The sequence below is a fragment of the Kitasatospora sp. NBC_00374 genome, assembly GCF_041434935.1.
In the GTDB taxonomy this organism is placed as follows: Bacteria; Actinomycetota; Actinomycetes; order Streptomycetales; family Streptomycetaceae; genus Kitasatospora.
This window is the reverse complement of the sequence record NZ_CP107964.1, coordinates 7,054,386-7,515,758: the sequence shown is the minus strand read 5'-3', so window position 1 is coordinate 7,515,758 and position 461,373 is coordinate 7,054,386. Positions and strand designations below refer to the sequence as shown.

Genomic DNA, 461,373 nt, shown 5'->3' with positions numbered 1-461,373 from the left:
CCAGGACACCGGCGGCGTGGACCACGGTGCCGAGTGGCTGCTCGGCGGGGATCGTGGCGAGCAGCTCGGCGAGCGCGGCGCGGTCGGAGACGTCGCAGGCGGCGACGGTCACCCGGGCGCCCAGGGCGGTGAGTTCGGTCTCCAGCTCGGCGACGCCGGCGGCGTCCCGGCCGCGGCGGCTGGTCAGCAGCAGGTGTTCGGCGCCGTTGCCGGCCAGCCAGCGGGCGACATGGGCGCCGAGGGCGCCGGTACCACCGGTCACCAGGGCGGTGCCGCGCGGCGACCAGCCCTCGGTGGGGGGCTCGGCGCGCGGGCCGCGGACCAGCCGCCGGGCCAGGATGCCGGACGGGCGGATCGCCAGCTGGTCCTCCTCGCCGAGGCCGCCGAGCACGGCGGCGAGGCGGGCCTGCGCCCGCTCGTCCGCGGTGGGCGGCAGGTCGACCAGGCCGCCCCAGCGGTCCGGGTGCTCCTGGACGACGACTCGGCCGAGACCCCAGACCTGCGCCTGGACGGCGTTCTCCAGCCGGTCCGGGCCGCCGGTGGTGACGGCGCCGCGGGTGGCGCACCACAGCGGGGCGTCGATTCCCGCGTCGCCCAGCGCCTGCACCAGGGCGAGGGTGCCGGTGAGCGCGAGTGGCGCGGACGGGTGCTCGGGGTGGGTGCCCGCGGCCAGCGGGAGCAGCGACAGCACGCCGGTGAACCGGCCGCCGTCCAGCGGGTGTTCGGTGCACAGCAGGTCGGCGAGCGCGGCCCGGTCGGTGGTCGCCGGGTCGACGGCGAGGCGGTGCGGCCGCGCGCCGCGCCGGGTGAGCGCGGTGGCGGCGCCCGTCACCCAGGCGTCCTCGTCGAGGCCGGCCGGGGTGACCAGCAGCCAGTCCCCGGACGGCTGCGCGGTGGGCGTCTCGGGGACGGGCCGCCAGGTGGTCCGGTAGCGCCAGTCGTCGATGGTGGAGCGCAGTCGGCTGTGGCGGCGCCAGGCGGTCAGGGCGGGCAGGACGGCACTGAGCGGCTGGTCGCCCGCGACGGCCAGGGTGGTGGTGAGCGCCTCCAGGTCGCCACGCTCGACGGCGGCCCAGAACTGTGCGTCGGCCGGGGAACCGGCCGCCGTTTCGGTGGCCGGGCCGGTGCTGTCGTCCCAGCCGCCGGCGGTCGGCCAGAAGCGGCGCTGCTGGAAGGCGTAGGTGGGCAGGTCGACGTGGTGGGCGCCGGTGCCGGCGAAGACCGCCGGCCAGTCGGGGCGCAGGCCGCGCACCTGGAGCCGGGCGAGCGCGTGGGTGAGTGCCGGGACCTCGGGGCGGTCGCCGCGCAGGGCGGCGGCGAAGGCACTGTCGCCGTCCTCGGCGCACTCCGCCCCGAGAGCGGTGAGCACGCCGGCCGGGCCGAGCTCCAGGAACGTCCGGACGCCTTCGGCCTCCAGAGCTCGGACGGCGTCGGCGAAGCGGACGGCCTCGCGGACGTGCCGCACCCAGTACTCGGGGTCGGTGAGCTCCTCGGCGGTGGCGAGCGCGCCGGTGAGGGTGGAGACGACCGGGATGCGCGGCGCCTCGAACGTCAACTGCGCGGCCACGGCGCGGAACTCGTCCAGCATTCCGTCCACCAGCGGCGAGTGGAAGGCGTGGCTGACCGTCAGCCGCCTGGTCTTGCGGCCCTGCGCCGCCAGCCCCTCGGCCACCCGCAGCACGGCCTCCTCCACGCCCGAAATCACCACGGAGGACGGTCCGTTGACGGCGGCGATGCCGACGCCCTCGGTCAGCAGCGGCTCCACCTCGCCTTCGGTCGCCTGCACGGCGACCATGGCGCCGCCGCGCGGCAGCGCCTGCATCAGCCGGCCACGCGCCGCCACCAGCTTCGCCGCGTCCGCCAGCGACAGCACACCCGCCACGTGCGCGGCGGCCAGCTCACCGATCGAGTGCCCGGCCAGGAAGTCCGCCCGCACACCCCACGACTCGACGAGACGGAACAGCGCCACCTCCAACGCGAACAGCGCCGGCTGCGTGAACGCCGTCTCGCTCACCAGCTCCGCGTCGGCGACCGCCTCGCGCAGCGAACACCCGAGCAGCGGATCCAACTCCGCGCACACCGCGTCGAACGCGGCCGCGAACACCGGGTGCGCGGCGTACAGTTCCGCCCCCATCCCGGCCCGCTGACTGCCCTGACCGGTGAACAGGAACGCCGTCCGGCCGTCGACCGGCGAGCCGTGCACCAGGTCGGCGCAGCGCTCGCCCGCCGCCAGGGCGTCCAGCGCCCGCAGGAACTCCGCACGGTCACCCGCCACCACCACCGCCCGGTGCTCCAGCGCCGCCCGGCCGGTCGCCAGTGTGTACGCGACGTCCAGCGGCCGCAGCTCCGGCTCCGCCGTCAGCCGCTCGCGCAGCCGGGCGGCCTGAGCCCTCAGGGCACTCTCGCCCTTGCCGGAGAGCAGCCACGGCAGGACGGCGGGCACCGCGGTACCGTCCGGGCCCGGGGTCGCCGCGGGGTCGTGCGCCTCCTGCGGGGCCTGCTCGATGATGGTGTGGGCGTTGGTGCCGCTGAAGCCGAAGGAGGAGATGCCCACGCGGCGCGGTCGGCCGGTCTCCGGGAAGGGCCGGGCCTCGGTCAGCAGTTCCACCGAGCCCGCCGACCAGTCGACGTTGGCGGTGGGCCGGTCCACGTGCAGGGTCTTCGGGAGCACTCCGTGGCGGATCGCCATCACCGACTTGATGACGCCGCCGATGCCCGAGGCGGCCTGGCTGTGGCCGATGTTGGACTTGAGCGAGCCGAGCCACAGCGGATGGCCCTCGGGCCGGTCCTGACCGTAGGCGGCGATGATCGCCTGTGCCTCGATCGGGTCGCCCAGCATCGTGCCGGTACCGTGCGCCTCGACGGCGTCCACCTGGTCCGGCGTCAGCCGCGCGCCGGCCAGCGCCTGGAGGATGACCCGCTGCTGGGACGGGCCGTTGGGGGCCGTGAGGCCGTTGGACGCGCCGTCCTGGTTGACCGCCGAGCCACGGACGATCGCCAGCACCGGGTGCCCGTTGCGCCGCGCGTCCGACAGCCGCTCCACCAGCACCATGCCGGCGCCCTCGGCCCACCCGGTGCCGTCGGCCGCGTCGGCGAACGACTTGCAGCGACCGTCGGCGGCCAGCCCCCGCTGCCGGCTGAAGTCGACGAAGGTGCCCGGGCTGTTCATCACCGTCACACCGCCCGCCAGGGCGAGCGAGCACTCGCCGCCGCGCAGTGCCTGCACCGCCAGGTGCAGCGCGACGAGCGAGGAGGAGCAGGCGGTGTCCACCGTGACGGCCGGGCCCTCCAGGCCCAGGCTGTACGCGATCCGGCCGGAGACGACGCTGGCCGCGATACCCGTCCCGAGGTAGCCCTCGACGTCGTCCGCGGAGTCCAGCAGTGCCATCAGGTAGTCCTGGCCGCTGGTGCCGGCGAAGACTCCGGTCCGGGTGCCGTGCAGCGACAGCGGATCGATGCCGGCCCGCTCGAACGCCTCCCAGGAGGTCTCCAGCAGGAGCCGCTGCTGCGGGTCCATCGCCAGCGCCTCGCGCGGCGAGATGCCGAAGACCGCCGGGTCGAACTGCGCGAGGTCGTGGATGAACCCGCCTTCGCGCGCGTAGCTGGTGCCCGGGTGGTCGGGGTCCGGGTGGTAGAGGTTCTCCAGGTCCCAGCCACGGTCGGCCGGGAACCCGGACATCGCGTCGCCGCCGGACGCGACCAGGTGCCACAGGTCCTCGGGCGAGCGGACCCCGCCGGGGTACCGGCAGCTCATTCCGACAATGGCGATCGGTTCCTGGTCCTTGGCCTCGGCCTCCCGCAGGCGCAGCCGGGTCTGGTGCAGATCCGCCGTCACCCGCTTGAGGTAGCCGCGGAGTGTCTCTTCATTCGCCATTTTTACTGTGACCTCTTTACGGCCTTGCGGCTGCGAGCGGATGTTCGCCCAATGCAGGAGTTATTCCGACCGGGCGGCGGCATTGCGTGGTCGGCGCCGCACCGAACGCGGCCCCGGGCAGCCGGAAAGCCCCGGGCGGACGCCGCTGCGCACAGGAGCGGCAGCCCCGCCGGAGGCTTCACGGTCTCCGAACTCCACGATCGCCGGCAGACCCCACCCGCCTGCCGCCCGCGACACTCCCCAGCTCATCGGAATTCATTTCCGGCGCCACGCTAAAAGCGGCCCCCCGGGCGAACAACCCCTACCTCTCCCCTAGGAGTTCTCGCGACGCTCCACGGTCGTGCCGCCGCGACCGGTCTCCAGGGGTGATCCGGCGGGCACGGGCCCGGTCGGGTGGGCGGGCGCGGGGTGGCGGTCCGTGCGGGGTCGGGGTCCCGTCCCCTGCGGGGCCGGGAGGCGCCTCGTGGAAGGCACCGCCGACGGTGCCGATCCGGAGCTGGTGGAGATCCGGGTGATCGTCGGCCCGCCCGGCGGCCCCCGGTCGGTCGCGATCGGGTCGGTCGGGATCGCCGAGCTGCTGCCGACGCCGTACGACCGGGCGGCCCACCGGGGGCGGCCGGGCCTGCGGGCGGTCAGGTCTTGCGGACCTCGTCCAGGTAGGTGCGCATGAGGGCGGTGGTGCGGGTGAACCAGTCGGCCAGGACCGCGATCTCCTCGGGCGAGTAGTCGGCGAACTGCGCGCCCAGCTGCCGGTAGAACGGCTCGTAGATCTCGAAGACCCGCCTGTTGGCCAGCTCGTCGGGGACGATCCGCACCCGCCGCCGGTCCGCGGGGTCGGCCCGGCGGTGCGCGAACCCGGCCCGTTCGAGGCGGTTGACGACGCCCGTGACGGCTCCGGTGGTCAGTCCGGCACGGGTCGCCAGTTCGCCGGCGGTGATCGGCTCTACGGCGGCGGCGCCGATGACGTGGCCCAGGCAGGTCAGGTCGGTGGTGCTCAGCCCGAGGCGCCGGGCCATGTCCTCCTGCCCGATGTGGCTCAGCGCGATCATCTGGTCCATGGCCGCGTGCGCCTGTTCGGCCGTCGCCGGCGGGCGCGGCTTGCCCTCCATCAGAATTCCCCTTAGCCTCTAAGATACTTAGCTCGTGAGATAAACGGTCTCTCCAGCCTACGTGCCATATCCCCTGCGCCCCCGGAGGAAGCGATGAGCGCCATGCACGGACACCACGACATGGGTCACACCGTCGCCGGGTGGACCGGTTCGGCGATCGCGCTGGCCGGGTTCACGGTCGCCGGAGTGGCGATGTGTGCCGGCTCGGCGCCCGGGATCTGGCTCGGCGCCGCCCTGGTCGCCCTGGGCGCCGTCGCCACCTGGCTGCTGCACCTGGCCGGCTGGGGCAAGCCGAGCGGGCCGCGCCCCGAGGCGCAGTGGGGCTGGCGGGTCCGGGACACCATGGCCGGGCACGCCGACTGCCTCGGCTGCCGGACGGCCGGCCGGGGACGGCGCGCCGAGGCCCCGGCCCGGACCGCGGCAGCCACCGAGGCCGCCTGACCGCCCGACCGCTGCCCGCCGGAGACCGACGGTCGGAACCCTCAGGGAGCCGTCGCCGCGATCACCGACACCGCGTGCTCGATCTGGGCGTCCGTCAGGTCGCCGCGGGCCGTCAGGCGCAGCCGGGACACGCCGTCCGGCACGGACGGGGGCCGGAAGCAGCCGACGGCGAGCCCCGCCGTCCGGCAGTCGGCGGCCCACCGCACCGCCGCCTCCGGGCCGGGTGCCAGGACCGAGACCACGGCCGCGTCCGGCGTGCTGGCCCGCAGGCCGGCCGCGGTGAGGCGGGCGGCGAGGGTACGGGCCACCTCGCGGGCCCGGTCGGCCCGGTGCGGTTCGGCCCGCAGCAGGCGCAGCGCGCCGAGGGCCGCGCCGACCGCGGCGGGGGCGAGGCCGGTGTCGAAGATGAAGGTGCGGGCGGTCTCGGTGAGGTGCCGGATGACCCGTCGGGGGCCGAGGACCGCGCCGCCCTGGGAGCCGAGCGACTTGGACAGGGTGACGGTGGCGACCGTGTCGGGCGCCCCCGCCAGCCCGGCGGCGGCGAGTGCGCCGCGTCCGCCGTCGCCGAGCACCCCGAGGCCGTGCGCGTCGTCGACCAGCAGCGCGGCGCCGTGGGCGCGGGCGGCGGCGGCCAGGGCGGGCAGCGGGGCGGCGTTGCCGTCCACCGAGAAGACCGAGTCGCTGACCACCAGCGCCCGGCGGTGGGTCCGTGCACCGAGCACCTCGCGGACGGCTTCGGGGTCGGCGTGCGGGGCGCGGTGGACGTCGCTGCGCGAGAGCCGGCAACCGTCGATCAGCGAGGCGTGGTTGTAGGCGTCGGACACGATCAGGGTGTCCGGGTCGGTGAGCGCGGTGAGCGCGGCGAGGTTGGCCGCGTACCCGGAGGAGAACACCAGCGCGGCCTCGAAGCCGCAGTACTCGGCGAGTTCGGCCTCCAGCTCGGTGTGCAGCGCGGTAGTGCCGGTGACCAGGCGGGAGCCGGTCGCGCCGGCGCCCCAGCGCAGCGCGGCCTCGGCGGCGGCGCCGGTGACCGCCGGGTGGTGGACGAGGCCGAGGTAGTCGTTGCTCGCCAGGTCCAGGACCGGGTCCTCGGCCGGCCGGCTGCGCAGCGTCCGGGTGAGCCCGGCGCGGGCGCGCAGCTCGGCGGCCTCGTCGAGCCAGTCGAAGACGGCGGCGGGGCCGGGGGCCTGGATGTCGGCGGGCTGCGGCACGGTGGGGTGGACCATGGTCGCACTCTGTCATCCGCGGCCCGGGGCGGGCAATGTGCGCCGGGGCACACCGCGGGCGCGACCCGCGGCATAGACTCCGACGATCACCCCTGGGGGAGGCGCAGTTGGAGAGCGGCCACCTGACCGTGCGGGACGTGCTGGGTCTGGAGCCGATGGCCGCCTGGAAGCCCGAGGTCGCGGCCTGCCCGGGCCGGCTGGACCGGCCGGTGCGCTGGCTGCACGTGGCGGAGGCGACCGATGTCGCGGTGATGCTGTCAGGCGGCGAGATGGTGCTGACCACCGGTGTGCTGCTGGCCGGCGACGAGCGCCGGCAGGTGGAGTACGTGGAGTCGATGCAGCGGGCCGAGGCGGCGGCCGTGGTGCTGGGGCTGGGCCGGGCGTTCCGGACCACGCCGGAGGCGATGCGGCGGGCGGCGGAGCGCTGCCGGGTGCCGCTGATCGTGCTGCACCGCCCGGCGCCGTTCACCCGGCTGACCGAGGAAGTGCACGCCCGGCTGCTGCACGGGCGGTTCGACGCACTGGACCTCTCGGACCGGATGACCACCGCCCTGACCGCGCTCAACCTCTCCGGTGTCCCGCTGCAGCGGCTGCTGGACGAGATCTCGGCGTACAGCGGCGGGCCGGCGGTGGTGGTGAACCTGGCGCACCGGGTGCTGGCCTCGGCGGGCGAGCGGACGGCGCTGGGCGACCTGCTGCGCGACTGGGACCTGGTGTCCCGGCAGGTCGCCGCGCTGCTGGGGAACGGTCCGGTGACGCTCGGCCCGGACGGCTGGGTGGTGGCCCGGCTGGAGGCCCGGGGCCGGCAGTGGGGCCACCTGGTGCTGTTCGGCCGGCCCGGGACGGCCGGGACGGCGCGGGTGATCGGTGCCCGGGCCGCGGAGGCGCTGGCCCTGCACCGCCTGCTCGGCGAGCGGGGCCGGGGCTGGGAGGAGCAGGCCGCGGAGGCGCTGCTGACCGACCTGGCGTCCGGCACCGCCCGGCCCGAGGAGCTGCTGCCGCGGGTCCGCGCGGCCGGGCTGCCGACCGGGCGGCGGACCTTCGTCCCGGTGGTGTTCCGGCCCCGCGGGAAGGTCGCGGACCTGCGGGAACTGGTCGAGCGGGTCCTCGCCGAGGAGGGCACGGCCGCGCTGGCGGCCCGGATCGGGCCGGACGCCGTCGCCGTGCTGCTGAGCCTGCCGCCGGACGGGGACCCGGAGGCGGAGCTGCACCGGCTGGCGGTGCGGGTACACGAACGGCTGGCCGCGCGGGGGGTGGCGGCGGTGGCCGGCGCGGGTTTCGGCTGCGCCGTGCTGGACGAGCTGCACCGCTCGTTCCTGGAGGCGGTGCACGTGGCGGACGCCGCGCTGGCGTCCCCGCCGGCCGGGCCGCTCGCCCGACTGCGGGACGTCCGGCTGCGGGGCCTGGTCAGGCTGCTGCGCGACGACCCGGAGCTGCAGTCCTTCATCGAGCGCGAGCTGGGCCCGCTGCTCGACCGCCCCGAGCTGCTGGAGCTGCTGCGCGGCTATCTGAGCAGCGGCCGCAACAAGTCGCTGACCGCGCAGGAGCAGCACATCAGCCGTCCCGCGCTCTACCGGCGGCTGCAGTGCATCGAGGCGCTGCTCGGCATCGACCTGGACGATCTGGAGCAGCTGACCTCGCTGTACGTGGCGCTGCTGGCGCACGACGCGCAGCGCGGTCCCTGAGGCGGAACCCCGCACGGCGCGGGGGCGCTCAGGTGCGGTCCAGCAGTTCCTGGGCCCGCCGGCGGCCCGCCGTGTCGCCGAGGTCCTCGAGTTCGGCCCTGGCCCGTTCGGCGAGCGGCCGGGCCTCGGCGGTGCGGCCGGCGTCCCACTGGGCGGTGGCGGCGGCCAGCAGGGTGTGCGCGCGCTGGGTCTGCAGGCCGTGTTCGGCGCAGACGGCGAGGGCCCGGGTGAACTCCTCGGTGGCCTCGTCGTGGCGGCCGAGGGCGTTGAGGGCGAGCCCGGCGCTGCGCAGCGCGAAGGCGACGCCGAGCGCGCAGTCGGCGTCCTGCCACAGGTGCAGGGAGTCCCGGCTGTGGGTGAGCGCCCGGGCGTAATCCTTGCGGGCCCACTCGGCGTGGGCCAGGCCGAGCGCGGCCTGCGCCGCCATCCCGGTCTCGCCGACCGCGAGGGCCGCCGACCGGGCCTGCTCGAAGTGGCGCACCCCGTCGTCCAGGGTGGCCGGGTCCATCGCCTCGACCATGCCCATGGTGTACAGCGCCCGCTGGCGGAAGACGCCGTCCGGGGTGCGGGTGAGCTCGACCTCGTACGCGCGCCGGGCCAGCTCGCGGGCCTGGGCCGGTTCGCCCTCGAAGGCGTGGGCGACGGCGAGGACGGTGCGGGCGTGGTAGGTCACCAGCGGGTCGTCGCCCTGCTCGGCGGCGCGGGTCAGGGCGCGGACCGCGGGCAGCAGGGCCTTCCACGGCAGTCTGAGGTCGGTGGAGGGCAGCAGGGCCGCCAGCATCGCCGCGATGGTCCGGACGTCCTGGGGGCTCACCGGCCGGGTGGGGTGCAGCACGATCTGGGTGACCAGCCGGACGAGGCCGGGGAGTTCGCCGATCACCCAGCGCTGGGCCTGGGACTGGCCGTCGAGCCGCGGCCCGCGGGTGAGCCCCGGGGCCAGCACTGCGGGCAGTCGGCTGTAGGGCCGTTCGAGTCGCAGCGCGGTGACCACCCCGCCGAGGTAGTGGAGCGCCAGTCTGCTGAGCGCGGCGGCCCGTTCGTCCGCCGGGTCGGTCTCCAGGGTGCGGTGGCGGGCGAACAGCCGCAGCAGGTCGTGGTAGCGGTACCGGCCGGGGTCGGTGGACTCCAGGAGGCCGATGTCGGCCAGCGATTCCAGGACGTCCTCGGCCTCCCGCTCGGGGCAGTCCAGGACGGCCGCGGCGGCGCCGGGCGACAGGGCGGGGAGCTCGGGGATGGCCAGCATCCGGAAGGCGTGGGCCTGGTCCGGGTCGAGCGCGGTGTAGGAGAGTTCGAAGGCCGCGTCGACGGCGAGGCTGCCGCTCTCCAGTTCGGTGAGCCGGCGGGCCCGGTCGGTGAGCCGGTCGGCCAGCGCGCCGATGCTCCAGCGAGGGCGGGCGGCCAGCCGGGAGGCGGCGATCCGGACGGCGAGCGGCAGCAGGCCGCAGGCGCGCACCAGGCCGGCCGCGGCGTCGGGTTCGCTCAGCAGCCGCTCCGGTCCGGCGATCCGGGACAGCAGGGCGAGCGCCTCCGGCTCGCTGAAGGGCTCCAGTGCGGTGCGCCCGGTGACGGGCAGGCAGGGCAGCGGGTTGCGGCTGGTGATGAGCACGGCGCACTCCGACGCCCCGGGCAGCAGCGGCTCCACCTGCTCGGTGTCGGCGGCGTTGTCCAGCAGGATCAGCAGGCGCCGCCCGGCCAGCCGGGACCGGTAGAGCGCGCTCCGCTCGGCCGGTCCGGCCGGGATGTTCTCGGCCGGTACGCCGAGGGCGCGCAGGATCTGCTCCTGGACGGTGTGCGGGTCGGCCGGGTCGGTGCTGGCGCCGCACAGGTCGGTGTAGAGCTGGCCGTCGGTGTAGTGGTCGCGGGCGTGGTGGGCGGCGTGGACGGCGAGCGTGGTCTTGCCGACCCCGCCCATGCCGTGGACCACGCAGACCGTGGCGGCGGGACGTTCCAGCAGCGCCACCAGCTCGGCGGCGTGGCCCTCGCGTCCGGTGAAGTCGGCGACGTCGAAGGGGAGTTGGGCCGGGACCAGCAGGGCCTGCGCGGACACCAGGTGGGTGACGGGGGCGATGGCGACCGGCTCCGGCGCGGCCAGCGCGCGGTCCGAGCACAGGATCCGGCGATGGAGGTCGACCAGCTCCGGGCCCGGGTCGACACCGAGCTCCTCGGCGAGCAGCCGGCGGGTCCGCTCGTAGCCGGCCAGCGCGGCGGCCTGCCGGCCGCTGCGGTACAGCGCCGTCATCTGCAGGGCCCGCAGCTGCTCGCGCATCGGGTGCTCGTCGGCGAGGGCGGTGAGCTCGGGGACGGCCTGGGCGTGCCGTCCGAGTTCGAGCTCCAGTTCCAGTCGGGTCTCCAGCAGCGCGAGACGCCGTTCGGTGAGCCGGTCGCGCTGCCGCTCGGCGTAGTCGCCGGGTACCCCGGTGAGGGGGATGCCGTCCCACAGGGCGATCGCCTCGGTGAGCTGCCGGGCCGCCCGGTCGAGGTCGCCGGCGGCCCGGGCGCGCTCGGCCTCGGCGGCCAGCAGCTCGCCGCGGGCGACGTCCAGCGCGCCGTCAGCCAGCCGCAGCGCGTAGCCGCCGGCCACCGACACGAGCGCCTGCGGGCTGCGCGGGTCGCTCTCCAGTACCGAACGCAGACGCGAGACGTGGTTACGCAGAGCGACCGCTGCACTGGCCGGCGGGTCCCAGCCCCACAGGCCCTCGACCAGCTCCGGGACGGAGGCCACCTGGCCGCCGCGCAGCGCGAGGGCGGCCAGCACCGCGCGCTGCTGGGCCGTCCCGGTGTCGAGCTCGCGGTCGGCGCGCCAGGCCCGCAGGGGGCCCAGCACCGCGATTCGCAGTCCTTCCACGTCCACTCCGTTCGTGTCGTCCGGCTGTTTCCGGACAGCCGCGGAGCCTGCCGTGCTCCGAATTATCAGGAAATTACCGGCCTGTGACAGGGTCCCGGGACCATCAGGTGTCCGGATTCCTCTGCCCATCGAATGATCTTGTCTGCTGACATCGAACCGAAGTCCCGTTCCCACGCCGTCCCGGCCGACCACCGCCGTCCGCGCCCCACCTGCGGAGACGGTATCGACAAAGCATTCACCGGATGGTACAGGCGTTCGGCCGCCGCACCGTCCCGCCAGGACGCCGCTGTACACCGCCGAGCCCGGGGGGGCATATGCTGATCGGCCGCGAATGCGAGCTGGAGAGACTGGTCGGACTGCTGGGAGGACCGGTGACCGGCACCGCCGTCCTGGTCCACGGCGACTCCGGCAGTGGTAAGAGCGGGTTCCTGCGGGCCGCCGTCGACCGGGCCCGCCAGGACGGGGACACCGTGGTGGTGGCCTCGGGCGACCCGCTGGAGAGCGGCTTCGCCTTCGGCGTCGTCCGGCAGCTGTTCGAACGGCTGGCCGTCGACGCCCTGCAGGACGTCCCGCGCGGCCTGCTCTCCGGACACGCGGGCGCCTGCGCCACCGTCCTCGCCCCGTGGACCGTCCCGGATACGGCCGCCCGGCCGCCGTCCGGGAACGGCCACGAGCCCGACCCGGTGATCCTCAACGGCCTCTACTGGCTGGCCGTCAACCTCACCGCGCTCGGCCGGCTGGTCGTCGTCGTCGACGACCTGCAGTGGGCCGACGCCGCCTCGCTGCACTGGCTGCGCTACCTGCTGCGGCGCGCCGGGAGCCTGCCGGTGGTGGTGATCGCCACCCTCGGCCCCGGCCGCGCCGCCGCGGACAACGAGCCGCTCGGCGCCGTCCTGCCGCTCTTCCGCCACCAGCTGACGCTGAGCGGGCTGAGCCCGGCGGACACCGCCGCCGTCATCCTCGAACTGTTCGGCGAGAGCGCCGACCCGGCCTTCACCGCGGAGTGCCACCGGGTCACCGGCGGCAACCCGTTCCTGCTCTACGCCCTGCTGCGCTCGCTGCGCGCGGCCGGCCTGTCCCCCGGCCCCGGCACCGCCGCCGAGCTGCTGCGGCACGTGCCGCCGGACGTCGGCCGGGCGGTGTACGCGCTGCTCGCCAACACCGGTCGGTACGCGGCGGCCGTCGCCCAGGCCGTGGCCGTGCTCGGCGGCTCGCCGGCCGTCGAGCTGGTGTCCGAGGCCGCCGAGCTGACCGAGGGCCAGGCCGCCGACGCGGCCGACGCCCTGGTCCGCGCCGGGCTGATGGTCCGCTGCGGCGACGGTGTCCGGTTCGTCTGCCCCACCCTGGCCACCGCCGTCGCGGACGGGGTGCTGCCCAGCACCCGGCAGGAACTGCACCTGCGCTCCGCCCGGCTGCTGCTGGCCCGGCAGGCCCCGGTGGGCCAGGTCGCCGGGCACCTGCTGCTGTGCCCCGTCGGCGAGCCCGGGACGCCGGACGTGCTGCGCCGGGCCGCCGCCGAGGCCGTCCAGGAGGGCCGCCCGGAGCGCGCCGCCGAGTACACCCGCCGGGCGCTGCGCGAGCCGCTCGGCGAGGAGGACCGGGCCACCCTGCTGATCACCCGTGGGGAGGCGGAACTCGCGTCGAGCGTGCCCGCCGCCGTCCAGCACCTGCAGCGCGGCCTCGAACTCTCCCGCTGCCCCGAGGAGCGGACCACCGCCGCCCGCGCCCTCGCGGGTGCCCTGTTCGCCCTCGACCGCTACCCCGACGGGCTCGCGGTCCTGAGCAGCACCAGCGACGCCGTCCGCCAGGAGGACGCCGACAGCGCGCTCCAGCTGGAGACCGAGTTCGCGTTCGCCAGCCTGAGCCAGGCCGGCTCGGCCGCCGCCGTGCTGCCGCGTCTGCTGGAGCTGGACCTCGCGGACGCCGAGGGCGGCGCCGCGGAACGGCCGGTGGCCGCGCTGCTGAGCCTGCGCGCCGCGATGACCGGCGAGGACCCGGCCCGGGTGATCGCCTTCGCGCAGAAGGCGCTCAGCCACGGCCTGCACCCGGCCGACGACCAGTCCGGCGTCTACCTCGGCGCCATCCTGGCCCTCGGCGCCGTCGGACAGGCCGGCCTCGCGCTCCCCTACGCCGAGGCCGCCGTGGCGGAGTCCCGCGAGCGCGGCTCGGCCCTGGTCTGCGCCCGGGCCAGCGCCGCCCGGGCCGGGGTCAACAGCCGCCTCGGCCGGATCCTGGACGCCCAGCAGGACGCCCTGGACGCGCTGGCCGCCCTGGAGGAGATCGGCGTCGGCCCGCACAACAGCTACAGCGTCGCCCCGAACGCCATCCTGATCGACTCCCTGGTCAAGCAGGGCGAGATCGAGGAGGCCGCGGCCCAGCTGGAGCGCGCCGGGCTGACCGGCGACCTGGACGGCCACTGGGTCAACGACTACGTGCTGCTGGTCCGCGGCCGGCTGCGGGCCGCCGAGGGTCTGCCGCAGGAGGCGCTGGCGGACTTCCTCGCCTGCGGCGGCCGGATGTGCGGCCGGTCGATGCCGGGCCCCGGTTTCCTGTCCTGGCGCCCCGAGGCGGCCCTCATGCACGCGGCGCTCGGCGAGGGCATGGCGGCCCGGGCGCTGGCCGCGGAGGAACTGGACCTCGCCCGGGACTGGGGCGTGCCCGAGCCCGTCGGGGTGGCGCTGCGCGCGGCCGGCGCCGTCACGGGCGGCCCGGAGGGGCTCGCCATGCTCCGCCAGGCCGTCGACGTCCTCGGCGGGACGACCGCGCGGTTCTCGTTCGCCCAGGCGCTCGCCGACCTCGGGACCCAGGCCCGCCGGGCCGGCCGGTTCGACGAGGCGCGCGAGCACCTCCAGCAGGCCGTGGACGCGGCGCACGGCCTCGGGGCCCGCGCACTGGCCGACCGCGCGCTGGCGGAACTGCGGGCCATCGGGGACCGCCCGCGCACCCGCACCTTCCGCGGTGTGGACGCGCTGACGCCCACCGAGCGGCGGGTCTCCGCCCTGGCGGCGCAGGGCCTGACCAACCGGGAGATCGCCCAGCACCTGTTCGTCGGGCTGCGCACGGTCGAGGTTCATCTCACCAACACCTACGGCAAACTCGGTATCGCCGGCCGCCCCGAACTCGCCGAGGCGCTCGGCGGGACGGCCGGGGACTGCTGATCCGGGAACGGGGTACGGAGGGGGCGGGCCGCACGGGCCCGCCCCCTCCTCGCTCTCCCGGGAGGGGGTCGGGGCCTTAACGGCCGTCAGCACGGCCGGTGCGAACAGCCGGTGCGAACGGCCGGACCGGCCGGCACCACAAGCACGGAGCCGGTCCCCGCAGCTGGGCTGCGGGGACCGGCTCCGGTGCCGAGCTCAGTCCTGCGCCGGCGAGTTGGCCAGCCCGGCCTGGATCAGGCCCATCACGGAGGAGTCGGTGAGCGTGGTGGTGTCGCCCACCTCGCGGTTCTCCGCCACGTCCCGCAGGAGTCGTCGCATGATCTTGCCGGAGCGGGTCTTCGGCAGCTCGTTCACCACCAGGATCTGCTTGGGTTTGGCGATGGGGCCGAGGGTGCGGCCGACGTGGTTGCGCAGGTCGGCGGTGAGGTCGTCGCTGTCGGTGGCGGTGCCGCGGAGGATGACGAAGGCGACGATGGCCTGGCCGGTGGTGGGGTCGGCGGCGCCGACGACGGCGGCTTCGGCGACGGCGGGGTGGCCGACGAGGGCGGATTCGACCTCGGTGGTGGAGATGTTGTGGCCGGAGACGAGCATGACGTCGTCGACGCGGCCGAGCAGCCAGATGTCGCCGTCGTCGTCCTTCTTGGCGCCGTCGCCGGCGAAGTAGCGGCCGGGGAAGCGGGACCAGTAGGTGTCGAGGTAGCGCTGGTCGTCGCCCCAGATGGTGCGGAGCATGGAGGGCCAGGGCTCGGTGAGGACGAGGTAGCCGCCGGAGCCGTCGGGGACCTCGTTGGCCTCGTCGTCGACGACGGTGGCGGCGATGCCGGGCAGGGCGCGTTGGGCGGAGCCGGGCTTGGTGTGGGTGACGCCGGGCAGCGGGCTGATCATCATGGCGCCGGTCTCGGTCTGCCACCAGGTGTCGACGATGGGGGCGGTGCCCGCGCCGATGTGCTCGCGGTACCAGATCCACGCCTCGGGGTTGATCGGTTCGCCCACGGATCCGAGCACGCGCAGGGAGCTGAGGTCGAACTTGGCGGGGATGTCGTCGCCCCACTTCATGAAGGTGCGGATCGCGGTGGGGGCGGTGTAGAGGATGGTGACGCCGTACTTCTGGACGATCTCCCAGAAGCGGCCCTGGTGGGGGGTGTCGGGGGTGCCTTCGTAGATGACCTGGGTGGCGCCGTTGGCGAGCGGGCCGTAGACGATGTAGGAGTGGCCGGTGACCCAGCCGATGTCGGCGGTGCACCAGTAGACGTCCGACTCGGGCTTGAGGTCGAAGACGGCGTGGTGGGTGTAGGCGGCCTGGGTGAGGTAGCCGCCGGAGGTGTGCAGGATGCCCTTGGGCTTTCCGGTGGTGCCGGAGGTGTAGAGGATGAACAGCGGGTGTTCGGCGTCGTGGGCTTCGGGGGTGTGGGTGCTGGACTGGCGGTCGCAGATGTCGTGCCACCACACGTCGCGGCCCTCGGTGAGGGTGGTGTCCTGGCCGGTGCGGCGGACGACCAGGACGTGTTCGACCTGGGGGCACTTGGTGAGGGCCTCGTCGATGGCGGGCTTGAGGGCGGTGGCCTTGCCGCGGCGGAAGCCGCCGTCGGCGGTGATGACCAGCTTCGCGTCGGCGTCCTGGATGCGGGAGGCGACCGCGTCGGCGGAGAAGCCGCCGAAGACGACGGAGTGCGCGGCGCCGACGCGGGCGCAGGCGAGCATCGCGACGACGGCCTCGGGGATCATCGGGAGGTAGACGGCGACGCGGTCGCCCTTGGTGACGCCGAGTTCGAGCAGGGCGTTGGCGGCCCGGGAGACCTCGTCCTTGAGCTGGGCGTAGGTGAGGGTGCGGGAGTCGCCGGGTTCGCCCTCGAAGTGGATGGCGACCCGGTCGCCGTGGCCGGCCTCGACGTGCCGGTCGACGCAGTTGTAGGCGACGTTGAGTTTGCCGTCGGCGAACCACTTGGCGAACGGCGGGTTCGACCAGTCCAGGGTCTCGGTCGGTTCGACCGCCCAGTGCAGGCGGCGGGCCTGCTCGGCCCAGAACCCGAGCCGGTCCTCGGAGGCCTGCGCGTACGCGGCGGCGGTCACGTTCGCGGCCGCGGCGAGCTCCGCCGGCGGCGCGAAACGGCGGTCCTCCTTGAGCAGGTTGGCCAGACTCTCGTTGCGCATGTGAAACTCCAAATACTTGATCATTCGGAGAGGCGTGCCTCCCCCGTGCCTGTCATCGATCTTGGGGCCTGCCGGGCCCGCTCCCGGACGGACCGGACCGAAATGTCGGTCCCCCGGGCCAAATCCTTCGGTGGGCCGGCGCGCGGGACTCAGGGCCCGGGCCCGCTACCCGGCGACCGCGGCGGCGGCCGCGGCGCACGGCTGCGGCCGGGCCGGCGCCGGGTGGCTGCACGACTCCCAGGCCCGCGCCCGGCCCGACCAGTCGTGGGTGCGGTGCATGACCCACACCTGCCGCGGGTTCGGTTCGGTCACCCGGCACAGGGCACGCAGACCGGAGAGGTCGTACCGGCCCGTCAGCTCCTCGTACCGGCCGAGCAGCGCGTGGATCGCCGCCGCATCGGTGTGCAGGAAGGTGACGCCGTACCAGTCGATGATCTCCCAGAACCGGCTGCGCCCGGCCGGCGCGGGGCTGGTCTCGCAGATCACCTGGGTGACCCCGGCCGCGAGCGCGCCGAACACACCGTGCGGTCTGCCGCCCAGCCAGCCGACCTCGGCGGTGCACCAGTAGACGTCCGTACCGGGCCGCAGACCGAGGATGTCCCGGTCGGCGCGGCGGTCGGGTCGGCACGGCTCCGGTTCGGGCGCCGCCTCCCGCCGCTCGACGACCTCGTGCCACCACAGGTCGCGGCCCTCGGTCCACGGCACCTGCTGGCCGGTGCGGCGCACCACCAGGACGTGTTCGACCCGACCGGAGCCGGCGAGGGCCGCGTCGACGGCGGGCTTGAGCGCGACCGGCGTGCCGTGCCGCACCATGCCCTCGGGCCCGCCCGGCGCACCGGGCCGCAGGCTCCCGTCCGCGGTGACGACCACCTTGGCGTCCAGGTCCCGCAGGCCCGGGACCACCGCGCGGTCACCCGCGAAGAGGCCGAAGACGGCCGACGGGACGGCGCCGAGCCGGGCGCAGGCGAGGATGGTGACCACCGCCTCGGGGATCACCGGCAGGTAGACCGCGACCCGGTCGCCCGGGCCGACGCCCAGCTCGCGCAGGGCGCCGGCCGTCCGGGAGACCTCGTCGCCGAGCTCGGCGAAGGTGAGCGAGCGGGTGTCGCCGAGGCCGCCCTCGAAGTGGATGGCCACCCGGTCGCCGTAGCCGGCCTCGGCGAGCCGGTCGGCCGCGGCCAGCGCCTCCGGATCCAGCGAGCGCACTAGTGGGCCCCCGCACCGGTGAGCGAACGGACCTCCAGCTCGGTGTACTTGGCCTCCTGACCGTCCTCCCGGCGGGAGAGCAGGGAGCCCGCCCAGCCCAGCAGGAAGCCGACCGGGATGGACACCAGCCCCGGGTTCTCCAGCGGGAACCAGGCGAAGTCCGCGTCCGGTACCAGGGAAGTGGCCTTGCCCGACACCACCGGCGAGAACGCCACCAGCAGCACCGAGGAGAGCAGACCGCCGTAGATGCTGCACAGCGCGCCCCGGGTGGTGAAGCGCTTCCAGAACAGGCTGTACAGGATGGTCGGCAGGTTGGCCGAGGCCGCGACGGCGAACGCCAGTGCCACCAGGGCGGCGGTGTTCAGCTTGTCGGCGAACATGCTCAGCACCACGGCCACCGCACCGATGCCCACCGCGGCGAGCCGGGCGGCCCGCATCTCCTGCTTCTCGGTGGCCCGGCCCTTGCGGATCACGTGGGCGTACAGGTCATGGGCGAAGGAGGAGGACGAGGCGAGGGTCAGCCCGGCCACCACCGCGAGGATGGTGGCGAAGGCGACCGCCGAGATCACCGAGAGCAGCACGGCGCCACCGGTGCTGCCCACCCCGCCGCCGAGCCGCTCGGCGAGCATCGGCACGGCCGTGGTACCGGCCGCGTTGGACGCCTTGACGGCCTTGGGGCCGACCAGGGCCGTCGCGCCGAAGCCCAGCACCACGGTCATCAGGTAGAAGGCCCCGATGATCACGATCGCCCAGTTCACCGAGTGCCGGGCGACCTTGGCGCTGGGCACGGTGTAGAAGCGGACCAGGATGTGCGGCAGGCCGGCGGTGCCGAGCACCAGCGCGACACCCAGGCTGAGGAAGTCGAGCTTGGTCATGGAGGTGGCGCCGTACTTGAGGCCCGGCTCCAGGAACGCGGAGCCCTTGCCGCTCGCCTCGCCGGCCGCGCCCAGCAGGTCGGAGAGGTTCCAGCCGAACCGGGCCAGCAGCAGGACGGTCAGCAGGAGTGTGCCGCCCATCAGCAGCACGGCCTTGACGATCTGCACCCAGGTGGTGCCCTTCATACCGCCCACGGTGACGTAGAGGATCATCAGCAGGCCGACACCGAGGATGATCAGCTTCTTGGCGGTGCCGCCGTCCACGCCGAGCAGCAGCGCCACCAGCGACCCCGCGCCGACCATCTGGGCGAGCAGGTAGACCACCGACACCACGATGGTCGAGATGCCCGCGGCGGTGCGCACCGGGCGCTGGCGCATCCGGAAGGCGAGCACGTCGGCCATGGTGAACCGGCCGCTGTTGCGCAGCGGTTCGGCCACCAGGATCAGGGCGACCAGCCAGGCCACCATGAAGCCGATGGAGTACAGGAAGCCGTCGTAGCCGAACAGCGCGATCGACCCGGTGACGCCGAGGAAGGACGCGGCCGACATGTAGTCGCCGGAGATGGCGAGGCCGTTCTGGAAGCCGGTGAACGACCGGCCGCCGGCGAAGAAGTCCGAGGTGCCGCCGGTGCGGCGCCCGGCCCAGAAGGTGATGGCCAGGGTGACCAGGACGAAGGCGAGGAAGACCGCGAGGATCAGCCCCCGGTGTCCGCCGGCCTGGGAGGCGAGGCTCACGGCCCGGTTGTCGGTCATCGTGCGCATGTGCAGGTCTCCAGGTCACGGTCCTGGTGCCGGGCGCCAGTCCTCGTCGTCTCGTCGAACTCGGCCCTCAGCCGGTCGGCCAGCGGGTCCAGGCGGGAGTGCGCGTGCCGGGTGTACAGCCACGCGATCAGGAAGGTGGTGACGAACTGCAGCACGCCGAGGGCGAAGGCCGCGTTGATGTTGCCGACCACCCTGACCGCCATCAGAGCGGGCGCGTGGCTCGACAGCAGCACGTACGACAGGTAGACGGTCAGGAAGATCGCCGTCAGGACGCCAGCCGAGCGGCGGTACGAACGGCGCAGCCGGCCGAACGCCTCGCTCTGCGCGAGGTCGTGGTAGACCGCCGGGCAGGGCGCGGCGGCCTCCGGCGGGCGCTCGTGGGGCGGGCTGGTGGTGGTCATGGGTGTCTCCGTCGATGTGCTGTGGGGTCCGCCGCCCGTGTGGGTCGGGTCCGGCGGGTGGGACAGATGGTGCGTGGGACAGCTGTGGGGCAGGGGGGTGGGACACGCCGGGGAGGGCGGGAACGGCGGCGCCGGCTCGTGGGGGCGCCGCCGCTCCCGCGGGCCCGCTGTTCGCGGGCCTGCCCGGGCGGGGCCGCTAAGGGGGTGCGACGGCCTCCGGCCAGGAGTTCGGGAGGGTGGGCGGAGCAGGCCGGGGCCCCGGTGCCGGGGCTCGGACCGGTTCTGCGGCCGGGATCCCATCCCAGCAGTGGCCCCGGGCCGCGGGCAACCGCACGCGGCCGCGGGGCGGAGAGTTTTCGGTCGGCCGGGGCCGGCCTTTCGGTACCTCGGGCGGGCTGGCCGGGCGGCCGGTCAGGAGCCGCTCGGCAGGGCCGGTCTGACGGCGTGTCCGACCGGCTGCCCGGCGGTCCACCACGCCCGGGGGTCCTCGCACTGGCCCACGGTGAGCCGCTCGCCGTACCCGTTGTCGAGCAGGCAGCCGCCGCGGTGGGCGATGACCCTGAACCCCGGCCCGCCCCGACCGGGGTCGGACGGCCCCGAGCCGTCCTCGAAGGTCCACAGCTGACCCGGATCCCCGTCGGGCCCGGCCGGGCGTTCGTGCTGGAGGTAGACCGAGTCGTCCGGGTCGGTGGTGAGGACCAGCGCCCCGGCGTCGTCGCTGCTCGACAGCAGCGACTGCAGGACGAGTTCGCCGCCCGCCGACGGCCGGACCAGCCACTCCTGGCTCTCCTCCCCGGTGGCCGGCATGACCCCGACCGCCGTGCCGTCGGCGGCCCGGGAGGCACCGGCCCCGAACGCGTGCACGCGCAGGCCGGACTGCCGCGCCGTCAGCACGGTGAGGCCCTTGGCCGGGCCGGACCTGGTGACGGTGTCGGCGACGTCCGGCAGCGGGCCGGGGGCCAGGGTGACGTCTCCGCGGCGCCGGCCGGGGTCGTCGGACGGGGCTGCCGCGGGCTCGGACACGGCGTGCCCGGCCTCCCCGGCGAGCAGCAGCGCCGGCAGGACGGCGAGGACGACGGTGGCCTTGGCGGCGGTGAGCGCGGGTCGGTAACGCACGTGAGGGTTCCCCAGCGAGGTGATCGGTACGGCACGGGCTTTCCTAGCCGCAAACGCTGCACCGGCCGCCGCGGACACGGTCCCCCCGTTCCGCCGGGCCCTGACGTCCCTCGTCCGAGGGCCGCCGGCAGCGAACACCCACGCTAGGCAGCCGGCCGCCGAAGTGGACGACGGTCGGTACCGAAGGGTTAGGACCCCGGTACCCCTTTCGGCCGCCGGCCTGCGGTCTCCCGCCCCGTCAGGCCGACTCGCGGACCACCAGTTCGGTCGCCAGCACCACCTGGCGGTGGGCCCGGCCGGGCGCGGAGATCTCCTCCAGCAGCAGCCGGGCCATGGTGCGGCCCATCTCCTCGATCGGCTGCCGGACGCTGGTCATCGGCGGGTCGGTGTGCCGGGCCACGATCGAGTCGTCGAAGCCGATCACCGCGACGTCCTGCGGCACCCGCCGGCCCGCCGCCCGCAGCACCTGCATCGCCCCGGCCGCCATCACGTCGGAGGCGCAGAACACCGCGTCCAGCTCCGGGCTGCGGGCCAGCAGCTCCCGCATGGCCACCCGGCCGCCCTCCTCGGTGAAGTCCCCGAGGCCGACCAGCTCGTCCCGGTACGGCCGCCCGGCCCCCTCCAGCGCCTTCCGGTAGCCGCTCAGCCGGGCTCTGGCGCCCTCCATGTCCAGCGGGCCGGTGATCGTCGCGATGGCGGCGCAGCCGCGTCGCAGCAGGTGCCGCACGGCCATCCGGGCGCCGCCCGCGTTGTCCGCGAGCACGTAGCTGAGCGGCTCGCCGTCCTCGCGCCGTCCGGCCAGCACCGACGGGATCTCCAGGCTCTCCAGCAGGGCCGGCAGCGGGTCGTCCTGATGGACCGACACCAGCAGCACGCCGTCCACCCGCTGGGCGGTCAGATAGGCCGCGAGGCGGTCGCGCTCGCGCTGGTTGCGGACCAGGATCAGCAGCAACTGCATGTCGGTCTCGGCGAGTTCGGCCGAGACACCGCTGATGATGTCGGAGAAGTACGGCTCCGAGAAGAGCCGGGTCTCCGCCTCGGGCACGACCAGCGCGATCGAGTCGGTCCGCGAGGTGACCAGGGTCCGGGCCGCCCGGTTGGGTACGTAGCCGAGCTCCGCGATGGCCGCCAGCACGGCCTCCCGGGCCTTCTCGCTGACCCTGGGAGAGCCGTTGACCACCCGGGACACCGTGCCGCGCCCGACCCCGGCCAGCGCCGCCACCTCCTCCAGGGTCGGGCGCGCCGTCCCCCGGGGGGTGCCACCGGCCGCAGCGCCGTCCGAACCGCCCACCGCCTGTGCCATCGCCTCGCCTCTCCCGCCTCACCCGGTCGGGAGCGGCGGCCGCCCGGCCGCTCCCTGTCCGTCCCGCGCCGGGGCTCCGGCCGGCAGGCCGCGGCCCCGGACCAGGCAACTTTCCCACACCCCCGCTGGGAGCGTTCCCAGAGCCGCGGCCGCCACCGCCGGTCACCGAGGTGACCCACCGTGACCCGCCGTCCCGGGGCCCCCAGCCGCCACCCCCGGTCACCGATGTGACCCACCGTGAGCGGGGCGGCCGCCGGGGCCGGCGCCGATTGCCACCGTCACCCGATCGGCGCAAGCTGGGAGCACAGCCGTCGCCAGTCACCCGAGGTGGTAGAGATGGCGCATGCACCCGACGTGGTGCCGTGGAAGGCGCTTGCGGGCGAGAACGGCGCCGGTACGGCCGCGTACATCGTCCCGTTCGACCGGAACGGGGTCTGCACGGGCCCGCAGACCGCCGACGCGGTGGTCGCCGAGGCCGCCCGGGCCACCGACGTGTTCCTGTTCTCGCACGGCTGGAACAACGACTGGACCGCCGCCACCCGCCGCTACGACGCCTTCATCACCCACTACCTCGACGTCAGGCGGCAGTGGTGGAGCCACCCGGACCGGGACTACCGCCCACTGCTCGCCGGGATGTTCTGGCCGAGCGCCGTGCTGGTGGCCCCCGGGGAGGAGGCCCCCGCGATCGCCGGGGACGCCCCCGCACCGGATCCGGAGAGCGGGTCCGACGGGCCGGCGCCGCTCACCGAGCACCTCGCTCCGGCGCAGGCCGAGCGGCTGCGCCGGCTCGCCGGCCGCGACCGGCTCGACGAGCGGCAGGCGGCGGAGCTCGCCGCCCTGGTGGCACCCGCCCTCGCCGGCGGGGACGAGCTCCGCCCGGACGCCGGCCCGCCCACCGCCGAGCAGCTCATCGAGATCTGGGCCCGGCTGCCCGCCGACCGGGGCCGCTCCCGCGGCCGGACGGGCGGCTTCGTCGACGAGGACGCGACCGCGCCGCCCGAGGCGGCCGGCGGCCTCGGCTTCCTCGATCCGCGCAAGCTGATCCGCACGGCCACCGTGCTGCTGATGAAGGACCGGGCCGGCCGGGTCGGCGGCCACGGCGTGGCCCTGCTGCTGCGCGCCGTGCTGGACGCCGCGCCCGACGTCCGGGTGCACCTGGTCGGCCACTCCTACGGCTGCAAGGTGGTGCTCTCGGCGCTGTGCAACGGCCCGGCGCCCGCGCGGCCGGTCGAGTCGGTGCTGCTGCTTCAGCCCGCCGTGTCGGGCCTGTGCTTCGCCGCGGACGTCGACGGCGCCGGAACCCCCGGCGGCTACCGGCCCGCACTGGCCCGTACCGCCCAGCCGGTCGTGACCACGTTCAGCCGGCACGACCTCCCGCTGACCACCTTCTTCCACTGGGCCGTCCGCCGGCCCGACGACCTCGGCGACATCGCGATCGCCGGCGCCCCGCCGTCGCGGTACGCGGCGCTCGGCGGATTCGGCCCGCAGGGCGTCGACGGCCAGGCGGTCACGGTGGACGTCAAGGACCCGCCGGACCGCTACGGCCTCGGCCCGCAGGGTCCGCGCATCGTCGCCGTCCGGGCCGACCGCTCGATCGGCGGCCACGGCGACGTCACCAATCCGGCGACCGCCTGGGCGCTGCTCTGCCAGGTCATGGGGTGAGTGGGCCGTGGCCGTGCACCTCCGCGCCGAGCACGACCTGCCCGCGCTGCGTATCCGGCTCGCGAGCGCCGGACGGGCCGGGCTGACCCGGGTCGAGTTCCAGGCCGTCCGCGGCCTCGGCTCGCCGGCCCCCGCCGCCACCTGCCAGAGCGGCGATCTCGGTCTGCCCGCGCGGCTCTCCCCGACCGACCAGCTCCCGGACGAGGGGTTCCGGCTCCCGGACGAGGTGCTGCACGCCCTGGGTCCGGCCCTCGACGCGCTCGGGCCGGCCGCCGGTCAGCCGCAGGACGCGGTCTGGCTGGAGCTGGCGAACCCGCGCGGCTACCTCCACCTGGTGCCCTGGGAGCAGCTGCTGGCCCCGCTCGGGCGGCCCGTGCTCCGGCTGCCCCAGCACGTGCTGCGGGCGCAGCCGCCGTCGGACACCCTGGAGATCGCGATCTGCGCCGGCTCGCCGCCCGCCCGCGCCGGCGCCGCCACCACCTCGGCCCTGCTGGAGCGGCTGACCGGGCTGTGGATCAAACACTCGGGCCACCACGTCCACATCCACCTGTTCACGGACCTGGCCGGCTACCTGGAGGTGGCCGAGTGGGCGACCTGTATGGCCCCCTACCTGGTGGTGCACGATCCGCACGACGCGGCCCGGTTCATGGGACCGCGGGGCACCTCCCTGACGGCGGACCCGGGCGAGCTGGTCAACCCCTGGCTGCGGTGGATCCGGGACGCGCTGCAGCGCCGGGCCCTGGACGTCGTCCACTTCGTCACCGACGGCTATCTGGCCGACGGCCGCGGGGCGATCGCGATCGCCGGGACCCCGCTGCTCGGCCCGGGCCAGGCGCCGTCGGCGTTCGTCGGCAGCGCCGAACTGTGCACGCTGCTGGCCCAGGTGGGCGCGTGGTGCCTGGTGGTGAACGGCGCGCCGGGCAATCCGTCCGGCGCCGGGCTGCGGGAGCTGGCCGACGCGGTCGCGGCGGCGCGCCCGGGTCTGGTGATGGTCGACGAGCACGACCTGGACGAGGACGGCCGCCACCTGGCCGCGACGGTGACCATGGTGGTCGGCGGCGGTTCCGCGGTCACCGGCGCGATGCCCGGCGTGGTCTGCTGGGCGCATCCCCGGTTCGTCGACTCCCCCGGAACGGCGGCGCTGCTGCTGACCAAGGACCGGCGTTCGTCGCTGATCGGCGGCGCCACCCAGGACTCGCTGGTCGGTGACGGCACGCCCGCCTGGGTCGCCGCCGGCACCCGGTACCTGGAGGCGCAGCAGTCCGCGTGGATGCCCGACTCCCCGGACGCCGCCGAGGTCGACCCGGACGCGGCCGCCGCGCTCCGGTCGGTCTCCTCGCTGCTGGAGAGACACGTCCGTCGGCATCTGGACTCCGATCACGGAGGTGCGACATGAGCCGACTGGTCTTCCAGCTCTCCGGTTCGGTCGGGCTCGACAACCTGACGCACGTGCAGATCTCGCTGTCCGAACCGCCGGTCTTCGGCGTGCCCGCCCACCCGTTCCACTGCACCGGGGACGAGAAGGCGCTCCAGGTGCTCCGGGACACCCGGACGCCGGTCGACGACGCGACCCGGCAGGCGGGGCTGTTCCTCTACGAGGAGGTGATGCGCCATCCGGGCGTCGCCACCCACCTGCCGGCCGCGCTGAGCACCCAGCATCCGCAGCGCTACCCGGTGTTCGTGGAGCTGGCCACCGGCGCCGAGATCGAGGCACTGCCGTGGGAGTCGCTCTGCTCGCCCGACGGCGACTTCCTCGGCCTGGACGAGCGCTGGGCGGTCGGACGGATCGTCACCAGCCCGATCATCAGCGAACCGTACTGGTACTTCGCCCCGCCGCTGCGGATCGCCGCCGTGCTGTCCTGCCTCGGCATCCCGGCCGCCGACGAGTGGCAGGCCCTCCAGGACGCCGTCGCGGCCGTCCCGGACACCGAGGTCGACCTGCTGGTCGTGGTGAGCGAGCCCGGACTGTACGAGCAGTTGAGCGGCGAGGGCGGCCCGGCGCACCTGGCGATGATGCCCGAGGACCTCGCCGACCTCCAGCGGCTGGTCGCCGACTTCCGGCCGCACCTGCTGCACTTCTTCTGCCACGGCTCGGTCCAGGGCGGCCCGCACCTCCAACTGGCCTTCGGCACCGACTGGGTCACCGAGCGGCCCGACCGCAGCCTGAACGTCGAGGCCAGGGAGTTCCGGGACTTCGTCGAGGGCGCCAGCAACCCGCCCTGGATGACCGTGCTGAACTGCTGCCAGAGCGCCGCCTCGGGCGACGGCCCCGACAACCTCCAGTCGATGGCGCTCCAGCTGGTCTACGAGGGCGGCCTGCCCGCCGTGATCGGGATGCGCGAGTCCGTCCCCGCGGACGACGCCGTCCTGTTCACCCACGCCTTCTACGAGCGACTGCTGCGCGAGCTGGAAACCCGCGCGAGTGCCCCGCCCGGCAGCGGTGAACCGATCGACTGGGCGATGCTGCTGGTCGCCGTGCGCACCCGTCTGGCCAAGAAGCACAAGGAGATGACCCTCACCCAGGCCGCCTCCTCCACCAAGGAGTGGACCATTCCCGCGGTCTACATGCGCCCCACCCAGACCTCCGTCCGGCCCGCGCCGCAGACCGCTCCGGCGCCCGAGCCGCAGCCCGGCCCGCCGCCCGTCGAGGAGCCCGCGGAGCGGAAGCCGCCGGACGCACCGTCCTCCCGGCGCGCCGCCCGCAAGGAGATCGAGGTCCTGCGGGGCCTGCTGGCCCAGTTGCCCGCGAGCATGCCGGCCGCCCTGCGGAACGACGCCGAGACGCGCCTGCGCGAACTGACGGACCTCCTGGAGCGCAGATGACCACCTTGGCCGCCACCGGCGAACCGGACCCGGCCACCCTGCTGGTCGGCACCGACGCGTTCACCGGCGGGGAACCGGTCGCGGGGCCGTTCGCGGCGGCCTACGCGCGCTGGACGCTGGCCTCCGCCGAGATCGGCGAGCACCGCCGGCTGGTGCCGGCCGAGGCCGACCCCGGGGACTGGCGGGACGACCGGATCGGCTGGGGCGTGGTGCTGCCCGACGTCCCCGGCCTCGACCCGGCGGCACTGGCCCGGGCCGAGGACGCGCCGGAGCCGATCCGCCGGCTGGTCGAGGCCCGCCACGGACGGGTGCTGCGCTACCGCGCCGACAGCGCGTACGCGGACTGGACCCTGCGCGACTACGCGGGCAGCGGCGACCTGCTGACGGCCGCCTCCCCGCCGGGCTCCGGGCCGCTCCAGCTCCCGATGTACCTGCTCCTCTACGGCACTCCCGCCGAGATCCCCTGGCAGATCCAGTACGCGCTCAACCCGGTCCGCCTGGTCGGCCGGCTCGACCTGACCGGCGAGGCACTGGCCCGCTACGTCGACGCGCTGCTGAGCGACTGGGCCGGCTCCGGCGCCCGGTACGAGGCGCCGGTCATCTGGTCCGTCGACCTCGGCGGCGGGGAGCAGGACATCACCACCCTGATGCGCGAGTCGATCGCCGCGCCGCTGTACGCGCTCTTCGACGACGAGGCCGAGAAGGACATCACCGCACCGGACTTCGTCGACGGCTCGAAGGTGGAGGCCACCGGCGCGGCCCTCGCGGACGCGCTGGCCCGCAGCTCGCCCGCGCTGGTCGTCACCACCAGCCACGGCATGACCGGGCCGCTGGACGACCCGGACCGGCTGCGCGCCGGCCTGGGCCTGCTCGTCGGCCAGGACCGGGCGCCGGTGACCCCGGACGATCTGCTGGCCCGTTGGCAGCCGGACGGCGCGATCTGGTTCGCCCGGGCCTGCTGCTCGGCCGGCTCGGACAGCCCCAGCGCGTACCACGGGCTGTTCGAGGCCGACTCGCCGGTGGGCCGGGTGCTCGACGGCGTCGCCGGCATCGGCGCGGGCGTCGCGCCGCTCCCCCGCGCGCTACTCGGCGCGGCCAGACCGCTGCGCGCCTTCGTCGGCCAGGTCGAACCGACCTTCAACTGGACGATGTCGTTCCCCCCCAACCGCCAGGAACTCACCGGCGCCATCGGCACGGCGCTGCGCGACCGGCTCTGCAACGGGCGGCCGGTCGGGCTGGCGATGGCCCCGTACTTCGACCCGATCGGCAGCCTGCTGCTCCGGTACACCCGCGAGGTCGGCCGCTACGGCACCAGCGTCCGGGAGGCCGCCCGCGCCGCGCTCGACCTGGCGCTGTACAGCAAGGTCACCGCATACGACCGGGCCGCGACGGTGATCCTCGGCGACCCGACCGCCGCGATCCCGCGCCCGACGCGCTGAACCGTGCCGGCACCCGCGCGGACCGCCTGCCCCGGGGCAGGCGGTCCGCGCGGGTGCGGTAGCCCCACTCGGGCACGCGGAAGAAGCACACCTCGCTGCCGAGCGGAACGGCCCGCAGGTCGGCGGCGAGCGCGTCGGCGGGCAGTTCGGCGGCAGCCCCGGCGAGCACCGGGTCGGGCGAGCCGCTCCACCGCCCGGCCGGCACCGGCAGCGGCCACGGCCCGCCGGAGTTGGGCCGTCCGGCGTGGCCGACCCGCGCCCGCCGACCTAGCCTGAAGCCATGAGCAGCTACCACGGGACGGCGACCGTCATCGCCAGTGGTGTGGCGATCTCCGTCGAGGCCGACCTGCACGCCGAACACCCCGCCGACGGCCTCGCCAGCTGGCGGGGCACCATCCGGGCGGACCCCAAGACCAGCGGTCACGCCGACCCGGACACCGACTTCTGGCAGGTCCCCGGGAACCGCTGGGGAAAGCTGCGCCTCCCGGAGGGCAGGGAAGCCGACTTCGTCACGACCGGCCACGCCGCCGGAGCCCTGCAGATGGAGATCAAGGGCAACGGGTCCGAGCCGTTCTGAGCCCGCGGGCTCCGGGCTCGGCCGGCGCGCGTCGCGGCGCCGTCGGGCGGACGATTGAATCATGGATGCGACACAGAGATGGTGGCCCTGCCCGGGATGCCGCAGCAAGGACCCCGAGAAGGTCGTGTGGAGCGACTGGCGGACGATCGAAACCACCACCGCACCCACCGCCGAGCGCCCGGACCCGACGTTCCACCTGCACTTCCAGGAGACGATGGCCTGGCACTGCTCGGCCTGCGGGCAGTCCGGCCGCGAGGTGGTGGTCGTCGGCGCCAAACGGTGAGCGCTCCGCGGCCCGCCGGGGCGGCCTGAGCCGATCCGCCGTGGGCGCTGAGTACGCGTACTCAGGCGTCCGCCGACCAAGATCGGCAAGACTGTCGGCCATGACACCGGTTTCCACTCCCGAGCGGCGGCGTTCGACCTCGGGTTCCGTGCTCGTCGACCTCCTGCTGGCCTGTGCCGTCCTGCTGCCGGAGGCGCTGGTCGTGGCTGCCGTCGGCGTCTCGGCCGTCCTGACGCAGTGGGCGGCGCAGCCCGAGGCGTCGGAGCCCGCGCCCCCGCCGGTCGGCCACGCCCTCGTCCTCGGCCTGGTCGCGGCGGCCGCCGCGCTGGTGGCCTTCAACCTGCTGCGGCGGGCGAGCCGCCCGGTCACCGCGGTCAGCCAGGCGCTGGTCGCGATCCTGGTGGGCTTCCTGGCGCTGGCCGTCGCCTTCCCCAACATCCAGGCCCGGCAGCCGGCCCCCACTCCCGGGGTCTCCTCCGAGCCGGCCGTTCCCGGCGCCGGTGTGTGCCGCAGCGGCGGCGGCAACGAGGAGTGCATGCGCTCGGGCGGCTGACCCGGCTCGCCCTGGGGCCGTGGGGCTCCGGCCTCACCCGCCGGCCCCGTCCCGGGGCGCGTCCTGCTGCTCGACCCGGTAGCCGTCCGCGTAGCCGATCAGCACGCCCGACGGGTGGATGTCGCCGGGCGGCGCCGGCGTGTGGTGCAGGGTGACGGGCCGCTCGGTCAGCACGACGGCGTCGTCCAGGGGCCACCACCAGCCGACCCGGTACAGCGCCGCCTGGACCGCCTCCAGTGCGGGTACCGTCGGCAGCCCGGCGGCACCCAGCAGGCAGCGCCAGTGGATCAGCCGCGCCGGGTCCGCCCAGGGCTCCAGGAAGCCGCCGAAGCGGTCCTGGAACCAGATCGCCTCCCGGCTCGGCGGCGGTGGCGGGGTCACCACGTCCATCACCCGGGCCGGTCGCGCGACGTGGTCGGGGACGAGGCCCGCGACCCTGCCCTGCAGGTGCCGGTACACCAGCAGGCAGAAGGCCACCAGTTCATGGTTGGTCAAGGGGTGGAGGAGCTCCCCCATCGCCTGCTCCAGCTCGAAGGCGCCGGGCTCCGCCTCGGCCCAGTCGAAGTCGAGCGGTTCGTACAGCGGCTCGCCGAGGGCCTGCACCAGCAGCCGCTTCGCCCCTGCGGTGTCCAGGAACGTACCGGCCAGCCGCCGTCGTACCGCACCGTCGGCCGCTCGCCGCCCGGCTCCGCCGGCCGGGAGCTGCTCGCGGATCCGCTCCTCCGCCCGCCGGGCGAACTCCTCCGATACGCGCAGGGGCGGCCCCGCCTCGGTGTCGGTGAGCAGGGTGCCGTCGAGCCGGTGTTCCTGACGGTGCCGCAGCACCCAGGACGCCAGTGCGCCGCCCAGTGGTGAGTCCATCCACACGACGGTCCGCGGCACGGCCAGGCCGTGGGCCCGGTACACGGCGGCGACGGCCGCCTCGGCCGCCGGCCGGTCGCAGCGCCCGGTGGACCGCCCGGCCCGCAGCCAGGCGGCGGATTCGGCGGCGGCGCGGGCCCGGACCGCGTCGGTGACCAGTTCCTCGTGACCCACGTCGGCCTCCCCCGGATGGTGCCCGAGCGTTCATGATGACGGGGGCGGGCCGGTCTCCACCAGTACCGGCCGGGGCCGGGGAGGGTGCCGCGCCCGCCCGGGTGGGCGGGCGCGGCTGTCGTCGCCCGGGGGTCAGGACACCTTGGCGTCGGCGAGCCTGCCGGCCTTGGTCAGGCAGTCGCGGAACTCGTACCAGGGGGCGGTGCCCGGCCAGCGGAGGAAGCCGGCGGCACCGGTCCCCGCGGTCACGCTGCTGAAGCGGCAACCGTCGTAGAGCAGCTTGCCCGCCGTGGTGGCGGTGCTCGCCGACACCTGGTGGGAGCCCATGAGCGCGCAGTCCTGGTAGCGCACCATCGGACCGCGCGAGGGGTTGACGGCGTCGAAGCGGTACGCGTGGGTGACGGCGTTCGCCCCCCAGGCCTGGAAGGAGAGCGCGGTGTCGTCACAGGACACGAAGGTGATCGAGCCCTTGTACCAGCCCGAGTCGATGACCTTGTGGCCCGCGCCGCGCAGCTCGAAGCGGATGCCCTGTGCGTACAGGCGCATGGTCGAGTCGGCGCGGCCGCTCGCGGCGGAGCCGAGCTGGAAGAAGGTCCCGGTGGAGGCCGCGTCGGTGAGGATGTACGAGCCGCCGACGAAGTTCATCGAGCCGCCGCGCTCGTTGCGCACGAACGAGCCGGACTTGAACTCCACCTTGCAGTCACGGAACCAGTAGTTCAGGAACTGGTCCTGCTGCGGCTCCGCCGGCGTCATGCCGATCACCAGGAAGGCGTCCGTGTAGGAGCCGCCGATCTGGCAGTGGTCCCAGCCCATCTCGCTGTTGAGGTCGGAGGTGGAGGCGGGGCCGTCGAGGCCGATGCCGACCTTCCACGCACCGCGCCACTCGACGTCCGTGTACCAGGTGTCCTGCACGCCGCCGGCGTCCGAGGAGTACGCGTAGTTGAAGGTCGAGGTGGCGTCCTGGCTCTCGAAGGTGAGGCCGCTGATGCGGATGTTCTTGTACCGCTGACGGTTGGTCCACAGCGTGGTGTTCCGGGCCGTCGGCGCGTACGTGATGCGGGACAGCCGCTTGCCGTAGCCGGTGATCGAGATACCGTCGACGATACCGCCGTGCCCGACGCCGTCCTCGCCCGGAAGCAGCGAATCCGGCTGCGTCAGCAGGTAGTTGCCCGGCGGGACGAGCAGCACCTTCTTCGGGATGGCGCCCGAGACGGGACCCTGCTGGAAGGAGCCGAGGAGCTCCGCTGCGGCGGCCCGGAACGCGGTGTCGCTCGGCGTCTGGCCCGTCGGGTCGGCGCCCTTGGCGACGACGTCGACGACGTACGCGTCCACGCCCGTGGTCGCCGCCGAGGCGCTGCCGCCACCGAGGACGACGCTGCCCGCGAGGGCGCCCGCCCCGGTGAGCCCCGCGAGCAGTGCGCGGCGGCCGGGCCCGCGCCCGGTGCCGCCGTCCGCTCGGCCGTCGCCCGGCCGCTGTGCGTGTGTGGACATCTGTACCCCCGTGGTGTGCATTCCGGTGAAGCCCGGAGCAGGATGGATCATGGCGGTGAGCCGACACGATCTTCATACATACCCTCACTCCGCCACAAGGCTCGGTCGCCCACCACCCCCGCCGAGGGCAACGCCACCGCACCGAGACGGCGTTAATTCAGGTGCCGGGACCGCCGGTTGCGGGTAACGTCCCGTCGCACGCCTCCCGATGCGCCGGGCCCCGGTTACTTCCTGACAACACACCGGTTCCCACTTCCCGATCTCGGGAGGCGTCACTTCCGCGCGCCCCGACCGGCCTCGACGCCGGCTCCGCGCCCGCTTTCCGGCCATCCACCAGGGGGACCTCTGCATGACCCGGTTCAACCGTCAACGGACCAAAGGCGAGACCAGAGCAGAGATCCAGACGGAAGTACCGGGCCTGACCGCCGGCGGAGCGACTTCGCCGCTCTCCCTCTACGGACGGTGGACACCGCAGCCCCCGCACCGGTTCCGGCGCGTGGTCTCCGCCTCACAGCTGATCACCAACCAGGCGGGCGGGGCCGGATACGTCCGGGAGCCGAAGGCCGAGCTCTTCCTGCTCGCCGTCTCCCACCTGGTCGGACAGCGCAGCTTCTACGAGAGCACCGGATCCCGCGACGAACGCTACGTCCGACTGGTGCGCGAACTGGCGGTCGGCGCACCGCAGTGGACCCTGGGTCTGCTCCGCTGGCTGCGCACCGAGGGCGGGATGCGGACCGCGTCCCTGGTCGGCGCGGCCGAGTTCGCCCGGGCCCGGCTGGACGCCGGAGCGTGCGGGCTGTCCCGGCAGGCCGTCGCGTCGGTGCTGCAACGCCCTGACGAGCCGGGCGAGTTCCTGGCCTACTGGACCGCCCGGTACGGCCGTCGGCTGCCCCAGCCGGTCAAGCGCGGGATCGCCGACGCCGTCCGGCGGCTGTACACCGGCCGCGCACTGCTCAAGTACGACACCCCCTCCAAGGGCTACCGCTTCGGCGACGTCCTGGAGTTGACCCATCCCGCACCGGCGCCCGACCGGCCGTGGCAGGGGGCACTGTTCCGGTACGCCCTCGACCGCCGGCACCGGCCGGACCACGCCGTACCTCCCGCCGGCGAGCCACTGCTCACCGCGCACCAGGCGCTGACGGCCGTCCCGGTCGAGGACCGCTACGCCCTGGTGACCGGACCGGGCGGGGCCGAGCGGCTGGCGGAGGCCGGAATGACCTGGGAGGCCCTGGCGGGGTGGCTGCAGGGACCGCTGGACGCCGCGGTCTGGGAGGCCGTGATCCCTTCCATGGGGCCGATGGCGCTGGTCCGCAACCTGCGCAACTTCGACCTGGCCGGCGTCGGCGACCGGGCGGCCGCCGAGGTCGCCGCCCGGATCAGCGACCCGGCCGAGGTCGCCCGCTCCCGCCAGTTCCCGTTCCGCTACCTCGCCGCCCACCGCAGCGTCGCCTCCCCGCGCTGGGCGCAGGCGCTGGAGACGGCCCTCGGGCACTCCCTCGCCAACGTGCCCGCCCTGCCCGGCCGGACCCTGGTCCTGGTGGACCGCTCCGGTTCGATGTTCGACCTTCCCAGCGAGCACACCCGGCTCAGCCGAGCGGACGCCGCCGCCGTCTTCGGCGCCGCACTCGCGGTCCGGGCCGAGCAGGCCGACCTGGTCGAGTTCGGCAGCGGCAGCCTGCACATCGACGCCGCCCCCGGCGAGTCGGTGCTCCGCACCGTGGACCGGTTCCACAACATGGGCGGTACCGAGACCGCCGCGGCGGTCACCCGGCACTACCGCGAGCACGACCGGTTGGTCGTCATCACCGACGAGCAGGCGTACCCGACCCCCGGCAACGATCCGTTCGGCGCCGTTCCCGACCACATTCCCGTCTACACCTGGAACCTCGCCGGCTACGGCACCGGCCACACCCCCGCCGGCCCCCTCCGCCACACCTTCGGCGGCCTGAGCGACGCCGCCTTCCGACTGATCCCCTTCGTGGAGTCCGGCAGGGCCACCGGCTGGCCCTGGGAATGACCGCCGCACCGGTCGCCACGGAGCCTCCCTCCACGGCTTGTTGACGGTACGTCAACACCACGGGCCGCCTCCCCCGGCATGCTCGGGCCGCCCCCTTCCGGACTGCCCCGCACCGCATTGACCCCCCTCAGGCCGCTGAGTAGCATCAGCGCGCACCAGCAGCCAACGTCCGGGGCACAGGGCATACCTGTGCGCCCGCCGTGACGTCCGCACGACCCCGGCCCGCTCCACCCCCGACGCCCCGCTGACGCCGCTGGCGCCGAGGTGAGCGACCGGCGACACTCCGTCGCAGCACCGAGGCCGTCCGCACCCGCCCCTTCCGGCCCGCCCCGGCGGCGGCCCGCACGCCCCGCACCGACGAGTCCACGCGCCGCCGATCGAGGAGGTCAACGTATGCCGGGACGGTACTGCCCGACGTGCGGCTCGCTCCGGGCCTCCACCGCCTGTCACGAGAACCTGGGCCGCACCGACGTCGCACCGCCAGCCACCCCGCGCCCGACCCCGCCGTCGGCGACGGCCCACTCCCGGTTCACCGCCGCACCGGCACCGGCACCGACCCCGATCCCGGCCCCGACCGCGACCCGGGCACCGGACCTCGGCACGTTCACCCTCCGGCCCCACCGCACCCGCGGCAGCCACCGCCGGGTCCGCCACCCGCGGCTGCAGCGGGCCCGCCGCAGCGCCCTGCTGGCGAGCACGGGTCTCGCCGTCCTGGGCGGCGGCCTGATGTTCGCGCTCTCCGCCACCCCCGAGGGCCAGGTGGACCGCGCACTTCCCGCGCCGCCCGTCGAACGCCTGGATGCGGCGCCGACCGCCTCCCCGGCCCCGCCGACCGCACCGACCCCGCAGAGATCCCCCTCCGGGAAGCCGGCCAGGCCGGCGCCGACCGGTTCGCCGGCCATCGGACCGACCGACAGCTCCCCCACCGAACCGACCCTCGACCCGAGCCCGCCCCCGGCCACCGATCCGGCGCCCGCGAGCCCCACCCAGACCGAACCGCCCCCGCCCTCGACCTCGCCCACCCCGGTCACCAGCCCTCCGCCGACCCTCCTGCAACCGGGCACCCGCGGCCCCGCCGTGCAGCGGATGAAGAAGCTGCTGCAGCGCATCGGCTGCGTCGACGTGACCAGTACCGACAGCTTCGACCCCGCGACCAGGGATCTGATCATCAGGTACCAGACCGCGCGCAAGGTCAACGACGGCGCGCTGGGCGTCTACGGCCCGCACACCAAGGCGACGCTGGAGGCCGAGAGCAGGTTCGACTGCCGCTGAGCCGCCGGACGGCTGCCCGACGGCCCACAGACGCGACGGCGCGGCTTCATCCGGGGACCTGGCAGGCCGGGCAGAGTTCGAGGCGGCCCTCGATCGTGACGACGGTGCCCCAGGCGCGGCACTCCTGGCAGCCGCGAGCGGCAACGACGTTCGCACGGGGGGCCCGGGCAGGAGCGTAGGGGTGGGCTCCGCGGGTCTCGTTCTGATGCATCTCGGTAGAGTTCTGCATGCGTTTAAGTATGCCACACTCTGCATACGTATACAGAACCACCGGCAACCGGGGTGGTCCGGGCTCAGAAGACCGCAAGCGGGTTGACCGGGGAACCGGTGCCCCGAGGGATGTTCAGGGGCGCCGTGACGAAGAGGAACTCCCACCGAGAGGTGCGCGCGCACGTCTCGGCCAGGGCCTCCAGGTCCATGTTGTCGATCAGAGGCAGCCCCATGGCGGTGATGGCCAGCACGTGGATCGGCGAGTGGACGCCATGGACGGGGCTCGGACGCACGTCGCTGTCTCCGTCGCCGCCCAGCGCAGAGGCCTGCGACGTGTTCAGAACGCACATCGCGCTGGGATGAAGTCCCGCGCTGAGGTCGTCCGCGTCCCACGCGCCCAGCCGCCGCCGTCTGGCAAGGTGGCCCGTGCGGACGAGGAGCACGTCCCCGCACCTGAGCCAGCTGCCCTGTTCCTCGGCGCAGCGGAGCAGCTCCGGGCCGCCGACCGCGTCCCCCGGCTCCAGCCAGTCACGGCCGCGCAGGCGTGCCACATCCAGCAGGACACCACGCCCCACCAGCCCGGGCAGCAGGTCGGTCACCGCACCGTAGGAGGCACCTTGCGACGAGAGGACCTTCCGCGCCCGCACTCCCGCGAAGAGCAGTCCGCGGTACGCGACGTGACAGAGCGCGTCCAGGTGCGTCTGCGCCTTGCCGTGGTAGTCGGAGGCGATGAAGTCCTTGTGTACGGTCGGTTCCGGCGCCGTGACGTCCGCCAGTTCGGTCATCTGGTGCAGCGCCGGCTTGGGGTTGTCGGGCCCTGGAACGCTGTCCCACGGCCGCCCCATGGCGACGACCTCACCGGTACGCACCAAGCCCGCAGCTGCCACACGCCGTGTCGTTTCGACCGGAGCGGGGAGACGGTCGCGGCGCAGCCGATCGAAGAGTGCGTCGAACTCGTCGTGGGTCATCGCCGGTCCGCCTGCGGGCGACGTGCGGCCCGCGGCACGCCGCTCGGGTGGGAAGGCAGAACCACTCATCGCGCTCCTCGCCCCCGCTTCCCCCGCACAGTCGATGATGCGGTGGCGATCGGGGTGCTGCCACCGCAGTGGGTGGACGGGAGCCGAGAGGCGTCGGCACCCGAGGCGGTAGGCCTGGACGTCCGCTCCGCGAGGAGCGGTGCCGGCGCCGCTCGGACGCGAGGCCGGACGGCCGCGGCGATCTGTGGGACCGGATGACAGGCGCCCGACTATGGACAAAGTCCTAATATTGCCCCAAAGGGTGCAAATCATCGAGGTGTGTGCCGTGGCCATCCTGGCAGGTTCCGATGGGGAGGGCGTGGGCCCCGCACGGGCTCGTGAGCGGTTCCTCGGGGGCGGATCGGCCGAGGGAGGGGCGAGAGGTCCGATCTTGAGCTCGTGGCAGCGCTGTCGGTCGCTGGGGCTCTCACCGGACCAGGCCGACCTCCCGTATCGGCACGATCTGGATCTGGACGGCCGTCTCGTCCGGGCTGCCGGACCCGTGCTGGACCGGCTGGAATCCAGGTTCGCGGGCAGTCGGATGAACGTGGCCCTCGCCGACGGGTGCGGGACAGTTCTTCAACGTCGTTTCGGCGAGATGTCCATGGTGAAGCGACTCCCCGCGATCCAGAGCGTCCCGGGCTTCGTGTTCGCCGAGCAGTTCGGTGGGACGAACGGTATCGGTCTCGCACTTGCGGACAGGCAGCTCTGTCACGTCTACGGAGCCGAACACTTCGCCGAGCGCTCCCAGTCGAGCGCCTGCGCGGCGATTCCCGTTCGCGACCCGCTCAGCGGGCGCATCGAGGGCGTCCTCTGCTTCGGCTTTCCGCGCACCGACGCGGACCCTGCGCTGGACGCCGTGATATGCAGGGCGGCCGCTGCCATCGAACGCCGGCTGCTGGAGCAGAGCTCGGCGCGCGAGCGCTCCTTGCTGCACGCCTATCTCGATGCCGGACACCACGTGCGGACCGGGGACGCGACCGGGAACGGGCGGCTGATCGCGGTGGGCGAGATGGCCCAGAGCGACCTGGACCGGAGTGATCAGATGATCCTCGCGGAGCAGGCCGTCGAGCTGATCTCCTCGGCTCAGCGGGCCGCCGTCGAGGTGACCCTGTCCCGCGGCCGACGGGTCACCCTCCTGAGCCGTCCGGTGACGAGTACGTCCGGGGTCGAAGGCGTCGCCATCGAGGCGGTCCTCCACGGCGACTCGCCGCAGCAACTCGCCGCCCCCGCTCACGTCGGCGCGCCGCTCGGGCTCGCGGTGCATTCGACCACCTCCGCCGGCACGCCGCCCCGGCACCTTCCTGGCGCCGTTCCCGGTCCATTCGCCACGACGACCGGCCCGTCCGGCGCATCCGGCACCACCGGTGACACCGCGGGCGGCGTGGCCACCGGGCTCCTGCTCGTGGGCGAACCGGGAGTGGGGAAGTACGCCGTCGCGGCACGCCGCCGTCTGGACCTGCTGTCCGAGGCCAGCACCCGCATCGGCACCACCCTGGACGTGACCCGTACCGCCGAGGAACTCGCCGAGATGGCCGTCCCGCGCCTGGCCGACTTCGTCACCATCGACCTGCCCGAGGCCGTACTGCGCGGCGAGGAGTCCGCCGACCCCCGCAACGACCTGTACCGCACGGTGGTCCACGGTATCCGCGACGAATACCCCTTCTACCCGGTCGGCGAGCGGGTCGACCTTCGCCCCACCACGCCCCATCTCCGGTGCCTGGCCAGCGGGCGGGCGGTGCTGGAACCCGACCTGAGGACGGCCGCCGGCTGGCTTTCCCAGGACCCCGAGCACACCGAGCGCCTCCTCGCGCACGACCTCCACTCCCTCATCACGGTCCCCCTGCTCGCGCGCGGCGTCGTGCTGGGCATCGCCAGCTTCTACCGCTCGCAGGACCCCGCCCCCTTCGGGGACGACGACCGCTCGCTGGCCCAGGAGCTCGCCACCCGCGCCGCCATCTGCATCGACAACGCCCGCCGGTACACCCGCGAACACGCCATGGTCCTGGCTCTGCAGCGCAGCCTGCTCCCGCGCGGCCTGCCCGAGCAGAACGCCGTCGAGGTCGCCCACCGCTATCTGCCCGCCGAGTCCGGCGTGGGCGGAGACTGGTTCGACGTCATCCCCCTGTCCGGCGCCCGCGTCGCCCTGGTCGTCGGCGATGTCGTCGGCCACGGACTGCACGCCGCCGCCACCATGGGCCGCCTGCGCACCGCCGTACACAACTTCTCCGAACTGGACCTCTCCCCCGACGAACTCCTCACCCACCTGGACAATCTCGTGGGGCGCCTCGACGCGGAGGAGAGCAGCGAGGGGCCCGTCGCCGGCAGCACCGGCATCATCGGCGCCACCTGCCTGTACGCCGTCTACGACCCGACCTCGCAGCGCTGCACAGTGGCCCGCGCCGGCCACCCCCCGCCCGCTGTGGTCCGCCCCGACGGCACGGCTGCCCTCGCCGACCTGCCCGCCGGGCCCCCGCTCGGCCTGGGCGGCCTCCCCTTCGAAACCGCCGAGCTCCACCTTCCCGAGGGCAGCCAGCTGGTCCTCTACTCCGACGGTCTCATCGAGGACCGCGAGCGCGACATCGACACGGCCCTCGATCAGCTGTGCCGCAGCCTGGCCCACCCGGACCGCTCGCCCGAGGACACCTGCCGCGCGGTCATGGACGCCGTGGTGCCCGACCACCCCGTCGACGACGTCACGCTGCTCGTCGCCCGCACCCACGCCCTGCACCCCCACCGGATCGCCACCTGGGACCTGCCCGCCGACCCGGCCCGCGTCTCCGACGTGCGCGCCGCCGCCTCCCGAAAGCTGAGCGACTGGGGGCTGGACGAGGTCGCGTTCGCCACCGAACTGGTGCTCAGCGAACTGGTCACCAACGCCATCCGCTACGGCACCGAGCCCATCCAGGTACGCCTGATCCACGATCGCACCCTGATCTGCGAGGTCTCCGACGCCAGCAGCACCGCCCCGCACCTGCGCCACGCGGCCACCACCGACGAGGGTGGCCGCGGCCTGTTCCTCGTCGCGCAGCTCGCCCAGGCCTGGGGCACGCGCTACAACGCCCGCGGCAAGGCCATCTGGGCCGAGTGCGCCCTGGAGGCGCCTGACCGTGTCACCGGCATATCCGGGAGTTATCTGGAGGATATTCCTGCCATCTAATACCTCACCTTTCGAGAATCAAAGGGCCGTAGCGTGTCAGAAATGCGGCGGCCCGGCTCGGATGGTACGAACGGTGCACCGCGAGAAGGCGCAATGCGGAGAAATCGCACCGCCGGGCGCCCAGTAGTGCTCCCCCCGCAGGTCGGGAAGGACTCGGTGGCCAATCCCTGGAGAGGTCCATGCATGACGCTCCCGACACGTCAGTGGGCTCACCAGCGCGCCCGCTCGTCCGCATCCGCGGTCTGAGCAAGCGGTTCGGCGGCACTCTCGCGCTGGCCGGTGTCGACCTCGACATCCACAGCGGCAGCATCCTGGCCCTTCTCGGTCCGAACGGCGCCGGAAAGTCCACCCTCATCAAGACACTCGCCGGGATCTACCACGCAGACGAGGGTGAGGTGACGGTGGCCGGGCACCCGCTCGGCACCGACGCCGCCTCCCGGGGCATGTCCTTCATCCATCAGGATCTCGGTCTCGTCGAGTGGATGACGGTCGCTGAGAACATCGCACTGGTCACCGGTTACCCGCGCCGTCGCGGGCTGATCTCCTGGCGGCAGGCCCGGGAGCGCTGCGCCGAGGCTCTCAGGACGGTCGCCGGACATCTTGACGCCGATACGCGAATCGCCGACCTCGCCCCCGCCGAGCGCTCGCTGGTCGCCATCGCCCGCGCCACCGCGACGCGGGCGGAGCTCATCGTCCTGGACGAGCCGACCGCCAGCCTCCCCGCAGCGGACTGCGCCCGGCTCTTCGACGTGCTGCACACCCTGCGCGGCCGAGGGCACGGCATCGTCTACGTCACCCACCGACTCGACGAGGTGTACGAGGTCGCCGACACCTTCGCCGTCCTGCGCGACGGCCGCCTCTCCAGCTCCGGCCCGCTCGCCGGCCACAGCCCCGGGGACCTGGTGCGCGACATCGCGGGCCGCGAACCGACCGGTCGCCCGAACGGACGGCGGCCCGCCAGCCCCGCCGACGGGCCGGCCGTGCTGAGCCTCGACGGCGTTCGGGCCGAGAACGCCGGACCGGTGAGCCTGGAGCTGCAGGCCGGCGAGATCCTCGCCATGGTGGGCCTCACCGGCGCAGGCCACCTCGACCTGGGCCGCGCGCTCGCCGGCTCCCGGCCGATCCTCGCCGGGCGGGCCCTGCTCCACGGCCGGCCGTACACCCCGCACACGGTCGCCTCGGCGGTCGCCTCGGGCGTCGGTCTCGTGACCGGAAATCGTCAGGATGAGGGCTGCGCCCAGGAACTGACGGTACGTGAGAACTTCCTGGCCAACCCCAGGGCAGGCGGTCTGCCGGCGCTGCACTGGATCAGCCCTCGACGCGAGCGCACCGAGGCCACCGCCCTGATCGAGCGGTTCTCGGTGCACCCCCGCGACAGCGAGGCGCCGATCGCCACCCTGTCCGGCGGGAATCAGCAGAAGGTCATGATCGGCCGGTGGCTCGGGGTGGAGCGGCGGCTGTTGATCCTCGAGGAGCCGACCGCCAGCGTGGACGTCGGCGCCAAAGCCGAGATCTACCGGCTGCTCGACGAGGCGCTGGCCGCCGGCCTCGCGGCGCTGCTCGTCTCCACCGACTTCGAGGAGGTCGCCACCGTGTGCCACCGCGCCCTGGTGTTCGTCCGTGGGAGCGTGACAGCCGAGCTGACCGGCGAGGCCCTCACCGTCACCGAACTCACCCGCGCCGCGTCGGCCATGCCTGGCGTCACCGGCGGTGACACCGACCGAAGTGCGACGGACCGATGACCACACCCCCCTCCCGCCGGTCCCGGCCGGGCCGCCTGGGCGGGCACCTCGTCGGCACCTACGGCCTGCTGGCCCTCACTGGCCTGCTGTTCCTGATCTTCTCGCTCGCCCTGCCGAACACCTTTCCCACCCTCGACAACATCTCTTCGATCCTGTCCAACCAGTCGATCCCCGCAATCCTCGCGCTCGGCGCGACGATCCCCATCGTCACCGGCAAGTTCGACCTGTCCATCGGCTTCGGTCTCGGCCTGGCCCACGTCGTGGTGCTGCAGCTCATCGTCGACGGTGGCTGGCCCTGGCCCCTCGCCTGCCTCGTGGTGGTCCTCGGCGGAGCGGCCTTCGGGACCCTCAACGGTGTCATCGTCGAGTTCGGGCGGATCGACTCCTTCATCGCCACGCTCGGCACCGGCAGCATCCTGTACGCCTTCACCGGCTGGATCACCGGCGGCGCTCGGATCGTCCCCGGTGCGGGCGGCCTGCCGGCTGCCTTCACCGACCTCTACGACTCCAAGTTCCTCGGCCTTCCGGTCTCCGCGTACTACGTGCTCGCTCTCACCGTCGTCCTGTGGCTGCTGCTGGAGCGGCTGCCACTCGGCCGGTACATGTACGTCATCGGCTCCAACACCCGCGCCGCCGAACTCGTCGGCATCCCCACCCGCCGATATAGTGTCCACGCCTTCGCCGGATCGGGCCTGGTCGTCGGGTTCGCCGGTGTCCTGCTCGCCGCGCAACAGCAGATCGGCAACCCGAGCGTCGGCATCGACTACCTCCTGCCCGCCTTCGTCGGCGCGCTGCTCGGCTCCACGACGATCAAGCCCGGACGGGCCAACGCCCTGGGTACCGTCGTCGCCGTCGCCGTCCTCGCCGTCGGCCTGGCCGGTATCGGCCAGCTCGGCGCCGCATTCTGGGTCATCCCGCTGTTCAACGGCGCGACCCTGCTCCTCGCCGTCGGCCTGGCCGGCTACTCCGCACGCCGCCGACTACGCGTCGGCGCCACCGAACCCCGCCGTTCACTCGCGAAGCCGTCGGCCGCGCCGCCGACGGACGGCCCTCCTCCCCAGGACACGCCATGAGCCGCACCGCCCTCGGAGTCGCAGCTCTGCTGGCAGCATCCGTCACCGTCGTGGTCGGCTGCGAGCGCGGCTCGTCGACCAGCACCGGGTCCGCCTTCGCGGGGCCGTCGACGGCCGGTTGCCCGGACACCCTCGCCAAGGCCGAGGGGAACGTCCGGCAGGCGGAGAAGGCCGACGCCCCCTGGAACGGCCCCACCAGCGGCCCCACGGCGACTTCCGGCAAGACCATCGTCTATGTCGCCCAGACCATGACCAACCCCGGCGTGGCAGGGGCCGCGCAGGGCGTCATCGAAGCCGCGAAGGTCATCGGCTGGAGCGTCCGGGTGATCGACGGACAAGGCACGCCCACAGGCATCCAGGCGGCACTCGGTCAGGCGATCGACCTCAAGCCCTCGGGCGTCGTCATCGGCGGCTTCGACCCGGCTCTGACAGCGCAGCAGGTCGCGCAGGCCAACGCGGCGCACATCCCGCTCATCGGCTGGCACGCGGTCGCCTCCTCCGGCCCCAGCGAGAACCCCCTGCTCTTCAGCAACATCACCACCAACGTCGGGGACGTCGCGAAGATCAGCGCGGACTGGATCATCGCGGAATCCGACGGCAGTGCCGGAGTCGTCGTTTTCACCGACGATTCGATCCCGTTCGCCAAGAACAAGTCCGACCTGATCAAAAGCGAACTCGCCACCTGCCCCAGCGTGAACCTGCTGGCCTCCGAGAACATCCCGATCCCGGACGCCAGCAGTCGCACTCCTCAGGCGGTCTCCTCCCTTCTCGCCCGCTTCCAGGGCCAGTGGACGCACTCCGTCGCCATCAACGACCTGTACTTCGCCGATGCCGCACCGGCCCTGCGCGCGGCCGGCAAGCAAGGCGACGGCCCCCCGTTCAACATCGGTGCGGGCGACGGCGACCCCTCGGCCTTCCAGCGCATCAACAGCAGGCAGTTCCAGGCCGCCACCGTTCCCGAGCCACTCTCCGAGCAGGGCTGGCAGATCGTCGACGAGTTCAACCGTGCCTTCTCCGGCGACTCCGCCAGCGGATACGTCGCACCGGTCCACATCGCCACAGCCGCCAATAGCCGTGGGGCCACGGCCTGGGACCCGCCGGGCTACCGCGAGGCGTACCGGAGCATCTGGGGCAGATAGGCGTGGGTTCCGGAATTCAGAACTGCCTGGTGCGGGTGTCGAGGCTGAGGAGCGTGTAGAGGAGGAGGGCGGAGGCGAGGCCGACGGCCCAGCCGTAGTCGGCGAGGGGTTTGAGGAAGGGGATGATGCCGTCGGCAGGGAAGGGGCCCTGTGCGGTGCCATTGGCGTCGACGGTGGAGTAGGAGCCGCCGACGGCGAGGACGCCGCCCACCGTCAGGGCCGTGACGGCGCGCCAGTTCCAGCCGCCGGCGTACCAGTAGCGGCCGCCGGGGCGGTAGAGGTCGGCCAGGTCGAGGTGGGTGCGGCGCAGCAGCCAGTAGTCGGCGATGAGGACGCCGGCGACGGTGCCGAGCAGGCCGCCGACCACGCCCAGCCAGGTGAAGATGTAGACGTGCGGGTCGGCGATCAGCTTCCACGGCATGATGGCGACGCCGACGATGCCGGTGATGAACGCTCCGGTACGGAAGTTGACGAAGCGCGGCAGCAGGTGGGCGAGGTCGTACGCCGGGCTGACGACGTTGGCGGCGATGTTCACGGACAGGGTGGCGACCAGCACCACCAGCAGCGCGAACAGCGTGCCGGCGACGCTGTCCATCTTGGCGGCGAGCGCGATCGGGTCCCAGATCGGTTCGCCGTACACGGCCTGCGAGCCGGAGGTGACCAGGACCGAGAGAAGTGCGAACAGCGTCATGGTGGTGGGCAGGCCGAGGGCCTGGCCGCGGATCTGGGCCTTCTGGCTGCCGCCGAAGCGGGTGAAGTCGGGGATGTTGAGGGCGAGTGTCGACCAGAAGCCGATCATGCCCATCAGCGCCGGGAAGAAGACCTTCCAGAACTCGCTGCCCCAGCCGAGCTTGGAGGGCTGGTCCAGCAGCGGCCCGAACCCGCCCGCCTTGACCGTGATCCAGGCCAGCAGGCCGAGCGCACCGACGATCACGAACGGCGCGGCCCAGTTCTCGAACCGTCGCAGGGTCTCCATGCCCCGCGCGATGATGGCCATCTCGATCACCCAGAAGACGCCGAACGCCAGCCACTGCGTCCAGGGTGCGCCACCGACCTCGGCGGCGTCCTGCCACCACGGGCCGAACAGCTTCCCGGCGAGCAGGAAGATCCCCTCGCCGCCGATCCAGGTCTGGATGCCGAACCAGGCGCAGGCCACCGCCGCCCGCAGCATCGCCGGCAGGTTGGCCCCGCGCAGCCCGAACGAGGCCCGGGCGAACACCGGGAACGGGATGCCGTACTTGGTGCCGGCGTGCCCCGTGAGCAGCATCGGTATCAGCACCACGAGGTTGCCCAGCGCGATGGTGAGGACGGCCTGTTTCCAGTCCATGCCGAGCGCGACCAGCCCCGAGGCCAGCGTCCAGGACGGGATGTTGTGGGCCATGCCCACCCAGAGCGCGAGGAAGTTGTAGGTGGTCCAGCGCCGTTGGGCGACCGGGACGGGGTTGAGGTCCGCGCTGGCGAAGCGGGGGTCGGTGAGGTCCGCCCCGGCGGCGAGTTCGACTCTGCCGTCGGGGTGGGTGGTCTGGGCGATGGACATGGGTGGCCGCCTCCGGGTGTGGGGGTGGCGGCCACCCCACCGTGGGGGTGGCCGCCGGGGAGGAAGTCGGGGATCAGGGCAGGGTCGGGATGATCTGCTCGCCGTAGGCGTCGATGGTGCTCTCCACCGCGTCGTGCATGGCGTAGACGGCGAAGTGGTCGACGCCCAGCTCGCGCAGGTGGGCGAGCTTGGCGCGCTGGGCCTCGGCCGGGCCGATCAGGCAGAAGCGGTCCACGATGTCGTCGGGGACGAAGGTGGTGTCGGGGTTTCCGGCGCGGCCGTGGTGGCTGTAGTCGTAGCCGTGGCGCTCCTTGATGTAGGCGGTGAGCTCCTCGGGGACCATGCCGGAGTGCTCGCCGTAGCGGGAGACCAGGTCGGCGACGTGGTTGCCGACCATGCCGCCGAACCAGCGGCACTGTTCGCGGGCGTGGGCGAGGGCCTGCGGCGAGTCGTCGGCGGTGACGTACGCGGGGGCGGCGACGCAGATGGTGACCTTCGCCGGGTCGCGGCCGGCCTCGGCGGCGGCGGCGCGGACGGCCTTGACCATCCACTCCGTCAGGAACGGGTCGGCGAGCTGCAGGATGAAGCCGTCGGCCTGGCGGCCGGTCAGGGCGAGCGCCTTGGGCCCGTACGCGCCCATCCAGATCGGCAGCGAGGCGCCGGGGCGGATCCAGGGGATGTGCATGTCGGTGCCGTCGACCTCGACCGTGCGCCCCTCGGCGAGTTCCTTGATGGCGTGCATCGCCTGGCTGAGCCGGGCCAGGGTGGCGGGGCTGCGGCCGGCCACCCGCATCGCGGAGTCGCCGCGGCCGATGCCGCAGACGGTGCGGTTGCCGTACATGTCGTTGAGGGTGGCGAACAGGGAGGCGGTCACCTCCCAGGTACGGGTGGAAGGGTTGGTCACCATCGGGCCGACGGTGAGCCGTTCGGTCTCGGCGAGGATGCGGCTGTAGATGACGAAGGGCTCCTGCCAGAGCACCGCCGAGTCGAAGGTCCAGCCGTGGGTGAAGCCGGCCGCCTCGGCGCGCTTCATCCGGTCGATCAGCAGCCGTGCGGGCGGGTCCGTCTGAAGGACAAGGCCGATGTCCACTCTTCTCCTCCTGGGGTTGTCAGCTGAGGTATTGGCAGGTGGCGCGGGGCTGGAAGCGGCCGTGGCCGACCCGGCCGAGCCAGGCGTCGCCGTCCAGCACGACGGTGCCCCGGGAGAGCACGGTCCGGACCTTCCCGGTGATCTCGCGGCCCTCGTACGCCGAGTAGTCGACGTTCATGTGGTGGGTGGCCGCGGAGATGGTCTGGCGGGCGGTGGGGTCGTAGACGACCACGTCGGCGTCGGCGCCGGGGGCGATGGTCCCCTTGCGGGGGTAGAGGCCGAACATCCGGGCGGGGGCGGCGCAGGCGATCTCGATCCAGCGGCGGCGGGTGAGGTGTCCGTCGACCACGGCCTGGTGGAGCAGGTCCATCCGGTTCTCGACGCCGGGCAGGCCGTTGGGGATCTTGGAGAAGTCGCCGCGGCCGAGCTCCTTCTGGCCGACGAAGCAGAACGGGCAGTGGTCGGTGGAGACCACCTGGAGGTCGTCGGTGCGCAGGCCGCGCCAGAGTGCCGCCTGGTGCTCGCGCGGGCGCAGCGGGGTCGAGCAGACGTACTTGGCGCCCTCGAAGTCCGGTTCGGCCAGGTTGTCGGTGGACAGGAACAGGTACTGCGGGCAGGTCTCGCCGAAGACCGGGAGGCCCTGGCCGCGGGCGGCGGCGAGTTCGGCGACGGCCGAGGCGGCGGAGACGTGGACGACGTACAGCGGGGAGCCGGCCACCTGGGCGAGCTTGATGGCACGGTGGGTGGCCTCGGCCTCCAGCAGTTCGCGGCGGACCTCGCCGTGGTAGCGGGGGTCGGTCTTACCGGCGGCCAGCGCCTGTTCGACCAGGACGTCGATGGCGATGCCGTTCTCGGCGTGCATCATGATCAGGCCGCCGTTGTCGGCGCCGCGCTGCATGGCGCGCAGGATGCGGCCGTCGTCGCTGTAGAAGACGCCGGGGTAGGCCATGAAGAGCTTGAAGGAGGTGATGCCCTCCTCGACGAGCAGGTCCATCTCCTTCAGGGTGGACTCGTTGACGTCGGACATGATCATGTGGAACGCGTAGTCGATCGAGCAGCGGCCCTCGGCCTTGTCGTGCCAGGTGTCCAGGCCGGCCCGCAGGGGGGCACCGACGGACTGGACGGCGAAGTCGACGATGGTGGTGGTGCCGCCCCAGGCCGCGGCCCGGGTGCCGGTCTCGAAGGTGTCGGAGGCGGCGGTGCCGCCGAACGGCAGCTCCATGTGGGTGTGCGCGTCGACGCCGCCCGGGATGACGTACATCCCGGTGGCGTCGATGGTGCGGTCGGCCGTCCAGCCGTCGGCGACGGAGCTGCCGGTGGCGGCGAGCGCGACCACCTGCTCGCCCTCGATCAGCACGTCGGCGCGCAGTTCCTCGGCGGCGGTGACCACCAGGCCGCCGTGGATCACGGTACGGGTCATGGCGGTTCCTCTCAGGCTCCGGTGAGCGGGCCGTAGGCGTCGGGGCGGCGGTCGCGGTAGAAGGCCCACTGCTGGCGGACCTCCTCGATCCGGTCGAGGTCGAGGTCGCGGACGACCAGTTCCTCGTCCTTGTCGGAGGCCGGCTCGCCGACGAACTGCCCGCGCGGGTCGACGAAGTAGGAGGTGCCGTAGAAGTCGTTGTCCCCGTACTCCTCGACGCCGACCCGGTTGATCGCGGCGATGTAGTACTCGTTGGCGACGGCGGCGGCCGGCTGCTCCAACTGCCACAGGTAGGCGGACAGGCCGCGGCTGGTGGCCGAGGGGTTGTAGACGATCTCGGCGCCGGCCAGGCCGAGGGCGCGCCAGCCCTCGGGGAAGTGCCGGTCGTAGCAGATGTAGACGCCGACCTTGCCGACGGCGGTGTCGAAGACCGGCCAGCCGAGGTTTCCGGGCTTGAAGTAGTACTTTTCCCAGAATCCCTTCACCTGCGGGATGTGGTGCTTGCGGTATTTGCCGAGGTACGACCCGTCGGCGTCGATCACGGCGGCGGTGTTGTAGTAGAAACCGGACTGCTCGATCTCGTACACCGGTACGACGATCACCATGCCCAGTTCCCGGGCCAGGCTCTGCATCCGCCGGACGGTCGGCCCGTCCGGTACCGGCTCCGCCCAGGCGTAGTGCTCCGGCTCCTGCACCTGGCAGAAGTACGGGGCGTTGAAGACCTCCTGGAAGCCGATGATCTGCGCTCCGTCGGCGGCCGCCGCCCGGGCGGCCCGCTCGTGGGCCGCGATCATCGTCTCCTTGTCACCCGTCCACGCGGTCTGGAACAGGGCGGCGCGCACCACTCGACTCATCGGTCTTCTCCTTCGACGAAGGCGCTGTAGACCGTCGAGCGTAGAAGTTCCCGGGCGTCCTGTGCAGTGCCACGCTGTAACGCCACGCGGGCCAATTCGTTGCGCGGCGAAAGGGTGTCCACCGGATCATCGGACTTTCCCTAGCGGATATCCATGGCGACGGGGTTTCCGTGACATTCCGGCAGGGAAAAGGAGCCGTCACCGTCCCGGCCAGATCGGCGACACCGCCGAGCACCAGGCCCACGGGTGTGCGGCGGGCGGACGGCGGCGTCCACCCCAGGGCCCGGCGGCGGAGCGTGGCACAAACCCGGTGAACCGCGCCGGTGACCGCGCTAGGTTGGCGTCGCCCGCCCCGGGACCGGGGCCGCAGCCGACCGACCCGGGGGATCCGCATGCCCGACCAGCCCGACCAGCTCGACCAGCCCGACCGGGAGCTGCTGCCCGGCACCCGCCGCGCCCTGCTGCACCGCCTCGCCACCGCGCAGGCCGAGGGCCGTACGCCGTCGATGCTGGGCGCCGTGGTGCGGGACGGCCGGCCGGTCTGGGCAGGCGCCCGGAGCATGCTGGACGGCCACGCCCCCACCGACGACGTGCAGTACCGGATCGGCTCCCTCACCAAGACCTTCGCCGCCGTGCTGGTGCTCAGGCTGCGCGACGAGGGGCTGCTCGACCTGGCCGACCCGATCGAGCGCCATCTGCCGGGGACCGTGGCCGGCGCGGCGACCGTGGCCCAACTGCTCTCGCACACCTCGGGCCTGGCCGCCGAGACTCCCGGGCCCTGGTGGGAACGGACCGACGGCGCGCTGCGCCCGGAGCTGGCCGACGTGCTGCACGGACAGCCGCTGCGGCACCCCGCCGGGCGGCGCTTCCACTACTCGAATCCCGGCTACGCGCTGCTGGGCGCGCTGGTGGAACGGCTGCGCGGCGAGGAGTGGGGGCAGGTGCTGCGCCGGGAGGTGCTGGAGCCCCTCGGTATGACCCGCACCACGCTGCTGCCCGAGGCCCCGCACGCGGGTGGCTTCGCCGTCCACCCGTGGGCGGACGCCATGCTGCCCGAGCCGCTGACCGACACCGGCCGGATGGCAGCGGCCGGTCAGCTCTGGTCCACGGCGGCCGACCTGGCCCGCTGGGCCGCGTTCCTGGCCGCCGGCGACGGGAAGGTGCTGGCGCCGCAGACGCTCGCCGAGATGCGCCGGCCCGCGGCCGTCCCGGAGGGCGAGGACTGGTCGGCCGGCTACGGCCTCGGCCTCCAGTTGCTGCGCCACGACGGCCGGCTGCTGTACGGGCACACCGGCTCGATGCCGGGCTTCCGGGCCGGCCTGTGGGTCTGCGAGAGCGAGGGGGTCGCGGGGGTCGCGCTCGCCAACTCGACCTCGGGCACGCCGAGCCCCGCGACGGTCGCCGCGGACCTGGTCCGGATCGTGGCCGAGCACGAACCCCGGCTGCCCCGGCCCTGGCGCCCGCTGGCCGACCTGGACCAGGCGCTGCTGGCCCTGACCGGGCCCTGGTACTGGGGAGCCCAGGCCTTCGCGCTGCGGCTGCGGGACGGACGGGCGCTGGAGCTCGCGCCGCTGGGCCCGCCGGGCGGCCGGGTCTCGCGGTTCCGGGCCGAGGCGGACGGCAGCTGGACCGGCCTGGACGGGTACTACGCCGGCGAGAGCCTGCGGGTGGTCCGGGCGCCCGACGGCTCGGTCGGGCACCTGGACCTGGGCTCGTTCGTGCTGACGCGGGAGCCGTACGGGCCCGCCGACGCGGTGCCGGGCGGCGTCGACCCGAAGGGCTGGCAGGCGTTCTGAGCCGGTCCGGGCCCGCCGGGCGCCGCCCCCGGCGGGGGCGGCGCCCGGTGCCCGCCGTACACGCCTTTGCCCGGGGTGATCCCGAGCAGGCAAGATAGGCCGGTGACCCTCCTGGACCTGATGCCGAAGCCCGCCACGCCCGACGCCCTCTACGAGACCTTCGCCGAATGGACGGCCGAGCGCGGTATCACGCTGTACCCGGCCCAGGAGGAGGCCCTGATCGAGCTGGTCTCCGGGAACAACGTCATCCTGGCGACCCCGACCGGCTCGGGCAAGAGCCTGGTGGCGGCCGGCGCGCACTTCGCCGCGCTCGCCGAGGGCAAGCGGACCTTCTACACCGCGCCGATCAAGGCCCTGGTCTCGGAGAAGTTCTTCGACCTGTGCAAGATCTTCGGCACCGAGCAGGTCGGCATGATGACGGGTGACGCCAGCGTCAACCCGACCGCGCCGATCATCTGCTGCACCGCCGAGGTGCTGGCCAACATCGCCCTGCGCGACGGCGACCGGGCCGACGTCGGCCAGGTGGTGATGGACGAGTTCCACTTCTACGCGGAGCCGGACCGCGGCTGGGCGTGGCAGATCCCGATCCTGGAGCTGCCGCACGTGCAGTTCCTGCTGATGTCGGCCACCCTCGGCGACGTCCGCCGCTTCGAGGATGACCTCACCCGCCGCACCGGCCGCCCGACCACGGTGGTCCGCTCGGCCACCCGCCCGGTGCCGCTGTTCTACGAGTACCGCCGCACCACCATGCACGACACCCTGGAGGAGCTGCTGAAGACCGGTCAGGCGCCGGTCTACGTCGTGCACTTCACGCAGAAGGAGGCGGTGGAGCGGGCGCAGTCGCTGATGAGCATCAACATGTGCTCGAAGGCGGAGAAGGACGCCATCGCCGACCTGATCGGCGGGTTCCGCTTCACCACCAAGTTCGGCCGCAACCTCTCCCGGTACGTGCGGCACGGCATCGGCGTGCACCACGCCGGCATGCTGCCGAAGTACCGCCGCCTGGTCGAGCGGCTCGCGCAGGCCGGACTGCTCAAGGTGATCTGCGGGACGGACACCCTGGGCGTCGGCGTCAACGTGCCGATCCGCACGGTGCTGTTCACCGCGCTCTCCAAGTACGACGGCATCCGGGTGCGCACCCTGCGGGCGCGGGAGTTCCACCAGATCGCCGGGCGCGCGGGCCGGGCCGGCTTCGACACCGTGGGCCAGGTGGTCGCGCAGGCGCCGGAGCACGTGATCGAGAACGAGAGGGCCGTCGCCAAGGCCGGGGACGACCCCAAGAAGAAGCGCAAGGTGGTCCGGAAGAAGGCGCCGGAAGGTTTCGTCGGATGGACGGAGGAGGGCTTCGAGAAGCTCATCGCCGCCGACCCGGAGCCGCTGGTCTCCCGCTTCAAGGTCAGCCACGCGATGCTGCTCTCGGTGATCGGCCGCCCGGGCAACGCCTTCGAGGCGATGCGCAAGCTGCTCACCGACAACCACGAGGAGCGCCCGGCCCAGCGCCGCCACATCCGCAACGCGATCGCGATCTACCGCTCGCTGCTGGACGGCGGCGTGGTCGAGCGGCTGCCCGAGCCGGACGCCGAGGGCCGGATCGTCCGCCTCACCATGGACCTGCAGGAGAACTTCGCGCTCAACCAGGCCCTGTCCACCTTCGCCCTGGCCGCCTTCGAACTGCTCGACCCGACCTCGCCCTCGTACGCGATGGACGTGATCTCGGTGGTCGAGGCGACCCTCGACGACCCGCGGCAGATCCTCGCCTCGCAGCAGAACAAGGCCCGCGGCGAGGCGATCGGCGAGATGAAGCGCGACGGCATCGAGTACGAGGAGCGGATGGAACGGCTCCAGGAGATCACCTACCCGAAGCCGCAGGAGGAGCTGCTCACCCACGCGTACGACGTCTACCGGCGCGCGCACCCGTGGATCGGCGACCACCCGCTGCAGCCGAAGTCCGTGGTCCGCGACCTGTACGAGCGGGCGATGACCTTCAGCGACTACGTCGGCCACTACGACCTGGCGCGCACCGAGGGCATCGTGCTGCGCTACCTGGCCGGCGCGTTCAAGGCGCTGGAGCAGACCGTCCCCGAGGACATCAAGACGGACGACCTGAAGGACGTCATCGCCTGGCTCGGCGAGCTGGTCCGCCAGGTCGACTCCAGCCTGCTGGACGAGTGGGAGCAGCTGGCCAACCCGACCGACCCGCAGGCCCCCGAGGTGCGTCTCGACGACAAGCCGGCGCCGGTCACCGCGAACGCGCGGGCCTTCCGGGTGCTGGTGCGCAACGAGATGTTCCGCCGGGTCGAGCTCGCCGCACTGGAGAACTACCGGGAGCTCGGCGAGCTGGACGGCGAGTACGGCTGGGACGCGGACCGCTGGGCGGACGCCATGGACGCGTACTGGGAGGAGTTCGACGACCTGGGCACCGGGCCGGACGCGCGCGGGCCGAAGATGCTGCTCATCGAGGAGGACGAGGAGGAGGGCTCCTGGCGGGTCCGGCAGATCTTCCACGACCCCGAGGGGCACCAGGACTGGGGCATCAGCGCGGAGGTCGACCTCTACGGCTCGGACGAGGAGGGCCGCGCGGTCCTGCGGGTCACCGCGGTCAACCGGCTCGACGGCTGAGGCCGGCCTGCCCGTCCCACCGGTCCGGTGGGCCGGGCAGGTCGGGCAGGCCGGGTCACATCCAGATGAACGGCAGGCCGGCCACGTTGGCGAGGACCCGGGTGGCGTCGTCGAGGCCGTGCTCGGTGTCGGGCGCCGTGCTGCGCAGGTCGGCGAAGCGCGAGACGGTGACGGTCAGGTAGTGGCCGACCGCGGCGACCCGGTGGGTGGTCAGCGGCGGCTTGCCGGCCGGCGGCGCGGTCGGGGCGGCGACGCCCTCGGGCTGGACGAAGAGCAGCGCGGGCGTGGCCTCGCGCAGCGCCTCCTCGGCCTTGAGGGCGCTCGCGTCGTCGGCGAAGCGGAGCACCGTCACGCTGCTCTGGACCTGCTGGTCGAGCCGGGTGAAGGAGACTCCGAGGTAGCCCTGGCAGCCGGCGTCGTGCAGCGGGTCGTGGGCGCGGTCCTGGAGGATCTCGGCGCAGTCCGAGCCCTGGCGGGCGCCGGTGCGCCGTCCCTTGTAGCCGTCCTGGTCGATGCCGCGCTGGGCGGGGAAGTACCGCTCGGCGAGGAAGGCCTGGGCCTCCGTCATGGGCTGCGCCGGGGCGACGCCGGGCGCGGGGGTACCCACGGCGGGCTTGTCGCTGGTCGGGCCGAGGCCGGGGAGCAGGTCGCCGGGGTTGGGGCGGGTGACCACCCAGCCGACGGCGACGGCGGTGCCGGCCAGCACCGCCCACAGGGCGACCCGGCCACCGGTCACCCGGCGTCCCCGGCTTCGGGCGGGTGCCGCGTGGTGCTGGTGGTCGGCCGGTGACGAGGTGCGCTCCCCCTGCGTGGTCATGGCGGAGATTCTAAGCAGCCCGTCGTATCGGTCCGATCATGGGCCCGGATTGGCCGCGCAGACGCCCTCCGCGCGCCCTCCGCCTGCGCCGTGCGCCGGGGGGGGGCGTGACCCGCGCCACTACCCGCGGCGTCCGCACTGTGACAACTCGCACACCTCGGAGCGGATCTTCTGGCGGGTTCCCTCTGGCGAAACGCGAGCTCCCCCAGGCAGGATCAGGCGCATGGATCTGCTCGACACCCTCACCGCCAAGGGCCTGCGCCGGGAACTCCCCACCCGCGAGGAAGCCCTGGCCGTTCTCGCCACCACCGACGACGAGCTGATGGACGTGGTCGCGGCCGCCGGGCGGGTCCGCCGGCAGTGGTTCGGCCGCCGGGTCAAGCTCAACTACCTGGTGAACCTCAAGAGCGGTCTCTGCCCCGAGGACTGTTCCTACTGCTCGCAGCGGCTCGGCTCCAAGGCCGAGATCCTCAAGTACACCTGGCTGAAGCCCGACCAGGCCGCCGAGGCCGCGGCCGCGGGCCTGGCCGGCGGCGCCAAGCGGGTCTGCCTGGTCGCCAGCGGCCGCGGCCCGACCGACCGGGACGTCGAGCGGGTCGCCGACACCATCTCGGCCATCAAGGACGCCCACGAGAACGTCGAGATCTGCGCCTGCCTCGGCCTGCTCTCCGACAACCAGGCCGAGCGGCTGCGCGCGGCCGGCGCCGACGCGTACAACCACAACCTCAACACCTCCGAGGGCACCTACGGCGACATCACCACCACCCACACCTACGCGGACCGGGTGGACACCGTGAACAAGGCGCACGGCGCGGGCCTGTCCGCCTGCTCCGGCCTGATCGCGGGCATGGGCGAGAGCGACGAGGACCTGGTCGACGTGGTCTTCGCGCTGCGCGAGCTGGACCCGGACTCGGTGCCGGTCAACTTCCTGATCCCGTTCGAGGGCACCCCGCTGGCCAAGGAGTGGCACCTCACCCCGCAGCGCTGCCTGCGGATCCTGGCGATGGTCCGGTTCGTCTGCCCCGACATCGAGGTGCGGATCGCCGGCGGCCGCGAGGTGCACCTGCGCACGATGCAGCCGCTCGGCCTGCACATCGCCAACTCGATCTTCCTCGGCGACTACCTGACCAGCGAGGGCCAGGCCGGTCAGGCCGACCTGGAGATGATCAAGGATGCCGGTTTCACCGTCGAGGGCGCCGAGGAGGTGACCCTGCCGCAGCACCGCGCGCACGTCACCGCCGGCTGCGGCTCGGCCCCGGCGGCCGCCGACGCCTGCGGCTCGGGCGGCGGCTGCGGCCCCTGCGGCGGACACGGCGAGCAGGCTCCGGAGCCGGTCGCGGACACGGCCCGGGAGCCGGCCGACAACGACGAGCTGCGCAGCGACCTGGTGAAGGTCCGCCGCCGCGGCGCGGGCACCGAGCTGGCCCCGAACGCCTGAGGTCCGCACCCGTGACACACGCACAGCACCTGCTCGGCCTCGACCGCGCGCACGTCTGGCACCCGTACGGGCCGATGCCGGGCACCAGCACCCCGTACCTGGTGGAGTCCGCCTCGGGCGTCCGGCTGCGGCTGGCCGAGGAGGTCTGCGGGCAGCGGGAGCTGATCGACGGGATGTCCTCCTGGTGGGCGGCCATCCACGGCTACCGGCACCCGGTGCTGGACGAGGCCGTGCGTGACCAGCTCGGCCGGATGAGCCACGTGATGTTCGGCGGGCTCACCCACGAGCCCGCCGTCCGGCTCGCCGCCCGGCTGGTGGAGATCACCCCGGAGCCGCTGCAGCACGTCTTCCTCGCCGACTCCGGTTCGGTGGCCGTCGAGGTGGCCATGAAGATGTGCCTGCAGTACTGGCAGTCGCTCGGCCGGCCGGCCAAGCGCCGGCTGCTCACCTGGCGCGGCGGCTACCACGGCGACACCTTCCACCCGATGTCGGTCTGCGACCCCGAGGGCGGGATGCACCACCTGTGGGGCGGCGTGCTGCCCGGCCAGCTCTTCGCGGGCGAGCCGCCGGCCGGCTTCGACGCACCGCTGGACCAGGCGTACGCCGACGGGCTCGCCGAGCTCGTCGAGCGTCACGCCGGGGAGCTGGCCGCCGTCATCGTCGAGCCGGTGGTGCAGGGCGCCGGCGGGATGCGCTTCCACTCCCCCGCCTACCTGCGGCTGCTGCGCGAGCTGTGCGACCGCCACGACGTCCTGCTGGTCTTCGACGAGATCGCCACCGGCTTCGGCCGCACCGGCGAACTGTTCGCCGCCGACCACGCCCAGGTCTCGCCGGACGTGCTGTGCCTGGGCAAGGCGCTCACCGGCGGCTACCTGACGATGGCCGCCGCCCTGTGCACCGGCCGGGTCGCCGACGGCATCAGCCGCGGCGAGATGCCGGTGCTGGCGCACGGCCCGACCTTCATGGGCAACCCGCTGGCCGCCGCCGTGGCCAACGCCTCCGTCGACCTGCTGCTCGGCCAGGACTGGCGGGTCGAGGTCAAGCGGATCGAGGCGGGGCTGACCGCCGGACTGGCCGGCGCCGCCGGCGCCCCGGGCGTCCGGGACGTCCGGGTGCTCGGCGCGATCGGCGTCGTCCAGCTCGACCACCCGGTCGACATGCGGGCCGCCACCGAGGCGGCCGCCCGCGAGGGCGTGTGGCTGCGGCCGTTCCGCGACCTGATCTACACCATGCCGCCGTTCGTCACGGACGACGCCGACCTGGCCCGGATCACGGCCGCCGTCACGGCCGCGGCGGTGGCCGGATGAGCGTCCTGTTCGTCACCGGCACCGGCACCGAGGTCGGCAAGACCGTCGCCACCGCCGCCGTCGCGGCCCTCGCCGGCCGCCGGGTCGCCGTCCTGAAGCCCGGTCAGACCGGGGTCGCGCCCGGCGAGCCCGGCGACGCCGCCGAGGTGCTCCGGCTGGCCGGCCCCGCGGTCACCACCCGTGAACTGGCCCGCTACCCCGAGCCGCTGGCACCCGACACCGCCGCCCGCCGCTCGGGCCGGCCGACCCTGACCCCCGGCCAGGTCGCCGAGGCCGTCGCCGCGCTGGCCGCGGACCACCACCCCGTCCTGGTCGAGGGCGCGGGCGGCCTGCTGGTCCGCTACGACGAGGACGGGCACACCCTCGCCGACATGGCGCTGGCCACCGCCGCACTCGGGCTGGACGTGGAGATCCTGGTGGTCGTCACCGCCGGCCTCGGGACCCTCAACACCACCGCGCTCACCGCGGAGGCCCTGCGCGCCCGCGGCCTCGCCCTGCGCGGGGTGGTGGTCGGCGCCTGGCCCGCCGAACCGGACCTCGCGGCCCGCTGCAACCTGGCCGACCTGCCGGCCGTGGCCGGCGCCCCGCTGCTCGGCGTCCTGCCGCAGGGCGCGGCGGCCGAGGGCGGCGACGCCTTCCACGCCCTGGCCCGGGCCTCGCTGGCCCCGGCGCTCGGCGGCGACTGGGACGCGGCCGCCTTCACCGCCCGGTTCAGCCCGCCGCTGCCGTAGCTCCAGCCCGGCGCCACGGTGCGGCCGGGCGGGTCACCGCTCGGCCGTCCCGGTGACCCGTCGGGCCCGCCGGGTGTGTACGGCGGACTCCGGGGCCCGTCCTGGCCGACGCTGGCCGTCTGCCGCCCGTTCCGGTCGGGCGGCCGGACGAGACGAGGCCTGATGAACGAGGAACTGCTCCCCACCCGGCGGCGCGTGCTGTTCGGCGCCGGCAGCGCGGCCGCCACCCTGCTGCTGGCCGCCTGCTCCAGCAGCACGAGCGGGTCGGTGACCACCACCACGGCGACGCCCTCGGCGAGCCCCTCCCCGTCCGGGAGCGCGAGCTCCGGCGGAGCTGAGTCCCCGTCGGCCTCGGCCTCGGAGTCCGCCTCGGCGTCCGGTGCGGCGGTGTCCATCACCATCAAGGACTTCGCCTTCAACCCCACCCCGCTCACCGTCGCCCCCGGCACCAAGATCACGGTGACCAATCAGGACAGCACCTCGCACACCCTGACCTCCTCCACCCCGGGCGCCTTCAACACCGGGACCCTCAGCCCCGGCCAGTCCGCCACCATCACCGCCCCGAACCAGCCGGCCAGCTACGAGTACATCTGCACCATCCACCCGAACATGCAGGGCATCCTCATCGTGCAGTGACACCTCCACCGCCCGTCACCGCCTCAGCGCAGCGGCTTGACCCAGCGGCTCCACCGCTCCTCGGGGCCGTAGCCCGCGCTGCGCCAGGCGTGCCGGCCGAGCTCGTTGTCGTCCAGCACCATCGCGTCGGCCCGCCGCCCGCCCAGGGACTCGAAGCGGGCCTCGGCCGCCGCGAGCAGCGCCGCCGCGATGCCCCGGCGGCGCCGCCGCGGCTCCACGGCCAGGCGGTAGAGGTGGCAGCGCCAGCCGTCGAACCCGGCGATCACCGTGCCCACCACCGCGCCCTCGCTCTCCGCGATCAGCAGCGCCCCGGGATCCCGGGCGATCAGCCCGGCGACCCCGGCCGGGTCGTCGGTGATACTGGTGCCCTCGGCCGCCCGGCCCCAGAAGGCCAGCAGCGCGGGAACATCACCGGAAACGGCGGTACGGATCTTCATATCGGTCATACCGGCCTGTCTACCAGCAGCGACGATCCGCGTCCGCGGGATTTCGGCAGCCGGGACGGACGGTGGCTGACGGATCGTCAGGTCGCATAGAGTCTGCCGGACCGGCTCGCCCGTGCCGTACGTCCCGAGGAGGAGCACCGTGTCGGCCACCACCGCATCGGTCGCGGAGTTCATCGCATCGCAGACCCGCCTCGCCACCGTCCCCTTCGTCCCCGAGGTGCGGCTGCACCTCGCGGACGAGGCCATCGCCCTGTGGGAGCGCACCGAGTCCGAGAAGGGCGAGATCGGGCTGCCACCGCCGTTCTGGGCCTTCGCCTGGGCCGGCGGCCAGGCCGTCGCCCGCTACGTGCTCGACCAGCCGGGCACGGTGGCCGGCCGCCGGGTCCTCGACCTGGCCGCCGGCTCCGGCCTGGTCTCGATCGCCGCCGCCCTGAGCGGCGCCGCCTCGGTCACCGCCGCCGAGATCGACGAGTACGCGGTCACCGCGATCGCCCTCAACGCGGCGGCCAACGATGTCACCGTCGACGCGCGCTGCGCCGACCTGCTGGACGGCGACGGAGCCCCCGCCGAGGTGGTGCTCGCCGGGGACGTCTTCTACGAACGGGGCATGGCGCAGCGCGTCCTGCCGTTCCTTCAGCGGGCCCGGGAGCGCGGAGCCCTGGTACTGGTGGGTGACCCCGGCCGGGCCTACCTGCCGCGCGAGCGGTTCACCGAGATCGCCTCGTACCGGGTGCCGGTGATCGCGGACCTGGAGGACAGCGCGGTGAAGACCTCGGTGGTCTGGCAGCTGAGCTGACCTCGGGCCACCGGCCCCGCCCTCGCCGCACGCCGCTCGCCGCTCGCCGTTCACGCTGAGTCCCGCGGACCTCACGGTGCGATCACGGGATACCTACCGTTTCGATACCGAAGCCGTTATGAGCTGCGGAAATGCTCGCGGGGTGCGGGGACGGCCGAGTAGGCTCCGGCTGAGCCTCCGGGTGTGTCGCGCCGCCGTGCCGTGGCATTCGGGGGCGGACTCCGGCGGCAGCCCCGGCAGCGACACCACCGCTGTGGGGCGGGCCGCGCACTCGGCACCGCGCGCCAGGGCTGTCGCGCGAAGCGGAAGGGCAGCGACTTGGCGGATCGGCTCACCGGAGGGGACTCCTCGCTGCTGCGTCGGATCAACGCGGCGGTCACCCTGCGGGCGTTGCGTGACGGGCAGTCGGTCACCCTCACCCAGCTCGTCGGCGACACCGGCCTGTCCCGGCCGACGGTCGAGGGCGTGATCGAGGGGCTGCTGGAGTCCGGTCTGGTGGCCGAGGTGGACCACAGTCAGGAGAGCGGCCGTCAGCGCGGACGCCCGGCCCGCTGGTTCCGGTTCCGCGCCGAGGCCGGACACGTGCTCGGCGTCGAGATCGGCGTCCACGACATCCGGATCGTCCTCGCCGACCTCGCCGGCGAACTGGTCGGCACCCACTCCCGGCCGGTCGGCGAGACGCTGGAGGCCGAGGAGCGCCTCGGCCTGGTCCGGTCGATGGTGGCCGAGGTGCTGCGCAAGGCCGGCATCTCGCGCGACAGCCTGTGGGCGGTGGCCGTCGGCACCCCCGGCATCGTGGACCGCGAGGGCACCGTGCAGCTCGGCACGGCGATGCCCGGCTGGACGGGTCTGGACATCGGCGCGCGGCTGCGCCGCTCGTTCCGCTGCCCCGTGGTGATCGAGAACGACGCCAACCTGGCCGCCATCGCCGAGCACTGGAAGGGCGCGGCCGTCGGCAAGGGCGACGTGGTCTTCGTGATGGCCGGGCTGAGCCCCGGCGCCGGTTCGCTGATCGGCGGCCGGCTGCACCGCGGCTTCGGCGGCGCGGCCGGAGAGATCGGCGCGCTGCACCTGCTCGGCCAACAGGCGACGCCGGAACGGCTGCTGTCGACCACCGGCAAGCCGCTGGACCCGCTGGACGAGGCAGCGGTCGCCCGGGTGCTGCGGCTGGCCCGGGAGGGCGACGAGGTGGCGCGGGTGGCCACCGACCGCTTCCTGCAGCGGCTGGTGCACGACGTCGCCGCGCTGGTGCTGGCACTCGACCCGCAGCTGGTGGTGGTCGGCGGCTGGGCCGCCGGGCTGGACGGCGTGCTGGAGCCGCTGCGCGAGCAGCTGGCCCTGTTCACGCTGCGGGCCCCGGAGGTGGCGCCGGCCGCGCTGGGCTCGGAGGTGGTCGCGATGGGCGCGCTGCGGGTGGCGCTCGACCACGTCGAGGAGCAGTTGTTCGCGCTCGACCCGCCGGCGGCGCCGGGCCGCTGACGGCGCCCGGGTGGGGTCGGGTGGTCGGGCGGGGTCGGCGGTCGCGAGAGACGACTCGGGCGGCGGCCTCCCGAGGGGGGCCGCCGCCCGGTCGGCAGCGTGTTTCTCGGTGGTGCGGTACGGCTCGGCTCAGGAGGCCTGGCTAGAAGCCGGGAGGCCTCAGGAGGCGGAGCGGGCCGGTGCCCCGGCCTGGACGGGAGTGACCTCGACCAGGCCCGTCTCGCCGAAGGTGAGCTTGCAGGTGTCGGCGCGGTAGGTGGAGATGGCCAGCGCGACCAGGCGGCCGGCGGCGGCGTACTGGGCGGTGACGACCAGCACGGGGGTGCCCGGCGGGCGCTGCAGCAGGGAGGCCTGCTCGGCCTCGGCGACACCCAGCTCGACCGAGCGGGACTCGCCGTCGACCCCGAGCCGCTCCAGCTGCCGGAGCACCGAGCGGGCGCGGTCGGCCTGGCCGTCGGCGCCGACCAGGTGCGGCATGGCGGGCAGCCGCGGTACGGCGGAGTCCGGGACGTGCAGCGACTCGGTGGCGACGGCGACGCCCTGGACCATCCGCACCCGGCGCACGGTGTGCACGGTGGCGCCCTCGGCGATGCCGAGCGCCCCCGCCAGCTGCGCACCGGCCGGGGAGCTGACGCAGTCGATCACCCGCCAGGCCTGGCTGCGGGCGGTGCCCGGCCAGCCCTCCTCGCGGCTGTTGACCGGGACGCCGACGCGCGGAGCGGCGATCAGCGTGCCGATCCCCCGGCGGCGGACCAGCCGGCCCTCCAGCTCCAGCTGGTCGAGCGCCTGACGCAGGGTCGCCCGGGCCACGCCGAAGCGGGCGGCGAGCTCGCGCTCGTTGGGCAGGATCTGGCCGGTGGAGAACTCCGCGTCGATGGTGCGGACCAGCACCGTCCGCAGGTGCCAGTACTTCGGCTCCGGCACCGCCGCGAGCTGTCCTTGAGCCACCGCTTGAGCCACCGTGTCCTCCACCCTGAAGGAGCGCCGCCACGGCCTCCCCGGTGTTTCGGCAGGTGGGGAGGGCGGGCTTTATCCGTCCTTCTTTATTAAAGGTCTTTGCAGTAAGCGACCCTAGGGCTTGCTCCGCGAGATGGTCAAGACCAATGACGGCGCCAGGCGGGCGGCGGTCCACACCCCGGAAGCGGCCCGGGTCGTTCGCCCCGGTCCGGTACCCTCGCGGGGTGATCGTGGTATCGACAGTGAACGTGAACGGCATCCGGGCCGCCGCCAAGAAGGGCCTGGTCGAGTGGCTGGCCGCCACCAAGGCAGACGTGGTCTGCCTGCAGGAGGTACGGGCCGAGGCCGGGCAGATCCCCGCGGAGCTGCTGGAGCTGGAGGGCTGGCACGCGGTCTGGGCGCCGGCCGCGGCCAAGGGCCGGGCCGGGGTGGCGGTGCTCTCCCGGCGGCCGCCCGAGCGCAGCGTGATCGGGTTCGGCTCGGAGGAATTCGACAATTCGGGCAGATACGTCGAGATCGACCTGCCGGGCCTGACCGTCGCCAGCCTCTACCTCCCGTCCGGCGAGGTCGGCACCGACCGCCAGGACGAGAAGGAACGCTTCATGGCGGAGTTCATCGCCCACCTCGACCGGCTCCGCACCAGCGCCGCCGCCGAGGGCCGCGAGGTCCTGGTCTGCGGCGACTGGAACATCGCCCACCGCGAGGACGACCTCAAGAACTGGAAGACCAACCAGAAGAACGCCGGCTTCCTCCCCGAGGAGCGCGCCTGGCTCACCCGCGTCCTCGACGAGACAGGCTACGTCGACGTGGTCCGCGCCCTGCACCCCGACCAGCCCGGCCCGTACTCGTGGTGGTCCTACCGCGGCCGCGCCTTCGACAACGACGCCGGCTGGCGGATCGACTACCAGATGTCGAGTCCGGGCCTCGCGGCCAGGTGCGTCGAGGCGTACGTCGAGCGCGCCGCCTCCCACGCCGAGCGCTGGTCCGACCACGCGCCCGTCACGGCGGTCTTCGATCGCGGATAACTCGACTGCCAAAGCGGACAGTTGATCAGCATCAAGAGGACGGCGGTGACGACTGCGACCTCAGTGCCCTGTCTCATCTGAGCCATTTCGTGCGCCGGAGACGACTCGGCCAGCAGGTTCCCGATCGCGGCAAGACGGGCGGTGGGCTCAGCCCTCAGAAGTGAACCGCATGGTGGGGACAGCGCCATTCCTGCCAGCGCCCGGAGTTCCGTGATCCGTGATCCGCAGGAGCATCCGAGCCGCCCAGGTCCGGATAGCAAATGGCGCGACCTGGTCACCGTGTACTCCTGCGACGCGGCCGCCCGTCCGGACAACGTCTTCCAGGAGGCCTGCAGCCTCGCCGAGTACGCAGAGTCACTGGTCGACGTACACAGCTGGTTCCTCTGGTGGGGCTGATCGCGCCGGCGGTCCGGGCCGCGACGCGGGCGGTCCGGAGGTCGGCCTGTCGGTAGGCCTCGCTACTGTTCCTCACCTGATCAACCGTTCGAGGAGAGGGGCGGAGCTGTGCGGCGCTGGGAGTTCACCGAGGGCGGCTCGGACAAGTTCTGGGAGGCCGCGGTCGACGGTGCCGTGGTGACCGTGCGCTACGGCCGGTCCGGCACCGACGGGCGGGAGCAGAGCAAGGAGTTCCCGACCTCGGAGGCGGCGCAGGCACACTTCGCCAGGACGGTCGCCGAGAAGGAGCGCAAGGGCTACCGCGAGACCGGCACCGGCTCTGCACCCACCCCGCGGCCCGTCGCGGCGACCTCGCCGGCCGCCGCCCCCGAGCCCGTGGACGCCCCGGTCGACGAGGACACCTTCGTCCTGCCGGAGGCCTGGCGGCGGGTCCTGATCCCCCGCCGGGGCGGCGTCCCCCGCCCGCCGGCCGCGCCGGTGAGGAACGCGGTGGACGGGTACCACGCCACGCTGAGGCAGGTGGACGCCTGGCTGGAGCAGGCGCTCACCTCGGACCGCAGCGAGACGGACCTGGTCGCGGCTGCCCGTGCTCACCACTCCGGCAGTCAGAACCCGCTCGGTGCGGCGGTGCTGACCGCGGCGTTCGCGGTCTCCACCGACAGCAGGATCCGGATGGCCGTGGACGCCTGGGTCGCGGAGTTCGGCCTGCCGTTCGCGGCCAGGGCCACCGTCGAGCTGTTCACCGTGGCCGTCGAGACCGACTGGAACGGCTCACGCGCTGTCCACCCGCGCGTCCGGTACGCCGCGACCGGCCGGACGCCCGCGGCGTACCGCCCCGCCGCGGATCGCGTCCGGTCGCTGCTGGCGGCGTGCGACGAGGAGACCCACCGCGCGGTGGTCGAGGCCCTGGCCGGATGCCGGACCGACCTGTCCCGCCTGGTGGTGACGGCGTACTTGGTGCCGTCCGAGTCCGACTGGGCCGAGGAGTGCGCGAAGTCGGCCGCGCGGCTGGGCTCGGCCGAGTGGTCGATGCTGCTGTGCTCGCTCTCCTCGGCCGAGCCGCTGGAGAAGCTCCCCCAACCGCCGGACCTGGGCTGGGACGGCTGGTCCGCCGAGATCATCGCGACCGTGGCGGAGGGACTCCAAGGCGGCGCCGCGCCGCTGTGGCTGCATGCCTTGGCCAACAACTACCTCTACAGCGACAAGCAGAAGCAGCTGCTCAACGCGATAGCCGAGCTTCCCTCCGACGAGGGCTTTCGGGGGCTGCTGACCCATCAGGAGAACGGCAAGGCGGCCCGCGGCGCCCTGGTGGCAGCCATGCGCCGCTTCCCCCGGCGTGCTCTGCGCCTCCTCGCGGAGGCTGCGGCGGCGTCCGCCGATGCGGCCGCGCAGCGGCTCGCCCGCCAGCTCCTCACCGCCCATGTCGCCGCCCACCGCGCGACCGCGCTCGAGCTGCTGCCGGAGCTGACGCCGGAACAGGCGGCCGTGGTCGAGCCGCTCACCGATCCGGGCGACCGGGTGTCGGATGTCCGTCCCGACTCGCTGCCGGAGCTGTTCACCAGCCCGCCGTGGACCCGGCCGCGCTCCACCGCCAAGCCCCGCGTGCTGACCGGCCTCACCGCGCCGGAAGGGCCGCAGCTGCGTTGGCTGCCGGGTGAGCGGGAGGCGTGGGCGGTCTCCGAGTCCTGGTACGCGCGCTGGTCGGACGCCGACTGGCAGCGGATCGCCGGCACGATCCGGGCCACGAACGGGCGGTCCGGCGACGCGCGGCGCCACTCCAACCGGCACGAGGAGCTGGCGCTGTTCGCGTACGGCGACGAGGAGCTGGGCCGGCCGCTGATCTCGCAGTGGCGGGGCGGCGAGTACATCTGGGACGCCATGGGCGCGCTGCGCCGGGTCGCCGCCCGCTTCGGGCCGGACGCGCTCGAGCCGATGCGGGCCGCCGCGCTGCAGAACCCGGCCGCGCACGCGGCGCTGCTGCTGCCGTACCTGGACGTCCGGGTGGCCGAGATGATGGCGGACTGGCTGATCCGGCTCAAGTCGGCCGGGGACACCGCGCGCTCATGGTTCGCCCGGCACGGGCTGGACGCGGCCCGGCTGCTGGTTCCTGCCGCGGTCGGGAAGGCGGGCGTGGCCCGGCGAAGCGCCGAGCACGCCCTCCGGTTGATCTGTGCGGCGCAGGGCGTCGCGGCGGTGCGTGCGGTGGCCGGCGAGTACGGACCGGAGGCGGATGAGGTGGTGGGCGCGCTGCTCTCGGCCGACCCGCTGGTGAATGTGCTGCCGGCGAAGTTGCCCCAGCTCGGTGACTGGGCGGAGCCGATGATGCTGCCGCAGCTGCTGGTTCGCGGCGGCGAGGGCGCGCTGCCCGCCGAGATGGTGCGGCACGTGCTCACGATGCTCGCGCTGTCCAAGCCCGGGGCGTTCTACCCGGGCCTCGACCAGGTGGCCGAGGTGTGCGAGCCGCAGTCGCTGACTGACCTCGGCTGGGCGGTGTTCGAGCAGTGGCGGATGGCCGGCATGCCGTCCCAGGACGGGTGGGCGCTGCACGCGCTCGGCCGGCTCGGGGACGACGAGACGGTCCGCCGACTGACGCCGGTGCTCCGGGCGTGGCCGGGCGAGGGGGCGCACCACCGCGCGGTGGACGGCCTGGAGGTGCTGGCCGCGATCGGCAGCGACGTCGCGCTGCTGCACCTGCACGGTATCGCGCAGCGGGTGAAGTTCAAGGCGCTCAAGGCGCGGGCGCAGGAGAAGATCGCCGAGGTGGCGGCCGGGCTCGGCCTGTCCGGGGAGCAGCTCTCGGACCGTCTGGTGCCGGACTTCGGGCTGGACGCCGACGGGACCACCGTCGTCGACTACGGCACCCGGACCTTCACGGTGGGCTTCGACGAGCAGCTCAAGCCGTACGTGCTGGACTCGGACGGCGCCCGCCGCAAGGACCTGCCGGCCCCGGGGGCGCGGGACGACGCCGAGCTGGCGCCGGCCGAGCGCAAGCGCTTCGCCGCGCTGAAGAAGGACGTCCGCACGGTGGCGGGGGACCAGATCCGCCGTCTGGAGGACGCGATGGTCGCCCGGCGGTCGTGGACGGCGGAGGAGTTCGACCAGCTCTTCGTGGGGCATCCGCTGCTGTGGCACCTGGTGCGCCGGCTGGTGTGGCTGGCCGAGGCGGACGGCACGGCGACCGCGTTCCGGGTCGCCGAGGATCGGACCCTGGCGGACGTCCATGACGAGGTGTTCGCGCTGCCCGCCGGGGCGACTGTCCGACTGGCCCACCCGCTGCTCCTCTGCGACGACCTCGCCGCCTGGTCGGAGCTGTTCGCCGACTACGAGATCCTGCAGCCGTTCCGTCAGCTCGGCCGCCCGGTGTACGCGCTGACCGACGAGGAGCGGGCCGGCCACCGCCTGACCCGCTTCGAGAACGGTCCGGCGCTGCCCACCGCCCGGCTGGTCGGCATGGAGCGGCGCGGCTGGCAGCGCGGCGCGCCGCAGGACGCGGGCGTGGAGCGCTGGCTGTCCCGCCGGGTCGGACCCGACCGCTATGTGGTGCTCGCCCCGGAGCACGGCATCGCGGTCGGTATGCACGACGTGTATCCCGAGCAGCGGGTGGAGACGGTGTGGCTCGACATCCGCCCGGGCGACTACTGGACTCACAACCGGACCTTCCCGACCTTCGCCGAGCTCGACCCGGTGACCGCCTCCGAGGTGATCGCCGACCTCACCGAGCTGACCACGCCGTGACGACGAGCCACCCCACCGACAGCCGCACGGACCACCCCGGGAGGGCCGCCATGACCACCACCGCCGAGGAGCACCTCCAACGGCCGCCCGCCGAGGTCCGGTACGCCGAGGAGCTGGCGGCGCTGCACGCCGAGGACCGCGACCACCGCCCGCCGGGCTGGGAGCTGAGCCTGCGCGCGGCCCGCCGGTTCATCGTCGGCGACGAGGCGGCCGGCATCGCCCGCAAGTTCGTGGGCGATCCGGCGCTGGTCGAGCGTGCCCTGGTGACCCTGGCCACCAACCGCGGCCTGCTGCTGGTCGGCGAGCCGGGCACCGCGAAGTCGCTGCTGTCGGAGCTGATCGCGGCGGCGGTCAGCGGCACCTCCCGGCTGACCGTGCAGGGCGGCGCGGCGACCACCGAGGACCAGATCAAGTACTCGTGGAACTACGCCCTGCTGGTGTCGGAGGGCCCCTCCACCCGCTCGCTGGTGCCCGCGCCGATGCTGCGCGGCATGGCCGAGGGCCGGGTGGTCCGGTTCGAGGAGATCACCCGCTGCCCGCTGGAGGTGCAGGACTCACTGCTGTCCCTGCTCTCGGAGCGGGTGGTGGCGATCCCCGAGCTTGACGGGCCGGAGGGCATGGTCTTCGCCAAGCAGGGCTTCAACGTGATCGCCACCGCCAACACCCGCGACCGCGGGGTGAACGAGATGAGCTCGGCGCTCAAGCGCCGGTTCAACTTCGAGACCGTCTTCCCGATCCCCGACCTGGACACCGAACTCGCCCTGGTCGAGGCCGAGTCCGGGAACCTGCTACGCCGGTCGGGGGTGACCGCGGCGCCCGACCGGGACCTGCTGGAGGTGCTGGTCACCGCCTTCCGCGAGCTGCGGGCCGGCGAGGGCGGCGACCGCCCGTCCGCGGTGATGAGCACCGCCGAGGCGGTCTCGGTCGCCCACGCGGTCGGGCTGCGCGGCTGGTACCTACGCAGCGAGGCCGGCAACGCGGCCGACCTGGTCGCCAGCCTGGCCGGCACCGCGGCCAAGGACAGCCCGGAGGACCTGGCCCGGCTGCGCCGCTACCTGGAGCAGCGGGTCCCGCGGCGGCGCGGCCCGCACTGGCAGGCCGTGCACGACGCCCGCCACCTGCTGGCCGGCTGATGCCCGCGGTCTTCCTCGGGGTCCGTCACCACTCCCCCGCCTGCGCCCGCCTGGTGGCGGACACCGTCCGGCGGCTGCGGCCCGCGTATGTGCTCGTCGAGGGCCCGGCCGACCTCAACGGCCGGCTGGACGAGTTGGCCCTCGGCCACGAGCTGCCGATCGCCGTGTTCAGCCACTACCGCGACGCCGAGCGCACCGCGACCACCTGGGCGCCGCTGTGCGACTACTCGCCCGAGTGGGTGGCGCTGCAGGAGGGGCGGGCGGCCGGCGCGGAGGTGCTCTTCGTCGACCTGCCGTCCTGGCACCCGGCGTTCGAGCTGCGCGCCAACCGGTACGCCGACGCGGAGGCCCGGTACGCCGAGGCCACCGCCCGTCTCTGCGAGCGGTTCGGCGCCGGCTCGGTGGACGCCCTGTGGGACGGCCTCTTCGAGGTGGCGCCGGCGGACGGGCTCGCCGAACGCCTGGACGCCTACTTCGACCTGGTCCGCGGCGACGCCGAGGCGGACGAGGACGACCAGGCCCGCGAGGCGTACATGGCGGACTGGGTCCGCGCCGTCCTCGCCGAGGCGGGGACCGCGACCGTGCTGGTGGTGGGCGGCGGCTTCCACACCCCCACCCTGCGCGCCCTCGCCGCGCAGCCGGCCCAGGCGCCCGGCCGGCCCGGGCTGCCCGCGCCGCCGCCCGGCGCCGTCTCCGGGAGCTACCTGGTGCCGTACTCGTTCCGGCAGCTCGACGCCTTCGCCGGCTACCAGTCCGGCATGCCCTCGCCCGCCTACTACCAGCGGCTGTGGGAGGACGGCCCCGAGGCCGCCGCCGACCACCTGCGGCAGTCCGTGGTCTCACGCCTGCGCGTCCGCCGCCACCCGGTCTCCACCGCCGACCTGGTCGCCGCCGCCACACTCACCGGCGGCCTCGCCGCCCTGCGCGGCCATGCGGTGCCGGCCCGTACCGACGTGCTGGACGGTTTGGCCGGCGCCCTGATCAAGGACGACCTGAGCCAGCCGCTGCCCTGGTCCGAGCGCGCCCCGCTGGCGCCGGGCAGCCATCCGGTGGTGGTCGAGATGGTCGCTGCGTGCAGCGGCACCCGCACCGGGCGGCTGCACCCGGACACGCCGGCCCCGCCGCTGGTCCACGACAGCGCCGCCCGGCTCGCCGCGATCGGCGCCACCGGCACCCGCCCGCTGACCTGCGATCTCACCACCGAGGAGGGCCTGACGGCGAGCCGGACCCTGCACCGGCTGCGCGTCCTCGGCGTGCCAGGCCGCCACCGCACCGCCGGACCTGCCCACGGCGCCGACCCGGTCACCACCGAACGCTGGGACGCCGGACCGGACACCGGCCGCGACGCCGCCCTGATCGAGGCGGGCGCGTACGGCGCCACCCTCGACGAGGCCGCCGCCACCGTCCTCGCCGAACGCGCCCGCACGACCGGGCCCACCGACGCTCAACTCGCCACCCTGCTCTTCGACACCGTCCTGTGCGGCGCGACCGCCCTCACCGACCGCCTCCTCACCACGCTCACCGCCACCCTCACCCGCCACCCCGACCCCGGCGCCCTCGGCGCCGTCCTCTCCACCGCTCTCGGCCTCTGGCGGCACGACCGCGTGTACGGCACCGCCCGCAGCCCACTGCTGGCCGCCGTCATCGACGGCGCGGTCAGCCGCGTCCTGTGGCTGGTCGAGGGCGTCCACGGCCGCTCCGGCACCGACCCCGCCCGCCTCACCGCCCTCGCCGCCGTCCGCGACGCCCTCCGCCACGCCCCCGACCACCTCACCGTCACCCCCGGGGACACCGCCGCCCTCGCCCTCCGCATCACCCGCGACCCCCACGCCCCCGCCGACCTCCGCGGCGCCGCCCACGGCCTCCACCTCACCCTCGCCCCGACCGAGGCCACCACCCCCGACCTCGCCGACGCCCTCCACGCCACGGACGACCCCCGGACGCTCGGCGACTGGCTGGGCGGCCTGTTCGCCCTCGCCCGGGAGGAGGTCACCGCCGACTCGGGCGACGGCTCCCTGCTGGCCGCCGTGGACTCCGTCCTCGCCGACCTCACCGACGCCGAGTTCCTCATCGCCCTCCCGGCCCTGCGCCAGGCCTTCGCCTGGTTCCCGCCGCGCGAGCGCGAGCGGATCGCCCGCCGTCTGATCGAGCGCCGCGGTCTGCGCGGCTCCGCCCGCGCCCTGCTCCGCACCACCGCCGACCCCTTGCACCTGGCCGCCGCCCGCGCCCTGGAGGAGAACGTGACCGCCCTGCTCGACCGCCACGGCCTGCGGAGCGCCCGGTGACCTCGCCCGAGCCGGCCCCCAGAACGGCACCCGACCCCGCCCTGGAGCGCTGGCGCCTGGTCCTCGGTTCCCCCGCCGAGCCGTGGACCGGCCGCCCGAGCGCCGACGGCGCCGCCCGGGACGCCGCCCTGGAGTGGCTGTACGGCCGCGACGAGGACCTCGGCCGCCGCGGCGTCCGCAGCGCCGGCCTGGAGCCGTCCCGGGTCACCGCAGTCGACTGGCTGGACGACATCCACCGTCTCTTCCCCCGCGAGACGATCGAGCGTCTGGAGCGTGACGCCGTCGAGCACTACGGGATCGAGGAGATCGTCACCGACCCGACCGTGCTGGAGCGGGTCGAGCCGAGCGCCGCCCTGCTGCGCGCGGTGCTCCGCACCAAGCACCTGATGAACGAGCAGTTGCTCGGCCAGGCCCGCCGGATCGTGGCCGCGGTGGTCCGGCAGCTGATGGAACGCCTCACCCCGGAGCTGCGCCAGGCGTTCACGGGTGCCCGGTCGGCGCGCCCGAGCCGGCGCCCGCTGGCCCGCGACTTCGACTTCCGCCGCACCGTCCGGGCCAATCTCGGCCGCTACAGTCCCGCCGAGCGGCGGATCCTGATCGAGCGTCCGCACTTCCGCTCCCGCACCCGCCGGCATCTGGAGCAGTGGCAGTTGATCCTGCTCGTCGACCAGTCCGGTTCGATGGTGGGCTCGGTGATCCACTCCGCGGTGACCGCGGCCTGCCTGTGGAGCCTTCCCGGGCTGAAGACCCATCTGGTCGCCTTCGACACCCAGGTGGTGGACCTCACGTCCGACGTCACCGACCCGGTGGAGCTGCTGATGCGGGTCCAGCTCGGCGGCGGCACCGACATCGCCCGCGCGGTCGACTACGCAGCCGGGCTGGTGGAGAATCCGCGGCGCACGATCCTCGCAGTGATCAGCGACTTCTATGAGGGCGGCGACCGGTACCGGCTGCTACGGACCGTCCGCTCGCTGACCGGGCAGGGCGCCACCGTGCTCGGTCTCGCCGCGCTGGACGAGGAAGCCGCCCCGGCGTACGACCGCGAGCTGGCCGGGCAGCTCGCGGACGCCGGCGCGCACGTGGGTGCGATGACGCCGGGGATGCTCGCCGACTTCGTCGCCGAGAGGCTCGGCCGATGACCGCCGCGACGCGGGCCGATCTGCTCGCCCTGGACACCGACACGCTCGCCGCACTCGCCAACCGCGGCCTGGTGAAGCGCGCCGCCCGCGAGGTCGCCGCGGGCGACGGGCCGGTGCCCGGCCTCGACCCGGACGGCACGCTGCGCGGCACCTGTCCCGACGGCAACACCGTCGTGCTGCCGCCGGGCACCGGGCTGGACGGCGGCAGCTGCACCTGCGGCGCCCCGGGCGTGTGCCGCCACCGGATCGCGCTGGTCCTCGCCCACCAGCGTGCCGCCGCCGATGCCCCCGCCCCACCGGGTCCTCACCCCGGCCCCGCCACTTCCGATACCCCCCGCACGCCCGACACCCCCGCGCCCGCCCCCGCCTGGTCCCCCGGCACGCTGGACGACGAGGCGCTGACCGCCGCCGTCGGTGCCCGCGCCGTGGCCGCCGCCCGCCGGACGCTGGAGCGCGGCTATACCGCGCGGCTGCACCACGCGCGCCCGGACGATCCACAGCCGGTCGCCGAACTCGCCGCCTGCACGGTCCGGTTCCCCGTCCCCGGCGAGCTGGGCTTCGCGGTCACCGACGCCGCGCAGGACCGCCGCGGCGAGATGATCGCCCTCGCGGTCTGGGCCTTCCGGGCTGCCGACGGCCGCCCGACCGTCACGCTCGGCGACCGTTCCGAGCCCGAGTCGGGCATCCCGCCGGTCCTGGACGCCGCCCTCGATCTCGCCCGCGAGCTCGTGCTCGACGGCGCCGTGCACGCCGGACCGGTCCTCACCGCCGATTTCCACCGGGTGCGCGGCGAGCTCGCCGACCGTTCCCTGCACTGGCCGGCCGACCTGGTCGCCGACCTGATCGGCCAGCTCGACGCGTACGCGACCCGGGCCGCCGACCACCGGCCCGAGGAGCTGGCACTGCTCCTGGCCGAACTGCACGCCCGTCACCGCGCCGCCGCCCACCCGGGCGCGTCGCGGTCCGAGGTGCTAGGTGTCCGGGAGGCCGCCGAGACCCTGCTGCGCCGGGTCCGCCTGACCGCGCTGGGCTGCCGGATCCGCGGCACCGCAACGACCCGGTCCGCCGAGGTCTACCTCGCCCACCCCGCCGCCGGGACCGTCCTGGTGCTCCGCCGCAGCTGGGACGTCCCAGCCGACGGCCGTCCGCCTACCGGGCACGCGCTGGGCGCCCGCCGGATCGCCGGGCACCGCCTCGACGCCCTCGCCGGCGGCAACGTGGTCAGCGAAAGCGCGGTCCGCAGCGCCGCCCGTGAGCTCCGCCTCGGCCGCGGCCGGACCACCGCCACCACCGTCACCCCGGTCGGCAGCTCCTGGACCGACCTGCCCGCCCCGCTGCTGCTCACCGACCTCGACGCCCACCTGCGCACCCTGGAGGGCCGGCCACCGCGGCTGATCCGGCCCCGCATCGCCGCCGAGTCCCTGCACGTGGTGCGCCTCTCCGCCGTCGAGGGGATCCGGTACGACGCGGCCGAGCAGCGCCTGGAGGCTGCCGTCCGCGACGCGGTCGGCAACCGTGCCACCCTCGCCGCCACCCACGACCCGGCCTGCCCCGGCGCCCTCGACGCCCTCGCCGCGGCGCTCGGGACGGGCACCGTCACCCACGTCAGCGCCACCGTCCGGAGCGCCGCGGGCCGCACCGTCCTGGAACCCGCCGCGCTCCTCGCGGGCGACACCGTCGTGGTCCCCGACCTCGCCCCGGGCCCCGGGTCCACCGCCCTCACCCCCGCCGCGCCGCCGTCGGCCGGCCTCGTTGCCGCCGACCTCGCCGAGGCGCTCGCGGCTCTCGCCGACACCGCCCACCGGGGCCTGCGCCACCCGGACGGCCCCACTCTCACCCGCCTGGACCGCGCCGCCGCCCGGCTGAACCGAGGCGGCCTGGCCACCACCGCCGAGCTCCTGCGAGCCCTCGCCCACGCCATGCGCGCAGGCCACCCGGACGCCGCCGCCCGTGCGTGGTCGGACTCAGTCGTCCGGGTCGCCGTCACCATCGAGGCGCACCGGGGGACCTCCGACTACCCCTGAGCGACAACCCCGTGCACCGTGCGGCACGCAGAGCGGGGAAGGCCGCGAGTCGGACCTGCCGGCGCTCGACATCGCCCGGAGCCGGCAGCGGGGCGCGGACCGCCGCGGCGTCGCTGCTACCGACCGCTGGGTCGCTCGTGGCGGGGCTCGTACATGCCCACCTCGCTGCCACCCGGCAGGCGGAACCTGGTCAGCCGTCCCCAGCGGGCGTCGGTGACCGGCTGGGTGAACTCCACGCCCTTGGCCGCCAGGTCGCTCACGGTGGCGTCGATGTCATCGCACATCAGGTAGAGCTCCTGCGTCTCCGGGCCGTCCGCGGGATGCACGGCGAGCTCGGCCGGCGGCAGCTCGAAGATCAGCCAGCCGCCGCCCGCATCGACGTTCGGACACTCCAGCGTGTCCCGGAAGAACGCCCGGTCCACTTCGGCGTCGCGGCTGTAGATGATGACGTGCGCACCGTTGATCATGCCGCCAGGGTAGGGCCGGACCCGGACCGGTCCGCGAGGTGCCGCGCTGCGGTTGGGCCGACCGGGTGGCCCAACGACTGCCGGACGGTCACCGGCACGAGGCCGAGGCCGGAGAGCGCGTCAACAGTCTCGGCGGTTGGTCCGCTCCTGTCAGTCCGTATGGTTCCGGGTTCTGCGCCGCGCGGTGGGTGACTACCGTCCCAACCGCTCGACACCCGGCGGTCCGGACGGGCCGCCGCCACGCGCCCTCAGGAGGTCACGTTGACCGCGCACCACCCCACCCGTAGGAGCATCCTCGAGTCCGACGGCGGGCTCGGCGTCGCGCTGGCGCTGGGCGCCGCGGGCTCGAAGGCGTGAGGGGCGCTCCGGTGTTCCCCTCCTTCTCCCGCCGCGCCTCGCGCCTGGCCCTGGCCGCGGTCGCCCTGCTGCTGCCGGTCACCGTCCCGGCCGCCCCCGCCGCGGCCACCGGGTTCACGGCGTCCTGCCCGGCCGCCGGTTACATCTCCCAGGGCTACACCCCGGAGCACAACGGCATCGACATCGCCAACGACTACGGCACCCCGATCTACGCGGTCGGCGACGGCCAGGTGCTGGTCTCCGGCCCGGCGCAGGGCTACGGCCAGTGGATCCGCATCCTGCACCCGGACGGGACCATCACCGAGTACGGGCACATGCGCGAACGGGACGTGGCCACCGGCGACCAGGTGACGGCCGGTCAACTGATCGCGCAGATGGGAAGCGAGGGCACCTCCAGCGGCCCGCACCTGCACCTGCGGGTATGGGCCGACTCGGACGCGACCGTGCGCACCGACCCGATCCCCTACCTCGCGGAGCGCGGCATCGCCATGCCCTGTACTCCGGGAACCGGCCCCCGTCCCGCCCCGCTGGTGTATCCGGCGCAGTCCGGCCGGGTGGTGTCCGCGCGTTCGGCGGACGGCCGGCTGGAGGTGTTCGCGGCCGGTGCGAACGGCGTCTCGCACGCCTGGCAGACGGCCGTGAGCGGCGCCTGGTCGGACTGGGAGTCCCTGGGCGGACCGGGCGGCGCGGAGTTGGCGATCGGTCCGAACGCGGACGGCCGCCTGGAGATGTTCGCCATCAACGGCAGCACCTTCCAGCACCGCTACCAGCTCCAGCCCTCCGGCGGCTGGTCGAACTGGGAGAACTTCGGCGGCGGCGGCCACGACATCGCCGTCGGCTCCAACCAGGACGGCCGCCTCGAAGTCCTCGCCTCCGGTCCGGCCGGCGTCTTCCACAAGTACCAGACCAGCCCAGCCAGTTGGTCCGACTGGGAGCCGACCGGCGGCGGCCCCGCCAACAGCGAGATCGGACTCGGCAAGGCCCCCGACGGCCGACTCGAAGTCTTCGCCCTCAACGGCAGCACCTTCCAGCACCAGTGGCAGACCGCCGTCAACGGCAGCTGGTCGGCATGGGAGACCTTCGGCGGCGGCGGCCACGACCTCACCGTCGACCACAACCAGGACGGCCGCCTCGAAGTCTTCGCCTCCGGCCCGGCCGGCGTCTTCCACAAGTACCAGACCAACCCCACCACCTGGTCCGACTGGGAAGCCGCCGGCGGCCCCGCCGACTCCCGGCTCACCAGCCAGCCGACCGCGGACGGCCGCGTCGAGGTGTTCGCCATCAACGGCAGCACCGCACAGCACACCTGGCAGACAAATCTGAACGCCCCCTACAACCAGTGGGACACCTTCGGCGGCGCCGGCACCGAGATCGTCGCGACGGCCAACGCCGACGGCCGGATCGAGGTGTTCGGCACCAGCAGCGCCGGCGTCTACCACAGGTGGCAGACCGGATTCTCCACCTGGTCCGACTGGGCCTGGCTCAACACCACCGCCGGACCCGCCGTCAGTTGAGGAGCCATCACGTGACCAGCACGCAACGCGCCCGCCGGGCGCCGTACCGCGTCCTGCTGTCCGCACTCGTCTCGCTGGGCGTGGCGGCAGGCCTGACGGTCGGCGCCACGCCCGCGCCGGCCGCCACCGGCAGCGATCTGTGCGCCGAGGTCGGCTACAACGCCGGTTTCCGGGGCGACGCCCTGGTGACCGCGATCGCCGTCGGCCTCGCCGAGTCCAGCTGCAACCCGCTGGCGTCCAACGTCCAGAACAACACGCCGCCGTCCACCGACCGCGGCCTGTGGGAGATCAACAACTACTGGCACCCCGAGGTCGACGACGCCTGCGCCTACGACGCCCAGTGCAACGCCAACGCGGCCTACCGCATCTCCAACGAAGGCACCGACTGGCAGCCCTGGTCGACCTACAACCAGGGCGCGCACCTGCGGTACCTGGGCGAGGCGCGGGCCGCCGCGGACCGGCTCGGCCACCACGACCCCGGACCGGCCCCGCTGGTGTATCCGGCGCAGTCCGGCCGGGTGGTGTCCGCGCGTTCGGCGGACGGCCGACTGGAGGTGTTCGCGGCCGGTGCGAACGGCGTCTCGCACGCCTGGCAGACGGCCGTGAGCGGCGCCTGGTCGGACTGGGAGTCCCTGGGTGGCCCGGGCGGCGCGGAGCTGGCGATCGGCCCCAACGCGGACGGCCGCCTGGAGATGTTCGCCATCAACGGCAGCACCTTCCAGCACCGTTACCAACTCCAGCCCTCCGGCGGCTGGTCGAACTGGGAGAACTTCGGCGGCGGCGGCCACGACATCGCCGTCGGCTCCAACCAGGACGGCCGCCTCGAAGTCCTCGCCTCCGGTCCGGCCGGCGTCTTCCACAAGTACCAGACCAGACCAGCCAGTTGGTCCGACTGGGAGCCGACCGGCGGCGGCCCCGCCAACAGCGAGATCGGACTCGGCAAGGCCCCCGACGGCCGACTCGAAGTCTTCGCCCTCAACGGCAGCACCTTCCAGCACCAGTGGCAGACCGCCGTCAACGGCGGCTGGTCGCCATGGGAGAACTTCGGCGGCGGCGGCCACGACCTCACCGTCGACCACAACCAGGACGGCCGCCTCGAAGTCTTCGCCTCCGGCCCGGCCGGCGTCTTCCACAAGTACCAGACCAACCCCACCACCTGGTCCGACTGGGAAGCCGCCGGCGGCCCCGCCGACTCCCGGCTGACCAGTGAGCGTTCGCCGGACGGCCGCGTCGAGGTGTTCGCCATCAACGGCGGTACCGCACAGCACACCTGGCAGACCGGCGTCAACGCGCCCTACAACCAGTGGGACACCTTCGGCGGCGCCGGTACCGAGATCGTCGCGACGGCCAACGCCGACGGCCGGATCGAGGTGTTCGGCACCAGCAGCGCCGGCGTCTACCACAGGTGGCAGACCGGATTCTCCACCTGGTCCGACTGGGCCTGGCTCAACACCACCGCCGGACCCGCCCTCCCCTGACCACACCGGTAGCCCTCCTGGAGCACAGCCATGTCCCCTGTCAGCAGGCGCGGCCTGCTACGGGCGGCCGGAGCGGGAGCACTCGTGCTCCCGCTCGCGGGCCGTACCGCCACCGCGTCGCCCGCCACCACGGCCGGCGCAGCCACGCCCCACCTGTGGGTCGGCGCCGGCCCGTTCGGCCAGGTCCACGACCCGTCGACCACACGCCGCCGCTACCTCAACGACCACACGCTGATCCAGGCCGGCGGGCGCTGGCACCTGTTCAGCATCGTCGGCAACAGTGCGCCGCCCGGGCAGGCCCCCGACAGTTCGGCGGAGGTCTCGCTCGCGCACGCCTCGGCGCCGGACCCGTCCGGGCCGTGGACCGGCCACCCGGACGCGCTGACCGTCGACACCTCCTACTTCGGGGAGGAGCACCTGTGGGCCCCGCACGTCATCGAGTCGGGCGGCGTCCACTGGATGTTCTACGCGGCGGGCGGGCGCGCCGGGGCGGCGATCAACGCCGCCACCTCCACCGACCTGTCCACCTGGACCAGGCTGCCGTCCGGGCCGCTGTTCCGCGGGAACGCCGCCCGCGACCCGATGGTGCTGCGGATCGGCGTCGAGTGGGTGATGTACTACACCGAGCTGTCCGCCGTCGACGGCCGGCACCAGGTCTGCTACCGGCGCTCCACCGACCTGCTGACCTGGGGCGCTCCCGGCGCCGCCTTCACCGACTCGGCCACTTCCGCGGACGGCGTCTCGGTCACCGAGTCGCCCTTCGTGGTGGCCCGGGACGGCTGGTACTACCTGTTCATCGGGCCGCGGAACGGTTACGAGGGCACCGACGTCCTCGCCTCCCAGGACCCGTTCCACTTCACCCTCGACGGCTACGCCGGCCATGTGCCGGGCCACGCGGTGGAGGTGGTCACCGACGGGCAGCAGTGGTGGGCGAGCGCCGCCGGCTGGTTCCGGCACGGCCTGTACCTGGCCCCGCTGAGCTGGCAGTCCGCCCCGCCGCCCTGGCAGAGCCCGGACAACCCGGTCGCCTCCCTGGACGTACAGGGCCGGCTGAACGTGTTCGCCCTCGACGCGGCCGACCGGTCGATGCTGCGCCGGGTCCAGCTCGACCCGGACGCCGACAGCTGGTCGGACTGGGAGGCGTTCGGCGGCCCGGCCGGCGCGGTGCCCGCGCTGGGCCGCAACACCGACGGCCGGCTGGAGGTGTTCTCGCTCGCCCCCGGCGGCGCCTACCTGCACCACCGGGTCCAGCGGACGGACGGCACCTGGTCGGACTGGGAGGTGTTCGGCGGCCCGGCCGGCGCCGCCCCCGCCGTCGCCCGCGACGCCGACGGCCGCCTGGAGGTCTTCGCGCTCGGCCCGGGCGGCGCCCTGATCGCCCGCCGCCGCCAGTGGTCGCCCGGCTCGCTCACCTGGGACGCCTGGGACGCGGGCTTCGGCGGCCCGGTGGGCGCACCGCCGGGCGTCGCCGCCAACGCCGACGGCCGGCTGGAGGTGTTCGTGCTCGCGCCCGGCGGCACGGCGCTGCTGCACCGCTGGCAGACCTCGCCCGGCGGCGGCTGGTCCGCCTGGGAGCGCTTCGGCACGCCTGCCGGCGCCGCGCCGCGGGTCGCCCGCGACGGCACCGGGCGGCTGAACGTCACCGCGATCGCCCCGTCCGGCACGGCGGCCTTCCAGCGCCGCCAGTCGGTGCCCAGCGGGGGCTGGGACGACTGGCACCCGCTGCTGGGCTGGTCCACCGCCTCGCCGCTGCCGATCCCCGGCGCGGACGGCCGGCTGGAGGCGCTCACCCTCGCCCCCGGCGGCGACCGGCTCGCCCACCGCTGGCAGTCGGCGCCCGCCGGAGCCTGGGCACCGGACGGCGTGCTCGGCGAGGACTTCGGCGAACCGGGCCTGGTACTCGCCGCGCCGCCCTCGGCCGCGGCCGACCCCACCGGACGGCTGCACGTCTTCGCGGTGGCCGAGGACGGCCGGCTGCGCACCCGTGTCCAGGACCGACCCGGCGGCGGCTGGCGGCCGTGGGCCGCCTTCGGCGACCGCCCGGTGGCGCCGCTGCGCTCGGGGGCGCCGATGCTCTGACCCCCCGGTCCTGCCCGCTTCCCGATCTCCCCGTCAAGTGGCCTGCGCCACCATACGGTTTATCGTCATGCGCAAAGAGGTAACGTTCGTCTGGCAACGGTCGGTACGCCGGACGGGGGAGCGGTGCGCGGGACGGAGGAACGGTGAGCGGGATTCTCGTCCACCTGCCGGAGGGGAACGGCGACGACGCGGTGACCTTGCGGCTCGGTCCGGGAGAGCGGGCGCGCTTCGGCCGCGGCTCCGCCGGCACGCCGGTGGAGCTCCGACTCGGCGACGAGACGGTCTCCCGGCTCGCCGGCGAGATCCACGCGACCGACGACCACTGGCAGTTGAGCAACCTCAGTAACACCCACGCCTACCTGGTGGAGAACCCGGAGGGCGCCGGCGAGTACCTGCGGGTGCCGCCGCGGCGGATCGGCGCGCCGATCCCGTTCGAGTTCGCCCGGGTGGTGCTGCCCTCGCGGCGTGAAACCCCGCTGTCCTTCCAGGTGTTCGCGCCCGACCACGTCTACCTGGACTCGCACGCCCACGGCGGCTCCTGGGAGAGCCGCACCATGACGGCGTACTCGCTGGACGAGACCGCCACCTACTTCCTGGTCCTGGTCGCGCTCTGCGAACCGTGGCTGCGCGACCGCTCCCCCGCCGCCGTGCCCACCACCCCCCAGGTGGTCGCGCGGCTGCGCGGCCACCCCGCCTGCGCCCGGCTCACCGCCCGGGCGGTCAGCTCGCACCTCGACTACCTCGCCGACGAGAAACTCCGCATCGACATGCCCGACGGCGCGGGCCGCGCGGACCGCCGCAACGGCAAACGCGAGGCCGTCGTGGGACTCGCCCTGAAGTTCGGCATCGTTCGCGAGGAGCACCTCGCGCTCCTGCCGCGCCCCGAAGCCGCCGAGCCCGGACGGTAGGGAGGGGCGCCGATGGCGCGCGACGTGGCCTTCTGCGGGGACCGCGAGGAGCTGCTGCCACCCGGCCACCGGGTGGGCGAGTGGACCGTCACCGGGCCCATCGGCGAAGGCGGCTGGGCGACCGTCTATGCCGCCCGCCGGGCCGAGGACCCTGCTGGTCCGGACGGCTCGGACAGCGCGGGCGGGGTGGACGCCACGGTCGCCCTCAAGGTGCTGCCGACCGCCGGACTCGCCCCCCGCCAGGCCCGCCACCTCGCCGAATCCGCCCGCCGCGAAGCGGAGTTGGCCCGCACCGCGCCGCACCCGCGGCTGGTCCGCCTGCTCGACACCCTCGCCCTGGCCGCCCCCGACCACCCCGCGCTCGACGGCGCGATCGTCCTGGTCATGGAACGCGCCCAGGGCACCCTGCGCGACCTGATCGCCACCGGCGTCGACGAGGCCCGGGCCGGCCGGATCGTCGCTGGCATCTGCGAGGGCCTGGCCCACCTGCACCGCTCCGGCTGGGTCCACACCGACCTCAAACCCGAGAACGTCCTCATCGGCCGGGACGGCGAGGTCCGCCTCTCCGACTTCGGCCTCGCCATCGAACTCACCGGCACCCACGGCCACTCCGCCCCCATGGGCACCCCCGACTACCTGCCGCCGGAACGCTGGAAGGAACCACTCGGCGAACACGGCGTCAAAACCCGTACCACCGCCGACATCTGGGCGCTCGGCATCGTGATCCACGAGGTGTTCGCCGCCGGCCTCCCGCCCTTCCCCGGCGCCACCCCCACCGCCCGCAGCGCCGCCGCCCAGCAGTACGCCGAAGGCCGCGCCGCCCTGCGTCTGGCCCCCGCGGTCCCCCCGTTCTGGCGCGCCCTCGTCGCCGACTGCCTCGCCCCCACCCACGCCGCCCGCGCCCCGCACACCGCCGAAAGCCTGCTCACCCGCATCCGCGCCCACCGGTCCGGCCGCCGCCCTCGCCGCCCACGGCCGCGCACCGCCCTGCTCGCCCTAGCCACCTGCGCCACGGCAGCCGTCGCCGCCACCGCTCTCTGGCCGCACCCCGGCCCGGCCGCACACCCCGCCCGCGTCCGGGTCTTCAACGCCGAACGCGGCTGCCAGGACCGCACCGACCGCGACCCCCAGTGCAGCCTCGGTCTCGCCGTCAACCCCCTGCGCCCCTACACCGCCGAGAACGTCATCCCCACGCGCGTCTGGCACAACGACACCCTCGACGCCGACTGCCAACTCCCCACCGGCCTCCCCGTCATCGACGAGGAAGACCTCACCTCCACGCTCTGGTACCGCATCCGCCTCCCCGGCCCCACCACCGCCTGGCTCCCCGCCGTCCGCACCAGGGACCGCCCCACCCTCCTCGACTGCCCCTGACCACCACCGGGGACCGTCACGCGTGTTACTCCGGATCGTTCCGGATTCTCTGCCCGGCACTCGCCCCACTAGCTTGGCGACGGCGTCCGCCAGACCGGCCGGCCAGAGTCCAGGGAGCAGCGATGCCGACGACCGCCACCACCAGCCGGCCGATCGCCGCCGTGCTCGGGCATCAGGAGCGCAAGGTGCTCCACGCGGTCGGCTGCGGCCTGAGGGACGACGAGATCGCCGCCGCCCTTGCCGTCTCCGAGGACGCCGTGACCGGACACCTCGCGCGGATCCTCGTGAAACTCGGGCTGCGCGACCGGGCCGCCGCCATCGTCCACGCCTTCGACTGCGGACTGGTCGCCCCTGGCCGCGGCCCCCGCACGCAGGTGGCCAGCCCGGTGCCGCGGAGCGCCGCCGGCCGGGCGGCCGGACGGAAGGTGCAGATCTCCGTGCTCGGACCGCTGCGGGCCTGGCAGGACGGGCGGTCCCTGGATCTGGGGCATCTGCGCCAGCAAGCCGTACTGGCGGCGCTGGCGCTGCACGGGGGGCGGACGGTCAGTCAGCAGGAACTGCTCGACGGGGTATGGGGGTCGGAGCCGCCGGTCACGAACGTGGTGCCGGTCCACATCTACCGGCTCCGCAAGACCCTGCGCATCGGGGACAGCCCGGACTCGGTGATCGAGCACGACCGGTGTGGCTACCGTCTGGTCTCCGGCGCGGTCGAAGTGGACCTGGCACGCATGGAGAACCTGGTCACCGACGCCGGGACGGCCCACCGGGCGGGCGACCCGACCGAGGCGGTCCGCCTCTGTTCCCGGGCGCTGGACCTGTTTCGCGGGGAGCTGCTGGCCGGTCTGCCCGGCCCGCTCGCCGAGCTGGAGCGGCTGCGGCTCGCCGAGCGCAGGATCGCCGTCGCACAGCGGAAGCTGGAGTGGCAGCTGCGGCTGGGCCAGTACTCCGAGGCGATCGCCGAGCTGTTCGCCTTGTCCGCGGAGCACCCCCTGAACGAGTGGGTGGCCGCGATGCTGATGCGTGCGCTGTACCGCAGCGGCCGACAGGCCGACGCGTTGGCCGTGTTCGACCGCACCCGTCGCCGCCTGGCCGACGACCTGGGGGTTCCTCCGAGCCGGATGCTGCGGCGGACGTGCCAGATGATTCTGCGCGGGGACGAGGCCGGCCTCGGCCTCACCGGAGCCACGCGGTGACCGGCCCGACACCGGGTAGGCGCGGCGCGGCCGCGAGCTGCTCGAAGGTGAACCGCCCGGTCAACGGCTGACCGGCCAGGGCTCGGTGCCCTGGCCGGCGTCGTCGCCCGGGCCTTCGACCGGGCCGGATCCGCGACCCTGATCAGGAGGCGAAGGCCCTCTCCAGCCGGGGGATCAGGTCCCGGAGATCCTGTTCCCAGCAGCCGCCGTTGTGGCCGCCGTTGCACTGGGTGCCCCAGGCGGAACCATCGCCGTAGTCGACGTAGTAGTAGGACATGCCCAGGGCGTCCATGCGGTCCTTGACGTGTTTGGACGCGCCTTCGAGCCAGAACTCGGCGTCGGTGGCGGAGCCGCGTCCGTTGCCCACGTAGATGGAGACCCCGACTCCGGCGAGCCTGTCCATGTGCTGTGACGGGTCGGCCGCGTTCCACCGCCAGTCCAAGTCGAACACCGGGTAGGGCGTACCGAACAGGGCGTCACTGTCCACGCCGGGCTTGTAGGGGTCGTTCGTGGGGTCGCAGGCACCGGATGACGAGCCGCAGATCACGCCCTGTGCGTCGATGAGGGAGGCGACGACGGCCAGCCGCAGGTCCATGGAGTCGGCCGACAGATCGATGTCTCCCGACAGGGACGCGGTCTGGCTGAACAGTTCGGGATGGTCCTGGGCGTAGTGGAAGGCCCCGAACCCGCCCATGGAGACACCGGCGATGGCCCTGGCCTTCTTGGTGGCGATGGTCCGCAGGTTCGCGTCGATGAACGGGATCACCTGCTTGAGGTGGAAGTTCTCCCAGTTCTGGGCTCCGAGCTGGGTTTTCTGGTTGAGCCAGTTGGCATACCAGCCCCGAACGCCGCCGTCCGGGATGACGGTGATCATCGAGTTCGAGGTGGTCAGCGCCGGATAGGTCTGCTGGACGGGGTCGTCGGGTGAACCGTGCAGGAAGTACAGCACCGGGTAGCGCCTGGCCGGGTCGTCGTCGTAGCCGCTCGGCAGGATGATCTTGATGTGGTGCTTGCCCGTGACCTCGGGTGTGGTCACGGTGATGGAGAAGTTGGTGGGACCGCCCACGGCCGTGTCGACCTGGGTCAGGCCGAACCCGTCCGCCATCCGCGGCGGCGACCCGGTGCCGCCGGCAGCCTGTGCCGTACCCGTTGTCGTGGCCAGTCCCACGATGGCGGCCACCAGGGCCACCACCACTCGCCACCGACTCGATGTCCTCGTCACGGTGTTCCCCCTCGTGAGTCCTGTCGTTGCGCGGCGCGGAACCTGTCGGGAGGCCGCGGGATCCCGGTGGAGGGGCACGCCGGAGACCCGTTGTCGGAGTTCCGGCGTGCCCGTACGTCGGCCTCAGTCCAGGACCTTGACCTCCAAGGCCGGTGAGGCCGCGATCTGGTCCTCGGTGAAGCGTTCGGTCACCCACCGGCCCGCCGAGAACAGCTTGGTCTGGTCGGCGTAGTGCGGCGAGTTCGGGTTGGCCGACTGGGAGTAGGCCAGCACCGAGGAGGCCTGTGGCGGGCCGTCGGCGGTGAACCGCACCTGCTGGATGAAACTGGACCCGAAGACGATGTCCAGCCTGCCGTCGACCATGCCGGGAGTGACCACGTTCAGCACGCCCAGTTCGTGGATCGACCCGTGGATCGGCATCTGCTCACCGTTGCGGGTGATCTTCTGGATGTCCGACAGCGGCGCGTTCAACGCGATGCCCGCGTTGCGCAGCGCGAGGACCGCCCGGCCGAACGCGTCGCGGACGGCGGAGCTTCCGGAGTCCAGCGAGTTGGGCGTGTGCACCGGGTCCTTGGGGTCGAAGGGCACCCGCCACGGCAGCTTCTCGATCGGCTGTCCATTGGTCAGGAAGGCCCAGTAGTTCTCGAACAGCCATGACCCCCGGCTGTCCGCGGTGTACTTGTGGTCCTTCCAGGCGGCCAGGATCGGGCAGGCCTCGCTCACGTTGACCAGGTTGCCGTCCACCAGAATCAGCCCGAAGGGGAGGCTCTGGCACATGCTCACCGTGGCGTTGAGGGCCAGGTCGGCCGCCCTGCTGTTGTCGGCGAACAGCAACTTCTGCATGGTCTCCGGTGTGAAACCCCTGCCCGGCAGGCCATCGGTGCCGTTGATCCGGTTCTGCGCGGTCAGGATCAACTCCTGGGTGCGCAGCGACCGGGGCGCCGCCGTGTCGCCCATCACCCTGGGGTAGGACAGCGGCTGCTCGGGGTTGGCCAGCCAGGCGCTGTCGTTGGCGTTGCCGACGAAGTCGGACCGGATCAGGCGTGGCTGCTTGTGCGGGTCCAGCAGTCCCGGCGCGACCGCGTTCGGGTCGTCGGGCCAGTCGCACTCGCTGCGTTTGCCGTCGAAGACGGAGATCGGCGGCACGTTGGACAGCCGCAGCCCCTGGTTGAACAGCAGCTGGCCGGTCAGGGTGAGGCACGACTGCGCGTGCGCGTCGGTGATGTTCGGGGTGGCCTGGATGTCCGCGTACAGCGCGTTGCCCTTGCGGTCGGAGGCGACGGTGTTGAAGAAGGGCACGCCCTGGGTGGTCTCCAGGGCGTTCACCACGTCGTTGACGTCCTTGGCCCGGTCGAGGTGGAACCAGGTGTTCAACGCCCGAAGGTTGTCCATGTTCACGTCGCGCACCGCGTGCGCGCTCACCACCCAGGGCAGCGGGACGCCCTGCATCGATGTGGTGATCGGGCCGTAGCGGGTGGACCACAACGTCCTGGTGACCCTGCCGGTGGAGCCGTCCTGGTTCAGCACGTCGACACCGACCTGCTGCGAGGTCATCTGCTGCCAGGCGCCGTCCACCAGGTAGTTGGTCGGGTGCAGCGGGTCCACCTGCACGTCGAACAGCCCGAACGGGGACACCGTGGCGACCGTGTGGCTCCAGGCGACGTCGTTGGTGTGCCCGATGTTCACCGCGGGGAGTCCGAGCAGGCTGGCCCCGGAGACATCGATCTTTCCCGGGATCGTCAGCTGGCTCTGCCACATCCGGTTCTTGCCCTGCCACGGGAAGTGCGGGTTGGCCAGCAACATGCCGGTGCCCCCGGACACGCCCTGCGAACCGACCGCCAGGGCGTTGCTGCCCATGCCGCCCAGTTGACGGGTGACGGCCATCGCGTCGCGGATCTTCGTCGCGGTCTCCTCGGCCGAGAGCGCCGGCGGCGGGGCGGCCGACGGGGCGGCGACCGACGCCCCCGGCGGTGCGGCGTTCACCTCGCCGTCCAGCAGCGGATCGGCGCTGCCCATGATGATCTCGGCGTGCGCGTGCCGGTAGACGTCCAGCTCCGTGATCGGCCGCACCCAGGCCGCGCCGCGGCAGGACGGGTCGGAGATGTTGTTCACGCCGGTCTCGGCCAGGTACCTGTTGTACCCCTGGACGTAGCCGCGGATGGCCTCTTTGACCTCCGGCTCCGGCCCGTTGGGGACGGGCTGGTCGATCAGCCGCTCCACCACCCGGTTGTCGTTGATCCGCTGGAAGTACAGGTCGCTGTTGAGATTGGTGGTGGTGTTCTGGTGCTCGCCAGGGCTCGCCTTGCCGTCGGCCCCCAGATAACGGGATCTCCGCGCATTGACCATCAGGTAGGTGTCGGCCAGGGTGCAGATGTTGTCCTTGGCCGCGGCGTATCCGTAACCCGCTCCCAGCCCCTCCCAGTTCGAGGCGATGATGTGCGGGATCCCGTACTCGGTGTAGCGGATCGTCGGTCTGTCCGGCCCCTGTCCGGCGGCCGGTGACCCGGTGGCCGCCACCGTGCTCATCAACGCCACCGCGGCCATGACCGCCATCGGCAGCCTCGCCTTGAGTCTCCTCCGTGCCATCGAACCGTCCTCCCCTGTTGGTCCGGGCGTCCGTCTGAACGCGGCCACGTTAGGGAGGACCGATGACATCCCGATGAAGAGGCCGCGCCCCGGGGCGCCGGAGCCGCCCGGTGATCTGCCGGACGGGTACGGTCCGTCCGGGACGCACTCCCACGTCGTCCCCGAGCCGGCACAGACAGATCACCACCTGCCGGTGGCCGGAGATGTTCCCGGCCACTGACAGGTGGTGATGGATTTCGGCTGCGGACTCAGCCGACGAGCGTTCCGTGACTACGCGGGATACCAGGCGCCGTTGTACCACTGCTCGTTGGCGCTGTCGTTGTGGTGATCCATGTTGAAGTCTTCGGGGTAGTTCCTGACGTGGTTGTTCGGGTAGGTCCAGATACCGGCGGACTCGTCGCAGACGTAGTCCCAGTGGCAGATCGTCTTGACCGGCACGTTGCCGAAGAACCTGTCGGCACCGGCGAGCGGAGCGCCGATGATGCCGCCGAACGGCACGGCTCCGCCATTGGCGCCGGGAGGACCCTGGCGCTTGGGGTCCGCGACGAGGATGGCGTTGACGTTGTCGAACGTCTGCCAGTTCTCGGTGACCCAGACGTGCACCACCCCGGCTCCCAAGGAGTACCCGGCCATCTTGACGTGCTGGCCCGGGCACGCGGCGCGTTGGTCGCGGACCAGCCGGTTGAGCTCGTTGACGCCGGCCCGCGTGCTCGCACCGTTGGGAATCTGGGTGGGATACCCGACGTGCTGCTGGATGTTGCCGTAGAAACCGTCGTTGTTCCACGAGCTGCCGGTGCCCCCGACAACGATCGTGTAGGTGCCCTCGCACGGAGCGGCCACACGTGCGGTGGCCCCCTGTGCCGTGGCCCCCTGTGCCGCTGTAAGCCCGACAGTCAGCAGGAGTCCGGCTGACGCGGCCGCGATCCTTCGTGCTCGCATTCGATCCTCCCCACGCAGTTGGCCCACGCGTCCGCTCTGCGATGCGAAACGCGGTCGGCCAAGGTCACCGGACGACAGTGGCAGCGGTCGATGACATCCCGATGAAGTCCGCCGTCCAGGTCGGCCACCCGGGAGCCAAGCCCGCGGCCCGAAACCTCCTACGGCACCCTGTCGGCCGAACGAGTGAATCCAGCGACGGCCGCGCGCGGCGCGACTCCCTCACACCCGGGTGCCCGCCGCCACCTCGAACCTGGCCGGCCCGCACCGCTCGACCTGGCTCTCGATGCTTGCGGCCGGGGTTCCGCCGCCCTGCCGACCGCCGTTCACGGCCTGCCGGAGGACGCGCCGGCCCGCACCTCGGCGGTCTTCGGAGGTGGCACCGACGGCCGTGGCCGTAACCCCGCCGGACCCGATCGGATGCGTGAACCGGGCACCGCGCGCAGCATGAGGGCATGAGTGAGCGCACACCCGTGCCGCCCTCGGCGACGACGCCCGATGCGGCGGCCGCCACGATCGGCTCGTTGAGCTTCACCGACGGGATCCCGGACCCCGGAACGGCGGACGGACTGCTCGACGCCCTCGTCCAGGAGCAGCCGGCAGATTCCGCGGGGAACACGTTCGAGCCCGACGTCTGCGACACCCCCACCGTCCGCTCCACCGCCGACCACACCCTCAAGCCCACCCACGACTCGGGCCGGCCCAGGCCGTTCCGGGACGGGAGATCAGAGCCATGAACCTCGCGGCCGACTACCCGCTGCTGAACGTCTTCTGGACCATGTGCTGGTTCTTCCTGTGGATCCTCTGGTTCATGCTGCTGTTCCGGATCCTCATCGACGTCTTCCACGACGACTCACTGAGCGGCTGGGCCAAGGCCGGCTGGGCCGTGTTCCTCATCCTGCTGCCCTTCCTGGGCGTCTTCATCTACCTCATCGCCCGCGGACGCGGCATGGGCGAGCGCGAGATGAGCAAGGCGCAGAAGAACGAGGAGCAGTTCCGCGCGTACGTGCGCGAGACCGCCACCTCGGGCCAGACCTCCACCGCCGATCAACTGGCCAAACTCACCGAGCTGCGCACCACCGGCCAGATCACGGACGAGGAGTTCGCCAAGGCCAAGGCCAAGATCCTCACCTGACCCCTCGACCTCACGGCCCCCTGCCGCCGACCCGCCCCCGGCCCGACCAGCGGGGGCGGCCGTGCACCCGCCGAGGTGCCGTGGCGGTGACCGAGGGCGCACGACTCCCAGGAGAACCACCAGGATGGCAACCGCGGCTCCGCAGAAGATCACCACGTTCCTGATGTTCGAGGGCCGGGCAGAGGAAGCGATCACGTACTACCTCTCGCTGTTCGACGACGCCGAGGTCATCGACATCACCCGCTACGGCCCCGACGGACCGGGGAAGGAGGGAACCGTTCGGCTCGCCACGTTCTCGCTCGCCGGGCAGCGGCTCATGTGCATCGACAGCTACGTGACGCACGACTTCGGCTTCACCCCGGCGATGTCGCTGTACGTGCAGTGCGAGAACGAGGCCGAGCTGGACCGCCTGTACGGGGCCCTCGCCGAACAGGGCTCGGAGCTCATGCCGTTGGGGTCCTACGGCTTCAGCGCCAGGTTCGGCTGGGTGAACGATCGTTTCGGCGTCTCCTGGCAGCTCAACCTGCCCGCGTAGGCGTGGCGTACGAGGTGGCATGACAGGCCCGGCCGGCCGGGCCGTCCGGTTCACTCGTCCGGGTGGCAATCCGTGTCCGACCGGTCACAACGGGCCGACCCCTCCTAGTGTTCGTCAGCGAACCTTCCTGTTGAGTTCGGATCGACGTCACCGGAGGAATCGAGTCAGATGCTCGACGAAATCGTCCGCGCCGCAATCCATCCCGCCATCGGGATCGCCCGGGTCGGGAACGCGCCGGCGGAGTACTTCATCGCGCCCGAAGTACCCGACCCCGAGCCGCAGGAGCCCGGTTTCTACAAGGACCCCGCCGGCGCGGTCAAACGCGAGGTGGCGCGTTTCCGGGTCTACGGGTACAACGCGACCGGTGAGGTCGTGGCCGAACTGACGGCCGACAACGCCGATATCCGGTGGACCGCCCACCTGGTGAACAAGAAGTCGGCGTGGTACCAGTTCCAGCTGGCGCTGGACATCCCGGACGCGTCCCTCGCCAGGGCGTCCGAGCTGCGCAACAAGGAGATCACCGGAGACCTCCGCAAGGACCTGGTGATCGACCCGGGCCCGCTCGGGATCAGCGGGAAGAACACCTCCGGCGCCGACTTCCACTTCCGTGACGGCAAGTTCATGGGGAAGGAGGTGTACCTCGGCGAGCTGCGGACCGACGAGGACGGCCGACTGCTGGTGTTCGGCGGTTTCGGCGCCTCCGCCCCCCACAACGGCAAGCCGGTGACCACCTACGCCAACAACGACGGCTGGCACGACGACATCGGCGACGGCCCGGTCACGGCCACGGTCTCCGTCGGAGGCCGTGAGCTGCCGGTGGACCCGGCCTGGGTGGTGGTCGGCCCGCCGAACTACGCCCCTGCCCAGAAGGGCATCCGCACCCTCTACGACCTGCTGTACGACGTCTTCGTCTGCAACGGTTCGCTTCCGTTCCCGGCGCGGGTCTCCTTCACCCGCGACATCGCACCGGTCCTGCAGCGCTTCTGCGACCACCAGTGGGTCAACCAGGGCTTCGCCGGCTCCTACGGGCACAACGGCACCGGCCCCTCCTTCACCCCCGAGCTGCTGGGCCGGCTCAGCGACCGGGCCACGACCCGCCGGGCACTGCGCCGCCAGGTGTTCAACGCGCTGCGCAACTTCGGCCGCGACGGCGCCTCACCCGTCCCCTGGCCGTGGCTGTACGGCGACGGAATGGCCATCCCGCCCCGCACCCAGCTGCAGCACATGGCGCTCTCCCCGACCCAGTACCGGATGTTCCAGTCCTGGGCCGACGGCGACTTCGACGACGACTGGACGACCCTCGGCGCCACACCGCCACCCCGCCGCCTCGCCGACTTCCCCCTCGCCGACCGGCCCGCCGCCCTCGACCGCGCCGCGTTGGACTTCTGCCTCGCCGACGCCTTCCACCCCGGCTGCGAGGTCACCTGGCCCATCCGCCACCCGTCGATGTACATGGCGCCGTTCCGCATCCGGCACCGCGCCCCCGACCAGCCCGAACCCTCGTACGGGACGGTCCTCACCCCCGAGGTCGCACTGTCCCCGAACGGGCCGCTGTACGCGCAGGGGCCGGGCGACCTGTCCCGCTGGATGGCCGTGCCGTGGCAGGCCGACACGGCCAGCTGCCGGTCCGGGTACGAGCTGTCGCTCGGCCCCGTCCACGACCCGTACCTGCCGACGTTCTGGCCCGCCCGGGTCCCCAACCACGTGCTCACCGAGGACGACTACCGGATCGTCGCCGACGAGAGCCTCCCGCTGACCGAGCGCACCGAGGCCTTCGAACGGCGGGCCGTGTGGCTGCGAGGGCTCCGCGGGCAGAACACCGAGCAGCTCAACCAGATGATCGACGACTGGTACCGGCTCGGCGTCATCGAAGTCCGCGCCGGTGCCAAGGACTTCCCCGACCGGATCCAGGTGGAGTCCCGGCCGTCGATCGACCTGGAGGGCGTGCCGCGCACCCAGAACCTCGTCACGCTGCACGTGCCCCAGGCCGCGGACCCGGCCATCGCGTCGGTCGCGATCAGCCAGGCGATCGCGGTCAGCGGCTACACCGCGGAGGAGGTCACGGCCGGCTTCATCGACAAGGTCGCGCCGTTCCGCGACGGCGTTTGACGGCCGAGCGGCACTCCGGCCGCGTCGGTCACTACGACGTGGTGGTCGCGGGCGGCGGCCCGGCCGGAGCGGCCGCCGCCCTGACCCTCGCCCGGGCGGGCCGCACCGTCCTGCTGGCCGACTCCGGAGGCGGAGCCCCCAAGATCGGGGAGGCCCTGCCGTCGTCGGCCCGCACCCTGCTGGACGAGCTGGGAGCGGGCCGACTGCCGCTCTCGGCCGGCCATCTGCCCTGCTACGCCAATCTCTCCTCCTGGGGAGCCTCCGTCCTCGGCCGCACCGACTTCATCAACGACCCCAACGGCCCCGGCTGGCACCTCGATCGCGCACGCTTCGACCGGGGTCTGCGGGAGGCCGCCCGTACGGCCGGTGCCGAGGTGGCGGAGCGCACCACGGTCCGCCCCGGAGCCAGGCAGCCCGACGGCGGTTGGTCGGTCGTGCTCCGAGGGCAGGGCGCCCCGCGGGAGGTACGGTGCGCCTGGCTGGTGGACGCCAGCGGCCGCAGCCACGCGATCGCCTCCTCGGCACGCGCCTCCCGTCGGCGGACGGACCGCCTGGTCGCCACCTGCCTGGAACTGGCACCGGACCCGACCGAGCGGACGGGCGAGACCTCCTCGCTGGTCGAATCCGATCAGGACGGCTGGTGGTACACCGCGCTGCTGCCCACGGGCCGCCGCCTGGTGGCCTACTTCACCGACGCCGACCTTGCCGCGCCGGCCCTGCGCAGCCGCGAAGGCTTCGGCCGGCTGCTGAGCCGGACCCGGCACGTCGCGGCCCGGGCCGAGGCGCACCCGGTGCTCGGAGACGCGCTGCCCAGGCGGGCCCCCGCCCACTCGGCCCACCTCGACCTGCCTTCCGGGAGCGGCTGGATCGCGGTCGGAGACGCGGCCGCCGCCTTCGACCCGGTCTCCTCCCAGGGGATCCTCACCGCCCTGTTCACCGGTATGACGGGAGCCCGCGCGCTCGTCGCCCGCCTCGACGGTGACACCGCCGCCCTCGCGTCGTACCACACGACCGTGGCCGGGATCCTCACCGCTTACCGACGTAACCACCGCGCGGTGTACGCGCTGGAGGACCGCTGGCAGAGCCGGCCCTTCTGGCAGCGCCGCCGCACTCCGCACCCGCACGACACCCTTCGGAAGGAATCCGTATGACCACCCGGCACGACCACGATCACGAGGACCCCTCCGTCCACTCCTTCATCCTGTCCGGTCGGGACGCGATCTTCGGCTACCACCTGGCCATGTTCGGTATGGCCGAGCACCGCTACCAGGTCGTGCTCAAGTACGACCTGCCCACGGACATCGCCGACATCTACCTCAAGGACCGGGCGGACCACCCCGCGAGCTGGCATGCCGTCCGCAACACGCAGGACATGCTGCTGCCGCCGATCGGCGACGGTTCCGTCACCGAGTACCCGGCCCGGCTCGACCGGGTCACCCAGACCGGCAACGGCGAGGACCGCGTCTGGGAACCCATCTCGGGCGGGTTCACCGCACGGATCGAGCGGGTGCTGACCTTCCGCCGGTTCAGCGACGAGCCGTTCCCCGCGCACCTCACCTACCTGCTCTACGGCCACGGCGAGGAGGCCCACATCGCCCACCGCCTCGTCCAGCGACCGCACTTCGAGCAGATCTTCACCCTCCGCCGGGTGCCCGACGGCGTCACCCAGGACGATCTGGCCAACGCCTTCGAGGTGACGATCCCCGCGGTCCCGGACAACGGCCACGACGGCGCGCCGTGGACCACCAGGCCGCTTCCCGAGTCCGGCTACGAAGCCCTGCTCCACCGCGGCAGGGCGGCCGCCGTCCCGATCACCCTGTCCCTCGGCGACGAGCGCTGGTGGAACATCACCACCCTCAACGCCTGAGCAACCACCCGACGGCACGGTCAACCCCCGGTGCTGGTCGAGGGGGTTGACCGTTTCGGGGGTCAGTTGGTCCGGGTGAAGGACCAGGTCCGGCCGGCGGTGGGGGGCTGCTGGGTGAGGGGGGAGTTGTCGGTGGTGCCGGAGGGAGTGACGGCGAGGCCGCTGTTCTTGGCGACGAGCGTGTATCCGGCGGCGCCGGCAGGGGTGAGGGTGAACTTCTGGTTGGACTTGGCGGAGTCGCAGGTCCACTGGATCACGGCCGTACCGGCGGTCGTGTCGCCGTTGTAGATGTCGAGGCACAGGCCGGAGGCCTTGTTCTTCAGGGCGTAGGTCCCGTCGGCGTCGGCGGTGAGGATCCAGCGCTGGTTGGTGCCGCGCTTGCGGCCATAGGTGATCATCTGGGTCCCGCGGATGAGGGACGCGCCGGGGTCGTCCATCACCTGCCCGGGGCCGGTCGCGGCGATCTCGTAGGCGCCGTTGGCCGGCGCGGGCTGGACGGGGCTGATCGCGCCGTTCGGGGTGATCCGGAACATGGCGGTGGCGTGCGGGGCCAGCGTTGCGGCGAGGGCGCCGGTGGTGGTCGTGGACGCCCCGGTCCACAGGTTCCTGACGGTGTAGGAGGGCGCCCCGGCGATGCCGAGCTCGGACGCTCCCGTGGTCACGGTGGCCGTGCTGCCGCCCGTGTTGGTGAGCGTCACCGACCGGTCGCCACCGGCCAGTTCGCGGACGGTCACCAGCTCGGTGTCGGAGTCGGCGACGATCCGGGCCGCCCGCCCGAGGCTGTCCTGGTCGACGCCGATCACCGCCCGGTTGGTGAGGATGTCCCGGACGGCGGGCGTCATCCCGGCGAGCTTGTTGCCCGCGACGAGCGGGGAAGCCATCTGGGCCCACAGGCTGAAGTGCGAGCGGTACTCGTCCTCGCTCATGCCGGGGACGCCGACCTCCATCATGTCGGGGTCGTTCCAGTGGCCCGGGCCGGCCTGGCGTCCGAGGTAGCCGTTGAAGTGGACGATGTCCATCACGCCCATGCTGTACGTGTTGGTCACCTTGTGCTTGTCCCAGGTGGAGGAGATGTCCTCGGTGGTCCGCCACATGTTGGCGATGGCGGACCAGTCGTAGCTGGCCCCGGTCTTGTCCGCGTGGAAGCTGTTGGGGTTGATGCTGTACACGATCGGACGGCCGGTGTTGTGCAGCGCGTCGCGCATCGCCTTGAAGGCGGCGATCTGCTCGTCGAGGGTGCCCGCCGGGGAGCACCAGTCGTACTTGAGGTAGTCCACGCCCCAGGCGGCGAAGGTGTTCGCGTCCTGCTGCTCGTGTCCCTGGCTGCCGGTGGAACCGGGGTAGGCGTTGTTGCGCTGCGCGCAGGTCCGGTCGGTGGGCACCTGGTAGATGCCGAACTTCAGCCCCCTGGCGTGCAGGTAGTCACCGAGGGCCTTCATCCCGCCGGGGAAGCGGGTGCTGTCGCCGTGGATGTCGCCCTGGGCGTCGCGCCGCGGGTCGAACCAGCAGTCGTCGACCACGACGGTGTCGTAACCGGCCTCCTTCATCCCCGAGGCGACGAGGGCGTCGGCGGAGTCGTGGATGAGCTGCTCGCTGATGTTGCAACCGAACGAGTTCCAGGTGTTCCAGCCCATGGGCGGGGTGAGGGCCACCCCGTTGTCCAGGGCCGACGCGGGCTGGGCACCGACCGTCGCGAGGGGGCCGACGGCCAGGACGAGCGCGGTGGCCAGCGACGCTGCGGTCCGGCTGCGGTGGGAACGGCGGGGAGCGGGCAAGGGGTTCTCCTGGGGCGTGCGGTGGGTGGGCGTGGCCGGCCGAGGCGTCGGCGGTTCGGGCCGGCTCGGGCTCGTGCGTGGTGAGGATGGGGGGCACGCTCGGACGGCGATGCGGGTGTACGGAGGCTCGTGGGGCGGCCAGTGACAGGGAGTCGGACCCAGAAGTCAACAAATTTCAACGCGGTGACGCAAATAGAAACACTGCGCTTCGCGCGAGTCAACAGCCCGGACCGGAGTTTCCGAGCCCGCTGTCGCACCGCCACCCAAGCCTGAGCACCCCTCACCACCGAGCCTGCACAGGCAACTTCTCACGGCTGGCTCCGCACACAGCACGCCGACACCCCCAGGGGCGACAGCTGACCGACCGTCATGTCCATGAGAGCGACGGCGGCGCGGGCGCACCCACCCGGGGACCGGCGTGCCGCTTCGTCCGCGTCGATCCCGGGGTCCACCGCCCCGATCGATACACATCAGCTCAGAGATGATGGCTTGAAGTCATTCTGGTTTGCATGTCGTGTATCTGACAGAGTTTCGACCGCACTGCGGTCTTCTGCCGTCGGGGGCCGTCGAAGGATCACGCCGAAGGGACAGGTGCGACATGAAGAGCCAGATCAGCCGGCTGTGGAGCGGTACGAGGACGAGGGTCGTCCGCAGCCGGATCGCCGCGATGGTCGGGGCGGTGGCGCTGATGGCGTCCGTCATCCTCGCCGGCACCTCCGTCGGCACAGCCGGCGCCGCCACCACCGGAGAACTTCGCTGGCCCGCCGGCCAGTGGTCCTGTTCGGGGGCGCCCGTTCCGGCCGGGTGGGTCATCACCGGCCACAACACCGGCGGCTGCAACGGCGCCGGCTCCTGGTACCAGCAGCCCGTCAAGGACGGGATCTGGACCTGCTCCGGCTCGCCGATCGTGGCCGGGTACGTCATCACCAACTACGACAGCAGGGGCTGCGACGGCCTCGGCGGCTGGTACCACCAGATCGTCCACAACAGCATGTGGACGTGCTCGGGCTCACCGATCGTGCCCGGGTACGTGATGACCCGGCACACCGTCGCCGGATGCAACGGCATCGGGAGCTGGCTGCACGAACAGATCTACCCCGGGATCTGGGCCTGTTCGGGATCGCCCATTCCGCCCGGCTACCGGATCACCGTGTTCAGCTCCTACGCATGCGACTTCGTCGGCGCGTGGCAGATGGCCCGCACCTGACGCCGGCCGCCCGACCCGGCCACCTGACCTCGACCGCGGAGCACCCGACCGCGGACACCGGAGGCACCGCAACCCACCGCGGTGCCTCCGCCGCACGTTCAGGAGGCCGGTCACCGAACCGACCCCGCCCCGCAACGCGGCGAGGGCGCCCGTGCATCCGTGCGCGCGGCAGGCGGCGGGCAGCGCATACGCCGCGCCCAGCAGGGGAGTTCACGGCCGGCATGCTCGGGAGTGCGAGGACGCTGCGGATGGTGGTCGGCGGCGGCAGGAGCGGCACACGGCGCAGCGGCCCGCCGGCGCGCCGGCGCGCCCCACGCTCGTCGCGGATCTCCCGCCTGTGGCGGGGTGAGGGTGGATCACTTCTCCGGCAGCAGTGCGATATCGGGCACCGGGCCGACATGGCCGGGCTTTTCGGGGTTGCACGCGGAGCGGATCGTCCGGATCGCGCCGTCGACCCGGGCCGGCCGGAGGTGGACGCCGGGCTTCCCGGGCCGGCGGAACCCGCCGATGAGCAGCCGGCCGACGTGCCGCAGGCCGGTCCCGACCGGGACGGAGTCCGGCCGCACCGGCCGTGCGACGAGTACCCACCGGGCCTGGACGACGAGGCTTCACGGCCGCGCCCGCGGCGGCGCGCTCGCCCCCGCGAGCAGCAGCGTGCGCGCCGACTGGTAATGACAGCCGGCCGCGTCGAACGCCTCGCCGACGGCCAGCAGCCGCGGCAGGTCACCGTCGAGCAGCGCCTCCGCCCGGTCCACCTGGGCGGTGGCGACCGGGTTGCCGGCGACCACGGCCCTGGCGGCGACAACGCGCTCCCGGGCGTCCGGATGCCCGGCGAGCACCGCCGCCTCCGCCCTGAGCGCCACGTACCAGTGCAGCCAGATCCAGCTGACCCACTTCCACACCTCATCCGGCTCCGGCGCGACCCGCTCCAGCGCGGCGCCCGCGTCCCCGTGGTGGAGCAGGACCATGGCGTCGAAGACCGCGCCGTAGCCGTACCGGTGCTCGGGTGCGGTGCCCGCCCGGTCGACGACCGCGAGCCAGCTCGCCCGGGCCTCGTGGTCACCACGCATGCCGTGGACCATCGCGACCGAGGCAGCGGCCGGGCCGAGCGAGAACGACCGCTGCCGGCCGGCCTGCTCCCACGCGCCGAGGAACCTCACGCTGCGGGTGAGCACCTCCTCGGCGTTGCCCGCGAACGCGTCCGCGACCAGGAGCCAGGACGTGGCGTTGTGGCCCGCCTCCGCCAGCAGTGGCTGGTCGGCGAGCTGCCTGCCCCATCGGAGGGCTTCCGGCAGCTCGCCCACGCCGAGGGCGGTTCCGGCGGCCATGGCGAGGGCGTCGATCAGCTCGTGCGTGGCGGCCGGGGTACGTGGGGCCGAGGCCAGGACATCGATCCGGTGCCGGGCGGCGGCCGCGGCGGCGAACGGCTCGCCGGCCCAACTCCGGGCGCCGGAGAGCGCGTCGAGGGCGGCGGACTCGGCGACCGGGTCGCCCGCGCGCCGGGCGAGCCCGACCGCCTGTTCGGCGTACGCGACCGTCTCCTGCACGGTGTTGTCCGTGGCTCCCTGGACCGCGCCGAACGCGTCCGCGACCACCGCCGCCTCGGCCAGCGCGACGGCCGCCGCGGCAGCCGGGTCGTCACCGCCGGACAGCTCCCGCGCGGCCGCGAGCAGCGCGGTCACCTCGTCCACGGGCGGAAGCAGGGTGAACGCGCTGGAGAAGCGGTACGCGACGGTGGCGGCGGCCGCCAGGTCGCGGGCGGAACCCACGCGGTCACCGGCCCGGCGTGCGGCCTCCCCGGCGGCGCGGTGCAGGCGGAACATGTCGTCGCCGAGCCGGCGGCACCCGGCCACCCCGGCGGCCTGCCGCAGTGCCGCGGCACCGGCCGCATCGTCGGCACCGGCGGCGAGCTCCGCCGCCTGCTCGAACCGCTGCTGGGCCTCGCCGAGCAGGTTCCGGGTGAAGGCCAACTCGGCCGTGCACAGGGCGAGACGGTGGGCGTCCACGCGCTGCTCCGGCCGGCCGGCGGCCCAGGCGAGGGCGGTCCGGAGCTCCTCCGCCAGCGCGTCGAACCGGGCGCGCCAGTCCGCGCCTCCGGTCTCCCGAAGGGCTGTCGCGCCGGCCGAGCACCACCCCAGATGCCGGGCTCGGACCTCGGTCAGCTCGTCGGCTTCGGCGAGCCGCTCCGTCCCGTACTGGCGGATGGTCTCCAGCGCCTGGTAGCGGGTGCCGGCCGCGGACGACGTCACGGTGAGCAGGCTCTGCTCGGCGAGCCTGCCGAGCCCGTCCGCGACCGCGGCCGGATCCAGCGGGCCGAACCCGGCCACCCGGGCGGCCGCCTCGGCGGTGAACGGCACGACGAAGACCGACACCCGCCGCAGCAGCGCCCGGTCCTGCGGCTCCAGCAGGTCATGGCTCCAGTCCAGTACCGCCCGCACCGACCGGTGCCTGCCGTCGGCGCGGGGTCCGCCGGCCAGCATGCGCAGTTGGTCGCAGAGGCCGGAGGTGAGGCCGTCCAGCCCGAGCGTGGCGCACCGGGCCGCCGCCAGCTCGATCGCCAGGGCCATGCCGTCCAGCCGTTCGCAGATGGCCGCAACCCGGTCGCGTACCGCCGGATCCGGCGGTCGGCCGACCGCCGCCGCCCGTTCCACGAACAGCGCCACGGCCTCCGACTCGGCCCCGCCGACCCGCGACAGCGGCGGGACCGGGTGGACCCACTCGAACGGCACCATCAGCCGGGCCCGGCTGGTCGTGAGCACCCGCACCCGGGGGCAGCCCGCCAGCAGCCGTTCCAGGAACGGCGCCACCCCGTCGCCCACGTGCTCGCAGTTGTCGAACACCAGTAGCGCCTGACGGTCCGTCAGCGCGGCGAGCACCGACTCGTCGATGCCACGCCCGGGTTGCTCGCCCACGCCCACGGCCGCCGCGACCACCGCGCCCACCCGCCCCGGATCGGTGACCGGGACCAGGTCCACGAACCACACCCCGTCGGCGAACTCGCCGGCCAGCTCCGCTGCCACCGCCAGCGCGAGCCGCGTCTTCCCCACCCCGCCCGGACCGACTGCGGTCACCTGCCGGTGTGCCTTCACCGCCTCGGCCAACTCCCTGCGCTCCCGCACCCGGCCGACGAACGCCGTCAGCGGCGCCGGAAGAGCGGGCTCCGGCTGCGGCCGCCCGGCGCGAGCCGGTTCGGCCGCGCGCCTGGACAGCGCCCGCCGGTCCGGCAGCTCCAGCTTCCGCAGCAGCGAGGAGACGTGCGACTCGACCGTGCGGACGGAGATGAACAGCCGCGCGGCGATCTCCGCGTTACTGAGGTGCTCCCCGAGCAGCGCGAGCACTTCGGCTTCCCGAGCCGAGATCACTGGAGTGGACACCCACTCATTATCCGTAGTGCGTTCCGTGGTCAGCACGGAGGCGGGGCACACCCGGCCCGCGGGAGGCTGTGACCACGGCGATCGAGCCGGCAAGACACACCGGGTCGAGCGACCCACGATCAAAGGAGTGGCCATGACCGGTTCTTCCACCCGGGGAATCAGGACCGTGCTGCATCCCGTCTCCGATCTGGCGAAGGCCAAGGCGGTGTACGCGGCCCTGCTCGGCGTCCCGCCGCAGACCGACGAGCCCTACTACGTCGGCTTCGAGGCCGCGGGCCAGCACATCGGGCTGGTGCCGGGCGGCGGCCCGCAGGGCCTGACCTCGTCGCTGGCCTACTGGCACGTGCCGGACATCGAGGCGAAGCTCGCCGAGGTGACCGCCGCCGGCGCGACCGTGAAGGAGCCCGCGCACGACGTCGGCGGCGGCCGCCTGGTGGCCGCCGTGCTCGACCCCGACGGCAACCTCCTCGGGCTGCTTCAGGACCGATGAACACCGGACCGATGAGCACCGGACCGACGAACCGCGAACCCCGCACCCACGATCGGCGCCGTCGCGACACCGAGCACCGGCTCACCCACGACATCGACGTCTGGGTGGCCAGTGCCTCGGACGACGGCGCGCCGTACCTGGTGCCGCTGTCGTTCGACTGGGACGGCGAGGCGCTGCTGGTGGCCACCCCGACGGACAGCCCGACCGGCAGGAACCTGGCCGCCACCCGGACCACCCGGCTGGGACTGGGCCACACCCGCGACGTGACCGTGATCGAGGGCGAGGTCGAGGTGCTGGAGATCGACGCACTGCCGCAGGAGCGGGGCGACCGGTTCGCCGCTCGCACCGGCTTCGACCCGCGCGCGCTGGCCACGCCGTACCGCTGGTTCCGGATCACCCCGCGCCGCACCCAGGCCTGGCGCGAGGTGAACGAGCTGCCCGGGCGCACGCTCATGCGCGACGGCCGCTGGCTGGCCTGACACCGAGGCCGGGCACACCGCCCGGTCCACGCCGCCCGGTTGAGGGCGGCCGCATCCATACCGACCCATGGACAGGAAGGACACCCGCCATGACGGGCACGCAGAAGGACACCGAGCGCACCACCGGGACCGACCGGACCTTCGACGGGTTCACCGACGAGGAACGAGCCGCGATGAAGGAGCGCGCCCGAGAGCTGAAGGCCTCCGCACGCCGCAACTCCCGCGCGGACAAGACTGCGGAGGAGGAGGCCGCCGTACTGGCGAAGATCACCGAGATGCGGGAACCGGACCGGCTCATGGCCGAGCGGCTCCACGCCGTCATCCGGGCGAGCGCACCGGAGCTCGCGCCGAAGCTCTGGTACGGGATGCCCGCCTACGCCAAGGACGGCAAGGTGCTCTGCTTCTTCCAGAGCGCGCAGAAGTTCAACACCAGGTACGCGACGCTCGGCTTCAGCGACCGGGCGAACCTCGACGACGGCACCATGTGGCCCGCCGCGTACGCCCTGACCGGGCTGACCGCCGCCGACGAGGCACGGATCGGCGCACTCGTGAAGCAGGCGGTGAGCTGACGAGCCGGGGCGGCGGTCGGGCCTGGGCAGCGGTCAGGCCGGGCCGTCGAGCGGCCGCAGGAAGCGGCGCTCGTACCGCTTGATGCAGCGGGTGCGACGGGCCAGCTCGAACGCCTCCTGGCACTCCGGGTCGGACATGCTGTCCGTGCGGTACTGCTCGTACCTGGCGAGGCTGGGAAAGGAGAAGAGGGCGTAGGCGATGTCACTGTCGCCCTCACTCGGCAGGAAGTAGCCGTGGTGCGTCCCGCCGAAACGGTTGACGAGCCGGACCCAGCGGCGACCGTACTCCTCGAAGTCCGCGAGCTTGTCGGCGTCGATCTCGTACTTCAGATGAATGGTGATCACGCCGACATCATGCCGCACGGGTCCGTGGCCCTCCCGGGCCGCTCGGTGGGCGACCGTCCGTCCGCGACCCGGTCCTGCGGGCGCAGAAATACCCCCTGGGGTATCTTGGCAGCGCGACCGTCTCGCGACGGACGCCCGCACCGCCGGAACCAGCAGGAGGACCACCCTCGTGGACTACGCCATCACCGCCACCCTCGACCTCCCCTTCGCCGCGGCCGTGGAGCAGGTCCGCACGGCACTCGCCGCGCAGGGCTTCGGGATCCTGACCGAGATCGACGTCCGGGCCACCCTGCGGGCCAAGCTCGGCGAGGAGATGGAGGACTACCTGATCCTCGGCGCCTGCAACCCGTCGCTGGCCCACCGCGCACTCGGGGTGGACCGCAGCATCGGCCTCCTGCTGCCGTGCAACGTCGTGGTGCGGACAGCCGACGGGCACACCGTGGTCGAGGCGATCGATCCGCAGGTCATCGTGCAGATCGGCGGACAACCCGAGCTGGCCGCCGTGGCCGACGAAGCGGCCGCGCTCCTGCGGACGGCCCTGGACGGCCTCCGGCGCTGAGCGGGGCGACCACCCGCGTACCCGTACGGCCCGGCACACCCCGGCCGGCGGGGACCTCGCCGACCGGGCCCGCTCGCCCGACCACAGCGCCCGCTCCCCCGACCACCGCAAGGAGCCACCCCGTGTTCCCGTTCCGCCGCGGCCCCGGCCGCATCACCCCCGCCGAGGCCCACCGCCGCGCCACCGCCGGGGAAGCCGTCCTGCTCGACGTCCGCGAGCGCGACGAGTGGAACGCCGGCCACGCGGAGGGCGCGCTGCACCTGGCGCTCTCCCGTCTCACCGCCGGCGCCGCCCTGCCGCGCCAGGCCCAGGGCCGGCCCGTGGTGGCCGTCTGCCGTTCCGGCATGCGCTCGCGGCGCGCGGCGAAGATCCTCGCCGGCCAGGGCGTGGCGGTCGTGGACGTCCGGGGCGGCATGACCGCCTGGGCCTCCCACGGCCTCCCGCTCCGCGGACGGATCAGGTGAACCCGGACCCGCCGCCGGGTCCGCGGGACCGCCTCACACCTCCGGCACGAATACCCCCTCGGGTACGATCGGTGTCCGGACGGGCAGCTCGGGAGGCATCCACATGCAGGTCGACGACGACTCGGTCGGCGCGGTGCTCAACCGGCTCCGCCGCGCCCAGGGCCAGCTCGCCGGAGTCATAGCGATGATCGAGGCCGGGCGCGACTGCAAGGACGTCGTCACCCAGCTCGCCGCCGTCTCCCGCGCCCTCGACCGCGCCGGATTCAAGATCGTCGCCAGTGGCATGCGCCAGTGCATGGCCACCGCCGACGGCGACACCCCGCCGATGTCCGAGGCCGAACTCGAGAAGCTCTTCCTCGCACTCGCCTGAGACCGCCCGGACCGGGACGGTCGCCACGGGTTCGGGTGGGCCGCCGGTCACGAGCTCCTGATCAGGCGGCCGGTCACCCGGACCGGGTTGATCCGCACCCAGAGGTCACGGACTCCGCCCGCCCAGGGCTCTGCTCCGGGCCGGCCTGCCAGCCGCCCCCCGGTGTCGTCGTCGAGCCGTTCGGCCGTGCCGACCACGAGCACGCTCCAGCCCGCGCTGCCTGGTTCGTCCACGTGGTCGACCTCGAAGGCGACCTCACTGCCCTCGGCGGCCGCGGCCGCACCCGTTCGGGCTGTCCGGTACACGATCGAGCGCGTATCGACCAGGTAGTTGACGGGGAGGATGGCGGGACCGGACGCCGAGGACAGGGCCACCCGCCCGATGCCGTGGTCGGACAGGCGGTCCCAGCACTCCTCGGGGGACAGCCTCATCAAGGTGGGCTGCGGTCCCGGGGCGGACTGCCCGGGGGGAAGGTCGGTGCGCCCGTCCAGCAGCTCGTCCTCGGACATCCGCAGGACGGCGGCGAGCCGCCGAACGGCGCCGGGGTCGAAGTCGCTGCCCAGCTCCTCCAGGTGCTGGAGATAGCGGAGTGACATGCCGGCTCCGGTCGCGAGCTCGTCCCGGGTGAGTCCGAGCTGCCCGGCCCGCAGTGCGATGCGCCGGGCGATGTCCCGCGGATCGGGCGAGGCCCCACCGGGTCGGGGGCTTCTCTCGTTCATGGCCATCCACCTCCTGCGATCGAGCATGGCACCGGGCGCCCCGGAACGCCGTCGCGGACGCTCCGGGCTGCGGCCTCCCGCGGTCGACGCCGCCTGGCGTTCCGGCGGGCGGACGGGCGGACGGGCGGACGGGCGGACGGCACCGGATCACCGGCCGGGGCCGGCCTGCCGGGAACCCCGGATCCGTCGCGGGTGCACTGCCTCCGGGCCCGTGGCCTCCACCACGGACCGAACACCGGCGTCCTGCTGTCGGTGGTCGCGCGGCGGCTGCGGCGGGATCCGGCGGACCCCTGGGGTACCCCGGGACGGTGAGGTTTGTCGGAACGCTGCGGCGTGGGACCCCAGGGGCCGTAGATTCACTGTCAGGAACAGTGATTGACGGTTCGACGGGAGCGGTTGTGGCAAGCGCAAACACGTTCGGTACGGACAGCGGTGTGGGATCGACGATAGCCCTGCTGGAGGTGAGGCTGCCCGCCCTGCGGGAACGGCGTCGCCGCCTGGAGGACGAACTCGCGGCCGTCATCGCGCAGGAGAGTGCCATGGTCAGCGTGCTGGAGGGCCTGGCGGCCCTGGCCGGCGCGTTGATCGACGGATCCGACGAGCAGCATGACGAACCGGTGGGTGCGGCCCACGCCGCCGATCCCACGGAACCGCCGGCGGCGGACACGGCGACGGGCCGGGAGCTCGCCCCGGTGGGCGTCCCCGCGGACGGGCCCGAGGCCTCCCGTCCCGAGCCCGCACCGGCGAAGCCCACCCGCAGGCGCTCGACTTCGGCCACCCGGACGACCGCCCGGACCGCCAGGAAGGCGCCCGCCGGGAAGGCCGCCCCGGTGGAGAAGACCGTCCCGGCGGAGAAATCCGTCCCGGCCACGGTTCCCGCCCCTGAGCAGGACGCGGTGGCCGAGGCGCCGGCCGCGCCGGCGAGGAGGACGGTCGCGCGCCGCGCCGCAGGCAGCGGGGCCGGGAAGGCCGCGGCCGGGAAGGCGGCGACGAAGACCGTGCCCTCGCCCCGGAAGGCGCCGGCGGCCACGCCGTCGGGCCGTCGGAGGCTGACGGACACCGAGAGCGTCCTGGCCGTACTGGCGCAGGCCGACGCTCCGCTGCGGGCTCGCGAGGTCACCACCCTGCTGGGGCTGGACGAGGCCGACGGCACCGTGAACGCCGTCCGCACCAGGCTGGAGCGCCTCGCCAAGGCAGGCCGGGCGCAGCGGCCGGGGCGTGGCCTGTACACGGCGGCGGCCGGCTGACACGGCCGGGGGCTGCCGCGGCCGGAGGCGCTGCGGCAGCCGGGGGCCGGTGCCGGGACACGGCCCTCGGCCGGCTCCGGAAGTACCGGGCTTCGCGGTCCCGGCTCGGCGCCTGGAGCCGACGCGAGGAGCACACTGCACCCGCGTTGGCAAGGCCTGCACCAGAACGTCCGATTATCGATCGCCAGGGGAAGCGAACTGATCGTTCGTCAGTTGAACGGGGAGCCGGGTCCCGCCCGGTCCGATGTCGACCAGCCGAAGAACGATCAGGAGACAACCGTGCGCATACTCTTCACCGGCCCGGCCGCGCCCAGCCACCTGTTCCCGATGGTGCCGACCGCGCAGGCGCTGCGGGCCGCCGGGCACGAGGTTCTGTTCGCCAGCCCGAAGCCCATGGACCAGCTTCGGGCGGCCGGATTCCCGATCGTCGAGATCGGCGACGGCCGCCCCCTGCGGGAGTCGTTCGAGGCCATCAGCGGCGAGGAGACCCGCTACGCCAGGCCGGACCTGGACCAGGACCAGATCCTCGACCTGGCCGCCGCCGCCTTCGCCCACGCCTCCCGCTCGACCGTGGACGGCCTGCTGGCCACCGCCGGCGAGTGGGACGCGGACCTGCTGATCCACGACTCCTGCATGGCCTCCGCCCAGCTGGTCGCGGCGAAACTCAAGATCCCGGCGGCGCTGCAGAACTTCGGCCTCACCTCCGGCCTCGACATGGCCGCGCGGCTGGCCGGCCACTTCACCGACGTCTACGAGACGTACGGCGTGGCCGCCCCGGCCGAGACCACCCCGCTGAACATCGTCCCGGCCTCGCTCGGCGGCGACCCGGGCGGCCTGCGGATGCGCTACCTCCCGTACAACGGCGGCGGGGTCGTCCCCGCCGACCTGCTGCGCCGCGGCACCCGGCCGCGGGTCGCCGTCACCCTGGGCACCGTGGTCACCGAGGTGGACGGGGTGCACGCCATCACCCGCCTGATCGAGGCCGCCGCCGCGGTCGACGCCGAGTTCCTGCTGGCCGTCGGCGACGCCGACCTCACCCACCTCGGCACCCTCCCGGCCAATGTCCGCCCGCTCCCCTGGGTCCCGCTGGCGGAGCTGCTGCGGGTCTGCGACGCGGTGATCCACCACGGCGGCTCGGGCAGCACGCTCACCGGTCTGCAGGCCGGCCTGCCCCAGCTCCTCCTCCCCCAGGGCGCCGACAACTTCGCCGTCGCCGACGTCCTCACCGCCACCGGCGCCGCCCTTCGCTCCGCCTCCGGCGACGTCGACACTCCGCTCCTGACCCGCCTCGTCACCGACCCGGCGCTCCGCGACCGCGCCGTCCGGCTCCGGGCCGAGAACGACGCCCTGCCCAGCCCCGCCGCCCTCGTCCCCGCCATCGAGGCCCTCGCGGCCGCCCGTCGCTGACCCGTACGGCCCGGGCGGGCACCACAGGCCGGCCGCCGGCCGCGCGCTCCCGGCGGGGAGAAGTCCTCGGTCAGCGACGGGAGGTGCGGCGCGCGGGCGGCGCGATCCGGACCCGCTCGGTGTCGGGCACCTTCTCGATGTCGTCGAGCTGCGCAGTGATCGTGCTGCGCAGCTCGTCGTAGTCCTCGAAGGAGTGGTCGTTGAACAGCGTGTAGCCCGTCCACATCAGGTTGGCGCAGACCCGGGCCGGCACCCGGCCGGTCCGGGCCCCCATGCCGACCAGCGCCACCGACCCGATGCTGCCCGGCGCTTGGCCGTTCTGCCGGTGGATCGCCTGGAACGCGGCGGCGCAGGCCAGCGCCACGTTGAGGGTCTCGCTCACGTTCTGCGAGGACTCCTCCATCGTCGGCGCCGAGATCAGGAACTTCGGGTTGACCGCCCCGGACGGCACGCACACCGCGCTTCCCACCGGGAGCCTGCCCCCGAAGCCGCTCCGGATCGCCCGCTGCACGCGCAGTTGGATGCCCGCCCCGAGGTGGCGCTTGACGACCGCGTCGACGCCGCCGTCCATCCGGCCCCGGGAGTTGGTGGGGCTGACCCAGGCGTCCACCACCTCGTCGAGGATCGAGCCCTTGCGGATCTCGATCCCGGGGGTGTCGGCGAACGCCGCCCGCCACGCCTCCACCACCGTCGAGTTGGTGTCGGTCAGCACCACCCTGAGCGGCGACTGCACGCGGTTTTCGGTCATGGTCGACTCCGATCGGGAAGCTGTCTCCTTGGTGATCACGAAGCTATCGCGCCCCGCTGACAGCGCGGCTCCGGTCGCGTACCGCAGGATGCGGCCCGCCGGTCCGGGCCTGCGGTTGTCACACGCGGCCGGTAGGACTGTCGGTGCGGCCGGTCGATCGACCACCCGTCAGTCACGCCCTCCCTCAGTACGGTTCGACCCTTCGGAGACCCTCCACCATGAGCGACGCCCAGGCCCCCGCCACGCCCGACCCGAACGACCCGCTGGCCCTCGCGGAACTCTTCGCGGGCGGCGGTGAACCGTGGCTTCCGCTGCTGAAGCCGGTCATCGAGGCGCAGCCCGGCGCGGCCGCGTTCATCGGCCCGGGCCGCGGCCAGGACGTCGTCCCCGTCCGCGAACTGACCTTCCAGGCGCTCAAGCCCAACGCGCCGCACAAGTGGAAGGTCGTCGTCTTCGGCCAGAACCCGTACCCCCGGCCGGAGAGCGCCACCGGCATCGCGATGTTCGACAACACCTTCCACGACTGGAAGGACAGCCAGTTCGGCAGGGTCGTCAGCATCCGCTGCATCATCAAGGCGGCGGCGATGTGGAAGTACGGCATTCCCAAGAAGACCCCGATCGCCGACGTCCGGGCGCTGCTGAAGAAGCAGGACACCGTCCAGCCGCCCGAGTGGTTCCAGGCGATGCTCACCCAGGGCGTGCTGCTCCTGAACGCGGCCCTGACCGCCAGTAGCGACGGGACGACGGGAACCGACCGGCACACCGCGTTCTGGCGGCCGGCCGCCGAGCGGATCGTCGAGGAGATCCTCAGGGCCAAGCAGAACGCCGACGAGGAGGACCGCGGTGTGGTCTTCGCGTGGTGGGGGGCGCACGCGCGCAACCTGAAGAAGGTCGTCGTCGAGCTGCAGAAGAAGTACCCCGGGGTCGAGGTCCGGCACATCGACCACCCCAACCCCGCGGCGCAGGGCGACATCTTCTGCGACGGCGACCACTTCGGGATGGTGAACGAGGCGCTCGCGTCGCTGGGCGCCGACCAGGTCGACTGGCTGCCCAGCAAGGGGTGGAACACGCTCGCCGCGGCGGCGGGTGGGACGGACGGCGACGTCTCCGAGCGCATGGGCGCGTTCATCGCGTCCACCATGGAGCTGCACCAGCTCTACCTCGACCGGCTCGCGAGCGTCAAGGACGAGGGGCTCGTCCTCCCCGCGATCACCGGTGTGTTCGACACACCGCTGATGGGGTTCCGGGACGCCGTGGGCCCGGTCGCCGCACTGCTCCCCGGTCTGGACCGGCACGTCACGCTGTCGCACGAGTTCGGCAAGCGGCGGGCGGACGAGGCCACCGCCGGCCTGTCGGGTCCGTCCGGTCTGTCCGGTCTGTCCGGTCTGTCCGCCGACGCGATCGCCGCCCTCTACCTGTACACCTGCGAGTCCGCGTTCTACCGGGAGATCAACGCCGTCCTGCGCTCCCCGGACCGGAGCCGGCTCGTCCCCTACCTCCCGTACCTGCGGCTGCTGTTCGCGGCGGTCTCGAAGCTTCCCGCCCGCACGGAGCCGCTGTGGCGCGGAGTCTCGCTGGACCTGCGTGCGCAGTATCCGCTCGGACGGACCGTCACCTGGTGGGGCGTGTCCTCGTGCACGTCGAAGCTCGGCGTGGCGCGGGCCTTCCTCGGCAGTCGCGGCAAGCGGACGCTCTTCGAGGTGCGTCCCGTCCGGGCGACGGGCATCCAGAACTTCTCCGCCTTCACCGGCGAGGAGGAGTTCATCCTCCTGCCGGGCACCCAGCTGGAGGTGACGGACGTCCGGACCGAACGCGGCGGCCTGTGCACCGTGACGCTGACGGAACTGGACGAGCAGACCCTCGTGTCCTGAGCCGGCGTCACGCCGTGTCCGGCTCGGCGGGTGACACCCCGCCCTCCCGCCCGGATGGTCGACCCGCTCCCGGACCGACCCTCTGATCGGTAATCGATCGCGCGATACGCTCGATCACGGCTGTCCCGTGGCCCGGCAGACCGTCAGCCACCGAGCCCGAGCCCCGACAGCAGCGCCGCTCCGGCCGCGGGCAGCGGCGGGAGCGGCGCCGCGGCGGGGTGCCACGGTGCCTCGTACTCCCAGGACACCCAGCTGCCGGGCGGGAGCAGCCGGGCGCATCGGACCCCGAGACCTGACCATCTCCAGCCATTCGATCGAACGACCCCAAGTCCGATCGAATGGCTGCCCACGCCCATGCCCCCCGCACGAGCCATTGACATGGACCTGCAACCGGGACTTAACCTGACGTGCGCTACCGATCGGTAGCTTCGGTTTTGAACCGGACCGAGGAACTGGCACGGCCCCTTCGCGCCCCGGCGGAGGGATGAGCCGCCGTGCTCCGGTCCGGGAGTCGCACATGCCCCCAACTGCGTCGTGACTCACCCACGGAGAGCCCATGAGGCCTACCCTTTCACCGGCCGACATCGTCGTCGGGATCACCCCCTTCCACGAACCCGACGCCGGACTGGCGCAGGCCCTCTGCCGCGCCGGCGCGCTCGGCGTGCTGGACCTCGGCACCGGTGACCGCCGATCGCGCGAGGAGCTCGCCCGGCTCCGCGAGAGCGCACCGGGCCGGTTCGGCGTCCGGATGGGACCCGCCTGCCGGCTCTCGCCCGACGACCTCCGCGCGCCCGACGGAACCGGCCCGCACACCCTCGTCCTGCCCCCGGACGTGCCCGGCTGGGACATCGAGGCACTCGGCGCCCGGTACCGCGTGCTGGTCGAGGTGACCGACCTAGCCCAGGCGCTGGCGGCGGCTCGGGCCGGCGCCCACGGGCTGATCGCGCGCGGAGCCGAAAACGGCGGCCGGGTCGGCGAGTTGAGCACCTTCGTGCTGCTCCAGCAGTTGCTCGGGGCCGCGGAGATCGGACTCCCCGTGTGGGCCTGCGGCGGGATCGGACCGCGCACCGCGGCGGCGGCGGTGGCGGGCGGGGCCGCCGGGGTGGTGCTGGAGGGCCAGCTCGCCCTGCTGGCCGAGTCCGCCGCGCCCGAGGAGGCCGCGGCGGCCGTGCGCGGTATGGACGGGTCCGAGACCGTGGTCCTCGGCGGGAGACGGGTCCTGCGGCGCGGCGGGCCTGCGGGCGAGCGCGATCAGGTCGAGCTGACGATCGGTCAGGACGGCGCCCTGGCCGCAGGATTCGCCGACCGGTGGAGAACGGCCGGGCAGGCCGTCCGGGCGATCCGCGAGGCCGTGCTGAACGTGCCGCGGACCTCGGCCGCCGCCCGGGCGCAGCTCGGCCCCCGGGCGCCGCTCAGCAAGGCACTCGGAACCGAACTGCCGGTGGCCCAGGGTCCGATGACCCGGGTCAGCGACCAGCCGGGCTTCGCGTCGGCCGTGGCCGCGGCAGGCGCACTGCCGTTCGTGGCGCTGGCCCTGGCCGGGCCCGGGCAGACCCGTGAGCTGCTCGCCCGGACCGGGGCCGCTCTCGGTGAACGCCCCTGGGGCGTCGGCGTGCTGGGTTTCGCGCCGGAGGAGGTGCGCAGCGCCCAGCTGGCCGAGGTGCTCGCCGCCCGGCCCAGCCATGCCGTGATCGCCGGCGGACGCCCGTCACAGGCGCGGGTGCTGGAGGAGGCGGGGATCAGGACCTTCCTGCATGTGCCCTCCCCCGGGCTGCTGAGGCAGTTCCTGGAGGACGGGGCGCGCAGGTTCGTCTTCGAGGGCTCGGAGTGCGGCGGCCATGTCGGTCCCCGGCACAGCTTCCCGCTCTGGGAGGCGCAGTTGGCGGTGCTGGAGGACTTCCTCGACACGGCGGCCCAGGACGTCGGGCCGGTGGAGGTGCTGTTCGCGGGCGGCGTGCACGACGAGCGTTCGGCGGCGATGGTGGCGGCGATGGCGGCGCCGTTGGCCGACCGGGGCCTGGCGGCCGGTGTGCTGATGGGCACGGCGTACCTGTTCACCGAGGAGGCGGTGACGCACGGCGCGGTGCAGCCGGTGTTCCAGCGCCAGGTGGTGGCGGCCCGCGGCACGGCGCTGCTGCAGACGGCGCCAGGGCACGCCACGCGGTGCGTGCCGAGCCCGTTCACGGCGGAGTTCCTGGAGGTGCAGGAGCGGCTGCGGGCCGAAGGGGTACCGGACCGGGAGGCCTGGGAGCGGCTGGAGCGGCTGAACGTCGGCCGGCTGCGGATCGCCGGAAAGGGTGTCGACCGGGTCGCGGGCGAGCTCACCCCGGTGGACGAGCAGGGCCAGCTGGCGCAGGGGATGTTCATGGCCGGGCAGGTCGCCGTGCTGCGGTCGGCCACCACCACGCTGGCCGAGCTGCACGCCGCGGTCAGTTCGGGAGCGGCCGGCTTCCTGGCGGCCCGGACCGAGGAGCTGACGGAGCGTGCGGGCCTGTCCGCGACCGCCGACGAGCCGGTGCCGGCGCCACTGCGGATCGCGGTGATCGGCATGGCGGGCATGTTCCCGCAGGCGCCGGACGTGCCCGCGTTCTGGGCGAACGTGCTGGCAGGGGTGGACGCGGTGACCGAGGTGCCCGCCGAGCGCTGGGATCCGGCGCTCTACCACTCGACGGACGGCGGGCCCGGCACCACGCCGTCCAAGTGGGGCGGATTCCTGCCGCCGATCCCCTTCGACGCGCTGAGCTACGGCATCCCGCCGTCCGCGCTGGGCAGCATCGAGCCGGTCCAGCTGCTGGCGCTGGAGGCGGCGCGCCGGGCCCTGGTGGACGCCGGGTACGACGGCGGCGGCCAGGAGGGCGGCCGGGCCTTCGACCGTTCCCGCACCAGCGTGGTGTTCGGCGCGGAGGCGGGCAGCGACCTGTCCAACGCGGGCGTGCTGGGGGCGGTGCTGCCGGCCTACCTGGGGAAGGTGCCGGAGGCGATCGCCGAGCAGCTGCCGGGCCTCACCGAGGACTCCTTCCCGGGCATGCTGGCCAACGTCATCGCCGGGCGGATCGCGAACCGCCTCGACCTGGGCGGCGCCAACTACACCGTGGACGCCGCCTGCGCGTCCTCGTTGGCCGCACTGGACGTGGCCTGCAAGGAACTGGTGACGGGCGCCGCCGACCTGGCCCTGTGCGGCGGTGCGGACCTGCACAACGGCATCAACGACTACCTGCTCTTCGCCTCGGTGCACGCGCTGTCGCCGAGCGGCCGGTCGCGCCCGTTCGACGCCTCGGCCGACGGGATCGCGCTGGGCGAGGGGGTGGGCTGCCTGGTCCTGAAGCGGCTGGCGGACGCGGAGCGGGACGGCGACCGGGTGTACGCCGTGGTCCAGGCCGTCGGCAGTGCGAGCGACGGCCGCTCGCTGGGCCTGACCGCCCCGCGGCCCGAGGGGCAGCGGGCGGCACTGGAGCGGGCGTACCGCGGTGCCGGGATCGGACCGGCCGAGGTGGGCCTGGTGGAGGCGCACGGCACCGGAACGGTGGTCGGCGACCGCACCGAACTGGCGACACTGAACGAGGTGTTCACGGCGGCCGGCGCGGCCCCGGGGAGCTGCGCGCTGGGATCGGTGAAGTCGCAGATCGGGCACACCAAGTGCGCGGCGGGGCTGGCCGGCCTGATCAAGGCGTCGCTGGCGCTGCACACCGGGGTGAAGCCGCCGACCCTGCACCTGACGCAACCGAATCCGGCGTGGCAGCCCGGGACGAGCCCGTTCGCGTTCCACACCGAGGCCCGGCCGTGGGCCGCACCCGCGGGCGAACGGGTGGCCGGGGTCAGCGCGTTCGGCTTCGGTGGCACCAACTTCCATGCCGTGCTGACCGGTTACGATGGCGCACCGCCGGTGCACGGGTCACAGGAGTGGCCAGCCGAGCTGTTCACCTTCCGCGGCGGCGACCGGGAGCGGGCGCTGCGCGGGGTGACGGAGCTGCTGCGTCTGGCGGAGGCGGACGGCTCGCCGTGGCGGCTGCGCGACCTCGCGCTGGCGGCCTCCCGGCGGGCGGAGTCGGGGCACGGGCCGGTGCAGGTCGCGGTGGTGGCCGCGGACGTCCCCGCGCTGGCCGGGCTGCTGCGCCGGGCACTGGGCGGGGAGCACGATCCGGCGGCCGGTCTGCGGCTGGCCGACGAGGGCGGGCCGACGGGCGGCGAGGTGGCGTTCCTCTTCCCCGGTCAGGGCAGCCAACGCCCGGGCATGTTCGCGGAGTTGTTCACGGCGTTCCCCTCGGTGCAGCGGCATCTGCGGCTGGGCCGGGCGTACGCGGACGTGCTGTTCCCGCCGACGGCGTTCACCGCCGAGGCGCGGGAGGACCAGCGCGCGGCGGTGACCGACACCAGGGTGGCCCAGCCCGTGCTGGGCATGGCCGGGCTGGCCGCCCACGAGCTGCTGGGGCTGGCCGGGGTGCGTCCACGGCTGGCCGCGGGCCACAGCTACGGCGAACTGGTCGCCCTCTGCGCGGCCGGGGCCCTGGCCGCCGAGGACCTGCCGGCGATCAGTGCCCGGCGGGCGCTCGCGATCCTGGACGCGGTCGGCGAGGGCGCGGACCCCGGGTCGATGGCGGCGGTGGCGGCCGGCGCCGAGCAGGTCGAGCAGGTGCTGGCCGCCGCCGGGCTGGCCGGCCGGGTGGTGGCGGCGAACCGGAACGCGCCGCGGCAGACCGTGATCTCCGGGGCGACGCCCGAGGTGACGGCCGCGGCGGAGCGGCTGCGCGAGGCCGGGTACGGGGTCAAGCGGCTGCGGGTCGCCTGTGCCTTCCACAGCCCGTTGGTCGCGGGCGCCGGCGAGCGGTTCGCCGATGCGCTGGCCGACCGGGTGGTGCGGGCACCGGAGTTCCCGGTCTTCTCGAACCGGACGGCTGCCGCCTACCCGGCCGACCCGGCCGCGGTGCGGGCCGAGCTGGCGGCGCAGATCGGCGCGCCGGTGCGGTTCACGGCGCAGATCGAGGCCATGTACGAGGCCGGCGCCCGGGTGTTCGTCGAGGCCGGGCCGGGATCGGTGCTGACCGGACTGGTGTCGGCGGTGCTCGGTGACCGGCCGCACCGCGCGGTGGCGGTCGAGGGCCGGCGCGGCGGACTGCCCGGTTTCCTGGACGCGCTGGCCGAACTGGCCGTCGCCGGCGTGCCGGTGCGCACCGGACGGCTGCTGCACGGCCGTGACGCGGTGGAGGCGGGCCGGGCGCGGGCAGCGCGCCGGCCCGGCTGGACGGTGGACGGGCAGCTGGTACGCACCGCCGCCGGAGAACTGCTCCCCGGCGCGCTCGCACCGGCCAGACCCGTACCGGAGGCACTGGTGGCACCCCAGGACGCGCACCCGAACACCCACCGGGCCGACGGGGAGGCCCTGGTCGCGGACTTCCTGCGCAGCAGCCGGGAGATGGTCGCGGCGCAGCGCGAGGTACTGCTGAGCTACTTCGGTGCGGCGGGCGCCGCCGTACCGGCCGTGCCGCCGCCCGGTCCGCCGGTGCCGGCCGTCGCGGCGACGGCGGTGCCCGAGGCGCCGGCCGTGGCGCCGCGGCGGCGGGACGCCCCCGGGGCCGACCTGATGGCCACGGTGGTGGAAGTGATCAGCGAACGCACCGGATACCCCGCCGACATGATCGAACCCGACCTCGACCTCGAAGCCGACCTCAGCATCGACTCCATCAAACGCACCGAGATCATCGGCCAACTCGCCCGCCGCCTCACCACCACCGACCTCACCACCCTCGACGACCACCAACTCGATGAACTCTCCCGCGCCCGCACCACCGCGGCCATCACCCACTGGCTCACCAACCACCTGGGCCGACCGGCACCCGCACCCGCCCTCCCCCCTGCCGGACGGACCACGGACGCGGTCACGGGGTACGAGCCCGCGCGGCTGCGGCTCGTTCCCGTGCCACTGGCGGAGCCCGTCGGGGCGCCGCGGGTCCTGGCCGGCCGCCGCTTCGCCCTGCTCGGCACGGACGGCCGCGGCGTCGCACAGGCCCTGTCGGCGCGGCTCACCGCCCACGGTGCGCAGGTGCTGGCCCTGGACGCCGAGCACCTGCTGTCCGGCGGGGACGGCCCGGTGGACGGCGTGCTGCTGCTGGATCCGCTCGCCGAGCACGGCGCGCCGGTGCTGCCGGGCTGCGTGCCGGCGCTGCAGGCCGCGCTCGCCGGCGGGCCCCGGTGGCTGCTGGCCGCCCGCACGGCGTCCGCCGCCGGTCCCGGCCGGGCGGACGGCCTGCGCGGGCTGCTGCGCTCCCTCGCCCGCGAGTACCCGCGGGCTTCGGTCCGCCTCGTGGAGTTCGAGGCCTCGGCGGAGCCGGCCGGCGTGGCCGACGCCCTGGTCGGCGAGCTGCTGGCCGAGGACGGCGAGCCGGTGGTGCTGCACGGGCCGGACGGCCGGCGGGGCCTGACGCTGGTGGAGTCCGGTCTCGGGGTGCTGGGCAGCACCGGGGCGGGGCCCGCCGGTGACGGGGTGGCGGAGGCCGCCGCGCTGGGGCTGGACGGGGACGCGGTGGTGCTGCTGGTCGGCGGGGCGCGCGGGATCACCGCGCGGTTCGCCGCGGCGCTCGCGGCGGCCTCGCGGTGCAGGCTGGAGCTCCTGGGCCGCACCGCGCCGCCGGACGGCCCCGAGGACCCGGTGACGGCCGGCGCCCACGACCGGGCCGCGTTGCGGGCGGCGCTCGCCCGCCAGGGCGTACCGCTGCCGGAGGTCGACCGCGTGGCGTCGCGGCTGCTGGCCGGACGCGAGGTCGCGGCGACCCTCGACGAGCTGTCCGCACTGGGCTCGACGGCGTGCTACCAGGCCGTGGACGCGGCCGACCCGGCGGCCGTCCGGCAGGCGGTCAAGGAGGTGTACGCGGCGTACGGCCGGCTGGACGGTGTGGTCTACGCGGCGGGCGTGATCGAGGACGGGGTGTTCGCGGAGAAGGATCCGGAGTCCTTCCGGCGGGTGTTCGCCACCAAGGCGGACGGCGCCCGGGCGCTGCTCGACGCGCTGGCCGAGCTGCCGGCCGGGCCGCGTTTCACGGTGCTCTTCGGCAGCATCGCCGCGGCGCTGGGCAACCGCGGCCAGGCCGACTACGCGGCGGCCAACGACGCACTGGAGGAGCTGGGCGCCCGCTGGGCCGCCGCGACCGGCCGGCGGGCGCTGACCGTGCACTGGGGGCCGTGGGCACCGTCCGGCGCGCACGCCGGCATGGTCACGCCGGAGTTGGCGCGGGACTACGACCGGCGCGGCGTCCGGCTGATCGACCCGGGCGCGGGAACGCTGGCGCTGCTGCGCGAGCTGGCCTGGGGCGAGGAGTCGGTCCGGTCCGTGGTCTACACGGCGTCGGGCTGGTGACGGCCGTGGAGAGGCGCCCCCGGGCGGTGCCGGTGGCCGTGGTGGGCATGGCGGTCCTGCTGCCCGGCGCCCCGGACCTGACGACGTACTGGCGGAACCTGCTGGCCGGGGTCGACGCGATCACCGACGTCCCCGAGGGGCGCTGGGACGCGGGCTTCTACGACCCGGCGGCGGCCACCGGGCCCGGCGCCCCCGACCGGCTGTACTGCCGGCGCGGCGGCTTCGTGGACGCGCTGGCCGAGGTGCGGCCCACCCGGTTCGGCATCATGCCGAGCTCGGTGCCCGGGACCGAGCCGGACCAGCTGATCGCGCTGCAGGTCGCGGACGCCGCGATCGCGGACGCCGGCGGCCCGGAACGGCTGCCCGACCGCGACCGGGTCGGGGTGGTGCTGGGCCGGGGCGGCTATCTGACGCCGGGCCTGGTCCGGCTCGACCAGCGGGTCCGCACCGCGCACCAGCTGGTGCGCACCCTCGGCGAGCTGCTGCCCGACCTGACGGACGGTCAGCTCGCCAGGGTCCGGGAGGCGTTCACCGACCGGCTCGGCCCGGACCACCCCGAGTCGGCGATCGGGCTGGTGCCCAACCTGGCCGCCTCCCGGGTGGCCAACCGGCTCGACCTGCGCGGCCCGGCGTACACGGTGGACGCCGCCTGCGCGTCCTCGCTGGTCGCCGTCGACCAGGCGGTCGGCGAGCTGACCACCGGGCGCTGCGACGTGGTGCTGGCCGGCGGGGTGCACCACTGCCACGACGTCACCCTGTGGAGCGTGTTCGCGCAGCTGCGGGCGCTCTCCGCGAGCGGGCGGATCCGCCCGTTCCACCGGGGTGCCGACGGCATCCTGATCGGCGAGGGCACCGGCGTGGTGGTGCTCAAGCGGCTCACCGACGCCCAGCGCGACGGCGACCGGGTGTACGCGGTGATCCGCGGTACCGGCGTCGCCGGCGACGGGCGTACGGCCGCACTGGCCAACCCCGACCCGGGGGGCCAGAGCCGCGCGGTACGAGGGGCCTGGCAGGCGGCCGGGCTCGACCCGGCGGCGCCCGGTGCGCTGGGCCTGCTGGAGGCCCACGGCACCGCCACCCCGGCCGGGGACGCGGCCGAACTGACCACGCTGGCGGAGGTGTTCGGCCTAGCGAGGGCCGGCGAGGAGCGGGCCGTACTCGGCTCGGTGAAGTCGCAGATCGGCCATCTGATGCCGGCCGCGGGCGTCGCCGGGCTGGTCAAGGCGGCGCTCGCGGTGCACCACGGGGTCCTGCTCCCCACCCTGCACTGCGACGATCCGCACCCGGCGCTGGCCCGCACCCGTTTCCGGACCATCGGCACCGCCCGGCCCTGGGAGAGCGCCGGTGACGGACCCCGCCGCGCGGCGGTGAACGCCTTCGGCTTCGGCGGTATCAACGCGCACGTGGTGCTGGAGCAGGCCCCGGCCCCGGCCCGCGCTCCCTCCGCCGTCGTGGCACCCGCGGTGGTGTCCGAACCCGAGCGGGTCCTGCGGCTCGCCGCCGACGGCCCCGAGCAGCTGGCGCAGCTGCTGGCCGCCGACGACCGCGCCGTGCTGGCCGCCGGCCTGCCGGAGCGCGGCGGGCCCGCGCCGCGCTGCCGGCTGGCCGTCGTCGACCCGACCGGGAAGCGGCTGGCGGTGGCCCGCCGCGCGGTCTCCCGGGGCCGGGCCTGGCGCGGCCGGGGCGACGTCTGGTTCGCCCCTCGGCCGCTGCTGGAGACGGGCCGGGTGGCGTTCCTCTTCCCCGGCCTGGAGGGCGAGTTCGCGCCCCGGGTGGACGACGTCGCCGACCACTTCGGCCTGCCGCGCCCCGCAGCCTCGGGGTCGGCCGCCCGGGTGGGCGACATCGGGCGGCACGGGGTGGGCGTGGTCGCCGTGGGCCGGCTGCTGGACGCGGCCCTGCGCCGGACGGGCGTGCGGCCCGATGCCGTGGCCGGGCACAGTGTCGGCGAGTGGACCGCGATGATCAGCGGCGGCCTGTACTCCGGCGCCTCCGTGGACTCCTTCCTGGAGTCCTTCGACCCGGACGCGCTGAGCGTGCCCGGTCTGTCCTTCGCCGCGCTCGGCACCTCGGCCGAGCGGGTGGCCGAGGCGCTGGGCGGCGTCGACGGGATGGAGCAGGTCGTGCTCTCGCACGACAACGCGCCGCAGCAGTCGATCGTCTGCGGCCCCGAGGGACCGGTCACGGAACTGGTCCGCCGGTTTCGCGCGCGCGGGGTGCTGGGCCAGGTCCTGCCGTTCCGGTCCGGCTTCCACACGCCGATGCTGGGCCCCTATCTGGACCCGATCCGGCAGGCCGCCGACCGCTTCGAGCTGCACCGGCCGACCGTGCCCGTGTGGTCCGGGACGACGGCCTCGCCCTTCCCGCCCACCGAGGCCGAGGTCCGCGCGCTGTTCATCCGTCACCTGCTGGAGCCGGTGCGGTTCCGGCCGCTGGTCGAGGCCATGTACGCGGCCGGCTTCCGGGCGTTCGTCCAGGTGGGCCCCGGACAGATCGGCTCGCTGGCGGGTGACACGCTGGGCGGCCGGGAGCATCTGGTGGTCGCGGCGAACTCACCGCACCGCGACGGACTCGCCCAGCTGCGGCGGGTCGCCGCCGCGCTCTGGGCGGACGGCGCGGAGCCGGACCTCGCGGCCCTGCGGCCCGCCCGCGCACCGGAGCGGGAGCGGCCGCACCCGGCCGTCCGGCTCGACCTCGGCGGCGCCCTCGTCTCGCTGGATCCCGCCGTCCTCGGCACGCTGCGCGCCGAGCTGGCACCGCACCGGGGTTCCGGCACCGGCGACAGCGCGGACCTGGCCGCGCTGGCCGCCCGCCATCCGGTGGCGGCCGAACTCGACGCGCTGCTGCGCGACACCGGGCGGACCGCGGCCGAACTGATCCGCGCGGGCCGGCCGGCCGTGGGGCGTACCGCGCCGCCACGCCCGCCCGCCCGGCCGGACCGCGCGGCTCCCCCGCGCGGCCGCGTGCTCCAGGTCTCGACCACCGCCATGCCGTACCTGCTCGACCACTGCTTCTTCCGGCAGCGCGCCGGCTGGCCCGACCTGACCGACCGCTGGCCCGTCGTCCCGGCCACCACGATCGTGCAGCACCTGGTGGACGCGGCGGAGCGGGCGATGCCCGGCCGGGTCGCCGTCGGCGTGCACGACCTGCGGTTCGGCCAGTGGGTGCCGGCCGCCACCCCGCTGGAGGTGGCGCTCACGCTCGACGACGCCGGCCCCGGCCGGCTGGCCGCCGACTTCGGCGGCTACGCCCGGGGCACGGTCGAGCTGGCCGGCCGCCACCCCGCGCCACCGGCCGCGTGGACGCCGGATCCGGCCACCGAGTCGGCGCCGGGGCTGACGGCCGCCGGACTCTACGACGAACGGTGGATGTTCCACGGCCCGGCCTTCCGCGGCCTGAGCGAACTGACCGCGCTCGGCCCGTCCCACGTGCGCGGCGTGATCACCGCACCGTCCGCCCCCGGGGCGCTGCTGGACAACGTCGGCCAGCTGCTCGGGTACTGGATCATGGCCACCCGCACCGAGCGGACGGTCGTCTTCCCGGTCGGCATGCGCCGGCTCACCTTCCACGGACCGACGCCCCGGCCCGGCACCCCGCTGCACGCCCACATCCGGATCACCGGCCTCACCGACACCGCCCTCGAGGCCGACGTGCAACTGCTCTCCGGCGGCGCCGTCTGGGCGGAGGTCCACGGCTGGCAGGACCGCCGCTTCGACAGCCACCCCGACACCCGGCCCGTCGAACGCTTCGCCGACCGCCACACCCTCTCCACGCCGCAGCCCGGTGGCTGGGTGGTGCTGCACGAGCGCTGGCCGGACCTCGCCTCCCGCGATCTGATCATGCGCAACCATCTGGGATCCGCCGAGCGGTCACGCTACGAGCAGCAGCCGCCCCGCGGGCGGCGGGCCTGGCTCCTGGGCCGGATCGCGGTGAAGGACGCGGTGCGGCGGTGGCTCTGGGAGCAGGGCGAGGGCCCGGTCTTCCCCGCCGAGATCGCCGTCCGCAACGACCTTCCCGCCACCTCCGGCCCTGGACACCCCCATGGGCGTCCCCAGGTGTCCGGGGTGCACGGCCGCAGACTCCCGGAGCTGGACGTCTCGCTCGCGCACCGGGCCGAGGCGGCGGTGGCGCTGGTCCGGCCACGGCGCCCCGGCGGCGGGCCCGGCGTGGGCATCGACCTGGCGGAGGTGACGGACCGTCCGGCGGACCTCCGCATCGCGCTCGGGCCGGCCGAGCTGGAGCTGGTGGCGGCCGGCCGCGCCGCCCACGGCGGATCCGAGGCACTGTGGCTGACCCGGTTCTGGGCCGCGAAGGAGGCGGCGGCCAAGGCGGAGGGCACCGGACTGCGCGGCCGGCCACGGGACTTCGCCGTGGTCGCCGCCGACCCGTCCGCACTGCGGGTCACCGTAGCCCGACCCGACGGACCCCGCACCCACCGCGTGGGGTGCACCGAACTCGGCAGCCCACCCGGTCTGCCGGACCGCAGCTACGTCGTGGCCTGGACCCTGAGCAGCGACGACACCGAGAACCACGAAGGGACGGCCACCCCGTGACCGGCAGCGCACAGACCGCCGACCTGCACCCGCCCACCGATCAGGAGGTCCTCGCGGAGATCACCGGCATGCTGGCCGCCGTGCTCGACGAGTACGGCCTCGACGAGGCCGAGGTCACCATGGAGGCCCGGTTCACCGAGGACCTCGGGCTGGAGAGCATCGACCTGGTGACCCTGGCCGGGCGGCTCCAGGACCGCTGGGGCGAGCGGATCAACTTCGCCGAGTTCCTGGCGGGCATGGAACTCGACGAGATCATCGGCCTGACGGTCGGCCGCCTGGTCGGCCACGTCGTGGACCGGCTGCAGACCGTCGAGCGGAGCTGACCGTGGCCTTCCTCGATCTCGACGGGCTCCGCCTCCACGTGCAGCGGCTCGGCCCCCAGGACGGCCGGCCGCCCGCCGCGACCGCCGTCCTGCTGCACGGCCTGCTGACCGACAGCCTCGCCAGCCACTACTTCACCCTGGCCCCCGCGCTCGCCGCCGCGGGGGTGGAGGTGCTGATGTACGACCAGCGCGGACACGGCCGCACCGGACGGCCACCGAGCGGCTACCGGCTCGAGGACTTCGTCGACGACCTCGCGGGGCTGCTGGACCGGCTGGCGGGGGACGGCCCCGTCCACCTGCTCGGCAACTCCTTCGGCGGCACGGTGGCGTTCTCCCTCGCCGCCCGCCGTCCGGCCCGGGTCGCCGGGATCCTGGCCGTCGAGTCCGAGCCCGCCTCCCCGGCCTGGGCCGCCAAACTGGACGGCATCCTGCGGCGGGCCGAGACCGAGCTGGCCGACGAGTCCACGCTGGCCTGGGTCGCCGCGCAGCGCGGCGCCCACACCGCCCGGCTGGCCCGCTCGGCCGGGCGGCTGCTGGCCGGCACCTCCCTGGCCCGCGACATCCCGGCCAGCAGGCTGCCCACCGAGGCGCAGCTGCGCGCGATCCGCTGCCCCGTCCTGGCCGTCTACGGCACCGAGTCCGACCTCGCCGACCAGGCGGCGTGGCTGGAGGAGCTGCTGCCCCGCTGCCGGAGCACCTTCGTGCCCGGTCAGGAGCACTCCGTGCTGGTCGAGGCCCCGGGAACCGTTCTCGACCTCACCCTGGCCTGGCTGCGCGAGCACGGCGCCCCGCTGCGCGGCCCGGCCGCACGAGTCGGACAGGACCTCGAAGGGAGCCTGCGGTGACCCGGTTCCTCTTCGTCGTCCCGCCGCTGGTCGGGCATGTGAACCCGGCCGTGGGCGTCGCCGCCGAGCTTCGGGCCCGCGGACACGCGACGGCCTGGGCAGGGCTGCCGGAGGTGGTCGGGCCCCTGACCGGGCCCGGTGCCGAGATCCACCCCTGCGCCGTCGCCGCCGACGGCGCGGCCGTCCCGAGACCGCCCGAGCTGCGGGGCCCGGCCGCGCTGAAGTTCCTCTGGGCGGACTTCCTCGTCCCGCTCGCCGAGGCGATGGCCCCCGGCGTGACGGCGGCGGTCGCCCGGTTCGCCCCCGACGTCCTCGTGGTGGACCAGCAGGCCGTCGCCGGTGCGCTGGTCGCCGAGCGGCTCGGTCTGCCCTGGGCCACCGCCGCGACCACCTCCGCCGAGTTCACCGGCGCCCTGGCCGGCATGCCGCTGGTGGAGGCCTGGATCGCCGGCCTCCTCACCGGCCTGCGGCGGCGCGTCGGAGACCCGGACGGGACGGCCGACCCGCGTTTCTCCCCGCACCTGACCCTCGCCTTCACCACCCCCGAACTGGCCGGCCCCGTCACCGCACCGGCGGGCCCGGTGCGCTTCGTCGGCCCGTCGATCACCGCGCGTCCCGCCGCCGGCCCGTTCCCCTGGGAGTGGCTGGACCCGGGCCGTGAGACGGTGCTGGTCACCCTGGGAACGGCCAACGCCGACGCGGGGAAGGCCTTTCTGGCGAGCTGCCAGGAGGCGCTGCGGGCCCGCGCCGGACGGCTGCAGGCGGTGATCGTCGACCCGGGCGGCGTCCAGGGCGACCCCGAGCCCGACGCCGACGTCCTGGTGCTGCGCTCGGTGCCGCAGTTGCCGCTGCTGGCGCGCACCGCCGCGGTGGTCTGCCACGCCGGCCACAACACCGTCTGCGAGGCCCTCTGGCACGGCGTGCCGCTGGTGGTCGCCCCGATCCGCGACGACCAGCCGGTGGTGGCCGGGCAGGTGACGGCGGCGGGCGCCGGTGTCCGGGTGCGCTTCGGCCGGACCGGTGCGCAGCGGCTCGGCCAGGCCCTGGACGCGGTCCTGGACGACCCGGCCCACCGGTGCGCGGCCCGGCGGATCGGCGCCTCCTTCCGGTCGGCCGGAGGCGCGGCCGCCGCCGCCACCCGGCTCGAACACCTCGCCGCCCCGGCCGACAGGACGCCCCGATGACCACGGAAGCAGACCCCGGAACGGGCAGGGCCGCGGCCCGGGCCCGGCAGATCGCCGCCCTGCGTCCCGCCTACCGGGCCGACCTGGCCGACGGGACCGGCCGCTTCTTCGCACCGCGCCGCGCCGACTGCCCGTGGTGCGGCTCCACCCGGCTGCGGCGACGGCTGCGCACCACCGACCTGCTGCAGCACAAGCCGGGACGGTTCGTCCTGGACGAGTGCCGGGACTGCGCGCACATCTTCCAGAACCCCCGGCTGACCGGCCCCGGCCTGGAGTTCTACTACCGCGACTTCTACGACGGCCTGGGCGAACAGCGGCTCGCCGGGATGTTCGCCACCCGCGCCGGCGTCTACCGCCGCCGCGCCCGCTCGGTGGCCCCGTTCGCCTCCGCACCCGGCACCTGGCTGGACGTCGGGACCGGGCACGGCCACTTCTGCGAGAGCGCCCGCGAGCTCCTCCCGGACACCGTCTTCGACGGTCTGGACCTCAGCGAGGGCGTCGAACTGGCCGAGAAGAACGGCAGGTTGGCCCACGGCTTCCGCGGCACCCTGCCCGAACTGGCACCCGAGCTGGCCGGGCGGTACGACGTGGTGAGCATGTTCCACTACCTCGAACACAGCACCGACCCGGCCCATGAACTGGCCGCGGCCCGGGAGGCGTTGCGTCCCGGCGGCCTGCTGCTGATCGAGGTGCCCGACCCGGAGTGCCGCTACGCCCGGCTGCTGGGACGGTGGTGGCTGCCCTGGCTGCAGCCGCAGCACCTCAACCTCGTGCCCGTCGCCAACCTGCGCGGCCGGCTCGGCGAGCTCGGCTTCACCGTCCTGCTGGAACAGCACGGCGAGCCGCACGACCCGGTGGACCTGCTCGCCGCCTGCTGGCTGCTGCTCGACGCGGTCGCACCGCGCGAGGACGCGCCGTGGCTGCCGGGTACGCCCCCGGGGCGGCTGCGCCGGACGCTGCGCGGCACGCTCTTCCTGGCCGGCGCCCCGGCCCTGCTCCTCGCCGCGCTGCTGGACCGCGTGGTCGCCCGCTTCGCCGGGCGCACCGGGCTCTCCAACGCCTACCGCGTGATCGCGCGCCGCGAGGGCGGCGCCGCGCAGTAGCCCCGGAAGTCTGACCGGGGCAGGCCGTCCATGGACGGCCTGCCCCGGTCAGGACCAGACGGGATCCGTCCGGGTCAGTGCGCGGCCTGCGGTGTGCCGCTCGATCGGCGCGGCAGCTTCCAGCCGGGCCGGACGAAGTGGCAGGTGTAGCCGTCGGGGTAGCGCTCCAGGTAGTCCTGGTGCTCGGGCTCGGCCTCCCAGAAGGGTCCCACCGGGGCCACCTCGGTGACGACCTTGCCGGGCCACAGCCCGGAGGCGTCGACGTCGGCGATGGTGTCCTCCGCGATCCGCTTCTGCTCGTCGTCCTGGTAGAAGATCGCCGACCGGTAGCTGCTCCCGACGTCGTTGCCCTGGCGGTTCACGGTGCTCGGGTCGTGGATCTGGAAGAAGAACTCGAGGATGGTCCGGAAGTCGGTCACGGCCGGGTCGAACGTGATCTCGATCGCCTCGGCGTGGGTGCCGTGATTGCGGTACGTGGCGTCGGGCACGTCGCCGCCGCTGTAGCCGACCCGCGTTCCGACCACCCCGGGCTGCCTGCGGACAAGCGCCTGCACGCCCCAAAAACACCCACCCGCCAGGACAGCCTTCTGAGTCTGCATGGCCACCAGGTCCTCCTTACGATTGCGTCTGGTAGCCCCAACGCCGACTCCCCCGGCGATCATTCCTGCGGGGGCCCCGGCTTCGCGCCGCCGCCGGGCTCAGTGCGGGGTAACCACCATCCTGAAGCGGGCGGCGCCGGACATCATCCGGTCGTACGCCGCCGCGGTCTGCTCCAGCGGCACGGTCTCCACCGTCGGGCGGATTCCCGTCAGCACGCTGAACGCCAGTGTGTCCTGCACGTCCTGCGCCGTGCCCGAGGGGTGACCGCGGATGATCCTGCCGCTCATCAGCAGCTGGTTAGGGCTGACCCCGAGCGGGGTGGCGTCCGCGCCGATGACCACCAGCTCGCCCCGGGGGCGGAGCCCTTCGACGGTCGCCGTGATGGCCTGAGAGTTGGCCGCGGTGGCCAGCACGACCCTGGCGCCGCCGAGGGACTGCAGCGCGTCCGCGACGGCGGTGGCCCCCGTGCTGTCGATGTAGTGGTGCGCGCCCAGCTCGCTGGCGAAGTCGGCCTTGGCGGCCCCGCGGGCGACGGCCACGGTCTCGAAGCCCATCGCGACCGCGTACTGCACCCCCAGATGGCCGAGGCCGCCGAGGCCGAGTACGGCGACCAGGTCGCCCGGCCGGGCGGAGCTCCGCCGGAGCCCGTTGTACGTGGTCACTCCCGCACAGCCCAGGGGCGCCGCCTCGGTCGCGGTCAGCGCGTCGGGGATCCGCGCCAGGGCGTCGGCCGGTGCGATGACCATCTCGGCGTAGCCCCCGTCGTACGCCCAGCCGGGGACCTTCAGGTTCTGGCACACCACGAAGTCGCCCTGCCGGCAGGGCCGGCAGTGGCCGCAGCTGCCGCCGAACCAGCCCACCGCCACCCGGTCGCCGACCTGCCAGCCGCGCTGTGCGGTGCCCTCGCCGAGCTCCTCGACGTGCCCGGCGATCTCATGGCCGGCGACCAGGGGGAACCGGACGCCCGGCACCGCGGCGTTCACGAAGGCCGCGTCGCTGTGGCAGACCCCGCAGGCGTCCACCGCCACCCGGACGTGGCCCGGGCCCGGCCGCCGGACCTCCCGCTCCACGACCTCGAACGGGCTGCCGAGCGCCGCGATCTGCGCGGCTCGATACGTGCTCATCTGCCACTCTCCCGGATGCGGTGCGGCCGTCCCGTGGACCAAGCGCCCCCGACCCAGCACACCAGTTCCCGCGCGATCACGCGCGTCGAACGGGCCCCCGCACGAGGATCGGGGATTTCTGTTATCCGGGGCGCCGCCAGGGGTCTCCCATGATGCAGGGCGGACATCGCCGGCTCCCGCCCTGCGGACCGGCCCTGCCCTGCGGACCGGCCCTGCCCGGTGGTGCACCACCGGCGGCCCGTCGGCCGTCCACGTCAACTCGCCACACTCCGAAGCCTCATGACGCGTCCGGAGTCCTCGCCCCGGCCCGGGCCGAGGACGTCCGGAGCTCCCTGCTGCCCGCATCCGACCGACCAGCCAAGGACTCCCTCACATGGCACTGCGCCCACTCCCGGCACGCCCCACGGCCGCCGCCGCGGCAACCCGCGCCGCGCGACCCACCGGTGCGAAGGTCCCCGTGCTGCTCGCCGCGGCCACCGCCGGCGCGCTGACCGTCGGATCGGCCCTGCTCGCGGCACCCGCCGCGGCCGAGCCCGCGCCGCAGACCGTCGACCACCGGGCCGTGGTGCTCGTCAACTTCCGCAACCTCGCGCTCGCCGACCCCCGGAAGGCCCACGACCAGGCCGTTCAGAACTTCTTCGGCACCGGCGACTCCCTCGCCACGTACTACGCCAGGAACTCCGGGAACCGGATGAGCATCGTCCCCGCCCAGGGTGACGGCGTGTTCGGACCGTTCACGATCGACATGGACGACTCCTCCGCCTGCGACACCGGGAAGATGGTCGACCTCGCGCGCAAGACGATCCCCGACGTGACGTTCGACCACATCTCGGTCGTCTTCCACACCGACCACTGCAGCGACTGGTGGGGTCTCGGCTCCATGCCCGGCCCCAACACCTGGTTCCACGAAGGCGCCGTGGCCGACAAGGCCGCCGTCGTCCACGAGGCCGGCCACAACCTCGGCCTCGCCCACCAGGAACGCCGAGTGTGCACGGCCGGCAGCTTCACCGCGTGCACCGCGGACGGCTACAGCGACCGCACGCCGATGGGCGGCGGCGGCGAGAGGAAGGGCCTGACCGCGCCCGAGCTGCTGTCCCAGAAGTGGCTCACCGCCCAGCAGGTCACCACACCCTCGGCGACGACCACCATGCACCTCACCCCGCTGCACGCGGCCGGCACCTCGGGCGTTCGAGCGGTGGACCTCCCGCTCGGCACCGGCGGGGACCGCGTCGTCGTCGAGTTCCGCGCGCCCGACTCCGCCACCGCGGACCGCGACGTCGCCCAGGGCGTGGACGTCTACCGGGTCCCGGCCGGGCGCTACGACCGCGCGGTCATGATCAGCAACGTCAAGCACGACGACAAGGCCGCCGCCGGCTCGTTCACCACCGCCGGTACGGCGCTCTCCGACTCCTCCGCGCACCTGTCGATCAGCGTCACCCGGGCCACCGCCGCCGGCGCCGACGTCCACATCCAGTTCGGCGACGGCTCCGGCACCCCTCCGACCGGCGGGCCCACCACCCCGGCCCCGACCCCCACCCTCACGGCGAGCACCTCGGCGCAGCCCTCGCACTCCGCGACTGCGCCGGCCTCGCCCTCCCCCGACCAACCCGACGACCACGCCGCCATCGGCTCCACACCCAGCCCCCTCCCCTCCGGCACCACCCCGTCCACCCCCCGCACCGACGGCGGATCGCTCGCCTCCACCGGGGGCGGCGGCCTCGGGACCGGCGTCATCGGCGCCGCCCTCATCGCCGCCGGCGGCGGCGCCGTGTTCCTCCTGCGCCGGCGCCACGCGCACCGCAGGCACTGACACCGCACCACCGGGTCCCGGGCAGCCCACTCCCCCGACGGCTGCCCGGACCGGGCGGTTCCGGACGGACCGGTGCGCGGGCCGACGTGCGAGGCGGCCTGGGCGCGCGCATCCTGGCACTGCCGGAGCGGCCCCACGGCCGGCCGCCGGCGCCGTCCGGTCGACCGCGACCGAGGTCGGCCGACCAGCGAACGTGGACCAGTGACCGTGACCCGAAACCGTTGCGCCCCGCCGATCGGTAGGTAACAGATGTCCTCGCCGTCGAAACCGACGACCGCCCGTGACGACGACTCGAACACCCCGGCCGGCGGCCTGGTGGTGTTCGCCGCCGTCATGCTCCTGATCTCCGGCGTGCTGAACATCCTCCGCGGGATCATGGGCATCGCCAAGGACGGAGTCTTCGTCAGCACGCCGAACTACATCTTCAAGTTCGACCTGACCAGCTGGGGATGGATCCACCTGGTCCTCGGCGTGGTCGCGATCGCCGCGGGCCTGGGGCTGTTCAGGCTGGCCCTGTGGGCCAGGATCCTCGGCATCGTGGCGGCCGCGCTGCTCATCGTCGCCAACTTCCTGTCCATCCCGTACTACCCGCTCTGGTCCATCACCGTCATGGCCGCCGCGGCCTTCGTGATCTGGGGCCTCTGTGTGATCCGCCGCGACCGCGGCACGCACGCCGGCTGACCGGGCGCCAGGGCCACTGCGGCAGGGTCCGTCCGGCCTCCGGCCGGGGCCTGCGTCACGGGCCCCCGGACGCCGGTGAGCGCGGCTGGGTGGTCGGGATCCGCGGGGTGAAGAACAGCGCGAGGACGGCCATCAGCGCGAGGACGGCGAGTGCCGCGCGCAGGCCGTCGATCCTGGCCGCCGCGTTCGCGTCGAGCGCCGCCGTGGCCACCTCCGGGCTGGTCCCGGCCTCCGCCAGGGCGTCGGTGAGCTGGGCGTCCGACAGGAAGGGGACACCACTGGCCAGTTCGACCGTGGCCTGACCGGTGACCTCGGCCGGGATCGCCGGATCCTGTTCGATGGTGGTCAGGAACGAGGTGCTGAGCACCGCGATCATGATCGATCCGGCGAGTGCCGTCCCGATCGAGGCACCGAGGTTGGTGACGGCGTTCTGGACGCCGCCGACCTCCGCACTCTGCTCGTCCGGCACCGCCGAGACGGTGACCGCCCCGAGCTGTGACGCCAGTGCCCCCATGCCCAGCCCGATCAGCAGCAGGGGGACGGTGACGGCCTCCGCGCCCGCGTCCACGTCCAGCGCCGCCATCAGGACCACCGCGCCGGCGAGCAGCGCCAGGATGCCGAGCCGCACGACCCGCCTCGGCGAGACGTCCGGCAGCAGCTTCGGGATCAGGACCGCCGCGGCCAGCAGGGTGAGCGACAGGGGCAGCAGGCGGGCCCCGGTGGCGAGCGCCGACAGGCCGAGCGCGACCGACAGGTAGAGCGGGACGACGAAGAAGACCCCCATCTGGACGAGGTACTGGAAGAAGAACATGATCAGGCCGCCGGTGAGCTGCCGGTTGTGCAGCAGCTCCGGGTCCACCAGGGGCTCGGTCCCGGCCCGGACCAGGCGGGCCTCCCAGTGCAGGAAGAGCCAGACCAGCACCAGGCCGGTCAGCGTCGTCCAGACGACCATCGAGACGCCGAGCCAGGACGGCGCGCCGGGTTTCGGCAGGAACCAGCCCCACTCGTCGGACCGCAGCACGCCGTAGACGAAGATGCCGAGACCGAGGGCGGAGAGCACCGCGCCGACGAGGTCCACCCGCGCACCGGCGGCGACGGGCGCGTCGGCGATGCGTCGCGCCAGCACCAGGATGACGAGGACGAGGACGACCTCCCCGGCGAACACCCAGCGCCAGGAGAAGTACGTCGTGGCGACCCCGCCGACCAGTGGCCCGACCGCGATCGCGACGGCCCCGGCGGCGGCGACCAGCCCGTAGGCCGCCGGCCGGCGCTCGGCGGCGAAGTTTCCCGCGACCAGCGCGACGATCGCGGGCAGGATGAGGGCCGCACCGATCCCTTCGAGGAAGGACCACCCGAACAGCAGCACGCCGAGGTTCGGGGCGATGGCCGTGGTCAGGGACCCGCAGCCGTAGACGCAGCAACCGATCATGAACGCGCGCTTGCGGCCGATGAGCTCGCCGACCTTGCCGCCGGGGATCATGAACATCGCCATCACCAGGGTGTAGGCCGTGATCGCACCCTGGATGCCGGTCACGGTCGTCCCCACGTCGTCGGCGACGGTCGCGATCGAGACGTTCATGACCGAGCTGTCGAGTGCCATCAGGAACTGCCCGGCCGCGAGGGTCAGCAGGACCACCCCCGCGGCCGTCGAGGTCTTCGCACCGGATGCCATAGGCGCATGGTCCCAGCGCGACCCCGCTCCGGGTGCGCCGACTCGCCCCGGCGGTCAGCCGTTCGGTGCCGGGCCGGTGGCCTCGCACCGGCCGCTCCCGGGCCCGGCCGTGGGTCCGCCGGCGCCCGGCGGGTGGCGGTCGCGGAGGGAGGTGGGGCGTTCGGGCCCCATCGGGGCCGTTCGGCCCTGCTCGGCACAGCCCGGCCGGGTGGACGATGGGATGAGTGTCCGGTCCTCGTGAGGCCGCGGAGCCGGACGCAGGGGAGACGGAGCAGACGCGGGGAACCCACGGGGAGGTCGCGGGGAAAGAGGAGCCGGAGATGTCAGCGTCCGAGGACGGTCCGATCCGCACGGTGGCGTGGGTGGTCGAGCACCCGGGCCCGATGGCCTCGGCGCCACTGCGACGTGTGGAGCGGACGATCGCGGCACCCGGTCCGCAGGAACTGCTGATCGAGGTGACGGCCTGCGGCGTGTGCCGCACGGACCTCCACCTCGCCGAGGGCGACCTCCCGCCGCGTACGCCGCTCTGCACGCCGGGCCACCAGATCGTGGGCCGCGTCCTGAACGTCGGCTCCGAAGTGGGCGGGCACTCCCGCGGCGACCGGGTGGGTGCGGCCTGGCTGGCGGGCACCTGCGGCGTGTGCCGCTACTGCCGGGCCGGCCGGGAGAACCTCTGCCCGCACTCGCGGTACACCGGCTGGGACCTCCACGGCGGCTACGCCCGGTACGCCGTGGTCGACGCCCGCTACGCCTACCGGCTGCCGGAGGGGCCGTCCGACGTGGAGGTGGCGCCCCTGCTGTGTGCCGGGATCATCGGCTACCGGGCCCTGGAGCGGGCCGAGCTGCCGCCGGCCGGCAGGCTGGGGATCTACGGCTTCGGGGCGTCCGCCCACCTGACCGCGCAGCTCGCCCTCGCCCGGGGCGCCACCGTGCACGTGCTGACCCGGGCCGAGGAGGCCCGGCGGCTGGCGTTGGAGCTGGGCGCGGCCTCCGCCGGCGACGCGTACGAGGCCCCGCCGGAGCCGCTCGACGCGGCGATCCTCTTCGCGCCGGTCGGCGACCTGGTGCCGGTGGCGCTGTCCGCGCTGGACCGCGGCGGGACGCTGGCGGTGGCGGGCATCCACCTCAGCGACATCCCCGGGCTCAACTACCAGCGGCATCTCTTCCAGGAGCGGACGCTGCGCAGCGTCACCGCCAACACCCGGGAGGACGGCCGCGCCTACCTCGCCGAGGCCGCCCGCCACCGCCCGACCGTCCGTCTGCAGCGGTACACCATGGACCGGGCCGACCGGGCGCTCACGGACCTGGCGGCGGACCGGGTCACCGGTGTCGCCGTCCTGATCGCGGACTGACATCACCCGGGAAGGTTCCACCGGCGTGGTCGCGGCTCCGCTCCCCCACGAGCGGAGCCGCTTCCTCGTCTGCGACGCTATCCGCCCGAGACCGACCTCCGGCGCTCCCTGACGCTTCCCTTGCGTCCCGGGACGGGGTCTTGACGCGGCGTTGGCGCAGCGTCGGTCGAGGTGTCCCGGGGAAGTCCGGCCGAAGTCCTGGAGGGTCCGGCGAGGCGTCAGATCCTGCGGATCGCACCCTCGGCCCGCAGGTCCGCGAGGGTCGGGTAGCCGTCCACGGCCATGATCAGATCTGCCTCGGCGAGCAGCGAGCGCAGCACGTGCACGATGCCGTCCACGCCGCCGACCGCCAGACCGTAGGCGTAGGGCCGGCCGACGCCGACGGCGGTGGCGCCGAGGGCGAGCGCCTTGACCACGTCCGCGCCGGTGCGGACACCGGAGTCGAACAGCACCGGCAGCCCGTCCGCCGCCTCGACCACGCCCGGCAGCGCCTCCAGTGCGGGAAGGCCGCCGTTGGCCTGGCGGCCACCGTGGTTCGAGCAGTACACGGCGTCCACGCCGCCGTCCTTCGCCCGACGGACGTCCTCCGGGGCGCAGAGGCCCTTGAGGATGATCGGCAGGTCGGTGAGGGACCGCAGCCACGGGAGGTCGTCCCAGGTCAGCGGGTTGCCGAAGAGGCCGATCCACTCGAGGACGGTGGCGCTCACGTCCTCCTCGGGGGCCTTGGCGAGGCGGGCCCGGAACACCGGGTCGGACGTGTAGTTCGCCAGCGCGTGCCCGCGCAGCTGCGGGAAGTTGCTCGCGCCGAGGTCACGCGGACGCCAGCCGGTGATCCAGGTGTCCAGGGTGATGACGATCCCCTTGAACCCGGCCGCCTCCGCCCGGTGCACCAGGCTCTGCGCGAGCGCCCGGTCGGTGGGCGTGTACAGCTGGAAGAAGCCCGGGGTGTCGCCGAACTCTGCGGCCACCTGCTCCATCGGGTCCACCGTGAGCGTCGAGGCGACCATCGGCACTCCGCTCCTCGCGGCGGCGCGGGCGGTGGCCAGGTCGCCGTGTCCGTCCTGCGCGCACAGGCCGATGACCCCGACCGGCGCCATGAACAACGGGGACGGGAGCTTCAGTCCGAACAGGTCCACCGACAGGTCGCGCCGGGCGGCGCCGACCATCATCCGCGGCACCAGCCCGTACCGCTCGAAGGCGGTGACGTTCGCCCGCTGGGTGAACTCGTCCCCGGCGCCGCCCGCGACGTACGAGAGGACCGACGGCGGCAGGGCGGCCTGCGCCCGCGCCTCCAGTTCGGCGAAGTTCATCGGCATCGCCGGCAGCACGCCGGAGAGGCCGGCGAGGTAGATCTCGTTCTGGTAGTCCCCGAACCGTGCCCTGGAGTCGGTGTCCATCGCGCTCTCCGTCCTTTCGCCCGCCGCCCGCCCCGGGACCCTCCCGGTCGGCGACACCTCCCACCGTGCCCACCGGGCGGGACCGGAACCGTGTCGCCGGGGCCGTGTCGCCGGGGCCGGAGGTGGGCGACCGGACGGTGGCGCTGTCAGGAGTCAGGAATCCCGCAGGTCGCGGACCAGGCGGCTGACCGCCTGCTCCAGTTCCAGGCCGTCGGGGGCCGAGGAGAAGTCCGGGATGTGGTACTCGCGGATCTTGCGTGCCACGTCGTACCCGGCGTCCGCGTCGAACAGCTCCCAGTCGAGCAGCCTCCCGTGCGGGACGATCCGGATCGGGAACAGTTTCCGCGTGCCCGTCTCCCGCTCCGCGCTCACCGCCCGGCCGATCTCCGTGGCGACCCAGCCGCTGGCCATGCTGGCCTCGGAGAGGATGAGGATCAGCTTCCCGCGCCGCCGGATCTCCTCGGTGATCTGCTCCAGGATCGTGCGGCCGCCGCGGATGTCGTGCGGGGCGAACCAGGTGTCCACGCCGTTGGCCTCCAGCAGCTCGTGCAGCCGGGTGGCGAACTGCTCGTCCCGGGAGCTGTAGCTGATGAAGACGGTCGGCGGGGCGGGCTCACCGCCGCCGCGCGCGCTGTCCCGGTAGGCGCGGACGGTGCCCGGGGCCGCGCCCACCGCGAGGAGGAACCGCTCGAGTTCGGCGAGACCGCGGGTGAAGTCCCGGGCCGCCCCCTCGTCCTGGAACCGGTCGCGCGCCGCATCCAGCGCCCGGCTGTTGAGGATGAAGGAGTTCGCGACGGTCCGCTCGTCGATTCGGCACAGCCCCGCGACCACCACCGGGTCGAGGGTGCAGGCGACGAACGTGGCGGCCGCGAAGACGGTGAACCCGAAGTGGGCGCCCGCGAAGACGGACCCGAGGAACGTCACCCGGTGGAAGCGGGCCTGGACGAAGAACGCGTCGTGCCAGTTGCCGCCGAAGGTGCCCCCGTCGAACTCCGCCCGGAAGAAGTCCGCGGTGCCGAAGGCCGCCTTCTCGAGGTCGCAGTCCAGGAACCGCGCCTCGACGAACCTCGCGCGGAGCGCGTTGATCTTACTGAACCGGCAGTCGCGGAAGACGCAGTTCGAGAAGTCCCCCGTGGCGAAGATGCAGTCGACGAAGTCACAGTCGACGAAGGTGGCGCCACGGACGTCCTCCCCGCCGAGGTACAGGCCGGTGAACCGCCGGGCGCCGAACTCGCGCTTCCCGGCCGCGTACTCGGCGAGGAAGGCGCGGGTCTGCGCGTTCTGCTCGGGGCCGGTCACGGGTCACCGCCTGGATGCGTAGGTCAGCACAGTGGACGAACATAGCAGCGACCGCACACAGGAGTTGACGATCCGTCATTTCCCACCCGGACGGCGCCGGGGGCGGCGGCCGGTGTGCCGCAGCCGCCGTCGGCCCGCCCCGCGGGAGCCGTGCGCCCCTGCGCCGGAACGGCCGACCCGGACCGGGCCCGCGGGACGGGACCGGCGGCCGTGTCGGCGGCGCAGGCTAGGGTGTGGCACGTGACATGCCAGGGAAAGACGGGACCCGGCCGGCCCCACAGACAGGTGTGATACGCGGATGTCGAGCAGCCCCCACGAGAACTCCGGTACGGCGCAGCTCCCCTCACTGCCATGGCCGAGCGGCCGCGAGCGCGAGGGCGACACCCTGACCACGCTGCTCGCCGGCCACACGGCGGTCCTGGTCACCGGCGAACCGGGCAGCGGCAAGTCCGAGGTGCTGCGCACCGTGGTCGACCGCGCCCGGCAGTCGGGCACGACGGTGCTCTTCGCCGCCGCGGACCGGCTGGACGGCGCCTTCGAGTTCGGTGTCGTCCGCCAGCTCTTCGAACAACTGCTGGCGGACGCCCCGCCGGGCGCGCCGCACCCACTGCTGGACGGTCCCGCGGCGGCGGCCGCCGAGGTGTTCCACCCCCGGCCGCCGCAGTCCGCGACACCGGCGCAGGCCGACGGCGCGGTACTGGGCGGCCTGCACTGGCTGACCGTCCACCTCGCGGCCCGGGGGCCGCTGCTGATCGCCGTGGACGACCTGCAGTGGGCCGACCCGGCCTCGCTGCGCTGGCTGAGCTACCTGCTGCGGCGCGCGGGAGGGCTGCCCGTCGGCGTCCTCGCCACCGTCGGCGCCGGGGCGGTCGAGCCGGCGCAGCGGGAGCTGCCCGCCACCGTCCTGCAGCTGTTCCGGCAGCGGGTGGCACTCGGGCCGCTCGGCGGGACGGCCGTGGCCGCGATGGTGGAGCAGGCGCACGGGCAGGCTCCGGACGAGGCGTTCGTGCGCGGCTGCCGGCATGCGACGAACGGCAACGCCTTCCTGCTCCGGGCCCTGCTGCGGGCCACGGCGGCGGCGGAGCTGACCCCCACGGCGGACGCCGTCGAGCGGCTCGACGCGCTCGCTCCGGCCGAGATCGGACAGGCCGTACGGGCCGTGCTGGCGAACGCCGGTCCGGCGGCGGTCGAGGTCGCCGAGACGGCGGCCGTCCTCGGCGGCACGCCGGGGACCGACTTGGTCGCCGGCGTGGTCGGGCAGTCCGAGGCGGTCGTCGAGGACGCCCTGCACGCTCTGGTCGAGTCCGGCGTACTGCGGCGGGTCGGGCCTGCGGTCGGTTTCGCCCACCCGGTCGCGGCCCGCGCGCTGGCCGACCTGGTGCTGCCCAGCCGGCGGCAGCGGATCCACCTCGGGGCGGCGCGGCTGCTGTGGACGCAGAACGCTCCCGAGGACCAGGTGGCGGGCCGGCTGCTGCAGACCACCGGCCCGTTGGACGAGGACTGGGTGAACGAGGCGCTGCGCCGGTCGGCCGCCGAGGCGCTGGCCGCCGGTGACCCGGACGGCGCGGTCGCCGCGCTGCGCCGCGCGCTGCGGGAACCGCTGCCCGAGGGCGAGCGGGCCACCCTGCTGAGCATGCTCGGGCAGGCGGAACTGGCCTCCTGCGTGCCGACGGCGGTGCGCAACCTGCGGCAGAGCCTGGAGCTGTCCCAGGGGGCCGCCGCCCGGACCTCCGCCGCGCGGCGGCTGGCGATGGCACTGTTCGCGACGGACAGCTACGCCGAGGCGCTGGACGTGCTCGGGCGCACCAGCGCCGAGCTGCGCGAGGCCGGCGACGAGCATGCGCTCCGGCTGGAGATCGACTACATCTACGCGGGCCTGAGCGAGCTGGCCACCGCCGCCGCCGTCCGGCCGCGACTGTGGGAGCTGGATCTGGCGGACGCGGGCGGCGGCGCCGTGGAGCGCCCACTGGCCGCCCTGCTCAGCCTGCGCGCGGCGATGCGCGGCGAGGACCCGGCCGAGGCCGTCGAGTTCGCCCGGCGGGCCCTGGCGCTGGGCATGATCCCGGCCGACGACGAGTCGATCGTCTACAACAACGCGGTGTTCGCGCTCGGCGCCGCCGGAGCGGCCCGGACCGCTCTGAACTACGCCGATGCGGCGGTGGCCGAGGCCCGGGCCCGGGGCTCCGTGCTCGGCTACGCGCACGCGATCAGTACCCGGGCCAACGCGAACTGCCGGCTCGGCCGGCTCGCCGAGTGCCGGGCCGACGCCGAGGCGGCGCTGGAGTCGCTGCGCGAGATCGGGGTCGGGCCCCACACCAGCCACTGCGTCTTCCCGGTCACCACGCTGCTGGAGGCCCGGGTGCGGCAGGGGCTGCTGGAGGAGGCAGAGGCGCTGCTCGCCCAGGCCGGGCTGACCGGAGAGCTGAACCTGCACTGGGCCAACGACTACGTCCTGCTCGCCAGGGGCTGGCTGCGCCTGGCCCAGGGCCTGCCGGAACGGGCGCTGGCCGACTTCCTGCTCTGCGGCAAGCGCTCCGGCACCCGGGGCATGGCCGGGCCGGGTTTCTACCCGTGGCGCTCCGAGGCCGCGCTGGTGCTCGTCACGATGGGGCGGCACGAGGAGGCCCGCACGCTGGCCCGGGAGGAGCTGGAGCTGGCCCGCCGCTGGGGTGTGCCCGAGATGATCGGGGTGGCGCTGCGGGCGCTCGGCACGGCCACGGCGGGGCGGCCTGGGCTGGAGTTGCTGCGGGAGGCGGTCGAGGTGCTCGGCGAGTCCGACGCGCGGCTGCGCCGGGCGCAGGCCCTGGTCTCCCACGGTGCCGGGCTGCGCGCCGCCGGGCTGGTCGAGAAGGCCCGCGAGCAGTTGCGGCAGGCCGTCAGCCTGGCCCACCAGTGCGGGGCGAGCGTGATCGCCGAGCAGGCGATGGAGGAGCTCCGCGCGACCGGCGACCGCCCGCGCACCAGGACCTTCCACGGTGTGGACGCCTTGACGCCGAGCGAACGCCGGGTGACGGCGCTGGCCGTGGCCGGAATGACCAACAAGCAGATCGCCCAGCACCTCTTCGTCGGCCTGCGAACGGTCGAGGTCCACCTCACCAACGCGTACGGCAAGCTCGGTATCGCCGGTAGACCCGAGCTCTCCGACGCTCTCGCCGGTCCGACCGCTCCGTGACCGGTGTGGGCGCGCTGACCGGTGTCGGCGCGCGGCTCACGAGGCCGGACCGCCGGGAAGCTGGCAGGCCGGACAGAGCTCGTGGCGGCCCTGTTCGGTGATCACGGTGCCCCAGGATCGGCACTCACGGCAGTTGCGGGCAAGGGTGACGTTCGCGCGGGGGGCCGGGACGGGAGCGAAGGGGTGGGCTCCGTGGGCGGCGCGCTGATGCTGCTCGGTAGAGTCGTGCATACAGGCATTTTGTCATAGTTTGCATAGATATGCACATGCCAGCCAACTCCGGGCGGACGGCCGCGATCCGGTCGGATGGCCGAGTCCACGCGGCGGGCTTACCGTCGACGAGCAGGAGCGGACGGACGCCGGGCGGCGGACGTCTGCGTCTCCTCATCCTTGAAGGGAAACCGACATGTCGACCATGTCCGACACCCCGGTCCTCGACACGCTCGCGGCGATGACGATGGACTCCATCGAGCGGTGCGGAATGAGCGAGGACATGCTCATCCTGACCCGGATCGCCGCACTCGTCGCCTCCGACGCCCCGTCGATCTCCTACCTCGCCCACCTCGGCCCGGCCGTCGAGGCCAACGTGACCGCGAGCCAGTTGCAGGACGTCCTGGTCGCGATCGCCCCGATCGTGGGCACCGCCCGCGTCATGTCCGCGGCCGGACACATCGCCGAGGCCATGGGCGTGGCCATCGCGGTGGCCGACGCCGCGCTCCAGGAGCAGCTGGACAGCGGCACTCGGTAGCCTTCGGGCCTGCGCGTCGTCGGCGGCGCCCTCCCCGGTCCGGGAGGGCGCCGCCGACCCGTGCGGGCACGGGCAGAGCCGGTCACGGGCCGCGGCGGCCCGCGGCAGACGTCAGGCGAAGGTGAACCAGTTGAGGTTGACGAAGTCGGCCGGCTGTCCGCTGTCGAAGGTCAGGTAGACGTCGTGGACGCCGGTCGTCCGGCTGACGTCCGCGGGGACGGTGCGCCAGCTCTGCCAGCCGCCGGTGGAGGCGACGGCGAGGCCTCCGATCGGTGCGGCGGTGGGACTGCCGAGCCGCACCTGCACCAGACCGCTCACCCCGCTGGCCGCACCCGAGGCGACCCGGGCGTTGAGACGGGTGGCCCCGGCTCCGCCGAAGTCGACCGCCGCGTACTTCAGCCAGGTGCCGTTCCGCAGCCACCCCATGTCGCTGCCGCCGCCCGCGTCGGAGCAGGACTCCGCCCGGCCCCCCGACTGGGCGCTGAAGGACTCGGCCTGGATGGTGGTGAAGGCGCCGACCCCGCCGCCGGCCGTGGCGGTGGCCGTCGGGGTGGGGGTGGGGGTGGGGGTGCCGCCGTCGCCCGCCGTGCCGCCGACGGTGATGGTGAACCGGCCGGGGCTGCCCGACTGCACCTTGCCCTCGAAGTCGACGCCGGCCGGGTGCACATCGTCGTACGGGAAGGCGTAGCCCAGCCCGTCGGGGGTGGTGGTGTGCAGGATGCGGGCGTAGTGGTTGGTGCGGGGCCGGGTGTAGAAGGCGGCCGGCCGCTCGGCGGTGGGCTGGTCGGGATTGTCCAGCAGGGTGGTCCGGTTGAGCGCCGCGGCCAGCCGCGCGCTGAGGTTGCCCATGATGTCGTTGCCGGTCGTGAAGGGCGCGTCGCTGCAGGAGAAGATCGCCAGGGTGGAGGGCTTGGCGAAGCTGCCGACTCCGGGGAACGTCAGCGTGTCACCGGTCACCCGGCCGGTGAGGGTACCCCAGGTGAACTGGGTGTCGAGGTGGAGGTCCTTGGCACGGTACGTGCTCCAGACCTGGTCGACGTAGCTGTCGAAGTAGCCGGCGAACAGCGACGAGTTCCCGCGGATCGCCAGGTTGGGGCTGAGGACCCGCAGGTCGGCGCCGTTCCGGTTGACGATCAGCCGGCTCCAGTCGCTGCCGTCGGCGGCCGACTGGGCCCGCAGCGCGGCGGCGACCCGGGACACGCCGTCGGCCGGGAGTCCGCGCACCGTCTGGGTGCCCTGGGCGGTCTCCAGCCGGAAGGCGATCGGCAGGCCGACCATGTCGACGAAGGTGATGTTGGCGTACAGCTGGTCGTTGTTGAAGGTGAACTCGCAGAAGTCGTGCTGGACAGCCGCGTTGGGGTCGGAGGGGTTGCTCACGGAGGGCAGCGCCAGCCCCCCTCCGCGGTTCATGAGGAAGGTGAGTCTCGCGCCGACGGAGAAGTAGATCCGACCGCTGTCGAGGTGCGGCAGGGTGACCCGCCGGGGGCCGGCTCCCGGGCCGTTGAGCGCGATGGCGCAGTCGACGCCCAGCGGCGTCTGGTCGTTCGACGGGGACGGGGGATGGTGCAGGGTGGAGCCGTCGGCCTGGACGAAGGCCCAGTTGCCGCCCGCCGCGGGATCCCGGCCCAGCACGTAGGCGTACACGGTGCCGGAGCCGGTGGTGTTGACCAGGTCCAGCGGGAGGGTGGCCGAGGTGGAGGCGGAGGCGCTCGACTCGATCCACTTCGTCACGGCGGCGACGGAGAGTGCCGCGCCCGCGGTCGCGGCGAGCAGCTTGCGGCGGGATATCGGTCGGTGGTGGCGCGCTGTCATGGCGAGGGGTTCCCTTCTGCGGTGGCGTCCCGCGGCGGCGGGACGCGCTCGGTGGTCTGCGGTCGTGCGGGGAGCGCCCGGGTCAGCCCACGGTCCACTTCTGGTTGGCGCCGCCGCCGCAGGTCCAGAGCTGGAGCCTGGTGCCGTCCGCCGAGGAGTTGCCCTTGGCGTCGAGGCACTTGTTCGCGCCGACGTTGGTGAGGTCGTGGGCGGCGGTGTACGTCCACTTCTGCGCGTTGGTGCCGTTGCACGCGTAGAGCTGGACGACCGCTCCGTCGGCCGCGGAGCCGCCCGCGACGTCGAGGCACTTGCCGAGGGCGCGGACGGTGCCGTCCGCGCCGACCGTCCACCGCTGGGCGGGACCGCCGGTGCAGTCGTGCAGTTGGACCGGCGTCCGGTCGGCGTTCGAGCCGCCGGCCACGTCGACGCACATGCCGCCGATGCCCCGGATCGCACCGGTGGTGCCGCCCGAGGAGTCGTTCCAGGCCGATGCGCGGACGTAGTCCACGGTCATGGCCTGCGGGAACGCGGTGGCGCCGTCCGGGCTGCCGGGCCAGTCGCCGCCGACGGCCAGGTTGAGGATGACGAAGAAGGGATGGTCGAACACCCACTTGTTGGCGCCGACGTCGGCGGGGGTGCGGGTCTGGTAGGCGGTACCGTCCACCGACCAGGTGATCGCGGTGGGGCTCCAGTCGACGGCGAAGACGTGGAAGTCGTCGGCGAAGGCGCGGCCGCCGGGCAGGGTGTAGCCGGCCCCGAGGCCGCCCGCCCCGGAGTAGCCGGGACCGTGGACGGTGCCGTGCACGGTCCCGGGCTCGCGACCGATGTTCTCCATGACGTCGATCTCGCCGCTGTTGGGCCAGCCGACCTGGCCGAGGTCACCGCCGAGCATCCAGAAGGCCGGCCAGACGCCCTGTCCGCGCGGGATCTTGATGCGGGACTCGAAGTGGCCGTACGCCTGGGTGAAGGACTTCGCGGTGTTCAGCCGGGCGGAGGTGTACTGACAGGTCCCGTACCAGCAACCGAGGCCGGAGTCCGTGTTCTTGCGGGCGGTGATCACCAGGTGGCCCTGCCCGTCGAGCGAGGCGTTGGCGGTGCCGGGTGTGTAGTACTGCAGCTCGTGGTTCCCGTTGCCCGAACCGCCGCTCTCCACCGTCCACTTCGCGGCGTCGGGGGCGCTGCCGGAGGCGCCGTCGAACTCGTCCGACCAGACCTGCGCGACGACGGCGGCGCCCGCCCGGGAGGGGGCGGAGCCGGTGGTCGACACGACGGCCGCCGTCACGAGCGCGGCGGCAAGCGTGAGTGCGAGTCCGCCGAGTGACCATCGGGATGCGCGATGTGCAGCCATGGGCAGTACGCCTTTCCTGGGGCAGGGAGTTGCCGTGTTCCCGGGCCGGGAGGTCGGCCGCCGTGGACGGCGGGCCACCCGGGCGGCCGAGAGAGCGCTCTCAACGAGGCGCCGCCTTGCCCGAGGGCCCACATGGTATGCAGGGGCCACCGGCCCGGCAATGTTCACGCCCCGCACACAAGTGCCCTGACCTGCCCCGATGCCCCATCGGGGCCCGACACTTAACGTTCCCTTAGGGCTCACTTGACCACTGGCACAGGATTCACCCACGTCGCACCTGGCCTCGAAGCCCCGCGAAGCAGGAGCTCTGACGCCTCGTCAGGACATGAGACGCGATCCGCCCGGCACGATCACAGCGGGTGGCACCCACGCAAGGATCGCCGAGCCCGTTCGGGCGGCCGGCGGCCACGAGCGGGGCGCCCGCCGGCTCCGGCGCGGCTGCGCCGAGAACACCGGTGAGGGCCGCGGGGATTCAGCGTGCGGCGGCGCCGAACCACCGCGGCAGCCGGTCGGCCGGATCCCGCTGGTCCTCACCGACCCACGCCACGTGGCCGTCCGGCCGCAGCAGCGCGGCGGGCACGTCCAGTTCCTCGCCGACGTCGACGACGTGGTCGACGCGATCCGCCCAGCCCTCCACCGACAGCCGCCCGGTCCGGTCGAGCAGCAGCCCGCGGCCGCCGTGCATCAGCCCGTAGAGGCGGCCCCGCTCCAGCCCGATGTCCCGCATCCGTCGGCCCAGCAGTTCGTGCCCCTCGCCGAAGTCGTCGAAGCGGCGACGGGCCGCCGCAGCCGGGCTCCGGTCGCGGAACCTCGGCCGTCAACCCCGGGCGAATCGAACACAATGGCACATGCCCCGGGCCACCGCAGGGCGGAGGCCCCGCCGGCATCGGCGCTCCACCTCGCGCCACCCAAGCCGGCCAGGCCTTGATGTCACAGGAACATCTCGAAGTCGCGAGGCCGTGACAGCGCCCTTGACGATCCCGACACAGTGGGCGTTTCCTGTGCCCCACACGTTCGATCAAGTCGGTTTCTGAGCGATTATGTCTCCTCCGGTCGGCTCAGACCCGACGCCATTCCAGGAGCCGCCCATGTCCCGCACCAGAGGCAACCGCGCCGCCGCCGGCCTCCTCGCGATCCTCGGCCTGACCACCGCCGCGTGTTCGACCGGCCTTCCGTCCGGGTCCTCAGCCGCCGACCCGGTCGCGAAGGTCGACGGGAAGATCTCCATGACGTACCTCCAGAAGCAGGGCGACCAGGAGTACTTCATCGGCGAGGCCGAGGGCGCCAAGGCGAAGGCGGCGGAGCTGGGGGTCGACCTCAAGGTGGTCGACCTCGGCACCGACGCCAACAAGACGGTGAGCGAAGTCCGCTCGGCGGTCGCCCGGAAGACCAACGGCCTGATCGTCGTGGTGCCGGACCCGGCCGTCGGTCCGCAGGTGGTGCAGACCGCCAGGGACGCCAAGGTCGCCCTGCTCACCTCGGACGACCAGATCTGCGCCACCGGCCCCGACCCGTCCGCCTGCGGCAAGGCCGACCTCGTCCCCCGGATCGGCTTCAGCGGCACCCAGATGGGCGGCGAGGTCGGCAAGCGGGCCGGCGAGGAGTACCACAAGGCGGGCTGGAACCAGGCCGACACCCGGATCATCTCCGCCTGGAAGCAGGACGTCACGGTCTGCACGGACCGGGTGAACGCGGCCAAGGACTCCTTCATCGCCGCCGCGGGCGCCAGCATCCAGAAGATCGACGTGGCGACCGACAACACGCCCACCGGAGCTCAGGACAGGGTCGCGGCCACCGTCACCGCCAACCCCACGGTCAAGCACTGGATCGTTCTGGGCTGCAACGACGAGAACGTCCAGGGCGGCGTGACCGCGCTGGAGAACGCCGGTTTCAAGGCCGAGGACGTGATCGGCGTCGGCCTCGGCGCCTACCTCGCCTGCAAGGCCTGGGGCGGCGGCAGGCCCACCGGCATGAGGGCCGCCCTGTTCATCAACGGCAAGGACGTCGGGGCGCTGGCCGTCCAGACCATGTACGACCGGCTCAGGAACGGCAAGGCCATGCCCGCGGAGGCCGTCGCGCCGACCCGCATGGTCGACGCCGCCACCTGGAGGAGCTCCGGAGTCAGCTGCGGCTGACTCCCCCGGGACCGGCCGGGCGAGCACCCTCGACGAATCATCAGGTCATCCGTCCCGGACTATTGACTCGGATTCCAACAGTGGCGATTCTCGTCACAGAGTGCGCGGGACATGCCAGTCGGCCCGGACGGGGTGGGTCACGGCCCCCGGACGGTCCGGCGCTTCGACCGCGCCGTCCGCTCACCCCCCTCGACCCGAGTGGTGACCATGACTCAACACGCTTACAGCAGAGGCAGGATCCTCACAGTCCTGTCGTTACTCCTCGCCCTGGTGGCCATGGCCCTCGCCGCCCCCGCACCCGGGGCCCCGGCCCCGGCCTCCGGCGAGGCCGGCTGGTGGAACCCGACCGCGCGGCCCGCACCCGACTCGCAGATCAACGTCACGGGCGAGCCGTTCAAGGGAACGGACGCCCAGGGGCAGGTCCGGGGCTTCATCGACGCGCACACCCACCTGATGGCCAACGAGGCCTTCGGCGGCCGGCTCATCTGCGGCAAGGGGTTCTCCGAACAGGGCATCGCGGACGCGCTCAAGGACTGTCCCGAGCACTACCCGGACGGCTCACTCGCCATCTTCGACTACATCACCAACGGCGGCGACGGCAGGCACGACCCCGTCGGCTGGCCGACGTTCAAGGACTGGCCCGCCCATGACTCGCTGACCCACCAGCAGAGTTACTACGCGTGGGTCGAGCGGGCCTGGCGCGGCGGTCAGCGGGTGCTGGTCAACGACCTGGTCACCAACGGCGTGATCTGCTCGGTCTACCTCTTCAAGGACCGCGGCTGCGACGAGATGACCTCCATCCGGCTCCAGGCGCAGAAGACCTACGACCTGCAGGCCTACGTCGACCGGATGTACGGCGGGCCGGGCAAGGGCTGGTTCCGGATCGTCACCGACAGCGCGCAGGCCCGCGACGTGATCCAGCAGGGCAAGCTGGCCGTCGTCCTGGGGGTGGAGACCTCCGAACCGTTCGGCTGCAAACAGATCCTGGACATCGCCCAGTGCAGCAGGGACGACATCGACCGCGGCCTGGACGAGCTGTACCGGCTCGGCGTCCGCAGTATGTTCCTGTGCCACAAGTTCGACAACGCGCTGTGCGGTGTGCGGTTCGACGAGGGCGCGCTCGGGACGGCCATCAACGTCGGCCAGTTCCTGTCGACCGGCACCTTCTGGAAGACCGAGCAGTGCGCCGGCCCGCAGCACGACAACCCCATCGGCCTGGCACCGGCGCTCGCCGCGCAGAAGGACCTCCCCGAGGGCGTCGCGGTCCCGTCGTACGCCGCGGGCGCCCAGTGCAACACCCGGGGCCTCACCGAACTCGGCGAGTACGCCGTGCACGGCATGGTGAAACGCAAGATGATGCTGGAGATCGACCACATGAGCGTCAAGGCGGCGGGCCGCGCCTTCGACATCCTGGAGTCCGAGTCCTACCCGGGCGTGATCTCCTCGCACAGCTGGATGGACCTGGACTGGACCGAACGGGTCTACAAGCTCGGCGGCTTCGTCGCCCAGTACATGCACGGCGCCGAGGGCTTCAGCGCGGAGGCGAAGCGCACGGACGCGCTGCGCGACAAGTACCACGTGGGCTACGGCTACGGCACCGACATGAACGGCGTCGGCGGCTGGCCCGGCCCCCGAGGCACCGACACCCCGAACCCGGTGCGCTACCCCTTCCGCAGCGCGGACGGCGGCTCCGTGATCGACCGTCAGACCACCGGCGAGCGGACCTGGGACATCAACACCGACGGCGCCGCGCACTACGGCCTGGTCCCGGACTGGCTGGAGGACATCCGGCTGGTCGGCGGCCAGGACGTGGTGGACGACCTCTTCCGGGGCGCCGAGACCTACCTCGACACCTGGGGTGCGTCCGAGAAGCACCGGGCCGGGGTGAACCTCGCCGCCGGCTCGTCCGCCTCGGCCAGCTCCGCGGAGTGGAACCCGTTCACCAGCTACGCGCCCGGCCGGGCCGTGGACGGCAGCACGGGCACCCGCTGGGCCAGCGACTGGAGCGACGACCAGTGGCTGCAGATCGACCTGCGGTCCACCTCCCTGGTCGGGCGGGTCACCCTGGACTGGGAACGCGCCTACGGGAAGGCCTACCGGATCGAGGTCTCCACGGACGGGGCCGGCTGGCAGACCGTCTGGTCCACCACCACCGGTGACGGCGGCCTGGACACCGCGCAGTTCGCCGGCGTTCCGGCCCGCCTGGTCCGCGTCCACGGGCTGCAACGCGGCACCAAGTGGGGCTACTCGCTGCACGAGGTCGGTGTCTACAGCACCTGACGGGCGTCGCCTCCGGGCGGCGGCGGGGCGGTCCGACCGGTACTCCCGGTCCGACCGCCCCCTGCCGTCGCGCCCGCAGCCCGCAGCCCCCGAACGAGAGGAAGCCCCATGGCACGGATGCCGTCCGCCGAGCGGCGCAGACAGCTGACCGAGGCCGCGATCCGCGCGATGACCCGCGACGGCGTCGCCAGGACCACCACCCGGTCGATCGCCGCCGAGGCGGGCGTGTCGCTGAGCGTCTTCCACTACTGCTTCGACTCCAAGCAGGCCCTGCTGGAGTCCGTCATCGCGACGATCACCGAGCACTCCGTCACGATGGTGCGGGAGGCGATCCGGCCCCGAGCCACCCTCCGGGAGACCATCCGGTCCGGCTTCCAGGCCTACTGGGACCATGTGGCCGCCAACCCCGGCGAGCACATGCTCACCTACGAGCTCACCCAGTACGCGCTGCGCCAGCCCGGTTTCGAGCAGCTGGCCCGGCGGCAGTACGAGCTGTACTCCGCGGCCTACATCGAGCTGCTCGACCGGCTCGGGCACCTGGGCGGCTTCGAACTCACCGTCCCAGCCGACGTGCTGGCGCGCTACCTGGCGGCGATGACGGACGGGCTGACGCTGAACTTCCTCGTCCTCGGCGACGCGGAGGCGGCGACACAGATCCTCGACATGATCGCCGACCACGTCGCCGGTCTGGTCCGGGAGCCCGGGCAGGCCTCGGCCCGACGGATCGCCGGCGTCGGCGGCGACCGCGGACGGTGACCGCCACCGGGTCACCGCGGCGCTGTGGCCAGGCCCATCTCGTAAGCGGCGATGACGAGTTGGACCCGGTCACGGGCGCCGAGCTTGGTGAACAGCCGCGCCACGTGGGACTTGGCGGTGGCCACCGAGATGAAGAGTTCATCGGCGATCTCGGTGTTCGAGCGGCCTCGGCCGACCAGCGTGAGGACCTCCCGTTCGCGCTCGGTGATGCCCGTGACCGGACGCGGGGAGCGCTCCGTGGCGGGTGCGGGCCGGTTGACGAACTCGGCGATCAGACGACGGGCGACGCCCGGGGCGATGAGGGCGTCGCCGGCGGCGACCACGCGGATCGCCGCGAGGATGTCGTCCACCGCCATGTCCTTGACGACGAATCCGCTCGCACCGGCGCGCAGAGCGCCGTAGACGTGGTCGTCCTCGTCGAAGGTGGTCAGGACCAGGACACGGGTGGTGTCGCAGGTGGCGGTGATCAGGCGGGTGGCCTCGATGCCGTCCATGCCGGGCATCCGGATGTCCATCACCAGCACGTCGGGGCTCAGCTCCCGGGCCAGCCGGACGGCCTCGGCGCCCGACGCGGCCTCACCGACGACGTTCAGGTCGGGGTGGTCGGCCATGATCACGCGCAGGCCGGACCGGACCAGCGGCTGGTCGTCAGCGAGGACGACGCGGATGCTCATCGGAGGTCCGCCGGGGCCCCGACGGGCTCGGGCAGCGGCAGCCTGGCCGCCACCCGGAAACCGCCCTCGGGGCGCGGCCCGGCGCTGAACCGGCCGTGCAGCAGACTGACGCGCTCCCGCATGCCGGTGATGCCGAAGCCGGACCCGGCCGCGCCCGGCATCCCGCGCCCGTCGTCGACGATCTCCACGGTCAGCTCCTCCACTCCGTAGTCGATGGCCACCCGGCAGTGCCCGGTGCCCGCGTGGCGGACCACGTTGGTCACCGCCTCCTGCACGATACGGTAGGCGGACAGGTCGATGTCGGCCGGGAGTTGACGCCGCTCACCGGCCCAGCGCAGCTCGATCCCGACCCCCGCGTCCGCGGTCGCCGCCACCAGTCGCTCGACGTCGGCGAGGCCGGGGGCGGGGGCGAGCGGTGCCGGTGCGACCCCGTCGTCCGGATCCGCCTGACGCAGTGCCACCAGTGTCCGCCGAAGGCCTGCCAGGGTCTCCCGGCTGGTGGCCTCGATGGCCCGCAGCGCCTCACGGGCCTCCAGCGGCTGGGTCTCGATGACCCGGCTGCCGACCCCGGCCTGGATGGCGATGATGCCGATGCTGTGCGCGACCATGTCGTGCAACTCGCGGGCGATCCGCAGTCGTTCTGCGGTCACCGCCTCGGCCACCTCCTGCGAGCGCAACGCCACCGCGTGCTCGCGGCGCTCGCGGACCAGCAGGCCGATCATGCATGAGGTGGCCGTCAGCAGGAAGGTGATCACACTGAGGCCGGTCAGGCCCTCGGGCCCGTGCGTGAAACCGGCGACGGTGACCAGCTGCACCGTGGACGACACCGCGGCGGCCACGACCGCGGTGCGCCGGGACCGGGTCGCCACGATCAGGCCCAGGACCACGTCCACCGCCAGGAACGAGGCGAACCGGCCCGGACTCTGGTCCTGGGAGAGCGGCACCACGAGCACGGAGCCGAGCAGGGCCATCGTCAGGGCCGGCAGCGGCCTGTGGCGCAGCACCCCGATGAGCAGGCCGGAGGCGAGCAGCGCCCCGATGCCGTGCTGGGTGCCGGAGGCGGCGGGCGAACCGGTCACCGGCAGCAGCAGCACGACCGGGTACAGCACACCGACGCCCCAGGTCATCGGCCTCGTCTTCGTCATGCCGCGAGACTATCCGCCCGCCACCCGCGGGGCATGGGCCCGTGGGCGTACGTCCACGGGCTGACGTGCCGCGCGATGTGCCGCCCCCGGCCCGATGTCCCGACCGGGGCCCGACCGGCAGCGTTGGGGCCGTGATCGAAGTCAACGCACTCACCAAGACCTACGGCGGCAGGACCGCCGTCGACCAGCTGTCGTTCACCGTCCGGCCCGGGCAGGTCACCGGGTTCCTCGGGCCGAACGGTGCCGGCAAGACCACCACGCTGCGGATGATCCTCGGCCTGGACACGCCGACCGGCGGCACCGCCACCGTCGGCGGCGTCCCGTTCCGCAGCCACCGGCGCGGCCTGCGGCACGTCGGCGCCCTGCTCGACGCGGGGCAGGTCCACGGCGGACGCAGCGCCGCGGCCCACCTGGCGGCGCTGGCCCGCAGCAACGGCATCCCCCGACGCCGGGTGGAGGAGGTGCTCCAGGAGGTGGGCCTGTCGGAGGCGGCGCGGCGCCGGATCGGCGGGTTCTCGCTCGGCATGAAACAGCGGCTCGGTATCGCCACCGCCCTGCTCGGCGATCCGCCCGTGCTGATGTTCGACGAACCGATCAACGGCATGGACCCGGAGGGCGTGCTCTGGGTGCGCCACCTCTTCCGCCGGCTGGCCGCCGAGGGCCGCACGGTCTTCCTCTCCAGTCACCTGATGACGGAGATGGAGCAGACCGCCGACCAGCTCGTCGTCATCGGGCAGGGCCGGCTGATCGCGGCCGAGTCGGTACGGAGCTTCGCGGCCCGCAGCACCCGGCTCAGCGTCGTGGTCGGCACACCGCAGGCCGCCGAGCTGACCGCTCTGCTGACCGCGGCGGGCGCGTCGGTCGGGCCGGAGGGCTCCGCCGGTGCCGAACGGCTCACCGTGACCGGCCTGCCGGCCGACCGGATCGGTGCGCTCGCCTTCGAGCACCGGATCCTGCTGCACGAACTGACCACCCGCAGTGCCTCCCTGGAGGAGGCCTTCATGGAACTGACCGCCGACAGCGTCGAATACCTGGCAGGACGGCCCCGATGACCACACCCCTCTCCGTTCCCCCCGGCACCACGGCCGCGCCCGCCGCCGACCCGCCCGCCCGCTTCGGCGACCTGCTCGCCGCCGAGTGGATCAAGATGCGGTCGCTGCGCTCGACCCCGTGGACGCTCGCGTTCGTCACGCTGTTCGTCATCGGGTCCTCCGCGGTGGCGACGCTGGCGGAGTACGACAACCTCGGGAGGGTCGGCCCGGACGCACGGACCAACCAGGGGTTCCTGGTGTTCGACGCGTACCCGCCGGCCGGCTATCTGACGCTGATGCTGGTCGCCGGCAGCATCGGCGCGCTCACGGTCGTCAGCGAGTACGGCACCGGGCTGATCCGCACCACCACGGTGGCGGTGCCCGCCCGCGGTTCGGTGGTGCTCGCCAAGGCGGCGGCGCTGGCCGGGCTCTGGACCGTGGTCGGCACGGTCGTCTCGACCGGCTCCTTCCTGGTCTCCCAGGCGATCCTGAGCGGGCGTCACGCCGGTGTTCCGTTCGGGCATCCCGGAGTGCTGCGCGCCGTGGTGGCGTCCGCGCTGCTGGCGCCGGTCTGCGCGCTCACCGGCCTGGGCCTGGGTGTCCTGATCCGGCACGGCGCCGCCACCATGATCACCACCGCCTTCACCCTGCTGATGCTGCAGCCGATGTTCTCGGAGTCCGAGCGCTGGTCCGCCGACGTCAACCACCTGATGGTGGGCGCGGCCTGGAGGCGCCTGCTGGAGCACTGGGACCCGGGGGCCGACAGCCTGGCGTACACGGCCACGGTCCCCGGGTCCTGGACCGTGCTCGCGCTCTGGCCGTCGGTCGCGATCGTCCTCGCGCTGGTCGTCGTGCGCCGACGCGACGTGTGAACGGGATCTCGGCGGCACGCGCACCACCGCCGGCCGCCACGGGAGTTGGCAGGAGGTCCGCGGGGGTCGGAGCGGCCGGCCGCGTTCCCGCCGCACCGGGCGGGGACGGTCCCAGAGTTCCCCGGGGGGTGGGAAGAGTTCCCCTATCGACCGGGAACGGCCGCTCCCTAGCCTCCTTACGTCGCTCGGCCGGCGTTCCGGAACGGTGGCTTCACCATCGGGAACCGCACGGCGGGGGACTGTCCGTGAGCGGCTTCACTGTCATCGAGGGGGAAGCGTGACCGACCACGAGGTTGGCGTTCTGGCGATCGGTGCCGGCCCGGCGAATCTGGCCCTCGCCGCCGCGATCGAGGAGTGCGGAAACACCGAACTGGCCGACAGCACCCTGCTGCTGGAACAGGCACCCGACATCAAATGGCAACGCGACCTGCTCATGCCCTGGGCCCGCAGCCAGGTCTCCTTCCTCAAAGACCTCGTCACCCTGCGCAACCCCCGCAGCAAATTCTCCTTCCTCAACTTCCTCCACGACCAGGGCCGCCTCGACCAGTTCGTCAACCTCGGCACCTTCCACCCCTTCCGCTGGGAATTCTCCGACTACCTCCAATGGGTCGCCACCTCACTCGAACGCGTCCACATCCGCTACAACGCACGCGTCGTCACCATCGACCCCGTCCACGACCACAACCACACCCCCACCGGCTGGCACGTCACCCTCGCCGACGGCGACACCATCCACGCCCGCGACCTCGTCATCGGCGGCGGCCGCGACCCCCACATCCCCCAACCCTTCACCGACCTCCCCCCCGACCGCGTCATCCACAGCGCCCGCTACCGCACCCGCATCGCCGACATCCCCCGCGACCAACCCCTCCACACCGTCGTCATCGGCGGCGCCCAGAGCGCCGCCGAAATGTTCTACGCCCTCCACGAAAACCTCCCCAACAGCCACATCACCATGATCGTCCGCTCCATCGGCCTCCAGAACTACCAGACCAGCAAATTCATCAACGAACTCTTCTTCCCCTCCTTCGTCGACGAATTCCACGACAGCCCACCCGAAATCCGCGCCCAAGTCCTCGACGAAATGCGACTCACCAACTACGCCGGACTCGCACCCCCCTTCCTCGACGAGCTCTACATGATGCTCTACCGACAACGCATGCTCGGCACCCCCCGCTCCACCATCCACACCATGACCGAAGTCACCCACGCCCACCTCGACAACGACAACGACAACGTCATCCTCGACCTCAAAGACCGGAAAACCGGCAAAACCACCCCCCTCCCCTGCGACCTCGTCCTCCTCGGCACCGGCTACGACACCCGCATGCCCGCCCTCGTCCGCGACCTCGCCACCAAAACCGGACTCCCCCACATCAACGTCACCCGCAACTACCGCATCGACCTCGGCCGCACCGCCACCGCCGCCGTCTACCTCCAAGGCGTCAACGAAGCCACCCACGGCATCGCCGACTCCCTCATCAGCGTCCTCGCCCAACGCTCCCACGACATCACCACCGACCTCCTCACCCGCCGCACCACCACCCCGCAGAGGACCAGCTGATGGACCGCACGATGGTGATCGCCCCCGGCCCCACCGCCAACGGCGATCTGCACCTCGGTCACCTGGCCGGCCCGTTCCTGAGCGCCGACGTCTGCGCGAGGTACGCGCGCGCCGCCGGCCGCGACGTGCTGTTCGGGACGGGCGTGCACTTCACGCAGAACTACATCGTGACCACCGCGCGGCGGCTGGGCGTGGACCCCGAGGAGCTGCGCGTCCGGTCCGGCGGCCAGGTGGAGGAGACGCTGGCCGCCGTGGGCATCGAGCCGGACGGGTTCGTCCGCTTCGACGACCGTTACGTGGGGTCCGTGCGGGCGTTCTTCGAGCGGCTGCACGGGCTCGGCCGGCTGCGGCTGCGGGCGGTGCCCTTCCCGTACGCGCCCCGCACCGCCGAGTACCTCACCGACGCGTACGTACGCGGCGGCTGCCCGGTCTGTCTGGCCGACGGGTGTGCGGGGCTGTGCGAGAACTGCGGGCACTGGATCGCGTCCGGCGAGCTGACCGACCCGCAGTCGACGCTGCACCCGGACGATCCGGTGGAGCTGCGCGAGCGGGAGGTGCTGGTGCTGCCGCTGGAGGAGTACCGCGAGGCGCTGGTGGAGTACTTCGCCCGGCAGGCCGCGACGATGCGGCCGCGCCTGGCGCAGCTGGTCGAGGAGTTGCTGTCCCGGCCGCTCCCGGACTACCCCGTGACGCTGCCGATCTCCTGGGGCATCCCGGCGCCGTTCCCCGAGGTCGCCGGGCAGGTGATCTACTCCGACGCCGAGACCATCGCCTGGAGCATGCACTGCACCGCGCTGGCCGCCGAGCACCGCGGCGAGGTGCTCGGCGCCGGGGACGAGCTGTGGTCGGCCGAGGCGGGCGCGGAGGTGGTGTACTTCTTCGGCTCCGACGCCAGTTTCGCCTTCGCGGTGGTCGGGGTGGCGATGCTGATGGCGCTGGGCGGCTACACGCTGCCCGAGCACTTCGTCACCAACGAGTTCTACGAGCTGGACCACGACAAGTTCTCCAGCAGCCGCGGGCATGTCGTGACGGGGCGGGAACTGGCCGGCGAGGTGCCGCGGGACCTCGTCCGCTTCTACCTCGCCGCCACCGGCCCGGACTACCAGCGCACCAACTTCACCCGCGAGGCGATGGCCGCGGTGACCGAGTCGCGGCTGGTGCGGCCGTGGAACCGGGTGGCGGCCAAGGTCGACGTCTGGACCGGCGCCGGGGCGCTGCCGGTGTCGGCCCGCTCCAGGGCCGCGGCGGCGCGGCTGCTCGAACGGTTCGCCGCCGCGTACGACACGCGCCGCTTCAGCCTGACGGCGGCGGCCTTCACCCTGACCGAGCAGCTGGCCCGGCTGGACCGGTGGGAGGTGTCGGCGGGTGACGCGGGCGACTTCTGCCACGAGGTGGAGGTCTTCCTGCGCTGCGCGGCGCCGCTGCTGATCGACCTGGCCGGACAGGGCCTGCCGGACGGCGGGATCCCGGCCGCGTCGCACGCCACGGAGGTCACGCCGGGACGGCTGCCGCGGCTGGCCGGGGCCGGCCGGTGACCGCGGCACGGGCCGCGCGGGTGGTCGTGGTGGGGGCGGGCGTGGTCGGACTGCTGACCGCGCTGGAGTGCGCGCTCGCGGGCCACCGGGTGACGGTCCTGGACCGGGGGGCGATCCCCAACCCGGAGTCGAGCTCGTACGACCAGCACCGGGCGATCCGCACGCTGGTGCCGGGAGATCCGGACGGCACCCGGCGGATGGTCGGCGCCCACCATCGCTGGCGGGAGCTGGAGACCGTGCTCGGCACCGCCTTCTACCGTCGCGTGGGTGTGGTCACGGCCTGGCCGCGGGACCGGGTGGCCGCGGTGGTCTCCTCGGCGGCCGACGCGGGCGTACCGGTGGCGGAGCTCGACCCGGACGACCTGCCGCACCTGGGTTTCCCGGCCGGTTCGGCCGGGGTCCGGGAGGCCCAGGCGGGTGTGCTGCTGGCGCGGCGGGTGCTGCGGGCCGCGGCCCGGTGGCTGGCCGGGCATCCGGCGGTGGCCCTGCGGCCGTACTGCGCCGTGACGGCGGTCGAGCCGGAGTCCGGGCGGGTCGTGCTGGCCGGCGGCGAGGTGCTCGGCGGCGACCTGGTCCTGGTCGCCGCCGGCCCGTGGGGCCGTGGGCTGGTCGACCATCCGGTGGTGCTGCGCCGTCAGACCATGCTCTACCTGCGGCCGCCGGAGCGGCTGGCGCGGTGGTGGCGGACGGCGCCCGCGGTGGGCGGCCTCGGCACCGACGGGCGGGCCTGGGCGGTGCCGCCGGGGGGCGGCACCCTGCTGAAGATCAGCTCGGACGCCGTGTGCCGGGAGGTCGCCGCGGCCGACTGTGCCGACGAGGACCAGTCGCCCTGGGCCCGGCGGTTGGCCGAGGCCGGCGTCCTCCCCGACGTCGAGCGCTACACCGTGGTGGCGGCCAGGGCCTGCCACTACACGACGGACCCGGACACCGGCGGTGCGCGACTCGCCCGCGTCGGCCCGGCCGTCTGGTCACGGGCGGCCTGCGGCGGTACCGGGTTCGCCTCGGCCCCGCTGGTCGCCGGACGGATCGTCAACGCGGTGACGGAGGTGGCGGCATGAAGGACGAAGAGGCCCCGATCGGTGTCCTCGACACCCTGCGGGCGACGCCGGTCACGGTGCGGTATCTGCTCGGGGGCGTGCTGATCAACCAGCTCGGCGCGTTCGTGCAGACGTTCCTCGTGCTGTACCTGACGCACCGGGGCCTGTCGGTCACCACGGCGGGTCTGGGGATCGTCGCGTACAGCGTGGGCACCATCTTCGGCACCATGCTGGGCGGGGAGTTCACGCACCGGTTCGGCCCGCGGGCCACCATCGTGGCGGCCATGGCGGGCTCGGCCCCGCTGGTGGCGGTCATCCCGTGGCTGAGCCGGCCGGGGTCGCTCTGGCTGCTGCTGCTCGTCGTGGGGCTCGCGGGCCTGCTCGCCCAGGCGTACCGGCCGGCGGCGTCGGTCCTGCTCAGCGACGAGATGCCGGAGCGCCACCAGGTGATGGCGTTCTCGATGATGCGGATCGCGCTGAACACCGGGGCCGCGCTGGCGCCGCTGATCGCCGCGGGCCTGATCCTGGCGGACTGGGACGCGCTGTTCTGGCTGGACGGCGTGACCGCGCTGCTGTACGCGGCGCTGGCCTTCGTCCTGCTGCCGAGGCGGCCCGGGCCGGGCGCGCAGGGATCGGCGCCGGACGAGGCCGGGACCGCCGGCGACGCCGACCCCGGCCGCCCGGCCGTCACCGGCCGCGCGGCGTACGCCGCCATGCTGCGGGACCGCAAGTACCTCTGCTACCTGGCGGCCGTGCTGCTCGGCACGATCACCTATGTGCAGTCCTCGATCGCGCTGCCGCTGGAGGTGGTCGGGGACGGCTACCCGACCGGCCTGTACAGCGGGGTGCTCACGGTCTCCTCGGTGGTGCTGATCACCTGCGAGCTCAAGATCACCACGTACATCCTGCGGATTCCCACGCACACCGCGGTGGTCCTCGGCCACCTGGTGAACTCGCTCGGCCTCGCGGTCTACGCCCTGGCCACCCACTCGGGTGCGTTCGTGCTGCTCGGCGCGGTCCTCGCGGTGAGCGGGCTGATGATCGCGGGCCCGAGCATGTTCGCCCACCCGGCGACGTTCCCCTCGGCGCTGAAGGCCCGGTACATCGGCACCATGCAGGCGGTGGCCGGCCTCGGACTGGCGATCGGGCCACTGTTCGGGGTGTTCGTCTGGAGCCGGCTCGGCAGCGGGTTCTGGCTGCTGTGCGCCCTCGTGAACGGCGCCGCCGGTCTGCTCGCCATGGCCGGGCTCCGTCGCGACGCCGAGCCGGCCGCGGAGCCGGCCGCCGGCCCGGAGGGCAACCACGAGGTCGTCGGAGACACGGTATGAACGAGCAGCCCGCAACCGCCCGACCGGTCCTGATCGTCGGATTCGTGGGCGTCACCCTGGCCGCCATCGGGGCGTTCCAGCCCGAGGGTTCGGTGATCTACATCGAGGAACCGGACGTCGCCCGCAAGCGGCGGGTCGGCGACACCCTCAAGGACGTGGCGTTCGTCCGCGACCTGATCGAGTGGGAGTACCACCTGCCGGGCCGGGCCGACGAGTTCTACCTCGCCCATCCCGACCTCGACCCCGCCGCGGTCGTCCCGGCGATCGAGTACGCCACGCCGTTCGCCGCGCGGCTCGCGGAACGCTACGGTCTGCCCGGCGCGGGCCTCGGCGCGGCCCTCATCCTGCGGGACAAGGCCCTGCTGCGCCAGGTCAGCGCCGCGGCCGGGATCGCCAACCCGGCCAGTGCCAGGGTGCGGAGCGCGGCCGAGGTGCTGGCCTTCGTACGGGCGACGGCGGGGCCGGTGGTGCTCAAGCCGGCCAACCGGCAGGCGTCGGTGGGCACCCGGGTGCTGCACGGCCCGGCCGAGGTCGACTCGGCGTGGGCGGACTGTCTGGTGCAGGACGAGGGGGTGTTCGTCCCCGACCGGCCGATGGAACTGTCCATGCTGGCCGAGCGGTTCGTCGACGGGGACGAGTACAGCGTCGAGATGCTCGTCCGGGGCGGCGAGCCGCTGTTCGTCAACGTCACCGGCAAGCGCCTGTTCCCGGGCCCGCACCCGGTGGAGCTGGCCCACGTCGTGCCGGCCGACATCCCGGCCGCGCTCGGCGAGTCGCTGGGCACGCAGACGGCGCGCGTGGTGGACGCGGTGGGCTTCCGGGACGGCGTCGTGCACTGCGAGTGGATCGTCTCCGGCGGTGTGCCGTACCTCGTGGAGTGCGCGGGCCGGCTGCCCGGCGACGCGATCGTCGACATCATCGAAGTGGCGTACCCGGTGGAGCTGTTCCGCTGCTACTTCGCGCTGATGAAGGGCGAGGACCCGCCGAGCGCGCTGCCCGCGCGGGCCGAGGGCGGCGCGGCCGTCCGGTTCCTGGCGGCCGGCCCCGGCACCGTCGCGGAGGTGCGCGGCATCGAGGACGCCCGGCGGGCCGAGGGCGTGCTGATGGCCCAGTGCAGTGTGCCGCCGGGCCACCGGTTCACCGGGCTGCGCAACTCGTGGGACCGGGCGGGCATCGTGATGACGCACGCGAAGAGCCCCGCCGAGGCGCTCCGGCTGGCCGAGTCCGCCGCCGGTCTGGTCCGGATCGACCTGCGACCGGCCGCGGACGAGGCCGCGCGGGACGATCCGGCCCCGGCCGGGCCGGGGGCGGCGTAGGCCGGTCCCGATTCCCCGGGTGCCGGGCCCCGGCTGTGGAACCTCGCCGGCCCGGCCCTGTATGACCCAACTCCTTTTCCCCGGCGCGGCGTTGTGCCGTCGAACGGGTCCACTGTCATCGAGGAGGAAGCGTGACCGACCACGAGGTTGGCGTTCTGGCGATCGGTGCCGGCCCGGCGAATCTGGCCCTCGCCGCCGCGATCGAGGAGTGCGGAAACACCGAACTGGCCGACAGCACCCTGCTGCTGGAACAGGCACCCGACATCAAATGGCAACGCGACCTGCTCATGCCCTGGGCCCGCAGCCAGGTCTCCTTCCTCAAAGACCTCGTCACCCTGCGCAACCCCCGCAGCAAATTCTCCTTCCTCAACTTCCTCCACGACCAGGGCCGCCTCGACCAGTTCGTCAACCTCGGCACCTTCCACCCCTTCCGCTGGGAATTCTCCGACTACCTCCAATGGGTCGCCACCTCACTCGAACGCGTCCACATCCGCTACAACGCACGCGTCGTCACCATCGACCCCGTCCACGACCACAACCACACCCCCACCGGCTGGCACGTCACCCTCGCCGACGGCGACACCATCCACGCCCGCGACCTCGTCATCGGCGGCGGCCGCGACCCCCACATCCCCCAGCCCTTCACCGACCTCCCCCCCGACCGCGTCATCCACAGCGCCCGCTACCGCACCCGCATCGCCGACATCCCCCGCGACCAACCCCTCCACACCGTCGTCATCGGCGGCGCCCAGAGCGCCGCCGAAATGTTCTACGCCCTCCACGAAAACCTCCCCAACAGCCACATCACCATGATCGTCCGCTCCATCGGCCTCCAGAACTACCAGACCAGCAAATTCATCAACGAACTCTTCTTCCCCTCCTTCGTCGACGAATTCCACGACAGCCCACCCGAAATCCGCGCCCAAGTCCTCGACGAAATGCGACTCACCAACTACGCCGGACTCGCACCCCCCTTCCTCGACGAGCTCTACATGATGCTCTACCGACAACGCATGCTCGGCACCCCCCGCTCCACCATCCACACCATGACCGAAGTCACCCACGCCCACCTCGACAACGACAAGGTCATCCTCGACCTCAAAGACCGGAAAACCGGCAAAACCACCCCCCTCCCCTGCGACCTCGTCCTCCTCGGCACCGGCTACGACACCCGCATGCCCGCCCTCGTCCGCGACCTCGCCACCAAAACCGGACTCCCCCACATCAACGTCACCCGCAACTACCGCATCGACCTCGGCCGCACCGCCACCGCCGCCGTCTACCTCCAAGGCGTCAACGAAGCCACCCACGGCATCGCCGACTCCCTCATCAGCGTCCTCGCCCAACGCTCCCACGACATCACCACCGACCTCCTCACCCGCCGCACCACCACCCCGGACAGGGTCGCCCGGTGACCCGCCGGCCCGACCCCGAGGGAGGGGACGCATGACCGCCACCAACGGGACGCTGCTGGTCGTCGGCAGCGGGCTCAAGGTGTACCGCGAGTACCTCGTGGCACCGATCAGCCGCCGTGCCCGCGCGGCCGGACTGGAGCTGGTGCTGCTCAACAACCTCAAACCCACCTGGCAGTGCGAGTACTTCGACGAGGTCGTCGTCGCCAACGTCTTCGACTCCGCGGTGATGGGCGCCGCCGCGCGGGAGGTGGCCGCCCGGCGCCGGATCGTCGGGGTGATGTGCTGGGACGAGCCGCTGGTGCTGGACGCCGGCCTGCTGGCCGCCGAGTTCGGCGTGCCGGGGCTGTCCGAGCGCGGCGTGCGCGGCTGCCGGGACAAGGAGCTCACCCGGGCCGAGCTCACCGCGGCGGGCCTGCACCAGCCCGGCTTCGAGCTGACCACCACCGTGGAGCACGCCAGGGCGGCGGCCGAGCGGATCGGCTACCCGGTGGTGCTCAAGCCGCGGGCGATGGGCGCGAGCATCGGTGTGGTGTTCGCGGCCGACCGGTCCGAGCTGGACGAGGCGTTCCGCATCGCCCTGTCCGCGAGCCGGGTCGACCCGGGTCCGTACCGCGCCAGCGCCATCGTCGAGGCGTTCGCCCCCGGGCCGGAGATCAGCGTCGACGGCGCCGTCCACAAGGGCGAGTACCTGCCGTTGTTCGTGGCCCGCAAGGACAGCAGCGACCACCCGTACTTCGAGGAGGTCGGCCACGTCGTCGACGCGGCCGACCCGCTGCTGGCGGACCAGGAGCTGATGCGGACGCTGGCCCGCGCCCACCAGGCGCTCGGCATCGAGGACGGCATCACCCACACCGAGGTCCGGCTGACCGACCGCGGGCCGCTGATCATCGAGATCAACGGCCGGCTCGGCGGGGACCTCATCCCGTTCCTGGGCCGGATCGCCACCGGCATCGAGCCCGGGGAGGTGCTGTTCGACGTGGCCACCGGCCGGCGGCCGGACACCGCACCGGCCCGGCGGGCGGTGGCCGGCATCCGGTTCGGCTACCCGGAGCGGGACTGCCTGCTGCGGTCGGTCACGGTGCCGACGCAGGCGCCCGGCCTGGTCGCCGCGGCCCCGATGGCCGAGCCGGGCAGCACGCTCCGCCTGCCGCCCGGCGGGTACCTGGCGCGCCACTCCTTCGTGGTGTGCGAGGCCGACTCCGTCCCGACCTGCCGGGACCGGCTCGCCGGGGCGGCCGCCCTGGTCGAGCTGGACGCCGAGCCGGTCGGCCCGCCGGTCGCGGACGCACCGTTCGCCATGCCGGCCGGCCTGCTGGACGTGGACGAATGACCGGCACCAACGACCAGCCGAGGGACGGACACATGACCACGACGCAGACCCCCGGGGCCGAGGCGCCCACCACCGCCGCGGAGATCCTGGCCCGGGCGAAGGCCCTGGCGCCCGTCCTGCGGGCGCGGGCGGACGAGATCGAGCAGGCCCGGCGGCTGCCCGCCGACGTGGTGGAGCTGCTGCGCGGCACCGGCATCTTCCGGATGGGTTTCGGCCGCGAGTGGGGCGGCCCCGAGCTGACCTCGATGGAGCAGACCCAGGTCGTCGAGGCGCTCGCCTACGGGGACGCCTCCGCCGCCTGGTGCGGCGTGATCGGGGCCAACACCGGTCTGCTCGGCAACTTCCTGGACCAGCGGGTGGTCAAGGAGATCTACCCCAGCCTGGACATGATCACCGCCGGGGTGCTCGCCCCGGCCGGGCGGGCCGAGCGCGTCCCCGGAGGCTTCCGGCTGAGCGGCCGCTGGTCCTTCGGCAGCGGGATCGGCCACAGCGACTGGGTGACCTCGGGCGCCTTCGTCTACCAGGACGGCGAGCCCTACGCCAGCCCGGACGGCAGCAACCCGCACGAGTCCCGGCAGTTCATCGTGCCCTGCGACCAGGTCGAGACGGTCGACAACTGGCACACCACCGGCCTGTGCGGGACGGGCAGTTGCGACTACACCATCACCGACGTGTTCGTCCCCGAGGAGCACACCTTCACCTTCTACGAAGTGCGTGGCCGGCGCAGTCCGCTGGCCCAGCCGGAGTCCTTCATGCGCGCGCTGTGCGGGGTGCCGCTCGGGGTGGCGCGCGCGGCACTCGACCACGCCCGGGAGACCGCCCTCACCCGGGTCGACCGGATGACCGGCACCGCCTGGTCCGACAGCTTCCGCGTCCAGGTCACCCTGGCCGAGTGCGAGGCCGACTACAACGCCACCCGCAACGGCGTCTACGGCAGCATGCGCCGCCAATGGGAGGTCCTCGCCGCCGGCGGCACCCTCGACGACCTCACCCCCGACGAACGCGCCGCCTCACCACTCGCCTGGCTGCACGCCTTCCGCACCTCCCGCTCCATCGTCAACCGGCTCTACGACCTGCTCCAGACCTGGTCCATCAGCCGCACCTCACCCATGGACCGCTGGCTGCGCGACACCACGACCATGTGCCAGAACCTCACCGCCCAGGACGCCGTCCTGGAGTCGGTCGGCGCCTACCTGCTGGGCGGGACTCCCAGGTTCCGGATCAGCCTCGGCCTCGTCAAGTAGGCCGTCCCGTACCGGAGACCGAGTGACCGACCGGCGTGACCAATCAGCTGAGGGGCGATGACATGACCTTGACCGGGACTCCGGGCACCGAGGCACCCACCACCGCGGCCGAACTCCTGGCCCGGGCGAAGGCGCTGGCGCCCGTCCTGCGGGCGCGGGCGGACGAGATCGAGCAGGCCCGGCGGCTGCCCGCCGACGTGGTGGAACTGCTGCGCGGCACCGGCATCTTCCGGATGTGCTTCAACCGGGAGTGGGGCGGGCTGGAGCTGACCTCACTCGAACAGACGGAGGTGGTCGAGGCGCTCGCCTACGGGGACGCCTCCGCCGCCTGGTGCGGGGTGATCGGGGCCAACACCGGGATCTACAGCAACTTCCTGGACCAGGCCGTCGCCAAGGAGATGTTCCCCCGGCCGGACATGATCACCGCCGGGCTGCTCCAGCCGTCCGGGCGGGCCGAGCGCGTCCCCGGCGGCTTCCGGCTGAGCGGCCGCTGGTCCTTCGGCAGCGGGATCGGCCACTGCGACTGGGTGACCTCGGGCGCCTTCGTCTACCAGGACGGCGAGCCCTACGCCAGCCCGGACGGCAGCAACCCGCACGAGTCCCGCCAGTTCATGGTGCCCCGGGCGGAGGTCGTCCCGATCGACAACTGGCACACCACCGGCCTGTGCGGCAGCGGCAGTTGCGACTACACCGTCACCGACGTGTTCGTCCCCGAGGAGCACACCTACACCTTCTCCACCGTCCACGGGCGGCCCGGCCCGCTCGCCCAGCCGGACGCCTTCACCCGCAGCATGTGCGGGGTGCCGCTCGGGGTGGCGCGCGCGGCACTCGACCACGCCCGGGAGACCGCCCTCACCCGGGTCGACCGGATGACCGGCACCGCCTGGTCCGACAGCTTCCGCGTCCAGGTCACCCTGGCCGAGTGCGAGGCCGACTACAACGCCACCCGCAACGGCGTCTACGGCAGCATGCGCCGCCAATGGGAGGTCCTCGCCGCCGGCGGCACCCTCGACGACCTCACCCCCGACGAACGCGCCGCCTCACCACTCGCCTGGCTGCACGCCTTCCGCACCTCCCGCTCCATCGTCAACCGGCTCTACGACCTGCTCCAGACCTGGTCCATCAGCCGCACCTCACCCATGGACCGCTGGCTGCGCGACACCACGACCATGTGCCAGCACCTCATCGCCCAGGACCGCATCCTCCAGTCGGCCGGCGCCTACCTGGTGGGCGGCAGGCCCGAGTTCGGGATCAGCCTCGGCATCGTCTAGCACGACAACCACATCAGTGCCGCGAGCGCTGCGTGTTCCCCCTCCGCGCCGGTGGGGGAACACGCAGCGGTCATTCGCCTGCGCGTGCAGGCCACGTGGAGGAAACCGATGAGCAGACGTCCTGTCCTTCTGGTCAACCCCAACAAGGTGCATCCGCCGATCGCGCCCTACGCGCTCGACGTGCTCACCACCTCGTTGGAGGCGGCCGGCTTCGAGGTCGAGGTCCTCGACCTCACGTTCCACCGCGAGGACTGGAAGTCCTGCCTCGCCGAGTACTTCGCGGTGCGCAGCCCGATGCTCATCGGCGTCACCGTTCGCAACACCGACACCGTCTACGCCTTCGAGCAGCGTCCGTTCGTCGGCGAGCACAAGGAGATCATCACCGAGATCAAGCGGCTCACCGACGCGCCGATCGTCGGCGGCGGCATCGGGTTCTCCACCATGCCGTTCGCCCTGGTCGACTACTTCGGCATCAACTACGGCGTCAAGGGCCCCGGTGAGCGGATCATCTGCGACCTGGCCGACGCCCTGGCCACCGGGCGCGACCCGGCGACGGTGGCCGGTCTGATCCGCAACACCCCCCAGGGCGTCTTCCGGGTGCCGCCGGCGGTGCTCTCCGTACGGCACGGCATGCCGGCGGCGCCGCTGCCCGCCGGGCAGTTCGAGCCCCGGGTGTGGCAGGTCGACACCGCGGCGACGTACGTGCGGCGCTCCGGTGCGCCGTACAAGGTCGACAACCTGCTGTACTACCAGCGCGGCGGGCTGGGCGGCATCCTCACCAAGAACGGCTGCACGTACCGCTGCTCGCACTGTGTGGAGCCGGACGCCAAGGGGGTGCGGACCGGCCGGCGGGAGGTCGAGTCCGTGGTGGACGAGATGCAGTCGCTCGCCGCCCAGGGCATCCTCGACCAGCACACCACGGACAGCGAGTTCAACCTCGCCATCTCCCACGCGAAGAGCCTGCTGCGCGAGATCGTCCGCCGCAGGCACGCCGATCCGGCGAACCCGCTGAACGACCTGCGGCTCTGGGTGTACTGCCAACCCAGCCCGTTCGACGAGGAGTTCGCCGACCTGCTCGCCGCCGCGGGCTGCCGCGGCGTCAACGTGGGATCCGACCACGTCCGCAAGGACATGCTGCAGGGCTGGAAGGTGACCGAGAAGGGCACCACCTACTACGACTTCGCCGACACCGAGCGGCTGGTCCGGCTCTGCCACGAGCGCGGCATGCTCACCATGGTCGAGGCGCTGTTCGGGATGCCCGGTGAGACACCCGAGTCCATGCGGGACTGCGTCGAGGCGTTCATGGCGCTGGACGCCACCGTGACCGGGTTCTCGCTGGGGCTGCGGCTGTTCCCGTACACGCCGATGGGCATCGCGATCGCCGAGCAGTGCGACGGGGTGCGGACGGTGCCGGGGCTGCAGTCCAACACGGCCACCGGGCCGATCGTGCTGAAGCCGCAGGCCGAGTGCTCCGGCCCGGTGGAGTACGAGCGGCAGTTCATGTTCGACGAGCAGGGCAACTTCCGGCTGGTCTGCTACTTCTCACCCGATCTGCTGGAGGATCCGGCGTCCGCCGCCGATCCGTCCGAGCGGTGGAGCCGCTCCGTGGATCTGCTCTGGGACCTGATCGACCCCGCCGACTACCACCGGGTGATGCTGCCGACGCTGTCCGGCTCCAGCGAGCACGACAACAACTACGCGGACAACCCTTTCCTCACCAGTCTCAGCGGGCTCGGGTACACCGGCGCCTTCTGGTCGCACTGGCGCAGCCGGGAGGAGATTCTGCGCCGGGCGCGCGACATCGGCATGGTCGAGTCCGCGGGTACCTGAGCCGGCGCCGGGGCGCGGGTGAATACCGTGTCCGCGCCGACCCCTCCACATTCCGGCGGCTTTTTGATTTCGGTTCGGATCCCCCACCGGACGGGCGTGGATTCCCGGTGATTCGTATATTCATGAGGCCGGGCGCCGCGGTCGGTCCACGGCGCCGACCGGGGCGGGTCGATCGCTCCCGACCCAGAACGGCACAAGCTACCCCTATCGGCAGGAACCACTCGTCCGGAATTGGCAACTCCGAAACCCAGACGAACACTTGCTCCAATGTCGCATCAGCCAGCATCATTGCCCAACGACAACATCGATCACGAGTCGCGTGATCCGAGGCGGTAGTACCGGGCGTCGCGGTCGGCCGGCCCTGCCCTGAACGACCCCAGCCGGAGGAACTTTCTTTTCAGAGGGGCAGATGAACCGAAATGGGAGCATCAATGGTTTACATTGGCCAGTGCCATCGCACCTGGATACGCGACCGGACAATTCGAGTCACCGGCCCGACCGCGCACCCGCATCCTTACGCACCGGTCCTGCCCCCCTCACCGTCCTGCTGGCCGACGTCCAACCCGCGATCCGGCACGGCGTCCGGTCGATGCTCGAACACTCCGGCGGGGTGTCGGTGGTCGGCGAGGCCGCCACGACCGGCGAGGTACTCGCCGAGACCTCGCGCTACCGGCCCGACGTCCTGGTGATCGACCCGCTGATGGACGAGCCGACCGGCATGGAGGTGATCGCGCAGGTCCTGCGGCTGACCCCCGGCACGGGTGTCCTCGTCTTCAGTTCGGTGGACGAGGACAAGGCCGTCACGTCCGCGTTCCACGCCGGCGCGCGCGGCTACCTCGTCAAGCGGGCCGACGCCGACCAGATCCTCCGCGGCATCCAGGCCGTCGCGGCCGGACAGGCGATCGTGGACAAGTCGATCGCCGGACGGCTCGCCGCCCTGATCCGCCCGACCACCGGTCGGCGCTACTACCCGTTCCCCCAACTCACCGACAGGGAACGCGACGTGCTCGAACGCATCGCCGCGGGCAAGTCGAACACCGCCATCGCCCGCGAACTCGCGCTCGCGTCCAAGACCATCAGCAACCGCATCTCCGCGATCTTCGGCAAGCTCGGCGTGGCCGACCGCGCCCAGGCCATCGTGCTGGCCCGGGACGCCGGCCTCGGGCAGGGCCGGCCGTAACGGGGGCCGCGCGCACCACCTGCGGCGTGATCGCAGATTCCCGTGCGGGAGGGAAGAGTTCCCCTGTCCCCGGGGCACCACCGGATCCTAGCCTGAGGCCTGTCGCACGGCCGCCCATCAGAGGACATCGATCGGAGTGGAACGTTGACCGACCGGAAGCATGCCGACGTGACCATCCGCACGCGTGAGCCGGAGCACCTGATCCGCGACCACGGGTTGGATCTCAGACTGCTCCAGCCCTGGCCGGGGCTGAACACGCCGTTCCTCGGAGCCTGGTGCGTGCTGCGCCCGGGCGACGTCTCCGAGGTGCACTCCCACCACGAGCGGGAGATCTTCATCTGCATGGCCGGCCGCGCCGAGGTGGTCACCGGCGACCAGCGGTACGAACTCGCCGCCGGGGACCTCGCGTTCATCCGTCCCGGGGTCGATCACAGCATCGTCAACGAGCGCGACGAGGACTTCGCGTACTACGCCGTCTGGTGGGACCGCGCGATGGCGGCCGAGTTCCTCGACCAGGAGGCCGACGGCCCGGCGCAGGCGGGGCCGGCCTCGTGATCGACTACGACGGGCGCAGGTTCCGCGCGGCGGACGGCGACGCCGAGACGGTCGCCGTCTACCACCAGCAGGACGACCTGGTCTGGGGCGAGGTCGCCGGCGGTGCGATCCGGCGCGGCTGGACCGCCGGCACCCGGCAGCCGGACGGCTCCCTCGCCATGGGGTACACCATCGTGTTCGTGACCGGCGAGGTGGTCTGCGGGCACACGGTGAACACCCCCGAACTGACCGAGGACGGCAGGGTGCGGCTGCACGAGGTCTGGGAACGCTACGGCCCGCACGCCGCGACCGGGACGTCCTGCATCGAAGAGGTGTGCTGAGTATGGGCGTGACAGCGTGAACGAGGTGTCCGAGGCCGCCTGGCGGCAGTTGGAGAAGAGCGTGGCCGGCCGCGTGCTGCGCCCGGGCGAGCCCGGGTTCGACACGTCCAGCGCGCCGTTCAACCGGCGGTTCACCCGGACCGCGCCGAGCGGCGTCCTCGCCGTGGCGGACGTCGCCGACGTGCGGCGCGCCGTCGAGTGGGCCCGCGAGGAGGGCGTCCCCGTCGTCCCGCGCGGCGGCGGGCACAGTTACGCGGGCTACTCCGTCAACACCGGCCTGGTCGTGGACACCAGGGCACTGAACACGGTGACCGCCGACGGCTCCACCGGCCTCGTCACGGCGGCGGGCGGCGCGCTGATGGCGGACGTCTACGCCGCGATCGAGCCGCACGGGATCGCGTTCGCGCTCGGCAACGGCGCGTCGGTGGGCATCGCGGGCCTCGCGCTCGGCGGCGGGTCCGCCGCGACCTCGCGCCGGCTCGGGCTGACGGCGGACGCGCTCGTGCGCACCACGCTGGTGACCGCCGACGGCGAGCTGGTGACCTGCGACGCCCACCGGAACCCGGACCTGTTCTGGGCCTGCCGGGGCGGCGGCGGAGGCAACTTCGGCATCAACGTCTCCTTCACCTTCCAGGCCTCCCCGGTGCCGGACGTCTCCACCTGCCTGCTGCTGTGGGACGGCGGCGACGCTCCCGCCGTCTTCGCGGTGCTGCAGGAGGTCATGCGGCAGGCACCGGACGAGCTCTCGGTGCGGCTCGGCGTCAGCGCCGCCGACGGCCCGGACATCGTGGTGTCGGCCGTCGGGTTGCACCTGGGCCCGGCGAGCGAGCTGCGCGAACTCCTCGCCCCGGTCCTGGCCGCGGCCCGTCCGCTCCGCGCGGACATCGCCGACCGCACCTTCTGGCAGGCCAAGGACTACCTGCTGCACGAGACCTCGGGCGGGGCGTTCGCGGTACGCACGGGCTTCGCCACCGAGCCGCTGCCCCCCGAGGCCGTCACCGAGGTCCTCGGCCTGCTCGCCCGCCGTCCGGGCAGCGGCAACCCGGATGGCTGCGGCCTCGCCCTGTTCGGCTGGGGCGGCGCGATCAACCGGGTGGACCAGGCGGACACCGCCTTCGTCCACCGCCACGCGCAGTACCTGGTCAGCATGGACACGTCCTGGGACGAGCGGGACGGCCCGGCCGCCGTGGCGGCGAACCTCCGCTGGCTGGCGGACCTGCGGGAGGCGGTGGCGCCGTACCTGGCCGAAGGGTCCTATCTCAACTTTACCGACCCCGATCTGACGGACTGGCGCACCGCGTACTACGGCGCCAACTACCCGCGCCTCGTGGAGATCAAGAAGCGCGTCGACCCGGACGGCCTGTTCACCTTCGACCAGGCCGTCGGATCGTGACGCCGTGCTCCGGCCCCCTGCCCGTACCACCCCTTCGGAAGGAATACCGCACGTGTCCTCGGACATCACCCGTACCGCCCGCCCACGCCACTACCTGATGTGCCGGCCGACCCACTTCACCGTCGACTACTCCATCAACCCGTGGATGGACCCGGCCAAGCCGACCGACACCGACTTCGCGATAGCCCAGTGGGAGCAGCTGTACGCCCTCTTCGTGGAGCTCGGCCACACCGTCGAGCTGATCGAGCCGCTGCCCGGTCTGCCGGACATGGTGTTCGCCGCCAACGGCGCGACCGTGGTGGACGGCAGGGCCCTGGTGGCGCGTTTCCACCACCCGGAGCGCACCGGCGAGGCGCCGGCCTACGCCGAGTGGTTCCGCGCCCGGGGCTACGGGACGGTGCACCGGGCCGAGTTCAGCAACGAGGGCGAGGGCGACTACCTGGTGGTCGGCGAGCGCATCCTGGCCGGCACCGGGTTTCGCACCGACCGCCGCGCGCACGCCGAGGCGCAGCGGGTGCTCGGCCGTCCGGTGGTCACGCTGGAGCTGGTCGACCCGCGCTACTACCACCTGGACACCGCGCTCGCCGTGCTGAGCGACACCGAGATCATGTACTACCCGGGCGCCTTCTCGGCCGAGAGCCTGCGCACCCTTGCCGAGCTCTACCCGGACGCCGTGCTGGCGACCGCCGAGGACGCCGTGGTGTTCGGCCTGAACGCGGTGTCCGACGGCCGGCGGGTGGTGCTGCCGGAGGCGGCCGTCGGGCTGGCCGAGGCGCTGCGCCGGCGGGGCTTCGAGCCGATCGGCGTCGACATCACCGAACTGCTCAAGGCCGGCGGCAGCGTCAAGTGCTGCACCCTTGAGCTGCGGGGCGCGCGGGCCTGAGCCGGGTGTTAGTTTGGCTCGGCACGGTCAGGCCGGATCAGGGGGATTCTCATGGCGGAACAGTCGGCACGCAAGGCACCTCGGGTCCGTACGGCGGAGGTGGTGCGGACCGAGCGGATCACTCCGCACATGGTGCGGCTGGTCCTCGGGGGCGCGGGCCTGGAGGGCTTCGACGGCTCGGAGTTCACCGACCGGTACGTCAAGCTGCTGTTCCCGGCCGCGGGCGTGAGCTACCCGGAGCCGTTCGATCTGGCGCGGATCCGCGAGGAGTTCCCGCGGGAGCAGTGGCCGGTGTCCCGGACGTACACGGTGCGGGCCTGGGATCCGGAGCCGCGGGAGCTGACCGTCGACTTCGTGGTCCACGGCGACGAGGGCCTGGCGGGGCCCTGGGCTGCGACGGCGCTGCCCGGGGAGGCGGTGCGGATCGCCGGTGCCGGGGGCGGCTACGCGCCGGATCCGGCCGCCGACTGGCACCTGCTGGCGGGCGACGAGAGCGCCCTGCCCGCGATCGCGGCGGCCATGGAGCGGATGCCCGCGGGCGCCGTGGTCCACGCGCTGGTCGAGGTGGACGGCCCGGCGGAGGAGCAGAAGATCATCACGCCGGACGGCGTGGGCGTCACCTGGCTGCACCGCGGCGACCGCCCGGTGGGCGAGGCCCTCGTCGAGGCGGTGGCGGCGCTGGAGTTCCCCGCCGGCGAGGTGTCGGCCTTCGTGCACGGCGAGGCGGGCTTCGTGAAGGAGCTCCGGCGCCTGCTGCGGCTGGACCGGGGCGTCCCGCGCGAGCGGCTGTCGATCTCGGGCTACTGGCGGCTCGGCCAGAGCGACGAGGCCTGGCGGGCGGGCAAGCGCGAGTGGAACGCCCAGGTGGAGGCCGAGCAGGAGCAGGGCGTCTGACGGCAGTCCCGCGGGGCGGTTCCCGGGCGCATCCGGCCAGGACGCCCGGGCACCGGCCCCGCGGGCGCCGTCAGCGCGTCAGGCGGTCGTACCAGCGGCGGAAGAGTTCCTCCGGGTCGTCCGAGTAGGCCCACGGCACCCGGGTCGGGCGGTTGCCGAGCAGGGTGAAGACGTACCGGGCCTGGTCGGTCATGCCGGCCATCACCAGGCCGTGCGCGAGGTAGTTGAGGTCGGCGACGTCCTGGGCGAACTCGAAGGCGCGGTGCCGCAGCCAGTGCTCGCAGGTCTGGTCGAGATCCCGGACGGCGACCTCGCTCTTCCAGTGCTGGGAGAGCATCAGGTCGGTGGCCTCGCCGATCGCGGCGAGGCTGCGGTAGTGCTCGGCGCGGGCGGCCTGGGTGAGCGCGAGGAGGGGGGAGCCGGACGGCGCGAAGGAGGCGGTGTCCCAGGCGAAGTTGTACATCTTGGCGTGCGATCCGTGCCAGCGGGCGGAGACGTGGCGCAGCACCTGGTGGTGGCCCTCGCGGCTGTCGCGGTCCCGGGCCTGCAGTTCGCGCCACCACTGCCCGGTGTGCGGGTGGCCGCCCGCGTAGAGGCGGGCCAGGGTCATCAGCGAGACCCAGGGCACCGGGTCCTCGGGGCTGCCGTCCGCGGCCAGGAGGCAGGTCCGTACGGCGCGGTCGAGGCGGTCGCGGTCGGTGGCGTCCGCGCCGGGCAGCGGTGGGGCACCCGCCGCGACGGCGTTGAACAGGCGCATCACGTCGGTCTCGGCGCGCAGCACCATGGCGTCGCGGCTGCCCGGTTCGGCGGCCTGCCAGGTCTCGACGGTACGGTTGCCGGCGGCCGCGTCCGCCAGCAGGCGCATCCGGTGGGTGCGGCGGTCCCAGTCCCGTCCGGTGGCGCGCAGCAGGTCGCGCGCGCCCTGCCAGCGGCCGACCAGGACGTCCTGGCGTGCCTCGGCGAGCGGTCGGTCACCGAGGGTCGGATCGAAGGCGGACGACGAGGGACGGCTGCGCGCTCTGGCCACGGGCTCGCTCTCCTGTGGTGGACGACGGGGGGGACGCGGCGGTGGGCCGCCCGGCCGGGCGGCCCACCGCGCGGGGGTCACAGATCGGTGGCGAGGCCGCCCCGGTCGGCGGCTGCCACGCTCAACTCGCTCTCTCCGTAGCGGGCTTCGATGTCGTCGGCGTCGGCCGCGTCGAGTCGGGCCGGCTGGTAGTAGGAGCTGCCCCGGGCCCAGTACCACCCCATCGGGACGAGGCCGAGGGCCAGGGTGCCGAGCCCCAGGCCGAGTTGGAGGGCGGTGAAGTCGAAGAGGGCCTGGACGAAGACGAAGGCCATGAACAGCGCGCCGGTCAGCGGCCAGAGTCCGATGAACACGGCGTTGGAGACCGACTTGAACAGCAGCCTGCGGTAGGCGACCACGACCGCGAGTCCGGCCAGCGCGTAGTAGAAGGCGATCTGCAGTCCGATGGCGTTGACCGCGGCGGTCAGGATGGTGTTGACGGAGCCGAGCGCGTTGGAGGCCACGAACAGCAGCAGGGAGACGACGGAGACGGCGGCGAGGGCCACCCACGGGGTCTGCCAGCGCAGGTGGGAGCGGCCGAAGGCGGCGGGGACGGTGCGGTCGCGGCCCATCGCGAAGAGCGAGCGGGAGACCTGGATCAGGGTGGTCTCCAGGGTGGCGACGGTCGACAGCACCACCGCGACGACCAGCACCTTGCCGCCCCAGCCGGGCCAGACGGCCTCGCCCAGGTCGGCGAGCAGGGTGCCGCTGTTGGCCTGGATGTCCTCCTGACTGATGATCAGGTTGACCGAGATGGTCACCATCTCGAAGATCGCGAAGGCGGTCGCCACGCCGAGCAGGCCGCCGAGGCCCGCGTTGCGGCGGCTGTCGGCCGTCTCCTCGCTCAGGTTGGCGGTGACGTCCCAGCCCCAGAAGTAGAAGGCGGCGATCAGGGCCGCGGCGGCGAAGCCGCTCACCCCGCCGAAGTTCCCGAAGCCCCAGATCCAGGACCAGGAGAAGACCGCCGCGGAGCCGCCGTGGACGAGCGCGGCCACGCCGAAGACGACCAGGATCGCGATCTCGATGCCCGTCATGATCCATTGGGCGTGGGCGGTGATCCGGGCGCCCATCAGCACCAGACCGGCCATCAGCAGGAACCAGCCGGCCCCGACCGTGGTCGCCAGTGCGGTGTTCTCGGCCAGCTCGGGCGAGAACAGCGAGAGGGTGTACGACCCGGCGGGCAGTGAGCCGGCCACCATGAAGAGGGTGGCGGAGACCACCAGTGCCCAGCCGCTCATGAAGCCCAGCGCCGGGTGCAGCGCCCGGCCGACCCAGGAGTAGCTGGCGCCGGCGTTGACGTCGATCCGGCCGAGGTAGTTGAAGGCCCAGGCGATGCCGAGCATCGGTATCGCGCACCAGAGCAGCGCCGCGGGCGAGAACAGCCCCGCGGCACCGGCGAGGGTGGCGGTGGTGGCGGCGAGCGAGTAGGCCGGGGCGCTGCCGGCCACCGCCATCACGATCGTGTCGAAGGTTCCGAGGACGTTCGAGCGCAGGCCCGACCCGCCTCCGGAGGAGTGGGGAGTGCTCATCGGTGGCGCCTTTCCTGGCATGACACGGCAGCACTGCGGCCTCGGCGGGCGCCTGACGGTCTCGGGCGGCCGAGCCGTTCCCGGAGCCCTCGCCCCGGTGCGGGGGACGGCCCGCAGGGTGCTGCGAGGGTGATCGGGAGCCGCCGGCGGCTCCGTGCGGCGGCCTGGGTAGGGGTTCCCGGCGCAGGGCGGTGCCGTCCGCTCCGCACCGGCGACCGAGCTCCCCCCGAGAGGCCGGACAGCGTCGACGTCACGGGCTCGGACGTGCTGCGTCTCGACGGGAACTCCCGTCTTCAGGCTGGCCGTGAGTATGTCCACTGGCCAAATCACTGTCAAGACACGCGGATTGACACTTCGCCGGTCCGACCCGGCCGCGGCGGCGGCCCGATCGGGGCCGCTCGGCGGCCGCACTCCCGGGCCGACGGGATCGATCCGGTGCGCACGATCGCGGGCCGGCCGCGCGGGGCGCGGACAGAACGGACCCGACCCGTCTCGCGGAGCGGGACGGTCGGCTTCCCCTCGGCGCATGGCCAGCCGACGCCGGGCCGCCGGCCCGCGCGTCAACACGTCGAAGGGCAGCGGCGCGCCGTGGGCGTGGGCCGGTCAGCCCGTCGGCACCACGGCCACCGGGCACCGCGCGTGGTGCAGCACCGCGTGGCTGACCGAGCCCAGCTGCAGCCCGCCGTGGCCGTGCCGCCGCCCCGCGCCGAGCACCACGAGGTCCGCGTCGGCCGCCGCCTCCAGCAGAACCTTGGCCGCCCGCCCCCGCCGCGCGTCCCGGCGGACGGTCAGCCCGTCGGCGCCGGGCAGCGCGACCGCTGCCAGCAGCCGCCCGGCGAGCTCCTCCGGGGTGGTGCCGGTCATCAGCACCGAGCCGCCCGACAGGAAGGAGTCCGGGCGCCAGGCGTGCACCAGCTCCAGCTCCGCACCGCGCAGCCGGGCCTGCTCGACGGCGAACCCGGCCGCGGCGGCCGTCGCGTCCTCGTTCTCGTCCACCGCGAGGACGACCCGGCCGGACCGGCCCGTCGGATCGGCCGGCTCCCCTCGGACCACCACCACGGGATACGGGGCCCGCGCGGCCACCCGCAGGCCGACCGAGCCCAGCAGCAGCCCCTCGAAACCCCCGTGGCCGCGCTCCCCCAGCACCAGCAGCGGCTCCAGCTCGCCCAGCCCGGTGAGCGCGGGCACCGGGTCCTGCGGCAGCACCTCCGTCGCGGCCGGCACGCCGGGCTGCCGCGCGGCCGCCCGTGCCAGCGCGCCGGCCATCAGCCGGTTCACCTCGGTGCGGATGGACAGCGGCTCGTCCTCGTCCTCGGTCTCCGCCTCGTACCGCTCCCACAGGCAGGCGTGCACCAGCCTCAGCGGAACGCTCCGGCGGGCCGCGTCGTCGGCCGCCCAGTCGACCGCCCGCAGGCTCTCCGGCGAGCCGTCGACCGCCGCCACCACGCACCTGATCGCCATGTCCGTCCTCCTCCGCGCACCGGCCCGCCCGGCCCTGCCATCCTGCGGCCGATCCGGTGAGATCGGTGGCGGGACACCCGGGACGCGCGGAGACCTCGCCGGGGCGGAGGTACCGACCGGGCCGTCCGGCCCGTACCTCGCGGGGGCTTAGCCTGGCTGCGTGTCTGCAACCTCCACCGTCGCCCTGGGAAAGCAGTCGGCGACGACGCGCCGCGAACGCTGGGAACGCCACACCCAGACCCCGCTGATCGCCCTGTCCGTGGTCTTCGCCCTCGCGTACGCGGTGCCGATCCTCTTCCCCGGGGCCGACGGGCGGTTCCTGCGCGGCGCCGCCTGGGTCGAGTGGGGCGTGTGGGCGGCCTTCGCCGCCGACTACGGGACCCGGCTGCTGCTGGCCGACCGGCGCTGGCAGTTCGTCCGCAGCAGCCCGCTCGACCTGGCGTCGGTCGTCCTGCCGCTCGTCCAACCGCTGCGGCTGCTGCGCCTGGTGTCGACCCTGCTGCTGGCCGGACGGCGGGTCAGGATGGCCTCCCAGGTCCGGCTGACCACGTACGTGGCCGGCGCGGTCCTCGGACTGCTGGTCTTCGGCTCGCTCGCCGTCCTGGAGATCGAGCGCTCGTCGCCGACGGCCAGCATCCGCACGCTCGACGACGCGCTCTGGTGGTCCTTCACCACCATGACCACCGTCGGCTACGGCGACCTCACCCCGACCACCGGCCTGGGCCGGCTGCTGGCCGTCGCACTGATGCTGTCCGGCATCGCCCTGCTGGGTGTGGTGACCGCCAACATCGCGGCGTGGTTCGTCGCCCGCTTCGAGGCCGAGGACCGCATCGACCACGTCAACCACCGGGCCATCCTCGACCTCACCGCCGAGGTCCGCGACCTGCGGCAGCAGCTCGCCACACTCGGCGTACCCCCGCGGCCCGGCACGCCGCCGGAGCCCGGGCCGCCGGCCGGCCCCGACCGGGCCGCCCACCGGTCCACCCCGTCGAACTCCGGCTGACCCCACCGGAGCCGGACGCTACGACGCCGGACGCCGCCGGACGAACAGTTCCGGCCGTCCTGCGCCGTGCCGTTCCTGACGGCACGACGGCAGCCGCCTGCCGCCCGGCGGCCACGAGGGTACCCACCGGCCCCCCACCGCCGGCGGGAGTGCCCTGCTCAGCGGGCATGGTCGGGTACGAGGATGGTGGCGGCCGCCCTCGGCCGGTGCCCACGGGACGGCCGCGGCCGGAACCCGTCGCTCCTTGCGCAAGATGATGAAAGAAATTTCAACACCGCCCGCCCCGGTGTGCTTCGATGCGGCCTGCGGCCCGACCCGGACCGCCCCACCACCGCCACTCCAGGGGGATCCCATGCCCTTTCACCGTCCCGGCAGCGGCGGCCGGCTGCGCCCGGCCGCCCTGCTGACGGCACTGCTCGGCGGCCTGATCACCGGCCCGGCCACCCCCGCCTTCGCCTTCGACACCGGGGCGGACCACCCGCCGGGCGTCACCGTGCCGGTCCGACTGACCGCCGCCGCCGGCCCCGGAGACACCCTGCTGATCTCCGGCAGCACGGCCGAACTCGGCGCCTGGGACCCGGCCAGGGCCGTCCCCCTCGCCACCGACACCGGCAGCTACCCGACCTGGTACGGCGACCTCCGGCTGCCGCCCGGCGGCCAGGTGCAGTACACGTACCTCAGGCGCACCGCGACCGGCACGCTGACCCGGGAGGACGTACCCGACCGCTCGGCCTTCGTCTCCCCCGGCGGCGGGACCGCCTTCGACGACCGGTGGAACGTGGCCGGCGGCAACCCCCTCACCGCGGTCTTCCACGTCACCGCGGCCACCCGGTGGGGCCAGACCCTCTACGTCACCGGCAGCCCCGCCGAACTCGGCGCCTGGGACCCGGCCGGAGCCGTCCCGCTCACCACCAGCGCCACCGTCAACCCGCAGTGGACCGGCTTCGCCTCGCTGCCGCCGAACACGACCGTCCAGTACAAGTACCTCCGCAAGGACGCCGACGGCAGTGTCACCTGGGAGGACGGTCCGAACCGCTCCACCACCACCCCGCCCACCGGGACCGTGACCGTCGCCGACACCTGGCGGTAGACCGCCCAGACGCCGCAGGAGCCCTGGCGGTTGCGCGGCCGGTGCGCGGATCCCGAGGACATCGCGCGTCCACGGCACACCGGTCCACCCCATATGACCTGGCCAAACGTCATACATTACGCTTCGTCGCGCACTCGCAGGCCCGGCCGGCAGCCGGTCGGCGCCCTGCGGTGCGCGACCGGGCAGACAGACAACGGGGGAAGGTCAGGCAGACATGAGTGCGCCGGACATCCGAGTGCAGCCGGAAGTGCTGCAACGCTACGCGGCCGTCATCGAGCAGCAGCGCGACCAACTCGCCCGCATCCAGGCCGCCCTGGCGGGCGTGCAGATACCCGGGGGCGCCTTCGGCCACCTCCCGGACTCGGACGAACTGCACGAGGGCTACAACGACCACGCGGTGTCGGAGCAGCAGAACCTCTCCGACCTGATCGACGTGCTGGACCACGCGGCCGAGGGCCTGGAGGTCACGGCGGACAACTACCGCGGTGCCGACGAGGAGATCCACACCATGATGGGCGGGGGTGGCGGCCGATGAGCACCGCTGCCGACGTCGCGGGCGCGTACAAGTGGACCCGGGACTTCATGAAGGAGCCGCTGCTCCCGATCCCGGAGATCCACAACCCGGCCCAGGGCGCGATCGACTCGGGCATCGACGACGCCGTCCGGTGGGCGCTGGAGAAGACGCCGCTGATGGGCTGGCTGGAGAAGGTCACCGGTGACCCCAGCGCCCTCACCGCCGCCGCACAGGAGTGGCAGGCCCAGGCCCAGGCCACCCGGGAGGTCGCCGCCGAGCTGCGGCGCGGCGCCGACGGGCTCGCCGCCGAGTGGCACGGCGAGGCCTCGGCGGCGTTCGGCAACCACATGGGACAGGTCGTCGAGGCGATCGACGCCACCGCCGACGACATGGCGCAGACCGCGCAGCTGCTCAGCCAGGCGGCCGCGGAGTGCAAGCTCGCCCAGGACCTGGTCGTGGAGATCATCCGCGAGGCGATCGAGTGGCTGGCCGTCACCATCGCGGCCGGCATCGTCGCGGACGTGCTGACGCTGGGTCTGGCGACGATCGTGGACGCCGTGGTGGTCGAGGCCGAGATGCTGGTCTTCATCGCCAAGGTGGAGAAGGTCTCGGTCAGTCTCGCCCGGAAGCTGCGGACCCTGCGCCGTCTGATCAAGCAGATGCGGGAGGCCGAGAAGGCAGGGCAGGCGATCAAGCGGGCCAACGCCGCCCGCAAGATGGTCGGCCGGATGCGCAAGGGCGGCAAGTCGGCGTTCAGCCCGAGCAGTTGGGCCAACCCGTACAAGTCCCCGGAGCGGTTCCTCACCTCGACGGCGCTGAAGGGTTTCCAGGGTGCCGTCGCCACCCCGCTCCTCCAGGCCGCCACCGGCCTGACCGGGACGCCCGGCGCACCGGTCGGGGACGCGCTGAGCAGCGACACCTTCGTCGACTCCGTGACCCGCGAGTTCGACGGCGAGAAGCCCGCCCCGGCCTACCACGTGCCGACGACCAGCATCGAGGAGGCGTTCGGCTGATGGCGGCCCAGCGCAGTCCCAAGCTCGAACAGGCCTACCGCGAGCGGCTGGAGCAGTGGTCCCGGCTGCCGCTGGCCTGGCTGGAGCCGGGCGAGTACCTGCACGGGGTGGCCGACGTCGGGCTGGACCGGTTCGTCCGCAGGGAGCTGCCGAAGCGCCTGCGGGTCGAGAAGCCTCCGCTGCCGGCCGGGGCCAAGGCCCCGGCTGTAAGGAAGCGGGGGTGCCTGATGACCGTGCTGCTCTTCCCGCTGGTGCTGCTCGACCTCGAAGGTGTCGTCGAGGACACCGCCGAGGCCACGTTCAAGGGCATCCGCCGGATGTTCCACGGCCGGCCGTTCGTCGGCGGTTGGCGCAGCCTGGCCGGGCGGTTCGTGGTCGCCGTCCGCACCGGCCCGACGGCGCACCGGCGCTACCGGCACACCCGGGCGCTGCTGGCCTTCACGGATCGGGGGCTGCTGCTGGTGGACCACGACCACGGCGAGCTGCTGGGCCGGTTCCACCGAGCCGAGCTGGGCGGAACGGGGATCGTCCGGTCGCGCCAGCCGAAGCGGGTGGACCTGCGCTTCGCCGACGGCTCGCTGGTCGCCGTGGTCGCCGACTCCCCCGAAGCCGCGCAGGTGCTGCGCGCCCTGACGCAGCGGTAGGAGGGCGGCCTCGGCGCGCTCAGTGCGGCGTCGCCAGGAGCAGCAGGGTGGCGATGTCGTCGGCACGCTGACCGGCCTGCTGGGCGGTGGCGACCAGGTCGGTCGCCACCGTCTCCAGGTCGGGGACCGCCCGGTCGAGCCGGGCCGCGAGGGCGACCATGGCCTGGTCGAGGTCCGTGTCGGGGGTCTCCACCAGGCCGTCGGTGTAGAGCAGCATCAGGGCGCCGGCGTCGAACGGCACGTCGGTGATCTGGTAGGCGGAGCCGGTGTCGACGCCCAGCGGCGGACCGGGCGGGATGTCCAGTACCCGGGTGGGCCCGCCGGGCGGGCGCAGCAGCGGCGGCAGGTGTCCGGCGCTGACCACGTAGGCGCGGTGCGCGGCGAGGTCCAGGTGTGCGTACAGGCAGGTCGTGAAGAGGTCCGGGTCGAGGTCGCAGAGCAGCCGGTTGGCGCGGACGAGGACCTGGTCGGGTGCGGCGCCCGCGGTGGCGTGGACGGCGGTGCGGACCTGTCCCATCAGGGCCGCGGCCGGCACGTTGTGGCCCTGGACGTCGCCGATCACGGCGGCCGCGTCGGTCGGGCCGAGCCGGATCAGGTCGTAGAAGTCGCCGCCGATGTCCATGCCGCGGGTGGCGGGCAGGTAGCGGGAGGCGATCCGCAGTCCGGCGACCGCGGGCAGGGCGTGGGGCAGCAGGGCCTGTTGGAGGCCGTGGGCGAGCCGGCTCTTGGTGTCGTAGAGGTGGGCGCGGTCCAGTGCCTGCGCGATCAGGCCGGCCAGCGAGGTCAGGACGGTGCGTTCGTCGGCCGCGAAGCGGTGCGGTTCGTCGTACGAGAGCAGGCAGCAGCCGACCGGGCGGCCGGAGGTGATCAGCGGCAGGACGGCCCAGGCCTTCTTGCCGGTGACCTGAGGGACCTCCGGGTAGGCGTGGGCGAGTTCGCCGGGGGCGCCGAAGAAGCCGGGCGCGCCGGCGGTGATCGCCCGCATCATGGGGGCGACGCGTTCGTCCAGGGGAATGCTGTTGAAGCGGTCCATCTGCTCGGCGGTGTAGCCCCGGTAGCCGGTGACCTGGAGGCGCCCGTCCTCGGCGCTCATCATGGCGAGTCCCTGGGCGTCGAAGGCCGGCATGATCTGCTCGGCCACCAGGGCGATCACGTCGTCCGCCGTGACGGCCTCGGTGAGGGCGGCCGCCAGGTGCATGATCTGGTAGAGCTGGCCGGCCCGGGAGACGGGGGCCGGGCGGGGCCGGGTCGGGGCGGCGGAGGCGTCGGGGCCGCTGTTGGCCGGGGTGATCCGGACGCTGATCCCGTCGTCCCCGGTGTAGAGCCGGAAGTCCAGCCAGTGGTCCGGGGGGCGCAGCGCGGTGAACGCGACCGGTTGGCGGCTGATGATCGCCGCGCGGTAGCGGTCCTCGTAGACGGGGTCGTCCAGCCAGGGCAGGGCCTGCCAGGGGATCGCGCCGAGCAGTTCCTCGCGCTCGACGCCCAGCAGGTCGCACGCGGTCCGGGTGAGGAAGGTGATCCGTCCGTTCAGGTCGAGTCCGCAGCTGCCGCCCGGGAGGCGTTCGGCGAAGGCGGTCGCGGCCGTCGCGGGCAGTTTGGCCTCGTCCAGCTGCAGGGGCAGGACACGCGGCCGGGCGGGCGGGGTGACGGGCAGGCCGAGCGCCTCGGCGCGGGTGAGCAGGCCGGCGAGGCGGTCGCTGCCGGCCGTGATGCGGTCGCGCTCGGCGGGGGTGAGGTGCGGCGGGCGGGCACCGGGCCACAGCAGCAGCAGTGCGCCCCAGCGGCGTTCGCCGGTGCGGATCGGGGCGGCCGCCAGCGCGAAGTGGTACGGCATGGTGACGGCGATGCGCGGGTACAGCCGGGCGAAGTCCTGCTGGCTGCCGGACCAGACCAGCCGGTGCTCGCGCAGGGCGTCACTGGTGGGGGCCGGGGCGGCGAGGGCGGTTCTGGTCCATGGTGCGATGAACTCGGCGGGCAGGCCGCGGACGGCCGCCAGGTGCAGGACGTCCTCGTCGGCGGGGAGCAGGTAGACGCCGCCCGAGGAGGCGCCGCACTCGTCCACGACGGCTGTCAGCGCCTCGTCGAGCCGCTCGTCCCACCAGGCCGCGTCACCGGCGGTCGGCACGGGTTGCTCCCGCGGGCCGCAGCGCCTCCGGCCGTGGGCGCGACGGCGCAGCCCCCGGCTCGGTCCGATCAACGCCCATAGCAGTGACGCTACGCCCGCTGCCGGGGCCGGGCACCCCGGCCCGGGGGGGGTGCGCCGCCCGGTACGGCCGAACGTCACCGCCTCGGCGACAGCGGCACCGACGAGCCGTCTCCGCCCGTCCCGCGGTCGACGACCCAGCGCGTTCGGCCGGGCGACCAGGCCACCGGAGTTGCCTCGGGCGGCTGCTCTGCCATCGTGGTGTACGAGGCATTAGCTGCCGCCAGGAGGTGCGTCCGGTGTCGGGAGCAGGACGGGAGGACCAGGCCGCGGACATTCTCGACGCCCTGTTCAGCCAGGCGCCGATGGGCCTGTTCGTCTTCGACCCCGACCTGCGGATCGTCCGCTACAACACGGCGGGTCGTGGGATCAAGGGCGTGGAGATGAGCAGCGTCGTGGGGCACCGGCTGGGCGAGTTCGCGCCGGGCTTCGACACCGTCGAGCTGGAGGCGCTGGCCGCGGAGGTGCTGAAGACCGGCACGCCGATCCGTGAGCACCTGGTGAGCGGCATGTCCCCGGCCGAACCGGCGCAGCAGATCGTGCTGTCCGTGTCGATGTTCCGGCTGCAGGGCTCGGACGGCTCCGTGCTGGGCGTGGCGTCCGCGCAGGACGTCACCCAGGGGCAGGCCGCGATGCAGCGGCTGGCGGTGCTGGCCCTGGCGCACCGGTCCATCGGTACGTCGCTGGACGCCCGCCGCACCGCCGGGGAACTCGCCGAGACGGCGGTGCCGCTCTTCGCGGACGCGGTGACGGTGGACCTGCTCGACGAGGCGCTGCGCGGCGAGCCGCTGGCGCCCGGCCCGGTCGCGGCGGACGTGCCGCTGCGCCGGACGGCCTTCCGGTCGATCGGCGGCGGCGACGGTCCGATCGAGCCGGACAGCCTGACCACGTTCGCCTTCCCCACCCCGTTCACCCAGAGCCTGACCGACGCCGCGCCCCGGCTGCTGCGCCGCCTCTCGCCGGACGAACCGTGGCTCCCGTCCGACCCCGACCGGGCGAGGCGCATCACCGACATCGGGGTGCACTCGATGATCGTCGCGCCGCTGCACGTGCACGGGTCGGTGCTGGGCGTGGTGGCGCTCTACCGTTACGAGCGGGCCGATCCGTTCGAGGAGGACGATCTCCAGGTGGCGCGCGAGCTGGCCACCCGGACCTCGCTCACCATCGACAACGCGCTCAGCTACACCCGCGAGCGCACCCTGGCGTCGGCACTGCAGCGGCACCTCCTGCCGAAGGACCCGCCGCCGCTGACGGCCGTGGAGACGGCGCACCTGAACCTGCCGGGCACCTCCGGTGGCGGCGGCCACTGGTACGACGTGATCCCGCTGTCGGGCGCCCGGGTCGCGCTGACCGTCGGGGACGTCACCGGGCACGGTATCGAGGCCACCGCCACCATGGGGCAGTTGCGGACGGCGCTGCGCACCCTCGCCATCCGCGACCTGCCGCCGGACGAGTTGCTCAGCAGCCTCGACGAGACCGCCCGGACCCTCAACACCGAGCAGCAGGAGCCCGACGGCGGGCAGGCGCCGGGCCTGCGGGCGCTGGCCTCCTGCCTCTACGCCGTGTACGACCCGGCCACCCGGATCTGCACGCTGGCCGGGGCCGACCACCCGGCGCCGGTGGTCGTGGCTCCGAACGGCGAGGCAGTGGCCTTCGACCTCCCGGACGGGCCCGCACTGGGCACCGGCGAGGGCGGCTACGAGCCGGTGACGGTCGAGCTGCCGGTGGGCAGCCTGCTGGCACTGCACACGGTCGGCCTCGCCGCCGGCGGCAGGAGCGCCGGCACCGGGCCCGCCGAGATCCTCGGACGGGTGATGGCGCACCCCGACCGCAGCCTGCGGCAGTTGTGCGACGACGCCGTCTACGCGCTGCTGGTCGGCCGCACCGCCCACGATGCCAGCCTGCTGCTGGCCCGGACCCGCGAGCTGGGTGCGGACCACGTCGCGATCTGGACCCTCCCCGACGAACCCCGGGTCGTGGGTACCGCGCGCCGGCTCGCGGATCACCAGCTCGGGGTGTGGGGCCTGACGGAGCTGGCGTTCTCGACCGAGCTGATCGTCAGCGAGCTGGTCACCAACGCGCTCCGGTACGGCAGTCCGCCGATCCGGCTGCGCATGATCCTGGACCGGAGCCTGATCTGCGAGGTGTCCGACACCAGCAGCACCGCCCCGCACCTGCGGCGCTCGCGCCCCACCGACGAGGGCGGCCGGGGGCTGTTCCTGGTCGGGCAGCTCGGCGAGCGGTGGGGCACCAGGTTCGAGCACCGGGGGAAGACCATCTGGTCGGAGCAGGCACTGCCGCACGACACCGACGCCTCGGATGGGACGGGTCGGCGCCGGCACCCGCACTGAGCGGCTGCCGGCGGCGGTGGCGGTGGCGCGGCATCCGATGCGATGCTCCCCCTGCTGGACGAGGGCATCTCCCACTTCCCGGCCCGACGGGTCGCCGAGCGGGCTGGGTGTCCCGGCGGCTGGTGTTCCATCACTTCGCCGACAGGGCGCACCGGTGGACGCCGCCGTCACCCGCCCGCCCGGACCACCTGATGGCCGAGGTCCGTCCGCTTCCGGCGGAAGGCCCCGGGCCCTGCGGGTCGCCGCGCTCGCCGAGCAGCGCGCTCTCGCGATCACCCGCCTGGAGAGCCCCTCCGCGCCCCGGTCCGGCCGCCGACCGCCGAGAACCGCGCCCGTCAGGAAGACCCGTCCGTTCTTCAGTAGATTGGCAGCACCGAAGGGGATCACTTCCTGGGAGCCACGTGACCGGGCTTGATGTCGACTATGCGGCGGCCTTTCGCGCCACGCCGAGTCCGATGCTGGTCCTCACCCGGGACCTGATCATGGCCGACGCCAACGACGCCTACCTCAAGGTCTCCGGTCGCACCCTCGCCGAACTGGTCGGCCGCCACGTCTTCGAGGTCTTCCCCGACAACCCGGGCGACCCGAACGCCACCGGCGTCGCCGCGCTGCGCGCCTCCCTCGCCCGGGTGCTGCGGACCGGCCGGCGCGACAGCATGGCCCTGCAGAAGTACGACGTCGAGTCGACCGACCGTCCCGGGACGTTCGAGGAACGCTACTGGAGCGCCGTCAACACGCCCGTCCTGGACCCCGACGGCCGGGTGCAGGTGATCCTGCACCGGGTGGAGGAGGTCACCGCGCTGGTCCGGCAGCTGAGGGGCGACCTCGGCCAGGAGGACCGTCGGCGGTCGCTGACCCTGGAGGAGCAGATGGCCGCCGACGTGCTGGCCCGCGGTCAGGAGCTGCAGGAGGTCAACGAGCAGCTCCGGGACGCGCACGCCCGCGAACGCGAGGTCGCCGTCACCCTGCAGCGCTCCCTGCTGCCCTCCGTCCAGGCCGTGCACCGCGACTTCGCCGCCGTCCGGTACCTGCCCGCGACCAGCTCGATGAACGTGTGCGGGGACTGGTACGACCTGCTCGACCTCGACGAACGCCACGTCGCCGTCGCGGTCGGCGACGTGGTGGGCCACGGTCTCGAGGCCGCCGGAATCATGGGCCGGCTGAACAGCGCCCTCAACGCGGCCATCCGCGCCACCGGCCGGCCCGCCGAGGCGCTCGAGACCCTGGCCCTGTTCGCCCTCACCGTCGAGGGCGCGCTCGCCACCACCGCCGTCCAGACCGTCATCGACCGCACCGAGCGGACGATCGCCTACAGCTGCGCCGGCCACCCGCCGCCGGTCCTGGTCGAGGCCGACGGCACGGTCCGGCTGCTGGACGCCGCGACCGACCCGCCGCTCGGCGCCTGGGACGACGCCTCCGCACGGTCCCAGGCCGTCACGTCCTACCGGCCCGGCGCCACCCTGATCCTCTACACGGACGGGCTCGTCGAACGGCGCGGCGAGGACATCGACGTGGGGCTCGCCCGGCTCACCGCCGGCGCGGTGCGGCACCGCGCCCTGGGCCCCGAGCAGATCGCCGACGCGCTGCTCGCCGACCTGGCCGCCGGTGGCCCCGGAAGCACCGACGACACGGCTCTCGTGGTCGTCCGGCTGTAGCCGGCGAGCGCGCGCCCCGCCCGTGGAGCGGCGGCGTCCCGGTCTGCTCGTCCAACAGCCGCCCGTCGTCCCCATGGAGCACGTCCGGGTCGACGTCGAAATCCGGCTGACGGGCGGAGAGTTGGCCTGCCGCCCGGCGGCGGGCGGGGCCTGCCGGTAAAATGGACCCGCCCGCCCGGTAGCCTGCCGTAAGGGCCGAAATGGCCGACGAAGTGCACATCTGTCTGCTCGGTGGCTTCGACGTCACGGTCGGTGGCCGGCACGTCGCGGCCGGGGCCTGGCGGCTGCGCAAGGCCAGGAGCGTCCTGAAACTGCTGGCCCTGGCACCGGGCCACCGCATGCACCGGGACAGCGTCTACGACCTGCTGTGGCCCGACCTCGATCCGGCCGCCGCGGCCAACAACCTCCACCAGGCGCTGCACGCGGTACGCCGGGCACTGGCCACCGCGGGGGCGCCCGGGGACGTGGTCCTGATCCGCGACGACGTGCTGCTGCTCGGCCCGGACGGCGGTGTCCGGACCGACCTCGACGAGTTGGCGCAGGCGCTGCGACGGGCCGCGGACGGCGGGTCCGCCGAGCGGCGCGCGGCGCTCGCGCTCGCGGAGCGCGAGCTGCTGCCCGAGGACACCTTCGAACCGTGGACACAGGAGGCCCGCGACGCCGTCACCGCCAGGCGCAGCGCGCTGCGCCTGGCCCTCGCCGAGGCGCTGGAGCGGGAGGGCCGCGCCGCCGAGGCGGTCGAGGTGCTGGAGGCCGCGGGCGCCGGGCTGACCGAGCCGGGCCACCGCGCGCTGATGCGGACCCTCGCCGCGACCGGGCGGCGGCCGGAGGCGCTGGCGGTCTACGAGCGGCTGCGCGACGGGCTGCGCGACTCCTCGGGCTCCGACCCGGACCCGCAGACCCGCGAGCTCTACCGCGACCTGCTGGCGGGATCGGTCGAGGACCCTCCCGACGACGGCGCCGTCCACCGCCACAACCTCCCGGCGCAGACGACCAGCTTCATCGGCCGCCGGCGCGAGGTCGGCGAGGTCGGCGAACTGCTGGCGCGCAGCCGCCTGTTGACCCTGACCGGCCCCGGTGGCTGCGGCAAGACCCGACTCGCGCTCACGGTCGCGGACCGCCGCGTCGAGGCCGTCCGCGACGGCGTCTGGTTCGTGGACCTCGCCGCGCTCACCGACCCGGGGTTCGTCCCGGAGGCGGTCGCCACCGCCCTCGGCCTCCAGCTGTCCTCCGGCACCGGGAGCCGGGCGGCGCTGGTCGGTCAGCTCGCCGGACGGGAACTGCTGCTGCTGCTCGACAACTGCGAGCACCTGATCGAGTCCTGCGCGGCGCTGGTCGCCGAGCTCCTGGCCCGCTGTCCGGGGGTGGTCGTGCTGGCGACCAGCCGTGAGCCGCTGCAGGCCTACGGCGAGCGCACCTGGCGGGTACCCTCGCTCGCGCTGCCGGACGTCCGCCGGCTGCCGCCGCCGGCCGAGCTCGGCCGGTTCGCCTCCGTGCGGCTGTTCGCGGAGCGGGCCGCGGAGGTCGTCCCGGGCTTCCGGCTGGACCAGGACAACGCGGCGGACGTCGCCCAGATCTGCTTCCGCCTGGACGGGATCCCGCTGGCCCTGGAACTGGCGGCCGCCCGGGTCCGGATGCTGGCGCCCCGGCAGATCGCCGAGCGGCTGGACGACGCGCTCACCCTGCTCGGGCAGGGCAGCCGGCACGCGGTGACCCGTCATCAGACCCTGCTGGCGACCCTGCAGTGGAGCCATCAGCTGCTCTCCCCCGAGGAGCGGGTGCTCTTCCGGCGGCTGGCGGTGTTCACCGGCAGCTTCGCGCTGGCGGCCGTCGAGCAGGTGTGCACCGACGGCACCGGCCCCGCGGGCGTCCTGGACCTGCTCGGTCGACTGGTCGACAAATCGTTGGTGCTGGTCGAACGCCACGACGACGAGGTGCGCTACCGCCTGCTGGAGACGATCCGGCAGTACGCCCGGGAGCGGCTGCGCGAGAGCGGGGAGACCGCCGCGACGGAGCGTCGGCACCGCGGCTTCTACCTCGCGCTCGCCGAGTCGTACGACCCGGACTCGCCGGACCCGGAGCACGAGGACCCGGACGCGCCGGACCCGGATCACGAGGACCCGGACCGCCGGGGGGTCGCCGCCACCTCGCTGCGGCTCGAGGCCGACCACGACAACCTCCGTGCCGCCCTGCGCTCGGCACTCGACGGCGAGCCCCGGGACGCGCTCCGGCTGGCCGTCGCCCTGCGGCTGTTCTGGGCCGAGCGCGGCTACCTCGCCGAGGGGCGGCGCCGGCTAGACGACGCGCTCGCGGCCGCGCCCGAGCCGACGCCCTTGCGGGCCCGGGCGCTCGTCGGGCAGGGCGTCCTCGCGATCCGGCTCGGCGACTCCTCCGGGCTGCCCGGGATCGGCGCCGAGATCGTCGCGATCCACGAGGCCCGGGCAGACCGGCCCGCGCAGGCGACCGCGCACTACCAGCAGGCGCTGCTGGAGTGGATGCACGGCAGCTGGGACCGGGCCGCGGCCGCCCTCGACCGGGCCTGCGACCTCGCCGACGGCGCGCCGACACTGCTCTCGGCCGCCGCCCACCAGCGGGGCGTCGCCGCGGTCTGCCGCGGTGACGGCCGGGCGGCCCGGGGGTTCTTCGCCGCCGGCCTGCGCCTGCTCACCGAGGTCGACGGCGGCGCCCGGCCGTTCTTCCCGGTGATGACCCCCGGGTACGCGGTCGAGGAGGACACCGAGGCCGGCGTCGCCGTGTCCTTCGAGGAGACCGTGCTGGTCGGACGGCTGGTGGGCGCCGCACAGGCCCGTGGCTACGCGCTGGCCAACCTCGCCCGGGCGGCCCGGCTGGACGGCGCCGCCAAGGAGGCCCGCGCGGCGGCCGAGCAGAGCGTCGACTGCTTCCGCACCCTCGGTGACGCCCGGGGCGAGGCGCTCGCCCTCAACACCCTCGGCAACCTGTGCCGCGTCCGGCGGGCGTACGACGAGGCGCGGGCCCACCTGGACCGGAGCCTCCTGATCAGGCGCCGGCTCGGCGACCGCCGGGAGGTCGGGATCACGCTCGGCAGCCTCGGCCTGCTGGCCATGGCCGTCGGCGACCTCGACGGCGCCCGGTCGGCGATCGGGCGGGCCCGGGCCGGGTTCGAGGAGACCGACGACATTCCGGGTCTCACCAACAGCCTGCTCCACCTCGGTCTGGTGGCCCGCGCCGCCGGCGACCTCCCCGGGGCCAGGGCACTGTTCGTCCGGGCGCTGGAGCTCGACGGCGTGCCCGGGTCGGTGTGCGCCGTCGGCTGGGTCGCGGTCATGCTCTCCGAGCTCGCCCGGCAGGAGGGCGACCGGGCCGCCGCCGACGCGGCCGACGCCCGCGCACTGGCGTTCTTCACCCGGCTGGGTGATGCCCGGGGCCTGGCCCACCTGCGGCGCACGGTGGTGCAAAGCCGCCGCTAACCCGCTGCAAAGCGGCGCCTCCTAACGTTCCCGGTATCGAAGCGAGACCCGGAGCCGCAACCCGGAGCAAGGAGGCCGACGATGTCCATCGACACGGCAGAGGGAGTCCTCGGGGACGCCACCATCGGCGAGCTGGAGGCCGCGCTGCGCGGCACCCTGGTACGCCCCGACGACCCCGCGTACGACGAGGCCAGGGCGGTCTGGAACGCCGCCCACGACCGGCGGCCGGCCCTGGTGGTGCGCTGCGCCGGGACGGCCGACGTGATCCGGGCGGTCGAGTTCGCCCGCAGCCAGGACCTGCTCGTCGCGGTGCGCGGCGGCGGCCACAGCATCGCCGGCTTCTCGACCTGCGACGGCGGGATCGTCATCGACCTGTCCGCGATGAAGGGTGTGCGGGTCGACCCCGACCGCCGCCGGGTGGTCGCCCAGCCCGGGCTGACCTGGGGGGAGCTCGACCACGAGACCCAGGCCTTCGGCCTCGCGGTGACCGGCGGCCTGGTCACCTCGACCGGGATCGCCGGCTTCACCCTCGGCGGCGGGTTCGGCTGGCTGGTCCGCCGGGACGGTCTGGCGAGCGACAACCTGGTGGCCGCCGACGTCGTCACCGCGGACGGCCGGCTGGTGCACGCCAGTGCCGAGGAGAACGCCGACCTGTTCTGGGCACTGCGCGGCGGCGGCGGCAACTTCGGGGTCGTCACCTCGTTCGAGTTCGAGCTGCACCCGGTGGGGCCGCAGGTGCTCGCCGGGCTGGTCGTCTACCCGCTCGACGAGGCCCGAGAGGTGATCACCCGGTGGCGCGAGGCCTGCGGCGGGATGCCCGACGAGCTGACCACGCTGGTCAACCTCACCACGGCGCCCCCGCTGCCGTTCCTGCCCGAGGAGGTGCACGGCACCCGGGTCGTGGTGATCGTGGCGATGTACGCCGGCCCCGCCGAGGCCGGGGAGGCGGCCGTCCGGCCGCTGCGCTCGCTCGGCACCCCGATCGCCGACGTCCTGGGCCCGATGCCGTACCTCGGCATGCAGGCGCTGCTGGATCCGCTGTGGACGCGCGGCGCCCACAACTACTTCACCTCGGCCTTCATCGAGCCGACCGACGCGGCGATCGAGTCGGTGCTGGACGCTCACCTGGCGACGCCGACGCCCTTCAGCGAGGTGCACCTGCACCAGCTGGGCGGCGCCTTCGCCCGGATCCCGGCGGACGCGACCGCCTTCAGCCAGCGGGACGCGGGCGTCATGTGCAACGTGATCGCGCGCTCCCCGGAGGCGGCCGGCTTCGACAGGCACGCCGCGTGGGCCCGGGCGGCCCGGGAGGACATCGCGCGGCACGGCAACGGCTCGACGTACGTCAACTTCACCGGTGACGCGGCCGAGGACAAGGTGCGTGCCGCGTACCCGGAGGCCGTCCACGACCGGCTGGTGCGGGTCAAGGACGAGTACGACCCGACCAACCTGTTCCGGCTCAACCAGAACATCCGGCCGTCCGCGGCGAGCTGACGCCCGCTCCGGGCGCGACGGAGATCCGCCGCCGCGGCAACCTCTCCCACCGCGGCGGGTCAGGAGGCGGCGCTCTCCTCGGCGATCATGTCGACCAGCCCGCGGCGCCCGTGCTTCTCCAGCGCGCGGCGCTGCCGGTCGGCGCCGTTCCCCTCCTGCAGCAGCCGGTGGAGCAGGGAGGTCACCTGCCGCTCGTCCCCCGCGAGCGCCAGCGCCGGGGTCAGGTACTCGACGAGATCGCTGACCACGTCCCCGACCCGCCGCAGCCGCCCGGTCGCCGGGTCGTGCAGCGCCTCGGTCATGCCGTACCGGGCGGCATGCCAGCCGGCCCCGGCCAGACTCTCCGGTGTCCGCTCGGGCGCCGGGTGCCCGTCCCGCTCCTCCAGCATCACGGTGGTGGCCAGCGCCCGGACCAGCCCGGCGAGCATCACGGCCTCGTCGGCGCGCAACTGCACGTCCATCGCCCGGACCTCCAGCGTCGGGTAGCGCTCGGACAGGCGGGCCTGCCAGTAGAGCTGCCCGCGGTCCCGGATCATCCGGGCGTCCTGGAGCTCGGTGATCCGCCGGTCGTAGTCGTCCGCGTCGGCGAACCGCGGCGGCACGCCACTGATCGGCCAGCGGTTGAAGACGACCGTGCGCCAGCTGGAGAAGCCGGTGTCGGTGCCGTACCAGAGCGGGGAGTTCGCGGCCAGCCCGACGAGCAGCGGCAGCCACGGCCGCAGGCGGTTGAGGACGGCGACACCGGTCTGCCGGTCGGGGATCCCGACGTGGACGTGCATGCCGTTGATCAGGTTCTCGTCGGCGAGCCGGGAGAAGTCCTGGCGGATGGAGCGGTAGCGCGGTGCGTCGGTGATCGCCGGAGGGGTGGTGTCCGCGTACGGGGCGGTGCCGCAGGCCGCCAGGTGGCAGCCGGAGGACTCGGCGGCGGACGCGAGGGAGTGCCGCAGGCGCAGCAGGTGGCCGCCCACCTCGGAGAGGTCCCGGCAGACCGGGGTGGCGATCTCCACCTGGGACTGGAGCAGCTCCGGCTGCACCTCGGCGCTCTCCAGCGCGGGATGCAGGTCGGCCGCGGCCCGGACCTCCTCGACCCTGGGCAGCGGCAGGCCGGAGTCCGGATCGAGCAGCAGGTACTCCTCCTCGACGCCGAGGGTGAGGGGCTCGACTCCGGTGGTGTCGGCGGTGCGGCGGTCGCGGCCCGGCTCCTCCCCCGCGGCGGTCTGGCGGGCGTGGTTCTCGCGGGAAGAGGTGCTCATGATCGGCACGTACCCGCCGGGGCCGCGCTCAAGCGTCGGGGCGGCTCCGGTCGCCCGGTCGGGTGTGCGGGGGCAGCTCGTGCAGGCGGACCTCGGCCAGGCGCCCTCCGGTGATCGCCGCCGTCAGGAAGGTGCAGGCGGGTTGGCGCCGGCGGTCGGTGGGTGATCCCGGGTTCAGCAGGCGCAGGCCCGCAGGGCTCACGGTGTCCCAGGGGATGTGGCTGTGCCCGAACACCAGCACGTCCACGTCGGGAAACCGGTCGTCGCAGCGCCGCTCGCGGCCCTGCGCCGGGCCGGTCTCGTGGACGACGGCGAGCCGCAGGCCGTCGAGGTCGGCCCGGGCCACCTCGGGCAGCCGTTCGCGCAGGGCCGGGCCGTCGTTGTTGCCGTACACGGCGACCAGCCGCCGGGCCCGGGACTCCAGCAGGTCGAGGGTGGCCTCGTCGACCCAGTCACCGGCGTGCACGACGACGTCCGCCTCGTCGACGGCCGTCAGCAGGGCGTCCGGCAGCCGGCGGGCGCGGGACGGGACGTGGGTGTCCGAGATCAGCAGGATGCGCACGGGTCCACTCTGCCGGTCGGTGGCCCGGCCCGCCGACCGGCACGCCGGGCCCGGGGCGAGCGCCGGCGGGTGCGATGTCAAGTGCCTCGATTCGAAGGGGAGTTCGCCAGTACCGGCGCAGGTCGGGGCCAGTACGCCCGCCACGGCGAGTCGTTCCGGCGATGGACCCGCAACACCCGCTACAACCAACAGTGGTGGCTCGGCGCCGTCCGACCGGCGCGCTGCCCCCTGCTCCGAGACGTGGTCCGGCCACCGGCCCACGCCTGCCCCCCAGGATCAGCGCAACCGACCGCTCGCGGACCGGCGGCCCTCGATCCGTGACACTCGCCAGAGGGCCTCATGTTCCGTGCAACGGCGCACCGTACGAGAGTCGCCGTCATCGCCGCTCTCACCGTGCTCTGCCTCCCCGCCTGCTCTCCCGGGCAGCAGAAGTCCTCGGACGGGACGGCCCGGGTCAAGGGCCCGATCTCGCTCGTCTACCTGCAGAAGCAGGGGGACCAGCAGTACTTCCTCGACGAGGCGGACGGGGCCAGGGCCAGGGCCGCCGAACTCGGCGTCGAGCTGAAGGTGGTCGATGTCGGCACGGACGCCGACCGGACCGTCCGGGAGGTCCGCTCCGCCGTCGACGGCGGGGCCCACGGTGTGATCGTCGTGGTGCCGGACCCGGCGGTGGGCCCGCAGGTCGCGAAGATCACCCGGGACGCCGGGGTCGCGCTGCTGACCTCCGACGACCAGATCTGCACCAACCTGGCCGACCCCACCGTGTGCGCCCACCAGCGGCTGGTACCCCGGGTGGGCTTCAGCGGCGCGCAGACGGGCTTCGAGGTCGGCCGGCGGGCGGCCCAGGAGTACCGCAAGGCCGGGTGGAAGGCGGCCGACACCCGGGTGGTCTCGGTCTGGCGGCACGACGTGAGCGTCTGCCGGGAGCGGGTCGACGGTGCGGCCGAGGCCTTCCTGCAGGCGGGCCAGGTGGCCACGCTCGACCTCGGCACGGACAACACGGTGGCCGGCGCGCAGCAGAAGGTCGCGGCGACGGTCGCGGCCGAGCGCCCCGGCGTCCGGCACTGGGTGGTCTGGGGCTGCAACGACGAGAACGTCCTGGGCGCCGTCACCGCCCTGCAGGAGGCCGGGGTCAGCCCCGACAACGTGATCGGCGTCGGCCTCGGCGCCTACCTCGCGTGCCGCAGCTGGGTCTCCGGCAGACCGACCGGCATGCGGGCCGCCCTGTTCATCAACGGCAGGGCCGTCGGCGCGCTCGCCGTCCAGACCGTCTTCGAGCGGCTCAGGAACGGCCGGGAGATGCCCGCGGAGTCCTTCGCCCCCAGCACCATGGTCGACGCCGCCAGCTGGAAGACCTCCGGGGCCACCTGCCACTGAGGGCCCGCGCCGGCCCGGGCGGCGGCGCATCGGACCTAGATGTAGCCCTCGCGCAGCGCGTGGGCCACGGCGTGGGCCCGGTTGCGCAGGTTGAGGCGGGTGGTCAGGCCGTGCAGGACGTTCTTCACGGTCCGCTCCGAGTACGAGAGCTCCCCCGCGATCTCCCCGGTGTCCCATCCGTCGGCGACCAGCCGCAGGATGTCGCTCTCGCGGTCCGAGATGCCCGACGGGGTGAACCCGGGCACCCCGCGGGAGCCGCGTCGCGACCGCCCCAGCTGCTTGATCAGCCGGCCGAGCAGGTCGGCCGGCAGGTCGCCGTGGCCGCGCGCGGCCGCCAGCACGGCCTGCCCGAGCCGTTCGGCGGTCGCCTCCCGGCGCCACAGGATGGCCGCCACCCCGCCCTCGACCGCCTCCAGCAGCTCGGCCTCGCGGATCCGGTCGACCACCAGCACCACCGATCGGCCGTCCTCGCGTCCCAGGCGGCGCAGCGCGGTGCTCACCGTCGCGTCGACCGTCTCGGCCACCAGCACCACGACGGCGGCGACCGCGGGCAGCGCGGCGCCCACGGCGGGCCGGGCGGTGCCGTCGGTGGCGGCCTCCGGGTCCGGGTCCTCGGTGACGAACAGCCCGGGGCACCGACGGAGCTGGCTCGCCGCTCCGGCCCGCGAGATCGGGTCGACCGCGTGGACCGTCACGGGGACCCCGGTGTGCGGTCCGACGGTGTCGGCGAGCTGTCGGATGGTCACGGAGGTCCCCCTGGTCGTCACTGTCGTGCGGGGCGGGACGAGGACCCACACCCTCGTCCCGCCCGCTGCCATGTTCACGGCGGCAGACGCGTCCCGGCCATCGTGGTCCACCACGAGATCGGGGCCTGAGAGCAAGGTCACAGAACGTGTTCGACCGAACGGGAGACGAAATCGCCGCGAACTTCGTGGACCAGTTCAGGAACAGTCGGGAGGAACGGAATGATCGGCGACATCAGCACGTCACAGGGGTCCGCCCGCGTTCGGCCGGGCCGGATCCCCGCCGCCGGGCGACCGGACCTGCTCGCCGCGGCGGCCGGCCTCGCGGCCCGCGCCCGACGCGGCGCGGGCAGCCTGCTGGTGCTCGGCGGCCCCACCGGGATCGGGCGCAGCGCCCTGCTCGACGCCGTGGCCGACCAGGCGGCGCGCGCCGGCATGACGGTGCTGCGCGCCCGCTGCTCGGCGGACGAGTCGCGGCGCGACCTCGCAGCCGCCCGCCAGCTGTTCGGCGCCGGGCCGGATCCCGCGCCGGCCGGCGCCGGGCGCCCCGGCTGGGCCGGCACCGAGCTGTGGGAACTGCTGCGGCTGCACGCGGCCCGGCAGCCGCTGCTGCTGGCCGTGGACGACGTGCAGTTCGCCGACGGGCCGTCGGCCGACTGGCTGCTGCAGCTGGGCCGGCGGATCGACCGGCTGCCGGTCCTGCTGGTGGCGACGGAGCTCCACCATCCCGGCCTGGCCGGCCGGCCGCCCGGCTTCGGCCGGACGCTGCCCCCGGCGCTGGTCCACTCCCACCGGATCGACCCACTCGCCCTCGCCGGGGTGGCCGAGCTGGTCCGGGCCCGGCTCGGGGACCGTGCACCGGCCCCGCTGGTGGCGGAGTGCGCCCGGGCCAGCGGCGGCAACCCCCTGCTGCTGCACGGCGTCCTCGGCGATCTCCGGCGCGGGGAGGTCGCGTTGGGCGACCTCCCGGGCGACTCCTTCCAGCAGGCCGTCGACCTGTGGCTGCACGCCGTCGGCGAGCCGGTCGCCGAGGGCGTGCGCACGCTGGCCCAACTGGCCCTCCACCGGGGCGCCCGGGCCGAACCCGTCGACCTGCTCGGGGACGGCGCGGGCCGGGCGGCGGCCTGGCTGCGGGCCCAGGGCATGCTGGTGGACGGGCCCGCGCCGCAGTCGTACGCGTTCACCCATCCCTGGCTGCCGCGGGCGGCTCTGGCGGGCTGGGGCGCGGCGCGGCGGGGCGCGGTGCACCAGGCCGTCGCGGCGTGGCGCCACGACCGTGGGGAGACCGACGAGTCGGTCGCCGAGCACCTGCTGGAAGCCCCCGCGGCCGGGCCGGAGTGGGCGGCCGACGTGCTGCTCGGAGCGGCCGGACGGGCCCGGCGGGCCGGTGAGCGGCACAACGCCGTCCGGCTGCTGCGCCGCGCCCTGCAGGAGCCGCTCGGCCGGTCCCGCCGCGGCCAGGTCCTGTTCGAACTCGGCTGTCTGGAGGTCCGGTCGGGGCCGCAGGACGTGATCCTCGGGATCCGCCACCTGTCCGAGGCGGTGCGCCTGCACCAGCGCGACGAGGCCGTCTTCGAGGCCGCGAACGCGCTGGGCACGGTGCTGACCGCGCGGGGCGAGACCGCCGACGCCCTGGCCGTGATGGAGGACCTGGCCGAGCGTTTCGCCGCCTCCCCCGACCTGGCCCGCGCCGTCCACGCCGCGGCCGCGCTGCTCGCCTCGCACGACGGCGCCAGCTGGCGGCAGGTGGTCGAGGGACTGCGCCGGATCGAGACCCGCACCCCGGGCGGCCTCGCACCGGCCGCCCTCGGCCTGCTGACCGAGTTCGACTCGACCAGCGGCCGGCTGTCGGCCGACGAAGTGGCCGAAAGAGTCCAGGAGTTGACCGCCGCCCCGATCGACACCTTCTCGCGCGGCTACGTCCTGGCCTCCGCCGCCACCCTCGCCCAGTGGGCGGACCGGCTCCCGGAGGCCGACCGGCTCGTGGCCGAGGGTATGGCCGTGCACCGCGGCAGCCCGCTCCACCCGGCGTACCAGTGTCTGCTGAGTGTCCGCGCGGAGAGCCGGGTGATGCGCGGGCAGTACGAGCTGCTCCTCACCGAGCTGGGCGGCCCAGGCGGCGTTCTCGCCCTCGGCAACTCCCACCTGACCTCGCAAGCGCTGCTCGGCCTGCTGGAGACCGACCGCCTCGCCGAGGCGCACCGGCTCGCCCACGACGCCACGGCCGAGAGCCCGGCGGGCGGCGGGGACTCCTGGGAGTGGAGCGAGTTCCTCTATGCCCGGGGTCTGCTGCGGCTCGCCTCGGGCGCCGCCGACGAGGCCCTGGCCGACCTGCTGGAGTGCGGGCGCCGCCAGGGCGACCGGCAGGTGGTGAGCCCGATCGTGACACCGTGGCGCTCGGCCGCGGCCGACTGTCACCTGCTGCTCGGCCGGGTCGGGCCGGCCGCCGAACTGGCCGCCGAGGAGCTGCGGCTGGCCCGGATCTGGGGCACCCCGCGCACCGTCGGCCGCGCCCTGCGCGTCCTCGGGGCGAGTACCGGCGGGCGGCACGGGCTGGCCACCGTCGAGGAGTCGGTCCGGCTGCTGCGGGACGCGGAGCTCGACACCGAGCTGATCCCGGCCCTGGTCACCCTCGGCGGGATGCTCCGCGCCGGCGGTCGGCGCGCCGCCGCCCGGCAGACCCTGCGCGAGGCCGTCGGCCGGGCCGAGCGGACCGGGGCCGTGCGGCAGCGGGGCATCGCGGCGCGGCTGCTCGTGGAGTCGGGCGCCCGCCCGACCGCCCGCCGGCACACCGGCGTCCAGTCGCTCACCGCGGGCGAGCAGCGGGTCTGCCGGCTCGCCGCCGCGGGCAGCTCGAACGCCGAGATCGCCGAGCTGCTGCACCTCGCCCGACGCACCGTGGAGACCCATCTGACCAACAGCTTCCGTAAGTTGGGGATCCGCCGCCGGGCCGATCTGGCGGCCTGCCTGGAGCGCCCGGACGAGGCCCGCGAGCAGGCCGACGCCGGGTGACCGGTGCGGCCCGGCCCGGTCGGGCAGAGGTCTCCGGTCAGCAGAGGTCTCCGGGCACCAGGGTCGCGTGGGCGGCGTCGTTCAGCCGGTGGGTGTGGGAACCGCCAGGCCGCTGCGGAGCGGAGTCGGTGCGGCGGAATCCGATCCAGGCTCCGGCCAGTTGGACACCCATGTTGTGCGCCGCAGCGTGGGCGTCGATGCGCTCCAGCTCCAGCTGTTCGAACCCGAATCGACAGATCAGCCGGAGGGCCGAGATCGCCACCCGGAGGTTGCGCGAGGCGGGCAGCAACCAGACGGCCACGTCGGCGGCCGCCTCCTCGGGGCGCAGGTTCACGAGCTCCGCCCAGCCGACGGCGGGTCCGTCCCCGTCCAGGACGGCGAAGTGCGCGGCCCGGCCGCAGTTCCACTGGTCGGGGTGCGGGTCGGCGCGCTGCGCGAACTCCCGGACCAGCGGGTCGTGGGAGCCTGCGAGCAGCGTCTCGGCGTCCGCACCGGTCGGCCGGCGCAGCGACACCCGGCCCTCGCGGAGGGTCGGCAGCCGGCCCAGCGAGCTCAACTGACGCACTGATCCCCCTCGGTGTCCGACGCGCTGCTCGGACCCGTATCGAAACACCGCCGGCCCGGGCGGTTCAAGCCACTCGGGGGGTCATCCGGGTTTTGCCGGAAACACTGCCCCCGCGGCCGTTCCGCCGGGCCGAAAAGGCACCGCGGATGCCCCGGCGGCGCACCGTCCGGCCCGGATCAGTACACGTCGCGGACGTAGCGCTTGTCGGCGGCCAGCTGCTTGACGTACGCGGCCGCCTCCTCCTCGTCCAGGCCGCCGTGCACGGACACGATCTCGCGCAGGGCCAGGTCGACGTCCCTGGCCATCCGGCCGGCGTCCCCGCAGACGTAGAAGTGGGCGCCGTTCCGGAGCCAGGTCCACAGGCGGGGGCCGTGCTCGCGCATCCGGTCCTGCACGTAGATCTTGGACCGCTGGTCGCGGGAGAACGCCAGGTCGAGGCGGTCCAGGTGACCGGAGGCCCGGAAGGCGGCGAGCTCCTCGCGGTAGTAGAAGTCGGTGGCGGCCCGCTGTTCACCGAAGAACAGCCAGTTGGGGGCGGTATGGCCGCGGGCCTGCCGCTCCTCCAGGAAGCCGACGAAGGGCGCCACCCCGGTACCGGGCCCCACCATGATCATGGGTGTCGCGGGGTCGGCGGGCGGGCGGAAGTGCGGCGAGCGCTGGACGAACACCGGGACCGGACCGTCGTCGGCGGCGTCGGCCAGGTAGGTGGAGCAGACACCCTTGCGGGCCCGGCCGAGGTCGTTGCCGTAGCGGACGACCGACACGGTCAGCCGGACTTCGCCGGGGTGGGCCAGCGGGCTGGAGGATATCGAGTACAGCCGCGGCTGCAGGCGCTTGAGGACCCCGGCCCACTCCTGCGCACCGGCCCGCACCGGGTGGGAGCCGACGATGTCGACCGCCTGCCGGCCCCAACTCCACTTGGCCAGTTCGCCCTTGTTGTCCGGGCGCAGCAGCCGCCTGAGGTCGCGGTCGCCGGTGCGCTCGGCGACGAAGCGCAGCAGGTCGGGGGTGAGTCTGGCGATCTCCAGGCGGGTGCGGAGGGCCTCGGCGAGCGGGACGGGGCCCGCGTCGGCCAGTTCGACGCGCTCGGAGGGGTCGAGTCCGGTGACGGCCAGCCACTCCGCCACCAGGTCCGGGCAGTTGGCCGGCCAGACGCCGAGGGCGTCGCCGGCCTCGTAGACGAGGTCGCCGTGGTCGCCGCCCCGGGTGTCGAAGGCGTACTGCCGGACCTCCTTGGCGGAGCCGGGCAGGCTGAGCAGGCGGTTGCCGATCAGCAGGGTGGCGAACGGGGAGGTCCTGGTGTACCCGGACCCGCGCTCGGCGGGCGAGGTGCGCGAGGGAGCTGCGGGCGCCGTCGCCGCCGGGTCGGCCCGCGCGGTGTCGGGCAGCTGCCCGGTGTGCTCGGCCAGGCCCGCCAGGACCTGGTCGAGCCAGCGGGCGGCGGTCTCGTCGTAGTCGGGCTCGCAGTCGGCCCTGGGTGCCAGCCGGGTGGCCCCGAGCTCGCCGAGGCGTTGGTCGAGGCGGCGGCCGTGGCCGCAGAAGTCCTCGTAGCTGGAGTCGCCGAGGGCCAGGACGGCGTACCGCAGCGCGCCGATCGCGGCCCGGTCCCGGTCGGAGAGCGCGGACAGCGCCGTCCAGAAACCGGAGCCGTTGTCCGGCGCGTCGCCGTCGCCGAAGGTGCTGGTGACGAACAGGACGGGGACCCCGGGCGGCAGCGCGTCGGGGGTGCGGTCGTCCATGCTGAGCAGGGTCGGCCGCCAGCCTGCCCCGGCCAGGCGGACGGCGGCCGCGCCGGCCGCCTCCTCCGCGTTCCCGGTCTGCGAGGCCCACAGCACGACCACCTCGCGCGCCTGCGGCCCGGCCTGCTGCGGGACGGGCCATTCGCCCGCCGCCGGGGCCGGCGGCGCGGCGGTACGGGAGAACATCCCGGCCAGCACACCGTTGACCCACAGCGCGCGGTCCGGGGCGACCGGGGACTGCGCGGGCAGCACGGGGACCGCGGCGACCGGCGGCGGGACGCTCCCGAGGCCGGCCAGGAACCCCGCCAGGAACTGCCGTTCGTCGGCGGCGAAGGCCGGCCGGGTGAGGTCGGTCAGGCCGAACAGGTCACTCAGCAGGGTGATCTGCTGCGCGCGCTCCTCCGGGACCGCCGCGCCGGGCGCCGGCGGGGTGTGGCCGGTGGCCGCCGGCACGAGGGCGCAGCTCTCCCCCTCCGGGGCCGCCACCACTCTGAGCGAGACGGCGCAGACCTTGAACTCGGGCTGGAACGAGAGCGGGTCGACGGCGTCGTTGGTGACGGCGTTGATGCTGAGGTACTCGCCGAACAGGTCGTTCCAGTGGAAGGGCGCGAAGCAGTTGCCGGGGCGGACGCGGTCGGTGACGACGGCCGGCAGCACGGCACGGCCGCGGCGCGAGGCGACCTCCAGGTGGTCGCCCTCGGCGATGCCCAGGGCCTGCGCGTCGTCGGGATGGATCTCCACGAAGGGGCCGGGGTTGAGCCTGTTGAGCTTGGCGACCTTGCCGGTCTTGGTGAGGGTGTGCCACTGGTGCTGGAGGCGGCCGGTGTTGAGGACGAACGGGTAGTCGTCGTCGGGCAGTTCGGCGGCGGGCAGGTGAGGGCGGGGGAAGAAGGCGGCGCGGCCGCTCGCCGTGGGGAACGCCAGCCGGGGGCGGGTGCCGTCGGGCCGTTCCAGGAGCCGCTGGCTGACGCCGTCGTTGAGGTAGCGGATCGGGTTGCGGTCGGGCCCGTCGGCGTCGGCGCTGGGCCACTGGACGGGGGTGTCGCGCAGCCGTTCGTAGCTGACGCCTCTGAGGTCGTGGCCGGTGGCGGGGTTCCAGGTCTGCTTGATCTCCTCGAAGACCTCTTCGGCGCTGGTGTAGCCGAAGGAGTCCTGGAAACCCATCGCGCAGGCGACCCGGGCGATCAGCTGCCAGTCCGGGAGGGCCTGGCCGGGCGGGTCGGCGGCCTGCGGGGTCAGGGTGAGGTTGCGCTCCGAGTTGATCATCACGCCCTCGGCCTCGGACCACATCGCGGCGGGCAGCACCACGTCGGCGTACGCGTTGGTCTCGGTGTCGGCGTACACGTCCTGGGTGATGACCAGGTCGGCCGTCTCCAGGCCGGCGATGACGGTCTTGCGGTTGCCCACGGAGGCCACCGGGTTGGTGCAGATGATCCAGCAGGCCTTGATCCCGCCCTCGGCCATCCGCGAGAACATCTCCACGGTGCCCCGGCCGACCTCGGTGCGCAGGGTGCCCGCGGGCAGCCCCCAGAGCGTCTCGGTGAACGCCCGGTCCTCCGCGACCAGCACCGACCGCTGGCCGGGCAGGCCGGGCCCCATGTAGCCCATCTCCCGGCCGCCCATGGCGTTCGGCTGGCCGGTGAGCGAGAACGGGCCGCTGCCCGGCCGGCAGATGGCGCCGGTGGCGAGATGCAGGTTGACCAGGGCGTTGGTGTTCCAGGTGCCGTGGGTCGACTGGTTGAGGCCCATCGTCCAGCAGCTCATCCACTCGCCGGCCTCGCCGATCCACTGCGCCGCCTGCCGCAGGTCCGCCTCGGGGATCCCGGTGATCTCGGCGACCCGGGCGGGCGGGTAGTCGCGGAGGAAGCCGGGCATCGCCTCCCAGCCCTCGGTGAACTCCTCGATGAAGGCCGGGTCGGTGTGCCCGTTCTCCACCAGCAGGTGCAGCAGGCCGTTCAGCAGCGCCAGGTCCGTCCCGGGCCGGATCTGCAGGAAGAGGTCGGCCTTGTCCGCGGTCGCGGTGCGGCGCGGATCGACGACGATGAGCTTCGCGCCCGCCTTCACCCGGTCCATCAGCCGCAGGAACAGGATCGGGTGGCAGTCGGCCATGTTGGCGCCGGTGACGAGGAAGACGTCCGCGTGCTCGAAGTCCCGGTACGACCCCGGCGGGCCGTCCGCGCCCAGCGACAGCTTGTAGCCGGTGCCCGCGCTGGCCATGCACAGGCGGGAGTTGGACTCGATCTGGTTCGTCCGGACGAAGCCCTTCGCCAGCTTGTTCGCCAGGTACTGCGCCTCCAGGGTCATCTGGCCCGAGACGTAGAACGACAGCGCGTCCGGCCCGTGCTCGTCGAGGATCGCCCGCAGCCGGCCCGCGACGGCGGTGATCGCGGCGTCCACGTCCGTGGCGACCGGGTCGGCGCCCCGCTCGGTCCGGACCAGGGCCGTGCTCAGCCGGCCGGCGCCCGCGAGCATGTCGGCGCTGGTCGCGCCCTTGGTGCAGAGCCGGCCCGAGTTCGCGGGGTGGCTCCGGTCGCCGGACGCCCTGGCCACCGTCCGCCGCCCGGCGCCGTCCACGGCGATGTCGAGCACGATCCCGCAGCCGACGCCGCAGTAGGAACAGGCGGTCCGCACCGCGCTGGTGGCATTCGGGCCCGACGCCGTCACGGGTGCTCCCCTCGGTAGTCCTCGTCGCCGCCCGCCCACTGTGGGGCACGGCGGCCGGCGGTGGGGGTTTCCCACCCTCAGTACGTTAGAAAGCGGCCGTTACCGAGAGATCACACCGACCCCGCGGCGGCGGTTAACGCCGCCGCACAGCGGCGCCCGCCCAGGTGTGAGCGCCTGTGGCCGCCCGGGGCGGGCGGGTGCTCGGCGGCGCGGGGTCTCCTCCCGGGCTACCGGACGGCCGGGCCACGAACCGGTGACGCGCGGGCCCGGCCGTGCCCGCGGCGGCACTACGATCGTTGCTCCAGGCATGACCGTGCCTCCCTCCGCACTGCCGGCTCCCCGTCGGGAGGTCCGCGCAGAAACGATCCTGTGCTTCCCCGAGTCCCCCATCTACTCCTCCCTCGCGGCCGCCTGGCGGGCGGCCGGACGGACCGTACCGGGCCTCCCCGACCCCGCCTGGGACGTCCTGGTCGGCCGCCGCCGGCACCACCCCGCCGGGCCGCCGGACACCTCCCGGCCGCCGGGGCGCTGAGCCGGGCCGCACGGACGGCAGGCGGCGCCGGGCCGGCGGACGGTTGCGGCGACCGCGCCCCGCCGGGCCGCGCCCTGCGCTAGATTGCGGCCGACCGGGCCGGGCGGGGTGGGGAGCAGCGGACATGGCGCGTCGGTACGGCCGTTCGGGAGGATCCGGCCCGGGGTGTGTGCTCCTGGTCCTGATCCTCGTCCTCTACGTGATGCTGGGCTACCTGCTCAGCCTGCCCGTCCTGATCCCGGACGCGCTGGCGAGCCAGGAACCGCCGCTGCACGCCACCCTGCCGCAGCTGGGCATCCTCGTCGCCCTCTCCTACGGCGCGGCCCTGGGGGTGGACTGGTCGGCGGGGCGGGGCGGCCGCCGTCGCGGCCCGCGGTGGGCGGTGCCGCTACGGGCGGCCGTACTCGCCGGCCTCGCCTCACTCGTCGCGGCACTGGTCGGTACGTTCCTGGTCCCGAGGGTCTTCGGGCCGGACCCGGGCTGGGCCCTGGCGGCGGACGTGCAGTGCGCGGTGGTCGGCGCGGTGGCCCGGGCCTGGTACAAGGTCGTCCGCGGCCGGGCCCGGCACACCTCGCGCGGCCGGGCCGCAGCCGTCGGCGCGAAGCCCGCGCCCGGTGAGGTCTGGCTCGCCCTGGTGCCGTACCGGGAGCGGGACGAGCGGAGCCGGCACTACTGCGTGATCCTGAACGCCCGCGCCGACCATGCCGAGGTCCTGCAGATCACCACCAAGGACAAGGACGGCCGGCCCGACCACATCCGGATGGGCACCGACGGCTGGAACCGGACCGGCAAGCCCTGCTGGGTGGAGGTCGGGGTGGCACCGAGGACGGTCCCGTACGAGGACTTCCTCGACGACCGCGCGAAGGGGCCGTGCCCACCCGGCACCTGGCGGCAGATCAGGAGGCGTCAGGCCGACCTCGGCCCCACCCGCCCGCCGGCCGGGTCGTCCCGGGAGGCCGGCGTCCCGGCCCAGCGCGGCCCGGCGCGGCGGCCGGGCCGTTGGCTGGGCCGCCTGACCGGCCGCAGCCGGGTCTGAGCCCTGTACTCCCCCGCTCCGGTCGACGGGGCGCGGCGGATGCCCCCGTCCGTGTCGAGTACCTCCGGTCGCACGGTCAGCCTCCCGGGGCGGGCGGGCCGGGCGGCGTAGAAACGGATGGGCGTTCGCGTCCGGCGGGCCCGCGCGGTGTACGGCGTCCGCCCGCCGCTCCCGCCGTCCCCCGTCCGCTTCCGTCCTTCCGGAGCTGCCCGTGAAAGCCCTCGTCTCCGCCGACTACCAGCCGCTGGACGGCCTCACCGTCGCCGATCTGCCGACGCCGTCCGCCGGGCCCGGCGAGGTGGTGGTGCGGGTCGAGGCGGCCGCCCTCAATCCGCTCGACCTCGCACTGATCACCGGCGCGATGAAGGACTTCTTCCCGGTCGAGCACCCGCTGGTGGTCGGGATGGACGCCGCCGGGACGGTCGCCGAGGTGGGCACCGGCGTCACCGGCTACGCGCCCGGCGACGCCGTGCTGGCGTTCACCGGACAGGCCGGTGCCGTGGCCGAGTACACGGTGGTGACGCCCGGACCCAAGCTGGCCAGGCGGCCGTCGGCGCTGGACGCCGTACGGGCCGCCGCCATCCCCGAATCGGGCATGACCGCCGTCTGCCTGCTGCGGGCGGTCGGGCTGAGCGCGGGCCAGAGCGTCCTGGTGATCGGGGCCACCGGCGGGGTCGGTCTGTACGCCGTGCAGCTCGCCGCCGCGCTCGGCGCCAAGGTGATCGCCACGGCCACCGCCCAGGACGCGGACTACGTCCGGGGGCTCGGCGCCGCCGGGACCGTCGACTACCGGGCGGCCGACGTGGTGGCCGAGGCCCTCGCCCTGGTACCCGGCGGCGTCGACGTGGTCGTCGACCTCGTCAACAACGGCGAGGGCCTGGCCGGCAGCGCTCGGGCGGCCCGCCCGGGCGGGCGGCTGGTGTCACCGCTCTTCGGCCCCGCCGAGCTGGACCGGGACGTGACCCCGGTCTACATCGGCACCTTCGACCCGCTGCCGGGCGACCTGGAGGACCTGGCGAACCGGGCGGCGGACGGACGCCTGCGGATCGAGGTCGGTGCCCGCTACCCGCTCGACGACGCCGTGCGGGCCGTGGCCGACTTCGCCGGGACGCACATCCGCGGGAAGGTCGTCGTCACCGTTCCCTGACGGCTGCGCGGCAGGGTGCCGCGCCCGGGGACGGCGGTGGCCGGTCGTCCTCCGCAAGGAGGAGGCCGACGGCGCGAAATCACCGTCCGGGCCGATCTCCGGCGCTCGGCGGGCACCCTAGGTTGGGTGTCATGACAGACCTCGGTGACCTGGCCCAGCGCACGGCGGACCGGCTGGTGGAGCGTCACGTAGGCGTGGCGGTGGCCGTCGTGGCGGGCGACGACGTGGCGATCCGCGGCGCGGGGAGCGCGGGCGGCGGCAGCTCCGGCGCCCCCGGCGCCGACACGGTCTTCGAGATCGGCTCGGTCACCAAGGTCTTCACCTCGCTCGCCCTCGCGCGGCTGGCGGTGGCGGGGGCCGTGGAGCTGGACGAGCCGCTCGCCCGGCTGCTGCCGGACGGCGCGGCGGTACCGTCACGCGACGGCGAGGAGATCACCCTTCGTCATCTCGCCACCCACACCTCCGGGCTGCCGCGGCTGCCGAAGGGAATGCTGCTGCGGGCGCTGGTCCGGCCCTCGACACCCGACCCGTACGCCGGCTGCACCGCGGACCTCCTGCTCCGGGGCCTGGCCGCCACCCGTCTGGGGGCGGCCCCCGGCCGGCGGTTCCGGTACTCGAACCTCGGCGCCGGGCTGCTCGGGCTGGCCCTGGCCCACCGGGCCGGCACCGACTACCCGCGCCTGGTCGACCGTGAGATCTGCGCGCCGACGGGCCTGAGCGGGACCGGCGTCACCCGTCCCGCCCTGACCGCCCAGGGGCACACCGCACGCCGCCGGCCGACGCCCGCCTGGAACCTCGCCGACCTCGCCGGGGCGGGCGGCCTGCGGTCGACCGCCGCCGACCTCGCCACCTTCCTGCGCGCGCAACTGGGCTCCGGTCCGGACGACCTGGCCGAGGCGATCGTCCTGACCCGGTCGACCGAGCACCGGAGGAACCGCTTCGCCTGGATCCACCTCGGCTGGCTCGGCCAACGCCTCCACCCGCAGCAGGGCGGCCACCTCCAGCTCTGGCACAACGGCGCCACCGGCGGCTTCACCTCCTTCGCCGGTTTCGACCCGGAGCGGAAGGTGGCCGTCGCCGTCCTCAGCAACACCCAGCGCTCGTTGGACGCCGCGGGGTTCGAGCTGCTGCGCACCCTGGAGAGGACGGCCGCCGCGGCCTGACGTGACGGTCCGGAAGTACCGTCAGGGAACCGACCCACCGCGTTTCTGCGTAGGATCATCCGACGAACGTGGCATCGCATGATCGCCGGACGGACTCCCGCAGCGGAGGCCCGCACGGCACGGGGACGGGGTGTGGGGGCAGCATGGCGCAGCAGGTCATCGTCGACGAGAGCATCCTGAGGGCCCAGGGGAAGGCCCTCGGGGACGTCGGGCAGGACTTCCAACAGGCCGCCGACCAGCTGAAGTCCCGGCTGCAGAGCCTGGAGGGCAAGGAGCCCCCGTGGGGCGACGACGACCTGGGCGAGAAGTTCGGCATCGTGTACGAGGGCCTGCGCGACGGCATGCAGGAGTCGATGGACTCACTCGCCCAGCGACTCGGCGAGATGGGCGGCAAGCTCCGGGCGATGGCCGACAACCACGCGCAGAACGAGGACCAGACGACCGGTCGCCTCGACGGCCTCGGAAGCCGCGCGGACTCGCTCGGTTCCGAGATCCGCACCATGCACCGCCCGCGGGCCTGACGGCTTCGCCCGTCCGCCACGTTTCGCGTGCCCGTTGCGCTGTTCGTCCTGCCGTTCACGCTGCAGTTCGTTATGGCTAGTCACCTGCTCCTGGCCGCTGGGCCGGGGGCCGTTCTTGGGGGAACTTACCCGTGTCGCTGATGCTGCCGGGCAGTGTCGAGTGGGTCCTGGAGATGCTCGGCTTCGACTGGCCGAAGGCGGACGAGGACAAGCTCCGCGAGTGCGCCCAGGTCTGGCGGGACTTCGCCGACCAGGTCGACGAGCTCAACTACCGCGCCCTGAGCGCGGCGAACACCGTCCGCTCGGCCAACAGCGGCGACTCGGTCGACGCGTTCGGCAAGGCCTTCGACAAGTTCTCCACCGGCGGCGACGGCTACCTCGCGGACGCCGCCATGGCCGCCCGGCTGATCGCCACCACCTTCGACGCCGCGGCCGTCATCGTCATCACCTGCAAGATCGCGGTGATCGCCCAGCTGGTGATCCTCGCCGCCGAGATCATCGCGGCCCAGGCCGCCGCCCCGTTCACCTTCGGCCTCTCCGAGGTGGGCGCGCTCGGCGCCACCACGGCCACCAAGATGATCGTGCGGCGGCTGCTGAAGGAACTGCGCGAGGCACTGGTCGAGGCCGTCGTGGAGACGCTCAAGGAACCCGTCGTCTCCGCCGTCCAGGGCATGATCAGCGACCTGATCTCGCAGACCGTCAACCAGGGCTTCGGCGCCCAGGACGGCTACGACCTCGGCCGCACCGCCAAGCGCGGCGCCGAGGACTTCAAGGACGCCGCCAAGAACTCCGGCCAGACCTTCACCGAGGCCCTGCGCGACGGCGTCGGGTCCCGCGCCGGCGGCGCCGCCCGACGCCACCTCGACAACGCCGCCGGACACGGCGACAGCAGCGGCGACCACGGCTCCGACGACGGTGGTTCCGACGACCGTGGTTCCGACGACGCCGACTCCGGCCGCAGCAACGGCCGCGGCGAGTCGACGAGCAGCTCCGAACACGGCAGCGACGGCCCGGGAACGTCCGGATCCTCCGCCCCGCCGAGCTCGGGCGGCAGCTCGTCACGCACACCCTCCGGCGACGGGGGCGGCCCGACGAACAGCCCGACGAACAGCCGCGCCGCCGAGGGCGGCAACGGCGACTCGTCCGCCGCCCACGGCGACACCGCACAGAGCGGCCCGAGCACGGACCGGTCCACAGCACAGCCGATCCACGACGGCAGCCGCACCACGGCACCCCTCGACCCGTTCGGCACCCGCCTCACCTCCGACCCCGAGCCCGCTCCCAGCCACACCCCGGCGGGCAGCGACGGCGCCCGGCCCTCGTCGCCCTCGTCCTCGCCGCCTCCGCAGTCGTCGGGCACCGACGCCGGGGCCCCCACCCACACCGGCACGGACGGCCGCTCCGAGCCCGCGGGTGACGGCGGCACGAGGCCCGCGGAAGGCGGGTCCGCCACTCCCCGGGACGGCTCCGACCACCGTCCCGCCCCGGCATCCGACGGCGCCTCACCGAGCCCCCACACCGGCACGGACGGCCGCGGCGCGGACGCCCCCGCCCGCACGGGCACCGACGCCCGCCCCGAGCCGGCCGGTGACAACACCGCCACCCCGGCCGGACGGGACGCCTCCGACAGCCGGAGCACCCCGCCCAGCACGCCGACCACGCCCGACGGCCACCCGGGCGCGGGGGCGACGCACGCGACGCCCGACGCGACGCCCTCACCCGCACCGTCGTCCGCCCCCGCGCACGGTCCCGTGCGCGGCGCGGACGACACCCCGGCCCACAACGGCGCCACCCCCGCCTACGGACCCGTCCGAGGCGGCGACGGCCCGACGCCCGTACCCGCACACCAGGCACCCGAGAACGTCACCACCCGGCCCACCGCCGACGCACCCGGCCACACCGCGCCCGCGCCGCACGGTGGTACCGATCCGCGGACCGCCCCGGCAGGAGTGGCACCGCACGTCCCCGCACCGGACGGCACGCCCCCCGCCACCTCGGACGGTCCGCACCGCGCGGCCGGTGTCCAGACCGCCTCGACGGTCGTGGCCGACCCGCCGACGAGCCGTACGACCCCCACCGTGACCCCGGACCCGGGCGGACCGGCCGGCCAGCAGACCGGCAACCCGACGGCCACCGGACCCGTCGGTCCCGGCGCGGGAGTCCCGACGGCGGCCCCGACAGCGGCCCCGACAGCGGGCGGCACAACGACCCACCGGCCCGGCGCCGGGCCGGTGGCCAGGCCACCCGCCGACGGCCCGGCCGCCGACCGGCCGGCCGTTCCGGGGCAGCAGGGCCGCCGCCCGGAGCAGGCCGATCGCCCGGTCTCGCTCGGGCGGCAGCCCGTCGGCGGCCGCCCGGCCCCGGACCGACCGGCCCGCACCCCCGACGCCACTCCCGACACCACCCCCCGCCCCGACCCGCGCGCGGCCTACGCCCGGCCGTCGGCCGACCAGCCGTCCGACGGGCCGTCAGCCGAGCGGCCGACCACCGACCGGCCGAAGTCCGACGACCACGCCGGGCCCGACGAGCGCCCCCACGCGGACGGCCCGTCGACCCACGCCGACCCGACCGCCGGCCCGGCCGCCGGCCCCGAGGCCGCCCCCGCGCACGACCGGCCGATCTCCGCGAGCAGGCCGCACGACACCCCGGGCGGCCTCGCTCCGGTGGACCCCCGGCACCAGCAGGATCTGGAGAGCCGGATCCCGCGCAACCCGGACGGCACCCCGCAGCGCCATCCCGATCCGCGCGGCGACTGGCCGGGCGCGGTCAACGGCGACGGCCACCGGGCGCCGGGCCGGGACAACAACTGCCTCGACGTCGCGCTCTCCAGTGCCGACACGTACAGCGGCAACCCCACCGCGGCGGCCCCCCGGAGCGACGACGGCAGCAGCGACGGGGAGCGCGGCGGCCGCGACCGGGCGGAGCGCCAACTCGGCGCGCCGTTCCGGGATCTCGGCAACGGGGACCAGGCCTACCACCGCCTGGAGGAGCAGCTCCGCCGCTCCGGCCACGGCTCGCAGGCCGTCATCATCACCCAGGACGCGCACGGCCGCGCCCACGCCTGGAACGTGGTCAACCACAACGGGAAGATCACCTACCTCGACAACCAGACCGGCGCCCGCGGCGACCGACCGCTGCACGACGGCAGACACGGCGTCTGGGCCGTCCCCCTCGACCCGAACCGCCGCCCGCTCCCGCCCACCGACCACGGCGGCGACCGTCCCGGCGACCACGGCACCCGCCCCGACCCGGCGACGGGCGGCACCGACCGCCGCCCAGCCGACCCGGCCGGCAAGCACAAGGCCGAGGAGGAGGGCGACACCGAGGCGGACGGCTCCCCTCCGAAGAAGAAGCCGAAGCCCGACGACGACGGTCAGGCAGCCGCCGATCGACAGGGCTCCGCGCCTTACAACCAGCACCAGTCCGACGACCAGACCCACCGCGGCATGCTTCCGGACAACGAGCAGCAGGTGCTCCGGCGTCGCGAGAACGCGCGGGTCGAGCAGACGGACCTCGATGTCGCGTACGACTTCCTGGCCGCCAGGACGACGGACAAGTCGCTCGGTGACTTCCTCCAGGAGACCGCCGACCGCGCCCGCGCCAACGCCGACCTCAAGGACGACGAGAAGCACCAACTCGGCTTTGACCACGACGAGTTGGTGAAGCGGTTGCCGGACTTCGGCAAGCTCAGCCCCGGCGAGCGGGGCGCTGTTCTGTCGACCCTCGGCCGACTGAGCCTGGCGGTGCACAGGGACTACGCGGTCGGGGCGAGCCCGGAACACGTCCCGGACCCCTACCACTACCGTGAGGACCACGACCGGTCGAAGCTGTCGGAGCTGGAGGCGGAGGCGCAGCAGAACGACAAGCGGCACCTGGACCCCCAGTCACGGGGAGTGGGTTTCCACGAACGGCACGACTTCTGGACAACCGACCGCGGCAATCTCCACCGGCCCCTCAAGCCCGGCGAGAAGCCCCGGCCCCCGGACCCCGCCCACCTGGTGCGCCGCCATCTGACCCAGCAGTACTACGAACAGCACGCACACGAGGAGGGCATGACCGAGGCCGCGGCCGCGCGGGCCGTTCGCAAGCAGACCGTCAGTCAGGTCAGAGGTGACCACCGGCCCGACTTCTCGGGGAAGAACTTCGCCGTCATCGAGACCGTCGACGCGGACAACAAGGTCCGGTACGTCATCGACACCTCGATCCCGCTGAACACTTTCGGGTGGACCTCGGAGCACTCCGAGCCGCACGAGGGCCGCTGGATGGAGCGGCTCAACCAGCGCGCCGAGACCGGCAACTACACCACGGTCAATCTCTGGACCGAACGCGAGCCCTGCGGCCAGGGGCAGGGACACGGGCACTGCTCGGACTACCTGACCAACTACATGCCGGAGGTCAATGTGGAGTACGGCGTCGGTTACCGGAAGGGCCCGATGGCACCGGAGCACGACACGCCGGCCGAACGGGCGGCCGCGGCCACCGGTCTGAGGACGGACATGCAGGACCACCTGAACAGGCTCGGCGAGATCTGGGTCGGCCTGGCCACCTCGGGCGAGCTCGACCCGGACCGCCCCAGGAATCAGCACAAACCCCCGGCGGAGTGAGAATTGTGACTGCTCCCCCGAGCGCGACGACCACCCGCTTCCCCGACGGAGATGCCCGATGACCCCCGGATCCGAGCCGACGCCACCTCCCGGCAGGGACTTCCACGTGGCCGAGCTGCCCGCGCTGATCGAGGATCCGGTGTTCCTCGCCCAGGTCGGCCGGGTCGAGCTGCTGGCCGCCATGGCGGCGTGCTGGCCCGGCGGCGTACCCGTCGGCACGCTCGCCGAGGACATCCACCACCTCGAGCGGCTGGGTGTCCGGCCGACGCCCGAGCAGCACCCGCAGTGGCTGTCCTGGCTGCACCTGCTGCTCGTCAGCCACGGCCGGGCGGCGGACGCCGACGCGCTGCTGGCGGCCGCGCCGCGGCTGCCGTGGCGCACGGTCTGGTCGCGCTGGGTCCCCCCGGGTGCCCGGGCCGCATGCCGCGCGCCTGGTGGCAACGTCGTGGGGCTCCGCGTCGTGGAGCGGGACGGCGCGCCCGTGGCGCTCGTCCACGAGGCCTTCGTGCACGCCCGGTTGGAGCGCATGGAGCCCGACGACGAGGAGGGCTACCACGAGTACGCCGTCGCGCTGGAGACCGGCCGTGTCCTCGCCGGGCCGAAGCTCTACCGACCCTACGCGCACGACGACTTCCCCGACCCCTACGTCCCGCTGCTGCCCCCGGACCTGCCCGAGCTGGGCGGGCTCGTGGTGAACGGGCCGGACGGCTGGCGCGATGCGGGCGCCGGATCGGCCGTGGGCCCGGTGCTGCCGGTCTGCCACGACCAGGTCGCGCACGCCGTCCAGGTCGGGCGGGTCGCGGTGCTCGGCGGCGGCTGGGGGTGCTGGGCGGTCGAACTCGACGCGTCGGCCGCCCCCCGGGCCGTCGCCACCCCGGCCTGGCGACGGCCGGCGGAGCAGGACATCGTGACGGGCCTGGCGGCCGCCGAGGTGCCCGAGGAAGCGTGGGAGCCGAGCCGCGCATGGCTGGCCCGGTGCTTCGGCGACCGGGCCCCGTGGTCGGTCGAGCCGGCCGCGCTCCCGGCAGGTCTGGAACACGGCCCCACCCGGCGGTTCCTGACACAGACGGGGTTCCCGATCGTGACCAGCGCGCTGCTCGAACTCAGTTCCGAGACCCTCGCCTCCGACGGCCTGGTCCAGCTCCGCTCCGAGGACCTGTACGGGCCCGACGACCCGGGATCCGGCGACCGGGGCGAGTACTCCTACGTCATCGCCAAGGACGGCGAGCGGCTCGTCGCCCTGGACGGTCGCACCGGCGAGGTCTCCCTCTTCAATCCCGACCGCTGGGAGGGCGACTACTACTACGGCGTGATGGCCTCCTCCGCCGAGCGCTTCGCGGCCCTGCTCCGTCTCTACTCGACCTACTACTACGGCGCGACCCCCGCCGAGCTCGCCGACGCCGCCCGCACCCTGCGCGACTGGGCGATCGAGCTGGACCCGGCCACGGACTCCTCCACCTTCTGGTACGAGGTCTTCCAGGACCGCGAGGACTTCGCATGACCGCGCCGTCAGGCACCGCGGAGACCGCCTACCGCCCCAACCCCTACGCGCAGGACCGTCCCTCCCCCATCCTGGAGCCCGAGAAGTGACCCACCCGGCCGTCCACCAGCCCCACCCGCACCTCGGCGGGAGGGCGCGCGCCCTCCGCGAGCTCACGCACTGGCACACCGAGGAGCCCTCGGCGCCGAAGGTGCTCCTCGTGACGGGCGGCCCGGGAAGCGGCCGGTCGCGGCTGCTGACCGGGTTCCTGATGCTCTGCGACCCGGAGCACCGGCAGCGCATCGACGTGGCGGCGCTCGATCCGGCCACGGTGCCCGCGGGCGACCGTCCCGTGCCGCTGGTCTTCGGCGCCGGCCGGCTGACCGCGGCCCAGCTCCTCTGGTCGGTGGCGGACAGCCTCGGTATGGAGGTCACCCGGACGGAGGACGTCCTCCGGCTGCTCGCCGAACCGGCCGACGCGGGAACGCCGCTGGTCCCGGTCGTCGTCCCCGACGTCGACCGGGCCGGGGTGCTGCGGGCCCTCGACGAGCCGGCCCGGGTCGCGGCGGACGTGCTGCTCCCGCTGGCGCTCTCGCCCGGTGTCCGGCTGCTCGCCGACGTACCGCGCGAGCAGGCCCGTTGGCTGGCGGAACGGCTGCCCGCCGAGTCGCTGCTGGTGATGGACCTGGACGAGGAGCCGTGGGCCGACCCGGCCGGGCTGTTGCTGCAGGCCGAGCGCACCCTGAACCGGCCCGGGTACGCGCCCGAGCTGGCCCGGCGCGCGCGGAGCCCGCTGGTGGTGCGGCTCGCCGCCTGGTCGCGGCGCGCCGTCCCGGACGGTGACCCGGCACGGTTCCCCGGCACCGTCGGCGAGGCGATCGACCTGCACGCCGAGCGCTGCGGCTCGGACGAGCTGACGCTGCGCCGGCTGCTCGCCCCGCTCGCCCTCGCCGGGGACGGCGCCGCGCTGCCGTTCCGGCTGTGGTCGCCGCTGGCATCGGCCGTCGCGGGCAAGGAACTCGGCCCGGTGTTCGCCGACGCTCAACTGCTGCTGCTCCCCTTCTTCGACCTGGTCGAGGACGGGGAGGAGACCGCCGTCCGTCTGGTCCACCCGGCCGTCGCGGACGAGCTGCGCGAGCGCTTCGGCACCACCGTTCGCGAGGCCCAGCGCCGGATCGCCGCCGCGCTGATCGCCACCGTTCCCGAGGACGGCGGCCCCGGCCGGTGGGCGGCCGCACCGCCGTACGTCCGCGACCAGCTGATCGGGCACGCCCTGGAGGGCGGGGTGCTGCCCGAGCTGCTGGCCGACCCGGGCTTCCTGCTGCACGCCGAGCAGGTGCCGCTGCGGGCCGCCGTCGAGCACCTCGCCGCCGGTGGGGCCGGTCTGCCGGCCGTCGCCCGGGTCTGGCTGGGGCTCGCGCCGCTGTTCACCCGGACCGAGGCGGGCCCGGTGCTGCGGGCCGCGCTGCTGGAGCACGCCTGCCGCCAGGACGGCCTGCCCGCCCCCGACTTCGGCCTCGCGCTGCCCTGGGAGACCCTCTGGGCCCACCCGCTGCCGGGCGTGGGCGCGGTCACGGCGGCCACCGTGGACGACGTCCCCGTGCTGGCCGCCCACGTCCCGGGCGAGGAGCCGGTGACCGCCGTGTTCGACCTGCTGACCGGTGTCCGGGTGGCGGCCGATCCCGCCCGGCTCGTCCTGCCGACCGACGAGCAGCGCGCCGGCTGCCCGGTCCGGCTCAGCGCGGGCGGCGACTACGTCCGGGTCTGGCCGCGGGACGAGGGCGACCCGCTCGCGGTCTTCGTGTCGCCCGGCCGGCTCGGCGGGGTCGACGTCACCCCCGACGGCGTGCTGCTGCTGGCCGACGCGCGGGGCGTCGGCGCACTCCGGCTGGCCGTCCCGGCACTCGGGTAGCGGGATCCGACGACTACGCTGAACCGTCCCATCGGCTCCGAAGGAGAGCGAACCGCGTGACAAGCCGTGAGCAGGCGATCGAGGCGGCCCACCAGTGGATCAACGGCGCCCGCCCCGAGGAGCAGTGGCGCCCGGTCGCGGTGCACGAGTTCGAGCTGGGGTGGGTCCTGTGGGCGGAGCAGCCGGCCGCGACGGCGGACCCGGCGACCGGCGAGCGGCGCGCGCCCGCCGAGATCGGCTCGGCGTGCGCGGTGGTGGACCGCGAGACCGGTGAGCTGACCACCTGGCCCTCCGTCCCGGTCGAGGAGGTCGTCCAGCTCTACCGCGACAAGCTCGGAGCGGGCTCCTACGACCCGGACCGGCCGCCGGCGGTCGGGCCGGGTGCGACGGCCGTGCTGACCTACCGCGACGCCCGGGGCGAGGAGCAGAGCCTGTTCCAGCTGTCCGCCCCCGGCACCGGCCACCCCGAGGTACGGGCCTGGCGAACCCTGCGGCAGCAGGGCGTGCGGCCGCAGGACGTCCTGGCCGTCCACACGGACCTGCGCCCGTGCGAACTGCCCGGCGGCTACTGCGCGGCGACCCTGCTGGCCGAGCTGCCGGTGGCCGCCTTCTCCTACGGGCACGACTACGGCCCGCGCTTCGACCGGCGAGCCGCCGGGGTGCGGGCGCTGGTGGCGCAGACCGAGAAGCTGTTCCTCGGCGCCGGCCGTCCGGCGCCGCCCCGGCCGAACCGGGTGCCGTTCCCGCGTGCCGTCCCGGCGGCCGCCCCCGAGCGGGACGCGGCGCTGGGCCGCAGGCTGGCCGAGCAGTTCGGACCGGAGGGCGTGCACCGCTTCGACGCCGACGACGTGGCCGCCCGGCCCCTCCCGGAGGCCGCCCGCCAGACCCTGGTCTGGGCCGGACTCCCGTCCGCGGTCGAGGACTTCTTCCGGGTGGCACCCGGACTGCCGGACGTGACCACGCACCTGGCCGCGACGGGCGGCGGCGAACGCGTCCCCGAGCAGGCCCGTGCCCTGCTCGCCGAGTACGTCCTGCTGGGCTCCGACGGCCACGCCCTGATCGCCGTGCAGTGCGGCGACGGAGGCACCAGCACGGGTTCCGGCGTAGGACGGGTGTGGGCGGTCGACCCGGACAACGGCTCGGGCCGCTACCTGAACGCCGACCTCTCCTCGTACATCCGCTCGCTGGCCCTCCTCGCCGCCCGCCGGCCGGCCCTGCGCGGCCTCGACCCGTACGCGGCGGGCACCGCCGTCGACGCCCTCCAGCGCGAACTCGCCGCCCTGGACGGCACGGTGTTCGGGGATCCGGAGAACTGGTGGGCCGTGGTCGTCGAGCAGATGTGGGACGCCCTGCTCTGAACGGAGCCCGCCGCCGAACGAAGCCCGAGCCGAACGGCGGTGGACCTACCAGTAGTGCCGCCGGCCGCCGACCTCGCGCCCGGCCGCGCCGAGGAGCAGCAGGACGGCACCGATCACGAGCAGCACGATCCCGAGGGTCCACAGGATGCCGATGTGAGCGGCGAATCCGATGACCAGCAGGATGATTCCAAGGACGATCATGGCGTCCTCCGATGTCGGGAGCGGACCCCCCACCGGTTCAGCTGCTGTCCGAATTGCGGCAGTTCAAACGCCGGTCCCGGAGATCGGGCCCGGTGTCCCGCACCCGGTCGGGCGGGAGTGCCCGGGCCTCGCCCCACGCCGGCCCGGCCGCCGCCGGCCCGGCCGCCGCCGGCCCGGCCGCCGCCGGTCGAAGCGGGCGCCGTCCCCGGGCGGACGCCAAGAGTTCACCTCGCGGTGGGACCGAAGCCCCGGAACGCATCCGGCCGGAGGTTAGCCTCTGGCCGATCACTCCCGGTGACCGGCCGCTGCGCGGTCTCATGCCCCTGATCGAAAGGCTCGCGGAGCCGATGGCACCCCGACTCTCCGTCGTCGTCCCGATCTACAACGTCGAGCGCTATCTCGACGAGTGCCTGGACTCGATCGCCGCCCAGACCTTCGACGACTTCGAGTGCGTCATGGTCGACGACGGCTCGACGGACGGCAGTGCGGCCATCGCCGAGGCCCGCGCCGCGGGGGACCCCCGGTTCCGTCTGGTCGGGCAGCCGAACGGCGGCCTCGGCGCGGCCCGCAACACCGGCCTGCGGCACCTCACCGACGGCACCGTGTACCTGGCCTTCGTGGACAGCGACGACGTCGTGCCGCCCGGCGCGTACGAGCTGATGGTCACCACCCTGGACCGGACCGGCTCGGACTTCGCCGCCGGCAACGCCCTGCGGCTGCGCACGGCCGGCTGCCTCCCGTCCCACGCCCACCGCGTGCCGTTCCGGGAGACCCGGCTCAGGACGCATGTGAGCGAGCTGCCCTCGCTGGTCACCGACCGCACCGCGTGGAACAAGGTGTACCGGCGCTCGTTCTTCGAGGCGTCCGGGCTGCGGTATCCCGAGGGCATCCTGTACGAGGACGCCCCGGTCAGCGTGCCGCTGCACTATCTCGCCGCCACGGTGGACGTGCTGTCCGAGCCGATCTACCACTGGCGGGTGCGCGAGGACGGCGACCTGTCGATCACCCAGATGAGGACCGACCCCCGGGGGCTGGTGGACCGCGTCCGCTCGATCGAGCTGGTCCGCGCCTGGCTGCTGGCCCGGCCCGAGCCGAAGTTCCGCGGGTACCTGCACTCCTACGACGCGAACACGCTCGCCGAGGAGCTCCCGATGTTCTTCTGGTCGGTCCCGGACGGCGACCGGGCCTACCGCGAGGCCTACCAGCAGCACGTGAGCCGCCTGCTGCGGGCCATCGGCACCGACCGGATCGGCTCGCTCAGTGCTCCCCTGCGGATCAAGTACCGGCTGACCCTGGCGGACCGCACGCACACCTTCGTCGCCCTGCAACGCCTCCACCGGGCGTACCGCAACCGCCCCCGCCCGGGGGCCCGCGGCGCGGCCGCACAGGCCGCCGCCGTCCGCTAGCCGAGGGCGGCGCCCGGACGTTCGGTGCCGATCTCGAACCAGACGGCCTTGCCGTGCAGCGAACGGGTGGTGCCCCAGCGGTCGGAGAGCAGGTGCACGACCCGCAGGCCGTAGCCGCCCGGATGGCCCGGCCGCCGGGGCAGGGCGAGCGCGGGGGCCGACGGGTGGGGGTCGCGGACCTCGATGCGCAGGACGTCGTCGGTGGCGAGGATCCTGAGGTCGGTGGGGCCGCCGGCGTGGCGGCAGGCGTTGGCGAGGATCTCCGCGGTCATCAGGAGGACGTCGTCCCTGGTGTGGCGGCCGGCCGGGTCGTTCGGGCCGACGGGGAGCCACCGCAGGTCGGTGAGGGCCTGGCGGGTGGCGTCCCGGCCGGCCCGGACCGGCTCCGGTACGTCGGCCAGCGGGAAGGCCCGGCGGAACCGGTAGGCGGGTGGGCGCGGGTCGCCCGCCGGGTGGGTGCTGCCGGACCGGGCCATCGGACTCACCTGCTCGCACTGGTCGCCGCGGGCGCCGTCGGGCTGCCCCCGCGGTGCCCTCCGTCCTCCCTCGTCTGCCCCTCGCGCCGCGCCCGACACAGGCCGGGGTCCGGCGGCAGCCGCGCCAGGGCCCGACTCGGCGGCCCGTGAACCGCGCTGACGGGGTGTCGGTAGGCTGCTCGAATGTCGATCATCCCTCCCGGCTCCGCCCCGGCCGTCGGCACCGCCGAGCTGCTCCAGGACCTGTACGGCGGCTACGCCGCGCTCCGCGAGAGCGCTCCCGTCCGACGGCTGGTCGGGCCCGACGGGCTGCCGTTCTGGCTGGTCACCCGGTACCGGGACGTCAAGGAGCTGCTCGCCGACCCGAGGCTCGCGCTGGACAAGCGGCATGCGCTGCCCGGCAACTACCGCGGGCTGGCGCTGCCGCCCGCCCTGGACGCCAACCTGCTGAACATGGACCCGCCGGACCACACCCGGATCCGGCGGCTGGTCTCCCAGGCGTTCACCCCGCGCCGGATCGAGCGGCTGCGCGACGCCGTACAGCGGACCGCCGACCACCTGGTCGACGCGATCGAGCCGCTCGGCCGCACCGACCTGATCGCCGCCTTCGCCGGGCCGTTCCCGATCGCGGTCATCTGCGACCTGCTCGGTGTCCCCGCCGGGCACCGCCGTGACTTCCGGGCCTGGACGGACGCCGTCATCACCCCCGACCCGGCCCGGCCCGAGCAGGCCAGGGCCGCCGTGGGGGCCATGCTGGAGTTCTTCACGCAGCTCGTCGAGGAGAAGCGCGCCGAGCCCGGCGACGACCTGCTCTCCGCGCTGATCGCGGCCCGGGACGAGGGCGACGACCGGCTCGGCGAGGACGAGCTCACCTCGCTCGCCTTCCTGATCCTCTTCGCCGGATACGAGAACACCGTCCATCTGATCGGCAACGGCGTGCTCGCACTGCTGGACCACCCCGAGCAGCTCGACGCGCTGCGCCGCGACCCCGCGCTGATCCCGGCCGCGGTCGAGGAGCTCGCCCGCTTCGACGGGCCGGCGCCGCTGGCGATCCGCCGCTTCCCCCGCGAGGACGTCACGATCGCCGGTGTCACCGTCCCCGCCGGGGAGACCGTCCTGCTGGCCCTCGGGTCGGCCAACCGCGACCCCGACCGCTTCGACCGCCCCGACCGGCTCGACCTGCACCGCGCCGACAACGCCCATCTGGCCCTCGGCCAGGGCATCCACTACTGCCTCGGCGCGCCGCTGGCCCGGATGGAGACCGCGATCGCGCTGGAGACCCTGCTGCGTCGGCTCCCCGCCCTCGCCCTGGACGTGCCCCGGGACGAGCTGCGCCGGCGCCCCTCGCTTCGGGCCCGCGGGTTGCTCGCACTGCCCGTGCGCTACTGAGCCGGGAACTCCTGCTCGGTCCAGATCGCCTTGCCCTGGTCGGTGTAGCGGCTGCCCCACCGGCTGGTCAGCTGGGCGACCAGGTAGAGCCCGCGGCCGCCCTCGTCGGTGAGCCGGGCCCGGCGCATCCGGGGCTGCGTGCTGCTCGGGTCGGAGACCTCGCAGATCAGCCGCTCGGCCCGGATCAGCCGGACGCCGACCGGCCCGCCGGCGTACCGGATGGCGTTGGTGACCAGTTCGCTCACCACCAGCTCGGTGGTGAAGACCAGGTCGTCCAGGCCCCAGCTCTCCAGCTGGCGGGTCACCTCGCCGCGCATCCGGGAGACCGCCGCGGGGTCGGGCTCGACGCTCCAGGCCGCGGTGTCGCCGGCGGGCAGGGCCCTGGTGCGGGCCAGCAGCAGGGTCACGTCGTCGGGCAGCCGGTGGGCCGGCAGGCCCGCGGTGATCTCCCGCCCCGCCTCGGCGAGCGGGCGGCTGGTCACCCCGGCCCGGCCGAGCCTGGTCCGCAGCTCCGCCATGCCCTCCTCCAGGTCGCCCTGGCCGCCCGCGATCAGGCCGTCGGTGTAGAGGACCAGCACGCTGCCGGCGGCCGGCTCGATCTCGACGGCCTCGAACGGGAAGCCGCCGACCCCCAGCGGCGGGCCCGGGTTGAGGTCGACGTACCCGATCGCGCCGTCCGGCCGGACCACCACCGGCGGCGGGTGGCCGGCGCTGGCCATCACGCACCGGCGGGAGACCGGGTCGTAGACCACGTACAGGCAGGTCGCACCGGCCGGGGCGGGCTCCGGCCGGGCCCCGTCGCCGTCCTGGTCGGCCTCGACCACCAGCTGGGAGACCAGGTCGTCGAGGTGGACCAGCAGTTCGTCCGGCGCCAGGTCGAGGTCGGCGAGGGTGCGGACGGCGGTGCGCAGCCGTCCCATCGTCGCGGTGGCCTCCAGGCCGTGCCCGACCACGTCGCCGACCACCAGCGCGATCCGGGCCGAGGACAGCTGGATCACGTCGAACCAGTCGCCGCCGACCCCGCCGTCGGTGTAGGTGGGCAGGTAGACGCTGGCGGTGAGGGCGGCGGGGGTGTCGGTCTCGGCGGGCGGCAGCAGGCTGCGCTGGAGGCTGACGGCGGCGCGGTGCTCGCGGGTGAAGCGGCGGGCGTTGTCGAGGGCGAGGGCGGCCCGGGAGGCGATCTCCTGGAGCAGGTCCAGGTCGGCGTCGTCGTACGGCTCCGCGCCCTGCTCGCGGTAGACGCAGATCCGGCCCAGCAGGATCCCCCGGGCCCGGAGCGGGGCCGTCATGGCGGGACGACCGCCGGACCTGGTCGAGGTGGGTGCCGAGGACTCCGCCGGGTCGACCGCCACGGTGGTGCCGGTGGGCAGCGAACCGCCGGCGTCCCCGGCCACGGCGGTGCGGCGCAGCACGAGCTGCCCGGTGCGTTCCGGCTCGGGCTCGTCGCCGTTGAGGACGGCCTCGGCGACCTCGGCCACGGCCGCGTCGGCGAACCCGGGGGCGAGGACCGCCGCGAGCTCGGTGCAGGTACCGGTGACGGACAGCGATCCGCCGACGGCCGCGGTCGCCCGGTGCAGCAGCTCCAGCCGCCGGCGGAAGCGGCCGCGCTCGGTGACGTCCGTGAACAGGGCGGTGACGCCCATCGGCTGTTCCCCGTCGGCCTGGAGCCGGAAGGCCGAGATCCCCATCATCCGGCCGCCCCGCGGATCGAGCACGGTCCGGACCATCGCCTCCGGCAGCACCAGCGGCCGTCCGCTGTCCAGCACGTCCCGCAGCAGTTCCTCGATCGCCTCCGCGTCCTCCGTCCGGAGGAAGTCGGTGAGGCGCCGGCCCTTGAGGTCGGTCGGCAGGCCGGTGTACGGGAGCAGGTGGGTGTTGGTGCGCACCAGCCGCAGGTGCTCGTCGAAGACGGCCAGCCCGACCCGGTCCTGCAGGAAGAGCTCGCGGGTGAAGGCGTGGTCCTCGCGCCAGCGGGCCACCTCGGTGGCCGGTGCGCCGATGACCAGGAAGCGCGCCGGGCCGGCGGCGACCAGCGGCAGCACCCGGTAGGCGACCTCGGTCGCCCGGCCGTGGCCGTCCAGCAGCGCGGCCTGGCCGGAGCGCCCGGCCGCGAGGCCCGTCCACTGCGCCCGGTCGGCCAGCAGCTCGCCCATCGGCCGCCCGCACACCTCGTCGGCCCCCCGGCCGAGCAGTTCCTCCGCCGCGGCGGTCCAGCCCACGACGACGCCCTCGGCGTCGACGACGGCGGCTGCCATGCTCCCGATGAACGGGTGGCGGTAGTTGTCCATGGTGTGCGCACCTCATGCGGTCGGCAGGGGGGCCGGTCCACTCCTCCTCATCCTGCATCGGATGCCGGTACCGTGCGTGCTCCCGGTCACCGGCGGCGGGCGGGGGTCATCGGGGCCTGAAGGCGAGCAGCGCGACGTCGTCGTGGCTGTCGCCCACGCTTCGCAGCCGGTCGCAGAGCTCCTCGACCGGGAGGTCACGGGCTTCGGTGGCGGCGGCGGCCAGCCGGTCGAGGCCCTCGGTCAGGCCGGTCGAGTGGGTCTCGATCAGGCCGTCGGTGTACAGCAGCAGGGTGTCGCCGGGGGCGATCACCCGCCGGTGGACGGCGCGCCCGACGTCCGGGTCCACGCACAGCGGCAGGTCGGCGCGGCGGCCGGCCAGGAAGCGGGCCGGCCCTTCGGCGGGGACGAGCAGCGGCGGCGGGTGCCCGGCGTTGGCCCAGACCGCGTGCCAGCCGTTGGGCCGCGAGGTGAGGTGGACGTGGACGGTGGTGACGAAGGGCGCCACGTCCAGCCCGTCGGCGGCCCGGTCGAGCTGGGCGAGGATGTCGGCGGGGGTCGCGGGCCGGTTGCTGTTGTACGCGAGCGCCCGCAGCATGCTGCGCAGCTGGCCCATGGCGGTGGCGGCGGTCAGGTCGTGGCCGGCGATGTCGCCGATGGCCAGGGCGAGGGTGCCGTCCGGCAGGAAGAACGCGTCGTACCAGTCGCCGCCGATCTCGGCGGTGGTGCTGGCCGGCTGGTAGCGGGCGGCGAGGTCGACGCCTGGCACCTCGGGGGTGGGGGTCAGCTGGGCGCGCTGCAGGCTGAGCGCCGTCCGCCGGGTGTGCTGGTGCTCCAGGGCGTTGCGCAGGGGTTCCCTGGCCTGCTGGAGCACCTCGCGCAGCAGGGCGATGTCGGCCGCGCTCGGCGGCGGGCTGTCGCCGCAGCCGGCCGCCGCGGCGAAGGCCACGACACCGGAGTCCACCACGATCGGCACCAGGACGAGGCTGGTGGCGCGGGCCTCGGCCAGCCAGCGCACCGAGACGTCGGGCAGGATGCCGTCCGGGGGGTGTCCCTCGGCGAAGGTGAGCAGTCGCGGCCGGCCGCTCTCGATCACCTCGCGGGCCACCGGCCCGACCCGGTAGCTCTGGCTGCGCAGGGCCGGCAGCGGCGGCAACCCGGCGCGGGCGGCGGAGGCGACCCGGGTGGCGATGAGGCCCTCGGCGGAGGCCGGGCCGTCGCCCTCGGGCAGCCGGAAGACGGCGCAGGCGTCGGTGAGTTCGGGCACCACGGCCTGTGCCATCGCCGCGAAGGCACCCTGCAGGTGGTGTCCGGGCACCGCGGAGACCCGGGCGAGCAGCCGCTCGCGCAGCCGGGCGCGCCACTGGTCCTCGATGTCGGCGGTGGCGCCGATCCACTCGGCGGCGCGGGCGTTGTCCTCGCCCTCCTCCAGCACGGGCACGGCCCGGGCCTTGACGTGACGGTACTCACCGGAGGCGGTCAGCACCCGGAAGGTGGCCTCGAACATGGTCGGCGGGCCACTGGCGGCGGCCGCCCAGGCCCGGACCAGCCGCCCGGCGTCGCGGGGGTGGATCAGCTCCAGCCAGCCGGCGTCCATGGCCGGGCGCCAGGGGGCGCCGGTGAGGTCCTCCCAGCCCTCGACGAGCTCGGTCATCGAGCCGTCCGGCCGCATCAGCCACACCATCTGGGAGACCGCCGACATCAGGGCCTCGTAGCGTTCCAGTGCCCGCTGCCGCTGGTGCGAGAGCTCCTCGGTGCGTTCGGCCGCCAGGACGTCGGTGGTGGTGTCGACGGCCACGGCCAGCACCCCGCGGCCGTGCCGGGAGCGCACCCGGGTGCAGCTGTAGACGAAGTAGCGCGGTCCGGGTGCGCCGGGCCCGGTGCCTTCGGTGGCCCGGGGTGCGGTCTCCTGGCGGGCCCGGCCGTCCTGGTAGACCTGGTCCATCAAAGTGATGAACGGTGCGGCGTCCTCGTCGGCGAAGGCCTCGGCGGCCGGGACGTCCAGGACGCGGCGGCCGAACAGCCGGCGGAAGGCGTCGTTGTAGTAGACCAGGCGGTGGTCCGGTCCGGAGAACAGCGAGACCGACACGATGGCCTGGTCGAAGACCTCGGGCACGAGCTCGGGCTCGGCGGCGTCCACGGGCGGCGTGCTCCTCTCGGGGGGCAGCGGGGTGCCCACTCCCGTCCGACGCTACGAGAGGTGGCGGCCGGGCGCATGCCGTCGGGCGCCGTCGCGGTGGCCCGGGGACGGGACGGGGCCCGGTCGCCGTGCGGCGGCCGGGCCCCGTGGTCGGGTCGGTCAGCAGGCGACCTGGACGTTCAGCGACACCGGGTTGGGCGACCACGGGAAGGTCGCCACGGCGAAGGTCGCGTGGACGGTCGAACCGCACGGGACGGTGCCGTTCACGCCGTCGACCCGGATGGTCGAGGCGGTGAAGTTCGCGCCCTGGTTGACGGTGCCCAGCGAGGCGCCGCCGACCACGTCGGCCGACAGGGTGGTGATCAGCTGCTTCGGCTGCGGGGCCGGGCCGCCCGGGGACGGCGGGCCGGCCAGACCGACCTGGCCGTAGATCACGACGCTGGTGCCGGTGATCTCGGCGCAGACCTTGGTGGCGAGGCCGGCCTGGAGGCCGGAGTTGCCACAGGTCGTGGTGGTGGTGACGGTGGCCGCAGCGGCCTGCGGGGCGGTGGCGGCGCCGGCCGGGGCGACACCGAGGGCGGTCAGACCGGCGGCGCCGGCCACGAGGAGGGCAAGACGACTCATGGCGATTCTCCAGAGGTCGGGTGGGGCCGCCCGAGTGAGTCCACGGGCGGCATCTGCAATGTGATATTTCACATCGGATCTGACATCAGAGTGACACGGACTCGAACACTCCGTGCGATCTTCCCGGCGGTTCGGGGTCGAATGTGATCTACGTAACTCGGCTGTCCGCCGCGGGTGATGACGGTCGGTCAAGGCGACGGACCGTCAGCCGGCGGCGCCGCTGCCCGCCCGGCCGGTCGCGCTCCGGGCCGCGAGCGCAGCCGAGACCGCACCCCCGGGCCCGGTTCACCCCCGCCAGCTGCCGCCCGCCGACGGAAAGCCGCTGACCTGCACGGATACGCCCGGCTGGCCGCACAGGGCGGACCGGACGACCGGGCCGGTCCGCAGGACACGCCCTACCATGAGAGCCGGGGGCCGGACAGGAGGGCCGCGTATGAGTCAGGGCAAGCGCTACGCGTTGACGTTCCCCGGCGCGCCGGGAACCCATGCGCCACAGGACGTGGTGGTGGTCGAGGCGACCGGGGACACCGGCCCGGGCGGGCATCCCGTCTACGCGGACGCGTCCGGGATCGTCCGGGCCGAGATCAGCGACCGGGACGAGGTCAGAATGCTGGCCACCGGTGGAAACCAGTCCACGCAGACGCCGATCCACGCCGTACTGCTGCCCTGACGGGGCTCCTCGCCACGGCGGACGGCCCTCCCGCACCACCGGGAGGGCCGTCCGCCGTCCGCCCGCCGCTCAGCGGGCGAGCCGCCCCATCAGCCCGGAGGCCGCGCCGATCCCCAGCCCGCCGGCCAGCAGCAGCACCGCCAGGTCCAGCCAGAGACGGGCCGGGGTGCCGAGGAGCAGCCCGCGCAGCGCGTCGACCTCGTAGCTCAGCGGATTGACCGTACTGACCGCCCGGAGCCAGTCCGGCATCACCTCGACCGGATAGAGCGCGCTCGAACCGAAGAACAGCGGCATCGTGATGGCCTGCCCGATCCCCATCAGCCGCTCCCGGGTGAGGACGATCCCGGCGATCGACATCGACAGGCAGGCGAAGAACGCCGAGCCGAGGACGACGACCACGACCACCCCGAGCAGCCGCAGCGGGTTCCAGGTCATCGAGACCCCGAGCAGGGCGGCGATCACCACCACCACGGCGGCCTGGACCACCGACTTGACGCCGGCCGCGAAGGCCTTGCCGGTCACCAGGACGGCCCGGGGTGTCGGGGTGACCAGCAGTTTGGTCAGCACCCCGGAGTCCCGCTCCCAGATGATCATGATTCCGTAGAAGATCGCGATGAACATCGCCGACTGGGCGATGATCCCGGGCGCCAGGTAGTCGAGGTAGGGCACCCCGCCGGTCGGGATGGCCTTGATCCGGGTGAACGTCTCACCGAAGATCAGCAGCCACAGGGCCGGCTGGACGGCCCTGGTGTAGAGCTCGATCCGGTCGTGCCGCAACTTCTGCAGCTCGATGGCGCAGAGCGCGGCGACCCGGGCGGGCACCAGGCGCCAGCCCTGCCTGGCCGGTGGCGGGGTCAGCAGGAGCCTCAGCTCCGGCGCCGGGGCGTCAGCCGACGCGGGAAGCGGTCCTGCGGGTGCGGCGGACATTGCCGAGATCCCCTCCTTCCTCGGTGTCGCGGCCGGTCAGACCGCTGCCGGCGTAGTGGCGGAAGACGTCCTCCAGGGCCGGCTCGGTACCGGTCCGGCCGCCCAGCGCGGCGCGCAGCTCCGCGGGGGTGCCGACCGCGCGGCTGCGCCCGCGGTGCATCAGCGCCACCCGGTCGCAGTACTGGTCGGCCTCGTCCATGTAGTGCGTGGTGACCAGGACGGTCATCCCCGTGGCGGCCCTGACCTGGTTGATCCGGTCCCACACGCCGGTCCGGGCGATCGGGTCCAGGCCGATGGTCGGCTCGTCGAGGATCAGCAACCGGGGCGCGCTGACCAGGGCCTGGGCCAGCTCCAGGCGGCGGACCATGCCACCGGAGTACGTCCCCGCCAGCCGGTCGGCGGCATCGGTGAGGTCGACGGCGGCCAGTGCCTCCGCCACCCGGGCGGCCCGCTCCCGGCGCGGCACGTCGAAGACCCGGGCGAACAGGGCGACGTTCTCCCGGCCGGTCAGGCCCCCGTCAGCGGACAGCTGCTGCGGCACGTAGCCCAGCAGCCGCCGTACGGCCATCCGCTCGCGGGCGGTGTCGTGCCCGAACACCTCGACCATGCCGGGCGGGATCCGCAGCAGGGTGGTGATCGCCCGGATCGCGGTGGTCTTGCCCGCGCCGTTCGGGCCCAGCAGTCCGAAGACCTCACCGGCCCGGACCTCCAGGTCGAGTCCGTCGACCGCGCGGGCGGCGCCGAAGGAGTAGCGCAGGCCGGTACAGCGGACGGCGGCGGCGGTCGGCGGCGCAGTGCCGTCCGGCGGCCCGGTCATCGGATCGGTCGGTGGCTCGGTCGGTGGCGCGGTCACGGCCCTTCCCCTTCCTCGTGGAGGCCCTCGGCCAGGCGCCGCAGGGCCGGAAGTGCGGCGGTCAGTGCCACCCGGTCCGCCTCGGAGAGCCGGGCGACCTGTTCGCGGACCAGCTCGCTGCGGCGGGCGTCCCAGGCGGCCAGCCGGGCGGCCGCCTCGGGGGTGGGGTGCAGCAGGGCCGCCCGGCCGTCCGCCGGGTCGGGGTCGCGGCGCAGCAGGCCGTCCCGGACCAGCTGGTTGACCAGGGTGGAGACCGAGTTGCCGGCCAGGAAGAGCTCCTTGGCCGCGACCGAGACCCTGATCCCCGGCCGGGCGGCGACCAGGCGCAGCAGCTCCACCTGCGCGCCGCGCAGCCGCGGGACGGTCAGTCCGCGGCGGAGCCGACGGCGCAGCAGTCGCTGGATGCCGACCAGCACCTCGGAAAGGTCGTCGGCAAGTCCCCTGGTCGCCATGGCGACAATTTTAGCTCTCAGTGAGAGCTATCGCAGTGGAATGCGGCCGATCGGGCCGCCCGCCGGGAGCGCGGGAGCCGAGAACCTCAGGGCACGACGGTGACCGGCCAGCGCCCGGCCTTCACCAGCCGGACGGCGACCGAGCCGACGATCCGGTGGCCGGCCTGCTCGGACGCGCCGACCACCACCGCGTCCGCCTTGAGCCGGTCCGCCGTCTCGACAAGGCCGCTGTACGGGTCACCGCGGAAGGTGACGAACCGCCAGCGGACCTCGAACACGCCCCGGACCTTGTCCGCCCAGGCCCTGATCTCGCCGACCAGTCCCTCGGCCACCTCCTCGGTGAGCCCGGCGACCGAGGCCCCCATCGCCACCGCCCCGCCGAGCACCGGCTGGACGTAGACCACCACCAGCAGCGCGTTCTGGCGGCGCGCCAGCCCGGCCGCGTAGGCGCCCGCCCGGCCCGAGGGCGCGGACCCGTCCACGCCGACCACGATCACCTTGGGGCCGTCGGTACCCCGCTCGAACTCCGCGCCGGACAGGGCGGACCGGTCCGGCTGCCACTCGTCGTCCACACCTGCCGAGCGTAGTCCCGCCCCCGCGCGACGGCCCCCGCGGGTGGCGGATTCAGGACCGCTTGCGGGCGATCCCGGCCCAGTAGTACGCGGCCTGCGGGTCGGCCGGCGGCAGACCGTCCGGGCGCCAGCCCATCACCGGCACCACACCGGGCTCGATCAGCTCCCAGTCGCCGAAGAACTCCGCCACCTGCTCGCGGGTGCGCGGGACGAGGGTCAGCTGCCCCTGCTCGGCCGCGGCGACCACCTGCCCCATCGCCTCGGGGTTGAAGTCGGCGCTGGGGTGCGTGATCGCCACGTGGCTGCCCACCGGCAGCGCGTCCAGCAGCTTGCGGACCTTGCCCCACGGGTCGTCCTCGTCCTCCAGCAGCATCAGGATCGCGACCAGCATCAGGCCGACCGGCTGGGTGACGTCCAGGGTGCCGGTGAGCGCCGGGTGGGACAGGATCCGCTCCGGCTCCCGCAGGTCGGCGTCGAGGTAGGCGGTGCTGCCGCGCTTGCCGCTGACCATCAGGGCACGGGCGTGGGCCAGCACGATGGGGTCGTTGTCGACGTACACCACCCGGGAGTCCACCGCCTCGGCCTGGGCGACCTCGTGGGTGTTGCCCTCGGTGGGGATGCCGGTGCCGATGTCCAGGAACTGCCGGATGCCGGCCTCGCGCACCAGGTGGCGGACGGCCCGGCCGAGGAAGTCGCGGTTCTCCCGGGCCATCGTGCGGATGCTCGGGATCGCCTGCTCGAAGGCCTCGCCCAGCGCGCGGTCGGCGGGGAAGTTGGTCTTCCCGCCGAGCCAGTAGTCGTACATCCGGGCCGAGTGCGGCAGCGTGGTGTCGATCTCCGGCGGCTGGTGGCCGCCGATCTCCTCGACGATCCCGCCCAACCCCTGTGACCAGTCCTGATGCTCCGACAAGTCCACCCACCCCCGGCCCAATTGGTCCATATGACGCGTCCAGGGTAACCGCCGCGGACGCCCGTGGCACGGCCGGCCGGCGAAATGCGCTCAGCCGGCGCCGGCCACCGGCGGCCGGGCCCCCACCGAGCGGACGGCCTCGGCGCCGGTCCGGCAGCCCGCCAGCGCCGCCGCCACCGGGTCCGCCCCGGCCAGCGCGGCGGCCAGGAAACCGCCGGTGAACGCGTCACCGGCGCCCGTGCTGTCCACCGCCGTCGAGGGCACGGCCGGGACGCGGGCGAGCAGCTTCCCGTCCTGCGCCACCAACGCCCCCCGACCGCCGAGCTTCACCACCGCCGTCCCGTGTGCGGCGCTCAACTCCTCGGCGGCGATGGCCGGATCGTCCCGGCCGGTGAGCAGGCGGGCCTCGGCCTCGTTCGGCAGCAGCAGCGCCGCCCCGGCCACCGCCGCCCGGAAGGCGTCCACGCCCAGCCGTTCGAGGAAGCCGGTCGAGGCCGGGTCCACGCTCACCGCCGTGCCGACGGCGGCCGCGGCCGCGGTGACCCGTTCGGCGAGCCGGCGCCCGGGCGCCGAGAAGAAGAGGTAGCCGGAGAGGTGGACCCGGGCCACGCCGGTGAGCAGCGCCGGATCCCAGTCCTCGGGGCCCAGCCGCACGGACGCGCCGCCGTCGGTGACCAGGGTGCGTTCGGCCCGGCCGTCCACCAGGCAGATCACCACCGCCGTCGGCACCCGCCCGTCCACCACCAGGTGGGGCTCGACCCCGGCCGCCCGCAGCTGCGCCCGGTGCCAGTCGGCCGAGTCGGCGCCGACCCTGGCCAGCAGACGGGCCCGCGCGCCGCGGTGCGCCGCCCAGGCGGCGACGTTGGCGCCCGCGCCGCCCGGCCGTACCGCGATCCGCGCGGCGGTGTCGGTGTGCGCGGCGAGCGGGCCCTCGTGCAGGGCGAGCACGTCGGTGACCACGTCCCCGACCACCAGCAGCGCGCCGGGCCCGGGCGTCACCCGCGCGCCGCCGGCCGGCCGTCGGCCCACGCGCCGGCGATCCGCGCGGCCAGCCGCACATTGCCCCGGACGGCGGCCAGATTCGCCTCCAGCGAGGCGCCCCGGGTGTGCTCGGTGAGGTGGGCGAGCAGGAACGGCGTGGTGGCCTGCCCGGTGACGCCCTCGCGGTCGGCCGCCGCGAGGGCGTCGGCGAGCACCCGGTCGTGCAGGTCAGGGTCCAACTGCTCCGACTCCGCCACGGGGTTGGCCACGATCAGCGCCGACTCCGGCCCGCCCAGGGCGTCCTGGGCCCGCATCACGGCGGCGACCTCGGCGGGCTCGTGCACCGTCCAGTCCACCGGGCAGCCCGAACTCGCCAGGTAGAAGCCGGGGAACCGCGTCGTACGGTGGCCGAGCACGGCCACCCCCAGGGTCTCCAGCCGCTCCAGGGTGGCCGGCACGTCCAGGATCGACTTCACCCCGGCGCACACCACGGTGATCCTGGTCCGGGCCAGCAGCGCCAGGTCGTTGGACTCGTCGTGGGTCTGCGTCCAGCCCCGGTGCACGCCGCCCAGCCCGCCGGTGGCGAAGATCCGGATCCCGGCCCGGGCCGCGAGGAACGCCGTCCCCGAGACGGTGGTCGCACCGCTCGCGCCCGCCGCCACGGCCGGCGCGAGGTCCCGGAAGCCGAGCTTGCGCAGCGAGGCGTCACCGGCGACCCGCTCCAACTCGGCCTTGCCGAGGCCGATCCGCGGCACGCCGTCCAGCACCGCGATGGTGGCCGGCACCGCGCCGGCCTCCCGGACCAGGCCCTCCAACTCCCCCGCCACCTGCAGGTTGCGCGGCCGGGGCAGACCGTGCGCGATGATCGTCGACTCCAGGGCGACCACCGGAGCCCGACGCTCCAGCGCGTCGCGCACCTCGTCGGAGAGCCGGAGGGAGGGTGCGGATTCGGAACTGGTCATTCTCCATTCCTGGCATGACCGGCGCGAGTCCAAACCTGTCCGGGCGCGGCGGCGGTAGGATGCCGGGTGCGGGGTGGGACGCGAACCGTCTGGATCTGCCATGCTTCACGACCACGATTCGGTCTGCTCCCGCTTCGGCGCCGAGCCGGCGCCCGTCGACGGCACCGAGATCCTCGGCCTGGCCGAGAACTTCTCCAGCGTGGTCTTCCCGATCAACGGCCTGCGGCAACCCGCCGAGGACGGCGCCTGCGGCTGGTTCGTCTGGTCCTCCGAGGAACTCTCCGACGACCCCGACCTCTTCGTGCCGACCCCGGTCGGACACCTCGTGACGGTCTGCCCCTCCGTCCTGCCCTACCTCGCCCTCCCACCCGGCTGGCGCTTCCTGATCGGCCCGGGGTACGAGGACGTCTGGTACGACGAGCAGCTGCTGCACGGCAGTTGACCCGGCCTCCTACCGGAGGTCGGCCCGCAGCCCGGTGCGGGTGCGCATCAGGATCCGGCCGAGCCTGTTCCGGCCCGTCCCGGGCCGTGGGAGGAGCGGCCGTCCCGGTCCCGGGGAGGATGCGAGAGGGCCGGCCCCCGGTACGTACCGGGGGCCGGCCCTTCGAGGTGTGCGCCGGACCTACGGGAGGTTGCGGGCCATCACGATGCGCTGGACCTGGTTGGTGCCCTCGTAGATCTGGGTGATCTTCGCGTCCCGCATCATCCGCTCCACCGGGTAGTCCCGGGTGTAGCCGTAACCACCCAGCAACTGCACCGCGTCCGTGGTCACCTCCATCGCCACATCCGACGCGAAACACTTCGCCGCCGCCCCGAAGAACGTCAGATCACCGTCCGTACGCTGCGACTTCGCCGCCGCCGCATACGTCAGCTGCCGCGCCGCCTCCAGCTTCATCGCCATGTCCGCCAGCATGAACTGCACACCCTGGAACTCCGCGATCGCCTTCCCGAACTGCTTGCGCTCCTTCACGTACCCCTTCGCGTAGTCCAACGCACCCTGCGCGATACCGATCGCCTGCGCCGCGATCGTCACCCGGGTGTGGTCCAGCGTCTTCATCGCCGTCGCGAAACCCGTACCCTCCGCACCGATCATCCGGTCCGCCGGAATCCGCACATTGTCGAAGTACACCTCACGCGTCGGCGACCCCTTGATCCCCAACTTCTTCTCCGGCGCCCCGAACGACACCCCCGCATCGCCCTTCTCCACCACGAACGCCGAAATCCCCTTCGACCGCAACGACGGATCCGTCACCGCCATCACCGTGTAGAACTCCGACACCCCGGCATTGGTGATCCACCGCTTCACACCGTTCAGCACCCAGAAGTCACCGTCCCGCACCGCCCGGGTCCTCATCCCCGCCGCGTCCGAACCCGCCTCCGGCTCCGACAGGCAGTACGAGAACATCCCCTCACCACGCGCCAACGCCCCCAGGTACTTCGCCTTCAGCTCCTCCGAGCCCGACAGCTGCACCGGCAGCGAACCCAGCTTGTTGACCGCCGGAATCAGCGACGACGAGGCACACACCCGCGCCACCTCCTCGATCACCAGCACCGTCGCCAGCGCGTCCGCCCCCGCACCGCCGTACTCCTCCGGCACATGCACCGCATGCAGGTCGCTGCCCTGCAACGCGTCCAGCGCCTCCTGCGGGAACCGCCCCTGCTCGTCCACCTCCGCCGCGAACGGAGCGATCTTCGCCTCCGCCAGCGAACGCACCGCCTCACGGAGCATCTCGTGCTCCTCGCTGAGCCGGAAGAGGTCGAAGTCCTGACTCATGATGGGACAGCTCCTTAAGGTGTGGCACTCAGTACCCCTGATTATGCACACTCAGTGCCGTCCGGCCACCCTCCGGGCGGCATTCCGGCCCCGTCACCGGTGCTACCGTCCACCCATGAGCGAGGTGCAGGAGCAGGTCCAGGGCGCGGGTGCGGGCGCGGGCGGCGGGAAGCCGACCACCCGGGACGCCCTCATCGAGGCGGCCTTCCAGCTGTTCCTGGAGCGCGGGTTCGAGCAGACCACGATCGACGACATCACCGGGCTGGCCGGGGTCGGGCGGCGGTCGTTCTTCCGCTACTTCCCCTCCAAGGAGGACGTGGTCTTCCCCGACCACGAGGGTGCGCTGACCGAGATGACCGCCTTCCTGGACGACTGCGGGGACGGCGGCGACCCGGTGGTCCAGGTCTGCGACGCGGCCCGCCTGGTGCTGCGGATGTACGCGGCCAACCCGACCTTCTCGGTCGAGCGCTACCTGCTCACCAGGAAGGTCCCCAACCTGCGGATCCACGAGCTGTCCGTGGTCTGGCGCTACGAGCGCACGCTCGCCGCCCATCTCCGGGCCCGCTACTCGGCCCGGTCCGACGGGGCCCTGCGGGCCGACGTGGTGGCCGCGGCCGTGGTCGCCGCGCACAACCACGCCCTGCGCACCTGGCTGCGCTCCGGCGGGGCCGGCGACGTCCGGGAGGCCGTCGACCTGGCGCTGGACTTCGTCGTCGGCACCTGGAGCGAGCAGCCGCGGCCCGACGGCGGGGACGGCCCGGAGCCCGCCGAGGACGTGGTGGTCCTGGTGGCCCGGCGCGGCACCCCGATGTGGCGGGTGGTGCAGGGGATCGAGTCGGCGCTGGACGGCTGAGCCCGTCACCGGCGGGCCGCCGGCACCCCCGGACGGACGGCGGGACCACAGAGGGAACTCAGTGCCTTTACACGGGGCACTGAGTGCCATATCTTCCTGAGCAGCATCCACCGGGGAGGAGCCGGACATGGTCAGCACTGGCAACTGGTCGTCGGCGTTCGGCGGAGGTGCGCGATGACACCGCTCACCGCCTTCGCACCCACCGGGCTGCTCACCACGGCCCCGACCGGCACCGACAGCGCGCTGCGCTACCACCTGTGCCACTGGTGCCACTCGGCGATGCCGGCGGGCTCCCTGCTTTGCACGGTCTGCGGCTCCGCCGACCTCGCCGAGCAGCTCAGCGCGGGTGCCGGCACCGTCCGGCGGCTGCTCCGCCCGACCCGTCGGGGCCTCTACCCCGGCCGCCCGTACCTGGTGGCCCTGGACGAGGGCTTCACCGTCCAGGCCGGTGTGATCGGAGGCCTGCCCGGCGCGGTGCCGATCGGCGCCCGCGTCCAGCTCGCCGTGTCGGACGACGACGGCCGCATGCTCACCTTCCGCCTCTGTGCGACGGCGCCCACCGGCCCGACCGCCTGGACGGCCTGACCACTTCCCCGTCCGCCGCCACGACCCGTGACGGCACCAGCGCCCACCCGGCCGGCCGGATCCCTTCGGATCCGGCCGGCCGTCGTCGTGCCCGCGCCCGGCGGCGCCCCGGGCCCGTCGACCCGGCGGTGATCCGACGTCGATCGGCGGTCGATCGGGGCTTCCTACCGTGGTGGCAGCCGCCCGGGAACCGCCCGGACGCCGCCACCGGAGACGGGGGCGAGACCTCACCCGAGGAGTCACCATGAACGACCTCAGCGAGCTGTTCGAGCTGGACATCATCGAGATCGCCGCCCCCGCCGAGGGCGAGCAGGCCGACGCCCAGGCCGCGACCGGCTCCTGGCCGTTCTACTGCAAGACCACCATCTGACGGTCGGTCCGGCAGATGTCCCGGTGAGGCGGCCCGTCGACCACGGGCCGCCTCACCCGTTTCGGCAGAGGAGAAGGCAGCATCCCGATGGAGGCACCCGCAACCCCCCGGGGCGGCACCGCCCCCGGCCCGTCCACCTTCCGGTGTGCGGACACCCCCCTGTTCCGCGCGGCGGTCCGCCCGACCCGCCCGGCCGAGGACTCCGGCACAACGGCGGGCACCGGCCCGGCGGACACCGACGACACCGGCACCGAGGAGGCGCTGCGCGCCCGGCTGGCCGCCGCGGCCGCGGACGCCCCGCTGCGCGAGGCGGTGGCGCTCGCCAGCCCCTCGCTCAGCCGGATCCTCGACCGGGTGGTGGCCGGCGCCCCCGTGCGGGCGAAGCAGCTGCGCCGGGCCGTCCGGGCGGTCGCCCGCTACCGGCTGCGGATGTCCGGCCGGGCGACACCGTTCGGCACGATGGCCGGGGTCGCCGCGATCGGCTTCGCCGACGCGCCGGAGGTCCGCTGGGGCGAGCGCCACGTGAAGGCCGTCCGCCCCGACATGGGCTGGCTGACCGAGGTGGTCGCCGGGCTGGAACGGGAGCCGGCCGTGCTGCGGCTGCTCCGGGTGACCGCCAACGACCTGTGCTTCGTCCGCGGCGGCCGACTGGTCGTCCCGTACGTCCCGTCCCCCGGCGCGGGCGCGCGGCCGGCCGCGCAGGAGGTCTCGGTGCGGGCCGGCGAGGTGGTCCTGCGCGTGCTCGAACGGGCCGCGCGGCCGGTGCCGTTCGGCGAACTGCACCGTCATCTGCTCGACGCGTACCCCGGCGCCGCCCCCGGCACCGTCGAGCGGCTGCTCGCCGACCTGGTCGGCGCGGAGGTGCTGCTGACCGAGCTGCGCCCGCCGACGGAGGCCGCCGAGCCGCTGGGCCACGTCCTGGCCCTGCTCGCCCCCGGCACGGCCGTCCTGCCCCCGCGGGTGGCCGGGACTGTCGACGAACTCTCTTCCATACAGGACGAGTTGGCGCAGTACGCGGCAACGCCGCTGGGCTCCGGCCGAGCGGCCCGCAACGCCGCCACCGGGCGGATGCACCGGCTGCACCCGGCCGAGCACCTGGTCCAGGTCGACCTGGGGCTGGATGTGGACGTCCGGCTGCCACCCGTCGTCCGGGCGGAGGTCGAGCAGGCCGCCGAGGCGCTGTGGCGGCTGTCCGCGCACCGGCCGGGACCCGCCCATCTGCGCCAGTACCACGAGGACTTCCTGGAACGCTACGGCGCCGGACGGGCCGTGCCGCTGACCGAGCTGCTCGACCCCGACCTCGGCCTGGGCGGCCCGGCCGGCTACCGACTGCCGGTCACCGCACGGCAGTTGCGGGCCGAGGGCGGCGAGCCCGGCGCGCAGGACCGGCTGCTCACCACGCTCGCCCAGGAGGCGTCCATCATCGGCGCGCCGGAACTCGTCCTCGACGACGACCTGCTCGACCGGCTGACGGCCGCCGAACCGGGCGGGCCGGAGCCGGCCCCGCCGGCCTCGTTCGAGATCCTCGCCCAGCTGCTGGCCGACTCGCCCGAGGGCCTGGCCGACGGCGCGTTCCGGTTGGTGATCACCGGTGGTGCCAGGACGGCCGGCGCCCACGCCGGCCGCTTCGGGCGGGTCCTGGGCACCGCCGACGACCTGGTCACCGCGGTCGTGCGCGACCTCCCCACCACCGACCCGGACGCGGTGAAGGCGCAGCTCTGCTTCCCGCCACCGCGCGGGGCCACCGCCAACGTGGCCATGGTGCCGCGCCGGCTGCCGCACACCATCGTCCTCGCCGCCTTCGCCGACCGGACCGACGCCACCGTGCTCGGCGTCTCCGACCTCGCCGTGGTGGCGGACGTGCGGCGCCTGGCGGTCGTCGCTCCCCGGCTCGGCCGAGAGGTGGTCCCGGTCGTCCCCAGCATGCTGGCGACCATGTGGCACGCGCCGAACGCGGCCCGCTTCCTGCACGAGATCACCCAGCACGGCGGGCCGGCCTGGCCCCGCTGGCGCTGGGGCACCGCCGACACCCTGCCCTACCTGCCCCGGGTCCGGCGCGGGCGGACGGTACTGTCCCCCGCCCGCTGGCGTCCGACCGATCCGTCGCTCCAGGACCGCGCCACCGGCGCCGACGCCTGGGAGCGCCGCTTCGCCGCCTGGCGGGAGCGCTGGCGGGTGCCGGACGAGGTGGAGAGCGTCAACGGCGACAACCGGATCGCCCTGGACCTGCGACGGCCGTTCCACCGCGCGCTGCTCAGGGACGAGTGGCTGCGCCGCCCGGGGGCCGTCCTTCAGGAGCTCCCCACCGGCTGCGGCCACGGCACCGGCTGGCTGGCCGCCGGCCCGCGGGAGCCCGCCGGCCGGACCAACGAGATCGCCTTCCCGCTGCTGCGCCGCCACGCCGCCACCCCGCCGGCCCGCCCGCTGCGCTACCCGGAGCCGCGCCGCGAACGCACCGCGCACGGCCCGGGCTCCGACTGGCTGTACGGCAAGGTGTACTGCTCCCCCGAGCGGCAGGACGAGATCCTCACCCACCGGCTCCCCCGGCTGCTGGACGGCCTGGACGGCCTGGTGCGGCGCTGGTTCTTCCTGCGCTACCGCGATCCGGACGCCCATCTGCGGCTGCGCATCCACGGCGACCCGGCCGTCCTCGCCGCCCAGGTGCTGCCGGGCCTCAACACCTGGTCCGACGCGCTGGTGACGGCCGGGCTGGCCGGCCGGCTGACGCTGGACACCTACGAACCGGAGCTCGAACGCTACGGCGGCGCACAGGCCCGCGCCGCGGCCGAGGCCGCGTTCGAGGCGGACAGCGCCGCCTGCCTGGCGCAGCTCGCCCTGCTCGACCGGCGTGAACTCGACCTGGAACGCACCGTGCTGGCCGCGGCCGGCTACGTCGACCTGGCCTGCCGGGTGGCCGGGCCCGAGCAGGGCGTACGGCACCTGCTGGCCCGGGCCCGCCCGCCGGGCGCCGCCGAGCCCGACCGGGAGGCCAAGGACCTGGCCCGGGAGCTGATCGACCCGTTCGGCGGCTGGGACCGGCTGCGGGCACGTCCCGGCGGCCCGGCCCTGGCCGCCTGCTGGGAACGCCGGGCCCCGGCCCTGACCGCGTACGGCGACCGGCTGCGCGCGCTGGACGGCGGGTCGGGCGCCGCCGGGGCGCTGGACGCGCTGCTGCACCTGCACCACAACCGCCTGGTCGGCATCGACCGGCCCGCCGAGGAACGGGCCTTCGCGCTCGCCGCCGTCGCCCTGCGCAGCCGGCTGGACCGCGGCAGGGCCGCCCGGTGAGCCTTCGACAGCGGGCGGCCCTGGTGGTCGCCGCCACCGCACGGCGGCTGGCCGACCCGAACGTCGTCCAGGCGCCGGACGGGCCGTCCCCGTCCGCCTTCCGGGCCGGCAGCCTGAGCGACGGCGCGCCCGGGATCGCCCTGCTGCACGCGGAGTTGGCCCACCGTGACCCGGGGCACCGCACCGCAGCCCTGCGCTGGCTGGCACGGGCCGCCGACCTCGCCCGGCAGCCCGGGCAACCCCCCGCGCCCGGGCCGCAGGGGCTGTACGGGCCGGTCGCGGCGCTCTCCTTCGCCCTGCACCGCACCGCACCGTCCCCAACCGGCCACGCCAGGGCCCGGACCCATCTCGCCGACCAGGTCGCGACCCTGGCCGGGCGCCGGGCGGACGGCGAGCAGGCGCGGATCGCGGCCGGCCGGGCCTGCACCACGCTGGCCGGGTACGACACGATCTCCGGTCTCGCCGGGCTGGGCGCACACCTGCTGGAGCTCGACCGGCCCGGCCCGACCGCCCAGGTGATCGCCACCCTGGCGGGCCTCGCCCTGCCCGTCCGGACGGAGGGCCGCGAACTGCCCGGCTGGTGGGTGGCGCAGGACGGCGCCACCTACCGTCCGGTCCACCCGGCCGACGGGCACGCCAACCTCGGGGCCGCGCACGGGGTGCCCGGGCCGCTCGCCCTGCTCGCGCTCGCCTGGCGCCAAGGCGTCCGGGTGCCGGGCCAGCGGGCCGCGATCACCGTGCTCGCCCGGTGGCTGTGCGAACGGGCCGAGCGGGACGCCGCCGGGGTCTGGTGGCCCGGCCAGCTGACCCTCGGCCCGGCCCACGACGGCCGGGCCGGCCGCCCCTCGTGGTGCTACGGCGGCCCCGGCATCGCCCGCAGCCTCCAGCTGGCCGGCCTCGCCCTGGACGTCCGGCCGTGGCGGGACGCGGGTGTGGCGGCCCTGCGCGACGCGCTGACCCGGCTGGACCAGCCGCACTCCCCGCCGCTCGACGAGGCCGGGCTCTGCCACGGCTGGGCCGGGCTGCTCCAGACCACCTGGCGCGCCGCCCGGGACAGCGGCGACCCCCGGCTCACCGCGCAGGTGCCGCGGATCGCCGCCCGGCTGCTGGAACTGGTCGACCGGGACGGCCCGTTCGGCTTCGCCGCCGGGCCCGGGCGGCGGGACCCGGACGAGCACCCGGCCGGGTTCCTGACCGGCGCGGCCGGCGCCGCCCTCGCGCTGCACACCTTCGCCACCGACACCGCCCCCGCGTCCCGGTGGGACCGGGCGCTGCTGCTGGCCTGACCCGCACCGGCCGAGCCGTACCCGCGCGACCGCCCACCGAGACGACGACGAAAAGAGACCCGTATGCTCCGGGAGGAACTCACCCGCTGGGTGGGCGACGTGGACGCCTTCCGCACCGACCACTGGCGCAGCGGACCGGCGGTCTTCCGCCCCGGCGCGGCCGGCCCGTCCGAACCGCTCACCCTCGACGAGATCGACGCCGCGCTCGCCGGCGGGCTGCTGCGCACCCCGCACGTCGAACTGGCCCGCGCCGGCGATCCGGTGCACTCCGCCACGTACACCCGCCCGCGCACGGTCTCCGGTGTGACCGGGCCCGGCTACGCCGACCCGGACCGGATCCGGTCCCTGCTGGCGGAGGGCGCGACGCTGGTCCTGCGCAACGTCGAGCACTGGCATCCCCGGACCAGGGCGCTGACCACCCGGCTGCAGGACGAACTGGGGCGCCGGGTCGAGGCGTTCCACTTCGTCACCCCGCCCGGCGCCCAGGGGCTCGACCTGCACCGCGACGACGCCGACGTCCTGCTGCTCCAGGTCACCGGCAGCAAGCGCTGGACGGTGCACGGCGGCCCGACCGGCGACGCGGACTGGGCCCCCGGGGCGGTCGCGGACGCGGGGCCGGCCCTGTTGGAGACCACCCTGCGGGCGGGCGAGGTGCTCTACATCCCCCGTGCCTTCGCGCACCGCGCGGTGGGCGGCGAGGGGCTCTCCTCGCACGTGTCCCTGACCATCCGCGAGGTCGGCGCCCGGGAGCTGTTCCGCGCCCTGCAGCACCTGCTGCTGGACGGCCTGCGGCTGCCGGCCCGCCCGCTGGACGACGCGGCCCTGCAGACCGCCGGCGAGCAGCTGCTGCGACGGTTCCGGCAGCGGCTGCCGGACCTCTCCGCGGCGGACCTGCTGGCGTTCGCCCGCGACGCCCAGCGCGCCGAGGGGGACGTCCCGGGTCTGGGCGCCAGCCCCGGCATCGCCGCGCTGGCCGAACGGCTCGCCGCCGGGGCGTCCGAGTGAGCGGTGCCGCGCGGTCCGCCGGGCTGCGGCTGCTGATCGGGCGTCACCTGCGACCGCACCGGGGGCCGCTGGCGGCCGGCGCCGCGCTGGCGCTGGCCGGCGGGCTGGCGGGGCTGGCCGAACCGATGGCCGCCAAGGCGCTGATCGACCGCCTGGCGGAGGGCGGCTCGCCGACCGCGTCCGCGCTCGGGCTCGGCGCCCTGGTGCTGGCCTCCGTCCTGGTCACCGGCGCCGGCTCGTACCTGCTGGAGCGCACCGCGGAGGACGTCGTGCGCACCACCCGGGAACGGCTGGCGGCGCGGATCCTGCGGCTGCCGGTGGCCGACCTCGACCGGCAGCGGCCCGGGGACCTGATCGCCCGGCTGACCTCCGACACGGCCCTGCTGCGCTCGGCCGCCGGGCACGCCCTGGCGGCCTGCGCGACCTCGGCGCTGATGGTGCTCGGGGGCCTGGTCGCGATGTTCCTGCTCGATCCGGTGCTGGCCGGTGCGACGGTCGGGGTGATCGGCACGGTGTGCGGGCTCGGCGCGCTCACCCTGCCCGGGATCGGCCGGGCCACCCGGCAGGCGCAGGCGGTCACCGGGGAGCTCGGGTCGGCGATGGAACGCTCGCTCGGCGCGTTCCGGACGGTGAAGGCCAACGGCCTGGAGCGGCAGGAGATCGGCGCCGCCCGGGAGGCGGCCCGCCGGGCCTGGTCGAGCGGCGTGCGGGCGGCGCGCTGGGAGGTGGCGGCGGAGATCGCCTCCGGGCTGTCGGTGCGGCTCGCCTTCCTGACGGTCCTGGGCGTCGGCGGGACGAGGGTGGCGACCGGCCGGATGACCGTGTCGGCGCTGGTGGCCTTCCTGTTCTACCTGGTCTTCGTCGGCCCGCTGCTGACCCAACTGGCCACCAGCGCGGGCCTGGTGCAGCGCGGCATCGCGGCGGCGCAGCGGATCCACGAGATCGAGCGGCTCCCGGTCGAACCGCTCGAACCGGCGGGACCGGCGGGAGCGGTGTCGGCACCCCCCGGCCCGGCCGCCCCCGCCGCGCTGTCCTTCCGGCAGGTGTCGTTCGGCTACCCGAGCCGCCCGGGGACGGTGCTCGACGGGCTGTCCCTCGACGTGCCGGCGGGTGGTCTCACCGCCCTCGTCGGCCCCTCGGGCGCGGGCAAGAGCACCACGTTCGCGCTGCTGGAGCGGTTCTACGAGCCGCTGGCCGGCAGCATCTCCCTGGACGGCCGCGCCCTGGGCGACTGGCCGCTGGCCGAACTGCGGGCCTGCATCGGGTACGTGGAACAGGACGCCCCGGTGCTCGCCGGCACCCTGCGGTCCAACCTGCTCCAGGGCGCGCCGCGGGCCGGCGAGGACGAGCTGCGCGCGGTGCTCGCCGTCACCCGTCTGGACCGGCTCGTGGCGCGGCTGCCCGACGGGCTGGACACCGAACTCGGCCAGCGCGGAACGGCGTTGTCGGGCGGCCAGCGGCAGCGGGTCGCCGTCGCGCGGGCGCTGCTGCGCCGGCCGAGGCTGCTGCTGCTGGACGAGGCGACCTCGCAGCTGGACGCCGAGAACGAGCGGGCGCTGCGGGAGGCCGTGGCCGAGATCGCCCGGGAGACGACCGTCGTGGTGATCGCCCACCGGCTGTCCACGGTCGCCGAGGCCCGGCAGATCGTGGTGATGGAGGCCGGCCGGGCCCGGGCGGTCGGCACCCACCGCGAGCTGCTGGCCGCGGACGACCTCTACGCACGGCTGGTCCGCACCCAGCTGCTGGCCGAGGCGTGAAGGTTCGGCCGGGGGCCGGCGCGGGTTCGGTGATCGGATGTTGATCGAGAGTCGAACCCGGGTCCGCACAATGGTCCTCGACGGACGATCCGACACCGAAGGGCATCGACATGAGGGCTTCCACCAAGCGCACGGCCACCACGCGCACGGCGACCGAGTGCACCGCCACCACCACCCGCTGGGCCGCCGTGGCGCTCCTGGCGGCCGGCCTGCTGCTCGGCACCGCCACCACCGCGAGCGCGGACCAGGTCGACCTGACGCACCTCACCGTCGACACCCCCCGGACCACGGCGACGAACGCGATCGAGCCGACCTGGAACAGCACCGGGTCCTGACCGCACCCGCACCCGCACCCGCACCCGCACCCGCACCCGCACCCGCACCCGCACCCGTGCCCCGTGCCACACCCGAGCCGCCGCTACGCCGCCAGATCGCCGAGCAGCGCCTCGACGTCCGCCACGTCGGGCAGACCGAGCCGGGCGAACAGCGCGGAGGCGCGCAGCAGGCTGGCCCTGGCCTCCTCGGCCCGGCCGCGCTCCGCGAGCGTCCGGCCCAGCACCACCAGGGCATGGCCCTGGTCCCGGTCCGACCCGAGATCCTCGCAGAGCCGCAGTGCCGCCTCCGCCTGGGTCTGGGCCTCCCGGTGGCGTCCGAGGACGCGCAGGGTGTCGGCCATCCGGTAGCGGGCATGCGCGACCCGCTGCCGGATGCCGGCGGCGGTCGCGATGTCCAGGCACTCGCCGTACCGGAGGACCGCCTCCTGGTACCGGCCGGTCGCGTGCAGGGCCAGGCCCAGCACGTACAGGGCGTAGCAGGTGCCGGGCTGGTCGCCGAGCTGCCGCAGGCCGGGCAGCACGCCCTCGCAGGCGGGGACGGCTTCGGCCGCCCGGCCGCTGCGGACCCGGGCCAGGGCCGCGTTCACGGTGGTGGCGATCTCACCCGAGCGGTGGCCCAGGTCGCGGGCCAGGCCGATCGCCTCGTCGAAGCTGCGGATCGCCTCGTCGTACCGGCGCAGGAACTGCGCCACCAGGCCCAGGTCGTTGAGGGCCTGGCGCAGGACGGCGGTGTCCCCCGCCTCGCGGCAGGCGAGGACGGCCAGCCGGGCCTCGTGCTCGGCCTCGGCGAGCCGGGTGTCCTTGAGGGCGATCGTCCCGCACAGGAAGCGGGCTCTGCCCTCCGCCTGGCGGTCCCCGCGCAGCCCGGCCGCCTCGGCCAGCAGCCTCCCGGTGGGGGCGAGTTGACCGTAGCGGGTGTCCTGGTGGAAGGGGCTGAGCGCGATCAGCAGGTCGATCGCGGTCCGCAGCGCGTCCCCGTCGACGCCGTCCCCGTCGCGGTCGGCGGCGGTCTGCGCGGCCAGCGCCAGCGCGCCCTCGGACTCGGTGTGCGCCCAGGCGCGGGCGGCCGCCAGGTCGGCGAAGGCCGGGCCCGGTGCGCGCAGCGGGCCGAGCGCGCCGGCGGTCGGGTCACCCGGTACGGCGTGCCGGAACGCGGCGCAGGCGGTGGCCAGTTGGAGGTCGAGCAGCCGGCCGAGAGCCTCCCGGACGTCCTGGCGGTGGGCCCGGGCGTGCTGGCGGCCGAAGGTCCGCAGCAGGTCGTGGAACCGGTAGCGGCCGGGGACGGGGGATTCCAGCATGGCGACGTCGACCAGGGACTCCAGCACGTCCTCGGTGCGGAGTTCGTCCGTGCCCAGCGCGGCGGCGGCGGCCGCCAGTCCGATGTCCGGGCCGTCCACGCTCGCCAGCAGGCGGAAGGCCCGGGCCTGATCGGGCGAGAGCTGGCGGTAGCCGAGCTCGAAGACCGGCTCGATGGCGAGGTCTCCGGCGCGCAGTTCGGTGAGCCGGCGGCGTTCGTCGGCCAGCCTGGCCGCCAGCAGCTCGACGGTCCAGCTCGGCCGGGCGGCCAGGCGGGCGGCCACGATCCGGACGGCGAGCGGCAGGAAGCCGCAGGTGGCGACCAGGTCGCCGGCCGCGATCCGCTCGGCGGCGGCCCGCTCGGCCCCGACCACCCGGCCGAACAGGTCGAGGGCCTCGGCGGGTTCGAACACGTCCAGGTCGGCCTGCAGACAGGCGGGCAGGCCGGCGAGCCGCGGCCGGCTGGTGACCAGGACGGCGCACTCGCCGGGGCCCGGCAGCAGCGGGCGCACCTGGGCGGCGTGCCGGGCGTTGTCCAGCACGATCAGCAGGCGCCGTCCGGCGGACATCGAGCGGAACAGGGCCGCGCGGGCCTCCGCCTCGGGCGGCACGGCGTCCGGAGCGAGCCCGAGCGCGGTCAGGAACCCGGCCAGGATGTGCCCGGGCTCGGCCGGGTCGTGGTCGGTGCCGCGCAGGTCGGCGTGGAGCTGGCCGTCCGGGAAGGCGGCGCGGACGCGGTCGGCGGTGTGCAGGGCGAGCGCGGTCTTGCCCACCCCGCCCATGCCCGCCACCAGGACGACCGTCGGTCCACCGCCCGGGGCCGGCAGCAGCGCGTCGGCGAGCCGGGCGACCAGACCTTCCCGGCCGGTGAAGTCGACCGGTGCACAGGGGAGTTGGGCCGGCTTCGGCCTGGCCGCGGACGGCCGCCCCGGCCGCCCCCGGCGTCCCGGGCTCCCGCCCGGTCCGGTCCCGGCTTCGGCCTCGTCCTCAGCTCGGGGTACCGGTACGGCGTCGGGCACGGCCTCCAGCGCGGCGCCCGACGCACCGGATCCGGCGGGCACGGCAGGCGGCCGGGCCGCCGTCAGCTCCGGGTCTCCGGCGAGGATCCGCTGGTGCAGGGCGGTCAGCTCCGGCCCGGGCTCCAGGCCGACCTGTTCGACCAGCAGGTGCCGCACCTCGCGGAACACCGTGAGCGCGTCGGCCTGCCGCCCGACCTGGCACAGCGCCCGCATCAGCAGCCCGTACGGGCGCTCGCGCAACGGGTGTTCGGCGACCAGCAGCCGCAGGTCCGGCACGGCCCGGGCCTGTCGGCCGAGGTCAAGGTCGAGCTCCAGCCGGTCCTCCAGCAGCGCGACGCGCAGTTCGTCGAGCCGGGCCCGCTGCCGCTCGGCGAACGGACCGGGGACGGCGGCCAGCGGCTCGCCCTGCCACAGTCCGAGCGCCTCCCGCAGCAGCGCCGCGGCCTGCGCCGGACGTCCGGCGGTCCGCTCCTGGGCCGCCCGGGCGGCCAGCGCCTCGGCCTGCTGCACATCGAGGCAGGGTCTCGGGAGGACCAGGCGGTATCCGTCGCCGACCGACACCAGGACGCCCGGTGCCGAGCGGTCCTGTTCCAGGATCTTGCGCCAGCGCCAGGCGTAGGTGCGCAGCGTGGTGATCGCCGCGTTCGGCGGCTCCTCCCCCCAGAGCGCCTCGGTCAGCTCGGCGGCACCCGCGCTGCGCCCCGGGCGCAGCAGCAGCACCGCCAGCATCGCCTGCTGCTGCGGCGCTCCAACCCTGAGCCGGTCGTCCCCCCGGTACGCCCGCATCGGCCCGAGCACCTCGAACCTCAGTTCCCCCACCATCCGTCACCCCATCGTCGTCGCCGACCGGCGCACGAACTGCCGATCATGCACACAAAAAGTATCAACGGTCTCCGCTGAGCGGACATCCCGCTGACCGGCGGGGTCGGGGACGGGGAACGAGGTCCCGGGTTGTGGACTTGATGACCGGGATGACTGTGCTATAAGACGCGGGATCGCGGGCGGACGGGCACGACGGGTGGACGCACCGACCGCCGGAACGGTTTCCGTTCCGGCGGTCGGTTCTGCACGGCCCTGTGCCCTGCGGCGCGGCGGTCAGCCGGCCGTGACCGGGCTGCCGTCGCCGTTGTTGGAGCCCACCGTGTTGTCGCGGCCCACGTTGAAGATGTCGTCGCCGGCGAGCTGGTTGCCGTCGCCGAGGACGATCGCCCACGGGGCGGCCGTGGAGTCGTAGTCGATGTCGGCCACGGCGACGCCGGGCAGGCCGCCCGCCAGGCCTGCGGCGGCAGCCAGGACCAGCATCAGCTTGCAGGTGCGGTTCATGGTGTTCCCTTTCTCGACGATGTCACGGCGACAGTAGGGTTCCGCCCTCCGCCGGCCCGGGATCTTGGGCCGTGCGGGTGTGTTGGACGCGCCGCGGCCGCACGGGCGGCCCGGGCGGCGGAGCACGGGGCACCGACTTCGCGGGTCTCCTCAATTCCCTTGAGCGGAAAGGAATTTGACATGCCCTCGATGCAACGGCGGCCGCCGTGGCGAATTGCAGAAAATCATCCTCCGATTCGCCCGTTCGACGGTTTTCCGGGCCACGGACCATGGCATGCTGATCACCGTTCAGGGCCGGCGCCCGGCCCGGGCACCCAGCCGGCGGTGCCGCGCCGCTCTGCGCCAACACCACACCGTTCGCTTGGAGTTGTGACACCAGTGGGGATTCCGTGCGGCCCGTCGAGCCGGGCCGCGAACACATCCGGCCGCCACGGGCCGCCACCGCACCGCCGGACCCTTGCGGTCGACGGCGCGGGCACGCCCGGATGAGGCGGAGCAACGGCGGCCTCACCCTGCCCCGGCTGGCGGGCTGGCTCCTCGCCGACATCCTGCTGATGCTGGTCGTGGTGGTGCTCGGTACCGAGGTGGTACCGGCACTGCCGTCCGCGGGCCGCTCTCCCGGGCCGAATCCGAGCGCGGCGGCGGCCGCGCCACCCGCGGGCCCACACGGCGCCTCGTCCGCGAGCCTGGATCCGCACAGCGAGTCGGTGGTCGCACACGTCGATCCGGACGCCCTGCTGGACGGCTCCCCGGCCGCCGTGGCCGACCTGCTCCAGCAGCTGCGCCTGGGCATCCAGCCCTACCGGGCCAGGCGCGCGGCGCTGGTGCTGGTCTGGGGCTCGGCCGCGGCCTGCCGGGGGTGCGCCGCCGACCTGGGCCGCAGCGCCGAGCTGGCCCGCCAGGTGGCGCCCCGGGTGCCGGACGTCGCACCGGAGTTCTTCCCCGCCTACGACCCGCGGATCATCCGGGCGTACGAGGACGGCGAGGGGCAGGTCGGCACGGTCCGACTGGAACTGTTCTTCGTCCGGGGCTGACGGCCGACGGGTCCGGGGCCGACCCTCGACGGGCCCGGTGCGGGCGGGAACGTCCCGGGAATGCCGAGAGAAAGGTGAATGTTCAACCACCAGTGCCCGTCAGAACCACCCGAAGGGAGCCGCAGTGAACACCGTCCACCGCGAGGAGACCACCGCGCAGCGCTGGGCCCGCGCCGAGCTGTACTTCGAGTCGAAGCACTACACCGAGGCCGCCCGGATCCTCACCGAGGTGGTGGCCGAGACGCCGGGCCAGGTGGCGCCGCGACTGCTGCTGGCCCGCGCGTACTTCCACTCCGCCCAGCTGCGCCGCGCCGAGGAGCAGTTGCGCGAGGTGATCGCCCTCGACCCGGTCGAGCACTACGCCCACCTGATGCTCGGCCGCACTCTCCAGCGACAGGGGCGTGCGGACCAGGCGCAGGCCTCCCTGAAGCTCGCGGCGGCGCTCGGCGGCGAGACCCGCTGAGACGGCCGAGACCCGCGCGGGGCGGACCGGACGGGCGGGTTCAGGACCCGCCCGCCCGCAGGTGCGCGGACTCGGCGTCGTCCCGGACCAGCACGCTCGCCTGATCCGCGGTGAGCGGCCGGGCGAACAGGTACCCCTGGCCGAGCGGGCAGCCCATGGCCGCCAGCAGGTCCCGCTGGACGGCGTTCTCGATGCCCTCGGCGATGACCTGGACGCCGAGGGTGTCGGCGATCCGGGTGATGCCCTCCACCAGGGCGAACTGCTGCTGGGAGAGCCCGAGCCCGTCGATGAAGGACTTGTCGATCTTGAGGACGGAGATCGGGAACTCACGCAGATAGCTCAGCGAGGAGTACCCGGTGCCGAAGTCGTCGATCGCGATCCGCACCCCGAGCTCGCGCAGCGCCTCCATGTCGGTGCGCACCCGCTCGTCCCGGCGCATGAGGACGCTCTCGGTCAGCTCCAGGATCAGCGTGCCGGGCTGGATCCCGCTGTGCTCCACCACGTTGCGGACGATGTCCACGAAGCCCGCGTCCCGGAACTGCCGGGCCGACACGTTGACGCTCACCCGCAGCGGCCGCCGCCCCTCCGCGCCCCGCCGGGCCGAGGTCGACCGCTGCCAGGACGCCGCCTCGGCGACGGCCCGCTCCAGCACCCACGCACCGAGCGGCACGATCTGCCCGCTCTCCTCGGCGAGTGAGATGAACTCCTCCGGCAGCACCATGCCGCGCCGCTCGTGCGGCCAGCGCACCAGCGCCTCGAAGGCCACCAGTCCACCGTCCGCCAGGTCGACGATCGGCTGGTAGTACAGCGCGAACGCGGATTCGGCGATCGCGGTGTCCAGGCTCTCGTTGAGTTCGTGCCGCTCCACCAGGCCGGCCTGCAGGGCGGGCTGGTACTGGCACCACTGGCGCTTGCCGGACGCCTTGGCCGAGTACAGCGCCAGGTCGGCGTGGGTCAGCAGTTCGGCGGCGTCCACGCTGTCCTCGGTGGTGGCCACCCCGACGCTGGCGGCCACCCGGACGGTGCCCGAGCTCAGCCGGAACGGCTCCTCGAAGGCGCTCAGCACGGCGTCGGCCGTGGAGCCCACGTCGGCGGGCGAGAGCGCGTCCTCGACCAGGACGGCGAACTCGTCGCCGCCGAGCCGGGCCGCCGTGTCCGAGGTGCGCAGGGCGGTGGAGACCCGCAGCGAGACCGCGACCAGCAGCTCGTCGCCGATCGCGTGGCCCTGGGTGTCGTTGACCACCTTGAAGTCGTCCAGGTCCAGGAAGAGCACGCCCATCACGGTGCCGCGGCGCTCGCTGCGGGTGAGCGCATGGCCGACCCGGTCCTGGAAGAGCACCCGGTTGGCCAGCCCGGTCAGCGAGTCGTGGAAGGCCCGGTGGGTCAGTTCGCGCTCCATCTGCCGCTGGTCGGTCACATCGCGCAGGGTCAGGACCAGGCCACCGACGGTCGGGTCCTCGCGCAGGTCGTTCCAGCGCACCTCGGCCTCGATCACGCTGCGGTCGCTGCGCAGCAGCCGCCAGTGCTCGCGCTGCTCGGACTGCTCCCTGGTCCGCATCCGGGCCAGGGCCTGGTGGAGCCGGCGGCTCTCCTCGGGCGGGATCAGCTCGCTGAGCTGGACGCCCTCCAGGCTGGAGTAGCCCAGTACCCGCTGCGCGGAGGAGCTGGCGTACCGGATGTCGTCCTCGGCGGTGAGGATGAGGATCACGTCGGAGGCACTCTGCACCAGGGTGCGGAAGTACGCCTCGCTGTTGCGCTGGTTGACCTCGCGGCTGAGCATCACGCGCTCGACGGCCAGGGCCGACTGGGCCGCCAGGATGTCCAGGGTGCCCCAGAGCGCGGTGAGCTGGTGCTCGGTGCCGCCGACGATCAGGACGCCGATCAGCGGCTCGCCCATCGGCCGGTTCTCCAGGGCGAGCGGGCAGATCAGGGCGTGCGACAGCCCGGAGAAGCGGCGCTCCAGGCCGCCGCCGAGCTCCTCCACGGGGATCACCCGGCTCTCCCGCAGCTCGCTGTCCGGCGGCACCCGCAGCACCGCCTCGATCTCGCCCTGCCGCACCCACAGCTGCCCGTCGGCCCGCACGCCGAGCAGGGCGGAGTGGCCGGGCGGGGTGGGCATCAGCGAGGACGCGGCGGCCTGTACCGCGTCGGAGACCTCCTCGAAGTCCACCGATCTGGTCAGTGACGCCCCGGCCACTCTCAGTGCCCGCTCCCGGGCGACGGCGTGCCGGTGCACCAGGACGATCCCGCCCAGGCGGGCCAGCACCAGCAGGAAGAGCACCGCCGAGAAGGTGGCGATCACACCGGCGTGGCTGGTGTCGCCCCGGGAGAGGTCGACCAGCAGCATCGCGGGGGCGATCATCGAGGCCGCGGCGAGCAGCGCCAGCCGGCCGCCGGAGATGTCCAGCTGCTGGGTCGGGATCGGCCGGGTCAGCTCGACCATGGACGGGTGCAGCGCGGCCGCGCCCCAGGCGCAGTAGAACACCGCCCAGCCGAGGTCGACCGGACTGCCGATCCGCCACACCCCGTGCAGCTGGATCAGCCCGTAGGCGACGTCCGCGACCAGCATGCCGAGGGTGCCGAAGGCCAGCAGCCACAACGCCTTGCTCTTGCCGCCGCGTGGCACCAGCAGCCGCATCAGCATCGCCAGAATGAGGATGTCACCGAGCGGGTAGGCGACCGAGACCGCCTTCTGGAACCAGCTCAGATCGGGATTGCGCTCGTACGGGACGATCAGGTAGATCCAGGCCAGCAGGGCCAGGCCCACGGTCAGGATCAGCGCGTCGATCAGGCTGCCGCGGTCCTGCTGGGCGGTGCGCCAGCGGATGAAGCCGGAGACGCCCACCGCGTACAGCAGGTACTCGGCGAGGTAGAAGCCGTCGGCGACGGACGGGAAGTCGAACTGCGCCAGGTACTCGGTCTGGATGACCTGGGCGATCTCGCCGATGGTGAAGCTGAGGTTCGCGAGCGCGAGCAGGTACCAGTACTGCGGGTGCGCCGGGCGGTTCAGCCGGGTACCGACGACGATGGCCGCGACCCCGGTCAGGCCGATGCCCGTCCACCAGATGATCCGTTCGTCCGGGTTCCGGTAGTAGACCAGGGTCAGCACAGCCATCCAGCCCAGGTAACAGACCATCAGGCGTTGTCTTCGACGCGTCAACCGAGCTACCCCCTTCGCGCCGTGGCGGAGTCTGGAGGGGTCGATGTACGAGAGTTGGCCGCCGGCGACGCGGAGGCGGGGAGCCCAGCGGCTCCGTGACAATGCGTCTCAATGATACCCAAGGCCATTCGGGTGCCTATAGTCGAAGGTATCGGGGCCGGCCGAGGTCCGCAGCGGACAGGCCGGAAAGCAGCAGCTCACCGCGTGCCGGCTCAGCGTCGTGTTCGCGTCGGTGGCCGGGCGGAGCACCAGCCGCCGTACCCCTGTCTCCACACTCCCGAGGTCAGGCCGGTGGACCAGCCGAACCGCACCCCACAGCCGCAGTCCGGGCCGTATCAGGTGCTCATCAACGACGAGGCCTTGCACGCCCTGTGGCCCGACGACCTGCCCGTCCCGGCCGGCTGGCGAAATGCGGCCGGGCCCGCCCCGCTCTCCCAGTGCCTGCACGTGGTCGCCGAGCGCTGGACCGACCTGCGGCCGGTCAGCCGCCGCTGCGGCGGGGTCACGGTGCACGGGCTCTTCCGCCGGCAGGTGGCCCGCACCCCGTCGGCGACGGCCGTCGTCGCCGACGGCGAGCGGCTCAGCTACCGGGAGCTCGACCGCCGCAGCGACCGGCTCGCGCACGCCCTGCGGGCCTCCGGTGTGGTGGCGGACTCGGTGGTACCGGTCTGCCTGGAACGCGACGCCGACATGGTCACCGCGCTGCTCGCGGTGCTCAAGGCGGGCGGCGCGTTCCTCCCGCTCGACCCCGCGCACCCCGCCCACCGGCTGCGGCAGCTGGTCTCGGACGCCGGCGCCGCACTGGCGGTGACCAGCAGTGACCAGCACGGACGGCTCGGCCTGCCGGTGATCCTCGCGGCGGACTACCGCGGACCGGGCGGCACCGTCTCCGCCCCTCCGGACACCACCGTGCCCGACGACCTGGCCTACATGGTCTACACCTCGGGGACCACCGGGGTGCCCAAGGGCGTCCCGGTCAGCCACCGCACGATGGCCCTGACCGTCTCCCGCGCGGCCGAGGCCTTCCGGCTCACCCCCGCGGACCGGGTGCTGCAGCTCGGCGCGCTCGGTTTCGACACCTCGCTGGAACAGATCTTCGCCCCGCTGCTCAGCGGCTCGGCCGTGGTCCTCGGCGGCCGGACCACCTGGGCACCGATCGAGCTCGCCCACCGGATCCTCGAACTGGGCATCACCGTGGCCGACTTGACGCCCACCTACTGGCACCGCCTCCTCGACCTGCTGACCGAGGGCGCCCGCCCGCCGGCCTCCCTGCGGCTGATGATCATCGGCGGGGACACCGTGCACGCCGAGGACTGCCGCGCCAGCCTGCGCAGGATGCCGACCACCCGGCTGATGAACGCCTACGGCCTGACCGAGGCCGGGATCACCTCCACGGTGTGCGAGATCCTGCCCGGCATGCTGACCACCCCGGCCCACGCCCCGGTCCCGGTCGGGCGCCCCCTGCTGGGGACCTTCGTGCACGTGCTCGACCACACCCTGCGACCGGTGCCCCCCGGCGAGCGCGGGGAGGTGTTCCTCGGCGGCCAGGGCCTGGCCCGGGGCTACTGGCGCCAGCCCGGACTCACCGCACAGCGGTTCCTGCCCGAGCCCTACGCCGGCGACGCGGGCACCCGGATGTACCGCACCGGCGACTCGGCACGCTGGCGGCCGGACGGCAACCTGGAACTGCTCGGCCGGACGGACGAGCAGGTCAAGGTCCGGGGCTTCCGGGTGGATCCGGCCGAGGTGGAGTCCCACCTCACCGAGCACCCGGCGGTCGGACAGGCCAAGGTCCTGGCCCCCGAGGACATCGCCGGGGGGAAGGCGCTGACCGCCTTCTACACCCCGGGCGAGGGCAGCGGGCCCGACTTCCGGGAGTTCCTGGCCGCCCGGCTGCCGGACTACCTGGTACCGGCCGCCTTCGTGGCCGTCGACCGGATGCCGGTGACCCCCAGCGGAAAGATCGACCGGCAGGTGCTGGCCGAGGCCGGCCGGTCCACCGTCCGCGTCGGCGGCAACGGGCAGCGCGGGACGCCTGACGGCGGACGGCGCGGCAACGAGGCCGCCGAGCACGGGCTGGCCTACCTCTGGGCGCAGCTGCTGGACGTCGACACCGTGGCCGCCGAGGACGACTTCTTCGCCCTGGGCGGCAACTCCCTGCTGGCGATGGAGATGCTCGCCCGGGCCCGGATCATGTTCGGCATCGGCGTCGACCGGATCCGCGAGCTCACCCGCGCGCTGCTCACCGACCCGACCCTCGGTGCGTTCACCGCCGCCCTGCACTCCGTCCGCCAGAGCCCGGCCGACCCGGCCCGGCAGCCGTCCGGCCAACGGGTGGACTTCACCGGCGAGGCCGAACTCGGTGTCCCGGTACGGCGGATCGACTCCGCGGCGACCCGGCCGGAGCAGCCGGAGCAGCCGGAGCAGCCGCAGGAGATCCTGCTGACCGGCGCCACCGGCTTCTGCGGCGCCCATCTGCTGCACACCCTGCTCACCACGACCGACGCCCAGGTGCACTGCCTGGTGCGGGCCCCCGACCCGGAGCACGCGCTGGAACGGATCCGCGCGGCCCAGCAGCGCTTTCTGCGCCGGGACCTCGACCCGGCCAGGGTCCGCCCGCTGGTCGGCGACCTGGCCGAACCGCTGCTGGGCCTGGGACGCACCCGCTTCGAGCAGCTGGCGGGCAGTGTCGACGCCGTTCACCACCTCGGCGGACAGGTCAACTTCCTGTATCCGTACCACCAGTTGAGGGCCGCGAACGTGGCCGGTACCCGGGAGGTGATCCGGCTCGCGGGCCACTCCCGGGCCATCCCGGTGCACTACCTGTCCACCATGGCCGTCCTGGCCGGATTCGGGCTCGCCGGTGTCCGCGAGATCGACGAGGACACCCCGCTCGACCACGCCGAGCACCTCTCGGTCGGCTACGTGGAGAGCAAGTGGGTCGCCGAGGCGATGCTGCACAACGCCGCGGCGGCCGGGCTGCCGGTCTCGGTCTACCGGGTCAACGACGTCACCGGCGACCTCGCCACCGGGACCATGAACCTCGGCACCGAGCTCTGCGCGCTCATCAAGTACTTCACCGACACCGGTGAGTTCCCCGACGTCGAGCTGCAGCTGGACTTCGTCCCCGCCGACTCCTTCACCCGCGCGCTGGCCCACCTGGCCGGCAGCCGGCCCGCCACCGGGCAGGTCTACCACCTCACCAACCCCAACCCGGCGATGCTCCCCGCGCTGGCCGACCGGGTCCGGGCCCGGGGCCGGCGGATCGAGCAACTCCCGTACCAGGACTGGGTCCGGCGCCTGGTCGGGTACGCGGCGGGCCACCCGGAGCACCCGATCACCCCGTTCGTCCCGCTGTTCGTGGACCGCGCGGCCGGCGCCGGAATGTCGATCAGCGAGATGTACTTCCGGCCGACCTTCCCGCTGTTCACCCGCGAGCGGGCCGACCGGGCGCTCGCCGGCAGCGGCATCGACATCCCGCCGGTCGACGCCCGCCTGCTGGACTTCTACCTGGACCGGCTGGAGGCCACCGGCTACCTGGAGCGCGCGGCATGACCAGCCGGACCACCGACTGGTGGCACACCCTGGCTGTGTCGGCCGCGCCGGCCGACGCACCGGCCGCGTTCTGCGCCGACCTGGGCGCCGACAGCCTGCTGGCCGCCTACCGGTCCGGCCTGTTCCCGATGCCCGCCGCCGACGAGTACGGCCGCTGGATGAACGAGGCGCTGTACGAGGACCGGGTCGCCACCGGGGCGATCGCGGTGCCCGGCGGTGACGGCGAACTCCCCTACCAGGTCGCCTGGTGGTCACCCGACCCGCGTCCGGTGCTGATCCCGGGCCAGGCCCGGCTCGGCCGCCGGCTCGCCCGGCGGCTGCGCAACCGGCTCGACTGGTCGACCAGCGTCGACCGGGACTTCGGCCGGGTGGTCTCCCAGTGCGCCGCCGGCCGGGAGCCGCGCTGGCTCACCGAGGAACTGCGGCGGAGTCTGCTCGCCCTGCACGAACGGGGCTGGGCGCACAGCGTCGAGGTCTGGCAGGGACCGGAGCTGGTGGGCGGTGCCTTCGGCGTCCGGGCCGGGCCGGTGCTCAGCCTGGACTCGATGTTCCACCGCCGGCCGGACGCCTCCCGGGTCGCGGTCGCCGATCTGGCCACCCGGTTCGGCGCCGTGGGCGGCCGGCTGCTGGACGTCCAGTGGGACAGCCCGCACATCCGCAGCCTGGGCGCGCGGCCCGTCCCCCGGCAGGACTACCTGGACCTGCTCCGCTCCGGCCCGCCCGTCGGGCCGCCGGCCACCGACCTGCTGCCGGCCGCCCGGCTGGCCTGACGCCGCGGCCGCCGGGGCCCAGCTCGCCCTGCGGCCGGCCGTGGTCAGCCGCCCGCCGCCGCGGGCTTCGGCCCCGGGACGCCGGCCGGCTCCCACGGCGCCGAGGCGCGCTCCGCGGGGAGCACCACGGCGGCCAGCAGCGGGACGACGGCCGCGGCCGCGAAGGCCGGCGTGTACCCGTACCCGGTGATCACGGCGCCGACCAGTGGCGGGACCAGCACGATGGCGCTGTGCTGGCCCACCCCGTGGACACCCAGCGCGCGGCCGGCCCACCGCGGCCCGGCGTACTCGGCGACGGCGGTGTTGTGCAGGCCGTTGGTGCTGACGGTCAGCCCGGCGGCCAGCAGCAGTGCGGCGGTGCCGAGGGCCGAGTCCCAGGCCGCGCCCAGCGTCAGCAGTGCGAGATCCGCGGCGGTGGCCAGGATCAGCACCCGCATCGGCCGCACCCGGCTGCCCACCCGGTCGGACCACCAGCCGGCCAGCAGCCGCACCCCGGCACCGGTCAGGTTGGCCACCGCCAGGACGGTCCCGGCCGTACCCGGCGACCAGCCGCGGGCGTCGATCAGGAACACCAGCGCGAAGCCCGTCACCACGAACTGCGGTACGCACAGCAGGGCGGCCACCGCGTGCAGCCGCCACAGGTAGGTACCCCGGTACGGGGCGGGGGCCCGACCGGCCCCGGCGGAGGCGGGCCGCGGCGGGTCCACAGCGAACACCGCGATGGCGACGCCCGTGACGGCGCACAGCCCGGCGCAGAACAGCAGCGCCGCGCCCAGGCCCGCGGAGGCGGCGATCGGCGGCAGAACCGCGGCGGCCAGCCCGGTGCCCAGCGGCTGCGAGGCCTGCCGGACGCCCATCGCGACACCCCGCCGGTCGGGCGGGAACCAGCCGATCACCAGCCGCCCGGAGGCCGAGTTGACCGAGGAGCCGGTGGCCCCGGCCAGGACCAGCAGTGCGCCCAGCATCCGGACACCGTCCGCGTTCGCCGCCACCGCCATCGCCGCCGCGGCCGGCAGCAGCCCGGCGGCGAGCGCGATCCGTTCGCCGAAGCGGTCGGCGACCAGGCCCCAGCCCACCAGCGCGAGCAGGATCCCGAAGACCGGGCAGGACACCAGGACGCCGGCGGCCGGCAGCGACAGGCCGAACTCCCGCCGGAAGGCCGGAATGAGGAAGGGCAGCCCGTAGAGCACGGTGGTGCTGGCGGTCTGCCCGGCGGTGCCGAGTCCCAGCATCAGCCAACTGCGGTGCATGCGGTCCTGGTCCATGCCGGGACCTTACCGCCGTGGCCGCGATGTGAGACAGATCGTTCTGGATGGTGAGACCGTGCGGGCGCGCCGGACGGGCCGTCAGGCCGCCGACGACGCCAGCGTGACGATGGTGATGTCCGACGGCGCTCCCACCCGCACCGGCGGGCCCCAGGCACCCGCACCCCGGGTCACGTAGAGCTGGGTGTCGCCGTACCGCTCCAGCCCGGCGACGGTCGGATTGGCCAGCTCGGCAAGGTAGTTGCCGGGCCAGAGCTGCCCGCCGTGGGTGTGCCCGGAGAGCTGGAGGTCGACCCCGTACCGGACGGTCTGGTGGATGGTGACCGGCTGGTGCGCCAGCAGGACGGCGGTACGCCCGCGGTCCCGGTCGCCGAGCGCCTTGGCGTAGTCGGGGCCCTGGCCCTCGGCGGTGCCCTGGATGTCGTTGACCCCGGCGAGGTCGAACCAGGGCAGCTCGGTGCGGGCGTTCTCCAGCGGGTGGACGCCGAGCTCGCGGACGAACTCGACCCACGGCGCCGCGCCGGAGAAGTACTCGTGATTGCCCGTGACGAAGAAGGCACCGTCCCTGGAACGGAGTTGAGCCAACGGCAGGGCGGCGGGGCCGAGCTCGGGCACCGTGCCGTCGACCAGGTCGCCGACGATGGCGATCAGATCCGGCTGGGCGCGGTTGATGGTGTCCACGATCCGCTGGGTGTGCGCGCGGCCCAGGATCGGCCCGAGGTGGATGTCGCTGACCACGGCGATCCGGTAGCCATGCGCCCGGCGCGGCAGCCGGGCCAGCGGGACGGTCACCTGCTTGAGGGCCGGCCCGCTCAGCACCCCGTACATCCCGGTGCCGACCACCATCGCCGCGGCGCCGCCCGCCGCGACCGCCACCGACCGGGCCACCAGCAGCCGGCGGCCCGGGTCGGCCGCCGCACCGTCCGGGGCGGTCCGCCCGGCCGCGTCCGAGGCCGCGCCCGGGGCACCGTCCGCAGCGCCGTCCGGCACGCCGTCCGGAACGCCGTCCGGGCGCCGGGGCCACCGCATCAGCAGCGGCCGCACGGCCTCCCCCACCACCAGCGCGAGCACCAGGTACAGCATCAGCGCCAGCCACAGGAACCCCGGCCAGGCGAACCACCGCTCCACGTCCAGCGGCAGCAGCCGCCCACCGACCAGCGCGCCGACGCTCAGCAGCGGCAGCACCACCGCGAGCACCGTCCCGGCCCGCCGGTACCACCCGCCCGGCGCCGACACGTCCCGCACCAGCCGCCGCCAGAGGTACCACTGCGCAAGACCGACGCCGCCGAGACCCAGCAGCAGCACGAGAACGATCACCATCGCGCCAGTATCCGTCCCCGTCCTCCCCGACCCCGCCGCCAGGGGGTGGCCGGGGCCGGGCGACGCCGGGGCCGGGCGGGCCCTCCCCGGCCCCGGCGCGGAGCGCGGGCCACGGTGACCGGTCCGTAGTCGAACGGTCACCGCGCGGCGAACCCCCTCAGCGGTTCCTGTGAGGCCGCCCACACCGGGTGTGGGGACTACTGCCGCCGATAGTTGACGCCTGAGCGTGAGGGCCCGCCCGCACGGGGCACGGAGGCCGCGAGGCCGCGAAGAGGGGCCTATCGGCCCTGGTCAGGCCGGATATTCCGGGCAGCCGGGACGAAATGGTTTGGTCGATGTAACGGCCGGGTAAACCCCTCCCCCGCGCCTGTGGACCGCCCGGGCGCCCCGCCGTGACTACTACCGGCGATAGTTTCGCGCTCGTTGCCGCCGCCGCGCGGGTCTGCCAAGAATGTGCCGTCGCCAGGCGGCGCGGCCCTTCCTGGGCGCCGCGTCCGCCTGCCCGCCCCGGTCCACCGACGGGGGTGCCACGGCCGTCCGACCCGGCTCGCGGGCCCGTTCCTCGAACACGCCTCGCGATACCCGTGTGCCCGACGCGGCCCTGCCCGACGGAAGAGGTCCTCCCCGCCATGCAGCCCCCCAAGCACCGACTGCCCCGCAACCGCAGGACCGCCCTGATCACCGGCGTCGCGACCCTCGCCGTGGCCGGCTCCGCCACGCTCGCGCTGGCCCTGCCGCAGGACGGCAAGGTCGCCGAGGCCGCCGCGCCGCAGGCCGTGGCCGCGCAGTCCGCGCAGCAGCTCACCGACCAGGCCGCCGCCGAGGCCGCGAAGGCGCAGGCCGACCTCCAGGCGAAGGCCGACGCCGACGCCAAGGCCGCCGCCGACGCCGCGGCCGCCCAGGCGCAGGCCGATGCGGACGCCAAGGCGAAGGCCGACGCCGACGCCAAGGCGGCCGCCGAGGCCAAGGCCGCCGCCGACGCCAAGGCCAAGGCGGACGCGGAGGCCAGGGCGAAGGCCGCCGCGAAGGCGAAGGCGGACGCCGACGCGCGGGCCAAGGCCGAGGCCGCGTCCCGCTCGCAGGCGCGCAGCCCGCTGGCCGCGCCGGTCCCGACCGGCTCGCCCAAGGAGATCGCGGCGCAGCTCGTCCCGGCGAGCCAGCTGCAGTGCTTCAACAACATCGTCGAGCGCGAGAGCGGCTGGAACGTCACCGCCACCAACCCGTCCTCGGGCGCGTACGGCCTGATGCAGGCGCTGCCGGGCTCCAAGATGGCCTCGGTGGGGGCCGACTGGAAGACCAACCCGGCCACCCAGATCAAGTGGGGCCTGCAGTACATGAACGAGACCTACGGCAGCCCGTGCGCGGCGTGGGCGTTCTGGCAGGCGCACAACTGGTACTGATCGGTAGCCCCGCTCCGGGCGGCCGTCCCCGCCGCAGGGGCCGGCCGCCCTTCGGCGTACCGACCGTAAGCACACGGTGAAGATATCGCGGAGCTGTACTGGTCTATGACCCTGATTGACCGGTTTCGCCTGACTTCCGGCCTTTGCCCGGGGCCGGTCCGCCCGCCTAGCCTCCCGGCCATGGCTCCACCGCTCATCACCGTCGTGCTGCCCGCCTTCGACCACCACCAGCAGCTCAAGGACTGTCTGGACGCGCTGCTCGCGCAGTCCTTCCGGGACTTCGAGGTGGTGCTGGTCGTCGACCGCTCCCCGGTCTGCCCGGAGCGGGTCGCCGACGCGTACGAGATCCGCGACCCCCGGATGTCGGTGCTGCGGCTGGAGGCGGCGGTCGGCATCGGCCGCGCCCGGAACGCCGGGGCCGCCCGCGGCACCGGCCGGTACCTGCTCTTCCTGGACAGCGACCACCTGCTGGCGCCGGACGCCTTCCAGGCGATGGCCGACCGGCTGGCGGAGACCGGCGACGTCGACCTGCTGCTGTTCGGCCACGACCGCGAGCACGGCGGCCGCCGCTGGCCCGGGGGCGCCGCCGAGCTGCTCGCCGCGGCCGGCCCCGAGGTGTTCGGCCCGCTGGAGCGGCCCGAGCTGCTCAGCGCTCCCCCGCTGGTCTGGGACCGCCTGCTGCGGCGCGGCACCGTGCCGGCCTTCCCGGACGGGCAGTACGAGGAGGTCCCGGCCGTCCACGAGGCACTGCTGGCCGCCCACCGGGTGGCGGTACTGGACCGCGAGTGCGTGACCATCCGGCGCCGGCACACCGTGCACCCGACCGGCTCGCCCGGCAGCAGCCACTTCGACGTCTTCCAGCAGTACGAGCAGAGCTTCGGGCTGCTCGACGAGCGGCCGGGCCACGAGGCCGTACGACCGCACCTGTTCACCCGGATGATCCGGCACTACCTGTTCGTCTTCGACCTCGCGGGCTGCGTCCCGAGGGCCGAGCGGCCGCAGTTCTTCCACCGCGCCGCCGAGCACTACCGGCGTTTCCTGCCGCAGGGCTACCGGCGGCCGGACGGCCGCGAGGGGGTCAAGTTCTCGCTGCTGGCGAGCGGGGCGTACGCGGCGTTCGAGGTCGCCAAGCTCTCGCACCTCGCCCGTGGGGCCGTCGGCCGCCGGTGAGCACGGGCTGAGGGTCGCGCAGCCGTACGACGCACCAGGCTTCGGCCGTCCCTGCGATGATCTGTTCATGGCCACCGGTCTCGCCCACGCCCTGTCCGCCGCCCTGCGCGGCGAGGTCCGCTTCGGCACCGCCGAGCGTGCGGTGTACGGCTACGACGCGTCCAACTACCGCCATCTGCCGCTCGGCGTGGTCAAGCCCGCCGACACCGAGGACGTCCGCGCCGCGCTGGCGCTGTGCCGGGAGTTCGGCGTGCCGATCGTCCCGCGCGGCGCCGGGACGAGCGTCGGTGGCCAGGCGATCGGCCCGGGCGCGGTGGTGCTGGACTTCCGGCGCCACGTCAACCGGATCCACTCCGTCGACCCCGACGCCCGCACCGCCCGGGTCGAACCCGGGGTCGTCCTGGACGACCTGCAGCGGGCCGCCCGCCCGTACGGGCTGCGCTTCGGCCCCGACCCCTCCACCCACACCCGGTGCACGCTAGGCGGCATGATCGGCAACGACTCCTGCGGCGCGCACTCCGTCGCCTGGGGCCGTACCAGCGACAACCTGGAGTCGCTCGACCTGCTGCTCGCCGACGGCACCGAGCTCACCGTCACCGGCCCGCTCCCGCCCGCCGCCCGTGAACGGCTGCGCCGACGGCCCGGCCGCGAGGGCGAACTGCACCGGGCGCTGCAGGACCTGGCCGCCGACCACCTCGCCACCCTCCGGCAGGGCATGCCCCGGCTGCCGCGCCGCACCTCCGGGTACCCGGTGGACGCGCTGCTGCCCGAGCGCGGCTACGACCTGGTACGGGCGTTCACCGGCACCGAGGGCGGCTGCGCGCTGGTGCTCGGCGCGACCGTCCGGCTGGTCGAGGCCCCGCCCGCCCGGGTGCTGGTGGTGGCCGGCTACCCGGACGAGACGGCGGCCGCCGACGCCGTCCCGGCCCTGCTGCCGCTCGGCCCGCTCACCGTCGAGGGCATGGCCGCCGACCTGATCGCCGCCCTGCTCGCGGCCGGCCCGCGCCCGCCCGCACTGGACCGCCTGCCCGAGGGCGGCTGCTGGCTGTTCCTGGAGGCCGGGGGCGGCACCCCCAGCGAGGCCCTTGAGGTCGCCCACGCCCTGGCCGCGGCCGTGCGGCGCGCACCGCGGGCCACCACCGCCGTGGTCACCGACCCCGACGAGCAGCGCCAGCTGTGGGGCGTCCGGGAGGCCGGCGCCGGGATCGTCACCCGGCTGCCCGACGGCGGCGAGGCCTGGCCCGGCTGGGAGGACTCGGCGGTGCCCGTCGAGCGGCTCGGCGGCTACCTGCGCGAACTGCGCGCCCTGCTGGCCCGGCACGGCCTGCGCGGCGTCCCGTACGGGCACTTCGGCGAGGGCTGTGTGCACCTGCGCCTGGACTGGCCGCTGACCGACCCCGCGCGGCTCGGCGGCTTCCGGGCGTTCATGGAGCAGGCCGCCGACCTGGTGGTCGCACACGGCGGGTCGCTGTCCGGCGAGCACGGCGACGGACAGGCCCGCGCCGAACTGCTGCCCCGGATGTACCCGCCGGAGATCATCGACCTGTTCGGCCGGTTCAAGCGGATCTGGGACCCGGACGACCTGCTCAACCCCGGCTCCCTGGTCAACCCGCGCCCGTTCGACGCCGACCTCCGCTTCCCCGGCCGCGACCTGCCGCTCGCCCTCCCCTACCCGCAGGACGACGGCAGCCTGCTCAAGGCCGTGCACCGCTGCGTCGGGGTCGCCAAGTGCGTCGACACCACCGGCGGGGTGATGTGCCCGAGTTACATGGCCACCGGCGAGGAGCGGCACTCGACCCGCGGCCGGGCCCGGCTGCTCGCCGAGATGCTGCGCGGCGAGGTGGTCACCGACGGCTGGCGCTCCGAGGAGGTCCGCGAGGCGCTGGACCTCTGCCTCGGCTGCAAGGGCTGCGCGAGCGACTGCCCGGTCCACGTCGACATGGCCACCTACAAGGCCGAGTTCCTGCACCAGCACTACCGGCACCGGCTGCGCCCGGCCGCGCACCTGTCGATGGGCTGGCTGCCGCTCTGGCTGCGGGGCGCGGCCCTCGCCCCGCGTCTGGCGAACCGGCTGATGCGGGATCCGCGCACCGGGGCCCTGCTGAGACGGCTGGGCGGGATCGACCCCCGCCGGGCCCTGCCGCCGCTGCCGGAGCAGACCTTCGTCGGCTGGTTCCGCCGGTACCGCGCCGAACACCCCGAGCCCGCCGGCGCGCAGCCCGTCCTGCTCTGGCCCGACAGCATGGCCAACCTGCTGGACCCGGAGCCCGCCCGGGCCGCCGTCGAGGTGCTGGAGGCCCTGGGGTTCGCCGTCCGGCTGCCCGACGGGCCGGTCTGCTGCGGGCTCACCCTGGTCTCCACCGGGCAGCTCTCGCTCGCCCGGCGGGTGATGCGCCGCAGTCTGCGCGCCCTGCCCGCCGACCTGCCGGTGATCGGGCTGGAGCCGAGCTGCACGGCCGCGCTGCGCGAGGAGTGGCCCCGGCTGCTCGGCGCCGGGGCCGGGGGGCTGCCCGGCCGGGTGCGCACGCTGGCGGAGTTCCTGGACGGCGCCGGGGTCGACCTGCCGTACCTGGGCGGCCGGGCGATCACCCAGGTGCACTGCCACCAGCACGCCGTCCTCGGCACCGCCGCCGACCGCCGGATCGAGGCCGGGATCGGTGTCGCCAACCAGGTCCTGGACTCGGGCTGCTGCGGCCTGGCCGGCAACTTCGGCTTCGAGCGCGGCCACTACGAGGTCTCGGTGGCCGCCGCCGAACGCGTCCTGATGCCCGCCGTGCGCGCCGCCGACCCCGACACGGTGGTGCTCGCCGACGGCCTGAGCTGCCGGGTCCAGATCACCCAGCTCGGCGACGGCAGACGGCCCGTGCACCTGGCCGAACTGCTCCGCCGGGCGCTGCGCGAGGGGGGCCGCCCGCCGGTCGACCCGGAGGTCAGCCCCACCGCAGGGGAAGGTGCTTGAGCCCGTTCTGGAAGTTGGACACCAGGCGGACGGGCGGCCCGGCGGGCCGCAGCCGGGGCAGCCGGGTGAGCACCTGACGCAGCATCGCCCGCATCTGCACGCGGGCCAGCCGGGCGCCCAGGCAGAAGTGCGGGCCGTGGCCGAAGCTCAGGTGGCCGCCCGTGGGGCGGGTGAGGTCGAAGCGGTCCGGGTCGGGGAAGACCGTCTCGTCCCGGTTGGCCGAGGCGTGGTAGACCACCACCTTCTCGCCGCGCCGGATCAGTTGCCCGCCCAGCTCCAGGTCCCGGGTCGCGGTCCGGCGGAAGTTCATCACCGGCGGCCAGTACCGGAGCATCTCCTCCACCGCGTGGTCCAGCAGCCCGGGCCGCTCGCACAGCAGGCGGTACTGCTCGGGGTGGGCGAGCAGGGTGTGCAGACCGCCCGGGAGCCCGTTGCGGAGGGTCTCGTTGCCCGCCACCGCGAGGAGGAAGAACATGTTCTCGAACTCCGCACGGTCCAGGCCGCCCTCCCGCATCCGGGCCATGATGCTGCCCGGCAGGGGCCGCTCGGCCAGCGCGTGCGCATAGGCGAACATGTCGGCCAGCGCGGCGCGCGAGCGCGGGTTGACCGGGCGGCCGTCCGGCCCGGTCGAGGACGCCGGACGGTGCCGCAGCGCCAGGCGCCCGGCCGCGCTCAGCGCCCGCGGGTCGGCCGTCGCCGAGCCGGCCTGGTCGGCGTCCTGGTAGCCGATCACCCGGCTCGCCCAGTCCAGCAGCAGCACCCGGTCCCGCTCGGGGACTCCCATCACCCGGGCCAGGGTCCGGACCGGCAGGTCCGCGGCCACCGGGACGAAGTCCGCCGCGCCCGCCGCCTCGATCCCGTCGACCGCGGCGGCGGCCCAGCCGTCGATCTCCGAGGAGAGCTCGCGCAGGGCGCGCGGGGTGAACGCCGCGGCCACGATCCGGCGCAGCCGGGAGTGGTCGGGCGGGTCCTGGTTGAGCATCATCGAGCGGACGAAGGCCAGGTCAGCGGGGGTGTCCGGGTCTCGGATCTGGGTGGCGCCGAGGTTCGACGAGAACAGCTCCGGGGTGGCGAGCACGTACGTGACGTCCGCGTGCCGGAAGACCCCCCAGTAGCCGGGCCCGGCGGGCCAGCCGGCGACCTCGGGTTCGCCGATGCGGCAGACCGGCGCACTCGCGCGCAGCTCCCGGAAGAGCGCGTACGGCACGCCGTCGGCGTAGGTCTCCGGGCGGAACACCTCGTCAGGGGTCACGACCGTGACGGTACGCCAGGGCGGCGGGCCGTCGTCAAGGACGCGCGCGGCACCGTCGCGGGCGGGCCGCCGCCGGCCCTACCATCGCCGGGGTGACGACTCTCCCCACCGCCGAGGCGGACAAGATCCTGGCCGACAACTTCGCGCCCTGGGTGCAGGCGCTCGGCCTGTCGGTGGCCGAGACCGGCGAACGGCACGCCGTGCTGCGGCTGCCCTGGTCCGGCCAACTGGCCCGCGAGGGCGGCGGGCTGTCCGGCCAGGCCCTGATGGCGGCGGCCGACACCGCCTGCGTGATCGCCGTCTCGGCGGCCCGCGGCGGCTTCGGGCCGATGACCACCGTCCAGCAGTCGACCACCTTCCAGCGCGCGGTGGTGGAGGTCGACGTGCTGGTCACCGCCCGGGTGACCAAGCTCGGGCGGCGGCTGGCCTTCGTCGACGTCACGCTGACCGCCGAGGGCGAGCAGGAGCCCGCGGCACACGCCGCCGCCGTGTACGCCTTCCCCGGCTGAGAAAGCTGCCGCCGGACCTCTGGGCAGCGGGGCTACCGCGCAGTAGCCTCACCGGGCCGAGCCACCCCCAAGGCCGGCCCACCCGGGAGGTCCGCATGCGTCCAGCCCTGTCCGTCAGGCTCGAACTCCTCCTCGCGGCACTGCTGTTCACCGCCTCGGTACTCGGTCTCACGGGCGCCTCGACCGCGTCGGCGGCCCCGGCGGTGGACAGCCGCACCCCCACCCACTACCTCGCCCTCGGCGACTCGCTCGCCGCCGGCTACCAGTCGACCCCGGACGGCGGCCACGTGGTCGGCCGCGGCTACGCCCAGGACATCGCGAAGGTCCTCGGCGAGCGGGCGGCGGCGGCCGGACGGCCGTTCAGCTTCACCGGCCTCGGCTGCCCCGGCGAGTCCACCGGCACCATGATCGACGGCGGCTGCCCGTACCCCCACCCGTACGCCGGCCCGCAGTTGGCCGAGGCGGAGACGTACCTGCGGGCCCACCACGAGGACCGGGTGCTGGTCACCCTGGACATCGGCGCCAACGACATCGGCCACTGCACCGCCGGCGGCTCGATCGACGTGCCGTGCACGCTGGACGGCGTCGCCACCGTCCGCCGCGGTCTCGACACCGTCCTGACCAGGCTCCGGGCGGCGGCCGGCCCGCACACCCGGATCATCGGGATGAACCTCTACGACCCCTACCTGGCCGCCTGGACGACGGGCGACCAGGGCCGGTCCACGGCGCTGCTGTCGCTCCCGCTGGCCGGTCTGCTGAACACCGTCATCGGAGCCGTCGACACCGCGCACGGGGTGCCCACGGCCGACGTGGCCGGGGCGTTTCGCACCAACTCCCTGTTCCCGACGGTCCCGCTGGGCGGCGCCCGGGTGCCGCTGAACGTGGCGCGGGTCCTGCAGTGGACCAACATGGCGCGCGGCGACATCCACGCCAACGATGCCGGCTACCAGGCGATCGCGGACGCCTTCCTCGCGAGGCTCTGACCGCCGCGGCCCCCGGCAGGGGGACGCGGACGGCACCGCGCCCGGGACGGGAGCCACCCGTCCCGGGCGGAGCCGGCCGTTCGGCCACTATTCCGCGCAGATCGCACCGACGAACTCGGCGACCCGCTCCTGCGGCATGTTCCGGGCGATGTCGGCCTCACTGATCATCCCCACCAGCTTGTGGTCGGGGTGGTTGATCACGGGCAGGCGTCGCACCAGGTGCTGCTCCATCACCCGCAGCACCTGCTCGGCGTCCTCGTCCTCCTCGACCACCATCGGCCGCCCGACGGCGAGTTCGACGGCCAGGACGGTGCTCGGGTCGCGACCCTCGGCCACGCACTTCAGCACGATGTCCCGGTCGGTGAGGATCCCCAGCAGCTTCTGGTTCTCCCCGCAGATCGGCAGCGCTCCCACACCCCGGTCCCGCATGATCCGCGCGGCGTCGGCGAGGGTCTGGGTCTCCCCGACGCACTCGGCCCCCGGATGCATGATCTCTCTGGCTGTGGTCATGGTCAGGCCTTCCGACGTCGTTGAACAGCCCGGTTACTCCATCCTGGGACGGCCCCGGTGGCCACGCCACCGGGCGGGCGACGGGCGGCCGGGCCTGTGGGGCCTGCGGGGCTCAGGGCTTCGCCGACTTCAGCACCTCCACCGCCGGGACCTCCGCGGCCAGCACCTCCTCGGCCGGGACCTCCGCCGCCAGCACCTCCTCGGCCGGGACCTCCCGGGCGAGCACCTCGGCGGCCGGCATCTCGGTCGCGAGCACCCCGTCCAGGTCCGGCAGTTCCAGCTGCTCGACCGGGCGGGAGCCCTGCAGCGGCTCCGCCGGCCGATCCGTCCCGGCGGCCTTCGGCGACGATGCGACCTCGGCCTGCTTGGTGGCGCTCTCCAGGAAACGCAGCAGTTCGACCGGGAACGGCAGCACCAGGGTCGAGTTCTTCTCCGCCGCCACCTCCACCACGGTCTGCAGGAGCCTCAGTTGGAGCGCGGCCGGGGTCTCCGCCATGATCGCGGCGGCCTCCGACAGCCGGGACGAGGCCTGGTACTCGCCGTCGGCCGTGATGATCCGGGCCCGCCGTTCGCGCTCCGCCTCCGCCTGCCGGGACATCGAGCGCTTCATCGACTCCGGCAGTGCGACGTCCTTGATCTCCACCCGGTCGATCTGGACGCCCCAGCCCAGCGCGGGGCTGTCGAGCATCAGCTCCAGTCCCTGGTTGATCGGCTCGCGGTTGGCCAGCAGGTCGTCCAGCTCGCTCTTGCCGATGATCGAGCGCAGCGAGGTCTGGGCGACCTGCGAGATCGCGAAGCCGTAGTCCTGCACGTTGACGGTGGCCTTCACCGGGTCCTCGACCTTGAAGTACACGACGGCGTCGACCCGCACCGTGACGTTGTCCCGGGTGATGCCCTCCTGGCCGGGCACGGGCATCGTCACGATCTGTACGTTGACCTTCTTCAGCCGGTCGGCCACCGGCATGATCATCGCCAGGCCCGGCTCCCGCACCCGGTCCAGCACCCGGCCGAACCGGAACACCACACCACGCTGGTACTGCTGCACCGTCCGCACACTCAGTCCGGCCAGCACCGCGAGCGCCAGCACCACCACTATCAGCACATCGAGAACCAGCATCGCGTCACCTCGGGCAGGACGAGGACCCGTTCTCCACGCTACTCCGCCGCGCTCCCCTAGGATCCGGAGCATGGACGAGCGCCACCACCACCCCGCCGACGGCGTCCTCGACCTGGCCCAGCTGGACGCCCTGGTCACCGGCTGCCGGGCCTGCCCGCGCCTGGTCGCCTGGCGCGAGGAGGCCGCCCGGGTCAAACGGCGCTCGTACCAGGACTGGGAGTACTGGGCCCGTCCGATCCCCGGCTTCGGCCCGCCCGACGCCGCGCTGGTGCTGGTCGGGCTGGCCCCGGCGGCGCACGGCGCCAACCGGACCGGCCGGATCTTCACCGGCGACCCCTCCGGCGACCTGCTCTACCAGGCCCTGTACGACCTCGGGCTGGCCTCCCAGCCGCACGCCGTCGGCCGGGACGACGGGCTGGTCCTGCACGGCGTACGGATCACCGACCCGGTGCGCTGCGCCCCGCCCGACAACCGGCCGACGCCCGCCGAGCGGGACACCTGCCGTCCGTGGATCGCCAGGGAGTTCGAGCTGATGCGCCCGACCGTGCGCGCCGTGGTGGCGCTGGGCGGCTTCGCCTGGCAGGCGGTGCTGCCCGCGCTCGCGGCGGCCGGACGGCAGGTGCCGCGCCCCCGGCCGGTGTTCGGGCACGGCGCCCGGGTCGTGCTGCCGGCGGCGGACGGCGGCGCGCCGCTGGAGCTGTTCGGCTGCTACCACGTCAGCCCGCGCAACACCCACACCGGCCGGCTCACCCCGGCGATGCTCCGCGAGCTGCTGGCCGAGGCCGCCGGGGCGGCCGGTCTGCGCTGAGCCCGACCGGGCGGGCGGTCACGGGCCGGTGGTCACGCGCGGGCGGTCGCGGGCCGGTGGTCACGGGCCGGTGGCCATGGGCGGACGCTCACGGGCGGACGCTCACGGGCGAGGCGGCTTCCGGACCTGCCGCCAGACGTCCGGGAACTCCTCGCGGGCTCGGGCGGCGGCGGCGAGCTGCTGCCCGTACAGCACGCCGTAGCCGAAGCCGCCGTCGGACAGACCGCGCAGTGTGTGGCAGGCGATCACGGCGTCCTGATGGCGCCCGAGCACGTCCTGCACGGCCTTCATCCGAGCGGTGAACCGGGCGGCGCCCGGGCCGGCCGCCTCACCGGTGTAGCGGGCCCGCTTCGCGGCCTTGCGGACGTCGTGGAGGGCGACCTCCGCCGCGGGGCCGGTCGCCCGCTCGGCCGCCCGGACCCGCCGTGCGGTGCGGCGGTACTCCCGGCGCACCGCCCGGGCGAGCTCCGGGCCGGCGGGGCCGCGGGCCCGGCCGGGCGGGACCGGGCCGGCGCAGAGACCGGCGAGCGCGGCCGACAGGGCGGGAAAGCGCGGTCCGTCGAGGGCGGCCAGCACCTCCGGGCGGGCGAGCAGCAGCTGCTCGCGCTCCCACTCGGTCAGGTCGGCCACCAGGTCCTCCCGGCCGTCCGCGGCCGACAGCCCGCGGGCCAGGGTGAGCAGGCGGGCGCCGAGCACCTCGCAGTCCCGGGCCCGCCCGAGCGCGCCGCCGAGCCAGGCCAGCTCCGCCGCAACGGCGTCGGGGCCGCCGCCGCCCTGGTCGGGGAGCAGCCGGCCGAACACCCGCAGGGTGCTGCGCAGCCGACGACAGGTGATCCGCATCTGGTGCACCGAGTCGGGCTCCTCGGCGCGGACGGCCGGGGCCAGCGCGGCCAGCCGCGCGGTCAGCTCCGCGATCCGGGCGGCCACCACCGCCCCGGCGGTCTGCTCTGCCCGATCCTCGCGCTGCGGCACGGCCTTCGCCCTCCCTCTCCCACACGTCCAGCCTAGGTCGAGTCCGCTCGACCGTGCCGGATCAGAGCGCGGTTCCCCCTGCCTCGCACGGCCGGGCCCTGGGCTGGTTCAGGGGCGGAGCTGGATCGCCGCCGCAAGGGTGTAGCCGACCAGGGCGCCGAAGAACGAGACCGCGGTCACGTGCCGCGCGGTCACCGGGAGACCGGCCAGGGACGGGTAGAGCAGGACGGCGATCCCGGCACAGATGTCCGCCGCGTACAGGCCGACCGGCGGCAGCACGTGGGTGGTGCGGGCCGCCCAGCCGGTGGCCACCAGGAAACCGGTGAGCAGGACGAAGCCGGAGAGCAGGCCCGAGCCGATGGTGGAGAGCACCGGGTGCGGATCGGCCGGCTCGGCCCCCTCCTCGGGGACGGCCCGGAACCGGTGGCCGACGGCCAGTCCGAGCAGGGCGACGGCCATGGCGGCGGCGGCACCGACGAAGGCGAACAGGTTCAACTACGGCTCCTGGGGACGTGGACGGCGTGGACGAGCGCGGCGATCGCCGCCGGGATCAGGACGGTGACCAGGAGCACCGCGGCCCAGACCACCGGGTCCAGGGCAGGTGCGGACGACGGCGGCGCCGCGACCGGGGGCGGCGGCACGGCGACGGCGGTACCGGGCGCTCCCGACGGCGGCGGCGCGGGCGGGGCGGGCGGCGGGTCCGTCCGGGCCGGCAGCGCGACGGGCGCGACGGTCTTCGTCGGCCGCGGCCCGGCCTGCGGCACCGCGGCGACCGCGGCCTTCGAGTGCGCCGGGGCCCGGCCGGCGGCGACGGGAGCCGGGGTGGGCGTGGCCGCCGCGGGCTCCGCCGTCGCGGTGGGTGCGGCGGTCGCGGTGGGTGCCGGGGTCACGGTGGGTGCGGGGTCGGTGCCGGCCGACGGGCTCGGAGCGGGGTCACCGGGCGTCGGCGTGGGGGCCGGGCCCGTCGGGCACGCGTCGGCCGGGGTCGGGGCCGGCGGGCGCGGCACCGGGAGGGGGTGCGGCAGGTCCGGAACGTGGGTCAGGTACAGCAGCTGCGGCAGGTGGGGCAGGTGCGGCAGCTCCTGCGACGGGCTTCCCGGTAACGCGTCCATCACCCGATTCTCGGCGCACCACCGCGGCCGCCGGACCGGTTCCCGTACCCACCACCCCCACGGGTGACGGCGCTCGAACCCCCGCCCCGCCGGTGACACTCACCACAGGCGGCGGACGGACCGGCGGCCCCGGCCCCGCCCGCCGGCCGGCCCGACGGGCCGTGTCCGCCCGGGCCCCCGGGGCACCGGGGGCACACGACGGCCGGCCGGGTCCGGGACGACCGGCTGGCGAACGGGCGTGCGACCACCCGATGCGCCCTCCCGTCGGGCCCGGCGCCCGTGACATACTCCGGAACCATGACCGAGAACCAGGCGACCAGGGCCCTGCGGGCAGCGGTGTTCACCGCGCTCGCCGTGCCGCTCGCCGCCCTGGGACAGGTCCTGCTGACCGGACGGGCGCTCCCGCTCGCCCTGGTCGCCGTCGCCTCCGCGGCCGTGTTCGTGCTCGCGACGGCCCTCTCGGGCACCCGGCGGGGCTTCCCGCACATCGCCGCCGTGCTGGTCCCGGTCGAGCTGCTGCTGAACACCGCCTTCAACCTCGGCCAGGACACCTGCGCCTCGGCCGCCCCCGGCCACGGCGTCGACCTGCTGGTCTGCGGCGGCGGTTCGGTGGGCGGCAGTTCGCTGCTCACCGACTGGGCCGGGCACTCCGGCGGCTGGGTCAAGCTGCTGGTCCTGCTGGTGCACCTCGGCCTCGCCCTGGTCGCGGCGGCCTGGCTGCGGCTCGGCGACCGCGCGCTGACCGGCCTCGCCGAGGCCGTCCGCGGCGTACGGGCCCTGCTGCCCGCCCCCTGGCGTGCCCTGCTGCCGAGCAGCCCGCTCGCCGGCTGCCCCGCAGCGCTGACGCCGGCCCCGGAGGCCGAGCGGCCCCTGCTGCGCCGGGCCCAGCTGATCCTCACCCCCGCGCCGCGGCGCGGTCCGCCGGCTCTCGTGCTCGCCGGCTGACGGCTCCTCCCCGGAGGGCTCGGCCGGCCCCACAGGCCAACCCACCCCTCCCGCATGCCCGGCGCGCGTCCGCGCGGCATGCCGCAGTCCAGGAGTCGACGGACCATCATGAGCAACAACCAGCAGACCCCCCTCTCCCCCCGTGACCGCATGAAGCAGGCGAAGCTGGCGGAGGCCCGCAGTGCGGCCGTCCGCCGCCGGGTGATCGTCGCGGCGTCCGTGGTCGGCGCGATCGCCGTGGTCGCGGGCGCCACCGCCCTGGCCATCGGCACGGCGGACAAGGCCAACGGCGGCTCCACCGACACCGCGGCCGCCGCCTCCGGTACGGGCTCCGCCCTGGTCGTCCCCGCCAACGCGTCCGGCCCCGACGGCACCGTCGTGGTCTACGGCAAGGCCGACGCCCCGCACACCCTGAAGGTCTACGAGGACTTCCGCTGCCCGATCTGCAAGCAGTTCGAGTCCTCGGCCGGCGCGACCGTGCAGCAGCTCGCGGACGACGGCACCTACAAGATCGAGTACAACCTGGCCGCGTTCCTGGACAACAACCTCGGCGGCAAGGGCTCCAAGACGGCGCTGGCCGCGGCCGGGGCGGCGCTCAACGAGGGCGTCGACAAGTTCAAGCAGTTCCACGACGTGCTGTTCGCCAACCAGCCGGAGGAGCGCGTCGACGGCTTCGGCGACGTCAACCGGATCCTCCAGCTCGCCGAGCAGGTGCCCGGGCTGAAGACCGAGGCCTTCACCAAGGCCGTCACCGAGGGCACGTACAAGCCCTGGGCCGCGAAGGTCGCGAACGCGTTCAACGACAGCGGCGTGACCGGCACCCCCACCGTGAAGCTGGACGGCAAGCAGCTCACCATCCTCACCAAGACCGGTCCGGTCAGCGGCGACCAGTTCAAGACCCTCGTCACCCAGACGATCGGCGGCTGACCCCGTGACCGCCCCCGCGCCGATCGGCGCGGGCCGCCGGTTCGGCTGGCTGCTGCTGGTCGGCGGCCTGCTCGGACTCGCGGCCTCGGCCGTGCTGACCGTCGACAAGATCCGCCTGCTGGCCGACCCGGACTACCGGCCCGGCTGCAACCTCAACCCGATCATCAGCTGTGGCTCGATCATGCGCACCGAGCAGGCCGAGGCCTTCGGCTTCCCCAACTCGCTGATCGGCCTGGCCGCCTTCGGTGCGCTGTCCGCGGTCGGCGCCGGCCTCCTGGCGGGGGCGGCCCACCGTCGCTGGTTCTGGCTCGGCCTCCAGGCCGGCACCCTGTTCGGCCTCGGCTTCGTGGTGTGGCTGATCGACCAGGCGCTGTACGAGATCGGCGCGCTCTGCCCGTACTGCATGGTGGTCTGGGCCGTGGCGCTGCCGCTGTTCTGGTACACCACCCTGCACAACATGCGGACGGGCGTCCTGCCCGCACCCCGCTGGTGGGGCGCGGTCGCCCGCCGGCACTGGATCGTCCCGGCGGTCTGGTACCTCGGCATCGCCCTGCTGGTGCTCAACCGCTTCTGGTACTACTGGAGCACCCTGCTCTGATGGACCACCCCTGATGGCTCCCGCCTGCGATTCCTCCAGGCGGGAGCCGTCAGCCCGTCTCCTCCGGGCCGTCTACGGGCCGCCGGAGGGGTCCTACCCGCGCGCGGGTTCCAGTACGAAGACGGGGATCACCCGGTCGGTGTTCTCCTGATATTCGGCGTACGGCGGATACGCGGCGACCGCGCGCTCCCACCACTCGGCCTTCTCATCCCCGGCGATCTCACGGGCCGTCATGTCCCGGCGTACGGACCCGTCCTGGAGCTCCACGTGCGGGTCGGACTTGACGTTGAAGTACCAGACCGGGTGACGCGGGAAGCCGCCCTTCGAGGCCACGGCCGCGTACCGCCCCTCGTGCTCCACGCGCATCAACGGGATCTTGCGGATCTTGCCGCTCTTCGCGCCGCGCGTCGTGAGAATGACGACGGGCAGGCCCGTGTTCCAGAGCGTCGATCCCTGCGTGCCGCCCGAACTCTCGTACAGCTCGACCTGATCGCGCACCCACTGCGCCGGACTCGGCTCGTACTCGCCCTCAAGCGGCATCGCATTCACCCCATCGTCATGTCATGAAGTGTGGTGTCCGACAGGTGGTCAGGTAAAACACACAAAGTGCCCACGACCAGCAAGGATGCGGATTGTCGAGGCCCTTGTTCCCACTCCGGTCGCAGGCACCTCCCAGGTGAAGAAGCATATCGGGTGCTACCCGCGTGTTCATGTCGGGGACGGTGGCCGTTCGGTGGTCTCACAGGCCGAGACGGTGCGCAAGTCCGGCCTGGACGACGCGATATCGGCGGCCGTGGGCGCCCTGGCGCAAGCCGCAGGCGGTGCACGACCCGGGCAAGGTCCTGCTGGACGTCTCGCTGGCGACGGCTCCGGGCGGCGACTGCCTCGCCGATGCCGCCATGCTGCGGGCCGAGCCCGACGTGTCCGGCCCGGTGGCATCCGACCCCACGGGCTCCCGGCTCATCGACGCCCTCGCCGCGGCCGGACCGAAGGCCCTCGCCCGCGATCCGGTCGGCGCGGGCCGAAGCAATTTCGCGCATCCGGGAGCCGGCCGGGGCGAACGGTCCGGCCGCCGACGGGCACGTGACCGTGGACATCGACGGCGGGCTGGTCCTTGCGCACTCCGAGAAGCAGGACGCCACCGCGACTAGGCTCGGAGCACCTGCCGAGGCCGTCCGGAGGAAGCCATGCCCGTCGAGCACAGCGGTACGCCGGTCCTCACCGGCGTCCGGAACTTCCGGGACGTCGGCGGGCTCCGCGCGGCCGACGGCCGGGCCGTCCGGGCCGGGCTGCTGTTCCGCAGCGGCCATCTCGCCCGGGCCACTCCCGAGGACGTGTCGGTGCTGGTCGGCCTGGGCCTTCGGTCGGTGATCGACCTTCGCGGCACGGCCGATCTCCAGGTGGACCGGGCGGACGTCCCGATCCCGGGCACCACCCGGCTGTCCGTCGCCCTCACCGACCCGGCGGAGGGAGCGAAGTTCTACCACCTGCTGCGCCAGGGCGAGTTGTCCACCCTGCGGGCCGAACTCGGCGACGGCGGCGGCGAACGGAAGATGGTCGACGCGTACCGCCGCCGCGTGCTCACCCGGACCGTGGAGCACGGCCGCGTGCTGCGGGCGCTCACCGCGCCCGGCGGACTGCCGGCGGTCGTCCACTGCTCCGCGGGCAAGGACCGGGCCGGCTGGGCGGTCGCCGTCGTCCTGCTGGCCCTCGGCGTCCCCGAGGACGCCGTCATGGCCGACTACCTGCTCAGTAACGATCCCGCCCAGAGCCACCGGTTCCGGCGGGCCGACGGGTCCGTCCCCGAGCCCGGCTCGGAGCTGTGGACACTGCTGCGCCCGATCTTCGAGGCCCGGCCCGCGTACCTGCTGGCGGCGCTGGCGGCCGTACGGGACCGGTGGGGCGGTACGGACGGCTACCTGCGCGACGGCCTCGGGCTGTCCGCACGGCGGTCGGCCGGGCTGCGCGAGGCCCTGCTGACCGACGCGTGACCCCCGGGCGGGGGGCAGGCTCACCCGTCGTCCTCCTCGCTCCGGGTCCCCGCGCGGGCCGCGACGAGGAAGAGGACGAGGGCGACGGTGGAACAGCCGAGAACGACGAGCAGCCAGAACATGATCCTCCTTCCCCCGTCTTCTCGGCACCCGGACGGCCGCACATGAGCACCGGAGCGGTCCGTTCGAATGCGGACGGCCCCCGGCCGGACACGCCGAAGGCCATCTCGGCACCTGCTCGATCACGACGAAGGCCGCGCCCTGCGGGTGGGCGACCACGCCGTCCGGCCGACCACCCTGTCGAAGGCCGGTATCAGCACCACACCCTCGCGTTCGATCAGAGCGTCAACCGTGCCGTCCACACCGTCCGCCCCGGGCATGTCGCCGCCCTGGTGCGGGCCGGCGTCGTTCACCCTTGCGGCCGCGGGCCGGTCCCGCCGCCGCGGGGAGCGCGGGCCGCTCGGGCTGCCGGGCGGATCGGCCGATGGCAGTCTGGGACGCGTGTTCGTCCCAGTCGACAGACCCTGTGGGGGCATCAGATGAGTCCGTCCGGAAGGCTGGCCTCGTTCCCGTGCGGGCGCCGCACCAAGTGGGTCGTGCTGGCCCTGTGGCTGATCCTGGTCGTCGTGGCGGGCCCGCTGGCGGGCAAGCTGATGGACGCGGAGGACAACGAGGCCTCCAGCTGGCTGCCCGGCAGCGCCGAGTCCACCCAGGTCCTGGTGGAGCAGCGCACGTTCCAGCCGGTCGACACCGCGCAGGCGGTCGTGGTCTACGAACGGCCGAGCGGCATCACCCTGGCCGACCGGGCCAAGGCCGCCTCCGACGCGGCCTCCTTCGCCACCACGCCGCACGTGGTCGGCAAGGTGGTCGGGCCGCAGCTGTCCGAGGACGGCCAGGCGATGCAGACCGTGGTGCCGGTGGAGATCGGCTCCACGGGCTGGAACGACCTGCGCTCCGCCGTGGACGACATGCGGGCGACCGCCGCCGCCGGCAGCAACGGGATGGCCACCCATGTCACCGGCCCGGCCGGCATCGGCGCGGACCAGGCCGAGGCGTTCGCCGGGATCGACGGCACCCTGCTGTTCGCCACCGTCGCGGTCGTGGTGATCCTGCTGCTGCTGACCTATCGCAGCCCGACGCTGTGGCTGCTGCCGCTGATCTCGGCCGGCGTGGCGCTGTTCGTCGCCCAGGCGGTGATCTACCTGCTGGCGGAGCACGCCGGGCTGACGGTGAACGCGCAGAGCGCCGGCATCCTGATCGTGCTGGTGCTGGGCGCGGGCACCGACTACGCACTGCTGCTCACCGCCCGATACCGCGAGGAGCTGCGGCGCCACGAGGACCGGCACGAGGCGATGGCCTTCGCGCTGCACCGGGCCGGTCCGGCCATCGTGGCGAGCTCCGCCACCGTGGTCGCCTCGATGCTGTGTCTGCTGATCGCCGAGATGAACTCCACCCGCGGTCTCGGCCCGGTCTGCGCGATCGGCGTGCTGGTGGCGCTGGCCGCGATGCTGACCCTGCTGCCGGCGCTGCTGGTGATCTGCGGCCGCTGGGTGTTCTGGCCGGTGAAGCCCGGGTACGGCACCGCGGAGCCCACCCGGACCGGCCGGTGGGCGCACGTGGGCGCGTGGATCGCCCGCAAGCCGCGCAAGGTGTGGATCGGCACCGGGCTGGCGCTGGCCGCCTGCTGCGTCGGGCTGGTCTCGCTGAACGCCAACGGTCTGTCCACGGCGGGCACCTTCACCGGCACGCCCGACTCCGTGGTCGGTCAGCAGGTGCTGGTCGAGCACTTCCCCGGCGGCACCGGCGCGCCGCTCACGGTGATCAGCAACGTGGCCCCGGCGGAGGCCGTCCGGGCCGCGGCCGAGACGACCCCGGGCATCTCGGCGACCACCCCGGTGGTCGTCCACGACGGGCTGGCCACCTTCCAGGCCACGCTGAGCGATCCCCCGGACAGCCAGGCCGCCAAGGACACCGTGGACCGGGTCCGCGGCGCCGTCCACGCGGTGCCCGACGCGGACGCCAAGGTCGGCGGCAGCACGGCGGTCATCCTGGACGCCGGCCGGGCCGCCTCCGCCGACAACCGGGCGATCATCCCGCTGGTGCTGGGCGTGGTCCTGGCGATCCTGGCGCTGCTGCTGCGGGCGGCCGTCGCGCCGCTGGTGCTGATCGCGACGGTGGTGCTGTCGTACGCGGCCGCGATGGGCATCAGTGCGTTCTTCTTCGAGCACGTCTTCCACTTCGACGGCCAGGACAACGCGTTCCCGCTGTTCGTCTTCGTCTTCCTGGTCGCGCTCGGGATCGACTACAACATCTTCCTGATGACCCGGGTGCGCGAGGAGGCCTCGCACCGGGGCACCCGGGACGGCGCCCTGGTCGGCCTGGCCGCGACCGGCGGGGTGATCACCTCCGCCGGGCTGATCCTGGCGAGCACCTTCGCGGTGCTCGGGACCCTCCCGGTGGTGGGGTTCGCGGAGATCGGCTTCGCGGTGGCGCTGGGCGTGCTGCTGGACACCCTGGTGGTCCGGTCGGTGCTGGTCACCGCGCTGACCATCGATCTGGACCGGCACATGTGGTGGCCGAGCGCGCTCTCCCACGTCGGCCGGCCGCGGGAGCCCTCCCCGGACGTGTACTCGGACACGGCCTGAGCGGCCCGCCTCAGAGGATCTCGGCGGCGAGTTCCTCGGCGGCGGCCACCGCGGACACCGGGTCGAGCCCGAACAGCGCGTGGGCGCGGGGCGCGAACTGCGGTGGCGCGCCGGGCAGCAGACCGGACGCGTCGACCGCGCCCTTCTCGTTGAGCAGCCACCGGCCGGCCCGGGCGTGCAGCGCCTGGGTGAGCAGGCCGACCACCCGGAACAGGCAGCCGTGCAGGTAGTACGCGTCACCGCGGGCCGCGCCCTTCCTCGCCGCGGCGAGGGTGAACGGGACCTCCCACCTGGCGTTGGCGACCAGCGCGTCGCCCAGCGGGCCCGGGTAGTGCGCCAGTTCGTCCCGGAGCCCGGTCAGGGCGCCGGTCGGGTCGGCCAGGATCCGGCCCAGCGCGAGTTCGCCGACGTAGCTGTGCGAGTAGACACCGAGCGGGTGGCCCGCCTGGACGCCCAGCTCGAAGCGGCCCGCCCGGCACTCCCGCCAGTAGTGGCGGACCCGGTCGAGGTCGCGGTAGAGCCAGTCGATCCGGCTGCCCTCGGAGTCCAGCCAGGCCCCGCCGTCGACCCAGCGGCCCCAGTCGCCCGGCTCGGTGACCTCGACCGGGCGGCCGGTGATCTCGGCGGCCAGCTCGCGCAGGGCGCCGGTGTCCAGCGGCGGGCGGTAGTACAGGCCCAAGTCGTGGTCGGAGTCGGGCCGGTGTGTGCCGCGGGCGCGACTGCCGCCGAGGCAGACGCCGAGCACCCCGTCGACGGCGGCGAGCCGCCGGGCCATGGCGCTGAGGTCGGGTTCCATCGAATCCGATGATGCCCGATCCGGCCCGGACGGTCGGCGCATTTCCCCGCGGGGATCGCCGCGCCGACCGCCGACGGGCCGTCAGAGCCCCGACGGGACCAGGCTCTTGCCCATGCAGATGCTGTCGGGGTGGTCCTTGTAGTAACCGAACTTGTCGATCGGAAGGTAGCCCTCGGAGGCGTAGAGCGCGACCGCCTCGGGCTGCTTGTTGCCGGTCTCCAGGACCAGCCGGGTCCGCCCGGCCTCGACGGCGCCCCGCTCCAGGTGGCGCAGCACGCCGCGGGCCAGCCCGCGGCCGCGGGCGCCGGGCACCACGTACATCCGCTTGAGCTCGGCGTCGCCCTCGCCCAGCCCCTCCTCGTCCTTCTCGTTGACCCGCCAGCCGCCGCAGGCGACCGCCTCGCCGTCGAGGTAGACCACCACGAACAGGCCGTACGGCGGGTCGAAGTGGTCGGGGTGGATCGAGGTCTGGTCCATGTCGCCGTAGCGGCGGACGTACTCCTGCTGGACCTCGGCCGACAGCTTCTCGGCGTCCGGGTGGCCGTACCCGGTGGTGCGTATCTCCATGGGGGTCAAGCGTACGGGGGCCGGGTCAGCGCTTCTCGAAGCGGGCCACCAGGTCCTCCTTGCCGAACATCCGGGCGGTGTCCAGAGCGGAGGGGGTGCCGGCCAGCGGGTCCGCGGCGCCGGCGAGCAGCGCGTCGACGACTGCCGGCTCGCCCTTGAAGACGGCGCCGGCGAGCGGGGTCTGGCCCCGGTCGTTGGCCCGGTCCGGGTCGGCGCCGCGCTCGATCAGGGCCCGCACGGTGTCGGCGTGGCCGTGGTAGGCGGCCAGCATGACCAGCGTGTCGCCCCGGTCGTTGGCGAGGTCGGCCGGCGCGCCCGCGTCGAGGTAGGCGGCCAGCAGGGCCGAGTCGCCGGTCCGGGCGGCGTCGAAGAGCCTGCCGGCCAGCGCGATGACCTCGGCGTCGGGCTCCTGCGAGTCGTCGGGCGTCTTGGCTGCGGAGTCGGCCATGGGAAACCTTTCGTGGATGACCTGCGGATGGGCGCGTGGGGCTGCACACGGCACGGTAGCGGACGAGGTCGGGGCCATGCGGTCACGCATCCGTTCGAGCGAATTTCCGGTCGGCGGGGAACCCCGTGCGGCAGGGCGGGGACGCCTGAAGCGCGGCACGACGGCCCGGGACGTACACAGCCGATCCGGCCTCCCCGCCAAGATCCACCCGTTTGCGACGTTCCATCATCTATTACTTTTTGTCACGATTAGGGCACTTTCGGTAACCACTGTCCCCACCTCTCCGAGGAGCAGACCCGTGATCCTCTCCATCTCCGGCATCGTCCTGTTCGGCACCATCGCCTTCCTCTTCTTCCGCCGGGACGGCCTGAAGATCTCGCATGCCCTGGTGTGCGCGCTCCTCGGCTTCTACATCGCGGGCTCCTCCATCGCGCCGAGCATCCAGGCGGGCGGCGCCAGCCTGGCCAGCCTCATCGGCGGCCTGAAGTTCTGAGCCGCGGCACCGATCGACGGCCCGGGCGCGGATCCCACCGCCCCGGGCCTTCTGCCAACCACCACCTGCCGTCCCACCGCCCGGGGAGTCCCACGATGCCTCTCACCCGCCACCTCAGCCGGGGTCGCGACCTCGCCCGCACGGCCGGCGACCACGCCTCCGACATGTTCGCCCCGCTCGCCCTGATCGGGCGCGGTCTGCGCCACCACGCCGCGTGGGCCAAGGAGCGCTGGGCGGCGACCCCGAAGGACCGCCGGGGCCCGACGCTCTTCCTCGGCGCCGCGGCCGCCGTCGGCATCGCCCTGCTGCCGCACGGTCCGCTGTTCGCCGCGGTGGCCCTGATGGCGAGCGCGGCGTGGGTGGGGCGGCAGCCCAGGGGCGCGTCCGCCACCCCCGCGCCGGACGTCGAGGAGGTCAAGCTGGCGGCGCTCTACGCCGCCCTCACCCCCTACCTGGCCGGGCCCGAGGAACTGGGCTCGCCGTACCGTCCGGACGGCGCCCACAAGGACGTCTTCCACGCCTGGGAGTTCGACGCCGACGGGCGGCTGACCTCCCTGGAGCTGTCCTACCCGGTCTACTTCACCGACACCGAGCCGGCCGCCCGGGCCCGGATCGAGCAGGTGGTCCAGGGCAAGGCCGGCCGGGCCCGCGAGTACCGCTTCGACTGGGACGAGGAGTCCAACCGGCTCAAGGTCACCGCCCTGGCCGCGCTGGCCACCGACATCGCGGCGCAGCCCTTCGTCACCTCGCCCGGCGAGGTCGTGCTCGGCTTCACCGACGGCGACAGCAGCCACCGGACCATCCCGGTGGTCCAGAACGGCGTGTCGGCCCAGCAGCCGCCGGTGGTCTGGCGGACCGGCCCGAGGTCCGCCGAGCCGCACCTGCTGGCGCTCGGCTCGGCCGGCACCGGCACCTCCTCGCTGCTCCGCTCGATCGCCCTGCAGGCCCTGCCGCACGGCGACCTGGTGGTGATCGACGGCGCCGGCACCGGGGAGCACGCCTGCCTGGTCAACCGGCCCGGCGTCCACACCGTGGAGACCAGCCTGCACGGCGCGCTGGCGGCGCTGGAGTGGGTGGCGAAGGAGACCGAGCGGCGGCTGACCGTGCTGAACGCCGCACGGCACCACGGCATCGCCGCGCCGGAGGACGCCACCCGGCCGCTGTGGCTGCTGCTCGACCACCCCACCGAGCTGTCCGAGCTGGCCCAGGCCGAGGGCCGACCCGACCCGCAGGACCTGCTGGAGACCCCGCTGCGGCACGGCCGGGCGGCCCGGGTCACGGTGGTCTTCGCGGACGACATCGAGGCCCGCGAGCGGATCAGCGCCACCGTCCGGTCGACCTGCCGGGCCCGGGTGGTGCTCGGGCCGACCACGCCGGGCACCGCCGCCGCCGCGCTGGGCGTACCGCTGGACATCGCGCCGGCCTCACGGACCCCCCTCGGCCGGGGGTACGCCCGGGTGGGCGCCGCCGCCCCGGTCCGCCTCCAGGTGCCCGCCACGGTGGATCCGCTGGACGAGGAGGTGTCGGCCCAGCTGCGGGACGCGGTCGTCGCCCTGCTGCCGCACCGCGACACCCGGACCGAGGCGCCGGCGCCGACCCCGGCCCCGGTCGCCGCGCCGGTGGAGGAACCGGTTTCGGCGGACCCGGCGAGCGTGGTCGAGCTGGCGAAGGACCCGCAGACGGTCCAGCCGCGCCCGGTCTGGTAGGCCGCGGCCGACCCGGTCAGGGGCGTCACGCGACCGGGAGCGGCGGTCATGACCAAGCGAGCATCAAGCGCATGACGATAGGCTGTCGCTGCGTCGATCAGGCGGTCGCAATGTGCACAATATGTGACACAGAGGGTGATATCACCGCTCAGATGTGACAAATCGGGCGACGATGGGTACAAACAGGGGCGGCACGACAGGCGACGCCCGTCCCGGGACGGGAATCTTCGTCGGCGGCCGAGCGTTGGACCGAACGACGAAGACAGCGACCACTAGTCCTGTGGGCCAGAAGCCCGGGAGGCACGATTCATGAGCGAGCGAGCTCTCCGCGGCACGCGACTCGGGGCGACCAGCTACGAGACCGACCGCGGCATCGATCTGGCTCCCCGCCAGACCGTCGAGTATGCATGTCAGAACGGACACCGATTCGAGGTTCCCTTCTCCGTCGAGGCGGAGATCCCCTCGGTGTGGGAGTGCCGGTTCTGCGGCCAGGAGGCAATGCTGCTGGACGGAGATGAGCCGGAGGAGAAGAAGGTCAAGCCGACGCGTACCCATTGGGACATGCTGATGGAGCGTCGGACCAGGGAGGAGCTGGAGGAGGTGCTGGCCGAACGGCTGGCCGTTCTCCGCTCCGGCGGGATGAATCTTGCGATCCATCCCCGCGACACCCGTAAGAGCGCATAACCGCCTCTCCGCTCCGGCGGCAGGGCATGGGAAGGGCCCCGGGCATCAGCCCGGGGCCCTTCCCATGCCCGTCTGTCGTTCTTCGGCGGGGCCCGCTCAGCCCGCGATCGGCGGGCGGTAGGCGGTGTCCGGGCCGTCCGCGCCGGGCTGCGGGTGCTCGACGACCTCGCCCTGGATCACCTTGCCGTCCGGCCGGTGGATGCGCAGCTGCTCCTGCAGGCGCAGCGCGTCGGCGAGAGGGTCGGCCCCGGCCCGCGCGGTGGACTGCAGGGCCCGGCCGGCCACCCGTCGGCCGAGCGCCCGCCAGAGCGCGCGGGTGGGCGGGAACAGCAGGCTGAGGCCGAGCAGGTCGGACAGGAAGCCCGGGACGATCAGCAGCACGCCGGCCAGGACCGTGAGGCTGGTGCCCGTCTGGGCCTGCTCGGGCCGCGGGTCCCGGCTCTGCTCGACGGCCGCCGAGAAGGCCTTCAGGCCCGCCCGCCTGATCAGCGAGCCGCCCAGGAAGACCCCGGCGACCAGCAGCACCAGCACGGCGAACCAGCCGAGCACACCGGCCACCACCGTGAGCAGCCAGATCTCCAGCACCAGCCAGGCGGTGACGGCGAGCGGCAGAAAGCGCCGCACTCGGCCCCGGGGGGCCGGGCGGACCTGGTCAGTTGTCTGGGCCACGGTACGAATCCACTCCATCGGGGTGCTCTCCGCACCGCCGGTGGACTCCGGCCGCGACTACGGCACCTGTGTGGTCAACGGCTCGGGGGCGGTCGATGTTCCACCCGAACGACGGCGGCGCAGGCCGGCCGCCGCCGCGAAGCCGCAGGCCAGCAGGCCGGTGACGGCGAGCGTCCACTCGGGAGCGGCGCCGAGCCGGTCGGCCACCGTCCGTCCGTCGCGCAGCGGCACGGAGGCGTTCAGCACGGCCGGGGTCAGCTCCTCGGTGCGGGAGACCACCGAGCCGTCCGGGGCGATCACCGCGCTGATCCCGCTGGTGGCGGCGATCAGCACCGCGCGGCCGTGCTCGACGGCGCGCAGCCGGGACATCGCGAGCTGCTGTTCGGGCTGGCCGCTGCGGGCGTAGGTGGCGTTGTTGGTCTGCACGACCAGCACCCGGCCGCCCTGGTTGACGGTGTCGCGGACGATCTCGTCGTAGGCGACCTCGAAGCAGATCACGTCGCCGATCCGGGCCGGTCCGACCTGCATCACGCCGTTGTGGGTGCCCGGGTAGAAGTCGCGGGCGACCCGCTGGAGGCGGGAGATCACCTGGGACAGCTCGGCGCGGAACGGGACGTACTCGCCGAACGGCACCGGGTGCTGCTTGGTGTAGGAGGCGCCGGGGCCGGTGGCCGGGTCCCAGACGATGCCGTTGTTCTGGACGTGCTGCAGGTCCGGGCCGTCCACCAGGGCGCCGACCAGGGTGGGCACGCCGACCCTGCGGACGGCCTCGTCGATCCGGGCGTACGCGGCCGGGTCGGTGTACGGGTCGAGGTCCGAGGAGTTCTCCGGCCAGATCACCAGGTCGGGCTGGGGCGCCCGGCCGGCCGCGACGTCGGCGGCGAGCCGCTCCGTCTCGGCCGCGTGGTTGTTGAGCACCATCATCGGGCGGCCGAGGAAGTCCATGCCCGGCTGCGCGACGTTGCCCTGCACCAGGGCCACCTTGACGGTGTCGTCACCGGCGGTGGGCACCGGCACCAGGTAGCCGGCCAGCAGGGCCGTCAGCGCCCCGCCGGCGCCCAGGGCGGCCAGCGGGAAGGAGCGGCGCGGGCCGCGGCGCACCCGCAGCGCCGCCCAGGCCAGCAGGGTGCCGCCGAGGGCCACCGCGAAGGTCACCAGCGGGGCGCCGCCGAGGGCGGCGAGCGGGGTGACGGGGCTGGCGGTGTTGGCGAAGGCGAGCCGCCCCCACGGGAAGCCGCCGAGCGGCAGGCGGTCGCGGGCCCACTCCTGGGTGACCCACAGGCAGGCCGCCCACAGCGGCCAGCCGGGCAGCCGGGAGGTGAGCGCGAGTCCGCCGCCGAGCAGGGCCAGGAAGAGCGCCTCGACGACCGACAGGCCGATCGTGGCGTCCCAGCCGATCACCCGCAGCCAGGACAGCAGCGCCAGGAAGAACGGCAGCCCGAGCGCGAAGCCCGTCCAGGCGCCCTGGCGGAAGCCACGGCCCCGGGTGAGCAGCGAGAGGGCGGCGACGGCGACGAAGGAGAGCGGCCACAGGTCGTACGGCGGGAAGGCGGCGGCCAGCAGCAGGCCGGCGAGCACGGCGAGGCCGGTGCGGGGCAGACCGGCGCGGATCCGGGCGAGCCGCCCGGGGCGGGCGGCGGCCGGTGTCGCCGTCGTCGCGTCCATCGCTGGTGTCTCCTGCGTTGCGGGCAGTGCCACCTGCACACCACCTCTCTCGTTGTGCCAGCTCTCGGTCGCGGGCCGTCCGAAGAAGGTACCCCGCACCAGTATCCGCCCGGGCCACGGGGTGTCCCAGGTCACCCCGTGGCCGGGACGGGCTCAGGCCCGGAAGACCGTACGCCCGCGGACGACGGTGCGCAGGCAGCCGGGCAGCGGGTGACCGGGCGTGAGGTCGGGCAGGCCGGGCGTGCCGGAGCGGGGGTCGGTGGACCAGCCGGCCACCCGGTCGTCGGGGGCCTGGACGACCAGGTCGGCGGCGTCCCAGACGGCGAAGCTGGCCACCGCGCCGGGCACCAGGACGCCGTCCTGGTCGCGGCCCAGGGCGCGCCAGCCGCCGCGGGTGTGGGCGGTGAAGGCGGCCCGGACGGAGATCCGGTGCTCCGGGGTCCGGTGGAACGCGGCGGCCCGCACGGTGCCCCAGGGGTCGAGCGGGGTGACGGGCGCGTCCGAGCCGAAGGCCAGCGGGACGCCGGCCCGCAGCAGCGCGGCGAACGGGTTCAGGGCGGCGGCACGGTCGGCGCCGAGCCGCTGGACGTACATGCCGTCGGGGCCGCCCCAGGCCGCGTCGAAGGCGGGCTGGACGGAGGCCGTCAGGCCCAGCTCGGTGAAGGCGGCGATCGCCTTGTCGTCCAGCGACTCGGCGTGCTCGACCCGGTGCCGGGCGGCCTTAACCCGGGCGAGGCCGACCCGGTCGGCGGCGGCCCGGACGCCTTCCAGGACGGCGCCGATGGCGGCGTCCCCGATGGCGTGGAAGCCGGCCTGCAGGCCCGCCTCGGTGCAGGCGGCGACATGGTCGGCGACCTGCTCGGCGCTCAGGTAGGCGGTGCCGGTGTGGGCGGCGTCGGCGTACGGGGCGTGCAGGCAGGCGGTGTGCGAGCCGAGCGCGCCGTCCACGAAGAGGTCGCCGCCGGCGCCGACCGCGCCCAGGCGGCGCGCGGTCTCGATGCCGTCCAGCTCGCCCCAGTAGCCGAAGACCTCGGGGCCGTCGCTCTCGGCCGCCAGCGCGAGGAGCGCGGCGAGGTCCTGCTCGGAGGAGATCTGCGGGCCCGCGCACTCGTGCAGGGCGCCGATGCCGAGCTCGGCAGCCCGCGTCAGGGTGGCCAGCTGGGCGGCGCGGCGCTGCTCCGGTGTCAGGTGGGCCAGCGCGGCGGCGCGCACGGCGTGGTGGGCGTCGCGGCTCAGCGGCCCGTCCGGGTGGAAGCCGGGGAGCTCGGCCAGGCCCGCGGTGAGCGCGCGCAGCGCGGTGGAGGCGAGCGCGGAGTGCACGTCGGTGCGCGACAGGTAGACGGCGGCGCCGCCGGTGGCCCAATCGAGCTCGGCCAGCGTGGGCGGGCGGCCCTGGGGCCACTTGCTCTCGTCCCAGCCGTGGCCGATCAGCACGCCGGCGGGCACGCCGGCGGCGAAGGCGGCGATCCGGTCGAGGGCCTCGGGCAGGGTGGGGCAGCCGGTCAGGTCGAGGCCGGTGAGCGCGAGGCCGGTCGAGGTGGCGTGCACGTGGGCGTCGACGAAGGCGGGGGTGACCAGCGCACCGGCCAGTTCCACCACCTCGTCGGCGGTGTCCGCGTACGCCTCGGCGGCGCCGTCGCTGCCCACCCAGGCGATCTGCTCACCCTCGACCAGCATGGCGGTGGCGAAGGGGTCGGCGGGGCTGTAGACGTTGCCGCCGCGCAGCAGGACGGTGCGGTTGGTGCGTTCGGTCATGGGCCCAAGTCTGCACCCGACCCACCGGGTCAGAGCCTCGGGGGGCGGGCCTCGTACGGGGTGGAGAGGACCACCGTGGTGCGGGTGGAGACGCCGGCGGCGGACCTGATCCGGGCCAGCAGGTCCTCCAGGTCGCCCGGTCCCGGCACCCTGACCTTGAGGATGTAGTTCTCGTCGCCCGCGACACTGTGGCAGGCCTCGATCTCGGGCAGGCTGATCAGCCGGTCCGGGGTGTCGTCCGGCGCGCTGGGGTCGAAGGGCTTGACCGAGATGAACGCGGTCAACGCCAGGTTGACGGCCTGGGCGTCGACGATCGCCGTGTAGCCGCGGATCACCCCCCGCTGCTCGAGGCGGCGCACCCGCTGGTGCACCGCCGAGGTGGACAGGCCGGTGGCCTTGCCCAGGTCCGTGTAGCTCATCCGGCCGTCTTCGAGAAGCAGCTGGACGATGCGCTGGTCGAGATCCTCCACAAGGCGCAAACCTAGCGCCCCGGAGCGCCGATCGCCGACCCGGCAGCTCACGGGGGCGGGAACCGGCCCGCGCGGCGGCCCCGGCGCGGAAGCGGACGGCCGGCGGCCTCGTGATACCGAACCGGCGCATTGCAGGAGGCACATGCCGGAAGAATGTGGCGAAGGACACACCCCGTGCATCATCGTGCGCCGACCTGCAGGGTTATGACGGTCCGTCGGCGGGAAGTGCTGCTGTTGGCCCGGGCTTACCGCGGCCGGCCCGATCCGAGGGGGATCCCGATGCCCACCACCGACCAGCGCTCGCTCCACGCCGAGCACGAACGCACCGAGGACGACCACGCCGAGTTCGGCCCCACCGCGGGCTCGGACCCGGGCGAGGCCGACACCTGGGAGATCGTCCGGGTGCACTGCCCGTCCTGCGACCGCCCGATCGCCCTCGTGGGCGACGAGGAGCGACTGCCGCAGCACGCCGTCCTGCCGACCGCCTGGCACCCCTTCTCCCCCGCCGTCTGCCCCGGCTCCGGCACCGCCACCGACGACCTCGCCGAGTGCGACACCCCCGAGCACGCGGGCACCGACCTCGCCGAGCTGCTCGCGCTGCCCACCGAGCTGGACTGGCGCACCCAGCCGTTCTCGCACGCCGGCCCGGTCCGCACCGTCGAGCACGCCCCGCAGGTGCCCGCCCAGCGGGTCACCCCGGCGCGACGCTGACCCGAAGGCCCGCCGCGGCCGGGGCGGCCCGTCCGGGGCCCGTCAGCGGCCGGTCAGGTGCCGGCCGATCACCAGGCGCTGGACCTGGTTGGTGCCCTCGACGATCTGCAGCACCTTGGCCTCCCGCATGTACCGCTCGGCCGGGTAGTCCTGGGTGTAGCCGTACCCGCCGAGCACCTGCACCGCGTCGGTGGTGACCCGCATCGCGGCGTCGGTGCAGAACAGCTTGGCCATCGCCGCCTCCTTGGAGAAGGCCAGGCCGGCGTCCTTGAGCCGGGCGGCGGCCAGGTAGAGCGCCCGCCCGGCCTCGATCTGGGTCGCCATGTCGGCGAGCATGAAGGACAGCCCCTGGAAGTCGGCGATCGGCCGGCCGAACTGCTGGCGGGTGCCCGCGTAGTCCACCGCGAGGTCCAGCGCCGCCTGGGCGACACCGATCGCGCAGGCGGCGATGCCGAGCCGGCCCGAGTCGAGGGCGGCCAGCGCGATCTGGAAGCCCTGGCCCTCCTCGCCGACCAGTCGCTCACGGGCCACCCGGACGCCGTCGAAGTGCAGCTGCGCGGTCGGCGAGGAGCGCATGCCCATCTTGTGCTCCGGCGGGGCCGCCGACAGACCGGCCGCCCCGCCGGGGACCAGCAGGCAGCTGATGCCGCGGGCGCCGTCCTCGCCGGTGCGCACCATGGAGCTGTAGAAGTCCGCGTGGCCGCCGTGGGTGATCCACGCCTTGGTGCCGCTGACCACGTACTCCTCGCCGTCGAGCACCGCCCGGGTGCGCAGCGAGGCCGCGTCGGATCCGGACTGCGGCTCGGACAGGCAGTACGCGCCGAGTTGCTCGCCGCTCAGCATCCCGGGCAGCCAGCGGTCGCGCTGCTCGTCGGTGCCGAAGACGGCCAGCGCGTGGCAGGACAGCGTGTGCACGCTGACACCGAGGCCGACGGCCAGCCAGCCCGCCGCGAGCTCCTCCAGGACCTGCAGGTAGACCTCGTAGGGCTGGTCGCCGCCGCCGTACTGCTCGCCGTACGGGAGGGAGAGCAGACCGGCCCGGCCGAGGGTGCGGAACACCTCGCGCGGGAAGCGGTCGCCGGCCTCGTCGGCGGCGGCGTGCGGTGCGACCTCGTTCTGCACCAGCTCGCGGGTCAGGCCGAGCAGCTCGCGGGCCTCCTCGCTGGGCAGCTGACGGTCCACGGGCTTGGCGGATACGGCGCTCATGGCTGCGTCTCCTCGATCGGGCGGGCCCAGGTGTGGCGGGCCCGGTACGGGGCTGACGGGTCGGGTGGACCGTCACCGGGCGAAGTGAACGGTCGTTCACAGGCGCGGCGAAGCGAGTATGCCCGATATCCCCCTGGCCAGTCACTGTCACGAGTCGATCACTGCCCGGAGAGCGGCCTAGAGTGGCCTGGTGGTCGACCCTCCGGGCCTGCCGGAGCCCCTGGACGAGCTCGCGGCCGAGTACCGAGCCCTCCCGCCGTCCCTCGGTCCCGTCCGGCTGGTCGCCGTCGACGGGCACGCCGGATCCGGCAAGACCACCTTCGCCGGCCGGCTGGCCGCCGCGCTCGGCGGCGCCCCGGTGGTCCATCTGGACGACCTGGCCACCCACGAGGAGCCGTTCGGCTGGGTCGGACGCCTGCGGCGGCAGGTGCTGGAGCCGCTCGCGGCCGGCCGGACGGCCGAGTACCGCGTCTACGACTGGACGCTGCGCCGCTTCGCGGGCGTCCGGCGGGCCCCGGCGGCGCCGGTGGTGCTGGTGGAGGGGGTCGGCGCGGGTCGGCGGGCGCTGCGCCCGGCCCTGGCGGCTCTGGTGTGGATGGAGCTGGAGGCCAAGGCGGCACGGGCCCGCGGGGAGCTGCGGGACGGCCCGGACCTGGCGGAGTTCTGGGCCGGCTGGGCCCGCGCGGAGCACGCGCACTTCGCCGGCGATCCGAGCCGTCCGTACGCGGACCTGCGGGTCGACGGAGTCACCGGGCGGATCGTCCGCAGCACCCTCGGTGAACCCGCGACACGCCCTTGACCTGGGGTGTCGTCAGGACTTAGGTTTTTCACGTCGGGAGATTGTTGATCCCGCAACTAAGACTCGGCGCCTCCGGCTTGTTCCCCCGTGAGCCGGAGGCGCCGTTCGCTCTCTCCCCGCCACCGCACCGACCGGCCAACGGCCCAGGCGCCGCTTGGATTTGAAGCGGTGCGGCACCCTTCCGGATCAGCTCCGCGCCGGTACGATTCCAGTCGGGCGCGCAGGCGCGCCGGGGGTTGCGGACGGACGGGCGGGTGGTGCCTGCCGCTCGTCGACCGACTTGGCCTCGATGCACTCGGCGGGGGGCGTGAGTGACGGTGGAGACGTCCGACATGGGGACCGGCGGCGGGCCCGCGCGGCAGGCCGACCGCGCCTGGCTGCGGGCCACGGACGCCTATGCGGCGGGCTCCTACGCCCGCGCCGAGGAGGAGTTCCGCGCCGCGGTCGAGCTCGACCCCGCCATGGCCGACGCCTGGCTCGGCCTGCACGCCCTGCGCAGCGACACCTCCGGCGCGCTCCTCGCGATGTACCGCCACCAGGACCGCTTCGGCGAGCAGCGCCGGCGCCACCGCCGCCCGCTCAGCTCCTGGTACTGGCTCGGCTGGTGGGTGCAGCCCGTCCTGGAGGACACCCGCGACCTGCTGCTGGCCCACGCCTCGCACTGGCTGGACGGCCGGCACCTGACCGAGCTCGACCGCGCGCTCGCCGAGTGCCCACCGCCCGAGCAGGACTCCTCGGTGCGCTTCCTGTACGCCTGCCGGTCCTACCTGCTGAAGGACTGGGAGCAGCTGATCAGGGACACCGACCAGCTGCTGGACGATCCCGTGCTCGGCATCGAGGCCGGACTGTTCGGCGGCATGGCCAGGGTCAGGCTCGACATGTGCGCCCAGGCCCAGGCCCCGCTGGCCGCCTCGCTGGCCCGCTGCCGCTCCGAGCAGCCCCAGCGCAAGGAGCTGCGCTACTGGCTGGCCCGGGCGTACGAGGGCGCCGGGCGCAGCGCGGCCGCGCTGCCGCTCTACCGTGCGGTGCACCGGGCCGACCCGGCCTTCATGGACACCTCGGCCCGGCTGGCGGCGATAGCCGCCGACGGGGTCCTGGACGGGCTGCTGCTCACCGACGAGGACCGCGCGGTGCTCGAACCGACCCTGCCGGACTCCGAGTTCGGGTCGGATCCGGCCGGCGGATGCGACCCGGCCCCGGATCCGCTGCCGACCGCCGGGCCGCTGGCCGAGCGCTCCGGCGCACCGGTCGCGGAGCAGGCCGCCGACGGGCCGGCGGCCGACCGGCCTGCGCGCGCCGCCGCTCCCGAACCGCCGGCCGCGCCGGCCGTCGGCGCCGTGGCGTACCCGCCGGCCGCCGGGGGCGCCCCGGGCGCCGGCCTCAGTGGCGACGGACAGCTCGACGAGGCGCTCGCGGCGCTGGAGCGGATGGTCGGCCTGGCCCCGGTGAAGCGCCAGGTCCGGGCGCTGTCGGCACAGTTGAGAATGGCCCGGCTGCGGGCCGACCAGGGGCTGCCGGTCCAGCCGCCGAAACGTCACTTCGTCTTCTCCGGCCCATCGGGCACCGGCAAGACCACCGTGGCCCGGATCCTCGGCCGGGTCTTCCACGCCCTCGGCCTGCTGTCCGGCGACCACCTGGTCGAGGCCCAGCGGGCGGACCTGGTCGGCGAGTTCCTCGGCCAGACCGCGGTCAAGGCGAACGAGCTGATCGACTCGGCACTGGACGGCGTGCTCTTCATCGACGAGGCCTACAGCCTCTCCAACTCCGGCTACAGCAAGGGCGACGCGTACGGCGACGAGGCGCTGCAGGTGCTGCTCAAGCGGGCCGAGGACAACCGCGACCGGCTGGTGGTGATCCTGGCCGGCTACCCGGCCGGGATGAACCGCCTGCTGGCCGCCAACCCGGGGCTCAACTCCCGCTTCACCAGCCGGGTCGACTTCCCCAGCTACCGGCCCGCCGAGCTCGCCGAGATCGGCCGCGCGCTGGCCTCGGCCGACGGCGACGGCTGGGACGAGGACGCCGCCGAGGAACTGGCCTCGATCTGCGCCCACGTGGTCGGCGAGGGCTGGATCGACGACCTCGGCAACGGCCGGTTCGTGCGCACCCTGTACGAGAAGTCCTGCGCCTACCGCGACCTGCGGCTGTCCGCCCAGCGTGAGCTCCCCACCCGGGAGGACCTGGCCGCCCTGCGGCTGCCCGACCTGCTCCAGGCCTACGGCGAGCTGATCGACGGCCGCGGCGCGTAGGCGCTGCCCCGGGTGCCACGGGCCGCCCGGGACACCCGGCGAGGTGCCGGTGCCCCGGGCGGCGCGGTCAGGTACGGGCGGCGGGGCGGTGGTCCGGGTCGTGGACCTCGCCGACCAGCTCCTCCAGCACGTCCTCCAGCGCGACCAGGCCGAGCTGGCGGCCGTCCGGGTCGGACACCACGGCCAGGTGGGCGGCGGCCCGCCGCATGGCGCCCAGGGCGTCGTCCAGCGGAAGGGTGCCGCGCAGCACCGTGACGGGGCGCCAGAGGCGGGCCGGGACGGGCGCGTCCAGGTCCTCGACCTCCAGGCTGTCCTTGACGTGCAGGTAGCCGCGGACGGTACCGCCGGCGTCGACCACCGGGAAGCGCGAGAAGCCGGTGCGGACGGCGAGCCGCTCGATCTCCCGGCCGGTGACGTCGGTCCCCACCGAGACCAGCTGCTCAGGCGGCAGCAGCACGTCGGTGACCGGCCGGTGGCCGAGCTCCAGCGCGTCCTCCAGCCGCTCCTGGCGGCTGCGGTCGAGCAGACCGGCCTCCTGGGAGTCGGTGAGCAGCAGGAGCAGCTGCTCGGTGGTGTAGACGGACGCCACCTCGTCCCGGCCCTGCACCTTGAACAGCCGCAGCACCGCGTTGGCGAACGCGTTCAGGGCGCGGATGCCCGGGGTCAGCCAGCGGGCCAGCCGGTCCAGCGGCGGGCCGAGCCACAGGGCGGCCTTCTCGGGGCCGGCCAGGGCGATGTTCTTGGGCACCATCTCGCCGAGCACCATGTGCAGGAAGACCACCACGGCCAGCGCGAGGGCGTAGCTGAGCGGGTGCATCAGCGACTCGGGGACGCCGAGCGCGTGGAACGGGCCCTCGACCAGGCCGGCGATGGTCGGCTCGGCGAGCGCGCCGAGCAGCAGCGAGCAGACGGTGATGCCCAGTTGGGCGGCGGCCAGCATGGCGGAGACGTTGGACAGCGCGTGCAGCACCGTCCTGGCCCGCCGGTCGCCGGCCTCGGCGAGCGGTTCGATCTGGCTGCGGCGGACCGAGATCACGGCGAACTCGGCGCCGACGAAGAAGGCGTTGCCGACCAGCAGGAGGATCGACGCGGCCAGCAGGAGCACGGTCATCGGGTCTCGTCCTCGTCGTACCGGTCGTCTCGGATGCGCCGGATCTCCACCCGGCTGGTGCGGTGGCGGTCGACGGCGAGCACGGTGAACCGCCAGCCCGGCAGCTCGGCCTCCTCGCCGACCTCGGGGAGCTTGCCGAGCAGGTCGGCGAGCAGGCCGCCGAGCGTCTCGTACGGGCCCTCGGGGGCGTGCAGGCCGATGACCTCCAGCTGGTCGGTCCGGGCCCGGCCGTCGGCCTCCCAGACCGGCATGCCGTCGGCCGGGGGCAGCGGGCGCAGGTCGGGGACGTCGGCGGGGTCGTGCTCGTCCTGCACCTCGCCGACCACCTCCTCGACGATGTCCTCGATGGTGGCGACGCCGGCGGTGCCGCCGTACTCGTCGACCACGATGGCCATCGGCTGCTGACGTCGCAGCAGGTCGAGCAGGCGCTCGGCGGGCAGCGTCTCGGGGACGAGCAGCGGCGGGACGCAGATGCTCGCGACCCGGGTGGCGGCCCGGCGCTCGGGCGGGACGGCGAGGGCGTCCTTGAGCGTGACCGTGCCGATGACCTCGTCCAGGCTGTCGCCGTAGACCGGGAAGCGGGACAGGCCGGTGGCGCGGGTCAGGTTGATCACGTCGGCGGCGCCGGCGTCCCGCTGGAGCGCGGAGACCGCGACCCGGGGGGTCATCACGGACTCGGCGGTCAGCTGGCCGAGGCCGAGGGTCTTCACGAACAGGGTGGCCGACTCCTGGTCTATGGCGCCGGCGCGGGCCGAGTGACGGGCGAGCGCGACCAGTTCGGCCGGGGTACGGGCGTGGCCGAGCTCCTCCTGGGGCTCGATGCCGATCGCCCGGACCAGCCGGTCGGCGGAGCCGTTCAGGACGGTGATCAGCGGGCGGCAGACGGTCGAGAAGGCCCGCTGCGGGCCCACCACGGCGTAGGCGACCTGGAGCGGGCGGGCGATCGCCCAGTTCTTGGGGACCAGCTCGCCGATCACCATCTGCACCACGGTGGCGAGCACCAGGCCGGTGGCCAGCGCGATGCCGGTGGCGGCGGAGAGCGAGATGCCCAGGGCGGTCAGCACCGGGGTGAGCAGTTCGGAGAGCGCGGGCTCGGCGAGCATGCCGACCACCAGGGAGGTGACGGTGATGCCGAGCTGGGCTCCGGAGAGCTGGAAGGACAGCTTGCGCAGGGCCTTGAGGACGCCGGCCGCGCGGCGGTCGCCGGCGGCGGCGGCACGTTCGACCTCACCGCGTTCCACGGTGACGAAGGCGAACTCGGCGGCCACGAAGAGGCCGTTGGCCAGGATGAGCAGCACGGCCGCGGCGAGCATGAGCCAGGCGGTGGTCACTGGGCCGCCCGCCTTCCGTGCGTCTGGGGCTGGGCGGCGCTGGGACTACCGGACGGATCGTCCATCGAGGGGAGGTGTCACTCCTCAGGTCGGGATGGGCTCGTGGCGGCCCGGGCATGCTTTGCCCCGGCTTTAACCAGCGTAGACGATACCCGAACGAGTGTAGGGATCTTGTTCGGTACCCCGGGAGCGGCACGCCGGGCGGGTTCAGCGCGTGTGGTGCTGCTCGACCAGGTCGCGCAGGGTGCGGGCGGCCGCGATGGCGCGGTCCCGTCCGCCGCCCGCCTGGATGCCGACCGCGGCCAGCGCGGTGCCGTCGGCCAGATCGAGCGTCACCCAGGGGTCGCCGGCCCGGAAGTTGACCCGGACGATCTCCGCCCAGGCCAGCCGGCGGCTGCGGACGAAGTTGACCACGGTGACGCCCTCGGCGTCGGCGCGCACCTGCGGCCGGGCCAGCATCAGCGCGACCCCGGCGAACAGCAGGCCGGTCACCACCATCGCCACCCGGTCGTTCAGGTGCCAGTTGGCGGGCAGCGCGAACGCCATCGCGGTGAAGAGGACCACCAGCAGCACGCACAGCGGCAGCAGTACGGCCCGGGTGCGGCGGGGGGCCCAGGTGACGGGAAGTGGGGCGGGGGTGGACACGTGGGGCTCCAGAGGAACGGGGAAGCGGGCGGAGGTCCGGCCTTGGACCCCCGCCCGCGAAGTGTGCTGTCAGAGGCGGCAGGCGTGGATGTTGGTCACCAGGATGGCCCGGGCGCCGATGCTCCAGAGGTCGTCCATGATCTGCTGGGCCTCCTTGCGGAGCACCATCGACCGGACGGCCACCCAACCCTCGGTGTGCAGCGGGGAGACGGTCGGCGACTCCAGGCCCGGGGTGAGGGCGACGGCCTCGGAGACCTTCTCGGCCCGGATGTCGTAGTCCATCAGCACGTAGCGGCGGGCCACCAGCACGCCCTGCAGCCTGCGCATGAACTGCTCGACCCGGGTGTCCTCGCCGGCGCCCTTGGGCCGGATCACGACGGCGTCGGAGACCAGGATCGGCTCCCCGAAGACCTCCAGACCCGCGTTGCGCAGGCTGGTGCCGGTCTCCACCACGTCGGCGATCACGTCGGCGACCCCGAGCTGGACCGCGGTCTCGACCGCGCCGTCGAGCTTGGTCACGGTCGCCTTCACGCCCTGCTCGGCCAGGTGCTGCTCGACCAGGCCGGTGTACGAGGTGGCGATCCGCAGCCCCTCCAGGCCCTGGACGTCCTCCACCGCCAGGCCGACCGGCTTGGCGAACCGGAAGGTGGAGCCGCTGAAGCCGAGCGCCAGCACCTCCTCGGCGTCGGAGGCGGAGTCCAGCAGCAGGTCACGGCCGGTGATGCCGACGTCGAGGCGGCCGGAGCCGACGTAGACGGCGATGTCGCGGGGCCGCAGGAAGAAGAACTCGACCTGGTTGCCCGGGTCGACCAGGACCAGTTCCTTGGGGTCCTTGCGCTGGCGGTAGCCGGCCTCATGGAGCATCTCCGCCGCGGGACCCGAGAGCGAACCCTTGTTGGGGACGGCGATGCGCAGCATGAGCGGAGGTTCCTTCGCTGGGGGTGTGACGGGTGGGACCGGACTGGACACAGTGGCCGCGGCTCAGAGGTGCGAGTAGACGTCGTCGAGCGTCAACCCGCGGGCGACCATCATCACCTGAAGGTGGTAGAGGAGCTGGGAGATCTCCTCGGCCGTCCGCTCGTCGGACTCGTGCTCGGCGGCCATCCACACCTCGGCGGCCTCCTCGACGACCTTCTTGCCGATCGCATGGACGCCCTGCTGGACGAGCTGCGCGGTACGGGAGGACGAGGGGTCGCCGGAGGCGGCCTTCTGCTGGAGCTCGGAGAAGAGCTCCTCGAATGTCTTGGAAGCCATGATGAGCTCACCTTACGGCCTGCCGGCGAGGCTCCGGTAAACAGTTCCGCACAGTGGACAGTACTTTGGACGGCCGCCGGGCTGCCCGTGGGCGGCCCGGCGACCGGGGGCGTCACCGCCAGGGCTCGGAGACCGAGCGCAGCGCGACCGCGGTGGCGACGGCCGCGGTGACCGCCTCGTGGCCCTTGTCCTCGGCGGAGCCGGGCAGGCCCGCGCGGTCGATCGCCTGCTCCTCGTTGTCGCAGGTGAGCACGCCGAAGCCGACCGGGACGCCGGTGTCCACGGCGACCTGGGTGAGGCCGAGGGTCGCGGCCTGGCAGACGTAGTCGAAGTGCGGGGTGCCGCCGCGGATCACCACGCCGAGCGCGACCACGGCGTCGTAGCCGCGGCCGGCCAGCTGCTTGGCGGCGACCGGCAGCTCGAAGGTGCCCGGGACACGGACCACGGTGGGCTCGTCGATGCCGAGCTCCTTCAGCGCCCGGTGGGCGCCGTCCAGAAGGCCGTTCATGACCTGGTCGTGCCACTGCGCGGCGATCACCGCGACCCGCAGGTCGGCGCAGTTCTTCAGGGTCAGCTCAGGGGCTCCGTGGCCGCTCACGTCGGTACTTCCTGTTCGCTGTAGAGGGGTGGGAAGGGGGTGCTCAGGCGTTGTCGTCGTCGAGCCAGGGCAGCTGGTGGCCCATCCGGTCGCGCTTGGTCCGCAGGTAGCGGAGGTTGTGCTCGCTGGTGCGGACGGCCAGCGGGAGGCGGCCCTTGACCTTGAGGCCGTGCTCGGTGAGCGCGGCCTGCTTCTCCGGGTTGTTGGTGAGCAGGGTGAGCGAGCGCACGCCCAGGTCGGCGAGGATCTGCGCGCCGATGCTGTAGTCCCGGCCGTCGGCGGGCAGGCCGAGGTCGAGGTTGGCGTCCACGGTGTCGCGGCCCTGCTCCTGGAGCTCGTACGCGCGCAGCTTGTGGGCGAGGCCGATGCCCCGGCCCTCGTGGCCGCGCAGGTAGAGCACCACGCCGCGGCCGGTCTCGGCGACCTTCGCCAGTGAGGCCTGCAGCTGCGGGCCGCAGTCGCAGCGCAGCGAGCCGAACACGTCACCGGTCAGGCACTCGGAGTGCAGCCGGACCAGGACGTCCTCGCCCTCGGGCAGGCGGCCGTCGGCGCCGAGGCCGCCGGCCACCAGTGCCAGGTGCTCCACGCCGTCGATCGTGCCGCGGTAGGCGACGGCGGTGAACTCGCCGTGCTCGGTGGGCAGCGCGGTGACGGCGGCACGGTCCACGTGCAGCTCGGTGCGGCGGCGGTAGGCGATCAGGTCCTCGATCGAGATGATCGCCAGGCCGTGCTCGCGGGCGAAGACCACCAGCTCGGGCAGCCGGGCCATGGTGCCGTCGTCGTTGACCACCTCGGCGATGGCGCCGGCCGGGGCGAGGCCGGCCAGCCGGGCCAGGTCGACGGCGGCCTCGGTGTGGCCCGGGCGGACCAGCACACCGCCCTCGACGGCGCGCAGCGGGAAGACGTGGCCGGGCCGGGTGAGGTCGCCGGGCTCGGTGCCGGCCGAGGAGAGCAGCCGCACCGTGCGGGCCCGGTCGGCGGCGGAGATGCCGGTGGAGACGCCGTCCCGGGCGTCCACCGAGACCGTGTAGGCGGTGCCCTTGCGGTCCTCGTTGACCCGGGTCATCGGGGGCAGGTCGAGGCGGTCCAGCTCGTCGCCGGTCATCGGGACGCAGATCACGCCGGAGCTGTAGCGGATGGTGAAGGCCATCAGCTCGGGGGTGGCGGCCGAGGCGGCGAAGACGATGTCGCCCTCGTTCTCGCGGTCCTCGTCGTCCACCACGATGACGGGGCGGCCGAGGGCGATGTCGGCGATGGCGCGCTCGACCGGGTCGAGCACCGGGACGTCGTCGGTCTGATGGGTGCTCATGCCGTGGCTCCCTGAGGGATGTTGACGCTGACGGGACGGGAGGTGCGGGTGCGCTGCCACCAGGCGCGCAGGCCCAGCAGCACCAGGACGAAGTAGATGCTGTAGGTCAGGCCGGAGAACGCGTAGCCGCTGTTGAAGGCGAGCGGGACGCCGACCACGTCGACGGCGATCCAGGCGAACCAGAACTCGATCCACCCGCGGGCCTGGGCGTACATCGCGGCCAGTGTGCCGACGAAGATGTAGGCGTCCGCCCACGGGCTCCAGGACCAGCTCGGGTTGGCGAAGTAGAGGCCTGCCAGGGCGAGCGTGCCGAGGGCCAGCGCGGCGGTGAGGACGGCCCGTTCACGCCAGGTGGCGAACCGGACGGCGATCTCGCCGGCCGACCGCCGGCCCTGCTGCCAGCGCGTCCAGCCCCAGGCCGCGGCGGCGATCACGATCACCTGCTTGCCGATCAGCCCGGGGTTGGGCGCGTCACCGCCGAGGTACGCGGCGATCAGGACGGCGCCGGAGAGCAGCTGGACCGGCCAGCTCCACACCGAGCGGCGCCAGCCGAGCGCGAGGCCGCCGAGGCCGAGCAGGTTGCCGAGCATGTCCGCCCAGACCACGTGCTGGCCGAAGGCGGTGAACGCGGTGCCGCTGAGCCAGTTCACGAGGCGTCCTTGGGAGTGAGTGCGGCGGGCAGGGTGCGGGTGTCGAGCAGCCGCTCGACGTACTTGGCCAGGACGTCCACCTCCAGGTTGACCGGGTCGCCGACGGCCTTGGCGCCGAGCGTGGTCAGTTCGAGGGTGGCCGGGATGAGCGAGACGGTGAAGGAGTCGAGGGCGGCCTCGACCACGGTCAGGCTGACGCCGTCGACGGTGATCGAGCCCTTCTCCACCAGGTAGCGGGTGATGCTCCGCGGCAGCGAGAATCGCAGCACCTCCCAGCGCGGGGTGCCGTCGGCGTCCAGGTCGCCGGGCTCGCGGGAGAGCAGGGTGCCGGTGGCGTCCACATGGCCCTGGACGAGGTGGCCGCCGAGCCTGGCGCCGAGCGACATGGCGCGCTCCAGGTTGACCCGGGAGCCGGGCTTCAGGACGCCGAGGCTGGAGCGGTGCAGCGTCTCGGCCATCACGTCGGCGCTGAACTCGCCGGTGCCCTCGGCCAGTTGCTCGGGGCGGTCGAGCACGGTCAGGCAGACGCCGTTGACCGCGATGGAGTCGCCGTGCCGGGCGTCCGAACAGACCACCGGGCCACGCAGGCGGATTCGCGAGGAATCGCCGATCTCCTCGATGGAGACGACCTCGCCGAGCTCTTCGATGATGCCGGTGAACACCCGGGTTCTCCTCGCGCTTGGGGCGCGGACTCCGGGGCGGCAGACGGGAGATGACGCGGACAGCGGTACGTGGAGCCACCCCCCGGCTCGGCACCGTCGCCGAACGAGAGCTCTCCTGTCGCACCTGCGCCACGGCTTGCGGACAAGCCGTGGACGTACTGATCCGCCGCGCACGCCTCCCATCCGGACTTTAACCGTCGGTCCAGGAATTTCACCTGGTCAACCGGCCGCTGGCTGCGGACGGGTCGCGGACTGTAACCGCCGGTTCGGATTTTCACCGACCCCGGAGTGCGCTGAACGTCACTGCTACTACTGCCGTCATTCTGCCATGATCGGCCGCCCGGTAGCAGACCTTTGTCATGTGGCCTGCTTCACTCCGCGACCGTGCGCTCACGGGAATACCGCGAGGGTCGGCGGCAGACCGGGTACGGGCACCCGCACGGCGTGCAACTTCCCCGCGTGCGGGGAGGGAGCGCCGTCCCCGGCCGGCCGGCGGGCGGTGGTGATGTAGAGGGTGCGCAGGTCCGGGCCGCCCAACGCACAGCTGGTCGGATGCGAGACCCCGGTCGGCAGCACGGTGTCCAGCACGCCGTCCGGGGTGTAACGGTGCAGCGCCGAGCCGCCCCACAGCGCGACCCACAGGGCGCCCTCCGCGTCCACGCACAGGCCGTCCGGCAGGCCTCCGGGGACGGCGACCAGCGGGCGGCGGCGGCGGACGGAGCCGTCCGCCGGGTCGAAGTCCAGCACGTCCACCCGGCGGGTGGGGGTGTCGATCCAGTACATCCGGCGGCCGTCCGGGCTCCAGCCGAGGCCGTTGGAGATCCCCGCCCCGGGGATCACCGCGCGCGCCCGCGTCCCGTCCAGGCGGTAGAGGCAGCCGCGTCCGGGCCGGTCCTCGGAGGCCATCGTGCCGAGCCAGATCCGGCCCGCCGGATCGGTCTTGGCGTCGTTGCAGCGGCTCGCCCCGCCCAGCGGCACCGGGGTCTCGGCCGCGCCGTCGAGGGCCACCACCCGGTCGCCCAGCACGGCGGCCCAGCCGTCGGTGGTGGGCAGGACGGCGCAGGCGGGCGGCGGAAGCCGCAGCGCGGTGCCGTCGGTGCCGAGGACCAGGCCGGCCGGGATGTCCACCCAGCGCAGGGTGCCGGTGCGGGCGTCCCAGACCGGGCCCTCGCCCAGCTCGCTGATCCGGTCGTCGACGGGTTCGGGCCTCAACGGACGTTCACCTCCGGGCGGACGGCGGGAGCGGCCCCGCCGTCGAGGGCAGGCCGCCAGGATACGGGCGTGGTCGCCCACGCGTCCCGGGCCGCAAGGGCCGTCCGTACCCGGGGGGTTCCCCCAAGATCACCGGTCGCGTAGGTTCGGGGGACGTGACCACCGAACCAGAGCACCGCAGCCCCGTCTTCGCCGCTCTCGACGCCGCCGCCGTGCGGGAGACCGCCGGACTGCGCGAGCTGTACGAACTGCCGAGCGAGCTCGTCCGCCACAAGGAGGTCGACCGGATCCACGAGGTCGCCCGCAAGGTGATCGGCCGGTCCTCGCTGGTCTTCGTGGCGAGCGCGGGCGCGGACGGCCGCTGCGACGTGACACCGCGCGGCGGCCCGCCCGGATTCGTCGCCGTCCTGGACGAGTTCACCCTGGCCCTGCCCGACGCCACCGGCAACCGGCGGCTCGACTCGCTGCACAACATCGTGGAGACCGGCCGGGTCGGCCTGATCTTCGTCATCCCCGGGCGGGAGGCCACCCTGCGGGTCAACGGCCGGGCCTGCGTGTCCAGCGACCCCCGGCTCCTGGAGCAGCTGACCGCCGTCGGCAAGCCGCCGCGCAGCGCCATCGTGGTCGAGGCCGAGGAGGTGTACGGGCACTGCCCGAAGGCCTTCCTGCGCAGCTCCGCCTGGAAGCCGGAGAACTGGCTCGCCGCCGACGCCGCGCCCAGCTCCGCCGAGGTCACCCTCGCGCACCTGGGGAATCCGTCGCTGACCCTGGAGCAGATCCTGCGCGCCGAGGAGGAGTCGCTGCTGCACCGCTACGAGTAGCCCGGCGCGGGCCGCCTCACAGCGGCAGCCGCTCCCCCGCCCGGAACGCGCGGACGGTGACGGCGCCGGCGGCCCGCGCCACCAGGTGGACCCGGCCCAGCCCGCGCACCTCGGCCTCGCCGCCGCTCACCGAGAGCGCGGTGTTCTCGTCGATCGCCACGCCCCGCTCGGCCTCGCCCCGGGCCACCGCCTCGACCAGCCGGGGCAGGGTGCCCCACTGGGCGGCGTGCACGTCGACGGTGAAGTCCACCAGGCCGAGGCCCGGGCGGACCTCGATCTCGTCCAGGTCCTCGCCGGTCTCCTCCGCGCACAGCTGGACGCCGTCCGCGAGCCACCCGCCGACCACGGCCCGGTCGGCGGCGATCGCGGCGCCGGCCGAGAAGCCGGCGTACGGGAGCGGACGCCCGGCCAGGTAGTCGGCCAACGGGCCGGCCAGCGCGGCCTGGTAGGCGGGGGTCAGCCCGCCGCCGACCAGGACCGCGTCGGCGCCGTCCAGCGCCGTCAGGTCCGGGCTGCCGCCGATCGGCACCGCGACCAGCCGCGGCCGGCACGGGCCGGCGGCCCGCAGCCGCGCCGTCCACTGCGCGAAGTACTCGGCCGCCTCCCCCTCGTCGACGAGGACGCAGGCCACCACCGGGTCGGGCCCGGCCGCCGCGAGGAACGGCCCGTAGAGGTCCGCGAAGCCGGCGGGCTCGCTGCCGCCGCCGATCAGCTGAACAATCGTCATGTCCCACCCCTGAAGTCGTCCGAACCGGCGAACCGTACCAACGCCGGGGCCGAGTCCACCGCCGATTATTCCGGCCGGGGCCGGGGGCCGTGGCGTGGCGCTGCTGCCGGAGCGGGGTCGGTCCGCGGGTGTCCGGGCCGGCCCCGCCCGGCCGCGCACCTGGTAACGGCGGTACAGCCCGGCCAGGTTGGGCTCGACCGCCTTGACGGACCGGTGGAGCGCCGCCGCGATCTCCCGGTGGGTGGCACGGCCCCGGACCAGGGCGATGATGTGCCGCCGCCGTACGGGCGAGGGGTGGGCCCCTCGGGCGCCGTCCGTCTGAGAGCGGCCATAATCGGGGCTCGATGATCGGAGCCCGGCAGTCCGGGCTCGATCGCCCGCCGACGCAGGGGAGTTCTCGTGGCACCAGCCGAGCCGACGCCCTCCGCCCCGCCGATGGCCGGTATCTCCGGTCTGACCGAGGAGTTCCCGTCCGGCGCCGGGCCGGTGGAGCCGACGGTCGATGTGGTCGCCGGCCGGACCGACCCCGGCCGGCCCACCCGCAGGGCGCTGGTGGGCGCTGGCACGGCCGGGGCGGCCCTGCTCGGACTGGGCCTGTACGCACGGGGGTTCTCCCGGCCTGATCCCCGACCGCCCGTTCCCGCACCCCGGTTCGCCGGCCCGTCGCCGCTGTGGACGTACCGCGGTGCGGAACGCGCCGCGCCGGACCGGCTGGGTCCGGGCGCCCGCGCCCCGCTGTTCCCGACCGCCACCGCGGTCGACGTCCTCGACCCGGCCACCGGGGCCCGGCGACTGCGGCTGCCGCTGTCCGCCGACGGGCCGCCGGTGTACGGCAGCGGCCGCAGCTGGCTCCTGGCGCCGACCGCCGAGCGGGTCTTCTCCCTCGCGGACGGCCGGCTCGACAGCCACGACCTGCGCACCGGGCGTCCGGACCGGCCGGTGGAGCTGGCCGGGCTGCTGGGCGGCGGCCGGGTCACCTCGCACAGCCTGCTCGGCACCGACGGCCGCTCGCTGATCTGTACCGCCGCCCTCGCCCCGACGGCGGCGGCCGGGCCGACCGAGGCCCTGTTCGCCGTCGACCCGGCGAGCGGCCGCCTCGTCTGGTCCCGGTCGCGGCGGGAGCAGGAGTCCCTGCTGCTGCGGACGGCGCTGCTGGACGGCAGGCTGTTCGCCCTGGACACCGGCGAGCGCCTGGTCGCCGTCGACACCCGGGACGGACGGACCCTGTGGCGGGCCCCGGCCGGGCCGTCCGTCAGCTGGCTCGCACCGCTGCCGGACCGGATCTGCCTCGGCGTCGACTCCGGCGACCTGCGGGTGCTGGCCGCCCTCGACGGCAGTCCGCTCCCGTCGCCGGTCCGGCCGCCGGAGGCCACCTGGCGCTACCTCCCGCCGATCACCGACGGCCGGGCGCTGTACGCCGTGCGCTCGGACGGCGAGATCGCGGCCCTCTCCCCCGAGGACGGCCGGCTGCTGTGGTCCTGCGCCCTGCCGTACCGGGTCGACCTGCGCTCGGTGCCGCTGGTGGTCGGCCGGGTGCTGTACGTTCCCGGCGGTGCCGACAACGGGGTGACCGCCGTCGACGTCGCGGACGGCCGCATCCTCTGGACGTTCACCGACGGGCTGCCGGGCGTGGACGTGTGGTGGCTGGGCACCGACGGCGAGCGGCTGTTCGCGGGGCACGACTCCGTGCTGCACGCCCTGCCGACGGCCTGACGCCACCGCGGCGCCCGTCGGCGCGTATCGGGGTCCCGGCAGGTGACGGACGTCGGGGTCCCGGCGGGTGGCGGACGTCGGGCCGGGCTCAGGCCTCCCAGAGGTCGGCGAAGGCCTGGTCGAGCCGTTCGGTGCCGACCGGCGGCACGGGCAGCGGGTGCTCGGCCCGGCTGCGGAAGCCGTCCAGCTGAAGGGCCAGGTAGCGGCGCCACAGATCGGGGCGCAGTGCCGCGGCGGCCGGAACGGCACGGCAGAGCGGGCCGAGCAGGAAGAGCAGGTCCATCGACACCACGTCCCCCCGCATCGTGCCCTGCTCCTGCGCGCGGGCCACCAGGGTGCCGACCGTGCCGGCGTTGTGCGCGCTCATCTCGGCGAGCACCGGGACGGTCGGGATCGCCATCGTGACCAGGTCGTTGAAGCCCTGGTTGGCGGCCACCAGCTCGAAGATCCGGCCGAAGTAGCGCTCGATCGCGCTCCAGGCGTCCTCGATCGCCAGCGCCTCCTCGCCCGCCTCGACGATCATGGCCGCGGCGCCGGCGAAGACCTCGCCGATCAGGTCCTCCCTGGTCGGGAAGTGCCGGTAGAGCGTCGCGTTGCCGACTCCGGCACGGCGGGCGATGACGTCCAGCGCGGCGTCCAGCCCCTGTTCGGCGAAGACCTCCCGGGCCGCGTCGGCCAGCGCCTCCCGGTTGCGCTGCGCGTCCCGCCGTCGCGAAGGCTGCCGCGCCGCCCGCTCACCCGTGTCCATCCCCCGACCATAGCAACCGGGGACAGCTCCCCATTTCCACTGCTAGGGTGAGCGGGCAAAGAGGGGAGTGATCCCCGTTTTGACCGCCGGCGCTCGCCGCCGGACTGCTTCACGGGGGTGTGGGATGAGCGACGAGCAGCACCAGCGGCCACCGGCCGGCCGCGCGGGCCGCGGCGCCGCGAGGGGCCTGCGGGCGGCCGACTGGGCCGACGGCCGACTGGGGATCTACACCCTGGCCAGGTCGAACCTGCGCAAGATCTTCCCGGACCACTGGTCCTTCATGCTCGGCGAGATCTGCCTCTACAGCTTCGTCGTCATCATTCTGAGCGGCGTCTACCTGACGCTGTTCTTCAAGCCGAGCATGGCCGAGGTCGTCTACCACGGCCCGTACGCCCCGCTGGACGGCATCCGGATGTCCGAGGCCTACGCCTCGACGATGAAGCTGAGTTTCGAGATCCGCGGCGGCCTGCTGATCCGCCAGATCCACCACTGGGCCGCGCTGGTCTTCGTCGCGGCGATGTTCGTCCACATGATGCGGGTCTTCTTCACCGGGGCGTTCCGCAAGCCGCGCGAGATCAACTGGGTGTTCGGCTTCCTGCTGCTCTTCCTCGGCATGCTGGACGGCTTCTTCGGCTATTCACTCCCCGACGACCTGCTGTCGGGGACCGGTATCCGCTTCATCGAGGGGACGCTGCTCGCGGTGCCGGTGGCGGGCACGTACATCCAGATGTTCCTGTTCGGCGGCGAGTTCCCGGGCACCGACATCGTGCCGCGGTTCTTCACCGTCCACGTGCTGCTCGTCCCCGGCATCATGCTGGGCCTGCTGGTGGCCCACCTGATCCTGGTCTTCCACCACAAGCACACCCAGTGGGCGGGCCCGGGCAAGACCGAGAAGAACGTCGTCGGCATGCCGCTGATGCCGGTCTACCTGGCCAAGGCCGGCGGGTTCTTCTTCCTGGTCTTCGGCGTCATCGCCGTGATGTCGGCGGTCGCGAGCATCAACCCGATCTGGGCGTACGGCCCGTACCGTCCGGACCAGGTCTCCACCGACGCCCAGCCCGACTGGTACATGGGCTTCGCCGAGGGCCTGATCCGGGTGATGCCCGGCTGGGAGGTCTCGGTCCCGGGCGGCCACACCCTGAACCTGGGCATCCTGATCCCGTTCCTGCTCTTCCCGATCGTGCTGTTCGCGCTCGCCGCCTACCCGTTCGTCGAGGCCTGGATCACCCGGGACACCCGCGAGCGGCACCTGCTCGACCGCCCGCGCAACGCCCCCGTCCGCACCGCGCTCGGCGCCGCCTGGATCAGCCTCTACCTGGTCCTGCTGGCCGGCGGCGGCAACGACCTCTTCGCCACCCACCTGCACCTCTCGCTGAACGCCATCACCTACGCCGTCCGCACGGCCGTGTTCGTGGTGCCGGTCGCCTTCTTCGCCGTCACCCGGCGCTGGTGCCTGGGCCTCCAGCGCCGGGACCGCGAGAAGGTGCTGCACGGCCGGGAGAGCGGGATCATCAAGAGGCTGCCGCACGGCGAGTTCGTCGAGGTCCACACGCCGCTCACACCGGGCGAACTGCACACCCTCACCGCACACGACCAGCACCGGCCGGCCGCACTGCCCGCCGAGACCGACGGGAACGGCGTCACCCGCAGGGCCGGCGCCGTCGCCAGGACCCGCGCCAGGCTCGCCGAGAGCTACTTCGGCGAGGGCGGCCGGATCGCCAAGCCCACCGCCGAGGAGTACCTGCACCTCACCGACAGCGGCCAGGCGCACCACTGAGGAGGACCACGTGCACGCAGTACGGCACCAGACCGACCGGCTCGCCGACGCCCGCCACCTCCTGCTGACCACCTTCGACCCCGACGGCACCGCCACGGCCACCGCCACCTGGGTGGTACAGGACGGCCCGGCCCTCGGCGTCTGGGCCCCCGCCGACTCGGACACCGTCCGGCGGATCCGGCGGCACCCCGGCGTCCTGCTCACCCCGTGCGACGCCCACGGCCACCCGGTCGCCGCCCGGATCCAGGCCCGCGCCACCCTCTGCGACCCCGACACCACCGCCCGGTACCGGACCGCACTGATCAACAAGTACGGCCTGACCGCCATGCTGGCACTGGCCCGCAGCCGCCTGCGGGTCGGCCTGGAGGGCACGGTCGGCATCCGCCTCACCGTGACCGATCCCGACCGCCTCGGGCTGGGCCGGGAGTGGCGGCCGACAGGGCGGTACAGCCTCAACTGACCGCGCACACACGAAGCCGGGCCCGACAGGATCACCTGTCGGGCCCGGCTTCACCGGTGGGCGGTCAGCTCGCGACGTCGTCGGTCGCGGGAGCCGGCTGCGCCGGGGCCGCGGCGGGGCGCGCCGTCAGGTCCTTGACGAACTTGACGATCATCACGACCGGCAGGATGAAGGCCTTGAAGAAGAGGAGGTACGAGCCGCCCTCGAATATGAACCCGAGGTAGATGCCGTAGCCCAGGAAGCCCACACCGAAAATCCCGTTCAGCGCGCGCATTCCGGCGCCCTGACCGGCCTTCACGGCCGCAAGTCCCATCATGATCAGGCCGCTGACGACGAGCAGGACGACGTACCACGAGAAAAGCGGCTCGGCGGTGAAGTCAAGGTTCAAAAGAGGTTCCCGGGTGAGGTGTGATGAGAGACGATCCGCGACCCTAGCGGATTCCGGCGACATCCGCTTCCCGCGCCTTCGGGCGAATTCCACCGAGGTCACAAGGTTGCCGAGACAACGCCGAGCCGGCCGCGCGACCGCGCCAGAATGGCACACCGGCAGCAGTGCTGACCATGGATTATCCACGCCGCACCGCGAGAGTCGAAACGCAGACCGGCACCCTGTCCCATTCGTTACCTGCCGTATCCGGCGAGACATCCGCAAATTGACCCGATCGCTGGGAAATCGGACCATGTAGGTCATTCCCGCCGAGGTGGCCGGATCTCACTCGACGTTTCCCCGCGCCGTCATCGCCGCAGGTTCGGCGGGCTCGGCCGAAGCAGTGCTCGAACTCCCCGCCACCACGTGGTCCGTGACGGTCCGACAGCCCCCGGCCGAGGACGGCCGCAGCCGGGCGCAGGGCGCAGGCCCCAAGGCGCAGGGCGCAGGCCCCCGGGCGCAGCAGCGTCAACCCCCGCCCGTCCGCCGGTTCATCCGATCGGTGGGCCGGCTTCGGCCGCGCAGGGCCCGAAGGCCCGGCCCGTTCGCCGTCGGGCACGCCGGGAGCCGGCCCGGCGGGGCCGGTACGGGCGGGGATACTCCGGTGCGTGCGCATTCTGATCGCGACCGCGGGCTCCCGCGGCGACGTGTCCCCTTTCCTCGGTCTCGGCCGCCGTCTGACCTCGGCCGGGTTCACGGTGGCGGTGGCCACGCACACGACCTTCGAGGCCCAGGTACGCGAGGCCGGGCTGGAGTTCCGTGCGCTGCCGGTGGATCCGCGGGCGGAGCTGGCCTCCGAGCGCGGACAGCGGATGCTCCGCACGGGCGACGGGCCGCTGGCCGTCGCCCACCTGCTGCGGATGGGGCGGAGCTTCATGCCGGAGCTCGCCCTCGGCATCGTGGACGCCGTGGCGCAGGGCACCGACCTCGTCCTGCTGTCCGCGCCGACGGCGCCGCTGGGGCAGGTCGTCGCCGAGGCAGCCGGGGTGCCGAGTGCCGGGCTGCACCTCCAACCGCTCGACCCCACCGGCGACTTCCTCCCGGTGGTCGCCGGCACGGCCCGCTCGCTCGGGCCCTGGGGCAACCGGGTCGCCGGGCACGCCGCGAATCTCGCGGTCGACGGCATCTACGCGCCGGCCGTCCGGATGCTGCGCCGGCGCCTCGACCTGCCGGCCGCCTCGGCGGGCCGGCTGCGGCGCCGGTACTCCCGGCAGGGCCGGCCGGTCTTCCACGGCTTCTCCCCCACCGTGGTCCCGCGCCCCGCCGGGTGGGCGCCGTCCGCCCGGATCTGCGGCTACTGGTGGCCGTACGACTCCCCCGACTGGCAGCCGCCGACCGACCTCGTCGACTTCCTCGCCGCGGGTCCCCCACCGGTCTTCGTCGGCTTCGGCAGCGGCGTGGTGGCCGACACCGACCGGCTGAGCCGGACGGTCGCGGCCGGGCTGCGGGGGGCCGGGGTCCGGGCGGTCGTCCAACGCGGCTGGACCGGACTGCGGTTGGACGGCCCCGACTTCCTGACCGTCGACGACGTCCCGCACTCCTGGCTGTTCCCGCGGATGGCCGCCGTGGTGCACCACGGCGGGGCCGGCACCACGGCCGCCGGCCTGCGGGCCGGCGTGCCCGCGGTGCCCGTCCCGATGCAGCTCGACGCCGCGTTCTGGGCCGCCCGGCTGACCCGCCTCGGCGTCGGTCCTGGGCCCATCACCCTCCGCCGCCTGACCGCCGAACGGCTGGCCTGCGCCGTGCGCCGCGCGATCGACGATCCCGGGCACCGTCTGCGGGCCCGGCAGGTCGCCGACCGCCTCGCGGCCGAGGACGGGGCCGCGGACGTCCTGCGCTTCGCCGAGCGGACCGCCGCCGACGGCCCGGCCCGGCAGGCGGCGCACTGACCCTCCCGTCGGCCTTGGACGCTTCGCCGCCGAATCACCAGGCCCCGGGGGGACCGCATGAACGGCCGCCGGCTCGACCTGGGCATCCTCGGGAGCTGAGGCCGCCCGCGGCGGATCGGACCGCGCCTACCGCGGCAGCAGCAGGTTGACGTCCCCGAACTCGTGCCAGAGGTAGCGGGCCGCGACCGCCTGGGCGTAGCAGTGTTCCAGCAGCGGGCGGCCCGCGACGGCCTCCAGCATCAGGAGGTGGGAGGCCCGCGGTTCGTGCCACCCCGTGAGGAGGCCGTCGACCGCGCGGACGCCGCGCTCGGGGGTGATCACCAGCTCGGTCCAGCCGTCGGCCGGGCGGAGGCCGCCGTCCGGTCCGACCGCCGACTCCAGGGCCCGCACCACCGTCGTCCCGACCGCGATCACCCGCCCGCCGGCGGTACGGACGTGGTCGACCAGCCGGGCCGTCGCCGGCGGCACCCGGAAGCGTTCCGCGTACGGGGTTTCGTGGACCTCCGGGGATGCCATACCGGTGTGCAGGGTGACCGGGGCCACGAGCACCCCGCGGGCCGCCAGCCGGGCCACCGTCCGTTCGGTGAACGGCCGTGCCGCGCTGGGCATTTCGCTGCTTCCCGGCTCGGCGGCGAAGACCGTCTGGTAGGCCTCGACGGGCCAGTCGCGGTCGACGTAGCCGTAGCGGATCGCCCGTCCGTACCGGCTGAGGTAGCCGACCACCTCGCCGGGCAGGGTCAGCCGGGCGTGCCACAGTCTGGGCGTGTGCGGGGCGGTGAGCTCCGCCCGCGCCCCGCCGGGCAGCTCGATCCGCAGCCCGGCGCGGGCGGGCGAGGAGCCCGGCGGGTAGTACTCGGCGGCGCCGGCGGTGGGGCGGCGGAGCTCGACCAGGTGGTGGCCGAGCGGGCCCGGCCGCGCGGTGGACAGGTGCAGGGCCACGGCGGCGCCGTCGGGCAGCCGGCCGGGCAGTGCGGCCGGCAGGGTGGCCGAGTTGTTGACCACCAGCAGGTCGCCGGGGCTGAGGAGGTCGGGAAGCTCGTGGAAGTGCCGGTGCTCGGTGGCGAGGCCGTCGCGGTGCCCGACCAGCATCCGGACGCCGTCCCGGGCGAGTCCGCGGGCCTCCGCCGGGGCGCGGGCGGAGAGGTCGGCCGGGACGGTGACGTCGAGGGTGCGGCGGGTGGCCGCGGTCATCTCACTCACCTGCCGCGAGCAGGCCGACCGCACTGTAGCGGCCGGAGGCGGGGCGGTCCCGCAGCAGGCCGAGGAAGGCGGGCACCACGGTGGCCGGCACCGGCCGGTCGGAGATGTCCTCGCCGGGGAAGGCCTCCTGGTGCATCCGGGTGCGCAGGTCACCGGGGTCCACGGCCCAGACGGCGATCAGCGGCTCCTCGCGGGCGAGTACCGCGGAGGCGTGGTCGAGCGCGGCCTTGCTGGCGCCGTACGCGCCCCAGCCGGCGTACGCCTCGACGGCGGCGTCGGAGCTCAGGTTGAGGACGGCGCCGCGGTGCTCGCGCAGCTGCGGCAGGAGCAGCTGGGTGAGCACGACCGGGCCGAGGACGTTGACCTCGAAGGTCTCCAGCAGGCCGGCCTCGGGGTGTTCGGCGAGGGTGGGCAGCCGGGCGCCGGCGAGCTCGTAACCGGTCAGCGTGGAGGCGTTGTTGACCAGCAGCGAGGCGCCGCCGAGGGTGGCGGCGGCGTCGGCGATCCGCTCGCGGTGGTCGTCGTCGACGACCGAGCCGGCCAGCGCGACGACCTTGGTGAGGGCGGCCAGTTCGGTTTCCGCCGCGGCGAGTTCGGCCCGGCCGCGGGCGGTCAGGACCAGGTGCCAGCCGTCGGTGGCGAGGGCCCGGGCGAGGGCGAGCCCGAGGCCGCGGGAGGCCCCGGTGACGACGGCGACCCGGGTGGTGTTCTGCGTCTCGTTCATGCCCCGAGCCTGCCTCCGGGGAGGCCCTCGGCAGATCGGGCGGCGGGCGCTGCGCCGCAGGGCCCTTCGACCTAGGCCCTGCCCGGTCCGGGGACTCCGGGCGGGTATGCCGATGCCCCGCCGCCCGGGTGCGGGTGGCGGGGCGTCGGTGGGGGGCCGGTTACCTGGTGAGGCCGGCCTTGACGGAGCAGACGGGCCAGGCGCCGGGGCCCTGGGAGGCGAGGACCTTCTCGGCGACGGCGATCTGCTGGGCCTTGCTGGCCAGGTTGGCCTGCGGGGCGTAGGAGGTGCCGCCGAAGGCGGCCCAGGTGCTGTTGGTGAACTGGAGGCCGCCGTAGAAGCCGTTTCCGGTGTTGATGCTCCAGTTGCCCGTCGACTCGCACTGCGCGACCTTGTCCCAGGTGGAGACCGGCGCGGCGGAGGAGGACGTGGCCGTGACGAGGCCGGCCACCGGCAGGGCGAGGACCGCGCCCGCCATGACAGCCATCCGCACCCGCTTGCGCTTGGTGGTGGCGAAGGTGGTGGCAGCGGTGGTCTCGTTACGGAAAGTCAATGTGAGTCCTCTCGAAAGCCCGCGAGGGCGGTCGGAACCAGGCCCGGGGGGCCTTCGGTTCGTGGGGTGGTGCGGCGGGCCGTGATGGCGACCCGTGGGCCGGCCGTGTTCGCCGCACTGGTTTCGAAGCTACGGAAGCCGGCCGACGGCTTCAAGGATTTCCGCGAAGTCCCAGCTCGGAGCGGGGTTACCGGGAGTATCCGGACGACCGCCGGCCCGTGGTTGAGCGGATCCGCCCCCGCCACCGCGCCCCGATGTGGCCCCGGTCACCCCGAAACGCCTGTGAGGCCGGGCACATCCTCGACCCAGCGTGACCGTCGACGGACGCACCGCCGAGCCTGCGGGCCGCCGGTCCGGCCTCCGCTGTGGCCGCCGCCACACGGGCGTTCGGATCGCCCGGTCGGGCGCTTCCACCGCGCGGGCCCGGCTGCGATGGTGGTGGCTTCCGGACCGGCCGAGGGCAGGAGACCGAGGGTGACGACCACGACCACCACCGTGCCGACGGTCGACCAGGCGGTGTCCCGGATGGCGGAGCTGCGGGCCGCCCTGCCCCCTGCGGACGGCGTCGCGGTCTTCAACGCGATGTACCTGACCGTCACCCGGCTGGTCCGGGACCGGCTGGGCGAGGGCTGGTTCGAGGACCCGGCGGCGATGGCCGTGCTGGACGGCGTGTTCGCCGCGCGCTACCTGGCGGCCGTGGACGCGGCCGCCGCGGGAGCGCGCCCGGCCGCCTGCTGGCGGCCGCTGTTCGAGCTGCGCGGGCACCCGGGCGTCCACCCGCTGCAGTACGCGCTGGCCGGGATGAACGCGCACATCGAGCACGACCTGCCGCTCGCCGTCCTGGACACCTGCCGGCTGCTCGGCCGCGAGCCGGAGCAGCTGGCCACCGACTACCGGCGGATCAACACCCTGCTGGCCGAGGTGGAGGCGCAGGTCCGGGAGGAGCTGCTGCCGGCGCCCGCCGACCTGCGGGCGGCCGGTCCGCTGCTGCACGTGGTGGGGGTGTGGAGCATCGACCGGGCCCGGGACGCGGCCTGGGCGAGCGTGCTGGGGCTGTGGGAGCTGCGCGAGGCCCCGGCCGTCTTCCGGGCGGTGGCGTCGGCGCTGTCGGGGTCGGTCGGGATGGTCGGCCGGGCCCTGCTGACCCCGTTGAACGGCGCGGGCCGGCCCCCCGCCGAAGCGGAGGGCCGGCCCGTGACGCGGTGACGGCGGGGCGGTCAGGCCCAGCTGGAGTGCAGCGGCTTGCCCTCGGCGTAGCCGGCCGCGCTCTGCACGCCGATGACGGCCTTCTCGTGGAACTCCTCCAGGCTGTTGGCGCCCGCGTAGGTGCAGGAGCTGCGGACGCCCGCGACGATCGAGTCGATCAGGTCCTCGACGCCCGGGCGGGCCGGGTCGAGGAACATCCGCGAGGTGGAGATGCCCTCCTCGAAGAGGCCCTTGCGGGCCCGGTCGTACGCCGACTCCTCGGAGGTCCGGTTGCGCACCGCGCGGGCGGAGGCCATGCCGAAGCTCTCCTTGTACTGGCGGCCGTCGGCGGTGGTCTGCAGGTCGCCGGGCGACTCGTAGGTACCGGCGAACCAGGAGCCGATCATCACGTTGGAGGCACCGGCGGCGAGCGCCATCGCGACGTCGCGCGGGTGACGGACGCCGCCGTCGGCCCAGACGTGCCTGCCGAGCCGGCGGGCCTCGGCGGCACACTCCAGAACGGCGGAGAACTGCGGGCGGCCCACGCCGGTCATCATCCGGGTGGTGCACATCGCGCCGGGGCCGACACCGACCTTGAGGATGTCCGCGCCGGCCTCGACCAGGTCACGGACGCCGGCGGCGGAGACCACGTTGCCGGCCACGATCGGGATCTGCGGGTCGAGCCCGCGGACGGCGCGCAGCGCGCTGATCATCGACTCCTGGTGGCCGTGCGCGGTGTCGACCACGAGCACGTCGGCGCCGGCCTCGACCAGCGCCTTGGCCTTGCCGGCCACGTCGCCGTTGATGCCGACGGTGGCGGCGATCCGCAGCTTGCCGTCGGCGTCGGTGGCGGGGGTGTAGAGGGTGGCGCGCAGGGCGTTCTTGCGGGTCAGGATGCCGACCAGGCGGCCGTCGGCGTCGACCACCGGGGCGAGCTTGAGGTGCGCGCCGTTGAGCTTCTCGAAGGCCGCGCGGGGCTCGATGCCCTCCTGGAGCAGCAGCGGGTCGCGGGACATCACCTCGGAGAGGCTGGTGAACCGGTCGACGCCCTGGCAGTCGGAGTCGGTGACCACGCCGACGGGCCTGCCGTCCTCGACCACCACGAGCGCGTTGTGGGCGCGCTTGGGCAGCAGCGACAGGGCGTCCGCGACGGTGTCGCCGGGGCTGAGGGTGAGCGCGGTGTCGTGGACGAGGTGCCGCTGCTTCACCCAGCCGATGACGTCGGCGATGACGTCGGTCGGGATGTCCTGCGGGATGGCGACCAGCCCGCCGCGGCGGGCCACGGTCTCGGCCATCCGGCGGCCGGCGATGGCGGTCATGTTGGCCACCACCAGCGGGACGGTGGTGCCGGTGCCGTCGTTGGAGGACAGGTCCACGGCCTGACGGGAGCCCACGGCGGAGCGGCTGGGGACCATGAAGACGTCGTCGTACGTCAGGTCGTACGCGGGCTTGAGGTCGTTCAGGAAGCGCATGAATGGGGCTCTCTGGCTGGGGAAACGTACACCTCGGGCGCGGTTGCGGCTCGGCCGCGGGGCGCTGTCGGGCGCCCCGCACCCAACGTTCAATACTCACTGATACCCCGGTGCAAAGCCAGTTCACGCGCAATCCTTGAAGATCAACACAACCGGGGCCGCCCCGGTGGAGGTGATCTTCGGAGGAACCTCCAAGCCGGGGCCTGGGGCCAGGCTCAGTCGGCGGTCACCCGGAGGTTGGCCAGCACGGTCGAGTCGGCGGCGGAGACGGCCACGATCCGGCCGGTGCGGTGCCAGTAGGTGACGCCGCCGCCGTGCTGCCGGACGCCCGCCCCGGCCGGATCGGCCGCCGGGAGGAGCACCGAGCACCGCGGGGTCGGGTCGGCGCCGGCTCCCCCGTCGAGCCGGACCGAACCGTCCGCCTGCGGGACGGCGAGGACATGGCGCTCACCGTCGGTCAGCACGGTCGGGGCGGGCGCGTCGCCGAACGCCCGCCAGGTGGGCGGCTGCTCGCCGAGCCAGCCGACCGTCGTGCCGCCGTCCGTCGCGGTGGGGAACACCGCGATCACCGGCCCGGAGGCGAGCAGCCCGGTGGGCGGCCGGTCCGGATCCAGCAGGTGCCGGGAGCGCAGGTCCCAGCCGGGCAGGTCCCAGCGCCAGCGCTCCAGCCGGGTGCCGGCCGCGACCAGGGCGCTGCAGCCGGCCGCCGTGCGGGCGATCCGGCCGACCAGGCGCTCGTCGCCGCCGAGTTCGCGCCGGACCACGGTCGGGCGGGCGGCCAGGGTGTCCAGGACGGCGATGCCGTCCTCGTCCGCCGTGATCAGCAGCCGGCCGTCGAAGGACCCGACCACCTGCCGGGCCCGCAGCGAGGCCCAGCGCCGCACGGCCCGGGTGGCGAGGTCGAGCCGGGAGATCTCGCAGACCTCGCCGTACCGGGCCACCAGCAGGGCCGCCCCGCCGTGGTCGGCCGGCACCAGCTGGTCGGCGGGGACGTCCCAGCGGGCCCTGGTCCGGCCGTCGGGCGCGAGCAGGCGGACGCCCGCCTGGCCGCAGGCGACCAGCACGGACCCGGAGTCGAGCAGGACGGCGTCCCGGACCGGGAGGGTGCCGGGCCGCGCGTCCGCGGTGACCTCCAGCGGGCCGGCCGCCGTCCGGCGGGGCGCCCGGGGAGCCGGCAGGTCGGCGGCGGCCAGCGGGTCGGCCCGCCGGAGCAGGCCCGCGTGCAGGCCGCGTCCGGTGCGCTCGTCGACCGACGGGCCGAGGCCGCCGTCCCGGACGGCGGTGCGGGCCGCGGCGGTGGCCAGTCGGCGGTCGGTGGCGGGGTCGGCGCACGGGAGCGCCGCGAGGGCGGCGGTGAGCTGCTGCCGCTCGGCCAGGTGCCGGGCCTCGCCGCCGGCCAGGACGGCCAGCGCGAGGTCGGTGGTCGCGGGGCCGGCGCCGAGGGCCAGCAGGTGGGCGAGCGCCCGGGAGCGGGGCGGCCCGCCGAGGGCGACGGCGGCCCGCAGGTCCTCGACCACGCTGCCGCGCAGCGACTCGTCCGGCCAGGCGGCGTCCACCGCGCCGAGCCGGTCGCCCGCCTCCCGGCAGGAGTGCACCCAGGCCTCGCGCAGTTCTCGGGCGGCCGCCCGGTCCTGCCGGGCCAGCCGCTCGACCGCGTCCGCGAAGACGCCGCGGGCGCGGGCGATCCGCAACGCCCGCGCCCGGTCGCCCGCCAGCCACCAGAGCCTGACCTGCAGGCCCGGGTCGAGGTCGCGGCCCTCGGCGAGTTCGGCGGCCTGCGCGGTCCGGCCGTGCCGTTCGAGCAGCGCCACGGCCTCCGCCGCGGCGTCGAGCAGATCGGCCAGGACGAAGGCGGCCTCCTCGGCCCGGCCCTCGCGTTCGAGCGCCTCGGCAGCCCGCCGGTAGAGCACGCTCAGGTGCTGGTGCACGCCGGGGGCGGAGAGCGGCGAGGCCGTCACCGGCCCCGGGCCGGCGGCCGGGGTCGGGCGCAGGGCGCCGGAGCGGCGCTCCGGCAGCCCGAGACCGAGCCGGCCGGGCACCGGGGCGGAGTCGTGGGCGAGCTTGATCGCATCGCGCAGCGCGTCCTCCCATCGGCGCTGCTCGAAGGCCCGGGTCAGTTCGCGCAGGTAGCGGGCGTGGCGGCCGCGGACCAGGGGGGCCATCGGGCTTCGCATCGTCAACCGGGCGAGCAGGTCGCCCAGCCGGCGGCGCCGGCTGCGGGCGGGTCGGCGCGGGGCCGGGGCCCGGGCGGGTCCCGGCGCCGGGCGGGAACGCGCGGCGCCGTCCGGGACTTGTCGGCCCCGGACGGCGAGCAGGACGCACGCGAGCAGGATGAGAAGCAGGGCGGGCCAGCCCGCGGTCCCGGGCGATTTGGGGCGCAGCACCGCCAGGACGGCCAGCGGGCACAGCAGGGCCGCGATCGCGAGCACGCCGCCCGTCATGGCGGCTCCGCCGCGCGGGGCCCGGCGGGCGGCGGCTCGCGGGCCGGAGCCGTCGGCCGTGGCGGGCTCGGTCTGCCGGCGGGCCCGTTCGGAGCGCGGACCGATCCGGGCCGCCGCGCGCAGGTCGGGCTCCGCCTTGGCGGGCCGGCCGTCCACGACCGGTTCGGGCCGGACGGGCGCGGTCAGCGGGGCCAGCCGACGGACCGTCAGGCCGGTGAGGTCCAGCCACTCGGCCGGGTCCAGGGCCGGCAGCCCGGCGATCCGGTGGCGCTGGAGCACCCCGCCGCGCAGCAGGACGAGTTCGCCGTCCTCGGCCCGGGCGTCCTCGGCGCCGACCGCCACCAACGCGCCGCCGACCGCCCGCACCGGGAGGCCCGGCGCCTGCTCGGGCCGTAGCTCCACCGGATCCGGCAGGCGCAACAGCCAGCAGCCGTCCGGGAGTTCGCCGAGCCGAGCACCGTCCTGCCAGAGCTCCAGGACCCGCTCGGCGGCCTGGGCCGGGCCGATCACCGGAAGGTCCAGGACGAAGCCCGCGGCGGTGACGCCGCTGCGGAAGACCCCGGCGGTGGTGCTCATCGCTCGCTCCTGAGCTCACGGTGGACGTGCCCACCGAAGGCGTCGCCCAGGACGATCCGGCCCGGCTCCGGTTCGGCGGCGATCAGCGGCAGGGCGGGGTGGACGGCGGGCGCCGGGCCGCCGCCGGAGAACCGGTCGAGGGTCCGGACGCGGTCCGGCGTCCGGCTGTGCACCAGGGCGTCGGACCGGGTGCGGGTGATCAGCGCGGTCGCGGCGCCGTCGTCGACCACGCCGACCACCTCGGCATCGGCCCGGAAGGTGATCCGGCACCGGGGACGGTGCCGGGGCTGGACCTCCCAGTGCTTGCCGTCCGGTGACCAGGCGACGGCGCCGTTGCCGTGCACCCGGTGCACGGCGGCGGCCGCCTCGGGCGGCAACGGGTCGTCGGACAGCCGCAGTTCGCGGGTCCAGGAGAACGCGGGGCCGCTGGGCGCGGTGGCGCCCGGGGGTTCGACCGGGCCGTCGTCGGCGGCCGTCCCGTCCCGGGCGATCCGCCACCAGCGGCCGGCCAGCGGGGCGAGCAGGGCGTCGCCGTCGAGTCGCAGCGGCAGGACGGGGGCCCGGCGGAGTTCGGCGAGCAGCGCGTCGTCGAGGCCGAGCGGGCCGCGATCGGCTGGCGTGCGCTCCCCGCCCGGCAGCGGGCGGCCGACGACGTGGGTGGCCAGCCGGTCGCCCTGGACCACCAGGGTGACCAGCCGGCGGCCGATCCGGGCCGCCGCGACGACGGCGCCCGGCAGGTCGTGGCGGCGCTCGCGGGCGACCTCCCGCCCGGAGCTGCCGGAGACGTCGACCGCGTACAGGCGGCGCTCCCATCTGCCCCGGATCAGCAGTGTCCGGGCGGAGCCGGTGAAGGCGGGCAGGCCGAGCCCGTCGGCGACCGACGGCGAGGCGGAGCCCGGCGCGGACCGGAGGAACTCCGCACCGCGCAGCGCGCGGACGGCGATCGCCGGTGCGGGCAGCGGGAGTTCGGCGGCGGCGCCGCCGAGCGACACCGAGACGTGGGTGGCCCCGTGGGCGTCCCACCGGGTGGTCTCGCTCGTCAGCGTGCGCCGGCGGGCGGGCAGTTCGGCGGCCAGGGCGGGCGAGGTGAGCAGCCAGGCCCGGTCGGCCGCGTCCAGCTCCGCTTCGGCCGCGTGTACGGCGTCCGGGCCGGGGTCGGTGGCGCGGCGGGCGGCAAGCCAGCGCGGCAGCAGGTCGGGGAGGTCGCCGGTCAGCCACCGACCGGGCGGTGCGCCGAGGATCCCGACCATCAGTTCCGCGCCCCGGGCGGCGGCCCGGCGGTGCAGCACGATCAGTGCGGCGAGCTGCACCAGGCGGCCGGCGCCGGCCTGCGCGGGGCCGGTGTCCGCCAGGACGGCGACTCGGCCGCGTATCGCCGGAGTGCGGAACTCCGGTGCTGTGTAGAGGAGTTCACCGTCCGCCAGGCGGCGGAGGAACTCGTCGGGGAACTCGTCGGCGAGCAGCCATTCGGCGGCCGACAGCTGGTCCGGCCGTCCGGCGCGGGCGAGGCCGCCGTAGCCGTCCAGAACGCCCTCGGCCGCGGTGAACGGCTCGCGCTCGCCGATCAGCGCGTCGATCCGCCGGAGCATCGGACCGAGCGCCGAGGCGAGTGCGGGCGTGAGCGCCGACAGGCCGGCGGACCACGGCGCGAGCGCGGCCGGCAGCAGCGGTGCGGCAGGCAGGCGGTCGGCGGGGGTCGGGCGGTCGGCGGCCGTGTCCCCGTCCCCCTGCGGCGGGGCGTTCATGACGGTTCCTCGCCTCTCGCGAGCAGGGTGAGCGCGGCCGGGTCGGGCGGGCCCGTGGGCAGGTCCGCGACCAGGGCGAGGCCGGGCACCAGGACCAGCAGCAGGCCGTCGCCGGGGGCCAGCGCCTGCCGCCACAGGGCCGGTGCGGGCGTGGGACACGCGGTGGTCGGGAGCAGCGTGCCGCCGTCCCGGCCGAGGTAGCGGACGCCGTCGGCCCACGGCAGGTCGGCGCCCGCGCCGAGCACCACCAGTGACTGTTCGTCGGCCACGGCCCGCAACGCGGCTCCGCCGGCCAGCCGTTCGGCCGTGGCGCGGGCGAGGGCGGGCACCGCGGGGCCGAGGGCGAGCACCGCGGCGGCGGGCAGCGGGGGTTCGCGGCGGTGCCACTGGAGCGGGGCGCCGGGTGGCGCGCTCACGAGAGCCGGACCGCGGCGGCGAGTCCGGCGCGTATCCCGGCCAGCGGCGCGGGCAGGTCGGCGGGGTCGAAGCCGGCGTCGATCTCGCGCAGCGTCGCCTCCAGCCGGAGGCGGTCGTCGCGCGCGGCGGGCGCCGTGCCGTGTTCGGCGAGCAGGGCGGCGGCGGTGCGGGCGAGGCGCTCGGCGCGGGCCAGTGCGCCCCGGGACAGCTCCTCGGCAGCGTGCACCAGACTCGCGTTGGCCGACTTCTCGACCAGGTCGGCCAGGGTGTCGCGGGCCAGCGCGTGGGTGTCCGCGGTGGGGGCGATCAGCGGCAGGACCCACAGGTCGCGGGCGCTCGCCGTGGTGCGGCCGTCGAGCACCGCGGCCGCGGCGACCAGACGCTGGGAGCGGACGGCGCGGCGGTCGCTGACCGGGACGCCCGCGCCGCGCAGCCGGCGCAGTGCGGCGGCCAGCAGCGGCGTGACGTCCGCGAGGTCGCAGGCGCGGGCGGCGGCGGCCAGCCGGTCGACCGCTCCGAGCAGATCGGCGGGGGCCGGTGGCGCGGACGCGGGCCGGCGGCCGGCCTCCAGCAGTTCCTCCAGGCGGGCGTCGGGTACCGGTTCGACGAACAGGCGGGCGAGGAAGCGGTCGGCGAAGGCGGCCAGCGCCGGGTCCTCGGGGAGGTGGTTGGCGGCGCCGACGCAGACCCGCAGCGGGCTGGGCAGCGCCGTCGCGCCGCGCCGGAAGACCCGCTCGTTGAGCAGGCCGAGCAGGGTGTTGAGGACGGCGGTCGAGCCGAGGAAGACCTCGTCCAGGAAGGCGATCTCGGCCTCGGGCAGCATGCCCGCGGTCTCGTACTCGACCCGGCCCTCGCGCAACCGGCGCAGGTCGACCGGGCCGAAGAGCTCGTTGGGCTCGGTGAACCGGCCCAGCAGGTACTCGAAGTAGCGCCCGCCCAGCCGGGCCGCCACCTGCCGGACCGCCGCCGACTTGGCCGTCCCGGGCGGGCCGACCACCAGCAGGTGCTCGCCAGCGACCGCGCACAGGGTGACCACCTCGGCCAGCACCTCACGGTCCACCATGCCTTCACCGGCGGTGGCCGCGGCCGCGCCGATGGTCTTCGCGTCGGCCGCCAGGGCCGTGGTGCTGAGCTCCGTCACGGCACCGGAGTCTAGGCCGCCGATCAAGGCTGCCACCAGCGGGTTTACGCTCGGCCGGAACGCCGCCGGGCCGGACCGCCACCGGCCGGGGAAGCCGGTGACCGCGAACGGCGGTGACCGCGAACGCCGCCGGGCCGCACGACGGCGAGGTCGCGCGGCCCGGCGGACGAGCGGAGGATCCTGAGCGGTGGATCCTAGTAGCCGCGCCAGCACGAGCCGTAGCAGCGGGCCTGGGCGACCTTGTCCATGCTGCCGTAGACGTGGTTGCAGTAGCGGGCGCTGGCGATCAGGTTGTCGACCGGGTTGGTGATCTCGGTGTGGCCGGCCAGCGCGTACGCCTTGAAGGTCGGCTTGATCATCTGGGTCAGGCCGATCGACGGGATGCCGGCCTTGGCGTTGGAGTCCCAGCCGTTGACGGCCGTCGGGTTGCCCGAGGACTCGGACATCGCGGTGGCGCGCATCGCCTTGGCGGACGGGACGCGGTCACCGTGCGCGGCCAGCACGTCGCGGGCCTCCTGGATCCAGCCGTCGAGGTTGTTCGGGTAGCTCGGCTGGGCCGGGGCGGCCGGCTGGGGAGCCGGCGCGGGCTCGGGGGCCGGGGCGGGAGCCGGGGCGGGCGCCGGGGCCGGGGCGGGCGCCTCCGCCGGAGCCGGAGCGGGGGCCGGAGCGGGCGCCTCCGCGGGGGCGGCGGGGGCCTCGGCGGCGGGCGCCGCAGCGGCGGGCGCGGCGGCGGCGGCGGGAACGGTGGCGGCGGCGGGCTCCGCGGCGAACGCCTGGCTCGCCGGGACAGCCAGGCCGACGACCACGGCACCGGTGAGACCGGCCGCGAGAACGCAGTCGGGCAGGCGGGGGTGGTTCATTCGGATCTTCGAGATTCGGAGTCGGCCCTGGCTGATCGCACGCACGCTGAAGCACCTCTTGGGTAGCGGGGGTCGCACCACGTCCCGGGACAGCCGGGAGCCCGTGACGAGCACGGCGGCACCGCACACCTGGCGGCCGAAGTACGGCGGCGGGATCGGACCCGCCGACTGCGCAGCGGGGCCGCGTACGGCCCTGCCACCGACCCGCTCTACGTCGAGGTCGACTGCGCTGTTCGCACCCTGCGGACCTGCTCGGCCCGGGGCGCTCCCTCGATGTTGCGCGACCCCCACCCCCGGGGCAACCGGCCCGGGCAGGGTCCGGACCGGCCGGACGCACCGGGGGCGACGGCGCCAACGCGGCCCGGGACGACCGGTGGTGACGGCCCGTCGGGCCAACTCCGGGCCCGAGGCGGGCCGTCCCCCGTGGGGAAGCTCACAGATTGACCGGAAAGTGCCCCATAATGACCGATATGTCCGAATTCAGACAGGCGCTTCCGCACCCTCAACCACGCCTGGAACCAACCGGGTTGACGCCCGAACGACCTCCCCCGACACCCTGCCGCCCGGACCCCCGCCACACCCCCCGGACGTGACCCCCGTCTCGTACCGGGACACCCGTCCGTGACCCCGGTCACCGCCGTGGCCACCCCCGCACCGGCCCCGCTCTCAGCGGACGGCGGCCACCAGCGAGTCCCCCACCGAGCGCCAGATCACACCCGCCTCCCGGAAGCCCGCCTCCACCAGCCGCGCACGGTGCCAGTCGGCGGGCCGCGGCTGCGGGTCCTCGTGCGAGCCGTGGACGAGGGCGCGCGCGGCGGCCTGCTTGGCCAGCACCGGGTCGGCGGCGACCGCGGCCCACCACTGGGCCCAGTCGAGGACGCCCCGCGCACGTTCGCGCTGCTGCCGGCGCCGCTGGAAGGACTCGTCGGCGGCGTTGAGCAGCGGGGTGCCGGGTTCGGGGGTGTGGTCGGCGTTGAGGAAGACGCCGCCGGGGCGCAGCAGCACGGCCACGTCCCGGTAGATCCGGGCCAGGTCCTCGGCGGGCAGCCAGTGCAGCGCGGTCGCGGTCAGCACCGCGTCGTACGGGCCGGGCGGGAGCCGGGCGGGCCAGTCGCGGTCGCGGAGGTCGGCGGTCACCAGGGTGAGCCGGGGCTCGGCCGCGAAGTGGCCGCGGGCGATGGCGAGGAGGACCGGGTCGATGTCGACCCCGACACTGACGGCCCCGGGCAGGCGGGCCAGCAGGCGCTCACTGATGCTGCCGGTGCCGCAGGCGAGGTCGAGCACGCGGGGTGCCCGGCCGGCGTGCGCCTCGACCGTGTCGAGCATCACGCGGAAGCGCTCCTCACGGTCGGGCAGGTACCACTCCTGCTGCCGGTCCCAGCTGCGCTGCCAGTCGTCCCAGTGCTTGCCGTCCATGGGGACACCCCTCCCAGGTAATAGATGAACAGCCATATTGGCCATTACCGAGCATAGGGTCGCGCCCGTAATCCCCGCAAGCGCATTCCAGCCATTACCGCCGGTCGGCTTTTCGCCCCACGACCGGCCGCTCCCGTAGAGTTCGCCCGGAGCATCGGCGAAGCGGACAAGGAAACAACAGCGGTCATGACGGCGGGCGCGGAGATCCAGAACGCAGAAGAGATCGAGTACGGCCCGGGCATCGCCCCGGAGCGGCTGGAGCTCTGCCTCAGCGTGCTCGCCGAGCTCGACGAACTGGACGTCGACCACCCGGACGCGATCACCGTCCGCAAGGCCGTCGGCGGTGTCTTCCGGACCCTCAAGCAGCGCCGCCGCCAGGAGATGCGGGCCCGCAAGACGGCCAACGACCGCGAGGTCACCTCCCGTACCGCCACCGGCGCACCCGGCCGGATCGACGACGAGACGGCGGGCGTCTTCGGCCTCAGCACCGAGACCACCACCGAGATCGCCGGAATACTCGAACGCCCGCGCTCCTGCTACACCTGCAAGCAGCGGTACGTCGAGGTGGACGCCTTCTACCACCAGCTCTGCCGCAACTGCGCCGCACTCAACCACGGCCGCCGCAACGCCCGGACCGACCTGACCGGCAAGCGGGCCCTGCTCACCGGCGGCCGGGCCAAGATCGGCATGTACATCGCGCTGCTGCTGCTCCGCGACGGCGCGCACACCACCATCACCACCCGCTTCCCCAACGACGCGATCCGCCGCTTCATGGCGATGCCGGACAGCGCCGGCTGGATCCACCGCCTCAAGATCATCGGCATCGACCTGCGCGACCCGGCCCAGGTGATGGCCCTCGCCGACGAGGTCGCCGCCGACGGCCCGCTGGACATCCTGATCAACAACGCCGCGCAGACCGTCCGGCGCTCCCCCGAGTCCTACCGCGAGCTGCTGGCCGCCGAGTCCGCGCCGCTGCCGGCCGGTGAGCTGCCCCCGGCCACCGTGATCGGCCGGTTCGGCAGCGGCGGCGTCGACCTGCCGGCGCTGCCCGGCCAGGCCACCAGCGGCAGCGAGCGGATCGCGGCCGAGGAGGTCACCGCCCTCGCCCTGGTCACCGGCTCCGCCACGCCCGAGCGGATCGCGGCCGGCACCGCCATCGACGCCGGCGGTCTGGTCCCCGACCTGGCCCCGACCAACAGCTGGGTCCAGACCGTCAGCGAGGTCGGCCCGGTCGAGCTGCTCGAAGTCCAGCTCTGCAACTCCACCGCGCCGTTCATCCTGATCAGCCAACTGCGCCCGGCGATGGCCGCCTCCACCGCCCGCCGCAAGTACGTGGTGAACGTCTCCGCGATGGAGGGTGTCTTCAACCGCGGCTACAAGGGCGCCGGTCACCCGCACACCAACATGGCCAAGGCCGCGCTGAACATGCTCACCCGTACCAGCGCGGACGAGATGCTGCAGAGCGACGGCATCCTGATGACCAGTGTGGACACCGGCTGGATCACCGACGAGCGGCCGCACCCCGACAAGATGCGGCTCGCCGAGGAGGGCTTCCACGCCCCGCTCGACCTCGTCGACGGCGCCGCCCGGGTCTACGACCCCATCGTCCGGGGCGAGTTGGGCGAGGACCTGTACGGCTGCTTCCTCAAGGACTACTCCAAGGCCCCCTGGTAGGAGACGGTTTCGATGGCGGCAGCACCGATGCTCGGGGCCGGCGTGATCGTCCCCACCACCGACGGCCGGGTCCTGCTCGGCCGTCGGACCACCGCGGGCGAGGCGCCGACCTGGAGCCTGCCCGGCGGCAAGGTCGACCAGCCCGGCGAGTCCTTCGAGCAGGCCGCCGCACGGGAGTTGGCGGAGGAGACCGGCATCGTGCTGCCGGCCGCGGCGATGCGGGTGCTGGCCGTCCTGCTGGACCACCGGGACGGCCGGGCCAGGCTCACCGCCGCCGTCCTGGCCCCGCCCACCGACGCACCGGCCTTCGTCACCGAGCCGCACGCCTGCGCCGGCTGGGATCGCTTCCCGGTGGACGCGCTGCCCGCGCCGCTGTTCCACCCGTCCGCCCTGGTCCTGGGCAGCTGGCTGCCCGACCTCACCGACCCGCCCGGAGTGGCGTTCCGCTACCCGCTGGGGCCGTCCCCCGCCTGAGCACCGGGCACCCGCCCGAGGCGTGATCCCCTGGCGGTCCGGTCCCGCACCGGGCGTCGGCACGCCGATCCGAGCGTCGGGGAGCAGCGGAACCGGCTTGCGCTACGCGCGGCCGCGCCGGTCGGCGATCGCCTGCCACACCTTGTCGCGCAGCAGCGGGACTTCGGTGAAGCGCACCCCGGTGGCGTCCCGCAGGGCGTTGGCGAAGGCGGGGGCGACCGGGTTGAAGGGGCTCTCGCTCATCGACTTGGCGCCCAGCGGCCCGATCGCGTCGGAGGTCTCCATGAAGTGCACCTCGGTGCGCGGCACATCGGCGTAGGCCGGCAGCCGGTAGCGGCGGAAGGCGGCGGTGGTGACCTGGCCGTCGTCGTCGACGAGGACCTGTTCGAACAGGGTCGCGCCGAGGGCCTGGGCGACGCCGCCCTCGACCTGGCCGCGGCACTGCATCGGGTTCATCACCTTGCCGGCGTCGGCCGCGTGGACGCTCCTCAGGATCCGCATCTCGCCGGTGTCCGGATCGACGGCGATCCGGAACCACTGGGCGTTGAAGGCGACCGAGCGCGGCGAGCCTCCCCAGTGGCCCTCGCCCGCCAGGGTCACGCCCTTGCCGTGGGCGGCCTCGAAGAGCTCCTTGAGTGCGACCCGCCGGCCGTCGCACTCGACCGCGTCCACCGTCAGCCGGCACCGGCTCCGCGGTGTCCGGGCGTACTCCGCGGCGAACGAGAGGAGTCGCTCGGCGAGGGCGTCGGCGGCCTTCATCACCGCCTTGCCCGCGACGACGGTGCCGGCCGAGCCGAAGGCCCCGGTGTCGTGCCGGACGACGTCGGTGTCGGACTGCCGGACGGCGATCCGGTCGACGGTGGTGCCCAGTGCGCCGGCGGTGATCTGCTGGTGCACGGTGGTGGTGCCGTTGCCGAACTCGGCGGTGCCGACGGCGATGTCGTAGCCGCCGTCCGCCAGCAGCGTCACGGTGGCGTCGGCGAAGTGCCCGCCGGGCGGCCCGGTGGCGATCATCGACATGGCGGCGCCCTGCCCGACCAGCCAGCCCGGCGGGGCGTCCTCGGCGCTGCGGTCCTCGGCGACGGCGTCGCGGACCACCCGGAGGCACTGGTCGAGGCCGTAGCTGGCGATGTGCAGGTCCTCCTCCTCGCCGCCGGGGCTGATCATGTGCTCGCCGGGGCCGATGATGTTGCGCTCGCGGAACACCAGCGGGTCGATGCCCAGCCGGCGAGCCATCTCGTCCATCGCCGACTCGACCGCGAAGGTCACCTGTCCGAGGCCGTACCCGCGGAACGCCCCGGCCGGCACGCAGTTGGTGTAGACGGAGTAGGCGTCGACCTTCTTGTGCGGCGCCCGGTAGACCGCCATCGACTCGCCCACGCTGTGGAACATCACCGCGGGGCCGTGGTTGCCGTACGCGCCGGTGTTGGAGACGACCCGCAACCGGAGCGCGGTGAGCGTACCGTCGCTCTTCGCCCCCGCCTTGATCCGGATGGTGAACGGGTGCCGGGTGGTGGCGCCGTAGAACTGCTCGGGCCGGGTGAACTCCAGCTTCACCGGGCGCTTCAGCCGCATCGCCGCGAGCACCACGACGTCCTCGACGAGCATCTCCTGCTTGCCGCCGAACCCGCCGCCGACCCGGCCGGCCACCACCCGGACGTACTCGTGCGGCAGGTCGTACAGCGCGCACAGCGCACGGCGGGTCAGGAACGGCACCTGGGTGCTGGAGCGGACCACGATCCGCTCCCGGGCCACGCCGTCCTCGCCGGTGTGGTCCTCGAACCAGGCCACCGCACCGTGCGTCTCCAGGCTCGCGTGCTGCACCCGCTGGGTACGGAAGGTCTCCTCGTAGACCAGGGCCGCCTCGGCGAAGCCCTCCTCGACGCTGCCGATCTCGCCGTGCACCTCGCCGCAGACGTTGTTCTCCGGGCGGGCGATCCGCGACTCCGGGCCCTTGCGGTGGACGACCGGCGCGCCGGGCGCCATGGCGAGCTCCGGGTCGATGACGAACGGCAGCACCTCGTACTCCACCACGATCCGGCGGCAGCCCTCCTCCGCCGCCCCCTCGCTGTCGGCGACCACGGCCGCGACCCGCTGCCCGGCGAACCGGACCACGTCGTCCAGTACCCGGGTGTCGTCTGGGTCCTCGGTCGGGTGCTCGTGCCGCGCCGAGGAGAACAGCCGCTCCGGGGCGTCGTGGTGGGTCAGGACGAGGTGCACCCCGGGCACCCGCAGCGCGGCCGAGGTGTCGATGGAGACGATCCTGGCGTGCGGGTGCGGGGAGCGCAGCACTTTCATGTGCAGCAGCCCCTCCACCTCGACGTCGAAGGTGTAGCGGGCGGTCCCGGTGACCACCTGCGGCCCGGCCGGGGCACCCGGGCTGCGGCCGACCGCCTGCCCGGCGCACGGCTCCTCGGCGTGCCTGACCCCGCGGACGGCGTCCTCGATCGCCCGGTAGCCGGTGCACCGGCACAGGTTGCCCTTCAAGGACCGCGGCAGGTCCGCCAGTTGATCCTCGTCCAGAGCCGAGGTGGTCATCAGGAAGCCGGCCGTGCAGAACCCGCACTGGAAGCCCTGCGCGTCCAGGAAGCGCTGCTGCATCGGGTGGAGTTCGCCGTTCCCGGCCAGCCCCTCGACGGTGGTCACCGAGCGGCCCTCGGCCCGGACCGCCGGGTAGAGGCAGCTGTGCACCGGCTCGCCGTCGACCTGGACGGTGCACGCCCCGCAGTCCCCTGCGTCACATCCCTTCTTGACCCCGAACCAGCCGCGGTCGCGCAGGTAGGTGCGCAGGCACTGGCCGGCGCGGGGCTCCTCGTCGAAGTCCTGGTCGTTGACCCGGATCGAGTAGCTCATCGTCCGGCCTCCTCGGTCAGTTCGCGGCGGATCTCCTCGGCGTAGCGGAACGTCATGTGGCGCCGCCAGGCGGGCAGTCCGTGGATGTCGTCGAAGTACTCCCCGGGCTCGATCCCGTACTCGACCGCCTCGCGCACCGCCGCCGCGTTCGGCGGCAGCGGGAAGGCCAGCCGGATCGGCCGTACGGTGGAGGCCGAGACGGTGATCGTCAGGGTCCCGTCGAGCGGGTCGAGGGTGCCGGTCACGAGCACGCCGGACCGGCCCAGCCCGTACAGCGAGGCCTGCCGGAACGCCGTCCTGGACCGCAGCGCTCGGGCGGGCAGGGTGACCGAGCGCAGCAGTTCGCCGGGGTGCAGGACGTTGCGGCCGGCTCCGGTGACGAACCGCCCGACGGGGACCTCGCGCCGGGCGCCGGTCTGGGCCTGCAACAGGCAGACGCCGTCGAGGCCGGCGGCCAGCGAGATCATCGGCCCGGCCGGCAGCGCGTTGCACAGATTGCCGCCGAAGGTGGCCATGTTCCAGATCTTCCACGAGGCCAGGAACGCCCGGCAGCACTGCTCGAAGAGCGGCGCCGCCGTCCAGTGCGCGGGCTTCGGGAAGCGTGACAGCCGGGCGACGGTGCAGGTCGCGGCGATCTCCAGGTCGCCGGTGGCCGTCACCTGCAGCGGCTCCCACCCCGTCCGGCTCAGGTCGATCAGCCGGCGGAGGTGGGGCTGCGGCTCGGAGAACAGATAGGTGCCGCCCCCCAGCCAGGCGTCGCCCGACAGCCACGTATCGCGACGGCGGGCGTCGCGTACCTCCAGCACCGTGTTCAGATCCACGTTGTTCCACCGTCCTCGACAGCTCGATACGGCGATTGAAGCAACGCCCCACCTGCGGGGACGAGTGGTGCCGCACACCGGCGGCCGGCGGGCGGACTGGAGGATCGACCAGGAGGATCGACGGCCGGCTTCTTGCATCTGCCAGCGCGTTACTCATGTCAGCCTGGCAGATGCCAGGTGCCGCCGGTGTCCTCGGTCACCCGGGTCGGGACGGGCGGCCGGGCCGGGCATACCGTAGGAGGGCATGACCGATATGTCGACATCGCGGTAGTCGCCCGCCGTCGACCACATCGGCCACACTGGACCCAGACACCCGCGGGAAGCGGGCACGGCCACGTAGGGGAGCAGGGAAGAGATGGCGGACGGGAGGGACCCCAGGCGTCCCCACGGCGAACTCGTCGCGGACGTGCTGGCCGTGCTCTGGGCGGCCCGGGAGCCGCTCACCCCGGGGCAGGTCAACGACGCCCTCGGCGGCGGACTGGCCAGGACCACCGTGACGACGATCCTCACCCGCCTCCACGAGAAGGGGACCCTGGACCGCCGACGCGCCGGCCGCGGGTTCGCCTACTCCCCCGTGCACGACGCCGCCGGACTGGCCGCCAGCCGGATGCACCGCGAACTGCACAGCGACCCGCGCCGCGAGCTCGTCCTGGAGCGCTTCGTCTCCTCGCTCTCGGAGGACGACGAGGACGTGCTGCGCAGGCTGCTGCGTACCGCGGAGGGCGAGGACGCCCGGTGAACGTCCCGATGAGCCCGCTGGTGATGGTGCTCGTGCTGCTCGCCCTGATCTGCCCGTGGGCCGCCGTCCCCGCCGCCCGGCGGCTCGCCGATCTGCTGCCGCCCAGGGCCGCCTCGCTCACCCTGGCCGGTGCGGCCGGGTCGCTGGCCGGCGGCACCCTGCTCGCCCTGGGCGTCCTGGTCGGCGGCGGGCTGCTGCACCACCCGGGGCTGGCCGCCGACGTCCGGATGTCGCTGCCCTGGGTCGTGTCGACCTCACCGGCGGCCGTGCCGGTCGCCGCGGGCGCCGCCCTCGCGCTGCTGGTGGCCGGCGGCTGCGCGGCACACCTGTGGCGCAGGCAGCGGGCCCTGCTCGCGCGGACCTGGCGGACGGTCGAGGCGCACCCCGGCGGTGGCGACCTGACCGTACTGCCGGAGGGGGCCCCCGACGCGTTCGCGCTCCCCCGCCACGCCGGGCGTCCCGGCCGGGTCGTGGCGACCTCGGCCATGCTGCGGGCACTCGACCGGAGCGAGCGCGACGTCCTGCTGGCGCACGAGCGCGCCCACCTGGCCGGCCGTCACCACCTGATCGCCCGCACCGTCCAGCTCGCCGCCGCCGCGCATCCCGCGCTGCGCGGGCTGCGCCCGGCGCTCTCCTTCCACCTGGAGCGGTGGGCGGACGAGGACGCGGCCGAGGCGGTGGGCAGCCGCCGGCTGGTGGCCACGGCCGTCGCCCGGGCGGCGCTGGCCGCCTCCGCCTCCGGCCGGCAGCCGAGCCTGCTGCTGGCGGTGGACACCGGGCCGGTGCCGCGCCGGGTCAGCGCCCTGCTCGGTCCCGCCCCCCGGGCTCCGCGCCACCGGGGCCGGTGGATGGCGGCGGGCGGCCTGCTGGCGGTCGTCGCCCTCTCGCTGACGCTGAGCCTCGGCTCCGCGTACGGGCTCCACGAGTACGTCGAGCAGGCCCAGGAGGTCAGCCAGGACCGCTGACGGAGCTGGGCTCCGCCACCGTGGGCGGCCCCGCGCCGGCCGGGCGGCCGACCAGTTCGAGCAGCGGCAGGCTCAGACCGAGCCAGGCCGCCGCGAGGAGCCACCCGCCGACCACGTCGAGCGGCCAGTGCACCCCCAGGTAGACGCGGGTGAGCCCGACGGTCACCGCCAGCACGCCGAGGACCGTCAGGACGGGCACCGTCCAGGCGCGCCGTACGCCGCGTGCCACCGCCCAGGCGAGCAGGCCGGCGGCGGCCGCGGCCGTGAAGGCGTGGCCGGACGGATAGGAGTAGCCGCTCGGCGAGGCCGCGACCCAGTCGGCCACCGGCGGCCGGGGCCGGGCGAACGCCCGCATCAGCCCGTTGCGGAGCAACTGCCCGAGCGCCAGGGCGAGGACCGGCCCGCCCAGCACCAGCACCCGGTGCCGCGCGGCCGGGGAGTGCCGCAGGGCCAGCAGTCCGGCGACGACGGCGGCGAGGTAGGGCGGGATCCCGGTGCCCAGATCGGTCAGGAGGCCCGCGGCGGTGACCGCGGCCGCCGGGCGGTGGCCGACCGACCAGGCGTGCAGCGACTGCTCGACCGCGAACGGGGTCCAGCGGTGGGCCGCCAGCAGGACGGTCAGCGCGGCGAAGAGCAGCAGCGGGATGCCGGCCGCCAGGGCGACGGTCCGTGCGGTGCTCCGGGGCCCAGCGAGGGCCGGCCCGCCGGTCACCCGCCGACCAGCGGGCGCAGCCGTCCGGCCCGCAGGTGCTCGACGACGGGCCCGGCGAGCCGGGCCGGGCGGGCGAGCGCCAGGCCGAGCAGGATGCCGACCACCGCTCCGGCGAGGACGTCGTGCGGGTAGTGGACGCCGACGAAGACCCGCGAGGCCCCCATCGCCACGGCGGCCACGGCGGCGACGGCCGCCAGGCGCCGGTCGACCTGCCACAGGGCGGCCGCGGCGGCGAAGGCGACGACGGTGTGGTTGCTGGGCATCGACCAGTCGCCGGCCCCCGGGCAGGCCTCCAGGGTGGCTCCGGCCGGCAGCACCCGGCAGGGCCGGGGCTCGCGCAGCAGGGACTTCAGTGCCGTGTCGGCGGCGAAGACCGCCACCACCACGAAGGGTGCGGCGAGCGCGGCGGCCATCCCGGCCGACGGTCCTCGGCGGGCGCGCCACCAGGCGGCGGCCATCAGCAGGGCGAACAGGCCGAGCCCGTAGGCGGACCAGTCGGCGACCAGGTGGCCGACGGGCGCGGGGGTGCGGTGGGCGAGGCCGGTGACGTCCAGGTAGAGCGAGCCGTCGATGCCGGATCCGTCGAGGGCGAGGCCGGCGCGGCTCACCGGTTGTCGGCCTTCGCCGCGCGGCGGGACCTCAGCAGCTCCAGCGCGAGCGGGATCAGGGACAGCACGACGACGAGGGCGACCATCGGCAGCAGGTAGCGGTCGACGTTGGGCACCGAGGAGCCGAGGGCGTAGCCGGCCATCACCAGGCCGACCGTCCACACCAGGCCGCCGACGGTCTGCCAGACGGTGAAGGTCCGGGTCGGCACGTCGAGGGCGCCGGCCAGCGGGTTCAGGACGGTGCGCACGACGGGGATGAACCGGGCCAGCACGACGGCCTTGGCGTGGCCGTAGCGGTTCAGCAGTTCCTCCGCCCGGTGGGCGCCCTCGTGGAGCCGCTTGTTGTGCGAGCGGGCCAGCAGGGCTCCGCCGCCGCGGCGGCCGATCAGGAATCCAGCCTGGGCACCCAGCAGGGCGCCCGCCACCGAGGCGAGCAGGACCTGCGGGAGCGAGAGGTGCACCGTGCCGTCGGCGCCGGGCACGCACAGGAGTCCGGCGGTGAAGAGCAGGGAGTCGCCGGGGAGGAAGAAGCCGATCAGCAGACCGGTCTCGGCGAAGAGCACGATCGCGATGCCGAGGGCCCCGAACGCCCCGAGCAGGGAGCTCGCGTCCAGAAGGTTCACGGCCAGCAGGCCGGTTGGCTGGGGCATCGGGGGGAGGCCTCTCTCCGGGGGTGCGGGTCGCACCCGAAGTTCGTCTACAAGACTGTAGACAGTCTATGGTCGTCCAGACGCTGACCGGAGCCCGGTGGTTCGCCCGACACTGACGGCGGGGCGCAGGGGGCGGACGGACTGGGACGGGGCGGACGGGCCGGGGCGTCCGGTTCAGCCCGGACCGGCGGCTCGGGTGAGCCCCAGGTCGTAGGCGAAGATCACGGCCTGCACCCGGTCCCGGGCGCCGATCTTCGCCAGCACCCGTCCGACATGGGTCTTCACGGTGGACTCGGCGAGTACCAGCCGCTGCGCGATCTCGCCGTTGGTCCAGCCCTGGGCGATGGCGACGAGGATCTCGCGCTCCCGCTCGGTGAGGGCCCGCAGCCGCGGGTCGTCGGCGGGCTGCTGTCCCGGGGCGAGGACCGGCAGGTGGTGCGCGTACGCGTCCAGCAGCCTGCGGGTCAGGCCGGGGGCGATCACGGCGTCGCCGGAGGCGACCGCCCGGATGCCGGCCAGCAGCTCCTCCGGGAGTGCGTCCTTCAACAGGAACCCACTGGCTCCGGCACGCAGAGCGGCGTGCGCGTACTCGTCCATGTCGAAGGTCGTCAGGACCAGGATACGGCAGCGGCCGCCCGCGGCGACGATCCGCCGGGTGGCCTCGATCCCGTCCATCCCCGGCATCCGGACGTCCATGAGGACCACGTCGGGGCGCAGTTCGGCGGCCCGGCGCACCGCGTCGGCGCCGTGCGCGGCCTCGCCGACCACCTCGGTCTCGGGCGAGCTCTCCAGCAGCATCCGGAAGCCGAACCGCTGAAGGGGCTGGTCGTCGACGATGAGCACGGTGGTCACGGGGTGGGGCCTCCGAGGTCGGCGGGCGGGGTCAGGGTGAGCAGGGCTTCGACGGTCCAGCCACCGCCCGGCGCGGGGCCGGCGGTGACGGTTCCGCCGTACAGGGCGGCGCGTTCCCGCATCCCGGCCAGGCCGTGCCCGGCGGGATCGGCCGCGCGGACGGTGCCGGGACCGCCGTCGGGCGGGCCGGTGTCCTGGACGCGGATGCCGACCAGCGGGCCGTCCATCGTGATCCGGAGCTGGGCCCTGGTCCGGCTGCCCGCGTGCTTGAGGGCGTTGGTCAGCGCCTCCTGCGCGATCCGGTAGACCGCGAGCTGGGCACCCAGGTCCAGGCTGTCGAGGTCGCCGCTGGTGCGGTAGGTGACCTGCGGCCCGGCGGCCCGGATGCGTTCGCACAGGTCGTTCAGGTCGGCGACGCCCGGCTGCGGTCTGAGCTCGGGGCCGGCGTGGTCCTCGCGCAGGACGCCGAGCATCCGGCGCATCTCACCGAGCGCCTCCCGGCCGGTGCCCGCGATGAGCCGCAGCGCCTCCCGGCCACGGTCGGGGTTGACCCCGGCCGCGTACGCGCCGCCGTCGGCGAGGCCGATGATGACGGACAGGTTGTGCCCGATGATGTCGTGCATCTCGCGGGCCACCCGGGCCCGTTCGGCGGCGGCGGCCAGCGCGGTGCGCTGGTCGCGTTCGATCTCCAGGCGCACCGCCCGCTCCTGCAGGGCCGCGACGTGGGCCCGGCGGATCCGCAGCGCGAGCCCGAGGGCCACCGAGGCGGTCGCGGTGCTGCCCAGGAAGAACAGCGCGTCCCCGAAGGTCACCACGGTCGAGACCCGCAGCGCGACCAGGCCGAGCGCGAGCGCCGCAACCGCGCAGGCCCAGGGCAGGTGCCGCAGCCGGCCGTGCAGCGCGAGGCTGTAGAGCGCGATCAGCAGCGCGACGTCGGCGCGCAGCCACACCAGCATGATCCACTGCGCCACGAAGACCGCGGCGATCACCCCGAAGGCCTCGGACGGCGCTCTGCGGCGCCACCACAGCGGCACCACGAGCGCGGCCTGGAACGCCAGCGTGCCGGCGTCCGGCAGCCGCGTGATCCTGAACCGCAGGCCGCGCGGGCCGCCGCCGCCGTGCACCAGGTCCGGCAGGCAGAACAGCACGAAGACCGCGAGCACCACGGCGGTGTCCAGCAGCCACGGACGCTCCCGGTCGAGCCGGCGCAGCCGCTGGCCGGCGACCACCAGCCGGGCGATCACCGGATGTCCCCAGAGCACCTCCATCCCCAGGGGTGGCGGCTGGGCCTGGGCCGCCGCGGCCACGCTGTGCTCGGTCGTCACGGTCGTCACCCGTCCATAGTGGGCGAGGACCGGCGGCGGACCGGCCGACCGGCCCGATCCGGGTGCCGCCGATCCCCGGGGGAAGGAGTCGGTCGGGCGCCGCTCACGCGTCGGTACGCACCAACCGCCAGGCCGCGCCGCCCAGTGCCAGTGCCGTCCAGGCGAGGAAGACCAGCATCCCGCTCAGCGGCGACAGCGTGCTCGCGGTGTGCTGCAGGGCGAACATCGACTCGCCGGCGTTGCTGGGCAGGTACGGGCCGATGTGATCCTGCCACGAGGTCGGCAGCAGGCTCACCAGGCCGGGGATCAGCATCAGCGAGGCGACCAGCACCGAGATGCCGCCCGCCACCGAGCGCAGCAGGGCGCCGAGGGCCGTTCCGATCACGCCGACCAGGGCCAGGTAGAACCCGGCGCCCAGCAGGCTGCGCAGCACGCCCTGGTCGGACAGCGTCAGGGCGGCGGGGGTGTCCGCGACGATGCGGCTGCCGACCACGAACGCGGTGAACACCCCGGCCGTCCCGACCAGCAGCGCGACCACGCCGTAGACCGCGGCCTTGGACCACAGCACCGGCAGGCGGCGGGGCACGGCGGCCAGCGTCGAGCGGATCATCCCGGTCGAGTACTCGCCTGCGGTGACCAGAACGCCCAGGACGCCCAGCGCCAGCTGGCCGAAGTTCGTCCCGAAGAGCGACAGCCGGACGGCCGTGGCGTTGGCGAAGTCCCGGTCCATGTGCCCACCGGAGGTCAGCCGGGACTTGTACTGCGCGGAGGCGATCAGACCGAAGGCCACCAGGAACAGCAGCGCGAGGCCGACGGTGATCCAGGTGGAGCGCAGCGACCAGAGCTTGGCCCACTCGGCGCGCAGGACGCGGCGCCCGGTGACCCGGTAGACCGGGCGGACGGGCGGGACGGCGGACGGCTCGGTGGTGTGGATCGGGGCGATGGTGCTCATGCCGCCCTCCCGGGGGTCTCGATGCCGGTGGTGCCGTGGTACTCGACGGCGTCCCTGGTCAGCTCCATGAACGCCTCCTCCAGGGACACGGCCCTGGCGGTCAGCTCGAACAGCGCGATGCCGTGCTCGGCGGCGGCCAGCCCGATCGCGCGGGCCGGCATACCGGTCACCTGGAGCTCCTCGGAGCCGGCCCGGCCGGTGATCTCCACGCCCGGGCCCGTGAGGACCTCCCGCAGACGGGCCGGATCCGCGCTCGCCACCCGGACGGTGTCGCCGCCGGCCCGGCGCACCAGCTCCTCGACCGTGGTGTCGGCCAGCAGCCGGCCGCGGCCGACGACGATCAGGTGGTCCGCGACCAGCGCCACCTCGCTCATCAGGTGCGAGGAGACGAACACCGTGCGGCCCTCGGCGGCCAGGCCGGTGAGCAGGTTGCGGATCCACCGCACACCCTCGGGGTCGAGGCCGTTCACCGGCTCGTCGAGCATGATCGTGGCGGGGTCGCCCAGCAGGGCGGCCGCGATCCCGAGCCGCTGGCCCATGCCCAGCGAGAACGCCCCGGCCCGCTTCTTCGCCACGCTCTGCAGGCCGGTCAGCCCGATCACCTCCTCGACCCGGCGGCGCGGGATGCCGTGGGTGTGGGCCTGGGCCATCAGATGGTCGAAGGCGGACCGTCCGGGGTGGATCGACTTGGCCTCCAGCAGCGCGCCCACCTCCTGCAGCGGGGCCACGTGCTCGGCATAGCGGCGGCCGTTGACGGTGACCGATCCGCCGGTCGGGGCGTCCAGGCCGACGATCATCCGCATGGTGGTGGACTTCCCGGCGCCGTTGGGCCCCAGGAAGCCGGTCACCGAGCCCGGCCGGACGGTGAAGTCCAGCCGGTCCACCGCCGTCTTCTCCCCGTACCTCTTCGTCAGCTGCTGCGCCTCGATCATCGATTCGTCCCTCGCGCTCGGGCTCCGGCCGACCCGGCCGCCTCACCAGCAACGCTAAGCACCGAACCGCGACGGACCGTGGTACTCAGGGCGCGATGCTCCGCCGATCGGTGGTACCGCGGTACTACGCCGTCCGACGCGGCAGGGCAGGACCCGGGTGGGCCACCGGTGCCGGATCGGCCCACGGCGGGCCGCCCCTGCCCGGACCGGCTCGTCTACAATGCCGTAGACATATCGGATTGTCGGCACCACGGCGCTGCCGCAGCCGGGACCGGCCGCATCCCGCCCCGCCCGACGGGCCCGACGAGCGGATGGAAGCCTGATGTACGACGGCCGGAAGGGTTCATCGAACCCCCTCCAGCAGACGGTCCATCTGCTGTCGACGGCCGGGCGGGCGGCCGAGGACAGGCTCACGGAACGGCTCGCGGAGCGCGGGATGTCCCGGTCGCACCTGGCGGCGCTGTCGACCCTCGCCGAGTTCGGCCCGCACGCCAGACCCGACCTCGCCGCGCGCCTCGGCCTCGACGCCGCGGAGGCGTTCAGGGCGGTCGACGACCTGCTGTCCGCCCGGCTCGTCGAGTCCTTCCACGTCCAGATCAACGGCCGCCACGAGGTGGTGACGCTCACCCCCGCCGGACGGGAGGCGCTGGAGCGGCTGCACGCCGACGCCGCCGCCGTCCAGGACGACCTGCTGTCGCCGCTGACCCGGGGTGAGCGGGCCCAGCTGAACGCGCTGCTGCACCGGGTGTGCGCGCTGGCCGCCCTCGCCGAGCGGGCCCGGTCAGTCCCGGCGCAGGGCGGTGCCGGCGAGGTCGACGAGGCTGTCCGCGTGCGCGCCGACCAACGGGAGGTCGTGGCTGATCAGCGCGATGGCGAGCCCCCGGTCGGCCCGGAGGCCGGCCAGCAGGGCCATGATGCCGGCGGCGGTGTCGGCGTCGAGGGCTGAGGTGACCTCGTCGCAGAGCAGCACGTCGGGTTCGGCGGCCAGGGCGCGGGCGACGGAGACGCGCTGACGCTGCCCGCCGGAGAGCTCGTGGGGGTAACGGGCGGCGAAGTCCGCGGGCAGGTCGACGGCGGCGAGGAGCCCGGCGACCCGGTCCGCGCAGCCGTCCCGGGGCGTGCCGAAGTGCAGGCGCAGCGGCCGGGTCAGGGTGGCGCCGACGGTCCGCGCGGGGTTGAGCGCCCCGAGCGGGTTCTGCGGGACGAGCTGGACGCGGCGCCGCTGGTCGCGGGTGCGGGCCCGGTGGGAGGCCGCGAGGGGTACGCCGTCGAGGGTCAACGTCCCGGCGGTGGGCGGGTGGAGGCCGGCCAGGACCCGGACCAGAGTGGTCTTGCCGGAGCCGGACGGGCCGATGATCCCGGTGCAGGATCCCGGGTGGAGGTCGAGGTCGAGGCCGGTGAGGACCTCGCGGCGGTCGCGGCCGGAGCCGACCTGCGCGCCGACGCCGCGTGCGCTCAGGGTGGCGTCCGACGCGGTGCTGCGCGCGGCCGGGCGGGGCGCGGCCGGGCTCGGCTTCGGGTTCGGGCCCGACTTCGGGTTCGGGCCCGACTTCGGGTTCGACCGACGCGGTCCGTCGCCGCCCGGCGGGTTCAGGACGAGGGTGTCGTCGGCGCAGCGGGCGACGAACTCCGGGTCGTGGCTGGACAGCAGGACGGCGATGCCCCGCCGGTGGGCGACCTCGCGCAGCAGGTCCGCGATCTCGTCGCGCAGGGCCGGATCGAGGCCCGCCGTGGGTTCGTCGAGCAGCAGCAGCCCGGGGCGGCGGGCGAGGGCGCGGGCGAGGGCGACCCGGCGCTGCTGGCCGCCGGAGAGCTCGGCCGGCCGGCGTCGTTCGATCCGCTCGCCGACGGGCAGCCGCACCTGGGCGAGCAGGTCCGTCAGGGCGGTGCGGGAGCGGTCGGCGGCGGTCTCGGTGATCAGACGGTCCACCCGCATCCGGGGGTTGAGGCCCGACCCCGGGTCCTGGCCGAGGTAGGCGAGGTGGTGCCGGCGCAGGGCGCGGAGCCGTTCCGGTGCCAGGGTGAGGATCTCGTGTCCGAGGACGGTGACGGCGCCCTCGGCGAGGTGCGCGTCCGGGGGCAGGGCGCCGGCGACGGCGCGCAGCAGGGTGGTCTTGCCGGCGCCGGACGGTCCGGTGACGGCGTGGACGCGGCCCGGCCGAAGGGTGAGGCAGACGCGGTCGAGCAGGACGGTCCCGTCGCCGAGGGCGACGGAGAGTCCGGTGATCTGTGCGGCCGGGGCGGTGGGTGTCACAGGGTGGTCTCCGGGGTGGGCCGGGCGGGCGCGAGAGCTTCGGCGGCCAGGTTGACGCTGATGGCCAGCAGGCCGATGGCGAGGCAGGGGGCGGCGACGGCCCAGGGGTTGAGCATGATGCCGGGAGCGTTCTCGCGGATCATCAGGGCCCAGTCCGCCTCGGGGGGTTGGGGCCCGAGCTGGAGGAAGGCGGCGACCGACACCACGTAGACGCCCTCGACGAAGCGCAGCCCGAACAGCGCGAGCAGGGTGGCCCGGAGGTTGGGCAGCACCTCGCGGACCACCAGGTACCACAGGCGCTCGCCGCCGGCGGCGGCGGTCTCCAGGTAGCCGGTGGCCGCGACGGGCGCGGCCGCGGCGGCGACGATCCGCACCGCGTAGGGGATGCCGAGGACGGTGGCGGCGGCGCCGACCGCGAGGCGTCCCCCGGACGGCCAGGCCAGGGCGATCAGCAGGATGCCGAGGACGGCCGGCAGCAGGATCGCGAGGTCCGCGGCGCGCTCGACCCAGCGGCCCAGGCGCGGGCGCAGGGCGGCGAGGATGCCGATCGCGGTCGCGGCCACGGTGACCACGACGGCGATGGCCAGGGCGGTGGCGATCAGTCGGGTGCCGCCGGACAGCAGACGGCTGAGGACGTCGCGGCCGAGCAGGTCCCCGCCGAGGGCGGCGCCGTCGTCGGCGCCGCCGTACGGCATGGTGACGGGCCGGTCGGTGGCGTGCGGGGCGAGCAGCGGCCCGACGAGGGCGAGGAGGACGAGCAGCAGCGCGGGCAGCGCCCGGGTGAGGATCCGGGCGGTGCCGGGGGCGGTGCGGGGGCGGGTGTCGGGGGTGGAGCCGGTCACGGGCGCCCTCCCAGGGTGCGGTCGCGGACGAGGTCGGCGAGCAGGAGCAGCGTGCTGATGGCGGCACCGGTGACGGCCACCACACCGGCGACCAGCGGGGTGTCGCGGTCGGTGATGGCGCCGGCCAGCACGGCGCCGACGCCCGGGTAGTTGAAGAGGGTCTCGACGACGACGGCGCCGCCGAGCAGCATGCCGGCGGAGGTGGCGGTGCCCACCGCGATGGCGGGCAGGGCGCCGGGCAGCATGTGGTGGCTGAGGATCCGACGGCGGGTCAGGCCGTCGAGGACGGCCGCCCGGACGTGCGGCAGCGCGGCCTGGTCCGCGAGCGCGCCGCGGACGATCCGGGTGTTCCAGCCGATCTGCGGGACCGCCAGCGCGAGCAGCGGCAGCACGAGCATGTCCCAGGAGGCGGGTGCGCCGTCGGGGCCGGTGAGGGTCACGGCGGGGAGCCAGCCCGTCCACAGCGAGAACACCAGCAGCAGGGCGATGGACACGACGAACTCGGGGAGGGCGAACGCGGCCGTGGCGGTGGCGGCGACCGTCCGGTCCACCCGGCCGCCGGGGCGCAGGGCGGCCCAGCTGCCGAGGGCGAGGGCTCCGGCGATGCTCAGGGCGAGGGCGAGCGTGCCGAGCAGCAGGGTGTTCGGGAACGGGCCGGCCAGCACGGTGGTGACGGGCTGTCCGTGCGCGGTGGTGCCGAGGTCGCCGGTGGGCAGGCCGGTCATCCAGGTCCCGAACCGCTCGGCCACCGGCCGGTCGAGCCCGAGCGCCGCCCGGCGGGCGACCATGTCGGCGGCGCTCTCGCCGCGCTCCGAGGTGGCGTTGGCCGCGTCACCGGGCAGCACCTCGATCGCGGCGAAGACCGCCGCCAGCAGCAGTGTGAGCATCCCGAGGCGCCGCAGGACGAGCCAGGCGGCCCGGCCCGCACCGGGGAGGATGCGGGCCGGGCCGGACTGCGCCCGCGGTGCGCCGGCACCGCGGGCGGCGGGGGCCGGGATCAACGGGCCAGCCAGGTCTTCTCGAGCTGGACGCGGCCGTAGCCGGGGAGCCTGGGCAGGTTGCGGACGGGCGCGCCGGCCAGGTCGATGCCGTCGGCCATGCCCCACAGCAGGTAGCCGGACTTCGCGTACTCGATCTCCTGCAGCCGGTGCAGCGCCGTGGCCCGCTCGGCGGTGTCGGCGGTGCCGAGCGCCTTGCGGTAGGCCTCGTCGAAGGACGGCTCCTTCCAGCCGGCCTCGTTCTGGCCGGACTCCGAGACCATGGTCTTGGAGGCGAAGAACACCACGGAGTCGTTGGTGCCCCAGTAGGTGGTGTAGAGCGGCGCCTTGAGCCAGCTGGCGTCCCAGAAGATCTTCGAGTCCTGCTTCACCACGTTGATCTTCACGCCGGCCTCGCGGACCTGGGTGGCGAAGAGCGTCGCGGACTCCGCGAGGCCGGAGATGTCCTCGGTGGTGAGCAGGTCGTAGGTCTTGGCGCTGTCGAAACCGGCCTCGGCCAGCAACTGCCTGGCCTTGTCCAGGTCGCGCCTGCGCTGGGGCAGGTCCTTGGCGAACGCCGGGTCGCCGGTGCCGAGGACGTCGTTGCCGACCGTGCCGTAGCCGGACAGGACCTGCTTGACCATCGCGTCGCGGTCGACGGCGAGGCGCAGCGCCTCACGGACCCTCGGGTCGGCGAACGGGCCGTCGGCGGTGCGCATCACGATGGGCATCGCCATGTCGTTGGGGCGGCGCAGGATCTGGACGTCCTTGCGGGCCTCGGCGGTACGGGCCGCGACGGCGCCGACGTTGGAGGCGACGTCGATCTGTCCGGCGAGCAGGGCGTTGGCCATCGCCTGCGGGCTCTCGAAGATGCTCACCTCGACGGCGTCGAGCAGCACCTTGCCGCCGTACCAGTCGTCGTTGCGCACCAGGCGGGCGTTGCCGTCGCGGAACCAGTCGAGCTTGAAGGGGCCGGTGCCCGGCGCGGTGGCGATCGCGTCGTCCCCGGTGCCCTTCTTCAGGACGAAGGTGGTCAGCCGGGTCAGCAGCGGCAGATCGGCGTTGGCGTAGTCGGAGACCAGGACGACGGTCCTCGCGTCCTCGGCCGTGATGCCCTCCGGCTTGATGCCCGGCAGCCGGGACGCACCGGAGGGGGTGGCCCGCAGCCGCTTCAGCGACCAGACCACGTCGTCGGCGGTGACCGGGGTGCCGTCGTGGAACTTCGCGCCGTCGGCGACGGTGAAGCGCCAGGTCTTGAGGTCCTCGGAGGGCTTCCAGCCCGCGGCGAGCCTGGGCGCGGTGTTGGTCCGGTCCCCGGGCACCGTCAGGGTGTCGTAGACCAGGCTGAGGATCAGGTAGTCGCTCTCGTTGGCCTGGGTGCCGTGCGGGTCGCGGGTCACGGCGGACGCCTTGCCGAGCGCACCGACCTTCAGCGTGCCGCCGCTGCGCGGCTGTTCGGACGCGGATCCGGAGGCCGCGGTGTCCGTCGATCCGCCCTTGCCGCTGCTGCAGGCCGCGAGCGCACCGGCCGCCCCGATCCCGGCACCGGCCCACAGCAGCTGTCGTCTGGTGACGCCCACGTCGGTCCTCGTTTCAGGTCGAGCAGAAGTTGCTTAGGTTTACCTACCCTAAGTTTTGGGATCTCCGCAACCCGCCCGGACCAACTTGGCCGACGGACGACCACTGCCGACTATGCGTCAATTCCCCATCCCATCAGGCATGTTGCCGCGGCATGCATCGATCGTGCACCTACCCCACGGGCGACGACAGAAATGTAGACAGTTCCGATGGTAAGGCTTGCCTTACCTTCGAGTCGTTGTTACGTTCCTCGGTGTCCGGCTGCCCGAGCCGCGCCGGACCCGACGCCTCCGCGTTCCCTCCCGCGTTCCTGCCGGGCCGCGCCATGCCGTGCGCCCGCACTCCCCCCTGCCTCCGCAACGGAAGGTGCCCCCGTGCCCACCGCCGCCCCCGCCCCGGTACGCCGGCTCGACGCCACCCACGTCGCCGAGCTCACCACCACCGCGGCCGAACTGCTGGACCTCCACGGCTCCGCCACCAGCCCCGCCCTGCTCGCCGGCCTTCCCCCCGCCTGCGCCCGGCTCAGCCGCCAACTGCACCACGCCCTGCGCCCGGTGGACACCGCCGACGGCCTGTTCGTGCTGCGCGGACTGCAGGTCGACGACACCGAACTCGGCCCCACCCCCGGCCACTGGGCGGGTGTCGGCGAGGCCGGCGCCGTCTGGGACGTCGTCCTGCTGCTGGTCTCCGCCCTGATGGGCACTCCGATCGCCTGGGACGGCCAGCAGGATGGCCGCTTCGTCCACAACATCGTCCCCTCCCCCGGCCACGAGAGCGTCCAGACCGGCGCCAGCAGCAGCGTCCTGCTCACCCCGCACACCGAGGACGCCTTCCACCCGGGCCGCGCCCACCTGCTGCTGCTGTGCTGTATGCGCAACCACGACGACATCGCCACCACCGCGGCCAGCATCCGCCTGACCGAGCTGTCCCCGGCCGACGTCACCGAGCTGACCAGGCCCGTCGCCCCGATCCTCCCGGACGACGCCTACCAGGAGGCCCAGCGGTTCGGCGGCCGGCCCGCGTCGGTGCCCACCCTGTTCGCCGGCGAGGACGGCCTCACCCTCCGCTTCGACCCCGCCTACACCCCGCTCGACGAGGCGGACGAGACCTGGTGCGCCGCCTACCGCCGGCTGGAGGACGAACTCGCCCGGGTCTCCGTCGCGGTGAGCCTCGAACCCGGAGACGTCCTGGTCGTCGACAACGACCTCGTCGTGCACGGCCGCGTCCCCTTCACCGCCCGCTACGACGGCACCGACCGCTGGCTCAAGCGCGCCTCCGTCCGGGTGCCCGGCCGCCGTACCCGCCCCGAGGCGGAGGCCGACGAGCACGGCTACGGCCAGGCCGCCGTCGAGGCCTGGGCCGCCTGACCCGGACCGGCCGCACCACCGTCGCACCCGCCTCCCGAAGGGACACCCCCATGACCTCCCAGGACACCGTGACGCCCCACGACGGCACCCTGCGCGTCCTGAGCACCGGCGACCTCGCCGGTATCGACATCACCCTGACCGACGTCCTCGACACCGTCGAGCAGGCCTACCGCACGCTGGCCGCCGGGCAGTCGGACAACCCGCGCAAACTCACCGTCAAGCCCGCCGACGGACACTCCGTCTCCTACGCCATGCTCGGCCGCGACGGCGTGCGCAACGTGGTGGCGATCAAGACCTCGTACAAGCACGGCCTGCGGGAGAGCCGCGAGCGGCAGCACTACTACACGACGCTCAGCCTCTACGACGACGTCACCGGCCTGCCGGTCGCGATGATGGACTGCGGCCGGATCGGCTCGCTGCGCACCCCGGCCGTCACCGCCCTGCTGGCCCGCGAGTGCGCCTCCCCCGACGCCCGCACCGCCCTGGTGATCGGCACCGGCACGCAGGGCCGCCTGGCACTCCCGTTCCTGCTGACCGCCCTCCCCCGGCTGGAGCGGCTGATGTTCTCCGGCACCCACCCCGACGGCATCGCCGCCGTGCGCGACCAGCTCGCCCGGCACTTCCCGGACCGCGAGCCGGAGTTGGTCACCGACCTGGACCGGGCCGCACAGGACGCCGACATCATCGTCGCGACCGCCGGCGGCCACACCCCCGCCGCCGTCGAGGCCGACCGGCTCCGGCCGGGCGCCCTGGCCGTCCTGGTCGGCCACGGCCTGGCCCCCTCCACCCTGCACCGGGCCGACCGGGTGATCGCCACCAGCGAGGCCCAGATGCAGGTCACCGGCACCGACATGGCAGACGCCGACGGCAGGCTGCCCGCCGTCGACGTGGAACTGCCCGCCGTCCTCGCCGGCACCGCCACGGCCCGCACCTCCCCGACCGAGCGGATCTTCGCGTACAACAGCGGGCTGGTCGTCACCGACATCGCACTCGGCCACCGCTTCGCCCAACTCGCCGCCGAGCAGGGGCTGGGCACCGAGGTCGCACTGTGGCGCTGACCCTCCCCACCCACCCCGACCCCGGCCACGACGCGGTACTGGCGAGCGGACTGCTGCAGGAGCTGGCGCACGCGCTCGGCGGCCCGTTCCACTTCCTGCTCCCCGAACGGTTCGACGCCAACCTCGCCGCCTTCCGGGCCGTCCTCGACGAGTCCGGGGTGGAGGGGAAGGTGTACTACGCGAAGAAGGCCAACAAGGCCGCCGCCTTCGTCGAGCGCTGCGCCGAGGCCGGCGCCGGGGTGGACGTCGCCGGCCACGGCGAGCTGCGCGAGGCACTCGGCCACGGCGTCCGCGGCGAGGACCTGGTGGTCACCGGCCCGGCCAAGGCCGACCGCCTGCTGCGGGTCGCCGTGCTGCAGGGCGCACTCATCGCCGTGGACTCCCTCGACGAACTCGACCGCCTGCTGCGGGCGGACGGCCCCCGGCCGGTCAGGATCCTCCTGCGCCGCCACCCGCCCACCCAGCCGGACAGCCGCTTCGGCCTCGACGACGCCCAGCTGGAGACGGCGCTGCTGCGCTGCGCGGCCGCCGGCGACCGGATCCGGATGGAGGGCTTCAGCTTCCACCTGTCCGGCTACGCGGTGCAGCCGCGCACCGACCTCGCCGGCGAGCTGGTCCAACTCTGCCTCAAGGCCAGGATCCTGGGCCTGCAGGCCGACCGGATCAGCATCGGCGGCGGCTTCGCCGTCGACTACACCTCCGAGGGGGCCTGGCGGACCTTCCTCGCGGCCCAACGCCCCGACGACTACCACGCACGGAAGTCCTTCGGCCCGGACGACTTCTACCCGTACCACTCGCCCGTCGCCGGCGCCGACGCGCTGCGCGCCGTCCTCGCCGCCCGCCCCGGCCACACCGGCGCGCCGCTGGCCGCGCGCCTGCGCGAGGCCGGCGTGATGCTGCTGCTGGAACCGGGCCGCGCGCTGCTGGACGGCGCCGGGTCCTCCGTGTTCCGGATCCAGGGCGTCAAGGACCGCGCCGGGTACGGGATCGTCACCGTCGACGGCACCAGCCTCAGCCTGTCCGAGCAGTGGTTCAACAGTGAGTTCCTGCCCGACCCGGTCCTGCTGACCGACGGCCGGCCCGCCGACGACGACACGGCGTACCGGGCCTGCGTCGGCGGCGCGAGCTGTCTGGACTCCGACCTGCTGACCTGGCGCAAGGTCGGCTTCCCGGTCCGGCCCGAGGCGGGCGACCTGCTGGTCTACCCGAACACGGCCGGTTACCAGATGGACTCCAACGAATCCCCCTTCCACGACCTCCCGCTGCCGCCCAAGGTCGTCCTGGACGGCCCCGAGCCCCGCCCCCGCTGGCGCCTGGACCACCACCCCTCCCGCTGACCCACCTGCCACCACCACGGCCCCGCCGCCCCGAGGAGCCCCCACCATGACCGACGCCCTCCGCCGACCTCCGGTGGTCACCCGCGTCTCCGACCTCATCGGCTACACCCCGCTGTTCGAGCTCGCCCGCGCCGACAACGGCGCCCGGCTCCTGCTCAAGCTGGAGATGTACAACCCCACCGGCAGCGCGAAGATCCGCATGGCCCGGCAGATGGTCCTCGACGCCGAGGCGCGCGGCGAACTGCGCGCCGGCGGCCACATCATCGAATCCACCTCCGGCAACACCGGCCTCGGGCTCGCCGTCGTCGCCGCCGAACGCGGCTACCGGTTCACCGCCGTCGTCGACAACCACGCCGCCGTCGACAAGCTGCGCGGGATGAAGGCCATGGGCACCGAGCTGGTCTACGTCGTCGAGGACGGCGCGGAGGAGCTCAACACCGCCGCCCGGGAGGAGCTCGCCGAGGCGCTGGCCCGGGGCAAGGACAACACCTTCTTCACCGAGCAGCACAACAACCCCAGCAACGCCGTCGGCTACCACCCCGTCGGCCGCGAGATCGCCCAGGCCCTCGACAACCGGGTCGACGTGTTCATCGGCGCCGTCGGCACCGGCGGCGGCCTGTGCGGCACCGCCCTCGAACTGCGCAAGCACGTCCCCGACGTCCGGGTCGTGGGCGTCGAACCGAAGGGCTCCATCGCCTTCGGGCCGCCCGCCCACGACTACTACCAGTCCGGCACCGGCACCCCCGAGGGCGCCACCCTCGGCCTGCTGGTCGACTTCGACCTCATCGACGAAGGCGTCAAGGTCGGCGACGTCGAGGCGTTCGCGACCGCCCGCGTCGTCGCCCGCCGCACCGGCCTGCTCATCGGCGGCTCCGCCGGCGGCGTCGTCCACGAGGCCCTCGCCCGCCTGCGGGACCTTCCCCCCGACGCCGTTATGGTCGCCTTCGTCAACGACGGCGGCGAGAAGTACCTGGACACCGTGTTCAACGACGACTGGATGACCGCCCGCGACCTCGTCGACGAGACCGTCGAGGCCGAGATCGACGAGACCCTGACCAAGCTCCGCAGGCACTGACAGCCCGCCCGCCGTGACACTCCACAGGCATTGACCCCGGGAACCGACACCCATGCAGCAGCAGCTCAGCACCCTGGCCCGCGACAGCCGCGCGCTCGCCGTACTCGCCGTCCCCCTCGCCCTCACCCAACTCGCCCAGGTCGCCCTGACCACCACCGACACCGTCATGATGGGCGCCCTGAGCACCGAGGCGCTGGCGGCCGGCGGTCTCGCCCTGGTGGTCTTCAACCAGCTGCGCACCATGGGCGTCGGCCTGGTCACCTCCGTCGGCAACCAGGTCGCCGCGGCGGCCGCCCGCGCGGAACGGACCGCGGCCGACACCACCGGCACCACCGGCACCACCGGCACCACCGACGGTACGGACGAGGACGGCGCGGAGGTCCGCGGCCTCGTCCGCGCGGCGCTCGCCGTCGCCACCATCGCCGGCGTCGCCGGAGCCGTCCTCATGATCCTCATCGGCCGGGCCGCGACCCTGCTCGGCCAGGACGCCGCCGTCGCGGACCGCGCCCAGAGCATGCTGGTCGCGCTGGCCCCCGGGCTGATCCCCTGTCTCTGGTTCCAGGCCGTCCGGCAGTTCACCGTCGGCATGCGCCGGCCGCAGGCACTGCTGCGGATCACCATCGCCTCCGTCGCCGTCAACGCCGCCCTCAACTGGGCGTTCATCCACGGCACCTGGGGCGCCCCCGAGCTCGGCCTCACCGGCATCGGCGTCGCCACCAGCAGCGTCCACCTGCTGGCCTTCATCGCCCTGTACGCCTCCGCCCGCCGCGACCCGCGGCTCGCGCCGCTGCTCAGCCTCGCGTTCTGGCGGGCCGACGCCCGCACGGTGCGACGGCTCCTGGGCCTGGGCACCCCGATCGCCGCCACCTACGGCTCCGAGGCCGGCTTCTTCTTCGTCACCGCCCTGATGGCCGGCAGCTTCGGCCCCGCGGCCCTCGCCGCCCACACCGCCGTCAACCAACTCGTCTACATCGTCTTCCAGGTGGCCGTCGGCCTCTCCCACGCGGCCTCCATCAACGTCAGCCGCGAACTCGCCCTCGGCGCCCACGACGCGGCCCGCCGCATCAAGAACACCGCCCTCGCCTGCGGGGCCGCCGCCACCACCCTGGTCGGCCTCGCGTACCTGACGGTGCCCCAGCTGGTCCTGCGGCCCTACTTCGATCCGGACAGCGCCGCCGACCAGGACGCCCTGCACATCGCCACCGGCCTGCTCGTCGTCGCCGCCGTCCTCCAGTTCTTCGACTGCGCGCAGAACATCGGCGTCGGCCTGCTGCGCGGCCTCGACGACACCCGGAGCGGCTTGTGGATCACCCTCGTCGGGTACTGGCTCGCCGGCCTCCCCGTCTCCTGGCTCCTCGCCTACCCCCTCGGCGGCGACACCCGCGGCCTGTGGCTCGGCCTCCTCGTCGGCCTCGCCACCACCGCCGTACTGCTCCTGCGGCGGTACGGCCGGGCCCTCGGCGCCAGGGCCGACACCGACGCCGGCGCACCGCGGACCGTGGCGGCCTGACGGCGGGCCGGCCGGGCCCCGGACGGCACCGGCCCCGGCGTCCCTACCGGCCCGCCGAGGGCGCCGAGCCGCCGCGCGGTTCGATCCGGAAGTCGAAGGCGGCCGTCCCGGGGTCCACCGCCGACACCCCGCCGTCGACGGTGAGAGTCGCTCCGTTGACGAAGCTCGCGGCGGGCGACAGCAGCCAGCCGACCACCTCGGCGACCTCCTGCGGGTCACCGGCGCGGCCGGCGGGGACGAGCCGGGTCGCCTCCCGGTACGCCGCGTCGCTGCCGTCCAGGCCCGCCTCGTCCGCGAACCGCGCCATCCGCCGGTCGGCCATCTCGGTCCGCACCCAGCCCGGGCAGACGACGTTGGCCCGCAGCCCGCGGTGGCCGTAGTCGACCGCGAGGGAGCGGCAGAGCTGCAGCAGCCCGGCCTTGGAGGTCGCGTACGCGGCGTTGCCTGCGCCGTTGCGCAGCGCGGACACCGAGGCGACGGCGACGACCGCGCCGCGCGCCTCCAGCAGGTGCGGCAGCGCGGCCCGCTGGAGCAGGAAGGGGCCGGTGAGGTTGGTCCGGATCACGGCGTCCCAGTCCTCGACCGACAGGTCCCCGACGGCGCCGCTGCGCCCGGTACCGGCGTTCAGGACCAGCCCGTCGAGGCGCCCGTACGCCGACACCGCCGCGTCCACCAGGCCGCGGACGGCGTCCTGGTCGCCGGTGTCCGAGGGGTGGGCCAGGGCGCCGGTCTCCGCCGCGATGCGGTGCAGCGGCTCCGGCCGCCGGCCGGAGACGACGACCTGGTGCCCGGCGGCGCGCAGCAGCCGGGCGGTCGCCGCCCCGATGCCCGTTCCCCCGCCGGTGACAATGACAACTCGCTGATCAGCCATGGGGCTTCGGTTCTCCAGAGCAGTCGTACACGGACTGTTCGATCATAGCCGCCGGCACCGGGTCACCGTCCCCGGTTCACGCCCGCCGAGGCGCTGCCGATAGGTTCTGACCGATCATCTGACGGGCGAGGGAGAGGGAAGTTCCATGGAGGGGCAGCTGCTCGGCGGACGCTACGAGCTGATGGAACACCTGGGCTCCGGCGGGACGGGAACCGCCTGGGCGGCACACGACCGGCAGCTCGACCGCACCGTGGCCCTCACGGTCGTCGCCGAGGCCGAGCTCTCGCCCGAGGACGCCGAGCGGCTCGCCGCCGAGGCCGGTGCCGCGGCCGCGCTGACGGACCATCCCCACCTCGCCGCCGTCCACGAGTTCGGCCGTGACGGCAGCGAGCTGTTCGTGGTGACGGACCGGGTGACCGGGCGCGCCCTGGACGAGCTCCTGGCCGCCGAGGGGGCGCCGGGGGCCGCGCGGGCCGTGGACTGGGCCCGGCAGATCTGCGCCGGCCTGGCGGCCGCGCACGAGGCCGGTGTGGTGCACCACCACCTCACGCCGGCCGACCTCGTCCTCACCGAGGACGGGACGGTGAAGATCCTCGGCCTCGGAATCGCCCGGCTCCGGCCCGCACGGGGACCCGAGCCGGCCGGCGGGGCCGACACCGGCCTGGGCCGCGTCCCCTGGATGTCGCCGGAGCAGGTCCGCGGCGACCAGGAGGCCGACCACCGCAGCGATCTGTACGCGGTCGGCTGCATCCTCTACCAACTGCTCACCGGCGCAACGCCGTTCGGGCACCGCGAGGTGACCGTGCAGTTCGGCGCGCACCTGCGGGAGGCACCGGCCGCCCCGAGCCTGCGCCGGGCCGGCATCCCCGCCGGGCTGGACGAGCTCGTCCTCCACCTGCTGGCGAAGGCGCCGCAGGAGCGGCCGGAGAGCGCCGCCGAGGTCGCGGCGCTGCTGGGCACGGTGGCTGCGGGGACCACGACGGTGGCAACGGCGGGGACCACGGCGGCGGCCACCGCTGCGCACACCCCCGCCCCGCGCATCGCCGGCTTCCCGGCGACGGCCGCCGCGGCGGCGCAGCCGGTGCCGGTGCCAGTGCCGGTGCCCACGCCGATAGCCACACCGGCGGCCGTGACCATGGACACCCCGTTCGGGAACTTCGAGCCGGAGCCCTGGTGGCGCCGGCCGTCGGGCCGTCGGGCCGGCCTGGCCGCCGCCGGCAGCGCGCTCGCCCTGGCCCTGATCTCCGGGCTGGTCTGGGCGGTCGGCAGCCAGGGCGCCGGGGCCGACGGCGGCCGGCCCACCCGGACGGTGGACGCGGGCGGAAAGGCCATCGGTCCGGACGGCGCCGGTGCCATCCCGTTCGGCTCCGCCTCCGAGCAGGCGGCCGCCTCCGCCGCCGCCGAGTCCTCCACGGCGCCGGCCGAGAGCCCGACGGCCCCCGGAGCCTCGGCCTCCGCCCCGCCGGCCGCCGGCTCGACCGGTACTCCCGGTCCGGCCGCGACCACCCGGGCCGGGACCACCCCCGCCCCCGGCACCACCCCGGGGGCCACCGCCCCCGCCCCCGGCGGCACGACCGCCGCCCCCGTCCCGAACCCGCCCGCCTCACCCGCGACGGGCGCCGCGGCGTACGGGTGCAGTGGCGGGCTGATCGACAGCTACCCGGTCAAGACCAGCACCGGTGTCGTGTTCGGCTACTACTACCTCTACTTCGACGGCTCCACCGGCAACAACTGCGCGGCCACCATCAAGACGGCCAACAGCGGCTACGGCACGGCCTCCGCGGTCAAGGCGAGCATCAGCCGCTGCAGCAACACCGCCCCCTCCAACAGCTGCTCGCCGGTGGCGGGCACCACCGCCAACGACGAGGGCAGTTTCGCCAAGTACGCCGGGCCGGTGAAGGTGAACGCCGCGGCCAAGTGCATCACCGGATTCGGCAGCATCACCTGGAACGGGGTCACGGCCACCACGTCGGGCAGCCTCGGCAACCGGGCGGTGCACTGCGGCTGACCGCCGGCCCACCGACCGCCTGCCCGGAAAACCGGTTCCCCGGCCGCGGCGGCGTCCCTAGACTCGTCATCGATCGCGCGCCGCGACCGTCAGGGCCGGCGCGCCCCGTGACGAGTGAGGGGAGAACGGCCGTGCGCAACCGCACCGCTGTCGTCGTCCCCCCGTCGCGGTACGAGGTGATCCTGGTGTCTTCGTGCGCCCGGTGCAGGCTGCGCGGCCTGCACCGGACGTCCGCGACGACGACCGTCTGACCCCCTCCGCGCCCGGTGGTGAACCGCCGGGCCGGCCTGCCCCGCCGCACGGGGGTCCCAACGCGGCCTGACCACAGGCCGGTTCGTCCGGAGATCGCGCCGCCCCACTCCCGGATCACTCCGAAAGGCCCTGGGCCGTGCGTACCGACCTTCACCCCCGCCCCACCAGCCCGCTGACCGCCGTCCGCAACCTGGGCATCCTCGCCCACGTCGACGCCGGCAAGACCACCGTCACCGAACGGATCCTGTACCTCACCGGCAGCACCCACAAGCGGGGTGAGGTCCACGACGGCACCACCGTCACCGACTTCGACTCCCAGGAACGCGACCGCGGGATCACCATCTTCGCCGCGGCCGTCAGCTGCGACTGGGCCGGCCACCGGGTCAACCTGATCGACACCCCCGGCCACGTCGACTTCTCCGACGAGGTCGAACGCTCGCTGCGGGTGCTCGACGGCGCGATCGCCGTGTTCGACGCCGTCGCGGGAGTCGAGCCGCAGAGCGAGTCGGTGTGGCGGCAGGCCGACCGGCACGGCGTTCCGCGGATCGCCTTCGTCAACAAGCTGGACCGGGCCGGTGCCGACCTCGACGCGGCCGTCGCCTCGATCCGGGAGCGGCTGCACACCGTCCCGCTGGTGGTCCAGCTGCCGATCGGCGCGGAGGACGGCTTCACCGGCGTGGTGGACCTGCTGCGCATGCGGTCGCTGGTCTGGGCCGACGGGCGCGACACCTTCGAGGAGGGCGAGGTGTCGGACGGCCTGCGCGAGGAGGCACAGCGACGCCGGCGCCTGCTGGAGGAGGCGGTGGCGGAGCTCCACCCGGCCGCGCTGGAGGAGTTCTGCACGCACTCGACAATCTCCGCGCCGACCCTGGCCGCCGCCCTGCGCGACCTCACCCGGACCGGCGAGGCGGTGGTGGTGCTGTGCGGATCGGCGTACCGCAACCGCGGCGTCGAGCCGCTGCTGGACGCCGCCGTGGCGTACCTGCCGTCGCCGCTGGACGTCCCGGCGGTCCGCGGCACGACGGCCGGCACCGACGACGGCGGCGTGCAGGAGCGGGCCGCCGATCCGGCGGCGCCCCTCGCCGCGCTGGTGTTCAAGGTGAACTCGACCGCCACCGGGCGGCTCACCTACCTGCGGGTGTACTCGGGAACGATGCGGAAGGGAGACACCGTCATGGACGCGGGCGCGCGGCGCACCGAGCGGATCGCCCGGATCCTGCGGGTGCAGGCCGACCGGCACGCGGAGGTCGAGCAGGCGCTGGCCGGCGACATCGTCGCGGTGGTCGGGCCGAAGGCCGCCCGCGCCGGAGCCACCCTGTGCGCGCCCTCGGCGCCGCTGGTCCTCGAACCTCCGACCGCGGCCGACCCGGTGGTCTCGGTGGCGGTGGAGGCCCGGCGGAGCGCCGACACCGAACGGCTGATGTCGGCGCTGGCACGGCTGGTCGAGGAGGACCCGTCACTGGCCGTGCGCACCGACCGGGAGACCGGTCAGACGGTGCTGTCGGGCATGGGCGAGCTGCATCTGGAGGTCGCGGTGGAGAAGATCCGGCGCGCCCTCGGGCTGGACGTCAACGTCGGCCGGCCCCAGGTGGCCTACCGCGAGACGGTCGCCCGCGGCGTGTCCGGGCTGGTCTACCGGCACGTCAAACAGGACGGCGGCGCGGGCCAGTTCGCCCATGTCGTGCTGGACACGGAGCCGCTCGGGGCCGCCGGTGACGGCGACGGCCGGCCGGAGTTCGAGTTCCGGTCGACCGTCGTCGGCGGGCGGGTGCCGCAGGAGTACGTGCGTGCGGTCGAGGCGGGCTGCCGGGACGCCCTCGCCGAGGGTCCGCTCGGCGGGCACCCGGTGACGGGTGTCCGGGTCACCCTGACGGACGGCGCGACCCACGCCAAGGACTCCTCGGAGCTGGCCTTCCGCACCGCGGGCCGGCTCGCCCTCCGGGCGGCGCTGCGGGCCGGCGCGATGCAGCTGCTCGAACCGGTGGTCGAGGTCACCGCGACCGTGCCCGAGGACGCCGTCGGCGGGGTGCTCGGCGACCTGGCCGCCCGCCGCGGCCGGGTCACGGGCTCCACCGCACGCGCCGGCACCGCGGTGGTGACCGCGACCGTGCCGCTGGCCGAGCTGTTCGGCTACGCGACCCGGCTGCGCAGCCGTACCCAGGGCCGCGGCACCTTCACCGCCCGGCCCACCGGCTACGCCCCGGCACCGGCCCCGGCACCCGCCCGGTAGCCGTTCGGCCGTCCCGGGCCGTCCCGAAGGGGTCCCCCGCCCGACCGGTTGGTCCGGGCGGGGGACTCCCCGCCTGTCGCCGCCCGGTCGGCCCGGGTCCGGCCTGCACGATGTGCCGACGGTCCGACAGTCGTAGGAGGCGCAGTGCAGCGGTTCAGGTCCATGTCGTCCGCACTCGCCGCGGGCGCCGCCGCGGCCGTGCTGGCGGGGCTGCTGTCCGCACCGGCGGGTGCGGCGGCCGCCCCGGCCCGGGTCACCGTCCACGACCCGGCGAGGTACGTCAACGCCTACGTCGGGACCAGGCAGGGCGCGCCGGACTTCGGCCACGGCGGCGGCGCCGGCAACACCTTCCCCGGTGCCTCGGCGCCGTTCGGCATGGTGCAGTGGAGCCCGGACACCGCGACGTACCAGCACGGCGGCTACCTGTACGACGACCACCGGATCGCCGGCTTCAGCCTCACCCACATCTCCGGCGCGGGCTGCGGGGACTACGGCACCACTCCGTTCCTGCCCGTGCTGGACGGCACGCCGGTGGACCACACGGAGTTCCGGCACGAGGACGAGGTGATCGCCCCGGGCTCGTACGCCGTCACCTTCGCCAACGGGCTGCGGACCGAACTGGCCGCGACCCCGCGCTCGGGCATCGCCCGCTTCACCTACCCCGAGGGCCACACCGCCTCGCTCACCGTCGACGCCGGCCGGGCGTTCAACCGGGCCTCCGGCGCGCTGACCATCGGCACCGACACCATCACGGGCTACACCGACAGCGGCGGTTTCTGCGGCACCGGGAACCGCTACCGGGTCTACTTCCACGCCGAGTTCGACCGGCCGTTCAGCAGTGCGGGCGTCGTCCGCTCCGGCGGCGTCGACACCGGCCGGCGCAGCGCCGCCGGCGGGAGCGAGGGCGTCGCCCCGCAGCCGGCCCGCCCGGACGGGACGCGTCTGCTGAACCCCGGGGCCGGTACGGCGGCCCGGACGGAGTCCGGCGCGAAGGCCCTGGTCTCCTTCGACACCACGGCGAGCCGCACGGTCACCGCCCGGGTCGGCATCTCGTTCGTCAGTGCCGCGGGCGCCCTTGCCAACCTCCGCGCCGAGCAACGCGGTTCGGGTTTCGAGCGGGTCAGGTCGGCGGCGCGCGGCGCCTGGAACGACCTGCTCGGCCGGATCGCCGTGTCCGGCGGCACCACCGCGCAGCGCCGGGTGTTCTACACGGCGCTGTACCACGCGACGCTGCACCCGAGCCTGCTCAGCGACACCGACGGCAGCTACCCCGGCTTCGACGGAACGGTCCGTACCGCGCGGCCCGGCCACGCCCAGTACGCCGACTACTCCGGCTGGGACGTCTACCGGTCGCAGGTCCAGCTCATCGCCCTGCTCGACCCCGCGCGGGCCGCCGACATCGCCCAGTCGATCGTCGACCAGGGCGCCACCGCCGGTTACTTCGACCGCTGGACGCTGGCCAACGGGGGCACCGGGGTGATGGTCGGCGACCCGCTGCCGCTCATCGCCGCCACCATCCACGCTTTCGGCGGCACCGACTTCGACGCGGCCGGACTGCTCCGCCTCGCCCTGGCCGGCCGCCGGGACGCCCGCGAGCGCCCGGGCCACGACCGCTACGACGCGATCGGCTACGTCCCGACCGACGCCGGCGGGGTGTGGGGCACGGCCGCCACCACCCTGGAGTACACCAGCGCCGACTTCGCCCTCGCCCAACTGGCCGGCCGGATCGGCGAACGCGACACCCGTGACGCCCTGCTGCACCGATCGGCGAACTGGCGCAACCTGCTCAACGCCACGAGCCGCTACCTCCAACCGCGCCGCAGTGACGGGACGTGGCCCGGCTTCCGGCCCGCCCAGCAGAGCGGCTTCGTCGAGGGCAGCGCCGGGCAGTACGCCTGGATGGTCCCGTACAACCACCGCGGCCTGTTCGACGCGATGGGCGGCGACGCGGCGGCCGCCGACCGGCTGGACCAGTTCTTCACCGAGCTCAACGCCGGGCCCGACGCCGCGCGCGCCTACCTCGGCAACGAGCCCTCGTCCAACGTCCCGTGGGCGTACGCCTACGCGGGCCGCCCGTACCGCTCCCAGGACGTCGTGCGGCGGGCGCTGACCACACTCTTCGCGGACGCCCCCGACGGCGAACCGGGCAACGACGACCTCGGGCAGACGTCCGCGTGGGCGGTCTGGGCCGCCCTCGGCATGTACCCGCAGGTACCCGGCCGCGCCGAACTGGTGCTGGCCAGCCCGCTGTTCCCCGCCGTCACCGTCCGCCGGGGCAACGGCGCCGTGATCGACGTCTCGGCGCCGGGGGCGTCCGAGGCGGCCCGCTACGTCCACGCGCTCACGGTGGACTCCCGGCCGTCGCAGCGCCCCTGGCTCGGCGAGCACCTCCTGCGCCGCGGCGGGACGGTGGCCTTCACGCTCGCCGAGCAGCCCGACACCGCCTGGGGCAGCGCGCCCGAGGACGCACCGCCCTCCTTCGACGTCGGCCCCGCCCGGCCGGCCACCGGACCGATCGGCGGCCCGGGCGGCAGCTGCCTCGGCGCCACGGCACCGGCCACCGACCCGGCCACCGACCCGGCCGCCGGCGCGACCGCCGTCGGCCTCGGGGCGTGCGAGCCCGGCGCGGCCTCGCAGCGCTGGACGACGGCCTCCGACGGGACCCTGCGCGCGCTCGGCAGCTGCCTGGAGGTCGGCGGCGCCGCCGTCCGGCTGCGGACCTGCGACGGCACCGGAGCCCAGCAGTGGTGGCCCCGCCCGGACGGTTCACTGCTCCACCAGCCCACCGGCCGCTGCCTCGACGCCTCCGATGACGCGGGCGGCGGGGCCGGGCCACGGCTGCGCGCCTGCGACGGCGGCGGCGCCCAGCGGTGGGACGTGCCCCGCGCGGCGCACCACCGCTGACGGCTCCCGCTCGGCGGCGCGCACGGTGGCCGGCTGCCGGCCCGCCCGCGGCGCTCTGCGCGGTGAGCGGGACAGCAGGACCGGGGTACCGGTCGGCAGGGGTGATCCGGTGGCGGGCTCGACGGTGACGCCGAGGTCGTCTGCGACGGCATCCGGACCTCCGACGCCTCCGTCCACCTGGTGGACACCGTGCTGATGCCGCCCGCCGGACCTGCCGGGCACGGCGGCCGCGAACGGCTCGGCACGGGACGCCGGGTGACGGCGTCCCGGCGGGACCGGATGCGGCGGCCGGGCTTTCCTGCGATCGTGCGGGGAGTCGGCCCCGCCGGGCCGCGGGTCGCGGACGATCACCGACCCGCCCGCACCGCCACCGGCCCGGACACCCTGGAGGAGCGCGTGATGGACCTGCACCTGTCGGGCAAGGCGGCCGTGGTCACCGGCGCCAGCAAGGGCATCGGCCTCGCGGTGACCCGGGCGCTCGCCGCCGAGGGCGTCCGCGTCCTGGCCGCCGCCCGGACCATCACCGACGAACTGGCCGACCTCGCCGCCGGCGGCCGTGTCCTGCCCCTTCCGGTCGACCTCACGACGCCGGAGGGCCCCGCCCGGGCGGTCGAGGAGGCGGTCGCCCGGTTCGGCGGGCTGGACGTCCTGGTCAACAACGTCGGCGGCGTCCGGCCGCGCCTCGACGGCTTCGGCGCGGTGACCGACGAGGACTGGACCTGGTCGCTGACGATCAACTTCCTGGCCGCCGTCCGCACCACCCGGGCGGCGCTGCCGCACCTCCTCGATCGCGGCAGCGCCTCGATCGTCACGGTCAGCTCGGTCAACGCCACCCTGCCCGATCCGGCGGTGATCGACTACAGCGCGGCGAAGGCCGCGCTGGCCAACTTCTGCAAGTCCCTGTCGAAAGAGGTCGGCCCGCGGGGCGTACGCGTCAACACGGTCAGTCCGGGGCCGGTCTCCACCGCGCTGTGGCTCGGCGAGGACGGTGTCGCCGCCACCGTCGCCAAGGCCGGCGGCGGCACGGCGGACGACGTCGTCCGGCACGCCGCCGGCGAATCCGCGACGCGGCGCTTCACCCGCCCGGAGGAGGTCGCCGACCTCGTCCTGCTGCTGGCCGCAGAGCGGACGGCCAACGTCACCGGAGCCGACTTCAGGATCGACGGCGGGCTGATCACCACGCTCTGACCCGCCCGGAACCGTCCGCGACCACCCCGAACCGTCCACGGCCGCCCCGCCCCGCCCCGGCGGCCCGTCCGCGGGACGGCACTGCCACACTGTGAGCCCGGATCCGGCCGGGGGATGCGGGCCGGCCACGGTGGCGTGATCATGGACAGACGCCGGCGGTGAGCGTCACGAGGGAGTGCGGCACGGTGCACAGCCAGGCACCCGGGGGCGACGACCGGGCGCGGGCCCCGGCCCCAGCGGCCGGCAGCGTCACGGAACTGCTGCTCGGCGCCCTCGACTGCGCCCCCGCGGCCTTCGCCGTCGCCGACACCCACCTGCGCTGGCTGTACGCCAACCCCGCGTTCGAGCAGGCCACCGGGCTGCGCTCCCGCGACCTGGTGGGCCGCCCGGCGCAGGAGACGGCGCTCGCGGCCGCGGTGCCCGTCCTCGCGCGGGTCCTGGCCGGCGCGCCCGGTCCTCCCGGCGACGGGGCGAGCGCCGACGGGACCACCGGCACCCTCCGGCCGGGCGGCACGGCGGCGGGCCTGCGCCTGCGGTGCCGGCGCATCACCGTGCCCGGAGGGACGGCCGGCGTGGTCGCCGTCGCCGTCCCGGCCGACGAGCCCGGCACCGGACCGGACACCGCCGCCGCGCGCCTCGCCCTGGTCGAGGCCGCCTCCGGCGCGATCGGGACGACCCTCGACACCGACCGGACCTGCTCCGAACTCGCCCACTTCGCGCTCGCCCGGGGTCTCGCCGACGTCGCCGCGGTGGACCTGCTGCCGGGGGACCACACCGCGCACATCGGCGACCGGGTCCGTCTGCACCGCGCCGCACTGGCCGCACTGCCGGGCGTCCACGCCGACCTCTCGGCCCTCGCCCAGCCCGGCAAGGGCGTCCGCTACGCCCGCGACTCCCCCGTCGCCGAGGTCCTCGGCACCGGCCGGGCCGTCGACGTCGACCTGTCCGCCGACGTCCTGCTGGTGGTCCCGCTGGCCGCGCGCGGCCGTACCGTCGGCGTCCTGCAACTCGCCCGGCGGCACGGCCCACACGCCGGCTTCACCGAGCGCGACCTCGCACTCGTGGGCGACCTCGCCACCCACGCCGCTCTCGCCGTCGACAACGCGCAGCGCTACACCCGCTCCCAGCACGTCGCCCTCGACCTGCAGCGGGCCCTGCTCTCCGAGCCGGCCAGCCCGCACCCCAACCTCGAACTCGCCACCCGCTACCTGCCGTCGGGCAGCAGCTCGGTGGTCGGCGGCGACTGGTACGAGACCGTCCGGCTGCCCTTCGGCCGTACCCTGCTCGTCATCGGCGACGTCATGGGCCACGGGGTGGAGGCCGCGGTCGACATGAGCACCTACCGGTCGATGCTCCGCTACACCGCGGGCATGGACCTGCCCCCGCACCGCATCCTGCGCCAGCTCGACACGGTGATCACCGAGGACGAGTCGGCCCGTCCCGCCACCTGCCTGCTCGCCCTCGCCGACCCGGCCCGCCACCGCTGGACCCTCGCCAGCGCCGGCCACCTCCCACCCGCGCTCATCACCCCGGGCCGGCCCACCGAGCTGGTGCGGATCCCCACCGGCCCGCCCCTGGGCACCGGCCTCGCCGACTACGAGCAGGCCACCCTCCCGCTCGTCCCCGGCCAGACCCTGCTGCTCTACACCGACGGCCTGGTCGAACGCCGCGGCGAGGACATCGACGTCTCCCTCGCCAGGCTCGCCAACCTCCCCCTGTCCGCCACCGGCGGGCTGGAGGACCTCCTCGACACCGTCCTGGAACACCTCGCCGACCAGCCCGCCGACGACGACACCGCCCTCCTCGCGGCCCGCCCCCGCATCCGCTGACCGGCGCGGGCCCGCTCGGAAAACCCACTTGAACGGGCGATTCGAACAGCACCATCATCGACGACGACCGGACCACCGGAGTCATCAACTCCCGCTCCACAGAGCCTTTTCAACGACCCATCACCCGAAGGGCATCCCCGTGGCACACCCGCCCACCCTGGTTGTCGGCGTCCACCTGGTCGTCGTCGAGGACGGCCGCGTCCTGCTCGGCCGCCGCAAGGGCACCTCCTACGCCGACGGCCTCTGGCACGTCCCGGCCGGCCACATGGAACCGCGCGAGTCGGTCACCCGGGCGATGGCCCGCGAGGCCGACGAGGAACTCGGCATCACCATCGCCGAACGGGATCTCGACCTCCTCCACACCGTCCACCACCTCGACCACGACGGCGGTGGCGGGCGGCTCCAGCTCTTCTTCCGACCCGCCCACTACACCGGCCGGATCACCAACCGGGAGCCCGACAAGTGCCACGAACTGCACTGGTGGCCCCTTGACGCCCTGCCCGGGACAACCGTCCGGTACGCCGCCCACGCCCTCGGCGAGATCGCCCGCGGCAACCCGCTGTCCGTGGTCGACCGCCGCCGATAGGACGAACGCGGCCGCGGCGGACCCGGCTTCAGCGCGTCCGGCCGCGCGGCTTCAGCGGCACCGGCGGCAGCGCGGGCGCGTCCAGGCGGGCACCGTCGTAGCCGTGCACCTCGCCGAAGCGGGTGCCGGCCATCCACTCCCCCCGGGCCTGGGCGATCTCCTCGCCGGTGCGGCCGATGAAGTTCCACCACATCACGATCTCCTCCTCGAACGGCTCCCCGCCGAGCAGCAGCAGCGAGCTGTCGGTGAGCGCGCGCAGCGGCAACTCGTCGCGGCCGCAGCCGAGGTACAGCAGCGACCCGGGCTCGACCCGGACGCCGTCCACGTCCACGCTGCCGGAGATCGCCAGCACGGCGTACTCGAAGTCGCGCTCCAGCGGGAGCCGGTGCTCGGCGCCCCCGCGCAGGGTCAGGTCGGCGCCGACCAGCGGTGAGTGGGTGGTGCCCGGTGAGGTGGCGCCGTCCAGGGTGCCGAGGATCAGCCGGGCGTCCAGGCCGGCGGCGGTGACCACCGGCAGGTCGGTGTGGTGCTCGAAGGCGGGGGCGGTGTGCCGGTGGGCGTCGGGCAGGGCGACCCACAGTTGGGCGCCGTGCAGCATGCGGGCGTGCTCGCGCGGGGACTCCTCGGAGTGCGAGATCGCCCGGCCGGAGGTCATCAGGCCGAGCTCGCGTGGGCGGACGGTCTGCAGGCTGCCGAGGCTGTCGCGGTGCAGTACCTCGCCCTGGTGCAGCCAGCTGACGGTCTGCAGCCCCATGTGCGGGTGCGGCGGCACCTGCATGCCGGGCTGGTCCGCGATGTCGTCCGGGCCGTAGTGGTCGACGAAGCACCAGGCGCCGACCATCCGCCGGCCCAGGTTCGGCAACAGCCTCCGGACCTGCGTGGACTCCCCCAGCGTCACCGTCCTGCCGGTGAGCAGGTCCTTGACCGGACCGGCGGACGCCTCCCGGCCGCAGCGCAACGCGGTGGGCTTGAGATCGAGGTCGCTCATACCGGCCACCGTACGCGCCGCCGGTCGGTGACACGACGAACCGTCAGGCGGCGCCGCCGTCCGGACAGGCCCCCGCCGGCCGGACGAGCCCCGCCGTCGGGCGGCTCAGTGGCGGCAGGCCCAGGGCGCGGTGGCGGTGACGGCGTCGGCCTGGGCGCGCAGTGCGCGGACGGCCTCCGCCGGGTCCTCGGCGCCGTACACGGCCGAGCCGGCCACGAAGACGTTCGCGCCGGCCTCGGCGCAGCGCTCGATGGTGGTGGCGGAGACGCCGCCGTCCACCTGGAGCCAGAGGTCCAGGCCGTGCTTGTCGATCAGCTCACGGGTGCGGCGGATCTTGGGCAGCATGATGTCCAGGAAGGCCTGGCCGCCGAAGCCGGGCTCGACCGTCATGATCAGCACCATGTCGAGCTCGGGCAGCAGGTCCTCGTACGGCTCGATCGGGGTGGCGGGGCGCAGCGCCATGGAGGCGCGGGCGCCCTTGGCGCGGATCTCCCGGGCGAGCCGGACGGGGGCGGCGGCGGCCTCGACGTGGAAGGTGACGGAGCCGGCGCCGGCCTCGACGTACTGCGGGGCCCAGCGGTCCGGCTGCTCGATCATCAGATGGCAGTCGAGCGGGGTGGAGGTTGCCCGGGCCAGTGACTCCACGATCGGGACGCCCAGCGTGAGGTTGGGGACGAAGTGGTTGTCCATCACGTCGACGTGCAGCCAGTCCGCGCCTCGGACGGCCTCCGCCTCCTCGGCCAGGCGGGCGAAGTCGGCGGAGAGGATGCTGGGGTTGATCTGAGCCATTTGAGGGTACCTTCACAACTCGGTGCGGGCGGCTGGAGCTGCCATCAAGGTCCATCATCTCTCGTGTGATCGGCCGGCCGTGAGCGGCGACCTCTCCCCGTGACCCGCGTCACATCCGACGCGTACCAGGGTCACGAACGCCGTGGCCCCGCTCCGAGAAAGGTGTCCGATGGCCGAGCTGGTGCACCCCGCCCGTGCTCTGTGGTGGCTCTTCGAACCGGTCCACGCCCTGACCTACTTCTCGCCCGAGGGCCGGGCCGCCTACGAGGCGGCGGGCCTGCGCGGCAGCTGGCGCGGCTACTTCGCGGGCCGGTCCGCGCCGCTCGGCGCGGTCGACGCGACGCCGGTGGTCGCGGCCTTCTTCAACTTCGCGCCCGGCATGGTCGAGCGGGCCCTGCCGGACATCTGGAGCAGGGCCACCCCGGAGGCGGCCCTCGCCGCCCGGGTCTCGGGCTCGGAGGCCGCACTGCAGCGGGTGCTGGAGACGGTGAAGCCGCATCTGATCGAGCGCTCGGTGGAGCTGCTGGAGCGCGCGATCGACGGGCTGGACTGCTGCGGGCGGGTGCTGGCCGCCGCCAACGCGGCCCTGGCCCGGCCCGAGGGGCAGCTCGCCCGGCTCTGGCACGCCACCACCGTGCTGCGCGAGCACCGCGGCGACGGCCATGTCGCGGCCCTGGTCGCGGAGGGTCTGGACGGCTGCGAGGCGCTGGTGGTGCGGTGCGCCCTCGACATCCGCCGGGAGGTCATGCAGCCCTACCGCGGCTGGACGGACGAGGAGTGGGACGGGGCCACCGGCCGCCTGGTCGAGCGCGGCTGGCTCGACCGGGACGGCTCGCTGAGCGACGAGGGCCGCTCCCGCCACCAGGCCCTGGAGGCCGCCACCGATCTCGCCGCCTCCCGGGTCTGGGCCGACTTCCGCCGGGCCGAGCTCGACGAGCTGGCCACCGCCCTGCGGCCGATCGTGACGGCCTGTCGCCCCGAGCTCCCCCAGCTCAACCCGATAGGGCTCCCGGTCGGCAGCTGACTGCCGCCCCGCTCCCCCGCTCCCCCGCCGCCCGACCGGCCTCCCCCGGCCGGGCGCTCTCATGTCCGTCCCCTCCCGCCTCACCCCTCCCGTCCGCTCGGCCACCCGCCCCCGCGCGCCCCACGGGCCGATGATGGGAGGAGTGCCGGATCGGCGACGGACGGATCGGAGGCGGGCCGATGACAGGCTGGCATGTACGGGACTTCGTGCCGGAGGATCTGGAGGCGATCGTCCGGCTCGACGCCGAGAACAGCGGCTCCGACGGGCCCGCCGTCTTCCACCTCGCCGACGTGGTCGCCGCGCTGCAGGCACGGCACCCCAGCGTGGTCGCCGTGGCCGACGGCCAGCTGGTCGGCGCGGCGGTGGCCCGGGTGGAGGGCGAGCGCGCCTGGGTGCTGCGGATCAACCTGCACCGGGCCTGGCGCCATCTGGGCCTGGGCAGCGCTCTGCTGTCCGCGCTGGAACCCCGGTTGCAGGCCGCCGGCGCCCGCACCCTGACCGCGGTGCTCCCCGAGAACGGGACCGGCGCCGCCGCCCTGCGCAACAGCGGCTTCCGGCCCCGCGAGGGCGTGACGTACTTCGAGAAGAGCCGCTCCGTACGGGCCCGGGACGTCGTCCTGCTGTCCTCGCTCGGCGCGGTCGAGCCGCCGTCCGGGCTGTGGGGCCGGCTGGCCGGGATGGCGCGGGAGAAGGAACTGATCGAACGCCGCCTCGTGCTGCCGCTGGCGCACCCCGAGCTCGCCTCCCAGCACGGCGTGGAGCCACCGCAGGCCGTCGTCCTGTTCGGGCCGCCCGGGACGGGCAAGAGCACCTTCGCCAGGGCCGTCGCCGGCCGGCTGGGCTGGCCGTACGTGGAGCTGTTCCCGTCCCGGCTGGCGCTGGAGGACGGCCTGGCGAACGGGCTGAGCCGCCGGTTCGAGGAGATCGCCCAGCTCGACACCGCCCTGGTCTTCATCGACGAGGTCGAGGAGGTGGCCGGCACCCGCAGCAGCGCCGACCCGGCGGCGGTCGGGGTGGTGAACGAGCTGCTGAAGTCGATCGTGCGGTTCCGCGAGCGGGCGGACCGGCTGCTGGTCTGCGCCACCAACAACGTGGCCGCCCTCGACCCGGCGTTCCTGCGGCACGGCCGCTTCGACTACGTGCTGCCGATCGGGCCGCCGGACCACGAGGCCCGCTGCGCGCTGTGGACCAGCTACCTCGCCCGGGCGGAGGCCGAGGCCGACATCGGTGTGCTCGCCGACGCGTCCGAAGGCTTCACTCCGGCGGACATCGCGCAGGCCGCCCGCGCCGTCGCCCAGACAGTGTTCGAACGCACCCTGGACACGGGGAAGCGGACCCATCCCGCCACCGAGGACTACCTCGTCACCATCCGTCGCACCCGCCCCACCGTCACCAGTGACATGGCACTGGAGTTCGCCGACCAGACCACCCGCTACGGCCGTACCTGACCTGCCCCCGGTCGGGCGCCGCGCCGACATCGCGCTCGCGGGCCGCGGCGTCCCCCGCACGGCCGCGCCGACCGGCTCGTACGGCGCGGTCCCTCCCCGCGACCCGCGTCCGTCCCGAGGCGTCCCGGCCGCCGCGTCAGTGCCCGGGCGCGACCGAGCGGCGTCCGGTCCCGGCGCTGACCCGGCCGCGCCGGGGTGGTCCGAGCAGGATGCCCCGCCCGGCGTAGAAGCGGGACAGGTCCGCCCACGGCACCCGGGCGTACTGCTGCGAGCCGTCGGGGAAGCCGGACGGGTTGTGGATCAGCAGTTCCCGGTCGTTGGCGCCGACCCCGAGCACCAGGTGGCCGCCCTTGCGGGCCGGCTCCGGGTCGAGGGTGCGGATGCCCGGGTGGACGGAGAGCACCAGCAGCCGTCCGCCCTCGATCTGGGCGGCGAGCTCCTTCATCGGCAGCGGGTCGCGGGCCTCGGCGTACAGGCCCCAGCGGGTCCGGACGTACTCCGCGAACGGGCCGTGGATCAGCCCGTCCAGCCGCCCGTCCGGGTGCCGGACGTACGCCCCGGCCGCCAGGCACTCCTCGGCGAGCCGGATCGAGGCCGGGGCGACCCCCCACCAGAAGTCGAGCACCATCCGCAGGCAGGCCATCCCGCAGATCCGCCAGGACCAGTAGGTGTACTCCTCCTCGCTCACCGCGCCGGAGCGTTCCCAGAGCGGGTCGTCGCCGGCCTGGACGGTGCCGGCCAGGATGTCCGGCACCAGCTCGGGGGACTCCCACTGGGAGTAGTAGGGGACCTGGTTGAGGATCGGGTTCACCCCGCCATCCTGACCTGTCCCGGCCCGGATGCCCGGCAACCGGGCGGCGGGGCCGGTGCGTCGAGGAGCGCCGGCCCCGCCGCTGCCGGGTCTACCAGGCGTAGTCCTCGGGGGCGGTGCGGCGGCCGGGGAAGATCTCGTCCAGCCGGTCGAGGGTCTTCTGGTCCAGCGTCAGGTCGAGCGCCCGGACGGCGGCGTGCAACTGCTCCAGCGTGCGCGGGCCGACGATCGGGGCGGTGACCGCCGGACGGGACAGCAGCCAGGCCAGCGCCACGTCCCCGGGCTCGTGCCCCAGCTCGGCGGCCAGGTCCTCGTACGCCTGGAGCTGCTCGCGCTTGGCCTCCAGCGTCTCGGCCGACCGGCCGGTGGCGCGGCGGACGCCCTGGGCCTCCTTGCGCAGCACGCCGCCGAGCAGCCCGCCGTGCAGCGGGGACCACGGGATGAGCCCGAGGCCGTAGTGCTGGGCGGCCGGGATCACCTCCAGCTCGACGTTGCGCTCCAGCAGGTTGTAGATCGACTGCTCGCTGGTCAGGCCGAGGAAGTTGCGGGACTTCGCCGCCTCCTGGGCCTGGGCGATGTGCCAGCCCGCGAAGTTGCTGGACCCGACGTAGATGATCTTTCCCTGGGCGACCAGCACCTCCATCGCCTGCCAGATCTCCTCCCAGGGAGTGGCCCGGTCGACGTGGTGCATCTGGTACAGGTCGATGTGGTCGGTCTGCAGACGGCGCAGGCTGGCGTCGACCGCGCGCCGGATGTTGAGCGCGGAGAGCTTGCCCTCGTTGGGCCACTCCCCCATGTCGCCGTAGAGCTTGGTGGCGATCACGGTCTTCTCGCGGCGGCCGCCGCCCTGCGCGAACCAGCTGCCGATGATCTCCTCGGTGCGGCCCTTGTTCTCGCCCCAGCCGTAGACGTTGGCGCTGTCGAAGAAGTTGATGCCCTGTTCGTGGGCGGTGTCCATGATCTGGTGGGCGTCGGCCTCTTCGGTGTGCGGGCCGAAGTTCATGGTGCCGAGGCACAGCCGGGACACGGTCAGGCCGGTACGGCCGAGGTGGGTGAACTCCATGACCGCAACCCTCTGCCGCACCGGCCGCTTTGTCCAGCATTACTTGCCGTCGGTGCATCAACTCCCGTCGGCCACGGGCAGGACGAGCGCCGGACGGTGCTGGATCGAGATCTCGACCGTGGCCGAGCGGGTCGCGGACGCGGACGGCTCACCGGCCCGGGATTGCGGGCGAAGCACGGATGGGCGCCGCCGCTGAGCTGCGGCCGGATCCGGTGCCCGCCCGGGGGGTGCCCGCCGCACGCGGGTCTCCCCGCGGCGGCGGGCGGGCCCGGCCGTCAGGAGGTGCGGCGCAGCAGGGCCAGGTACATCGCGTCGGTGCTGTGCAGGTGCGGCCAGAGCTGCACGTCGGGGCCGGCGCCGAGGGCGGGGACACCGGGCAGCAGCGGGCGGGCGTCGATCCACTCGACGCCGGGGTCCTCGCGCAGCACGTCGTCGACCACCGCGCGGGTCTCGGCCAGGTGCGGGGAGCAGGTCGCGTAGCCGACCACGCCGCCGGGCCGGGTGGCCCGGATCGCGGTGCGCAGCAGGTCGCGCTGGAGCGGGCCGAAGCCGGCGATGTCCTCGGGGCGGCGCCGCCAGCGGGCCTCCGGCCGGCGGCGCAGGGCGCCGAGGCCCGAGCAGGGGACGTCGACCAGGACCCGGTCGAAGGAGCCCTCGCGCCAGGCGGGTCTGGTCCCGTCGGCGGCGATCACGGTGTACGGGCCGGGGTTGCCGTCGAGCGCCCTGGCCACCAGCCGGGCCCGGTGCGGCTGCTTCTCGGAGGCGACCAGCGCGGCGCCGCGCTCGGCGGCGAGCGCGCCGAGCAGCGCGGCCTTGCCGCCGGGGCCGGCGCAGCCGTCCAGCCACAGCCGGTCAGGGCCCTCCAGTGGGGCGGCGGCCAGCGCGAGCGCGACCAGCTGGCTGCCCTCGTCCTGGACGCCGGCCCGGTTCTCCCGGACGGCGTCGACGCCGGCCGGGTCGCCGCCCTCGGCGAGCCGCAGCGCGAAGGGGGACCAGCGGCCGGGCTCGGCCTCGGGCAGGGCGGCGGCGATCTCCTCGACGGTGGAGCGGCCGGGGCGGGCGATCAGCGTCACCTCGGGCCGCTCGTTGTCGGCGGCCAGCAGCTCCTCCATCGCGCTCCGCCCGCTGGCGTCGGGCTGCCAGCGGCCGAGCGAGTCCCAGAGCGAGGAGACCACCCAGCGGGGGTGGGAGTGCAGTACGGCGAGGTGGTCCTCGGCGTCCTGCTCGTACGGCGGGGCGACCTGCTGCAGCCAGGCGTCCAGGTCCTGGGCGCTGATCTTGCGCAGCACGGCGTTGACGAACTTGGCCCGGCCGTCACCGAGCACCACCCGGGCCAGCTCCACGGTCGCGGAGACCGCCGCGTGGCTGGGGATGCGGGTGGCGAGCAGCTGGTGCGCGCCGAGTGCGAGCACGTCCAGCACCGGCGGGTCGACCTCGCGCAGCGGGCGGTCGACGCAGGCGGCGATGATCGCGTCGTAGCTGCCCTGCATCCGCAGGGTGCCGTAGACGAGTTCGGTGGCGAGGGCGGCGTCGCGCCGGTCCATGCCCTTCTGCTCGGCCTCGCGGAGCAGGGAGGGCAGGATGAGGTTGGCGTAGGCGTCGCGCTCGTCGACGGCGCGCAGGGCGCGGAAGGCGACGATCCGGGCCGGGTCCTTCTTGGGGCGGCGGTGCGGACGGGGGGCGCGCTTGGCGCTGGGGGTGGTCACTGGTGCCTCTAAGGTGCTACGGAATCAGATGGGAGACGGTCGACGTGAGGTCCAGGGTTACTCTCCGAGCAGCTCACCGGACGCGATCCGGACCCCACGGGCCCAGTCTGCCGCGCGCATCGGCTTCTTGCCCTGCGGCTGGACCTCGCCCAGCTCGACCTCGTGGCTGCCGGTGCCGACCCGGACGCTGTTCTTGCCGACGGCGAGCTCGCCGGGCGCCAGCTCGGCGCTGTCGGTGACCAGCTTGACCGGGCCGGAGAGCTTGAGCCGCTCACCGCGGAAGGTGGTCCAGGCGCCCGGCGCGGGGGCGCAGCCGCGGACCAGGCGGTCGACCCGCAGCGCGGGGTGGGCCCAGTCGATCCGGGCGTCCTCGACGTTGATCTTCGGTGCCAGGCTGATGCCCTCGGCCGGCTGCGGCACGGGCTGCAGCGAGCCGGCCGCGATGCCGTCCATGGTGGCGGCCAGCAGTCGGGCGCCGGAGTGCGAGAGCCGGGTGAGCAGCTCGCCGCTGGTGTCGGCCGGGCGGATCTCCTCGGTGACGATGCCGAACACCGGGCCGGAGTCCAGGCCCTGCTCGATCAGGAAGGTGGACGCGCCCGTCACCTCGTCGCCGGCCAGCACCGAGTGCTGCACGGGGGCCGCGCCGCGCCAGGCCGGCAGCAGCGAGAAGTGCAGGTTGACCCAGCCGTGCTCGGGGATCTCCAGCGCGCCGGGGCGGATCAGGGCGCCGTAGGCGACCACCGGGCAGCAGTCCGGCGCGAGTTCGGCCAGCCGGGCCAGGAACTCGGGCTCGCTCGGCCTGGCCGGCTTGAGGATCTCGATCCCGGCCTGCTCGGCGCGCTGCGCGACGGGACTGGCCACCAGCTTGCGGCCGCGGCCGGCCGGGGCGTCGGGGCGGGTGACCACCGCGACGACCTCGTGCCGGTCGGAGGCCAGCAGGGCGTCCAGGGCGGGGACGGCGACCTCGGGGGTGCCGGCGAAGACGAGGCGCATGGGTGCCTTTCTCTCAGGGGTTCAGCGGGCGGAGCCGAAGGTGCTGTGCGGGGAGACCCGGACGGTCGGCGCGGGCCCGTCGCCCCACTCCGCCTCGCGTATCGCCCGGAGCGCGGCCTTGCGCTGCTCGCGGTCGAGGCGGTCGATGAAGATGATGCCGTCCAGGTGGTCGGTCTCGTGCTGGATGCAGCGGGCGAGCAGCTGGGTGCCCTCGACGGTCACCGGTTCGCCGTGCATGTCGAAGCCCTTGGCGACCACCCCGTGGGCCCGCTTGGTGTCGAACTGCAGGCCGGGCAGCGAGAGGCAGCCCTCGGGGCCGTCCTGCTCCTCGTCGGTGAGGCTGAGGTCCGGGTTGATCAGGTGCCCGACCACGCCGTCCACGCAGTACGTGAAGACCCGAAGCGACACGCCCAGTTGAGGGGCCGCCAGGCCGGCGCCCGGGGCGTCCAGCATGGTGTCGGTGAGGTCCTTGACCAGGCGGCGGAGCTCCTTGTCGAAGACGGTCACCGGCCTGGCGGTGGCCCGGAGCACCGGGTCGCCGAAGATCCGGATCGGCTGGATCGCCATGGCGTCGTGCTCCTGTTCGTACCGGGTCGGTGGGCGGGGTCCACGGAGGACCACCGGGAAGTCTATGCAATGCCCGCCCCACGTTCGGCCCACGATCTGGCATACCCCTTCTCTGAACGGGCGCGTGACCCCGGCCCCGGTCGGGCGTTGGTCAAGTGGAGTTGACCGGGGCGCCAGTGCGTCCCTCCCTCCTTGCCCGCCATCGGGCAGGAGGGGCCCACCAGGCGACCGTACGGAGAGAGGTGGCATCCAGGCCATGGCCGAGCAGATCAACCACGACGCCCGGGCGCGGGCGAGCCTGCACCTGCTGGTGCGGGACATCGAGCGGGTGCGGCGGCAGGTCGATGCGCTGCGGACCCTCACCGCCCAACTGGGCAACGTCTACCGGCCCCGGCGGCCCAGCACCTCCGCCGGGTTCGTCGTGTACGGGCGGGCTCCCGCCCCCACCGTCCGGCTCGCCCAGGAGTTGCGGGAGAGCGTCGAGACGCTGGTCGGTGCGGCGGTGGAGTTCGACCGGGCCCTGGGTTTCTCCTGGGACTCGGTCGGCTCCGCGCTGGGGGTGACCAAGCAGGCGGTGCACCGCCGGTACGGGATGCGCCGCCCGGCCGGCGACCTGCTGGCCGCCGCCTCCGTCCCGGCCCCCGGGGCCCCGCGCGACGACCGGCTCCCCGAGCCCCTCCCGGTCGCCCCGCAGCGCGAGGAGTCCCTGCTGCCCGCGGCCGCGCTCTCGCGCTCCGTGCCGCAGGCCCGCCAGGGCGGCCTCACCCCGCAGGGAGCCCGCATCACCCACTGAGCCCGACGCCCGACCTCCTCGCGCCCCGCCCCCTGCGACCGGGCCACCCCCAGGGGCGCGAGGACCCCCGGACCGGCGAACTCCCCTCCCGGCCACGCCGGGGCGAGACCGCCGGACGACCTGTGCGCCTCCGTACGCCGCAACCCGCGCCGGCCCTGTCCCCCGGCCTCGCGCCGCTGCCGCTCCTCAGCCGATGTCCGGCGGGTCGATCCGGATCCGCACCGGCTCGGACCCCCGCAGCGCGAGCCGCGCGATCTGGGCCGCCTTCAGCGCCGCCGCCAGCGCCGCGCCCTGCCCGGGCTCGACCCTCAGCAGCGCCCGCTCCAGCTCCTCGCCCCGTGCGCCGTGCGCCGGTACGGGCCCCAGGATGTCGGCCCCCTCCGGCAGCCTGACCAGGCCCAGCAGGTCGGCCACGGCCTGCGGCGGCCCGGTGACGGAGGCCATCCGCGAGACCGGCGGGAAGCGCAGCTGGGCCCGCTCCTCCAGTTCCAGTGCGGCGTGCCCCGCCGGGTCCCAGCGGACCAGCGCCTGCACCGGCCGCGCCGTCGCCTCGGCGACCACCACCACCGTGCCGCCCGCCGCCGCGGGCCGCACCAGCGCGGCGGCCGTCAGCCACCGCCGCAGGGCCTCCTCGCCGGCCCGCAGGTCGGGCCGGTTGAGCAGGGCCCAGCCGTCGAGCAGCAGGGCGGCCGCGTAGCCGCCCTCGGCCAGAGGTTCGGCTCCGGGTGTGGCGATCACCAGGGCGGGTGTGCCGGGCACGGTGGCCAGCACGGCGTCCTTTCCGGAGGTACGCACCGGCACCCGGGGGAAGGCCTTGCCGAGTTCCTCCGCCGTCCGCCGGGCACCGACCACCTGGGCCCGCAGCCGGAAGGAGCCGCACTCGGCGCAGTGCCAGTCCGGTTCGGGCGTCCCGCACCAGGTGCAGGACGGCGGCTGGTCCGCGCCGACGGATTCCAGCGGCCCGCCGCAGGGCCGGCAGCGGGCCGGCTCCCGGCAGCGTCCGCAGGCGAGCCGGGGCTGGTAGCCGCGTCGGGGCACCTGGATCAGCACCGGGCCGCGCTCCAGCGCCTCCCGCGCCGCCGTCCAGGCCACCGAGGGCAGCCGGGCGGCCCTGGCGGCCTCGTCCCTGGCCTCGTCCAGATCGGTGACGGTACGGACCCGCGGCGCCAGCGCCCGGACGGTGTCGCGGTCGGCGGCCAGCGGCCGGGCCCAGCCCGTCCGCACCAGCTGGGCCGCCTCGACGGTGGTGGACAGCCCGCCGAGCAGCACCCCGGCGCCCTCCTCGGCGGCCCGCAGCAGCGCCACCTCCCGTACGTGCGCGTACGGGGCGTGCAGGTCGCTGTGGCTGCTGTCACCGTCCGACCAGACGACGACCAGGCCGAGGTCGCGGACGGGGGCGAACATCGCCGCCCGGGTGCCGATGACGGCCCGGACCGAGCCGCGGCTGACCGCGAGCCAGCGCCGGTAGCGCTCCTGCGGGCCGGCGTCGGCGGCCAGCGCGGTGTGCCGGCCGGGGCCGAGCAGCGCGGTGAGTGCCTCGTCGACCCGCCCGGCCGCCCGGCCGTCGGGCAGCACCACCAGGGCGCCGCGGCCGCCGGCCAGGGTGGCCGCGACGGCTCGGGCGATCTCCGCGGGCCAGTCGGGCCCGGGCAGCGCCGTCCACACGGCGCGCGGCGCGTGGCCCGCGGCCAGGGCGGTGAGGAAGGCCGGGCCCTGTGGGTAGCGGGCCCAGCTGCCGGGGTCGGGGAGCGTCGGCGGGGGCAGCGGGCGCGGTGAGGGCTCGGCCTCGGCGCCGGCGTGCCGGGGCGGGACGGCGAGCTGCAGGACGTCGGCCAGGGTGCCCGCGTAGCGGTCGGCGACCGCCCGGCACAGCCGCAGCAGCGCGGGGGTGAGCACCCGCTCCGGGGACAGCACCCGGGAGAGCGGGGCCAGCGGCCCGGGGTAGTCGGAGGCGGCCAGCCGCTCCACGACGAACCCGTCGTGCAGTTGCCCGCCCTCACGCCGGCCGGAGGCGCCGACCCGGGCGCCGAACCGGACCCGGACCCGGACGCCCGGCTGGGCGTCCTCGTCCATGGCGGCCGGCACCGCGTAGTCGAAGTACTGGTCGAGGCTGAGCACGCCCTTGTCCACCAGGACGCGGGCCACCGGCAGCGGATCGGCCAGCTCCAGCCCGCGGGCGACCTTGGGCCGGGCGCGGCGGACCGTCTCCCGGATGAAGGCCAGCTGCTCGCCGGCGCCCTCTGCGCTGCCCATCGCTCCCGTGCTCCGCACTCCCCGCCCAGGTCAGCCGCCCGGGCCCGACCCTCAACGTAGCCGATCCCGCCGACAACCCCCGGAAACGCAGCGGACGGCGGCCGCCCTGCCGGGCGGCCGCCGTCCTGCGGAGGCGGGGGTCAGGCCTGGACGGCCTTCTTCAGCTCCTCGACCCGGTCGGTGCGCTCCCAGGTGAAGTCCGCGTCCTCACGGCCGAAGTGGCCGTACGCGGCGGTCTTCGCGTAGATCGGGCGGAGCAGGTCCAGGTCACGGATGATCGCGGCGGGGCGGAGGTCGAAGACCTTCACCACGGCTTCCTGGATCTTGAGGACCGGGACGGTCTCGGTGCCGAAGGTCTCGACGAACAGGCCGACCGGCTCGGCCTTGCCGATCGCGTACGCGACCTGGACCTCGGCGCGAGTGGCGAGGCCGGCGGCGACGATGTGCTTGGCGACCCAGCGCATGGCGTAGGCGGCCGAGCGGTCGACCTTGGACGGGTCCTTGCCGGAGAAGGCACCGCCGCCGTGGCGGGCCATGCCGCCGTAGGTGTCGATGATGATCTTGCGGCCGGTGAGACCGGCGTCGCCCATCGGGCCGCCGATCTCGAAGCGGCCGGTCGGGTTGACCAGCAGGCGGTAGCCGTCGGTGACGAGCTTGATGCCGTCGTCGGCGAGGCGCTTGAGCTCCGGCTCCACGACGAACTCGCGGATGTCCGGGGTGAGCAGCGACTCCAGGTCGATGTCGCTCGCGTGCTGCGAGGAGACCACCACGGTGTCGAGGCGGACGGCCTTGTCGCCGTCGTACTCGATGGTGACCTGGGTCTTGCCGTCGGGACGCAGGTACGGGATGGTCCCGTTCTTGCGGACCTCGGACAGCCGGCGGGAGAGCCGGTGCGCCAGGGTGATCGGCAGCGGCATCAGCTCGGGCGTGTCGTCGCACGCGTAGCCGAACATCAGGCCCTGGTCGCCCGCGCCCTGCTTGTCCAGGTGGTCGTCATCGCCCTCGACCCGAGCCTCGTACGCCGTGTCCACACCCTGCGCGATGTCGGGCGACTGCGAGCCGATCGAGACCGAGACGCCGCACGAGGCGCCGTCGAAGCCCTTCTTGGAGCTGTCGTAGCCGATCTCCAGGATCTTCTCCCGGACGAGCTGCGCGATCGGCGCGTAGGCCTTGGTGGTGACCTCACCGGCGATGTGCACCAGGCCGGTGGTGATCAGCGTCTCCACGGCCACGCGCGAGGTGGGGTCCTCCTTGAGGAGGGCGTCGAGGATGGTGTCGCTGATCTGGTCAGCGATCTTGTCGGGGTGTCCCTCGGTGACCGACTCCGAGGTGAACAGGCGGCGAGACACAGCGCTCCCTGGGGTTGCAGCGGCTGCTGACTGAAGGACCACGGCTCGGCAGACCGGCCGTGGTCATCCGGAAAGACTTGATTCCTGGAGTGTAACGGTCAGGCACCTGGGACGGGCTACCTGCCCGCGCAATGGGATGTACAAGCAACCGGGATCACAGCCCGGCCGACCTGCCCAGCAGGGCGACGACCTCGTCCCAGACGGTGTCCGCGAGGGCCTCCTTCGGACCGTCCGGGATCGGCACCTCGGCGCCGTCGGCGGCCAGTACCACGGCGGCGTTGGTGTCCTGGCCGAAGGCCTTCCCGTCGCCGACCTCGTTCACCACCAGGAGGTCGCAGCCCTTGCGGGCGAGCTTGGCCCGGCCGTTCTCGAGCACCCGGTCGGTCTCGGCGGCGAAACCGACGACCAGCTGGCCCGAACGGGCGCGGTGGGCGGACAGCTCCGCCAGGATGTCGGGGTTGCGGACCAGGGCGACCGGCGCGGGATCCACCCCGTCCACCTTCTTGATCTTCCCGGTGACGTACTCGGCGGGCCGGAAGTCGGCCACCGCCGCCGCCATCACCACCACGTCGGCGTCCACCACCGCCTTGAGCGCGGCCTCCCGCAGCTGCAGCGCGGTGGAGACGCGGACCACGTCCACGCCGGCCGGGTCGGGCAGCTCGGCGTTGGCGGACAGCAGGGTCACCCGGGCGCCGCGGGCCGCCGCGGTGGCGGCCAGCGCGTAGCCCTGCTTGCCGGAGGACCGGTTGCCCAGGAAACGCACCGGGTCGAGCGGCTCGCGGGTGCCGCCGGCCGAGACCACCACGTGCCGCCCGGCCAGGTCCCGGTCCAGGCCGCCCCGGGCGAGCACCCGGCGACAGGCCTCGAAGATCGCGGACGGCTCGGGCAGCCGCCCCTTGCCGGTGTCCACCCCGGTGAGCCGGCCGACGGCGGGCTCCAGCACGATCGCGCCCCGGCGGCGCAGCGTGGCCACGTTCTCCTGGGTGGCCGGGTGCTCCCACATCTCGGTGTGCATGGCCGGTGCGAAGACCACCGGACAGCGCGCGGTGAGCAGGGTGTTGGTGAGCAGGTCGTCGGCGAGGCCGTGGGCGGCCTTGGCCATCAGGTCGGCGGTGGCGGGGGCGACCACGACCAGGTCGGCCTGCTGGCCGATCCGCACGTGCGGGACCTCGTGCACGCTCTCCCAGGTCGCGGTGGCGGCCGGGCGGCCGGAGAGGGCCGCCCAGGTCGCCTCGCCGACGAAGTGCAGCGCGGCGGCGGTCGGCACCACGGTGACCCGGTGCCCGGACTCGGTGAGCCGCCGCAGCAGCTCACAGGCCTTGTACGCGGCGATCCCGCCGCTGACGCCGAGGACCACGCGCGGGGCGTGGGGCTGCTCCGGGCTCGCGTTCATGGGTGCTGCATCTCCTCCGGGTCGGGTCGACGTTCACCTTACGACCCTTCAGACACCGGGCGCGATGTGGCTCGGAGCACACGGAAGGGCCCGCCCCACCTGGTCTTTCGACCGGGCGGGACGGGCCCTCACCGAAGGGGTGCCGGAGCTCAGGCGGCCTCGATCGCCTCAGCGGTCAGCAGGCCGGCGTTGATCTCGCGGAGCGCGATCGACAGCGGCTTCTCGTGCACGTGGGTGTCGACCAGCGGACCGACGTACTCCAGCAGGCCCTCGCCGAGCTGCGAGTAGTAGGCGTTGATCTGGCGCGCGCGCTTGGCCGCGTAGATCACCAGGCTGTACTTGGAGTCGGTGGCCTCGAGCAGCTCATCGATCGGCGGGTTGATGATGCCCTCAGGCGCGGTCATCGAAGAGGACACGCTAAAACCTTCCGAAGTGGATATCTCCGACACGATCCGACTCACGAGCCGATCCGGTCAGACTACACCGAGCAAGGCTAGCAGCTCGGAGGCGACCTGCTCGACGGAGGTGTTGACCAGCGTCGTGTCGAACTCCGGCTCCGCGGCCAGCTCGACCTTGGCGGCATCCAGCCGCTGGTCGATCACGTGCTGCGGTTCGGTGCCCCGGCCGGTGAGCCGGCGGACCAGCTCGTCCCAGCTCGGCGGGGCCAGGAAGACCAGCTGCGCCTCGGGCATCGACTCGCGCACCTGGCGCGCGCCCTGCAGGTCGATCTCCAGCAGGACCGGCTCGCCGCGTTCCAGCTTCCGCAACACGGCCTGCCGGGGGGTGCCGTAGCGGTTGCCCGCGAACACGGCCCATTCCAGCAGCTCGCCGTTGGCGACCAGCTTGTCGAACTCGTCGTTGTCGACGAAGTGGTACTGGACCCCGTCCTTCTCGCCGGGCCTCGGATGGCGGGTCGTCGCCGATACCGAGAGCCAGACGTCGGGGTGTTGCTGCCTCATATGAGCGACGACCGTGCTCTTGCCGACCCCCGAAGGGCCGGAGAGCACGGTCAGCCGCGGACGCTCACTCATGCACCGATTATCCCGGATCGCGGACGATCCGGGGACCACGGGGTACGAAGCGGCCCCAGATCAGGAGGCCGCGCCGCCGAACTCCCGCTCCAGGGAGGCGATCTGGTTGGTGCCGAGGCCGCGGACGCGACGGCTCTCGCTGATGCCGAGACGCTCCATGATCTGCTTGGCACGAACCTTGCCGACGCCCGGCAGGCTCTCCAGCAGGGCGGAGACCTTCATCTTGCCGATGACCTCGTCGTCGGCCTTGCCGGCCTTGATCACGTCGTGCAGCGAGGCGCCGGAGTGCTTGAGCCGGTTCTTGACGTCGGCACGCTTCCGACGAGCCTCGGCGGCCTTGGCGAGCGCAGCGGCGCGCTGTTCAGGAGTAAGGGGCGGAAGAGCCACGCCGTTCACCTCAGGTGTGAATGGAAGGGATGAGCTATGACTGGTGGTGCCCGGCCGCCGAACGCAGACCCTGAACACAGGGCTCTGACCTGCAAAAGCGACGCGATGCGCCGCCGTTCGGTGACCTACCGCCGGACACTACCCAACTTGGGCTTCCACGTCAGGAAAAGAACACGAAAAGTCCTGGTCAGCAGGGGCCGACCCAGGACTTTCCGGGCAAATCCACCGGCTTGCGGCCGGGATTCTCAGCCGTTTGTGACTGCCCTCACATCCTCGACGAAGCGCGCGGCGGCCTCACGCAGGGCCTCGACGGACGGCCCGTGCTTGAGCACGTCACGGCTCACGCTGGGCACCACGTTGCCCACCGAGGCCCCGAAGACCCGCGGCAGGTCCTTCGCGGTGGCACCCTGCGCACCCACCCCGGGCGCCAGCAGCGGGCCGTTGATCGCGAGGTCCACCCCGGCCTCGGCCAGGGTGGCGCCGACCACCGCGCCGAACGAGCCGAGCGGCTCGGCGCCGGCGTTCTCGGCCGCCAGCCGGTTCAGCACGCCCTGGGCGACGCTGGTGCCGTCGGCGTCGACCGCCCGCTGCACCTCGAAGCCCTCCGGGTTGGAGGTGAGGGCCAGGACGAACAGGCCCGCCCCGTTGGCGCGGGCCAGGTCCACCGCGGGCTGCAGCGAGCCGAAGCCCAGGTACGGGCTGACGGTCAGCGCGTCCGAGAACAGCGGGCTGGCCAGGGAGAGGAAGGTCTCGGCGTAGGCCGCCATGGTGGAGCCGATGTCACCGCGCTTGGCGTCCATCACGACCAGCGCGCCGGCCGCGCGGGCCTCGGCCACCGTCCGCTCCAGCACCGCGATGCCGCGGCTGCCGAAACGCTCGAAGAAGGCGGCCTGCGGCTTGAGCACGGCGACCCGGTCGGCCAGCGCCTCGACCACCGTGCGGGAGAAGGTCTCCAGGCCGGCCACGTCGTCGGTCAGGCCCCAGGCGCCGAGCAGGGCGGCGTGCGGGTCGATCCCGACGCAGAGCCGGCCGCGGGTGTCGAGGGCGTGGCGCAGGCGGGTACCGAAGGGGGCGAGGGTCATGGGGTCCTTCCAGCAGGGGTTGCGGGGCGGTGGGCCAGACCCACCGCCTCGGAGAACGTGGCGAGGTCCCGGGCCGCCAGCTCGGCGCGCAGCTCGTCCAGGATGCGCAGCGGGGCGGTCGGGTCGTTGAACAGGGTGGTGCCGACGGCGACGCCGCTCGCGCCGGCGAGGGCGAACTCCAGGGCGTCCCGGCCGGTGCGCAGGCCGCCCATGCCGATGATCGGCACCGGCGGCATCCGGCCGGCCAGCATCGCGGCGTGGACCTGGTAGACGCAGCGGACGGCGATCGGGCGGACGGCCGGGCCGGAGAGGCCGCCGGTGACGCCCGCCAGGGCCGGGCGCAGGGTGTCCAGGTCGATGCCCAGGCCGAGGGTGGTGTTGATCATCGAGAGACCGTCGGCGCCGGCCTGGACGCAGGCGGCGGCGATCTCCGTGATCGAGGTGACGTCGGGCGAGAGCTTGGCGTGGACGGGCAGCGCCGCCTCGGCCGTCTCGCGCACGGCGCGGACCACGTCGTAGGAGGTGGCCGGGTTGGCGGCGAAGACCAGGCCGCGGTCGGCGGCGTTCGGGCAGGAGATGTTGACCTCGATGCCGATCACCCCGGGCTGCCCGTTCAGGCGGGCGGCCACCTCGGCGAACTCCTCCAGCCGCTCCCCCGCGATCGAGACCAGGACCCGCGCGCCGCGCTCGGCCAGCCAGGGCAGTTCGTCCCGGACGAAGGCTTCGATGCCGGAGCCCTGGAGGCCGATCGAGTTGAGCATCCCGGACGGGGTCTCGGCCATCCGCGGGGTGGCCGAGCCGGCCCGCGGCCGGAGCATGATCGTCTTGGTGGTGATCGAGCCGAGCCCGTCCAGCGGGACGAACTTGGCCAGCTCCCGGCCGTACCCGGCGCAGCCGGAGGCGGTGGTGAGCGGGTTCGGCAGGGTGATCGGGCCGAACGGGACGGAGAGGTCGACGTCCTCGGGGGTCATCGGGCGCCCGCCCCCGTCCCCCGCGCACCTTCCAGATCGGGCGGTACGGTGCCGATCTCGGCCCAGCGCACCCGGGCCCCGTCGAAGACCGGGCCGTCGGTGCAGGTGCGGGTGAAGCGGCTCACGCCGTCCGCGCCGACCACCGGCAGCACGCAGGTCATGCAGATCCCGGTGCCGCAGGCCATCGCCTCCTCCACCGACGTCCAGCAGCGGGCGCCCAGGTCGAGCGAGATCCGGCTGACGGTCGCGAGCATCGGCATCGGGCCGCAGGCGTAGACGACCCGGGCGTCGATCGCCCCGATCGCCTGGGCGAGCGGGTCGGTGGCCCGGCCCGTGAGGCCGGCCGAGCCGTCCTCGGTGACCACCAGGACGTCCGGGGTGAGCGCCCGGGCCCGCTCGACGCCGAACAGCCGGCCGGCGTCCGCCGCGGCCAGGATGAAGCCCACCTGGCCGCCGGTGCGCCGGATCTCCTCGGCGAGCGCGAACAGCGGCGCGGCGCCGTAGCCGCCGGCCACCAGCAGCGCGCTGACCGGGCCCTCGGGCAGCGGGAACGGCGTCCCCAGCGGGGCGATCAGGCTCAGCCGCTCCCCGACCGCGGCCCGGGCCAGCTCCCGGCTGCCCGCGCCGCGCTCGGCGACCACCAGCTCCACGGTGCCGGCGGCCGGGTCCGCCCGGTGGATCGCGAAGGCCCGGCGCAGCAGCATCGACGAGTGCGGGCCGCCGACCGCGAGGGTCGCGAAGTGGCCCGGTCTCACCCGGGAGGCCGCCTCGGGGGCGTGCAGGACGAGCCTGCGGTACACCCCTTCGGGGGTGCTGGCGAGCACCTCGGCGTCGGTCTGGACGGGGTGGGCCATCGTGGTTCACCTTTCGGCCGGCCGGTACGACGGTCTGAACTCTCCCAAACCGGCACGGACACTGTCACTTCGCCCTCGGGCTACTTCGCCTTCGCCGTGCCCACGGCCTCGGCGACGGTCCGGTGACCGCTGGCCCGCAGCCGGTCCGCCAGGCCCTTGTGCATCCGGCGCATCCAGAACGGGCCCTCGTAGACGAAGGCGCTGTAGCCCTGGACCAGGTCGGCGCCGTGCAGGATCCGCTGCCAGGCGTCCTCGGCGGTCTCGATGCCGCCGACCGAGATCAGCGCCAGCCGGCCCTCGGTGCGGGCCCGCAGCCGCTGCAGGACCTCCAGCGAGCGGTCCTTGAGCGGCGCGCCGGACAGGCCGCCGGCGCCGATCTCCTCGATCCGGGCGGCGCTCTCGCGCAGGCCCTCGCGGCCGATCGTGGTGTTGGTGGCGATGATGCCGTCCAGGCCGAGCTGGAGGGCCATGTCGGCGATCTCGTCGATGTCCTCGTCCGCCAGGTCGGGGGCGATCTTCACGAGCAGCGGCACGTGGTGCGCGACGGCGGCGTCGGCGGCCTTGCGGACGTCCCACAGCAGCGGGCCGAGCACCTGGACGGCCTGCAGGTTGCGCAGCCCCGGGGTGTTCGGCGAGCTGACGTTGACCACCAGGTAGTCGGCGTAGGGGGCGAGCCGCTCGGTGCTCTTGAGGTAGTCGGCGGTGGCGTCGGCCTCCTCGACCACCTTGGTCTTGCCGATGTTGACGCCGATCACCGGGGTGGAGGTGGTGTGCGGGCGCTTGGCGAGACGGGCCGCGACCCGGGCGGAGCCCTGGTTGTTGAAGCCCATCCGGTTGATCAGCGCGCGGTCCTCGACCAGCCGGAACAGCCGCGGCGCCGGGTTGCCGGGCTGCGGCTCGCCGGTGACCGTGCCGATCTCGACGAAGTCGAAGCCGAGCATGGACAGGCCGTCGATGCCGATGCCGTTCTTGTCGAAGCCCGCGCCGAGGCCGAACGGGCCGGGCAGGTCGAGGCCGAGCGCGGTGGTGCGCAGCGAACGGTCCCGCGGGGCGAGCACCAGCCGGACCAGCTGCCGCAGGCCGGGGACGGAGGCGGCCAGCCGGATCCAGAAGAAGGCCAGGTGGTGGGCCTTCTCCGGGTCCATCTTCCGGAAGACGAGGTTGAACAGGGTCTTGTACACGGGCGGGGGTGCGCCTTCCTGGGACGACAGCTGAAGGACATGGGAAGTGGGGGGCACCCGGTCGCGGTGCCCCCCACTAGGGTCGTGCTACTTGCGCCCGGCGTTGATCAGCGCCGCGTGCTCCTGCAGCGACATCACCCCGACCTCGCCGCGGGTGAGCGCGTCGATGCCCTGAACGGCCGCACCCATCGCCTGGACGGTGGTCAGGCAGGGGACGCCGCGGGAGACGGCCGCGGTGCGGATCTCGTAGCCGTCGAGGCGGCCGCCGGTGCCGTACGGCGTGTTGATGATGAGGTCCACCTCGCCGTCGTGGATCAGCTGGACGATGGTCCGCTCGCCGTTCGGGCCCTCACCCTCGCTGTGCTTGCGCACGATGGTGGACGGGATGCCGCCGCGCTGGAGCACCTCGGCGGTGCCGGCGGTGGCGAGCACCTCGAAGCCCAGCTCCACCAGCGCGCGGGCCGGGAAGACCAGGTTGCGCTTGTCGCGGTTGGCGACCGAGACGAAGACCTTGCCCTTGGTGGGCAGCGCGCCGTAGGCGCCGGCCTGGGCCTTGGCGTAGGAGGTGCCGAAGACCTTGTCGATGCCCATGACCTCGCCGGTGGAGCGCATCTCCGGGCCGAGCACGGTGTCGACGCCGCGCCCGTGGATGTCGCGGAAGCGGCTCCACGGCATCACGGCCTCCTTGACCGAGATCGGGCAGTCGGCGGGCAGGGTGCCGCCGTCGCCCTCGGCCGGCAGCAGGCCCTCGGTGCGCAGCTCGGCGATGGTGGCGCCGAGCGAGATCCGGGCGGCGGCCTTGGCCAGCGGGACGGCCGTCGCCTTGGAGGTGAACGGCACGGTCCGCGAGGCGCGCGGGTTGGCCTCCAGGACGTACAGGATGTCGCCGGAGAGCGCGAACTGGATGTTGATCAGGCCGCGTACCCCGACGCCGCGGGCGATGGCCTCGGTGGAGGTCCGCAGCCGCTTGATGTCGTAGCCGCCCAGGGTGATCGGGGGCAGCGCGCAGGCCGAGTCGCCGGAGTGGATGCCGGCCTCCTCGATGTGCTCCATGACGCCGCCGAGGTAGAGCTCGGTGCCGTCGAAGAGCGCGTCGACGTCGATCTCCACCGCGTCGTCCAGGAAGCGGTCGATCAGCACCGGGTGCTCGGAGATCAGGCCGGCGTGCCGCTCCAGGTACGAGGCGAGCGAGGCCTCGTCGTAGACGATCTCCATGCCGCGGCCGCCGAGCACGTACGAGGGCCGGGCGAGCACCGGGTAGCCGATCTCGTCGGCGATCGCCTTGGCCTCCTCGAAGGAGAAGGCGGTGCCGTGCTTGGGGGCGGGCAGCCCGGCGTCGCGCAGGACGCGGCCGAAGGCGCCGCGCTCCTCGGCCAGGTCGATCGCCTCGGGCTGGGTGCCGACGATCGGCACGCCGTTGTCCTTGAGCGCCTGGGCGAGGCCCAGCGGGGTCTGGCCGCCGAGCTGGACGATGACGCCCGCGAGCGGGCCGGCCTGCTGCTCGGCGTGGACGATCTCCAGCACGTCCTCCAGGGTGAGCGGCTCGAAGTAGAGCCGGTCGGAGGTGTCGTAGTCGGTGGAGACGGTCTCCGGGTTGCAGTTGACCATGACGGTCTCGTACCCGGCCTCGGCCAGCGCGAAGGAGGCGTGCACGCAGGAGTAGTCGAACTCGATGCCCTGGCCGATCCGGTTCGGGCCGGAGCCCAGGATGATCACGGCGGGCTTGGTGCGGCTCGCGACCTCGGTCTCCTCGTCGTAGGACGAGTAGAAGTACGGGGTCTTGGCGGCGAACTCGGCGGCGCAGGTGTCGACGGTCTTGAAGACCGGGCGGATGCCGAGCGCGTGCCGGACCTCGCGGACCACGTCCGGCCGCAGGCCGCGGATCTCGCCGATCTGCTGGTCGGAGAAGCCGTGCCGCTTGGCGTGGCGCAGCAGCTCGGGGTGGAGCTTGTCGGCCTCGGCCAGCTCGGCGGCGATCTCGTCCAGCAGGAAGAGCTGGTCGACGAACCACGGGTCGATCCTGGTGGCCTCGAACACCTCCTCCTGGGTGGCGCCGGCCCGGATGGCCTGCATGACGGTGTTGATCCGGCCGTCGGTGGGCACCTGGGCCTTGACCAGCAGCTCGGCCTTGTCGCCGGGCTCGCCGGTCCAGGTGAACTGCGAGCCCTTCTTCTCCAGCGAGCGCAGCGCCTTGTTGAGCGCCTCGGGGAAGTTGCGGCCCATGGCCATGGCCTCGCCGACCGACTTCATGGTGGTGGTCAGCGTGGCGTCGGCGCTCGGGAACTTCTCGAACGCGAACCGCGGGACCTTCACCACGATGTAGTCGAGGGTCGGCTCGAAGGAGGCCGGGGTCTGCTCGGTGATGTCGTTGGGGATCTCGTCCAGGGTGTAGCCGACGGCCAGCTTGGCGGCGATCTTGGCGATCGGGAAGCCGGTGGCCTTGGAGGCGAGCGCCGAGGAGCGGGAGACCCGCGGGTTCATCTCGATCACGATGATCCGGCCGTCGTCCGGGTTGATCGCGAACTGGATGTTGCAGCCGCCGGTGTCGACGCCGACCTCGCGGATGATCGCGATGCCGATGTCGCGCAGCGTCTGGTACTCGCGGTCGGTCAGGGTCATCGCCGGGGCGACGGTGATGGAGTCGCCGGTGTGCACGCCCATCGGGTCGAAGTTCTCGATCGAGCAGACGACCACGACGTTGTCGTTCTTGTCGCGCATCAGCTCCAGCTCGTACTCCTTCCAGCCGAGGATGGACTCCTCCAGGAGCACCTCGGTGGTCGGCGAGAGGGCCAGGCCCTGGCCGGCGATCCGGCGCAGGTCCTCCTCGTCGTGGGCGAAACCGGAGCCGGCACCGCCCATGGTGAAGGAGGGGCGGACCACGACCGGGTAGCCGCCGAGGGTCTCGACGCCCGCCATGATCTCGTCCATCGAGTGGCAGATCACCGAGCGGGCGGACTCGCCGTGGCCGATCCGGGCGTTGACGGCCTCGACCACGCCCTTGAACAGCTGGCGGTCCTCGCCCTTGTGGATCGCCTCGACGTTGGCGCCGATCAGCTCGACGCCGTACTTGTCGAGGGTGCCGTTCTCGTGCAGCGAGATCGCGGTGTTGAGCGCGGTCTGCCCGCCGAGGGTCGGCAGCAGGACGTCGGGGCGCTCCTTGGCGATGATCTTCTCGACGAAGTCCGGGGTGATCGGCTCGACGTAGGTCGCGTCGGCGATCTCCGGGTCGGTCATGATGGTGGCCGGGTTGGAGTTCACCAGGATGACCCGCAGGCCCTCGGACCGCAGGACGCGGCACGCCTGGGTGCCGGAGTAGTCGAACTCCGCCGCCTGGCCGATCACGATCGGGCCGGACCCGATGACCAGGACGGACTTGATGTCAGTGCGCTTCGGCACGGGTCAGCTCCCTGTGGTGGTGCGGGCCGGGGCACCGGCCATCAAGTCGACAAACCGATCGAAGAGGTACGCGGCGTCGTGCGGACCGGCCGCGGCCTCCGGGTGGTACTGCACGCTGAACGCCGGGGTGTCCAGGCACTGAAGGCCCTCGACCACGTTGTCGTTCAGGCAGACGTGGGAGACCTCGGCGCGGCCGTACGGCGTGTCGCTGACCTTGTCCAGCGGCGCCTCGACGGCGAAGCCGTGGTTGTGCGCGGTGACCTCGACCTTGCCGGTGGTGCGGTCCTGCACCGGCTGGTTGATGCCGCGGTGGCCGTACTTCAGCTTGTAGGTGCCGAAGCCGAGGGCGCGGCCGAGGATCTGGTTGCCGAAGCAGATGCCGAACAGCGGGGTCCTGCGCTCCAGCACGCCGCGCATGACCGCGACCTGGTGGTCGGCGGTGGCCGGGTCGCCCGGGCCGTTGGAGAAGAACACGCCGTCCGGGTCGACCGCGTAGACGTCCTCGACGGTCGAGTCGGCGGGCAGCACGTGCACCTCGATGCCGCGCTCGGCCATCCGCTGCGGGGTCATCGCCTTGATGCCGAGGTCGATCGCGGCGACGGTGAAGCGCTTGGTGCCGACGGCCGGGACGATGTACGGCTCGGTGGTGGCGACCTCGGCGCAGAGGTCCGCGCCCTTCATCTCGGGCGCCTCGTTGACCCGGGCCAGCAGCGCGGCCTCGTCCGCCAGCGCGGGGCCGGAGAAGATGCCGACCCGCATGGCACCGCGCTCGCGCAGGTGCCGGGTGAGCGCCCGGGTGTCGATGCCGGAGATGCCGACGACGCCCTGCGTCGCGAGCTCCTCGTCCAGCGAGCGCTGCGAGCGCCAGTTGGACGGGACCCGGGCGGGGTCGCGGACGACGTAGCCGGCGACCCAGATCCGCTTCGACTCCGGGTCCTCGTCGTTGACGCCGGTGTTGCCGACGTGCGGGGCCGTCATGACGACGACCTGGCGGTGGTAGGAGGGGTCGGTGAGGGTCTCCTGGTAGCCGGACATGCCGGTGTTGAAGACGGCCTCGCCGAAGGTCTCGCCGATCGCGCCGTAGGCCTGGCCGCGGAAGGTCCGGCCGTCCTCCAGGACGAGCACGGCGGGCACTCGCTCCCGCCTCAAGCGCTGAGTGGTGGGGGCAGGTGCGGTCATGATGCGGTGCCTTCCGTCTGCTGCGTGCGGGTGGAGAGTTCGAGGATCGCGGCGACCCAGGCCGCGTGCCGGTCCGGCGAGTCCAGCCGGACGCCGGACTCCAGGCCGGTGGTGCCCAGGCGCCAGCCGATGACCAGGAGACCGGAGGGGACGACCTTGCCCGCGATACCGGAGTCGAGGCGGGCGCCGGCCAGCACCTCGACCGGGATCCACAGGTCGGTGCCGCCCGGGCGGCGGACCAGCAGGCCGCGCTCGGTGAGGGTGAGGTCGGCGAGGCTGCGGGTGCCCAGGTCGTGGGCGACCACCCGGTCCAGCCAGTTCCCGGCGGTGGTGGTGCCGTGGTAGCGGCCGGCGGCGGTGAGCGTGGCCGGGCCGGGGTCGGCCGGGACCTCGGGCAGCGGCGGCAGGTCGGACTGCAGGGTGCGGCGCCAGTTCCAGCCCTGCCGCATCAGCCAGTAGACCAGCCCGACCACGACCGCCAGGCCGACCGTCCAGCCGATGTAGCCCGGCCAGTTGGTGACCTGGGCCTGCCCCGCGGAGAGGAGGCCGCTCACGCGAGATCGCCCTGCTCGGCCAGCTCGCCGGCCAGCACCGTGGCGGTGCCGCGCAGGAAGGTGGCGTGCACCCGCCCGGGCAGGTCCAGGCCTCGGTAGGGGGTGTTTCGGCTGCGCGTCGCAAAGCTGTCCGGGTCCACGGTCCCACGGTACGCGGGATCGAAGAGCACCAGGTTGGCCGGTTCACCGACCGAGACGGGCCTTCCGTGGCCGGTCAGACGGCCGATCCGGGCCGGGCGGTGGGACATCCGGTCGGCCACACCCTCCCAGTTCAGCAGGCCGGTGTCGACCATGGTCTGCTGCACGACCGACAGCGCGGTCTCCAGGCCGACCATGCCCATCGCGGCGACCGCCCACTCGCAGTCCTTGTCCTCCGCCGGGTGCGGGGCGTGGTCGGTGGCGACGGCGTCGATGGTGCCGTCGGCCAGCGCGGCGCGCAGCGCCTCCACGTCCGCGGCGGTGCGCAGCGGCGGGTTGACCTTGTAGACCGGGTCGTAGCTGCGGACCAGCTCGTCGGTGAGCAGCAGGTGGTGCGGGGTCACCTCGGCGGTGACGTCCCAGCCCTTGGCCTTGGCCCAGCGGACGATCTCGACCGATCCGGCCGTGGAGAGGTGGCAGACGTGCAGCCGGGAGCCGACGTGGGCGGCGAGCAGCACGTCGCGGGCGATGATCGCCTCCTCGGCGACGGCCGGCCAGCCGCCGAGCCCGAGCTCGCCGGAGACCTGGCCCTCGTTCATCTGGGCGCCCTCGGTGAGCCGGGGCTCCTGGGCGTGCTGGGCGACGACGCCGTCGAACGCCTTCACGTACTCCAGCGCGCGGCGCATGATCACCGCGTCGTCGACGCACTTGCCGTCGTCGGAGAAGACCCGCACGCCGGCGGCGGAGTCGTGCATGGCGCCGAGCTCGGCGAGCTTCTTGCCCTCCAGGCCCACGGTGACGGCGCCGACCGGCCGCACGTCGCAGTAGCCGGACTCCTGGCCGAGCCGCCAGACCTGCTCGACCACGCCGGCGGTGTCGGCCACCGGGAAGGTGTTGGCCATCGCGTGCACGGCGGTGTAGCCGCCCTTGGCGGCGGCCTGGGTGCCGGTCAGCACGGTCTCGGCGTCCTCGCGGCCGGGCTCGCGCAGGTGGGTGTGCAGGTCGACCAGGCCGGGCAGGGCGATCAGCCCGTGGCCGTCGATGTCGATGTCCGCCTCGGCGGTCAGGCCGGTGCCGATCTCCCGGAACACGCCGTCGGCGATGAGGATGTCCTGGGGCGCACCGCCGAGGATCTGGACGTTGCGGATCAGGTAGCTCGTCACTTGGCGGCCTCCGGGTTGTCGGTACGGGTGGTGTCGGCGGAGGCGTCGGCGAAGACCGCCCCGCCGAGCAGGAGGTAGAGCACGGCCATCCGGGTGGAGACGCCGTTGGCGACCTGCTCGACCGCGGTGCAGCGCGGGGAGTCGGCGACCTCGGCGGTGATCTCCATGCCGCGGACCATCGGGCCGGGGTGCATCACGATGGCGTGCTCGGGCAGCTGGGCCATCCGCAGGCCGTCCATGCCGTAGCGCCGGGAGTACTCGCGCTCGGTCGGGAAGAACGCGGCGTTCATCCGCTCGCGCTGGACCCGCAGCATCATCAGCGCGTCGGTCTTGGGCAGCACCGCGTCCAGGTCGTACGAGATCTGGCAGGGCCAGTTCTCGATGCCGATCGGGAGCAGGGTCGGCGGGGCGACGAAGGTGACCTCGGCGCCGAGGGTGGTCAGCAGGTGGACGTTGGAGCGGGCCACCCGGCTGTGCAGGATGTCGCCGACGATGGTGACCCGGCGGCCCGCCAGGTCGTGCCCGGCGCCGGGGTTGAGGTGGCGGCGGATGGTGAAGGCGTCGAGCAGCGCCTGGGTGGGGTGCTCGTGGGTGCCGTCGCCGGCGTTGATGACGCTGCCGTGCAGCCAGTCGGACTGGGCGAGCCGGGCGGGCGCGCCGGAGGCGTGGTGCCGGATGACGACGGCGTCGGCGCCCATCGCCTGCAGGGTCAGCGCGGTGTCCTTCAGGCTCTCGCCCTTGGAGACCGACGAGCCCTTGGCGGAGAAGTTGATGACGTCCGCGGACAGCCGCTTCTCGGCGACCTCGAAGGAGGTCTTGGTGCGGGTGGAGTCCTCGAAGAAGAGGTTGACGACGGTGCGGCCGCGCAGCGTGGGCAGCTTCTTGACGGACCGTCCGGAGAGGTGGGCCAGCTCCTCGGCGGTGTCCAGGATGAGCAGCGCGTCGTCGCGGCTGAGGTCGGCGGTGGAGACGAGATGGCGCTTCACGGCGGTCACTCCGGGAGGGGCTGGTCGGACGGCTGGGCGGCGAGCGCCTGGGAGGAGCGGGCCGCGTAGTCGCGGTCGCCGACCAGGACGGCGTCGCGGCCGTCGGTGTCGGCGAGCTGGACCTGGACGGCCTCGCGCAGCGAGGTGGGCAGGTTCTTGCCCACGTAGTCGGCGCGGATCGGCAGCTCGCGGTGGCCGCGGTCGACCAGGACGGCGAGCTGGACGGCGCGCGGGCGGCCGATGTCGCTCAGGGCGTCCAGGGCGGCCCGGATGGTGCGGCCGGAGAACAGCACGTCGTCGACCAGGATGACCAGCTTGCCGTCGATGCCCTCGGCGGGGATCTCGGTGTGCTCCAGCGCGCGGGCCGGCTTCAGCCGCAGGTCGTCCCGGTACATGGTGATGTCGAGGGTGCCGAGCGGGATCTCGCGGCCGGCGACCTGGTTCAGCCGGGACTGCAGCCGGCGGGCGAGGTGGACGCCGCGGGTGTGGATGCCGAGCAGCACCACGTCGTCGGCGCCCTTGGCGCGTTCGACGATCTCGTGGGCGATCCGGGTGACGATCCGGGTGATGTCCCCGGCGTCGAGCACCTGGTGCGGCGGGCGCGGCGCGGATGAGTTGTGTGTGGTCATGCCGAAGCGGACCTCCTTCCCCGCCTCACTGGACGGGCCTTAAAGGATGCCTGGGAGTGCACTCCCGACCGTGGCGGAAGCCTCGCCCATGGTAGCAGTGCGCCCACCTGCGTTCAGGACCGGATGGTTCCGCTTTGCCCGTTCGGCCGTACCTCGGCGGTTCACGGAGCGGCCGGGAGCTATTCGCACGACTGCCCCATTCGGCTTGACGCGACTACCTCACTCTACGTAACCTCACAGTGAGTTACGAGACCGCCTCCGTACCCACCGGTACGGCCGGCCGGATCCGCGGTCATCACCCGCTCGCTCGTGGCTCACCACTGAACGCGAAGCAATCTCGTCCGGGGAGATCTATGTCCAGCGACTACGCGAAGCAACTCGGGGCCAAGCTCCGGGCGATCCGCACTCAGCAGGGTCTCTCCCTGCACGGCGTCGAGGAGAAGTCCCAGGGTCGCTGGAAGGCAGTCGTCGTCGGCTCGTACGAGCGTGGCGACCGCGCGGTGACGGTGCAGCGCCTGGCCGAGCTGGCCGAGTTCTACGGCGTCCCGGTCCAGGAGCTGCTGCCCGGCGGGACTCCGGGCGGTGCGGCCGAGCCGCCGCCGCGCCTGGTCCTCGACCTGGAGAGACTGACTCAGGTGCCGTCCGAGAAGGCCGGCCCGCTCCAGCGCTATGCGGCCACCATCCAGAGCCAGCGCGGCGACTACAACGGCAAGGTGCTCTCGATCCGCCAGGACGACCTGCGCACCCTCGCCGTGATCTACGACCAGTCGCCGTCGATCCTCACCGAGCAGCTGATCAGCTGGGGCGTCCTCAACCCCGACGCCCGCCGCGCGGTCCGCGAGGAGGACGCGGGCTGACGCCCAGCGGCCAGCAGAAACGTCACGGCGGGGCGTGCGGCATCGGCCGCACACCCCGCCGTCGCGCTGTCCGGGCCCAGGCCCGGCGGCGCTGTCAGCACACCGAGCCGAGGCTGAACCCCGGCCGGGCCTCCACACCGTCCAGCTCGACGGCCGCCGGCGCATAGCCGAACCCGGTGCTCTGCCAGGCCCAGGCGACCTGCCGGTACTCGCCGCAGGAGCCCGCGGAGCCCTGCGAGCCGTGCAGCAGCGCCGCCCCCGGCAGCTCCCGGGCCAGGCCCGCGCAGAGTACGGCGCACACCAGGTCCAGGTCCTCGTCGTTGATCCGCACCACGCCGTCCTCCCAGCGCAGGATCCGGGCGTCCGCCTGCAGCCGCCCGCCGGGCGCGTCCACCACGCAGTGGAACTGGAACGTGCCGGCGCCGGCCCCCACCAGCATCCGCCGGAAGATCTCGGAGCCCTGCTCGTACGCCTGCCGGATCTGCGGCGGCAGCTGCTCCTGCGCGGCGCACAGCCCGCCGTCCAGCAGCAGGTCGGCGTGGCGCAGCGTCAGCCCGCCCTCGCGGGCCCGCACCAGGCGCGGGAGGAAGTCGCCCACCAGGTCCTCACCCTGGTAGGGCAGCAGCTGGGTCTGCAGCGGGGGGTTGACCAGGTAGCGGTCCCGGGCGGTCTGCTCCGCCGGGTCGAGCCCGTGCAGCAGGCAGAAGTCGGCGAAGTCCCCCGGGTGGAACATCCGGGCCTGGACGGTGCCGAAGACCCGGCGCGCCTCGGTCAGCAGGGCGGCGGTGTCCACCAGGTAGCCGGCGTGGTCGGCGGCCTCGGTCAGCCCCCAGGGCCGGGCCAGCTCGAAGTCCTCGGGGCTGGTCAGGATGCCGGTGACGAAGGCCTCCTCGGGCCTGCGGCCGCCCGCCCCGGCGGAGGTGCAGCGGGAGGACCGGGGGGTGCGGCTGTTGCGGGGCATCGGGGCTCCTGGGGCGGGGGGTCGACGGGCGCGGCCGGGTGCGCCGCTGCCCCTCTTCCTCCCCACCCCCACGCGCCGCACACGTACGGGGTGTCACAGCAATGTAACCGAGTGCGACGAACGCGCGTGCTACCGCCCCCTCGGGGCCCGGGCCAGCTGGCGGGACTGCGCGACCAGGCGGCCCGTCGAGTCCCAGACCTCGGCGTCCTCCTCGAAGTAGCCGCCGGCCAGGTTGCGGGTGGCGTGGCTGACCCGCAGCCAGCCCGGCGCCGGCTTCGCCCGCAGGTGGACGGTGAGCTCGATGGTCGGCGCCCAGCCGGGGATACCGAGGTCGAAGGTGACCGGCGGCAGCGCGTCGGCCACCAGGAGCAGCAGCAGCGGGTCCGGTTCGCGGCCGTCGGCGAGCTTGAACCAGCCCTGGATCCGGCCCTCCTCCGAGGGCCGGCCGAGCGCCCAGCCGATGGTGGCCGGGTCGAGCCGCAGGTCGAAGCGGGCCAGCAGGGCGGCCTGCTCGATCAGCTCCTTCGGCGCGTGCTCGACGCCGATGCAGTCCTCGGGCGGGGGCATGACCGGCGGCCGTGCGCTGGTGCGGACCTCGCCGGTGTGCGCGGCCAGGTCGCCGTAGGTGGCCAGCACCCGCAGCCGCTCCTCGCCGTCCTGGGTCAGCGAGGCGGTGCCGGTGGACAGCGAACGGCCCTGCCGGACCAGCTCGGTGGCCACGCTCGCCGGGCCGGGTCTGGCGGCGGACAGGTAGTACCCGCTGATCGACACCGGGTCGGGGTGCTCCCCGTGCCGCAGCGACAGCGCGTGGCCCGCGACCGCGAGCAGCAGGCCGCCGTTGATCCCGCCGCCGATCTGCCAGCCGGCGTCCAGCTCGGCCGCGTACCGGCCCGGCCCGTCGGCCTGGGGGGTCAGGGCGATGCCCCGGTCGAACTCGCTGCGTACCGCGGTGGTCATGGGTGCTGTCCTTCGCTGCGACGGTCCTGCCCGACTCCTCATTACTGATGAGTAGCCTACGCCGCGGCCCCGTACCCGGGCCAGCAACGCGTGAAGGCCGCCGGACCTGGGTCCGGCGGCCTTCACGCGCGGGACGTCAGTCCCGACGGATGGTCGGCTTCAGCTCCATGAAGCGGGCCAGCAGGCCGTTCACGAAGGCGGGCGACTCGTCCGTGGAGTATTCCTTGGCGATCTCGACGGCCTCGTCGACCACGACCGCGTCCGGGACACCGTCCTCCCAGATCAGCTCGTAGGTGCCGAGCCGCAGGACGTTGCGGTCCGCGACCGGCATCCGGTCGATCGTCCAGCCGACGGCGTAGGTCGCGATCAGCTCGTCGATCCGGCGGGCGTACTGCGTGTAGCCCTCGACCAACTGCATGGTGTACTCGGCGACCTGCGGGATGCCCTCGTCCGGCTTGGGCTCGCGTGCGCGGGCCACCCAGTCGGCGAGCACCTGCTCCGGGGAGACACCGCGGTGATCCGCCTCGAACAGGATCTGGAAAGCCCTGGTGCGGGCCTTGCTGCGTGCAGCCGCCACGGTTACTTGTTCACCCGGCCGAGGTAGCTGCCGTCGCGGGTGTCGACCTTGATCTTCTCACCGGTGACGATGAACAGCGGGACCTGGATCTCGGCACCGGTCTCCAGGGTGGCCGGCTTGGAGCCACCGGTGGAGCGGTCGCCCTGGACGCCCGGCTCGGTGTGGTCGATCAGCAGCTCGACCGAGGCCGGCAGCTCGATGTACAGGGGGGCGCCCTCGTAGACGGCGACCAGGGCCTCGAAGCCCTCCAGCAGGTACTTGGACGCGTCGCCGACGACGTCGGGGCTGATGAACAGCTGGTCGTAGGTGTCCGTGTCCATGAACACGAACTGCTCGCCGTCCTTGTAGGAGAACTGCATGCCGCGCTTGTCGACGTTGGCGGTCTCGACCTTGGTGCCCGCGTTGAAGGTCTTGTCGACGACCTTGCCGGTCAGGACCTCCTTCAGCTTGGTGCGCACGAAGGCCGGGCCCTTGCCGGGCTTGACGTGCTGGAACTCGACGACGGACCAGAGCTTGCCGCCGTCAAGCTTGAGGACCATGCCGTTCTTGAGATCGTTCGTGGAAGCCACGGGCGCACTAACTCCTGGATATAGCTGTCAAGGAACCAAGAAGGATGCGCAACCTGCCGCCGGGCCGGGGCCGCGGACTACAGGGCGAGGAGCTCCTTGGTCGTTATGGTGAGCAGCTCGGGCCCGCCCTCCTCAGGGGGGCGCACCACGAGCGTGTCCTCGATCCGGACCCCGCCCTTGCCCGGGAGGTGGACTCCTGGACCGACGGTGACCGGCACGCGATTGTCCAGTTTACCCATGTCGGCGGGGCCCAGGCGCGGCGCCTCCCGGATCTCCAGCCCGATTCCGTGTCCGACCGGATGCACGGAGCGCTCGGCGTGACCGGCCGCCTGGAGGATCGAACGGGCCGCGTCGTCCGGCACGTGCTGCGGGACCCCCGGCCCGAGCGCCTCACGACCGGCCCGCTGGGCGTGGAAGACCAGCCGGTGCAGCTCCACCTGCCAGGGCGCCGGAGCCGCGCCGATCACGAAGGTCCGCGCGGTGGAGACCCCGTAGCCGCGGTACTGCGCGCCGAGCACCACGGTGAGGAAGTCGCCCTCCTCGACCCGGCGGTCGGTCGGCTGGTGCTTCTCCAGGCCCGAGTGGGCGCCGGTGCCGACCGAGACCGGGAAGGAGGCCCGGTCCGCGCCGTGGTCGATCATGCGGCGCTCCAGTTCCATCGCCAGGTGCCGCTCCGTCCGGCCGACCAGGATCGACTCCAGCAGCTCGCCGAGCGCCTGGTCGGCGATCTCGGCCGCGATCCGCAGGTCGGCGATCTCGTGCTCGTCCTTCACCACCCGCAGCCGCTCGACCGCCTGGTCGAGGTCCAGCAGCCGGACCCCGGCCGCCGCCCCGGCCACCGCGCGGTGGCGGCTGACCGTGAGGTCGTGCTCCTCCACCGCCAGGTCGGCGACCCTGAGCCGGACGGCGGCCTCGGCCAGGGCCGGAGCCGTGTCGGCCAGCGGCGGGACGGGCAGCCGGGCGACGTCCTCGGGCATCAGGTGCTCGCCGGTGTCGTCCGGGGGGAGGTCCTCCGGGACGGCCAGCAGCACCCGTTCCCGGGTGAGCAGCACGCTCGCCCCGCAGGGCGGGCAGCCGGTCAGGTAACGGACGTTGGCGGCCCTGGTGACCAGCACCGCGTCGGCCCCGGAGGCACTGCAGTACTCCCGGAGACGTTCTCGTCGGGCCGCGTGCGCATCGGACATGGGTCGAGCGTACGAACCACGGCGGCCGGGCGCCCGTCGAGCCGATCGGACGGGGCTCGGACGGGGCCCGGACCGGGCCCGGGGGTGGTGCTACTCGTGCCGCAGGGCGCCCGTTCCGGTGGTCCGCCAGAGCACCGGGAGGGTGAGCGCGGTGACGCCTAGGATCCCGGCCGCCGCGGCGCCCGCCATGGCGAGGCCCCCTTCCCAGGCGACCTGCTGCGGCAGACCGGCCAGCTGGAGCAGCAGGCGGCCGACCCCGGTGCCGATGCCGACCGCCAGGACCAGGCCGAGCCCCATCGGCAGCGCGCTCTGCCACAGCAGCGACAGGCCGAGGGTGCGCCGCGGCGTACCGAGGGCCAGCAGGCAGGCCAGCGCCCGCCGGCGCTCGCGCAGCTGCTCCAGCAGGCTCACCAGCATGCTCAGCGAGATCAGCAGCAGGGTGGCCACCACCGCGGCGGTGAGCGCCCGGCGGACGCTGTTGAAGGCGCGGTCCGGCGCGAAGACCTGCTCGTCGGGGAGGAACAGCCGGGCCCGGGGGTCGATCCGGTGGACGGCGGTGCGCAGGACCTCCCGGGCGTCCGGCACCGCGGTGTCGAGCTCCACGTCGACCTGGGCGTCCTGGCCGGTCAGGACGCCGGCCGGAACGGCGGCGGGGGTGACCAGCAGGACCCCGGCCGGGTCGGCGGGGAGCGCGCGGGAACGCCCCGGCACGGACGGCAGCGTCGCCGGGAGCCGCCAGGCCGGCGCTGCCGCGCCGGCCAGGTCGGCCGTGACCTCGGCGCCGGGCTGCGGGCCTGCCCCGGCGGCGCCGGCCGAGCCCGTCCCCGTGACCTGGAAGCCGTCGCCGTCGGCGCAGGAGGGCAGGTCGGCCAGCTCCTTGAGGTCGGCGCAGGCACCGACCAGCGCGAGGGACGTCCGGTTCGGGTCCCGGTGGGCGCCGTGCAGGTAGATCGGGACGTAGCCGACGGCCGACCGCGCCCCGTCCCCGGCCCGCAGCCGGGCGGCCAGCTCCGCGGCGGATCCGCCGGCCCCCGCGAACCTGGCCCGGGCCTGGACCCCCACGACGCCGGTGCTCCCGCCCGCGTGCGGGCCGCGGGAGCTGTGCTGGTCGGCGATCGCGCCGAACAGGGTCTGCAGGACGACGGCGCCGGCGACCGCGACCAGCGTGCCGGCCGTGGCGCGGGCGGCGCCGCCGCCGCTGAGCCGCAGACGGCCGAGGGCCAGCTGAAGGGAGGGCGGACCGAAGGAGAGGTCACGGACGGTCAGGTCGAGCAGGGCCGGCAGCAGGGCGGCGATGCCGGTGAGCAGCAGGACCAGCCCGGCCACCACGATCGCCAGGTCGAGCGGCTCGACGCCGAGGTCGACCCCCCGTGGCGTCTGGGAGAGCAGCAGGCCCCCGGTGGCGGGCAGGGCCAGCCGCCACCACAGCCTGCGGCGGGTCCGGTCGCTGCCGCGCACCACGCCGAGCGGCTCCGCGACGATCCCGCGCATCGCGAGCAGCGCGGCCGCGACCGCGAGCGCCGGCACGGCCGCCATCACGGCGGCGGCCAGCAGCGGGTCCGGGTCGATGTCGGCCGCGAAGACGCTGAGGCCCTCGATGGTCACCGACTCGGCGAGCCGCCCGGCCACCCCGAACAGCAGCCAGCCGACCGCCAGCCCGGTCAGCGCCCCGGCCAGCGCCTCCCCCGCCGCGATCCGGGCGGTCATCGACCGGTCCGCGCCGACCAGCCGCAGCGCGGCCAGCCTGCGGTCGCGGGCCTCCCCGCCGAACCGGGTCGCCGCGGCGACGAACACCGCGACCGGGGTGAGCAGCACCACGATGCCGGTCACGCTGAGCAGGACCAGCTCGGGCTCCAGCTGCCGGGGCGGATAGGAGTCGCCGAAGGACTCGATCCGCATCGCGCCGCGGTCGGGGCTCAGGTCCTCGGCACCGAGGATGAAGGTGAGGTCGCCGGGGCCGACCAGGCCGCTGTCGGCGATCCGGCCGCCGACCGGGTGGTCGAGGCGCTGCTTCAGCAGCCGTCCGTCGGCCGAGTCGAGCAGTTTCGCCAGCGCCGGCGAGACGGCCATCTCGCCGGGCTTCGGATAGCCGGTCAGGCCGGGTGGCAGCGGCGCCTGCGGCCCCTCCGGCTGCATGATCCGGCCGCGCACCTCGGAGCCGTGGTAGGCGGTGGAGGCGTCCATCAGCAGCAGGGTGCCGGGGCCGGGGGCGAGACCGTCGTCGGCGTGCATGGTGTCGACCAGGGCGTGGATCCGGTCGTCACGGTGGTGCTTCATGGTCTGGAACGAGGACGCGAAGAGCAGTGTGGCGACCCCGAGCCCGACGCCGACGGCGGTCAGCAGGGTGCGGGCCAGGCTGTTCCGGCCGCCGGTGAAGGCGAGTCGCAGACCGATGCCGACCTGGCCCAGGCGGCGCAGCCGTACGGTCTGCAGCCGTACGGTCGGGGTCGGCCGGTCGGCGGTGGGCGGGGCGGGCTGGTTCACGGTGCCCTCTCCGGGGATCGGGGGCCGCCGGTGACGAGACGGGCGGCGTGGTCGGGTGCGGTGGAGACGGTCCACAGGACGCGGACCAGCCGTCGGCCGTCGTCCATCGGCCCGGCGGTCCGGTCGTCGGGGGCGGGCCCACCCGCCCAGGAGACGGTGGCGAGCAGCACCGTGACCGCGGCGAGGCCGAGGACGGGCGCGGCCGAGGCGGGCCGGGCCCCGGCGGGTGCTCGGCGGGTCACCGGCCGGCCCCTCGGCCGTCGGCGCGGTCGTCGGTGCGGCCGTCGCGCATGACGACCTCGCGGTCGGTGTACGCGGCGACCCGCGGCTCGTGGGTGACCAGCACCACGGCGGCGCCGGACTCCTTGACGGCGGCCCGCAGCAGTCGCAGCACGCGCTCGCCGTTGAGCGAGTCCAGCGCGCCGGTCGGCTCGTCGGCGAAGACCACCCGCGGGCCGGTGACCAGCGCCCGGGCGACCGCCACCCGCTGCCCCTGGCCGCCGGATATCTCACCGGGTCGCTGGCCGGCGGTGTCGCCGACCTCCAACTGGTCGAGCCAGGTGCGGGCATGGGCCTCGGCGGCCCGGCGGCGCATGCCGTTCAGCCGCAGCGGCAGCGCGACGTTCTCCAGGCAGGACAGCTCGGGGACGAGCTGTCCGAACTGGAACAGGAAGCCGAAGTCGGTACGGCGCAGCGCGCTCCGCCGGGAGTCCGAGAGGTCGGCCAGATCCTGCCCGCGGTAGGTCACGGTCCCGGCGTCCGGCCGGACGATTCCGGCCAGGGACTGCAGCAGGGTGGACTTGCCGGAGCCGGAGGCGCCCATCACGGCGAGCAGCTCGCCCGGCATGAGGGCGAGCGAGGCGCCGTCCAGCGCGCTGGTCGGGCCGTAGTTCTTGACCAGGCCGGTCGCGGTGAGCAGTGCGCCGGGACGGGCCGGGGGCTGCTCCGCGGGCCGGGCCCGGTGGTCGGCGAGCTCGTCGGCCGCTTCGACGGGGGAGATCCTCATGCCGGCCGCACCTCCCGGGTGAGCTCGTCCAGCCGGGCGCTGGTCAGTTCCAGCCAGCGCAGGTCCGCCTCCAGGTGGAACAGCGCGTGGTCGCAGATCAGCTGGTCGGCCAGATCGCCGTCGGCCTTGCGGCGCGTCAGTTCGCGCATCTGCCGCAGGTGCTCGGAGCGCTGGACGTCGAGCACCTCGTACGGCCGGCGGCCGGTCAGCACGGCCAGGACGACCTTGGTGTAGAGGGTGTTCTGCAGGTAGGGCTCCGGGCTCTCCGGGCGGGCCAGCCAGTCGGCGACGTCGGTGACGCCCGCCTCGGTGATGGCGTAGCGCTTGCGCTCGGGCCCGTCGCCCGGCTCGACGCCCTCGACCTCGACCAGGCCGTTCTTCAGCAGCCGGGAGAGGGTCGAGTAGACCTGGCCGTAGGCGAGGGAGCGGGTGCGGCCGAACTGCTCGTCGTAGGCGCGTTTCAGGTCGTAGCCGTGGCGCGGATGGGACTCCAGGAGCCCGAGGATGGTGTGTCCGAGTGACATGGCAGCGACTATACCCCCGAGGTATACACCGAGTGCATACGCCTCGGTGGAAGTGGCGTGTCGACCCGGGAATGATTCGCCGGCCCGGCCGGTTGTGACCCTATGACAATGACTTCCATTGCCAACAGAAGGAGGAACGATGGCCCGCAGCGACCTGCGCCCGATCGTCACCCTGCGCTCGACGGCCGGCACCGGCTACACCTACGTCACCCGCAAGAGCCGCCGAAACGACCCCGACCGGCTGGAGATCCGCAAGTTCGACCCGGTCGCCGGAGCACACGTGCTCTTCCGCGAACAGCGCTGACCCGACTCCCCACCCCGCACACAGCCGAAGGAGCGACGACATGAACCACGGCATCCACCCCGAGTACCGCCCGGTGGTCTTCCGCGACCGGTCCGGCGAGTTCGCCTTCCTCACCCGCTCGACGCTCTCCAGCAGCCGCACGGTGGAGTGGACCGACGGTCACAGCTACCCCGTGATCGACGTCGAGACCTCCTCGGCCAGCCACCCGGTCTACACCGGCAAGGCCCGGATCCTCGACACCGCCGGCCGGATCGAGCAGTACCGCCGCCGCTACGGACAGAGCTGACCCCTCACCGGGCTGCGCCGCAGGCCACGGGCCCGGCGCAGCCCGTGCGGCTGTTCAGCCCGTGACGACGAACCGGACGAACGCCGCCCACGCCTCGGGAGTGACCGCGAGCTGCGGGCCCTGGCGGTTCTTCGAGTCCCGGACCCGGACGGCGTTGTCGGAGAAGGCGACCTCGACGCAGTTGCCACCCTCGTCGCCGCTGTAACTGCTCTTGAACCACTCGTGATTGTCCGCCTGGACGGTCATAGTGCCCCCAGCAGCTTCTCGATCAGGTTGAGCGACTCCCACGGTGTGAGCGCCTGTCCCCGCATGCTTCCATACTTCGCCGCGAGCACACGTACCTCATCCGGACTGGTGATCAGACGGCTGATGTGCTGCACCTCGACGTAGCCGAGCTGCGCCCTTCCGCGCGGCGTCAGAAGGGTGAACGGGCCTCCCATGCCCGCGTGTTCGACCCGGTCGGTCGGCATCACCTGAAGCTCGATGTTGCGCTGCCGCCCGAGGTTCAGCAATCGCTCCAGCTGCGCCCTCCATACATCCTGGCCACCGAAGGGCTGCTGGAGAACGGACTCCTGGATGATCGAGCTGACCATGGGGGCGGGCCATCGCGACAGGATGTCCTGCCGCGCGAGCCTCGCGGTCACACGCTGCTCGACGGTCTCCTCGTCCAGCAGCGGTCTGCGCCCGGCAAAGATGGCCCTGGCGTAGCCGACCGTCTGAAACAGCCCCGGGACGGCCTGGTTGCTGTACTCGTACAGCTCGACCGCCTCCGCCTCCAGCCGGGCGTAGTCCCGGAACCACGCCGGATGCCGTACCCGGGACCGCGCCTTCGCCCGCGCCACATCCTCCGCCGTCGCCTTCAGCAGGCCGCCCGCGCCGAGCAGTTCGTCGGCCGCGTCCAGGAATTCGGGCTGTGGGGTCCGGCGCCCGCGTTCCAGGGAGGAGATCTGGTCCTCGCCGTATCCCAGACGGTCGCCCAGCTCCTTCTGGGTCAGGCCGGCCCGTTCGCGCAGCAGCCTGACCTGCCGCCCGACCGCGCGGAAGAGGTCCGCCGCGCCGTCCTCGTCCTGCTGGGGCTCGGGACGGCGTGGCTCGCCCACGACCGGCTCCCGGTCAACCGTCCGGTCGGACATCGCTCCACCCCGCACTTCGCCGATACGACCGCCGAGCCGGACATGCAACCGTCTGCGCCGGTACAGCTGCTGTGCGTACCGGTCCGACTCCTGGCAAGCGTACGACCGGCCGGGCACGCTCGGTGACGTGAACTCAGAAATCACCCCTCAGCTGGCCGGTCGGTTCGCCTCGTCCCGGCGCGGCGCGAGTCTGGCCCGGCGGGCCGCCGAGCAGTGCCTCACGGAGTGGGGCTGGCCTCGCACGACGGACGCCTTCCAGGCGGCCTCGCTGGTCGTCATCGAGCTCGCCGCCAACGCCGTCACCCACGGGCACGTCCCCGGGCGGGACTTCCTGCTCCGGCTGGCCCTGCGGGTCGACGGGGCCGGGCCGGCCACGCTCCGTGTCGAGGTGTCGGACTCCCGCGGCGAGCGGCTGCCCCGGCCCGCCACCGGGAGGGAGGGCGCCGAGTCCGGCCGGGGCCTGGTACTGGTCCGGGCGCTCACCTGCGGGTGGGGCAGTGTGCCGCGTCCGCCGTCCGGGAAGACCGTGTGGGCCGAGATCCCCGTCCCGGAGGGGCTCGCGGGGGCGACGGTCAGGAGTAGCGGGTGATCAGGCCCCGGCGGCGGAAGGAGCGGAGCATCCGGGCGAGGCCGAGCATTCCGGCGCCGAGCAGGAGGGCCGTCCCGCCGGTGGCGAGGGCCAGTTCCCGCCAGGGCATGCCGTGGCCCGCGGCGAGCGCCCGGCCGACCGCGAAGACATGGGTGGTGGACAGTGCCTCGGCGACCGGCCGCAGTGGCGCCGGGAGGGTGGACACCGGGTAGAAGACGCCGGACAGCGGCATCACCACCGACAGGGCGCCCCAGACCAGGGCCTCGGCCCCGCTGCCGTAGCGCAGGACCAGGCCGACGACCAGCAGCGCGACGGCCCACCCGCAGGCGAGCAGCAGGGCGGCCACCGGGAGCAGCCCCAGGCCGAGCGAGGTGACGTCGAACGCGTAGGCGGCGAGGGCGAGTCCGGCCACGGCGGTGGTGCTGACCGCCGTCCGCAGCAGGGCGAACAGTCCGACCCCGGCGAGGTACTCCCAGCCCCGCAGCGGGGTGGTGAGCAGACCGAGCACGTTCCGGGACCAGGTCTCCTCCAGGAAGCCGGTGGCCAGCGAGATCTGGGTCTGGTGCACCAGGTGCCACAGCACCGTCCCGCTGAGCAGGAAGACCCCGAGGTCGGTGCCGGTGGAGCCGCCCGCGTCGGCCGCGAACAGGCCGATCGAGCCATAGAGCAGGGTGTCGACGGCGGGCCAGACCAGCACGTCGAAGAGCCGGTGCGGGCTGCGGCTCAGCACCAGCCAGTGGCGGCGGGTGACGGCGCGGATCCGGTACAGGGCGGCGGGGCCGGGTGCGCGGCGGGCGGACAGGTCGAGGCTCACGCGGCGTCCCCCCGGGCCCGGTCGCGTTCGGCGGCCAGGTGCAGGAAGACGCCTTCCAGGTCCTGGCGCCCGTAGCGGCGGGCGATCTCGGCGGGGGTGCCGTCGGCCGCCACCCGGCCGGCCGCGAGGAACACCACCCGCTCGCAGAGCCGTTCGACCTCCACCATGTCGTGGCTGGTCACCAGGAGCGCCGTGCCGTGCTCGGCGGCCAGGGCGAGCAGCGCGGTGCGCACCCGCAGGGCCGTCTCGGGGTCGAGCGAGGCGGTCGGCTCGTCCAGGACGAGCAGCCGGGGCGCGTGCAGGGCCGCCTTGGCGATGCCGACCAGGGTCCGCTGGCCGCTGGAGAGTTCGGTGCCGATCGCGGCGGCGAGGCGGGTCAGGCCGAAGCGTTCCAGGGCCGCGTCGACGGCTGCGGCGGGGTGCCGCAGGCCGTACAGGTCGGCGAACAGGCGAAGGTACTCGCGGACCCGCAGCCGGTCCGGGAGCGGGAGGTACCCGGCGACGAAGCCGACCGCCTGCATGGCGGCCGGGCGGGCCGCGGGCAGGCGGTGGCCGAGGATGTCGACGCTGCCGCCGTCGGGTTCGACGGCGCCCAGGCACATCAGCAGGGTGGTGGTCTTGCCCGCGCCGTTCGGCCCGAGCAGGCCGACCCGCTCCCCCGCGTGGACGGTCAGGTCGACGCCGTCGACGGCGCGGCCGCGGCGGTACTCCTTCACCAGGCCGCGGGCGGTGAGGATCCGCCCGGTCGGGCTCATCCGCGGACCTCCAGCGACCAGACGAGCTCGGCGCGCAGCGGGCCGGTGCGGGCCAGCAGGCTGCCGTGGTCGGCCGCGAGCGGGGCGAGCTGGGAGGCGTGGCACAGCACGGCCTCGCGCTTTGCGGCCCACTGCGCGTCGGTCAGCCGCAGATGGTGGCGGACGGTGGTGCGGTGGGTGCGCAGCAGGTCCTGGTAGGCGAGGCCGCACATCGGGCTGCGGGCCAGCGCCCGGTCGGCCTCGTCGGTGCCCCACTCGGGGAGGTGGCCGGTGTACGGCAGGTCGGCGTAGAGCAGCGGCGGGGGCGCGCCGAGGGCGGCGCGTACGGCCAGCGCCCGGTCGCGGACGCGTTGGTGGTCGGGCTGGTTGGAGCCGACCGGGACGAGCACCGCGGCGTCTCTCGGCAGGGCCGCCAACAGCCGGTCGATGCCGGTGGGTTCGGCGCCGTCGCCGTAGGGGCCGTCCGGGTGGTCGAGGACCAGCTGGTGGGCGCCGAGGAGCAGGCAGGCCCGGGCGTCCTCCGCCAGTCGGGCCCGGTGGGCCTCCCGCGGGGTGGAGAAGCCGCAGGTGCTGTCCCACCAGGAGACCGGGTGGTGGGCGGCGGGTGCGCCGCCGAAGACGGTGACCACGGCGACGGGGCCGGGAAGCCCGGGGATCAGGCCGGCCAGGGAGAGCGCGGCGTCGTCGAAGTGCGGGGAGAGGATGACGGTACGCCAGGTCGGGTGGTTCATCGGTGCCGTTCTCCGGGGGACGGTCGGTGCGGGGGTTCGAGCAGGGCCGGCCCGCGTCGGTACAGGGCGGCGAGGGCCTCGTCCCACTGGGTGTCGTCGCCCTGCCAGCGGCCGGGGGCGGCGGCGACCGTGCCCCAGGCGATGCCGGGCGGGAGACGGTGGGCGTCCTCGGGCGGGGTGCGGCGCAGCCACAGCAGGTCGAAGCGGTGGCCGGGGTGTTCGGCGGCCATGGTCGCGCGCAGGCGGCGCAGGTCGTCGGCGGTCAGTTCGTCGAAGGCGTCGTGGTGGACGTAGAGCACCCGGTGAGCGGAGCCGGCCAGGGTCTGCCAGCGCTCGGCGAGAGCCGTGAACTTCGTCCTTACGGCCGGGAGTTGGCGGTCGATGTCGGCCTGGGTGAGCGGCCCGGGAGCGGCCGGGTGGAACTCGTGGAAGAACCTGATGTCACTGCCCCGGTCGAGCGCGCAACGGCCCTCGTCGAAGGGTTCGACCAGGCCGGGGCGCAGCACGTTCCGGAAGCCGGCCGCGACGGTCTCGACCACCGACTCGAAGTCGAGGTCGAGCCAGTCGAAGAAGTGGGCCCGGTCGCTGCCGGTGATCCGGCGCAGCTGGTAGGTGGATTCGCAGTGGTAGCCGAGCCCGACGCAGTGGTCGTACACCGTTCACACCCGGCCCGGGCGCAGCGGTCCGCTCCAGGTGCGGCCGGTGAGGTACTCGGCCGCGGCGGCCGCGTTGGCCAGGCCGGCGCCCCCGGCGAGCAGGGTCGGGCCGTCGACCGTGTGCGGCGGGAGGCCGAACTCCACGGTGACCAGGTCGGGGCGGCGGGCACGCAGGGCATGCAGGGCGTCCCGCTGCCACGGGTCGCGGTGGGCGTCGCGGACGGCGACCGCGAGGGGGCCCGTGGCGGGGAGCGGGATCAGCGCCGGGTCGGTGCCGGCGTCGACCTCGGTGCCGCCGGCGAGTGCGCGGAGCGCGGCCAGCGGCGCGGCGAGGCCCCAGGGCGCCTCGCCGACGGCGAGGTTGGCGGTGGCGCCGAGGCGGACGGTGTGGACCGCCCGGGGCTCGTCCGGCGGCGTCAGCCCGTGCGTCCGGAGGGCGCGGCGGGCCGCCTCCAGGCCGACGGCCGGGTCGGGCTCGGGCGCGGTGGCCCGGGGGTGGGCCCAGGCCCGCAGGTCGGCCACGGCTGCGGCGGCCTCGTTGAGCCGCTGCTCCGGCAGGCTGCCGTCGAGCAGGGCCCGGTCGACGGCGGCGTGGATCTCCGGGAGGAGCTTCTCCGCGTCCGGGGAGCCGAGCAGGACGAGGTCGCAGCCGGCGGCCAGGGCCGCCACGGCGGCGCCGCCGAAACCCCAGCGGCCCGCGATCGGGGCCATGTCCAGGGCGTCGGTGACGATGACGCCGCGGAAGCCGAGCCGTTCGCGCAGCAGGCCGGTGAGGACGGCACGGCTGAGGGTGGCGGGCAGCGCGTCGAGGCCGGGCAGCCGGATGTGGCCGGTCATCACCAGCCGGGCACCGGCGGCGATACCCGCGGCGAACGGGGGCAGGTCGAGGACGGCCAGCGCGTCGAGGTCGCGGTCGACGTCCGGCAGTGCGGTGTGCGAGTCGGTCCGGGTGTCGCCGTGGCCGGGGAAGTGCTTGAGGGTGGCGGCGACGCCGTACCGCTGCAGCCCGGTGACGAAGGCGGCGGTGTGCCGGGCGACCAGATCGGGGTCGGCGCCGAACGAACGGACTCCGATGATCGGGTTGTCCGGGCGGGAGTTGACGTCCGCGCAGGGGGCGAGGCAGAGGTTGATCCCGGCCGCGGTCAGGTCCGCGGCGATGGCGGCGGCGACCCGGCGGGTCAGCTCCGGGTCGTCGACGGCGCCCAGCGCGTGGTTGCCCGGGTACGCGCTGCCGGTGAGGTAGTCCAGGCGGGTGACGTCGCCGCCCTCCTCGTCCAACGCGATCAGCAGGTCGGGGCGCACGGCCCGCAGCCGGTCGGTGATGTCCGCGCGGAGCGGGCCGCGGGCGTCGAGCAGGTTGGTGCCGAACAGGGCGACGCCGGCGAGGCCCTCGTCCGCGGCGCGCAGGATCCAGTCGGCGGGGGTTCGGCCCGCGTAGGCGGGCAGCAGGCAGGAGTTGACGAGGGTGGCGGTGGCGCTGCGGAGCATGTCGGGGTGGTGCCTTCCTGGGGCCGGGCGGGTCAGGGTGGCGGCCGGTGCGGCGGCGTGGGTCGAGCGGCGGCCGGTGCGGCGGCGTGGGTCGAGCGGCGGCCGGTGCGGCGGCGTGGGTCGAGCGGCGGCCGGTGCGGCGGCGTGGGTCGAGCGGCGGACGGTGCGGCGGCGTGGCCGGGCGGGCGGGCGGACGGTGGTGCCGGGGCGAGGTGTCAGGGGGTTCGGCGCAGCAGGACGCCGACGCTGCCGCGCTTGCTGAGGTACGCGCGGCCGCCGCAGACCGCTTCCAGGCGCGGGCCGACCAGTTCGGTCTCCTCGGCGGCCTGCCAGTGCGGGGACGCGGTGAGCCATGGGTGCAGCCGGGTGCGCAGGGCCTCGGGTTCGAGGGCGACGAAGACCAGGTCGGTGGGGAGCCGGTCGATCAGCTGGAGGTCCTGGCCGTAGTAGAGCATCTCGATCAGCAGGTAGGCGGGTGCGGCCGGCCCGTCCGCCTTGGCCAGGGCGGCGAGTTCGGCGTCGTCGGCCTCCGCCTCGGGGATGGCGGCGAGGGCGGTGGCGAGGCGGTCGCGGAACCGCGGGTTGGGTTCGGTGGCCAGCACGCGGTGGCCGGCGAAGGCCAGTCTGCGGGTGAGCGCCCCTTCGCAGGCGCCGACCTCGACCAGGCGGCCGACGCCGGGCGGGCAGTGGCGGGAGACCCAGGCGGCGGTGGCGTCCAGCCGGTCCGCCTCGTAGCCGGAGGTGTCGAACTCCCAGGGGTCGGCCACCGAGGCGGCCTCCTCGCCCAGGCTGGCGAGGAGTGCGAAGAGGCGGTCGCGCTCCTCCTCGGTGGCCTCGAAGTACCGCTCGGCGGCGGGCACCCGCGCGGTGTACACCATGTGCTGGGGGTGGTCCGAGCCGAGCAGGTGGGCGCACCGGCCGTTGACGAACGCCAGCTTGGCGGCGACGAGTTCGCGGCTCAGCGGGCGGTCGAGGTCGCTGACGAACTGGAGGAAGGGCGAGTAGCCGACGGCGTGCCGCACCGGCGGCGGGGCGTCGAGGCGGGCGGCGGCCCGGGCGGCCTCCCGGCCGAGGGCGCCCCGGCTGCGGCGGTTGTCGGCCGGGGAGTGGGTCCAGAGCCGGGCGGGCCGGGCGGCGCGGGCGCGGGTGATCAGGTCGGCCAGGGTGTCGGGGTCGGGTGGCCCGGCGGGGCGTCCGGCGGGGCCGACCAGGGGGCCGAGGAGGGCGAGGCGCTCGGCGGGGCCGGTGCCGGCGGGCAGGGTGAGCAGGGTGCCCGACTCGGCCACGAGCACCCGGGTTTCGGCTCTGCTCGGGTCGGCGAGCACGGAGAGGAAGTCGAGGACCGCGTCCTCGGCCCGGAGCACCACCACGATGTCGATCACAGACGGGTCCCGTCGGATTGGCCGGCAGCAGGATCGGACGCGCAGATGCGCCGTTCAACGCCGCGTCCCAGCAGGCACCCTAACCCTCCGTCAGGGACATGGTCCAGACCAATCGTTGATTCCCTCGGATCGCGGTGGAGCCCACGGCGGAACCCGGTCCGACAGAAGCTCATCCACCGGAATCCCACTCTTCCTTGTCATGTCACCTTCCGTGCGCTCGAATGGTCGACGCTCGTGCCGGCACCCCGACCTTCCCCGCCCAGGAGGAACCTTGACCGTCCGTCGCCTCTTCACCGCCGGAGCCCTCGCGCTGGCCGCCGTCGCCCTGATACCCGGTCAGCAGGCCGGCGCGACCGGCCCCGGCGAGCTGCCGTTCGGTTCCGCGACCACCGTCGGACTCCACAACACCTACGACCCCGCCGCCTTCCCCTACCTGGCCCAGGGACTCGACACCGGCACCGGCATGATCGAGCTGGACGCCTGGACGGACACCATCACCAAGGAGTGGAAGGTCAGCCACTCCAACCCGCTGGGCAACGGCAACAACTGCGTCAACGCCTCCACCCCCGCCCAGCTCTACACCGGCGGCGCCAACAAGAACCTGGAGGCCTGCTTCGACGACCTGCGGGTCTGGCTCGCCGCCCACCCCGCCGCCGGGCCGCTGGTGGTCAAGCTCGAACTCAAGGGAGGATTCGCCGCCAACCGCGGCATGGGCCCCAAGGAGCTGGACGCGCTGATCGCCGCCCACCTGGGCGCCGCCGCGTTCCGCCCCGCCGACCTGCTCGCCAGGCCCGGCGGCGGCTCGTACGCCACCCTGGACGACGCCGCCCGGGCCGGCAACTGGCCGACCAGGGCCGCCCTGGCGGGCCGGGCGATGGTCGAGGTGATCCCCGGCACGGTCGAGGAGAGCAACCCCTTCGACACCCTGCACACCGACGTCGAGTACGGCCGCCACCTGCGCGACCTGTCGGCCACCGGCAGGATCGGCCAGGCCCAGGTCTTCCCCGCCGTGCACGGCGCCGCCGCGGCCGACCCGCGCAGCCGGTACGAGACGACGATCCGCCCGTGGTTCGTCCTCTTCGACGGCGACGCCGCCGCCTACGTCAACGGCATCGACACCTCCTGGTACGACAGCCGGCACTACCTGCTGGTGATGACGGACGCCCAGAACGTGGCCCCGGCGATCAGCGGCACCGACCCGACCGCCGACCAGGCGCGCGCCCGGGTCACGCAGCTGGCGGCGGCCCACGCCTCCGTCGTCTCCAGCGACTGGCGCCACCTGCCCGGGATCCAGTCCCTGGCCCTGCCGCGCGGCTAGGACCCGGGCCCGGCCGCCGCCGCGCCCACCGCGGTCCCGTCCGCCGCGCCCCCGTCCACCGCGGCCGCGACGGCCGGGGTGCCGGTGGGCGCCGGTGGCAGGTCGGCGCGGCAGGCGGCCTTCAGGACGAACGCGTCCTCGGCGCGGGTGGCCGCCTCCGGGTCGGAGAGGTCGTAGGGGTTGACCGAGAAGGCCACCTGGCGGCGGCCCCCGGCGTCGCCCAGCAGGAGCGTCGAGTAGCCCGGGATGCCGCCGTCGTGGCCCCAGAACTCTCCGCAGGGCAGCGTGAAACGCATCAGGCCGAGCCCGTAGTCGAAGCCGCCCTCCAGACCGACGGTGGTCTTCATCTCGGCCAGCTCGACCGGGCCGAGCAGCTGCCCGCCGAGCAGGGCGGCGTCGAACCGGGCCAGGTCGTCGGTGGTGGAGACGCCGGCACCGGCCGCACCCGCCATCGAGGGGTTGATCCGGGTCACGTCCACCGGGCCGCCGGGCGTCCGGTAGTACCCGTGGGCGTGCGGCCCGGTGAGCAGCGGAAGGCCGGCCGGCATCGAGGTGCCGCGCAGCCCGAGCGGCCGCACGATGCGCCGCTCCACCTCCTCGCCCCAGGGATGCCCGGTGATCTTCTCGATCAGCATCCCGGCCAGGATGTAGTTGGTGTTGGAGTAGTGCCAGCCCCCGCCCGGCGGGAAGTACGGCGGGTGCGCGGTGGCGAGGGCCACCAGCTGCTCGGGGCGGAACACCGTCCACCTGGTCCGGGCCAGCCAGTCCGGATCGTCCAGGCGGATCGCCGGGTCCTCGATGAAGTCGAAGAGGCCGCTGGTGTGGTTCAGGAGCCGGCGGACCGTGATGGCGTCGCCGCCCGGGACGAGCCCGGGCAGATGGCGCTCGATCGGGTCGTCGAGGGCGAGCCGCCCCTCGGCCCTGAGCTGGAGCACCACGGTCGCGACGAAGGGCTTGGTGGTGCTGCCGATCCGGAACCGCCCGTCGGCGCGGACCGGCGCCCCGGTGGCGAGGTCCGACACACCGGAGGTGCCGCGCCAGGTCACCCGGCCGCCGTCGCGGACCTGCGCCAGCGCGGCGGTCGCCATGCCGCCGGCCGTGAAGGCGTCCAGCGCGCGCTGGAGCCCGGCAGCGTCCTCCCGTACCCCGTCCGACCCGTCCGCCGCGCCCGCCGTACCCGCCCGGCCCGACTCGCGCGGGGCGCCGTACGCGGCGGGTGCCATCGCCAGCAGGGTGGCTCCGGCCACCACACCTGCGGCGATCCGGACGACGGTCCTGCGGTGCCTGTCGGCCATGACGGCCTCCCTCCCCGGGCCGGAGTCCGCGGCCCGGGTCCGAGCGTCGCACCCCCGGCCCCCTCCCGTCGTCCGCCGACCGGGTGGCTTCCCCTCCGTCCCGGGGTGGAGAACTCCCCTGAATCCTCCAGGGGTTGAGGTGGCGTCAGGAGGGATTGACGGGCCAGCCGTCCCGGGTGGAGACCGTCCGGTGGTAGCGGCCGTCCGGGCCGCTGGAGCGGTAGTCCTCGACCGCCTCGGCCGTCCGGACGGTGGCGTCGCCGTCGTGGCGGTGGGCCGTCGGGCGGTAGCTGTGGTCGACGTCGGAGCGGGCCACCACCAGTGGTCCGAGGCGCAGGGTCTCCTGCTGCTGCCGGCCGAGCACCATGGCCGTCCGCTGGTCGGTGTTGCCGGCCGGGTCACGGGTGTACCGGTAGTCGACGTCCAGCGGATCGCTCTCGTGCGTGGTCCGGGTGTGCGGCAGGCCGCCGCCGCGGGTGGCGGTGGACCGGGTCAGGTCGGTCCGGTTGCGCAGGGTCAACTCGTTCCCACCGGAGGCGACTTGCTGATCGGAGGAGAAGGTGAGGTCGTCCCGCACCTCGGTGGTGATCCGGCCGTGCGAGGTCTGCACCCAGCCGCGCGCGGCGTCGTGGCGGGTCGCGGTGACCGTCCAGTGGCCGCTGCCGCCACCCTGGTCGGTGAGGGCGGTCGAGACGGCGGCCTCCTCGGCGACCCGGTGGTCGGTGAGCCCGCCCTCGGTCCGGGCCCGGCCGTGGTCGGTGAAGGCGAAGAGGTTGACCTGGCCGCTCCAGAGGTCGTTGCTCTGGCTCTCGGCGGCGTTCACGGCGATGCCGACGCTGTGCGGCCGCCCGTCCAGCAGCAGCCCGACGTACGGGGTCAGGTCGAGCCGGTAGGCGGGCAGGTCGAAGGCGGCGATTGCTGGGGTCGGTCGCCACAGCAGCGGATCCCAGCCGCCGGTGTAGATCACCGGGTAGGGCCAGACCGCGCCCGCCGCCCGGCCGTCCACCGACAGCCGCAGCTCGCGGAACGGCCCCTTGCCGCAGAGCCCGAGGCCCGGGTTGGCGCGGACGAACTCCTCCGGGGCGGAGGCGTAGGCGAACTCCTCACAGGCGCCGCCGCCGCGGGTGTAGACCTCGGCCGTCAGTCGCTCCAGGTTCCGCGGGAAGGTCAGCGGAACGGTGGCGGACGGCGCGGCCCCGGTCAGGCCGAACGGCCCGGTGGTGAGCAGCCGGTCGGCGGTCTCCGGCGCGGGACGGTGGGCCGAGGCGGTGTAGAAGGTGAGCGTCGCCGTGATCCGGAAGACGCCGGTGTAGGTGGCGTCGGTGACGTTGGCCAGGTCGAAGGCGAACGGCTGCGGGCGGTCGAAGAGCGGGGCGTACCGGGTGACGTCCCGTTCGAGCGTCCACTCGATGCCGTCCGCCGAGGGCTCGGGGGTGGAGGACAGCAGCACCTCGACCCCGCCGATCCGGACGGTGAACAGCCGGTCGAACTGGCGGCCCTTCACCTGGCCGCGCAGGTCGAGCACCACGGCCGCCCAGGGCCCGCGGCAGCCCGCCGGCGGGGTGAGGGTGGTGGCGTACGGGGTGTCCGGCGGGTTGCCGTAGCCGTTGCTGAACGGCTGGTCGCGCATCAGCTCGACGCTGCAGGACGGGGTGTCCGGCCTGGTCAGCGGCTGGGCCGCGGTGAACGGGTCGTGGTAGTCGGTGCCGAAGTCCGCGTGCGCGGGGCCGGCCCAGAGCAGGGTGGCGGCCAGCGTGAGGGCGGCGGCGAACAGCCGTGCCGCGCGGCGGAACAGGGGTCGGTCGGCCATCGCGGGAGCCTCTCTGCACTGCCGGGCGCGGTCGAGGCATCCTCCCGACGATGGCATGAATAGGTCAAGTAGGCCTCGCGAACCCCTCGGCAAAATCTTGACCGCCGCTCGTCAAAAGACTTCTGGTGAACGACCGTCAGAACTACCTTCAGGCCTTGTGATAGCCAGCCGAACCCGCCTGTTCGCCACCGTCACAACCCTCCTCGCCGCCCTCGCCGCGACCCTGCTCGGCCCCGCGGCCGCGTACGCGGGCACCCCCGCCGCCGTCCGCGACGGCGCCAGCCAACCCGTCTACTCCTACGCCGACGCCGTCCGGGAGACGGTCTGGGTCGACACCGGCCTGGACGGCGACGGCAACGGCCGCACCGACCGGGTCGCCGCCGACATCGTCCGCCCGCGGGAACCGGCCGCCGCCGGCCGGCGGATCCCCGCCATCATGGACGCCAGCCCGTACTACTCCTGCTGCGGCCGCGGGAACGAGAGCCAGCTCAAGACCTACGACACCCGGGGCAGGCCCGTCGGGTTCCCGCTCTTCTACGACAACTACTTCGTCCCGCGCGGCTACGCCGTGGTGCTGGTCGACCTCTCCGGCACCAACCGCTCCGACGGCTGCGTGGACGTCGGCGGCCCCGCCGACATCACCTCCGCCAAGGCCGTCGTCGACTGGCTGAACGGCCGCGCCGGCGGCTACAGCGCCCGCACCGGCGGCAGCGCCGTCACCCCCGGCTGGGCCGACGGCTCGGTCGGCATGATCGGCAAGTCCTGGGACGGCACCATCGCCAACGGCGTCGCCGCGACCGGCGTACCGGGCCTGAAGACCGTCGTACCGATCTCCGCGATCAGCTCCTGGTACGACTACTACCGCTCGGACGGCGCCCCGCTCTACAGCGGCACCCCCGCCGACCTGGCCGGCCTGGTGGAGACCTCCGCCACCCGGGCGCGCTGCGCCGCCGTGCAGAAGCAGCTCGCCGCCGGATCGCCGTCCAACGGCAGCTGGACGGCGCTGTGGCAGCAGCGGGACTACGTCGCCTCGGCGGCCAAGGTCCGCGCCAGCGTCTTCCTGGTGCACGGGCTGCAGGACCTCAACGTCCGGGACATCCACTTCTCCCAGTGGTGGTCCGCACTCGCGCAGGCCGGCGTCGAGCGCCGGATCTGGCTCTCCCAGACCGGCCACGTCGACCCCTTCGACTTCCGGCGCGGCGCCTGGGTGGACACCCTGCACGCCTGGTTCGACCACTATCTGCTGGGGATCGACAACGGCGTCCGAAACGGCCCGGTAGCCGACGTCGAGCGGGCACCCGACCAGTGGACCCAGGACCAGGCCTGGCCCGCGCCCGGCACGGTGACCAGCACGCTCGGCCTCAGGCCGGGCACCCTCACCACGGCCGCCGGCGGCGGCACCGCGGGCTTCACCGACAACCCGGCCCGGGACGAGAACGCCTGGGCGGCCGACGCCGACCGCAGCACCCCGGACAAGACCGTCTTCACCACCGGCCCGCTCACCGCACCGCTGCGCGTCTCGGGCGGCGGATCCGTCACCCTGACCGCCACACCGTCCACCGGCAGCGCCCGGCTGAGCGCCGTCCTGGTCGACCTCGGACCGGCGACCATCCGCGACTACCAGGCCTCGGGCGAAGGCATCACCACCCTGGGCAGCCGCTCCTGCTGGGGTGACGGCACGGCGGGCGACAGCGCCTGCTTCCTGGACACGGCCGCCGACACCGCCCAGGTCGGCGCCACCGTGTTCAGCCGTGGCTGGGCCGACCTCGGGCACTACGCGGGGCTGGACAGGTCGCTGACGCTCACCCCGGGCACGGCCTACCCGATCACCTTCGACCTGGCCGGGACGGACCACGTGGTGCCCACCGGGCACCGGCTCGCCCTGATCGTCGCCGGGACGGACCACGGGCTGATCGACCCGCCGTCCACCCGGCCGACCGTCGGCCTCGACCTGGCCCGCTCCTTCCTCCGGCTGCCACTGGTGGGCGGCCCGGGCCCGCTGCCGCCGCAGGCGACACCCGGGAACGGTGCCGAGCTGCCCGCCCTGACGGCCGGCCCGGCCGGCACCGCGGCCCGGCCCTGGACGTTCCGCTAGGCCATGACGGCCGGGCCCGGCCGGGACGACCGGACGGGCCCGGCCTCACGGCACCAGCACCACCTTGCCGAGGTTGGCGCGGCTCTCCAGCAGCTCGACCGCGCGGGCGGTCTGCGCCAGCGGCAGCACCACGCACCGCGGCCGGATCCGGCCCGCCGCGAGCAGCTCCCACAGCTCGGCGCGGTACCGCTCGATCAGCTCGGGCCGCAGCCGGGCGAGCTGCGCCATCGAGAGCCCGACGGCGGTGTGCATCCCGCGCAGCAGCGCGCCCGCGTCGAGGGTGCCGCCCGCACCGCTGTTCACCACCAGCCGCCCGAACGGTACGAGCGCGCCGGCGGCCCGCCGCACCACCTCGCCGCCCACCCCGTCCACCGCCAGGTCGACCGGCCCGATCCGGTCCAGGTCGTCGTACCCGACCACCTGGTCCGCGCCCAGGCCGCGCAGGAAGCCCGCCTTGTCGGGGGATCCGGCGGCCGCCACCACCCGGCCCGCCCCCAGCGCCTTCGCCAGCTGGACGGCGAGGTGGCCCACCCCGCCCGCGGCGGCGGTGATCAGCACCGACTCCCCCGCCGCGAGACGGCCGGCCCGCAGGGCGGCGAGCGCCACCACCCCGCCCCGGACCACGGCGAGCGCGTCGGCCGCCGGCACCTGCTCGGGGACGGGCGCGACCAGGGCGGCCGGCACCGCCACCAGGTCGGCGTACAGGCCCTCGAACGCCACTCCGCCGACCCGGTCGCCGACCCGGTGCCCCTCGACGCCCGCGCCGACGGCCACCACCCGGCCGACCAGGTCACCGCCGGGTGTGTGCGGCAGCGGCGCCTCGCCGTGGCCGCGCAGCACCTTGAGCACCGGGAGGGTCACCCCGGCGGCCTCCATGCGCACGACGAGCTCGCCGGGGCCGGCCACCGGCTCGGGGGCCTCGGCGAGGCGGAGTCCGGCCGGGCCCCGGTAGGCGTGCAGGCTGATCTTGCGCATGGCGTCCCCGTTCATTGGCCACCCCAACGGTTTCATTGGGTGACCCAACGGTAGCGGCAGATCCGTTGGGATGTCCAACGGTTCTTGGACTAGACTCCTGCCATGGCAGATCCCGCGCTCAGCCGCCTCCAGACCCTGCCGAGCTGGCTCCTCGGCCGCGCCGCCGCCGTCGGCCACCGCCTGGTCGGCGAGCACCTCGCCGAGGCCGGACTGCGGATGACGCACCACGCCGTCCTCTGCGGGATCGCCGAGTACGGGCCGCTGGCCCAGGCCGAGCTGGCCAGGATCGTCCGGCTCGACCCCAAGGACATGGTCGGCGTCCTCAACGAGCTCCAGGGCCGGGAGCTGATCACCCGCGAGCGGGATCCGAAGGACGCCCGGAAGAACGCCCTCGCCCTCTCCCCCGCCGGCCGGGAGCTGGTCCGCCGGGGCGAGCGGCTCGGCCTGACGGCCAACGCCGAACTGCTCGCCCCGCTCGGGCCCGACGAACAGCGCCTGCTCGGGGAACTGCTGGAACGGCTGATCGCCGGCCGGCACTGACCCTCGACCCGGCGGGCCGGTCAGCGCTGCTGGCAGGCCGGGCACCAGAAGAGGTTCCGGGCGGCGTGCTCCTCCGTCCGCACCGGAGTGCCGCAGACCAGGCAGGGCTGGTCGGTGCGGCGGTAGACGTAGACCTCGCCACCGTGGTCGTCCACCCGCGGCGGGCGGCCCATCGCCTCGGGGGTGTGCTCCGGGCGGACGGTGTCGATCCGGCCGATTCCCGCGCCCTCGTGCATCAGCGCCACCAGATCGGCCCAGATCGCGTCCCACTCGGGCCTGGTGAGGTCGCGGCCGGCCCGGTGCGGGCTGATGCCCAGCCGGAACAGCACCTCCGCGCGGTACACGTTGCCCACCCCGGCCAGCACCTTCTGGTCCATCAGCAGCGCGGCCACCGTGGTGGAGCTGCGGGAGATCCGCTGCCAGGCCGCCGCCGGGTCCGTGCCCGCACGCAGCGGGTCGGGGCCGAGGCGGCGGTGCACGGCGGCCTTCTCGGCCGGTGTCAGCAGCTCACAGGTGTTGGGCCCGCGCAGGTCGGCGTACGCCTCGTCGGACTCCATCCGCAGCCGGATCAGGCCGACCGGCCCGGGCGCCGGGCCGGCCCCGAAGGTGAAGCCGCCGTAGAGGCCGAGGTGGATGTGCAGCCAGTCCGCGCCGAAGCCCAGGAACAGGTGCTTGCCGTGGGCCTCGGCCTCGTCCAGGCGGCGGCCGTCGAGCAGGGCCGCGCCGTCGGCGAACCGGCCCTGCGGGCTGGAGACGCGGACCGGGCGGTCACCGAAGGTCCGGAAGTTCTCGGCGGCCAGGCGGTGGATGATGTGGCCCTCGGGCACGGGCGTCAGCTCCTCGGCAGATCCTTGTGCGACGCCTCCATCATCGCAGCGGGGTACGACACCCGGAGCCCGGCCCGGACTACCTCCGTGCGGCCCTGGGGGTGACCATCCGGGCGGCGCTCCAGTTGGCGGCGACGCTGACCGACTTGGTCTGCGACAGCCCCGCCGTCTGTGCGGCCTCACTGATCTCGCTCGGCTCCACGTAGCCCTCGCGGCCGGCCTTGGGGGTGAACAGCCAGATCGCCCCGCCGTCCTCGATCAGCCCGATCGCGTCGACCAGGGCGTCGGTGCAGTCGCCGTCCCCGTCCCGGAACCACAGCAGGACGGCGTCCGCGACGTCGTCGTACTCCTCGTCGACCAGGTCCTGGCCGGTGATCTCCTCGATCGCCTCGCGCAGCTCCAGGTCGCAGTCGTCGTCGTAGCCGATCTCCTGGACCACCTCGCCGGGCTGGAAGCCCAGCCTGGCAGCCGGGTTGGTCCGACCCTCGGCCTGGTCGGCGGTCGCCGTCATCGCAGTCTCCTTCGGTACCCGAACACGGTTTCCGCCAACCATCGCCGACCGGTGCCCGAATGCTCGGGAAGCACAAGTCACTTCACTCGATCGGATGAAACCGTTTCAGCCTCGGGGAGCTCGGCCGCGCCGGCCCGCGAGCCGGTCCGGGGTGGTCAGACCGGACGGCCGGCCAGCCGGGAGAAGATCGCGCGGTCCAGGGCGGCCGCGGTCGCCCCGACGTCCAGCTGGGAGTTGTCGATGATCGGCAGCCCCGAGGTGCGCCACCCGGCCATCCGGCCGTGGATCCGGGCGACCTCCTCGTCGCTGAGCCGCCGGTTGCCGCTGCGCCGGGCGTTGCGGGCGAGAACCGAGTCGAGGCCCGGCAGCAGCACCACCGGGATCATGCCCGGTCCGATGTGCCGCTTCCAGCCGCCCAGGCCGATCGCCGGGCGGTCCGGGAAGACCGCGTCGTCGATGATGCAGGAGATCCCGTTGGCCAGGTAGTTGCGGCAGGCGAAGCCGCAGGTCCGGCGGGCGAGGCGGTACTGCGCCTCGGAGGCGGTGTTCCAGCCGGACTGCGGGTTGGCGAAGCCGGCCTGCACCCACTCGCGGACGTCGTCCAGGCTGATGTGCGCGGTCGCGGTCGGCCGGCGCTCGGCCCAGTGCCGGGCGACGGTGGTCTTGCCCGCGCCGGCCGGACCGATCAGCAGCACCGCGAGCGGGCCGGTGGGCAGTTGCTGCTGCGGCGGGTGCGCGGGTAGCTGCACGGGGGCTCCGGTCGGCAGCACGAAGTGCCCGGTCGCCCCGGGCGGTGCGGCGGCGTGCGGCGCGCCGAGCTGCGGCGGCCGCGCCGGGGTGTACGGCGGTTGCGGGCCGGACTGCGGACCCGCCGGTCGGCCGGGGTACGGCGGCGCCAGCGGTCGCGGAGGCACTTGTCCTCCCCCTGCGTACTGCGTCACGGTCACCTCCCGACGGGGACACTACACGTCGGCCCGGTGGCGGGCACAGTCCGCCACCGGGCCGATGATCGCACGTCAGCGCGTGGTGAGCTGCTCCGCGAGGGCGCGCAGCGCCAGCTCGTACGAGCCGAGGCCGAAGCCTGCGATGGTGCCGGAGGCGACCGCGGCGAGCACCGAGTTGTGCCGGAACTCCTCGCGCGCGTAGGGGTTGGAGATGTGCACCTCGATCAGCGGGGCGGTCCGCTGCGCGGCGGCGTCCCGCATCCCGTACGAGTAGTGCGTGAACGCCCCGGGGTTGATCACCACGGGGGTCTTGCGGTCGGCGGCCCAGTGCAGCCACTCGATCATCTGCTGCTCGGAGTTGGTCTCCTTGACCTCGACCTCGAAGCCGAGCTCCTTGCCGAGCGCGGTGCAGCGCTCGACCAGGCCGGCGTACGAGGTGGCGCCGTAGACGTCCGGCTCCCGGCTGCCGAGCCGGCCGAGGTTGGGGCCGTTGAGCACCAGGACCCGGCTCACCCGGACACCTCCGCGTACGCGCCGACCAGCAGGGACGGGTCGGGGCCCTCCAGGATGGAGGTCTTGCCGAGACCGTCCAGCACGACGAAGCGCAGCAGGTCGCCGCGGGACTTCTTGTCGATCTTCATGGCGTCCAGCAGCTTCGGCCAGGCGTCGCCGCGGTAGCTGAGCGGCAGGCCGACCGAGCCGAGCACCGCGCGGTGCCGGTCGGCGGTCTCGTCGTCCAGCCGGCCGGCCAGCCGGCCGAGTTCGGCGGCGAACACCATGCCGATCGAGATCGCGGCGCCGTGCCGCCACTTGTAGCGCTCGTTGCGCTCGATGGCGTGGCCGAGGGTGTGGCCGTAGTTGAGGATCTCGCGGCGGCCGGCCTCCTTGAGGTCGCCGGAGACCACGTCGGCCTTGACCTGGATGGCCCGGCGGATCAGCTCCACGGTGTGCGGGCCGGCCGGGCTGGTGGCGCCCTGCGGGTCGGCCTCGATCAGGTCGAGGATGGCCGGGTCGGCGATGAAGCCGCACTTGATGACCTCGGCCAGACCGGAGATGTAGTCGTGCCGGGGCACGGTCTCCAGGGTGCCGAGGTCGGCCAGCACACCCGCGGGCGGGTGGAAGGCGCCGACCATGTTCTTGCCCTCGGCGATGTTGATGCCGGTCTTGCCGCCGACCGCCGCGTCGACCATGCCGAGCAGGGTGGTGGGCATCGCGATCCAGCGCACCCCGCGCAGCCAGGTCGCCGCGACGAAGCCGGCCAGGTCGGTGGTGGCACCGCCGCCCAGGCCCACGATCACGTCGCTGCGGGTGAAGCCGGTCTGGCCGAGCACCGACCAGCAGTACGCGGCGACCTCGGCGCTCTTGGCCTCCTCGGCGTTGGGCACCTGCAGCGCGATGGCCTCGTAGCCCTCGGCGGCCAGGTCCTCGCGGATCGCCTCCGCCGTGGCCTCCAGGGCCTCCGGGTGGATGATCGCGACCCGCTTGGCCCGGTTGCCGATCAGCGGGGCCAGCTCGCCCAGCAGTTGGTGCCCGATCAGCACCTCGTAGGGGTCGTGGCCGGCGCTGCCGCCGACGCGGATCGTGACGGTGTCACTCATGGATCTTCAGCTCCAGTGCTTCCAGTACAGCGTCGGCGACCTGCTCGGCCGTCCGGCCCTCGGTGTCGACCACGGCGGTGGAGACCGCCAGGTAGACCGGGCGGCGGGCGTCCATCAGCTCGCGCCAGCGGGCCCGCGGGTTGATCGCGAGCAGCGGGCGCGGCGCGTCCAGGCCGACCCGCTTGACGGCGTCGCCGAGCGCCACCTCCAGGAAGACCACCGGCAGCCCGGCCAGCGCGGCACGGGTGGCCTCGGCCATCACCGCGCCGCCGCCCAGGGCCAGCACGCCTTCGTGGCTCTCCACGGCGTCCCGGACGGCCCGCACCTCCAGCTCGCGGAAGTGCGGCTCGCCCTCGTCCACGAAGATCTCGGGGATCGGCTTGCCCGCCAGCTCCTCGATGTCGGCATCGGTGTCGCGGAAGGCGACCCCGAGCCGGGCGGCGAGCAGCCGCCCGACCGTGCTCTTGCCGGAGCCCGGAGGGCCGACCAGCACGACCACCGGAGCGGTCATCGGACGATCAGGTTGTCGAGGTAGCCCTGCACGTTGCGGCGGGTCTCGGAGACGTTGTCGCCACCGAACTTCTCCGCCACCGCGTCCGCGAGCACCAGTGCGACCATCGCCTCGGCGACGATGCCGGCGGCCGGCACGGCGCAGACGTCCGAGCGCTGGTGGTGGGCCTTGGCGGGCTCACCGGTGCGCACGTCGATGGTCTGCAGCGCGCGCGGAACGGTCGCGATCGGCTTCATCGCGGCCCGCACCCGCAGCAGCTCGCCGGTGGTCAGGCCGCCCTCGGTGCCGCCGGAACGGCCGGTGGTGCGCCGCACTCCCTCGGGCGTGGGGACGATCTCGTCGTGCGCCTGCGAACCCGGCACCCGGGCCAGGTCGAAGCCGTCGCCGACCTCGACGCCCTTGATGGCCTGGATGCCCATCAGCGCGGCGGCCAGGCGGGCGTCCAGGCGGCGGTCCCAGTGCACGTGCGAGCCGAGGCCCACCGGCACGCCGTACGCCAGCACCTCGACGACGCCGCCCAGGGTGTCACCGTCCTTGTGGGCCTGGTCGATCTCGGCGACCATCCGCTTGGAGGCGTCGGCGTCCAGGCAGCGCACCGGGTCCTCGTCGAGGCGGGCCTCGTCGGAGGGCAGCGGGTAGACGCCGGCCGGAGCCTTCGCGGCGGCCAGCTCGACCACGTGCGAGACGATCTCGATGCCGCAGGTCTCCTTGAGGTAGGAGCGGGCGACGGCGCCGAGCGCGACCCGGGCGGCGGTCTCCCGGGCGGAGGCGCGCTCCAGGATCGGGCGGGCCTCCTCGATCGAGTACTTCTGCATGCCCGCGAGGTCGGCGTGGCCCGGGCGCGGCCGGGTCAGGGCCTCGTTGCGGGCCAGGCCCGCGAGGACCTCGGGGTCGATCGGGTCGGCGGACATCACCTGCTCCCACTTGGGCCACTCGGTGTTGCCGACCATGACGGCGACCGGGCTGCCCATGGTGAGGCCGTGCCGGACACCGCCGAGGAAGGTGACCTCGTCCTGCTCGAACTTCATCCGCGCACCGCGGCCGTAACCCAGCCGGCGGCGGGCCAGCGCGTCGGCCACCAGACCGGTGGTGACCGGCACACCGGCCGGCAGGCCCTCCAGCGTCGCGACCAGAGCGGGACCGTGCGACTCCCCCGCCGTCAGCCAGCGCAACCTACCCAACGGAGCTCCTTCGTCAGCGGCCCGGACCGCAGCTGCGGGCCGGGCCGGGCGTCTCATCGGCGGTCCCGAGTGCCCGGGCCGCTGTCCGTCTCCGATCTTTTCACGTCTGGCGCCCGACCGGGCGCACGGTCCGCGTTGCGGACATCGAACGTCCGCCCCTCGTCTCCGGGCACCATGGTTGACCTGCGGGATCTCCCGGATCCGCGGCCCGGCGCCGGGCCCGGATGTCAGTCAGGTCGGGGGCTTTCGACTAGGCCAGCGCGGCCTCGCCGGCGGCCCGCATCGCCGCGAGCGGACCGGCGGCCACCCCGGTGAACTGCTCGAACTGCAGGACCGCCTGGTGCACCAGCAGGTCGAGCCCGCCCAGCACGGTGGCCCCGCGCTCGGCACAGGCGGCCGCGAGCTTGGTCGGCCACGGGTGGTAGAGCACGTCGAACAGCGCGCCGGGCCGCTCCGGCACCGCGGCCGCGAAGGCGTCGGTGGCGCCGGCGGGGGTGGTGGAGATGGTCAGCGGGGCGGCCGGCGCCTCGGCGGCCCGGTCCCAGTCGGCGGTGCGCAGGTCGAGCCCGAGCCGTTCGCCGAGCGCGCGCATCTCCGCCGCCCGCTCGGGGCTGCGGACGTACACCGTCACCTCGCCGTCGCAGATCTGGGCCAGCGCGGCCAGCGCGGAGGAGGCGGTCGCCCCGGCTCCCAGCACTGCGGCCGATCCGACCCGCCCGATCCCCCGCTCGGCCAGCGCGTTGACCAGGCCGGGGATGTCGGTGTTGTCGCCCCGCCGGCGGCCGTCCGGGCCGAACACCACGGTGTTCACGGCGTCGACGGACCGGGCGGTCTCGCTCACCTCGTCCAGCAGCGGCATGATCGCCCGCTTCAGCGGCATGGTCAGCGACAGACCGCCCCACTCCGGGCCGAGGCCCGCGACGAAGCCGGGCAGCGCGGCCTCGTCCACCTCGAAGCGGTCGTACCGCCAGTCGGCCAGGCCCAGCGCGGCGTACCCGGCCCGGTGCAGCGCCGGGGACAGCGAGTGCGCGATCGGCGAGCCGAGTACGGCGGCCCTGTGGTGCGTCGTCACGAACCTCGTCACCTCTCGTGTGGATCAGGCCACGATAGCGGCCGTCAGCGGGCCGGGGTCCGGGCGGCCGCCCGGGCCGTCCAGCGCCCGTCGGTCCGGCTGATCCGGATCGGGTGCCGGAAGCAGTCGCTGACCAGCTCGGTGGTCAGCACCTCGTCGACCGGCCCGCGGGCGACGCACTCGCCGTCCCGCAGCAGCAGCGCGTGGGTGGTGCTGGCGGGCAGCTCCTCCAGGTGGTGGGTGACCAGCACGCTCGCCAGCTCGGGGTGGCGCAGCCGCAGGTCGTCCAGGCTGTCCAGGAGCTGTTCGCGGGCGGTCAGGTCCAGCCCGGTGGCGGGCTCGTCGAGCAGCAGCAGCCGGGGCGCGGGCATCAGCGCGCGGGCGATCAGGACCCGTCCGCGCTCGCCCTGGGACAGGACGGTCCACGGCGTCTCGGCCCGGTGCGCGATGCCGAGCGTCGTGATCAGGGCCTCGGCGTGGGCCAGCTGCCCGGCCGTCGGCCGCCGCTGCGGATCGGGTTCGATGCTGTTGGTGACACCGGTGAGCACCACCTGCCGGACCGTCAGCGGAGAGCGCAGCGGATGCCGGGGGTTGACGTGCCCGAGGTAGGAGCGCAGCTCCCGGACGTCCACCCGCCCCAGCTGCCGGCCCAGCACCCGCACCTGCCCGTGGGTCGGGTGGGAGACCGCCCCCAGCAGGGCGAGCAGTGTGGTCTTCCCCGCGCCGTTGGCGCCGAGCACGGCCCAGTGCTCCCCGGCCAGTACGGCCAGCGACACGTCGCGCAGCAGGTGGCGGCCGTCGCGCACGACGTCCACGTGCTCGGCGTGGAGCAGCGGGTGGTCCTGCTCCGCTGCGGCGCCGCCGTCTCCTTCGTGTGCCATCCGCACCACCTCCGGGCGGCACGGTAACAGTCCGGCGCGGCCTCCCGCCCGCCCGTTCAGCAGGCGGGCGGGGGCCGTGGCGGGCTACTTGCACATACCGGCGCTCTCGTCGAAGCCCCGGTTGTTCGCGGTGCAGTAGTCCTTGACGTCCTTCTTGAAGTCGTCGAAGGTCACCGCGAAGCGCGTCTCCTTGGCGGAGAGCGCCACGAAGTACACCCAGTCGCCCGGCGTCGGGTTGAGCACGGCCTTGATCGCATCGTCGCCCGGGTTGGAGATCGGGGTCGGCGGGAGGCCCTTGTTCACGTAGGTGTTGTAGGGGCTCTTGTCCCCGTCCTTCTCGGCGATGGTGAAGTTGGTGCGGCCGAGCTTGTACTGGAGCGTGGTGTCCAGCTGGAGCTTGCCCTGGGTCGCGGTGGTGTTCAGCCGGTTGGACAGCACCCGGGCGATCTTGCCGAAGTCCGCGTCGTTGTTGCCCTCGGCCTGCAGGATGCTGGCCTCGACGAGCACCTCGTAGCCGCTCTTGAGCCCGATCTTCTGCGCGCCCTCGTCCAGCTTGAGGTCCTGGAAGTGCTGGACGGCCGTGGAGACCATCTGCTTGAGCAGTTCCTCGGGCTTCATGCCGTCGGCGATCGAGTACCGGGCCGGGTAGAGGAAGCCCTCCAGGTTGCCCTGCGCGTACGGCGGCAGGCCGAGCGAGGCGACCTGGGCCTTGGCGACGTTGGCCGTGGTGCCCTTCTCCAGCTTGAGCTTGGTGTCAATCTGCGTGTAGATGTCGACGGCCTTCTTGCCCTCGGGCACGACCAGCACGTTGCCGCCGGCCGAGTCCACCAGGTACTTCACGGCGGCCTCGCCGGACATCTGGTGGTGCAGGGTGAAGAAGCCGGGCTGGATGGTGCCGGCCTTGGGGTTCTTGGTGAACGCGTCGACGAAGGCCTCGGTGCTCTTCACCACGTCGGCTTCCTTGAGCACCTGGCCCATCGCGGTGCCGCTGCCCGGTTTGATCTCGACGGTGACCGAGCCGGCGCCGTCACCGGCGTAGTCCGGCGGCGGGCCGAAGTGGTTCTGGTAGAAGCCGTAGCCCCACCATCCGGCGCCCACGGCGCCGCCCAGCAGGACCAGGGCGACCACCAGGCAGGCCCCGCGGTTGCGGCGGCCCGCCTTCTTGCCCTTCTCCTTGCGCTTGCGCTCGGCGTCCCGGGAGTTGTCCTGGTCACCGTCGCCGAAGAAGGAGTCGGGCTCGTCCGTCTCCTCCTGCGGGTAGCCGAGGTCGACGGCCTCGTCCTCGTCCCACTCCTCGACCGCCGGCTCGGAGTGCGGGGCGTCCAGGGCGGCGGCCTCGGCCTCCCAGTCGATGCCGTCGGGACCGGGGCCGGAGGGCTGCGGCTGCACCGGTCGCTGCTGCTGGGCCTGCTGCGGCATCGGCCGCTGCTGCGCGACCTGCTGCGGCTGCTGCTGGTACGGCTGTTGGGGCTGCTGCTGGGGTTGCTGCTGGTACCCGTGCTGCGGCTGCTGGTAGACCGGCTGGCCGTACTGCGGCTGGGCGTAGCCCTGCTGCTGTCCGTACGACCCGTCCTGCTGCGGCCACCCCTGCTGGGGCTGCGGTTGCTGCGGGTACCCCTGCTGCTGCCCGTACGCCTGCCCGCCACCCTGCTGCTGCGGATACCCCTGCTGCCGAGCGTATGGATCGCCCTGCGGGTTCTGCTGCTGCCAGGCGCCCGGCTGTCCGCCGGGCTGGGGCTGCTGTCCGCCTGCACCCGGGGATCCCGGGTACCACGGCTGGTCGCCCTTGGGGCCGTAGCCCCCGCCCAGATCAGTCATCGATCCCCTTAAAAGCGTCCTGCGGCTGCGGCGGGCCGCAGACGTCTCGAACCGGCGTGCTAGGGACACGCCTGATGGGAGACGTTACCGTACCGCAGCGTAGGCACCGGCAGGGCGCCGGTCGCCCTCAGGGGGAGGCCGGTGCGGACGAGGCGGGGTGCTGAGCGCTGTAGGCGTTGAAGTCGGCGACGTTCTTCAGGTGCTGCTCGGGGCTGTCGGTGAACCTGGTGTCACCAGGGCTGACGGTGACGAAGTAGATCCAGTCGCCCTCCGCGGGATGGGTGGCCGCCCGCAGGCCGTCCCGCCCGGGGTTGCCGATCGGACCGGGCGGCAGGCCGGCGTGCAAGTACGTGTTGTACGGCGAGTCCAGCCTGGTGTCGGTGTTCGTCGTGGTCAGGGTCGAGCGGCCGAGCGCGTAGTTGATGGTCGAGTCGAACTGCAGCGGCATGCCCCTGGCCATCCGGTTGTAGATCACCCGGGCCACCCGGGCCATGTCCTCGGGATTGTCCGCCTCCGCCTCGGCGAGGCTGGCCACCGTGAGCACCTGGTACGCGGTCTGCCCCTCGGTGGTGACCACGCCGCTGTCCTGGGCGGCCGTCTGGGCCTCCTTCACCATCTGCTGGAGCAGCAGGAGCGGGGTGGTGTCACCGGTGATCGGATACGTCGACGGGTACAGGTAGCCCTCGGGGTTGTTGTGCGCGTCGGCCGGCAGCCCCAGCTCACCGGCGCGCTGCTCGGCGGTGTGCAGGGTGGTGCCGGCGGGCACGTTCAGCCGGGCGTCGATCGCTGCGTAGATCTGGGTGGCCCGCCGGCCCTCCGGGATGGTGAGGGCGTTGGCGTTCGCCGGGTCGAGCAGGACGTTGAGGGCGTTCACCGCGGACATCCGGTGCCGCAGGGTGTACGTGCCGGGCTGGATGCGGTTGCCCGCGGGGCTCTTGGCCGCCGCCTCGGTGAAGGCCCGGGTGCTGGCCACCACGTCGTTCTTGACCAGCGTCTGGCCGATCTGGGTGAGGGTCGCGCCCTGACTCACCGACACCTGGACGTTCCCGCTGCCGCTGCCGGTGAAGTCCGGCGCCGGCGGCCGCCCCTCGGGCCACATCAGATAGCCCGTCAGCACCATCGCACCCGCCACCAGGAACAGCGCCATCGCGGTGAGCAGGCAGGCCAGCCCGGTGTGCCGACGGCGCGGGTCCGGCGGCTCCACCCCCGCCGGCGGCGGCGCCTCCAGCTCCAGCACGGGTGCGCCGAGGTGCCCCGGGGTGAGTCCGGGAGTCAGTCCGGGTGCGATGAACGGATCGGCCACAGCTGCCCTCAGGTCGGCGGGGAACGGCGAGGGCCCGTACGGACTCGCGTCCGCACGGGCCCCTTCCCGCACGCTAGGTCAGGCCGATCAGTTGATCGGTTCGACGCTCTCACCGGGGGCGCGCCCACTCACCCGTTCGGTCTCCAGGGCGCTCTGCAGGATCACCACGGCCGCGGCCTGGTCGATCACCGAGCGGCCCTTCTTGCTGCTGCGCCCGGAGGCGCGCAGCCCCTGGCTCGCGGTGACCGTGGTCATCCGCTCGTCCACCAGCCGCACCGACACCGGGGCGACCAGCGCGGCCAGCCGCCCGGCGTACGCCCTGACCTTGGCCGCGGCCGGGCCCTCCTTGCCGCTCAGTGAGCGGGGCAGGCCGACCACGACCTCGATCGCGTCGTACTCCTCGGCGATCTCCTTGAGCCGGGCCTGGGAGCGGCCCCCCGCGGGGACCGTCTCCACCGGCGTGGCGATCAGCCCGTCGGGGTCGCAGGACGCGACCCCGATCCGGGCGTCGCCCACGTCGACGGCGATCCGGCGGCCCCGGCGGAAGACCTTCTCCGGCTGCTCCTCCATCAGGCGGCGCGCTCCGCGACCAGGGCCAGGACGGCGGCGATCGCCTCGTCCACGGCGGCCGGGTCGGTGCCGCCGCCCTGGGCGACGTCGTCCTTGCCGCCACCGCCGCCGCCGAGGGTCTTGGCGGCGGTGCGGACCAGCTCGCCGGCCTTGACGCCGCGCGAGCGGGCGTCCTCGTTGGTGGCGATCACGGTCAGCGGACGGTCGTTCGCCACGGTGAAGGCGGCGACCACGGCCGGGCGCGCGCCGAGCCGGGCCCGCACGTCGAGAACCAGCTTGCGCAGGTCGTCGGCGCCGGTGCCGTCGGCGACCCGGGCCGCGACCACGGCCACGCCGCGGACGTCCTCGGCGCCCGCGGCCAGACCGGCCGCGGCGGCGAGCACCTTCTCGGCGCGGAAGCGCTCGATCTCCTTCTCCGCGTCCTTGAGCTTGGCGAGCATGCCGGAGATCTTCTCCGGCAGCTCCTCCGGGCGGCCCTTGACCAGCTCCTGGAGCTGCGCGACCACGGTGTGCTCACGGGCCAGGAACTTGTAGGCGTCGACGCCGACCAGTGCCTCGACCCGGCGCACGCCGGAACCGATCGAGGACTCGCCGAGCAGCTTCACCAGTCCCAGCTGGGCGGTGTTGCCGACGTGCGTGCCGCCGCACAGCTCCTTCGAGAAGTCGCCGATGGTGACCACGCGCACGGCGTCGCCGTACTTCTCACCGAACATCGCGATGGCGCCGGCCTTGCGGGCCTGGTCCATCGTCATCACCTCGGCGGTGACGTCCAGCTCGCGGGTGAGCACCTCGTTGATCTTCTGCTCGACGTCGGTCAGCACGCTGCCGGGCACGGCGGCGGGCGAGCCGAAGTCGAAGCGGAAGCGGCCGGGCGCGTTCTCCGAACCGGCCTGGGCGGCCGTCGGGCCGAGCGCGTCGCGCAGCGCCTGGTGGGTCAGGTGGGTGGCCGAGTGGGCGCGGGAGACCGCCCGGCGGCGGTCGATGTCGATGGTGGCGTACGCGGAGGCACCGAGCACCACCTCACCGAACAGCACCCCGCCGGAGTGCACCGTCACGCCCGGCACCGGCTGCTGGACGTCGCGGATCTCGACGACCGCGCCGGAGTCCAGCCGGATCCGGCCGTGGTCGGCGAGCTGGCCGCCGCCCTCGGCGTAGAACGGGGTGCGGTCGAGGATGATCTCGACCTCGTCGCCCTCGGTGGCGACCGGCGCGGGGACGCCGTCCACCAGCAGGCCGACCACGGTGGCCTCGCCCTCGGTGGCGCTGTAGCCGGTGAAGACGCTGGCGCCCGCCTTGTCCGCCACCTCGCGGTAGGCGGCCACGTCGGCGTGGCCCATCTTCTTGGCCTTGGCGTCGGCCTTGGCCCGGTCACGCTGCTCCTGCATCAGGCGGCGGAACCCGGCCTCGTCCACCTGGAGGCCCTGCTCCTCCGCCATCTCCAGGGTGAGGTCGATCGGGAATCCGTAGGTGTCGTGCAGCTTGAAGGCCTGGTCGCCGGAGAGGACCGCCCCGCCGGACTGCTTGGTCTCGGTGACCGCCGCGTCCAGCAGGTTGGTGCCGCTGCGCAGGGTCTGCAGGAACGCGGTCTCCTCGGCGACCGCGACCGTCTCGATCCGCTTGCGGTCGCTCTCCAGCTCCGGGTACTGCGGGCCCATCGCCTTGATGGTGACGTCGGTGAGGTCCTTGGCCACCGGCCCGGTGGCGCCGAGCAGCCGCATGTTGCGGATGGCGCGGCGCAGGATACGGCGCAGCACGTAGCCGCGGCCCTCGTTGCCGGGGGTGACACCGTCACCGATCAGCATGATCGCGGTACGGAAGTGGTCGGTGACCACGCGCAGCGAGACGTCCGACCTGTGGTCGGCGCCGTAGGCGTGGCCGGTCAGCTCGGCCGCCCGGTCGAGGATCATCCGACTGGTGTCGATCTCGAACAGGTTGTCGACGCCCTGAAGGATCGCGGCGAGGCGCTCCAGGCCGAGACCGGTGTCGATGTTCTTGCTCGGCAGGTCGCCGAGGATCTCGAAGCCGTCCTTGCCGTCACCGTGGCCACGCTCGTACTGCATGAAGACCAGGTTCCAGATCTCCAGGTAGCGCTCGCCGTTGACGGCGGGGCCGCCCTCCTCGCCGTAGGCGGGGCCGCGGTCGTAGTTGATCTCCGAGCACGGGCCGCAAGGGCCGGGGACGCCCATCGACCAGAAGTTGTCCTTCATACCGAGGCGCTGGATGCGCTCGGAGGGCACGCCGATGACGTCGCGCCAGATCTGCTCGGCCTCGTCGTCGTCCTTGTAGACGGTGATCCAGAGCTTCTCCTTCTCCAGGCCGTAGCCACCGTCGGCGACGGAGGAGGTGAGCAGCTCCCACGCCGACTTGATGGCGCCTTCCTTGAAGTAGTCGCCGAAGGAGAAGTTCCCGCACATCTGGAAGAACGAGCCGTGCCGGGTGGTCTTGCCGACCTCTTCGATGTCCAGGGTGCGCACGCACTTCTGCACGCTGGTGGCGCGGGTGAAGCTGGGCTTCACCTCGCCGAGGAAGTACGGCTTGAACGGCACCATGCCGGCGTTGACCAGCAGCAGGGTGGGGTCGTCGGCGACCAGGGACGCCGACGGAACGACGGTGTGGCCGCGTTCCTCGAAGAAGCGCAGCCAGCGGCGGCGGATCTCTGCCGACTCCATCAGTGGTCCTTCCGGTTGGGGCTTCCCGGCAGCTCGTCGAGCCGGCGGGAGGGCGAATCAATGGCTTGGGGGGTGGTGCGGGTCCTGCGAGGCGGGGGCAGGGCGGCGGCCGGGGAGCCCGGGGCCGCCGAGATAGCTCGGTACGTCGGCTCGCCGCGCAGCGGCGCTCGGCGGCGTGCCGGCTCGACCACGGCGGTGCCGTCCAGGCCCAGGTCGCCGCGCAGCTGCTCCTCGCGCTCGGCCATACCGGCCCGGACGTCCCGGGCGAAGCGCTTGGCCGCGTCGCCCAGGTGGAGGGCGCCGCGCGCGGCGGTACCGGACAGGCTGTCAGGGGTCAGCCGGTGGACGGCCTCGTTGGCCTTGTTCATGGCCCAGACGGTGGCGCCCGCGCCGACCGCCATCCAGAAGATGCGTCGAACCATGCTCAGCCCCTCACGGCTCGCCGGACACGGGAGAGCAGTCCGCTGCCGCGCGGCGCGGTGGCCGCGCGCACCTCGGCACGGATCAGCTTCGCCAACGCCTCGCGCTCGGCGGCCTGCTGCGGGAGGGGCACCCCGGCCTGCTGCTTGCTGACGGCCTTTCGGACGCCGTAGCTGAAGGCCGCGACCTTGACCAGCGGGCCACCGAGGGTGGCGGCGACGGTGGAGGAGAGCGCGTTGGCGTTGGCGGCGGCGTCCTGCACGTTGGCGGTGATCTCGTCCACCCGCTCCAGCTGCTCGTTGGCGCTGCGCACCGCGGTGCCCGCGTCGACCAGCAGCGGCACGGCCTGCTCGGTCACGGCGGAGACCAGCACGGTGGCCTCCTTCAGCACCCGGGACAGCCGCACCAGCACCACCGCGAGCAGGGTCACCAGGACCGCCCAGAAGACGGCCACCAGTAGGCCGGCCAGCTCTCCCACGGACACCGGTGCGCTCCCTCGCCTTGCCTCTTCAGCAGATCTTCCTCAAAGGTGAACCCTATCGCGGACGGGTGGCTTCCCCCGACCGGATATCGCCCGGTCGCCCGGCCGGGTGTACGAACACCGAGCGTGACCAACCGTCGGACGCCTCGTTGGGCGGGGTGGGCCCGTGCAGCGCGGGCCCGCAGGGTCGCCGGGGGTGTCCGCTCCCGGCCGGACAGGGGGCGGCAGTTGTCCAGTGAGCCGGCAGCACCACACGACGGCCAGGCGGCGGGCCGGCTGCCCGCCGAGGTGACCAGTTTCGTCGGCCGCCGCACCGAGCTCGGGACGCTGGCCGGACTGCTCGGCTCGGCGCGCCTGGTCACGGTCACCGGGCCGGGCGGGGTCGGCAAGTCCAGGTTCGCGCTGCGCGGCGCCGCCGAGGCGCTCGCCGGCACCGGCCTGTTCCCCGACGGCGGGTGGCCGGCCGAGATCGCCGCCGTCCAGGATCCGCTGCTGCTCGGCCACGCCGTCCTGGAGTCGCTCGGCCTGACCGACTCCACCGCGCGCCCGCCGCTGGAGGTCCTGGTCGAGCGGCTGGCCGACCGGCGGCTCCTGCTGGTACTGGACGGCTGCGAGCACCTGGTCGGTCCCTGCGCGGAGTTGGTCGACAGCCTGCTGCGGGCGGCCCCGGGCCTGCGGGTGCTGGCCACCAGCCGGCAGGCCCTGGGGGCCGCCGGCGAGCACCTGCTGCCGCTGGCACCGCTGCCGGTGGACGCCCCCGCCGTCGGCGGCCCGCCGGACGCGGTCGCGCTGTTCGCCGACCGGGCCCGCGCCGTGCTCCCGGGCTTCGAGGTGACCGAGCGCAACCGGGCCGAGGTGGCCCTGCTCTGCCGCCGGCTGGACGGCATCCCGCTGGCGGTGGAGCTGGCCGCCGGACGGCTGCAGGCCCTGTCGGTCGCCCAGATCAACCACCGCCTGGACGACCGGTTCCGGCTGCTCACCGGTGGCGCCCGGACGGCCCCGCTGCGGCACCAGACGCTCCGCACCACGATCGGCTGGAGCCACGAACTGTGCACGATGAAGGAACGTTTGCTCTGGGCCAGGCTCTCGGTCTTCGCCGGTGCGTTCGACCTGGACGCCGCCGAGTACGTCTGCGCGGGCGAGGGCATCGAGCCGGACGAGGTGCTGGAGCTGGTCGCCGACCTGGTCGGCAAGTCGGTGCTGCTCCGCGAGGAGAGCCCGCACGGCGTACGGTTCCGGCTGCTGGACACCCTGCGCGAGTACGGCGGCCAGTGGCTGCGGGCGGGCGGCGAGCAGCACCGGCTGCTGCGACGGCACCGCGACTGGTACCTCGGGGTGGCCTCCTGGGGCGAGGTGGAGTGGTTCGGACCCCGCCAGGCCGAGACCGCCGAACGCACCCGGCTCGCCCACCCCAACCTGCGGGCCGCGCTGGAGTTCTCGCTCGCCGAGCCCGGCGAGGAGCAGCTCGCCCTGGTGCTGGCCGGCACGCTCTGGTTCTACTGGGTCGGCTCCGGCCACCTCGGCGAGGGCCGGCACTGGCTGGACCGCGCGCTCGCCCTGGCCCCCGACCCGACCGAGGCCCGCGCCAAGGCCCTGTGGGTCACCGGGTACATGGCGACCCTCCAGGGCGACCTGGCCCGCGCGCGGCCCGTCCTGGAGGAGTGCCGCCGGCAGGCCCTGGCGACCGGCGACGACCGGGCACTGGCGTACGCGGTGCACCGGCAGGGCTGCGCCGCGCTGATCGGCGACGACCCCGGGCGGGCCGCCGAGCTGTTCGAGGAGGCCCTGTGGCACTACAACAGGATCGGCGAGCTCAACAGCAACGTCCTGATGGCGATGTTCGAGCTGGGCATCGCCTACCTGTTCCTCGGTGACCGGGCGAACGGCGAGTCCTGGATCGACCGGGTCCGCGCGGTGGCCGAGGAGCACGGCGAGCAGTGGGCGTACGCCTACGGCCTGTACGCACTGGCCTACGCCCGCTGGTCGGCCGGCGAGGTCCGGCTCGCCCGGGCCCACGCCCGCGAGTGCGTCCGGCTGAACCACCTGTTCCGGGACCTGCTGGGGATCGTGCTGGCGATGGACGTGCTGGCGCTGCTGGAGACCGAGGCGCCGGACGGCGACCTGGTCGAGGCCCGGGTGCTCCAGGGCGCGGCGCACCGGATCTGGCAGGCGGTGGGCAAGCCGTTCTTCGGCTCGCGGTCGTTCACCGGTCCGTACCTGGAGTGCGAGAAGCGGGCCCGGGACGGGCTGACCGAGCAGGAGTTCCACGAGGCGTTCCGGGTGGGCGGCCGGCTCGACCTGGACGCGGCCGTGCTGCGGGCGCTGGGCCGCGGCGGCCGGTCGGCCGGCCCGGACGGACTGCCCGGCCCGCGGCCGCTGCGGCCCTCACCGGTGCCGGCCCGCTGACCTCGCACGGCCGACCGGGCGTACCGGAGCACCGCCGGAAAGGGCCGAGCCCCGCAGCCGTAAGGCTGCGGGGCTCGGTGTGGTACTCGCTCGCGGGTCAGCGCGAGTAGTACTCGACGACCAGCTGCTCGTCGCAGATCACGGGGATCTCGCGACGCTGCGGCTGGCGGTCCAGGCGGAAGGCCAGGGCCTTCAGGTTGACCTCGAGGTACTTCGGGGTCTGGCCCTCGCCGGCGTTGCCGCCCTCGCGAGCCACCTGGAAGGGGGTCTTCTCCTTGGACTTGTCCTTGACGGTGACGACAAAGCCCGGCTTCAGCTGGAACGACGGCTTGTTGACCTTGCCGCCGTTGACCTCGATGTGGCCGTGCACGACCATCTGACGGGCCTGGTAGATGGTGCGGGCGATGCCCGAACGCAGGACCAGGGCGTCGAGACGGGTCTCCAGCTCGGCGATGAGCGCCTCGCCGGTCTTGCCCTCGACCTTCTTGGCACGGTCGAACGCCCGCGCCATCTGCTTCTCGCTCAGGTCGTACTGCGCGCGCAGACGCTGCTTCTCGGTCAGACGGACCTTGTAGTCAGAGTTCTGCTTGCGGCCACGGCCGTGCTGGCCGGGCGGGTACGGGCGGGCCTCGAAGTACTTGACGGACTTCGGGGTCAGCGGGATACCAAGGGCACGAGCGATCTTGACCTTGGGACGCTTCTGGTTCGCCATGAACCAAACCTTCCTTGCTTTTCGAATACGGCTTCACCAGGTGTTGACGGAGGTCGCTCCTCGCGACCCGGAGAAAAACCACCCCAGGGGGTGATCAGCCGCTCTCCGGAGCCGGGCACATCAGTGCATGCACACGAGAGGCCCACCGACCGCCAGGGGTGATGGGCTGCCCGCGACACCAGAATCGGTGCGCGACGCTCCAAGGGGCGACTCCCGAAGGAGCGCCCGTCGGCCGGTGCCCCGCTGGTGCGGCCGGTCGGTCGGGTTCTCACCCGCCGCCGTGCCCGGGACACGGCACTGCCGACCAGTGTACAGGCGATCTCAGGGCGTCTCGGCCGGGGCCTCCCCGGCCTCCCCCTGCGGCTTCGCCGGCCCGGTCCGCTCGGCACCGGCCCTGGGCACGGGCTTCGGCTCGGTCCTGGGCACGGGCTTGGAGGCGGGCTTCGGCAGTGGCTCGCCGCGCAGCCGCGGCCGCGTCCAGGCGACGGTGTCGGCGTACCGGGCCTCGGCGCCGTGCCGGGTGGGGCTGTAGTAGTCCCGGCCGTGCACGGCGTCCGGCGCGTACTGCTGGGTGGCGATGCCCTCGGGCAGGTCGTGCGGGTAGCGGTAGCCCTGGCCGTGGCCGAGCTTGCCCGCCCCGCCGTAGTGCGCGTCCCGCAGGTGCGGCGGGACGGCGCCGGCCAGGCCTTGCCGGACGTCGGCCAGAGCCGCGTCGATCGCCAGGTAGGCGGCGTTGGACTTGGGTGCCAGGGCAAGCGCGATCGCGGCCTGCGACAGGATGATCCGGGCCTCCGGGAAACCGATCAGCGCGACCGCCTGGGCCGCGGCGACGGCGGTCGTCAGCGCCGTCGGGTCGGCCAGGCCGATGTCCTCGCTGGCCGAGATCATCAGCCGGCGGGCGATGAACCGCGGATCCTCACCCGCCTCGATCATCCGCGCCAGGTAGTGCAGCGTGGCGTCGACGTCGCTGCCGCGGATCGACTTGATCAGCGCGCTGGCCACGTCGTAGTGCTGGTCGCCGTCCTTGTCGTAGCGGACGGCGGCCTTGTCCACCGCCGTCTCGGTGGTGGCCAGGCTGATCTCCGGCTCACCCTTCTCCAGCGCGGCGCCGGCCGCCGCCTCCAGGGTGGTGAGCGCCCGCCGGGCATCGCCGCCGGCCAGCCGGACCAGGTGGTCCTCGGCCTCGGCGGTCAGCTCGACGGCCCCGGCCAGCCCGCGCTCGTCGGCGACCGCGCGGCGCAGCAGGGCGCGGACGTCCTCGTCGGTGAGCGACTCCAGGGTGAGCAGCAGCGAGCGGGACAGCAGGGGGGAGATCACCGAGAAGTACGGGTTCTCGGTGGTGGCGGCGATCAGGGTGACCCAGCGGTTCTCCACGGCGGGCAGCAGGGAGTCCTGCTGGGCCTTGGAGAAGCGGTGGATCTCGTCCAGGAAGAGGACCGTCTCGCGGCCGGACATCCCGACGGCGCGGCGGGCGCCCTCGATCACCGCGCGGACCTCCTTGACGCCCGCGGTGATCGCGGAGAGCTCGACGAACCGGCCCTCGACCGCCTGGCTGATCACGTGCGCCAGGGTGGTCTTGCCGGTGCCGGGCGGCCCCCAGAGGATCACCGAGCTGGTGGCGGCCGGACCGCGCGAGCCCGCCACCAGCCTGCGCAGCGGGGAGCCGTCCTTGAGCAGTCTGCGCTGGCCGGCCACCTCGTCCAAGGTCCGGGGGCGCATCCGCACGGCCAGCGGGGCCCGGCCGGGCTCGGCGGCCTGGCGGTCCTCGGCGGCGGCGGTGAAGAGGTCCGGTTCTTCCACCTCTGAAGGGTATGCGAGGGCACGGACAGCAGGGGACCAGGTAGTTCGAATTTGAACCGCGGGGCGTACGCTGGTCCGACCACCCGGAAGGAGCAGCACCCCATGCCTGTACGCCGTCTCAACCACGCGGTGCTCTGGATCCGCGACATCGACCGCTCGATCGACTTCTACCGCGACGTCCTCGGGTTCCAGGTCGACCATCTGATGCCCGGCCGGGCGGCCTTCCTGAGCGCCCCCGGCAGCAGCAACGACCACGACCTCGGCCTGTTCGCCCTCGGCCCGGACGCGCCCGGCCCCGAGCAGGGCCGGGTCGGCCTCTACCACCTGGCCTGGGAGGTCGGCACCCTCGGCGAGCTGGCGGCGCTCGGCCACCGGCTGGCCGAGCGGGGCGCGCTGGTCGGCTCCACCGACCACCTGGTCTCCAAGTCCTTCTACGCCAAGGACCCGGACGGCAACGAGTTCGAGCTGATGTGGCGCGTCCCCCGGGAGGACTGGCCGGCCGCGGACTCGGACGCCCGCCCGGGCCCGCTCGACCTCACCGCCTCGATCGAGCGCTGGGGTCCGGACCTGTCCACCGGGGCGGCCGCCGGCTCGGCCACCTGAGGCTCAGGAGGGCCGTCCCGACCTTCCGCCCTCCAGCGTCGAGGCGTGGTCCGGCACGTACTTCTGCAGGTCACGCGGCGGGCGCCGGTACCCCAGCGGCTTCGGCCTGGCCGGCAGCTCGACCTCGGGGCGGCGGACCTCCCGGTAGGGGACCGAACCGAGCAGATGGGCGATCATGTTGATCCGGGCCCGGCGCTTGTCGTCGCTCTCGACCACGTTCCAGGGGGACTCCCGGATGTCGGTGTGGACGAACATCTCGTCCTTGGCCCGGGAGTAGTCCTCCCAGCGGCTGATCGACTCGACGTCCATCGGCGAGAGCTTCCACTGGCGCATCGGGTCCGCCATCCGGTCCCGGAAGCGCCGCTCCTGCTCGACGTCGCTGACCGAGAACCAGTACTTGCGCAGCAGGATCCCGGCCTCGATCAGCATCCGCTCGAAGGTGGGGCACTGGTTCAGGAACTGCTGGTGCTCCTCGGCGGTGCAGAAGCCCATCACCTTCTCGACCCCGGCCCGGTTGTACCAGCTGCGGTCGAAGAGCACGATCTCGCCCGCGGCGGGCAGCTGCTCGACGTAGCGCTGGAAGTACCACTGCCCGCGCTGGCGCTCGGTCGGCGCCGGGAGGGCCGCCACCCGGGCGAGGCGCGGGTTCAGGTACTCGGTGACCCGCTTGATCGCGCCGCCCTTGCCGGCCGCGTCCCGCCCCTCGAACACCACCACCAGCCGGACACCCTCGGCCCGCACCCACTCCTGGAGCTTCACCAGTTCGTACTGCAGGCGCAGCAGCTCCGCCTCGTACGACTTCCTGGGGAGCCGCCCCCTGCTCTTCTTGGCCACCGGGCCCTCCGTTCGCGTGCCGCTGACGATCGCTCACGCTACGGGTCCTCGGCGCCCCGCGCAGGTCGGACCGGGCGAACGGCACGTCGGGCGTAACCGGCACCGGCAGTCCCCTGCACGGCCGGTACCGGGTCACGCCCGACGAGTGATCAACTCTCCCCCGGACCCGACCGATACGGCAAATTCCCCGTTCCATAACCTTGCGGCATGGACATCGACACCCGCCTGCTGCGCTACTTCGTCGCGGTCTGCGAGGAGGGCCAGCTGACCGGGGCCGCCGCCAGGCTGTTCGTGAGCCAACCCACGCTGACCAAGCAGATCCGCCAGCTGGAGACCCAACTGGGCGTGGCGCTGTTCCACCGCTCCCGGGAGGGGATGACGCCCACTCCCGCCGGGCGCGCCCTCGCGGACCGGGCGCAGACCCTGCTGACCGGCTGGGAGGACACCCTGCGGGCCACCCGGCAGGCGGCCACCCAGGCCGAGGGCACGCTGCGGGTCGGCTTCGAGGGCAGCACCATCAACGTGGTGGACCGCACCACCGTCGAGGACTTCACCCGGCGGATGCCGGGCTGGCAGGTGCAGATGCGGCAGAACAACTGGTTCGACCCCACCTCCGGCCTGGCCTCCGGCGAGATCGACCTGGCGCTGTGGCACGCCCCCGCGTCGATCGCCACCCGGTACAACTGCGCCGAGCTCGGCGTCGAGGACCGCTGGGCGGTACTGCCGGCCGGCCACCGGCTGGCCGGGCGGCCGCTGCTGGACTTCGCGGAACTGCTCGACGAGGACTTCGTGGCCATCCCGCAGGAGGCGGGCCTGTGGCGCGACTACTGGCTCGCCGCCGAGGAGCGCGGCGGCCGGCCGGCCCGGATCGGCGCGGTCGCGCACAACGCGGACGAGTGGCTGACCGCCGTGGCCTGCGGCCAGGGCATCGGCTTCGCGCCCGAGACGATGAGCCGGCTCGCCTCCCGGCCCGGGGTGGTCTACCGCCCGGTGCGCGGGCTCAGCGCCAGCCGGGTCGGCCTGTACTGGCCGCTGGGCCGGCCGCTGACCCCCGCGATGGCGGCGTTCGTGCGCAGCTGCCGCGAGACGGTACGGATCGGGGCGGCCTGCCCGGGCCCGTCGCCGCGGGGCACCGTGCCCGCCCAGCGCGACCCCGCCTCCCGCACTGCACAGAGCACCGCACCGAGCGCCGCGGGGAGCGGCGCGCCGGCCGGCGCGCACTCCGGCGCCCGGTCCGAGGCACCGTCGGGCACCCCCGGCGGTGCTCAGACCGCCGCGAACGGTGCCGGGTAGCGGCAGACCCCCTGGGGTCCGCCCTCGGCGCCGGTCAGCGGCAGGACCTGGAAGTACTCGTCGGGCACCTCGAAGGGCCCGCTGATCCGATGGCGCGAGGCGGGTTCGAAGCCGAACCTGCCGTAGTAGCCGGGGTCGCCGAGCACCACCACCAGGCGCTCCCCCGCCGCCTCGGCCGCCGCCAGCGCGGCTTGGACCAGCGCGGTGCCGACGCCCTTGCGCTGCCACTCGGGCGCGACGGCCACCGGCGCGAGCGACAGCCCGTCGCCGTCGCCGACCTGGAGCCGGGTGAGCAGGACGTGCCCGACGATCAGGTCGCGCTCGTCCACCGCGACCACCGAGAGGGCCGGCACCCAGGCGGCGTCCCGGCGGAGCGCGTCCACCAGGTCCGCCTCCTCCGGGCCGGGGAAGGCGGCCATGTGGACCCGTCTGGTGGCGGGGGCGTCCGCCGGGATTTCGACTCTGATACGGATGGTCATCTTCGACCCCTCTGCTGTGGCACGCCGTTGTGCACCGGCCCCGGGCGGGGCGAGCCTACCGTGAGGTGGTTCGCGCCGACCGGGGCCGTGAGCATGGTGTTACTGACCGGGTGTCAGGCCTTGACCTCGGGGGCCGGGTTGGCCGTCTCGACGCCCTTGGGCTTGGCGTCGACGCCGGCCTCGCGGCGCTGGGCCGACGTGATCGGAGTCGGCGCGCCGGTGAGCGGGTCGCCGCCGGTGCTGGTCTTCGGGAACGCGATCACGTCACGGATGGTGTCGTACCCGCCCAGCAGGGTGACGATGCGGTCCAGGCCGAAGGCGACACCGCCGTGCGGCGGCGGGCCGTAGTTGAAGGCGTCCAGCAGGAAGCCGAACTGCGACTGGGCCTCCTCCTCGGAGAGCCCGATCGCGTCGAAGGCCCGCTTCTGCACGTCGCGCTGGTGGATACGGATCGAACCGCCGCCCAGCTCCGAGCCGTTGAGCACCAGGTCGTACGCGTTGGAGAGCGCGCTGCCCGGGTCGGTGTCGAAGCTCGCCAGGGACTCGGCGGTCGGCGCGGTGAACGGGTGGTGCACCGCGTGCCAGCCCTGGAACTCGCCCTTGTCGTCCTCGATCGGCTCGAACATCGGGAAGTCGACCACCCAGAGGAAGGCCCACTGCGACTCGTCGATCAGGTTGCAGCGGCGGCCGATCTCCAGCCGGGCGGCGCCGAGCAGCTCCTGCGAGGCGGCCTTCTTGCCCGCCGCGAAGAACACCGCGTCGCCCGGCTTGGCGCCGGCCGCGGCGGCCAGGCCTGCCAGGTGCTCCTCGGAGAGGTTCTTGGCGACCGGGCCGCGCAGCTCGCCGGTCTCGGCGTCGACCAGCACGTAGGCCAGGCCGCGGGCGCCGCGCGCCTTGGCCCAGTCCTGCCAGGCGTCCAGCTGCTTGCGGGGCTGCGAGGCGCCGCCGGGCATGACGACCGCGCCGACGTACGGCGCCTGGAAGACCCGGAATTCGGTGCCGGCGAAGTACTCGGTGAGGTCGGTCAGCTCCTGGCCGAAGCGGACGTCCGGCTTGTCGGAGCCGTAGCGGTTCATCGCGTCGGCGTAGGTCATCCGGGGCAGCGGGTTCGGGATCTCGTACCCGTGCACCTGGCGCCAGATGGCGCCGACGATCTTCTCGCCGAGAGCCAGGATGTCCTCCTGGTCGACGAAGGACGCCTCGATGTCCAGCTGGGTGAACTCCGGCTGCCGGTCGGCGCGGAAGTCCTCGTCGCGGAAGCAGCGGGCGATCTGGTAGTACCGCTCCATGCCGGCCACCATCAGCAGCTGCTTGAACAGCTGGGGCGACTGCGGCAGGGCGTACCAGTGGCCGGGCTGCAGGCGGACCGGGACGAGGAAGTCGCGGGCGCCCTCGGGGGTGGAGCGGGTGAGGTACGGCGTCTCGATGTCGAGGTAGTCGTTCTCCTCCATCACCGTGCGGATGATGTGGTTGACCTTGGAGCGCAGGCGCAGCGCGCGGGCCGGGCCCTCACGGCGGAGGTCCAGGTAGCGGTAGCGCAGGCGCACCTCCTCGTTGACCGTGCCGGGCTCGTACTCGGCGACCGGGAACGGCACCGGGGCGGCCTCGGAGAGCACCTCCAGGTCGCTCACCACGACCTCGATCGCGCCGGTGGCGATCTCGGTGTTCTCGTTGCCCTCGGGACGGACCCGGACCTCGCCGGTGACCTTGACGCAGTACTCGGCGCGCAGGCTGCCGATGGCCTCCAGGTCACGGGCCACGATCTGCACGGTGCCGGAGGCGTCGCGGAGGTCGATGAACGCGACTCCGCCGTGGTCACGGCGGCGGGCGACCCAGCCGGCCAGGATGACGGTGGTGCCGGCGTGCTCCGCGCGGAGCGTGCCCGCGTCGTGCGTGCGGATCACAGCTGCTTCTCCTTCAGGGTGGTGACGAGTGCTTCGAGGGCGACGGGCGTCTGCTCGCCGGTGGTCATGTCCTTGAGCTGGACGACGCCTTCGGCGAGGTCGCGCTCGCCCGCGACCAGGGCGTAGCGCGCACCCGAACGGTCGGCGGACTTCATGGCGTTCTTGATGCCCTTGACGCCGAAGGCCAGGTCCGTCGCGACGCCGGCCCGGCGCAGCTCCACCACCTTGGCGAACAGGACGTTCTTGGCCTCCTCGCCGAGCGCGACGGCGTAGACGGAGGTGGCGGCGGGCAGGTCGAGGACGATGCCCTCGGCCTCCATCGCCAGGAAGGTGCGGTCCACCCCGAGGCCCCAGCCGACGGACGGCAGCGCCGGGCCGCCGAGCATCTCGGACAGGCCGTCGTAGCGGCCGCCGCCGCCGATCGCGGACTGCGCGCCGAGGCCGTTGTGCACGAACTCGAAGGTGGTGCGGGTGTAGTAGTCCAGCCCGCGGACCAGCTTGGGGTCGTCCACGAAGGCGACACCGGCGGCGGTCAGCAGCTCCCGGACCTGCTCGTCGTACGCCTTGCAGTCCTCGCACAGGTAGTCGCGCAGCCGCGGGGCGTCGGTGAGCTGGGCCTGGACGGACTCGCGCTTGTCGTCGAGCACGCGCAGCGGGTTGATCCCGGCGCGGCGGCGGGTGTCCTCGTCCAGGTCCAGTCCGGCCAGGAACTCGACCAGGGCGGCGCGGTAGACCGGGCGGCACTGCTTGTCGCCGAGGCTGTTGAGCAGCAGCGAGTAGCTGCGCAGGCCGAGCGAGCGGAAGGCGTCGTCGGCCAGGATGATCAGCTCGGCGTCCAGCGCCGGGTCCTCGGCACCGATCGCCTCGGCACCGACCTGGGCGAACTGGCGGTAGCGGCCCTTCTGTGCCCGCTCGTAGCGGTAGAAGGAGCCGGAGTACCAGAGCTTGACCGGCAGGTTGCCCTGCTTGTGCAGGTTGGCCTGGAGGGCGGCGCGGACCACCGAGGCGGTGCCCTCGGGGCGCAGCGCCAGCTCGTCGCCGCCCTTGGTGGTGAGGTTGTACATCTCCTTGGTGACGATGTCGGTGGACTCACCGACGCCGCGGGAGAAGAGCTTGATGTCCTCGAAGACCGGCGTCTCGATGTAGCCGTACCCGGCCCGGCGCGCGGGGCCGGCGAGCCGCTCGCGGATCGCCAGGTAGGTCGCGGAGCTCGGCGGCAGCAGGTCGTAGGTGCCCTTGGGGGCGGTGAAGGTGCTCAACTTCTCTTCCGTCACATTCCTCGTCGCGGGAAGGCCGGAGCATCGAGCGCTCCCGCCGCCTGCTTGAGGTAGGGGTTGGTGGCGCGCTCACGGCCGATGGTGGTCTGGGAGCCGTGGCCGGACAGGACCACGGTGGCGTCGTCGAGGGGCAGGCACACCCGGGCCAGCGACTGCATGATCGCCGCGCTGTCCCCGCCCGGGAGGTCCGTACGCCCGATGGAGCCGGCGAAGAGCAGGTCACCCGAGAACAGCACCGGTGGGACCCCCTGATCGGAGGAACGGGCGTCACTCGCAGGCGTCCTGAAGGTCACCGACCCCTTGGTATGGCCGGGTGCGTGGTCGACGGTGAGCCGCAGGCCGGCCAGCTCCAACAGGCTGCCGTCCGTGAGCTCCCGCACGTCGTCCGGCTCGCCGACGGTGAGGCTGCCCATCAGCTGCTGCCCGAGCGAGCGGCCGAGCGCCCGCTCCGGGTCGGCCATCATGTAGCGGTCCTCGGGGTGGATCCAGGCGGGCACGCCGCGGGCGCCGCAGATCGGCATCACCGAGGCGATGTGGTCGATGTGTCCGTGGGTGAGGACCACCGCGACGGGCTTCAGCCGGTGCTCGCGGATCAGGTCCTCGACGCCCTGGGTGGCCTCGTGACCGGGGTCGACGATCACGCACTCCTCGCCGGCGGCCGGTGCTACCAGGTAGCAGTTGGTGCCCCAGGCTCCGGCGGGAAATCCGGCGACGAACAACGCGAGTCCTCTTCGGTCGGGGGCGGGCGTTCCGGTGTCACCGCCTGGTCACGTCGCAGCCTACCGGCGGGACGGCACCGCGAGCGAACCCGTTACCACGCGCCCTTCCGGGTCGATCCCGGCCCGCGCGCCGCTCGCTTGACCTCGAACTTACGCACAGGGTCCTTACACTTGGCCGCCGACGGGTGCGATGATCCGCATCGGCACTTTCCCAGACGTCCAGCGCCTACGTAGGAGACACGGCCGGTGGCCAGCAGCAACGAACAGCGACGGCGGCAGCTCGCCCGCGAGAAGTACGAGCGTCAGGCAGCACGTCGGGCCGAGGCCCACAAGCGCCAGAAGCAGCGGAAGGCGATCATCGGTGCCGCGCTCGCGGTCGTGGTGGTCGCCACCGGCGGTGCCTGGGCGGGAGGGGTCTTCGACTCCTCGGACAAGGGCAAGAACAGCTCTCCCCAGGCCGCACCGGACAAGACCGCCGGGGCCACCCAGGTCAAGGGCTGCAACCCGCCGGCCGAGGGCAAGCCGAACGGGAAGCAGTGGCAGACCGAGCCGGCCATGACGGTCGACACCAAGGCGGCCTACACGGCGACCCTGGACACCAGCTGCGGCCCGGTGACCGTCACCCTGGACGCCGCCAAGGCGCCGCACACGGTGAACTCCTTCGCCTTCCTCGCCGGTGAGCAGTACTTCGACCACGTCAAGTGCCACCGCCTCACCACCGAGGGCATCTACGTCCTCCAGTGCGGCGACCCGACCGGCACCGGCTCCGGCGGCCCGGGCTACAAGTTCCCGGACGAGAACCTGACCGGCGCCACCTACCCGGCCGGCACCCTGGCGATGGCCAATGCCGGCCCGGGCACCAACGGCAGCCAGTTCTTCCTGGTGTACAAGGACACCCAGCTGCCGCCGAACTACACCCCGTTCGGCAAGATCACCGGCGGTCTGGACGTGCTCCAGAACATCGCCGGCGGCGGTGTCCAGGGCGGTGGCGGCGACGGCGCCCCGGTGGCCGACGTGGTCCTCAACAAGGTGGCCGTCGCCAAGGGTTGACGGATCCCGGCGCCGTGCACCGGGCCCGGGGCACGGCGCCGGGGGAAATCGCCCGGCCCGGATGCGGACAGCACCGGCGCTGGTCGCCTATGTTGCTGTTGTATAGGGTTCCCTGACCGTCGGCCGTCACCCTCGGCGCAACACTCGGACGGCTCGGACGGCGGACTCCATCGGTCCGCCGCACATCAACTGTGGACGACGTACGCGCCCCGCACTTCCGCGGGCCGCGGCGTCATGTGGAGGAGGCGCTGTGAGCAGCGACCCGTGGGGCCGTGTCGACGAGCAGGGGACCGTGTACGTCAGGACCGCGGACGGCGAACGCGCCGTCGGCTCCTGGCAGGCCGGTTCCCCGGAGGAGGCCCTCGCCTACTTCGAGCGGAAGTACCAGGGCCTGGAGGCCGAGATCGGCCTGCTGGAGCACCGCGTCCGCAAGACCGACCTGGCCGCCAAGGAGGCGCAGGTCGCGCTGGACCACCTTCGCGCGCAGGTGGTCGAGGCGCACGCGGTCGGCGACCTGGACGCGCTGGCCAAGCGCCTCGACACGCTGACCGGCGAGATCGAGACCCGGCAGACCGAGCGCCGGGCCGCCCGGGCGAAGGCCCAGGAGGAGACCCGGGCCGCCAAGGAGGCGCTGGTCGCCGAGGCCGAGCAGCTCGCCGAGTCGACCCAGTGGCGGGAGGCCGGCGACCGGCTGCGGGCCCTGGTGGACAGCTGGAAGGCGCTCCCGCGGCTCGACCGCAAGAGTGACGACGAGCTGTGGCACCGCTTCTCGCACGCCCGCTCGGTCTTCTCCAAGCACCGCAAGGCGCACTTCGCCGCGCTGGACGTCGAGCGCGACCAGGCCCGTGCGGTGAAGGAGAAGCTGGTCACCGAGGCGGAGGCGCTCTCCGACTCCACCGAGTGGGGCGCCACCGCCGCCGCGTACCGCGACCTGATGACGCAGTGGAAGGCCGCCGGCCGCGCCCAGCGCGACGCGGAGGAGGAGCTGTGGGCCCGCTTCCGGGGCGCGCAGGACGTCTTCTTCCAGGCCCGGTCCGCCACCTTCAGCGAGCGCGACGCCGAGCAGGGTGAGAACCAGAAGCTCAAGGAGGCCCTGCTGGTCGAGGCGGAGGCGATCCTGCCGATCACCGACCTCAAGGCCGCCAAGGCCGCGCTGCGCGACGTCAACGAGCGCTGGGAGGCCATCGGCCACGTGCCGCGGGACGCCCGGCCGAAGCTCGACGCCCGCCTGAACACCGTCGAGCGGGCGATCCGCGAGGCGGAGGACGCCGAGTGGCAGCGCTCCAACCCGGAGGCCAAGGCCCGCGCGGCCGGTATGACCGGGCTGCTCCAGCAGGCCGTGGACAAGCTCCAGGCCGACGTGGACAAGGCCCGTGCGGCCGGCAACGCGAGCCGGGTCGCCAAGCTGGAGTCCGAGCTGGCGGGCCGTCAGGCCCTGCTGGACCAGGCCCTGAAGAGCCTGCAGGAGTTCAGCGGCTGATCCGCCGCACCGCACGAAGGGCCCCCTCCACGGAGGGGGCCCTTCGCGTTGTCCGGGAACGGGATCCCGCGAGGGCGGTCAGGCCCAGGTCCGGGCGCCGGCCCAGTCCGCGAAGCTCTGCCAGCCCACCTGGGGGTGGTCCCGCCGCAGCCCTGCCACGTCCACCTCGAGACCGACCTCGCCGAAGTAGCGGAACATCGCCGCGAGGTCGGCCGAGTAGGCCTCGATCTCGGCGAGCGGCAGCGGTTCGAACCGGATCGGCCGACCGCACACCCCGGTCATCACCCGGGCGATCTCCGGGCAGGTCAGCTCGTCGGAGGCGAGGTCGATCCGTCGTCCGGCGAACTCCTGCGGCCGGGCGAGCGCGAGCGCCGCGAAGGCGCCGATGTCCTGCGCCGGGATCAGCGTGAGCGGCCGGTCGGCGGGCATCGGCAGGACGAAGCGGCCTTCGCGCAGTCCGCCCATCGACCACTCCCCCGCGTAGTTGTCCATGAACGCGGCGGGGCCGAGGATCGTCCACGGTGTGCCCAGGGTCCGCAGCCGCCGCTCGATGCGGCGCTTGCTCTCGAAGTGCGGGATGCCGGTGTCGCGGTCCGCGTGGGCCGCCGAGGTGAAGACGATGTGCCCGACCCCGGCCGCCGCCTCCAGCAGCGCGACTCCCTGCCGTATCTCGGTGTCGATGTCGGTGCCGAACGGCGTCGACATCGCGAAGAGCGCATCGGCGCCCTTGAGCGCGAGGTCGAGCGAGCCGCGGTTCTCGAAGTCGGCGTACGCGGGCTCGGCGCCCAGGGCCCGCAGCGCCGCGGCCGCGGCGGAGTCGGGGGTCCGGGTCAGCGCGCGGACCCGGAAGCCCTGGTCGAGCAGGGCGCGGGCGGCGGCGCCGCCCTGGGCGCCGGTGGCACCGGCGACGGCCACCAGTGGCCGGTAGGATTCCTGTGTCATGCAGTGACTGTACAACGCAATGTCTGCGTCGCGCAGCTAATTAGGGAGCAAGCCCGTGCAGATGGACGAGTTGAGGGACGAGTCCCGCCGCTACCTGGCGTCCTACGTGATGTTCAACCAGGCCGTCGCCGACCACCTGGGGCTGCACCCGACCGACGTCCAGTGCCTCAACCTGCTGACCGGCGAGCCCGGCCCGTTCACCACCGGCCGGATCGCCGAGCTCACCGGGCTCACCAGCGGCTCGGCGACCCGACTGGTCGACCGGCTGGAGAAGGCCGGTTACGTCGCCCGCCGGCGGGACGCGGCGGACCGGCGGCGGGTGCTGGTCGAACCCGTCCCGGCGGCGCTGCAGCCCGTCCACGACCTGTGGGCGGAGCTCGCCGTGGGCTGGCGGGAGATGTTCGAGGGCTACACCGAGGCGGAACGGGAGCTGCTGCTGCGCCACATGCGGCGCACCACCGAGCTCTCCCGGCAGCAGATCGCCCGCCTGCGCGCCAAGGGGTGACGGGCTCAGACCGTGGACGGGCGTCCGGTCGCGCCGGACTCCCGCTGCAGCTCGTCCAGGTCCAGTGACTGGTCCTCCGACGGCGCGGTGGCCGCGACCCGGGCGCCGAAGTCCTTGAAGTCCAGCTGCCCGGTGTCCGTTCCGCCGATCTTCTCCAGCCGCACCGGGTACGGCCGGCCCTGGACCGCCACGTAGAGCGTGCCCGGCGCGCCGTCCTGAGTGGTGATCACCGAGACCACCGGGGCGCCCTCCACCGTGGTCCGGGTGCCCGCACTCAGCGGACCGTTGTCGGTGCCGATCAGGTCGGCCATGCCGTTCAGGTCGCAGAGCGAGGCGACGTCCGAGAAGTCGGGGTTGTCGATGGTGGTCCTGAGGTACTTGTCGCCGACCAGCTGGGCGATCGCCGGGCCGCCGTGGGCCTGCCAGAACTCCTGGTCGGGCTTGATCCAGAGCTGCTCGCCGACCTTGACCACCCGGAAGCCGCCCTGGCCGTCGAGGCTCATGGTGCCGGCGCAGTGCGCGTCGGAGTCCATCGCGAGGTCGACGGTGGTCGTCTCGCCGTCCGAGTTCACCCGGCCGGTGACGTGCACGCTGTGGCTGTCCTTGAGCGCCTGCACCGACCGGTCGACGATCTGGCGCGGTTCCAGGCTCTCCACGCCGTTCGGGGCGGCCGTACCGCCGGAGGCCGTTCCGGCGCCGCCCGCGGTCGCACTGCCGCCGCCCCCGTCTCCTCCACCGCCGTCCCCGCACCCGGTAGCGCCCGCCGCCAGTCCGGCGCCGATCACCACTGCCACGACCATCTGCCTGCCACCCATGGCGGCCTCCGCGAGTCGACACTCCAGCACCGGATCGGACGGTGACATTCTGTGCCGCTCACGCAGGCCCCGCATCCGCAGTCGCGGGCTCCCCGGTCGTTACTTGCGCGCCGAGGTCACCCGGTACACGTCGTAGACGCCCTCGACGCCGCGGACGGCCTTGAGCACGTGGCCGAGGTGCTTCGGGTCGCCCATCTCGAAGGTGAAGCGGCTCATCGCCACCCGGTCCCGGGAGGTCTGCACCGCCGCGGACAGGATGTTGACGTGCTGGTCGGAGAGGACCCGGGTGACGTCCGAGAGCAGCCGGGAGCGGTCCAGCGCCTCGACCTGGATGGCCACCAGGAAGACCGAGGACTGGGTGGCCGCCCACTCGACCTCGATCATCCGCTCCGGCTGCTGGGTCAGGGACTCGACGTTGACGCAGTCCGCCCGGTGCACCGAGACGCCGTTGCCGCGGGTGATGAAGCCGACGATCGGGTCACCCGGCACCGGGGTGCAGCAGCGGGAGAGCTTCACCCAGACGTCCTCGACGCCCTTGACGATCACACCCGGGTCGCCCTTGGCCCGGCGGCGCACCGCCCTGCTCTGGTGTGTCGGGGTGGCGGTCTCGGCGAGGTCCTCGACCGCGCCCTCCTCGCCGCCGAGCGCCTGGACCAGCTTCTGCACGATGGACTGGGCCGTGACATGGCCCTCGCCGATCGCGGCGTACAGGGACGAGATGTCCGGGTAGCGCATCTCGTGCGCCAGGGTGACCAGCGAGTCGCCGGTGAGGATGCGCTGGATCGGCAGACCCTGCTTGCGCATCGCGCGGGCGATCGCCTCCTTGCCGTGCTCGATCGCCTCCTCGCGGCGCTCCTTGGAGAACCAGGCGCGGATCTTGTTCCGGGCCCGCGGCGACTTGACGAAGGTCAGCCAGTCCCGCGAGGGCCCGGCGTTCTCCGCCTTGGAGGTGAAGACCTCGACCGTGTCGCCGTTCTCCAGCGTCGACTCCAGCGGCACCAGGCGTCCGTTGACCCGGGCCCCTATACAGCGGCAGCCGACCTCGGTGTGCACCGCGAAGGCGAAGTCCACCGGGGTGGAGCTGGCCGGCAGCGCTATCACGTCGCCCTTGGGCGTGAAGACGAAGACCTCGTTGTTGGAGAGGTCGAAGCGCAGCGACTCGAGGAACTCGCTCGGGTCCTCGGTCTCCTTCTGCCAGTCCAGCAGCTGCCGCAGCCAGGCCATCTCGTTGACCGCGTCGGCCTTGTCGTGCTGCCGTCCGTGCGTGGGCGTGTCGGTACGGACCTTGGAGACGCCGGCGACCGCGCGCTGCTTGTACTTCCAGTGCGCCGCGATGCCGTACTCGGCCCGGCGGTGCATGTCGAAGGTCCGGATCTGCAGCTCGACCGGCTTGCCGCCGGGACCGATCACCGTGGTGTGCAGGGACTGGTACATGTTGAACTTGGGCATCGCGATGTAGTCCTTGAACCGCCCCGGCACCGGGTTCCACCGCGCGTGGATGGTGCCCAGCGCCGCGTAGCAGTCGCGGACGGTGTCGACCAGGACCCGGATGCCCACCAGGTCGTAGATCTCGGCGAAGTCGCGGCCCCGCACGATCATCTTCTGGTACACCGAGTAGTAGTGCTTCGGCCGGCCCGTGGTCTGCGCGGTGATCCGGGCCCCGCGCAGGTCACCCTGGACCTGGTCGATCACGGTGGCCAGGTACTCGTCCCGCTTGGGCGCGCGCTCGGCCACCAGCCGGACGATCTCGTCGTACATCTTGGGGTAGAGGATCGCGAAGGCGAGGTCCTCCAGCTCCCACTTGATGGTGTTCATGCCCAGCCGGTGCGCCAGCGGGGCGTAGATCTCCAGCGTCTCGCGGGCCTTCTTCTCCTGCTTCTCCCGCTTGAGGTAGCGCATGGTCCGCATGTTGTGCAGCCGGTCGGCCAGCTTGATCACCAGGACCCGCGGGTCCTTGGCCATCGCCACGACCATCTTGCGGACCGTCTCGGCCTGGGCCGCCTCGCCGAACTTGACCCGGTCCAGCTTGGTGACGCCGTCGACCAGCAGGGCGACCGAGTCGCCGAAGTCGCGGCGCAGCGTCTCCAGGCCGTAGTCGGTGTCCTCGACGGTGTCGTGCAGCAGCCCGGCCATCAGGGTCGGGGCGTCCATGCCCAGCTCGGCCAGGATGGTGGCGACGGCCAGCGGGTGGGTGATGTACGGGTCGCCGCTCTTGCGCTTCTGCCCGCGGTGCCACTTCTCCGCGACGGCGTAGGCGTTCTCGATGTCCTTGAGCAGCGCCGGGTCGGCCTTCGGGTCCTGTGCCCGGATGGTGCGGAACAGCGGCTCCAGCACGGGGTTGACCGTGGAGCTGCGCTGACCGCCGAGGCGGGCCAGCCGGGCGCGCATGCCGCCGGAGGACGGCCGGGGCGCGGCGGGCGGCCCGGGGCGGACCGGGGCCGTACCGGAGGGCGCGGGCCGGGTCTGGTCAGCCGTGGGCACAACCTCGTCGGGCAAGGACACTCCTCGGGGGCGCGGGGCCTGCCCCTCGCACAAGTGGGCAGGGGTGAACCTTCATGGTACCGAGAGTGCAGGCCGGGCGTTCCGCCGCCCGGCCGGGAACGCCCGAGGGGGCGCACAGCTCTCGCCGCGCGCCCCCTCGGGGGTGGAATCAGGACGGTCTCAGACCGTCACCAGCGTCTCCAGCGGAGCGCCGCCCAGGTGCGGGACCAGTCGCTCCCGGCCGGGCAGGAAGCCCAGCTCCATCAGCACCACCACGCCCACCAGCTCCACGCCGGCCTGGCGGACCAGGTCCACCGAGGCGCCGATGGTGCCACCGGTGGCCAGCACGTCGTCCACCACCAGGACCTTCTCGCCCGGGGCGAAGGCGTCGCACTGCACCTCGAGGGTGGCCGAGCCGTACTCCAGGTCGTAGGACTTCCGGAAGACCTCGCCGGGCAGCTTGCCCGCCTTGCGGATCGGCACGAAGCCGAGCCCGGCCGCGAAGGCCGCCGGGGCGGCCAGCACGAACCCCCGCGCCTCCAGACCGACCACCTTGGTCGCACCGAGCGCCTTCGCCCGGTCGGCCAGCGCCTGGGTGAGGGCCGCGAAGGCCTCGGCGTCGGCCAGCAGCGGCGCGATGTCCTTGAACAGCACGCCGGGCTTCGGGTAGTCCGGTACGTCCCTGATCCGGCTGTTGAGCAGCTCGGCCAGGGCGGGGTCAGGGGAGGTCACGGGGGTCCTTACGCAGTGCGGGCTCAGTGCTTGCCGGAGGGGCGGCCCTTGCCGCGGGCACGGCCGACCGGCTGGTTGCGCTGACCAACCATACCCGCCGGGACGTCGCCGTCCTGCTCGCCGTCCTCGGCCCGGGTGTCGCCCGCCTGCTCGGCCGCCGCCTTGGCGTCCGCGGCGCGGCGCAGCGCCACCCGCTTGGCCAGGTCCTTCATCTCCGGCGTCGCCTCCTTGAGCTGCGCGAGCAGCGGGGTGGCGACACAGATGGAGGAGTACGCACCGGCCGCGAGGCCGATGAACAGGGCGAGCGAGATGTCGTTCAGGGTGCCGGCGCCCAGGAGGCCGCCGCCGATGAACAGCAGCGCGGCGACCGGGAGCAGGGCGACCACGGTGGTGTTGATCGAGCGCACCAGGGTCTGGTTGAGGCCGAGGTTGGCAGCCTCGCTGTAGGTGCGCTTGTTCTGCTTGGCGATGCCCCGGGTGTTCTCCTTCACCGTGTCGAAGACGACGACGGTGTCGTAGAGCGAGTAACCGAGGATGGTGAGGAAGCCGATCACGGTGCCCGGGGTGACCTCGAAGCCCACCAGGGCGTACACGCCGATGGTGATCAGGAGGTCGTGGATCAGGGCGACCAGGGCGGCCAGGGCCATCCGCCACTCGAAGGCGACGGCCAGGTAGATGGTGACCAGCACCATGAAGATCACCAGGCCGAGCAGCGCCTTCTGGGAGATCTCGTGGCCCCAGCTGGGGCCGATCACCTGGGCGTTGACCTCGTTCTGCGGGACGCCGAGGTCCTTGGCGAGCTGCTCGGTGAAGGTCTCCGCGTCCACCTCGGAGGCGGAGCTCACCTGGATCCGGACGTCACCCTTGTCGGTCTTCTGGACCAGGGCGGTCGAATCGTGGGTGATCTTGTTGGCGGCGTCCTGCGCCTGGGAGACCGACAGGCCCGGCTTGTTGACGGTGTAGACCGAGCCGCCCTTGAACTCGATGCCCAGGTGCAGGCCCATGGCCAGACCGATCGCGGCGACCAGGACGATCACACCGGAGATCGAGTACCAGAGCTTGCGGCGGCCGACGAAGTCGAAGCTGATCTCGCCCTGGTAGAGGCGGTGGCCGATGTTGCCGAAGCGCGACATGGCGTCAGGCCTCCTTGGGGGCACTGGGGGCGGGGCCGCGACGGCGGCTGCTCCGGATCGGCGGGCGGGCGCCCAGCCGCTTCGGGTCCAGGCCGGACCACTTGTGGCCGCTGGAGAAGAACTTCGTCCGGGCCAGCAGCGTGATCAGCGGCTTGGTGAACAGGAAGATCACCACGACGTCGAGCAGGGTGGTCAGACCCAGGGTGAAGGCGAAGCCCTGGACCTTGCCGACCGACACCAGGTACAGCACGGCGGCACACAGGAACGAGACGAAGTCCGAGACCAGGATGGTGCGCCGGGCCCGCGGCCAGGCACGCTGGACGGCCGGACGCAGCGGAGCGCCCTCGCGGACCTCGTCGCGGATCCGCTCGAAGTACACGATGAAGGAGTCCGCGGTGATACCGATCGCGACGATCGCACCGCAGACCGCGGGCAGGTTCAGCGCGAAGCCGATCCCCGCGCCGAGCAGCGACATGATCGCGTAGGTGAGCGCGGCCGAGACCATCAGACCCGCGATCGACACCAGGCCGAGGCCGCGGTAGTAGACCAGCGAGTAGATGACCACCAGGACCATGCCGATCAGACCGGCGATCAGACCGGCCTTCAGCTGCTCACCGCCGAGCTGCGGGGAGACGGTGGTGACGTCGCTCTTGGTGAAGTCGAGCGGCAGGGCGCCGAAGCTCAGCACGTTGGCGAGGCCCTTGGCCTCCTCCTGGCCGAAGTTGCCGGAGATGACCGCGTTGCCACCGGTGATCGACTGGCTGACGTACGGGTGCGAGACCACCTTGCCGTCCAGCACGATCGCGAACTGGTTGGCCGGCGACTGCTGGGTGGCGAGCTGGCCGGTGACGGCGGCGAAGGCCTTGGAGCCGGCGTCGGTGAAGGACAGCTGGACCTGCCAGCCGGCCGCCTGCTGGGTGTCGAAGCCGGCGGAGGCCTTGGCCACGTCGCCGCCGTTCAGGGCGACCGGGCCGAGAACGAACTTGTTCCAGACCTTCTGGCCCTTGACGCCGCTCTCCTCATCCTTGAAGGAGCAGGCCACGGTCGGCTTGGTCGGGTCGGCCTGGTTGTTGTTGAGCGCCTGGCGCTGCTTGGCGTCCGAGCAGTCCAGCGCGGCGAACTGCTGCTGCAGGGCGGCGACGGCCGGGTCCGCGGGCGGCGTCGCCGGGTCGACCGGGGCAGTCGGCGACGCGGCGGCGCTCGGGGAGGCCGCAGGGGCGGACGCCGAGGCCGTCGGGTCGGCCTGCAGGGCGCCGCTGACGGCGCGGCCGGCCTTGCTGGCACTGGCCGAGGCGCTGGGGGTGGCGCCGGTCGCGGCGGCACCCGACGCGGCGGGGCTCGGGGTGGCCGCACCGCTCGGGGCTGCCGAGCCGCTCGGGGCGGTGCTCGGCGAGGCCGACGGGTCGGCGGTCGGCTGACCGCTGGGCGCGTAGGTCAGCACGGGGCGGAAGTAGAGCTTCGCGGTGTCGCCGACCTGCTTGATAGCGGTCTGCTGGTCACCACCGTCGGGAATGTTGACGATGATGTTCTTGTCACCCTGGGTCTGCACCTCCGCCTCGGAGACACCCATCCCGTTGACGCGCTGCTGAATGATCCCGACCGCGAGGTCCATGCTGGCCTTGTTGATCGCGGCGGGGTCCTTCGACGTAGCGGTCAGCGTGATGCTGGTGCCACCGGCGAGGTCGATTCCGAGACGCGGGGTCTTGTGACCCGTCCCGAACATGAGGGCGACCAGTCCGACGGTCGCCACCAGGATGAGGGCCAGAGCCCGTCCCGGGTAACCGTCGCGCGGACGCGACTTTGGTGTTGCCACCTTGCTCGTTTCTCCCTGTCCATGCCGCCGCGGACGCTGCACCCCGGTCCGGCTTGTGGCAAGACGGGGGGCACCGACGCGGGACGGCCCTGAGGTCCTGTTGGCTAGCGGCGGGCTGCCGCTGGTCCGGGCACGGCCCGACCGTACTACTTGCTCTCGGGGGCCTCACCGTCGGCGCTGCCGCTGCCCGACTTGTCCTTGTCAAGGCTGAGCGGCTTGTCCTGCGCGTCGTCCTCGTCGGCGGCGTCCTCGACGGAGTCGGCGAGCTCGTCCTCGGCCGGGCGGCCGTTGATGATCGCGTCGTACTCCAGCGGGTCCAGCACGGCCGCGACGGCGCCCTTGGTGAAGTGGGTGACCACACCCGGCGCGATCTCCAGCTCGACGGTCTCCTCGTTGACCGACTTCACCAGCGCGTACAGGCCGCCGATGGTGCGCACGCCGGCGCCCGGCTCCAGCGCCTGCTGCATCGACTGCATCTGCGACTGGCGCTTCTTCTGCGAGCGGAACAGCAGGAAGATCGCCAGGAGCGGGAGGAGGAGGATGATGAAGTTCACAGCCAGGGTCCTTTACAGGCCGCCCACCGGGGCGGCCAGGGTATGCGTCGGCCCATCGGGTGAGAGGGGCGGTCCGGCGGAGTCTAGGCGACCCGTTCTGATCGGACAACGCCAAGCATCGCATCCTGCCGCCGAAAGTGGCGAGCCCCTGCCTGCACAGTTTCCGTACGCTCCGATCACGTCACCGGCCCGGGCGGGCTCACTGCCCGGGCTTCGCGCCCCACAGGCCGGGCTGGGCGGGCGGGCCCGGCCGCTGCTGCTGGAGCGGCGGCGTCATCCCCAGGTGTTGCCAGGCGGCGGCGGTGGCGACCCGGCCACGGGGGGTACGGGCCAGCAGGCCCTCCCGTACCAGGAACGGCTCGGCGACCTCCTCGACCGTCTCGGCCTCCTCCCCCACCGCCACGGCGAGCGTCGACAGGCCGACCGGGCCGCCGCCGAACAGGCGCAGCAGGGCGTCCAGCACCGCGCGGTCGAGGCGGTCGAGCCCGCGGGCGTCGACCTCGTAGACCTCCAGCGCCCGGGCGGCGATCTCCCGGGTGACCACGCCGTCGTGCCGGACCTGGGCGAAGTCCCGCACCCGGCGCAGCAGCCGGTTGGCGATCCGGGGCGTGCCGCGCGAGCGGCCGGCGATCTCGGCGGCGCCGGCCGGGTCGATCTCAACGTCCAGCAGGGCGGCCGAGCGGTGCACCACCCGCTCCAGCTCGGCGGGGGTGTAGAACTCCATGTGGCCGGTGAAGCCGAAGCGGTCGCGCAGCGGCGGCGGCAGCAGCCCGGCCCGGGTGGTGGCGCCGACCAGCGTGAACGGGGGCAGCTCCAGCGGGATGGCGGTGGCGCCCGGCCCCTTGCCGATGATCACGTCGACCCGGAAGTCCTCCATCGCCAGGTAGAGCATCTCCTCGGCGGGCCGGGACATCCGGTGGATCTCGTCCAGGAAGAGCACCTCGCCCTCGGTGAGCGAGGAGAGGATCGCGGCCAGGTCGCCGGCGTGCTGGATGGCCGGGCCCGAGGTGATCCGGATCGGCGCGTTCAGCTCGGCGGCGATGATCATCGACAGGGTGGTCTTGCCCAGTCCGGGCGGGCCGGAGAGCAGCACGTGGTCGGGGGCGCTGCCGCGGCGGCGGGCCGCCTGGAGCACCAGCGAGAGCTGCTCGCGCACCCGCTCCTGGCCGATGAACTCGTCCAGCGCCTTGGGCCGCAGCGCCGCCTCGACCGCCTGGTCCTCACCGTCGGCGGCCGCCCGCACCAGCCGGTCTGCGGCCAGGCGGTCGGCGGGGTCGGAGTCGTACGGGCTCATCGGGGCGGGCTCCAATGTCGACAAGATGACAGGTCGTCAGGTGGCTAAGACGCCAGGGCGCGGGGCGCGGGTCCGGGCGTCAACGGGTGCGGTTCAGACCGCGCAGGGCGGCCTTCAGCAGGACCCCGACGTCCGGCACGCTCTGCGCCTCGGCCTCGGGGGTGACCGCGGCGACCGCGTCGTCCGCCTCGCGCGGAGCGTAGCCGAGGCCCACCAGCGCGGCGTGCAGCTGCTCGTGCCAGGGCGCGGGACCGGCGGCGATCGGCTTCTGGGCGGGCACCAGGCCGTGCGGGGCGCCCAGCTTGTCCTTGTACTCCAGCAGCAGCTTGGCCGCCTTGGCCTTGCCGATCCCGGGCACCGCGATCAGTGCCTTCTCGTCCCCGCCGGCGATCGCCGCGCGCAGCGCGTCCGGGCTGTGCACGCCGAGCATGGCCTGCGCCAGCCGGGGGCCGACGCCGGGGGCGGCCTGCAGGATCTCGAAGGTGGCCCGCTCGTCGTCGTCCGCGAAGCCGTAGAGGGTGAGCGAGTCCTCCCTGACGACCAGTGAGGTGGCGAGCCGCACGCTCTCGCCGAGCCGCAGGCCCGCCAGGGTGGCCGGGGTGCACTGGACGGCCATCCCGACACCGCCGACCTCGACGACGGCGGTGCCGGCGGCGACGGCCGCCACGGGACCCTGGACGAAGGCGATCATCGGCGACGCTCCTGACGGAAGGCGGGGCGGGTGGTACGGGGTGCGGGGGCGGCCGCGGCGGTCTGGGCCGCCTGGGCGATCGCGGCGGTGAGCCGGTTGGTCGAGCCGCCGCGCCAGATGTGACAGATGGCCAGCGCCAGCGCGTCGGCGGCGTCGGCCGGTTTCGGCGGGGCGTCCAGCCGTAGCAGCCGGGTGACCATCGCGGTGACCTGGGCCTTGTCGGCCCGGCCCGAGCCGGTGACGGCGGCCTTGACCTCGCTCGGGGTGTGCAGGGTGACCGGGATGCCGCGGCGGGTGGCGCAGAGCATCGCGACCGCACTGGCCTGCGCGGTGCCCATCACCGTCCGGACGTTGTGCTGGGCGAAGACCCGCTCGACCGCGACCAGGTCGGGACGGTGCTCGTCCAGCCACTGCTCCAGTCCCTGCTCGACCAGCAGCAGCCGCTGCCCGATCTCCGCGTCGGCCGGCGTGCGCACCACCCCGACGCCGACCATGGCCAGCGGCCGTCCCGGTGCGCCGTCGACCACGCCGACACCGCACCTGGTCAGCCCAGGGTCCACACCCAGCACCCGCACTCCGGCCCCGCTTTCCTGTTCCTGCCCGCCACTCGCCTCCGGGCGCCCGGACCGATGCCGACGCTCCTCGCTCCGGCGCTCCTGCGTCGCTGGTCACTCGTCGATCTCCGCGTCGGCGCGCCCTTCGGCTCACGGCGGGGGCGGACCCGCACCCGTTCGCAGCCGGAGACCTCCGCAGGCTACCGGTCGCCTCCGACAGCCGCACCGACGACACCGGCCCGGCGGTCCAGGAGGACCACCGGGCCGGCAGGAGGGAGGGACTCACTCGGCGTCGAGCTGAGCACCGACCTCGTCGCTGATGTCGAAGTTGGCGAAGACGTTCTGGACGTCGTCGCTGTCCTCCAGGGCGTCGATCAGCTTGAAGATCTTGCGGGCGCCGTCGGCGTCCAGCTCGACCTGCATGCTGGGGACGAAGTTGGCGTCGGCCGAGTCGTAGTCGATCCCGGCGTCCACCAGGGCGGTGCGGACCGCGACCATGTCGGTGGCCTCGGAGATCACCTCGAAGGTCTCGCCCAGGTCGTTGACCTCCTCGGCGCCGGCGTCGAGGACGACCTCGAACACCTTGTCCTCGTCCACGCCGTCCGACTTCGGGACGATGATGACGCCCTTGCGGTTGAACAGGTAGGAGACCGAACCCGGGTCCGCCATGTTGCCGCCGTTGCGGGTCATCGCGACCCGGACGTCGGAGGCGGCGCGGTTGCGGTTGTCGGTGAGGCACTCGATCAGCACCGCGACGCCGTTCGGGCCGTAGCCCTCGTACATGATCGTCGAGTAGTCGGCGCCGCCGGCCTCGGCACCCGAGCCGCGCTTGACGGCGCGGTTGATGTTGTCGATCGGGACCGAGCTCTTCTTCGCCTTCTGGATGGCGTCGTACAGCGTCGGGTTGCCCGCCGGGTCGCCGCCGCCGGTGCGCGCCGCCACCTCGATGTTCTTGATCATCTTGGCGAAGAGCTTGCCGCGCTTGGCGTCGATCACGGCCTTCTTGTGCTTGGTGGTAGCCCACTTAGAGTGGCCGGACATCGCCAGCTCCTTTACGTCGCCAGATGGAAATGAACAGAGGAGATCTTACCGGTGTCGTCACCGACACCTCGCACACGGTCAGCGCGAGCCTCGGGACGCGCTCAGACGGCCGCCTCGACCATGGACACGAAGTACGCGTGCACCCGGTGGTCGCCGGTCAGTTCGGGGTGGAAGGAGGTGGCCAGCAGGTTGCCCTGCCGGACGGCGACGATCCGGCTGTCCGGGCCGTCGGCGGCCGGCACCTCGGCGAGCACCTGGACGCCCTCGCCGACCGACTCCACCCACGGGGCGCGGATGAACACGCCGTTGACGGCCTCGCCGCCCAGGCCCTGGAACGGGATCGCGGTCTCGAAGGACTCGTTCTGCCGGCCGAAGGCGTTGCGGCGGACCGTCATGTCGATGCCGCCGACGGTCTCCTGGTCGTCCCGGCCGTCCAGGATCTTGTCCGCCAGCATGATCATGCCCGCGCAGGTGCCGTAGACCGGCATCCCGGCGGCCACCCGCTCGCGCAGCGGGTCCATCACACCGAACAGCAGCGCCAGCTTGGACATCGTGGTGGACTCGCCACCGGGGATCACCAGCGCGTCGACCTCGGCCAGCTCCTCGGCCCGGCGCACGGGGCGGGCGAGCGCGTCGGCGGCGGCGAGCGCGATCAGGTGCTCGCGGACGTCGCCCTGGAGGGCGAGGACGCCGATGACTGGGTTGTTGGTGGACACGGTTGTTACCCCTTGGGAAATCGGTCTGGGTGCGTGGCGCGGCCCGCCGCGGAGTGGAGCCGCGGCGGGCCGACGAGCATGCTGCGGAAGGGAGTTACCAGCCGCGGTTGGCGTAGCGCTCGGTCTCCGGCAGGGTGTCGCAGTTGATGCCGACCATGGCCTCGCCCAGGTTGCGGGAGGCGTCCGCGATGATCTTCGGGTCGTCGAAGAAGGTGGTGGCCTTCACGATGGCGGCGGCGCGCTTGGCCGGGTCGCCGGACTTGAAGATGCCCGAGCCGACGAAGACGCCCTCGGCGCCCAGCTGGCGCATCAGCGCGGCGTCGGCCGGGGTGGCCACGCCACCGGCGGAGAACAGCACCACCGGGAGCTTGCCGAGCTCGGCGACCTCCTTGACCAGCTCGTACGGGGCGCGGAGCTCCTTGGCGGCGGCGTACAGCTCGTTGTTGTCGAAGCCGCGCAGCTTGGCGATCTCGTTCTTGATCTGACGCAGGTGGCGGACCGCCTCGACCACGTTGCCGGTGCCGGCCTCGCCCTTGGAGCGGATCATGGCCGCGCCCTCGGCGATGCGGCGCAGCGCCTCGCCCAGGTTGGTGGCGCCACAGACGAACGGGGTGGTGAAGGCGAACTTGTCGGAGTGGTTGACCTCGTCGGCCGGGGTCAGCACCTCGGACTCGTCGATGTAGTCGACGCCCAGCGACTGGAGGACCTGCGCCTCGACGAAGTGGCCGATCCGGGACTTCGCCATGACCGGGATGGAGACCGCGGCGATGATCTCCTCGATCATGTTCGGGTCGGACATCCGGGCCACGCCGCCGTCCTTGCGGATGTCCGCGGGGACGCGCTCCAGCGCCATGACGGCCACCGCACCGGCGTCCTCGGCGATCTTCGCCTGCTCGGCGTTGACCACATCCATGATCACACCGCCCTTGAGCTGCTCGGCCATGCCGCGCTTGACGCGGGCGGTGCCGATCTGCGGCTGGTCTGCGGTGATGGGGGTGGTGGACACGTGAGACCTCACTCGAAGATGAACCAGTGCTATCGCCCTATCGTAGGCCCGAAGAACCCCCGACCCATGCGCCATCCAGTCCATCGACGCGTTCCGCATACGACAAACAGGCTGGATCCGGACGGCGCCCGGCCGTCCGCCGCTACGCCGGGGCGCCTTCCGGGGTCAGCGCCACCGGCGGCTCGTCGTCCATCTCGAAGGCCAGCGGGAAGGGCGCCCGGCCCGCCAACCGGAAGTAGCGGACCAGCCGGTGCTCACGCACCGCCCGGGCCGCCCGCACCGCGTCGTTGTGGAACCGCCGCGCCATCGGCACCCGCCGGACCGCCGCCGTCAGGTCCTTCACCGCCTCGGGGCCGCCCGGGGCCGCCAGCAGCGCCCTGACCTGCTCCGGCTCGGCGAGGACCGCCCGCAGCGCCAGGCTCAGCTCGCTCTCGGCCACCTCGCGGTGCTCGTCCTCGCTCTGCCGGGCGGCGTGCGAGGCCTCGTACAGCAGGATCGAGGCGGCCGGGTCGAGCAGTGAGGAAGTGGCCAGTTCCAGCGCCACCGAGGCCCGCCGGACGAGCTGGGCGTCCAGCGAGGCCTTCGCCGCGTCGATCCTCGCGTGCAGCCGGTCCAGCCGGCCGGCGGTCCAGCTCAGGTAGACGGCGAACAGCACGACGGCCGCGGCGGCCCAGATCCAGGTAGTCACGGGGCGTTACGCTACCCCGCCGCGGAAACCGACTTCCGGTAGGTCCGCCGGTCCATCTCCACCACGTCCACCGCCAGGTGCAGTTCGACGCCCTCGGCGGGGACGGCGTGCCGCTCCAGCAGCTCCAGCAGGGCTTCGGCCAGGGCGGTCTTCTGCTCGACGGTGCGGCCGTCCAGGATCCGGATCTCCAGCAGCACCACGTCGCGGGCGGCGTCGCCGTCACCGACGTAGGTCTCCTCGATCCGCCGGAAGCGCGTCTTGCAGTCGGCGACGGGCGAACCGATCGTCCTGGCCACCAGCGGGTGGAGCTCCGCGGCGAACGCCCGCCGGTCGAGGCCGAGGCGGTCCGAGTGGTCGACGATGATCTGCGGCATGAGGGGCCCTCCCCTGGGCACGGACGACAGGTCCGCCCATCCTCCCCCACCGCGAATCCGCCGCCCCACCCGCGGCGGGCCTCAGTCGCGGGCGAGGCCGAAGCGCTCGCGCCAGCCCGTCCGCTCGTCCTCGGCGACCGGCGGCATGCCGTCGGTCACCGTCTCGTACACCGACAGGATGTCCGCCCCGACCGTCTCCCAGTCGAACCGCCGCACGTGCCGGGAGGCCGCGTCGCGCAGTTCCGCCAGCCGCTGCGGGTTGCCGAGCAGCTTCACCGCCGCGCCGGCCAGCGCCTCGGCGTCCTCCACCGGGAACAGCTCACCCGCGCCGCCGCCGTCCAGCACCTGCCGGAACGCGTCCAGGTCGCTGGCCAGCACCGGGGCGCCGGCCGACATCGCCTCGACCAGGATGATCCCGAAGCTCTCCCCGCCGGTGTTCGGCGCCACGTAGAGGTCGACGCTGCGCAGCAGCCGGGCCTTCTCCGCGTCGCTGACCATCCCGAGGAACTCGACCTGGGCCCGCGCCTCGGGCGCCAGCCCCGCCACGGCCTCCTCCTCGTCGCCCTTGCCGGCCACCAGCAGCCGCACGCCGGGCCGCTCGGCGAGGATCTTCGGCAGGGCCGCCAGCAGCGTCGGCAGGCCCTTGCGCGGCTCGTTGATCCGGCCGATGAAGCCGATCGTGCCCGCGCCGCCGTCCACGGCCGTGCCCTGCCACCGCGGGTCGGGCTCGGCGTCGGCGAAGAACCGGACGTCGACGCCGTTCGGGATGACGACCGCGTCGCCGCCCAGGTGTTCCACCAGGGTGCGCCGGGCGTACTCGCTGACCGCGATCCGGGCGCTCATCTTCTCCAGTCCGGGCTGGAGGATCGGCGAGGCCGCGATCATCGCCCGCGAGCGCGGGTTGGAGGTGTGGAAGGTCCCCACCATCGGACCGGAGGCCGACCAGGCGGCCAGCATCGACAGGCTGGGCGAGGCCGGCTCGTGGACGTGCAGGATGTCGAACCGGCCCTCGTGCAGCCAGCGCCGGACCCTCGCCGCCGACAGGATGCCGAAGCTCAGCCGGGCCACCGAGCCGTTGTACGGCACCGCGACCGCCCGGCCCGCCGAGACCACGTACGGCGGCAGCGCCTCGTCGTCCTCGGCCGGTGCCAGCACGGAGACCTGGTGGCCGAGCCCGATCAGGTGCTCGGCGAGGTCCCGGATGTGGAACTGCACCCCGCCGGGCACGTCCCAGTCGTACGGGCAGACGATGCCGATCTTCACTGGCTCCCCCTCACGGGCTGCGGACCGGTGAGGTCCGCCAGCCACAGCTTCTGCAGCATGTGCCAGTCCACCGAGTGCTCGCGGATCCCCTCGGCCCACACGTCGGCCAGCGACTGGACCATCGAGGCCGTGCGCTCCTTGCGGTCGCCCGCGTCCGGCACCGCGATCTCGGGGTGGACCTCGGCCCGCAGCATCGGCCCGTCGTACCAGAGCGTCACCGGGAAGAGCGCCGCGCCGGTCTGCTGGGCCAGCGCCGCCGGGCCGGCCGGCATCCGGGTCTGCTCGCCGAAGAAGTCCACCGGGACGCCGGCGGCCGAGAGGTCCCGGTCACCTACCAGGCAGACCAGCCCGCCCGCCCGCAGCCGGCGGGCCAGGGTGCCGATCACCGAGACCTCGCTGCCGGTGAGCGCCAGCACCTCCATCCCGAGGCCCTCGCGGTACGCCACGAAGCGGTCGAACAGGGACTCCGGCTTCAGCCGCTCGGCGACGGTGGTGAACGGGTACCCGCCCGCCGAGGCGATCCACGCCCCGGCCAGGTCCCAGTTGGCCATGTGCGGCAGCGCCAGGACCGCACCGCGCCCGGACGCCATCACCTCGTCGAGCTGTTCGATGTTCTTGACCGTTATGGCGTCGGCGATCCGGGCGAGGCTCCAGGCCGGCAGCCGGAACGACTCCATCCAGTACCGCAGGTACGAGCGCATGCCGGCCCGGGACAGCTCACGCAGCCGGTCGGCGTCCGCCTCCGGGTGCACCCGGGCGAGGTTCGCCTCCAGGCGCTGGACGCCCTTGCCGCGCCGGCGCCAGGCCACGTCCGCGATCTGGGCGAACAGTCCGCGCGCCACCGGTTCCGGCAGCCGCTTCACCGCCGCCCAGCCCAGCGCGTAGGCCCCGTCGGCCAACCGTTCCTTCACTCCGCCCCCTCGACCCCGGCCGGTGCCGCCGTGGTGGCGCGCTCCAGCTCGAAGGACTCCCGCCGTACCGTCAGCATCCGCTGCAGCACCGTCACCAGGCTGCCCACCGCGACCACCCACAGGGCGAACGGCAGCAGCCACTCCACGTAGGGCACGCCGAACGTGTGCAGCCCCGCGAGGCCGGCCGCGACCAGCGTGATGACCAGCCGCTCGGCCCGCTCGACCAGCCCCGAGACGTCGACCGGGAAGCCCAGGCTCTCGCCGCGCGCCTTGGTGTACGAGACCACCTGGCCGCTCGCCAGGCAGAACATGGCGACCACGCACAGCAGGTTGTTGTTTCCCGTCCCGGCGTACCACATGGCCAGTCCGCCGAAGATCGCCGCGTCCGCGACCCGGTCCAGCGTGGAGTCCAGGAACGCGCCCCACTTGCTGGAACGGCCCGCCTGGCGGGCCATGTTGCCGTCGACCAGGTCGGAGAAGATGAAGAGGGTGATCGTGATGGTGCCCCAGAAGAACTCCCCGCGGGGGAAGAACACCAGCGCACCCGCGACCGACCCGGCCGTACCGATGAGCGTCACCGCGTCCGGGCTCACACCCCAGCGCAGCAGGAGGGCGGCGAACGGCGTCAGGACACGTGTGAAGAAGGCGCGCGCGTATTTGTTGAGCATGGCCTTCCGGACCGCTCCGATTCTCGGGATTCCGCCCCGGACCGCTGTCGGACCCGGGCGGCCGAGCGGATCGTCCCACCCGGCTGGACAATGGTATCCACGCTGCTCGCGCGCTCCGTCGCCCCACGCCCGCGAGCGGGCATTCGGGCCAACTGGCCGTCGCCGAGGGCAGTTCGGCATCCACGGGACGTGATCGACCCGTCCCCCTGCGTAGCCAATCCGGGGCGTACGGAGGTGAGAAGAGCCATGTCGGACCGGACAGCCACCCACAGCCCCGCACCGACCGTCGAGCGGCCCGACCAGCTGCGCAACGTCGTGCTGATCGGCAGCAGCGGCGCCGGCAAGACCACCCTCGCCGAGTCGCTCGCGCTCACCGCCGGCGCCCTCACCAGGGCCGGCAGCGTCCCCGACGGCACCACCGTCAGCGACCACGAGGAGATCGAGCACCAACAGCAGCGCTCCGTCCAGCTCTCCCTCCTCCCGGTGAGCTGGCAGGACATCAAGATCAACCTGTTGGACGCCCCGGGCTACGCCGACTTCGCCGGCGAGCTCCAGGCCGGCCTGCGGGCCGCCGAGGCCGCCCTGTTCGTGATCTCCGCCACCGAGCCGATCGGCCCGGGCACCCTGGCCCTGTGGCGCGAGTGCGAGCTGCTCGGCCTCACCCGCGCCGTCGTCCTCACCCACCTCAACGCCGCCCGGGTCCGCCTCGACGAGACCCTCGCGATGCTCCGGGAGGTCCTCGCCGACGGCCGCACCGACACGCTCCTGCCGCTGCACCACTACACCCTCGCCGACGGCCGGCTGGCGGGCTCGATCGACCTGCTCACCGGCCGCCGCCGCGGCGAGCCGGGCGAGCCCGGCGACCTCGCCGGGGAACGCGGCCTGCTCGCCGAGGCGATCGCCGGCGAGGACGACACCCTGCTGGAGCGCTACCTGGCCGGCGAGGAACTCGACACCGACGCCCTCACCGCCGCCCTGCGCCGGGAACTGCGCCAGGACACCCTGCACCCCGTCCTCGCCACCGCCCCGCCCACCGAGGCCGGCGGCCTCCCCGCCGGAACGGCCGAACTGCTCGACCTGATCGCCGCCGCCTTCCCCTCACCCCTGGACCGCACCGACGACCTCCCCGCCTGCGACCCCGACGCGCCCCTGGCCGCGCAGATCGTCCACACCGGCGAGGACCCGTACGTCGGCCGGCTCAGCCTGGCCCGGATCTACGCCGGCACCGTGCGCCCCGACACCACCGTCCGGCTGCCCGGACACCCCGACGAACGCGTCACCGGACTCAGCTGCCCCTTCGGCAAGCAGCAGCGCCCCGTCCCGCACGCCCTGGCCGGCGACCTGGTCTGCCTGGCCAAACTGACCGCCGCCCGCACCGGGGACACCCTCACCACCGGCCCGGACGCGCTGCCGCCCTGGCCGCTGCCCGAGGCGCTGCTGCCCGCCGCCGTCGAGGCACACAGCAAGGCCGACGAGGACCGGCTCTCCCAGAGCCTCGCCCGACTCGCCGCCCAGGACCCGACCCTGCGCGTCGAGCAGAACCCCGACACCCACCAACTCGTGCTCTGGTGCACCGGAGAGGCGCATCAGGCCGTCACCCTGGACCGGCTGCGCACCCGCTACGGCGTGCACGTCGACACCATCCCGTACCGGGTCGCGCTGCGCGAGACCTTCGGCACCCGGGCCGAGGGGCACGGGCGGCACGTCAAGCAGTCCGGCGGCCACGGCCAGTACGCGA

Annotated in this window: 379 protein-coding genes, 2 pseudogenes and 1 riboswitch (2 of these 382 running past the window's edge); of the genes and pseudogenes, 177 read left to right on the top strand and 204 right to left on the bottom strand. The window is 74.0% G+C overall.

The genetic code is table 11. From position 1 onward, the window contains the following. Both OG871_RS33250 and OG871_RS33245 read right to left on the bottom strand, forming a co-directional pair. On the bottom strand, positions 1-3,835 hold the start of the coding sequence (locus OG871_RS33250; protein WP_371503490.1) for a type I polyketide synthase. The gene continues 11,822 nt to the left of window position 1, outside the view; the window shows 3,835 of its 15,657 coding nt (coding positions 1-3,835); it begins with the start codon at positions 3,833-3,835; its stop codon lies off the left edge, out of view. A 671-nt stretch (positions 3,836-4,506) separates the two neighbouring features. Then, the gene (locus OG871_RS33245) at positions 4,507-4,983 is read right to left on the bottom strand and encodes a MarR family transcriptional regulator (RefSeq protein WP_371501888.1); all 477 of its coding nucleotides are present in this window, start codon (positions 4,981-4,983) and stop codon (positions 4,507-4,509) included. Between the two features lie 93 nt (positions 4,984-5,076). On the opposite strand from OG871_RS33245, the gene OG871_RS33240 reads away from it, so the two are divergent. Then, positions 5,077-5,424 carry an HGxxPAAW family protein gene (locus OG871_RS33240; protein ID WP_371501886.1) on the top strand — a complete coding sequence of 116 codons (348 nt, stop codon included), beginning with the start codon at positions 5,077-5,079 and terminating at the stop codon, positions 5,422-5,424. A gap of 41 nt (positions 5,425-5,465) precedes the next feature. On the opposite strand, the gene OG871_RS33235 is transcribed toward OG871_RS33240, so the two are convergent. Continuing rightward, positions 5,466-6,650: an 8-amino-7-oxononanoate synthase gene (locus OG871_RS33235; protein WP_371501884.1), complete on the bottom strand. Its 1,185-nt coding sequence runs from the start codon at positions 6,648-6,650 to the stop codon at positions 5,466-5,468. 35 nt (positions 6,651-6,685) lie between these two features. Between OG871_RS33235 and OG871_RS33230 the strand changes: the two genes are divergently transcribed. Continuing rightward, positions 6,686-8,335 (top strand): PucR family transcriptional regulator, encoded by a 1,650-nt coding sequence (locus tag OG871_RS33230; protein ID WP_371501883.1) that lies wholly within the window; start codon positions 6,686-6,688, stop codon positions 8,333-8,335. Between the two features lie 28 nt (positions 8,336-8,363). On the opposite strand, the gene OG871_RS33225 is transcribed toward OG871_RS33230, so the two are convergent. Continuing rightward, positions 8,364-11,180, bottom strand: a complete 2,817-nt coding sequence (locus OG871_RS33225; RefSeq protein ID WP_371501882.1) for a BTAD domain-containing putative transcriptional regulator — start codon at positions 11,178-11,180, stop codon at positions 8,364-8,366. 242 nt (positions 11,181-11,422) lie between these two features. On the opposite strand from OG871_RS33225, the gene OG871_RS33220 reads away from it, so the two are divergent. Next, complete coding sequence (locus OG871_RS33220) at positions 11,423-14,338, top strand: AAA family ATPase (RefSeq protein WP_371501881.1); 2,916 nt, start codon at positions 11,423-11,425, stop codon at positions 14,336-14,338. Positions 14,339-14,533: 195 nt separating this feature from the next. Here the strand turns inward: OG871_RS33220 and acs are convergent, their stop codons facing one another. The 6 genes from acs to OG871_RS33190 form a co-directional block, all read right to left on the bottom strand. Beyond that, positions 14,534-16,489 (bottom strand): acetate--CoA ligase, encoded by a 1,956-nt coding sequence (acs, locus tag OG871_RS33215; RefSeq protein ID WP_371501880.1) that lies wholly within the window; start codon positions 16,487-16,489, stop codon positions 14,534-14,536. A 165-nt stretch (positions 16,490-16,654) separates the two neighbouring features. Continuing rightward, on the bottom strand, positions 16,655-17,695 hold the full coding sequence (locus OG871_RS33210) for an AMP-binding protein (protein WP_371501879.1): 1,041 nt from the start codon (positions 17,693-17,695) through the stop codon (positions 16,655-16,657). Continuing rightward, on the bottom strand, positions 17,695-19,332 hold the full coding sequence (locus OG871_RS33205) for a cation acetate symporter (RefSeq protein ID WP_371501878.1): 1,638 nt from the start codon (positions 19,330-19,332) through the stop codon (positions 17,695-17,697). The genes OG871_RS33210 and OG871_RS33205 overlap by 1 nt, the downstream gene beginning before the upstream one ends. Further along, positions 19,320-19,733: a DUF485 domain-containing protein gene (locus tag OG871_RS33200; RefSeq protein WP_371501877.1), complete on the bottom strand. Its 414-nt coding sequence runs from the start codon at positions 19,731-19,733 to the stop codon at positions 19,320-19,322. Before OG871_RS33200 ends, OG871_RS33205 begins: the two co-directional genes overlap by 13 nt. A gap of 411 nt (positions 19,734-20,144) precedes the next feature. Beyond that, complete coding sequence (locus tag OG871_RS33195) at positions 20,145-20,849, bottom strand: hypothetical protein (protein ID WP_371501875.1); 705 nt, start codon at positions 20,847-20,849, stop codon at positions 20,145-20,147. Between the two features lie 238 nt (positions 20,850-21,087). Beyond that, positions 21,088-22,152: a LacI family DNA-binding transcriptional regulator gene (locus tag OG871_RS33190; protein ID WP_371501873.1), complete on the bottom strand. Its 1,065-nt coding sequence runs from the start codon at positions 22,150-22,152 to the stop codon at positions 21,088-21,090. A gap of 336 nt (positions 22,153-22,488) precedes the next feature. Between OG871_RS33190 and OG871_RS33185 the strand changes: the two genes are divergently transcribed. From OG871_RS33185 to OG871_RS33155, 7 genes are all read left to right on the top strand, one after another. After that, complete coding sequence (locus OG871_RS33185; RefSeq protein ID WP_371501871.1) at positions 22,489-23,814, top strand: hypothetical protein; 1,326 nt, start codon at positions 22,489-22,491, stop codon at positions 23,812-23,814. A 7-nt stretch (positions 23,815-23,821) separates the two neighbouring features. Continuing rightward, a complete protein-coding gene (locus tag OG871_RS33180; protein ID WP_371501869.1) occupies positions 23,822-25,210 on the top strand; it encodes a hypothetical protein in 1,389 nt (462 codons plus the stop codon). Continuing rightward, positions 25,207-26,637 (top strand): CHAT domain-containing protein, encoded by a 1,431-nt coding sequence (locus tag OG871_RS33175; RefSeq protein WP_371501867.1) that lies wholly within the window; start codon positions 25,207-25,209, stop codon positions 26,635-26,637. The genes OG871_RS33180 and OG871_RS33175 overlap by 4 nt, the downstream gene beginning before the upstream one ends. Then, positions 26,634-28,076, top strand: a complete 1,443-nt coding sequence (locus OG871_RS33170) for a hypothetical protein (RefSeq protein ID WP_371501866.1) — start codon at positions 26,634-26,636, stop codon at positions 28,074-28,076. The genes OG871_RS33175 and OG871_RS33170 overlap by 4 nt, the downstream gene beginning before the upstream one ends. A gap of 280 nt (positions 28,077-28,356) precedes the next feature. Next, entirely contained in the window at positions 28,357-28,653 is a 297-nt protein-coding gene (locus tag OG871_RS33165; RefSeq protein WP_371501864.1) for a DUF4873 domain-containing protein, read from the top strand. A 61-nt stretch (positions 28,654-28,714) separates the two neighbouring features. Further along, a complete protein-coding gene (locus tag OG871_RS33160; RefSeq protein WP_371501863.1) occupies positions 28,715-28,936 on the top strand; it encodes a hypothetical protein in 222 nt (73 codons plus the stop codon). A 100-nt stretch (positions 28,937-29,036) separates the two neighbouring features. Further along, positions 29,037-29,489 (top strand): DUF6234 family protein, encoded by a 453-nt coding sequence (locus OG871_RS33155; protein ID WP_371501861.1) that lies wholly within the window; start codon positions 29,037-29,039, stop codon positions 29,487-29,489. A gap of 33 nt (positions 29,490-29,522) precedes the next feature. Here OG871_RS33155 and OG871_RS33150 read toward each other — a convergent pair whose 3' ends face one another. Further along, a complete protein-coding gene (locus OG871_RS33150) occupies positions 29,523-30,524 on the bottom strand; it encodes a DUF6745 domain-containing protein (protein ID WP_371501860.1) in 1,002 nt (333 codons plus the stop codon). 132 nt (positions 30,525-30,656) lie between these two features. Beyond that, on the bottom strand, positions 30,657-32,015 hold the full coding sequence (locus tag OG871_RS33145) for a hypothetical protein (protein WP_371501858.1): 1,359 nt from the start codon (positions 32,013-32,015) through the stop codon (positions 30,657-30,659). A 349-nt stretch (positions 32,016-32,364) separates the two neighbouring features. On the opposite strand from OG871_RS33145, the gene OG871_RS33140 reads away from it, so the two are divergent. Both OG871_RS33140 and OG871_RS33135 read left to right on the top strand, forming a co-directional pair. Next, positions 32,365-34,032, top strand: coding sequence for a TROVE domain-containing protein (locus OG871_RS33140; protein ID WP_371501856.1), 1,668 nt, complete (start codon positions 32,365-32,367; stop codon positions 34,030-34,032). Positions 34,033-34,425: 393 nt separating this feature from the next. Further along, positions 34,426-35,304, top strand: a complete 879-nt coding sequence (locus tag OG871_RS33135) for a peptidoglycan-binding domain-containing protein (protein ID WP_371501855.1) — start codon at positions 34,426-34,428, stop codon at positions 35,302-35,304. Positions 35,305-35,350: 46 nt separating this feature from the next. On the opposite strand, the gene OG871_RS33130 is transcribed toward OG871_RS33135, so the two are convergent. Both OG871_RS33130 and OG871_RS33125 read right to left on the bottom strand, forming a co-directional pair. Continuing rightward, positions 35,351-35,533, bottom strand: a complete 183-nt coding sequence (locus OG871_RS33130; RefSeq protein ID WP_371501853.1) for a hypothetical protein — start codon at positions 35,531-35,533, stop codon at positions 35,351-35,353. A 64-nt stretch (positions 35,534-35,597) separates the two neighbouring features. Continuing rightward, entirely contained in the window at positions 35,598-36,482 is an 885-nt protein-coding gene (locus tag OG871_RS33125; protein WP_371501851.1) for a cyclase family protein, read from the bottom strand. A 280-nt stretch (positions 36,483-36,762) separates the two neighbouring features. Between OG871_RS33125 and OG871_RS33120 the strand changes: the two genes are divergently transcribed. The 4 genes from OG871_RS33120 (at position 36,763) to OG871_RS33105 (ending at position 43,644) form a co-directional block, all read left to right on the top strand. Then, positions 36,763-39,690, top strand: coding sequence for a SpoIIE family protein phosphatase (locus OG871_RS33120; RefSeq protein WP_371501850.1), 2,928 nt, complete (start codon positions 36,763-36,765; stop codon positions 39,688-39,690). Between the two features lie 179 nt (positions 39,691-39,869). After that, on the top strand, positions 39,870-41,432 hold the full coding sequence (locus OG871_RS33115; RefSeq protein ID WP_371501849.1) for a sugar ABC transporter ATP-binding protein: 1,563 nt from the start codon (positions 39,870-39,872) through the stop codon (positions 41,430-41,432). After that, positions 41,429-42,505, top strand: a complete 1,077-nt coding sequence (locus tag OG871_RS33110; RefSeq protein ID WP_371501847.1) for an ABC transporter permease — start codon at positions 41,429-41,431, stop codon at positions 42,503-42,505. Before OG871_RS33115 ends, OG871_RS33110 begins: the two co-directional genes overlap by 4 nt. Continuing rightward, positions 42,502-43,644 carry a substrate-binding domain-containing protein gene (locus OG871_RS33105; RefSeq protein ID WP_371501845.1) on the top strand — a complete coding sequence of 381 codons (1,143 nt, stop codon included), beginning with the start codon at positions 42,502-42,504 and terminating at the stop codon, positions 43,642-43,644. Before OG871_RS33110 ends, OG871_RS33105 begins: the two co-directional genes overlap by 4 nt. A 16-nt stretch (positions 43,645-43,660) precedes the next feature. Here the strand turns inward: OG871_RS33105 and OG871_RS33100 are convergent, their stop codons facing one another. The 4 genes from OG871_RS33100 to OG871_RS33085 all read right to left on the bottom strand — a co-directional run bounded on the left by OG871_RS33100 (position 43,661) and on the right by OG871_RS33085 (position 48,545). After that, positions 43,661-45,181, bottom strand: coding sequence for an NCS1 family nucleobase:cation symporter-1 (locus tag OG871_RS33100; RefSeq protein ID WP_371501844.1), 1,521 nt, complete (start codon positions 45,179-45,181; stop codon positions 43,661-43,663). 73 nt (positions 45,182-45,254) lie between these two features. After that, positions 45,255-46,271 carry a TIGR03842 family LLM class F420-dependent oxidoreductase gene (locus OG871_RS33095; protein WP_371501842.1) on the bottom strand — a complete coding sequence of 339 codons (1,017 nt, stop codon included), beginning with the start codon at positions 46,269-46,271 and terminating at the stop codon, positions 45,255-45,257. A gap of 19 nt (positions 46,272-46,290) precedes the next feature. Continuing rightward, positions 46,291-47,691, bottom strand: a complete 1,401-nt coding sequence (gene hydA, locus OG871_RS33090; RefSeq protein WP_371501840.1) for a dihydropyrimidinase — start codon at positions 47,689-47,691, stop codon at positions 46,291-46,293. 11 nt (positions 47,692-47,702) lie between these two features. Next, the gene (locus tag OG871_RS33085) at positions 47,703-48,545 is read right to left on the bottom strand and encodes a nitrilase-related carbon-nitrogen hydrolase (protein ID WP_371501838.1); all 843 of its coding nucleotides are present in this window, start codon (positions 48,543-48,545) and stop codon (positions 47,703-47,705) included. 392 nt (positions 48,546-48,937) lie between these two features. Here OG871_RS33085 and OG871_RS33080 point away from each other — a divergent pair, with 392 nt between their 5' ends. Both OG871_RS33080 and OG871_RS33075 read left to right on the top strand, forming a co-directional pair. Then, complete coding sequence (locus tag OG871_RS33080; RefSeq protein WP_371501837.1) at positions 48,938-50,341, top strand: serine hydrolase domain-containing protein; 1,404 nt, start codon at positions 48,938-48,940, stop codon at positions 50,339-50,341. Between the two features lie 120 nt (positions 50,342-50,461). Continuing rightward, a complete protein-coding gene (locus OG871_RS33075; protein ID WP_371503489.1) occupies positions 50,462-52,960 on the top strand; it encodes a DEAD/DEAH box helicase in 2,499 nt (832 codons plus the stop codon). Positions 52,961-53,015: 55 nt separating this feature from the next. Here the strand turns inward: OG871_RS33075 and OG871_RS33070 are convergent, their stop codons facing one another. Then, the gene (locus OG871_RS33070) at positions 53,016-53,777 is read right to left on the bottom strand and encodes a hypothetical protein (protein WP_371501836.1); all 762 of its coding nucleotides are present in this window, start codon (positions 53,775-53,777) and stop codon (positions 53,016-53,018) included. 223 nt (positions 53,778-54,000) lie between these two features. Between OG871_RS33070 and bioB the strand changes: the two genes are divergently transcribed. The 4 genes from bioB to OG871_RS33050 all read left to right on the top strand — a co-directional run bounded on the left by bioB (position 54,001) and on the right by OG871_RS33050 (position 57,889). Beyond that, positions 54,001-55,215 carry a biotin synthase BioB gene (gene bioB, locus OG871_RS33065; protein WP_371501835.1) on the top strand — a complete coding sequence of 405 codons (1,215 nt, stop codon included), beginning with the start codon at positions 54,001-54,003 and terminating at the stop codon, positions 55,213-55,215. 11 nt (positions 55,216-55,226) lie between these two features. Next, positions 55,227-56,522, top strand: coding sequence for an adenosylmethionine--8-amino-7-oxononanoate transaminase (locus OG871_RS33060; RefSeq protein ID WP_371501834.1), 1,296 nt, complete (start codon positions 55,227-55,229; stop codon positions 56,520-56,522). Beyond that, complete coding sequence (bioD, locus tag OG871_RS33055; protein WP_371501832.1) at positions 56,519-57,253, top strand: dethiobiotin synthase; 735 nt, start codon at positions 56,519-56,521, stop codon at positions 57,251-57,253. The genes OG871_RS33060 and bioD overlap by 4 nt, the downstream gene beginning before the upstream one ends. A 162-nt stretch (positions 57,254-57,415) precedes the next feature. Further along, on the top strand, positions 57,416-57,889 hold the full coding sequence (locus tag OG871_RS33050; protein WP_371501830.1) for a cupredoxin domain-containing protein: 474 nt from the start codon (positions 57,416-57,418) through the stop codon (positions 57,887-57,889). A gap of 23 nt (positions 57,890-57,912) precedes the next feature. Here OG871_RS33050 and OG871_RS33045 read toward each other — a convergent pair whose 3' ends face one another. Further along, positions 57,913-58,335, bottom strand: coding sequence for a GNAT family N-acetyltransferase (locus OG871_RS33045; RefSeq protein WP_371501829.1), 423 nt, complete (start codon positions 58,333-58,335; stop codon positions 57,913-57,915). Positions 58,336-58,474: 139 nt separating this feature from the next. Here OG871_RS33045 and OG871_RS33040 point away from each other — a divergent pair, with 139 nt between their 5' ends. After that, complete coding sequence (locus tag OG871_RS33040) at positions 58,475-59,131, top strand: methyltransferase (protein WP_371501827.1); 657 nt, start codon at positions 58,475-58,477, stop codon at positions 59,129-59,131. A gap of 318 nt (positions 59,132-59,449) precedes the next feature. Continuing rightward, positions 59,450-60,610, top strand: coding sequence for an ROK family protein (locus tag OG871_RS33035; RefSeq protein WP_371501825.1), 1,161 nt, complete (start codon positions 59,450-59,452; stop codon positions 60,608-60,610). Between the two features lie 159 nt (positions 60,611-60,769). On the opposite strand, the gene OG871_RS33030 is transcribed toward OG871_RS33035, so the two are convergent. After that, positions 60,770-61,558 (bottom strand): GntR family transcriptional regulator, encoded by a 789-nt coding sequence (locus tag OG871_RS33030; RefSeq protein ID WP_371503488.1) that lies wholly within the window; start codon positions 61,556-61,558, stop codon positions 60,770-60,772. 233 nt (positions 61,559-61,791) lie between these two features. On the opposite strand from OG871_RS33030, the gene OG871_RS33025 reads away from it, so the two are divergent. The 7 genes from OG871_RS33025 to OG871_RS32995 all read left to right on the top strand — a co-directional run bounded on the left by OG871_RS33025 (position 61,792) and on the right by OG871_RS32995 (position 73,304). Further along, positions 61,792-62,592 (top strand): exodeoxyribonuclease III, encoded by an 801-nt coding sequence (locus tag OG871_RS33025; protein ID WP_371501824.1) that lies wholly within the window; start codon positions 61,792-61,794, stop codon positions 62,590-62,592. Positions 62,593-62,802: 210 nt separating this feature from the next. Further along, positions 62,803-62,988: a hypothetical protein gene (locus OG871_RS33020; RefSeq protein WP_371501823.1), complete on the top strand. Its 186-nt coding sequence runs from the start codon at positions 62,803-62,805 to the stop codon at positions 62,986-62,988. Positions 62,989-63,096: 108 nt separating this feature from the next. Then, entirely contained in the window at positions 63,097-66,723 is a 3,627-nt protein-coding gene (locus OG871_RS33015; RefSeq protein ID WP_371501822.1) for a WGR and DUF4132 domain-containing protein, read from the top strand. Positions 66,724-66,773: 50 nt separating this feature from the next. Then, entirely contained in the window at positions 66,774-67,856 is a 1,083-nt protein-coding gene (locus OG871_RS33010) for an AAA family ATPase (RefSeq protein WP_371501821.1), read from the top strand. Next, a complete protein-coding gene (locus OG871_RS33005) occupies positions 67,856-70,141 on the top strand; it encodes a DUF5682 family protein (RefSeq protein WP_371501820.1) in 2,286 nt (761 codons plus the stop codon). The genes OG871_RS33010 and OG871_RS33005 overlap by 1 nt, the downstream gene beginning before the upstream one ends. Beyond that, entirely contained in the window at positions 70,138-71,280 is a 1,143-nt protein-coding gene (locus tag OG871_RS33000; RefSeq protein ID WP_371501819.1) for a VWA domain-containing protein, read from the top strand. The genes OG871_RS33005 and OG871_RS33000 overlap by 4 nt, the downstream gene beginning before the upstream one ends. Continuing rightward, positions 71,277-73,304, top strand: coding sequence for a hypothetical protein (locus OG871_RS32995; protein ID WP_371501818.1), 2,028 nt, complete (start codon positions 71,277-71,279; stop codon positions 73,302-73,304). Before OG871_RS33000 ends, OG871_RS32995 begins: the two co-directional genes overlap by 4 nt. A gap of 116 nt (positions 73,305-73,420) precedes the next feature. Here the strand turns inward: OG871_RS32995 and OG871_RS32990 are convergent, their stop codons facing one another. Next, positions 73,421-73,771: a VOC family protein gene (locus OG871_RS32990; RefSeq protein WP_371501817.1), complete on the bottom strand. Its 351-nt coding sequence runs from the start codon at positions 73,769-73,771 to the stop codon at positions 73,421-73,423. 368 nt (positions 73,772-74,139) lie between these two features. Here OG871_RS32990 and OG871_RS32985 point away from each other — a divergent pair, with 368 nt between their 5' ends. From OG871_RS32985 to OG871_RS32960, 6 genes are all read left to right on the top strand, one after another. Then, positions 74,140-75,642: a peptidoglycan DD-metalloendopeptidase family protein gene (locus tag OG871_RS32985; protein WP_371501816.1), complete on the top strand. Its 1,503-nt coding sequence runs from the start codon at positions 74,140-74,142 to the stop codon at positions 75,640-75,642. A gap of 11 nt (positions 75,643-75,653) precedes the next feature. Then, positions 75,654-77,120, top strand: coding sequence for a hypothetical protein (locus tag OG871_RS32980; RefSeq protein WP_371501815.1), 1,467 nt, complete (start codon positions 75,654-75,656; stop codon positions 77,118-77,120). Between the two features lie 30 nt (positions 77,121-77,150). Then, entirely contained in the window at positions 77,151-79,199 is a 2,049-nt protein-coding gene (locus OG871_RS32975; RefSeq protein WP_371501814.1) for a glycosyl hydrolase family 32, read from the top strand. 143 nt (positions 79,200-79,342) lie between these two features. Further along, positions 79,343-80,107, top strand: a complete 765-nt coding sequence (locus OG871_RS32970; RefSeq protein WP_371501813.1) for a serine/threonine protein kinase — start codon at positions 79,343-79,345, stop codon at positions 80,105-80,107. A gap of 12 nt (positions 80,108-80,119) precedes the next feature. Then, positions 80,120-81,481, top strand: a complete 1,362-nt coding sequence (locus OG871_RS32965) for a serine/threonine-protein kinase (RefSeq protein ID WP_371501812.1) — start codon at positions 80,120-80,122, stop codon at positions 81,479-81,481. A gap of 122 nt (positions 81,482-81,603) precedes the next feature. Continuing rightward, the gene (locus OG871_RS32960; RefSeq protein ID WP_371501811.1) at positions 81,604-82,674 is read left to right on the top strand and encodes a BTAD domain-containing putative transcriptional regulator; all 1,071 of its coding nucleotides are present in this window, start codon (positions 81,604-81,606) and stop codon (positions 82,672-82,674) included. Between the two features lie 142 nt (positions 82,675-82,816). Here OG871_RS32960 and OG871_RS32955 read toward each other — a convergent pair whose 3' ends face one another. The 3 genes from OG871_RS32955 to OG871_RS32945 all read right to left on the bottom strand — a co-directional run bounded on the left by OG871_RS32955 (position 82,817) and on the right by OG871_RS32945 (position 87,421). Further along, entirely contained in the window at positions 82,817-83,896 is a 1,080-nt protein-coding gene (locus OG871_RS32955) for an alpha/beta hydrolase (RefSeq protein ID WP_371501810.1), read from the bottom strand. 123 nt (positions 83,897-84,019) lie between these two features. Next, a complete protein-coding gene (locus tag OG871_RS32950; protein WP_371501809.1) occupies positions 84,020-86,482 on the bottom strand; it encodes a penicillin acylase family protein in 2,463 nt (820 codons plus the stop codon). Positions 86,483-86,752: 270 nt separating this feature from the next. Further along, positions 86,753-87,421, bottom strand: coding sequence for a cutinase family protein (locus tag OG871_RS32945; protein ID WP_371501807.1), 669 nt, complete (start codon positions 87,419-87,421; stop codon positions 86,753-86,755). 452 nt (positions 87,422-87,873) lie between these two features. Between OG871_RS32945 and OG871_RS32940 the strand changes: the two genes are divergently transcribed. The 6 genes from OG871_RS32940 to OG871_RS32915 all read left to right on the top strand — a co-directional run bounded on the left by OG871_RS32940 (position 87,874) and on the right by OG871_RS32915 (position 93,064). Beyond that, complete coding sequence (locus tag OG871_RS32940) at positions 87,874-88,155, top strand: hypothetical protein (protein WP_371501806.1); 282 nt, start codon at positions 87,874-87,876, stop codon at positions 88,153-88,155. Next, positions 88,152-88,553: a PLDc N-terminal domain-containing protein gene (locus OG871_RS32935; RefSeq protein WP_371501805.1), complete on the top strand. Its 402-nt coding sequence runs from the start codon at positions 88,152-88,154 to the stop codon at positions 88,551-88,553. Before OG871_RS32940 ends, OG871_RS32935 begins: the two co-directional genes overlap by 4 nt. 124 nt (positions 88,554-88,677) lie before the next feature. Further along, a complete protein-coding gene (locus OG871_RS32930) occupies positions 88,678-89,088 on the top strand; it encodes a VOC family protein (RefSeq protein WP_371501803.1) in 411 nt (136 codons plus the stop codon). 168 nt (positions 89,089-89,256) lie between these two features. Further along, the gene (locus OG871_RS32925; protein ID WP_371501802.1) at positions 89,257-91,197 is read left to right on the top strand and encodes a LodA/GoxA family CTQ-dependent oxidase; all 1,941 of its coding nucleotides are present in this window, start codon (positions 89,257-89,259) and stop codon (positions 91,195-91,197) included. Further along, positions 91,194-92,348, top strand: a complete 1,155-nt coding sequence (locus OG871_RS32920; RefSeq protein ID WP_371501800.1) for an NAD(P)/FAD-dependent oxidoreductase — start codon at positions 91,194-91,196, stop codon at positions 92,346-92,348. Before OG871_RS32925 ends, OG871_RS32920 begins: the two co-directional genes overlap by 4 nt. Further along, positions 92,345-93,064 (top strand): hypothetical protein, encoded by a 720-nt coding sequence (locus OG871_RS32915; protein WP_371501799.1) that lies wholly within the window; start codon positions 92,345-92,347, stop codon positions 93,062-93,064. Before OG871_RS32920 ends, OG871_RS32915 begins: the two co-directional genes overlap by 4 nt. A 62-nt stretch (positions 93,065-93,126) precedes the next feature. Here OG871_RS32915 and OG871_RS32910 read toward each other — a convergent pair whose 3' ends face one another. Beyond that, the gene (locus tag OG871_RS32910; protein ID WP_371501797.1) at positions 93,127-94,839 is read right to left on the bottom strand and encodes an alpha-galactosidase; all 1,713 of its coding nucleotides are present in this window, start codon (positions 94,837-94,839) and stop codon (positions 93,127-93,129) included. A 598-nt stretch (positions 94,840-95,437) separates the two neighbouring features. Between OG871_RS32910 and OG871_RS32905 the strand changes: the two genes are divergently transcribed. Beyond that, positions 95,438-96,046, top strand: a complete 609-nt coding sequence (locus OG871_RS32905; protein ID WP_371501795.1) for a hypothetical protein — start codon at positions 95,438-95,440, stop codon at positions 96,044-96,046. Positions 96,047-96,402: 356 nt separating this feature from the next. Here the strand turns inward: OG871_RS32905 and OG871_RS32900 are convergent, their stop codons facing one another. Beyond that, on the bottom strand, positions 96,403-96,612 hold the full coding sequence (locus tag OG871_RS32900; RefSeq protein ID WP_371501794.1) for a hypothetical protein: 210 nt from the start codon (positions 96,610-96,612) through the stop codon (positions 96,403-96,405). Positions 96,613-96,654: 42 nt separating this feature from the next. Beyond that, a complete protein-coding gene (locus OG871_RS32895) occupies positions 96,655-99,420 on the bottom strand; it encodes a LuxR C-terminal-related transcriptional regulator (RefSeq protein WP_371501793.1) in 2,766 nt (921 codons plus the stop codon). A gap of 133 nt (positions 99,421-99,553) precedes the next feature. On the opposite strand from OG871_RS32895, the gene OG871_RS32890 reads away from it, so the two are divergent. The 3 genes from OG871_RS32890 (at position 99,554) to OG871_RS32880 (ending at position 100,958) form a co-directional block, all read left to right on the top strand. Beyond that, entirely contained in the window at positions 99,554-99,910 is a 357-nt protein-coding gene (locus OG871_RS32890; RefSeq protein ID WP_371501791.1) for a VOC family protein, read from the top strand. A gap of 11 nt (positions 99,911-99,921) precedes the next feature. After that, a complete protein-coding gene (locus tag OG871_RS32885) occupies positions 99,922-100,389 on the top strand; it encodes a pyridoxamine 5'-phosphate oxidase family protein (protein WP_371501790.1) in 468 nt (155 codons plus the stop codon). 89 nt (positions 100,390-100,478) lie between these two features. Further along, entirely contained in the window at positions 100,479-100,958 is a 480-nt protein-coding gene (locus OG871_RS32880; protein ID WP_371501788.1) for an iron chaperone, read from the top strand. Between the two features lie 33 nt (positions 100,959-100,991). On the opposite strand, the gene OG871_RS32875 is transcribed toward OG871_RS32880, so the two are convergent. After that, positions 100,992-101,303 (bottom strand): NIPSNAP family protein, encoded by a 312-nt coding sequence (locus OG871_RS32875; RefSeq protein WP_371501786.1) that lies wholly within the window; start codon positions 101,301-101,303, stop codon positions 100,992-100,994. Between the two features lie 169 nt (positions 101,304-101,472). On the opposite strand from OG871_RS32875, the gene OG871_RS32870 reads away from it, so the two are divergent. The 3 genes from OG871_RS32870 (at position 101,473) to OG871_RS32860 (ending at position 102,696) form a co-directional block, all read left to right on the top strand. Beyond that, on the top strand, positions 101,473-101,862 hold the full coding sequence (locus OG871_RS32870; protein WP_371501785.1) for a DUF302 domain-containing protein: 390 nt from the start codon (positions 101,473-101,475) through the stop codon (positions 101,860-101,862). Between the two features lie 122 nt (positions 101,863-101,984). After that, complete coding sequence (locus OG871_RS32865; protein WP_371501784.1) at positions 101,985-102,326, top strand: rhodanese-like domain-containing protein; 342 nt, start codon at positions 101,985-101,987, stop codon at positions 102,324-102,326. A 103-nt stretch (positions 102,327-102,429) separates the two neighbouring features. Then, entirely contained in the window at positions 102,430-102,696 is a 267-nt protein-coding gene (locus OG871_RS32860; RefSeq protein ID WP_371501782.1) for a metal-sensitive transcriptional regulator, read from the top strand. Between the two features lie 47 nt (positions 102,697-102,743). On the opposite strand, the gene OG871_RS32855 is transcribed toward OG871_RS32860, so the two are convergent. Beyond that, positions 102,744-103,415, bottom strand: a complete 672-nt coding sequence (locus OG871_RS32855) for a helix-turn-helix domain-containing protein (RefSeq protein WP_371501780.1) — start codon at positions 103,413-103,415, stop codon at positions 102,744-102,746. A gap of 434 nt (positions 103,416-103,849) precedes the next feature. On the opposite strand from OG871_RS32855, the gene OG871_RS32850 reads away from it, so the two are divergent. Then, positions 103,850-104,662: a hypothetical protein gene (locus tag OG871_RS32850; RefSeq protein ID WP_371501778.1), complete on the top strand. Its 813-nt coding sequence runs from the start codon at positions 103,850-103,852 to the stop codon at positions 104,660-104,662. A 279-nt stretch (positions 104,663-104,941) separates the two neighbouring features. Continuing rightward, positions 104,942-106,069 (top strand): nucleotide disphospho-sugar-binding domain-containing protein, encoded by a 1,128-nt coding sequence (locus OG871_RS32845; protein WP_371501777.1) that lies wholly within the window; start codon positions 104,942-104,944, stop codon positions 106,067-106,069. A gap of 70 nt (positions 106,070-106,139) precedes the next feature. Here OG871_RS32845 and OG871_RS32840 read toward each other — a convergent pair whose 3' ends face one another. Continuing rightward, positions 106,140-106,817 (bottom strand): macro domain-containing protein, encoded by a 678-nt coding sequence (locus OG871_RS32840; RefSeq protein ID WP_371501775.1) that lies wholly within the window; start codon positions 106,815-106,817, stop codon positions 106,140-106,142. 218 nt (positions 106,818-107,035) lie between these two features. Here OG871_RS32840 and OG871_RS32835 point away from each other — a divergent pair, with 218 nt between their 5' ends. The 7 genes from OG871_RS32835 to OG871_RS32805 all read left to right on the top strand — a co-directional run bounded on the left by OG871_RS32835 (position 107,036) and on the right by OG871_RS32805 (position 124,044). Further along, positions 107,036-108,688, top strand: coding sequence for an ADP-ribosyltransferase domain-containing protein (locus OG871_RS32835; protein WP_371501773.1), 1,653 nt, complete (start codon positions 107,036-107,038; stop codon positions 108,686-108,688). A 556-nt stretch (positions 108,689-109,244) separates the two neighbouring features. After that, entirely contained in the window at positions 109,245-116,036 is a 6,792-nt protein-coding gene (locus tag OG871_RS32830; RefSeq protein ID WP_371501771.1) for an SDR family oxidoreductase, read from the top strand. 5 nt (positions 116,037-116,041) lie between these two features. After that, entirely contained in the window at positions 116,042-120,589 is a 4,548-nt protein-coding gene (locus OG871_RS32825; RefSeq protein WP_371501769.1) for a beta-ketoacyl synthase N-terminal-like domain-containing protein, read from the top strand. Beyond that, positions 120,586-120,912, top strand: coding sequence for an acyl carrier protein (locus OG871_RS32820; RefSeq protein WP_371501767.1), 327 nt, complete (start codon positions 120,586-120,588; stop codon positions 120,910-120,912). Before OG871_RS32825 ends, OG871_RS32820 begins: the two co-directional genes overlap by 4 nt. A 2-nt stretch (positions 120,913-120,914) precedes the next feature. Further along, positions 120,915-121,757: an alpha/beta fold hydrolase gene (locus OG871_RS32815; RefSeq protein WP_371501766.1), complete on the top strand. Its 843-nt coding sequence runs from the start codon at positions 120,915-120,917 to the stop codon at positions 121,755-121,757. Beyond that, on the top strand, positions 121,754-122,941 hold the full coding sequence (locus OG871_RS32810) for a glycosyltransferase (protein ID WP_371501764.1): 1,188 nt from the start codon (positions 121,754-121,756) through the stop codon (positions 122,939-122,941). The genes OG871_RS32815 and OG871_RS32810 overlap by 4 nt, the downstream gene beginning before the upstream one ends. Then, entirely contained in the window at positions 122,938-124,044 is a 1,107-nt protein-coding gene (locus tag OG871_RS32805; RefSeq protein WP_371501762.1) for a class I SAM-dependent methyltransferase, read from the top strand. Before OG871_RS32810 ends, OG871_RS32805 begins: the two co-directional genes overlap by 4 nt. Positions 124,045-124,118: 74 nt before the next feature. On the opposite strand, the gene msrA is transcribed toward OG871_RS32805, so the two are convergent. Further along, positions 124,119-124,649: a peptide-methionine (S)-S-oxide reductase MsrA gene (msrA, locus tag OG871_RS32800; RefSeq protein WP_371501761.1), complete on the bottom strand. Its 531-nt coding sequence runs from the start codon at positions 124,647-124,649 to the stop codon at positions 124,119-124,121. 93 nt (positions 124,650-124,742) lie between these two features. Beyond that, positions 124,743-125,768, bottom strand: coding sequence for an alcohol dehydrogenase (locus tag OG871_RS32795; RefSeq protein ID WP_371501759.1), 1,026 nt, complete (start codon positions 125,766-125,768; stop codon positions 124,743-124,745). 373 nt (positions 125,769-126,141) lie between these two features. Between OG871_RS32795 and OG871_RS32790 the strand changes: the two genes are divergently transcribed. After that, the gene (locus tag OG871_RS32790) at positions 126,142-127,578 is read left to right on the top strand and encodes a hypothetical protein (protein WP_371501757.1); all 1,437 of its coding nucleotides are present in this window, start codon (positions 126,142-126,144) and stop codon (positions 127,576-127,578) included. A 249-nt stretch (positions 127,579-127,827) separates the two neighbouring features. Further along, on the top strand, positions 127,828-128,259 hold the full coding sequence (locus OG871_RS32785; protein WP_371501755.1) for a hypothetical protein: 432 nt from the start codon (positions 127,828-127,830) through the stop codon (positions 128,257-128,259). Positions 128,260-128,314: 55 nt separating this feature from the next. Here the strand turns inward: OG871_RS32785 and OG871_RS32780 are convergent, their stop codons facing one another. Continuing rightward, entirely contained in the window at positions 128,315-129,931 is a 1,617-nt protein-coding gene (locus OG871_RS32780; RefSeq protein ID WP_371501754.1) for an MFS transporter, read from the bottom strand. 320 nt (positions 129,932-130,251) lie between these two features. Here OG871_RS32780 and OG871_RS32775 point away from each other — a divergent pair, with 320 nt between their 5' ends. Next, complete coding sequence (locus OG871_RS32775; protein ID WP_371501753.1) at positions 130,252-131,283, top strand: zinc-binding alcohol dehydrogenase family protein; 1,032 nt, start codon at positions 130,252-130,254, stop codon at positions 131,281-131,283. A 218-nt stretch (positions 131,284-131,501) separates the two neighbouring features. On the opposite strand, the gene OG871_RS32770 is transcribed toward OG871_RS32775, so the two are convergent. Both OG871_RS32770 and OG871_RS32765 read right to left on the bottom strand, forming a co-directional pair. Then, a complete protein-coding gene (locus OG871_RS32770) occupies positions 131,502-132,680 on the bottom strand; it encodes an alpha-hydroxy-acid oxidizing protein (protein ID WP_371501751.1) in 1,179 nt (392 codons plus the stop codon). A gap of 153 nt (positions 132,681-132,833) precedes the next feature. Beyond that, a complete protein-coding gene (locus tag OG871_RS32765; protein ID WP_371501750.1) occupies positions 132,834-133,979 on the bottom strand; it encodes a toll/interleukin-1 receptor domain-containing protein in 1,146 nt (381 codons plus the stop codon). A 298-nt stretch (positions 133,980-134,277) separates the two neighbouring features. On the opposite strand from OG871_RS32765, the gene OG871_RS32760 reads away from it, so the two are divergent. Next, on the top strand, positions 134,278-137,151 hold the full coding sequence (locus OG871_RS32760) for an AAA family ATPase (protein ID WP_371501748.1): 2,874 nt from the start codon (positions 134,278-134,280) through the stop codon (positions 137,149-137,151). 36 nt (positions 137,152-137,187) lie between these two features. Here OG871_RS32760 and OG871_RS32755 read toward each other — a convergent pair whose 3' ends face one another. Beyond that, positions 137,188-137,382 carry a hypothetical protein gene (locus OG871_RS32755; protein WP_371501747.1) on the bottom strand — a complete coding sequence of 65 codons (195 nt, stop codon included), beginning with the start codon at positions 137,380-137,382 and terminating at the stop codon, positions 137,188-137,190. A gap of 175 nt (positions 137,383-137,557) precedes the next feature. Between OG871_RS32755 and OG871_RS32750 the strand changes: the two genes are divergently transcribed. Further along, the gene (locus OG871_RS32750) at positions 137,558-137,899 is read left to right on the top strand and encodes a carboxymuconolactone decarboxylase (RefSeq protein WP_371501745.1); all 342 of its coding nucleotides are present in this window, start codon (positions 137,558-137,560) and stop codon (positions 137,897-137,899) included. Positions 137,900-138,010: 111 nt separating this feature from the next. Here the strand turns inward: OG871_RS32750 and OG871_RS32745 are convergent, their stop codons facing one another. The 3 genes and pseudogenes from OG871_RS32745 to OG871_RS32735 form a co-directional block, all read right to left on the bottom strand. Then, positions 138,011-139,711, bottom strand: coding sequence for a beta-1,3-glucanase family protein (locus OG871_RS32745; protein ID WP_371501743.1), 1,701 nt, complete (start codon positions 139,709-139,711; stop codon positions 138,011-138,013). Positions 139,712-139,793: 82 nt separating this feature from the next. Next, on the bottom strand, positions 139,794-141,059 hold the full coding sequence (locus OG871_RS32740) for a ricin-type beta-trefoil lectin domain protein (RefSeq protein WP_371501741.1): 1,266 nt from the start codon (positions 141,057-141,059) through the stop codon (positions 139,794-139,796). Positions 141,060-141,531: 472 nt separating this feature from the next. Then, positions 141,532-141,822: pseudogene (locus OG871_RS32735) on the bottom strand (FAD-dependent oxidoreductase); the annotation flags it as partial. A 325-nt stretch (positions 141,823-142,147) separates the two neighbouring features. Between OG871_RS32735 and OG871_RS32730 the strand changes: the two are divergent. The 3 genes from OG871_RS32730 (at position 142,148) to OG871_RS32720 (ending at position 146,230) form a co-directional block, all read left to right on the top strand. Beyond that, positions 142,148-143,194 (top strand): substrate-binding domain-containing protein, encoded by a 1,047-nt coding sequence (locus OG871_RS32730; RefSeq protein WP_371501739.1) that lies wholly within the window; start codon positions 142,148-142,150, stop codon positions 143,192-143,194. A 207-nt stretch (positions 143,195-143,401) separates the two neighbouring features. Beyond that, positions 143,402-145,474 (top strand): discoidin domain-containing protein, encoded by a 2,073-nt coding sequence (locus OG871_RS32725; RefSeq protein ID WP_371501737.1) that lies wholly within the window; start codon positions 143,402-143,404, stop codon positions 145,472-145,474. Positions 145,475-145,582: 108 nt separating this feature from the next. Beyond that, positions 145,583-146,230: a TetR/AcrR family transcriptional regulator gene (locus OG871_RS32720; RefSeq protein ID WP_371501735.1), complete on the top strand. Its 648-nt coding sequence runs from the start codon at positions 145,583-145,585 to the stop codon at positions 146,228-146,230. 11 nt (positions 146,231-146,241) lie between these two features. Here the strand turns inward: OG871_RS32720 and OG871_RS32715 are convergent, their stop codons facing one another. Next, positions 146,242-146,904 (bottom strand): response regulator, encoded by a 663-nt coding sequence (locus OG871_RS32715; RefSeq protein WP_371501733.1) that lies wholly within the window; start codon positions 146,902-146,904, stop codon positions 146,242-146,244. Further along, on the bottom strand, positions 146,901-148,049 hold the full coding sequence (locus tag OG871_RS32710; protein WP_371501731.1) for a sensor histidine kinase: 1,149 nt from the start codon (positions 148,047-148,049) through the stop codon (positions 146,901-146,903). Before OG871_RS32710 ends, OG871_RS32715 begins: the two co-directional genes overlap by 4 nt. Before the next feature lie 131 nt (positions 148,050-148,180). Between OG871_RS32710 and OG871_RS32705 the strand changes: the two genes are divergently transcribed. The 18 genes from OG871_RS32705 (at position 148,181) to OG871_RS32620 (ending at position 169,047) form a co-directional block, all read left to right on the top strand. Next, the gene (locus OG871_RS32705) at positions 148,181-149,101 is read left to right on the top strand and encodes an ATP-binding cassette domain-containing protein (RefSeq protein WP_371501729.1); all 921 of its coding nucleotides are present in this window, start codon (positions 148,181-148,183) and stop codon (positions 149,099-149,101) included. Further along, positions 149,098-149,952 (top strand): ABC transporter permease, encoded by an 855-nt coding sequence (locus OG871_RS32700; RefSeq protein WP_371501727.1) that lies wholly within the window; start codon positions 149,098-149,100, stop codon positions 149,950-149,952. The genes OG871_RS32705 and OG871_RS32700 overlap by 4 nt, the downstream gene beginning before the upstream one ends. Positions 149,953-150,229: 277 nt before the next feature. Then, complete coding sequence (locus OG871_RS32695; RefSeq protein ID WP_371501725.1) at positions 150,230-151,516, top strand: lysine N(6)-hydroxylase/L-ornithine N(5)-oxygenase family protein; 1,287 nt, start codon at positions 150,230-150,232, stop codon at positions 151,514-151,516. After that, positions 151,516-153,051 (top strand): class I tRNA ligase family protein, encoded by a 1,536-nt coding sequence (locus OG871_RS32690; protein WP_371501723.1) that lies wholly within the window; start codon positions 151,516-151,518, stop codon positions 153,049-153,051. The genes OG871_RS32695 and OG871_RS32690 overlap by 1 nt, the downstream gene beginning before the upstream one ends. Continuing rightward, a complete protein-coding gene (locus tag OG871_RS32685; protein ID WP_371501721.1) occupies positions 153,048-154,109 on the top strand; it encodes an NAD(P)/FAD-dependent oxidoreductase in 1,062 nt (353 codons plus the stop codon). Before OG871_RS32690 ends, OG871_RS32685 begins: the two co-directional genes overlap by 4 nt. After that, complete coding sequence (locus tag OG871_RS32680) at positions 154,106-155,416, top strand: MFS transporter (RefSeq protein WP_371501719.1); 1,311 nt, start codon at positions 154,106-154,108, stop codon at positions 155,414-155,416. The genes OG871_RS32685 and OG871_RS32680 overlap by 4 nt, the downstream gene beginning before the upstream one ends. Continuing rightward, complete coding sequence (locus OG871_RS32675; RefSeq protein WP_371501717.1) at positions 155,413-156,732, top strand: ATP-grasp domain-containing protein; 1,320 nt, start codon at positions 155,413-155,415, stop codon at positions 156,730-156,732. Before OG871_RS32680 ends, OG871_RS32675 begins: the two co-directional genes overlap by 4 nt. A 131-nt stretch (positions 156,733-156,863) precedes the next feature. Then, on the top strand, positions 156,864-158,147 hold the full coding sequence (locus tag OG871_RS32670; RefSeq protein WP_371501715.1) for a lysine N(6)-hydroxylase/L-ornithine N(5)-oxygenase family protein: 1,284 nt from the start codon (positions 156,864-156,866) through the stop codon (positions 158,145-158,147). Between the two features lie 31 nt (positions 158,148-158,178). After that, positions 158,179-159,477, top strand: coding sequence for an ATP-grasp domain-containing protein (locus OG871_RS32665; RefSeq protein WP_371501714.1), 1,299 nt, complete (start codon positions 158,179-158,181; stop codon positions 159,475-159,477). 32 nt (positions 159,478-159,509) lie between these two features. After that, complete coding sequence (locus tag OG871_RS32660; RefSeq protein WP_371501713.1) at positions 159,510-160,721, top strand: acyl-CoA dehydrogenase family protein; 1,212 nt, start codon at positions 159,510-159,512, stop codon at positions 160,719-160,721. Between the two features lie 62 nt (positions 160,722-160,783). After that, entirely contained in the window at positions 160,784-161,992 is a 1,209-nt protein-coding gene (locus OG871_RS32655; protein ID WP_371501712.1) for an acyl-CoA dehydrogenase family protein, read from the top strand. Positions 161,993-162,100: 108 nt separating this feature from the next. Continuing rightward, positions 162,101-163,822 carry a tryptophan 2-C-methyltransferase gene (tsrT, locus tag OG871_RS32650; protein WP_371501710.1) on the top strand — a complete coding sequence of 574 codons (1,722 nt, stop codon included), beginning with the start codon at positions 162,101-162,103 and terminating at the stop codon, positions 163,820-163,822. 544 nt (positions 163,823-164,366) lie between these two features. Continuing rightward, positions 164,367-165,002, top strand: coding sequence for a LuxR C-terminal-related transcriptional regulator (locus OG871_RS32645; RefSeq protein ID WP_371503487.1), 636 nt, complete (start codon positions 164,367-164,369; stop codon positions 165,000-165,002). Between the two features lie 168 nt (positions 165,003-165,170). Continuing rightward, on the top strand, positions 165,171-165,557 hold the full coding sequence (locus tag OG871_RS32640; protein ID WP_371501708.1) for a cupin domain-containing protein: 387 nt from the start codon (positions 165,171-165,173) through the stop codon (positions 165,555-165,557). Then, positions 165,554-165,877: a hypothetical protein gene (locus OG871_RS32635; protein ID WP_371501707.1), complete on the top strand. Its 324-nt coding sequence runs from the start codon at positions 165,554-165,556 to the stop codon at positions 165,875-165,877. Before OG871_RS32640 ends, OG871_RS32635 begins: the two co-directional genes overlap by 4 nt. 16 nt (positions 165,878-165,893) lie before the next feature. Continuing rightward, a complete protein-coding gene (locus OG871_RS32630) occupies positions 165,894-167,270 on the top strand; it encodes an FAD-binding oxidoreductase (protein WP_371501705.1) in 1,377 nt (458 codons plus the stop codon). Positions 167,271-167,322: 52 nt separating this feature from the next. Then, entirely contained in the window at positions 167,323-168,153 is an 831-nt protein-coding gene (ddaH, locus tag OG871_RS32625) for a dimethylargininase (protein ID WP_371501703.1), read from the top strand. 51 nt (positions 168,154-168,204) lie between these two features. Further along, positions 168,205-169,047 (top strand): siderophore-interacting protein, encoded by an 843-nt coding sequence (locus tag OG871_RS32620; protein WP_371501702.1) that lies wholly within the window; start codon positions 168,205-168,207, stop codon positions 169,045-169,047. Between the two features lie 70 nt (positions 169,048-169,117). On the opposite strand, the gene OG871_RS32615 is transcribed toward OG871_RS32620, so the two are convergent. The 3 genes from OG871_RS32615 to OG871_RS32605 all read right to left on the bottom strand — a co-directional run bounded on the left by OG871_RS32615 (position 169,118) and on the right by OG871_RS32605 (position 173,103). Next, entirely contained in the window at positions 169,118-170,074 is a 957-nt protein-coding gene (locus tag OG871_RS32615) for a hypothetical protein (RefSeq protein ID WP_371501701.1), read from the bottom strand. A gap of 77 nt (positions 170,075-170,151) precedes the next feature. After that, complete coding sequence (locus OG871_RS32610; protein WP_371501700.1) at positions 170,152-171,642, bottom strand: APC family permease; 1,491 nt, start codon at positions 171,640-171,642, stop codon at positions 170,152-170,154. Between the two features lie 603 nt (positions 171,643-172,245). Continuing rightward, positions 172,246-173,103, bottom strand: coding sequence for a universal stress protein (locus OG871_RS32605; RefSeq protein ID WP_371501699.1), 858 nt, complete (start codon positions 173,101-173,103; stop codon positions 172,246-172,248). 160 nt (positions 173,104-173,263) lie between these two features. Here OG871_RS32605 and OG871_RS32600 point away from each other — a divergent pair, with 160 nt between their 5' ends. The 5 genes from OG871_RS32600 to OG871_RS32580 all read left to right on the top strand — a co-directional run bounded on the left by OG871_RS32600 (position 173,264) and on the right by OG871_RS32580 (position 177,367). Further along, positions 173,264-174,106: a potassium channel family protein gene (locus OG871_RS32600; protein WP_371501698.1), complete on the top strand. Its 843-nt coding sequence runs from the start codon at positions 173,264-173,266 to the stop codon at positions 174,104-174,106. Between the two features lie 352 nt (positions 174,107-174,458). After that, positions 174,459-175,196, top strand: coding sequence for a carbohydrate-binding module family 20 domain-containing protein (locus tag OG871_RS32595; protein WP_371501696.1), 738 nt, complete (start codon positions 174,459-174,461; stop codon positions 175,194-175,196). A gap of 214 nt (positions 175,197-175,410) precedes the next feature. After that, a complete protein-coding gene (locus OG871_RS32590) occupies positions 175,411-175,731 on the top strand; it encodes a hypothetical protein (protein ID WP_371501694.1) in 321 nt (106 codons plus the stop codon). Then, complete coding sequence (locus OG871_RS32585; RefSeq protein ID WP_371501693.1) at positions 175,728-176,723, top strand: WXG100 family type VII secretion target; 996 nt, start codon at positions 175,728-175,730, stop codon at positions 176,721-176,723. Before OG871_RS32590 ends, OG871_RS32585 begins: the two co-directional genes overlap by 4 nt. After that, on the top strand, positions 176,723-177,367 hold the full coding sequence (locus tag OG871_RS32580; protein WP_371501691.1) for a hypothetical protein: 645 nt from the start codon (positions 176,723-176,725) through the stop codon (positions 177,365-177,367). Before OG871_RS32585 ends, OG871_RS32580 begins: the two co-directional genes overlap by 1 nt. Positions 177,368-177,386: 19 nt before the next feature. Here the strand turns inward: OG871_RS32580 and OG871_RS32575 are convergent, their stop codons facing one another. Then, complete coding sequence (locus tag OG871_RS32575) at positions 177,387-179,492, bottom strand: SpoIIE family protein phosphatase (protein ID WP_371501690.1); 2,106 nt, start codon at positions 179,490-179,492, stop codon at positions 177,387-177,389. Positions 179,493-179,809: 317 nt separating this feature from the next. Between OG871_RS32575 and OG871_RS32570 the strand changes: the two genes are divergently transcribed. The 4 genes from OG871_RS32570 (at position 179,810) to OG871_RS32555 (ending at position 188,519) form a co-directional block, all read left to right on the top strand. Then, a complete protein-coding gene (locus OG871_RS32570) occupies positions 179,810-181,921 on the top strand; it encodes a SpoIIE family protein phosphatase (RefSeq protein ID WP_371501689.1) in 2,112 nt (703 codons plus the stop codon). Between the two features lie 455 nt (positions 181,922-182,376). Continuing rightward, entirely contained in the window at positions 182,377-183,576 is a 1,200-nt protein-coding gene (locus OG871_RS32565; protein ID WP_371501688.1) for a PP2C family protein-serine/threonine phosphatase, read from the top strand. A 200-nt stretch (positions 183,577-183,776) separates the two neighbouring features. Further along, positions 183,777-187,025 (top strand): BTAD domain-containing putative transcriptional regulator, encoded by a 3,249-nt coding sequence (locus OG871_RS32560; protein ID WP_371501687.1) that lies wholly within the window; start codon positions 183,777-183,779, stop codon positions 187,023-187,025. An 81-nt stretch (positions 187,026-187,106) separates the two neighbouring features. Continuing rightward, entirely contained in the window at positions 187,107-188,519 is a 1,413-nt protein-coding gene (locus OG871_RS32555; RefSeq protein WP_371501686.1) for an FAD-binding oxidoreductase, read from the top strand. Between the two features lie 59 nt (positions 188,520-188,578). On the opposite strand, the gene OG871_RS32550 is transcribed toward OG871_RS32555, so the two are convergent. Both OG871_RS32550 and OG871_RS32545 read right to left on the bottom strand, forming a co-directional pair. Then, a complete protein-coding gene (locus tag OG871_RS32550) occupies positions 188,579-189,772 on the bottom strand; it encodes a glutamate--cysteine ligase (RefSeq protein ID WP_371501685.1) in 1,194 nt (397 codons plus the stop codon). A gap of 28 nt (positions 189,773-189,800) precedes the next feature. Next, positions 189,801-190,334, bottom strand: coding sequence for a metallophosphoesterase (locus tag OG871_RS32545; protein ID WP_371501683.1), 534 nt, complete (start codon positions 190,332-190,334; stop codon positions 189,801-189,803). Between the two features lie 339 nt (positions 190,335-190,673). Between OG871_RS32545 and OG871_RS32540 the strand changes: the two genes are divergently transcribed. Next, positions 190,674-191,711, top strand: coding sequence for a substrate-binding domain-containing protein (locus tag OG871_RS32540; RefSeq protein WP_371501682.1), 1,038 nt, complete (start codon positions 190,674-190,676; stop codon positions 191,709-191,711). 35 nt (positions 191,712-191,746) lie between these two features. Here the strand turns inward: OG871_RS32540 and OG871_RS32535 are convergent, their stop codons facing one another. Continuing rightward, a complete protein-coding gene (locus tag OG871_RS32535; protein ID WP_371503486.1) occupies positions 191,747-192,529 on the bottom strand; it encodes a LuxR C-terminal-related transcriptional regulator in 783 nt (260 codons plus the stop codon). Positions 192,530-192,676: 147 nt separating this feature from the next. Between OG871_RS32535 and OG871_RS32530 the strand changes: the two genes are divergently transcribed. Beyond that, entirely contained in the window at positions 192,677-195,466 is a 2,790-nt protein-coding gene (locus OG871_RS32530; RefSeq protein ID WP_371501681.1) for a LuxR C-terminal-related transcriptional regulator, read from the top strand. Between the two features lie 37 nt (positions 195,467-195,503). On the opposite strand, the gene OG871_RS32525 is transcribed toward OG871_RS32530, so the two are convergent. Continuing rightward, a complete protein-coding gene (locus tag OG871_RS32525; protein ID WP_371501680.1) occupies positions 195,504-196,031 on the bottom strand; it encodes a GNAT family N-acetyltransferase in 528 nt (175 codons plus the stop codon). A gap of 176 nt (positions 196,032-196,207) precedes the next feature. Further along, positions 196,208-200,434, bottom strand: a complete 4,227-nt coding sequence (locus tag OG871_RS32520) for a molybdopterin-dependent oxidoreductase (RefSeq protein ID WP_371501679.1) — start codon at positions 200,432-200,434, stop codon at positions 196,208-196,210. A 307-nt stretch (positions 200,435-200,741) separates the two neighbouring features. Between OG871_RS32520 and OG871_RS32515 the strand changes: the two genes are divergently transcribed. From OG871_RS32515 to OG871_RS32475, 9 genes are all read left to right on the top strand, one after another. Continuing rightward, a complete protein-coding gene (locus OG871_RS32515) occupies positions 200,742-200,966 on the top strand; it encodes a hypothetical protein (protein ID WP_371501678.1) in 225 nt (74 codons plus the stop codon). A gap of 124 nt (positions 200,967-201,090) precedes the next feature. Next, complete coding sequence (locus OG871_RS32510) at positions 201,091-202,002, top strand: hypothetical protein (RefSeq protein WP_371501677.1); 912 nt, start codon at positions 201,091-201,093, stop codon at positions 202,000-202,002. Positions 202,003-202,213: 211 nt separating this feature from the next. After that, positions 202,214-203,149 carry an NADP-dependent oxidoreductase gene (locus OG871_RS32505; protein WP_371501676.1) on the top strand — a complete coding sequence of 312 codons (936 nt, stop codon included), beginning with the start codon at positions 202,214-202,216 and terminating at the stop codon, positions 203,147-203,149. Positions 203,150-203,280: 131 nt separating this feature from the next. Next, positions 203,281-204,312 carry a serine hydrolase domain-containing protein gene (locus OG871_RS32500; RefSeq protein WP_371501675.1) on the top strand — a complete coding sequence of 344 codons (1,032 nt, stop codon included), beginning with the start codon at positions 203,281-203,283 and terminating at the stop codon, positions 204,310-204,312. Positions 204,313-204,455: 143 nt separating this feature from the next. Continuing rightward, positions 204,456-204,833 (top strand): WXG100 family type VII secretion target, encoded by a 378-nt coding sequence (locus OG871_RS32495; protein ID WP_371501674.1) that lies wholly within the window; start codon positions 204,456-204,458, stop codon positions 204,831-204,833. A 140-nt stretch (positions 204,834-204,973) separates the two neighbouring features. Continuing rightward, positions 204,974-209,437, top strand: a complete 4,464-nt coding sequence (locus tag OG871_RS32490) for a toxin glutamine deamidase domain-containing protein (protein WP_371503485.1) — start codon at positions 204,974-204,976, stop codon at positions 209,435-209,437. A gap of 58 nt (positions 209,438-209,495) precedes the next feature. Beyond that, entirely contained in the window at positions 209,496-210,938 is a 1,443-nt protein-coding gene (locus OG871_RS32485) for an SUKH-4 family immunity protein (protein WP_371501673.1), read from the top strand. An 85-nt stretch (positions 210,939-211,023) separates the two neighbouring features. Then, entirely contained in the window at positions 211,024-212,829 is a 1,806-nt protein-coding gene (locus OG871_RS32480) for an ATP-binding protein (RefSeq protein ID WP_371501672.1), read from the top strand. 56 nt (positions 212,830-212,885) lie between these two features. After that, a complete protein-coding gene (locus tag OG871_RS32475; protein WP_371501671.1) occupies positions 212,886-214,187 on the top strand; it encodes an SUKH-4 family immunity protein in 1,302 nt (433 codons plus the stop codon). 45 nt (positions 214,188-214,232) lie between these two features. Here the strand turns inward: OG871_RS32475 and OG871_RS32470 are convergent, their stop codons facing one another. Further along, entirely contained in the window at positions 214,233-214,388 is a 156-nt protein-coding gene (locus OG871_RS32470) for a DUF6131 family protein (RefSeq protein WP_371501669.1), read from the bottom strand. A gap of 347 nt (positions 214,389-214,735) precedes the next feature. Between OG871_RS32470 and OG871_RS32465 the strand changes: the two genes are divergently transcribed. Next, positions 214,736-215,794 (top strand): glycosyltransferase family 2 protein, encoded by a 1,059-nt coding sequence (locus OG871_RS32465; protein ID WP_371501668.1) that lies wholly within the window; start codon positions 214,736-214,738, stop codon positions 215,792-215,794. On the opposite strand, the gene OG871_RS32460 is transcribed toward OG871_RS32465, so the two are convergent. Continuing rightward, positions 215,791-216,270, bottom strand: coding sequence for an ATP-binding protein (locus tag OG871_RS32460; protein WP_371501667.1), 480 nt, complete (start codon positions 216,268-216,270; stop codon positions 215,791-215,793). The two genes, OG871_RS32465 and OG871_RS32460, sit on opposite strands and share 4 nt — an antisense overlap. A 183-nt stretch (positions 216,271-216,453) precedes the next feature. Between OG871_RS32460 and OG871_RS32455 the strand changes: the two genes are divergently transcribed. Next, positions 216,454-217,659 carry a cytochrome P450 gene (locus OG871_RS32455; RefSeq protein WP_371501666.1) on the top strand — a complete coding sequence of 402 codons (1,206 nt, stop codon included), beginning with the start codon at positions 216,454-216,456 and terminating at the stop codon, positions 217,657-217,659. Here OG871_RS32455 and OG871_RS32450 read toward each other — a convergent pair. The 3 genes from OG871_RS32450 to OG871_RS32440 all read right to left on the bottom strand — a co-directional run bounded on the left by OG871_RS32450 (position 217,653) and on the right by OG871_RS32440 (position 222,708). Continuing rightward, positions 217,653-219,947 (bottom strand): SpoIIE family protein phosphatase, encoded by a 2,295-nt coding sequence (locus OG871_RS32450; protein ID WP_371501665.1) that lies wholly within the window; start codon positions 219,945-219,947, stop codon positions 217,653-217,655. The two genes, OG871_RS32455 and OG871_RS32450, sit on opposite strands and share 7 nt — an antisense overlap. Before the next feature lie 106 nt (positions 219,948-220,053). Further along, on the bottom strand, positions 220,054-222,084 hold the full coding sequence (locus tag OG871_RS32445; RefSeq protein ID WP_371501664.1) for a SpoIIE family protein phosphatase: 2,031 nt from the start codon (positions 222,082-222,084) through the stop codon (positions 220,054-220,056). A gap of 159 nt (positions 222,085-222,243) precedes the next feature. Then, positions 222,244-222,708, bottom strand: coding sequence for a hypothetical protein (locus tag OG871_RS32440; protein WP_371501662.1), 465 nt, complete (start codon positions 222,706-222,708; stop codon positions 222,244-222,246). A 433-nt stretch (positions 222,709-223,141) separates the two neighbouring features. Here OG871_RS32440 and OG871_RS32435 point away from each other — a divergent pair, with 433 nt between their 5' ends. Further along, positions 223,142-223,378 (top strand): DUF6296 family protein, encoded by a 237-nt coding sequence (locus OG871_RS32435; RefSeq protein ID WP_371501660.1) that lies wholly within the window; start codon positions 223,142-223,144, stop codon positions 223,376-223,378. A gap of 69 nt (positions 223,379-223,447) precedes the next feature. Here the strand turns inward: OG871_RS32435 and OG871_RS32430 are convergent, their stop codons facing one another. The 7 genes from OG871_RS32430 to OG871_RS32400 form a co-directional block, all read right to left on the bottom strand. Then, the gene (locus OG871_RS32430) at positions 223,448-224,305 is read right to left on the bottom strand and encodes an ABC transporter permease (RefSeq protein WP_371501658.1); all 858 of its coding nucleotides are present in this window, start codon (positions 224,303-224,305) and stop codon (positions 223,448-223,450) included. Continuing rightward, positions 224,265-225,122, bottom strand: a complete 858-nt coding sequence (locus tag OG871_RS32425) for an ABC transporter ATP-binding protein (RefSeq protein ID WP_371503484.1) — start codon at positions 225,120-225,122, stop codon at positions 224,265-224,267. The genes OG871_RS32430 and OG871_RS32425 overlap by 41 nt, the downstream gene beginning before the upstream one ends. A 32-nt stretch (positions 225,123-225,154) precedes the next feature. Then, the gene (locus tag OG871_RS32420) at positions 225,155-225,610 is read right to left on the bottom strand and encodes a MarR family winged helix-turn-helix transcriptional regulator (protein WP_371501656.1); all 456 of its coding nucleotides are present in this window, start codon (positions 225,608-225,610) and stop codon (positions 225,155-225,157) included. Positions 225,611-225,696: 86 nt separating this feature from the next. Continuing rightward, entirely contained in the window at positions 225,697-226,182 is a 486-nt protein-coding gene (locus OG871_RS32415; protein ID WP_371501655.1) for a universal stress protein, read from the bottom strand. A 52-nt stretch (positions 226,183-226,234) separates the two neighbouring features. Then, positions 226,235-227,092, bottom strand: a complete 858-nt coding sequence (locus OG871_RS32410) for an SAM-dependent methyltransferase (RefSeq protein WP_371501654.1) — start codon at positions 227,090-227,092, stop codon at positions 226,235-226,237. Between the two features lie 90 nt (positions 227,093-227,182). After that, a complete protein-coding gene (locus OG871_RS32405) occupies positions 227,183-228,121 on the bottom strand; it encodes a carbohydrate kinase family protein (RefSeq protein WP_371501653.1) in 939 nt (312 codons plus the stop codon). Beyond that, entirely contained in the window at positions 228,088-229,035 is a 948-nt protein-coding gene (locus OG871_RS32400) for a pseudouridine-5'-phosphate glycosidase (RefSeq protein ID WP_371501652.1), read from the bottom strand. The genes OG871_RS32405 and OG871_RS32400 overlap by 34 nt, the downstream gene beginning before the upstream one ends. Positions 229,036-229,135: 100 nt before the next feature. Between OG871_RS32400 and OG871_RS32395 the strand changes: the two genes are divergently transcribed. After that, entirely contained in the window at positions 229,136-229,477 is a 342-nt protein-coding gene (locus OG871_RS32395; RefSeq protein ID WP_371501650.1) for a hypothetical protein, read from the top strand. Positions 229,478-229,657: 180 nt separating this feature from the next. On the opposite strand, the gene OG871_RS32390 is transcribed toward OG871_RS32395, so the two are convergent. Next, positions 229,658-230,809, bottom strand: a complete 1,152-nt coding sequence (locus tag OG871_RS32390; protein ID WP_371501648.1) for an acyl-CoA dehydrogenase family protein — start codon at positions 230,807-230,809, stop codon at positions 229,658-229,660. Between the two features lie 115 nt (positions 230,810-230,924). Here OG871_RS32390 and OG871_RS32385 point away from each other — a divergent pair, with 115 nt between their 5' ends. The 8 genes from OG871_RS32385 to OG871_RS32350 all read left to right on the top strand — a co-directional run bounded on the left by OG871_RS32385 (position 230,925) and on the right by OG871_RS32350 (position 240,288). After that, positions 230,925-231,662: a TetR family transcriptional regulator gene (locus tag OG871_RS32385; protein WP_371501646.1), complete on the top strand. Its 738-nt coding sequence runs from the start codon at positions 230,925-230,927 to the stop codon at positions 231,660-231,662. A 174-nt stretch (positions 231,663-231,836) separates the two neighbouring features. After that, entirely contained in the window at positions 231,837-232,247 is a 411-nt protein-coding gene (locus OG871_RS32380; RefSeq protein ID WP_371501645.1) for a hypothetical protein, read from the top strand. Between the two features lie 244 nt (positions 232,248-232,491). Next, on the top strand, positions 232,492-232,617 hold the full coding sequence (locus tag OG871_RS32375; protein ID WP_371501643.1) for a hypothetical protein: 126 nt from the start codon (positions 232,492-232,494) through the stop codon (positions 232,615-232,617). Positions 232,618-232,704: 87 nt separating this feature from the next. Beyond that, the gene (locus OG871_RS32370; protein WP_371501642.1) at positions 232,705-235,905 is read left to right on the top strand and encodes a lantibiotic dehydratase; all 3,201 of its coding nucleotides are present in this window, start codon (positions 232,705-232,707) and stop codon (positions 235,903-235,905) included. Beyond that, positions 235,902-237,191 carry a lanthionine synthetase C family protein gene (locus OG871_RS32365; RefSeq protein WP_371501641.1) on the top strand — a complete coding sequence of 430 codons (1,290 nt, stop codon included), beginning with the start codon at positions 235,902-235,904 and terminating at the stop codon, positions 237,189-237,191. The genes OG871_RS32370 and OG871_RS32365 overlap by 4 nt, the downstream gene beginning before the upstream one ends. Before the next feature lie 63 nt (positions 237,192-237,254). Next, positions 237,255-238,196, top strand: coding sequence for a JmjC domain-containing protein (locus tag OG871_RS32360; protein ID WP_371501639.1), 942 nt, complete (start codon positions 237,255-237,257; stop codon positions 238,194-238,196). Continuing rightward, positions 238,193-239,953 carry an ABC transporter ATP-binding protein gene (locus OG871_RS32355; protein ID WP_371501637.1) on the top strand — a complete coding sequence of 587 codons (1,761 nt, stop codon included), beginning with the start codon at positions 238,193-238,195 and terminating at the stop codon, positions 239,951-239,953. The genes OG871_RS32360 and OG871_RS32355 overlap by 4 nt, the downstream gene beginning before the upstream one ends. 110 nt (positions 239,954-240,063) lie before the next feature. Beyond that, on the top strand, positions 240,064-240,288 hold the full coding sequence (locus tag OG871_RS32350; protein ID WP_371501636.1) for a hypothetical protein: 225 nt from the start codon (positions 240,064-240,066) through the stop codon (positions 240,286-240,288). Positions 240,289-240,371: 83 nt separating this feature from the next. On the opposite strand, the gene OG871_RS32345 is transcribed toward OG871_RS32350, so the two are convergent. Further along, positions 240,372-243,425 (bottom strand): BTAD domain-containing putative transcriptional regulator, encoded by a 3,054-nt coding sequence (locus OG871_RS32345; RefSeq protein ID WP_371501635.1) that lies wholly within the window; start codon positions 243,423-243,425, stop codon positions 240,372-240,374. Between the two features lie 273 nt (positions 243,426-243,698). Beyond that, positions 243,699-243,926, bottom strand: a complete 228-nt coding sequence (locus OG871_RS32340; protein WP_371501634.1) for a hypothetical protein — start codon at positions 243,924-243,926, stop codon at positions 243,699-243,701. A 485-nt stretch (positions 243,927-244,411) separates the two neighbouring features. Here OG871_RS32340 and OG871_RS32335 point away from each other — a divergent pair, with 485 nt between their 5' ends. After that, the gene (locus tag OG871_RS32335) at positions 244,412-244,960 is read left to right on the top strand and encodes a hypothetical protein (protein WP_371501633.1); all 549 of its coding nucleotides are present in this window, start codon (positions 244,412-244,414) and stop codon (positions 244,958-244,960) included. A gap of 124 nt (positions 244,961-245,084) precedes the next feature. Continuing rightward, positions 245,085-245,423, top strand: coding sequence for a tetratricopeptide repeat protein (locus OG871_RS32330; RefSeq protein WP_371501632.1), 339 nt, complete (start codon positions 245,085-245,087; stop codon positions 245,421-245,423). A 40-nt stretch (positions 245,424-245,463) separates the two neighbouring features. Here the strand turns inward: OG871_RS32330 and OG871_RS32325 are convergent, their stop codons facing one another. Beyond that, positions 245,464-248,538: a putative bifunctional diguanylate cyclase/phosphodiesterase gene (locus OG871_RS32325; protein ID WP_371501631.1), complete on the bottom strand. Its 3,075-nt coding sequence runs from the start codon at positions 248,536-248,538 to the stop codon at positions 245,464-245,466. A gap of 336 nt (positions 248,539-248,874) precedes the next feature. Here OG871_RS32325 and OG871_RS32320 point away from each other — a divergent pair, with 336 nt between their 5' ends. Further along, the gene (locus OG871_RS32320; RefSeq protein ID WP_371501630.1) at positions 248,875-252,138 is read left to right on the top strand and encodes an amino acid adenylation domain-containing protein; all 3,264 of its coding nucleotides are present in this window, start codon (positions 248,875-248,877) and stop codon (positions 252,136-252,138) included. Beyond that, positions 252,135-252,908: a leucyl/phenylalanyl-tRNA--protein transferase gene (locus tag OG871_RS32315; RefSeq protein ID WP_371501629.1), complete on the top strand. Its 774-nt coding sequence runs from the start codon at positions 252,135-252,137 to the stop codon at positions 252,906-252,908. The genes OG871_RS32320 and OG871_RS32315 overlap by 4 nt, the downstream gene beginning before the upstream one ends. 44 nt (positions 252,909-252,952) lie before the next feature. Here OG871_RS32315 and OG871_RS32310 read toward each other — a convergent pair whose 3' ends face one another. Further along, on the bottom strand, positions 252,953-254,173 hold the full coding sequence (locus tag OG871_RS32310; RefSeq protein WP_371501627.1) for an MFS transporter: 1,221 nt from the start codon (positions 254,171-254,173) through the stop codon (positions 252,953-252,955). 81 nt (positions 254,174-254,254) lie between these two features. Continuing rightward, complete coding sequence (locus OG871_RS32305; RefSeq protein WP_371501625.1) at positions 254,255-255,493, bottom strand: metallophosphoesterase; 1,239 nt, start codon at positions 255,491-255,493, stop codon at positions 254,255-254,257. A 629-nt stretch (positions 255,494-256,122) separates the two neighbouring features. On the opposite strand from OG871_RS32305, the gene OG871_RS32300 reads away from it, so the two are divergent. The 3 genes from OG871_RS32300 (at position 256,123) to OG871_RS32290 (ending at position 261,022) form a co-directional block, all read left to right on the top strand. Further along, positions 256,123-256,893, top strand: coding sequence for a transglycosylase SLT domain-containing protein (locus OG871_RS32300; protein WP_371501623.1), 771 nt, complete (start codon positions 256,123-256,125; stop codon positions 256,891-256,893). Between the two features lie 180 nt (positions 256,894-257,073). After that, positions 257,074-258,063, top strand: coding sequence for a glycosyltransferase family 2 protein (locus OG871_RS32295; RefSeq protein ID WP_371501621.1), 990 nt, complete (start codon positions 257,074-257,076; stop codon positions 258,061-258,063). A gap of 67 nt (positions 258,064-258,130) precedes the next feature. Continuing rightward, positions 258,131-261,022: an FAD-binding and (Fe-S)-binding domain-containing protein gene (locus OG871_RS32290; protein WP_371501619.1), complete on the top strand. Its 2,892-nt coding sequence runs from the start codon at positions 258,131-258,133 to the stop codon at positions 261,020-261,022. On the opposite strand, the gene OG871_RS32285 is transcribed toward OG871_RS32290, so the two are convergent. Continuing rightward, a complete protein-coding gene (locus OG871_RS32285) occupies positions 260,994-262,274 on the bottom strand; it encodes a cytochrome P450 (RefSeq protein WP_371501617.1) in 1,281 nt (426 codons plus the stop codon). The two genes, OG871_RS32290 and OG871_RS32285, sit on opposite strands and share 29 nt — an antisense overlap. 92 nt (positions 262,275-262,366) lie before the next feature. Between OG871_RS32285 and OG871_RS32280 the strand changes: the two genes are divergently transcribed. Both OG871_RS32280 and OG871_RS32275 read left to right on the top strand, forming a co-directional pair. After that, positions 262,367-262,783 (top strand): PaaI family thioesterase, encoded by a 417-nt coding sequence (locus OG871_RS32280; RefSeq protein ID WP_371501616.1) that lies wholly within the window; start codon positions 262,367-262,369, stop codon positions 262,781-262,783. A 95-nt stretch (positions 262,784-262,878) separates the two neighbouring features. Next, entirely contained in the window at positions 262,879-263,766 is an 888-nt protein-coding gene (locus tag OG871_RS32275) for an SGNH/GDSL hydrolase family protein (RefSeq protein WP_371501615.1), read from the top strand. Between the two features lie 87 nt (positions 263,767-263,853). Here the strand turns inward: OG871_RS32275 and OG871_RS32270 are convergent, their stop codons facing one another. Beyond that, complete coding sequence (locus OG871_RS32270; RefSeq protein WP_371501614.1) at positions 263,854-264,276, bottom strand: CBS domain-containing protein; 423 nt, start codon at positions 264,274-264,276, stop codon at positions 263,854-263,856. Positions 264,277-264,388: 112 nt separating this feature from the next. Beyond that, positions 264,389-265,393, bottom strand: coding sequence for a slipin family protein (locus tag OG871_RS32265; RefSeq protein ID WP_371501612.1), 1,005 nt, complete (start codon positions 265,391-265,393; stop codon positions 264,389-264,391). 70 nt (positions 265,394-265,463) lie between these two features. On the opposite strand from OG871_RS32265, the gene OG871_RS32260 reads away from it, so the two are divergent. Beyond that, the gene (locus OG871_RS32260; protein ID WP_371501610.1) at positions 265,464-266,201 is read left to right on the top strand and encodes a uracil-DNA glycosylase; all 738 of its coding nucleotides are present in this window, start codon (positions 265,464-265,466) and stop codon (positions 266,199-266,201) included. Between the two features lie 102 nt (positions 266,202-266,303). Here the strand turns inward: OG871_RS32260 and OG871_RS32255 are convergent, their stop codons facing one another. The 3 genes from OG871_RS32255 to OG871_RS32245 form a co-directional block, all read right to left on the bottom strand. Continuing rightward, a complete protein-coding gene (locus OG871_RS32255; protein WP_371501608.1) occupies positions 266,304-267,173 on the bottom strand; it encodes a CHAD domain-containing protein in 870 nt (289 codons plus the stop codon). A 108-nt stretch (positions 267,174-267,281) separates the two neighbouring features. Next, positions 267,282-267,668, bottom strand: a complete 387-nt coding sequence (locus OG871_RS32250; RefSeq protein WP_371501606.1) for a hypothetical protein — start codon at positions 267,666-267,668, stop codon at positions 267,282-267,284. Then, positions 267,665-268,285 carry a hypothetical protein gene (locus tag OG871_RS32245; RefSeq protein ID WP_371501604.1) on the bottom strand — a complete coding sequence of 207 codons (621 nt, stop codon included), beginning with the start codon at positions 268,283-268,285 and terminating at the stop codon, positions 267,665-267,667. Before OG871_RS32245 ends, OG871_RS32250 begins: the two co-directional genes overlap by 4 nt. Positions 268,286-268,582: 297 nt before the next feature. Between OG871_RS32245 and OG871_RS32240 the strand changes: the two genes are divergently transcribed. The 3 genes from OG871_RS32240 to OG871_RS32230 all read left to right on the top strand — a co-directional run bounded on the left by OG871_RS32240 (position 268,583) and on the right by OG871_RS32230 (position 270,755). Continuing rightward, a complete protein-coding gene (locus tag OG871_RS32240) occupies positions 268,583-269,230 on the top strand; it encodes a hypothetical protein (RefSeq protein ID WP_371501602.1) in 648 nt (215 codons plus the stop codon). A 108-nt stretch (positions 269,231-269,338) separates the two neighbouring features. After that, the gene (locus OG871_RS32235; protein WP_371501601.1) at positions 269,339-270,157 is read left to right on the top strand and encodes a DsbA family protein; all 819 of its coding nucleotides are present in this window, start codon (positions 269,339-269,341) and stop codon (positions 270,155-270,157) included. A 4-nt stretch (positions 270,158-270,161) separates the two neighbouring features. After that, positions 270,162-270,755 (top strand): vitamin K epoxide reductase family protein, encoded by a 594-nt coding sequence (locus tag OG871_RS32230; RefSeq protein WP_371501600.1) that lies wholly within the window; start codon positions 270,162-270,164, stop codon positions 270,753-270,755. 93 nt (positions 270,756-270,848) lie between these two features. On the opposite strand, the gene OG871_RS32225 is transcribed toward OG871_RS32230, so the two are convergent. Beyond that, complete coding sequence (locus tag OG871_RS32225; RefSeq protein ID WP_371503483.1) at positions 270,849-271,295, bottom strand: nitroreductase family deazaflavin-dependent oxidoreductase; 447 nt, start codon at positions 271,293-271,295, stop codon at positions 270,849-270,851. A gap of 136 nt (positions 271,296-271,431) precedes the next feature. Here OG871_RS32225 and OG871_RS32220 point away from each other — a divergent pair. The 3 genes and pseudogenes from OG871_RS32220 to OG871_RS32210 form a co-directional block, all read left to right on the top strand. Beyond that, positions 271,432-271,904: pseudogene (locus OG871_RS32220) on the top strand (transposase); the annotation flags it as partial. A gap of 38 nt (positions 271,905-271,942) precedes the next feature. After that, the gene (locus OG871_RS32215) at positions 271,943-272,746 is read left to right on the top strand and encodes a tyrosine-protein phosphatase (protein ID WP_371501599.1); all 804 of its coding nucleotides are present in this window, start codon (positions 271,943-271,945) and stop codon (positions 272,744-272,746) included. Positions 272,747-273,285: 539 nt separating this feature from the next. Continuing rightward, positions 273,286-275,391, top strand: a complete 2,106-nt coding sequence (locus OG871_RS32210) for an MMPL family transporter (RefSeq protein ID WP_371501598.1) — start codon at positions 273,286-273,288, stop codon at positions 275,389-275,391. A gap of 10 nt (positions 275,392-275,401) precedes the next feature. Here OG871_RS32210 and OG871_RS32205 read toward each other — a convergent pair whose 3' ends face one another. The 3 genes from OG871_RS32205 to OG871_RS32195 form a co-directional block, all read right to left on the bottom strand. Beyond that, positions 275,402-276,187, bottom strand: coding sequence for a nucleotidyltransferase domain-containing protein (locus tag OG871_RS32205; RefSeq protein WP_371501597.1), 786 nt, complete (start codon positions 276,185-276,187; stop codon positions 275,402-275,404). An 81-nt stretch (positions 276,188-276,268) separates the two neighbouring features. Beyond that, positions 276,269-276,754, bottom strand: a complete 486-nt coding sequence (locus OG871_RS32200) for a GNAT family N-acetyltransferase (protein ID WP_371501596.1) — start codon at positions 276,752-276,754, stop codon at positions 276,269-276,271. A 25-nt stretch (positions 276,755-276,779) separates the two neighbouring features. Then, positions 276,780-277,202 (bottom strand): ankyrin repeat domain-containing protein, encoded by a 423-nt coding sequence (locus tag OG871_RS32195; RefSeq protein ID WP_371501595.1) that lies wholly within the window; start codon positions 277,200-277,202, stop codon positions 276,780-276,782. A gap of 298 nt (positions 277,203-277,500) precedes the next feature. Between OG871_RS32195 and OG871_RS32190 the strand changes: the two genes are divergently transcribed. The 3 genes from OG871_RS32190 (at position 277,501) to OG871_RS32180 (ending at position 280,085) form a co-directional block, all read left to right on the top strand. Beyond that, positions 277,501-277,695 (top strand): hypothetical protein, encoded by a 195-nt coding sequence (locus OG871_RS32190; RefSeq protein WP_033817540.1) that lies wholly within the window; start codon positions 277,501-277,503, stop codon positions 277,693-277,695. 95 nt (positions 277,696-277,790) lie between these two features. Continuing rightward, a complete protein-coding gene (locus OG871_RS32185) occupies positions 277,791-279,401 on the top strand; it encodes an FtsK/SpoIIIE domain-containing protein (RefSeq protein ID WP_371501593.1) in 1,611 nt (536 codons plus the stop codon). A 309-nt stretch (positions 279,402-279,710) separates the two neighbouring features. Next, complete coding sequence (locus OG871_RS32180; protein ID WP_033821386.1) at positions 279,711-280,085, top strand: RNA polymerase-binding protein RbpA; 375 nt, start codon at positions 279,711-279,713, stop codon at positions 280,083-280,085. Positions 280,086-280,181: 96 nt separating this feature from the next. On the opposite strand, the gene fxsA is transcribed toward OG871_RS32180, so the two are convergent. From fxsA to OG871_RS32160, 4 genes are all read right to left on the bottom strand, one after another. After that, positions 280,182-280,754, bottom strand: coding sequence for an FxsA family membrane protein (fxsA, locus tag OG871_RS32175; protein WP_371501591.1), 573 nt, complete (start codon positions 280,752-280,754; stop codon positions 280,182-280,184). Positions 280,755-280,811: 57 nt separating this feature from the next. Further along, positions 280,812-282,419 carry an apolipoprotein N-acyltransferase gene (gene lnt / locus OG871_RS32170; RefSeq protein ID WP_371501590.1) on the bottom strand — a complete coding sequence of 536 codons (1,608 nt, stop codon included), beginning with the start codon at positions 282,417-282,419 and terminating at the stop codon, positions 280,812-280,814. Positions 282,420-282,572: 153 nt separating this feature from the next. Beyond that, entirely contained in the window at positions 282,573-284,174 is a 1,602-nt protein-coding gene (locus tag OG871_RS32165) for an amidohydrolase (protein WP_371501589.1), read from the bottom strand. A 29-nt stretch (positions 284,175-284,203) separates the two neighbouring features. Further along, positions 284,204-284,644, bottom strand: a complete 441-nt coding sequence (locus OG871_RS32160) for an Lrp/AsnC family transcriptional regulator (RefSeq protein WP_371501588.1) — start codon at positions 284,642-284,644, stop codon at positions 284,204-284,206. A 279-nt stretch (positions 284,645-284,923) separates the two neighbouring features. On the opposite strand from OG871_RS32160, the gene OG871_RS32155 reads away from it, so the two are divergent. Beyond that, positions 284,924-285,355 carry a hypothetical protein gene (locus OG871_RS32155; RefSeq protein ID WP_371501587.1) on the top strand — a complete coding sequence of 144 codons (432 nt, stop codon included), beginning with the start codon at positions 284,924-284,926 and terminating at the stop codon, positions 285,353-285,355. Between the two features lie 42 nt (positions 285,356-285,397). On the opposite strand, the gene OG871_RS32150 is transcribed toward OG871_RS32155, so the two are convergent. Further along, positions 285,398-286,561, bottom strand: a complete 1,164-nt coding sequence (locus tag OG871_RS32150; RefSeq protein WP_371501586.1) for an acyl-CoA dehydrogenase family protein — start codon at positions 286,559-286,561, stop codon at positions 285,398-285,400. A 190-nt stretch (positions 286,562-286,751) separates the two neighbouring features. On the opposite strand from OG871_RS32150, the gene OG871_RS32145 reads away from it, so the two are divergent. Then, a complete protein-coding gene (locus tag OG871_RS32145) occupies positions 286,752-287,360 on the top strand; it encodes a uridine kinase (protein ID WP_371501584.1) in 609 nt (202 codons plus the stop codon). Between the two features lie 332 nt (positions 287,361-287,692). Then, entirely contained in the window at positions 287,693-289,606 is a 1,914-nt protein-coding gene (locus OG871_RS32140; protein WP_371501583.1) for an AAA family ATPase, read from the top strand. A 67-nt stretch (positions 289,607-289,673) separates the two neighbouring features. Here the strand turns inward: OG871_RS32140 and OG871_RS32135 are convergent, their stop codons facing one another. From OG871_RS32135 to OG871_RS32090, 10 genes are all read right to left on the bottom strand, one after another. Then, a complete protein-coding gene (locus tag OG871_RS32135) occupies positions 289,674-290,717 on the bottom strand; it encodes a hemolysin family protein (RefSeq protein WP_371501581.1) in 1,044 nt (347 codons plus the stop codon). Then, positions 290,714-292,048 carry a hemolysin family protein gene (locus tag OG871_RS32130; RefSeq protein ID WP_371501580.1) on the bottom strand — a complete coding sequence of 445 codons (1,335 nt, stop codon included), beginning with the start codon at positions 292,046-292,048 and terminating at the stop codon, positions 290,714-290,716. Before OG871_RS32130 ends, OG871_RS32135 begins: the two co-directional genes overlap by 4 nt. Positions 292,049-292,255: 207 nt before the next feature. After that, complete coding sequence (locus tag OG871_RS32125; RefSeq protein WP_371501578.1) at positions 292,256-292,693, bottom strand: PH domain-containing protein; 438 nt, start codon at positions 292,691-292,693, stop codon at positions 292,256-292,258. 69 nt (positions 292,694-292,762) lie between these two features. Further along, on the bottom strand, positions 292,763-293,611 hold the full coding sequence (gene hisG, locus OG871_RS32120) for an ATP phosphoribosyltransferase (RefSeq protein ID WP_371501576.1): 849 nt from the start codon (positions 293,609-293,611) through the stop codon (positions 292,763-292,765). A 63-nt stretch (positions 293,612-293,674) separates the two neighbouring features. Beyond that, complete coding sequence (locus OG871_RS32115; RefSeq protein ID WP_371501575.1) at positions 293,675-293,947, bottom strand: phosphoribosyl-ATP diphosphatase; 273 nt, start codon at positions 293,945-293,947, stop codon at positions 293,675-293,677. A 112-nt stretch (positions 293,948-294,059) separates the two neighbouring features. Further along, the gene (ribH, locus tag OG871_RS32110) at positions 294,060-294,545 is read right to left on the bottom strand and encodes a 6,7-dimethyl-8-ribityllumazine synthase (RefSeq protein WP_371501574.1); all 486 of its coding nucleotides are present in this window, start codon (positions 294,543-294,545) and stop codon (positions 294,060-294,062) included. Between the two features lie 43 nt (positions 294,546-294,588). Next, positions 294,589-295,854: a bifunctional 3,4-dihydroxy-2-butanone-4-phosphate synthase/GTP cyclohydrolase II gene (locus OG871_RS32105; RefSeq protein WP_371501572.1), complete on the bottom strand. Its 1,266-nt coding sequence runs from the start codon at positions 295,852-295,854 to the stop codon at positions 294,589-294,591. Beyond that, entirely contained in the window at positions 295,851-296,504 is a 654-nt protein-coding gene (locus tag OG871_RS32100; RefSeq protein ID WP_371501570.1) for a nicotinamide riboside transporter PnuC, read from the bottom strand. Before OG871_RS32100 ends, OG871_RS32105 begins: the two co-directional genes overlap by 4 nt. Then, positions 296,501-297,166, bottom strand: a complete 666-nt coding sequence (locus OG871_RS32095; RefSeq protein WP_371501569.1) for a riboflavin synthase — start codon at positions 297,164-297,166, stop codon at positions 296,501-296,503. The genes OG871_RS32100 and OG871_RS32095 overlap by 4 nt, the downstream gene beginning before the upstream one ends. A gap of 167 nt (positions 297,167-297,333) precedes the next feature. Continuing rightward, positions 297,334-297,461: riboswitch (FMN riboswitch) on the bottom strand. Between the two features lie 95 nt (positions 297,462-297,556). After that, on the bottom strand, positions 297,557-298,378 hold the full coding sequence (locus OG871_RS32090) for an SMP-30/gluconolactonase/LRE family protein (RefSeq protein ID WP_371501568.1): 822 nt from the start codon (positions 298,376-298,378) through the stop codon (positions 297,557-297,559). 155 nt (positions 298,379-298,533) lie between these two features. Here OG871_RS32090 and OG871_RS32085 point away from each other — a divergent pair, with 155 nt between their 5' ends. Then, the gene (locus OG871_RS32085) at positions 298,534-299,199 is read left to right on the top strand and encodes an MSMEG_1061 family FMN-dependent PPOX-type flavoprotein (RefSeq protein ID WP_371501567.1); all 666 of its coding nucleotides are present in this window, start codon (positions 298,534-298,536) and stop codon (positions 299,197-299,199) included. Between the two features lie 16 nt (positions 299,200-299,215). Here the strand turns inward: OG871_RS32085 and OG871_RS32080 are convergent, their stop codons facing one another. After that, a complete protein-coding gene (locus OG871_RS32080; RefSeq protein ID WP_371501566.1) occupies positions 299,216-299,926 on the bottom strand; it encodes a Type 1 glutamine amidotransferase-like domain-containing protein in 711 nt (236 codons plus the stop codon). Between the two features lie 399 nt (positions 299,927-300,325). On the opposite strand from OG871_RS32080, the gene OG871_RS32075 reads away from it, so the two are divergent. After that, on the top strand, positions 300,326-301,639 hold the full coding sequence (locus tag OG871_RS32075) for a PQQ-binding-like beta-propeller repeat protein (RefSeq protein WP_371501565.1): 1,314 nt from the start codon (positions 300,326-300,328) through the stop codon (positions 301,637-301,639). Between the two features lie 88 nt (positions 301,640-301,727). On the opposite strand, the gene OG871_RS32070 is transcribed toward OG871_RS32075, so the two are convergent. Next, the gene (locus tag OG871_RS32070; protein ID WP_371501564.1) at positions 301,728-302,387 is read right to left on the bottom strand and encodes a TetR/AcrR family transcriptional regulator; all 660 of its coding nucleotides are present in this window, start codon (positions 302,385-302,387) and stop codon (positions 301,728-301,730) included. A gap of 124 nt (positions 302,388-302,511) precedes the next feature. Between OG871_RS32070 and OG871_RS32065 the strand changes: the two genes are divergently transcribed. Further along, complete coding sequence (locus tag OG871_RS32065; RefSeq protein ID WP_371501563.1) at positions 302,512-304,164, top strand: cytochrome bc complex cytochrome b subunit; 1,653 nt, start codon at positions 302,512-302,514, stop codon at positions 304,162-304,164. 10 nt (positions 304,165-304,174) lie between these two features. Next, complete coding sequence (locus OG871_RS32060) at positions 304,175-304,624, top strand: PPOX class F420-dependent oxidoreductase (protein WP_371501562.1); 450 nt, start codon at positions 304,175-304,177, stop codon at positions 304,622-304,624. Between the two features lie 64 nt (positions 304,625-304,688). On the opposite strand, the gene OG871_RS32055 is transcribed toward OG871_RS32060, so the two are convergent. Continuing rightward, positions 304,689-305,012, bottom strand: coding sequence for a hypothetical protein (locus tag OG871_RS32055; protein WP_371501561.1), 324 nt, complete (start codon positions 305,010-305,012; stop codon positions 304,689-304,691). Positions 305,013-305,659: 647 nt separating this feature from the next. Here OG871_RS32055 and OG871_RS32050 point away from each other — a divergent pair. Continuing rightward, on the top strand, positions 305,660-306,940 hold the full coding sequence (locus OG871_RS32050; RefSeq protein ID WP_371501560.1) for a glycosyltransferase: 1,281 nt from the start codon (positions 305,660-305,662) through the stop codon (positions 306,938-306,940). Between the two features lie 126 nt (positions 306,941-307,066). Here OG871_RS32050 and OG871_RS32045 read toward each other — a convergent pair whose 3' ends face one another. The 3 genes from OG871_RS32045 to OG871_RS32035 all read right to left on the bottom strand — a co-directional run bounded on the left by OG871_RS32045 (position 307,067) and on the right by OG871_RS32035 (position 309,417). Then, entirely contained in the window at positions 307,067-308,131 is a 1,065-nt protein-coding gene (locus OG871_RS32045; protein WP_371501559.1) for an S-adenosylmethionine:tRNA ribosyltransferase-isomerase, read from the bottom strand. Between the two features lies 1 nt (position 308,132). After that, complete coding sequence (locus OG871_RS32040; RefSeq protein ID WP_371501558.1) at positions 308,133-308,864, bottom strand: SDR family oxidoreductase; 732 nt, start codon at positions 308,862-308,864, stop codon at positions 308,133-308,135. 160 nt (positions 308,865-309,024) lie between these two features. Beyond that, the gene (locus tag OG871_RS32035) at positions 309,025-309,417 is read right to left on the bottom strand and encodes a transglycosylase family protein (protein WP_371501556.1); all 393 of its coding nucleotides are present in this window, start codon (positions 309,415-309,417) and stop codon (positions 309,025-309,027) included. 474 nt (positions 309,418-309,891) lie between these two features. Between OG871_RS32035 and OG871_RS32030 the strand changes: the two genes are divergently transcribed. Next, a complete protein-coding gene (locus OG871_RS32030) occupies positions 309,892-310,623 on the top strand; it encodes a DUF5995 family protein (protein ID WP_371501555.1) in 732 nt (243 codons plus the stop codon). A gap of 11 nt (positions 310,624-310,634) precedes the next feature. On the opposite strand, the gene OG871_RS32025 is transcribed toward OG871_RS32030, so the two are convergent. From OG871_RS32025 to OG871_RS31995, 7 genes are all read right to left on the bottom strand, one after another. Beyond that, complete coding sequence (locus OG871_RS32025) at positions 310,635-312,074, bottom strand: GuaB1 family IMP dehydrogenase-related protein (RefSeq protein WP_371501554.1); 1,440 nt, start codon at positions 312,072-312,074, stop codon at positions 310,635-310,637. A gap of 215 nt (positions 312,075-312,289) precedes the next feature. Next, positions 312,290-315,091, bottom strand: coding sequence for a bpX6 domain-containing protein (locus OG871_RS32020; protein ID WP_371501553.1), 2,802 nt, complete (start codon positions 315,089-315,091; stop codon positions 312,290-312,292). Further along, positions 315,088-316,836: a hypothetical protein gene (locus OG871_RS32015; RefSeq protein ID WP_371501551.1), complete on the bottom strand. Its 1,749-nt coding sequence runs from the start codon at positions 316,834-316,836 to the stop codon at positions 315,088-315,090. Before OG871_RS32015 ends, OG871_RS32020 begins: the two co-directional genes overlap by 4 nt. Continuing rightward, positions 316,833-317,252: a hypothetical protein gene (locus tag OG871_RS32010; RefSeq protein WP_371501550.1), complete on the bottom strand. Its 420-nt coding sequence runs from the start codon at positions 317,250-317,252 to the stop codon at positions 316,833-316,835. The genes OG871_RS32015 and OG871_RS32010 overlap by 4 nt, the downstream gene beginning before the upstream one ends. Continuing rightward, positions 317,249-318,394 (bottom strand): AAA family ATPase, encoded by a 1,146-nt coding sequence (locus OG871_RS32005; RefSeq protein ID WP_371501549.1) that lies wholly within the window; start codon positions 318,392-318,394, stop codon positions 317,249-317,251. Before OG871_RS32005 ends, OG871_RS32010 begins: the two co-directional genes overlap by 4 nt. Before the next feature lie 194 nt (positions 318,395-318,588). Continuing rightward, positions 318,589-319,254, bottom strand: a complete 666-nt coding sequence (locus OG871_RS32000; protein WP_371501548.1) for a transglycosylase SLT domain-containing protein — start codon at positions 319,252-319,254, stop codon at positions 318,589-318,591. Between the two features lie 666 nt (positions 319,255-319,920). Next, complete coding sequence (locus OG871_RS31995; protein WP_371501546.1) at positions 319,921-320,670, bottom strand: trans-aconitate 2-methyltransferase; 750 nt, start codon at positions 320,668-320,670, stop codon at positions 319,921-319,923. Positions 320,671-320,856: 186 nt separating this feature from the next. Here OG871_RS31995 and OG871_RS31990 point away from each other — a divergent pair, with 186 nt between their 5' ends. Both OG871_RS31990 and OG871_RS31985 read left to right on the top strand, forming a co-directional pair. Next, a complete protein-coding gene (locus tag OG871_RS31990) occupies positions 320,857-322,344 on the top strand; it encodes an SDR family NAD(P)-dependent oxidoreductase (protein WP_371501545.1) in 1,488 nt (495 codons plus the stop codon). 12 nt (positions 322,345-322,356) lie between these two features. Then, the gene (locus tag OG871_RS31985) at positions 322,357-322,818 is read left to right on the top strand and encodes an NUDIX hydrolase (protein ID WP_371501544.1); all 462 of its coding nucleotides are present in this window, start codon (positions 322,357-322,359) and stop codon (positions 322,816-322,818) included. Between the two features lie 102 nt (positions 322,819-322,920). Here OG871_RS31985 and OG871_RS31980 read toward each other — a convergent pair whose 3' ends face one another. Together OG871_RS31980 and OG871_RS31975 are read right to left on the bottom strand one after the other, a co-directional pair. Then, complete coding sequence (locus OG871_RS31980) at positions 322,921-325,671, bottom strand: molybdopterin-dependent oxidoreductase (RefSeq protein ID WP_371501543.1); 2,751 nt, start codon at positions 325,669-325,671, stop codon at positions 322,921-322,923. Next, a complete protein-coding gene (locus OG871_RS31975) occupies positions 325,668-326,492 on the bottom strand; it encodes a xanthine dehydrogenase family protein subunit M (RefSeq protein ID WP_371501542.1) in 825 nt (274 codons plus the stop codon). The genes OG871_RS31980 and OG871_RS31975 overlap by 4 nt, the downstream gene beginning before the upstream one ends. Before the next feature lie 355 nt (positions 326,493-326,847). On the opposite strand from OG871_RS31975, the gene OG871_RS31970 reads away from it, so the two are divergent. Continuing rightward, a complete protein-coding gene (locus OG871_RS31970) occupies positions 326,848-327,231 on the top strand; it encodes a BlaI/MecI/CopY family transcriptional regulator (protein WP_371501541.1) in 384 nt (127 codons plus the stop codon). Beyond that, entirely contained in the window at positions 327,228-328,196 is a 969-nt protein-coding gene (locus OG871_RS31965) for a M56 family metallopeptidase (RefSeq protein ID WP_371501540.1), read from the top strand. The genes OG871_RS31970 and OG871_RS31965 overlap by 4 nt, the downstream gene beginning before the upstream one ends. On the opposite strand, the gene OG871_RS31960 is transcribed toward OG871_RS31965, so the two are convergent. The 11 genes from OG871_RS31960 to OG871_RS31910 form a co-directional block, all read right to left on the bottom strand. Next, positions 328,180-328,908 carry a phosphatase PAP2 family protein gene (locus OG871_RS31960; RefSeq protein ID WP_371501538.1) on the bottom strand — a complete coding sequence of 243 codons (729 nt, stop codon included), beginning with the start codon at positions 328,906-328,908 and terminating at the stop codon, positions 328,180-328,182. The genes OG871_RS31965 and OG871_RS31960 overlap by 17 nt on opposite strands. Further along, the gene (locus tag OG871_RS31955) at positions 328,905-329,516 is read right to left on the bottom strand and encodes a phosphatase PAP2 family protein (protein ID WP_371501536.1); all 612 of its coding nucleotides are present in this window, start codon (positions 329,514-329,516) and stop codon (positions 328,905-328,907) included. Before OG871_RS31955 ends, OG871_RS31960 begins: the two co-directional genes overlap by 4 nt. Then, positions 329,513-330,166: a DedA family protein gene (locus tag OG871_RS31950; protein WP_371501534.1), complete on the bottom strand. Its 654-nt coding sequence runs from the start codon at positions 330,164-330,166 to the stop codon at positions 329,513-329,515. The genes OG871_RS31955 and OG871_RS31950 overlap by 4 nt, the downstream gene beginning before the upstream one ends. Before the next feature lie 174 nt (positions 330,167-330,340). Next, positions 330,341-331,018: a response regulator gene (locus OG871_RS31945; protein WP_371501533.1), complete on the bottom strand. Its 678-nt coding sequence runs from the start codon at positions 331,016-331,018 to the stop codon at positions 330,341-330,343. Continuing rightward, entirely contained in the window at positions 331,015-332,286 is a 1,272-nt protein-coding gene (locus OG871_RS31940) for a sensor histidine kinase (RefSeq protein WP_371503482.1), read from the bottom strand. The genes OG871_RS31945 and OG871_RS31940 overlap by 4 nt, the downstream gene beginning before the upstream one ends. 160 nt (positions 332,287-332,446) lie before the next feature. Further along, positions 332,447-333,295, bottom strand: a complete 849-nt coding sequence (locus OG871_RS31935) for an ABC transporter permease (RefSeq protein ID WP_371501532.1) — start codon at positions 333,293-333,295, stop codon at positions 332,447-332,449. Next, complete coding sequence (locus OG871_RS31930) at positions 333,292-334,227, bottom strand: ATP-binding cassette domain-containing protein (RefSeq protein WP_371501530.1); 936 nt, start codon at positions 334,225-334,227, stop codon at positions 333,292-333,294. The genes OG871_RS31935 and OG871_RS31930 overlap by 4 nt, the downstream gene beginning before the upstream one ends. 781 nt (positions 334,228-335,008) lie before the next feature. After that, positions 335,009-336,481, bottom strand: a complete 1,473-nt coding sequence (locus OG871_RS31925; RefSeq protein ID WP_371501528.1) for an ABC transporter ATP-binding protein — start codon at positions 336,479-336,481, stop codon at positions 335,009-335,011. Continuing rightward, on the bottom strand, positions 336,478-337,323 hold the full coding sequence (locus OG871_RS31920) for an ABC transporter permease subunit (protein ID WP_371501526.1): 846 nt from the start codon (positions 337,321-337,323) through the stop codon (positions 336,478-336,480). Before OG871_RS31920 ends, OG871_RS31925 begins: the two co-directional genes overlap by 4 nt. Beyond that, on the bottom strand, positions 337,320-338,336 hold the full coding sequence (locus OG871_RS31915; protein WP_371503481.1) for an ABC transporter permease: 1,017 nt from the start codon (positions 338,334-338,336) through the stop codon (positions 337,320-337,322). Before OG871_RS31915 ends, OG871_RS31920 begins: the two co-directional genes overlap by 4 nt. Next, a complete protein-coding gene (locus tag OG871_RS31910; RefSeq protein ID WP_371501524.1) occupies positions 338,321-339,880 on the bottom strand; it encodes an ABC transporter substrate-binding protein in 1,560 nt (519 codons plus the stop codon). The genes OG871_RS31915 and OG871_RS31910 overlap by 16 nt, the downstream gene beginning before the upstream one ends. A 372-nt stretch (positions 339,881-340,252) precedes the next feature. On the opposite strand from OG871_RS31910, the gene OG871_RS31905 reads away from it, so the two are divergent. Genes OG871_RS31905 through OG871_RS31885 form a run of 5 tightly spaced genes read left to right on the top strand, consistent with a single transcriptional unit; the run spans position 340,253 to position 346,225 of the window. Then, a complete protein-coding gene (locus OG871_RS31905) occupies positions 340,253-341,245 on the top strand; it encodes a TauD/TfdA family dioxygenase (RefSeq protein WP_371501523.1) in 993 nt (330 codons plus the stop codon). 50 nt (positions 341,246-341,295) lie between these two features. Next, a complete protein-coding gene (locus OG871_RS31900) occupies positions 341,296-342,303 on the top strand; it encodes an ornithine cyclodeaminase family protein (protein ID WP_371501521.1) in 1,008 nt (335 codons plus the stop codon). Further along, positions 342,294-343,640, top strand: a complete 1,347-nt coding sequence (locus OG871_RS31895; protein ID WP_371501519.1) for a Y4yA family PLP-dependent enzyme — start codon at positions 342,294-342,296, stop codon at positions 343,638-343,640. The genes OG871_RS31900 and OG871_RS31895 overlap by 10 nt, the downstream gene beginning before the upstream one ends. A gap of 46 nt (positions 343,641-343,686) precedes the next feature. Beyond that, positions 343,687-344,715, top strand: coding sequence for a cysteine synthase family protein (locus OG871_RS31890; protein ID WP_371501518.1), 1,029 nt, complete (start codon positions 343,687-343,689; stop codon positions 344,713-344,715). Positions 344,716-344,767: 52 nt separating this feature from the next. Then, positions 344,768-346,225 (top strand): MATE family efflux transporter, encoded by a 1,458-nt coding sequence (locus tag OG871_RS31885; RefSeq protein ID WP_371501517.1) that lies wholly within the window; start codon positions 344,768-344,770, stop codon positions 346,223-346,225. Positions 346,226-346,268: 43 nt separating this feature from the next. Here OG871_RS31885 and OG871_RS31880 read toward each other — a convergent pair whose 3' ends face one another. Continuing rightward, on the bottom strand, positions 346,269-347,096 hold the full coding sequence (locus OG871_RS31880) for an SDR family NAD(P)-dependent oxidoreductase (RefSeq protein WP_371501515.1): 828 nt from the start codon (positions 347,094-347,096) through the stop codon (positions 346,269-346,271). Positions 347,097-347,241: 145 nt separating this feature from the next. Here OG871_RS31880 and OG871_RS31875 point away from each other — a divergent pair, with 145 nt between their 5' ends. The 6 genes from OG871_RS31875 to OG871_RS31850 all read left to right on the top strand — a co-directional run bounded on the left by OG871_RS31875 (position 347,242) and on the right by OG871_RS31850 (position 358,093). Next, on the top strand, positions 347,242-349,104 hold the full coding sequence (locus tag OG871_RS31875) for a protein kinase (RefSeq protein ID WP_371501513.1): 1,863 nt from the start codon (positions 347,242-347,244) through the stop codon (positions 349,102-349,104). Positions 349,105-349,492: 388 nt separating this feature from the next. Continuing rightward, entirely contained in the window at positions 349,493-351,586 is a 2,094-nt protein-coding gene (gene fusA / locus OG871_RS31870) for an elongation factor G (protein ID WP_371501511.1), read from the top strand. 162 nt (positions 351,587-351,748) lie between these two features. Continuing rightward, positions 351,749-354,490 (top strand): GH92 family glycosyl hydrolase, encoded by a 2,742-nt coding sequence (locus tag OG871_RS31865; RefSeq protein WP_371501509.1) that lies wholly within the window; start codon positions 351,749-351,751, stop codon positions 354,488-354,490. Between the two features lie 180 nt (positions 354,491-354,670). Then, on the top strand, positions 354,671-355,678 hold the full coding sequence (locus OG871_RS31860; protein WP_371501507.1) for an oxidoreductase: 1,008 nt from the start codon (positions 354,671-354,673) through the stop codon (positions 355,676-355,678). 158 nt (positions 355,679-355,836) lie between these two features. After that, positions 355,837-357,507 carry a SpoIIE family protein phosphatase gene (locus OG871_RS31855; RefSeq protein ID WP_371501506.1) on the top strand — a complete coding sequence of 557 codons (1,671 nt, stop codon included), beginning with the start codon at positions 355,837-355,839 and terminating at the stop codon, positions 357,505-357,507. A gap of 139 nt (positions 357,508-357,646) precedes the next feature. Then, positions 357,647-358,093, top strand: a complete 447-nt coding sequence (locus OG871_RS31850; protein WP_371501504.1) for an NUDIX domain-containing protein — start codon at positions 357,647-357,649, stop codon at positions 358,091-358,093. Positions 358,094-358,121: 28 nt separating this feature from the next. Here OG871_RS31850 and OG871_RS31845 read toward each other — a convergent pair whose 3' ends face one another. Both OG871_RS31845 and rpe read right to left on the bottom strand, forming a co-directional pair. After that, on the bottom strand, positions 358,122-359,081 hold the full coding sequence (locus tag OG871_RS31845) for a pirin family protein (RefSeq protein ID WP_371501503.1): 960 nt from the start codon (positions 359,079-359,081) through the stop codon (positions 358,122-358,124). A gap of 105 nt (positions 359,082-359,186) precedes the next feature. Further along, positions 359,187-359,870, bottom strand: coding sequence for a ribulose-phosphate 3-epimerase (rpe, locus tag OG871_RS31840; RefSeq protein WP_371501502.1), 684 nt, complete (start codon positions 359,868-359,870; stop codon positions 359,187-359,189). Between the two features lie 169 nt (positions 359,871-360,039). Here rpe and OG871_RS31835 point away from each other — a divergent pair, with 169 nt between their 5' ends. Both OG871_RS31835 and OG871_RS31830 read left to right on the top strand, forming a co-directional pair. After that, on the top strand, positions 360,040-360,894 hold the full coding sequence (locus tag OG871_RS31835) for a hypothetical protein (RefSeq protein WP_371501500.1): 855 nt from the start codon (positions 360,040-360,042) through the stop codon (positions 360,892-360,894). A gap of 179 nt (positions 360,895-361,073) precedes the next feature. Then, positions 361,074-362,342 carry an ATP-binding protein gene (locus OG871_RS31830; RefSeq protein ID WP_371501499.1) on the top strand — a complete coding sequence of 423 codons (1,269 nt, stop codon included), beginning with the start codon at positions 361,074-361,076 and terminating at the stop codon, positions 362,340-362,342. Between the two features lie 136 nt (positions 362,343-362,478). On the opposite strand, the gene OG871_RS31825 is transcribed toward OG871_RS31830, so the two are convergent. The 5 genes from OG871_RS31825 to def all read right to left on the bottom strand — a co-directional run bounded on the left by OG871_RS31825 (position 362,479) and on the right by def (position 367,482). Next, positions 362,479-363,153 (bottom strand): C39 family peptidase, encoded by a 675-nt coding sequence (locus OG871_RS31825; RefSeq protein ID WP_371501498.1) that lies wholly within the window; start codon positions 363,151-363,153, stop codon positions 362,479-362,481. Between the two features lie 91 nt (positions 363,154-363,244). Further along, the gene (locus tag OG871_RS31820; protein ID WP_371501497.1) at positions 363,245-364,216 is read right to left on the bottom strand and encodes an aldo/keto reductase; all 972 of its coding nucleotides are present in this window, start codon (positions 364,214-364,216) and stop codon (positions 363,245-363,247) included. 275 nt (positions 364,217-364,491) lie between these two features. Further along, a complete protein-coding gene (locus OG871_RS31815; protein WP_371501496.1) occupies positions 364,492-365,922 on the bottom strand; it encodes an RsmB/NOP family class I SAM-dependent RNA methyltransferase in 1,431 nt (476 codons plus the stop codon). A 57-nt stretch (positions 365,923-365,979) separates the two neighbouring features. Further along, positions 365,980-366,915 carry a methionyl-tRNA formyltransferase gene (fmt, locus tag OG871_RS31810; RefSeq protein ID WP_371501495.1) on the bottom strand — a complete coding sequence of 312 codons (936 nt, stop codon included), beginning with the start codon at positions 366,913-366,915 and terminating at the stop codon, positions 365,980-365,982. Between the two features lie 21 nt (positions 366,916-366,936). Continuing rightward, on the bottom strand, positions 366,937-367,482 hold the full coding sequence (gene def, locus OG871_RS31805; RefSeq protein WP_371501494.1) for a peptide deformylase: 546 nt from the start codon (positions 367,480-367,482) through the stop codon (positions 366,937-366,939). Between the two features lie 256 nt (positions 367,483-367,738). Here def and OG871_RS31800 point away from each other — a divergent pair, with 256 nt between their 5' ends. Next, positions 367,739-368,275, top strand: coding sequence for a hypothetical protein (locus tag OG871_RS31800; protein ID WP_371501493.1), 537 nt, complete (start codon positions 367,739-367,741; stop codon positions 368,273-368,275). A gap of 186 nt (positions 368,276-368,461) precedes the next feature. Here OG871_RS31800 and OG871_RS31795 read toward each other — a convergent pair whose 3' ends face one another. The 16 genes from OG871_RS31795 to pyrR form a co-directional block, all read right to left on the bottom strand. After that, the gene (locus OG871_RS31795) at positions 368,462-370,528 is read right to left on the bottom strand and encodes a primosomal protein N' (RefSeq protein WP_371501491.1); all 2,067 of its coding nucleotides are present in this window, start codon (positions 370,526-370,528) and stop codon (positions 368,462-368,464) included. 140 nt (positions 370,529-370,668) lie between these two features. Beyond that, the gene (gene metK / locus OG871_RS31790) at positions 370,669-371,877 is read right to left on the bottom strand and encodes a methionine adenosyltransferase (RefSeq protein WP_371501490.1); all 1,209 of its coding nucleotides are present in this window, start codon (positions 371,875-371,877) and stop codon (positions 370,669-370,671) included. A 154-nt stretch (positions 371,878-372,031) separates the two neighbouring features. Next, complete coding sequence (coaBC, locus tag OG871_RS31785; protein ID WP_371501488.1) at positions 372,032-373,270, bottom strand: bifunctional phosphopantothenoylcysteine decarboxylase/phosphopantothenate--cysteine ligase CoaBC; 1,239 nt, start codon at positions 373,268-373,270, stop codon at positions 372,032-372,034. A 149-nt stretch (positions 373,271-373,419) separates the two neighbouring features. Then, entirely contained in the window at positions 373,420-373,686 is a 267-nt protein-coding gene (gene rpoZ, locus OG871_RS31780) for a DNA-directed RNA polymerase subunit omega (protein ID WP_033819200.1), read from the bottom strand. Between the two features lie 57 nt (positions 373,687-373,743). Beyond that, positions 373,744-374,301, bottom strand: a complete 558-nt coding sequence (gmk, locus tag OG871_RS31775; protein ID WP_371501485.1) for a guanylate kinase — start codon at positions 374,299-374,301, stop codon at positions 373,744-373,746. A gap of 60 nt (positions 374,302-374,361) precedes the next feature. Continuing rightward, positions 374,362-374,688, bottom strand: a complete 327-nt coding sequence (gene mihF / locus OG871_RS31770) for an integration host factor, actinobacterial type (RefSeq protein WP_033819202.1) — start codon at positions 374,686-374,688, stop codon at positions 374,362-374,364. A 245-nt stretch (positions 374,689-374,933) separates the two neighbouring features. Beyond that, positions 374,934-375,770: an orotidine-5'-phosphate decarboxylase gene (gene pyrF / locus OG871_RS31765; protein ID WP_371501483.1), complete on the bottom strand. Its 837-nt coding sequence runs from the start codon at positions 375,768-375,770 to the stop codon at positions 374,934-374,936. After that, positions 375,767-376,741 carry a dihydroorotate dehydrogenase gene (locus OG871_RS31760; protein ID WP_371501482.1) on the bottom strand — a complete coding sequence of 325 codons (975 nt, stop codon included), beginning with the start codon at positions 376,739-376,741 and terminating at the stop codon, positions 375,767-375,769. The genes pyrF and OG871_RS31760 overlap by 4 nt, the downstream gene beginning before the upstream one ends. Beyond that, positions 376,738-377,595 carry a dihydroorotate dehydrogenase electron transfer subunit gene (locus tag OG871_RS31755; protein ID WP_371501481.1) on the bottom strand — a complete coding sequence of 286 codons (858 nt, stop codon included), beginning with the start codon at positions 377,593-377,595 and terminating at the stop codon, positions 376,738-376,740. Before OG871_RS31755 ends, OG871_RS31760 begins: the two co-directional genes overlap by 4 nt. Positions 377,596-377,675: 80 nt before the next feature. Then, positions 377,676-378,776, bottom strand: coding sequence for a quinone-dependent dihydroorotate dehydrogenase (locus OG871_RS31750; RefSeq protein ID WP_371501479.1), 1,101 nt, complete (start codon positions 378,774-378,776; stop codon positions 377,676-377,678). 87 nt (positions 378,777-378,863) lie between these two features. Then, positions 378,864-382,172, bottom strand: a complete 3,309-nt coding sequence (carB, locus tag OG871_RS31745) for a carbamoyl-phosphate synthase large subunit (RefSeq protein WP_371501477.1) — start codon at positions 382,170-382,172, stop codon at positions 378,864-378,866. Between the two features lie 3 nt (positions 382,173-382,175). Beyond that, the gene (gene carA / locus OG871_RS31740; protein WP_371501476.1) at positions 382,176-383,351 is read right to left on the bottom strand and encodes a glutamine-hydrolyzing carbamoyl-phosphate synthase small subunit; all 1,176 of its coding nucleotides are present in this window, start codon (positions 383,349-383,351) and stop codon (positions 382,176-382,178) included. Then, positions 383,348-383,905: a hypothetical protein gene (locus OG871_RS31735; protein ID WP_371501474.1), complete on the bottom strand. Its 558-nt coding sequence runs from the start codon at positions 383,903-383,905 to the stop codon at positions 383,348-383,350. The genes carA and OG871_RS31735 overlap by 4 nt, the downstream gene beginning before the upstream one ends. Further along, positions 383,902-385,206 carry a dihydroorotase gene (locus OG871_RS31730; protein WP_371501473.1) on the bottom strand — a complete coding sequence of 435 codons (1,305 nt, stop codon included), beginning with the start codon at positions 385,204-385,206 and terminating at the stop codon, positions 383,902-383,904. Before OG871_RS31730 ends, OG871_RS31735 begins: the two co-directional genes overlap by 4 nt. Next, positions 385,203-386,192, bottom strand: a complete 990-nt coding sequence (locus tag OG871_RS31725; protein WP_371501472.1) for an aspartate carbamoyltransferase catalytic subunit — start codon at positions 386,190-386,192, stop codon at positions 385,203-385,205. The genes OG871_RS31730 and OG871_RS31725 overlap by 4 nt, the downstream gene beginning before the upstream one ends. A gap of 5 nt (positions 386,193-386,197) precedes the next feature. Beyond that, positions 386,198-386,821, bottom strand: a complete 624-nt coding sequence (pyrR, locus tag OG871_RS31720) for a bifunctional pyr operon transcriptional regulator/uracil phosphoribosyltransferase PyrR (RefSeq protein WP_371501471.1) — start codon at positions 386,819-386,821, stop codon at positions 386,198-386,200. Positions 386,822-387,174: 353 nt separating this feature from the next. Between pyrR and OG871_RS31715 the strand changes: the two genes are divergently transcribed. After that, entirely contained in the window at positions 387,175-387,678 is a 504-nt protein-coding gene (locus OG871_RS31715) for a transcriptional regulator (RefSeq protein WP_014134541.1), read from the top strand. Positions 387,679-387,772: 94 nt separating this feature from the next. Here the strand turns inward: OG871_RS31715 and OG871_RS31710 are convergent, their stop codons facing one another. From OG871_RS31710 to OG871_RS31670, 9 genes are all read right to left on the bottom strand, one after another. After that, on the bottom strand, positions 387,773-388,639 hold the full coding sequence (locus OG871_RS31710) for a hypothetical protein (RefSeq protein ID WP_371501469.1): 867 nt from the start codon (positions 388,637-388,639) through the stop codon (positions 387,773-387,775). A 129-nt stretch (positions 388,640-388,768) separates the two neighbouring features. After that, complete coding sequence (locus OG871_RS31705) at positions 388,769-389,596, bottom strand: thioesterase family protein (protein WP_371501468.1); 828 nt, start codon at positions 389,594-389,596, stop codon at positions 388,769-388,771. A gap of 136 nt (positions 389,597-389,732) precedes the next feature. Next, entirely contained in the window at positions 389,733-390,173 is a 441-nt protein-coding gene (gene nusB, locus OG871_RS31700) for a transcription antitermination factor NusB (RefSeq protein ID WP_371501466.1), read from the bottom strand. 2 nt (positions 390,174-390,175) lie between these two features. Beyond that, entirely contained in the window at positions 390,176-390,742 is a 567-nt protein-coding gene (efp, locus tag OG871_RS31695; RefSeq protein ID WP_371501465.1) for an elongation factor P, read from the bottom strand. A 77-nt stretch (positions 390,743-390,819) separates the two neighbouring features. Continuing rightward, positions 390,820-391,926, bottom strand: coding sequence for an aminopeptidase P family protein (locus OG871_RS31690; RefSeq protein ID WP_371501463.1), 1,107 nt, complete (start codon positions 391,924-391,926; stop codon positions 390,820-390,822). A gap of 90 nt (positions 391,927-392,016) precedes the next feature. Then, positions 392,017-394,410: an ABC transporter permease gene (locus OG871_RS31685; protein ID WP_371501461.1), complete on the bottom strand. Its 2,394-nt coding sequence runs from the start codon at positions 394,408-394,410 to the stop codon at positions 392,017-392,019. Continuing rightward, positions 394,407-394,652 carry a hypothetical protein gene (locus tag OG871_RS31680; RefSeq protein WP_371501459.1) on the bottom strand — a complete coding sequence of 82 codons (246 nt, stop codon included), beginning with the start codon at positions 394,650-394,652 and terminating at the stop codon, positions 394,407-394,409. Before OG871_RS31680 ends, OG871_RS31685 begins: the two co-directional genes overlap by 4 nt. Next, positions 394,649-395,416 (bottom strand): ABC transporter ATP-binding protein, encoded by a 768-nt coding sequence (locus tag OG871_RS31675; RefSeq protein WP_371501458.1) that lies wholly within the window; start codon positions 395,414-395,416, stop codon positions 394,649-394,651. The genes OG871_RS31680 and OG871_RS31675 overlap by 4 nt, the downstream gene beginning before the upstream one ends. Next, positions 395,413-395,940 (bottom strand): PadR family transcriptional regulator, encoded by a 528-nt coding sequence (locus tag OG871_RS31670; protein ID WP_371501457.1) that lies wholly within the window; start codon positions 395,938-395,940, stop codon positions 395,413-395,415. The genes OG871_RS31675 and OG871_RS31670 overlap by 4 nt, the downstream gene beginning before the upstream one ends. 139 nt (positions 395,941-396,079) lie before the next feature. Between OG871_RS31670 and rpmG the strand changes: the two genes are divergently transcribed. Together rpmG and OG871_RS31660 are read left to right on the top strand one after the other, a co-directional pair. Further along, positions 396,080-396,244, top strand: a complete 165-nt coding sequence (gene rpmG, locus OG871_RS31665; RefSeq protein WP_350638600.1) for a 50S ribosomal protein L33 — start codon at positions 396,080-396,082, stop codon at positions 396,242-396,244. A gap of 40 nt (positions 396,245-396,284) precedes the next feature. Next, positions 396,285-396,530, top strand: coding sequence for a type B 50S ribosomal protein L31 (locus OG871_RS31660; RefSeq protein WP_371501456.1), 246 nt, complete (start codon positions 396,285-396,287; stop codon positions 396,528-396,530). A gap of 54 nt (positions 396,531-396,584) precedes the next feature. Here OG871_RS31660 and OG871_RS31655 read toward each other — a convergent pair whose 3' ends face one another. Continuing rightward, positions 396,585-396,776, bottom strand: a complete 192-nt coding sequence (locus tag OG871_RS31655) for a DUF397 domain-containing protein (RefSeq protein ID WP_371501454.1) — start codon at positions 396,774-396,776, stop codon at positions 396,585-396,587. Next, on the bottom strand, positions 396,773-397,663 hold the full coding sequence (locus tag OG871_RS31650) for a helix-turn-helix domain-containing protein (protein WP_371501453.1): 891 nt from the start codon (positions 397,661-397,663) through the stop codon (positions 396,773-396,775). Before OG871_RS31650 ends, OG871_RS31655 begins: the two co-directional genes overlap by 4 nt. 127 nt (positions 397,664-397,790) lie before the next feature. On the opposite strand from OG871_RS31650, the gene OG871_RS31645 reads away from it, so the two are divergent. Next, positions 397,791-398,252: an ATP-binding protein gene (locus OG871_RS31645; protein WP_371501452.1), complete on the top strand. Its 462-nt coding sequence runs from the start codon at positions 397,791-397,793 to the stop codon at positions 398,250-398,252. Here OG871_RS31645 and OG871_RS31640 read toward each other — a convergent pair. The 6 genes from OG871_RS31640 to OG871_RS31615 form a co-directional block, all read right to left on the bottom strand. Continuing rightward, entirely contained in the window at positions 398,236-399,066 is an 831-nt protein-coding gene (locus OG871_RS31640) for an ABC transporter permease (RefSeq protein ID WP_371501450.1), read from the bottom strand. The genes OG871_RS31645 and OG871_RS31640 overlap by 17 nt on opposite strands. Beyond that, positions 399,063-399,821, bottom strand: a complete 759-nt coding sequence (locus tag OG871_RS31635) for an ABC transporter ATP-binding protein (protein WP_371501448.1) — start codon at positions 399,819-399,821, stop codon at positions 399,063-399,065. The genes OG871_RS31640 and OG871_RS31635 overlap by 4 nt, the downstream gene beginning before the upstream one ends. Next, the gene (locus OG871_RS31630; RefSeq protein WP_371501447.1) at positions 399,818-400,552 is read right to left on the bottom strand and encodes a PIG-L deacetylase family protein; all 735 of its coding nucleotides are present in this window, start codon (positions 400,550-400,552) and stop codon (positions 399,818-399,820) included. Before OG871_RS31630 ends, OG871_RS31635 begins: the two co-directional genes overlap by 4 nt. Beyond that, complete coding sequence (locus tag OG871_RS31625; protein WP_371501446.1) at positions 400,549-401,208, bottom strand: papain-like cysteine peptidase; 660 nt, start codon at positions 401,206-401,208, stop codon at positions 400,549-400,551. Before OG871_RS31625 ends, OG871_RS31630 begins: the two co-directional genes overlap by 4 nt. A 3-nt stretch (positions 401,209-401,211) precedes the next feature. Next, a complete protein-coding gene (locus OG871_RS31620) occupies positions 401,212-402,696 on the bottom strand; it encodes a glycoside hydrolase family 3 protein (RefSeq protein WP_371501444.1) in 1,485 nt (494 codons plus the stop codon). A 215-nt stretch (positions 402,697-402,911) separates the two neighbouring features. Continuing rightward, positions 402,912-404,078: a hypothetical protein gene (locus tag OG871_RS31615; RefSeq protein ID WP_371501443.1), complete on the bottom strand. Its 1,167-nt coding sequence runs from the start codon at positions 404,076-404,078 to the stop codon at positions 402,912-402,914. A gap of 271 nt (positions 404,079-404,349) precedes the next feature. Between OG871_RS31615 and OG871_RS31610 the strand changes: the two genes are divergently transcribed. Then, positions 404,350-405,396, top strand: coding sequence for a phosphatidylinositol-specific phospholipase C domain-containing protein (locus OG871_RS31610; RefSeq protein WP_371501442.1), 1,047 nt, complete (start codon positions 404,350-404,352; stop codon positions 405,394-405,396). Here OG871_RS31610 and OG871_RS31605 read toward each other — a convergent pair. Both OG871_RS31605 and OG871_RS31600 read right to left on the bottom strand, forming a co-directional pair. Further along, positions 405,393-406,691: a serine hydrolase domain-containing protein gene (locus OG871_RS31605; RefSeq protein ID WP_371501441.1), complete on the bottom strand. Its 1,299-nt coding sequence runs from the start codon at positions 406,689-406,691 to the stop codon at positions 405,393-405,395. The genes OG871_RS31610 and OG871_RS31605 overlap by 4 nt on opposite strands. 145 nt (positions 406,692-406,836) lie before the next feature. After that, positions 406,837-408,501 (bottom strand): peptide-N4-asparagine amidase, encoded by a 1,665-nt coding sequence (locus OG871_RS31600; RefSeq protein ID WP_371501439.1) that lies wholly within the window; start codon positions 408,499-408,501, stop codon positions 406,837-406,839. Between the two features lie 157 nt (positions 408,502-408,658). Here OG871_RS31600 and OG871_RS31595 point away from each other — a divergent pair, with 157 nt between their 5' ends. Then, positions 408,659-410,596: a Xaa-Pro dipeptidyl-peptidase gene (locus OG871_RS31595; RefSeq protein ID WP_371501438.1), complete on the top strand. Its 1,938-nt coding sequence runs from the start codon at positions 408,659-408,661 to the stop codon at positions 410,594-410,596. Positions 410,597-410,641: 45 nt separating this feature from the next. Here OG871_RS31595 and OG871_RS31590 read toward each other — a convergent pair whose 3' ends face one another. Continuing rightward, on the bottom strand, positions 410,642-411,571 hold the full coding sequence (locus tag OG871_RS31590) for a zinc-binding alcohol dehydrogenase family protein (protein ID WP_371501437.1): 930 nt from the start codon (positions 411,569-411,571) through the stop codon (positions 410,642-410,644). Between the two features lie 102 nt (positions 411,572-411,673). On the opposite strand from OG871_RS31590, the gene OG871_RS31585 reads away from it, so the two are divergent. Continuing rightward, entirely contained in the window at positions 411,674-412,111 is a 438-nt protein-coding gene (locus OG871_RS31585) for a MarR family winged helix-turn-helix transcriptional regulator (RefSeq protein ID WP_371501435.1), read from the top strand. 20 nt (positions 412,112-412,131) lie between these two features. Here OG871_RS31585 and OG871_RS31580 read toward each other — a convergent pair whose 3' ends face one another. The 15 genes from OG871_RS31580 to OG871_RS31510 all read right to left on the bottom strand — a co-directional run bounded on the left by OG871_RS31580 (position 412,132) and on the right by OG871_RS31510 (position 426,900). Beyond that, complete coding sequence (locus OG871_RS31580) at positions 412,132-412,938, bottom strand: Fpg/Nei family DNA glycosylase (protein ID WP_371501433.1); 807 nt, start codon at positions 412,936-412,938, stop codon at positions 412,132-412,134. Positions 412,939-413,017: 79 nt separating this feature from the next. Then, entirely contained in the window at positions 413,018-413,449 is a 432-nt protein-coding gene (locus tag OG871_RS31575) for a DUF3052 domain-containing protein (protein WP_371501431.1), read from the bottom strand. Between the two features lie 155 nt (positions 413,450-413,604). Further along, positions 413,605-414,363, bottom strand: a complete 759-nt coding sequence (locus OG871_RS31570; protein WP_371501430.1) for an AAA family ATPase — start codon at positions 414,361-414,363, stop codon at positions 413,605-413,607. Positions 414,364-414,465: 102 nt separating this feature from the next. Further along, entirely contained in the window at positions 414,466-414,906 is a 441-nt protein-coding gene (aroQ, locus tag OG871_RS31565; RefSeq protein WP_371501429.1) for a type II 3-dehydroquinate dehydratase, read from the bottom strand. Then, complete coding sequence (gene aroB / locus OG871_RS31560; protein ID WP_371501427.1) at positions 414,903-415,991, bottom strand: 3-dehydroquinate synthase; 1,089 nt, start codon at positions 415,989-415,991, stop codon at positions 414,903-414,905. Before aroB ends, aroQ begins: the two co-directional genes overlap by 4 nt. Further along, a complete protein-coding gene (locus OG871_RS31555; protein ID WP_371501426.1) occupies positions 415,984-416,502 on the bottom strand; it encodes a shikimate kinase in 519 nt (172 codons plus the stop codon). Before OG871_RS31555 ends, aroB begins: the two co-directional genes overlap by 8 nt. Beyond that, positions 416,499-417,683, bottom strand: coding sequence for a chorismate synthase (gene aroC / locus OG871_RS31550; RefSeq protein ID WP_371501424.1), 1,185 nt, complete (start codon positions 417,681-417,683; stop codon positions 416,499-416,501). Before aroC ends, OG871_RS31555 begins: the two co-directional genes overlap by 4 nt. Positions 417,684-417,933: 250 nt before the next feature. Next, a complete protein-coding gene (locus OG871_RS31545) occupies positions 417,934-418,755 on the bottom strand; it encodes a shikimate dehydrogenase (protein ID WP_371501422.1) in 822 nt (273 codons plus the stop codon). Positions 418,756-418,799: 44 nt separating this feature from the next. Then, the gene (locus tag OG871_RS31540; protein ID WP_371501421.1) at positions 418,800-419,636 is read right to left on the bottom strand and encodes an ABC transporter ATP-binding protein; all 837 of its coding nucleotides are present in this window, start codon (positions 419,634-419,636) and stop codon (positions 418,800-418,802) included. Between the two features lie 84 nt (positions 419,637-419,720). Further along, positions 419,721-421,454, bottom strand: a complete 1,734-nt coding sequence (gene mltG, locus OG871_RS31535; RefSeq protein WP_371501419.1) for an endolytic transglycosylase MltG — start codon at positions 421,452-421,454, stop codon at positions 419,721-419,723. A 127-nt stretch (positions 421,455-421,581) separates the two neighbouring features. Further along, entirely contained in the window at positions 421,582-422,757 is a 1,176-nt protein-coding gene (gene mltG, locus OG871_RS31530; protein WP_371501417.1) for an endolytic transglycosylase MltG, read from the bottom strand. 87 nt (positions 422,758-422,844) lie between these two features. Further along, complete coding sequence (gene ruvX / locus OG871_RS31525; protein ID WP_371501416.1) at positions 422,845-423,327, bottom strand: Holliday junction resolvase RuvX; 483 nt, start codon at positions 423,325-423,327, stop codon at positions 422,845-422,847. Further along, positions 423,327-425,996, bottom strand: coding sequence for an alanine--tRNA ligase (gene alaS, locus OG871_RS31520; RefSeq protein WP_371501415.1), 2,670 nt, complete (start codon positions 425,994-425,996; stop codon positions 423,327-423,329). The genes ruvX and alaS overlap by 1 nt, the downstream gene beginning before the upstream one ends. Further along, positions 425,996-426,418: a DUF6167 family protein gene (locus tag OG871_RS31515; RefSeq protein ID WP_371501413.1), complete on the bottom strand. Its 423-nt coding sequence runs from the start codon at positions 426,416-426,418 to the stop codon at positions 425,996-425,998. The genes alaS and OG871_RS31515 overlap by 1 nt, the downstream gene beginning before the upstream one ends. Before the next feature lie 2 nt (positions 426,419-426,420). Next, on the bottom strand, positions 426,421-426,900 hold the full coding sequence (locus OG871_RS31510) for a DUF948 domain-containing protein (protein WP_371501412.1): 480 nt from the start codon (positions 426,898-426,900) through the stop codon (positions 426,421-426,423). Between the two features lie 225 nt (positions 426,901-427,125). On the opposite strand from OG871_RS31510, the gene OG871_RS31505 reads away from it, so the two are divergent. After that, the gene (locus OG871_RS31505) at positions 427,126-429,303 is read left to right on the top strand and encodes a regulator (RefSeq protein WP_371501411.1); all 2,178 of its coding nucleotides are present in this window, start codon (positions 427,126-427,128) and stop codon (positions 429,301-429,303) included. A gap of 97 nt (positions 429,304-429,400) precedes the next feature. Here OG871_RS31505 and rpsD read toward each other — a convergent pair whose 3' ends face one another. Next, entirely contained in the window at positions 429,401-430,015 is a 615-nt protein-coding gene (gene rpsD / locus OG871_RS31500; RefSeq protein WP_363639237.1) for a 30S ribosomal protein S4, read from the bottom strand. Positions 430,016-430,336: 321 nt separating this feature from the next. Continuing rightward, the gene (locus tag OG871_RS31495) at positions 430,337-431,815 is read right to left on the bottom strand and encodes a replication-associated recombination protein A (protein ID WP_371501410.1); all 1,479 of its coding nucleotides are present in this window, start codon (positions 431,813-431,815) and stop codon (positions 430,337-430,339) included. A gap of 102 nt (positions 431,816-431,917) precedes the next feature. On the opposite strand from OG871_RS31495, the gene OG871_RS31490 reads away from it, so the two are divergent. Next, complete coding sequence (locus OG871_RS31490) at positions 431,918-432,418, top strand: VOC family protein (RefSeq protein WP_371501409.1); 501 nt, start codon at positions 431,918-431,920, stop codon at positions 432,416-432,418. A gap of 3 nt (positions 432,419-432,421) precedes the next feature. On the opposite strand, the gene ppk2 is transcribed toward OG871_RS31490, so the two are convergent. Continuing rightward, positions 432,422-433,252, bottom strand: coding sequence for a polyphosphate kinase 2 (gene ppk2 / locus OG871_RS31485; RefSeq protein WP_371501408.1), 831 nt, complete (start codon positions 433,250-433,252; stop codon positions 432,422-432,424). 207 nt (positions 433,253-433,459) lie between these two features. Between ppk2 and OG871_RS31480 the strand changes: the two genes are divergently transcribed. Continuing rightward, entirely contained in the window at positions 433,460-434,545 is a 1,086-nt protein-coding gene (locus tag OG871_RS31480; protein ID WP_371501407.1) for a LysR family transcriptional regulator, read from the top strand. Here the strand turns inward: OG871_RS31480 and OG871_RS31475 are convergent. From OG871_RS31475 to OG871_RS31460, 4 genes are all read right to left on the bottom strand, one after another. Then, positions 434,518-435,024, bottom strand: coding sequence for a GNAT family N-acetyltransferase (locus tag OG871_RS31475; protein ID WP_371501406.1), 507 nt, complete (start codon positions 435,022-435,024; stop codon positions 434,518-434,520). The two genes, OG871_RS31480 and OG871_RS31475, sit on opposite strands and share 28 nt — an antisense overlap. A 113-nt stretch (positions 435,025-435,137) precedes the next feature. Then, a complete protein-coding gene (gene aspS / locus OG871_RS31470) occupies positions 435,138-436,928 on the bottom strand; it encodes an aspartate--tRNA ligase (protein ID WP_371501405.1) in 1,791 nt (596 codons plus the stop codon). Next, entirely contained in the window at positions 436,925-438,187 is a 1,263-nt protein-coding gene (gene hisS / locus OG871_RS31465) for a histidine--tRNA ligase (protein ID WP_371501403.1), read from the bottom strand. Before hisS ends, aspS begins: the two co-directional genes overlap by 4 nt. An 11-nt stretch (positions 438,188-438,198) precedes the next feature. Further along, positions 438,199-438,924, bottom strand: coding sequence for an MBL fold metallo-hydrolase (locus tag OG871_RS31460; RefSeq protein WP_371501401.1), 726 nt, complete (start codon positions 438,922-438,924; stop codon positions 438,199-438,201). Positions 438,925-439,170: 246 nt separating this feature from the next. Between OG871_RS31460 and OG871_RS31455 the strand changes: the two genes are divergently transcribed. Beyond that, positions 439,171-439,974: a peptidylprolyl isomerase gene (locus OG871_RS31455; protein WP_371501400.1), complete on the top strand. Its 804-nt coding sequence runs from the start codon at positions 439,171-439,173 to the stop codon at positions 439,972-439,974. A gap of 250 nt (positions 439,975-440,224) precedes the next feature. Further along, on the top strand, positions 440,225-441,454 hold the full coding sequence (locus OG871_RS31450; RefSeq protein WP_371501398.1) for a DUF349 domain-containing protein: 1,230 nt from the start codon (positions 440,225-440,227) through the stop codon (positions 441,452-441,454). Positions 441,455-441,532: 78 nt separating this feature from the next. On the opposite strand, the gene OG871_RS31445 is transcribed toward OG871_RS31450, so the two are convergent. Next, on the bottom strand, positions 441,533-442,396 hold the full coding sequence (locus tag OG871_RS31445) for an NmrA/HSCARG family protein (protein ID WP_371501396.1): 864 nt from the start codon (positions 442,394-442,396) through the stop codon (positions 441,533-441,535). 61 nt (positions 442,397-442,457) lie between these two features. Here OG871_RS31445 and OG871_RS31440 point away from each other — a divergent pair, with 61 nt between their 5' ends. After that, a complete protein-coding gene (locus OG871_RS31440; RefSeq protein WP_371501395.1) occupies positions 442,458-442,901 on the top strand; it encodes a MarR family winged helix-turn-helix transcriptional regulator in 444 nt (147 codons plus the stop codon). A 5-nt stretch (positions 442,902-442,906) separates the two neighbouring features. Here the strand turns inward: OG871_RS31440 and OG871_RS31435 are convergent, their stop codons facing one another. From OG871_RS31435 to pgsA, 17 genes are all read right to left on the bottom strand, one after another. Then, complete coding sequence (locus tag OG871_RS31435; RefSeq protein ID WP_371501394.1) at positions 442,907-443,716, bottom strand: hypothetical protein; 810 nt, start codon at positions 443,714-443,716, stop codon at positions 442,907-442,909. Positions 443,717-443,815: 99 nt separating this feature from the next. After that, positions 443,816-446,212 (bottom strand): bifunctional (p)ppGpp synthetase/guanosine-3',5'-bis(diphosphate) 3'-pyrophosphohydrolase, encoded by a 2,397-nt coding sequence (locus OG871_RS31430; protein WP_371501392.1) that lies wholly within the window; start codon positions 446,210-446,212, stop codon positions 443,816-443,818. 165 nt (positions 446,213-446,377) lie between these two features. After that, positions 446,378-446,929, bottom strand: coding sequence for an adenine phosphoribosyltransferase (locus OG871_RS31425; protein WP_371501390.1), 552 nt, complete (start codon positions 446,927-446,929; stop codon positions 446,378-446,380). Positions 446,930-446,952: 23 nt separating this feature from the next. Continuing rightward, the gene (gene secF, locus OG871_RS31420) at positions 446,953-448,062 is read right to left on the bottom strand and encodes a protein translocase subunit SecF (RefSeq protein WP_371501388.1); all 1,110 of its coding nucleotides are present in this window, start codon (positions 448,060-448,062) and stop codon (positions 446,953-446,955) included. A 4-nt stretch (positions 448,063-448,066) separates the two neighbouring features. After that, on the bottom strand, positions 448,067-449,875 hold the full coding sequence (gene secD / locus OG871_RS31415) for a protein translocase subunit SecD (protein WP_371501386.1): 1,809 nt from the start codon (positions 449,873-449,875) through the stop codon (positions 448,067-448,069). 146 nt (positions 449,876-450,021) lie between these two features. Beyond that, positions 450,022-450,429 (bottom strand): preprotein translocase subunit YajC, encoded by a 408-nt coding sequence (yajC, locus tag OG871_RS31410; RefSeq protein WP_371501385.1) that lies wholly within the window; start codon positions 450,427-450,429, stop codon positions 450,022-450,024. Between the two features lie 199 nt (positions 450,430-450,628). Next, entirely contained in the window at positions 450,629-451,723 is a 1,095-nt protein-coding gene (gene ruvB / locus OG871_RS31405) for a Holliday junction branch migration DNA helicase RuvB (protein WP_371501384.1), read from the bottom strand. 79 nt (positions 451,724-451,802) lie between these two features. Then, positions 451,803-452,414 (bottom strand): Holliday junction branch migration protein RuvA, encoded by a 612-nt coding sequence (ruvA, locus tag OG871_RS31400; protein ID WP_371501383.1) that lies wholly within the window; start codon positions 452,412-452,414, stop codon positions 451,803-451,805. Continuing rightward, a complete protein-coding gene (gene ruvC, locus OG871_RS31395) occupies positions 452,411-452,989 on the bottom strand; it encodes a crossover junction endodeoxyribonuclease RuvC (RefSeq protein WP_371501382.1) in 579 nt (192 codons plus the stop codon). Before ruvC ends, ruvA begins: the two co-directional genes overlap by 4 nt. A 261-nt stretch (positions 452,990-453,250) precedes the next feature. Then, a complete protein-coding gene (locus tag OG871_RS31390) occupies positions 453,251-454,009 on the bottom strand; it encodes a YebC/PmpR family DNA-binding transcriptional regulator (protein ID WP_371501381.1) in 759 nt (252 codons plus the stop codon). A 101-nt stretch (positions 454,010-454,110) separates the two neighbouring features. Continuing rightward, on the bottom strand, positions 454,111-454,725 hold the full coding sequence (gene pdxT, locus OG871_RS31385) for a pyridoxal 5'-phosphate synthase glutaminase subunit PdxT (RefSeq protein ID WP_371501379.1): 615 nt from the start codon (positions 454,723-454,725) through the stop codon (positions 454,111-454,113). Positions 454,726-454,819: 94 nt separating this feature from the next. Beyond that, positions 454,820-455,731, bottom strand: coding sequence for a pyridoxal 5'-phosphate synthase lyase subunit PdxS (gene pdxS, locus OG871_RS31380; protein WP_371501377.1), 912 nt, complete (start codon positions 455,729-455,731; stop codon positions 454,820-454,822). Between the two features lie 142 nt (positions 455,732-455,873). Further along, positions 455,874-456,419 carry a hypothetical protein gene (locus OG871_RS31375; RefSeq protein WP_371501375.1) on the bottom strand — a complete coding sequence of 182 codons (546 nt, stop codon included), beginning with the start codon at positions 456,417-456,419 and terminating at the stop codon, positions 455,874-455,876. A gap of 11 nt (positions 456,420-456,430) precedes the next feature. Further along, complete coding sequence (locus tag OG871_RS31370; protein WP_371501373.1) at positions 456,431-456,793, bottom strand: 5-carboxymethyl-2-hydroxymuconate Delta-isomerase; 363 nt, start codon at positions 456,791-456,793, stop codon at positions 456,431-456,433. Between the two features lie 81 nt (positions 456,794-456,874). After that, the gene (locus OG871_RS31365) at positions 456,875-458,056 is read right to left on the bottom strand and encodes a glycosyltransferase family 4 protein (RefSeq protein ID WP_371501371.1); all 1,182 of its coding nucleotides are present in this window, start codon (positions 458,054-458,056) and stop codon (positions 456,875-456,877) included. Continuing rightward, complete coding sequence (locus OG871_RS31360; protein WP_371501369.1) at positions 458,053-458,967, bottom strand: phosphatidylinositol mannoside acyltransferase; 915 nt, start codon at positions 458,965-458,967, stop codon at positions 458,053-458,055. The genes OG871_RS31365 and OG871_RS31360 overlap by 4 nt, the downstream gene beginning before the upstream one ends. Continuing rightward, positions 458,964-459,635 (bottom strand): phosphatidylinositol phosphate synthase, encoded by a 672-nt coding sequence (gene pgsA / locus OG871_RS31355; RefSeq protein ID WP_371501367.1) that lies wholly within the window; start codon positions 459,633-459,635, stop codon positions 458,964-458,966. The genes OG871_RS31360 and pgsA overlap by 4 nt, the downstream gene beginning before the upstream one ends. 246 nt (positions 459,636-459,881) lie before the next feature. On the opposite strand from pgsA, the gene OG871_RS31350 reads away from it, so the two are divergent. Beyond that, positions 459,882-461,373 carry the 5' portion of an elongation factor G-like protein EF-G2 gene (locus tag OG871_RS31350; RefSeq protein WP_371501366.1) on the top strand. It continues 551 nt past the right edge of the window, so only the first 1,492 of its 2,043 coding nucleotides appear in the window; its start codon is at positions 459,882-459,884; the stop codon falls past the right edge of the window.

What these genes read in the sequence shown, in the direction of transcription:
- OG871_RS31985 (WP_371501544.1), top strand. Translation starts at nt 322,357, where the DNA reads ATGGCGGCAGCACCGATGCTCGGGGCCGGCGTGATCGTCCCCACCACC.
- OG871_RS31795 (WP_371501491.1), bottom strand. Translation starts at nt 370,528, where the DNA reads ATGGGCAGCGCAGAGGGCGCCGGCGAGCAGCTGGCCTTCATCCGGGAG.
- OG871_RS31585 (WP_371501435.1), top strand. Translation starts at nt 411,674, where the DNA reads ATGGCAGATCCCGCGCTCAGCCGCCTCCAGACCCTGCCGAGCTGGCTC.
- OG871_RS32385 (WP_371501646.1), top strand. Translation starts at nt 230,925, where the DNA reads ATGAGCGAGGTGCAGGAGCAGGTCCAGGGCGCGGGTGCGGGCGCGGGC.
- OG871_RS32265 (WP_371501612.1), bottom strand. Translation starts at nt 265,393, where the DNA reads ATGCTGGTTCTCGATGTGCTGATAGTGGTGGTGCTGGCGCTCGCGGTG.
- OG871_RS33190 (WP_371501873.1), bottom strand. Translation starts at nt 22,152, where the DNA reads ATGGCACAGGCGGTGGGCGGTTCGGACGGCGCTGCGGCCGGTGGCACC.
- OG871_RS32180 (WP_033821386.1), top strand. Translation starts at nt 279,711, where the DNA reads ATGAGCGAGCGAGCTCTCCGCGGCACGCGACTCGGGGCGACCAGCTAC.
- OG871_RS31445 (WP_371501396.1), bottom strand. Translation starts at nt 442,396, where the DNA reads ATGACACAGGAATCCTACCGGCCACTGGTGGCCGTCGCCGGTGCCACC.
- OG871_RS33100 (WP_371501844.1), bottom strand. Translation starts at nt 45,181, where the DNA reads ATGTCCATCGCCCAGACCACCCACCCCGACGGCAGAGTCGAACTCGCC.
- OG871_RS33045 (WP_371501829.1), bottom strand. Translation starts at nt 58,335, where the DNA reads ATGACCGATATGAAGATCCGTACCGCCGTTTCCGGTGATGTTCCCGCG.
- OG871_RS32925 (WP_371501802.1), top strand. Translation starts at nt 89,257, where the DNA reads ATGCTCGACGAAATCGTCCGCGCCGCAATCCATCCCGCCATCGGGATC.
- OG871_RS32290 (WP_371501619.1), top strand. Translation starts at nt 258,131, where the DNA reads ATGGCCACCGGTCTCGCCCACGCCCTGTCCGCCGCCCTGCGCGGCGAG.
- OG871_RS33245 (WP_371501888.1), bottom strand. Translation starts at nt 4,983, where the DNA reads ATGGAGGGCAAGCCGCGCCCGCCGGCGACGGCCGAACAGGCGCACGCG.
- OG871_RS32470 (WP_371501669.1), bottom strand. Translation starts at nt 214,388, where the DNA reads ATGATCGTCCTTGGAATCATCCTGCTGGTCATCGGATTCGCCGCTCAC.
- OG871_RS33005 (WP_371501820.1), top strand. Translation starts at nt 67,856, where the DNA reads ATGCCCGCGGTCTTCCTCGGGGTCCGTCACCACTCCCCCGCCTGCGCC.
- OG871_RS31435 (WP_371501394.1), bottom strand. Translation starts at nt 443,716, where the DNA reads ATGGGTGGCAGGCAGATGGTCGTGGCAGTGGTGATCGGCGCCGGACTG.
- OG871_RS31600 (WP_371501439.1), bottom strand. Translation starts at nt 408,501, where the DNA reads ATGGCCGACCGACCCCTGTTCCGCCGCGCGGCACGGCTGTTCGCCGCC.
- OG871_RS31875 (WP_371501513.1), top strand. Translation starts at nt 347,242, where the DNA reads ATGGAGGGGCAGCTGCTCGGCGGACGCTACGAGCTGATGGAACACCTG.
- OG871_RS32215 (WP_371501599.1), top strand. Translation starts at nt 271,943, where the DNA reads ATGCCCGTCGAGCACAGCGGTACGCCGGTCCTCACCGGCGTCCGGAAC.
- OG871_RS31630 (WP_371501447.1), bottom strand. Translation starts at nt 400,552, where the DNA reads ATGAACCACCCGACCTGGCGTACCGTCATCCTCTCCCCGCACTTCGAC.
- OG871_RS33085 (WP_371501838.1), bottom strand. Translation starts at nt 48,545, where the DNA reads ATGAGTCGAGTGGTGCGCGCCGCCCTGTTCCAGACCGCGTGGACGGGT.
- OG871_RS32465 (WP_371501668.1), top strand. Translation starts at nt 214,736, where the DNA reads ATGGCACCCCGACTCTCCGTCGTCGTCCCGATCTACAACGTCGAGCGC.
- ruvA (WP_371501383.1), bottom strand. Translation starts at nt 452,414, where the DNA reads ATGATCGCCTTCGTCCAGGGTCCCGTGGCGGCCGTCGCCGCCGGCACC.
- OG871_RS32555 (WP_371501686.1), top strand. Translation starts at nt 187,107, where the DNA reads ATGTCCATCGACACGGCAGAGGGAGTCCTCGGGGACGCCACCATCGGC.
- OG871_RS32270 (WP_371501614.1), bottom strand. Translation starts at nt 264,276, where the DNA reads ATGACCACAGCCAGAGAGATCATGCATCCGGGGGCCGAGTGCGTCGGG.
- OG871_RS32930 (WP_371501803.1), top strand. Translation starts at nt 88,678, where the DNA reads ATGGCAACCGCGGCTCCGCAGAAGATCACCACGTTCCTGATGTTCGAG.
- OG871_RS32300 (WP_371501623.1), top strand. Translation starts at nt 256,123, where the DNA reads ATGCAGCCCCCCAAGCACCGACTGCCCCGCAACCGCAGGACCGCCCTG.
- OG871_RS31710 (WP_371501469.1), bottom strand. Translation starts at nt 388,639, where the DNA reads ATGCCCCGCAACAGCCGCACCCCCCGGTCCTCCCGCTGCACCTCCGCC.
- OG871_RS32905 (WP_371501795.1), top strand. Translation starts at nt 95,438, where the DNA reads ATGAAGAGCCAGATCAGCCGGCTGTGGAGCGGTACGAGGACGAGGGTC.
- OG871_RS31390 (WP_371501381.1), bottom strand. Translation starts at nt 454,009, where the DNA reads ATGTCCGGCCACTCTAAGTGGGCTACCACCAAGCACAAGAAGGCCGTG.
- OG871_RS32435 (WP_371501660.1), top strand. Translation starts at nt 223,142, where the DNA reads ATGAGTCAGGGCAAGCGCTACGCGTTGACGTTCCCCGGCGCGCCGGGA.
- OG871_RS32395 (WP_371501650.1), top strand. Translation starts at nt 229,136, where the DNA reads ATGCTTCACGACCACGATTCGGTCTGCTCCCGCTTCGGCGCCGAGCCG.
- OG871_RS31660 (WP_371501456.1), top strand. Translation starts at nt 396,285, where the DNA reads ATGAACCACGGCATCCACCCCGAGTACCGCCCGGTGGTCTTCCGCGAC.
- OG871_RS32210 (WP_371501598.1), top strand. Translation starts at nt 273,286, where the DNA reads ATGAGTCCGTCCGGAAGGCTGGCCTCGTTCCCGTGCGGGCGCCGCACC.
- OG871_RS32015 (WP_371501551.1), bottom strand. Translation starts at nt 316,836, where the DNA reads ATGAACGCCCCGCCGCAGGGGGACGGGGACACGGCCGCCGACCGCCCG.
- OG871_RS31655 (WP_371501454.1), bottom strand. Translation starts at nt 396,776, where the DNA reads ATGACCGTCCAGGCGGACAATCACGAGTGGTTCAAGAGCAGTTACAGC.
- OG871_RS32025 (WP_371501554.1), bottom strand. Translation starts at nt 312,074, where the DNA reads ATGCGCTTCCTGAACGACCTCAAGCCCGCGTACGACCTGACGTACGAC.
- OG871_RS33170 (WP_371501866.1), top strand. Translation starts at nt 26,634, where the DNA reads ATGACCACCTTGGCCGCCACCGGCGAACCGGACCCGGCCACCCTGCTG.
- OG871_RS32950 (WP_371501809.1), bottom strand. Translation starts at nt 86,482, where the DNA reads ATGGCACGGAGGAGACTCAAGGCGAGGCTGCCGATGGCGGTCATGGCC.
- OG871_RS32420 (WP_371501656.1), bottom strand. Translation starts at nt 225,610, where the DNA reads ATGGCGACCAGGGGACTTGCCGACGACCTTTCCGAGGTGCTGGTCGGC.
- OG871_RS32785 (WP_371501755.1), top strand. Translation starts at nt 127,828, where the DNA reads ATGTCCTCGCCGTCGAAACCGACGACCGCCCGTGACGACGACTCGAAC.
- hisG (WP_371501576.1), bottom strand. Translation starts at nt 293,611, where the DNA reads ATGCTGCGCATCGCCGTCCCCAACAAGGGTTCGCTCTCGGGTCCCGCG.
- OG871_RS32885 (WP_371501790.1), top strand. Translation starts at nt 99,922, where the DNA reads ATGAGCACCGGACCGACGAACCGCGAACCCCGCACCCACGATCGGCGC.
- OG871_RS32350 (WP_371501636.1), top strand. Translation starts at nt 240,064, where the DNA reads ATGAGGGCTTCCACCAAGCGCACGGCCACCACGCGCACGGCGACCGAG.
- pyrF (WP_371501483.1), bottom strand. Translation starts at nt 375,770, where the DNA reads ATGACCCTCGCCCCCTTCGGTACCCGCCTGCGCCACGCCCTCGACACC.
- OG871_RS31755 (WP_371501481.1), bottom strand. Translation starts at nt 377,595, where the DNA reads ATGGCCCACCCCGTCCAGACCGACGCCGAGGTGCTCGCCAGCACCCCC.
- OG871_RS33140 (WP_371501856.1), top strand. Translation starts at nt 32,365, where the DNA reads ATGACCCGGTTCAACCGTCAACGGACCAAAGGCGAGACCAGAGCAGAG.
- OG871_RS32275 (WP_371501615.1), top strand. Translation starts at nt 262,879, where the DNA reads ATGCGTCCAGCCCTGTCCGTCAGGCTCGAACTCCTCCTCGCGGCACTG.
- aroB (WP_371501427.1), bottom strand. Translation starts at nt 415,991, where the DNA reads ATGAGTGACACCGTCACGATCCGCGTCGGCGGCAGCGCCGGCCACGAC.
- OG871_RS32840 (WP_371501775.1), bottom strand. Translation starts at nt 106,817, where the DNA reads ATGACCGAAAACCGCGTGCAGTCGCCGCTCAGGGTGGTGCTGACCGAC.
- OG871_RS31590 (WP_371501437.1), bottom strand. Translation starts at nt 411,571, where the DNA reads ATGCGCAAGATCAGCCTGCACGCCTACCGGGGCCCGGCCGGACTCCGC.
- OG871_RS32790 (WP_371501757.1), top strand. Translation starts at nt 126,142, where the DNA reads ATGGCACTGCGCCCACTCCCGGCACGCCCCACGGCCGCCGCCGCGGCA.
- def (WP_371501494.1), bottom strand. Translation starts at nt 367,482, where the DNA reads ATGGCGATCCAGCCGATCCGGATCTTCGGCGACCCGGTGCTCCGGGCC.
- OG871_RS32995 (WP_371501818.1), top strand. Translation starts at nt 71,277, where the DNA reads ATGACCGCCGCGACGCGGGCCGATCTGCTCGCCCTGGACACCGACACG.
- rpsD (WP_363639237.1), bottom strand. Translation starts at nt 430,015, where the DNA reads ATGGCGAACCAGAAGCGTCCCAAGGTCAAGATCGCTCGTGCCCTTGGT.
- OG871_RS31820 (WP_371501497.1), bottom strand. Translation starts at nt 364,216, where the DNA reads ATGGAGTTCACCCACCTCGGCCGTACCGGCCTGACCGTGTCCCGGCTG.
- OG871_RS32755 (WP_371501747.1), bottom strand. Translation starts at nt 137,382, where the DNA reads ATGCACGACTCTACCGAGCAGCATCAGCGCGCCGCCCACGGAGCCCAC.
- acs (WP_371501880.1), bottom strand. Translation starts at nt 16,489, where the DNA reads ATGCGCAACGAGAGTCTGGCCAACCTGCTCAAGGAGGACCGCCGTTTC.
- OG871_RS31935 (WP_371501532.1), bottom strand. Translation starts at nt 333,295, where the DNA reads ATGAGCACCATCGCCCCGATCCACACCACCGAGCCGTCCGCCGTCCCG.
- OG871_RS31620 (WP_371501444.1), bottom strand. Translation starts at nt 402,696, where the DNA reads ATGCTCCGCAGCGCCACCGCCACCCTCGTCAACTCCTGCCTGCTGCCC.
- OG871_RS32990 (WP_371501817.1), bottom strand. Translation starts at nt 73,771, where the DNA reads ATGATCAACGGTGCGCACGTCATCATCTACAGCCGCGACGCCGAAGTG.
- OG871_RS32485 (WP_371501673.1), top strand. Translation starts at nt 209,496, where the DNA reads ATGACCCCCGGATCCGAGCCGACGCCACCTCCCGGCAGGGACTTCCAC.
- OG871_RS32495 (WP_371501674.1), top strand. Translation starts at nt 204,456, where the DNA reads ATGGCGCAGCAGGTCATCGTCGACGAGAGCATCCTGAGGGCCCAGGGG.
- OG871_RS32890 (WP_371501791.1), top strand. Translation starts at nt 99,554, where the DNA reads ATGACCGGTTCTTCCACCCGGGGAATCAGGACCGTGCTGCATCCCGTC.
- OG871_RS32750 (WP_371501745.1), top strand. Translation starts at nt 137,558, where the DNA reads ATGTCGACCATGTCCGACACCCCGGTCCTCGACACGCTCGCGGCGATG.
- OG871_RS32730 (WP_371501739.1), top strand. Translation starts at nt 142,148, where the DNA reads ATGTCCCGCACCAGAGGCAACCGCGCCGCCGCCGGCCTCCTCGCGATC.
- OG871_RS31440 (WP_371501395.1), top strand. Translation starts at nt 442,458, where the DNA reads ATGGACGAGTTGAGGGACGAGTCCCGCCGCTACCTGGCGTCCTACGTG.
- OG871_RS32535 (WP_371503486.1), bottom strand. Translation starts at nt 192,529, where the DNA reads ATGGCAGCGGGCGGGACGAGGGTGTGGGTCCTCGTCCCGCCCCGCACG.
- OG871_RS33230 (WP_371501883.1), top strand. Translation starts at nt 6,686, where the DNA reads ATGTGCGCCGGGGCACACCGCGGGCGCGACCCGCGGCATAGACTCCGA.
- OG871_RS32775 (WP_371501753.1), top strand. Translation starts at nt 130,252, where the DNA reads ATGTCAGCGTCCGAGGACGGTCCGATCCGCACGGTGGCGTGGGTGGTC.
- OG871_RS31970 (WP_371501541.1), top strand. Translation starts at nt 326,848, where the DNA reads ATGGCGGACGGGAGGGACCCCAGGCGTCCCCACGGCGAACTCGTCGCG.
- OG871_RS32115 (WP_371501575.1), bottom strand. Translation starts at nt 293,947, where the DNA reads ATGGCTTCCAAGACATTCGAGGAGCTCTTCTCCGAGCTCCAGCAGAAG.
- OG871_RS33205 (WP_371501878.1), bottom strand. Translation starts at nt 19,332, where the DNA reads ATGCGCACGATGACCGACAACCGGGCCGTGAGCCTCGCCTCCCAGGCC.
- OG871_RS33050 (WP_371501830.1), top strand. Translation starts at nt 57,416, where the DNA reads ATGAACGAGGAACTGCTCCCCACCCGGCGGCGCGTGCTGTTCGGCGCC.
- OG871_RS32945 (WP_371501807.1), bottom strand. Translation starts at nt 87,421, where the DNA reads ATGCGAGCACGAAGGATCGCGGCCGCGTCAGCCGGACTCCTGCTGACT.
- OG871_RS32185 (WP_371501593.1), top strand. Translation starts at nt 277,791, where the DNA reads ATGCCTCTCACCCGCCACCTCAGCCGGGGTCGCGACCTCGCCCGCACG.
- OG871_RS31865 (WP_371501509.1), top strand. Translation starts at nt 351,749, where the DNA reads ATGTCGTCCGCACTCGCCGCGGGCGCCGCCGCGGCCGTGCTGGCGGGG.
- OG871_RS31675 (WP_371501458.1), bottom strand. Translation starts at nt 395,416, where the DNA reads ATGAGGATCTCCCCCGTCGAAGCGGCCGACGAGCTCGCCGACCACCGG.
- pyrR (WP_371501471.1), bottom strand. Translation starts at nt 386,821, where the DNA reads ATGACCACACACAACTCATCCGCGCCGCGCCCGCCGCACCAGGTGCTC.
- OG871_RS31515 (WP_371501413.1), bottom strand. Translation starts at nt 426,418, where the DNA reads ATGGTTCGACGCATCTTCTGGATGGCGGTCGGCGCGGGCGCCACCGTC.
- OG871_RS32560 (WP_371501687.1), top strand. Translation starts at nt 183,777, where the DNA reads ATGGCCGACGAAGTGCACATCTGTCTGCTCGGTGGCTTCGACGTCACG.
- fmt (WP_371501495.1), bottom strand. Translation starts at nt 366,915, where the DNA reads ATGCGCCTCGTCTTCGCCGGCACCCCCGAGGTCGCCGTCCCCGCCCTG.
- alaS (WP_371501415.1), bottom strand. Translation starts at nt 425,996, where the DNA reads ATGGAGTCGGCAGAGATCCGCCGCCGCTGGCTGCGCTTCTTCGAGGAA.
- lnt (WP_371501590.1), bottom strand. Translation starts at nt 282,419, where the DNA reads ATGGACGCGACGACGGCGACACCGGCCGCCGCCCGCCCCGGGCGGCTC.
- OG871_RS33200 (WP_371501877.1), bottom strand. Translation starts at nt 19,733, where the DNA reads ATGACCACCACCAGCCCGCCCCACGAGCGCCCGCCGGAGGCCGCCGCG.
- OG871_RS31900 (WP_371501521.1), top strand. Translation starts at nt 341,296, where the DNA reads ATGACCTCCCAGGACACCGTGACGCCCCACGACGGCACCCTGCGCGTC.
- OG871_RS32585 (WP_371501693.1), top strand. Translation starts at nt 175,728, where the DNA reads ATGAGCACCGCTGCCGACGTCGCGGGCGCGTACAAGTGGACCCGGGAC.
- OG871_RS32080 (WP_371501566.1), bottom strand. Translation starts at nt 299,926, where the DNA reads ATGACGATTGTTCAGCTGATCGGCGGCGGCAGCGAGCCCGCCGGCTTC.
- OG871_RS32610 (WP_371501700.1), bottom strand. Translation starts at nt 171,642, where the DNA reads ATGAGCACTCCCCACTCCTCCGGAGGCGGGTCGGGCCTGCGCTCGAAC.
- OG871_RS32860 (WP_371501782.1), top strand. Translation starts at nt 102,430, where the DNA reads ATGCAGGTCGACGACGACTCGGTCGGCGCGGTGCTCAACCGGCTCCGC.
- OG871_RS32200 (WP_371501596.1), bottom strand. Translation starts at nt 276,754, where the DNA reads ATGGAGATACGCACCACCGGGTACGGCCACCCGGACGCCGAGAAGCTG.
- OG871_RS32150 (WP_371501586.1), bottom strand. Translation starts at nt 286,561, where the DNA reads ATGAGCGCCGTATCCGCCAAGCCCGTGGACCGTCAGCTGCCCAGCGAG.
- OG871_RS33110 (WP_371501847.1), top strand. Translation starts at nt 41,429, where the DNA reads ATGACCACACCCCCCTCCCGCCGGTCCCGGCCGGGCCGCCTGGGCGGG.
- OG871_RS33220 (WP_371501881.1), top strand. Translation starts at nt 11,423, where the DNA reads ATGGTACAGGCGTTCGGCCGCCGCACCGTCCCGCCAGGACGCCGCTGT.
- OG871_RS31705 (WP_371501468.1), bottom strand. Translation starts at nt 389,596, where the DNA reads ATGACCACCGCGGTACGCAGCGAGTTCGACCGGGGCATCGCCCTGACC.
- OG871_RS32260 (WP_371501610.1), top strand. Translation starts at nt 265,464, where the DNA reads ATGGACGAGCGCCACCACCACCCCGCCGACGGCGTCCTCGACCTGGCC.
- OG871_RS32490 (WP_371503485.1), top strand. Translation starts at nt 204,974, where the DNA reads ATGCTGCCGGGCAGTGTCGAGTGGGTCCTGGAGATGCTCGGCTTCGAC.
- OG871_RS32430 (WP_371501658.1), bottom strand. Translation starts at nt 224,305, where the DNA reads ATGTCCGCCGCACCCGCAGGACCGCTTCCCGCGTCGGCTGACGCCCCG.
- OG871_RS31605 (WP_371501441.1), bottom strand. Translation starts at nt 406,691, where the DNA reads ATGGCCGACAGGCACCGCAGGACCGTCGTCCGGATCGCCGCAGGTGTG.
- ruvB (WP_371501384.1), bottom strand. Translation starts at nt 451,723, where the DNA reads ATGAGCCCGTACGACTCCGACCCCGCCGACCGCCTGGCCGCAGACCGG.
- pgsA (WP_371501367.1), bottom strand. Translation starts at nt 459,635, where the DNA reads ATGCTCAACAAATACGCGCGCGCCTTCTTCACACGTGTCCTGACGCCG.
- OG871_RS32335 (WP_371501633.1), top strand. Translation starts at nt 244,412, where the DNA reads ATGAGGCGGAGCAACGGCGGCCTCACCCTGCCCCGGCTGGCGGGCTGG.
- OG871_RS32540 (WP_371501682.1), top strand. Translation starts at nt 190,674, where the DNA reads ATGTTCCGTGCAACGGCGCACCGTACGAGAGTCGCCGTCATCGCCGCT.
- OG871_RS31800 (WP_371501493.1), top strand. Translation starts at nt 367,739, where the DNA reads ATGGCCGAGCAGATCAACCACGACGCCCGGGCGCGGGCGAGCCTGCAC.
- OG871_RS32045 (WP_371501559.1), bottom strand. Translation starts at nt 308,131, where the DNA reads ATGACCGCGGCCACCCGCCGCACCCTCGACGTCACCGTCCCGGCCGAC.
- OG871_RS32225 (WP_371503483.1), bottom strand. Translation starts at nt 271,295, where the DNA reads ATGCCGCTTGAGGGCGAGTACGAGCCGAGTCCGGCGCAGTGGGTGCGC.
- OG871_RS31880 (WP_371501515.1), bottom strand. Translation starts at nt 347,096, where the DNA reads ATGGCTGATCAGCGAGTTGTCATTGTCACCGGCGGGGGAACGGGCATC.
- OG871_RS31690 (WP_371501463.1), bottom strand. Translation starts at nt 391,926, where the DNA reads ATGTCCGATGCGCACGCGGCCCGACGAGAACGTCTCCGGGAGTACTGC.
- OG871_RS32975 (WP_371501814.1), top strand. Translation starts at nt 77,151, where the DNA reads ATGTCCCCTGTCAGCAGGCGCGGCCTGCTACGGGCGGCCGGAGCGGGA.
- OG871_RS32105 (WP_371501572.1), bottom strand. Translation starts at nt 295,854, where the DNA reads ATGAGCACCCATCAGACCGACGACGTCCCGGTGCTCGACCCGGTCGAG.
- hydA (WP_371501840.1), bottom strand. Translation starts at nt 47,691, where the DNA reads ATGACCCGTACCGTGATCCACGGCGGCCTGGTGGTCACCGCCGCCGAG.
- secF (WP_371501388.1), bottom strand. Translation starts at nt 448,062, where the DNA reads ATGTCGCGCTTCGGCAACATCGGCCACCGCCTCTACCAGGGCGAGATC.
- OG871_RS32580 (WP_371501691.1), top strand. Translation starts at nt 176,723, where the DNA reads ATGGCGGCCCAGCGCAGTCCCAAGCTCGAACAGGCCTACCGCGAGCGG.
- carA (WP_371501476.1), bottom strand. Translation starts at nt 383,351, where the DNA reads ATGACCGCACCTGCCCCCACCACTCAGCGCTTGAGGCGGGAGCGAGTG.
- OG871_RS32530 (WP_371501681.1), top strand. Translation starts at nt 192,677, where the DNA reads ATGATCGGCGACATCAGCACGTCACAGGGGTCCGCCCGCGTTCGGCCG.
- OG871_RS33125 (WP_371501851.1), bottom strand. Translation starts at nt 36,482, where the DNA reads ATGACCCACGACGAGTTCGACGCACTCTTCGATCGGCTGCGCCGCGAC.
- OG871_RS31885 (WP_371501517.1), top strand. Translation starts at nt 344,768, where the DNA reads ATGCAGCAGCAGCTCAGCACCCTGGCCCGCGACAGCCGCGCGCTCGCC.
- gmk (WP_371501485.1), bottom strand. Translation starts at nt 374,301, where the DNA reads ATGAGTGAGCGTCCGCGGCTGACCGTGCTCTCCGGCCCTTCGGGGGTC.
- OG871_RS31480 (WP_371501407.1), top strand. Translation starts at nt 433,460, where the DNA reads ATGGACATCGACACCCGCCTGCTGCGCTACTTCGTCGCGGTCTGCGAG.
- OG871_RS31830 (WP_371501499.1), top strand. Translation starts at nt 361,074, where the DNA reads ATGACAGGCTGGCATGTACGGGACTTCGTGCCGGAGGATCTGGAGGCG.
- OG871_RS32040 (WP_371501558.1), bottom strand. Translation starts at nt 308,864, where the DNA reads ATGAACGAGACGCAGAACACCACCCGGGTCGCCGTCGTCACCGGGGCC.
- OG871_RS32510 (WP_371501677.1), top strand. Translation starts at nt 201,091, where the DNA reads ATGGCGCGTCGGTACGGCCGTTCGGGAGGATCCGGCCCGGGGTGTGTG.
- OG871_RS33160 (WP_371501863.1), top strand. Translation starts at nt 28,715, where the DNA reads ATGGATGCGACACAGAGATGGTGGCCCTGCCCGGGATGCCGCAGCAAG.
- OG871_RS31950 (WP_371501534.1), bottom strand. Translation starts at nt 330,166, where the DNA reads ATGCCCCAGCCAACCGGCCTGCTGGCCGTGAACCTTCTGGACGCGAGC.
- OG871_RS33115 (WP_371501849.1), top strand. Translation starts at nt 39,870, where the DNA reads ATGCATGACGCTCCCGACACGTCAGTGGGCTCACCAGCGCGCCCGCTC.
- OG871_RS32915 (WP_371501799.1), top strand. Translation starts at nt 92,345, where the DNA reads ATGACCACCCGGCACGACCACGATCACGAGGACCCCTCCGTCCACTCC.
- OG871_RS33145 (WP_371501858.1), bottom strand. Translation starts at nt 32,015, where the DNA reads ATGTCCACACACGCACAGCGGCCGGGCGACGGCCGAGCGGACGGCGGC.
- OG871_RS32830 (WP_371501771.1), top strand. Translation starts at nt 109,245, where the DNA reads ATGAGGCCTACCCTTTCACCGGCCGACATCGTCGTCGGGATCACCCCC.
- bioB (WP_371501835.1), top strand. Translation starts at nt 54,001, where the DNA reads ATGGATCTGCTCGACACCCTCACCGCCAAGGGCCTGCGCCGGGAACTC.
- OG871_RS32690 (WP_371501723.1), top strand. Translation starts at nt 151,516, where the DNA reads ATGGACCGCACGATGGTGATCGCCCCCGGCCCCACCGCCAACGGCGAT.
- coaBC (WP_371501488.1), bottom strand. Translation starts at nt 373,270, where the DNA reads ATGAACGCGAGCCCGGAGCAGCCCCACGCCCCGCGCGTGGTCCTCGGC.
- OG871_RS33235 (WP_371501884.1), bottom strand. Translation starts at nt 6,650, where the DNA reads ATGGTCCACCCCACCGTGCCGCAGCCCGCCGACATCCAGGCCCCCGGC.
- OG871_RS32550 (WP_371501685.1), bottom strand. Translation starts at nt 189,772, where the DNA reads ATGAGCACCTCTTCCCGCGAGAACCACGCCCGCCAGACCGCCGCGGGG.
- OG871_RS32700 (WP_371501727.1), top strand. Translation starts at nt 149,098, where the DNA reads ATGACCACACCCCTCTCCGTTCCCCCCGGCACCACGGCCGCGCCCGCC.
- OG871_RS32880 (WP_371501788.1), top strand. Translation starts at nt 100,479, where the DNA reads ATGACGGGCACGCAGAAGGACACCGAGCGCACCACCGGGACCGACCGG.
- OG871_RS32855 (WP_371501780.1), bottom strand. Translation starts at nt 103,415, where the DNA reads ATGAACGAGAGAAGCCCCCGACCCGGTGGGGCCTCGCCCGATCCGCGG.
- OG871_RS32665 (WP_371501714.1), top strand. Translation starts at nt 158,179, where the DNA reads ATGACCGCCACCAACGGGACGCTGCTGGTCGTCGGCAGCGGGCTCAAG.
- OG871_RS31575 (WP_371501431.1), bottom strand. Translation starts at nt 413,449, where the DNA reads ATGACGGCGACCGCCGACCAGGCCGAGGGTCGGACCAACCCGGCTGCC.
- OG871_RS32725 (WP_371501737.1), top strand. Translation starts at nt 143,402, where the DNA reads ATGACTCAACACGCTTACAGCAGAGGCAGGATCCTCACAGTCCTGTCG.
- tsrT (WP_371501710.1), top strand. Translation starts at nt 162,101, where the DNA reads ATGAGCAGACGTCCTGTCCTTCTGGTCAACCCCAACAAGGTGCATCCG.
- OG871_RS32780 (WP_371501754.1), bottom strand. Translation starts at nt 129,931, where the DNA reads ATGGCATCCGGTGCGAAGACCTCGACGGCCGCGGGGGTGGTCCTGCTG.
- OG871_RS32195 (WP_371501595.1), bottom strand. Translation starts at nt 277,202, where the DNA reads ATGGCCGACTCCGCAGCCAAGACGCCCGACGACTCGCAGGAGCCCGAC.
- OG871_RS32450 (WP_371501665.1), bottom strand. Translation starts at nt 219,947, where the DNA reads ATGGACAACTACCGCCACCCGTTCATCGGGAGCATGGCAGCCGCCGTC.
- OG871_RS32770 (WP_371501751.1), bottom strand. Translation starts at nt 132,680, where the DNA reads ATGGACACCGACTCCAGGGCACGGTTCGGGGACTACCAGAACGAGATC.
- OG871_RS32390 (WP_371501648.1), bottom strand. Translation starts at nt 230,809, where the DNA reads ATGAGTCAGGACTTCGACCTCTTCCGGCTCAGCGAGGAGCACGAGATG.
- OG871_RS32455 (WP_371501666.1), top strand. Translation starts at nt 216,454, where the DNA reads ATGTCGATCATCCCTCCCGGCTCCGCCCCGGCCGTCGGCACCGCCGAG.
- OG871_RS32375 (WP_371501643.1), top strand. Translation starts at nt 232,492, where the DNA reads ATGAACGACCTCAGCGAGCTGTTCGAGCTGGACATCATCGAGATCGCC.
- OG871_RS32935 (WP_371501805.1), top strand. Translation starts at nt 88,152, where the DNA reads ATGAACCTCGCGGCCGACTACCCGCTGCTGAACGTCTTCTGGACCATG.
- OG871_RS32745 (WP_371501743.1), bottom strand. Translation starts at nt 139,711, where the DNA reads ATGACAGCGCGCCACCACCGACCGATATCCCGCCGCAAGCTGCTCGCC.
- OG871_RS32305 (WP_371501625.1), bottom strand. Translation starts at nt 255,493, where the DNA reads ATGGTGATCGTTCTCGTGCTGCTGCTGGGTCTCGGCGGCGTCGGTCTT.
- OG871_RS32135 (WP_371501581.1), bottom strand. Translation starts at nt 290,717, where the DNA reads ATGACCGTGCTCCTGCTGGCCGCGTCGATCCTCCTGCTGGTCGGCAAC.
- OG871_RS32515 (WP_371501678.1), top strand. Translation starts at nt 200,742, where the DNA reads ATGACCGTGCCTCCCTCCGCACTGCCGGCTCCCCGTCGGGAGGTCCGC.
- OG871_RS32340 (WP_371501634.1), bottom strand. Translation starts at nt 243,926, where the DNA reads ATGAACCGCACCTGCAAGCTGATGCTGGTCCTGGCTGCCGCCGCAGGC.
- OG871_RS31650 (WP_371501453.1), bottom strand. Translation starts at nt 397,663, where the DNA reads ATGTCCGACCGGACGGTTGACCGGGAGCCGGTCGTGGGCGAGCCACGC.
- OG871_RS31490 (WP_371501409.1), top strand. Translation starts at nt 431,918, where the DNA reads ATGCCTGTACGCCGTCTCAACCACGCGGTGCTCTGGATCCGCGACATC.
- OG871_RS31370 (WP_371501373.1), bottom strand. Translation starts at nt 456,793, where the DNA reads ATGCCGCAGATCATCGTCGACCACTCGGACCGCCTCGGCCTCGACCGG.
- OG871_RS33155 (WP_371501861.1), top strand. Translation starts at nt 29,037, where the DNA reads ATGACACCGGTTTCCACTCCCGAGCGGCGGCGTTCGACCTCGGGTTCC.
- OG871_RS32960 (WP_371501811.1), top strand. Translation starts at nt 81,604, where the DNA reads ATGCCGACGACCGCCACCACCAGCCGGCCGATCGCCGCCGTGCTCGGG.
- ruvX (WP_371501416.1), bottom strand. Translation starts at nt 423,327, where the DNA reads ATGGAGGAGCAGCCGGAGAAGGTCTTCCGCCGGGGCCGCCGGATCGCC.
- OG871_RS32965 (WP_371501812.1), top strand. Translation starts at nt 80,120, where the DNA reads ATGGCGCGCGACGTGGCCTTCTGCGGGGACCGCGAGGAGCTGCTGCCA.
- rpmG (WP_350638600.1), top strand. Translation starts at nt 396,080, where the DNA reads ATGGCCCGCAGCGACCTGCGCCCGATCGTCACCCTGCGCTCGACGGCC.
- OG871_RS31635 (WP_371501448.1), bottom strand. Translation starts at nt 399,821, where the DNA reads ATGAGCCCGACCGGGCGGATCCTCACCGCCCGCGGCCTGGTGAAGGAG.
- OG871_RS31555 (WP_371501426.1), bottom strand. Translation starts at nt 416,502, where the DNA reads ATGACCGCTCCGGTGGTCGTGCTGGTCGGCCCTCCGGGCTCCGGCAAG.
- OG871_RS32240 (WP_371501602.1), top strand. Translation starts at nt 268,583, where the DNA reads ATGACCGAGAACCAGGCGACCAGGGCCCTGCGGGCAGCGGTGTTCACC.
- OG871_RS33240 (WP_371501886.1), top strand. Translation starts at nt 5,077, where the DNA reads ATGAGCGCCATGCACGGACACCACGACATGGGTCACACCGTCGCCGGG.
- OG871_RS32620 (WP_371501702.1), top strand. Translation starts at nt 168,205, where the DNA reads ATGGCGGAACAGTCGGCACGCAAGGCACCTCGGGTCCGTACGGCGGAG.
- OG871_RS32400 (WP_371501652.1), bottom strand. Translation starts at nt 229,035, where the DNA reads ATGACCAGTTCCGAATCCGCACCCTCCCTCCGGCTCTCCGACGAGGTG.
- OG871_RS32295 (WP_371501621.1), top strand. Translation starts at nt 257,074, where the DNA reads ATGGCTCCACCGCTCATCACCGTCGTGCTGCCCGCCTTCGACCACCAC.
- OG871_RS32020 (WP_371501553.1), bottom strand. Translation starts at nt 315,091, where the DNA reads ATGAGCACCACCGCCGGGGTCTTCCGCAGCGGCGTCACCGCCGCGGGC.
- bioD (WP_371501832.1), top strand. Translation starts at nt 56,519, where the DNA reads ATGAGCGTCCTGTTCGTCACCGGCACCGGCACCGAGGTCGGCAAGACC.
- OG871_RS31995 (WP_371501546.1), bottom strand. Translation starts at nt 320,670, where the DNA reads ATGGACGGCAAGCACTGGGACGACTGGCAGCGCAGCTGGGACCGGCAG.
- OG871_RS32315 (WP_371501629.1), top strand. Translation starts at nt 252,135, where the DNA reads ATGACCAGCCGGACCACCGACTGGTGGCACACCCTGGCTGTGTCGGCC.
- OG871_RS32565 (WP_371501688.1), top strand. Translation starts at nt 182,377, where the DNA reads ATGCTGGTCCTCACCCGGGACCTGATCATGGCCGACGCCAACGACGCC.
- OG871_RS32655 (WP_371501712.1), top strand. Translation starts at nt 160,784, where the DNA reads ATGACCTTGACCGGGACTCCGGGCACCGAGGCACCCACCACCGCGGCC.
- OG871_RS32805 (WP_371501762.1), top strand. Translation starts at nt 122,938, where the DNA reads ATGACCACGGAAGCAGACCCCGGAACGGGCAGGGCCGCGGCCCGGGCC.
- OG871_RS31715 (WP_014134541.1), top strand. Translation starts at nt 387,175, where the DNA reads ATGTCCAGCGACTACGCGAAGCAACTCGGGGCCAAGCTCCGGGCGATC.
- OG871_RS32425 (WP_371503484.1), bottom strand. Translation starts at nt 225,122, where the DNA reads ATGACCGGGCCGCCGGACGGCACTGCGCCGCCGACCGCCGCCGCCGTC.
- OG871_RS32000 (WP_371501548.1), bottom strand. Translation starts at nt 319,254, where the DNA reads ATGAACCACCCCCGCCTGCCCGACTGCGTTCTCGCGGCCGGTCTCACC.
- OG871_RS33080 (WP_371501837.1), top strand. Translation starts at nt 48,938, where the DNA reads ATGCCCGACCAGCCCGACCAGCTCGACCAGCCCGACCGGGAGCTGCTG.
- OG871_RS31760 (WP_371501482.1), bottom strand. Translation starts at nt 376,741, where the DNA reads ATGACCCCCGAGGACGTCGACCTCTCCGTCCCGTTCGGCCCGATCACC.
- OG871_RS33010 (WP_371501821.1), top strand. Translation starts at nt 66,774, where the DNA reads ATGACCACCACCGCCGAGGAGCACCTCCAACGGCCGCCCGCCGAGGTC.
- OG871_RS32440 (WP_371501662.1), bottom strand. Translation starts at nt 222,708, where the DNA reads ATGAGTCGTCTTGCCCTCCTCGTGGCCGGCGCCGCCGGTCTGACCGCC.
- OG871_RS32460 (WP_371501667.1), bottom strand. Translation starts at nt 216,270, where the DNA reads ATGGCCCGGTCCGGCAGCACCCACCCGGCGGGCGACCCGCGCCCACCC.
- OG871_RS31930 (WP_371501530.1), bottom strand. Translation starts at nt 334,227, where the DNA reads ATGATCGAGGCGCAGCAGCTGACGAAGAGGTACGGGGAGAAGACGGCG.
- OG871_RS31835 (WP_371501500.1), top strand. Translation starts at nt 360,040, where the DNA reads ATGGCCGAGCTGGTGCACCCCGCCCGTGCTCTGTGGTGGCTCTTCGAA.
- OG871_RS32675 (WP_371501717.1), top strand. Translation starts at nt 155,413, where the DNA reads ATGAACGAGCAGCCCGCAACCGCCCGACCGGTCCTGATCGTCGGATTC.
- OG871_RS32345 (WP_371501635.1), bottom strand. Translation starts at nt 243,425, where the DNA reads ATGGTGGGGGAACTGAGGTTCGAGGTGCTCGGGCCGATGCGGGCGTAC.
- OG871_RS32205 (WP_371501597.1), bottom strand. Translation starts at nt 276,187, where the DNA reads ATGGAACCCGACCTCAGCGCCATGGCCCGGCGGCTCGCCGCCGTCGAC.
- OG871_RS33070 (WP_371501836.1), bottom strand. Translation starts at nt 53,777, where the DNA reads ATGACCACGCAGGGGGAGCGCACCTCGTCACCGGCCGACCACCAGCAC.
- OG871_RS32310 (WP_371501627.1), bottom strand. Translation starts at nt 254,173, where the DNA reads ATGGACCAGGACCGCATGCACCGCAGTTGGCTGATGCTGGGACTCGGC.
- OG871_RS33105 (WP_371501845.1), top strand. Translation starts at nt 42,502, where the DNA reads ATGAGCCGCACCGCCCTCGGAGTCGCAGCTCTGCTGGCAGCATCCGTC.
- OG871_RS32070 (WP_371501564.1), bottom strand. Translation starts at nt 302,387, where the DNA reads ATGGACACGGGTGAGCGGGCGGCGCGGCAGCCTTCGCGACGGCGGGAC.
- OG871_RS31990 (WP_371501545.1), top strand. Translation starts at nt 320,857, where the DNA reads ATGACGGCGGGCGCGGAGATCCAGAACGCAGAAGAGATCGAGTACGGC.
- OG871_RS32740 (WP_371501741.1), bottom strand. Translation starts at nt 141,059, where the DNA reads ATGGCTGCACATCGCGCATCCCGATGGTCACTCGGCGGACTCGCACTC.
- OG871_RS32710 (WP_371501731.1), bottom strand. Translation starts at nt 148,049, where the DNA reads ATGACGAAGACGAGGCCGATGACCTGGGGCGTCGGTGTGCTGTACCCG.
- OG871_RS31845 (WP_371501503.1), bottom strand. Translation starts at nt 359,081, where the DNA reads ATGAGCGACCTCGATCTCAAGCCCACCGCGTTGCGCTGCGGCCGGGAG.
- OG871_RS32155 (WP_371501587.1), top strand. Translation starts at nt 284,924, where the DNA reads ATGCCCACCACCGACCAGCGCTCGCTCCACGCCGAGCACGAACGCACC.
- OG871_RS32590 (WP_371501694.1), top strand. Translation starts at nt 175,411, where the DNA reads ATGAGTGCGCCGGACATCCGAGTGCAGCCGGAAGTGCTGCAACGCTAC.
- OG871_RS32835 (WP_371501773.1), top strand. Translation starts at nt 107,036, where the DNA reads ATGAGCGACGCCCAGGCCCCCGCCACGCCCGACCCGAACGACCCGCTG.
- OG871_RS31890 (WP_371501518.1), top strand. Translation starts at nt 343,687, where the DNA reads ATGACCGACGCCCTCCGCCGACCTCCGGTGGTCACCCGCGTCTCCGAC.
- OG871_RS32245 (WP_371501604.1), bottom strand. Translation starts at nt 268,285, where the DNA reads ATGGACGCGTTACCGGGAAGCCCGTCGCAGGAGCTGCCGCACCTGCCC.
- OG871_RS32325 (WP_371501631.1), bottom strand. Translation starts at nt 248,538, where the DNA reads ATGGCTGTGCTGACCCTGGTCTACTACCGGAACCCGGACGAACGGATC.
- OG871_RS32760 (WP_371501748.1), top strand. Translation starts at nt 134,278, where the DNA reads ATGTCGAGCAGCCCCCACGAGAACTCCGGTACGGCGCAGCTCCCCTCA.
- OG871_RS32165 (WP_371501589.1), bottom strand. Translation starts at nt 284,174, where the DNA reads ATGACCGAACGCACCAACCGCACCGTCCTGCTGCGCGGCGGCAACGTC.
- OG871_RS33135 (WP_371501855.1), top strand. Translation starts at nt 34,426, where the DNA reads ATGCCGGGACGGTACTGCCCGACGTGCGGCTCGCTCCGGGCCTCCACC.
- OG871_RS32595 (WP_371501696.1), top strand. Translation starts at nt 174,459, where the DNA reads ATGCCCTTTCACCGTCCCGGCAGCGGCGGCCGGCTGCGCCCGGCCGCC.
- mltG (WP_371501419.1), bottom strand. Translation starts at nt 421,454, where the DNA reads ATGACTGATCTGGGCGGGGGCTACGGCCCCAAGGGCGACCAGCCGTGG.
- OG871_RS32140 (WP_371501583.1), top strand. Translation starts at nt 287,693, where the DNA reads ATGGGGACCGGCGGCGGGCCCGCGCGGCAGGCCGACCGCGCCTGGCTG.
- OG871_RS32940 (WP_371501806.1), top strand. Translation starts at nt 87,874, where the DNA reads ATGAGTGAGCGCACACCCGTGCCGCCCTCGGCGACGACGCCCGATGCG.
- OG871_RS33185 (WP_371501871.1), top strand. Translation starts at nt 22,489, where the DNA reads ATGGCGCATGCACCCGACGTGGTGCCGTGGAAGGCGCTTGCGGGCGAG.
- OG871_RS33165 (WP_371501864.1), top strand. Translation starts at nt 28,357, where the DNA reads ATGAGCAGCTACCACGGGACGGCGACCGTCATCGCCAGTGGTGTGGCG.
- OG871_RS32235 (WP_371501601.1), top strand. Translation starts at nt 269,339, where the DNA reads ATGAGCAACAACCAGCAGACCCCCCTCTCCCCCCGTGACCGCATGAAG.
- OG871_RS31670 (WP_371501457.1), bottom strand. Translation starts at nt 395,940, where the DNA reads ATGTCACTCGGACACACCATCCTCGGGCTCCTGGAGTCCCATCCGCGC.
- rpe (WP_371501502.1), bottom strand. Translation starts at nt 359,870, where the DNA reads ATGGCTCAGATCAACCCCAGCATCCTCTCCGCCGACTTCGCCCGCCTG.
- OG871_RS32715 (WP_371501733.1), bottom strand. Translation starts at nt 146,904, where the DNA reads ATGAGCATCCGCGTCGTCCTCGCTGACGACCAGCCGCTGGTCCGGTCC.
- OG871_RS31980 (WP_371501543.1), bottom strand. Translation starts at nt 325,671, where the DNA reads ATGAGCTACTCGATCCGGGTCAACGACCAGGACTTCGACGAGGAGCCC.
- OG871_RS33075 (WP_371503489.1), top strand. Translation starts at nt 50,462, where the DNA reads ATGCCGAAGCCCGCCACGCCCGACGCCCTCTACGAGACCTTCGCCGAA.
- OG871_RS32065 (WP_371501563.1), top strand. Translation starts at nt 302,512, where the DNA reads ATGAGCGACGAGCAGCACCAGCGGCCACCGGCCGGCCGCGCGGGCCGC.
- OG871_RS31940 (WP_371503482.1), bottom strand. Translation starts at nt 332,286, where the DNA reads ATGGAGGTGCTCTGGGGACATCCGGTGATCGCCCGGCTGGTGGTCGCC.
- OG871_RS31475 (WP_371501406.1), bottom strand. Translation starts at nt 435,024, where the DNA reads ATGACCATCCGTATCAGAGTCGAAATCCCGGCGGACGCCCCCGCCACC.
- OG871_RS31540 (WP_371501421.1), bottom strand. Translation starts at nt 419,636, where the DNA reads ATGGCACACGAAGGAGACGGCGGCGCCGCAGCGGAGCAGGACCACCCG.
- OG871_RS32795 (WP_371501759.1), bottom strand. Translation starts at nt 125,768, where the DNA reads ATGAGCACGTATCGAGCCGCGCAGATCGCGGCGCTCGGCAGCCCGTTC.
- OG871_RS32360 (WP_371501639.1), top strand. Translation starts at nt 237,255, where the DNA reads ATGCTCCGGGAGGAACTCACCCGCTGGGTGGGCGACGTGGACGCCTTC.
- OG871_RS32605 (WP_371501699.1), bottom strand. Translation starts at nt 173,103, where the DNA reads ATGGCGATCAGGTGCGTGGTGGCGGCGGTCGACGGCTCGCCGGAGAGC.
- OG871_RS33120 (WP_371501850.1), top strand. Translation starts at nt 36,763, where the DNA reads ATGGACAAAGTCCTAATATTGCCCCAAAGGGTGCAAATCATCGAGGTG.
- OG871_RS32680 (WP_371501719.1), top strand. Translation starts at nt 154,106, where the DNA reads ATGAAGGACGAAGAGGCCCCGATCGGTGTCCTCGACACCCTGCGGGCG.
- OG871_RS32660 (WP_371501713.1), top strand. Translation starts at nt 159,510, where the DNA reads ATGACCACGACGCAGACCCCCGGGGCCGAGGCGCCCACCACCGCCGCG.
- OG871_RS33130 (WP_371501853.1), bottom strand. Translation starts at nt 35,533, where the DNA reads ATGCAGAACTCTACCGAGATGCATCAGAACGAGACCCGCGGAGCCCAC.
- OG871_RS32500 (WP_371501675.1), top strand. Translation starts at nt 203,281, where the DNA reads ATGACAGACCTCGGTGACCTGGCCCAGCGCACGGCGGACCGGCTGGTG.
- OG871_RS32380 (WP_371501645.1), top strand. Translation starts at nt 231,837, where the DNA reads ATGACACCGCTCACCGCCTTCGCACCCACCGGGCTGCTCACCACGGCC.
- OG871_RS32720 (WP_371501735.1), top strand. Translation starts at nt 145,583, where the DNA reads ATGGCACGGATGCCGTCCGCCGAGCGGCGCAGACAGCTGACCGAGGCC.
- OG871_RS32370 (WP_371501642.1), top strand. Translation starts at nt 232,705, where the DNA reads ATGGAGGCACCCGCAACCCCCCGGGGCGGCACCGCCCCCGGCCCGTCC.
- OG871_RS33175 (WP_371501867.1), top strand. Translation starts at nt 25,207, where the DNA reads ATGAGCCGACTGGTCTTCCAGCTCTCCGGTTCGGTCGGGCTCGACAAC.